Here is a 461,373-nt window from a genome sequence, read left to right on the forward strand (position 1 = left end):
GAGATCGTTGTCGTCGCTCCCACTCCCATGTTCTGCAAATATTCGATGTGCAGAGGAGATACGCTCCGCAGCACGGATAAGCTGAGATTGAGCGGTCTGCCTGTAGCGGGATGAAGCGTGGGAACAATTTCGACCGGCTTGTAATACACATCCACGATCATCCTCAACCAGTTTCTCAAATACAGCTCCCGGGCCTGCTTGGGGATGTCGGATGCGGGATAGTGATGGCCCAGAAACGGTTCCAGCCCCTCTTCTTTCGCTTCCGCGATCACCTTGCCGTTCCATTCCTCGTCGAATTCGTACACCATCACCCGGTCGTAACCCAGCATCTCCTTGATCTGTTCCGCCGCCATCTGGCTGGCTTCCATCCGGTTGCCCGCCCGCTTCATTTTGCAGAAGAACGTTTGGATCCATTCGTAATCCTGAGTGTTCGTCTCTTCCCGATCGGGCGCGGGTTCGAGTTCAAGAATAAGCAGATCTTCGCTTTCATGCATAATCCCGTAAAAGGAGACGGCTTCGCCCCCGACTTCAATGCTGATGTTCATATAATGAAGCTTGGAAGGATCGAACGTCCGGCTTCCGAGTTCTTCCCGCAAAGCGGCAAGCTGCGCCTTCCCCACAACCTCTTCGAGCGGCCGTCCCAGAAGCTCTTCCGTAGTGCGGCCCAACAAGAGATCGACATTCCGGCTGCATTGGACGATTAAAGGCTGCTCCGTCGTATGGGTAACGGCAAGAAGGACACCGTGCGGCTGAATAAGGCCGGGTATATGAATAGGCTCCTTGTCACAATTGGTCAGGTCGATCTCTTCATTCAAGGGAGCAAAATTGCCTTCCGTTAAAAGAGTCCGGTTCAGAACTTCCGGATCCTTCGATTTTCTTCTATCTGTCATACAGGCATCCGCCCCTTATTTATTAAATTACAGCCGCATGATTCCCGGGGGCTTCCTTCAGCCATTGATCCAGGAGGATAAAGGTTTCTTTGGCCGCGGCAAGGACGTGTTCCTGCTCTTCTTCCTTCACATTCTCCAAAAGAAATTCGCGGAATTCGGTCCACTTGGTCCGCAGCTCCGCTCCATAGCTGTTGAAATAACGTCCGTTCACTTCCGGATCTACCGATAGAATCGCCTTCAATTGCTTTGTAATCAATTGCCCGCCAAGCGTGGAGCCTTCCAGCACGTACAAATAGCCGAGGGCGCGGGGCAGGGTGGAAACGTCGGGAAGATTGCCGCACTGGGGCAGTTCTTCAATTTGCCGCTTCGTCAGGCCAAGCTGCTCCAAGTCGCTTTCGAGAAGGGGCGCTTTCCTGCGGGATTCGATATCGAAACCGCGCCCCTCCCATTCCGGCAGCGCACCGAGCGCTTTTTCGGAAGGCAGGATAAAGCCGTAAAATTTCTCCAGATAAGCTATATAGGTTTCGAGCGTCAAAGATTTATCCATAATCGCTTTCGCATACGCGTTCTGTTCGATCTGGTCGTGAAAGGACGCCGTTTCTTCCCTTAAGCGGCTGACGATAGTAGTTGTCATTACGATTTCCCCTTATCCTTTTTTTATAATGATAGCAAAAGCACGGGATAAAAGCATCCGCGGCAAGCCGCCGCGTAACGGAAATCACCGGAATCCGGCTTGCGCGCGGCTTACCTGACCTGTCCGGCCGGGAAAAGATATCTGCTACCGGATGACAAAGGGGTACCAATCCTTCCAGTCATGAAATACATAATATTTTTAGATACGTGGAAAAAGTTCATGCGTGGATTCGGAGTCCATATGGAACTAACAAAGAACTTTGGTAATAAATGGATTTTATGAATATAAACAGGGATATCTATAAAAAGTTATAGTCGATGGGAGAACGCCAAAATGCAGTATACCCGGCCATAATACATGCCGGGTATACTGCATTTAGTTTAAATGAACTAAATCCCGTTAGCTTAGCGAACCATCGCGCGGCAATTGTCCTTCGTGTACGACATTACAGGTGGCGAAGGAAATTCCCCTCTTGATCAAAAAATCCGCTTATCCCATTCATCATCTTCTCTCCGCGTGAACGCAAACCTGCTAGAAAGGGCTTAACGTTTATTTGCGCTTGCCCCGAATGCCCGCCTGTTTACGCGTCACAGTAACATCGTATCATAAAAGAAAATATTTGTTGTCACTCCGTAGTATGACGCTACTCAGGAAGATAGATATTGTTTTTTGAAAACAAGTTCAACGCATCGTTCCATGTCATCTTGATATCGTCGTTTTCGTATGGCAGTTCTATGTCTTGCAGCTGCTCGGGCTTTAGCTGCTCTAAGCGATCGGTTTCTTGATAATACGTAATATCGCCTTTAAAGCTTAGAGTTCCCTTAGCGACACCATCGACTACTTTCCCGGTAAACTTGATCTCTTTTGATTTATAATAAAGGCTGTCTTTGGAGTTCCATCTCCAGGTGGCGTACACGCTAGTTCCTAAGCTCGGCAACCCATATTCCTTCACCCATATCGATCTGTGTATTTTGCTAGGGTCGACGAACAGGGTACTATCCGGCTGCCTGTTTGTACCGTCCATGTTTTCCATATCTCTGAGCACAAACTGTTTATACGTATAAAACTTCAGTTCGCTCTTATCCTCTCGGCCGTTGGTCACCGTCAACATGTCGGCAAACTTTGTCGCTTCATTATTCACAGCAAACCAAATGTGGTCTAAAAATTCTGCAGGCATCATAAAGACACCGTTTATTTTCTTCATCGACTTTCCCCCGTCGAGGGGTATTTCTTCTTCTCCGAGAATCGGCCTCTCAGGATTATAATGAACGAAATGGTTGGTATTCCCGTCTCTAAATGTGTTCGTTTCTTCATAATTAGTCGTCGTTATGCTGCCGTCGCTATTTTCCTTGTAGCCGATCCCAAACGCGGCGCATACTTCCTGAATCGGAAAATATACGATCCCGTCTTGTATAACCGGCCTCGTTTTGAAAGCAACAGGCTTGTCATCAAGCTTTAAAACGGGCGTATTGTCGACGGCGGCATTATTTGAGTGTACGACGGAGCCGCTTTGAACTTGATCGGCTTCTGCTCCGGCATCCGCGTCCCCGCTAGATATAGCCGGCAACACACTGGTATCGGAACTTTGTTCCGGCCTTGCAAGAAGCTCCCCTAATCCGTGCTCGGACATGTTCTTAATGAACTGCACAGCCTCGGCACGCGTGAGCGTCTTAGAGCCGTTAAACCCCGCTATGGTCGGCTGGTCGGCCTCTCCTTCAGCAAGACCTTTGCCGTACATATACCGAATGGCATCACCGCCGTCATAATGCATGCCTTGTGTCGAGGCGATCAGCTCCGCCACGCGAATACGCGTGATCGGCTCATTATGTGCGTTGATATTTTGTGCGTCCACAGGATAATTCAGCGACGAGGACAGCTTATAATAAGGCTCCGCCCAGTTGGAAGAACCGCTTTTGATATCAGTTTTGTAGCCATGAATGAGCATGGACAAAAACTCGGCCTCCGTCACCGGTTTATCAGGCTTGAACATCCCATCCTCATAGCCGCTGACAATGTTTTTGCCTACCGCCCAAGCGACGCTGTCAACCGACCAGTGCGACTTCACGTCCGGGAACGGGACGCTTAGCCCTTGACTGTCTGCATACGCCTGTTGTACGGGCAGGCTTGCCACTCCGATGGTGATCGCTGCGTGCAGCGATAACAACAGCTTCATCGATTTCTGCATATGTTCATACCTCCGCTGTTTCTCAAGATGTTTGATCGGCAAAATAAAAACCACCCTTATACAAGGAGGTTTGATTGGGAACACACAAATAGAATGCAGACTGGCAATCGGTATTTCGCTGTGGAAACGATCCATGCCTTTGCGTCCTAGCATTTCAACCGGTTTGCCCCAAAGTCTAATCATGTATTATTTTGTAGATGTATGTAGTATACACATTGTAATCATGAAACGAAAGTAAAAATTCTCCAAGATCCCAACGCGGAGGAGGCCGTGTCCATCACCGACCGATTCCCGGACGGCAACCAGAGCGCCAGCGACCGATAATCAAACAGAGCCGAAGTTTCCCTCCGGCCAATTTTCAAATAAATCCCCCCTCCTTGTTACGCTATTCTGCCCGTTACTTCAACGATCAGCAACAGCAAGTCGCCGTCGCGGCACCTTACCCCTGACATACTCCTTTAACTATCGTACTCCGTTATCGTAGTAAACTGTGGCATCCAAAAACCTTCTCATCAACGACTAATTGCGCTAATAGGTTAATGACCTTTTATCAATTTGCCTTTTTAAAATGAGGTCTTGATACATAACGAAATCATCGTATACTTTCCCTGGAAATAAAAAAATCCGCGTGCTCCGCGGATTTTTCGAGTTATTTTTCACTTGTTCAAGTGATAAGGAACTGTCGCGATGACCACATCTTTGCGGTTAAACAGGTAGGCTCTAAGCAGCAGGCTGGTCTGATTGTGCAGGATATGCTGCCACCAGTGTTTGGTAATAAACTGCGGGATCAGCACCGTGATGTGGTCGGTTTCCGCCGTTTTCCACTCCACCGTATCGACAAACTTGATGAGCGGCCGGATAATGCTGCGGTAGCTCGAACGAAGGACGATCAGCCGCACGCCGGGGTCCCATTCCTCCCACTTCTTCTCCATGCGCTCGATATCCTCATCGTTAAAACCGACATAGACGGCCACCACATTGTCCGTAACGGATTTGGCGTAGCCGAGCGATTGTTTCACGACTTGAGTGATTCCGGCGATCGGGACGACAATCGTGTTTCCCTTGATCAGCGGTTTGTCGCGGGCAAGGTCGATGCGGAGCTGGTCGGCCGTATTTTCGTAATGCCGTTTGGTCTGGATAAAAATAAAGATGACAAGCCGCAGGAAGAAGAACACCATCCAGATCTGGCTGAACTTCGTAAAAACAAAGATCAGGGAGATCGTTAACGTCGTTAACATGCCGATCGTGTTGACGATAAAGCGCCCGAGCCAGCCGGACGGCTTCAGTTTGATCCAGCGGACCATCATCCCGAGCTGGGAAAGCGTAAAGGGGATGAACACCCCTAAGGCGTACAGAGGGATCAGGTTTTCGGTATCCCCGTTGAATACGATAACGAGCAGCGCGGACAAGACGCCCAGATTGATAATCCCGTTCGAAAAGCCGAGACGGTCGCCGCGGACCATAAACATCCGGGGCATGAATTTGTCCTTGGCCAGCATAAAGGCAAGCAGCGGAAAAGCCGAATACGCCGTATTGGCGGCCAAAAACAAGATCAGCGCCGTAACGCCCTGAATGAAGTAATAAATAAATCCGCGGCCGAAGGTGGCGTTCGCGATTTGCGAAACGACGGTTTCCTTCTCGCTCGGCGCGATGCCGTACCAGTACGCGAGAAGGCTGATCCCGATGAACATGGCACCGAGAATCGTGCCCATCATGACCAGTGTCGCCGCCGCATTGCGTTCGGCCGGCTTTTTGAAGTTCGGAATGGCGTTCGAGACCGCTTCGACTCCGGTCAGCGCCGAGCAGCCCGAACTGAATGCTTTCAAGATCAGGAACAGGCTGATATTCGATACGGCCGTACTCATCTCAGGTACGGCGGCATGAACGCCGCCGGTGAAATATTTGACCACGCCGGAAATAATCAGCACAAAGATCGAAACGACGAATAAATAAACCGGCAGAGCAAGCACCGATGCGGATTCCGTGATGCCTCTCAAGTTCATGATCGTCAGAAAGAGGATCATCGTCAGCGCGATCAGCACCCGGTGATCGTGCAGGGACGGAAACGCCGACGTAATGGCGTCCGTTCCCGCGGAAGAACTCACGGCTACCGTGAGGATGTAGTCCACGAGCAGCGAGCCGCCGGCCAGCAGGCCGGTATGAACGCCGAGATTATTTTTCGCGACGATATAGGCGCCGCCCCCGGTAGGATAGGCAAAAATGGTTTGCCGGTAGGACAAGATGAGAATAAGCAGCAGACCGAGTACGCCCAGTGAGATGGGAACCGAATACCAGAGTGCGGTAAAACCTGCGGCCATCAGGACGATGAGGATTTGCTCGGTCCCGTATGCGACGGAGGACAGCGCATCGGAAGAAAGGACGGCAAGCGCCTTGAGCTTGTTAAGTTTCTCTCCTTCGATTTCCGCGCTTTCATGGGGCGTCCGATTAGCAGTCTTTTAAATTTACCGACCATGGCGATACTTCCTCTCCATTTTCTTCTGCCCTGAACCCCTTGCTTTACAGCGTATGTCCCGCTTTTCAGGTTATTATTTTATTTTTAACGCCGGGATATCCAATTAAAAACAAAAAATTCGGAACCAAAAAACCGCGGGAACATGAGATTCCGGCGGTGTCGGGATACGAAGCTTATGAAGCGGTTGAGCAAAATTAAGCATAGCCACACCAAGGCGGCGACGGTGGAAGAAATAGGCGTAAAACCGGGCAAATCGGATCGTTTTGCAGCGGTATGACGGATCAGCCCTTTAAAACATGATCCAGCTGATGCTTCAATCTCTCCGACAAACCCGGCCGTAAAGCCAGAAAAGTGACATCGTCGGTAAGATGGACACTGACAAGCCCCGCCATTCGAAGGGTCATGAGATGGTGATGAACGTTGCCTTTTGCTCCGCCGATCTCTTTCGAGATGTCTGTGAACGATCTTCTTTGAATGGACAAAAGCTTCAGAATTTCCAGCCTTTTCTCGTCTGATAAAGCTTTGGCGGCAGCGGAAACGGTGAAGATATCGGGCTTCTCGATATCGTGCGGGTACAAAATATTGATTTTGTCTTTGAAGACGGCAAACGTATGCAGAGGCCGGAAATGATACGCCGGGATCAGGTGAACTTTCCGGATCGCGGTCAGTTCGATCCGCATTCCGGTCACGAAAGTATCCACGATATCCTCCGCCTTCTTGCCTGTGCGCACCGCCTCTTCTACCTCCCGCGCTCCTCCTCTTAGAGCGTCCATACCCGTCCACCGGTCCATATACTTCTCCTGCCAGACGGACAACAGCTCCGTGAACAAATCTCTTTGCTCTCCCAAATGAAGCCAGACGGGGTTCTTTCCGTCCGCCATATAGGAAGCAAGCCGCTCGTAGAGCTCTCCGGCCGAAAGCCTGCTTACCCATTCCAGGAAGAGCTCCATAGAAGTTGCGTCCGGGCACTGGTCTATCAGCACCGAGAGCAGATCGACGAACGTAAGATCGTCCAGCGCGTCCAGCTTATCCAGGTAAGCAGGCTCCATAATATCTTGAATCTGCTGGTGCCAGGACGGTCCGACGTACAAATATTTGATGTTCTGTCTTCGTTTATATAAAAGGAAACTGAGCAGACATTCGTGAACCGGTGAAAACCCGGTTTCGATCCGATAGGCCATTTCTTTTAAACCTCCTCTCGCAAACTTCGATACGATAAGATTACCACATCCGGCAGACTTATCCTAACGGTTTCGGCTTTCAGTATTTTGTAATTAGTTCTATATTTACAGACTTAAAAATTAGTTCTTGTTTCATTGAACTATATATGCTATTTTATAACCATCACTCACCCTGGAAAAAAGAGGAGCCCGAACGATGCAAACGGATACCCTGCTCGGCCTGTTCAAAAACCGTAATTATGCCTATCTTTTCGGGGCGCAGCTTCTGTCGCAAATCGGCTCGGTTACCGGGCTGACGGCATTTGCTTTTTACATGCTGGATAAATTCAGCACGCAGCCGGCCTACGCGACCTTGACGGAAATGATGTACTCCCTTCCCACCTTGTTTCTCTTCTTCTTAACCGGCGTTGCGGCGGACCGTTTCGACCGGCAAAAAATCGCGGTAAGCTGCGATGCCGTCAATGCCGGGCTGAGCCTGCTGCTGTTAGCCGCCGTAGCGTGGGGGTGGATGCCTCTCGTTTTCGCCGTTCTGTTCATCCGAAGCGCCGTCAGCAAAATGTTTCATCCGGCGAATGCGGCCTTGGTGCGGGGCGTCCTTGATCCGGCGCAAATGCCTGCGGCAATGGGGATGAATCAGATGCTGATGAGCGCCTTCGTTCTGCTTGGCACCAGCCTGGGGGCGGTAAGCTACTGGTACTCCGGAATTCTCGGATCGGTCGCGATCGACATGGTCAGCTTTGTGATATCCGCCCTGCTTATCATGCGCTGCAAGATTCCTCACGAAGTGCGGCAGCCTAACGGGCCCGCGTCATGGCGGACGCTGAAACTCAAACAAGTGGGCCAAGACTTCGCCAGCGGGCTTCTTTACGTCCGCCGCCACTCCATCGTGCTTTCGCTACTGGCCGGCATCCTTATTCTCGGACTGGCGAACGGAGGCGGCAGCGTCATGTACCTGTTCGGCCTCAAGTATAAGCTGGCCCCGGATACTTACGAATCCCTGCAGGTCGGAATGACCGCCGTGCTCGGGGCCGGCATGCTGCTGGGAAGTATCGTTTCCGTCCGGCTGGCCAAAAAAATCCCGCTGTACGGCATGATCATCGCCAGCTTCTTCCTGGGCGCCGTTACCCATCTCCTGCAGGCGCTGGCGGCGAATACAGCGACGTTCATGGCGCTGTATCTGCTGTACGCTTTGTCTATCCCGCTGTGCAACGTCGCGTTCTTCGGCTGGCTTGCCCAGGTGACCGAAGCCCGTATGATGGGCCGGGTTCAAGCGCTCATTCAGCCGATTATGATGCTTACATTCACGGCTATGCAGGCATGGATCGCCTACGCCTTTCCGGCGCATATGTCCGTCGAAACCATTTTCTATGTCGTGGGAGCAGCCGAACTCGCTCTAGGCTTGTATTACCTGCTCGTTCTTCCCCCTCTGGCGAGGAAAAGATCGGAGCAAGCGGCGGAGGGAACCGCCTGAACAACCAAAAAGACAGGAGCTTACTCGCTCCTGTCTTTTCCGATTGGCACCGTTATCCGTTCCGGATTACGTTCGTGCCGCTTCTTATGAACTTATCCGCATTTCGATTCCGAGCGCCTCCACACTGTCGATCCAGTCCCGCGGACACCCCGGATCCGTAATCACCATCGAAACTTCCTCCAGCTTGGACACACGGGCAAAGGTCGTCACGCCGAATTTGGTGTGGTCCGCCACAAGAATGGACTCCTCCGACCGCTGCATAATTTTCCGAGACAGAACGGCTTCGTCCAGATGATAATCGGTAATGCCGTCGACCAGCGATATCCCTCCGACCGAGATAAAAGCTTTATTCACCTTAAACTGATCGAGCAGCTGATCCGTCAAAGCGCCGGTTGCGGCCTGATAATGCCGATTGATTTCGCCTCCGGCAAAAATGATTTTGCCCGCAAACGTATCCATCGCAGCCGTTAATATCGGCACGGAATGCGTGATCAGCGTCACGTCGGGACGGTTCTGGAGATGACACAAAATTTCGATCGTCGTCGTCCCGTTATCCAGAATGACGGTCTCTCCTTCGCCGATCAGCGAAGCCGCGAGTTTGCCGATGGAAACCTTCTCCCGCCGCATCATCTGTGCGCGCTTAAGAAACGGCGGCTCGACCCGGTCGGACCTGACTTTTACGGCACCGCCGTATACTTTGCGCAGCTTGCCTTCTTTCTCCAGCCGATCCAAATCCCTGCGGACCGTTTCCGTCGAGACGTTAAATTCTGCGGAAAGCAGGTGAACCTGCACTTTTCCATCCATGTCCAACTGCTTTAAGATCGTACTCCTTCTGTCTTCATAAGTTAAGGACATAAACGGCCTCCGGCAACAACTATTTCCATTTCACATGTTGAATGTTGTTGTTTTCTACAGTGTAAAAGCAGCTTTCTCTTCTGTCAACTTTCCGAATCGCGCAGGAATAGAAGCGCTACTCCTCGTCTAAGCCATATAGGCCAAAGAATAACCCAGTCAATTAAAGCGTTTGTTTTACTCATTGACAGTCCGATGACACAAGTCTACAATTACAAGTAAAACCACATGAAACATCATATTACCACATCATATCACAAAATAACATCGTTCGGCGAAACGGAATGTACGATCAAATTTGCCGGACGGATGACAGCAGCGGAGATGATTCCATGATCCTTCTTGCCTTTTTACTCGTCGTGCTTTCGGGGCTCACTCATTCCATCTGGAGTCTGTTTGCCAAAAGCAGCCGCAATAAGAGTGTTTTTTTGTGGTCCATCTCCATGATCGCCGCCATTGTCCTTTTGCCCTCATTCATCCAGGAATTAAGGACTGCATCGCTTGATACCGGGGCATGGCTCCTGCTTCTGGCCTCTGCCGTGCTCCAGGCCGTCTACGGACTCCTGCTGTCGCGCACGTATCAGATGGGAGATTTGTCCCAAGTATACCCGATCATGAGGGGCACCAACACCTTGCTCATTCCGGCATTCGGCGTCGCTTTTCTGGGGGAATCCTTGTCCGTTCCCGGCTGGATCGGCCTTCTCTGCATGATACTCGGCTTCATAATGCTCAGCGGTCTTCTGACGCGCAAATCCGCCGCACACGGAGAAGGATTCTCGCCGGCTCCCGTGCTTATGGCCTTGGGCGTCGGCTTATGTACGACTTCCTACGTACTTGTAGATAAAATCAACCTGCAGCACGTTTCCGCGCTTGCTCTGCTCGAGGTAACCAATATCGGCTTCGCCGCCGGATTAACCCCGGCGGTCCTGTCTTCCCGGCAGCTCTCCTCCGAATGGAAGCTCAACGGGAAGCGGATTGTCCTCGGCGCCGTCTTAAATACCGGCTCCTACCTGCTCTTTTTGCTCGCGCTCGCCTATGCGCCGGTCGCCCATGTGTCGCCCGTCCGCGAAATCGGAACCGTGTTCGCCACCCTGCTCGGTATTTTTGTCCTGAAGGAAAAACAGGGCACGCTGCGGATCCTAAGCTCCCTGGTAATTACCGCCGGGATCATGCTGATCGGATTTTTCGGCTGAACGGAACCGACGTCTGCTGACGCTTCGGCGGCTGTTCGCCTGCCTCCGTAAGTACACGGCATACACATTCCCGACAACTCCTGCATGGCTTGTGAGAAGCCGACTTGCTTCGATTCAAGGCGCTTGGCCCGTAAAAAAAGCCCGGAGACCCGGTTCCGGAAGGGACCTGGTCTCCAGGCTCGGCTGCATGCGCCGCTTTTTTGCGTTTACTTCATGATCCAGCTCGTAACTTTCTTAACCGCCGCATCCGCATCTTTCAGATCCGTTTCTCCCGTGTTAAGAAGCGTACTCCACTGCTTCACCCGGTTTTTGCCGTTGGGAGGCTGGTTGTATTCGTTCGTGTCCACTACCAGCGTACGTTTGGCGTAGAAGTTCGTCATAAATGTTTTCTCGTTCGTGCTGCTGCCGGATTTGGCCAAAATGCCCGCCAGACTTCCCGAGTCGCCCTCGGCCCCTTGATTCAAAGCCGTGTCCACAAAAGATCCGATCGTCAGAGCCGAATTAAATCCGCGCTTGCGGGCCTGTTCGACGCTGTATTTGATATACACGTTATAGAACGTGTGCCACATGGCTTCCCTCCAGGCCGGATCGTCCTCCAGACCTTTGACTTTGCCGCAGAAAACCTTCTCGCTGTCGGTAATTTTCAGGATCGATCCCTTCATGGAGCCGTGAGCTCCGATCCGGGCAAGGCCGCCTTCCACGGATGGGTTTGAAGCTCCTTTTACGGCATCATATTCCTTGAACAGCGCCGGTCCGTCCGGACCCGTATCGTTGGGCCCCCCTGTCGTCGCCCCGAAAATACCGATCGTATAACCGCGGTCATCGCCGATGTCTTCGCAGTACCCGTAGTACTCGGTCCAGTTCAGCGAGTCTTGTTCGGCTTTGTTCACCAGTTTCATAATGTTGTCCCACTGCTCCCCGTCCAGACCGGTCTTCGATTTTAAAAATTGAAGGGTCGACGGAGAAAAGTTCGAGTCGTGGGAGTTCGCCGGCACTGCGTATGCTTCTCCTTGTGCCGGATTCGAGTTCGCAAGAGCGTTCCCGGGCAACAAGACGGACGTGAGCAGAAGTGTGCTCGCCAAACCGACACTTAAAGCAGCGTTCATACATGATTTCACCCGTTTACGTACGGATACCGATTGTTTCGTTTGCAAGTTAATTCCTCCTTGGAATTCTAATAAGTTAAAGCGCTTTAACTTTTGAAAAAGGAAGGCCTCCTTACTCTGAACATATTCGGCCGTCCGGCGCCCTATTCCTCTTTTGCCTGTTTGAATAATTTGTAAATTATTTCTTGACCGCTTCATCTTGAGCAGCCCGTTCCGTGTAAAAAGCTCCCGCCGGTTTCCCCGACGAGAGCCCTTTATAAAACGCGCCGCCTCCGGCGGTCAGCCGCAGCCTTAAGCGGCATTGCAAGAAATTCGCCGGGCTTGAACGGGGCAGCCGCGCCAGTGGCGCTTTTACCGCTTCGCTATCATCCTTAGCAGACGATCTACCGGAGGAACCCGGTAATCATCGTTCCCGTCGGCCGTCACCACCATAAGTCCCGACAAGACGGAAACGTAAGACGCGATCATTTCCTCTGTATCGCCGGCATCAAGCTCGCCCCGTTCCTGCCCTTCCCGGAACAGCGGCAGCAGCTGCTCTACGTACGTATCCAAGGTGTAATTCCGCATGAGCCGGTTTACCTTATCCGGCACTCCCTCCGAGGTCCGGGCCTGGTGGATGAGTAAATAATAAGGAGCACCGCTCTTATCGAGCATCTCTTCGGATAATCTCCTGATTTTATCAAGCGGCGTGCCCGGAAGCAGGTAAACTTCCTTCATGGCTTCTTGCGAAGCTTCCAATGCGCCTTGGACAAGCGTAGTAAACAACTCTTCTTTCGAAGTAAAGTAATGGTAGAGCAGACCGTGACTGATTCCGGCCTCCGCGGCGATCATGCTCATTTTCGTGCCGACGATTCCCCTTCTCGCAAAAACGCGAAGCGCGGCGCCCATAATTTGGACTCTGCGTTCATCCCGTATCTGATTTAACTGCTGATCGTTTAATGGTGCCACTGTAATCCTCCACTTCACGTGCTGATGCCCAAATTATATCATCCTTTCAGACCGTTTCGTAAGCCGTTTCGGAAAACGCCGGGACGATCTCCTCCAGTACGGCGGCCAGGGAACCGGAGCCCCCCGGAAGAAGCTCGTCAAGCAGCCTTCTGCCTTCCTCGGAGGAAGACAGCACCTCCCGCACCATATCCGGATGGAACAGCTGACCCGGCGGCAGGGTAAGCGTATTGACGGCCCAGTACAGCCCGAAAAATTTCATATTCTTTTCCCCGGTCGCGTATTTCAGCACCAGATTCATGTATCTCCGCCCGAACTCGATTCCTTTCAGGGGCGCGGCACCCGAATACGTCACGCCTTCCCAGCGGAGGTCGGCCACGCAGTTTAACCACCAGGCTGGCTCAATCACCTCCTGGAGACGGCGCAGCACGTTGCGTTCGAACGCGGGAGAAGGCTCCGGCGCCAGACTCTGCTTCCGCAGGCAGGCTTCGAGAGTCTCCGCTTCGATGGCCGCCACTGTCATTCCCTGCCCGAAGATCGGATCGTAGATGCAGTAGGCATCGCCGAGAACAAGCAGCCCCTCGGGCCAGTCCGTCATCTGCTCGAAATGCCGACGGTACAGCTGCGGCACGCGGAATCCTCTCGGAGACGCCGCCGGTTCCAGCTCTCCGAGAATTTCCGCGATGACCGAGTCGGGGAGGTCCGCGGCCGCCTTTTCGTATTCGTCTTCTTTCGTTGGCGGGTATTGTCCTCCCGGCCGGTACAGCAGCATTTCCGCCACGTTATTTTCGATGAAGGACAATACACCCGTACAAGATCCTTTAGCCGGCTGCCCGGCGATATTAATCACATCCCATTCCTTGACCAGATGTTCCTTAGCGGCCGGCACCCGGTACCTGCGGGTACTGTAACCGAGCTCTACGTTCAAATAATCGGAGGCGGGCACTTCCAGCCCCATAACTTCCAGCCACTTGGTCAGTTTGGACAGCCGTCCGCACGTATCGACAACCAGATCCGCCTCAAAAGGTTTCTCTTCTCCGCCGCCGCTCCTTCCCCGTATAACCGCGCCCGTCACTTTCTTCCGGTCCGGGGTGCTCATTAGCCGAACCGCCTCATGACCGGGCAGCAAAGACACTTGGGGAATGCGTTTCACCCGTTCGCGGATCACCCACTCCAGGAGAGCTCTGCTGAACTTGAGGTCATTGCGCTGGTAAGGGCCGCTGATCGTTCCGTACTCGTTCGTGTTCGTCACGGTTTTGTTCAGTGAAGACAGCGCGCCCAGTTGAAGCAAATCCTCCTCGTACCCGGGGAAAAAACGCTCGACAATCGTCTTGCCGCGCAGCGTAAAACGATGAGGATGGTAGCCTTGCGGCGTCCCGGAACGGTCGGCGGGTTCCCCGGGAAATTCGTCTTTGTCGATCACAATCACCTCTTCATAAAAATCAGCGAGCACTCTTCCGGTTAACAACCCCCCAATACTTCCGCCGATTACAAGCGCTTTTCTTTTCTCGCGATTCCCGTTGTCATTCGTGTTCATCATTTTCGCTCCTTTATTTTGATTGATTAATTCAGTCAATTTTCTTGTAAAAAAATAAATCGGCTGCATCGCCATGATTATGATTGACTAATACAGTCAACATCAGGTTAAGCAAGTTTTTTCCATTTGTCAATAGGCTTTCGCGGCAGGCCGGAACGTGAAATAAAAAAGCTCCCGCCCTCTTTGAGGGATGGGAGCGAAAGCGGGATATTCAGCGCACGGGCAGCATGTTTTCGTACAGGCTGAATCCGTCCGACTCGCCGATATACGTGTAGCCGCACGTTTTGTAAAAGGCGTTTAAGGTCTCGTTGCTGCCGATACAGTCCAGACGAATCCGGTCTTTGCCCGGAAACGACATTTCCTGCCGGATCCAGTCCATCACCGTTTTGCCCAGGCTTCTGCCCGCTTGCCCGCGGTTAACGGTCAACCGGTGAAGATAAATGGCCGTGCCGGTCTCCCCGGGGTCCAGCCGCCATAGTTTGCGGTCCCAGTCCTCCGCTTCCCGCTGGAGAATCGCGCACGCCAGAAGGGTGCCTTCCGCCGCTTTGAACACAACCACCTCTTCGCGTTCAAGGGCCCCCGCCATATCGTGATCGTCACTGACCGACAGCAGTCCCGACCACTGGGTCGATCCTTTGCTCCGCAGCCATTTCGCGGTCTCCACCATCAGCCGCTCAATTTCCGCATATTCTTCCGCCCCGGCTATACTCGCTTTGATTTCAGAACTTACCTGATCGTTTAGGAGAATCATATTCGGCATAAGGCACCTCTATTTCAGCTTGTATAATTTGCCGTCTCGTCCGGCTACGTGATTGTACCATAACCGGCGGCGGCATTTCTAACAGCCGGTGGCGGTAAGGACGGGAATAAAAGAACGGGCTGCCTAAGCGCGAACTTTTACGAGGTCCGGCCGGACGGAGCGGAAGCGGCTTGGCGGAAAGCGCCCGGGCGGGGCAGGCCCGCACGGTCAGGGCAAACACGGCTGTCAGCAGCGCACAGACGGCATAAGGCGCCGATGTGTGCAGGGAGTAGAGCAGCGTTCCCGTCAACGGTCCCGCAAACGAGCCGACGCCTTGTACCGCCGCCGTGCATGAAGCGACGGACGGCTGCTCCTCCTCTGTGACCGCGAGCGATGCCGCCGTAATGTAACCGGGAAGCGTAAACCCGATGCCGAGCAGGAGGAAAACAAGCAGGTACTTCGCGGGCCAGAGCAGGAACAGCAGGAAGGCTGCGCACAGGGACGACAGGCCGATCTTGAGGAGCCTGCCCGTCGGCCATTTCAGATAGCGGCCGATCAGCAGCTGCACGGCGACCACGAGTACCCCCGCCGACGAAAGCCCGAGACCGATGTACCGCGCGGCGTCTTCTGAAGTGACGGACATGCGGTCCTGGATAAAAATGCCGCAGGTTACCTGAAGAATAATCATGACGATGGACAAGGTCAGCCCGATTGCCAGGTACAGCGAAATTCTCGGGTCGGCGGCCGACAGCTTGCCGGCACGGGTACTTGCAACCGCCGGCCTGCCGCCGGGAATCATCAGCCAGAATGCGGCCGCCGTCAGTGCCAGCAGCACGGCGGAAGCGTACATCGGCGCCGTAAGACCGACAGGCGTCAGCAGGGCGCCGAGCGCGGGCCCGAGGACGAAGCCGAGCCCGTTCGCCCCTCCGAACAGTGCCATTCCGGAAGCGCGGTTTTCCGCCGTCGTCCACTCCATGAGATAGCTCTGCGCCATTGCGGGAATCGCTCCGAAGAAGAAACCTCCGGCCGCTCGCAGCAACAGCAGCTGAATGTAGAGCCAGGCGGGGTCAGGTTCCCCACTGCGGGCGAGGTCGGACAGAACGGCAAACGCCGCCAGTGTCACAATATAGCCGAGCAGGGCCGTAATCATCACCAGCTTCCGGCCCGTTCGCGCCCATTTTGCCCACAGGAACGTCCCCGTGATCCAGAACAAGCCCGTTACCGATACCAGACTGCCGGTCTGGATTTCACTCAACCCCATACTTCTGGCCAACAGCCCGAGGATCGGATTAAACGTCGCGATTGATGTCATAGCGGCCAGTACGGTCAAAAAAATAAGCAGAAACCGTTTTTTCATAGACTTTGTCTCCTTTCCCGGTCGAACGGCATTCGTACGTTTTTCATTATCGTTCAGATCCGGAAAAGCCCGCTACCTGCCGGCGAAGCAATTTTGCCTGCTGAAGGAGCGGGTACGGCAAAAATCCCTTTGCCGCAGGCGGCAAGGGGATCGTTTAAGCAGGGCACGACAAACTTTACTCGGGAAGTCTGTCAAGGACAATAACGGTCCAAACGCATTCCACCGCCAGCCTCACAGACGGACTCGTTGTTGATTGGCTTGTTTAAGATATTGCCCCGGATTCAAACCGAACTGTTTCCGGAACGCGGCCGTGAAATTGCTCATGTTCGCGTAACCGAGCCGAACGGCCGCTTCGCTCACATTCATTCCCCGGTCCATATACTCGGCCGCTCTCTTCATCCGTTCTCTGCGTACCAGTTCATAAACGGTCGTGCCGAACAACGAGCGGAAGCCTTTTTTCAGCTTGTATTCATTGACTCCGCACAGCCGCGCCAGCTCCGGGATAGACGGCGGATTATCCAGCCGGTCCAGCACGTGCCTTCTCGCCTCCGACAGGCGGTTCCGGTCGTCCGGTGTCAGGCTGATCCCCGCAGCTTCCCTAACGCCGTCTTCCGGCTGACTGATCAGCGCGATCAGCTCCATCGCTTTACTTTCCGCGTACCACCTGCGCATGCTTCCCAAACGCCCGGACTGCAAAAGATCCCTGACCCCCTGCCGGATAAGCGGGCTATCCGTAAACCTTCCGATCCTGCCCCGGCTTCGCGAGAGGAGATGACGGATTTGTTCCGTCTCTTCGGGCCCTCTCGCACAGCCGAGCAACAGCTCGGGATGCATCCGGATTTCCAGCGTCCGGTTGCGAACGCCGCCTTTTTTTTCCATATACACGTTCATATTCTACATAAAAAAGACATTGCCGCTGAGGCTGCCGGTCTGCAGCTCGTTTCCTTCCCAAGCGCAGTAAATGTCCCCTTCCAGGCAATAGTTCAGCTCGAACAGGCTGTAAGACCCGTGAACCTGCACTTTAAGATCACGGATTAACTCGAAATCCGAAATGACAATTTCCATGCCCGTTCTAACGGGAATCCGGGTCAGAGTCCCCTCTCCCAGCCTCGGAGAAAGCAGAAGCGTCCGCTCCCGCCGCTGCCTGAAATCTGCCCCTCCATATGCTCGGAAAAACGGTCGAAATAATCATGCATCCTATCGATTTGTATGGCCGATGGCATAGGCGCTTCCCCCTTTTCGCTCCTACAATTGAGAATCATTATCATTGTACTTTTGTTTATTGTAGGGAATTTCCGCTTCTTTTGCAACCCGGCAGCTGAACGGCTTCCGGCATTCAGGATAATCCTGTGGCGATTTAACATAACTAACGGACAAACGGTGCCGCATATGTATAGGCTTGATAAGCTTGGCGAGATACCTTCTCGTCTAAACGAAGGAGCGGATGTCATGAGCAAGCCGGTAAAAGAAGAGCTTCAAATCCCCCAGCCCATCCGGGCCGACGGCGCGGGAGCCACCGACCCAGGTCCGCGAGATATTTTGCGCGATCTGGAAAATCCGAACATGCTGGTCCCTCCCGCTACCGATGCCGGTCTGATCCCGAACATGAAATTCTCCTTCTCGGACGCTCATATGCAGCTGAACCACGGCGGCTGGTCCCGTGAAGTTACGGTCCGCGAGCTCCCCGTCGCCAAGACGCTTGCAGGCGTCAATATGCGTCTGACCCCCGGGGGCGTGCGCGAGCTGCACTGGCACCAGCAGGCCGAGTGGGCGTACATGCTGACGGGGAAAGCGAGAATTACGGCGGTGGACGAGAAAGGCCGCAATTTCATCGACGATGTGGAGGAAGGCGACCTGTGGTATTTCCCGCCGGGTATTCCCCATTCCATCCAAGGGCTGGCGGAAGGATGCGAATTTCTGCTCGTCTTCGACGAAGGGACCTTTTCCGATCTCAACACCTTGTCCATCTCGGACTGGTTCGCCCACACGCCTCCGGACGTTCTCGCGGCTAATTTCGAGGTGGACGAGAGTGCTTTCGAGAACGCACCGTCCGGGCAGGTCTATATTTTCCAGGACAAAGTTCCCGGCTCTCTTGCGTCCCAGGAAATCGAGTCGCCATACGGCTCCGTTCCCCAAAGCTTCAAGCACAGGCTTCTTGCGCAGACGCCGGAGGTCATGCCCGGGGGGAGCGTGCGGATCGTGGACTCCTCCAACTTCCCCGTTTCCGTAACGGTTGCCGCCGCCCTGGTCGAGCTGAAGCCCGGCGCCTTGCGCGAGCTGCACTGGCACCCCAACCAGGACGAATGGCAGTACTACCTGTCCGGCCAGGCGCGGATGACCGTCTTCGGCGGGAACGGCTCCGCCCGTACCTTCGATTACCGGGCGGGCGATGTCGGCTACGTGCCCTTCGCCTTCGGCCACTATATCCAGAACACGGGCGAAGAGACCGTCTGGTTTCTGGAAATGTTCAAAAGCGACCGCTTCGCGGATGTCTCGCTCAACCAGTGGATGGCACTGACTCCGCGGGACCTCGTCCGCGATAACCTGCACGCGGGACCGGAGCTGCTCGACTCGCTGCGCAAACAGAAGCGGCCCGTAGTCTGACCGTGATTCCGGCCGGTCCGCCGCGGGTAAATAACGCTCACCCCACACAACCCTCCCTGCCGGGAAAGGTAAGGTGAGACATGACCCGATCGCACTCCCCCTGGCCGGAAAAAATAATGGCGCGATTCGATTAACGTCATTAACCATTTTAATTAACGACATTAATCATATGACATCCCTTCCTGCATTACGCGAAAAAAAAGCCGCTGAAACTTCAGCGGCTTATCCCGTTTAGAGCACGGATTATCCGTCGATCCCGGCGGAAGCAGCTTCACTCAAGACGGGCATTCTTCCTTCCTCACGGATAGCGGGCACGACCGGAAGCCGGATCGTAAAACGGGTGCCTTCGTTCCGGCGGCTTCGGATCTCGACGGTACCGCGATGTTCCTCCAGGATCCATTTCGCGATCGACAAGCCGAGTCCGGTCCCCGGCGTTTCGCCTCTTGAAGGATCGGCCCGGTAAAACCGGTCGAAGATATGCGGAATATCCGCTTCGTCCATGCCGATTCCGGTGTCTTCGATAATAAGTTCCGCATTTTCTCCCGCCGCCCTTGCGAAGAACCTCACATAGCCGTTTTCGGTATACTTAAAAGCATTTTCCACGAAAATAAACAAAAGCTGCTGCAGGTAATCCCTGTCGCCTACAACGTGCAAAGATTCCAGACCCTCCAGCGGACCGGCTTGAAACTCGGCGGATTTCGCAAGCACCTGTGATTTGCGGATGACATCCTGGACGACGGAGCTTATGCTCAGCCTGTCTTTTCTCAGATGAAGCCCCGAATCGGCACGAGCCAAAGTCAGAAGATTATGCACCAGCCTCCCCATCCGGCCTGCCTCATCGGCAATATCGTGAATGGCTTCGATGGAAAGTTCCAATTGGTCCTTGTCTATTCTCTGCTCCGGAGCCTGCCGGAACGACTTCCAGGCCTTTTGTAAAAATTCCGCATTGCCGCTTATTGTCGTCAAAGGCGTTCTTAGTTCGTGGGAAGCGTCTGCCACAAACCTCCGCTGGGTCATGTAGGACTTGTCCAGTTCCCCGTACATGTGCTGGATGCGTTCCAGCATGCCGTTGATGGTCGTCCCCAGCAGGCTGACTTCGTCTCCCGTCGGTTTAACGGCGATCCGGTTGCCGAGATCGTCGCTTTTCTGAATTTGGCGGGTCGCCTCAATCAAGGCATATACGGGCTTCAGCGCACGCTTAGAGGAGAGCCAGCCCATGAACGAGGCCGTGCAGACGATCACCAGAGAGAGCAGAATCAGCACAAGCCGGAGTATCGACAGAAATTTATCGATCAAGCCGATATTATAGGCGGATTGCAGTACGCCTACGAGCTTCCCGTTCAGCAGCAGAGGCTGATTATAGATGAGAAACGGAGATTGCTGGACCTCTTCGGTCATGTAGTAGCCCTCCGTTTTTTTACCGGCGGCATCTTTGGAGAACGGCAGTTCCACTTGGCCCAAATTCCGCGTCCTCGCCTTATCGCCGTTGATCAAATTGACGAGCTGCAGGTACATGCCCGACTGGACGGTATCGACATGGTCGAGCTGAATGTCCAGATCAGAGCCCAGCGGATCAACCTTAAGCTTATAGGTGACACTCTCCTGCAGCACATCCGTCTGCTCTCTGAGCGAATCTTTAAGGTCATTAATAAAATATATCTGCAGAAAGCTGTAGAGGACAATGCCGAACAGCAGCAGTGTAGCGGAAAGAATACCCGAATATAACAAAGTAAGCCGCATGCGAATAGACATAGCTTCCTCCAGGGTTTTTCCTTGATTATCCTCTTCGAATCTTAAAAGCAACTTAATAGAACCTAAAAATTGCTCCCGGGAAGCCGAAACGGCAAAAAAGCCGTCCGAGGACGGCTTTTAGGAGCTGCACAGCGGCCGGCTCCCGGTGCATAAGCCGGACGGCAAAACATCGGGGCGGCACTGAACCGCTCGAATTTTCGAGCAAAATTCATGCTTAGAAATCAAAGTTGTCCGGGTCCGGACCGACTCTTTTATTTTCGTTCAAGCCGCTGATCCGGTTCATCTCATCCGCCGTCAGCTCGAAATCGAACACGCTTGCGTTTTCGATAATGCGGTGCTCTTTCGTCGATTTCGGGATTGTCACCACGCCGTTTTGCAGATCCCACCTCAGAATAACCTGCGCGACGGATTTGCCGTGACGGTCCGCAATCGACTTCAGAACCTCGTTATCCAACAGCTTGCCCTGCATAAGCGGAGACCACGCTTCAAACTGGATTCCCTGTTCGCGGCAATATGCCCGCAGCTCTTCCTGGGTCAAACACGGATGAAACTCGACCTGGTCGACCATCGGCTTGATCTTCGCATCCTGTAGAAGGTCCTGCAAATGATGGATATGGAAGTTGCTGACTCCTATAGACCGGGCTTTGCCCGACTCGTAAATGGCCTCAAGAGCGCGCCACGTGTCTTTGTATTTCCCTTGGACCGGCCAGTGAATCAGGTACAAATCGAGGTAGTCCAGGCCAAGCTTCCGCAGACTGACTTCGAACGCCCCGATAGCAGACTCGTAACCCTGATCCGCATTCCAGACTTTCGAAGTGACGAAAAGCTCTTCCCGGGAAAGACCCGTTTCGGCCAGACCCTCCCTGATTCCTTGGCCGACCCCTTCCTCGTTGCCGTATACGGCGGCCGTATCGATACTCCGGTATCCGTTTTTGATAGCCGTTTTAACCGCTTCTACCAATTCGGGGCCTTCCTCTACTTTAAAAACGCCGAGACCGAGCCAAGGCATTTTAACTCCGTTGTAAAGGGTGGTTGTATCTTGCAGATGTTTTGTCATTCTCGGATGTCCTCCTGTTGAGTAGGCTTAAAATGCAGCATGTCCTATTATGCGCCTTGCATACTCGTTTGTGAAGTAAGCACTTTAAAGTTCGGTCGGCACTTTTTCGCGCCTTAGGCACTCGGAAGTACCCTGGTCCGGGCTTGCAGCCATCTCTTCCTGCCAGCTTTCCGGCACAAAAAAGACAGGAGCCTCCTTTATCCAAAGGAAACTCCTGTCATTGCCCCTTGCCAGGCCAGAGAGCGGCCGCTTACGGATTCTGCTTCACCAATACGAAGCTCTCCCACTTGCTGGCCGTGGCGCGGTTCGCGATCAGCGGGCTCGCGCCTTCGTTGTCGGCGCACACATATTGGTTGTTCGCCAGCGCTTTTAACGTCTGCTTGCCGTCCGCCGTCTTACCGAGCTCGAAAGTCTCCCAGGCGCCGATCGTTTCCCGGTTCGCGATGAGCGGGCTTCCTCCCGAATTGTCGGCGGAAACGTACCGGTTGTTGATAAGCGCTCTCAGAGCGACCTTGCCGCCGCCGAGGTCGACCAGCTCGAACTTCTCCCAGCCGCTGACGGTCTGGGAACGGGCGATCAGCGGGCTGGCGCCTGCATGTTCGGCGGTCACGTATTTTCCGTTCGCTTCCGATTTCAGGGCGACGATGTTATAGCCTCCCGCGCGCTGCCATACACGGACATAGTCGATGTAATATTTTTGCGGAAAGATTGTCGTGCCGTCGGGGTAACCCGGCCAGTTGCCTCCCACGGCGAGGTTCAGCAGGAAGAAAAATTCCTTGTCGAACACCCAGGCATTCGTGCCTGCGTCCGCCAGCGTTCTCGTGTGAAACAGCTTGCCGTCCACGAACCACTTGAACACGCCCGGTTCCCACTCCAAAGCGAACGTGTGGTAGTCATTGCTCAAATTCTGCGGATGCAGATACGAACCGGAGAGGCCGCAGCAGCCGGAATAGCCCGGTCCGTGCAAAGTGCCGTACGCGCGGTTCGGTTCCAGAGCGCCGACATACTCCATAATGTCGATCTCGCCGCTGGCGGGCCAGCCTACAGTGCCGATGTCTTTGCCGAGCATCCAGAAAGCGGGCCAAATTCCTTTCCCGTAGGGCAGCTTGGCGCGCATTTCAACCCGCCCGTATTTCAGGTTGAATTTATTTTGCGTCGTGAGGCGTGCGGACGTATAGCCCGAGCCGTTGTAGTTTTCTTTTAAAGCCTGAATGACCAAATTTCCGTTTTCCTGATAAGCGTTGGACGTGCGGTTGGTATAGTGCTGCAGCTCGTTATTTCCCCAGCCGCCGGCTCCGGTTTCCAGATTCCATTTCGAAGAATCGGGTGCCGACCCGTTCGGGCCGTTGAATTCATCGCTCCAGACCGGCACCCAATCGCTGGCCGAAGAAGCTCCGGCGGTCCGGCTGAACACAAAGGACGAGAAAAGACTGAGAAGCAGAAATACGGATAAGAGCAAAGAAAGCCGCTTGCGGTACATCATCCATGATCCCCCTTTTCCTAATGGCAATCCCGTGTTCATCATACCGCCTTCCCGCCCTTAAAAACAGGTTCCGAATTACAGGTTTATTCTCCATATTTTGGTTTAGGTACCGGAAAATCCAACGATCAGGCGGAATGATCTTCTTCAAAACGGGGCGACCCGACACCGGTTCGGGCAGGCGCCCAGTTTACGAGGAAGATACCGGCCAGAATCAGCAGACCTCCTCCGTACACATACGAGCGGACGGTCTCACCCAACAGCAGCCAGCCCGAAAGCACGCCGAAGAACGGGGCCAGAAAAAGAAACGCGCTCGTCTTCCCGGGATCTCCCCTGCTCAGCAGATAATACCAGGCCGCAAACTGGACGATGGAGCCCAGTACCGCGAGATACAGAATGATCCATAGCGAATCCGCATTCAGCACAAAAAGCGGCTTTTCCACTAGCAGGCCGAGTATAAGCAGTGCCAGTCCGCCCGCCAGCATTTGAAAAGCGGTCATGACCCAAATGTCGAATGAAGCGCTCCAGCGTTTGACGAGCAGCGTTGCGGCCGCCCAGCATACTGCGGAACCCAGCCCGAACAAGGTCCCTGTTTTAAAATCCAGCTGGAACCCGAGCGTCACGGCGACTCCCAGAAATCCGACCCCTACGCCGGTCCACTGGGACCACCGGTACTTCATCCCGAGAAAAAGAGTGCCCAGCAGCACGACCAGCAGCGGATTCACAAAGGTTAGCAGCGACGACTCTCCGGCGGAAATGGTCCTCAGACTCAGAAAAATGCACGCCATCACTCCCGTTGTCTGAAAAAGGCCGATCAAGGCGATCCGTCCCCACCCGGCGGCCGTCTGCGGCATTCGCCTTCTCGTGCCCAAGACCCACAGGGCCATCAGGGCCCCGGCCAGCGTAAAACGGACTCCCACAAGCAGCAGCGGCGAAACGTAGGCGAGCCCCATTTTGCCGACCGCAAACGAAGACCCCATAAGCAGCGTGGCCGTAACGACAAGACTGCCGAATTTTATCGGGTTCATCCTGTTTTCCCCTCTCCCATTCGTTCATTGAGAAAATCTTAGCATATATCCATTTAGATGGGGACCGAAGAATGGATGTGAAGGATGGATGTGATTTTCGAGGGAAATCGCGAGACGCGTCGGCTTTACCGACGAATAGTACATCAACCGGCGCTTCCGGCAGCTCACCGGCATTACACCGCGACAATTCCCGATTAACTCTGCCGTTACCGGGGGCTGAAGCCGACCCGACCTTATCATCCTCTCTAGCGCAGACTATCGCAGTATAACACGCTTCGCTTGATCGCCCCCACGCTCACGTTTGACTCTTTCGCCCCGCCTGACGAGCGGATCGAGCTGCTGGGGACAATTCTCGGCAGGCGCCGGGAAGCGGATCATTCCCGCTCATGGCGGCGTTCGCCCCGGCCCCAAGCCGGAAGAAAGCTGAAAAACCTGGCGATCGCAATGGATCGGCAGGTTTTGTTTCGTACAGGGCCTTGTCACGCCTCCGGGGCCAGCTCATACGGCAGGCACAGCGGAACCCCCGTACGCGGGTCGGCAACGATGTCCGCATGAATCGCGAACACTTCCCGCAGCATGTCTTGGTTCATCACGTCAGCAGGGGAGCCTTCGCATATCACGCTGCCGGATTTGATGGCCACGATATGCTGTGCGTACCGGGAAGCATGATTCAGATCGTGAATCACCATGACAATCGTTCTCTTCTCCTCGCTGTTCAGCTTATGCAGCAGTTGAAGAACTTCAAGCTGGTGGGCCATATCCAGAAAAGTGGTCGGTTCGTCCAGGAAGAGAATATCGGTCTGCTGCGCGAGCGCCATGGCGATCCAGGCGCGCTGCCTCTGCCCGCCGGAGAGCTGATCCACGGGTCTTGCGTGGAACGGCATCATCCCCGTTACTTCCAAAGCCCAGCTGATCACGCGCTTATCCTCCGAACTAACCGTGCCGAAGCCGGTCTGGTGGGGATACCTGCCGTAAGCGACCAGCTCCGTAACCGTCAATCCGGCGGGCGCCGACGGATTCTGCGGCAGAATGGCCAGTTCTTTGGCTACTTCCCGCGTAGATTTGCTGTGGATCGACACCCCGTCGAGCAGCACGCCGCCCGAGGCCGGTTTCATGAGCCGTGCCATCGTTTTCAGGATGGTCGACTTCCCGGAACCGTTCGCGCCTACCAGCGCGGTTATTTTGCCCTGCGGGATGGAAATATTCAGATCGTTCACGATACTGAGATCCCCGTATCCGATATGCAGGCCGGAAGTATGAAGCCTTTCCTGTACTAATGTCATCCGATATTCCCTCCTTGGTTTGGCCTTTCCGTATAGGAGACGGCCAGCGTCCTTCCTGTAATCCTGTACGCTATCGCCTGATCTTTATGTAAAACTCCCCGCCTCCCGGATTTCTCCGTCGGAAGCCCCCAGCTTGCCGTAGGCGATATTCGGATGGTGCCGTCGAACAAGAACACTTCCTGCCGGACGATTCCGATAGGGGAACGCAGCGATTCCAGCTTCATCTCGCGGACATCTATACCGTCAATGGCGACGGCGTCGTCCGCCGCTTCGTAAAACCTCTGGAGGAGACTGCACAAGGCCGTTTTGCCCGCGCCCGAAGGGTCGACGAAAGCGACCGTTTCCCCGGGCCGGATGGAGAGGTTCAGTCCGTTCAGCACGTTCTCCTTGTTTTCGTAACCGAAGCTCACATTCCGATACCGGATATTTCCCGCAAGCCGGTCAACGGCCCGCGCATCCGGAGCATCGGCGACATCGGGATCAAGTTCCGAGATTTCGAGATATCGTTTGAAACCGGCGGAGCATAAAGCGCCTCTCTTTCTGTAAACCTTCCTCGGCGGCAGAAGCCCGCAGGCTCTTCTACTCCGTCTTGGACCGCGCAAGCAGATACAAGAAATAAGGAGCGCCGATGACCGCGACCACAATTCCCGCAGGCATTTCGGAAGGCTCCAGCACCCAGCGGCCGAGCGTGTCGGCTGCGCATACCAGCAGCGCCCCGGCAAGGGCAGCGGCCGGTAGAAGGACTTTGTGGCCCGGTCCCACCAATCTGCGGGCCAGATGCGGGGCGATAAGCCCGACGAAGCCGATTCCGCCGCTTACCGCAACGCAGGAGCCTGCGAGACCGACGGCGGAAGCGAGGAGCAGGAACCGCTCCCTCTCCACGGGAGCGCCAAGTCCCGAGGCCAGCTGATCGCCCAGGTTGAGCACATCGAGCACCCGCGCTCTGCAGAATACGTAGATCGACAGGATGACGATCCAGGGAAGGAGCGCGATCACAAATTTCCAGGTCGTCCCCCAAATGCTTCCCGCCATCCACGTGGCCACGAACTGGTATTTCTCCGGAGAGATCCGTAGTGTCAGGACGATGGTTGCGGCGCTGATTCCGGCCGCCACGGCGATACCCGACAACAGGAGCCGGGTGGGAGACAACCCTTCGTTACGCTTGAACGCAAGCGTATAAATCAGCATCGCCGTCGCACCGGCGCCCGCCAGAGCGAGTACGGGAAGCAGGAAGACCGGAGCGGCAGCGGCAGAGGGATAGAAGCAGATAAATAGCAGAACCGCAAGTCCAGCTCCGGCATTGATGCCCAAAATTCCGGGATCGGCCAGCGCATTGCGCGAGATGCCCTGCAAAATGGCTCCGGATATCGCCAGTCCCGCCCCCGCAAGCATCGAAAGGACGATGCGGGGCAGCCGGAAATCGAACAGGACCAGGGATTGCTTGCGTGTCCCTTCTCCGATAAGCGTTGTGAAAAGCTCCGTGGGAGAAAGGCGGATAAAGCCGATGTTCATACTGATGACAAACGTAAGGACAAGAAGCAGACCGAAAATAACGAGAATCGCGCTATTTCTTCTTTTCCGCTTTTTTTCATGTACCATAATGGGCGAGTAATCCAGATTAAGGTTCACGTTACAGCTCCCTCCTTTCTTTGCGCGTCAGGTAGAGGAAGAACGGAACCCCGATTAGTGCGATCAGCGCCCCGATGGGCGTTTCGTAAGGGGGGTGGATCATTCTGGCCGCCAGATCGGACACGACGACCAGCAGGCTGCCGAGCACCGCAGAGCACGGTATGATCCAGCGGTAATCCACGCCGACCAGATAGCGCGTCAGATGCGGAATGATCAGCCCGACGAAGCCCACCGCTCCGACGACGGAGACGGACGCACCCGCGAGGATGAGCACAACAATCGTGCCGCCCAGTTTAACGAGTCCGGTCCGCTGCCCCAATCCTTTGGCGATTTCGTCCCCCAGGCTGAGCATCGTAATCGAACGCGAAAGCGCGATGGCGCCCAGCAGAGCGGCCAAAAACCACGGCAGCATGACCTTGAGCTGGACCCAGGTGGTTCCGCTTACGCCTCCCGCATACCAGAAAGCGATGTCCTGGCCAATATGAAAATATAAGGCGATCCCTTCGCTCAGCGCGGAAAGAAGAGCGCTCAACGCCGCTCCCGCAAGAACCAGCCGCAGCGGCGTCAAGCCGCCTTTGGCCATGGAGCCGATCCCGTAGATCAGGACGGCCCCGCCAGCCGCACCGAGAAACGACATGAGAATAAGCTTGGAATAGGCCATGCCCGGGAAAAATGCGAAGCAGAGCGCCAGCATAAAGCCCGCGCCCGCGTTCAGGCCGAGAAGACCCGAATCCGCGAGGGGGTTCCTCGTCATGCCCTGCATGATCGCTCCGGCAACCGCGAAGCTCGCCCCTACCATGGCGCCGCCCAGCACGCGCGGCATCCTCAAATCGGCGATAATCTGATGCTGTGTAGACTCCGGATTGAAATGAAAGACAGCTTCCCAGACTGTCGAGAATAAAATGTCGGCTGCCCCGAATGAAACCGATACCCCTATTCCCAATACCAGTAGGAGAATCCCCGCTGTGAGAATGAGGGCTGCGGCCAGCGGACGGGTGCGAAGCGGAACGGATGAAACTGCTTGCGTTTCCCTTGCTGCATTTTGCTGAATCATACCTGCCACCCTGTACGTTAATATTTGGCGAGACATTTATAAGTGATATTGATTCTCATTATCACAAGATTCAGTTTAAGCGACATCTTTTTCCTGGGCAATGGACAAAAGCGAGAATTTTTTTGTACAAAAGAGAAAAGATTGCAGCGCGCGGCGGATCCCGTTATCAAAAACAAAACCGTTAAATAGCCGGACGGTTATCCTCCTTCCCAACGAAAATAAGCCGCCCCTCCGGACGGCTTTGACGCAATTGCTTCTATAATATAAACAGACACATGGTCGGAGGTACGTTCGATGCACAGGATTAGCGGCGGCTCAAGACTTTTCTTAAAGGGACACGATTTTATGCTTCGTCAAGTAAGCGCGCAGCAGCGCGATATTCTGTGCGGCGTTAACGAAGCCGATGTGGCCGTCCGGCCGGATCAGATACAGGGCATCTTCCGTGAGCCCGGCTTCCTCCGTCTCCCGGCTCCATGAGAATTCGTGCAGGGGCAGCCCCAGCTCTTCCCCAGCTTCCCGGAGCGGCCGTCCCGCTCTGCCGTACACGTGAAGCTGCCAGTCCATCGACCCCAGCGGAGCGAAATTCACTTCCGCATAAGGCAGACGGTCTCCTCCCTGCAGCGATCCCGCTTCGCCCGATGCAAGTGCGCTTCCCCGGTACGTGATCCTTATTTGCGAGATCAACCTGTACAGTCTTCTGCGGAACGCCGGGCGGCGGAACAAGAACGGGCCCGCATATGGAAAGAGATGCTTTTTGACCAGTCTGCTTACCCTGCCGGTAGAGATCACCGCTTTGAAAACTCTGTCCGTCGTATCCACGAGAAGCTTTGCGAACGGAAGACGTTCCGCCTCGTAGGTATCGAGAACGGACGGGGCAGCCCGGTGCTGAACGACGGCAGCCAGCTTCCAGCCCAAATTTACGGCATCGCCGATGCCCGTGTTCATTCCCTGACCGCCCGCGGGGCTGTGAATATGGCCGGCATCCCCGGCAATAAATACATTCCCTTCGCGGAAATGACGGGCAACGCGGTGATGGACATGATACTTGGAGAACCAGTTGACTTCAGCCGCATCGAGACCAAGATTCCGCCGCAAATAAGGGTACATATCCTCGAAGGATAGCGGCTCCCGATCCCGGAAAGCCGGAGGCACGACACCGATCAGCCGGTATGTCCCGCTGCTCCGCACCGGAAATACAAGAGCGAATTCTTCGTCCGCGAAGTGGATGCCCATGCTGCGCCCCGAAAACATTCCGCCCTCCCCGTGAAGGTCCGCCACATAAAAATCCTGTTCGTACTTCTCGCCTTCGAACGGGTTATCCATGCTTTTGCGCACCCGGCTGTGGGCGCCGTCACAACCGCACAAATAACGGAACGTGCGGCTCTCTTCACCCTCCGGCCGTTTTAAGACGGCCTCGACTTCTCCGTCCCTTTGCGCGAAAGAGACCAATTCCGTGTTCCACTCCACTTCGGCGGACCGGTCTTTTAAAGCCTCGATCAGCAGACGCTCGTGGTCGTCCTGGGGAAACGTGAAGACGAACGGAAACGGGCTCAGCCCCTCTCCCATCTTTTCGAATGGCAGGGTCCCTTTCTTTTGGTTTCCCGTCCAGATGTCCCCCCGGTCGACCTTGATGCCCCGGCTTACGACTTCCTCGGCCAGCCCCATCTGCTGGTAATACTCCAGCGTCCGCGAAGTAACCGCCATCGCCCTAGATGCCTCGCCGGGACCCGCATTTTTATCGATGATCCGAAACGGCACCCCGTAACGAGCCAGTTGAAGGGCAAGCACCAGACCGGTAGGACCGGCTCCCACAATCAGAACTTGTTCCATGGTTCATCAACTCCCGTCCCGACAAATTGGGGTCTGCTTCTTTATCCTGTTGTCCCAAATCATGAACATGACGACGTCGATTGACTTTCTCATGCTCATTATAATCAGGGAGCACGGCCGCTGCAATAAACACAATAGAAGGTTGTGGCGATTACCGAACACATCCGTGCCACCTGTACGGAAAGTGTGCGAAAAGAGGGAACGGATGCGGACGGCCAAAGACCGCCGGACGATACGGGCAAGAAGGGATCCGGAAAACCCTGCCGGGAATCGCCCGGAGCGACGGCGCTTATTCGCACCCGCCTGACTTTTAACGGAAGCGGTATTATAGCGCTCTGCAAAAAAGCGTATCCCGTCCGGGATACGCTTCATGTTTCCATTTGCTGTTAGGTCCGGCTTCATCCTTTAACCGGTCGCTTTGATTTGCTTGCTTCTTAACTGCCCGCAGGCGGCGTCAATATCCGCTCCATGCTCCAGCCGCACGCTGCAGCTTACATTCCGCTTCTTCAGAATATCGTAAAAAGCGCGCACGGATTCCTTCTCGCTCCGCTGATACTGACTGTGCTCATCGACCGGGTTGTACGGGATGAGATTGACGTTGACCAGCGGACGGCGGTCTCCGATCAATTCGGCCAGCTCTTCCGCATGCTCCCGGGCATCGTTCACGTCTTTAAGCAGAATATATTCCAGGGTGAGTCTGCGGTTGGTTTTGCCCAAATAATAATCGATCGCATCCATCAATTTCTCAATGGGAATCGCTTTGTTGATTTTCATGATTCGCGTACGAAGCTCGTTATTCGGCGCATGCAGCGAAACCGCCAGGTTCACATGGAGATCCGAATCGGCAAATTCGACGATTTTGTCGGCAAGTCCGCTTGTTGAGACCGTGATGTGTCTGGCGCCGATCGCCAGTCCTTTGTGGTCTTTGACGACGCGCAGGAAATCGGACAGATTCTCGAAATTATCAAACGGCTCCCCGATCCCCATCACGACGATATGGCTTACGCGCTCTTCCTTGCCCGCCTTGTCCAGATAGAACTGGACTTTCATGATTTGTTCCACGATTTCCCCGGCAGACAAATCCCGGCTCTTCTTGAGCAGGCCGCTCGCGCAGAAACTGCACCCGATATTGCAGCCGACCTGAGTCGTAACGCAGACGGATAATCCGAACTTGTGCTTCATCAGCACCGTTTCGATCAGGTTTCCGTCGGAAAGCCGGAACAGAAACTTGACGGTACCGTCGGAAGATTCCTGCTTCACGTGTTCTTCCAGCGTCTGGATGACAAAGTGTTCTTCCAGCAGCCCCAGGCAATCTTTATTCACGTCCGTCATATCGGCAAAACTCGCCACGCGCTTCCGGTACAGCCAGTCCCAAATCTGGGAGGCCCGGAATTTCTTATGCCCGTAGGGCTGCAGCCAGGCGGTCAACTGATCAAATGTTAATCCATAGATGGATGGTTTGTTCATTCGTACTCCTCTTTTCAGCAAAACATATCAGCCGGTCGCACCCTCGCCAAAGGGCGGATCACGGCATTACATTCTATCATTGTGCCAAAATTCCAAACGTAACACAAGGGCTTAAGAACAGCCGCTAATTTATAAGCTCCCGCTTCCACTCCGTCCGCCTCACTCTATTCACCGAACAATTCCCGCAGCATATTTTCTTTATTGTTGAGAAATTGCTTCATGATCACATAATGCTCCGTCTCTTCGAGCGTTGTTTCTTCAATCCCCTTCGCAGACAGGTGATACATAACAGCATCGGGATATGCCATAAGGATGGGAGAATGGGTCGAAACGATAAACTGGGAGTTTTGGCCCACCAGCTCATGCATGCGCGCAAGCATGGCCATCTGTCTCAGCGGAGACAGCGCGGCTTCAGGTTCATCCAGAATATAAAGGCCTTGCCCGCCAAAACGGTGAACAAAAGCGGCAAAAAACGATTCCCCGTGCGACTGTTCATGAAGTGAAACGCCCCCGTACGAGTCTTTGATGAGAGGCTGAGAGCATGGAGCCGCGTCAAGCTCATCAATATTTGTAGCCAGATTATAATAACTCTCCGCCCGGAAAAAGAAGCCGTCGCGCGCTTTCCTTACGCCCTTGGAGAGCCGGATGTACTCGTGGAGCTCGGAATGCGTGGGGTTTGTGGCAAAAGAAAAATTCAGCGTCCCGCCTTCCGGATTGAACCCCCATGCCGTGGCTATCGCTTCCATAAGCGTGGATTTGCCCGTGCCGTTCTCGCCGACGATATACGTTACTTTCGGGTGAAAAACAAGTCTGCCCAGGCTCCGGACCGCATCAAGATCGAAGGGATATCGCTTCCAGGAGGGGATATTTTCCCTCATCAGCTCGATGTGACGGAGAAACCGGTCATCGCTTCCGTTGTGCATGGGGCATCCTCCTCGCCTGCGCATTCTGGTATTCTGCGGATTCACAGGTTGATTGATCGGAATTTCGGCAGGTTAGCCGCCTTTTTCATTAAAAAAAGGACGCGTCAGACGCATCCTCATTCCGTACTATTCAGTATACCAGTATAACGCATATTCGGTCATAACGGAAGACTGGCCGATTTGGCGCAGCATAGCCGAGAGATTTCCCCTGTGGTAAGTTCCGTGATTGGCCACCTGTAAAAGAACTTCGGCGTAGCTCGTATCCCGCTTGCGTGTAAAAGGGTTGTCGAGAATAAATCGCTGATCGAGATCCTGTCCCAGAGCGATCCAATCCTGAAAGCGCCTGGACAATCTGTCACACACCCTTTTTTCGTATTGAATTCAGTATAAAAGAAAAAGGCTGACAACTGTGTCATACTTTTATGTAAAGATTCCGCATATTTCCGATCCGCTGCCGGATGTCCGTGATAAGCTCGCCGGGTTCCAGCACTTTCACGCCGTCTCCGAAGTTGAGTCAAGTGATACGCAATGTTTTCTCCTTCATACCGAAAAAATGCACCTCCGATTGTTAGAATGTGTCTAACAATCGAGGTGCACATCGGAAGTAGTTATCCCTTTACAGTCGTCTCGCTCATACCGGAGGAATGCCGGACGGACTTTGTCCCGTATGTCCCCAGCCGCCACAAGTACTCCGCGGGTCCCATCCGGTAATAGCGGAACCACCGCGTGCTCGCGGCCATCTGGATCAGGAGGATACCCGCTGCCGTCAAAGCCAGTTGACTGGAATGTATTCGCTCCGGCCAGTTAAAGAGCGCGCTCAGCGACAAGATCATCACGGTCTGCATGAGATAATTGGTCAGCGCCATCCTCCCCAGATACTTAAGGGGCTCCAGCAGCCGCTGAGCCAGACGGCTCCGAAGTATCAGTGTCAGAGCCGTGACGTAAAACACGCTGAACGAAAGACCGCCTGCGGCAAAAGCCACATCGACCATCCCCGTCCGCTCGAAAATTTGTTCCTGTACATAGTAAGACGGGACAAGAAACAGGAAGGCCACGGTCATTGTAAGGAGAAGACCGCGCCGGTAGCGGTCCGTTTGTCGGAAAAGTCCGATCTGCCCCGCCCATAATCCAAGCAGAAAAAGTCCCCAGATTTCCAGAAGAAATACCGTAAAACATCCGGCGATCGTCAATATAAAACCCGTCAAAAACACGACGGCCGGTTTTAGCTTAAAGAAAGGCATCAGCAGAAACCCGAGGATCGAATAGATCAAAAGCGCTTCTCCGGGCTGGAAGAAGTGATGCGCCAGACCGATCGCCAGCAGCAGCAGGAGCCTCCGCGTAAACAAAAGCATAGCGCGGTCTCCCCGTTCTTTCGCCCGGGATATGAAGAGATAAAAACCGACTCCGAAAAGAAAGGAAAAGATGACAAAAAAACGGTGACTGACAGCTATGTTCATAAACGTATTGACAGCCGTATCCGCGGCAGTTCTGTCCGTTGTCGCGAAGACCATCTGGCCGATATTGATGAAAATGATCCCGAGCAGCGCAAACCCTCTTAAATAATCCAGCGTTTCAATTCGGTTGTTGTTCTTCACGCATTCCTCTGTTTTCATAAAGCTAGACCATCCACTTGTTCAAGGTGCGTACGTAGCGAGAACGCACGATGACGAAGTAAACCGCCTGCGCGGCGAAGAAACCGGCCGATGCGATTAGGGTAGGGCCAAGCGAATTGGCAACCCCGAAGTGGTTCATGACGGGACCCAGAACGACGACGGTCTGAACGGTAGAAACGACGATGGGCGTAAAAAACAGCAGCGCGATCTGAACCGTCGCCGATTTTCTCATTTCGCCGGCACTTAAACCGATCTTGGAAAGCGCGCGGTACATTTGGCTGTCCGCAGCCAGCTCCGTATGAAGCTTGAAATAGAGAAAACTTGCGGTCGATATCGAGAAAATAAGCGCGATAAATACCCCGATAAACCGGAACAGCGATGTGGCCTGCTGCAGCTGCAGGAAGCTTTGGGCCCGGGTTGAAATGAAGCTGTCCGTTTGGCGCTTATTCTGAAGCTCGTCGTGCCATTCCAGCAATTTTTTGCCGGCAACCGATTCCGGGCTGTCTAATTCGGGCAGCTTGCCCGTGTTCCACTCGGGAACCACAAAGGCGAATCGCCGCGAGCTAATTCGGTTCTCTTTCTCGGACTCGGCTTTTAGCCGTTTAAACTCGTTATCTTCCAAGACAAGCAGCGTTCCGGAGCTGAACATGGAAACGAGCGATTCCGCGGTTCGTGTCTGGGTGACTTTCAAAGCACCCGGCAGATTCTCCAGCTCGATCGTGCCCGCCGGAATCTTCTTTTCTCCCGAATCTTTCGTATAAAATACCGCGGCTTCGCCTGCTTGAAGAGCTTCCATTCTAGTCAGCCCGCGATCGTAGGTATCCGCGACCTTATTAAACTGGCTGACCGAGATCAGTTCGACGTAATAGCGCGGCATTCCTTTAAGAGAAGTATAGAAAGTCTCCGTCTCCAACTGCTTATAAGAAACACCGGCCTCCTTAAGCATGCCGTCTATGGCCTTCAATTCTTTGTCCGTGTTCTCCAAGGAGTAGGAAGTGAACCGAATCGCCGATGGATCGTTTAAATAATACGCCCGGTTCTCCTGCTCGAAGGACAGGACGAAGCCCGCACTCATGCAGGAAACGGACGTCACGACCGTCACAAGAAACAACATCCTGGCGTTGTCTTTGAGCTTGTAGCTGAACTCGGACACCCACAACAGCCGCGTGCCCCGCCACACTCTCTTCCGGCTGCGCTTCACGATACGGATGACCAATACGGTAAGCTGCGAATAAAACAGGTACGTACCCGCAATCCCCGTTGCTGCCGCTATAAAGATATTGCCGGGTTCCAGTTTCCCGATCTTCAGCGCCATAAGTCCTGCCGTGAGCAGAACAATACCGAGCAGACAGAGCCATATCGACAGCTTCGGCTCTTTTTTCGGCTTTTTGCTGCCGTTCAGAAGCTCCAGAACGTTATTTTTACGGATAAAAAGCAGGGTCAGCAGGGAAATAACGAGAAACAGAAGCGCGAAGGAACCCGCGGTCAGAAGAACAGCCCGGACCGGCCAGTAAAACGTCAAATCTTCCATTCCCGTCATTTTCATACTGATAAGCAGGAACAGCTTGGACAGAAAAATCCCGCTGAAAATGCCCGTAACGATGGAAGCGGCTCCGACCAGTATGTTTTCCAGGAAAATCAACCGATTGATCTGGCCCGATTCCGCGCCGAGAATCGTTAAAATGCCGAATTCCTTGTTTCTCGATTTGAGAAACATGCTGATGGAATACAGAACGAAGAAAAACGAAAAAACGAACACGACATAAGCGGCGGCCTGCATCCCGGCTCGGGTCATCGGTCCCATCAGGGAACGGTCGAGCTGAGGATGATAAATGAATACGGCATACGTGAAAAAAATCATCACCGTAAAGGCGCTGCTCAGAAAATAGGCAAAGTAAGCCCGGCCGTTGCGCTTGACGTTGTTAAACGCGAATTGAGGAAAGTTCATTCGTATTCCCTCCCCAGAAAGACAGTGTGTCGATGATGTTCTGGAAAAACGTCTGCCTGCTGTCGCCGCGATGAATTTCGGCGGCCAGCTTCCCGTCCTTGATAAAAATAATGCGGTGACAATAGCTTGCCGCGAGAGGATCGTGCGTCACGAGCATAAGTGTCGTACCTTCGCGCTCGTTGATTTCCGCCAGAGACTCCATCACGACGCGGGATGCGTTGGAGTCCAGCGAGCCTGTCGGTTCGTCCGCAAGAAGCAGAACCGGCGAGGTAATGACAGCCCTCGCGATGGCCGTCCGCTGGCGCTGTCCGCCGGATATCTCGTACACGCGTTTGCCGAGAATATCCGTGATGCCAAGGCGCGCGGCAACTTCCTGCAGCTTGCGCTCCATTTCGCCGAGCTTGCGGTTGTCCAGCGTCAGCGGAAGCACGATGTTTTCCGCAACCGTCAACGTGTCCAGCAGGTTGAAATCCTGAAAGACGAAGCCGAGCTGCCTGCGGCGGAATACGGCGAGGTCTTTTTTCTTCATCCGGTACGGATTTTCCCCGTTGATGTTCACTTCACCCGAGCTCGGCCGGTCAATAGTCGACACCATGTTCAGCAGCGTTGTTTTCCCGCTTCCCGAAGGGCCCATGACTCCGACAAACTCGCCTTTCCCGATCGTTAAATGAATATCCGTCAGAGCATGGGTCACGACTTTACCCGGATACGTTTTATGCAGGGCCTTCACTTGTAAAATATCCATGTTTCTCACTCCTGTCCCGGAATACTCCGTCCGGTTTATGTTCCTGAATCAGCTAGCTTACCCCTACTGTACAAAAAAACCGGGCGAACCGGCTATGGATTTACCTTAACGTATCCTTACAATCGCTGTAAGACTATGTTCGCCTTCCGTTCGGAAGTATTCGCAGACCGCCCGCACGGCAAAAATAAGAGCGCTGCAGCCTGCAGCGCTCTTATTGTACGGGTTGCCGCCGGTCAGGCTTGTTGTCCCGGCCGGAAAAGAATCCGCACGGTCGTGCCGGCACCCGCCTCCGATTCCAGCTCGACGGCGTGTCCGAGTTTCCCGGCGATCTCCTTGACCAGGTACAGGCCCATTCCCGTCGACTCGTGGTACTGCCTGCCCCTCTGGCCCGTGTAATACGGGTTGAACACCCGTTTCAAGTCTTCGCGGGCAATCCCGATCCCCTGATCCGTAATTTCCAGCACGGTGGCGTTTCCCTGCCTGAAAGCGGTAATCGAGACGCTGTCCCCTTTTCCGGCGGAATAGTTAACCGCATTGGTCAAAATCTGACCGAGCATAAAACGCAGCCATTTCCGGTCGGTGTACACTTCCAGACTCTCGCCGATATGAAGCTTCGCGGCAATTCCTTTGCGGATGAAGAGCCGCCGGTTTTCCGCCACCGACTCGCCGACTACCCGCAGAAGGTTCGTCGTTTCCACGCGAAAATCTTCGCTGAACCGGTCCAGCCGCGAGGTGTAGAGCACCATCTCCAGCCCTTTCCGGATGCGGTCGAGTTCTTCCTGGAGGCTCCGCATATGCTCGTCTTCCAGCTCCCGGAGCGTAAGCTGCATAACGGACAGCGGGGTTTTCATCTGATGGACCCAGCGGTTCATAAACTCGATATGCCGGTCCATCTTGCTCTGATACGCATGAAGGTGCTGCTCATACGTCCGCTCCTTCGCGCGAAGCACTTCCCGGAACGCCTCCGCGAGCGCCGAGTCCCCCGGTATCTCAAAGCTGCCGTCCGCGGCGGATGAAGGATTGTCCAGGCTGTTGTAGAGCGCACTTTGCTGCCAGTACCGGAAAAGGAGATACAGCAGAAGCACGGCGAAGCTGATCGCCATCCCGTAAAGCACGATTCCGGGCGGGCGGCCTTCCCCGCTCAGCCAGTAGAGGGCGGGCACCAGCAGCATCTGGGCCAGATAAAACAGCAGCAGCGGCTTGTGGTCTTTCCAGAACAGGCTCATACTTGTCCGGGAGGCGCTGCGCCGAAGCGGTAACCGGCCCCTCTAACGGTTTCCACGGCATGCGGGCAGCCCAGTTCCTTGAGCTTTTTGCGGACCCGTGTAATATATACGTTCAGCGTGTTGTCGTCTATAAAATGCTGATCTTCCCACATCAGGTCCAGCAGCCGTTCCCGGCCGACGACGCGTCCCTGCTTCTCCATCAGCGCCTCCAGCAGCACCGATTCCTTCTGCGTCAGTTCGGCGGACCGGCCGTCCACGCTGACGACATACCGCTCCGGATACAGCACGAGCGAACCGCACTGCACGGTTCTCTCCTCCTGCGTCTGGGCGTACGAGCCGTAAGCTCTGCGCAGATGACTGCGGATTTTGGCCAGAACGATCTCCATATCGTAAGGTTTCGTTATATAATCATCCGCCCCGTTCTCCAGCGCCATCACCTGGTCCATCTGGCTGTCCCGGGCGGAAATAAACAGAATCGGACAAACGGAATGGGCGCGGATCTGGCGGCACCAGTAAAACCCGTCATAGCTCGGCAGATTGACGTCCAGCAGGATCAGATGAGCCCCGGACGCCAGAAACGCGTCCAGAACGAGGCCGAAATCTTCCGCTTCGTCCACCTCGTATCCGTACTTGACGAGATACGAACGCAGAAGGCCGGCAATTTTCGGGTCATCTTCCACGATGAAAATTTTATACATGACAGCCTCACAACCTCTTCAGCAGTTAAATAGTGGAACAGATTTACCTTACCATGCCGCTAAAATAGGTGCAAAGTGAGAAGACATCCATCGCGAATTATTCTGAGTCTCTTATCCTTCGGATATCCGATCCTTTGCAGAACAATATTAGCTCCGCCGACTAGAACGCAAAAAAACTGCCGATCCACGATGGTGATGGTATCAGCAGCCTTTGGGGCGCCTGAGCGTTAACTTCCCGTTCCCTGATAACGGTTCACGCCGACAAACCATAACTTAATCACGACTAAGAGAAAGACGGGTCCGAGCAGAGGGGGCAGGTAAACTAGAATCCCTTCCTGCTTCCCGAGCAAGAACAAGGAAGGGTAATAATTTATAAAAGCCAACGGAATGATCCAGGTCAAACAGATTTGAATAAACGGCGCATAGATCGACATAGGGTATGAGATGAATTCTTTCATTTTAAAATATAAGCTGAACAAATATTGTGACTTCGTGAACAAAAAGCCCCAGCAGCTGACTAATATCAGTGCTCCCGCCTGAATCATGGCCCCGCCGATTAAGACACAGATCAGGTACAAGATTTTAAGAAACGTCCATTGCACGGAAAGCGCGGTTACGGACCATAATAGAATGGACATCGAAATCGTAATATGCGCAATATATCCGAAATTGAACATGCTCGCTATCAAATACATCAATGTATTCAATGGTTTGGTCAAATATTTGTCAAAGTCCCCTGTTCGGATCAGTTCTTCCATATTAGCCGTCGGAGTGTAGGTGAACGATGCGCCGATCGCATAGCTCAATATGTTGAGGCTAACCAAAAACGCGAGTTCCGGCCAAGTCCACCCGTCTATCGTTGAGAAAGACTGTATTAACAGCCATAAAATCACGTAATCAGCGGCGTAGCCTACTATTTGGCCGAACACGCCGAGAAAGAAATCAGCCCGGTATTCCATGCGGCTTTTAAATATTATCCGAAGAAAGTGAAAAAACAAATGAACGGTCAACAGACTTCCCTCTCTTCTCTATCCACCTTGAACCTCAAGTCGGTTTATAGCCTTCTTCCATAAGAAGCTCACTGCCAGTAACAGAAGAAGCGCCCACAACGCACCTTTGCCCAGCGCCAAGTACGGTTCCGCTACTTTTCCCATATAGATGGCACTCGGTATAAAACCCAAATACTGAAACGGGAGTGCTTCCGCTATTTTGGACCAGGCCGGCGTAAAAAACCATATCGGTAAAAATGAGCCGGAGAATATGAGCATGAGGGCGCCAAATGTCCATTCCAGAGCAAATGTCGTCAGAAACCAAAATGAGATCAGCGCAATTAAATATCCGAACAGGAATGAAATCAAAAGCGCAAGGAGAACACTGAATAAGAAAGGAACAAGTTTGTCTAATTCCGGCGGCTGGAAACCAAAGACTAAAAAAGCTAAAGCGACGGACGGAATTGTCGTAAACAGCGTTTGAAATAAAGTGACACCTAGCTGATAAAAAAACAAGTAGAACGGAAAAACGACCGGCTTCTGCAAATCCATACAGATATCGCCTGATTTCAACTTACTGTCAACGGACCGGAATACATTGGTCATCAACAAGTTAGACACCGCCGTAGTTACGATCGAATATGCGATCATGTCCTCCAATGTGAATCCGTAGTGTGCGGCATGTCGAATAAGCGAAGACCATATGGATACCTGAATGTAGATGAGTACAACATTGCCTAAGATCCGCAGCCACACCTCTGAACGGTAGCTTAAGCAGAGAAAAAAAAGATTTCTGCATGTACGAAAAGTATTTTTTCATTGGCCATCTCACTTTTGATCTTTTTGACTGTAATTTACAAAAGCGGCGCGCATGACTTCATCAATGCCGACATCTTCGATAGAAATATCCTTAATGTCGTTCACACAGGAAAGATTGTTGAGCACGGTCGTGATAGAAACGGGTTCACCAGTATCGGAAGGAATCAACTCGAAATGCTTGCGAATCCCTTCATCCTTAAACAGGGCTGCATGAGGCAGAGTGATGATGCCGGGGTCGGCGTTGAATTCAAGAATGATTTTTTTGCTGCATTGTCCGAGGTGAAGCTTCTTAAGCTCTACGGCTGTGCCGTCAAAAACACAGCTTCCCTGATTGACGATCAGAATACGGTTGCAAATCTCCTCGATGTCTTTTAGATCGTGTGTCGTTAAAAGAATTGTCACGTTCATTTCCAGATTCACTTTGCGGAGAAACTGCCTGATGTTGTGCTTGGTCATCACATCCAGACCGATCGTCGGCTCGTCCAGAAACAAAATTTCAGGGGAATGCAGCAGCGCCAGGGCGATCTCCGCTTTCATACGTTGTCCGAGACTGAGCTGACGGACAGGTTTATGGAGAAATTCGGCCATATCAAACATGGAGGTGAATTGTTCAAGCCTATTTAAATAGTCCCTATCTGAAATTCCGTAAATATGTTTGTGGAGCTCAAAGGAGTCTACAACCGGAAGATCCCACCACAATTGGCTTCTTTGTCCGAATACGACTCCGATTTTTTTCGAAATCTCCCTGCGGTGCTTGTGCGGGTTCACACCAAAGACCAGCAGATTTCCCTCGGTAGGGACGAGAATACCGGTCATCATTTTGATCATCGTTGATTTACCGGCTCCGTTAGGTCCCAGATAACCGATTGACTCGCCCCTGTTGACTGTAAAGGAAATATCGTTTACGGCTTTTGTGCGTTCGTATTCTTTGGAGAACAGTGTCTTTATAGCTCCAAACCGGCCGTGATACCGTTTGTTCGTTTTGTATTCTTTTACAAGGCGATCAACCTGGATGATGTTCATAGTCATCTCCGTTTGTACAATCTATCGCTGTCCCTTTGATCAGTAAGCCATGAAAATTTTTCGATAGGATTTAAAGTATCCGCTTGTAATACGTCCATACATTCCCTCCCTAAATATTCAACCTATTAATTTCCGTAAGTGTTGTATATATTTACAAATTATTAACATAGTTTTACACAGATTATAAATTGTTATATATTTTTCTCATACATGATAAAACAACTATTTTTTGTAGAATTCAATGAATATTGAGTATCCCGCTGAGTTTTAACGCAAAAAAGCCGCCGGTTTCCCGGCGGCCTTCGCATTTCCACAACCTCTCGCTTCGTCAGAACGGCTTCATTCCCAGCGTATCCAGCTTCTCTCCGGAAATATCGACGCCCATCCGGCTCGTAATATCCCGGTAGTGGGCCGCACGGCGGGTTTCAGGCTGATTTGCTTCCAGCCCGTTAAGCACCATCGTCGTAATGCCGAAACCGGCGGGCTTCAGCCCTTTCTCGGCCAGCTCTTTCGACGGCTTCCACTTGCCGATCATTACATCGTGCGCGGACGGCTTCGGCGCCTGAGGCGTCATCCAGAACAGAATCGCCGTCATGAAACCGATTTTGCCTTCGGCCGCCACGATCTCCGGATTTTTAAGCAAAATGTTCTTGTCTCCGTAAATGATCGAGCTGAACAGGCCGTAGTTGAAGTTCCAGCTGAGCATGATCGGCCCGCGCCCGTAATATCGCTTATCCCCAAAGCCCGGGTACAGCTTGGAACTGTCGGGATCGACGAAATTGGACATATTCTGTCCCGTCCGGCCGGCGATATTTTCATTCCAGAACAAGCCCCAGCGCAGCGGTCCGCCCGGAGCGGCATCCCATCCGCCGCCCGTCTCGTGGGAGAGATGAGCCAGCAGTGCGGCAAGCTCCCGCTTGCGGTTTTTCTTCGTGCCTTCTTTCAGAAAGGTGCCGTAATCCACGATTTCGGTTTCGATGATTTTGCCCCGGTTGGCTTCCGAATTGAAATCGGCCGAACGGGAGACTAACGTTTCCGTCTTCCCTTCTTTGTCAAGCCGGAAAATCTCCTGCGAATTTTGGGCCCCCTTCCTAGTGCTGACCTTGTACTTGATGTTCGCCGCCTCGGTTACGGCCTGAATGAGGTTCTCGTAAGAGAAATAATCGGTCTGATTTTCCTTGTCGTACTCCTTCCCTTTGGCGGCTTCGTGCCACTGCGCCGATCCGAGCCGGTACGGGAACAGCTCCTCGTAATCCTTCTGCGGCAGTGCCGCTTTGACAGCCTCTACGGCCTTATCCGGGCTGTATTCCGGCTCGATGCCGTCCCATTCTTTGCGGATTTCCTTAGAGCTGAGCACACGGCTTTCGCCGACCTCCAGCTGGCTTCCCTGAGTCAGACGCTTATGCTTGCCGTCTTTTCTGTAAGCGTTATCATTTTCGTTTTTATGAGAGGAAAAAGAATTTCCCGCCTCAGCGGCATGCGGCGTTTCAGATGCTGCAAGCGCTTGCAACGGTGACAAGAGAATGGCACTCCCCAAAGCAAAACAGAGGGCACGATACATAAACCGGGTAGAGAGCGGATATTTCCAATGAGACATAATCATTCTCCTTTAACTATAAATATTTGTGTGCATTACTAATCTATAGGAAAATGGATATTTATGTATATAGTCTTATGATCCTATCGAAACCGGGACCTTTTAACTAAGTAACGCGTTACATAAGCGATTGTTTACCTTGTTAAAGGGAAAGGAATAGGTCGAAAAAAGGCTGCGCTTTTATAAAAGAAGACAACAGCCGGTGACCGACGCAAAAAAACGGCAGCGGGCGCGGCCGTTTTTCGTGTCGGTCTACAGTTACATGCGGCTGTCTCGGCGGTACTGTTCGGGCGTTTTACCCTCGGCCTTCAAAAACGACCGATAAAACTGGCTTGCGCTTGAGAAGCCGAGTTCCGCGCTGATCGCCGTGACGGTTTCGGATGTGCGGCTCAAAAGCCGCCGGGCCTCCTGCATTCTCAGTTTCAGAATGGTCTGGTGGGGAGTCAATCCCGTCGCCGCTTTAAAGGACCGGATAAAATGATACCGGCTTTGCAGGGCAATGGCCGACAGAGTATCCACGGGGATCGCGGATTTGTAATGCGCCCGCATGTAGTCCCAGGCGTCCCGCAAATGGGGGTCCGCTATGGATCGGACGATCTCCGTGTCCGCGGCATGTCCGGGCGCCGGAGGCATCCCCGCTTCGAGCATCCGGTTTACATCTTGCACGACACGGCTTTCGGCAGCCCGGAAGCTCTCGTCGTTACGGGAATTGATCAGCCCCGACGTCCAGACTCCGAACCTTTCGGCCGCTTCGGCCGGATTTACGTCGAACCGGTTCCCGCGGGCTTCCGGTACGGGCAAGAGACTCCCGTGCAGCTTGACAATCAGCACGCTCTCCCCCGGCCCCGTCCTGAAATGATGCTCCTCCGCGGGACGCTGGAGCAGCGCTTCCCCTTCCGCCAGGCGGTACGTCATGCCGGACTGCGTAAACTCGCAGGCTCCGCGGACGGGGATCGTCATCTGGAGCCAGTCAGGATGGCGGTGCGGTTCGTTCACGTACGCTTCCTCGTATTTGTACAATTCGAGACGGCCGGTGGTCATTTCCAGCTTCATGGGCCTGCACCTCCTCCGCAATAGCGAAAATTGCTTTTTTAGGACACGGATCCGGCACAATTGGTATCGACAGCGTCCGCATCTCTCTTTATGATTAATAAAAAGCTTACGGGGCAGCCCCCGAATTTTACGAAAATGGAGACGGATAGCCATGGATTCTGCAATCATCGAGCTTAAAGACGTTACCTGGAAAACAGGCGGCAAGGAACTGCTGAAGAGGGTCAGCTGGACGGTTCGGCCCCAAGAGCATTGGGCTCTTCTCGGACTGAACGGGTCCGGCAAAACGACGCTGCTCAATCTCATTAACGGCTATATCTGGCCGACCCGCGGCAGCGTTACCGTGCTCGGGCACCGGTTCGGCGAAATTGATCTGCGGGAGCTGCGGCAGTCGATCGGCTGGGTAAGCTCTTCCCTGCAGGACAAGCTGTACGGGACGGATCATGCCCAAAATGTCGTCATCAGCGGCAAGTACGCCACAATCGGGTTGTACGAACGACTTACGGACGACGATTTAAACAGAGCCGAAGCCCTTATGCGCACGATGGGCTGCCTGCATCTGTGGGACCGCGAGTTCCGGACCTGCTCTCAGGGAGAGAAGCAGAAAATTCTCATCGCCAGAGCGCTGATGGCCGATCCGAAGCTGCTGATTCTGGATGAGCCGTGCAACGGGCTCGATCTGTTTTCGCGCGAGAAGCTGCTAGAGAGCATCCGCGAACTGACGCGGCAGGAAGAGACGCCGACCCTGATCTACGTGACCCACCACACCGAAGAAATTCTTCCGGTGTTCGGACACACGCTGCTGCTCAGGAAAGGCGAAGCCGTACGCCAGGGCGCGACCGGCGAACTGATGAACACCGCGATATTGAGCGAGTTCTTCGAAGCGCCGGTCCGGGTGGACAATCACGACGAGCGTTTTTACGTACGCGTGCCGTGAACGGGTTCGCCGCCGGACCTGTAAAAGCAACCGGGCGCCGCGGGCGAACAGAACCGGATGCCGGTGAGCATCCGCCATAGTGCGGTGAAGGACGCGGGTTAACCGCGTCCTTCGTCCGTTCCGCGCCAGTACTGGCGCGTTCCCTCGTCCCGGACAACGACGCCGAGCCTCGCGATTTCGCGCCGCAGATCCGCCGCTTCTTCCTTCTCCTTCTTTTGCAGCGCCCGTTCGCGCGCTTTCAGGAGCGCATTGACGGGCAGGCTGACGCCGGGCATATCGGGCACCCATCTCGCGTACCGTTCTTTGTACGGGTCCCCTTCTCCCGACCAGCTGTAGCCGAAAGGCCGCAAAGCGGCGGGCAGGCTCTCAGCGGGAGCTTCGTACGTTTCCCTGGCCAATTCCCGGCCGCCGGCTCCCAGAACGACCATTTGTTTGCCGTCCATAAATACGGTCCGGACCGCCTCTTTGGGAATTGTCTGCACCCGGCCGTCCTTCTTCAGCTGAATTTCTTGCTCCGAGAGGGTCACGAAGACGATTTCCTTAAATGCCTGACCCGTAAACCACAAGCCCGCAGCCGCACCCAGCAAAGCTGTGACAAGACTGACCCAGGGCCCGTGAAAAGAAGTGAGAGCTTCAATGGGACCCTGATACGGGATCCAGGGTAGTTTAAGCGCCAGTCTGGCGAGGCTGGGGATAAAGCAGCCCAGAACACCTCCCAGAAGGGCCGGACCGGCAAGCAGAATAATCCGCGACGCGCTGTCGAGACCGACCGTTACCTGCTGCGGTTGTGTATGGAAGCTTGTCATAAGACACCACCTGCTTTGCTTAAAATAAACACGAACGGCGTAGCTGTTCTTACAGCCGCGAGTTTTCAGCCGCGGATCAAAACGCCCGCGACAGCTTCCGCCCAGACTTCTCTCACATCGGGCTTAAAGCCCATCAGCATGAAGTTGCTTAAATTGTCGATGACGAGCGCAAGCACGTAAGCCTTCGCCGAAATTTTCTCCGGAGCGACGACGCCGAGTTCCACGCCTTTTTCCATTAAGGCCGTGAACCCCAGCAGAAAGTCTTCCTCGATGTCGTACAGCCGCTGCCGATAGACGTCCTGACGGCTTACAGCCAGCAGGAATTCGTTCAAAACCCGCAGGACGCTGTATTCTTCTTCTTCCTGGGGAAGCATTTTCAACCCGTTCTCGATAAGCAGCGACTGAAAATTTTCTTTTGTAAATTCGTCGAGCTTGAAGTAATGGGAAAATGTATAGTCCCGGAACGTCTCCTCGAAAATAAACGCGATCAACGCCTCTTTCGAAGAAAAATGATAATAGATGGCGGGCTTGGTAATCCCGACTTCGGCCGCGATCATGGCGAGACTTGTTTTATCAATGCCGTGTTCCGCAAACAGTTTGAAGGCGGCTTCGAGAATCTGCTGGTGGGTCTGATTGTTGGACATGGATTTTTCTCCCTCATAGCAAACCTGGTCGCTTTATTTTACTTACCGATAGGTAAAATTATACCACAACTCTTTCCTCACTTAAACCCTCTTTTTGTCATCCGGCATGATAGACAAAAAACCGCCGGATGTCCGGCGGCCTTTCCTATTCTAAGCAAGGGAGCTTTCCGTTAGCGCAGCAGATCCGTCAGCTCGCGCAGATAACCGACTGCTGTCTGTTCGCGTTCTTTAATAAGTTCCAACAGGGAAACCGCTTTGGCGGAAGCATCCGATTCGTTAGGATCGCCGCCCTGCGGAAACGGAAACAGCTCTTTGAGAACGGAGAAATGCTCCAGCGCTTCCTTGTATTCCCGTGCCGCTTTTTGCGCGAGGACAGGAACATCCGCAGAACCCGCCGCAGTTTCTCCGGCTAGAGGCCACTGCTCTGCCGCTTCGTTCAGAAACCGTACGGCATGACTCCGCGCGTCTCTTACGACCGCGATGTTGTAGGCATTTCCATTGGGTTCGATTTCTCCTCCCCGGAAAGCCCCGATCCAGGCATCGTACGCCGCCAGCCCTTTTACCGAGCCGGTGCAGTCGTCAGGTTCTCTGCCGTCGTAATGGTCTACGATCATGTTCATCGCCCGGCCAAGCCGCTGCTTGAAAGTCGTCCCGGCGGAATCGGCGAGTGCCAGCACGAAAATTTCCTCTTTCACGCTGCGCCCCAAATTTTCGTAATCCAGCGTATCTTTCTTTCCGCATTCATACGCATGAAGCAAATGCCGCTCGTCGTCGTATCCGTAGATAAGCCCGAATTCGGGCAGGAACAAGTCCCAAGCCAGCACGGGTACGCCCCTGTCGAGGGAACGGTGGATCAAGTCGAGAGCTTCGGGCAGCGCCCGGTTGATGCCGCGCTTGCCCATCGCTTCTTTGCCCAAAAGCACCGGGTCAAGAAGATTCGCATTCGTTCCGAGCGTTCCGCTCATTCCGTCCACATAAGACGACCGATAGCCGATGTTCTCCAATCCCCTGGAGAGGACATCCGCAAAGCTGTAGGCGGTCGGGCCCGCAATATGAACGCTGGACGGCACGATGTTGAGCCGGAACGCATGCCCGGTAAGCCCCATAACCATCGGATGGGACAGCGTCTCGCCCGCGGCTTTCAGCATCGCATACAGGGCATCCGCCGCCGTGGTCCAGCTCTGAGCCTCCGTGAAACTTTCATGATCCGGTACCATAACCGTTTTCATATCTCCCATATCCTTTCTCGTTCTCATATAGGAGCCAACCGTTATGCGGATTCTTTCCTGCATCACTTTTTTCCGGGAACGGCTGATAATCTGGTACACATTCGCGGAGGAGAGCTCGAACAGCCCGGCGATTTCCTGCGGAGAGAGCTGGTCAAAGAAATGCGACTCGAAAATACGCCGTTCCCGCGGCTTTAAGCAGCCGATGATCCCGGTCAGTATTTCCAGCGTCTCCTTCTGCATATACGCCTCCTCCGGGGTGAGCTGCGCATCCGCTTTGCCGGCGGCCGTACGGCCGAGCCGGTCCAGAATGCGGTCCAGGTCGCCCCACCGCGATTCTTCGTCCGGACTCTGCAACGTAGGGGCAAGCTGCGAGAAAGCGCGTTCGCGGGCGGATGTGTTTTTCAGCCGGGTGAACGCCTGATTGCGAACAATCCGGTGTACCCAGGGCAGGAACTTATCGGCCTCGACCAGTTTGCCCAGGTGCAGAAAAGCTTTCACCAGCGCATCCTGGACAATGTCCTCCGCCAGAAAAGATTCCCGGGTAATCGTCCGCGCATACCCGTACATGCGGGACCGGTGCCGCCGGACCAGTTCTCCGAACGCCTCCCGCTCCCCTTCCTGCGCCCGCTGCACCAGATGGTTGTCATCCATCTGTTCCCAATTTTTTAAATTCGTTGTGGAGTGATTCAAGATAAGCACCTCGCAAAAAAGTTGACCTGTCATAGAGACTCGGGAAAGACGCTTTTTCTGACAAAAATGACGGAAGACCCAATTTTTTTATTCGGGCCGAACCTCATCGAACGATGGACAGGGCCGATCCGGCAAGGATAAACTAGTTCAAAGAACCGCAGCATTTACTCGTTTTGCGCTTACAGACATAAAAATCCGGGTTAAAAAGAAAGGAGAGCCTGCGCCGATACGTTTGAACGGTAATTTATTTAAAGGAGGGGTCTCGTGAAGAAGAAATCGGCTTTGCTACTAATGCTTCATCCTCTGCTGACCAGCCTCATTCTGTCTTTGCTGATGGCCGCCATCCCGTTCGCTCTGGACGGATTCGAGCCCCGCGGTTCATCCGCCACAATTTTCACGGCGGCGATTCTTTTTGTCACGCTTCTTTTCTTATTTCCGTTATTTCTTGCCGTTTTCGGTCTGCCTTCTGTCTTGTTTCACCTGTTTTCGGTCAAGCTCCCGATCCGGCTTCTCCTGTATCTGATCATCGGCGGTTTGTGTATGAGTACGATTCCTTATTCCGCCCGGTACAACAGTCTTTTTCTCGCGGCCGGATTCCTGTATGCCGTTCTCGATGCCGCCTTTTTCTTCCTTCAAAAAAAGCGGCACGGGACCTGAGTTCCCGGCTGCTTATCCGGTCAGCGCAGTTTAAAACTTCCGGTTCGTCAGACGGATAACCTCGGCAAGATCCGCAGGCTGCCCCGTCTGTTCCTGATAAAAACCGTTTCGGACAATACGGTCCACGAAAAGAATGCCGTTCAAGTGGTCCATCTCGTGCTGAATACAGCGCGCCAGGTAGCCTTCCCCTTCCAGCTCACTCGTGTTCCCGCTCCGGTCAAGCGTCGTAATTTTCACATATTCCGCTCTCTTCACGATTCCCGCGTAGCCTGGATAAGACAAACACGCCTCAGGGCCGGTCTGTTCTCCGCGCATGTCCACGATCTCGGGGTTAATCAGCTCAATAAGACCCTCTCCGCAGTCCATGACAATGACACGGCGCAGAATGCCCACTTGAGGAGCGGCCAAGCCCGCCCTTCCTTCCTCGGCGTACAGCGTATCCATCATATCATCCAGCAATTTGATCACTCTCGCGTTAACTTCCGAAACCGGCTTCGCTTCTTTCCTCAGCATAGGATCTCCGAAAGGAAGGATCGTTTTCACGGCCATGGGCTTCATCTCCTTCTGAATACTGCCTGCTTATGCGCCTTTTCTGCCGGACGGCTTGTGGACCCACAAATCTCCCGGCGTACAATCGAGCGCGGTGCACAAGGCGTCAAGCGTGTCCGCTTTCATCTGCTTAGGCGATTCATTCAAAAGGGCAGAGATTGACGGAGCCGACAAGTCGTAATCGGCCTTTTCTTTCAGAAGGCGCCCTAGCGCCGCGCCGGTCCAAAGCCCTCTTTCCGCCATGATTTTCCGTAACTTCCAGATCAGCACAACATTCACTCCCAGTATTGTTTTAGGCAACACCTTAATTATTTAGGTATCACCTAACATATCATATGCAGGTTTTCCTGAGAAGACGACGTTTTCCGTCCCTTTCTGGCTTTTCTCTTATGCCGTTCCAGGATCCGACTTCCGTACCAACCAGGCTGCGGAATCCTCTTGGCTTTCTTCTCTCTCGACTGTGTGTATAATGAAGTGCAAAAGGAGAAAACACGTGATGTGGTTCTATGACGTTTTTCATCTTTGTATAAAAGGAGTCCGACATGAACATAACCGAGCATTTTCTGCGCTTCTATCCACTCCTGGCCGGAGCGGAAATGTCCGAAGACGGGTCGTTTCCCGTTACCATCGAGCGGCTGGCAGACCTGCTATGCTGTTCTTCACGCAATGTGAAATTCATCCTCAGAAAGCTGGAGGACGAGCAGTACATACGCTGGCAGCCCGGGAGGGGACGCGGGAACTCTTCCCGCCTGACACTATTGAAAGAACCGGAAGACGCTGTCTTACCCCTGTTCCGAGAGCTTATGAACAAAGGCAAGCTGAAAGAAGCGATCGACCTTCTGTCGATGGAAGCGCTGCCTGTTGCTCTGAAACACCGGCTGAGAACGATGCTGGATTCGCACCTCGGCTTTCAGGTCGAGGAAAGCGGCGGAGTCCATCTCGATGTGCTCAGGGTTACGCATAACAAGCGGTTGGACACCCAAGATCCCGCTTATATTTTCACCACGTTCGAGTCCTATCTGATCAGTCAGGTATGCAGCCGACTGATCTCGTACGAACCCGACGAAGGCCGGTTCGTTCCCGGCCTGGCCCATGCTTGGCAGAGCAGCGACGACTGCACGCGCTGGACCTTTTTCCTGCGCAAGGGAGTCCGTTTTCATCACGGCCGCAGCCTGACGGTTCAGGACGTGCTGTTCACCGTGCGGAGGCTGAAGCGGCTGTCCCATTCGGCGTGGCTGTGCGAAGATATCGGCGAAGTCGAGACGGACGGCAGGTATACGCTGACCTTTAAGCTGCGCCGCAGCAGCCTTTTCTTCCCCCATATCCTGAGCTCCGTTCAATTTTCGATTTTGCCCGGCGATCTCGATCCCGCCTCTCATAGGCTGACGGGGACGGGACCGTTCCGGATTGCCGAACAAAACGAACGGCTGCTTGTGCTCGAAGCGTTCGACGCTTACTACGGACACCGTCCTTTTCTGGACCGTGTTGAGCTGCTGCTGCTGCCGGAAGATACGTCCAACGAGCGGCGCTATCAGATCAGCGGGAACGAGAACGATTCCGTCGCCGCCATCGGCACGGAATCCGGGCCGACCGATCTCAAAGTCAATTTAATCAATCCGGCAGCCGGTTCCCGCTACCTGCTGTTTAATTTCCGCAAACCCGGCATCCATCATAACGCCGATTTCCGCAAAGCGATGAGGATCATTTTCGACCGGGCCGCGATGGTGGCGGAACTGAAGGGCAACCGGATCGCTCCGGCGGACAGTTTCCTCCAAAGCGAGAGCGAGGCAGCCTCCTTCGAGGCTGCGCCACTCCATGAAGCCGTCCGGCTGCTTCGGAAGTCCGGCTACCGGGGCGAGGCGCTCCAGCTCTTTTTTATGAACAAAAAAGAGGAAGAGGAAGAAGCCCGTTGGCTCCAGGGCCGCTGCGCGCGGGCCGGACTCCCGCTCACCTTACAGCCGATGAAATATTTCGAGAGCAGCCGGGTAGCCGCCGAAGCGGACTTGCTTGCGGCGGAAGAAGTTCTGGAGGACGACCTGGAGTGGGGCTTGATCAGCTACTACAAGAACCGCTCCAACTACCTTCATCACCTGCTTACCGAAGAGCAGCTCGGTCTGCTGGACCGAATCCTGGACGGTTTCACCGGATTTCCCGAACCTTCCAGGATGAAGCTGCTCCGGGAAGCCGAGCGAACCTTGAAAGACAACGACTGGCTGCTCTTCGGCTGCCATGTGATCAAAAAAGTTCACCTGCACGACTCTTTGCAAGGCAGGCAGATGGATTCGTTCGGACTCATCGATATCGCGAAAGTGTGGATTCAACCATCACCCTCTCAAACCGGCGTCCCGTTCCCGTAAACCCCATTCATGCTATTGTCGGGCGCAATCTCGAATGAATCCGTCAAAAAAGAGCCTGAACCTCGATAAGGTCTCCGTGACCGGCGTCAGCAAAGGCATGCTTTATCAGATCGAACGGGGAGATTCCCAGCCGGCCATCGCATCGATACAAGAATCTCTCCGAACAGGAAACCGTCCTTCATGTTATGATGTACTATGAAGATCTGTAATCGGCTACACCGATAAGGAAAGGAAGAAAAAAGATGTCGTCTTTAAAGGAAAGTGCCCGGCGAATCCAGGACAAGCTGCTGGAGCTGGGTCATACCGGCAAAGTCATTGAACTTCCGGACAATGCCAGGACTGCGCAGGAAGCGGCCGATGCCATCGGGTGCGAAACCGCGCAAATCGCCAAATCCATTGTTTTTCGTCTGCAAGGCACCGGCAAGCCTGTTCTTGTCGTAGCAAGCGGAATCAACCGCATCAACGAGAAGGAAATCGGCGCAAAAGTCGGCGACAAGCTGTGCAAAGCCGATGCGGACTTTGTCCGCGAATCGACAGGGTATGTGATCGGGGGCATCCCTCCGCTCGGCCATAAGGAAGCCATCCTAACCTTGATCGACGAAGATCTATTCCGGTACGAGACGATTTGGGCCGCCGCCGGCCACCCCAAAGCTGTTTTTCAGCTAACGGCCGCTGACCTGGTTTCTTTTACCCAAGGTGAACTTGTTTCCGTAAAATAGCCGTTCACCCGTATAGATGAACCTCATAAACAAAAAAGAAACCCCCTGCATCGTGGTCAAGCCCCCAATTAGTGGACACTAAAGAAAAACCCTATCCAACAAGCTGTTTCCGGTACTCGACCGGTGACAGCTTGTTTAATTTTCGTTGCGGTCGACGGTTGTTGTAAAAGTGAATATAGTCTTCAATTCGTCTTTGTGCTTCTTCGACGGATCGAATATCATAGGGGTAGAGCCCTTCCGTTTTGAGATGCGAGAAGAAGCTCTCCATCGAGGCATTGTCATAACAATTGCCTCGGCGAGACATGCTGATTTGGGCGCCAACCTTCTGCAGCATGTCGTGGTATTTGTAGGACGTGTACTGGGTTCCCTGATCGCTGTGTACGATCATCCCGGTCACGTCCTTCTCCTTTTCAAATGCTTTCGAAAACGTCTGTAGGACAAGCTCCGTATCATTTCGAAGGCTCATATGGTAACTTACGACTTCGTTCTGACAGAGGTCTTTAATCGCGGAGAGATAGAGCCACACCTCCCCAATTCGATATTGGGTGATGTCCGTGACCCATTTTTGTTTGGGGCTATCCGCTCGAAATTGTCGATCCAAGCTGTTCTTAACGACCCGATCGCCTACGTTCCAGATCCGACCTTGAGTGCGGTATTTACGACGTATGGTGGAGCGTAGCCCCATCGCTTGCATGAATCGTTGAACTTTCTTGTGATTCATCCAGACCTTCTCATCTTGCCATAAGAACAACTGAACTTGTCGGTAGCCGTAGATTCCGTTGTAACGTTCGTATGTGGCACGGATGAGTTGCTTATCCGCTGCATTCTTATCTTCACCGATCCGCTTTAAGTAAGTGTAGTATCCACTTCGGGAGACGCCGACCTCTTTACAGAGCTCTGCAACGCTAAAGCTTTCACGGAGCTCATGGACGAGCCTATATTTCTCTGGTACACCTCCGCCTTCGTAATCGCCAACCACTTTTTTAGAACGGCATTCTCCATTTCTAATTGTTTAACATAGCGATTGGCATCAGAATATTCCTCTGGTTTCCCACGCCCATCCATAAGCCCAAAGTCACCCATCTGATTGTAACGCCGCATCCACACTTTTAACCTTCCGACGTCTGCAATCCCCAGCAATTCCGCTACTTTTTGCTTCGTCATCCCTTGCAATCGCATCTCGATTGCTTGCTTCTTCGTCTCGAAACTGTACGTTTGAAGCTTTTGCCCCTTTTTCAATGGCATAAAAATGCACCCCCTAAAATGTCATCGGATAAACCAGGGGTTTCATCCAATGTCCATTCTAAGGGGTGCACTTCACCGGACAGGGGGTTTCCGGCATTCGGATGAGCCCCTGCGGGCTCATCTTTTTTTACGGCTGCGTGCCGTTCTTGTCTTCTTTGCCGCGTCCCCGGTCGGCCCTGGCATCGATTTCTTTAATCAGCCGGCACAATTTGTTCAGCGAGCTGTCCAGCTTATCCAGCTTTTCGCCCATCGTCTGCAGCACGTAACGGAGCAGAACGAAGCAGAGCGTAACCGGAAAGCCGACATTGGTCACCAGAGATACCAGATTCTCGATATTCAGATCCATCCTTTTCTCCCTCCTTTCGGTCTCATTTTATAGGTAAAAACCGTGTCTTTTTTACAACAAATCAGGTATAATAAAGAGAGAAAACAAGAACATACGTTCTTAATCGGGTTGTAAAAAACCGCCTGGAATTACCCTATTAGATAAAGACGAAGGGGTGATTTTTTATGTCTCAGCAGTCTACTTTGGTGGAGAAATACAGAAAGGAAGTGTACCGGATCGGCTGGCGCATCCAGTATAAAGCCCGTGTCATCAGCAACCGCGAATACTCGGTTTCGGACAACGCCTACTCGTTTACGGCCGGGGGCTTTACCGAAAGCTCCGACAGCAGGCTGGACATGCTTGCCTTGATCCAATCCCTCCCTTCCCGGACGGGCCGAATCGTACTCCACGAGCTTTTCATTCAGGATAAGACGGAAGCGCAGGTCGCTAAGGATCTCAATATGACCCAACAGGCGGTGAACAAATGGAAAAGGAAAATGCTCCGCTTCCTATCTCAGACGAAGAATTCCTCCATCTCGTCCGGCTAAGCAAGGACGGAGATCCCGAAGCCATGCTCCGGCTGCTGCAAGTTTTCGAAGACGATATTCTCAAAATCAGCCGTTACATCCGGATGTCGCGCGAAGATGCCGTCCAAAGCATCGTGACGGACTTTATCGCGCTGGTCAAACAAAGCGATGACGTTCCTTCTTCTTCTGGCGAAAACACGGACAAGACCTGACGAAAGCGCCATCCCGGCGAGCGGCTAAATTTCAGAAAAATCTCCTTTCCGAAGGAGATTTTTTTAGTTCCGGTTGTTAAATCGGCTCCCCCTTTACCTACATAGATGAGAGGGAAAACGAGGCGGCGGAAAACGGAGGAGGAGTCCTTCCTTTCCGCTGCGACTCCATCGGGTTCTCGTCTACATTCTATTTGGAGGCTGATCGTATGAGTTACCATATTATTGCCAATTTCCCTGCCAATCGCGACAACAAAGGAACTTTGAAAATGTACGACGGAAGCGGAGCGCTTGTCTTCGGTCCGGTCGAAGCGCTGGGACGCGGATCGAACGATCCCGCCAACAACAATAATCACGCCAACTGGAAGATGACGAATGCCGATACGCCTACCGGCGAATATGCCGCTTCCGTTATCGGCGCCGGTACGCCGACGTCCTCGTACGGTCCGTACAGCCAGGTCAATCTCGATCCGACGAGCGGCAACGCGCTTATCGCCGAGAATAACGGCCGATCCGGGTTTATGATCCACGGCGGCGATGCTTCCACGGACTCTTCCGCTTCGTGGTACCCGCTCAGACCGACTTACGGCTGTATCCGTCTTTCCAACAGCAACCAGAATGCGCTGATCAACAAAATCAAATCCGTCGGCGGCAGCGGCAAGCTGACGGTCAACAACATCTGACGGCAAAAAAAGGCGGGGAGCATTCCCCGCCTTTTTGCCTTGTTTCCGGTCATGCGCCGCAGCCGGCCGCATGATCCGCCCCGACCGCTTCGGACTGGTTGGCAAACCCGTCCCGCTTCAGTCAACCGAGCAGCTCGCTGCTGCACGCCCGGTTGATCCCGGTTCCTTTATAAATAAAGGACGTGTAAATTTCAACAAGCGAGGCGCGACCGGGCTCTTCCTTGACCCGTACAGCTTCTCGTTCAGATACAGAAGCCCGTGCTGCCGCTGGATTCTCTGCATATTCCGCAGGACAAAACCGGGAAGCCGGACCGGGCCGTGCAAGCGGGCCTCCCTTATAACGTTCAGGCGGTGCCGTGCAGCTGCAGGTAAGTTCCAAAAAACGAAGATGACTTTTTCCGGCTTCAGGTTCGCATGATCGCTTCATATAGTGTACAATGCAAGAAACACCTGTTATCAAAAGTTTGGGTACCATTAGGAGATGTTTACATGGCAGAAGAACAAGTGATCTTGACCCCCGAGGGACTGGCTCAGCTGGAGCAGGAGCTGGAAGAGCTCAAAACCGTGAAGCGCAAAGAGCTGGCCGACCGCCTCAAAACCGCGATCAGCTACGGGGATCTAAAGGAAAACAGCGAATACCACTCCGCGAAAGACGATCAGGCCTTCATGGAAACCCGGATTATCACAATTGAGCGGATGCTGAAAAAAGCCCGTGTTTCCGACAATACCGATACGTCTACCGTTAAAGTAGGGTCTATTGTCGTGCTGAACGATATCGAATTTTCCGAAAAAGTGGAGTATCGGATCGTCGGCCCGGCCGAAGCGGATGTAGCCGACAACAAAATTTCTTACGAAAGCCCGCTGGGGGTTTCCCTGATGGGGAAATCGGTCGGCAGTATTATCAGCGTGGATGCTCCGGTCGGAGTCATCAAATACGAACTTCTCGAAATCAGAGCAAAATAATGGCCCTTTGCCGGTAAAAAGGGGGCAGCCCGCCGAGTCATCTCGAATGACTTGGCGGGCTGCCCCCTTTAACTATATTCCGGTCCGTCTCGGCCCGAATGCAGCCATTGCGGCTTCTCGGAACGCTGCCTGTATGAATCTTGCCGGATCTAGATGAACTGGACGGCGCCGGACCGCTGCGGCGGACGGTCGCGCAAAATCCGCTACACTTGCCGGTCAGCGGGTTCGGGACGAAGCGCGAACCGCACGGCGCGGCTGATTAACGGCGGCAGCACGGAAACGTGCCCCTCCCCTTCGAACTCTTTAAACTCGGTCGCTATGCCGTATTCGCTTAATGCCGAAAGCCGCTCGCAAAGCTCGGCCGCATTCTCTCCGCCGCCGGTATGATGCGACTTTTCCAGTTCCCCGATGGCAAGGAACAGCTTTATATGCGCAGCCCCTTCCATCGGCTTTCCGCCGGAGGTTGACAGCTTGGACGCGAAAGCCCGCTCCTCATCGAGCAGCACCCGCTTGTTCCAGTGGATGGAGGGGCTGCCGGCTACACAACATTGGAACGCTTCCGGCCTCGCGTACAGCATATGCAGCACAAAAAGTCCGCCCAGCGAATGGCCGAAGATCGTCTGCCTCCTGCGGTCGATAGGGTACGTCTCTTCGATCCGCGGCTTCAGCTCGTCTTCGATGAACGCCATGAAAGCTTCGGCTCCCCCATGCTCGGGCCGCTCCCCCTCCCGAAGCTTGAAGGGCAGATCCTCCAGACGGATTTCGCGCGTAAAATCGTAATGCCGCGCGGGATGAAACGGTCCGTCCGTCGGATAGCCGATACCGACCACGATAGCGGGAATAACGCCGGTTCTCTCCGGCGCCCGGGACTGGACACGGACCGCTTCCACCATCGTGCCGAAGACGGAGTTGGCGTCCAGCACGTACACCACGGGGAATCCGGATGGGGGCGCTTCCCCTTCGGGGACGGCGATGAAAATCCGGTATTCCCGGTTTTCCGCGCGCGACCGCATCGTGCGCTGCTCGGACCGCGGCATCGTCACACGCTCCAGGACTCCGGCGGCCGCTCCTCCGGTTTCCGCAAACTCTCGGTTGACTGTACTCATCTATCTCACTCCTTCGCCTACCGCTTCTTTTTGCGGTTCCGTGCTGCCTGCGGCCGAAGCCGCCTTATTGCGCAAATAGCTTTCATAACCGTAGCAGACGGGCGCCCCGTTCTCCGGGTCCAGCATAATCCGGGCATCGATATGGAACACCTGATTCAGCACTTCCCTGGTGATGATTTCATGAGGATGCCCGGCCGCGATAATTTGCCCGCTCTTCATAGCGACGATCCGGTGGGAAAACCGAGCCGCATGGTTGATGTCGTGAAGCACCATTACGATCGTCTGCTTCCGCTCCATATTCATTTTCTCTACGATCTGGAGAACTTCCAGCTGGTGGGCCATGTCCAGGAAGGTTGTCGGCTCGTCGAGCAGCAGCACTTCCGTATCCTGGGCGAAAGCCATCGCCAGCCATACCTTCTGCCGTTGTCCGCCCGACAGGCTTCCGATCTCCCGATCCCGGAAGGGCGCCACATTCGTGACTGCGAGCGCCCACTCGATCACTTCTTTATCCTGGGGAGACAGCCTGTTCAGGTTTTTGCGGTGCGGATAGCGTCCGTACGAAACGAGTTCCTCCACTTTAAGCTCCGGAGGGGCGACCGGATTCTGCGGAAGGAGCGCGATATGCTGCGCAATCTTCCGGGTCGGGATCGCATTCAAATTCTGTCCGCGGAAAAAAACGTTCCCGTTCTTCTGCTTCAGAATGCGTCCGATCGTTTTAAGCAGCGTCGATTTACCGCAGCCGTTTGGCCCAATGATGGTGGTGACCTCCCCTTCCTTCACCTCAAAATTGAGATCGCGGAATACGCTGTTCTTTTCATAACACGTTTCCAGATTCTCCACACGTATGATACTCAAGGACGACACTCCCTCTATGCTTTGGCCTTAAACAGCAGGTAAATAAAATACGGAACGCCTATGATCGAGATCATGACACCTACAGGCAGCTCGACCGGCATAAATACCGTTTTGGCGATAAAATCCGATCCGATCACGAGCAGCATTCCGATAACCGCACTGACCGGCAGAACACGGTTATGATGTACGCCGACCAGACGTTTGGCGATATGCGGCGACATCAGCCCGATAAATCCGATCCCCCCGGACACGGAAACGCACGCGCTGACAAGCCCGATGCTGCCCAGCAGAAGAATCCCTTTCTGCCTTTCCACATTTACCCCCAGACTTTTCACGCTGCTCTCTTCGAGCTGGAAAAGATCCAGGGTGTACGCGCTTCTGCGTATAAGCGGGATCAGGATAAGCAGCCACGGCAAAATGGAAACGACATATTTCCAGTTGGCATTATAAATGCTGCCCGATGTCCAGACGGCGGCCATTTCGAAATCCTTGGCATCCATTTTGAGCGTGAGGAACAAAGCCAGAGCGCTGAATCCGGCTCCGATTGCGATTCCCGTTAAAATCAGGCGCTGGGAATCGATCCGTCCGTTTTTCCAGGAAAACAGGTAGATGAGAACGGCGGACGCGAGCCCGCCGACCAGCCCGAACAGAGGCATCGTCATAATCCCCAACCAGCCCGTACCGTGCAGCTTGCCCTGGAAGAAAAACATGAAGATAACGATGGCCGCCCCGGCGCCGGCGTTGATGCCGAGAATGCCCGGGTCCGCCAGCCCGTTGCGGGTAATTCCCTGAATCACGGTTCCCGCAATGCCGAGTCCCATGCCGACCAGTCCCGCAATCACAATTCGCGGCAGCCGGAATTCGAGAATGACGAGATCGTTCTCGGGACTCGGATCGATCCGGAGGAGTGTATTCACCACGTCCCCGACCTTGATATCGAATGAGCCGTTGGTCAAGCTTGTGTAAGCGGCGATCGCGATAAGTCCTAGGAAGGTAAGAAGGACCAGCATATAGCGGCCGAACGATTGTTTAGGCATGCTTTTCCCCGCCTCTCGTCCTCGCCAGATACAGGAAAAACGGCACGCCGATAATAGCGGTCACGACACCGATCGGCATTTCGTACGGATAATTCAGGAAGCGGCTGAGAACGTCCGCCAAAGCCAGGAAAATACCGCCCAACACACCCGCGCACGGAATCACCCATTTGTAGTCGATTCCGATCAGGAAGCGGGTAATATGGGGAATAATCAGCCCCACAAATCCGATTTTGCCGGCCAGAGCTACCGAGATCCCCGTCAGAATAACGACCGCGCCCATCGCGACGATCTTGACCAGCAGCGTTCTCTGCCCCAGGTTAATTGCGACTTCTTCTCCCAGCGAGAGAATCGTGATCGATTTCGCGATCCGGAAGGCCGCGATAAGACCGATAACCGCAAAAGGAATGCAGAGCAGAATCAGCTTCGGCTCCAGTTGATGAAGTCGCGCGTTGTACCAGAAGCTTATGTTCTGCGATTTCTGAAAATACATGGAAAGAGCCGCCGAAACGCTGCTGAGAAACGTGCCGATAACTGTGCCGACGATGGCCATCCGCACAGGCGTCAGTCCGTTGGGGAGCAGCGAGGCGAGCCCGAATACAATGCCGACCCCGAGCGCGGAGCCGATCAAGGAATAGAAAATCATATCCAATGAAGACGAATTGGGCAGAAATATCATGCAAAGCGTAATGACAAACGCCGAGCCGTCGGTCACCCCCATGATGGAAGGGGATGCAAGGTAATTCCTTGTCATCCCCTGCATGAGCGCGCCCGATATGGCAAGGAACGCTCCGATTAGAAGCGCCCCCACTACTCTCGGCAAACGGGAGGTCCGGATGATCTGATGATCGACATTACCCGGATCGAAACGGAACAGGGCGTCCATGACCGTTTGCAGATGAATTTGTTTGGCCCCGTACAGAATGGACAGCACCATGATGAACACGATGATCACCGGCGAAGCCCATAAGATCCATTGAGGTTTTGCCAGACTTCTTTTCATATCGGATTACTCGTTTCGGTTTAAAATTTAGTTGGTCAGCTTCGGAAGAGCGGCCTCAAGGAACTTGAACTTGCTGTAGGAAGTTCCCCCCTGCGCCAGCGGATCTACGACGTTGATAAACACTTTTTGGTTTTTCACGGCCGTCATACTCTGCCAGATCGGATTCTTCTGAAGGTCTTCCATCACTTTCGGCTGCTCTTTGTTCTCGTCTTCGGAGAACTGGACGAAGATGTAGTCCGGGTTAATTTCGGACAGTTTCTCCATCGAAATCAGTTGCTGCGCCTTGGCCTGCTTCACTTCTTCGGGCGCGGTAAGACCCAGATCGCCGTACAGGGACGAATTGAAGAACACGCCTTCCGGATAAATGGCGATGCTGCCCGCGCGGAGACGTATCGCCAGCACTTTTTTGTCTTTCAGCGACGTGCCGAGTTTCTCTTTCGCGGCGGCGGCTTCTTTTTTATATTTCTCGATCACTTCTTTAGCCTTGTCCTGATGACCGGTCAGTTCTGCCAGCACGTTCAGATTGGCTTCCCAATCGGTCGAAACGTGGGAGATCGGAAGCGTGACTTTAACCTTGTTCATCTTTTCCATCATTTCCGGCGGGAATTTGGTGGAACCGAGAATGACATCCGGTTTCAGTTTCAGAATCGTTTCCAGATTCGGCTGCGTTTTCTCGCCCACGGATTCCGCCTTGTCCGTAATGCTTTTGAACAGCTCGGGAAACTTGCCGCCGACTGAATTTGCGCCTACCGGTTTCACGCCGAGCACGAGTGCGTCTTCCATCGATTCGAAGGAACCGGCCACTACAATGCGTTCCGCTTTGGACGGTACGGTATATTCCTTACCGAGGTAAGTGATTTTACGCGTTTCGTTCGTGCCCGCCGCCGTCGGGGCCGGGCTTGTCGCCGCATCGGCGCCGCCTGTCTTTGCCGCCTCTTTTTGCGCTCCGCATGCGGAAGATAATAGTGTTACGGCAACGAGACCGGCTGCCACCCATGTTTTTTTCATTTTTCTCTAACCCCTCTCCGTATCCGGAAAAAATGTGTTTGTATCCATACCGAAAATCCACTTCAATGCTTCGGGAAACTGTTCCACGAATACGGGAACTTGATGCTGCCCCCCTTCGCCGATAACGAGACGCAGCTTGGCGCCGTTAAAACCGGAGTCCGCAAGCAGCGTGTAAGCCTGCCGGGTTCTGGCCAACATGGCACTCTGAATCGTCTTCTTGCCGGCGCCTTCCTGATCTCCCACATACATGTAAAACCTCTGTCCCTCGTCGGCAAGCTTATGCCCCCGCATATACTCGATGATGCCTTCATACCAGAAGGACCCCGAGATGCTGCCGATTCTCCCGAAAACCGAAGGATGCTCGAACGCCGCAAACAACGAGATCAGACCGCCGAGCGAAGCGCCGATCATCCCCGTATCGGCAGGTCCCGCCAACGTCTCGTAGCGTCCGTCTATATAAGGCTTGAGCTCATGAACGACGAGATCCAGGTATTTTTTGCCGGAGCCGCCGAAATCTTGTACGGATTCCACCAGCGCCTTCGCCGGCCAAGGCGTATATTCATCCAGCCGATCATCCGGCTCCAGACCGACGAGAATCAGTTCCCGCAGCTTCTTCTCCCGGAAAAGCTCTTCCATGCGGGCAACCGCCTGGTTGGTGACCGTATCCATATAATCGGACGGATCGTTTACATAGACGACCGGGTAACGCTTGTCTGCCAAGCCGTAGGACGGCGGCGTATAAACGGTCAGCGTCCTGCCTTGAAAGACTTGCTGCTCCAGACTTCCTCTTTCTCTACTGCTTTCCATGCCATTCCCCCGACGCTCTCTTTGTAAAAACTGAGAATCATTATCACTTAATAACAAAAAAAAGAGGGAGGTTCTTTTTTGAATATTTGTATTGATAACAATTCTCAATTGAAATTATAACCCACGTTTCTTTACCGGGACATGGACAATACACGGAATTAAAACTGGACTATTTCCGCAAAAAGAGCTTTTCCACTTCACCCAGAATACGCTCGTGCCCGGAAGCCGAGTATTCCCGCCAAGGATCGGAGGGGATTTCGTAAACCCGGTTCTGCCTCACCGCGTGCAGATCCCGCCAAAGAGCCGTCGCCTGCAGATCTTGCCATCGCCGGAGCGTCTCCGTTTCCTGGCAGACGTTGACGAGGATATGGTCCGCGTCCAGCTCCGCCAGCTGCTCCGGGAGAATCGGCACATTGATTTGGTCCCGGGTATAGTTAAAGGCCGGCTTCATACCCAGCTCATGAAAAAACACGTCTCCCATGCTCCGGGTTCCGCATATCCGGATCTCCTGTTTATGTAAGCTGATCAGCAAAAATGTGTCTTCTCCCGTCCGTTTGCGCAGTCTGCCGCGGAGCGACTCCACGCGGCGGTCGTATTTACCGAGCCACGTTTCAGCTTCGGTCGTCCGGTCCAGATAAGCGGCGATAAGCAGCAGCTGCTCCCGCCAATCCGCCCGGCGATCGGGAATATACAGCACTTTTCCCGCCTGCTCGAGGCGCTCTTTTTCTCCCGGATTGAGGGTATCCATCGAAAGGATAAGGTCCGGCTTCGTTTCCCGAAGCTTCTCGATGTTGTACTCCCAGTCTTCGCTGTACCGGTAGGCGCTGAGATGAACGGGAATATCGGAACGGTAATTCTCGTAATAGTGGCCGGTCCATTTGGGATGAAGGGGCGCCGCATACGGGAGATGATGAATGGCCAACAATTGGCCGATCAGATGCGAATGATGGACCGCGATTTTTTTCCGCCGGTTCTTCATATAAACCGTGGGCGAGACGCCCACTTCCTGCTTGAACTTCCGGCTGAAGTAAAATTCATCCTGATAGCCCACTACGTGAGCGATGTCCTTGAGGCGGGATTGAGATAACGCCATCAACTGCTTGGCGCGGTTAACCCTCTGCTCGGTCAAGTAGTCGGTTACGCTGAGGCCGTACGTTTTTTTAAACAAATCCCCGTAGTATTTCGGAGATACTTCGGCCATTCGCGCGAGCTCGTCAATCGTGATATTGGTCTGGTAGTGATTTTCGATATAGTGCCGGGTGCGTTCCAAAGCGCTTCGGGCATCCAGGGGAGATTCGTCCCGCATATGGGCGGAAATCGAATGGATCAATTCAAGAAAAGCCGCCTGGGCTCTCAGCCGGTCGAAAGGATCGGCACTGTGCCAGTAGGTAGAAAGCGCCTCGCTCAGCACGGAAAAATGCGAATGAGAATGAACGGGCAGCACCTGCGGCTCGTTCCACGTTCCCTTCCGGCATCCTTCACCCGTCCCGTCCTCATAAAAAAGGTCGAATCCGACCCATGTCAGCTCCAGGCCGCCTGCCTCCGTCTTCATTCCGATTACTTCGCCGGGCAAGCAGACATGTATGTTCTCCGCTCCCAGGCGGCTAAAACTGCCCTCCCGCTTCAAAGCTCCTTCGCCGGCCGTAACGACGATCATTACATGCTGATCGATGAGCCGGTAATCCATTTCCCAGCCGTCCCCGGCCTTGATGGCTTCAACTTGACGTACTTTATAGGAAGCGTCCGTAATGGCTGCCGATAAACCCGGACGTATTTTTTCGTTGTCGGTTACAGAGTCACTCAACCGTTTTTCCTCCCATTCTGTTGGAATATCGTTCTGTTCCCGTGTCTGGCGGGTTTAATATACCGAGATGTATGTTTGTGATAATGATTCTCAATATCATTGAATTATAGCAGATGTTTCGTTCTTTGAGAACGGGGTTTCTTTGCGACAGAACATAACGATATCCCAATGAAAAAAGACCGCACATGGCTGTGCGGTCTTCCATTGTTCCGGCGGTAGCGACCGGTATGAGGCTTTAACAACCTTGCGAAGCTTCCCGTGTTCGGTCCCCTCGCAAGATGTTTTCCAAAGCGGAGGCATAGGCTAAGGCTGGCGATATTTCTTTCCATAAAGCCCGTAATATCAGGGAATCGAGTCTGGTACTTATTTTCCTAAAACAAGTAGTCCTGTTTACTTAGGTACTAGCCGCCCTAGATTGACCACTAACCCTTAACGTGGGCGGGCGGTAACCTATAGGACTGATTGACTGTTGTTCTAGTGGTACGTTGCACTTCTTTACAACCTTCCCACGGCATTAAAGTTCAATAATTTATAGACGATATAATTAATTTTTTTCTTTCGTATAATAAATCATCGCGATGATCGGAAAAGCTATTCCAATCCACAACGCTGCATTCCAGCCACCTAAGGCATATGCCCACCCACCTAAGGCTGACCCTATAGCACCGCCAAGAAAAAAAATGGCCATGTATAATCCATTTAATCGGCTGCGAAACTCTGCCCCTAATGAAAAGATGACACGCTGTCCAAGAACCAGATTAGCAGAAACCCCCATGTCTAAAAGGATCGCTGCAACGACTAGGGTTGCAACTGCAGCTGTCGAACCGCCTTGAATCATCAGGGGAAGCAATATAGAAATGATAACAATAGCTAGCGCTAATCCTGTGGCAGGTCGAATCCAACCTTTATCCGCAAGACGTCCTGCCACGGGTGCGGCAACCGCCCCAGATACCCCGACTAGAGCGAACAATGCAATCTCTTTTTGAGAAAAATGAAAAGTGGGGCTACTCAATAACAAAGGAACAGTTGTCCAGAACAAACTAAATGTCCCAAATATACAAGCGTGATAGATCGCTCGACGGCGCAGGATCGGAGTCGTTCGGAGTAAATGCCACATGGAGCTCATAAGGATCGGGTATTGTACATTTACCAACGGCTTCCTTGCAGGCAGCGCCTTTGCTAATAAGAGTGCCAGAACAAAGATCGTCGCGGCAGACAAGAAAAATACAGCGTGCCAGTTCAGGAGATCTGCCATAAAACTTGATACAGGCCGTGCAAGCATGATACCGAGTAACAGACCGCTCATGACATTACCAACTGCACGTCCGCGCAAGGCATCAGGCGATAGATGAGCTGCATAAGGTACCAACACTTGAGCTGCGACTGATCCTATCCCAATAAACAGTGAAGCTATGAGGAATAACGCTGCATTTTTCACTACTGCCGCAATCGTCAAAGCAACTGCCGTGAAGAGCAATGATGCTACTACTAGCCGTCGGTTTTCAAGAATGTCTCCCAATGGTACGATAAATAATAAGCCGATACAGTAACCAATCTGGGTAAGTGTGACGACAAGCCCTGCAGTCTCTGCAGATAACCCGATTGCTGAACTGATTGATCCCACCAAGGGCTGTGCATAATAGAGATTAGCGGCGATTACACCGCACGAAATTGCCAGAAGGAGGGTGATCCAAGACGAAACAGGTTTCTCAACTTTTTGGTCTGCGCTTAAACTCATAGCAAGCTCCTTTACAATAGTTATGGAAGATGTGTTTTTTGGAACAATCGTTCCGATAAGATCAAAAAAAATATGCTACAGCATCTCAATCACAGTATTAATCATGTCATGAACGACTTTCTTGTCACTTTTTACTTTGGAAATTAGATTTATACTATGATTGAGGTTAAGCAGTAAATGCGATAGCACTTTTATATCTTTTTTTGGGTCGATTTCTCCTGTCTGCTGTCCTTTACGTAAAAGTTCATAAAAAGACTGTTCCAATCCCTCAAATCGCTCACGTATCAATTTACGTAGTTCTTCATCTGGTGAATCCATATCAATGGTTGCATTTGTTATCAAGCATCCTTTTGGCAAATCCTCATTAAATGCGGAAGTAATGTGCTGATCAAAATACTGCCGGATTCCAACTTTCGCAGACGGCGCATTTACCAAGAGATTTCTTTTATTTTGACCTATTTTTTTGTAATGGTGTATTGCCTCAACATAAAGCGTCTGTTTGTCCACAAATGTTTCGTACAAGCTTGATCTGCTTAATCCCATTGCTTTTAATAAATCTGGTATGCTTGTCGCTTCGTAACCTTTTTCCCAAAAAACTAACATTGCCTCATGAAGTACGCGCTCCTTGTCAAACTCTTTTGTGCGTCCGATGGTTACTCCCTCCTCTCTGTAGGAAACAGTATAATATTTCGGGAACGAATAGTCCAGTATTTTCGTTATGATTCCAATCCAGTTCCATTTAACTGCTCGTTAGCGTAATGACCCTACGAGTCTAAATCTTTATGAAATGTCTAAACCATCCTTTTCTCGGAAAACTACTGTCATGCCTTAACTTCGGCTCAGAAGCAATTGCCTTTATGCTAGGCAATGGGTGGGGTACAACAAAGGACAGCTGTCAATAGCCGCCCCTAGCTGAACTTATGGTCATAAAAAGAAGCGGGACTTCTCCCGCTCCGTTGCTGAATACGCCAATACACCTCAACCATTAGTCTTTCCTGACCAACAGTGAGCAACACTCCACATGGGCGGGTTTCGTAATTTATTTATTTTGCCGTTTGATCGATAAAATCAACTTCATACTGCCGCTCACCGTTTTTTTTCACCAACTGGCGCCAAGTGCCAATCCGGACTCCATAACTGGATGCGATCTCCAGGTCTGCTGTTCTTAAATGCCTGGTTTTATGGGCCTTCGTAATTTAGGTTTAAAGTTGGATTAATGGGTATTGAGAATAATATAAATCAATGAATTCTGACACAAATATGATACAAGCTAACCGTTCTACCCGATCGACTGTGATTGGTCTTCATTATTCTTAATTCAGAATACCCATATTCATCATCAATACTTGTGTCTGATGAAAGCAAAGGTGAAGTATAGCTGTAATTCGCCGCATGCACAGAATATTTTTCCCAGAAAGAATTGAAGTCCGCAATTTTGACGTAAGTCTGATTAACCCTGTCTTTTGTTCCTTCAGCTTTTCAATACCTTTGTAAAGACTGTATTTGCTTCTCTGATTGCTTTCTTGCTTGTAAGGTCTTTACCTCTAGCCGCCCCATTATTTCTTTCTCATTGAGGGTATTAGCCATGTTACGAATATCATCAAGGATTACGCCTATGAGTACTTTTTCCTTACGCTGTTTTCGTAAATATTGTTGCTTTCAAACGTAAAGCTTGAGCATTCCTTGCCTTCTGGAAGAATATAGAATATAGTGGGAACATGAGTTCCTATTTAATCTTGAAAATCTGGAGGTTTCCGATATGGTTAGCTTAGGCAAAGAAACGATTCATCGGTATAAAGAATTTATAGAGTGGACGGATACATTACGGGATTTGGACGATAACATTTGGTTAACTCCAATCGCTGAAGGGAAAGCAACGGTCGCGGAAATCGTTTCGCATCTTCAAAATTGGGATAATTACCTCATCAATACGATTATCCCAGCAATTAAAAATGGCGAAGGAATGGTCTTTCCAGATTTCGATTCGTTCAACCAAAAAGCTTACGAATTTGCTCGTTCGGGCGTTTCTAAAAATAGTATGCTCGACGAATTTAAGCAAACCCGTCTTCAGTTGATTGAGATACTCCTAACTGATTCAAACGTTGCCGCTAAGCACGTGACTGCAAACGGCGTAGAGAATTGCCCGCATACAGGCACTCCTTACTCGCTGCTCTATATTATCCATGAATTTATTGAACATGACATTCATCATAAGAATCAAACTTTATCTGTAATCTGATTCTTTCGTGAAGAGCGAAATTAGCCGTCCCTTTATGGGGCGGTTTCTTCGTTTTAACATGCCTTAAATTTCTGAACGGTTGTAAAGTTCGCCCGCTTGCAGGTGTCCAACAGCAGTTTCTTTTGTTTGTCCGCGTCGCCGAGCTTTTTGTTCAATTCCAAGAAGCGGAACCAGAACATATAGTTGTCCATGTACTTGGTTGCTACGCCTTGGAATCTGTCCATCCAACGTTTTAAGCGGGAATGATACGCGTTTACGTGTTGGATGTGATAAATTTTCTTGGACACATGTGAGCCTCGCGGCAAAACTTCATGCGTGATGCCCTTCATTTGAGCAAACTTCTTGAAATTGGTCGCACTGTCGGTGCAGAGCAAAGAAGAGGCTGTAATGTGAATGCCGATCACGTTGTCAATCGCTTCGGCTTTGATGCGTCCTCGCCCGCCCACCTGGCAAATGATGTTGCCGTTACGGTCATAGGCAACAACGACGCTTACTTGTTCTTTCGAGATTCCGCGTTTGCGTTTCTCTTTACTTTCATTCTCGACTTTGCGACCCCGTTTTCGGGCGTTGCGATGCGGGATACCGCCTTTTCTCCCCTTCTCGGATTCCAAAAAGTGAGTCTCATCACTTTCAATGATACCGTTTAAAGCGTTGTTGCCAAGAGAACGCAAAGCATTGAGAATTTTGTGCCGCCAATAGAAAGCAGTTGAGACGTGCATATTGAGCCTTTCAGCAATTTTCGGAAGCGTGTAGCCTTAGACCATCAGTTCGAAATATTTAAGCCATTCGGTCGGTTTATGCGTACCAGCCATAGGTGTGCCTGTCATGTCGTTGAAAGATTTGCGGCAATCGGCACACAGGTAGCGTTGGCGACCACGATAAGTTCCGTTTCGCTTTACTTTTCGGCTGCTGCAATGAAGACACTTTAAACCTCCAGCGAATTTGACTTCGCGGATGTCATTTATGAGTCCGTGAATTTTGGGGGCGGGGAACAACGTCTCTTTCATTGCTTCGAAGAGCTGGTGTTGTTCAGGTATTGAAAGGTCGGAAATATCAGCATATAGGTCAAGCCAATTCATCTTTTGTTGCCTCCTGTGGGAATGTGTGTTCCTATTATACATTATCGCCATGAAAGCAACAATTTATGCGAAAACAGCGTTTCCTTAACGCTATGGTGACTGCACGCATCTCGTATCAAGCGTTGCAGGTTTTCCCTCTTACCAGTTGTCCCGCTTTCAACATCAACATAGAAGTCAAATACATCCCAACCCCTATCTTCTAGGTACTGGTAGAATAAACTTCTTTGATTCTCTAACGACGATTTTTGTTCCTCTTTATCTGTCGAAACACGGATATATACTGCACATCTCATAGTTACGCCACCTCTTCACTATGAGATGATTGGCGTTACCTTCATTATACTTGATGTCTTCTTGGCGTTCTATTGTTCTGTCAATCTCCGCTTCAATAAACGGCATAAAAAGTGTTAGGAATGAATCTTTACCGACAAAGGTTCTTTCAATTTTCATGTTGTTATCGCCCCCTACTCTCAGTGGTCACCCTATGTAGAGGAAAAGGTGCGAGGATAACACATGCAGAAACATACTCTTAAAGTATTTTTACTTCTTGATTGACAAACTCTCTTTGAACTATAATTGGATCAATCTTTCAAATGGGGTGAAATGGATGTCTTTCCGTATCGTTCGAGGTATTTAGTTTTCGGGCTGGAAAAAACGCGTGCCAGCCACCAAGGGGGTAGTCTGCCCTTTGGTCTCATGAAGCTAAAACATTGAATGATATCGGTCAACATTTATCCTCATTGGAAGGTGGAATAAAAATGAATCCATTGGAATACAAAGAGTTCTATGATAAAGTCGGCAAAATCAACGGTTGGGATTTCAGCAATGTGAAATCCGTTTCTGAAGGAACAAGATGGGATTTGTATCGTGAAGTAATGAAGGTCTGCAAGAAATCGGATATATTGCTTGACATTGGTACTGGTGGCGGAGAAGCTATCTTATCAATAGCTGAATTTGCACTACTTCTAGTTGGGATTGACCAATCCACTGGAATGATTGAAACCGCAACTAGGAATTCTGCTAAATCAGGAATACCTAATGTACGCTTTCTAATGATGGAAGCTGAAAACTTGGGTTTTCCTGACGACTTTTTTAATGTAGTCTCTTGTAGACATTCAGAATTCTTTGCTAAAGAAGTTGCAAAAGTTTTAATTAAGGGCGGAACGTTCCTCACTCAGCAAGTAAGCGAAAACGACAAATCAAATATTAAAGAAGCGTTTGGAAGAGGACAGGCATTTGGTACAAAGGCAGGTACATTAAAGCATCAATATATTACAAAATTAAGCGAAGCGGGCTTTAGCGACATTCAGGCATTTGAATTTAATGTTATTGAATATTACCAAACGGCTGAAGACCTGATTTTTTTACTAAAGCACACTCCAATTATTCCCGACTTTGGATGGAATGAGGTTGATTTCCAAATACTCCAACAGTTTATGAAGGAAAATCAAACTCAGAAGGGTATTAGGACAAATTCGGAACGCTTTATAATAGTTGCTAAGTTATAGAGATTGAATGCAAAAAGGATACTCGTTAATCGGGTATCCTTTTTACTTATAACGCTTTATAAAATATAGAATTTTGAAGTGCAGGAGCAAATATTTCGTGAATTTGCCTTTGCAAATCTTCTTTATAAAGTTCAAATACATCAGCCGGATGAGGGTCTAAACTTGTTGAAGCTTGTATTTGCAGGTCTCGCAACCGTTCTTTCACCTTCCGCCCCAACTCGCTCCATTGCCATTCTTAGGTTTGGATTGCTCCAAGTATCTATGTTGGCTAAGCTGTAGAACCTTCTGTTCGTTCATATTTAGCATTGTAGCGGCTTCAGCGAGCGTGACCGTTTTACTGTTGATAATCATTGCCCCTACCTCCTGACGTATCTATAAGAATGAACTTCTTTAACCCCGATTGTGGGATTCTGATGATCCGCCCAACCTTCACAGATGGAATAGTGTTGTTCGAGACGAGCCTATGAATCGTTCGATAGGAAACCCGTAGTAGGTCTTTAGCTTCCTGCATTGTCAACATTTGCTCCAATGCTTCCAACTCCTTTCAAATATTGTCACCTACAATATAGGTAATTGGGGCAGTTACGGAACACACAGAGCGTATAGAGTAATAGAGATGTGTAAACAGTCTTTAAGTAAGAAACGAAATATTCCGTTCTCATGAAGAAAAACGGGGCATAAGCAAGCTAAGAAGATTGAAGGCTATAATGATGGTATCTAGGGAACTAAATCATTGTGGCGGGTAGGATACTTGGAAGAATAGGGGTACTTTCTAAAGCATTTTTTGATAGGAAGATAGGTATAATAGCTTTCTACATGTTAATAATAGAACCATCACGCTCCTTGTTTTGCCCCGCCGTTACGGTTGGGGCTTTCTTTGTGCGTACAGACGATATTTGCAAAAATTTCAGGCGGGTATGATAAGCCTTAACATCGGCTCAGATGCAATGACTAATTCATCAGGCAATGGGTGGGGTACAACAAAGGACGGCTATCAATAGCCGCCCCTAGCTGAACTTATGATCAAAAAAAGAAGCGGGACTTCTCCCGCTCCGTTGCTGAATACGCCAATACACCTCAACTATTAGTCTTTCCTGAGCAACAGTGAGCAATCCCCAATATGTGTCATATGCGCGGGCATCTCGTCGCAAGTTAGAGAACCGCATGACGGACGGTCTCAAAACCTGCTTTACTTCATGCAGGTAATTTCCCACCCGGTGAGATCAGGCCGTTTTTCTGTCCAATGCGAACACCCAGAGCGCAAGCACCATACCGATCAGGGACAAAACTGCTCCGGCCCAAGGAAGCGTCGATATACCGGCTTGGTTAATGACCATGCCGCCGAGGAAAGCTCCTCCGGCATTACCGAGATTCAAGGCCGAATGATTGGACGTCGAAGCAAGGGCGGGAGCGTCTTTGGCCAGCGTCATAATCTTGACCTGAAGGCCGGGCAGCACTCCGAAAGCGGCGACGCCCCATATGAAAATCGTCGCTACAGCCGCAGCGGGCAGATAAACCGTGTAGGCAAAGACCGCCAAAATAAGCGCCAGTACGGCAAAACTGCCGATCATCACCGGCATCAGCTTCCAGTCCGCCAGCTTCCCGCCCAGTATATTGCCGAAGGTAACGCCGAAGCCGAACAAAACGAGAATCCACGTCACGCTGTGCTCCGCATAACCGGTCACCTGCTCCAGGAGCGGGGCGATATAAGTGAACACGGTGAACAGACTGCTGCAGCCGATAGCTCCCGTTAGAAGAACAAGCAGCAGTCTCGGCTGCGCCAGCGCCCGGATCTGCCGGACCAGGCTGGATGATTCCTCCCGGGGAATGACCGGAATCAGGGCCAGGATTCCGATGAGCGAAATAACGCCCATCACGGCCACTGCCCCGAACGACGCCCGCCAGCCCAGATTCTGGCCGATAAACGTGCCGAACGGAACGCCGATGATATTGGCGATTGTGAGTCCCGCCATCATAATGGAGACAGCCGCAGCCCTGCGGTGCGGCTTCACCAGATTGGCGGCGATAACCGAGCCGACGCCGAAGAAAGTGCCGTGCGCCAGCGCGGTCAACAGCCTCGCCCCCATCAGCAGGCCATAATTCGGAGCGATGGCAGCTACCGTGTTGCCGAGGATGAACAGCACCATCAGCAGGCAGAGCAGCATTTTCTGCGGCAGGCGGTGCGTAGCGACCGCCAGCAGCGGGGCCCCTACCGCCACTCCGAGCGCGTAGCCGGTAATCAGTTGACCCGCATGGGGGATGGAGACATGAAGATCCCCTGCCACATTGGGCAGCAGCCCCATAATGACAAATTCCGTCATTCCGATGGCAAAGGCGCCGCACGTTAAGGAAATGAGTGCGAGCGGGAACCGGTCCTTGGCCGTTTCCGTTTTACCCGCAAGTTGTGCATGATTCATGATGTCCGGTTGATCCCCTTTCCGCTATTCGATAAGACAATGATTTATGTTAGCACGCTTATTGAATAAACTCCACCCTGCAGGCCCGACTGATAACGATGATTGATCGGCAATCAGCCGGCAGCATGCCGCCGGAATCCGGTCCGCCAGCCACACTTCGTTCCCGGCGTAATAAAACCGGACACCTTTCTGTCCGGCCAGGGCCGTATCCACCTCGAGAATGACGAGTTCTCCTCTCCTCTTCCCCGCCAAAGAAGCGAAATGCAGCCCTTCGGACAGGTGCACGTATTGGCGGGACATGGGCAGGAGCCCCTCGGTCATAATCAGCGGAACGGCCTTCCGGTTCGTTCCGTGATAAAGGACGGAAGGCGGTTCGGCCGCCTCGTACGTAATTCGTTCGTGACTGTGCCCGTATCTGGCCCGGATAGAGTCCTCCACAATCTCGAAGCGCTGTTTTTCGCTTTCGCGGACTACTCGTTGAATGTCTTCGGGACGAACATCTTCGAAACCGGACACACGATTCAAAACGGCCAAAAAGTCTTCCAACCGGCAGAATCCTTCCCTATCGAGGATAAGCCCGAAATCTCCCGGCGTATGCCGCAGCATTTTGCTCATCAGCTTGCTTAAGCGCGTATCTTCTTTTGACGCCGGCATTGTAGTCAAACTCCTTTTATAACCGCCATCGGCTTGCACTTGGCAACGACGGACGCTAGGCCCGCGCCGACGACGCTTTCGATAATTTGGTCCACATCCTTATAGGCCTGCGGCGATTCGTCGAGAATCGTTTCGAGGGAACGCTGGTTCACGACGACCTCGTCCTCCATACCCACGCGCATACTGGCGGAAAATTCATCTACGGTTACGAGCCTTTTCGTAGCGCTTCGGGACCGGATGCGCCCCGCTCCGTGGCAGATGGAATGATAATTGGCTTTTCCTCCGTCCGCACCTACCATAATATAAGAAGAAGTTCCCATCGAGCCCGGAATTAACGCGGGGTGGCCCGTCGAAGCGTAAGGCTCGGGATTATCCGGATGATTGGCGGGAAGCGCACGCGTAGCGCCCTTGCGGTGGACGAATACCCGGCGGCCTTCATCTTCCCTATCTTCTTCCCAAGCGTAGTTATGCATCAGATCGTAGAGGGTGGCCAACTCGAATTTGGAACCGAACACGTCCTTGCCGGCTTCCCGGATGGCATACGCGATAAGATGACGATTTACGACCGCATAGTTCAGCGCCGAATACATCAGATCCGTGTACTGTACGGCCAGAGGGTGATCCAAGGAGGCGAACAGCAGATTAGGATCGGCTGTCCCCATACCTTCGGCCCGCATCATTCGTTTGATGTCGCTGCCGCACAACTGGCTGACCGATCCGCCCCACGCACGAGATCCGGAATGGATCATGACGATCACCTGACCGTCAAACAACCCCCATGCTTCCGCCGTCGCCCGGTTTTCTTCCGCGATTTCCACCGACTGGATTTCGGCGAAATGATTGCCTCCCCCCAGCGTTCCGAGCTGGCGGTGAGAACGGTGCCAGACGTTTTCCGGCAGCCGGTTCAGCGAATTCTCGTCAAAACCGAAGCGGCTCGATTCCACGTGAGTGAGCGATTTGGCTTTACGCGGCGTATAACCGTCGGGGATGTACTTTTTCGGAAGGCCGTGAAGCCCTTTTTTCACTACTGTCTCCAAACGAATATCGGAAAAATGTCCACGGGTATGGGAATCGACCGGCAAATACTTCTCAATCGTGCGCACCAGCTTCTTCCGCAGCTTCAAATCCTTCAGTTCGTCCTTGTGCAGATTGGTCAGATGAACCCTCATGCCGCAGCCGATATCGCTCCCCACGATGGAGGGGGATACATACCCGTCCTCACTGTTCCAGACGGCCGTAGTGCCGATGCAGGTACCGACTCCGACGTGAACGTCCGGTGTATAACTCATATAAACCCCGTTCGGAATTTGCAAATTGTTGTTAGCCATTTCGAATACTTTATAGTCCAGCGCCTCATACAAGGACGGTCCGGCGTACACGTGTACGGTCCCCGAGGGCAGTTTTACCTGGCGGTAGTAGTTTTCTTTCATAGATAGACTTCCTTTCTTGATTGAGAAACTTGATAAAAAATAAACGCAAAAAAAACCATGGACCTCGCGTCCACGGCTGTCTGCAGCACGGTTACTCAGGTTCGCAAGCGTTAAAGCACGCGCCTGACCAACTTTCACATGATCCCGTCGAGACCGGTGAAATGGACTTCTCTGTTCAATTGAGTGTGCGAGATGGTAAATGTCATTGTTTCCGGCCTCCTTTCGAATAATTGTACCCATCATACGGTCTTCTGCGGCAAATTGTCAATCCATACCACTGGTAAAAAATGATTATAATTGTTCCAGAGCGCACACAATCAAGCATCCCTTATTGTTTTGCTTAAAACGATCAAGAAATTTATAATGGCAGGAGGACACTAAGCTCATAAGAAGGAGAATGCACGATGAAGATTTATGCGGTTCTCTCGTTTAACGGAGAGAGTACGGAGAATGTATGCGTGACGCCGGACGAAGAGAAAGCAATGGCGTTTAAACCGGAAGATTTCGAAGATTGCGCTGCGCTGTTCCTGGAAATTTGGGAAGACGGCGAGAAAATAGACGATTACCGTCTCGTTTGAAAAAAAGAACCGGCCGGCCCTTCTTTCCGCAGAAAGAAAGTGCCCGGCCGGTTCTTTTTATAACTGCTCCGCTAGGCGGACTCGGGCTCGGGCTCCTTAAAACAGGCCGGACTCCGTTACCGTTTTGTAGAATTGCGCGAATTCCTCGAAGTTAAGCTGCTGCGCAGCGTCGGAAAGAGCGGTAGCCGGGTCCGGATGGACTTCGACCATTACGCCGTCCGCCCCTGCGGCAAGCGCCGCTTTCGCACAGGGCGCCAAAATATCTTTGCGTCCCGTGGAGTGGGTGACGTCGACAAGCACGGGCAGATGGCTCTCCTGCTTGAGGATGGGCACGGCCGAAATGTCGAGCGTGTTGCGCGTCGCCTTCTCGTAGGTGCGGATCCCTCTCTCGATCAGCATCACCTGCGTGTTGCCCCGGGACACGATGTACTCCGCCGCATTGAGGAACTCATCGAGCGTGGCCGCCAGACCGCGCTTCAGCAGGACAGGAACGCGCACGTCGCCGGCCGCTTTAAGCAGCTCGAAGTTCTGCATGTTGCGCGCGCCGATCTGGATCACATCGATGTAATCGCAGGCGATTTCGATATGCGCCGGGTCGACGATTTCGCTGATCGTTTTGAGACCGAATTCGGAGGCCACTTCTTTAAGGATTTTCAGCCCTTCGATGCCAAGCCCCTGGAAATCGTAAGGAGATGTGCGGGGTTTGAACGCCCCACCGCGCATGATCGTTACGCCGGCTTCTTTCAGAACGGCCGCGACTTGACGGACCTGTTCGTAGCTTTCGACGGAGCAAGGGCCCGCGATCATGACAGGCTTGCCGTTTCCGACCGAAATTCCGTCACCCAGCGTGACGATCGTGTCCTCTCTCTTGTTTTTGCGGCTTACGAGCAGATGTTTCTTCTGGCCTTCCTCCTGCAAGTTAAGCGATGCCTTGAAAATCTGCTTGAACAGATGCCGGACCGTCTCGTGGCTGAACGGGCCTTTATTGAGCGTCACCAGTTCATCGAGCATTTTCTTTTCGCGGACGGGATCGAATTTCGGGACTCCTTGGCGTTCTTTCTCCCGACCGATCTCCTGGACGATTTCAGCCCGCTCCGAAAGCAGCTCGAGCAGTTGACCGTTAATCGTATCCAGCCGTTCACGCAATGCGTCTAAATTTCCTTGTGCCATCGTAATCTCTCCTTTTTATGTCCAGAAAATAAAAAAAGACCTCTCCTCCGCAAGGGACGAGAAGTCGTGGTACCACCCTTATTCGAGAGAATGGGCTGCATAAAACAGCTCGGTCCTCTCACTTTCGGCCCTGTAACGAAGGGAATACGGGCAACCCTAGAGAAAGCCGCTTGCGGCTGTCCATCAGGCACCGGCTCCGGAGTGAACTTCGGCGGGGACATTTTCTCGGACGCTCTCAGTCGGTGGCGGTCCGTTCCTGTCATAAATGTCAATCCGCTTACTCTCTCCTTCTCAGCCTGTTCAACAAGTAATTTTACTCATTCTACTCCAATGGGAAAAATAAAAGCAAGCTGCCGGTTTAATGCGAAATTGCTTTACCGCATGAAAGCAATTTTGCAGCCCGGCAATCAGCCGTAGCGGACGAGCACGTGCCAAAGCTGCTTCAAATATTGAAGCACCTCGGCCGGGGCCCCGAAGTCCGCCCATGCTTCCGGCTGACGATGCAAGCTGGCCGCGGCTCTGCCGATCGCGGCCGCATCGAACACATCCGGGGATGCCGCCCCCGTCCCGAAGTCCGCAGCGACTCGCCGCGCAAGCGGAGGCATAAAGGGTCCGCGGAAATCTTCCGGCACCGACCCGGCGGCAAGCCGGAAGCCGGGATGCCAATAGAGCGGAATGGCGTAAGCCCCGCTCAGCGCGTCAAGCTGCGCGCCGGTGGCGGTCCCTTGAAAAGACGGGTCCGCGACGAGCGCGTCCACGTCGGACCCCAGGCGGATCGCCCCGTGTATCTGCGCTTCGACGTAGGCGTCTAGGGCGCGGCCTATTCCGCCGGAGGCACCCGGACCGGGCAGCCCGTCTTTGCCGGCAAGCTTCGCCGCGCTAAGACAGCGGGCTGCAAACGCCCCCGCACCTGGCACATCCGAAGCGAGCGCCGAGCCCGTGATCCGCACCTCGTCGAGCAGGGCCGCCAGCACCGGCATAAACACCTTGCGGGTGCCCGCATGTTCCGGCTGCGCATGGCTGTCCCCGCAGGTAAACGTGCAGCGGTCCAGGACGCCGGCTTTCAGCCGGAAATGGCAGGACCCGAAGCGCGGCGACGCCCCGTCCGCGTAGCGCATCACGTTCAGCGCGCCGTATTTCGGCCGGTCGCACGGCTGCACGCTCTCCGCCTGATACGCGCCCGCGAACAGGCTTCGCTCCCAGCGGTCGCGGTCCCCGCCCGGATAAGCGCTCAGGCCGCCGCTGGAGATGTGCGTCTCGAACTGGCTCCGGTATTCGCCGTCCCGCAGGAGCCCTTCCGCAACGGTAAGGCCGCCCGCGATGAGCCGGTCGGGGTGAAAATTCAGCGTGACGCGGGACCGGGATAAAACCGCTGCGCACAGCTCTTCCGCGGATAAAGCGTCGAAATCCGCCTCGCGCAAAATTTCCGCGGCCTTCTCCCTCGCATGCGGCTCCGCCGCCGCCGCTTTGGCCTCAATGGCCTCCAGTGCCCGCTCCTGGCAGCGTTTCAGCTCCGTCAACGCGAATCCCCCCTCCGCATTTTCCCGTAATGATACCCGACTTCCCGCAACATCCTCTGTATCCGCGATGAGGTCTGCCTTACAACAGATTATAGGCCGGAACACGACAAAGGCCAAGGGAAAAATCCCCCGGCCTTCGCGGTCATTTTATAGCTGCTGCAAAAACATGAATTGTTTATCGCCCATACCCGGAAGTCCCTCGTGAGCAAAATCGGGGTAGATCTCCAGTTGTACCGGCGCCTTCAATTTATTAAGCACCGCGTACTGCGTGGACGGCGGACATACGGTATCCATGAGGCCGATGCCGAACAAAATATCCGCCGTAATCCGGGAAGCCAGGTGCTGAATGTCGATATAGCCCAGCTTATAGAACACTTCGTCTTCCCGCTTGTGCTGGGGATCGAAGAAGCGGAAGTACGTACGCAGCTCCGCGTAAGCGTCCTTGGCCAGATCCATCTCCCAGACGCGTTTGTAGTCGCTCAGAAACGGAAAGTTAGCCGCGACCTTGCGGATACGCGGCTCCAGTGCCGCGCAAGCGAGCGCCAGAGCGCCGCCCTGCGATCCGCCCATCGTGGCGACGCGGCTGCCGTCCACTTCCTCGAAATCCATCACGATCCGCGCCAGACGGACCGTATCCAGGAAGACATGGCGGAACAGCAGCTCGTCAGGATGCTCATCCAGTCCGCGGATAATGTGACCGTGATGCGTATTGCCCGCAATCCCGCCGATATCCTGCGACTTCCCGCCCTGACCGCGTACGTCCAGCGCCGCTACCGAATAGCCGAGCGCGGCGTACGGAAGCCGCTCCAGCCAGTCTCCGGCATGGCCGGTATAGCCGTGAAACTGAAGGACCGCCGGATGCGGTTTGCCGTCCGATTTCGGTTTCACGTATTTGGCGTGAATCCGGGCCCCTTTTACACCGGTAAAATACAGGTCGAAGCACTCGGCGTAAGGGACTTTAAAGTCCGACGAAACCAGCTCCACCTCCGGGTCTACGGAATCCAGTTCGGCCAGCGCACGCTCCCAGTACTCGTCAAAGTCCGTCGGACGCGGATTTCTTCCCTGGTACTCTTGCAGCTTTTCCAATGGCAGGTCAATTAACGGCATTTCGGACTTCCCTTCCCTCTTGTATATGTATAATTGGAGGTTTGTTCCTAATCTACCTTGATCATATCACCCGGTTGAAACAAAAAACAACCACAATTTTAGCCGTCTAAAGCAGCACGATGTAAATGACTGCCGCCAGCACGAGCCGGTAAATCGCGAACGGAACGAGCTTGACCCGGTTGATCAGCTTTAGGAAGAAGCGGATGGAAATCAGGCCAAACAGAAAGGCGCTTACAAAGCCGACGGCGAAAAAAGGGATGGCCGCAGGCGGAATCGAGTCCCAGCTTTTGAGCAGCTTCAAAAAGCTTGCGCCCGCCATGATAGGAACGGCCATAATAAACGTAAAATCGGCCGCCGCCCTGTGGCTCAGCCCCAGAAGCACTCCCCCGGATATCGTGGAACCCGAACGGGAGAAGCCCGGCCACATGGCAAGGCACTGGAACAAGCCCATGCCCAGCGCTTGTGTATACGTCAGCCGGTCCACCGTATCGGTCTTGGGGACGACCGGCCGCCGCCATTCCGCAATCAGCATCAGAACAGCTCCAAGTACAAGCCCGATGACGACCGTACGTGTGGAAAACAGATACTCGTCGATATAATCTTCGAAGAGAAGGCCCAGAATGCCGAAAGGAATAAGTCCCACGATGACTTGAAGAAGATTGAGGCGCGGGCCTCCCTTGTCCTGGCCCGGCAGCTTTTTCAAACCGAACAGGTTCATAAAACGGTCCCGCATCAGAACGACTACGGCCAGGATGGAACCGAGCTGAATGACGACCTTGAAAGTATTGGCCGCCTGGGGAGTAAACAAATCCTTGGTCTGAAACCAGGCATCATCCACGATAATCATATGGCCGGTGGAAGAAACCGGAGCAAACTCCGTAAGCCCTTCGACCAGTCCGAGTATAAACGCCGCAAAAGTTTCCCATAGATTCATAGCCCCATGCTCCTTTTATTGAATATCCGATTTGTTAAAGTAAATAATCGTTGCCGCCAACCCCGCGATAGACGCAGTGAGAATGGCAAGGACAGAGTACAGAACCGGATATTCGGGCACATACGCTTTGTTGGCGACGACGTGAACCGCCGACCATGGAAACAGAGCGCTGTACTTCTTATCTACAAGAGCTACGTTTGCCATCGTGGCAATCGCCGTGAAAATAATGGTCGGCACATAGTTTTTGAACCAGAACGTAACGAAAATCGAAGGGGTCGACAGCAGAAAGAGCAGGACCGCTCCGATCAGATACCGGCCCAGCGAGTACAGAATGACGTGGATCGTGAGCCCGTCGAATCCGCCGATCAGCCCAAATACGAAAGTAAATCCCCAGGATATCAGCGTCAGCGTAACGATCCAGATAAGCAGCATAAGCAGTTTGCTGAAAAGCAGGCTCGTGCGCGATACGGGAATGGTCAGCAGATTTTTGAGCGTGTCCTCTACGTATTCCCGGTTGAACAGGTAAGCCGTTATAACGCCGTACAGCAGAGTCCCGCTGAGCAGCAGCACATACATATTCGTGTTGTAGAAGGAGATTTCGTACGTGACGGATGTTTCCGGTTTTTCGCTTTTCATGTTAAGGAATCCGATAAACATAAGGACGGGCGCGGCAGCGGCTCCAATGACGCTGACCAGGAACATTTTCGCGCGTTTTAATTTCAGCAGTTCGGTATACAGCAGGTTAACCAATCGTTCCGCCTCCTATCAGCTTGATGAAATAATCCTCAAGCCTGTCTTCGCTGATCGTAAGGCGGGAAACGTCGATGCCGTTCTCCACGAACAGCCGGTTCAGACCGGATTGGCGGCCGATATGGGAATAGACGCGGATTTTGCCCTCACCCCGGACTTCGTAATCGTGAATGTCCAGTTCTTTTTCCAGCAGCATGGCCGCCTTGTTATCGTCCGACACTTGAAACTCCAGATGCTTGCGGTTGCGTTTACGCAGTTCTTCGAAGGAAATTTCCTCCAGAAGTCGGCCCTGGTGTATGATCCCGATCTGATCGGCCAACTGTTCGATCTCGGGCAGTATGTGGCTGGAAATGAGGATCGTCATTTTCCTTTCCTCGGCGAGCGATTTGATCAATCTCCGGATTTCCTTGATCCCGATGGGATCGAGACCGTTCGTCGGTTCGTCCAGGATAAGAAGCTCGGGATGATGCAGGACGGCTCTCGCTATGCCGAGACGCTGCTTCATGCCCATCGAATACTGTCCGACGAGCTTTTTCGGCTCCCGGTGGAGGCTGACGATTTCAAGCGCGTCCTGGATCGCCGTCTTCTTGTGGACCCCCATCAGCCTCGCGTTGATCAGGAGATTTTCGGCTCCGGTCAAATTTTCGTAAAAGCCCGAATGTTCGACGATCGAACCGATTCTTCTTAAAAGATTTCGTTTGTGTTTGAACAAATTTTCACCGAATAGTTCGATCTGTCCTTCCGTGGGCTTAATCAGCCCCAGCAGCATCCGGATCGTGGTCGTTTTCCCCGCCCCGTTGCGTCCCAGGAAGCCGTAAATCTGCCCCTGCCCCACGGTCAGCTCCAAGCGGTCCACCGCTTTCTGGGCTCCGTAAGTTTTGGTCAAACCCGTTGTTCTGATGATGGCGCTCATGGTTCCCTCCTGCTCCGTATGGTTCTTTTCTCTGTCTCTATTCAGGATAAGCAGCCGATTTTAAATGCCTCTTAACAAGTTCTTAATTGTTTCTTAAAATGTATTCCGCGGGCTGAAGACCCTTGCCCGTTTCCGGCAGAATGAGGTAAAAAGCGGTCCGTACGCCCGGTTCGCTGTCCGCTCCCAGCGTTCCTCCATGCTTCTCGGCGAGGGCTTTCGCAATCGCCAGCCCCAGACCGCTCCCGCCGCCGGCCCGGCTTCTCGACGCGTCCGTCCTGTACATCCGTTCAAATACGAGGCCGAGTTCCTCTGCGGGAATACCCGCCCCGTTGTCCCAGACCGTCAGGCAGTGCTTCCCCTGCGCCGAGGACAGTTCCAGGCCGAGCTTATTCCCGTCCGCTCCGTGCTTGACGGCGTTCTGAATCAGATTATTCAGCATCCGCAGAAGACTGACCCGGTCCGCGACAACGGGACAAGCTTCCTCGGGGAGCCGCAGAACCAGCTCCAGCCCCGCTTTATGCAGGTCCGGCAGGAACTCGATGACGGCTTCGCGCACGGTTTCGGCAAGATCAAGCCTGACGGGTTGAAGCCGGAGCTCGTCCGCGTCCAGTTTGGCCAGCAGAAACACTTCGTCGATAAGCTTCTTCAAAGCCCCGGATTTACGGGCCAGCACATCCAGATACTGCCACTTCTGTTCCTCGTTTTCCGCCACGCCGTCTCTCAAAGCGTCGATGTAACCGATGATGGACGTCAACGGAGTGCGGATATCGTGCGATATATTCGAGAGGAACCTTTTGCGGCCCGTTTCGGTTTTTATCGTATAAACCTGGAGCTTGTCCAGTTGTCCGATCAATTCATTGACCGAGAAAATGACTTCGTTCAGAGCCGGATCGTCGTTCGCCAAAACCCGGGTGTTCACGTTGCCTTCAAGCGCCCTTGCCAGTTGGCGGTTGATATCCCGGAGTCTTGCGGTATATCGGAATCTGGACATGAGCAGTCCCGCTGCGGACGCAAAAAGCGCGGCAAACAGCACCCCGCTCGTCAAAGCGCTCGGGGTGCCGACTGCCGTAAGCCCGGCCAGGACCGCCAGTAAAATCAAATGGATCATGCCCAGCAGCTTAACGGGATCTCTTTTCATATTCTCTCACCCGCGAATTTGTAGCCGATCCCCCAGACCGTTACGATTCTTTTCGGACCGGACGGATCTTCCTCGATTTTTTTCCGCAGCTTGCGGATATGGACCATGACGGTATTATCGTCTTCCAGATAATCGCTGTTCCAGACTTGGCGGAAAATCTGGGTTTTGGTGAAAACTTGTTCGGGGTTCGTCATAAAAAATTTCAGCAGCTCAAATTCTTTAGCCGTTAACGCGATCTCTTCCCCGTCTTTGGACAGCGTGAATGTCTTCGGGTCCAGCTTCAAGTCCCCGGAAGTCAGAGTCGTTTCCGCTGCGGGATTATTTTCGCTGTTTTCGCTGCCCAGCACTTTGTATCTCCGCAAATGTGCCTTGATCCTCGCGATCACCTCGTGAATACTGAACGGCTTGGTGATGTAATCGTCGGCTCCGATGCCCAGTCCGACCAATTTATCCACTTCCCGGTCTTTAGCCGTCAGCATCAGGATCGGCACGTTCGACTTCTGGCGAAGTCTTCTGCATACCTCGATCCCGTCCACTTTAGGCATCATCAGATCCAGCACGATTAAACTGTAATCGCGTTCCTCCGCAAGCCGCAGCGCTTCTTCCCCGTTATGAGCCGTGTCCGCCATGTATGTTTCTCTTTCCAGATACGTCCTCAGCAGCTCCCTGATTTCTTTCTCGTCGTCTGCGATAAGAATGTGAATTCCCGTCATTCGTGCACCTGCTCCGCAACAATTTTGCTTCTTCTTGTACACTCAGTTTACCGAAATCTCCTTTAAAAGCCAATAAACCGGCAAATACGCATATCCGCACAAAAAGAAACGCAAAAAGCCCTTTTCTCCGAAACTCCGGGAAGCGGGAGGCGGCGCCACATCCTCAAAGAGCCTCTCGTCCCGCCGGTGGCGGGAAAAGAGGCTCGTGCGGATACACTTGATTACGGCTGGGAATCCAGGGCATCGCGCAGTCCGTCCCCGACAAAGTTTATGCTCAGAACGACGAGCAGAATCATCGCGCCCGGCGGAATCCAGAGCCAGGGCTGTTCCGTCAGCACGGTCAGGGACTGGGCGTCCGTGAGCATATTGCCCCAGCTGGCGGCCGGCGGCTGGACGCCCATGCCCAGGAAGCTGAGTCCCGCTTCGCTCATAATGGCGGAAGCAACGCCGAACGTAGCTTGGACGATAACGGGGCCGGCCGCGTTCGGAAGGACATGCTGCAGCAGGATACGGGGGGTTCCGTAGCCCAGCGCTATGCCTGCCCTGACATAATCGAGCTGTTTGATTGTCAGGACGCTGCCCCTGACCAGACGTGCGACGCCCGGCCACGAGAATAAAGCCAGAACCAGAATAATCGTGCGCATATCCGAGCCCAGTACGGCCACGACGACAAGGATGACCATAAGAAACGGAAATGCCATGAACATGTCCGTTATCCGCATGATCGCCATATCCAGCCAGCCTCCGAAGTAACCCGAAACCAGACCGACCAGCGTCCCGAAGGTCACATACAGAAATACCGAAGCGAAACCGACGATCAGTGAAACGCGGGTCGCATATACCAACCGGCTGAATACATCCCGGCCGACCTGGTCCGTACCCAGCCAATGCTCCGCGGAAGGAGCGGCCGAGAAAACGCCCGTCACTTCCTTCGGATCATACGGGACGATAACCGGAGCAAGCAGAGCCGCGGCAATCAGCAGCAGAGTCACGACAGAGCCGGCTGCGGCGAGCTTATGCCGTCTGAACTTCCTTAAAGCTTGCCGCCAAGGCCGCGGCGAATCGGGCTCGGCTTCCGTCTCCGCCGCGCCGCTGCGGAAATTCGTTTCGCCCAGTTTCCATTCGGTCAGCGCCACAGTTTCCACCTCCTATCCATTGTAACGAATGCGCGGATCCGCTGCGGAGTACAGAAGATCGGTCAACAAATTCGTTGCCAGAACGATACAAGCCGCCGCCAAATTCAGCCCCATGAGCGTGGGATAATCCCTGGAAAGTATCGATTGAATGGTCAACTGGCCGATCCCCGGCCACTGGAAAATTTGCTCGATCAGAATGCTTCCTCCGAGCAGAAGAGGAATTTCCATCGCGATGACGGTAATCATCGGGATCAGCGCGTTGCGGAGCGCATGCTTGTTCGTGACGATAAAAGGATGCAGCCCTTTGGCCCGGGCGGTCCGCAAATAATCCTGCTTCAGCACGTCAAGCATACTCGCCCTTACATACCGGACCTTCTTGCCGGCGATAAAAACGCCGAGCACAAAAACCGGAAGAATCATGTGACGGATCAGATCCCAGACGCCCCCGCCGGCTCCCAGCGTGTACATTCCGCCCGTCGGCAAAATTCTTAACTGGACGGCAAAAATATAAATCAGGCTGAGTCCGAAAAAAAATTGCGGGATCGAGGTCCCGATAAAGGACAGACCCGTCATGACATAATCAAACTTCGTATTTTGCCGGACCGCGCTAATAATTCCGACGGGAACGGCGATCAGCAGGCCGAGAGACAGCGATGCCGCCGCAAGCCCCAGCGTAGGCCCCAGTCTTTCGGCAATCAAAGTGCTTACGGGGGCGTAAGAGCTGAACGAATAGCCCAGTTCTCCGTGCAGCAGGCCGCCGAGCCACTTGGCATACTGCATCCACAGAGGATCGTTTAGGCCCAGCAGTTCTTTGCGCGCATCCAGCAGCTCCTTGGGCATCGTCGGATCGATTAACATGTCGACCGGGTTGCCCGGAGCCATGTTGATCAGGAAGAAATTAATGACCGTGATGCCGAATAAAACGGGAACCGCAATCAGAATCCGCCGGATCGTATACGGAAGCATAAGCGAGGCTCCTCCTTTCTCTTGCCGCCGGCTCGTTATCCTCTTCTTTCAAAACAGATGACCTGCCGGTTCATCCAACGGAAAATGACAGGCGGCGGCATGAGCTTCGGCGCCCAGCGGCGGCTCGGCCGTTCTGCACAAGTCCCGGACATACGGGCAGCGCGTATGAAACCGGCATCCGGGCGGCGGATGTTCCGGACTCGGCACATCGCCGCGGATCAAGATCCGGCCCGTCGAACGCGCTTCCGGGTCTGGCGGGGGATAAGCATTCAGCAAAATCCGGGTATACGGATGCTTCGGGTTCCGGAACAGCTCTTCCTTGCTTCCGATCTCGACGATTTTACCCAGATACATGACCGCGATCCGGGTGCTGATGTACTTGACCGCCCCTATCCCGTGAGCGATAAACAAATAGGTCAGCTTCAATTCCTTCTGCAGATCGCCGAGCAGGTTGAGAATCTGCGCCTGGATCGACACGTCGAGTGCGGAAACCGGCTCATCGCACACGATCAGCTCCGGTTCGAACGAGATCGCTCTGGCGATGCCGATTCTCTGCCGCTGCCCTCCCGAGAACTCATGCGGGAACCGGTTTCCCGAACCGCGGGGCAGCCCTACCAGTTCCAGGAGACGGCCGACGCGCGCGGGAATGTCTTTTTTGTCCGCAAGCTTGTGGGCGATAAACGGCTCGGACAGCAGCTCGCTTACTCTTTTGCGGGGATTCAGGGAGGAGTACGGATCTTGGAAAATAATTTGCAGCCGCGTCCTTACCGGCTTTAATTGCCTTCGGGTCTTGGTCGTAATATCCTCGTCCCGGAAAAGAATCCTCCCGGAAGTCGGATTTTCCAGCCGCACGATGGAACGGCCTATCGTCGATTTGCCGCAGCCGGATTCTCCCACAAGCCCCAGCGTCTCCCCTTTGCGGATAGTCAGGCTTACATCGTCCACCGCCCGGATGTAGCCTGTCGTGCGCGAGAAGACGCCGCTTTTGACGGGATAGTACGTTTTAAGATGCTCTACCTGAAGGAGAGGCACATCGTCCGCCGCGGTTACTTCAGGCCGACCGCTCATAAGGCAGCCTCCTTGCGGACCGGCTTTTCGGGCAGCATGCCCTCCACCTGGGAGACCCAGCACCGGACCCGGCGGCCTCCCTCCAGAGCGGTCAGTTCCGGCTGCTCTTGCGTGCAAACGGCGGAAGCCCACGCACACCGGGCATGAAACCGGCAGCCTTCCGGCATGCGGTTCGGGGAGGGCACCGTCCCCGGGATCGCCTCCAGTTGTCCGCCGTCTTCGCTAATTCTGGGCATGGAGCCAAGCAGCCCTCTTGTGTACGGATGCAGCGGCTCGCGGAACAGCGTAAAAACATCCGCCTCCTCCACAATTTGGCCCGCATACATCACCACCACCCGGTCCGCCATCTCGGCGACGACACCCAGATCGTGCGTGATCAGCAGGATGGCGGCCCCGCTCTCTTCGCGAAGTTGCTTCATCAGCTCCAGAATTTGAGCCTGGATGGTCACATCCAGAGCCGTAGTCGGCTCATCGGCAATTAGCAACTTCGGCTTGCAGGCGAGCGCCATCGCAATCATGACCCTCTGGCGCATGCCGCCGGACAACGCGTGAGGGTACGATTTCATCAGGACTTCGGCGCGGGGAAGTCCTACTTTTCCGAGCATTTCAATGGCATAGGCCCGCGCTTCTTTGCGGGAGAAATCCATATGCCGCCGGATAACCTCCAGAAGCTGTTCCCCGATCGTAAAAACCGGATTAAGCGAACTCATCGGCTCTTGGAAAATCATCGACATGTCCCGTCCCCGGAGCTGTCTCAGCTCCGGATCCGACGACAGCGCCAAGTTGCTTCCCTGGAAGAGGATATCCCCTTTCGCGATGCGGCCGCTTCTGCCCAGCAGTCTCATGACCGAAAGAGCCGTCACGCTTTTGCCGCTGCCGGACTCGCCGACAATCCCGACCGTTTCGCCGGGCAGAACCTGAAAACTGACTTCATCTACGGCTGTTACATCTTCTTGTCCCGTCTTGAAAACGGTCTGAAGACGGTGGATTTCCAGCACGGGCAGCATACATGCACCTCTTTTCTTTTCAATTTAGTCGTTCCGGGGGCAGCAACTTCCGGCGGAACCTGCTGCGACGCAAAACGGCGGTGATCTGTATCGGCGCAGCACACGCATCGCAAACGCTTAAGCACCGCCCTGCGGACGAAGGCTGCTCAGACTAGCACCGGCGCTTGAACGTCACCGGGTATGGCGGGCACATACCTGCGGCCGTTCGTGGCGCGCAGGAACTCCGCCCTGGCCTCGGCAAGCAGCACCCCGCCGTCCGTCAGAAGCTCGTACGCCGCAAGCGCCAGGAGCTTGGCCGCAAGGTGCATGCCTTTGAGGCCGATCGGCGAGCCGAAAGAGGCCGTCGCCTGCCACGTATGCACCTGCACGCCAAACGGCGCGCACGTGGTGATGATCTGCCCGACCGGCGTAATCCACGAGACGTCGCCGACGTCCGTCGAGCCTCCGCCGAAGGTTTTGGGCGCCGGCTTCACGTTCACGAACCCGGCCGGCAGCAGTTCCCCGGCGGGAAGCCCCAGCTCTTCCCGCCGCCTCAGTGCCGACTCCCGGAGGTCCGGAGGCAGCGTATCCGCAAGGGCGGAGGCCAGACGGATATCTTCGTCCGTGAACGATAGCGGGCCGGCCTCATCCTTCTGCCGGAAAAGCAGATCGTTCAGCGTATGGTTGACGTTCAGATCGTAGGCGCCCGCCTTGATCTCCCACGTCACCTCGGTTTCCGTCATCAGAGCGGCTCCGCGGGCGATGTTCTGCAAACGCCGGAGCAAGTCGTCGACGTGGTCCCGGCTGGAGCCCCGCAGGAAATACCAGACACTCGCGTCTTCCGGCACGATATTCGGAGCCTGTCCGCCGTTCGTGATCGTGTACTGAATCCGGGAGCCGTCCGCCACGTGCTCCCGCAAATAATTGGCGCCGACGTTCGTCAGCTCGACGGCATCAAGCGCGCTGCGTCCCAGATGCGGGAAGCTTCCCGCATGGGAGGCCCGCCCCTTGAAAGAAAACTCGACGGACGTAAGAGCCGACGTCGGTACGTTCCACGGCATGTTGGAGCTGCCGGGATGCCACGTGAGCGCCGTATCCAGGTCATCGAACACGCCTTCCCGGGCCATGAACGTTTTGCCCGAAATGACCTCTTCGGCCGGGCAGCCGTAATACCGGATCGTACCCGGGAGCTTCTCTTCGCGGATGCGGCGGCTCAAAGCAATGGCCGCGGCCACACCGGCCGTGCCGAGCAGGTTATGTCCGCATCCGTGCCCGGGCCCGCCGGGAACGAGGGCTTCCCGTTCGGCGCTCACCTTCTGCGACAAGCCGGGCAGCGCGTCGTATTCCCCGAGGATGCCGATGACGGGTTTGCCGCTGCCGAACTCGGCAACGAACGCCGTGGCGGCGCCCCCGATACCGGAGCGGAGCGAAAATCCGGCTTCCCGCAGCACGGTGGCTTGCAGCTTCGAGGCGTACGCCTCCGTGTAAGCGACTTCAGGCTGCTCCCAGATCCTCAGCGCAAGCTCTTCGAATTTTTCCGTATGGCCGTCCAGCCATTCCACCAAGTGCCGCTTTCCCATCGCCCTCACGCCCTTCTATTTTTTCAAATCCCACTCGTTCGTATTGTTGTACATCCCGATGTCGCGGGGCTTTCCGACCAGAACGTCTTTGGAGACGGCAAGCAGACGCTTCTCCGAGTAAACCGCCAGCGTAGGCACATCCTCGTGGATGACCGCCTGCAGCTCGTTGTAGATCTGCCGCCGCTTCGCCGGATCGGATTCCGTCTCCCCTTTTGTAATCAGCTCATCCACCTTCGGGTTTTTGTAGCTGTAGTAATTGCTCGGGCTGTCGCTTTTGTACAAAGTGAAATACGAGCTCGGTTCAATATAAAAGTCCCGGTTGAAAATAGTCAGATCAAACTCTTTTTTGCGTACCTTCTGGATAAGCGTGGCAAAGTCATACTTCTGAACCTGAACCTTCAAACCGACGGCCTGCAAATTTTGGACGAGAATATCCGCAGCCTGCTCGCGCACTTTATTGCCCACGGGGATCAGGAATTGGATGGGCTTGTTCGTGTCCCATTTCGCCTCCTGGAGCAACTTTTTCGCCTTTTCCGGATCGTAGGGGTATGTCTGGATGTCTTTATTGAAATTGGGGTGATAGCTCGGAATGCCGCCGTCAATCACTTCGCCCTGGCCTTTCAGAAGCTGATCGACAATAAGCTTGCGGTTGATCGCATAGGCGACGGCCTGGCGCACGCGGGAATCGCCGATATTGGCCGTGTTGAAGAAAAGTTCGGGCGGAATGGAAGGATTACTCGTCGTAAGTTCCACGTTCGGCAGCGTCTTTACTTTCTCGTATTCCGTGATCGGAATGAGACCGACGGGCAGCGAATTCATATGAATTTCGCCCGTTTGCAGCTGCGCGACCAGATTGGCGGCCGGAAGCACTTTAATAAAGATTTTGTCGAGCTTGGCCGGCGGCAAGTAATAATTCGGGTTTTTGACCACCTCGGCATACTGGCCTTTTACGAAGTTGGCGAATTTGAACGCCCCGATCGTTACTTCTGGTTTCTGGAAGTAGGGGTGGGTCGCGATCTGTTCGGGGGGAACGTCTTTCAGGATGTGCTTCGGCAGGAAAAACACTTTCGTTCCGAACCGTTCTTTAAAAAGAAGCGGATCGACCGGCGTCTTCGTCCGCACTTCGAATGTGCGGTCGTTCACGATTTTGAGGCCGCTGATTTCCGTTTTCCCTTCCTCCAGCTTACCCGCATTGTTCAGTCCTTCGATAAAATTCAGCTTGAAGTACGTCTCGACTTTCGGGTGCAAAGCGGTCTGGAGCGTAAAAGCGACATCGGCCGAAGTAAAAGGTTTACCGTCATTCCATTTCGCAGATGGATTCAACTTCACGATGAAGGTCTGATTGTCTTTCGTCTCGACGGACTCCGCCAACTTCGGAGTAAACTCAAATTTTTCGTTCAGATTCAGCAGCGAATCGTTGAGGAGCGCGATCACGTTGTCCGAGGCGGAGTCCCCCTGGTCGTTAATTTGGCTGAGCGTAATCGGTGCGTTCACAATGCCGATATACACGGTCTTTTCGCCGGAGTTCGCTCCTTTGCCGGGCTCTCCCCCCGGATTCGGCGACGCGGCAGGAGACGCGGGAGGCGCTCCGCAGGCCGATAAGCCGGTCATGAAAGCGGCCAGTACAAGCAGCCAAGTAGCCTGATGTCTTTTTTTCACCGTAACATTCCTCCACTTCAAATTTTCTTTAGATCCACGGGAAAAGAATACCGCTCTGCTCCCGTCTCGCCGGACGAATGAACGGGGTCTTCACGGTCCGTGCCGGACCCGCTCCGAAGGTTTTTGATCATGAAAACCAGCTTGTCTTCAGTCCCGAGATTCCTCTCGTAGAAGGGCTGGTAGCCTTTCCGCTCGTAAAAGGGAAGAAGCCACGGATGCTTCCGGGACGTTGCCAGCGTCGAAGCGGGCGACAGAAGCGTATCCCGCACGATTTCTTCCTCCACGTAACGGAGCAGTCGGCTGCCCACCCCTTGGGACTGTTCCGCCGGGTGAACGGCTAACATAAACAAGAACGGATACACGGACACTTCTTCCATGTATTTCAGCGAGAGGGTTGCGCTTATCCGTCCGTCGCGCTCCAGAACGTAGCACGCGTTTTCTTCGATATTTGTCCGAACGAACTCGTAATCCGCCCGTGTTGCCCTGAAGTCGATGTTCAGGTCCCGGATCGCTTGATAAGCCCCCTCGATAAGCGTTAGCAGCTGTCCGGTGTCGCTTTCCTCGGCCAGCCGGAAACTATCTCCCATTGTCGTCACCTCGCCTAAAAAAACCTATATAAGAAGACCGTTTTACAGCGGATAATGGCAGGCCGCCGAATGTCCCGGGCCTACCTCTATCCATTCGGGCTGAACCTCCCGGCACAGCGCCGTTGCCGCCGGACAGCGCGTGTGGAACCGGCAGCCGGATGGCGGGTTGGCCGGGGAGGGGATTTCGCCCGCAAGCCGGATCCTCTCCGGTGAGCCGCTGCGGTCTCGCCTGGGGACGGATGCCAGAAGAGCGGCTGTGTAAGGGTGAGCCGGATGGCGGAACAGCTCGTCGCTCGGGGCCGTTTCCACAAGCTTGCCGAGGTACATCACGCCGATGCGGTCGGACATATGCCGGACCGCATGAAGACCGTGCCCGATAAACAGATACGTGAGATTCTCCCTCTCCCGGAGTTCCTGAAGCAGATTCAGAATCTGTGCCTGTACCGACACGTCCAGCGCCGACACGGCCTCATCGGCCAGAATAAACCGTGGCTGCAGAGCCATCGCTCTGGCAATGCCGATCCTTTGACGCTGTCCCCCCGAAAATTCATGGGGATACCGTTCGCCTGCCGAAGGGGGCAGCCCGACCGAAGTCAACAGCTCGGAGACTTTATCCCTGCGCTCCTTCCCCCGGTGCGTCCCGTGAACGGCGAGCGGCTCGGCGATGCACTGCCCGACCGTCCAGCGCGGATTAAGCGAGCCGTAGGGGTCCTGGAAAATGACCTGCATCTGCTTTCTCGCCTTCCGCAGCTCCGAGGAAGACATGGCGGAAAGCTCCTTGCCGGCAAAAAGAACCTCGCCTTCCGTAGGCGGCTCCAGATGAAGCAGCGTCCGGCCGAGAGTCGACTTGCCGCTGCCGGATTCGCCGACCAAACCGAACGTCTCGCCTTCCCGGATCGTGAAGGTGACGTCGTCGACGGCATAGATCGACCCTTTGGGCCGGCGGAGAAACCCGCCTCCGAGCCGGTATGTTTTCCGCAGGCCGTGGACGGAAAACAGCGGCGGCGGGCTATCGGAGACTTCGCCTGCGGAGTTTTCCTCCGGCGGAGCGGAAACGGCGGCGGCAGGCAGGATCACGGCGGGCGTGTACTCCGCAAGCTCCCGGACGACGTCCGGCGAGGCTTCCGCCGCCTGCGCTTCCTCCTTCTGCCGGAGTTCCCCGGCAAGCCAGCACGCCGCCTCGCGTCCCGCGATCTCTTCCAGAGGCGGTGCGGACTGCGCGCACCTCTGGACGGCATGCGGGCAGCGGGGGTGAAAGCGGCAGCCGGACGGCGGCTCGGCCAGCGAGGGAATGCTTCCTTCAATGGAAGGAAGCCGGGAGCCCCGTGGCGTCTCCAAACCCGTGACGGAGCCGATGAGCCCCTTCGTGTATGGATGCAGCGGGGTGCGGAACAACGCGTCGGCCTCGCCGATCTCGACGATTCCGCCCGCATACAGAACGGCAACCCGGTCGGCGATCTCGGCCGCCACGCCCAGATCATGCGTGACGAACAAGATCGACATGCCGTATTCTTTCTGGACCTCCTTCAGAAGGTTCAGGATTTGCGACTGGATCGTTACGTCCAGCGCCGTTGTCGGCTCGTCGGCAATGAGCAGGTCGGGAGCGCAGGACAGCGCCATTGCGACCATCGCCCTTTGGAGCATTCCTCCGGACAGCTCGCCCGGGTACTGCTTCATCCGCAGGCCGGGCTCCGGGATGCCGACTTTGCCGAGCAGACGGGCCGCGTGCTCCCACGCCTCTTTATGGGAGCTGCGGTTATGCCGGAGATACGCCTCGGCGATTTGCTTCCCGACCGGAAAAAGCGGATCGAACGCCGCCATCGGCTCCTGGAAAACCATCGCGGCCTTCCTTCCTCGGATTTCGCCCATCTGCTTCTGCGGAAGCCGGGTCACGTCTTCCTTTCCCAGCCGGATGTTGCCGTGCGTAATGCGTCCTCCTTCAAACTCCACCAGACGGAGGATCGCCTTGGACAAAATTGTTTTGCCGCTGCCTGACTCCCCGACCAGACAGAGCGTCTCGCCGGGCCTGATGTGCAGGCTGACATCCGATAGTGCCGTCAGACTTTCGTTTTCCTTGGTAAATTCCACCCTCAACCGGTCAATTTCCAGAATCGGCTTGGCCATAATCGTTCCCCCTCCGGGTTTTTCTCCCGTTCATTTTGCATGCCGCTTAGGATCGAGGGCATCCCTCCAGCGGTCTCCCACCAGATTGACGGCCAGCACCAGGAGTGTAATCGCGAGTCCCGGAAAAGTCGCATTCCACCAGGCGACGGTCAAATAACCTCTGCCCTGCGAGAGAAGCGTTCCCCAGTCCGGAATTTCCTTAAGCACGCCCAACCCCAGGAAACTAAGCGCGGAGCCGACCAGGATGGACGATCCGATTCCTATCGTCGCCATGACGAGCAGCGGTGAAATGACGTGAGGAAGCACATGCTTCACGAAAATATGACCTCCGCCCGCGCCGGTCGACCGGGATGCAGCTATGTAGGGACGGCTTTTGATGCTGATCACCTGACTGCGGACAACCCGGGCAAATTTGGGCACCAGCGACACGCTGACGGCCAGCACAATATTGAGCAGACTCGGCCCCAAGGCGGCCGCAATGGCTAGTGACAGCAGCAAACCCGGGATGGCCATGAGCACGTCAATGATCCGCATGAACACTCCGTCCGCGAAGCCCCCGATGTAACCGGCCAGGCTGCCGATCAGCATGCCTGCGGCCCCTCCGATGAGAACGGAACCTGCGCCGATCAGAAGTGAATCTCTCGCCCCGTATATGAGAAGGCTGAGCATATCCCTTCCGTAGTAATCCGTCCCGAACCAGTGGACGGAGCCCGGCTTCTGGAGCAGGGCATCCGCGTTCATTTCCGTCGGTGGAAAAGGCGCCAGCCATTGCGGCACGACTGCACTGAGTGCAATCGCTGAAACGATTAAGAGCGCCGCATAGTACGGAAGATCCCCTTGGCGCAAAAAGCCCGGGATTCTCCGTCTTTGTTTCGGTTCCCGGCTCCGCTCCCGGGTGAGCTGTTCCGGCACGTAGTTTACTTCGGCTGCGGTTTTCATACCGCTCCCCCCTTTTCACGCGTCTCTTTAACGGCCGCCTGCATCAGGCTGCCCTTCTCACTCTGGGATCGATGAAAGCATAGGACAAGTCCACCAGCGCATTTACATGGACATACACGATTGCGGTAAAGAAAACGACGCCTTGTACGACCGGAAGATCCTTGGACAGGATGGCTCCCGCCAGCAGCCTGCCGATTCCCTGCCTGGAAAAGACCGTTTCGATCACGACCGCCCCGGCCATGAGTTCCCCGATCTGGATACCGATCATGGTAAGAGCCGGAATGAGGGCGCTGCGCAGCGCATGCCGGTACATGACGACTCTTTCGCTAAGCCCTTTGGAACGCAGAGTTGTAATAAACGGTTCGTTCATAACCTCAAGCATGGAACTCCGCACCATGCGCACGATAAAACCCGATCCCACAAGCCCAAGCGCAGCCGCCGGTAGAACGAGCGACTCCCACCCTTCCGAGCCTACGGCCGGAAACCAGTTCAGCCGGACGGAGAATACGAGGATCAGAAGGATGCCCGACCAGAAGGTCGGCATGGAAATTCCGAACAGCGACACGATGCGGGCCAGGAAATCAATGAAGCCGTTGCGGTGAACCGCCGAAAGCACGCCGAGCCAGATTCCCGTCACAACCGCCAGGAAAGTACCCGCTGCGGTAAGCAGCGCCGTTGCGGGAAACTGCTCCAAAATTTTGGGAAGCACCGGGTCGTCGTTAACGAGAGATTTCCCGAAATCCCCCCGCAGCAAATTTTCCGCATAGACGAGAAATTGCCGGATCACGGGCTGATCCAAGCCCAGCTGATGCCGCAGATTCGCTGCCGTCTCCGCAGAAGCGGACGTCCCGGCCAGCATCATCAGCACCGGGTCTCCCGGCAGCAGGTATAGAATAAAGAAGACGAGAACCGAAGCGCCTCCTATGACAAGCAGCGAAGAGAGCAGTCTTCTTACGATGGCATAAATCAATCCGGCTTCCCCCCCGTCACGATTTTTTCAGGCTTACATCGTAAAACAACGGATACCCCAGCGAATCGAATTTAAGTCCGCTCACGTTTTTCCCGGCTGCAACGGTGTACGAAAATACGTACACGGGGAATCCGTAAGCATTTTGGATGAGATACGATTGAACTTGCTTGTAAATCTCCGCCCGTTTCTTGGGGTCTTGCTCTCGAAGCCCCTCTTCCAGCCAGGCGTCCAGCTTGGGATCGGATTTGTGGGTGTGATTGTGCCCCCACTTTCCGTCTTTCGGAATGGCATTCGTGTGAAAGAAGCTCCGCAAAATGTCCGGGTCGCCCGAAACATTACTGACCCCAACCAGATCATTCGTCCCCTTGACCATAAGAGCTGTCGTCGTATCGGCCAAGATTTCCACTTCCACGGCGATTCCGGCTTTTTTCAGCTGCTGCTGGATCATCGCCGCAATGTCGTTGCGCTTCTCCCTGTTCGGCGACGCGTCGATGTAACGGATCGTCAGCTTCTTGCCGTTTTTCTCACGGATTCCGTCCGCCCCCTTGATCCAGCCCAGTCCGTCAAGCAGGCGGCCCGCTTCGTCCGGATCGGGTTTGAGCGCCCCTTCCAAGGAGGGATTGTAGCCAAGCACGGACGGAGTCAGCGGGGACCAGGCTCGCGTATACGTGCCCAGATACAGCGTTTTGACGATGGCATCGAAGTCGATCGACAGCTGGATGGCCTTGCGGGCCTCCAGCTCGTTCCAGGGCGCATGATCCTGATTGAGCATCAGCGTGTAGGGAATGCCCGAAGACTCCGCCTGGAAAAGCTGCACGTTCGGGTCTTTCTTCAAAGAGACGAAATTTTGGGGAGGCACCGTCTCTCCGGCCGAAACCTGCCCGCTTTGAACGCTGCCGATCCGGGTCGCCTCTTCGGGAATAATTTTGAATACCAGCTTGTCTATGTACGGTGCGCCTTTGTTGGCCGCCAGTTCCGGCGCCCATTTGTAGTCGGGATTGCGCTGCAGCGTGACGGCCGAATTCTCGGTCCAGCTCACGAATTTGAAAGGGCCGGTGCCTACCGGGTTTTTGGTAAGCTGGTCCTTGTATTTCTCGGCGGCCGCCGGTGAAACGATTCCGAGAAAAGCCTGGCTGAGCGAACTCAGAAACGCGCTGTAAGGCGATTTCAGCCGCACCTTTACGGTGTATTCGTCAACCGCTTCGGACGATTCATAAGGACCCAGCAGGGTAACGGCGAACCGGGATTTGGTAGCCGGATTCACGATCCGGTCGAAATTCGCTTTAACGGCAGCCGCATTAAAGGGCGTTCCGTCGTGGAACTTAACGTCCTTGCGCAGCTTGAACGTATATTCTTTGCCGTCGGGTGAAACCGTCCATTCTTCGGCGAGCCACGGTTTGATAGACTGATCCGGCAGCTGTACGACAAGGCTGTCGTAAATGGATCGCATAACCCGGTAATCGAGTGCGGCGGGCACGACATTCGGATCGAGTCCGGACGGCGATCCGGCGAGCGCGTACGTAAACGTGCCGCCTTGAACGGCGGACGGCTGCCCGGCTGCTCCGTTTTCAGAGGCCGGAGGGATTGCGCTGCCGGTATTCCCCGCGTTTCCCCCGCAGCCGGACACGAGCACGAGAATAAGTGCAGCCAAAACTGCCTTGGGAAAATTACGTCTGAATGAAATCATAAGTCCTCTCCATTTCATTAAGTTTAAGGCGCACTCGGCCGCCTCTCCCGGTGCCCGGCTTATTTTGCCCCACAAAAAAAGGAGACACAGCTTTCCTCCGGGAAAGGCCGTATCTCCAGTGACCTGGTCGATATCTGATTAAACCGATAATATTAGTATGTTATGATTATAGCCATCCCTCTTATTTCTGTCAATCCTTGGCAATCGGAACATGTAAATAAAGAAAGGACACTTCCTTTCGGAAGCATCCCGGTTAAATCGGCTGTTACCCGGCTGCCTGCTCGGCTTCCTCCACCGGCTTGAAGCGTTCTTTCCCGAAGAACACGTGAAACAGAATACAAATCACGGTATAAACGACGGCCGTAATGCTGAAAGCGTAGGCGTAGCCGTAGTAAGAACCGTACGTCGCCACAAGTCCCATGCTGACCGGAGAGGCCAGAAACCAGCCCAGATTGAACATCGCTTCCCCAGAGCTGGACGCGAGTCCCCGCATCGATCGGTCGACATACTTCATTTTGATCGTGCTGTAAAAAGGATTCGCCGCATTCATAAGCGCCTGTCTGAACAAGTATCCTACGCTGGCCAGTGTAAAATTAGACGAGTACGCCGTAATCAGCAGAAAAGGAATCGAGCTCAGCTGGAGCAGGACGACCGCTCTCGCTTCGCCGATTTTGCGCGCAATGGCGGGACCGAGCAGGAAAGCAAGCGCGGTCGCCCCTTGACCCAGCGACACGATGAAGCCGATCATCGTTTTGGAGGCATCGAACCTGTCCTCGAAATACACGTTCAAATAAGGCACGATCATCCCGCCCGCCGTCGAAGACAGCAGACTCAGAAACGCAAACAGCCCGATAATCTGCAGCGAAGACTTGTGCCTGGATGCCGTTTGCCGCCAGCCGGGTTTAAGACCGGCCCTTTTATCCTCCCTTTCGTCTTTTTCTCCGGAAGCTTCCGATGTATACAAGAGCACGGGAACGAGTCCGAGCGCCATCGTCCCGACCCCGATCAGCAAAGTCGTTCTCAAGCTGAGCACTTCCGAGATGCCGAAGGCAAACTGGAACATGTCCGTTAAAACGCCGCCCAGCATATTTCCCGCCACGCTTGCGAACATACTTAGCGCCATGTTGAAGCTGAACAAGTGAACCCGCTGCCGGGGCGTCGAATTGTTGGCCATAAAAGGAATAATCGTAGCCGATACGACCGCCTGCGACATTCCGCCGAGAAACGAGGTGACGAGCAGGGCGTTTTTGAATTCGAAAAGAGAGCGGGCCGTGAGTGCCAGCAGCACAAAAAAGAGACCGGCGGATACGATCCGCTTGGGCCCGAATCTGTCGTTCATTATTCCCGCCGGGATTAATATGATTGCGGATGCTATGGCCGTCATCCCTACCAACTGTCCAACCATCGTCTGATCGTAGCCAAGAGCGCGGACGTACAAATTGTACACGAGCCCGAACATGCCGAGACCCGTATTCCACACGAAAATAAACACGAAAAAAAGACGAATGTTCCGGCTGTATTCGAGCAGTTGGGTTTTCCATTCGTTGAGAAAGTTCGTCATGCTCCTAGCATAACTCATTTCTAAGGTAAGCGGTATCTTTTTTCATCCGGCGGTGAATAAAAGGTTTCTTGCAAAAGACAAGCCCATCCGGTTTCATTCTCCGCCTCTGGGTGCTACAATTTCTCTTAAATGCCGGGCACAAATCGCCCGTGGAGCAAGGAGATTGTGAAACGTATGATCCAATACCAGAGCGGACGTGTAACTGTCTTTCAAAGCGCGATATACAAAACAACCTCGACCGTAATCGTGACGGAGGATCTCGTCTTGATCGCCGATCCGAACTGGCTGCCCCGGGAGATCGAAGAAATCCGGCGGCATGTCGAAGCCGTGCGGGGCGACCGGCCGGTTTACGTGCTGTTTACCCACGGCGATTTCGACCATATCATCGGATACGGGGCGTTCCCGGGGGCTGTCACGATCGGAAGCGAAGGGCTGCTGAACCACGCGGATAAAGAAAAAAAGCTGGCTCTCATCACTTCGTTCGATGCCGGCCACTATATCGACCGGGGCTATCCCGTGGAGTTCCCGCATGTTGATATCGTTGCGGCCGGAAACGGGCAGGTGTTCCAGCTTGGAGAAACCCGCCTGACTTTCTATCTCGCACCCGGTCATACGGCTGACGGGCTGATGACCGTGATCGAGCCGTTAGGCATACTGATCGCCGGGGATTATTTGTCGGATTTCGAGCTACCCTTCATTTATGACAGCGCCAAAGCATATGAACGGACGTTGGACACTGTCCGGCACATTTACGGCGCCCATAACTTGGAGCTGCTTGTTCCCGGACACGGGCAGGCGACCGGAGACGTCAGCGAAATGGAGCGCCGGCTGGAGCTCGCGGACCGGTACCTCGCAAGCCTGATCGGGGCCGTTCGGGCTGACGACGGCGACGCTCTGCTGGCGCTCCGGGACGCGCACGCTTACCGGTCCGCCTTTACGGACGGCTGCCACGACGAGAACGTCCGGATCGTCCGGAGCGAGTACGCCGGCGGCTAGCGCGGACGGCTGGCCCGGACGGCTGGCCCGGACGGCTGGCTCGGACGACTGGCTCGGACGGCTGGCTCGGACGGCTGGCCCGGACGGCTGGCCCGGACGACTAGCGCGGACGACTAGCGCGGACGACTAGCGCGGACGACTAGCGCGGACGACTAGCGCGGACGACTAGCGCGGACGACTAGCGCGGACGACTAGCGCGGACGACTAGCGCGGACGACTAGCGCGGACGACAAAAAGACCTTTCATGCCACCGAGCGGCTGAAAGGTCTTTTTGCATTCGCGCTCACGCGATCCCGCTCACGACTGGATCTTCTCTTCCCGGCCGGCTTTGGCGAAGCCCCGGCTGCGCGAGACGATCCAGATCTGCCCGAGCAGCGCCGCCGCAATCAGCGCGCCCGCCGCTATCGGCAGCTGGCCGGGGGCCAGCCCCGCGAGCAGAACCGCGCCGCCAAGGGCGGAGCCTACCGCGCTGCCGAGATAATTCGCGGAGCTGTTCAGCGCCACGGCGGCCGGTCCGTGTTCAGGCTGAAGGACGAGGAGCACATGCTGCTGCGGAGCTTGAGAAGCCCAGCCTGTCGCTCCCCACACGACGAAGGCCACGAAAGCGGCAAGCGTGTAGTGAATCCCGGCCGGAAGGACGAAGACTGCCAGCGCCATCAAAGCCAGAATTACGGTCATCAACAGCCCTGGGCGTCCCGTACGGTCAATGAGCGTCCCGATGGAAAAGCTGCCGATGACTCCGCCGATTCCCCACGCCCACAAGTACGGCGTGATCGCCTGGATGTCAGCCAGATCCTGCAGAACGGACGCCACATACGTGTACAGCCCCAGACTGGCGACGCTCGTAATAAACGTAATGCCTACAGTTGCGGCAACGCGTCCGTTCGTCATCATGGCAAGACGCTGAGGCAGGGACGGCGGTGCCGCAGCCGGAAAGTTCGGAAACCAAGCGGTAATGCCGATAATCGCGACGACGCCGAGCGCCGATACGGCCCAGAGCGTTCCCCGCCAGCCGATCTGCTCGGCAATGAGCAGCCCTACGGGGACACCGATGACCGTCCCCATGCTCATTCCTCCCAGCGTCATGCCGAGCGCTCTCCCCCGTTTCTCGCTGGAAACAAGGGCCGCCGCAGCTGCCGCCGCCAGCGGCGAATACAGGCCCGCTCCGATCCCGGCAATCGCGCGGGAGAGAAGCAGAAGCGTATAGGTCGGCGCAAGTGCCGTGCCCGCGTTGGCCAGCGTGAACACGACGAGCGCCAGCAGGAGGATGCGCCTTACCGGCTTGCCGGCCAATATCGTGGCGAATACCGGCGCCGCCAGAGCGTAGCAGAGCGTAAATACGCTTACGGCCTGACCGGACTGCGATGCGCTGATGGCAAAGTCCGATCCGATTGCCGGAAGCAGACCCGCCACCACATAGGCGTCAAAGCCCAACGCGAACATGCCGATGGTAAGCAGTAAAACTTTTTGCATGGAAATCTCCCTCGCTTATCTTGTTCGATGGTAAACCCGGAAGCTCAGCCGAGGCGTTCCCAGTTCGTTTCATCATTGAAAAACTCCCGCTCGGAGCCGACGACATATTGCACAGGACCGATTGTCCTCGCGTCCGCGTCGATCGTATTGAGCAGCTTCTGGAGCTTCAGGGAACTTGGCAAATCCGCGAAAGGCTGGGAAGGCTCCGCCCCTGAAGCGGCAAACCCCGCAGCATCGCCGACGAGCCGGATTAACTTGCGGATCGTATTCAACTCCGGACGGCTTTCGTCGATTTCCGTCTTGAGATCCACGATAACGCGTTCTCCGGTATTCGTTTTTTCCCAAATCCGTAAATAATCGATATCCCAGACCGGCGTGTCAAAAATCATCGTCGCGAAAATCAGCTTATTCGCCGGCGAGGCGAAGACGAGATCAACCTCCCGCTTGCGGAGAATATTGACGAAGCTGCTGTAGCCCGTCACGACGGCTCCCGCCAGATTGGCGGTTATCGCCGCACTGTCCAGCACGGCCGTTCCGGAAATGGAGAAATCGGAGCGGATGCCCTGCAGATCCTTCAACTCCAGCTCCGCATCTCCGCCGCTCACCCACTGCACGAGATCGAGCGGATGAATAATTTCGCTGATCACCCCGCTTGTCGGCCTGTGGTCGTTAATCCGGTCCTTTCCCCAGTAAAAGTTGGCGCGTACGAGACGCAAATTATGATCCTTCACATACTGCTTCAACGTGATCGAGGCATCCGAATACCGCTCCACTAGGTCCAGAGCGAATCCCGAGGTGTGCTTCAAGGCGGCCTCCACCTCTTCGAGATCGTCCTGGGGATGCACCAGAGGTTTCTCGCAAATAACGAATCCCCGGTAGCCCCGGAGCTGTTTGATCACGTCGATATGATATTCGTCGTTTACGCTTACGACGACTACGGCAGGCTCGAATTCTTTCAGTGCCGTCTCTATGCCGGAAAAATACCGGTAGCCGTTCGATTTCGGGCTGCGGTTCACATAGGCGATCTCAACGGGTTCATTTCCCGTCACCGCCGGGTCCAGATTGGAGAAGGCTTGCGAAAAGCGGGTTCCCGCATAACCCAATCCGATAATTAGTACGTTCATGCGCTTCCTCCCGGAAATCATTAAAATTCTTTAATCAGAAGATCTTCCCCCGATTCCGAAAAGCCCAAATTCTCATACAGCCGCTTGGCAGAGGGGGTCGTCTGGAGCGTTACCTTTCCTACTTCGTTGGCACGGAACCAGGATAAAACATAATTCATAATCCCTGCGCCCAGTCCGTGGCGCCGATTGTCCGGATGAACGACCACAGTCTGAATCCAGCCGACTTTACCGTTCAGACAGCCTTTCATCGGCGCCCGGTCGTCGATAATGCCGATAGCGCAGGCGCAAATTCGTTCTTCGTCGTCCAGGCTCGCCGCCGCCACGAGTATGCGGTCGTTTCCCTTCAGATTGGCTCGGAGCCAATTCCGGTACTCCGACTGCCAGGCGAGATCTTCTTCCGCGGAGCGGGAGACATAATGCCCTTCGCCACGGCTGAGCAAAATTTTACGGAGCTCCACAAGCTCTCCTATATCTTCGAACGAAGCCCTTCTTATCCGCAGGGTAAGACTCGTATTCATGCCGATTCACTCCCGTTTCTTCTGTTGGCAGGCTGACGGAACCGACCTTTCAACCGGAAGATCGGGTCAGGCTTTCAAAGCCAGCGTTTTGATATCGAAATACTCGAACACTTCGGTTAAGGCGTTTACCAGTTCGTAGATGTGCTTTTCCGAATGATTCGGAGTCACATTCACCCGGAACCTTTCCGTACCGACCGGTACTGTCGGCGAGTTAATCGGCTGCAGGTAAACATGATGCTTCTCCAGCAGTCTGCGCGCAGCCAGCTTGCATTTCTTCGCCTCCCCGACCAGAACGGGAAGAATATGCGTCTCGCTGGATTCCATCACCGGAATGCCGGCCTCTGCCAGCGCATTGCGCAGCAGGGCTGTCTTGGCGTGAAGTGCGCCGCGCTCCGCATCCGAATGTTTCAAATGTTCCACACTGGCATAGCAGGCCGCTACTACGGCCGGAGGCAGAGACGTTGTGAAAATGAAGCCCGAAGCGAAGGAGCGCACACTGTCGATCAGCGGTGCCGAGCCCGTTATGTAGCCACCGATAATCCCGATGCCCTTGGCCATCGTTCCCTGGATAAAATCGATAGAGTCCGCTGCGCCGAGCTGGGCCGCGATTCCCGCCCCGCGCGGTCCGTACATCCCGATGGCATGTACCTCGTCGAGGAACGTGAGGGCTTTGTATTTTTTCGCTAGCCGCACGATTTCACGGATCGGCGCGATATCCCCGTCCATCGAGTACACCGATTCGAACACGATGATTTTGGCCCGGCCGCTCGGTTGGGCGGCCAGCAGTTCTTCCAGATGCTGCACGTCGTTGTGCCGGAAAACGGCTTTTTCCGTTTTGGAGCTGACAATTCCGTTAATGATGGAAGCATGATTCAAAGCGTCCGAGAAAATGATGCTGTCGGGAAAAATGCGCGCCAGGCATTGAAGCGTGGCGTCGTTGGAGCCATAGCCCGTCGGGAATACGAGAGCCGCTTCTTTGCCGTGCCATTCCGCCAGCGAAGCTTCCAGCTCCGCATAATAGTGGTGGGAACCTCCGATATTTCGGGAACCGCCGGAGCCGGCTCCGTACAATTCTATCGCCTTGTGCATCGCTTCGATAACAACTGGATGTTGAGACATACCGAGATAATCATTGCTGCACCATACGACCACCGGGTGATCTCCCTGGTTATCGACAAGAGCCATAGGGTATTTTGTCCGCAGCCGGTTAATGGTGACAAACTCGCGATATTGGCCGCTTTCCTTCAATTGGTTCAATTTGCTTTCAGCAATTTCCGTGTACATCTTTCATCCCTCCAGTTTCATGATTTGTATATTTTTATATCATGTGGAACTCCTATCCAATTAATAGTATAGGTTAACTCGGATATAACAATCAAGAGGTTTTTTGTAAATTTGTACAATTCTGTCAATTATATTTTCCATTCAAAATGCTTAGACTGGGAAAAAAACGAAAACAATAATTATACAAAGGTTAATACTCTGCTTCTTCAATCTTAACGTGACAAGATTACAAGAGCTTTTTCGGAGAATTAACTTTTCGTTAATTTCCAGGATAATGGTTAATTCAGGGCGATCCCGGCCCTCCTTCCGGTTCGGGGATCTTAACGAACGTCCGCTCTTCGGGCCCCGGTGACTTACACCCCCTCGTAAACCTCCCGGAGGAACAGGAAAAACAAAAAACACCGCCCGTCGGTGTTTTTTTGCTTTGACGAATTATTGAAGGCAAGCCGGAATGAAAAGGAGTGTCATCCCTTTTGGCGGGTAAACTCGTGCAGCAGAAAGTCGTACAAGTTCTTTCCCGCTCGCTTTAGCGGCAGATCAGCCGATCTGCAAATCAGGCCGCACGTCATGTTGATACCGCCGCCCTCCATGGGTAGCGCTAACGTGCCTTCCGGCAAGGGGTCGAGCACCATCCTCGGGACAAGGGCCGCACCGAGGCCTTCGGCGACATAATGTTTTAGCGCGGACATGCTGCCGATCTCCATCGTATCCGGCGGAAAGCTTCCCTCTTCCCGGAGCGCCGTCTCCAGCTTTCTGCGGTAAGGACACGACTGCGCCGTAATAAGCAGACGGATTTCGCGCAGCCGACCCAGCGTCACCGAGTCCGATCCCGCCCGGGCCAGCGCGTGATCTTTAGGGACGAGCAGGAGAAACTCTTCCGTAAACAGAGGCTCGAAATGGAGCTGAGCGGCCGAATCCGGGAACGAGCCTAAGCCGAAGTCCAGCTCGCCTTTAAGGATTTTATCCGTCAAAACAGGCGTTCCTGCTATCTCAACGGAGATTCGAATATGCGGGTACACCTCCGTAAAACGCCGGAGCAGTCCGGGAAACTGGTGACTGGCCGTCGGCTCCGTAACGCCCACCCTTACATGCCCCGCCTCGCCCGACGCAAGATCACCCAGCGTTTTTTGCAGCTGCTCCATGTTTTTCAGGATCGGAATGCTTTGTTCATAAAAGAGGCGGCCCGCTTCGGTTAACGCGATTTTTTTGCCGCGTTCGAACAAGAGCACGCCCAGATCGCTCTCCAGCTTCTGAATCTGGGTAGTGACGGTAGACGGCGAATAAGCCAATTCTTCGGCCGCGCGGGCAAAGTTTCCGTGTTCGACGATTTTTTCGAAGGATTTTAACGTTTTGAAATCCAACAGGCGTTCCTCCTCCCAATTCATTCAATTATTTTGAACGATTCCTTCAAAACATTCAAGTATATGAAATCGTTTGTTTCCTTTAAACTGGATACAGAGAGCCTGATTTGAATTCCTTGAAGGAGTGATCGTACATGAACATGCAAAATAAAGTCGCCTGGGTAACGGGCGGGGGTACCGGCATCGGCAGGGCGACCAGTCTTGAACTGGCCAGAAGGGGCGCCATCGTCGTCATCAGTTACTCGCAATCCAGAGAGGATGCGGAATCCTCCGTGCGGATGATTGCCGAAGAAGGCGGATGTGCCGCCGCATTTAAAGCGGATGTGACCCGCGAAAGCGAAGTCAGGGAGCTTGCGGAACGGATTGCCGCCCGGTTCGGGAGCATCGACCTGCTTGTCAACAATGCCAGCGTCACCCGGCATATCCCGATGAGCGATTTGGAAGCGGCCACGGAGGAAGTTTGGGATGAACTGTATGCGGTCAATGTCAAAGGCATGTTTACCTGCGCCAAAGCCGCCGCTTCCCTGATGAAAAAGAGCAAAAGCGGCGCCATCGTCAATGTCGGCAGCATAGCCGGACTAACGGGTCTCGGCTCCTCCATCCCTTACGCCGTGTCTAAGGCAGCCGTCCACGGGCTGACCAAATCCCTGGCCCAAGCGCTTGCGCCGGAGATCCGCGTGAACTGCGTCGCCCCGGGCGCGGTGGCGACACGCTGGTGGAAAGGCCGCGAAGAAACGATGAACGCTCTCATCGGCAAACTTCCGCTCCAGCGGATTGCGACCCCCGAAGACATCGCCCAAATCATCTGCTCCCTTCTGGAGCAGGAGGCGGTTACGGGGCAAATTTTGACGGCAGATGCCGGGCAGACCTTGTAGCTTTGGAGTTCCAGGCTTCTAAGGAATCATATTTAAAGGAAATGGATTGTATCGGTCCACTAAGCTGAACATAGTTTCAGTCCCGGACTATCCTTTAAGTTCATTAAATCAGGTCATTTACTGTGTGAGCGCTAGATAAAAAAAGATCATGGCACCTATGTCCATGATCTTTTTGGTTAGAAAAAAACCTTTGGATTTTATAAGAGACCCGGTATTTCCAATATTTTACCAGGAATAATTTTCCCAAGGTAATCATGTATAGACAAGAAGGTATCCATAAAAGTATCTGTACCTTCTCCGCGGTTATTGCTGATTGATACGTGTAAACATCGCATTGATAGCGCCGATTACCGCTTGCGGCTTATTCAATTGAATATAATGGCCGGAGTCAAGGGTGGTGTGAACAACGTCGTTGGATAAGGCTGCGATTTTGTTTTGCAAGGAAGCCCATTTGGTTTCGTCGAACAAGCTGCCCGGGTTTTGCTCATTGCACAAACCGTGGCAGTTAGCGGAAAGAACCGTGATCGGTATGTTACGAAGTGCATCTTGTGCATTCAGTTGACGAATTTGTTGATCAATTGTCAACCAGTCGGTCCATGTAAATTCGTCAGAGTTCTCAAGGTCACCGTGGATAAGATCTTCTCCGTATTCTTGAACTACATCTTCGTGAGTGGAATCAACAAAGATAATGCCAGCTACTTCACCAGGATATAGAGCAGCGAAAGTACGAGCAAACACGCCGGAAATGGAATGGCTAACAAGCAGGTACGGGCCAGGAATATTTGCGTTATGAAGTAAGGCGTGAAGCTGAGTGGCTTTTGTCACACCGTCCTTGGCAATGTTAGCGTCATCATCGGATTGACCACGACCGGCACGGTCATAGGAAACGGTCAATGTGCTTTGAGCGATTTGTTGTTGTACATAAGCTGTTTGCCATACCGTATGGTCATCACCGGCGCCGGAATCGAATACCACAGTCGGTTTACCAGGGACAGATGTTCCTTGGACGTCGATAAGAAGATCCAATCCGCTGCCAACATCAACTTTGGATGTTGAAGCGAACGCCGTTGATACGGACAATAAAAGACTGAACACCATGAATAGAGCCATTCTGGAAAAACGTTTCATGATTTCACATTCTCCCTTGTATTTGTTTTTTGGGTTGGGGTACTGCGGTGCATTTGCGCTTCGAACAATTGAATAACCATCTATTCATTTAATAAAAGGATCTGAAAATGAAGATTATGGAAGCAATAAACAATGGGTCCTATTCTACTGAATCAACAGACCCACTATCGTCTTCTTCCACACGGCAAGAGAAACACATTTCCCTCCGGGTCAGCGTCTTTCCTCATATATATCTGTAAATCTAAAACCTAAACACCGCCTCATGTCGACTCCCGTACCACCAAGGCTGTCGGGAACAGAGTGACTTCGCGCTTCAACGGGAGCTCCTCCGTCAAGCAGGCAAGAAGCCTCGTAACAGCTTCCCGTCCCAACTGCTCCACCGGAATGTCGATGCTCGTAATGGTCGGCGTCGTTACTCTGCAGATCGGCTGATTGTCGTATCCGATGACGGCCAAATCACCGGGCACGCTATATCCGAGATTCACAGCCTGTTTGATCAACCCTGCCGCAACCTGGTCGCTCCCCGAGAAAAGCGCGGTCGGTTTCTTCTCCGGCAGATGGTGAATCCGGTTCATAATACGTAGGCCGTCCAGGATCGAAAAGGCCCCGTCAAAGATCCACTCCTCACGATAAGGCAGGTTGTGGTCCGACAAGGCAGCCAAATACCCCTTCTTCCGCATGTTCTGCGCTTCGCTGTTGGCCGTGTCGAAGCAAAAGCCGATGTCCCGGTGCCCTCTTTCGATCAGGTGCCGCACTGCGGTATATCCGGATTCGAATTCGTTGTAGCACAGAATGGGGACCGGCGCGGTTTCATGAAACTCGTTGCACATGAGGATGGGGCCACGCTTCAGGTAAGGGGCGATATCGTCCCACATGTTCTCCAGTGCGCCAAGAATGATCCCGTCCACTTCCCTATTCTGGAGAAGCTTCATCAATTCAAGCTCGTTTTCTTTACAATAGAAGGTTTGAAATACGCACACCTTGTAATTGAATTCCAGCGCCTGCAGCGATATTCCCTTGATCAGGCCCGCAAAAAAAGGATGGTCCGCCTTGGGGACGGAGACGGCAAGTAATTTCGAGCTGTTGGTGCGCAGCCCTCTGGCCAAAAAATGCGGCGTGTAGTTCATTTCTTCAATAACCCGTAACACTTCCCTCCTTATCTTCTCCGAAACATACGGATGGTTGTTCAAAACCCTCGACACCGTGGATGTCGACACTTTGCAGAGCTTGGCGATCTCTTGTATCGTAGGCATGGATTTTCCTCCAAAAAATGTCTTGACCTGTCATCGATTTCATAATTTACGATAAAGGCGGGTAGGAAATTTCAAAAAATTCAGGAAACGGAGGAAAAACCGTGCTGACCACCAAAAACAAATATCGTGGAACAAGCAAGGACTATCTTCATCTGTTAGATCGCATCAAAACAGGTCGTGACGTAGAACCGGATTGCTTTGAAAACCATTTGGTGAACGATAAGTTAATAGAAAAATTATACATTTTAAGGAAAGAAAATACAATTAATACTTGGATTCGCTCTCTATTCCCCGCCCTCTCCGAATTCCCCGGCAAAGTCGACTTCCTGCCTCTGAACAGGCTGATCTCTGCAGAAGAGGTGGAAGCGATTCTGGCGGTAATGAGCGAGGTACTCCCGACAGGGCAATTCACCAGCGGCCCGTATGTGAACCGCTTTGAAGATATCTTGTCGGGCTACCTGCAAAAAAAATATGTCGTCGCCACCTCCAGCGGGACGGATGCAGCGATGGTGGCGCTTCTCGCATTAGGCCTTCGCCCCGGCGATGAAGTTATTATGCCGGCCAACAGCTTTGCCGCAACCGAAAATGCCGTGCTTGCCGTAGGCGGTATCCCCGTCTATGCGGATATTGATCCGCAAACTTATACGCTCGACCCCGCAAGCGCGGAAGCGGCCGTCACGCCCCGGACCCGGTTCATCCTCCCGGTGCATTTGTACGGGAAGAAAGCGGACATGGCAAGTCTCCGTGAGCTCGCGGACCGCTACCGCCTGAAGATTGTGGAAGACGCCTGCCAGGCCATTGGCGTAACGGAACTCGGTCGGGAGGGGGATGCCCTCATCCTGAGCTTCAATCCCTACAAGAATGTGGGGGTGTGCGGAAAAGGAGGCGCGATAGCGCTCGACGATGAAGAAGCGGCACGGCGGTGCCTACAGTACAGCTATCACGGATTCGAGGTTAACGTCAAGAACCGGAAAGTAAGAGACTTTGGATTCAACAGCCGTATGGATAACCTGCAGGCCGCCATCGGGATCGAGCGGATGAAGCATTTGTCCCTCAATAACTTCAAACGGCTGGTTTTGGCCGACCGGTACCGCGAAGGCTTGCAATCGCTGGCCGACAGCGAAAAAATCCGTCTACCCGGCTCGTCGGACGATCATGTCTGGCATCACTTCCCCATTCAAATCCTGAGCGCAGACCGGGATCAAGTGCGGCGGGAGCTGATGGACAAGTTTTCGGCCGAAACCGATATCTACTATCCCGTACTGTCCCATAAGCAGGACACTCCGTTCGTGAATGCCCGCTATGCGGATGCGAGGCTTCCGCAAACGGATCTGACGCACAGCCGGCTTTTGCATCTGCCCATGTATCCGCATTTGACTTGGGAAGAACAAGACCATCTGATGGAGGGACTGCGACGTGTTATCGGCGTATAAAGACAGCTTCATCCGGCTGGAACATCCTGTGAAGCCCAAGCACCTTGTGTTCTGCGACTTTGACGAAACTTATTTCCCGCATGTCCTGCTGGACGATCACCGCAGGGAGCTGGAAGAGCTTGAAGCGTTCATTGAACGGAAAAGCCGTGAGGGAGAAGTGATGATCGGCTGGGTCAGCGGCAGCAAACTCGAGGATATTTTGCGTAAAATGAGCGGAGGGAAATTCAGGATCTTCCCTCACTTTATTGCAAGCGACCTCGGGACGGAGCTGACCTATGTGACTCGGGAACGTTACGGCACGAGGGATGAGCAGTGGGACGAGCGGCTTGAAAACAGCGGTTTCTCCGAAGAAGCGGTCAAAACGCTGGTCCGGGAGTTGTCTCAAGAGTACGACGTGGACCTGACCCCTCAGACCCAGCTGGGCAGCTCCCGTTTCAAGTGGAATTTTTATTATAGGCAAAGGGAACCCTTCACGGATCTGCATGCGATAAAACACATCCGCGATTTGGCCGGCCGGTACCGGGTAGACGTCAATATCAACCGGTGCAATCCGTTGGCGGGCGATCCTGAGGACTGCTATGATGTGGACTTCATTCCGCTCGGGACCGGCAAGGCCGAGATCGTGCGCTTCATGTTGGAGCGGTACGGCGTTCGACCCGAGCATGCCTTTGCTTTCGGCGACAGCGGGAACGATCTGCTTATGCTCCAGGCCGTCCGGCACGGCTACCTGGTTCATAACGCGACGGAGGAAGCCAAAAGCCTGCATCCCCTGGTCTCCGAAGGGGCTTATGTGAAAGGCATTCTTCATGTATTAAAAGAACACCTGCAAGAGGGAGCGTGACGATTCGAAGACCTTGTATTTGATCAGAGAGATAATCCACGGATAAGGGAGAGAAAATCAAAATGATCAAGATTGGTATTATCGGAGCCGGGAATATTGCCATGACGCATGCCAAAGCACTGTCAACGATCAAAGAAGCCGTACTGACAGGCGTACATGATATCCATCAGCCCGCAGGCGAACGATTCACGTCCACCTTCGGGGGACAGGCCTTCGAAAGTTACGAGGATTTGCTGGATTCCTCGGACGGCATTATTGTCGCTTCCCCTAACTTCAAGCATAAGGAGCATGCGCTGCAGGCCTTGGCTGCCGGTAAGCATGTCCTGTGCGAGAAACCGATGGCCATCACTCTCGAGGAAGCCCAGGTGATGCGGGACTATACGGAGAAGGCCCATGCCATCGCCATGATGGGATTCAACTACCGGTATCTGTCATTCGTCCATATCCTGATGGATTTCATCCGCAACGGCGGACACGGCGGCATCATTTCGTTCAATATCTCCTTTAAGAAAGACAGCGCTCTGAGAAAAAAAACCTTCACTTGGAGAGACAGCGAAGCCAGCAAGCAGACTAGCGGCGCCCTGGGCGATCTCGGCATACACTTGATCGACATGATCTGGTATTTGTTCCGTTCGGATTTCCGTCCCGAATCGATCCGTGTCAAAATGGCCACCCATGTGAAGGAAAAAGAAAACAGGGAGGTCCAGGTCGACGACTATTCGGAGATTCTGGGACAGCTTCATAATCAGGTGTTCATTCATATGGTTACCTCTAAGAGCACGGTTCGCGAGGAATGCGGGTTTGGCATCGAGGTCATCGGACACCGCAAAAATTTCCATTATCACACCCGCAATCCACTGAGCTATACCATCACGGAAGGAATCTCGTCCGCAACCTTCGATCTCCCTCCCGCATTATTGACGGACCCGGCAGGCGAGTTTCACGGATGGGCGGATTCATTCCGGATCGAGCAGATGGCATGGGTGGATGCCATTCTCCGGAAAAGCCGAATGGGTCTGCCGAGCTTTGCGGACGGATACCGTTCTCAAGCTACGCTGAATCTGTTCTTCGAAACACATGCGAAGGATCTTTCAGGCACGCTTGTAATGCAGGCCTAATCCCCTGATTGCCTACCGCAGATTGGAGGCCGACGATGCGAATCGTCCTTTGGATGGGCTGCGCCTTTTATTTTCTGGTTGGCGTCGTTCATGTGTTCATCGGCAGTTTGTCACCTCATTTTTTTGCACGCTACGACATTGGGGCCCAGGAAATCTCAGTGATCCTGTCTGTGCAGTTTATCGGGTTTCTCATCGGTGTCCTCTTCTCTCCCGTTCTATCCAAGAAAATCGGCCCGTTCGTCGTCATTACGATCGGACTGAGTATGGTCGGGGCCGCCTTGGCGGGCTATCTGTGGATCGACAGATGGGAATTGCTCTCTCTGACAGGGTTCCTGATCGGATACGGGGCAGGCACGCTGGAGACGACCGTAGGGGCTTTGATCATAGCGCAGGGGGAAAACGGCAAGGCGGGGATGGCGAAGCTGGAGGTGTTTTTCGGCTTCGGAGCCCTGCTCTTCCCCATCCTGATCCATGTGCTGGCCGGCGAAGATGTGGTTCCCTTGGTTCTGTACTCCCTGCTCAGTACGATTGCCGTGCTGCTGGCGGCTTGGGTGTCCTTGATAGCAATCGTCCGGCCGAAGCAGCGGTTTCCGCAGCCCGAAGAAGCCGGAAGCGGGACGGAGGAGCTATTCCCGGAAAGCGGATTGATGGGGGGAGAAAAACGCAGCTTGGGCCTGCTCATTCTGTTTGCCTTCGTTTATGCCGGGATCGAGACCAGCTATGCGAACTTTTTGCCTTCACTGATGATTGTCGGCGGATTTGAGTCCTACAGCTTGATCGGAGTTTCCGTATTCTGGGCTTCGATGGTTATCGGACGAACCGTGCTCGCCGTTAAAGGGAAGAAGATTCCGCCTCTGCCGATGCTGCAAATTTCCGCTCTGTGTCTGATTTTACTTTTAGGCGTGTTCCCCTTTCTTCATGATGCAATTCTGGCGCTGGGGGTCATTTTTCTAACGGGCATTGCGGCATCTCCCCTGTTTCCGGTTGCGATTACATTTGCGGCTTCCGTGAAGCGGGGTTATGTAGATGAGGTGACAAGCTACTTTATCGCTGCCGCGAGCTTGGGAGGATCGCTCATTTCGCTTCTAATCGGCTGGAGCTTGGTTCTGGAGGAGCTTTCGGTTACGCTGTTTCTGTTTGCCGGACTGGCGCTGCTGCTATGGTTCATTTCTTTCCGGCTGAGAGTCACCGGGATCAGCTTCTATAAGCATGCAGGCAAGAGCATGGACCGCTAAGGTTCATGCTCTTACCCTTGTCGGAAAGCCGCTAGCCGATCCCGGCGATTCAAACGAGCCGATCCCATAAGAAAAAGCCGCTTAAAAAGCGGCTCATACTTGTTAGTGTGGCTGTGTTCCGTTCAAAACACTCTTGCCGGGCTTACTGTCCGGCTGCTTCATTTGTTGCCGCAAGGCTTCCCGCACTGACGGCGTCAAACGCCGAACTGCGCTTTGTGCAGGTCGCTGTAAATACCTCCGGCGGAGACAAGCTCCCTGTGGGAGCCTTCCTCGGCTACTCCCCGTTCGGTTACGACGATGATGCGGTCGGCGTTCTTGATCGTGGCGAGCCTGTGTGCGATAACAAGAGTCGTCCGCCCTTTCGACAGCTCGGTCAGCGATTGCTGAATCGCCAGCTCCGTAGCCGTATCCAGCGCCGAAGTCGCTTCGTCGAGAATGAGAATCGGCGGATTTTTCAGGAAGATTCTGGCGATCGCGAGACGCTGCTTCTGCCCTCCGGACAGCTTGACGCCTCTTTCGCCGATCACCGTCTCCATTCCGTCCGGCTGCTTCAGAATAAATTCTTCCAGCTGGGCCTGCCGTGCCGCTTCCCAAATTTCTTCCTCGCTCGCTCTCAGCTTGCCGTAGGCGATGTTTTGCCGGATAGTGCCTTCGAACAGGTACACATCCTGCTGCACAATCCCGATCTGGTTACGCAAAGATTCCAGTGTCATATCCCGGACATCCATGCCGTCGATGCGGATAGCGCCGCTTTTGCAGTCGTAGAACCGGGGAAGCAGACTGCTGATCGTCGTTTTCCCCGCACCGGACGGCCCTACAAAGGCGATGGTTTCCCCGGCCCGAATGTTCAGGTTCAGCTTGTCGAGAATGTTCTTCTGGTCGTCGTATCCGAATGTAACCGAATCGAAGACAATGTCGCCCTTAAGCTTATCCACGCTTACCGCGTCCTTGCCGTCCGCCACATCGGGTTCCGTGTCGATGATCGAGATATACCTTTTAAACCCGGCAATGCCTTTCGGATAGCTTTCCAGCACGGCGTTGATTTTCTCGATCGGACGGAAAAACACGTTGGACAGGAGAAGGAACGCGACAAACTGGCCGTACGACAATTCGCCCTGGATGACGAAATAAGTCCCGCACAGCATAACGAAAAGCGAAACGAAGCGCATCATCATGTAGCTGATCGACATGCTTTTCGCCATCAGCTTATAGGCAAGCAGTTTCGTCTGACGATACTGCTGGTTGGTTCCTTTGAACAAATTCTTTTCGTATTCTTCGTTCGCAAATGCCTGGACTACGCGGATTCCGCTGATATTGTTTTCGACCCGGCTGTTAAATTCGGCCACATTGCCGAACAGCCTTTCATACGTACGGGTCATTTTTTTGGTAAAATAGATGGCAAACCAGGCAAGCAGCGGAATGACAATAAACGTAAGCAGGGCCAGTTTCGTGTGGATCGAAAGCATGAGCAGGAAAGCTCCGATCAAGGTCATAATGGCAATGAAAACATCTTCCGGGCCATGGTGGGCAATCTCTCCGATTTCGTTTAAATCGTTAGTAATTCGGGTCATGAGGTGACCGGTCTTGTTATTGTCGAAGAACCGGAACGAGAGCTTCTGGATATGATCGAACAGTTTCTTCCTCATATCCGTTTCGATGTTCACCCCGAGCATGTGGCCCCAGTACGTGACGACGTAATTGAGGACCATGTTCAATAAGTAAATCGCCAGAAGAGCGATGCAGGCCCAAGTGATCAGGGACCAGTCCCCGCTTGGAAGAAGTTTGTCCAGAAACAAGTTCACCGCAAGCGGAAAGCCAAGCTCGAGCAGCCCCGCGATCACGGCACAGCCGAAATCCAGAATAAACAGTCCTCTGTAAGGACGGTAATAAGCAAAAAAACGTTTAAGCACTCCTATCCCTCTTTCTTTCTCTATCTTTTAAACCGCGATGCGCAGACCTGTCTAATATTGTAGTCCAAACCTGCCGAACAACAAAGATAAAATTCGCTTTTAATCGAACCTTCCTGCGTTCCGAGCCTTTATCTATGAATAAATTTACTAAATCTATGAAAATAAGGGTTGTCAAATTTTAGCATAGATTGTATGATACGGGTATGATCTTTCGAGATAACCGACTCTGTCTTCCCGGTCCCAGTTTTTTAACCTCAATCTTGTAAGCGCTTAAACCCGTTTGAGCCGCGCCTCGATAATTGCCTAGCCAACCTGCCATTGACCCCGGAATACCGGTCAACACTGCCTGCTCCACCTTCTGCATCTTGCACGCAAACTCTTCCAAGCACCCGGTTTCCGCCTATTCTCTATGTATATAAGCTCCCAGGAGTTTATATAAATCCACCTCTTTTAAGGAGGGATAGCCTAGCGTTGCCCCGCGAAATTTCCGTTCTGCACGTTGCGCAAGCACAGGAAGGAGATGGTCAGGACTGCCGCTGCCAGGATAATGACTTTTCAAGCCGTTCTCTTAGCATTCCCCATTAAAAGGAGGCCAATTATATGTCAACTGTTCGTATCTCCCGCTCTGTCACGACCCGGATTCTGTTTGCCGCCGGATTGTCCCTGATCCTTGCGTTCTGCATGCTTTTACTCGCTCAAAAAGCATCCGCCCACGGCTATGTCGAATCGCCGGGCAGCCGGGCTTATCTCTGTAAGCAGGGTACCAACAAAGACTGCGGAGCTGTCGTTTACGAGCCTCAAAGCCTTGAATATGCTAAAGGCTTCCCGGCTGCGGGCCCTGCCGACGGTAAAATCGGAAGCGGGGGCGGAACTTTCCCGAAATTGGACGAGCAGTCCGCAACCCGCTGGAGCAAAGTGAACATCTCCTCCGGTACAAACACGTTCACTTGGAAGCTGACGGCCGCCCATGCGACGACAAGCTGGAAATATTACATTACCAAAGCCAACTGGGATCCGAATTCCCCGCTGACCAGAAGCTCTTTCGATCTGACGCCGTTCTGCTCCGTGAACTATGGCGGCAAACAGCCGCCGTTCTCTTACTCCGATACTTGTAACGTTCCGGCCAGATCAGGCTACCAAGTCATCCTGGCTGTCTGGGAAATCGCCGATACGGCGAATGCTTTCTACAACGTGATCGACGTTAATTTCGGCGGCAGCAATCCTTCCGACACAGTCGCTCCGACAGCACCGTCCGGCGCAGCCGCGTCCAACGTGACGACAACGGGCGCTACTCTGACTTGGGGCGCTTCGACGGATAACGTCGGTGTAACCGGGTATCAGATTTATAACGGTTCCACGCTCGTTACGACAACAAGCGGATCCGCTACCTCTTACAATGTAACCGGCCTCACTCCGAATACGGCTTACACCTTTACGGTGAAAGCCGTCGATGCGGCCGGCAACACTTCTCCGGCCAGCAATTCGGTTACGTTCACGACGGGATCTGCTCCTGTCGATAACCAGGCGCCAACGGCACCTGCCGGTCTGACTGCAGGAACGGCTACATCCTCGTCGGTTGCCTTGAGCTGGAATGCCGCAACCGATAATGTAGGCGTGACGGGATACCGGATCTACAAGGGTACAACGCTTGCGGGCACGGTTTCGGGCTCGACGCTTACGTATACCGTGTCCGGCTTGACGCCGAGCACCGCTTATACGTTCACAGTGCGGGCGATTGACGCCGCCGGCAACGAATCCGCTAACAGCAACGCGGTGTCGGTAACGACAGCGTCCGGCCCGGCGGTTGCCGCTTGGGCGGTCAACACGGCTTACACAACAGGCAATCTCGTGACGTACAACGGCTCGACTTACGAGTGCCGTCAGCCGCACACCTCGATCGCAGGCTGGGAGCCTTCCAACGTTCCGGCGCTGTGGCAGCTGAAATAAGCGGCTCGACCTCAAAAACCGATTTCCGGATCTTTGCCGGAAATCGGTTTTTTTACTTGTCGATGCGCGCGATCCGGCACTGTCTGTCAGAGGAACGCCTCTTGCCGGAACAGCCCCGGCATGCCGGCCCTGACCGGACCGTAGGGGCGAATTCACGAACCCGCGGGCTGGTTGTCCCCTAGGTCTGAGCCCGAGACTGAGCTCGCTTCCGGCGCTGCCGCTGCAGGATTTTGCCCCATGCCTGTCCCCTCGCTCCGCAAAAAATCCAGAAACCGCTTGAATGCTTCCGTTTTAAACAAATCCTTCCGGTAAATAAACACGACGTTGATTTCCCGGAATTCCTCCGGAATGGGATGCAGGTAAACCTCCCTGGCTTGAACGATTCTGCTGATCGACGAACGGGGAAGCAGCGAGACGCCAAGCCCCGCCGAGACACCTCCGATGATGGCCTCCAGGGTACCGAACTCGATCATGTGACGGGCCTCGACGCCCTCCTTAACCAGCAGCCGCTCGACTCTGTCGCGGTGGGAGCAGCCCGAACCGAAAAACAGCAGAGGCTTCTTCAGCAGCTCGGCAAGATTCGTTTCTTTGGGCTCCGAAATCAACACCAGTTCTTCCTCGAACGCGGGTTGGCATTGAAGCTCTTCCTGTGAAACCGGTCCGTATACGAAGGCTCCGTCCAGCTCGTAATCTTTGATTTTGCGGATAAGCCGGTGCGAATCGGAGGTGATCAGCGAAAGCTCGACCTCCGGATACAGACCGTGATACCGGGTCAGCAGCTGCGGCAGGTGGATGGCGGCCGTCGTTTCGAGAGAGCCCAGCCGGAGCGGGCCTTTCGGAATATCCGTCGCTTGGGCGGATTTCACGGCTTCTTCCAGCAGAACCACAATCTTATCGGCGTACCCGAGCAAATTTTGACCGGCCGCCGTCAGCCTCATCCCTTTGCTGGACCGGTAGAACAGCTGCGTGCCCAGTTCCGTTTCGAGGAGCTGGATCCGGTTGGTCACATTGGACTGGACATAATTCAGCCTATGCGCCGCCTTGGTGATGCTTCCCTCCCGGGCCACCGTACGGAATATTTTCAAATCACCGCTCTCCATCCGGACCTCCCTGACTTTCCATTAGTGAAATCGATACCTTTGTTCATTTCTAATGATTTTACTTGATGACCGGCCCTGTGTAAAATTCAACGTGTCAGCACTCGTTGATTCAACAAGATTTTAAACCGGAGGGATTTGTTATGAAAGCTGTTCTGCATAGAGAAAAAAGCGGAGTAGACGGACTGGTCTATTCCACAGCGGAAGACAGGCATCCCGGATACGGGGAAGTTAAAGTCAAGCTGATCGCAGCGGGTCTCAATCACCGCGATCTGTTTGTTATAAATGACCGGAATGCCGGAAACAGGCCGCTAATACCCGGATCGGACGGAGCGGGAATTGTGACGGAAATCGGAGAAGGCGTTTCGCCCGGCCTTCTGAACCTGGAGGTTGCGCTGAATCCGACTTTAAACTGGAAAAAAGCGGATTCCCTGCCGGAAGATCTTCAAATCATCGGAAGTCCCTCCGACGGGACTTTTGCCGATTTTATCATCGTGCCCGCAGAAAATGCCGTCGCTAAACCTTCTCACCTCACCTGGGAGGAAGCCGCCGTTCTCGGTTTGTCCGCGTTGACCGCATACCGCGCATTATTTACCCGGGGCGGGCTTAAGGCAGGGCAGCACGTCGTCATCCCCGGTATCGGAGGAGGTGTCGCTACGATTGCGCTCCAGATGGCCAAGGCTGCCGGGGCCCGGGTCAGTGTCTCGTCCCGAAGCGAACACAAGCTGGAACTGGCCCGGCAGCTCGGTGCCGATTTCTGCTTTGAAAGCGGCGGAAGCTGGAAAGCCCGTTTCGAAGAAACGAAGGCGGATTTGGTGCTGGACAGCATAGGTCCCGCTACCTTCCCCAACTATTTCGACGTCCTTAAACCCGACGGGCGTATCGTCAGTTTCGGAGCCAGCTCGGGGGATACTATCGAGCTTCCGCTGCGCGCCCTCTTTTTTCCCCAACTGAGTGTGATCGGAACGTCCATGGGCAGCTCGGAAGAATTCCATGCGATGCTCGAATTTGTGGCGAAACACAATCTCAAACCTGTCGTGCATAAAGTGTTTCCGATGCGCGACGCGGTACAGGCTTTCGCCTGCATGAAGGAAGGCCGGCAGTTCGGCAATCTGGCCCTGATGAACGACGACGAAACGTGAGTTGAAACCGGATAAAGGAAGCCGCTGGACGAGCGGCTCTCTTTTTTTGCGTTCCTCCCCTCTATCATTCTATCCGCAAACTTGATATTTTCGAATGAACGTTATATTGTTAACCTGTGATTATCATATCAGGTTGACAATTAAAACGGAAGGAAGCGGTTTGCTTGCTTACAGACTACGAACAATTGGCTGAACTGAACAAAGCCCACCTCTGGCACCCCTTTACGCAGATGAAGGATTACAACGCTGCCGATCCCGTCATTATCGAACGCGGAGACGGCGTCCGGCTTTTTGACACAGAGGGAAAAGCTTATTACGACGGCTTTTCATCCGTCTGGCTCAACGTGCACGGCCACTGTGTTCCGGAACTGAACCAGGCGATTATCCGCCAGCTTGAACTCGTTGCACACTCCACCCTGCTCGGACTAAGCAATATTCCCGCCATCAAGCTGGCCGCTAAACTGTCGGAAATCGCACCTGACGGGCTCCGTAAAGTATTTTTCTCGGATTCTGGCGCAACCGGCGTGGAAATTGCCCTGAAAATGGCCTATCAATATGCGCGCAACAAAGGCATGGAAAGCAAACGAACGTTTATCACGATGAAAGAAGCTTATCACGGGGATACGATCGGCGCGGTTAGCGTAGGAGCGATTCCGCTGTATCATGAAGTTTTCCGTCCGCTGCTTTTTGAGGCTCATACGATCCCTTACCCGGATTCTTTCCGGCACCCGGGCGGCGCATCCGGCGCGATGTCCGAAACGCTGGAAACGCTGCGGAAGGTGCTCGAAGCGCGAGCCGATGAAATAGCCGGTCTCATCGTCGAGCCGGTTGTGCAAGGCGCCGGCGGCATCATCGTCATGCCTGAGGGCTGCCTTCGCGAAATCGCCCGGCTGTGCCGCAAGCACGGCGTTCTGCTGATCGCCGACGAGGTGGCGACCGGATTCGGACGCACGGGCGCTATGTTTGCCTGCGATCTCGAAGACGTGGCACCGGATCTCATGGTGGTGGGCAAAGGCTTGACGGGCGGCTATCTTCCGGTAGCGGCTACGCTTGCGACCGACGACGTGTATGACGCCTTCTATGCGGATTACGAGGAGCAGAAAACGTTTTTCCACGGTCACTCCTTTACGGGAAATCCGCTGGGTTGCGCGGTCGCCCTGGAAAATCTCCGGTTGATGGAAGAGCGCCGTGTCGTGGAAGGCGTTGCCGCCAAAGCCGAATTTGTAGCCGGCAAGCTCTCTCCCCTGAAAGCATGTCCACATGTGGGCGATATCCGGCAGCAAGGTCTTCTCGTCGGAATTGAACTGGTCCGCGACAGAAAGACCAAGGAGGCCTACGCCTGGGAGGAACGGATTGGCGTTCACGTATGTGCGCGGGCCCGGGAACTGGGGCTGTTGACGCGGCCGCTGGGCAATGTAGTTGTCCTCATCCCCCCGCTGGCAAGCACACGGGAAGAGCTGGGGGCCATGACGGACATCATCGCCGCTTCTATCCGTGACGTTACGGAACAGGGGTGGCGGCCATGAGCGGAATCCGGGGAATCTTCGTGACCGGAACGGATACCGGAATCGGCAAGACGGTCGTCACGGCCGCCTTGGCCGCCGCACTACGCTCGGAAGGCTGGAACGTGGGCGTCTGGAAGCCGGTGCAGTCCGGCGAACCCATCGGCAGCGGACTAAGCGACGCCGAAAAACTTGCGGCGGGAAGCGGCATTTCCGAGCCGCCGGAGGAGGTGGCGTCCTTTACGTTCCGCGCTCCGCTTGCTCCTTTGCTCGCCGCAAAGGCAGAAGGCGTTCGTCTGACGATGGACATGCTTTATAAAGCCGGGCAGCCCTTATGTTCACGCTACGATGCGATGCTCGTCGAAGGAGCGGGCGGCGCGGCAGTCCCCATGACGGAAGACGCCCTGCTTGCGGAATGGATCGCCTTCCTCCGCATGCCGGTGCTGATCGTAGCCCGCGCGGGACTCGGCACGGTCAACCACACCCTCCTGACGGTCTCATTCTTGAGGCAGCACGGGGTTGAGATCCTGGGTGTCGTGCTCAATGAGGGCGCCAGCGCTCCCGGGGTTCCGGGGGTTCTTGAAGCTGCGAACGCGCAAAACGCGCCAGACGGGCCGGACCCGAGCGTGGCCGGTAATGCCGCCTTAATCGAAACAATCGGCGGCATCAAGGTATTGGGCCATTTTCCGTCTGTAGGAAATGCGCCGGGGCCGCACCTGCTCGCGGAGACCGTACATACGGCACTGGATCTGGCTCCAGTCCGCTCCTTTTTGTCGAAATGCCCGGAGCCGTCACCGGAACACTCCGGAGAAGGTTCCGAGGCGCGGATATGAACCCAATGAACTGGCTCGATAATGAACTGCAGACGTTGGCGGACGAATCTCTGGAACGGAAGCTGACGGATACCGGAGTATCCCGCTCGCTTCCCGGCCATTTGATGCGCGGAGGGCAGATTCTTCTTGATCTGGCTTCGAATGATTATCTGGGCCTGAGCCGTCATCCGGACATCGCGGAAGCGATGCGCGGCGCGCTGGCTGAGGAATGCGGATCGGGAGCGGCGGCTTCCCGGCTTCTTACAGGCAACCGGCCGCCTTACAGCGAACTGGAGGCCGAGCTGGCGGTCTGGCAGAAGAAGGACGCTTCGCTCGTCTTCGCCAACGGCTATATGGCCAATCTCGGTACGATACGCGCCTTGGCCGGCCGGGGAGACACCGTTTTTTCCGACCGGCTCAATCACGCCAGCATAACGGACGGCATCATCCTGAGCCGGGCCGGGCATGTCCGCTACCGGCACAACGATATGGAGCATTTGGAACACCTGCTCAAAAAATCCGATAAAGCAAGGCGCAGGCTGATCGTAACGGATTCCATCTTCTCTATGGATGGAGACTCAGCCCCCCTGCACAAGCTGGTGGAGCTGAAGCACAATTACGACGCGATGCTCATGGTGGACGAGGCTCACGCGGAGGGAGTGTACGGACCGAACGGCGAAGGGCTTTGCCACGCCATGGATGTGCACCGGGAAGCGGACGTCATCATGGGAACGTTCAGCAAAGCCTTCGGCGTGTACGGAGCGCATATTTCCGGCAGCCGGACTCTGATCCGCTGGCTGGTCAACAAAGCTCGTCCCCTCGTTTATTCGACCGCTCTGCCGCCGTGCGTTGCCGCCGGGATATACCGGGCACTGGGGATTGTGCAGACCGCGCATGACCGGCGGAAACATCTCCGGGCAGTTTCCTGCCGGTTCCGCCAAAGGCTTGCGCAAGCCGGACTGAACGTGATGCCGGGAGACTCGCCCATCGTTCCCGTGATTGCCGGAAGCAGCCGCGATTCGCTTCGTTTGTGCGAAGCGCTCGAACGGCACGGTATCGCCGCCCCCGCCATACGCCCTCCGACTGTTCCGGCCGGCAGCGCCCGGGTCCGCTTCTCCCTTTCGGCGGCGCATAGCGATGCCGTATTGAGCAAGGCCGCCGAAAGTATCGTGAGCGCGGCGGCGGCAGCGGAGATTCTCGCATGAAGCGTGCCCCTTCTCAAACGCCCAGCCGGGGCATTCACCCGGTGAAGGAACACGGCGGCGCGGAGCCCGGCGAAAAGCTTATCGAGGAATGCCGCACAACTAGCGGAGATCGCGGTTCGATCCTGTGGCTCAGCGGCTGGAGCATGCCTGCTGCCGTCTTCCATAATGTCCGGCGGGAGCTTCCGGACTTCCTGCATATCTGTGCGGATTACGGCTCGGCGGAATCCCCTGGGGCTATCGCGGATTCGGTCCGCCGCCTCGCTCTGTCCCTCCGGGCCAGCGAGCCGCATGAGAGAGCGTTTCCGGCTCCCCTGCTGATCGCGGGATGGTCGCTCGGCGGGCTGCTCGCCCTGCGGCTCGCTTCCGAAGGATTGGCCGACGGGCTGGTGTTGTTCGGAGCCACCGCCTGTTTTGTACGCCGGCCCGACGAGCAGCAGTCAGGCTGGGCTCCCGCTTCCGTGCAGGCCATGATTCCGGCGCTCCGCCAAGACGCGGACCGGGTGCTACAGCAGTTCCGCAGGCTCATGTTCACGAAAGAGGAGCGGCGGTACGGACTTGACGCCAGTCTTCCCGAAGCGAACGGTTGGAGCGTGCCGGGGCTTATCGCCGGCCTTGAGCTGCTCGTCGCCGAGGATGTGCGGGACGTGCTCCCGGACATTCACTGCCCGGCCCTGTTGATTCACGGTACGCACGATAAGATATGCCCTTACGGTGCGGCACTGGAAATACAAGCGGGCGTTCCGCAGGCCGTACTCGTGGAAGCCGCCGGATGCGGCCATGTTCCCTTTCTGCAAAAAGAACGGCAAACCGCCGAAACGATAAGGAGCTGGTGGAATGACTCACCTGAGCAGCAGAATCCGGCGTCAGTTTGACCGGAGCGCAGCCGGGCTTTACGACCAAAATGCCGCGGTTCAGCGATTTATGACCGCGCAGCTTGCCCGGCTGATCCGGGACGAGCTGCAGCAGCAGCCGCTGAGCCGGCTTGCCCGTATTCCGGCAGACCATCTGCCGGTGCTGGAAATAGGCTGCGGCACAGGCCTGCTCACGGAGCGGCTGGCGGCCTTGCTGCCGCCCGGCGGCGAAATGACCGCGGCCGATCTCTCGCCCGCCATGCTGGATGCGGCGCGAAACCGGCTGGGCGCCCGCAGCGGGCGAAACGATCGCGGGTCCGGCGCTCCCCGGGAATCTTCGGCGCCGGCGCCTATTTCGCCCGGCTTCCCGGACAACCGGCCCGGCTCCGTCCGGTTCCTGCAGGCCGATATCGAAAAATGGGCCGCCGATGCCCCCTCTTCTTCTTACGGGCTGATCGCTTCCAGCGCCTGTTTCCAGTGGTTCACCCGCCCCGCGCAGACGCTGTTTCACCTGCGCAGGCTCCTGAAACCCGGCGGCAAGCTGATGTTTGCCACCTTCGGCCCGGCTACGTTTACCGAGCTGCACCGTTCTTTCGACAAAGCTTACCGGTCTTTTGGAGTCCCGCCGAAGCGGCACGGTTTGTCTTTTCACGGCGGGGACGAGTGGACGGATATGCTGCGACAAGCAGGCTTCGGCGAGATTGAGACGACGCGCCTCGTGCGGACCGAGTATTTTCTAAGCGTCGCCCTCTTCTTAAAAAGCGTGAAATCTCTCGGCGCAAGCACGACTAACGCCTCACAACTGCCGGGCCTGAGCCTCAGACGCCTTTTCAGCGGCATGTTTGAACATTACGAAAAAGATTACGGCACACAGGGACGTATCCCGGTTACTTACGAGCTGCTGTTGATCCGGGCGACTTGAACCGATTTAAGCCTTCTTTCGACCCTTTGCTTTTTCCCTTGATAGTTTAGAAATAAATGATTGAGTCATCATGGTAAATGATGTATATTTTAGTTATAAAAGGCTGTTTTATCCTCATGGAGCTTACTTTGTAAGTCTCCTCCTCCGTTTAATGTAAGCGTTTTATCGACCCGGCATTCGAATCCGGTATAAGCTCTCACGAGAGTTTATATAACACCACTTCCGAAAGGAGGCTGACCGGCAACCTTGCACCGCAATCGTCCGCAAACTCCCGTTTTAGCGAAAGGAGGTTATTGACGAATTTCTAAGTGATCGTGCGCAGCGCCCCTTCGTTCCGGTTCATCCTTTGTGATAACTCGATAAACATGAATCCCAACCCATTCAAGGAGGCTCTATTATGACCCCAATCTCGCTCCGCAATCCCGTACTGGCCAAGTGTCTGATCGCAAGCGGACTGGCACTGGCCTTGGCGTTCTGCCTGCTCCTTTTTACCGAAAAAGCGTCGGCACACGGATACATCGAATCGCCGGGAAGCCGCGGTTACCTGTGCGCTGCCGGCAAAAATAAAAACTGCGGTGCGATCATTTACGAGCCGCAAAGTCTCGAAGCCTACAAGGGATTCCCCGCAGCCGGACCGGCGGACGGCAAAATTGCCAGCGCGAGCGGCCTGTTTCCTGAACTGGATCAGCAATCGGCCACACGCTGGACCAAAGTGAACATGTCTTCGGGAACGAATACGTTCAAATGGACCATTGAAGCCAATCATGCGACTACCAGCTGGAAGTACTACATCACCAAGCAGAACTGGGATCCGAACGCGCCTTTGAGCCGCGCTTCCTTCGATCTGCAGCCTTTCTGCTCCGTCAACTTTAAAGGAAAACAACCGGGATTCACGTACACGGACACCTGTAATGTGCCAAGCAGAACGGGTTATCAGGTCATTCTGGCCGTTTGGGAAATCGCGGATACGGAGAATGCCTTCTACAACGTAATCGACGCGAATTTCGGCGGCAGCGGACCGGCCGATACAACGGCACCGACCGCACCGTCAAACGCGTCTGCCTCCAACATTACGGCGACCGGCGCGACGATCAGTTGGAGCGCGGCAACGGATAACGTCGGTGTGACGGCCTACAAGATTTATAACGGTTCCACTCTCGTCGGCACGACTGCGAACGGAACGACGCTGAGCTACAACGCGGCCGGATTGACGGCGAACACGTCCTATACGTTCACGGTCCGCGCCACGGACGCGGCCGGCAATGACTCGGCTGCCAGCAACGCCGTGACGTTCAAAACAACGGCTGCCGCAGCCGATACGACAGCGCCTTCCGCTCCGTCCGGGCTTCAAGTCGTCGGTTCGCCGACTTCTTCGTCCGTTTCGCTCAAATGGGGCGCTTCCACCGATAACGTCGGTGTAACCGGCTACCGTGTCTATCAAGGCTCGGCGCTCGCAAAATCCGTCTCCGGCACAACGCTGGATACCGTGGTGAGCGGATTGAGCGCCAGTACCGCTTACACGTACACGGTGCGCGCTTTCGATGCGGCCGGTAACGAATCGGCAGACAGCAATGCCGTCAGCGTTACGACCTCCGCTCCTTCGGCAGCCGCTCCGTGGGCTCCGAACACCGCTTATACGGCGGGCACGCTCGTAACGTATAACGGCAGCACATACGAGTGCCGGCAGTCGCATACTTCCCTGGTCGGCTGGGAGCCTGCCAACGTCCCGACCTTGTGGCTGAAAAAATAAACTCCGGTGCGAGCACTCCTGCTCGCCGCCCTATTGAACGTAAAAGAGCGGCCCTCCCGTTTTCCGACGGAAGGCGCCGCTTTTTTTCCTGTGACGTTAAACCGGTTCAGGCGCACGCACCCGCCGTACCGTACGCAGAGCCGTCCGGCGGCTCGTAAACGCACCTGGAATATGAAGGCGGAAGACCCGTCATTGTGCCGTTCGGCCCGTTCCGTCAGTCGCTTCAATCCCGTCGATCCGGTCAGGTGAAATTTTGCGTCAGTTTGTTCCAATACGTGGATGGATGCAGGGCAGGATATTTAAAAAAGGTTTCCGGCCCGGAGACTTTCTCCGATACGCTTAAATCATAGTCGATCATTTTTTTAACTTGATCCGCAAACGATCTGCCTTTGACCAGCACCCCCAGCTCGAAATCGTGGCAGGCGCTTCGTTCATTGATATTGTAGGAACCGTGAAACACGCAGCCGGACCGCTTGTCATAGGTGATTTTCCAATGAGAAAACCGTTCCGTATGACTGTAGTCATAGAACGCGACGCCTTTGAGAAAAGGCTCGTACATGTTGCTGCGCACCGCCGAGCCGTTGGTCGGATGGTCGTTTACACGCAGGGGATTGCATAACGCGATGCACCTTGCCCTCTGCTCATCCAGGCTTTTCAGCTCGTCCCAGAAGGCTTGGTCGATCAGGTACGGATTGACGATCACCGTTTCGTCACCGGCATACGTGAGCAGGGACAAATAATACTGCTGGATCACGTTTACCGGATTCCCGGGAAAGCTCGCGTACAGCGTGCATTCTTCGTCACCGAAGCGCATATCCGTTTCCGGCTTGTAGAATGTATCTTCCGGATCGAACACGTCGCCGCCCAGCACCGTCCATTGAAAGGAAAAGATCCGGTTCAGCGTTATCGCTGCGGCTCCCCGGATTCGAAAACATCCGTCGTGCCACTCTTCTTCCCGGGCCGGTACGCCAAGCCTCTGGCCTCTGTCCCCTTCCGCATATATTTGTTCGGGATCGCTCAAAACCGGCGTATCGAACAAATATTGATCCCCTACATTCACGGAGCCGACAATTGAGCTGATTCCGTCGACAATCATAAATTTCCGGTGATTTACCACGTTGACTCCCATCGTCATCTGCTTCTGGACGTAATCCTGGAGAAACAGGCTGCTTTCGGGCACTCCCCGGGAAGTCAGTTCCGCTCTCTTGGCGGGCCACTCTTCGTTGCCGTAGCACGTTTTGAACGTATTGATGACCCGTCCTCCGGCTTCTTTGAGCTCCTCGATCACTTCCTCCATATCCCCGACGTCGAGGCTCTTGTTGTAGCCCAAGGCGGTAATTCCGAAATCCGCCATCAGCCGGACTTGGACGCCCCGCTTCAGCGCCTCCAGCAGCGCTCCGGCGATTTTTTTCCCGGATTGGTCGTTAAAAAACAGCATCACGGAAAAATGGATATACCGTTCCGCTCTCCCGATTTCGTCCAGCAGGACGCGCAGGCAGTCCGGACCGTTCACGTAGGCGTCGACCCTGTTACCGGACGTCGTCTGCGGCAGCAGGGCGTTCAGCTTGGCCAGATCCAAACGCTTCACATATGAACCCAGTTCTTCGATTACCTCCTGCCCGACGCCGGGTATAGACAGAAGCTGCTCATAACTCGTAAAAATACCCCCGATTTCCTGCCGGTAACGGGCAGCCGCCTCGAACGGGATATTGGCGGAGGCGAAATCCACGGCCTGCCGAGCCCCGGCGATCACCTTATCCACCGGTCCCCGGGAAAGCCAATAATTAATAAAATTTTTAATTCCCTCCCGCACCGTTGTCGCGTCCTCACGGGAAGTTTGCTTCGTATCTTTGTTCGGCTTTTCCATCTTCAACCCTTCTCTCCCTTAGCTGCGGCCATTCTACTATACCTTTAAACAAAAAAAAGAGCGGTCACCCGCTCTTTTTCATCCAAAATCAGGAGATGCTCTCCCTCTATCGATTTGATGCCGCTTCTTCAGCGCGTTTCCCTGTGCAGCGTGTGGCGCTTAAGGCGCGGACAGTATTTGCGCAGTTCCAGCCGGTTCGGCTGAGTTTTCTTGTTTTTCGTCGTCGTATAGTTGCGGTCGCCCGTTTCCGTGCATGCCAGCGTAACCGTCACTCTCATGCCCATTCACCTCCTCCTTCCCATCTTCTTCTTGTTCCGTTTAAAAAGAGGCCTCGTTCAGCTCCCCGACCATATTAGGCAGTTCATCCGCAAACCGGCTCCAGTCGCCCCGCATTTCTTCTTCCGTCAGCAGACAGGCGTCCAGGGAACGGACAATTTCCCCTTGATCCAAATCAAGCCCGATAAACACCACTTTGTTGATGCGATCCCCGTAAACAGGGTCCCAGTGCGGGATGGAATCTCCTTCTTCGGCAAGAATCGCCTGCTTCTCCGTTTCGGGGAGCGCGGCCACCCAATAGCCCGCCGGTCCGAACCGGATCGAAGGCCCCGCCTGGCTGAGATTCTGGGCGAACTTGTTCCGGGTAGCGAGCCACATGATTCCTTTGGCCCTTACGATTTCCGCCGGCCAGTCCTCCATCCAGCTTTTCAGACGCCGGGGCTCGAAGGGCAGGGTGCGCTCGTACACAAAAGAAGAAATTCCGTACTCGTCGGTTTCCGGCGTATGTTCCTCTTTCTCCATTTCCCTTATCCAGCCTGCGGAAGTGCTGGCTTCTTCGAAATTGAACAGATTCGTGTTCAAAATCTCGGCCGGATCCACCTCGCCCATAACGGACCGGATGAATTTCGCTCTCGGTTGAAGGGAACGGAGTACGCGCTCCAGCTCCGGAAGCTCGTCCGGGTCGATCCTGTCGCATTTGTTAAGCACAAGCACATCGCAAAATTCGATCTGGTCGATCAGCAGATCGACCACGTCCCGATTGTCGTCTTCGCTGACGGCTTGATTGCGGTCCAGCAGCGTTTCTCCCGAAGCGTAGTCATGCCAGAACCGGAATGCGTCCACGACCGTAACCATCGTGTCCAGACGGCAGTACCGGGTCAGATCGATGTTCTGCTCCTCGTCGATATAAGTAAAAGTCTGAGCTACGGGCAGCGGTTCTCCCACCCCGGTCGATTCGATCAGAATGTAATCGAACCGGTTTTCTTTCGCCAGCCGCTCCACTTCTTTCAGCAGATCGTCGCGCAGGGTGCAGCAGATGCACCCGTTGGACATCTCGACCAGACTTTCATTCGTCCTGGATATCCCCCCGCCGTCGCGGATCAGGTCCGCATCAATGTTCACTTCGCTCAAATCATTGACGATAACGGCCACCTTTAAGCCGTCCCGGTTATTCAGCACATGATTCAGCAGCGTTGTTTTGCCGGCGCCCAAGTAGCCGCTTAATACCGTCACGGGTATTTTGTTATCCATTCTTCGCACTCCTTTATTCGGTATGATTAACGCGTCATGATAACCGAAACTCGCTTCGTTAAAGCGGCGATTAGCATGTCCGTCTTCTTTTCAGCCCCGCTATGTAAGGGCAAATGGCGTCTCAATTTATTTAATAGTAATCGTTACGATTACGTATAACGGAAAATATACCGTCTTTCGTTTCTCCTGTCAACATCAAATTTTGAGTTTCCCTGAAACATATGCTCCCGCTTCAACCGAAACTCGAACATGTCGGAACACGAGCTTTGGGGGTGGCATGGGTCGCATATCAGCCATTAAGCCTAAGTCCGGTTCCGCATAAAAAAAGCCAAACCTTTTCCAAGATTTGGCTTTTTGCTCAGTCTGCCGCTTATCTCCGACGGTCCGCTTTTTGGAACGATTGGGTTATGTAGGGTCCTGCAAATGCTTGTACGTCTCGGGCGAGCATACGACGAACAGCTTCGCGTCCGCCGGAATCGGGTCGTTCAACCGTGTATTGATGCTTAAATCCTGCCGGTCGGCGAGCAGCGTCGCTCCTTTTTTAAGAAGGTCCTGAAAGGCGTCGTAATAGTTCGCCCAAGCGGGATTGACCGGCACTTCGTAAATCTCTCCCCCGTACTGCCTGCTGATCAGCTGCATATACAGCTCAACGCTGCCTTCGTTCAGCGCCGATCGGACGGCCAGCATGGAAACCGCGTCGTGCGATAGAATGAAATCGTTTACTTTTACGTGCCGGAAATTCTGAATATGCTTCTCCGACATAATTTCCGCGGTCGTATAAACATCGGGAGCGAGTCTTTCGATGCTGGCCGCGATAAGCAGCGTTTTGCCGTCCACCAGTGACGAATCGCTGCTCGTTTCATCGGCGAATATAATGGCCGATCTGGCTTTATCCAGCCCGGCACGGGTTAACGTCTTGTCCAGAGTGGGATCTCCGCTTACGTAATGGACCTTTTTGTGGTCGTACGGAATTTTCTCGTTTTCATCGATAATGACGATTTCCAGCTCGGGGTCTGAAGCGATAAGTTCTTCTACGGCGGAATAAGCCTTCTTATTCCAGGTGATCACGACGATGTGACCGCGGCCATGATAGTTCACTTTTCCGGTTTCCCTCCTTATTTTCAAGGTCGCAAAGGCATCAATGATTTTTCCGATTACGAGACTGAGAAGCCCGATTCCGAACAGATACAGAAAGATCGTGAACAGCTTGCCCCCAGCCGTTTTCATAAAATAATCGCCGTACCCGACGGTCGCCATCGTCGTCATGACCCAGTACAGACTGTTGAACCAGGTCTCGAACGTGTCCGGCTCCAGCCAATAAGCCAGCACCGAGGCGAGCAGCACAAACAACAGGGCAAAAACAGCCAGCAGCCCGTTGCTCAAACGTAAAATCCGGTGGGCATAACGCAGAAAAAAATGCAAACCTCGACACCTCCCTGCGTTTATTTTACGGAAAATAACGGAAATTGTCTTCATTTGGCATGAAGAAAAAATCAAGCTGCCACAGGATGGAGATCCGCGCAACAGTGGAGCGGGCAAGCCGTGCTTTGCGTCCGATGGCGGCGGATGGGGGTTGAAACCGAAGCAAACCTGGTATATACTAAGCAAAATCATTATATCGGTATCACGCCCGTGATGAGACTCCAACTCGGAGGCGTTTTCGCCAAGGAGAAGCCAAGCGCTTCCCCTAAGTTAACCGGGTCCGCCCGTTACCGCGGAACTAAAGTGGATCGGACGCCGCAAACGTCCGGTCAATTTGGGTGGCACCGCGAGAACATAAAAGCGCTCCTCGTCCCATGAAGGCGACGGGCGCTTTTTGTATACCCAAATAAAGGAGTGCGGTGCCATGTTAGACGTAAAATGGATACGGGCCCATCAAGCGGAAGTCGAGTACGCTGCCCGGCACAAAGGAATCGAGGTTTCCATTCCGGAGCTTCTGGAACTGGACGAGGTGCGGCGGAGCCGGCTGGCCGAGATCGAGGCGTTGCGGCAGTCGCGCAATGCGCTTACCGAAGAAATCGGCATGCTTCTTAAGCGGGGCGATCAGCCCGAGGCTGCCCGCAGGAAACAGGCGGTGAAGGACATCCATCTGCGTCTGAACGATCTGGAGGCGGCATACCGGCTAACCGATCAGGCGTACACGGCGGCGATGCTGCGCGTGCCGAATCCCGTGTCGCCCGATACCCCGGCCGGACAATCCGACAAAGACAATGTCGAGCTGTACCGGGCAGGAACTCTCCCCGACTTCGCATTCGAGCCGAAGGATCACGTGGCGCTGGGGAACCTTCATCGCATGATCGACATCCCGCGCGGCGTGAAAACAGCCGGCCCCCGCCAGTATTATTTGACGGGCGCGGGAGTTCTGCTGCACCGGGCGGTTCAGCAGCTTGCTCTGGACCTGCTCCTGGACAAGGGCTTTACGCCGGTGGACGTGCCGCTGATGGCGCGCGGGGAAGCCCTTCTGAACACGGGCTACTTCCCCCTCGGGGAAGAACAGACTTTCAAGCTGGCCGAAGAAGACAAATGGCTGGTCGGCACCTCGGAGGTCCCTCTTGTCTCCTACTACAGCAATGAAATCGTGGATCTTGCCGAGCCCGTAAAGATGGCGGCCGTCTCCCTCTGCTTCCGGAGTGAAGTCGGATCGGCCGGAAGAGACGTCCACGGGCTGTACCGCGTCCATCAATTCGCCAAGGTGGAACAAGTCATTATTTGCGAAAATAGTCTCGAGAAATCGGATGAGCTTCTGCGGGAAATTACCGATAACGCGGAAGAATTGATGCGGCTGCTGGAGCTGCCGTACCGGGTCGTGGCGGTTTGCTGCGGGGATATGGGGCAGAAAACATATAAGCAGGTCGACATCGAAACCTGGATGCCGAGCCGGAATGCCTACGGCGAAACGCATTCGTCGTCCAACCTGCTTGACTTCCAGGCCCGCCGTTCGAACATCCGCTACCGCAATGCGGAAGGGCGGCTGACGTACGCCTACACGCTGAACAACACCGCGGTCGCTTCGCCGCGTATTCTGATTCCGCTGCTTGAGAATCATCAGCGGGAGGACGGTTCGATCCGTATTCCCGAGGCATTGAGAAAATACATGAACGGCATCGGGGAAATCCGGGCCGTACACGAATAAAAAAACTGCCGGACAATGTCCGGCAGCCAGAGTCCCTTCCGTCAGGAAGGGACTTTTTAACGATACACAAGGTTTACGGAGCCGGCGTAATGACGAAAGCTTCCCAGGCTCCGCCGACGGAGTCCCGGTTCGCGACCAGTACGGCTCCCTGATTCAGATCGGCGCTTACGACTTTGTTGTTCGCCAGCGCCTTCAAGCCTACGCTTCCGTCCGGCAGCGCGATTTGCCGGAACTTCTCCCACTGCTGGATGGAACCTGCGGACGCGATAAGCTTGCCGCCTTGGTTCAAATCCGCACTGACGTATTTGTTGTTAGCCTGCGAGAGCAGCGAAACGGTGCCGTCCGGATTCGGAACGATTTTGAATTTCTCCCATTCCGCGACACTCGTCCGGTTCGCCACGAGCGGGCTGTTTCCGTAATTGTCCGCGCTGACGTACGAATTATTCGCATTCGCCTTCAGACTCGACCACGTTCCTTGAACGGGAGGCGCACTCGTGTATTTTTTCACCAGATTTTGATACGCGGTGTTGGCGCTGAAATTGGCCGTTCCGAACTTGCTCCACTTCGCCGTAATGACCGCCGCGCTGTCAACGTTCAAGTCCGGAGAAGGATTGTTGTTCGTGTTGTAAAATCCCCAGTTGCCTCCGCCTTTGACTTTGTAGCTCCAGTTCGTCCAGGAAGCGTTGAGCGCGTTCAGTCCCGACAGCCATTTTTCCATCAGGTCGTTGAAATCCCACGAATATTCGCCCGCAAACACCGGAATGTTCCACTGCCGCTGATAATCGGCCATATCTTTCAGCCATCTGTCGATCTCCGAATTCGTCAAATTCCAGTCGTCGAACTTCGTAAAGTTGTAGTGATGCGTCTGGTACATCACATTGGTCCAGCCGTACGTGGAGGGCGGTGCGGCTGCAAACCAGTCAAAGAAAGCCGCGACGATGATGACGTGATTCGGATCTTTGGCCCGGACGGCTTTGTACATCCGGTTGTAGAAGTCCATTTTCTGCTTGATCTGGGCCGCATTCTCGCCTTCCCCCATCGTGACAAGCGGTTCGTTCAGGAGATCGTAAGCGGCGACCGTCGGATTGCCGTTATACCGCGCGGCCAGCCTCTCCCAAATCTGAACCGTCCAGTTCTGGTACGACGCGTTGCTCCACAACTGATTCGAGTTTTCCCGGCCGCACGAGTGCCACGGGCAAGCCGCTCCGGGCGCCCCGTGAAGATCGAGGATCACGTAAATGCCCCGCTTGGCGCTTTCATTAATCAGCCAGTCGATTTTCCGGAACGTAACGGTATCGGGCTTCATGACTCCGTCCGTTGTCATAAAATCTTCCCAATACAGGGGAACCCGGACCGTGTTCATGCCCATGTTCTTGATGTTGTCGAGATCCCCGGCCTGAATCCACGTGTCTTGGTAGCTGTTGATCAGCGTCTGGGCCCCCGGCTCCCCAAACCGTCCGGTCAGCGTACGGCGAAGCGTGTATTCATCCGTCGCCCCGGCCGGCGACATCCAGTTCTCCTGCAGCAGCCAGCCCCCGAGGTTCGTACCTCGCAAGCTGACGACAGCGCCCGTACCGGATTTGTTTTTGAGCACCGTACCGCTCGCCTTAAGAAAATCGTCCTGCGAAAACGCCGCTTTTACCGTCGCTCCCGGAACGGCAGCTACGATGCCGAAAGCCAGAACCAGGCATAAAGCCGCAAGCAACCCTGTTTTCATCATCATTCCCTCCCCGCTTCATGGATAAGTGAACGTTCTCACGCCCCCGTGTTCCTGCCTCTTTTTCCGCCCTCCTCTCCTCCGGAAGTCGCGCGAAGCCGACAGCCGGTGTATCTTTATCATACTTCCGACGATCCGGGCTTAAATAGGCCTCGTTTTACTGTTAGATGTCCGTTTTTTCGGGTTATCCTTCCATGTACCGTTTAGCGCGGTATTCCTGCGGCGTTATGCCTTCTTTTTCCTTAAAAACCCGGGTAAACAGCTTCGTATTCTCAAAGCCGACCTGTTCGGCGATTTCATACACTTTGGAATGACTGCTTTCCAGCAGCTCTTTGGCCCGGGAAATGCGGATTTTTTTAAGATAGCCGACGAAATTGTCCCCGGTATATTCCTTAAAAATTTTGCTGAAATACGTATAGTTCAGCGATACATAGTTGGATACCATCGCCATATTGAGATCCCGGGCATAATTTTCTTCCATGTATTTGACCGCCCGCTTGATTTCGATATGATCGACGTGAACTTGTTTCATCCGGCCGACGTATTCGTCCAGCAGCTCGACCAGACGTCCTGCGCAATCCGCGTATTCGTGGTAATGTTCGAAATTGTCGATCGTGCCGGCTTTTTTGTATATTCTCAAAATCTCCACGGATTGCTCCCCGTACGTATGAAAAACCTGATCGAACACATCCTTGTTCAGCAGGCTGGAGACCGCTTCTACGTAGGCAACGCCTTCTTCGCGCGCTGTACGCGCGTCCAGTACATGCGCAAGCAGCGCTTTGATTTCCCCGAGCCGTCCCGTACCGAGCTTGTTGGAAATTTGCCGGATGTGCTCGCGCGGGATTTCTCCGCGGCCCCGCTTCTCCTCCAGCTCCTCAACAAGCTGCAAGCGTCCGCAGGCCGAAGCAATAAAGGTGCTGCGGAGAGCGCTCAGCGCCTCGCGGTATGCTTCCTTGAACAGCGCCGTGTCGCACTTCTCCCGGCTGACGCCCGCGCGCAGCAGCGGGCTGCTCCCGTCCGGGACAGCGGCCCGGAGCAGGCGCAGCACGCCGTCGGCCGGCGCCAGCAGGACAAGGCAGCGGTCCTTGTCCATGAAGACGAACGTGCTCGGGCTGTTCAGAAGCGGCTGCAGGTCCCGCGGAACCAGCCGTTCCAGCCGGGCGAGCCCTTCGTCCAGCTCGCGGGGGCGCAGATCCGGCGGAAAGCGCAGCAGCCCGAGCCTCCAGCCGCTGCCGTTGTCCGTGAACCCAACGGTAGCCAGCCGCTGCCTGATCTCGGATGCATCCATCTCCGGATGCATCAGAATATAATTCAGCTGGCTCGAATGGAACGATTCAAGCTCGCCGGAGCCGGCGGTAAGCTTACCCCGATGCGCTATCTGCCGGGCTTCCTGTCGGTCCAGCTCCTTCTCGGCCTGCTGCAAGGCTTCGTAAAGCTCATCGCGCACAATCGGCTTCAGCAGGTAGCCCTTGACGCCGTTGCGGATCGCTTCCTTGGCGTAAGCGAAGTCGTCATGCCCGCTCAGAATAAATACGAGCGGCTTGACGGGGAATGTTTGCAGCTCCCGCAGGAGCGCTATTCCGTCCATTCCGGGCATGCGGATGTCCGTAATGACGATATGGGCGCCCGCATCGCGCACAATCCGCAGCGCTTCCTCTCCGTCCGAGGCGAGTTCAATCTCGTATGCCCCGGCAAATTCCCTCCGGATCATGGAGGAAACCCCGAGCCGGATGTTCTTTTCATCGTCTACAATCAACAATTTGCGCATAAACCGTTATCCCCCTCCGGTTAATGAAAGCAGCGGCAGGCTCAGGACGACCTCCGTCCAAGCCCCTTCCCTGCTGGTTATCTGCAGCCCGTACTCCCTGCCATAATAGAGCTGGACGCGCTGGTTCACATTTCTAAGGCCGATCCCGCTGCCCTCCCGCTCGCGAAATTCTCCGGCGGAATGCCGGTGCCGGAACGCTTCGTCCTCTATGCTCATCGTGAGCCTAAGCTCCTCAAGCTTACGCAGCGTCATCCCTCTGCCGTCATCGTGAACGCTGATGAACATGCGGCCGTCCAGCTCCCTCGCTTTCACGGTAATTATCAGCACATCATCGCCGCCCGCCGAACGGATTCCGTGCTTGACGGCATTTTCCACAATCGGCTGGAGAGACATCTTCGGCAGCTTCTGGTCCCAGAATCCAGGCGGAATCTCAAGCTGCAGGCGCAGCTTATCGTCATAGCGGATGTTCATAATAGCGATGTAATTGCCGATATGCTGAATCTCGTCTGCAAGCCGCACATAATCGCTGGTCCACTTCAGGTTGTACCGCATCATGCCCCCGAGCGAGGTCAGGGCGTCCGACAGCGCGTACTGCTCCCCGATTTCAGCCATCATTTTCAAATTTTCCAGCGTATTGTACATAAAATGGGAATCGATCTGGTTTTTCAGCGAGTTCAGCTCGGCTTCTTTCGTCGCCGCCTGCTTATTGACCGCCTCCACGATGAGCTCGTTGATTTTGCGCAGCATGAGCCGGAAGTGATGAGCCAGTTCCCCCACTTCGCCTCCCCCGTGAATGTCGATGTCGAAATGAAAATTGCCCTGGCGCACTCTTTTCATCGAATTTTGCAGCACGTGAAGCTTTTTCAGAATGAGCGACAGCAGAAAATACGTCGTCACCGCCAACAGCGCGATCAGGCCGATAACAGCCAGAATCAGGTTATTGCGCGTCTTCGCGATATCCGAAAACGGCTCCTCCAGGGAGACGATGTTCAGCATAAAGGCGCCGAGCCGGTCGAGCTTGGCGTATACGCACAAATACCGCGTTCCTTTGCTTGTAAACTCAAAGCTGCCGCCGAGAGAAGTGCCCCGGTTCAACCGGTCGAGAAATTCGGACGCCGCCAGTTTACGGAAGAAAGCGGTATCATAACGCGTGTGAACGGCCCCGCTTCCGTCGACGATCATCATCTGCGACTGTCCGTCCTGCACCCGGCTGAACGTTTTCGGGAAGAAAAGATCGAAGTACATATCGACCTGCACGATTGCCTCATGCTGGCCTTTAACGAAGCTGATTTCCCGCAGCAGCGATACTTTGCCCCGTTCATCCATCGAGGGGACAGACGTATCCCGGATGAGATCCGGGTCCGAATGCCCGAAGATCCACTGGACAGTGCCTGAGCTTTCTTTTACTTGTTTGTACCAGGGCTCGCCGGCAACCCGGGATTCGCTGAAAAAAACCGGCCATATTTCCTTTACGTTCGCATTGTTCGTGAACAATCGGATATGAGCGAGATTCGGATTGTTAAACTGAAGACGCAGCAGGTTGTCGTAAGCGTTCCGGCGGTATTCGAGCAGCTCGTTCACTTCGAGATTGCGGTTGCTCTGCAAATATTCCGAGACCGCCGTATCGGAAACGATCAGCTGGGCGGTTCTCTCCATCGTTTCCATATGATTGTAAATATTCGTTTTCTCCACTTCCAGCATCGACTCGTTCGATTTGACAATTTCCCGGATCGTGCTCTGGTAAAAGGAGTTAAACAAGTACATCGACAGCAGTACAACCGGAATCAGCATGATAAAAATATACGAGACGATCAAGCGGGTCTGCAGCGGAACGGCGCCTGCCGCCTGGATCGTCCGGGCTTTCCAGCCGGATAGCCGGCTCGTCATATCCACCGCATCACATCCTAGTCGAGTATCGGAAAAAAGAAAGCCCGATCGGGCAGCGAAAAAGCAAAATTATGGGAATCGGACTAATTCCAGTATAGCGCCAAAACTCCAAAAAACCCAGAAGTCTGGGTTCTTTGAAAAGCTTATTTCATAAACTGCTGAAGCTTCTTTAGATTATCCTCGTACACCTTCTGCCGGTACGCTTCCACCTTGGCGATGCCCGCGTTTTCGCGATCCTTCAGAAACTTGGCAAAAATCTGGTCGAATTCCCCGTCGCTCTTGGCTAGCAGCAGCTTCGGCAGCGCCTTGCCCCACAGCTGGGTTATTTTGCCCGCGATGATCCCTTCCTCGGAAGTACCCGTCGGATTCACCTGATCGAATTGAGAAAAGCTTTTCGTTTTCCCTTTCGTCCACTCTTCCAGCTGTTTGAACGGTTCCACGGCGGGCGGTGCCCATTTCAAGTTCATCGTCGTATCCATCAGCATCCAGAACGTATAGGAGGACCCGTACCGTTTGTCGAACGCCGTACGGTCTTTGTTGAGCAGAGCGAGCGCCTCCGGTTTGAACTGGTCTTTGCCGTCAATCGTATCGTAGGAAACGCCTTTCTCTCCGAGATAGAAATCCTTCTGCCCTTCTTCGCTAAGCATATACGTCAGAAAACGGATGGCCCTGGCTTTATCCTTCACGTCTTTGGAAATCAGCGTGACCGTCCAGCCCGAAATCGTGCCCCCGCTCAAGGTGGGCGGGTCCTGCTTCGCATTGCCGGGACCGTCCACGGCGATATACACGGAGTTCGGGTCCTTCGCATACAGCGCATTCTGCTGAGCGGCGAAGTCCGTGCGCTGATACATCATCGCGAAGTAGCGCCCCTGGGCGATTTTCTCTTCCATTTGGGGCCGCTTGTCGATAAAAATATCTTTGGCGAGCAGGCCCGTCTCGTTGGCCTTGCGGAACGTTTTCAGCCATTTGACGTACTCGGGGTCCGTGGTGCGGTCGTACAGCTTGCCGTCTTTTTCCATCGGAATGGCAAGGAAGTTCTGCAGAATGGAAGAACGCTGGTTATAATCTTCCAGCGAATAGTTGCCGGTGTCCCCGAATTCATGCAGCCCGAGCGGAATGAGCGGCTGCCCCCCCACTTCGGGAAACTTTTCCTTCGCGGCCTTCAATGCGCCGAGGAAGCCTTCCGGCGTTCGCATATCGGGTCTGCCGAGCGCCTCGTACATATCCTTGCGGACCAGGAAGGTCTGGTTCGACGTCTGTTTGTCCCCCGAAGTCTCGTAATCCTTAGGAGAGGCCGCGGCGTTCGGATAGCCGTATACGTTCCCGTCCGGCTGCGTATACCACGACACCTTGGCGGGGTCCGCCACCTTGACGAAATACGGATCGTACTGGTCGGCAAGCTTATTCAGAGGGAGCACCATTCCGCCCTCGATCATTTTCTTGACTCCGTCCTCATACCAGCCAAGCGTGATGAAATCCGGCAGCTTGCCCGACGCGATCATCGTATTCAGCTTCTCGTTCTCGTTGCCCGCGGGTACGATCAGGTTAAGATTCACGCCGGTTTTCTTGGTGATATACTGCGAGGTCGGATCGGCTCCCCACTTGCTCCCGAACCAGGAGAAATTCAAATACCAGTCGAACGTGATTGGCGACGTGTCGCTCTTCCACCCCGGCGCGTTCGGGTCGATCTTGATTTCGGCGGCTTTGGAATCCGGCTTGGCCGTTTCACCTCCCGCCCCTCCTTGCGTGCATGCCGCAGCCGTTAAGGCCAGGACGGCGCTGAGAACCAGTGGAACCAGCCTGCTCGTTTTGCGCATAAGATCGGTCTCCTTTTACACGAATCATGAGTGCTTCAATCTAGCCTTTCTAACCTTTGATGGAACCAATCATAAATCCTTTTACAAAATATTTTTGCAGAAACGGATACGCCAGAACAATTGGGAGCGTTGTGACCACCATCGTCGCCAGCTTGATCGATTGGGAGGTAACGTTCTTGGCCATTCCGCCCGGAGCCGCGGCCAGCATCTGGTTCGAGCTGGATTGGGCCACCACCCTGTAAAGGAAGGTCTGGATCGGCTGAAGATCGGGATTGTTGATGTAGATCATGCCCGTAAAATAATCGTTCCACTGATAGACCCCGTGAAACAAGGCGATCGTAGCCACTACCGGCATGGACACAGGGAACACGATCCTGCAAAAAATCGTAAAGTCGCCGGCTCCGTCGATTTTCGCCGCTTCCTCGAGCCCCGCCGGAATTTCCCGGAAAAAGGCGAGAAAAATAATCAGGTCGAAGAAGTTAAACATCGCCGGAAGGATGTACACCCAGAAGCTGTCCAGCAGTCCCAGGTCACGGATGAGCAAATAGGTCGGGATCAGCCCTCCGCTGAAAAAAAGCGTCACCGTGCCCAGCATCATGTATACCTGTCGTCCGACCAATTCCCTCCGGGAGAACGCGTACGCGACCATCGAGGTGAAAAACACGTGTGCCGCGGTGCCGATTACCGTTTTTGCCACCGTAATGCCCATGGCCTTCATAATCCCCGTATTTTCAAAAACGGCCCGGTAATTGTCCAGACTCGGCACCCTCGGCCACCAGTAAATCCCGCCCTGCATCGCATCGGTCCCGTTGTTGAACGAATGGACCAGCACATACCAGATCGGATAGAGCGTCACAAAACAGACAAGCAGCATCACGAGCCCGTTTAACGAATCAAAAATCGCTTCTCCCGCAGTTTTCCGTTTAAACAAAATCAAATCCAAGCCTCTTTTCTTCAGAAAAGTGATGTCTGATTAAATCTTTTGGTCACGTAATTGGCTCCCAGCAGAAGCCCCAGGGCAATGACGGATTTGATGAGTCCGACCGCGGTCGCGTAAGAAAACCGGCTGTTTGCGATACCCATGTGATACACATATACATCAATCACATTGCTAGCGCTTTCATTCAAGGAATTCCGAAGCACCAGAATCTGGTCGAAGTTGGAATTAAGCACCCCGCTGATGGCGAGAATAAACAGAATCGTGATCGTTCCCTTGATCGACGGGAGCGTGATGGCAAGCATTTTCTGAAAACGCCCCGCCCCATCCATCGTGGCCGCCTCGTAAAGCTCCGGGGAAACCCCGGCTATCGCCGCCAAGTAAATGATCGCGGACCAGCCCAGCTCCTTCCAGATGTCGGTCGAGACGACAATGCCCCAGAAGTAAGCCGGTTCGGCCAGAAATGCCACCGGTTCTCGAAGAAGACCGAGTCCTTCCAGAAGCTTGTTGATCAATCCCGTATCCGCCAGCCAGGTGGACAAGATTCCTCCTAGAATGACCCAGGACAAAAAGTGCGGCAAATACGAGATCGTCTGAACCGTTTTTTTGAACCGCACCGACCTCAGTTCATTCAAAAAAAGAGCGAACAGAATCGGAAGCGGGAATCCGATGACCAGCTTGAGCAGACTCATCCCGAGTGTATTCCGGATGACGGGGAGCAAGCTCTCGTCCTCCAGGAATGCCCGGAAGTGTTCAAATCCTGCCCAGGGAGCCTCGGAGACGGACTTAATGATGCTGAAATTTTTGAAGGCGATCAAAATGCCATACATGGGTATGTAGTTGAAAATAAGAATCCAGGCGACCCCGAGAAGGGCCATCGTCTGCAGCTGGCGCTGTTTGTAAAACAGGCGTATCCAACCCGCCGCTCCCCGATTGCTCTGAATTCCGGCCGCCGCCGTGCGGGAGCGATTGCTGCTTGGCAAGTATCCGCACCTCCTGTCGGTTAAAGTGGAAATCCCGGTTCCTTTATTGTACAGGGGGCGGCTAACGGTCATAAGGCCTCTTTTTTTTCATTGGGGATTAAAATTTCAGGTAGCCGCACCCGGCGGCCGTCAAAAAAAGACATAAAAAAAGCGCCCTCCGGCACCGGTTCGGATCAAACTCGGACAAACAGACACGTAAATAGGGACCCCGGTTATCCGTGATAATCGGCAGGCCCCTATGCTTGATTGAACGTATTCAATTGTCCGTTTACACTCCATTCTGCTTCATTCGTTTCCTGGGTTCCCGCATGCCTCCGCTTCGATTATTAAGGGCATGCTTCGCTAACTGGGTACAACGGATTCATCTCCCTTCCTGTAGTCTGGATTTCTGCTGGATTTCTGGTGGTTAGGGTCCTATAGGGATCACCCCTGGCTCTCAAGTTGAAGTGTTTATGTCCTTATACCCATTTAAAATTTGTGTTCCTCCTTGGCTTTATCTTATCTCAAATATTAAACTATTGTAAATATTCAGAAAATATCGAAAATAGGCGAAAGAACCGTTTTACCGGTTTCATTCACCCTTTTTCTCGCTTTTTCTAACATTTTCTAAAATTTTGTAAGCGTTTCAATGTTTCTTGCTTTTGCTTTGGCCGGAGTCAGACGCTCGAAAAACGAGTTACGCAAAGGATTGTGGGCGATTTGTATACCCAGCACATTCTCCAGATCCTTGAAATGAATATACGCTTTGCGCGATTTTAACAGAAGGGGATGTTTAAGCGGAATTTGTTTCCCTGCCGTTTCAATCGTTCCTGATTCCGGATCCAATTTATAAGATTTGCCATGAAGATAGAACGTAATCGTACGGTCCTTGTTCCTGGTCATCGTGCCGTCCAGATCTTTCAGCGTGTCCCGCAGGGGCACGTAATTATAATCCTGGCTGAAGTCCATCACATTGCGCTGGATAGTCCGGTTCAGGACCTGGGGCGTGATATCCGGGCTTCCGGCCGTGATGCGCGAAATCTGCATAGGATCGTCGGCTCTTGTCGTCATTTCGCTGAGAACCGTGAAGCCGTACTTATACCCGACGCTCTGAAGGAGCGAGGTCGCCCGGTCATCGTAATAGCCGTAGGGATACGCGTAGGAATCGACTTCCTCTTCCCCCGCTTTTTTCAGTTTCTTCTTGCAGTCGAGGGCGTCGTTCACCACCCGCTTCTTATACTGTTCCTCCGTCTCCTGCTTGCCGTCCACCATAATGTTCGTCGTCAGCAGAGGCTTGCCGTTCTGTTTGTCGTGCATGCTGTCGGAATGACACTGACAGGAAATATTGGCGTCGCGATCGGTTGCGATCGTTCTCAGCTGCCGCTCGTCGAGAAAATGGAGCTTGCGCGCACGAGGGTCCGCCAGCGTTCCCGTGATCTCGAAATTAACGGCCGGAACCTGAAGCTCCTTCAGCACCGGATAAGCCTGGTCGTATAAACTTTCGTACCCGTCGTCGAACGTAACCAGGACGGCATTCTCCGGCACATTCCCGCCCGCCATAAAGCTTTTGAACTGCTGGAGCGTAATAAAGTGATAATTTTCTTTCTTCAGAAAAGTGAGCTGGCTGCGGAACAACGCCGGTGTAATCGTGACGTTGCTCGTGTCCGTATCGCTGATGTGGTGATAAAGCAGGACGGCAACCTGATCTTTGTAGGTAAAACGCGGAGCGCTCTGGCGCACCAGGTAAATCGATCCCGCAACGAGGAGAAGAGAAAGAAAAATTTTGAGTGCTTTCTTCATACTGCCAATAACCCCTTTTTCAAAATAAAGAAGACTTTATAAGGTTCCATCTGTATCCGTCCGCTTCCTTCCGCATTCGGCTTCGTAAAACATTAATTTTTTGTAACTTTTTCATCCAATTTATTCCATTATAAAATTCCGCATCTTCCGTCGCCCTCTTCCGTTCTGGCGTTTCCCCTTTCGGGTCAAACGCACAATCGTCCTTCCTCCCTTCGTCATATGTTGTAGGGTAAGGTCAATCAAATTAAGAGGAGTTGGATCGGTATGGGATACGTTGGAGGAGTAGGAGCAGGAGTAGGATGCGGCGTTGGTTACGGTGGAGCTTTCACTAGCACGGGGGTAATTCTGGTTCTCTTCATTCTGCTGGTTATCATCAGCCGTACTTTCCTGTACTAAGTTGAAGAACGCACTTTAAACCGACCCGAATCAGCAGACGACCGTTCGAACAGGCGCCTTTAACAGGTGCCTGTTTGTTTTTTTCGCGCCTCCCCCGGCCGCACAACTATCCGGGATTTTTTTACATACACTGATAAGAACGATTAGAAATGAAAAAAGTTACCGCTATCCGCCGTTTATTCGCTGAATACAGACTTTGTAAAAAAGGGTGTGTAATCCGATGGGTATTATGCGGGATGTCGCTTATGCTATCGACAGCCTTTCCGAATGGCTGCTGGGAAAACAGGAAAAGGACGGAACGTGGAAATTTTGCTACGACAATGGAATTTCAACAAGCGCCTACCTGATTATTCTGCTCCGCACGCTGGAAACGGATAACGCGGACGATGAGGCGCTGATCCGACGGCTGCACGACAGCATCGTCCGCACCCAGCAGCCCGACGGCTCCTGGAAGCTGTATGTCGACGAGAAGAACGGCAATTTGGCCGCAAGCGTAGAAGCCTATTACGCCCTGCTCTTCTCCGGCTATTCGGACGACGGCAGTCCGTCCCTGGTGAACGCCCGGGCCTTTATCCGCTCCCGGGGAGGGATCGCCGGCGTTAAGAATGTCCTGACACGCGTCATTCTGGCCGCAACGGGGCAGATTCCGTGGCCGGCTGCGTACTCGGTCCCCCTTGAGTTCCTGCTCCTGCCGGCGTCGGCTCCCTTGAGCTTCTTCGATTTGTCCGCCTACGCGCGGGTTCATCTGGCACCCGTTCTGCTGATGGCGGACCGGAACTTCTCCGTCCGTACGAGCCGGACACCGGACTTGTCCGCGCTGGATGTGCGACGGGACGAGGACGGGAAGAGCGGCGCCTCTTCCGGGTCGGTTCCCGGCTCTTCCGCACAACCGGATCGCGGCCCGGGAGCACTGCTGGCGGCCATCCAGGCGGGGATCTCGCAGCTCGCCACGCTTCCCGGCCAGCTCCACGGGAGCGCGGTGAAGAAAGCCGAGCGGTTTATGCTCGAGCGGATCGAGCCCGACGGTACGCTGTACAGCTACGCCAGCAGCACGTGCCTGCTCGTCTTCGCGCTGCTCTCGCTCGGCTACGAGCGCCGCCATCCGACTATCGCGCAGGCGGTAAAGGGCCTGAAGGCCATGCTGTGCGTGTCCGAAGGCAGGCTGCTTATGCAGAACGCCCCGTCCACCGTATGGGATACGGCTCTGATCGCCTATGCGCTGCAGGAAGCGGGCGCCCGGCCGGAAACTCCCGGAATCCGGAAGGCCGCTTCCTACCTGCTCGCCAAACAGCAGCGGAAGATCGGCGACTGGAGCCGGAAAGTTTCCCATCCGGTACCCGGAGGCTGGGGGTTCTCCCCCTCCAATACGCGCAATCCGGATGTGGACGATACGACAGCCGCTCTCCGCGCGGTTAAATTTCTGCGCTCCGAAGGGACCGCCGGCCGGGAAGCATGGAACAGGGGCTTGTACTGGATCATGTCCATGCAGAACCATGACGGCGGCTGGGCCGCTTTCGAGAAGGACACGGACGAAAAGTTGCTCACGCTCCTTCCCATGGAAGGCGCTAAGCATGCGGCAATCGATCCTTCCACGGCAGACTTGACAGGCCGGACGCTGGAATTTCTAGGCAGCACAGCGGGTCTGGACGTTAGGCACGACTGGATTCGGCGAGGGGCGGACTGGCTGGCCGCCAACCAGGAAAAAGACGGCTCCTGGTACGGGCGCTGGGGGGTCTGCTACCTGTACGGAACGTGGGCGGCGCTGACGGGGCTGGCGGCGGTCGGCTTGAAACCGGATCATCCCGCGGTTGCCAAAGGGGTACGCTGGCTGCTCAGCGTTCAAAATCCGGACGGGGGCTGGGGAGAATCGTGCCGCAGCGACATTGCGGGCCGCTACGAAAGTCTCGGGGCCAGTACCCCGTCCCAAACCGCATGGGCCCTCGACGCGCTGATCGCGGTTCATCCCCGGCCTTCGGCGGCAATCGACCGGGGCATACAGCGCCTCGTCGCCGCTCTCGGCGAGCGGAATTGGACTTCCATATACCCGACAGGGGCGGGACTGCCGGGCAGCTTCTACAACACCTACGAAAGCTACCGCTACATCTGGCCGCTCCTTGCCCTCAGCCATTACCGCAATAAATACGGAGAGAAGTCCGTCAAACCCGAATAACCCGCCTGGTACAGCAGGCGGGTGCTTCTCTGTCCTTTAAGACTGATCTTTGGGGGAATCCGGTCCTTTTCCATCCAATAATTGCGTATACCGGTCGTACCGGCCGTCAATCTCTTCGGCCATTTCGCGGTACTTCCGGGTTTCCTCGACCACGGGATCAGTCGTGGCCTGTATGCGGATTTCCGTCTTAGTCGGCAGCCGCTTTCTCGCGGATTCCTCCCTGTCTTCTTCCTCCATCTCGCCTTCCGTCAGTTTGCGGACCAACTGTTCTTCCATTTCTTTGGCATCCATCCCGGTACACTCCTTTCATAATCGTTCCCGTTAGGGGAAGGGAACCTCTTCTTTTATATTACCCGGTTCAAAGAGACCCTACACCACGCCGTCCCGTTCCGCAGCAGGCGCAGGCGAAGACTCTCTTCTTACGCAAAGAGAACCTTATGCCTGCCGATAGTTAATTGATTCCGTTCGCATACTGCTGGAAGACGGCTTTAACCCTCGAAGTGATATAGCCGCTCCCTCCTCTTCCTTTTACATCCTCGATCATCATCGACACGAGAAGCTGCGGATCGGCCGCATCGAAACCGACAAACCAGCCGTTCTCCTGGCCTTCTTCCCCTTTGCTCTTTTTAAGCTCGGCCGTGCCGGTTTTACCTGCGATAAGCTTGCCCGGTACAGCCGCTCCATGTCCTACGCCCCGCGGGTCCTTGACCGCTTCGACAAGATCTTTTTTCAAAAGTTCAGCCGTTTCGGGCTTCATCGCCGATGGTTTCCAGTACTTCTCCTTGCCTTTGTCTTCCTTCAAAAGCGAAGGATAAATGATATTGCCCTGATTCACAAGCGCCGAGTAAGCCAGAGCGATGTTCAGGGAAGTCATGGTCACTTCGCCTTGTCCGTAACCGGAATCGGCCAGTTGAATATCGTTAGCGATCTGCTTGTTGTACAGCTGCGAGGTATCGAACGCATACGGCAGCGGAAGTTTCTCGTTAATGCCGAATTTGGCGGAAGCCTGGGTAAACTTGTCTTTCCCCAAATCCAGAGCGGCCTGGGCGAAATAAATGTTGTCGGAGTTCGTCAGCGCGCTCTGCAGATTGACCGGACTCGCCTCATGCACCCGGGTTACGTAGTAACTGCCCCAGGATGCGTCCTTCGTCCAGCGGAGCCCTTTGATCGGCTTCTGCTCGTCGGGATTCAGCACCCCTCCGTCGATCGACACTGCTGCCGTAAGCATTTTGAAAGCCGAACCCGGCGAGAAGGTTTTCGTGAAGCGGTTCAGGAACGGCTTTTTGGGGTCCTCGCTGAGCTGCTTATACTGCGTGCCGGATATGCCCTTCACAAAAACGTTCGGATTGTACGACGGACTGCTCACGAGAGCAAGTATTTCACCGGTCAGCGGCTGGATTGCGGCAGCCGATCCGGCATCTTTTTTCATCTGCTCGTAGACCAGCTTCTGGAGATTGGCGTCGATGCTCAGCGTTACGGTCTGACCCGGAACCATTGTTTTCGCGGCCAGTGTGTCTTTTTCGGTGCCGTCGGCCCCTGTAATGAAGATTTTGTAACCGGGCTGGCCCTTGAGCTGCTTCTCGTAGATCTGCTCCAGCCCCGCCTTGCCGATTACGTCGCCCGTACGGTAGCCTTCGCTCTGAAGCTTTTTCAGCTCCTCCGCGCTGATCTGTCCGATATATCCGGTCAAGTGAGCCGCCGCTTCGTCAAACGGATAGGTCCGGATTTCTTTGCTGCTGAACGTGACGCCGGGGAGCTTCGTGTAAGCTTCGGTTTCGCCGTCCTGAATGTACGCGAGCGGAACGAACGATTCCGGCTTCACCCAGGAAGCCGACAGCTTCTGGTTGATCTCCTCCACCTTCATTCCCAGCTTATCCGCGAGCTTCGCTTTGGTCTGCTCCGCCGCATCGCCCAGCTTGCCCGGCACGACCCCGATTTGCTTGGCCGGGCCGTTGTAGGCGAGCTTGTTGCCGCGCCTGTCCACGATTTCGCCCCGCACTGCTTCGCTGCTCTGGACTCTTACTTTATCCCCGTCTTTCAATTGGGGGAACAGGTAGGAAGGCGACCAATCGACCTGCCAGACGGTGTCTTTCTCTTTCGTGCCCTTCACCAGACGGGCGGTCTGGTCGAATTTTACCGGGCCGGCGATCGTGTTCAGCTCCACATGAAACGGGACGGAAACCTCATCCTTATTCTTGACCGGTTTTTGCAGTTCTTCCGGAAAAGCCGGTTTTACGGTCAAATCGGTCATTTCAATCCCTTTATAGACGCTTTCGTATTTTTTGACGAAATCGTCCTTGCTGATTTTAGTCTGCGACGCCGGTGACAGCTTGTCGTACATCGCTTCGTAATCGAGTGCTTTCCAGCCGTTCACATAGGCCTCGAAAGCGTGCTGCGGCGTTTCTTCCTGACTGCAGGCCGGCAAAAGCAGCAGAAGGAGAATACCTCCGATTCCCGCCAGCGTCTTTCCGTTTCTTATCATGAGATCGCCCCCCTGAATGTTCGAATTCTTCGGTTGCTCCGGTTGCTCCGGTTCGCTTCCCGTTTTTTCTTGATTCGCGTTTGCGTATTGGCGCCGGTCAGTTCCAGAGCTTCATGCTGCGAAGAACTTCTCCCGCGATTTTGCGGGCCGCGCTGCCGTTTGCCTTCATATCCGCCTCTATATTAAGGGCAAACACATACTCCTGCCCCTCCTTCTCAAGGTGTCCCACGAACCAGCCCAGCACATCGTTGCGGGGTTCCTCCGACAGGCAGGCTCCCGCGTTGCAGGTGCCCGTTTTGCCGGATAAGACGGCCTCCCCTTGCTTCTCCAGCACAAGCATCTGTTTGACGAGCCCGGTCGTTTTTATGGAGAAAGGCAGCTTATCCTCGTAGAGTTTCGCGAGAAAATCCACTTGCTCCACGGCCGATATGCGCAGCGAGGAACCGAGCCAAAAGGTGTCGATGCCTCCCTGTATATCCTCGTTCCCGTACCCGATCCGGTGCAGATAATCCTGCATACGCCCGCTTCCGATACGAACGGCCATTTTCTGGTAAAACCAGGTGACCGAGTTAGCCAGTGCCGAGGCAAGGGTGTGGTCCTTGTTCCACTCGGGGTATCGGTAAGGATGGCCGTCCCACGGAACGACCGTTTTCTCGTCGACGGTTCCCGTCTCCAGTCCGATTAGAGAACCGGCAATTTTAAACGTGGAAGCCGGAGAAAGTCTTCTTTCGCACTGCGTGGGATTATACACGTAATAGGTTTGGTCCTGCAACCCGTACAGCAGAAAGCAGCCTTCATACCCGGCGAACTTGCCGGCCAGATCCAGTATCTGCACGCGGCCATCGCGAAGAAGATCAACCGGCTTGTTCTCGGCAAAAGGAGCTGTTTTCGCGGGCGGGGCCGAATCCGCCTCATTCTTCCCCATCCCGTTCAGGACGGCGAATACCGTCAGGATAACGACGGCAAGTCCGGCTGTGACCCAGACAAATTTTCGCATATTGAATTCCTTTCCACCGGATGATGCGCGTTTTATTTCTTAAAGGTCATGCGGTAGGTTACGGTTTTGTTCCGGCTTCCTTCCGCAATGACTTTGGAGGCGAGAAGCTGCCGCCCCGAAGGACTGAACGAAATCGGATAGCCGGGAAATACGTCCGCCGACAGCTGCACCGTCTCCCCGCCGGGATCGGCCGATGTGATAAAAAGGCCGCTTTGCCCCGCCCGGTCCGAAGCCGCCGAGTAAGCGAGCCGGCTTCCGTCCCCCGACCAGCAGGGGCTGTGAAAGGCCGTCCCGTCAGCGATCGGGCGCTCTTTTCCCGTCTTCACGCCGTAAAAAGAAAGCGAAGCCTGCCTCGGACCGCCGGCTTTAACGAGGGCAATCCGGGTCCCGTCCGGCGAAGGAACCGCCGCCTGCACATGCTCGGCTACCGCAGATACGGCTCCGCCGTCCAGCCGTGCCTCGTACAGCCGGCCGTCCCCGCCGATGTAAAATACGGCGCTGTCCGTCCGCATCACGCTTCGCGCGCCCGTGGCGCCCGCAGCACCCGCAGCATCCGGCCCCGGCAGTTTTTGGGTGCGTCCGCCGGTGTCCCATACATACATGCTGCCGTCGAGGCCCGCGTACAGAATATGCCCGTTATCCATCCAGCGGCCTTCCTTGACGGGTATGGCGTTATCTTCGGTGATCCGCACGGGAATCCGGTCCGAAGTCCGGGCCACGTAGCCTGTCGCCGAAGCGTTGACCCCTTCCGATTCCTTATAAAAAACGGCAGAGCCGTCCGGCGAAAGCTCCGCTTCCACCTGGTTGTAGGCGGAGCCCGGGAAAAATTCCTCTTTCCCCGTACCCGGCCGGAACAGCAGCATTCTCTGCCGGATAAGCGCGTTAAGCGAGGACTCCTCGGTCTTGGCCATCAGGAGGGTATCTTCGTCCACCCAGCCGAGGCCGATCCGGTCCTCGTAGCGTTCCAGAGAAATCAGAGCCGCCTTGTTGACGACAAGCTCGTTCTGATTTTCGATGACGGTGATGCTTTTGCCGGCCAGCCGGATCACTTCACGCCCCTCCGTGCCGCCCGTTCCGCAGCCGGAAAGAAGTAAACAGCCGGCTGCGGCGGATAAAGCCGACTTTTTGCTGAAAATCTTGATCATCTTTACCCTCTCTCCTTGGCACAAGCATAACGGGTGATTGTAACGAAAGCGGCTGCCGGATGTTGCGGAATTGTAAACATTTACGCGCTGTCCGGTTCCTTACCTTGAACGGCGGCAGCTTCCGCTGAATCGGCCGCCTCCAGCGTCACCTCGAAAACGGCTCCGGGGCAGCCGGGGAGAAGCTCGATCGTTCCTCCCTGCTTGTCCAGCAGCTGTCTGACGAGCGCAAGACCTAGCCCCGTGCCTCCCAACTCGCGGTACAATGCCTTATGAGCGGTCGAAAACGGTTCGAAAATGGCCGCTCTCCGATCTTCGGGAATGCCGATTCCCGTATCGCTTACCCGGATCTTCACCTTCCCGTTGTCCCGGCAGCCGGTTAACCGGATTTCGCCTCCCGGATGATTGAATTTGATCGCATTGTCCAGCAGATTGACGAATATGATCGTCAAATGTTCCCGGTCCCCGCGAACACAGACGTCGGAAATTTCCGTGTGGATGTGCAGGCCGAATTTACGGGCTTTTCCGTGCATGCGGCTCGCCAGTTCCTTCAGAAACGACTGAAGGCCGATGATCTGCTCATGGTCCTGAAACTCGTACAAATCCAGGGCGGCAAGCCGGAGTATGGTATCCACCATCTCCTGAAGCCGGGCCGTCTCTTTTACGAGGCTCGTTTTGGCCTGACCGGCCAGCTCCGCATCGTCCTTGTACAAGTCGATCAGATCAAGGTAAGCCCGGATAACCGTGAGCGGGGTTTTGAATTCGTGTGAAATGGCCCCGATGAATTCTTTCTGCTGCTTTTCCAGCCGGGTCAGCCTTTGAACGGTTTTTTCCAGTTGAAGTTGTTTCGTTTCCAGCGCAGCGAAGTTCCTCCGCCGTCAGCATAATGATGCCGAGCGAATCTGGATTTCTGATTTTGCGGCACACCTCGAAGCCGTTCATATCCGGCAGCATCAAATCCAGAATGAGGATCTGCGGTCCCCATTCTTCTATTTTCCGCAGCGCCTCTAGGCCTGAGAACGCCGTCTCTACGGCAAATCCTTCCCTTTTGCACGCATAAGAGAGAATGTCGACGATTTGACTTTCGTCATCGACAATTAATAGTTTGTTCATGAAAAACTCCTTTGTACGGGCGCACCCGGCGCGAAAAATTCGCTTCATGTATCTTACGTATCCTTCATTATATTTTAAAACAGCGCACATTTTGTTTCAAAAATGTAAACATCGCGCCCCCTCCCGGCTAAAACCGGCTCAACGCAAAAAAAACCGGCGCATTCGGCGCCGGTTTTCGAACACGGAAATCGGGCGCCTATTTGCTGCCGGTACGCTGCCTTCGTTCATCTTCGGACTTCCTCAACCGGTCATCGCATCGTCCGCAGTTTCTCCGCTCTCGCGTTCCCGGTTAAAAGAAGCATGCAGGACATAGAGAATGACGGACACCGCCGATGCGGCAGACGCAATCATCAGCACTGTTCTCACACCGCTGCGGTCATACAGTGTTCCAAGCGCATAGGGTCCAAGCAGTCTTCCAAGCAAGCTTACGGCCTGGACCACACCCAAATAAAACGGGGAGCTGCGTCCTGTTTTTTCCGTAATAAACGCCGGCATGGCGGGTGCAATCAGCATTTCTCCAAAGGTCGTCACGATCATGCCCGCGATCATCATCCGGTAGCTCTGCGAAACGAGAAGCAGCGAAAAGCCAGCGGCGTAGAGCATGGCACTTGCGGTCATCTGGGCAGGGAGGCTTCGGACCGCATGTTTTTTCAGCCAGCCCAGAAGAGGCTGTCCCGCGAAGATCAGAATGCCGTTGACGGTCCACAGGAAGCTGTACGAAGCCATTCCCCAATTTTGAGCGTCTATATGCGGAGCGATCCCGGAATTCCAGACGGAAGTCGAAAACCAGATGAACATCGAGCCTCCCGCCATAAACAAGTACAGCTTTACGTTCGATAGAAGCTGCCACGCGCTGCGGATAGCCTCTGCTTTCTCCTCGGGTGCTTCCCCGCCGGAAACCGGACCGCTAGATTTCGTTGTCATAAAAACAGAAAAGAACAGAGCGAAGGCAAGCGTCGACAAGCCGTTTACCAGAAAATTGACCGAAAAGCTGAACCAACTCGCCAGCAGCCCCGCAATGGAGGTGCCGATTGCCATGCCGATGTTGTTTCCGACATAAATGAGGTTGAAAAGCTCTCTCCGCCGTTCTTTCCAGCGGAATCCGACATACCCCTGAACGGCCGGCATAGAGACCGCATTCAGGAAACCGATTGCAGCCATCAGGGCCATGTAGGCATACCACCCGGATACCGGAATGAGAGCAAGCTGAGCCGCGCTTCCCGCCATCAAGGAGCCGACGACCAGCCGTTTCACGCCTAACCGGTCATAAAGGATACCTCCCGCGATTTGCCCGGCGACCGAAGCGAGAGACTGGATAAGGAGCACCAGTCCCGCCTCGCCGAAGGAGCGTCCCAGTACGTTATGAACGTACAGGGTTGTGAGCGGCCACATAAAAGAGCTGCCCAGCGAATTGATAAAGCTTGCAAACAGAAAGAACCAGGACTCTTTCGGATACTGTCTGAGGGCCGCAAAATAGCTCATGGCCGCACCTTCTTTCCTTCGCTTGCCACTCTGATACCCTTGAGCGTTATTCCCCGTAAGGCCGGTGAATCAGTCCGGTAAGCTTGACGAACGATTCCAGCACGCGGGCAATGCGCTCCTCCAGGTCGTGAAACGAACCCGCTTCCGATTCGTCCAGATAATCCTCAAACCGGCGGCGCTGGGAACCTCCGATGGAGATCCATTCCGGCGAGTTGATTCCGTGGAGGTTTCGGACAATGGCCTGCATTTGCCCGAGCGAGCTCACGCCAACGGCTCCTCCCGCCGAGCTGATGCTGAGCACCGGCTTGCCGCTGAAATGCTCCTGGCTCAAATGATCCAGCGCGTTTTTCAGAACACCTGACATGCCGCCGTGATATTCCGGCGAAGCGAGGATAAGCCCTTCCGCTTCCTTCGCGGATGTGCCGAGTCTCGCAAGCCCTTCATGACCGGAATAACTTTCTCCGGGAGAATAAAACGGTACGGGGTGCTGATACAGATCGATCAAGTCGACGGAATGCCCTCTTTCCTCAAGCAGGTGCTGAAGATATTCGCACAACTTCGTGCTCGTCGCTCCTTGGCGGTTGCTTCCTGCGATAAACGTAAATTTCATTCGTCATCATCCTTCCGATTGAGTTGTTTGATCTGCTCTAATCGTACCGCAGCAGCCTTTGGGAGACGTCGGCGGCGAGAATGATTTTCAACGCAAAAAACGTCCAGCCAACGGCTGAACGCTCTTGTTTTTTTCTACGACTTAAGTCTGAGAAACCGCTTGGACGGTATTTCTTCTGCTGCATGCATTCCGATGCTGCCTTGCTTTTCAGCCCAGCCCGTGCTTAACGGCTAAAATGGCGGCTTGCGTGCGATCGGCAAGCCCTAGCTTGTCGAGCACGTGGCTGACGTGCGTCTTGACCGTTTTCTCCGAGATGAACAAAGCCTCCCCGATTTCTTTGTTGCTCATGCCGGAGGCGATCAGCTTCAGAACCTGGGCCTCCCGCTTCGTCAATTCCTCCAGAGGCGATGCCGCTCCGGCTGCCTGCACTTCCTCTGCGAACGCGATGGAGTTCATCAGCTTGCCGGCCGCTTCGGGATGAAGCTCCACCTGGCCCGCATGCACACGCCGGATGGCCCGCACAAGCTCATCCGGCTCGATGTCCTTGAGCAGGTAGCCTCTCGCCCCCGCCCGCACGGCGGGAAGTACGTGGTCCTGATCCGAAAAGGAGGTCAGAACGATCACTTTGACGCGAGGATGGTCACGCTTGATGATTTCCGCCGCCTCGATCCCGTTCAGTCCCGGCATGTTCAGATCCATCAGAACGACATCCGGCGACAACGAGGCAATCATCTCCAGCGCCTGCCTCCCGTCCGAAGCTTCTCCCGCCAGCTCCAGATCCGGCTGGGTGGCCAAGAACATCTGGAGCCCTTTACGCACGACGGCATGGTCATCCGCCAGCAGGATCCTGACTTTCATGAATTCTCACCTCTGTCCGCGTGTGTATAAAACAACGGAATCGCCGCAGCGATGCTCGTCCCTTTCTCCGGCTCTGTCGCGATGCTCAAACGGCCGCCCAGCGATTCCGCCCGTTCCTTCATCGTAATCAGCCCGAAGGAGGTTCCGGCAGCGGTTCCCGCTTCCTCGTCCGCTTGTTCTTCCGAAATAGCTGCCGTGCGCTTCATGCCGGACCCCCGGTCATGAATGCGGAGAACCGCTTCCGCATCTCCCTGTTCCAGAGAGATGACGGCTTCTTTCGTCCCCGCATGTTTAACGATATTATTCAACGCTTCCTGACCGATTCTCCAGAGCGCCTCCTCAACAGGACGCGGCAGCTCGCGGACTCCGCGCACGTCAGCCTGAACTTTCAGCCCCAGTTTTTCTCCGTAACGCTTCAGGGAAGAAACGAGCCCGTCCTCCAGCCCTGCGGGCCGAAGCTGCATGATGAGCGCCCTCATCTCTTTCAACGAGGACTGGGCGAGCTGCTGCATATCGCGCACGGCTGCGATAGCGGGTTCGCTTTGCCCGCCTCCGATCATCGATTCGGCGGCTCTGGCCGTCATCGACAGGGAAAACAGCATCTGGCACACGGAATCGTGAAGATCCCGCGCCAGCCGGTTGCGTTCTTCCAGCCGCGCCAGCTCGCGGTGATATTGTTCGAGCCGCATCCGTTCCACCGCGCTGCCGATCTGGAAAGCGACCGCCTGAAAAAGTGCCAGCTCCTCGTCGCCGAACCGCTCTTTACCAGGTGCCGCTACATTCAGCACGCCGAACCTGCGGCTGCCCGAGCGCAGCGGAACGGTCGCATGGTGCGTGATGCCGCGCGTATCGCCGGTTCCCTGCTTCCTCGCGGTTTCAAGCCGCTTGCAGCTGAGTATGTTGACGGCGTTCTTGAGCCGCCCGTCCCAATACCGCTCCAGGCACCAGCAGCCGCCGCATTTCATCGGCTCCTTGTCTGCCTGCTCAAGAGCGGGCGGAAGCTGCCGGTCCGCCGCAAAAACATACTCCGGCCCATCCCCGGAGAGGAAGATCCAAGCCGCTGAAAAACCCGTCAGCTCCAGCAGCTTTTCCAGCACCGTCCCCAGCATGGGAGCAAGCTCGTTGGACTGGTTCAGCGTTTCCGCAATCGTTTTCAAAATAACAAGCTCTTGCATCCGGGGTTCCGTCATCGCCTTAACTCCTTCACGTTCCGTATCCTTCTATCATACCGCACCCGTACAGAAAAATCAGGTCCCTCCGCTTCGCGGAAGAACCTGATTCCTGATCCTGCGAGCCCCTTCGGGCGCAGCCGGCTCGTTATCTTCGTTTATTCTACCCGCATCCGGAGGGTGAACTCACCGAGGGCGACTTCCTCCATACCTTCCGCGTTCTCGTAACGGATGGCGCTGACCAGCACGTTATCGCGAAGTACCTGTTCATACCGCAGCAGGGCCTCTTTAAGCTGCGGATCCGCATCCAACACAAGGGTGATGCGCCGGTCAATCGGCAGATCCAGCTTTTTACGGTAATCCTGAACGGCGCGGACGACCTCGCGGACAGCCCCTTCCTGCTTGAGCGCTTCGGTCACTTCCGTATTCAGGGCGACGGTAAGGCCGTAGCCGGATGCGGAAGCAAACCCCTGCTTCGCCGTTTTTTCGACGAGCAGCTCATCCAGCGTCAGGTGCACGCTTTCCCCCTGCACCTCCGTATCCAAAGCACCCCGGCCGACCGCTGCGGCAGCCGCTTCAGGAGAAAGATTTTTCAAATAACCTTGCAGGGGACCGACCAATTTGCCGTATTTTTTGCCGGCCGCTTTCAGGTTCAGCTTCAAAGCAAACTGGACGAAACCGGCATCGCTTTGCTCCAGACGAACTTGCTTCACATTGATTTCCTCTTGGATGATCGCTTCAAAACGGTCAAGCGCGAACTCGCGATCAAGCGAAATCAGTAGCTCCGACAACGGCTGGCGGGTCTTAATCGCCGTTTCGTTGCGGATGCTGCGGGCCAGCTCGACGATCTGCCGAGCCGTCTCCATCTCTTTTTCCAGAGCGGTATCGACGGCGGCTTCGTCCGCTTTAGGATAGTCGGCCAGATGCACGCTGCCTTTCCCTCCCAGATTGCCGTATACGTCTTCGGCGATCAGCGGAGCGTACGGCGCGATCATCCGCGCCAGTGTGAGCAGAACTTCGTGGAGCGTCTGATACGCCTCCACTTTGTCTTCCGGCATGCCGCTTCCCCAGAAACGGTCCCGCGAGCGCCGGATATACCAATTGCTCAGCTCATCCACGAACACCTCGATCTGCTTCGCCGGATTAAGGAAGTCGTTCGTGTCCAGTCCTTTGACGACACTTGCGAGCGTGCTGTTCAGCCGCGACAAAACCCAGCGGTCCAGCTCATTGCGCGGCGGTTTCCGCTCGAACGAGCCCGGATCAAAGCCGTCGATTTCGGCATACAAGGCAAAAAACGCATGCGTATTGTGAATCGTATCGACGATCTTCGATTTTGCTTCCGCGACGATCTGCTTGGAGAAACGTTTGCTGTTCCAGGGGGCACTGTCCGACAGAAGCGCCCAGCGGAACGCATCCGTCCCGAACTCTTCGATAATGTTCCACGGGTCGAGGACATTCCCCTTGCTCTTGGACATTTTCAGCCCGTTCTCATCCAGCACATGCCCCGTTGAAATGACTGCCTTGTACGGCGCCCGGCCGTTATACAGCGTCGAAACCGCCAGCAGGCTGAAAAACCATCCGCGCGTCTGGTCGATGCCTTCGCAGATCATATCGGCAGGATACTGCTCGTTGAACGTCTTCTCGTCTCCGAACGGATGGTGATACTGGGCGAACGGCATGGAGCCGCTGTCGAACCAGACGTCGATCACTTCCGGCGTTCTCTCCATCACCCCGCCGCACGAACAGCGAAGCTTGACGTCATCCACGTACGGCTTATGAAGCTCAAGACTCTCATCCACGGGATCGACGGCACGATCGCGCAGCTCCCGGTGGCTTCCCGGAGCAAATTCCTCTCCGCAATCCCCGCAGACCCATACGTTAAGGGGTGTGCCCCAGTACCGGTTGCGGCTGATGTTCCAGTCCACCAGCTCCTCCAGGAATTTTCCGAAACGGCCTTCCCGGAGATGGCCCGGATACCAGCTCACTTCGTTGTTGTTCGCGATAAGCTGCTCTTTGACTGCCGTCGTCCGGATAAACCAACTTTCCATCGCGTAATACAGCAGCGGCGACTTGCAGCGCCAGCAGAACGGATAGCTGTGCTCGTAGCGTTCTTTGGAGAAGAGCAGACCGCGTTCGGACAGCTTTTTCACGATATCCACGTCGCAATCTTTCACAAAACGGCCCGCGAAATCGGTAATTTCCGCAGCGTAGGTGCCATCCTGCTTCACGACATGGACGAAATCGATCCCATGCTCGCGTGTAGTGCGGTAATCGTCTTCCCCGTGCGCGGGCGCGATATGCACGATTCCCGTTCCGCTCGAGTCGCTGACATAATCGGCGTCTACGACCAGATGGCCTTTGTTCAGCTTCAAATAGCCGAAAGGCGGCTCATATGCGGTACCGACGAACTCGGCCCCTTTATGCACGGAGAGGACCTCCGCTTCGCCTCCGAACACCTTCTCGGCGAGATTCTGCGCCGTCACGTACACGTCTCCGTTATGCTTCACTTTGACATAATCGAGATCTTTGTTGACCGCCAGCGCCACGTTCGCCGGAAGCGTCCAGGGGGTCGTCGTCCATGCGAGAAAATATTCGTCAGCGGCCTTGCTCTTGAACTTGACCGTGGCACTCAGATCTTTGACGTCTTCGTAGCCCTGCGCCACTTCGTGCGAGCTTAGCGTCGTCTGACAGTCGGGGCAGTACGGGCTGACACGGTGGCCCTTGTACAGGAGCCCTTTCTTGTGGATGACCGACAGCACATGCCAGACGCTCTCGATGTAATCGTTCGTCAGCGTCACGTACGGATGCTCCATATCGGTCCAGTAAGCGATGGCCTCGGTCAGCTCGCGCCACTGCTTTTCATATTCGAACACGCTGTTCTTACACGTTTCCACAAACTTGGCGACGCCGTATTCCTCGATCTCCTGCTTGCCCGAAATGCCCAGCTGCTTCTCCACGCCCAGCTCGACCGGCAGTCCGTGCGTGTCCCAGCCGGCCTTGCGGACGACGCGGTAGCCCGACATCGTTTTGTAGCGGCCGATAAAATCTTTGATGACCCGGCCGAGCACATGCCCGATATGCGGCTTGCCGTTCGCCGTAGGCGGACCTTCATAGAAGACGAAGTTCGGCTTGCCTTCCCGGTTCTCGATCGACCGGCGGAACGTATCGTCCTCCCTCCACTGGTTCAGGACCCGCAGCTCCCGGGTTCTTGCTTTTTCTTTGACATCGACTTTGTTCATGTCCCGTCATCCCTTTCCGGCTTCGTTTCTTAAAACAACAAAAAAATCCCGCCCCGTAAGGGACGAGATTGTGTCTCGCGCTACCACCCTTGTTCCGCCAAAGCCTTGTGGATAAAAGCTATGCGGCACCTCATCTGCGTACGATCATACGCGTCCCTTGTAACGGCGGGATCCCGGGTCAGCTTACTAGCCTGCTTCAGCTTTCCTTCTCGGAGAGGATTTTCTGCTCATTCTTGTCCATTGGCTTTCAGCGCGGGGCCAACTCTCTGGGGAACAAGGGATCAGCGTACTCGTTCTCGTCAATGAATTTCTCGGGTTCATTTTCAGATATTCCATTTTTACAGCATTTTCGGTAAAATGTCAACCCGCGTTTGTCCTTCGGCGCTGCGGCGGTAATTTCGCTGCCCCGCTCTTTTTTTACCCGGCTTCCCTATCCGGCACTTGTATGACTTTCCGTAAGAAGGTAGTCTGGAATAGAAAAATGAATCGGACTTCTATATGGATGGGTTGGTGCTTGCATGAATGTCGAGGCTTATTTGAAAAGAATGGACACAAGCCGTCCCGTCAAGCCGGATCTGGCTGCCCTGAAGGAGCTTCAGCGTCAGCATTTGCTGCACGTGCCTTTTGAAAATCTGGACGTAATCCGTCAAGTACCGATCACGCTGGACATCGCTTCCTTTTATGAAAAGGTAATCGGGCGCCGCCGGGGCGGCTTCTGCTACGAACTCAACGGGCTTTTCAGCACCCTTCTCAAGGAGCTTGGTTTCACGGTGCGCCTGATTGCGGCTACAGTTGCCAAGCCGGACGGAACTTGGGGGATGAACGAAAGCCATGCGGCCATTCTGGCGGAACTGGACCGATCCTATCTGGTCGACGTCGGCTTCGGCGACTCCGCCCGCACCCCGGTTCCGCTGGACGGGACACCGGTGGAGGATGTAAGCGGCGTATACCGGGCCGCGAAAGTGCCGGAAGCGGACGGCCTGTACGATCTCCAGCGGGCCGGCGAGGATGAGGGCTGGAACGCGCTGTACCGCTTCTCGACAGCGCCCCGCTCCCTGGGGAGCTTTGCGGAAGCGTGCACGTTCAACCAGACGTCCCCCGAGTCCCATTTTACGCGGAAGCTGCTTGCGACTAAAGCGACTGCGACGGGACGGGTGACGATTTCGGGCGACCAGCTGATCGAGACGGACGGCGACGTCAAGAGCAGACAGCCGCTGGCCCCGGAGGAGCTGGAAAAGACGCTGATCAGCCGCCTGGACCTGTCCGTCCGATAGACGAAAAACAGGTCTGCGCGCATAGAACGGACCGGCTTTTGGCGCGGCTTACCGTAAGGGCGATAGTTCGGCGTCATGGTTGTGTGGCGCTTCAATACTGAAGATGCCGGGTGTCCGCATAAAACGGACACCGTTTTTCCGGCGTTTGCCGCAGCGGTGATTTCTTTCGATTTGCAGCAGCGCTTGGAACGCGAAAAACCGGTATGCTCGCAACAGAGCATACCGGTTCCGGCGCTCTTCCGGACCGGCTTCTTCCTGCCGGCGTTCCCCAGCTGCGCTTTGAAGGCGTGCCGCTTCTTTGTTAAAGCGCCGCAAGCTTGTTTCTCAGCCGCTCCGCCGCAAACATTCCTTCCGCGTCGTGCAGGACATCGCCCGGTTTATTCCCTTTGCCGAGGATATAGCCTTCGAAACGGATGCCCATAAAGTCGAAAATATACTGAAACTGCTGAATCATCGGCAGTCCCTTGATTTCCGGCAGATCGCCTCCGACGGCAATGACGTAAGCCTTTTTGGCGGCCATCGTTTTTTTGAAATCCGGGTAGTCCCCGTCCCTCATCATCTGCGACCAGCGGTCCACGAAGTTTTTCATGATTCCCGACATGCTGTACCAGTACACCGGTGTCGCAAAAATAAGAACGTCCGCGGAAAGTACCCGGTCGATCACTTCTTTATAATCGTCGTTCATCTCCGGAAACCCCTCTTCCGCATGACGCCCGTCGATAATCGCCCGGATTGTGTAGGTGTTAAGCTGAATCCGGTCGACTGTCAAACCTTTGACGGCTTCCTCCGTCAGCTGCTCCGTATTTCCATCGGGACGTGTTCCCCCGTAAATGACTGCGATTGACATGGCTGCGTTCACTCCTCGGTTCGATAAGTCGGCAGGCTCGTGCCCGTCCGCAGTGCGGGCGGGGGATGCCTCGTTCACTTCATTTCACGATTCGTTCTAGTGTTTCAAGTCTTGCCGGACACTACCCTCTCATTTTACAATAAAGAGAACGATCACCAAAGACGATTATTTCGATATTATCAATCAACTTTTTCGATGAAAGAGAGAAGCAGTAATGGAAACCAAACAACTTCTGACGTTTAAAACCGCAGCCGAAAACCTGAATTTTACCCAGACGGCCCGGATGCTAAATTTTGCCCAATCCAGTGTGACCGCGCAAATCAAAGCGCTGGAATCCGAGCTTGGAGCCCCCTTATTCGAACGGCTCGGCAAACGGCTCGTTTTAACGGAGGCTGGGCGCCAGTTTAAATTGTACGCCGACAAAATCATTACCCTGACGGAAGAAGCCAAACAGGCCGTCCGCGGGGACGAAGAACAGGCCGGAACGCTAGTGATAGGCGCCCAGGAAAGCCAGTGCACGTACCGTCTTCCCGCTTTGCTCAAAGAATTTAAAGCCCGCTTTCCGAACGTGAAGCTCGTGTTCCGGCCTTCGAATTCGGATGCTCATGCCAGGGAGCAGCTGCTGGAAGGCGTTCTGGACATCGCCTTTATCATGGACAGCTGCAAGCCGCGGGAAGCGCTGCATATCGAAACGCTGATCCGGGAGGAGCTCAAAATCGTCTCCTCGCCCGATCATCCGCTCGCGGACGCGGAGAACCTGACGCCGAAGGATCTGGTGCAAGAAACGTTCCTGCTGACGGAAGCCGGCTGTTCCTACCGGACCATCCTGGAGCGGTCCTTCGGCTCCGTATCCGTCTATCCGCTAAACAAATTCGAGTTTGCCAGCATCGAAGCTATCAAGCAGTGCGTCATGTCCGGCCTCGGAATCGCTTTTTTGCCCGGTATGGTTGTAGCGGCGGATCTGCGTGACGGCAAGCTCGCCGAGCTGGACTGGAAAGCGCCTGAGGAGGCGCTGTTTACCCAGATCGCCTGGCACAAGGACAAATGGATGACGCCGCCGCTGCTGGCCTTTATCGAGCTGACGCGGAAGGTTTTCCTTGCCGGTGAGATGGCTCCGGAGTACAAACCGGAAGCGAAGGCGGCGGAAGAAACGCTCACTTCCTGACGGCGAAAACGCGCATGACCTGCTCGGCCGTCTGTTCCAGCAGCTCCGGAGTGCGGCGCATCGCCTCATCGAGGGACATCGGCCCGCTTACGAGGCTGAACACGGCCGTGACTCCCTGCCCGTAAAGCTCCCCGATCCCTTCGCCCACAGAACCGGCCAGCACCACGGCAGGCACGCCGTGCTTCGCGGCCAGCCCGGCGACTCCGGCCGGCGTCTTGCCCCTTGCCGTCTGGGCATCTGTGCGGCCTTCTCCGGTGAGGACCAGATCGGCTTCCTTGACCGCCGCCTCCAGTCCCGTAACCGCGGAGACGACCGAGAAGCCCGATTCCAGCCTGGCATTCAAGAAAGCGAGAATGCCGCCGGCCAAACCGCCCGCCGCTCCCGTTCCGGGCAGCCCGTGCAGGGCTGTGCCGGTAGTCTCCCGGATCACATCCGCAAAGCGGGCAAGGTTGTTCTCCAGCCGGTCGACCATGTCCGGCGCCGCTCCCTTCTGGGGCCCGAAAACGGCGGATGCGCCGTGAGGGCCCGTGAAAGGGTTGGTCACGTCGCACGCCAGCGTAAAGGTGCAGCGGGCCAGCCGCGTGTCGAGGCCGTCCGCGGATATACCTGCGACCTCGCCCAGCGCCCCTCCGCCTGCTCCGTCCGCGAGAGGCCTGCCTCCGCTGTCGAGCAGCTGCGCGCCCAGGGCCTGGAGCATCCCCGCTCCCCCGTCGTTGGTGGCGCTTCCGCCCAGGCCGAGTACAAAGTGGCGGCATCCTTCATCCAGCGCGGCCGCAATCAGCTGCCCGAATCCGTACGTGGACGTCAGCAGCGGGTTCCGTTCGGATTCTTCCAGCAAATAGAGCCCCGACGACTTGGCCATCTCGATGATCCCGGTCGTGCCGTCACCGAGAATGCCGAAGACGGCGGATATGTCCCGGCCCAGCGGATCCTTCACGACCGTTTGAACGATCCGTCCGTTCGTGCCTTCGATCAGACATTCCAGGGTCCCTTCGCCGCCGTCCGCCATCGGAATAACGGAGGTCGCGAAGTTCCCGATGCCTGCCCGGCGGACGCCTCTTTCGATGGCAAGCCCCGCTTCCTTGGAGGACAGGCTGCCTTTATAGGAATCCGGCGCAATGACGATTTTCAAGGGAATTCGCTCCTTTTCCTTGTAGTGGCTGCCGCGCTCTCTTGCCTGTATCGGCCGCAGCGCAATCTCCTACCGAAAATTGTTGCATGTCCGGCCCGGCTTCGTCAATTACTCCAACCGCGTCGTACTCTGCGGCAAAAGGAGGTGTGCGCGAAGTCCGAACAGGTTATGAATGTAAGTGTACAGGTTAGAGTGAGCTCAAAGTCTAGCGCAGCATGCAAAGCAGGCCATAAAAAAACAGCCCGGCCTAGAGGCCGGACTGCTGTTTGCACCTGATTTTCGTTACGGAAGCATTTTCACATACTCGCCGTAAACGTAAGCGACGCTTCCTTTATAGGATACTTTCACCCAGCCGTAGCTGGTGCCGAGCACTTCCAGAATCGTCCCTTTCGGTACGGCGGTAATGATTTTCGCTGTCGCGGAAGCCTTGGTCCGCACATTCAGGAAGTAGGACGTTACTTGCGCCTGCTTTTTAACGGCCGGCTGCGGTTTTGGTTCCGGTTTTGGTTCCGGTTTCGGTTCCGGCTTCGGCTGAGGCACGGTCGGTTCTCCGCTGCCGTTTCCGGCCGCTTTAATCGCCGCGTTCAGCTTGCGGTAAAATTCGCCTTTGGTCTGAACGCCGTCGAACAAGCTTCCGTTCACCTTGGCTTTTCCGGCAAGAGCGGCGATTTCTTCTTTCGTGACGGCGTCCAGGATATTGATGGACTCCACGTTTGTGTACTTGCCGTCTTCCGTCTTCGGTACCGACAAGATACCCGAATTGATCAGCTCGACCACATCGGCCCGCTCGGGGGAAGTCGTGTCCACGCCGATAATTTTCCAGTTGTTCTGAACTTGCGGCTCATAGACGCCGTTCTTCACTTCTTTCAGATAAGCGATCGCGCGGCTGCGGATCGTTCCGCCCATCTCACCGAAGGCTGACGCGTCTTTCGACGACCAGAGCTGCTCGAACTTGCGGCCTTCCAGAGCGCCGCCTTTCGCTTTCAGCGCGTCCATCCGGTAAGCGTTCATACCCAGCTTCAAGCTGTCTTCCGGCCGGATGGCAGTGCCGTCCATTTTGCGCAAATTCGTAATGCGGCTGCCGTAAGGCTTCGTCAAATCAATGTCATACTTGACCCCGCCGAAGAAATCGTTCGTACTGTATTTGGACGCACGGCGTTTTTTGTCGAAGCTGACGGTCACGTCGCCCGGACGGGTGGAATTGAAATATCCTACCGCCCATTCCATGTAATCCTTCACGTCTTTGCCCGTTACTTTATAGACCGTAATTTCGCCGAGGGCGAACTGGTAGTTGTACGCGATATCCTTCTTCTTGATCGGCCCGATATCCAAACGCGCCTTGTCGTTGTCGATCTGGTGCGCGACTACGTCAGCCTTGCTGTAATGAAGCATCACTTCACTGAAAAAGTCCGATAAAGGTGTCTCCTGGATTTGTACGCTCGGAATGCCTTCAATCTCGTTCTTCGGAACTAGGTTCATGCCTTTCAACTGGGCCACTTCGATATTGGCGTCCGCCCGCGCAAAGTCGTGAAACGGCTTCAGCGTTTTTTCCAGCTCGGGATCGGAAACGGCTGCAACCCCGCTTGCGTCTTTGACAGGGAGAGCGGCCGCCTTCTTGTCCTTAAGGACCATTTTACCGTCCTTCTCCGTGAAGGTCAGGTCGATCCGGGAGATATGCGTGCCGTACTTGTCCGGTTCGGCGATTAGAACACCGTTGACCGTCTCCGATTTGACCAGCTTATGCATATGACCGGCGAAAATCGCGGCCAGCTCCGGATTCGCATTGGCGACGTCCGCGACACCGGTTCCCGGTACGCCGTTCTCGTTCTCGATCCCCATGTGCATGAGGCCGATCATCACGTCGACTTTGCCTTCCAGCTCTTTTACGGCTTTCTTCGTCTCTTCCACCGGGTTTTTGAACTGGATTCCGTCCAGATGGTCGGTTCCCTTCTCGAATTCGGCTGTCATAGGGGTGTCCATCCCGATAATGCCGATTTTCACGCCCGCTTTTTCGATAATGGTATACGCCGGGAGAAATCTGTCCCCGTTGTCTTTGTAAATATTGCCGCCGAGCATTTGACCTTTGTACTGCGAAGTAATTTTTTTGAATACGTCCAGCCCGAAATTGAATTCATGGTTGCCCATAACCCAGGCATCGTAATTCATTTCGTTCATCGCGACCATCATCGGCGACTTCGGCTGGTCGTTGAACAGCTCCGCGGAGTTATCCTGAATCATGTCTCCCGCATCCACGAGAACCGTGTTCGGATTCTCCTGCCGCACTTTTTTGATCATGGTGAAAATCTGGGTCAGACTTCCGTTCGTATTGGGTCCGTCCAGCGCATAATCCCACGGCATGAATCGCCCGTGAATGTCCGACGTTCCCAGAATGGAAATCTCCGTGTCGGCCTTAGCCGGTTCAGCCGATTCAGCCGTTTCCGCCGCAGCCCGGCCGCTTGTGAAAACGGTTCCGAATAACAGCATGGCGGATACAGTCAGACTCACTGCTTTCTTTGCCTTCATGATGACTCTCCCCTTCGGTGGTGGTAAAGTTGGCGGCCGCTTCCGGTTTAGAAACAGCCTCTGCTTCCCGTAAAAGGCTATGCCAAAATTTGCTGCCTTTTTGAAACATAATGTCGATTTTACAACAGAAGCGGCGATTTGAATATGATTTTATATACGAAATCTTTACATTTGTTTTTCATAGTGTTTCAGGAGTGCCGAATTAACGGCAAAAAACCACAGAGCCCGGCAGCCCTGCGGTTTTCGTTGTGTAAATCGGCCTTGCGAATCGCTGTGCATACTTAATGCACGCCAAAACCCGCCCGGTCTTAGACAGCAGCTCGCTTGACGCCCGAAAACGGTTCGAAATCCTGATTTTTCCGGCTTCCTCTTGCGCGTTTTCAGCCCGCCGATCCGTCCGATTCGGCAGCCTGCTGACAGCCCGTGCTTACAGCGCGTTCGCCTTCCCGCGGGAAAACACGTTTTCCAAAGCCAGGGATTGCTTGCCGGCAAAGAACAGACCCAGGGACATGCCGAGCAGCGCCAACTCCAGCTCATAGCCTCCGGCGAATCCTTTGCTCAGCTTCACCGTAAAGATCGCCACCAGCATAATAACGGCAAAGGCCGCCGCAATCCAGCGCGTTCCAAGCCCGATCAGCATAAGGATGCCGCCCGCGAGCTCGATAACCGCCACCACGTACGCCATAAACCCGGGAAGACCGAGACTGCCGAAAAATCCGGCGACACCGCTCAGTCCGCCTTCAAATTTCTGATAACCGTGAACCAGAAAAATCAATCCCAGAACAATCCGTAAAATAAACGCTCCATGCTGCCATTTGTTAATCAAGTTCATTATAAATTCCTCCCTGGTTTTACACTACATTGTGTAGTGTTTATAGTCGCAAGAACACTACGAATCGTAGTGTCTGTGCTTAAAAAATTTTCAGAACAAAATCTGAACGAAAAGCCACGTCAGTACGACCAGCACATAAACGGAAATCATCGTCGGTGTCAGCGGCGGCCGGAAAGAAATCGGGGATTCCGGATCGACGATTCTCCTGATTCTGTAATTGATCGAGGTATCCGCGAAGGATGCGTAAGCGAAAGGCATGGCAACCGTACCGCCTCTCCGAAGCAGTTTCAGCAGAGCGCCGCCGAGATCCCGGGCAGTGCCTTGACGCGAAATCGCGTAATTGTCCGCAAGTATCTCCCGCGCGATCTTGTACTGGTGATGGAACCATTTCAGTACGGGTAGATACCACAGCACCGAAGCCAGGAACGAGACGAGGAACATGCTGCGCGGATCTCCTGTCTGCTGATGATGCAGCTCATGGTGGATAACGGCTTCGGCCTCACCCGGCTCCAGCATGTTCAGAAGTCCGGTGGACAGGACGACCGCCGGTCTGCCGAATCCCATCGTCAGGGCGATCGGCTCGTCCGACACGACCACGACGATGTTCCCCCGCGCTTCGGGATACGTCCGGTTCAGCTCCGCAGACAGCTTCGCATGCCGGCAAGCGGCCAGCTTGGCGAAGATTCTTCGCGACAGGACGAACTGCCGGCAGATTTGCCACAAACTGTACGCGAACGTGCCGATCACGAAAGCGTCGAGCAGATGGGCGATGGAGAAAATACCTTTGGAACGCATCCATTCGGTGCAGACATCCAGCACGTTAAACCCGATTCTGAGGCCGAACAGGACATGGAGGGCATACATGGTCATCTGAAACAGGACAACGCCCGCAATCAGAACCGACGAACGGAAAATGAATCTCGACCGGGACTGCCACATGTTACTTGTCCTTTTGGAGATCCAGGATTTTCTGTTGCAGCTTCTCAATGAGCATGGGATCCACCTCTTCCAGGGCATCGAGCATATGGTTGACCACCAGAGACGATCCGAATTCCTCCATAAGCTCGTGGGTCAATTCTTTCGACTGGCATTCGAGAAACTCGTCTCTGGATTGGACCGGTCTGTAAAGCGACGTTCTTCCGTCCATTCTTTTCAACAAGATTCCTTTATCCAAAAGCCGGTTCATGACCGTCATAACGGTGTTGAAGTTCACAAGCTTCTCGCGTTCCAGCGCGTGCTGGACGTCCTTGATCGCCATCTCGGGCCCGTCCCACAAAATATTCATGATCTTGGCTTCCAGAGGTCCGAAAAACCGGTTAAGCCCGCTTTCGTTCGTTTTAAACGTATGTATTTTCACGAGGCAGCCCCCTTCCACTACCTATTGTAGTGTTGGCTGCGTCGCGGTGTCAAGTGCACATCCGTGGAGTCATATATACGGGGCCTGAGACAGTAGAAGCGAAGATATGCTATAGTAATAAAAAAGGTACCGTGAAAGGAGGCCGTCCCATGGAAATTATCCCCGAGCAGTGTAAGGTTGTCGTGGCTCTGGACATGATTGTCGGCAAATGGAAACCTCTGGTCATTCAGCATTTAATCAGTAAAGATACGCTGCGGTTTAACGAGCTCAGAAGATTGATGCCCGATATTACCCAGCGCATGCTGACCCTGCATCTCCGTGAGCTTGAAGAACAGGACATCGTCCGGCGGGTCGTTTATCCGCAAGTGCCCCCCAAAGTGGAATACTCCATCACGGAGTATGGACGGACCCTTGAGCCGATCCTCCACTCCATGCACGTCTGGGGCGCGGCCCATGTCGAGCATATGAAGCAGCGGAACGCGGAATCCGCCGCAGACCCGGAAAGCCGGGCGGCTTCTTCGGCCAGACCGTAACAATCGGCCGTCCGCCCGTGCCGGCGCCGCGGCCGGTTGACAGACCTGTGGCGGGCCGCAAACGCGACGAATCGCCCCGCGGCCTGTCCCTCAAACGCAAAAAACCTCCTTTCCCTACAGGGAAAGGAGGTTTTTTTTGCGCGCGCCGGGGTGTTCCCGGCCGGCAGCTCCGGCTCCAGGCCGGAGGGTAATTAGAAGCGTTTCGCCGCTTCTTTCGCTTTGGCGATAGCCGCTTCTTTGATCGCCGGAGCTTTATCCGGCATAGCCGCCATGCCTTCCACGAAGATGCCCTCAAAGGAAGGTACGCCGTGGAACTGCATGATTTTTTTCAGGAAGCTGTGTCCGCTCTCGAAGCTCGCGGAAGGACCTTCGGAGTAGACGCCGCCGCTCGCTTGGATATGAATGGCTTTCTTGTCGGTCAGCAGGCCGACCGGTCCATTTTCCGTGTACTTGAACGTTTTGCCGGCGATGCAGATGGCATCGATGTAGGCTTTCAGCACCGGAGGGAACGAGAAGTTCCACATCGGGGATACAAAAACATACTTGTCGGCGGCAATGTACTGCTCCACGATGTCGTTCAGACGCTGAACTTTCGCCTGCTCGGAAGCGGAAAGCTGGTCGAACGAAGAACCGGAGCGCAGCTTGCCCCAGCCGCTGAATACGTCCGCGTCGATTTGCGGAATATCCGAGTTGTAAAGATCAAGGGCGATAACTTCATCGGACGGATTCGCTTCGCGGTACGCCTCGATAAATTCTTTTCCTACCGCCATGCTGTAAGAAGTCTGGTGATCGTGCGGGTGAGCCGTAATGTATAGGACTGTTGCCATAATTGAATTCTTCCCTTCTTATCGGAAATAATCTTAACTTCAAACTAATTATGTCTCATATTTTCCGTTCTGGGAAGTAGGCACATCCATGTGGGTTAGGATAAAAAAAGGTACTGTAAACGTGCCGGTAACAGAATAAGCCCCATTTCTGCGGGAGAAATAGGGCTTCAGATCGGATTCGCCGGTATCATTTGGCTATTTGGACCCGTTCCTCAACCGGTTTATACTCTTTCTCGCCCGCAGGCGCCGTCGGCTTGCCGAATGGCATCTGGGCGATCAGTTTCCACGATTCCGGCAGGTTCCAGGTGCTTTTTACCTTCTCGTCGATCAAAGGATTGTAATGCTGAAGCGTCGCTCCAAGCCCTTCGCTCTCCAGCGCCGTCCAAATGACATATTGCAGCATGCCGCTCGACTGCTGGGACCAGTTCGGGAAATGGTCCTGATAGCTCGGGAACTGCCCCTGCAGACCCTCGATGACAGACATATCCTCGAAAAACACTATCGAGCCGTGTCCGCTGCGGAAACTGTTCACCTTCTGTTCCGTGGCGGCAAACTTATCTTCCTTGACGATCGTACGAAGAATATCTTTGACAATATCCCACAGCTTATGATGCTGCTCGCCGAGAAGCACGAGCACCCGGGCGCTTTGGGAGTTAAAGGCGGAAGGCGTGTGTTTGACCGCTTCCTTCACGATTTCCACAATCTTGTCGTCTGAAACCGGGGATTCTCCGCTGATTGAATAAATAGAGCGTCTTTCCCGGACCGCTTGCAAAAATGGTTCCGCTGACATACGTATCCCTCCGTTATTCGTAGAAGTGAAGTGATGGTAATTTGCCGCGTTGTACCCGTTTCTATGCAATGCCTATTATTCACGGCGGGTTAAAGGACAATCCTTCCTTATTACCCGCAGCGCCCCGTAAGGAATCTTCTTGGCCTGTAACGGAAAGGACGGTATCCAAAATCCAAGCCGTACGTTCCATCCCCCATAGAGAATAATGGCAATCCCGTTGGAACACATTACGAATATCGAATCCAAAGGGTGTGTATCGCATGAGTCTCTACCGCAAGCTTCTCCGAGCTGCCCGGAACTCAGGCCCGGGTGAAAATCCGCTAGAACCGGAAAAGCCCCCCCAGGCTTCCGATTCTATCGCCATCAATATCGGTTATCTTCAGCATAGTCTATGCTATACGGAAGATATGAAGCAGCAGCCTCTCCCCTTCGACGGAACGGACGGAATGCTGGTTTACCTCGAATCGCTCGTGGATCAGGACAAAATACAGCTTCATGTGGTTCAGCCTCTGCACGAAAACACCGGCCAAGAGCTGGATAGCTTGTTTAATATTCTCGAAACGTCCCGCGAAATTTTGCTGGAAAACGCCGTCAATGCGCTGATTCAGGGAAAATGCGTTTATTTTCTGGAAGGTCTTCAGGGGTTTTATATTTTGGCAACCGAAGCGGTTTATAAACGGAGCGTGGAAGAACCCGAGAACGAAGGCGTGATCCGGGGTCCGCATAACGGCTTCATTGAAGTTCTGAACGTAAACTTGTTTCTGATCCGCAAGCTGATCGCAAGCCCTTATTTGACGGTTCGCTACTATAAGGCCGGCACGCATACGCAAACCCGGATAGCTATTGTTTATATGAAAAATATCGCCAATGCCGAGCTCGTTCAGGAAGTCGAGGAACGGATCAGGGCCATTTCGACCGATACCGTACTGACAACGGGAATTATTCAGGAGATGACGGAGGATCACCCGTTCTCCCTGTTCCCGCAGCATTTGGCCACCGAGCGTCCGGACCGGACCGCTTCCAATTTAATGGAAGGACGCGTCGCGATTCTTACGGAAGGAAGTCCGACCGTTCTTATCGTTCCCGTCACCTTCTTCGCCTTCTACCAATCGCCGGACGATTATAACGGCCGCTGGATCGTCAGCTCATTTGTCCGGATGATCCGGATGGTCAGCTTTCTGCTGGCATTCACGCTTCCGGCTATTTACATCGGGACCGTTTCCTTTCACCCGGATATTTTGCCGCTGGAGCTTGTTCATACGATCAAAAGCTCGCTGGAACGCGTGCCGTTTCCCGCAATCGTCGAAGCCATGCTGCTCGAACTCATCTTCGAGCTGCTCCGCGAGGCGGGAATCCGGCTGCCCAGCCGGGTCGGACAGACGATCGGCATCGTCGGCGGTTTGGTCATTGGGGATGCCATCGTACGGGCCGGACTCGTGTCCTATACGATGATAATCGTCGTTTCGCTGACCGCGATCGCCTCTTTTCTCGTCCCGTCCCATGAAATGAGCTCGGCCGTGCGGATTTTGCGCTTTCCGCTGATGATTGCCGCTTCTATTTTCGGATATGTGGGAATCGCTTTCGGTCTCATGCTCCTGACCATCCATTTGTGCAAACTGGAGTCTTTCGGCACGCCCTACTTCTCTCCTTTCGCACCGCTGAGAATAAAAGATATGAAGGATGTGTTTGTCCGCTTTCCTTCTTGGCTGCTCAACGCGCGTCCCCATGACGCCAACCCTAAAATCATGAAGCAAGAAGAGGCGACCTCAAGGAGCTGGAAACGGGATGAAGATTGAACCCAAAGACACCATTACGCAAGGCCAGCTTTTTCTGCTCATGATCAAGCTCCAAATCGGTGTCGGAATCCTGTCGCTGCCGTACCGTCTGCATCAGCTCGCCAAAGGCGGAGGCTGGATTTCGGTCCTGATCGCCGGTGTCTTCCTGCAGCTGATCCTGGTTATGATGTGGATGCTGATGAAACGGTTCCCAACCTACAGCGTGTTCCGGATCGCATCCGCCGTAACGGGCCGATATGCGGGCGCTTTGATCGGAATTGCCTACGTCGCTTACTTTCTTCTGGTCGGCGGCGTCGTTATGATGGGCGCGTTCGATATCATCAACCGCTGGATTCTCCAGAACACCCCGCGCTGGGCGGTGTTGTTCCTGTTTATGCTGACGGGCGTATATTTGATCCGGGGTACGTTTCGCACCATTACGCGCATCTTTATCCTGTTCACGTTTCTCATCGGGCCTATGATGTTCCTTATCGGGTACGGTGTGCACCGCGCGAATTTCCTCTACCTGCTTCCGCTGGGCGAGGCCGGAATCTGGAATATCATTGCCAGCTCGAAAGAAACGATCACCGCCATGTACGGGTTCGAGATGATTCTGATCATTTATCCTTATGTAAAAGGAAACCATGCGGGCAAACTGAAAGCCGTGTCGGCCGGCACCTGGTTTGTCGTTTTGTTTTACGCCTTTACGGTGTTTACCTGCATGACCGTTTTCAGTCCTCAGCAGTTGAACATGATTCCGGAGCCCGTCATGTATCTGCTCCGTTCGCTGCCCTTCGGGGCGATGGACCGCGCGGATCTGCTGTTCCTCCCCATCTGGATGATTTCCATGGTCGCCTCCATGACCGGCTACTGCTATGCGGCCGCTTACGGCATCGGCCATCTGCTGAAGCATAAGAACCACAAAAAAGCCGCGCCCTTTGCGGTACTTATTTCCTGTGTCGTCGCCTATCTGCCGCAAACGAAGGAACAGTTCGAGCTTTTCTCGTATATTGCCGACGCGTCGGCTTATTTTTTCCTGATCGGTTTCCCGCTTCTGCTCCTGCTGCTATCTTACGCACTCAAGAAGAAAGAAGGTGATCCCGCATGAAACGGGCCGGACGTATCGGGACCGTGCTGCTCCTGCTCGCCGTGCTGCCGGGCTGCTGGGATGAGGACAGCTTAAGAAATGCCAGACTCGGATACGGAGCGGGGTATGATCTCACACCCGACGGCAGGCTGATGCAGACGATGGAAGTTGTGGATGAGTCCAAACAAACCGAGCAGCAGGGTTCGGCGAAGAACGAGGTCGAGTCCGGCGTCGGTTATTCCGTCAGGCAGACGAGCGACATCATCCGCACCAAGGTAACCGGAGATATCCGGTATTTCAAATACGGCTTTATGCTGCTCGGCAAAAGCGTGGCGGAAAAGGATCTTTATCCGTACCTGGATATTTTGTACCGCGATCCCCGCAATCCGACTTCCCGGGTTAAAATTGCCGTTGTAGACGGCACTACGAACGAGATGCTCCGGCTGAAGCATGTCGGGAGTATTCTCATCGGTGAATTTATTACCAGGAAAATCGAAAGCCTGGAAGAGATGAGCGTTTTTCCCGAATTATCGCTGGAAACGATGCTCACGCTGCTGCTGGATCCCGGTCAGGACTTTGTGCTCCCGTATCTGAAACAAGACGGCAAAAACGTCGATGCCATAGGGATCGCCCTGTTTAACGGTCAGCGGATGACAGGCAGCCTGAATGTGGAGGAAGCCATTCTGTATTCGATTCTCTCGGGGGCTCACAAAGATACGGCAAGACTTGTGCGGAAAATTAAAGAGGGAGACCGGAGCAACCTGGAGAATTACATCACATTCGATGCCGGGGGACAGAAAAGCAAGCGCAAATTGAAGGTCCAGGTCCAGGACCGCAAGGTCGATGTGTATCTGGACCTGAAGCTTCCCGTGAAAGTGACGGAATTTGCCGAAGATCATCTGCATAAAAAGGACAAGGTACACCGGCTGAACGAAGACTTGTCCGCTATCTTGACCCGGGACGCCGAAGCCGTGATCGAGAAGCTGCAGGAAAGCGGCTGCGATGCATTCGGGATCGGCAGACGGCTGATGGCCCGCCATCCGAAGTTATGGAAGTCCATGGATTGGCTGCAGGAGTATAAAAACGTCCGTTTCCATCCGAAAGTCAACGTGGAGATTGTGGGCTCGGGCGTCTTTAACTGACCCGCCAGCCTTGCGGGCCTCTGCCGTTATACGCCCGGATTCCAAGAGGCGCTGCCGTCTTCCGGCATCCCCGGCAGGATCAAGCCGCCGTCTATCCGCAGAGAAATGCCGGTCACGTATGACGCCTGACAGGATGCCAGCCATACCGCCGCTTGGCCGATATCGTCCGGAAGCCCTATCCGGCCCAGAGGGACCGTCTCGGCGAACTTGTCAAGCTGCGGCTCCGGTTCCCGCACAAGTACGGCGCCGGGAGCCAGGCAGTTGACGCGGATACCGTAAGGCGCCAGATCGAGCGCGGCAGCTTCGGAGGCCCGTTCCAAGCCGGCCTTGAGTCCGCCGTAGGCGGCATCCTTCGGATATGCCCGCTCGGCCCGCGAGGAGGTAATGTTCAGGATGCACCCGCGAATGCCGCTCTCAATCATATGGCGGGAAGCATCCCGCATCAGAAGCAGCGGAGCGCGGAAATTCAGCCCGTACAAGCTGTCCAGGTTTTCCGCGGGCAGCTCCTGTATGCGGCCGTACAGCCCGATGCCGGCATTGTTTACGAGAATGTCGAGGCGGCCGAGGATTCGCAGAGCATCCGGTATGGTCGCTTCGACGGTTTCAAGCTTTCTCAGGTCACCCTCGATAATGCCGCATGGGACTCCCGACAAGCTCGAAATCTCCCCGGCCGCTGCCGCAGCAGCATCCCCATCCTGATAATGGGTAATCGCGACCCGGTAGCCTGCCGCGGCAAATGCAAGGGCGATGCCCCGGCCTATACCGGTGCTTCCTCCCGTAACGAGCACGGCAGGGGTTTGTCCGTTCTGTTTCTCCGGCATGCTATTCTCCTCCTTCGTCTGTTCAATCGTCAAGCGGTGGGCTTACGGGTCCGGCGTCCAGCGCCGCTTCCACGGCGCAGAGGATGAGCTCGTGATCCTCGATCACATAGGGCAGCTCCCCGGGCTCGACCCAGATGCGGGCCGTACACTCGTGTTCCCGGGTGAAAGGGTGGCAGGCCGTTATATCCATCCGGTAAAAAAGCTGATAGCCGATGAGCGGATACTTGCCGCCCGGATCGAAATTCGGGTTATTCTCATGGCTCACCTCAATCATTCCGACCGGACGGATCACTCCTTCCGCGCAGCCTTCCTCCAGACATTCGCGATGCAGAGCCTCCCGGGGTGTCTCGCCCGCCTCCACGTGCCCGCCCGGCAAGTTAAAACCGCGGATTTTGACGCGGACGAGCAATATTTTTCCTTCGTAAAAGCAGACACCGTGCACACTCGTGACATCCTTTTCGGGAGGCGCCGCGTCAGCGATCCAGGTCAGTTTTACAAGATGGCCGCCCCAATCGGCCTCGATCGTCTTCGGTTTTAACATCGTTTGCCTCCGTTTATCTCCTGCCGGTAGTGATTTTTACCTTGCGGCTTTGTGCTGCGGTGCCGGCACCCGCACCGGTGCCGAGTTCTCAAACCGGCTGCTTGTGATTTTGCGGCGGCCTATAATCCAGCCATTTCTGCCAAGCCAGATCAAGCTGGCTCAGAACGATACCGATATCGACGGGTTTCTTCATTCCAGTTCCCTCCGCTTCAAGGCTTTTCCTTAAGGAAGCGCCTTCATTAAAGTCCTCTTTTAAATATAGCGGTTTTAACTGAAAAAAAGAATCTGCCCGGGGTTAAAAGAGGCTCAGTTTCTGCAAACCAGCCCTCATCCTGCTCCAACAGCCCCAGTCCCTAAAAGAGAGGACTGAGGCTGCTTTTGCTTTGAAAAACCGGGAAAACGGAAGATTGGATGAGTCTCCGTGCGTTAGCCGCTTCCTATTTGATTACGTGCCGCGTACCGCTTTTCTTCTCGTAAAACAGCTGCCGGTTGCGGTTGAACACACAGCGCAGGACGTGAATAGCGAACCAGGCATTGAACAGGAACATGCCGAACGTCGCGATAACCATCAGGATATCCGGAAGATTCTCGATCCCCGCCCGGATGTACAGCTGATTCAGTCCCCCGACGAAGAGGTACAGCAGCCCGTAGCGGACGAAGAGTTCATAGACCGTTATTTTATCGGATTTGCCTGTGAGACGGATGCGGACAATCCATTTGCCGAGCGTCTGGCCGTTCGTGAAATAAGGCAGTACGATAAAATACAGCACGACGCCCGCCACATAAGGGAGCGGTACGTTCAGTACAGCGAGAATGGCAAGTATCGGACTCATCACGAACCAATCGAACAGGAACGCCAGACCGCGCCGGGTGTAAGTGACGCGTTTGACCGCCAAGTCCACTTTGTCATCGAGCGATTCGATCTTCGGCAGCAGGGAAGAAAGCCATTCCGCCGCCACATATCCGATCATACCCCCCGCGGTATTCATCATAATGTCGTCAACATCCAAAAGTCGGTACGGATAATCGTAGATGCCGTACAGGCCGGTGACCTGCGTAATTTCGAAAAACAGAGACAGCCCCATGGAGAACAACAGGCACTTGACCCAGCTTGTACGGAAATAATACCGCAGAAAAATACCGAACGGCACCGTCAGCAGCACGTTAAAAAGCACTTGAAGAAACGCCCGTTCCTTCAGCAAATGCAGATAGGTGCGCGGCTGGTCCGCCACTACGGCCGTTTCCTTGAGAATATCCTCCAGGAAGTGGAACGGAATCCACTGGGCATACGACTCCACCGCCGGAGGCGCGTTGTGAATGCTCGGAGGAAGCGGCAGAATGATTAGATACAGGGCATTCATCATGTACAGAAGAAACAAGTAAAGCAGCAAAGCCCTGTAAAAGTGTACATACCCGTATTTGCGGTACTGGACGATCAGAAAAGGAAGCGTAAACAGGACCGCCGCAATCGGAAACGTCAGAAAGGCGTACGAAATCGGAAACAAATAGAAACTGAACATGGAAACACCTGCTGTAAGAGATTTGATAAAAGCTGATTTTAGCACAAGTCATGCCGCTATGCACATCATGCCATAAGTCGTGACTGCGTATGCACGTTAAAGTACTTCTTGAAAGCATGGCGAAAAAGCCGGACATCTTCCAAAGCCGGAATGAGGAAAATTTATCGAAATCTTTTATTGACCCCCGTTGAAATTGCTCATCGCGCGTAATACGAAATGTGTCGAATCAGGTCGAAATTATTCAGTAAGCCTTCGCCGGTCAGAACCGATATCCCTTTTGAAAACGTTCCAAAAACGCCAAAAAAGCTTGATTTTTCGCCGTTTTGTGTGATTTTTGTGACACTTGCGGGAACTTGAAAATAACTGTTAACTTTATGAGTACCATTGTCGATATAGGTCTTACAACCTACAACGAAGAGGTGCGCGAATTTTGGAGAAATCTTCTATCATTGGTATTATTCTGGCGATTATCGCCGTAGGCGTCGGCATGGTTTTGAAAGGGGCCAGCCTGACTGCTCTATTCAACCCTGCCGCTCTGCTCATTATTTTCGTCGGGACGGCGGCCACTCTATTTATCGGATTTTCGGGCGAAGAACTTAAAAATTTTCCTAAACTGCTGAAAATCGTTTTCACCGAGCAAAAGCTTATGCCCAAAAAAGACCTCATTAATATGGTGGCGGACTGGACAGCTCTTACCCGCCGCGAAGGTCTGCTTTCTCTCGAAGAAAAAGTGAACGAAATTGACGATCCCTTCCTTAAAAGCGGCATGCGGATGATTATCGACGCCAATGATCAGGACTTCGTACGCGAAGTATTGATGGAAGATATTGCGGCTATGGAAGAGCGGCACCGGAATGGCGCTCAAATCTTTACGCAGGCGGGAACGTACGCCCCTACTCTGGGGGTATTGGGAGCGGTTGTCGGCCTGATCGCGGCGCTTAGCAACCTGAACGAAATCGAGAAGCTCGGCCATCTGATCTCCGCGGCGTTCGTCGCGACTCTTCTCGGTATTTTTTCCGGTTACGTTCTCTGGCATCCCATCGCCAATAAATTGAAACAGAAATCCAAAAAAGAAGTCACGCTGAAGCTGATGATGGTGGAAGGACTCCTTTCCATTCAGGCCGGTATTTCTTCTTCCGCCGTCAAACAGAAGCTGCTCGTATTCGTTCCAAGCTCCCAGCGTGAAGACGAGGGCTCCTCGAAACAAGCGGGTACGGACAATGAATAAAAAGCACAGGAAAGAACATCATGAGGAGCATGTAGATGAGTCCTGGCTCATCCCTTATGCCGACCTTCTGACGCTTCTGCTGGCCCTGTTTATTATTTTGTTCGCTTCCAGCCAGGTGGACTCGAAAAAATACGACAGTATTATGCGGGCTTTGAACTCCGCTTTTACCGGGGGAACCGGGACGTTCGAAACTTCCGCCAAAATCCCGTTGAACCGGGACACCAGCACCGCACTCAAGCAGCATGACAACCCGAACCCGTCGGAAAGCGACGCGCTGCAAAAGCAGTACGAGGCCGAGCAGGCCGACCTGGAGCAGCTAAAGAGGAAGCTTGATCAATACATTACGGACAACAAGCTGGGCTCCGAGCTGACAACGACCCTGAACGACGATCAGTTAATAATCACTATCCAGGATAAGGCCCTGTTCGCCTCCGGGTCTGCCGTAATCAAACCGGAATCTCGCCTTCTGGCCCAGGCCATGACCGATATGCTGAGCCAATATCCGAAATACCGGATCGAAGTGGCCGGACATGCCGACAATGTGCCGATCAACAACAAGGAGTTTGATTCGAACTGGGATCTAAGCTCCAAGCGGGCCCTGAATTTCATGAAAATTTTGCTTGAAAATAACGCTATCGACCCGAGCCGATTCCGCTCGATCGGATACGGCGAGTACCGGCCGGTGGATTCAAACGACACGTCCGAAGGCCGTTCCAAAAACCGCCGCGTCGAGGTAAGCATTATGCGCGGCATCAAAGCGTCGGATGTGAAAAAAACCGCCGCGGGCGAGTAGCACGCTCAAAAAAGCAGGTTCCCGATTTATGAGGGAAACCTGCTTTTTTTGAGAGTGCCGGGGGCGTTGTGGGGGGGTGGCCGCCGGCGATGCATAGCCGGCTCAGCAAGCCCGGAATTTTAGCGTGCTAGTGCGCCTTTCGAACCGCGCGTGCTTTCCTTTTGCATACGGGGGCTTTTATCGGACAACTGCCGCGAACTTCTTTTTCTTCCTATCGGGATGATTCGGCCAGCGCCACTTTATACGACTGCATGGCAGCCGGCACACCTTTGAACCTCAGCCGTCCATCGCTAATCAACGTCCACAGCCGGTATTCGATGAACTCCATCATAACGGCGCCGCCCCAGCTCTCCAGCGCTTCCATAATCACCCGGCTGGCCGGGACGAATTCCTCCTCGTTATCGCTGCCGCCACGCTGCATTTGACCGACAAGAGCCGCGAGCGCCTCGTCGTAACTGTCTTCGGGAGCCGCTGTTATTTTGCCGTCCGACCAGATATGAAGCTTCGCATCGGATGCCGACAGCTCTTCCCATTCCCGGACGTACCCTTGCCTTGCTTGCTCCGATAAAGGCTGCTTTCGCTTTTCATGCAGCTGCACGATTTCTTCAATCGCTTCTATGGAAAGAAAGCCGAATGCGTAAGAATGCGGCACCGGGTCGAAACGAGCGGCTATCCCTTCATACAGCTGCGAAACATGGCCGATATAGACGTTATTCGGAGCATCGCGGAGGACAGACAGAGCAAGACGCATCCCGATCTGCTCGTGGGCGTGATTACCGGTCCAGATTGTAATGTCCTTATCGGCGGGTACGCCGCGCATAGTCTCCAGTATGGTGTCTGAACCGTGCCGGATCCCTGCTAACTGGGCGTGTCCATACCCATTGAAACGTTCGGACATCCATTCCAGCCGGAACTTCCGCCCTTCCTCCGTCTCCAGTTCCCGGATCGGCCCTTCGGAAAAGCAATCGTTGAACGCCAGGATTTCGCTTTCTTTCCTCCTGCCCAAGCTGCTGAGTGCATACTTCAAAGCTCCCGCATCGGACAGTCCCATCACAATGTGGACATGGCGTGCTTTTCCCTCATTCTCCGCCCGTTTTCGGGACAAGTGCCCATTCCATATTTCTAAAATTTGTTTTTGAAGGGCATGTTCTTTCTCCAACAGCCCGTCGTAACGCTGTGCTTGCTCCAGCATTTGCAGCAGCAGGCCCTTGGCTTCATTGGGATGAAGGGCATGAATCTCGTCAAGCATATCCGGGCGCTTCATTTCCGTACACCTCACTTAGCGGGATTATGTAAGATAATGGTATTTATTGGTTTTAGCATAGCATCCTTCCGGAAATCCGGCTATACTCTCCCGTTCACCTGCCTGAGTTAAAGCTAAATTCAAATTTTCGCTCCCTGCAAGAGGAGTTCCGCTTTCGGTGGATATAAAAAAAAGACCGCCGATTAGGCAGTCTTTTGGATGCGTTGCAATTAAACGGTCGAAGCGTCCAGCTTTTCGTTGGCGCCGGACGCGGCGGCTTTACTTTCCGGGGTTCGTCCCATAAACCACAGCGTGGACCAGATCAGCAGGAAGCCGGCCAATTGTCCGATTGTCAGCGCCTGACCGAATACGAACCAGTTGATCAGAACACCGACGGCCGGGAAGGACAGCTCCGCGATCGTCGCCAGAAACGCCTTGGTCGAGGACAACCCTTTATAGTAGAGCAGCATACTGATCAGTCCCGGGAAAAACGCCTGGAACAGCAAGTTCACAACAATGAGCGCCCACTCGCCCGTTCCTTTATGAAGCTGCCAGGCGTCCCCGCTCGCCATCAGCACGATAAACAGCAGCGGAATGGCCAGTAAAAACCGGAGTGAAGTTACGATCGGGAAATCGAGATTTTTTTGCAGCAAATATTTGCCCATAACCGTGGACCCGCCCCAAAGAATTGCGGCCAGAATCGACAGTAGGCAGCTCATAGTGCCCAGATCTTTGAGCCCCAGCGACGGGGATTGAAACCCGAACGTCAGCAAATACGTGCCCGCAAGCGCGAAAAAAATGTATTTAAAAAATCGGGCCGGCAGAGCTTCTTTCAGCAGCACGCGCGCCAAGGTAATCGCGAATAAGGGCTGAAGCTTTTGTAAAAGCAGCACGGCATTCGCGCTCCCATGAGCAAACGCCGACGTGAACAAAATCGTGGCGATTGCCGATCCGCCCCACGAAATGAACAGCAGCGCGCCGATGACAGCCAGCGTCAGCTTCCCGGTCAGTTGTTCGCGGTACCGAATCAGGACCGGAAGCGCATAGCAGGCGAGCAGCAGGTGTTCGATGAACACGATCTGCGCCGATGTCAAGCTTTTCAGCAGCAGGATGCGGAAAAGCGGATCGAGCCCCCACAAAGTGGCGCCCAACGCGACATACCAGATGCCGTTGATCCCTTTTCCTTTCGTTAATGCGGACTTTCCGTTAAGACCTAAAGCATTCTCCAATTCAAAAACCCCCTGTGGAATGTTTTGAATTGAACCTTCCGAAAAGAGACGATGCCCCCGCTGGAAGTTCAACGGGGGCATCGACAAACAGACTTCATTAAAATGAACATTTTAATGAAGCTGCTTTTCACCTTCTCCCATCCGGACTTTACCGTCGGCCTTGGAGTCGCACCAAGTCAGTCCCGGCCGTAACAGCCGGGAGTCGCGGGCTTAGGGTACTTGCGTACCCGTCACCGCCGGTTGGGACTTTCACCCTACCCCGAAGGTTCAATATTCAATTTCGTATGTTCTTCTGGTGACCTTTAGCAGTCGTTTCGGTGCTGAAACCCTTGGTAGTACTGGGTTTGTAGCAGATCTTCGTTTCCGTTGATGATCTGGCGTTACCTCTGATATCATCTGGTTTCCGAATAAAATCCTACCAAAAACCTACCGAAAGAACACTTAACTGTAATTGAAATATTAACACTCTAAAATAAAAAAAGCAAGGACTTAAGCCCTGCTTTCTTTGCGTTCTAACCAATTGAAGAGCGCGTCTTTTGATGCTTTAATTATCCCTCTCTTTCCTACTCGTCTTACTGGAAACGGAGGGTTTTTCAAAAATCCGTAACCGGCCCTTCTTCCAATGCCTAAGACCTGAATAATTTGTTCAGTCTTTAAAACTAAAGGCAATTTTTTTCATTTTAAACTCTCGATTCATATCTTCCATATGTATCTATGTTGCCCCTTCAGCTTTCATCATGATTTTTCTAGCTGTAGCGTGTTCTTCATTCAAAGAGTGAGTATCCGGAACTTCAATATACCAATTCTAATATTGATAATTTTCTGGACAGAAACTCATAGAGAACCTTTCTTGTAAGATTGAAATATTTGCATACGGTGATTCGGATAAGTGGCTAGGTGAGAACCTGAAACATTTACTGCAGTTAATTAATTATTTACATTTATACCTTTTTATAGTATATTAATACTTTCAATAATCGTCTCAAAAGCCCGGTGAAAACGTACTCACAAGGCTTTTCTTTTGTATTTTGTTTAGCTATGTTCTAAAAAATTTGTTGCCCAACAAATATAAAACTCCAACAAGGAGTAACACACCTGAAATAACTTCAAATCTATACCCCACCGCTTTGAGTAGTCCATCAAATGATATATCTGTCCATATTTTCATATTAGAACCAAATATTGCTGCTACCAAATATTTCGATATGTATGTAAAAATTCCTAAAGTAATGAAGCCAAAACCTAATCCTTGTCTATTCACAATACACCTCCTCAATATAAATAGACTACCACAGCACATTTTATTTTACAATTTACATTTATGGAATTTGATGGTATATCCATTTTGTTCTTAAATTACTTTGGGAGGGAAATAATATGTTTGGAAGAAAGTTGTTAAATGCGTCTGTATTGTTCTCGTTAGCTTTGGTTTCATTATTTAGTTTTACTGGAAGTGGCGCTTCTGCAAAGTCGGAAGAGGCTCAAGTTAAAAGTACAGGAGTTTATTACGATGAAGAAAGTGGACAAACTATAACTTCAATATATAGACTTACGGAGAATGGTGCTAAAGAAATTAGCTTTGATGAGTTCAAGAAAATTAGAAATGACGCAGAACTCAAAGAAAAACTTAACAAAGATATGAATTCAAATCATAAACAACAGTCTTTAGTATCTCCATCTTTTTCCCTCCAAACAATAAGTGAGTATGTTCAAACAAACTTTTCAGAATCTTGGTATGATACACCTAAAGTTGTAACAACTCCATTTGCGTGTCCATCTAATCATCCCAATCCTGGATGTCCAGAAAGTTTTTCTTATGCATTGACGGCAGGGGAATCGTACACATTTGGAATTGATTACACTATGATGAGTAAAATTAAAATAGCTGCAAACCGACAGTGGAATACATCGGCCACTGTGTCGGCTACATATGGCATGGTAATACCTCCCGGCAAAACAGGGTATTTGAAATTTATGTCGGAAAATGTGTATTCATCAGGAACAGGAAAAACGTTTGCGTTACAGCCAAGCGGATTATATAAGACAATTTTCGATGGATATGTTTACGGTTACGCTCCTAAAAAACTCTCTTCCGGTCAGTTGGCAGGTATTATATATGGAGTAATTAATCCATAAATTTAATAACTGTAATAAAAAAATAGAGGGGAATCTCCCTCTATTTTTTACACAATAAAACCATAGTTTTATCGTCTAAATATTAGTTCGACCAAACAGTCTGTATCTTCTCATTCGAACTTATATAGTGTGACATCGTAATCAATGAAAACTTCCTCAATAATTTGTTCTACAATATCCCAATCCCCACCGGCTAATCCACAACCAATATTAAACGGCAATGCAATCGACTGTCCCGACTTCATTGCCACAGACTTCAATTCATTTAATGCTTCACGCAATGCAATATAGTCTGTATGTCGTTTTTGTACCCCATAGCCATATTGCCCAAATAAATTAGCAATGTATTTTTCACTTTGCGTTGATACAATCTGACAACGGCCCAATAACTCTCCTTTGTTACTACATGATTGTTTATATTGCTTAAAAGCTTCTGGGTAGTCACGCTTAATTAATTTAGCTAATCCTGCTCCCATAACCCCCATACAATTTACCTGGTGACCGATAATATCCTCGGTGGCCTCCATTAAATTACCTTGAACAATTTTTACACCCACGTGAATTCTCCTCTCCTAAAATTGCTCTTACAGCCTCGGCAAAATCAACGAATTCCTTCAACTTTTCTAGCGTAGGAGAGGCTTATGTTCTCCATTGCAATCTGCAGCTCGTCTTCGTGTAGTTCTAGTCTTCGTTTTAACCCAGTCTCTTTTAATTGCCGGTTTATTACCTCTTTATGCTTTGGCAGCATCATACGGCTACTTTCCCAAAGCCATTGCGGCTTAGTTTTGCCCATCTGTAATGACCCCCGATTTAACCGCCCTGTTTTTAGCTTGAACGGCAAAAGTTAGAATCGGGCATTTTCATTTGTCTGTGAAAACCAGTTGGATGATCCCAGCCAGCACCCATGCAACCAACCAAAACAACAGCCCCCATTACTCTTATTCCTAGCTCATTCTTAGCAATCATGTCGCAGCATAGCTTTAATAATGTTTTGTTTTCTCCAATACCAACTCTCACATGTACACCGGTTTCGATTCTAATTTTCCGCTGTATTTCTTTGTCCATCTCTTCCGGTTTGTCAGCGAATAGATGCATGGTATTTTTAACACTTACTGTTTAGCTAATGGGCAAGCCGTAAATACAACCCCGGACCATCTAGAAGGCTCCGGCAACAACAATTGGCTTGTTTGCTAGCGTAGGATCTTTTACTTTCTCTACGCTGCGTAAAAGGATTGCATGAAAGAGCATAATTGTAGGTTACTTAGAAGACACCCTATTGCTCCTCTTTATAGGCAAACATGCGTTTCTTTCCCTATTATAAACCAAACATACGTTCTCTAATCAAGAGGTAATTTATAGCTACAAGAATTTTTCGAATCCTTGATTTACAATAAAATACATGTTTATACAGGAAGTCACATCTTCAATTGCCAGGAGGTAACATGTTTAAAAAGAGTTTTTTATCGTTTTTGATCACATTGTCTCTCTTATTTTCTTCGTTGGGTTTCTCGGTGCACGCTGCTCCCCAAGAAGATGCTACATATACCGAGCTTTTAACTACTCCACATAACTTGGCTTACCCAGGTATGTATCACGTCAGCATATCGAAGTATAATTATGTTGGTAGCTCATCGCCGGGATCCCTTGAGCCAGGAGATGTAATAAATCTACAATTTAATCTTGTGGGCTCATCAGGTGCTACAGGGATTGCATCTGTCTCATGTCGTTACTAAAATCATAATATCTGAATAGGAAAGCGGGAGGAAATAGTCCCCGTTTTCCTAAATTTAATAAATCATCTTATACGGAGGCAGTTTTAATATGGAAAATCCAGATAAAAACGATGGCAAAAACAGTTATTCAGAAATAATTAATACTGATAAAGTCGATGCTCCTAAGGCCGACATACATATAGCTGATTTAACTTGGTTTGAGGAAGAAATGACATTTGAAACAATACGTGAGGCAGAAGAATGGGTTTATAGTGATGCATATAATAAAATAGGTCATAAATATGACGGCTATAAAACAACAGACCCCAAACTCGCGTATGCATTACTATACCATTTAGTCCGCGCAAAAACTCTGAGAATAGATTCAAGAGAAGTGTTAGCAGACGAACAAATTGTCGATAATAAAACAGTGTTTATGGTTTGGGTTCCCAAATCATAGGCGCTTTTTTATTATAAAACATGAATTTAATGGTAGGAGATAAGGAGTATAGATCTGTAAAATCTGTAGATCTTAAAAAGGTTTATGACACCGTAATTTCTGAGCAAAATAAAGTGAAAGAGTGATTATAACATTTTAATTGAGAGGGTATTCCCCTCTTTTTTTGTTAGCTGCTTAGTATTATTAAAAGCTACTTCTTTACTATGTCGAACTCCTTACTATGAAAGATCCATTTTATTGAATTTGCTCCATATATACATGTTTGTTATTTGATCGCAATCCATTACTAATCGCCATTCCTGTTCTTCTGAAAATGCTGAATTTTTAATGAATAAAGACGATCTCAAAAACTCTCTTGATGAAATGTAGTGAAAAAATAATCTAATGCATTCTTGCTCATTTAATATAGAAGTTCTTTCATTGTTATGGCATCCCTAAGCTCATGGCGAATCCTTCACCCGTACCTTTACAGCATACTGAGCACTTCCATCCTTCCAACTTGCGCTTATGCTATAAACATAAATTCCAGCCGTTTCCGGAACAATTATTTCATAGGGCGATTTAGTTTCCAGGACCTTGTGCTCCTCGTTACTAATTACCTGACGAATTTGAGGAGCACCTTCGGGTTCTTTTTCAAAAGAAAAAGTAAGCACGGATTGTTTAGGCACAGGGACCGCTTCTTCATCTTTGACTACATCCCAAGGCGATCCGTCCCCTTCCTTTCCTAACCCCCAACTATAAGATGCTATTCGTACAGGTACTTCGATGAAGTTTTTTTCCACAAAGGCCTTAGGCGGCGCAGGCATGGGTTCTCTATCAAATAGTTTGTAAAAAGCTGCGACATAGATAGCTGCGGCAAGTAGGAGCACTGCGATAATTGACTTCCTCATTCTTCACCTCCATTACCTAAATACCAGTATATACCATAACAAAATTTAGAAAGAGAACCGGTTCGCTAATCGAAAGGCTGCTGTATTTCTGGGAGTCTTTATTATTTTGATAGCCGGATATTTTACAGTACTGAAACCTATGCTTTTAAAATGTCTGAAGGTGGATTCCCTCTGCCGGTAAAAGCCGTCTTTAAAGACAAAATAACCAAATCGCCTAGCACCTTTATATCTACACATGGCCGGGTCTCCAACAGACTGACGGCCTTCCGGCCAGCTACAGAAGACAACTTGAAAAGCAGGGTTGGATCTACTTAAGCGCTCAAAGTGAAGGGGCCTTTTTTTATATTCGTTAAACCGGACGGTACGGCCAGGCTGAACGGAGCAGGACGCGGGAGAGTGATTGAGGCCGGAGCGGGAATTTTTTTTATTTCAGAAACCGCTTACAAGCGGCTTTCGGATATGGAGAATTCATTTTCGTACACCGAAACGTTTAGAGCGGAATCGCATGGAAAAGGTCGGGACGAAGAATCTCTCATCTATCTGCTTCTCCAGGGACAAAAGGGAAAAACGGCGCGCCTAACCCTTCCCGTGAACATCGGGCAGGAGGAAGAGCACGAGGCAAAAGCGGACCGCTACATTACAGTCGATCTCCATAAGTACTCTCGGAAAATGAAAGTGGAGCTGACGGAGAGCGGCGGGGTCAGAGTCAAGATCCGGTTGAAAATCATTGCCACGGTTTTCGAGTACCCGCCGGACCGGCTTGACCAAAAAGAAACTTCAGAAGCTGGTTGAAGAACTTTCCAGCCTGTTGACTGCCCGGGCTAAAGCCATTACGCGCAAAATGCAGGAATCCAATCACGACGGACACGGTGTAGCGCTTAGGCTCATGGCTTTTCATCCGGCAGCCTGGAAGAAGATAAACTGGGAAGAAGACTATAAGGAAGTGCCGTTCGAGCCGGACATCCGGCTGAAAATCGAACGGAAGGGAATTACTTTCCAGCGAGAAAGAAGTTCAAGTGGAACACCCGTTTTAAAATAATTCATAAAAAAGAAGAAGAACGATCAGGGAGATCGTTCTTCTTCTTTTTTATTTTTAACTTCTTAACTTCTTACTTGGTCACATAAATGGAATAAAGAACACGGTCTCCGTTGGGAAGATCTGCTCCCACGTAAGCGAACCCTTCTTTAAGCCCAAGAACGTAGCCGCTTCTGTACAATTCAACGACCCCGTAACCGCTGTTTAAAATAAAACCGTCGCCGGCCAGTTGTCTGCCTTCTCCCACTTTTAAGTCCACCCTCACGGATACACTGTTTGCGGCAGGGCTTACAGCTTGAACTTGCACAGGACTTTGTTGAACGGGTTCCGCCGCGCTTGCGCCCAGGGCACCGAAAATCAGCGAAGACGCGACTACGGCCGGAACGGCCAAAAACTTCTTCTTCATACAGATAACACTCTCCTCTTAATCCTAATTTTGATGTAGATGAGTTATGTATATCTGCACTTAATATACCATATATTAGTATTTTTAACAATAGTTTTCTAGATTTTTCCAATAAAAAACCAGATAATGAGCATCCGGTTTTTTCAACTTTGCGCTTTGGGCAATTACCGCCGCTGCAGGCTCTACACGATTCCGGCCATGGAAGCCCGCTGAAAATCGGCCAGGCTCACGCTCTTGCCGCCGTTCAGCCGCGATTCTTCCGCGCCGAACGCCATCAGGTGGCTCTGCAGCGAAGCGGCGGCCGACGTCCGGCTTCCGGCAGGGACCCGGCCGTATTCCCGGACGTCCTTCAGGAAGGAGGCGACCATGCGCTCGTCTCCTCCTCCATGCCCGTCGCCGGCGATATTGCAGCGGACCTCGACCGCTTCTCCGGTAGCGAATCGGTGAAGGGTGTACGAGCCCGTGTCCATATCGCCCAGGATTTCGCCGCGGGTCCCCATGATCTGGACACGTCTTCCGCCTCCCTGGGTAAAGCCGGACATCGTGAAAGCCGCAGTCGCTCCACCGGCAAATTCCAGGTTCACGACCTGGTGATCCACGACGTCGTTGTCGCAGCGGTACACGCAGCGTCCGAACGGTCCTTCCTTCAACGCCTTCACGATGCCTTCCTGGGACAGGTCGTGTGTCATGTAACGCGCCCACGGATGATCCGGCGGCTGAATGTAGAGCTTAAGCGCGGAGAACGGGCATTCTTTTTCGACCTCGCAGCCTTCGATGCATCTCTCGGTCGATCCCGCGGGGGCGTTCTCCTTCTTGAAATGTAACAAGGAGCCGAATGAACTGACGCTCTTGCACTCTCCGCCCATGAGCCACGAAATAATGTCCAGATCGTGGCACGATTTGGCCAAAATCATGGGGCTGGTTTCTTCCGCACGGCGCCAGTTGCCCCGCACATAGCTGTGGGTCATATGGGCGTAGCCCACATTTTCGGTCAGCTGGACGGACGCGATATCACCGAGTTCTCCGGCATCCAGGTGCTGTTTGATCCCCGCCCAGAACAGGGAGTATCTCAGAACGTGGCTGACGACGAGAAGCCGGTCATGGGCTTCTGCCGCCTCTACCAGCTGCACGCACTCTTCCAGCTTAGGCGACATCGGCTTTTCCAGCAGTACGTGATAACCGAGCTCCAGCGCCTTCATAGCCGGCACGAAATGCATCCGGTCCAGCGTGCTGATAATCATGATGTCGGCGATTTTTCCCCGCTCGAATGCTTGCTCCCATGACGAATACACATAGTCGGGCTTGATTCCGTGTATCCGCGAGATGAGTTTCCGTCTGCCTTCATCGGGCTCCGCTACGGAAATAATGTTGAGCTCGTGGGGGTATTTCTCCGCGTACGGTCCGTAAATGTAACGTCCCCTGCTTCCTGCACCGAGCAGTACCGCTGTTAATGCTGCCACTTTTATTCCTCCTCTTGCTTCGGCTTATGTTCCGATTGTACAAGAGAGAGACTGCGGCCTAAAGAGATCGTTCGTTACTTTCGTATACATCTGTTGACGTGCGCTCCTTCGTCTTCGTAAGCCCGTAAAATTCATCCGGCGCAAGAAGCGTCAGCCGGAATTTATCCGTCTTTCATGCCCTCTATCCGCGGTTACCGCTTTGCTTTCTATCAGCCGCTGTCGCCGCTTGCCCGCCGGCTCCGGTATTCCTGCGGAGTCGATTCGTTCTGCTTTTTGAAAAAACGGATAAAAGCCAGAGCCGAATTGTAACCCAGCATAGAGGCGATTTCCCCTACCCTCATCGGACTGCCGAGCAGCAGCTCCTTGGCCATCAAATTCCGGTAATCGTTAATGTAATCGGATAATCCGATGCCTGTCATTTGTTTATAAAGACGGGACAGGTAAGAGGGATTAAGGCCGACGTGGTCGGCAATGGCATTCAGCGAGATATCTTTCGCGAGATTGGCTGCTATGTAAGTATGAACCCGCTGGACAAGCTCGTCCGGAAAATGAGCCGCCTGCTCGCCGTTCCAATCGAATATGAGCTCCGCCGTCTGCAAAAAATACGCTTTGAGCGCGGCCACGGTCGTATCCGTTTCACAGTGGAACAATGTCGACAAATCGTGGCTGCTGTTCAGGTACGCCCTCAGTTCGTCATTTTTGTTCACATACGCCAAAAAAACGGCGGAAAGCGAATGATACACTTCTCTTTTCCGTTCGAACGGCCATTCGTCGCTTTCCCATAGATCGCTGATCTCCTTGTATACGTTAAAAAATTCGCAGCGGTGGCCGTTCTCCAGGCACTTTCCGAGCAGCTGCACGCGGGCGGCCGTAAAAAACTCGCTCCGCTTCTGCGCTTGGCCGGTTTCCCCGTGATTGTCCGACGCGGGTTCCGTTAAAATGATTTCATTTCCGAGGCCCGCTCCGAACAAGAAGTTATATTTCAGCTCATGGAATTTGTCGGAAATATCGTCCCAGGGAGCCGGATTTTTGCCCAGCACAAAAGAAACCGGCAGCTTCAGCAGATTTTTGCAGGCCCGCTGGATCGTTTCAAGAGCATTTCCCACGAAACGCCGCGTCCTGTCCCAGCTGTCCCCGGAAACCTCCGTGTCGGGACACGAAGATTCCGCCGGCTGAATAAACCAGGCGACTTTCACCTGGTCGTACACATAGGTGTACACGCGTGCACCCGGCGACAAAATCTCTTCCGCGATATTTTGTACGGCGTACACGAAGAGCGCTTTATCCGGCGGCGTCAGCATTTCTCGCCACACGTCCACTCTTCCCAGAAGCAGCAAAACCGGCTCTTCCCCTTGAAGCGGAATGCCGATCTCCCGGAAATGCCGGTCAAGCTGCTCCCCGGCCGGCCTTTTTCCCTGAAGCAGACTGCTCACATATTCTTTTTGGAGAGAAGGGAGCGCCCTCTTCATGCTTTCCTCCGCGCGTTCAATCATCTCTTCACGCGCTTTTTCTTCATCGAGCTTGCCGATCGCCCGGGTTACGGCGGCAATGATTTTCTCGTCGCTTTCAATTTTCAGCAGATAATCGAAGCCTCCGTATTTAACCGCACTCTGCACATATTGAAAATCGTTATAGCCGGTCAGAAAGATCACTTTGCACGAAGGCCAATTCGTTTTAATTTCCCGGAGCAGACCGATGCCCTCCAGCCCGGGCATTTTAATATCCGAAATGACAAGGTCGATCCGCTTGTTCCGCAATACTTCCAGCGCCTCTTCTCCGGAATAAGCGGTATGTATTTCCAGGGTAAGCTGCGGAGTTTCTTCAAAAAGTTCCTTCAGACCCTCCACGATAATCGGGATATCGTCTACAATCAGCAATCGGTACATTCGGTCTCCTCCTCTAGCTGTTTCCGATGTGAATGCCTGCTTTCAGGCCGCCCAGCTCCGATCTGTCCACCGTGATCCCGTAGCCCTGCCCGTAGTGTAGCTGGATTCTCCGGTGAACGTTTACGAGACCGGTCGTCTCTTCAAGCTCGTGATTTCCGTCCGCAAGACGTCTGCGGAGTTTGCCGAGTTCTTCGTCCGTCAAGGTCGTACCGTTGTCTTCCACGTAGATGGTAATGCCTTTGGCGTCCCTTCTGCTCCAGATCCGGAGTAACCCCGCGCCGGGCGTGCTTCCGAGCGCGTGTTTGTAAGCGTTCTCTATAATCGGCTGCAGGATAAGCCGGGGGACGCGCGTGTCGAACTCCTCAACCTCGAACACCGCTTCAATGCGGTCTCCGTAGCACACTTTTTGCATATCCACGTAGGTGCGCGAATGGTTGATTTCAAGCGAAAGCGGAATTTCATCCTCGTCGTTGCGGGTAATAAAATGAAAATAATCCCCGATGTACAGGCAGAACTGGTACGCTTTCTCCTTATGCTCCGATTTAATCAGGCGGCACAGGACGAAGAAGCAGTTATACAAGAAGTGGGGATTAATCTGGGACTGCAGCCGTTTCAGCTCCGAACGCTGACTGCGGATTTGCTGCTCGTAATTTTGCTCGATCAGCTCCCGCAGCGAATGGATCGTCTGATTGAACGCATGGTACAAATACCCGAATTCGTCGTTGCCCCGGTCGACCGGAATGAGCTCCAGCCGGTTTTGCTGGACGCGTCTGAACGACTGCACCAGCTTTAACAGCGGCCGGTAAATCAGCCGGAACAGGAAGAACGAGAAGAACAGGACCACCGCAACCGCCAGAACGCACGCCCACCTGAACCATACGCGATAAGTCTGGATGGGGCCGAGCAGCGTTTTTTCGGGAATGCAGCTGACCGAATACGAGTTCCATAGGGCCGAGTAGTTGTAGACCGCCAAATACCGGTCGCTGCCTACGGTAATCGTCTCGTAGCCCTGCTTGTTCCCTTCCGCGCTCTTCTCCCCGATAAAAGCTTTCGCCGCCGTCAGCAGCTGCGGGTCATTCCCGCTCTGAAAATCCCACCCTCGATCCGTGTTGATCAGCAGGGTTTCTCCGCCGAAGGAGCCGCTGATCTGCGCCAGCGACTGCCTGATCTTTGCCGTCGACAGCTCGACACCGACGACGTACAACGGCTCCCGGGTCGAATTCGACGGCACCTGCATGCTTAGGAACAACCGGTCGTTCCAGAAAATAAACGGCTCGTCGGCCCGCTTATTCCGCAGCTGGAGTGCTTCATATTCCTCCCAATCCACGAAGGTATCGTACTTGACGCTGAGCAGCGTCCGCTTGATCAGCGGCACATAGGCTTTCACTTCCTGAATAAACGCGCTGGAATCCTTGGTCAGATTCAGGCGCTTCTGAATACCGAGTATTTTCACGGAACGGTCGTAATCCGACAGTTCATTGCCCATGGCGGCGATTTCCTGCAAATCGCTGTCCGTGACGTAATTCGGCAGAAATCGGTTGATCCGGTCCGCTTCCTTGTCCAGCGAATCCAGATAATACCGGGTCGTATTCAAGATGGACTGGGACCTTTCCTGGCGGATGCTCTCCGACCCCTTTTCGTTAATCAGCCAGGTAATGGCCATGATCGGAAGCAGGGCGGCCATAAATACCGCCATAATTTTTTTGAATATGGAGGAGTCCTGCAGGCTGAGATTGAGTTTCATGAATACCGCTCCCCTTACGCTTGGATGCCCGTCCCGTTATTCTTTGACACTCCCCATCACAATTCCTTTAATGAAAAAACGCTGAAGGAACGGATATACCAGAAGAACGGGGAAGGCGGCGACGAAAATCTGGGCGGCTTTGCTGGTGCGGTCCGACAGTTTAACCAGCAGTTCGGCGTCCTGCGCTTTGATAAACCGGAAATCCATGTTGATGATAATCGTTTGCAGGAAGGTCTGCAGCGGATATTTATCGGGATGGTTCATGAGAATCATACCGTCAAACCAGCTGTTCCAGTGACCGACCACCGTGAATAAGCCCGTCGTCGCCAGTGCGGGAAGAGAAAGCGGAGCATAAATCTTCCACAAGGTAGCAAAATGGCCGGCGCCGTCGATCCGGGCCGATTCCTCGAGTTCCTTCGGCAGACTCCGGTAAAAGTTCAGCAGGAGAATCACATTAAATACGGGCAGCGCACCCGGAAGAACCAGCGCCCAGACCGTATCGATCAGGCCGAGCGTTTTGATCGTCATGTACCACGGAATAAGCCCTCCGCTGAACAAGATCGTAAAAACGAAGACCCAGACGTAAAAGGTGCGCATGCGGAACACGCGGGGGTCCTTCGACAACGGATACGCCGTGAGGATCGTCAGAAACATGCTGATCGCCGTACCCAGCACGACCCGCTGAACCGATATCCAGAACGCCCGCAAGTATTCCGGCTTGCCGAACACGTTATCGTAGGCGGCCGTCGTAAAGTCGACGGGCCACAGCAGTACCTTCCCTGCGGATGCCGCCGCTCCCGAACTGAGCGAGATGGCCAGGATGTGAATAATGGGCATGAGGCACGCGAAAGAAATCAGGGCCAGGAACACGACGTTGCCGATCAGAAACAGTCTCCTGCCCATGGTCAAGTTGTGGCGCAAGGCAATCCCTCCTCAGAAGATCCGGTAATTGGCGAAACGGTAAGCAAGCAGGTACGATACCGAAATCAGAACGAAAGAAACGATCGACTTCAGAAGTCCGACCGCCGTAGCGAAACCGAACTGCGACTGCTGCACCCCCATGCGGAAGACGAACGTGTCGATAATGTCCGCGCTTTCATAAACTTGAGGGCTGTACAGATTGAAAATCTGGTCGAACCCGGCGTTTAGCACGTTGCCGATGTTCAGCGTAAGCATGAGCACGATAATCGGCATCATTCCCGGAAGCGTGATGTAGAGCGTCTGCTTCCACCGGCCCGCTCCATCCATCTCCGCAGCCTCATACAGCGACGGATTGATGCCGGTAAGGGCGGCCAGGTACACGATGGTGCCGAAACCGAACTCCTTCCATACGTCCGACACGACCATCACATAAGGAAACCAGGCATTATCCCCGAGAAAAAAAACGGGCTGCATCCCGAAGACGCCGAGTATCTGGTTGACGATCCCCGACGACGGCGACAGCACGTCGACCAGAATGCCGCTCAGCAGCACCCAGGACATAAAATGCGGCAGATAGACGAGCGTCTGAAACGTCCGTTTGATCCACTGCCTGCTCAGTTCATTGAGAAGAATCGCGATCGTGATGGGCACGATTAAACCCGCCGCTATTTTCATCGTCGCTATAAACAGGGTGTTGAAAAAAATTTGTCCGATATCCGGGTATTCCATCAGGAAACGGAAATTTTTCAATCCCACGAAAGGTGAACCGAACAGCCCTTTGGACGGGATAAATTTCTGAAAAGCCATCATAATCCCCGCCATCGGGATATAACTGAATATAATCACGATAATCAGACCCGGCACTACCATCAGATGAAGAGGCCACTCCCGCCTCCAAGTCCGAAACCTCGTATGCATACCCTCACCTGCCTTATCAGCTTCATGTAGATAGAAAAAGAGGGATCGCATCCTTTCCGATCCCCCTTGAAGGATTTTGACTGAACTCGCCCGTACGGGCGGCAGCCGCCCTATTTGTTCTTGTTGTACCAGTCGTTGACTTCTTTCGTGATCTCGTTGCCGCCCATGCTTTTCCAATCCGCAACGAATTTGTCGAATTCATCGACCGGCACCTGATTCATGATGATTTTGACGAACACTTCATCCCGTTTTTTGTTCAAAATCGCTCCTTTTTCCACCATGGTCGGTGTCGGCGCTCCGTAAAACTTGTTCTGTTCGAACTGGTTGTTCTTCTTCATTTCCGGATACAGCGAGACGGCTCCATGGGGTCCCGAAATCAAGTACTCCCACCAGAGGCTCGTATCTCCGTTGACGTATTTCATGGCGCGTCCGTAGCGGGTCTTCTGATCTTTCGTTTGGAGCTTGCTTTCGTCTTTGTTCGCGATCGCATCGGGAAGCACTTCCCCGTTATTGTTCGTCTGGTTATTGACGAAAATCGGGTTCAGCAGCCAGTAGTTGCTCGATTTTTCCACTTTGTCTTTGCCGAATTCGTACACCTTGCTCTCTTCGCTCTGGCTGTTGTTCACGACGATCCAGTGGTTCAGCAGCTTGATGACCGCCTCCGGATGTTTCGCTTTCTTGGACACGACGTAGTACTTATCCACGCCCAGCCCGATCTGGGACTTGGCGGGTTTGCCGTCCGAGGAAGGAAGCGGGAACACGCCCCACTCCTGCACGACTTTGCCGTCCTTGACCGCTCCGCTCGCCAGTTGGGCCGGCATCCATTCCGCCCCGTAGACCATGCCGATGCTGTCGTTATACAGCATTTCGGAAGCTTTAGTCGCATCCTTGACCGCAAACTCCGGATCGATCAGGCCTTTCTTGTACAGATCTTGAAGACCTCGCAGCGCGTCTTTCATCTGCGGCTGAACATCCCCGAACTGGAGCTTGCCGGTTCCGTCATCCAGCCACTGGTTCGTGTAGGCGTGATATCCGTTCAGGAAACCCGTGACACCCAGGGCGCCGTCAAACAGATTTTTGTTGAAGGCCAGGCCGTAAGCTTTACCGGTTCCTCCGGGGTCCTTCGTTTTAAAAGCCTCCGCGATTTTGGCAACGTCCTCCATCGTTTTCGGCTCGGGCAGGTTCAATTTCTTCAGCCAGTCCGTCCGTACCCACAAGAATTGGGCGTAATAAGGATTGGATGTCGAAGGAATGGCCATCAGCTTGCCGTCGAACGTGGCCGACTTCATCTGGAGGCCGCCGTCCATGGTCATCATTTTCTTCGTGTTTTCGGTGGCGACCTTGTCGTATACGGGTGTCAGATCCAGGATCATGTCCGCTTCGATAAGCTGCTGAAGCTGAGCGGCATCGACGGGAAAGAAATCGGGAATCTCGTTGGATGCGATGGACATTTTCAGCTTTTCCGCGAACTGGCTTCCGTCCGCCACCCATTTGTTGATGATTTTAACCCCGGTTTCTTTCTCGTACGCCGCGTAAACGGCATTGTTGTCAAAGGTTTCGCCCGGATCGAATTTCAGATACGGATCGCTTGCCCGGACTGTGGATACCTCCATAACTCCGCCCGTTTCCGGCGTTTTCGCCTCTTCGGGCGCCGTGCCGCTGCATGCTGTAACCGTTAACATCGCGGCGATGACGGCGGCCGGCAGCAGCCCTTTATGTCTGTTTTTTCTGCTCAATGCAATCCCTCCTGGGTATTGTTCCTGTACGGGCCGCTATGACCGGCCTCTCGTTCCTTGCGTAGCTTAAGTATAAGAAACGGGGTGCCGTGCTTCCATATACTCCTATTTACATTCGTATACACCTCTTGACTGACCTTTGTTCAATAAAGCGCCGGGTACGCCGGGCCATGCCGCATTAAGCCTCGGATCTCCGCTTCTTAACGGCTTTGCTCCCCGTTCCTATCTTGTGTGAACTCACCCAGTTTTTGATATTGTAGAACGGGGTCGAATAACTTAGAATGATGAAGGAACTATACGTTCGAAGGGAACTAGAAAATGTCTATAAAACGATTATCCGCCCTGTTTTTAGCTGTTATTCTGGCCATTTTGCTCATCAATGACAGCGTCTTTTATTATTCCACGAAGAAATCCCTAACGGCGAACATGGAAACGGAGCTGTTTTCTCTTTCCCAGCAAATCCAGTTAAGCATTGACCACGTGGAGTATTCGTCTCAAACCCGGGATAAACTCTTGTCCGATTCGTTAAGGCAAGTGGCCCTCGGCGTTAAAGCCTCTCTGCCTTCCCGTTACCGGGATATCGACAACGGCATGCTGGCGGAGCTCAGAGTCAAATATAACGTAAGCAATCTCACCTTGTTCGCCCAAGTCGGGGATGAGATCGTCAGCGTCCGTTCCTCGGACCCCAAGGAAATCAATCTGAATGCGAAGTATTGGGGCAATTACCGGATCGCGCTCGAACAGCTGTTCAGACTGGAAACGGTTACCGTATCCGAAGGCACCACGCTTCCGAGCTTCTGGGCGGGTAAAATATCGGGTTCCGCCTCCAATCCCGATTCAAAAAGAAACAAATTCGGCTTCTATTACGACGGAACGACCGACTATATCATTAATCCGACGATGAACAGCTCTCTCATCGAGCAGTTCGACCAGAACGACGGCTCGGAGTTTATCGTTGCGGAAACGTTAAAGAACAACAAAAGCCTGCTCGAAATTACCGGATTCAATCCGCGCACCTTCTCCAAGCCCGATGACGATCCCAGCTTTTATACCGTAACAAACGGGTCCAAAAACATCCGGTACTCCGAACGCAAAATTTTGTTCGGCCAGTACAACAACAGGTCGCCGGAGGACGTCTCCCTGATCGAGCAGGCCGTTAAACTCGATAAGCCGATTTTTTTCCCTACGAAAATCAACGGCAAAAACGTGCTGAAAATTTTTTATCCGGTTAAAAGCGAACGCGTTCAGTTCCCTTACGTAATCGGCCTGGTCAACGACATGGAGTATATTCACAACTCCTTGAACAAACAGCTGCTGAATTTCTTCCTCGTCATCGTTTCGGTTTCCATTGCCAGCCTGATTATGGTCTATTTCATTTACAAAGGGGTTAACCGGACGAAAGACGCCGTCGCCCAAACGATTCAAGAAAATTATACGGATGAAATGAACAGTCTGATGGTCGCCATTAAAGGTCAGAATCACGATTTCACCAACCATCTGACCACTATCAGTTGTATGGTCCAGTTGAAAAAGTTCGACGAGACCAAGAAATATATCCACGAGCTTGTGGAAGAAACCAGACTCGTCAACAGCATCGTTCATGTCGGGCATCCGGCCCTCGCTTCCCTGATCAGCTCCAAGATTACGCAGTCGCAATTAAGAAAAATCAACTTCACTTACGAGCTGGACTTGGCGGACGATCTCACGAGCATTTCCGGACTGAAATCCGTCGATCTCGTAAAAATTTTAGGTAATTTGATCGACAACGCTTTCGACGAAGTGAGCGGAATGGATGTGGAGCAAAGAAACGTGCATCTTCTCGGCTATACGGAAGAGAACCGGCTGATCTTCAAGCTGTCCAACCATATCAGCAAGAGCTTGTCCGAGAAGGATCTGCAGGCCATGTTCACAAGCGGATACTCCACGAAAAAAGACGGCGTCCACAAAGGCCTCGGTTTGGCCATCGTAAATCAGCTTGTTCAGCGGTACAAAGGAACGGTCTCCGCTGAAATTTCCGGATCGAACACGATCCAATTCACCGTGATTCTGCCGATTTATTCCTAATCCGGAAGAACGGAAAATATGGATGGGACGGTCGTGGCCCGTGTCGCAAGCTCCGCCGTTCCGCCCAAAAAAACTCGGCCTGCTTTCTGCAGGCCGAGTTTTTTCCCTTATCGGTTCAATTCGTGAAGGGCGGCTTCGTACTTGCGCATTCTTTCGCGGTCTTTGGAGGTCGGTTCCTTGATGCGGGTCATGTCCATGTTATCGTGAACATCGGCGAGTTTGACCTCCCGGGCAAGTGGATTTTTCTTCGCCCTCCGGACGAAGTCCAGGTAATCTTCGCCCGGCTCCCGGCTCAAAGCGGTCACCGCTTCAACGATGTCCGGCGAGAATCCTTCCCGCCGTAAATCTTCGGCGCTTATCTCCGAATCCTCCAGAACGTCATGGAGGACAGCCACGATGCGCGCATCCGGTGTCCGGACGCTCTGCATAACCCGGAGCGGGTGCAGAATGTACGGCTGACCGGCTTTGTCGGTTTGTCCGGAATGGGCCCGGGCGGCTACAATAATCGCTTTTTCCAAGGTGCTCATTTTTTCGCCTCCTCCCTGAACCTGTGCTGTAACCCAAATTATACCACGCTAGTCTCTTAATCACACGGCAACCGCACGGCTCTAAAAACGGATCCGGCCGATCCGCTCTAAAGTCGGCAAAAAATTAAAAACGGAGTGCGGAGCCTGAGCTCGAACACTCCGTTTCGTTTGTTTCAAGGCAGGGCTTGCCCCGCTCCTACGCTGGCTTTAATCATTTGAATAAACCGCTCCGCCGGAGGCGACAGAACCTCATCCGTACGCGTACATACCGCGATGATATTTTTTAGCCGGATGTCCTCCACATATACCCGGGCCAATTCCCCGCGCTGCACATGATCCCGGACGACCAGCGAGGAAATAAAGTTCGTCCCGTACCCGGCCATCACCGCGCTGATCGTCTCATTCAGGCCGTTAAACTGCAGGGCGATCTGGGGCGGACTCACGTTATGCACCCTGCATAAGGAAAAAAGCCACTCCCGCGTCGAGCTTCCCTCTTCCCTCATAATGAACGGCTCTTTCACCATCTCGGCCAGTGTGATGTGCTCATTGGCATATTTGTGACGGGCGGGCACTACGAACCACAGCTCGTCCTCGAAAAGCTCCTCCCAATGGATGCCGGGCCGCCTTTCGCCCGCTCCGCCGTAAACGGCAATTTCGGCTTCGTAATTGAGCAGGCTGTCGAAAGCGCCCCGGGAATTGGTCGTGGTGATGACGAAATCCACTTCTTCATGGTCCCGTTTGAACTTGGCGACCCAGGCCGGAAGCAGGAAATTCGCCGGCAGATAGGTGGATACGAGACGGATCGCACCGTTTCTTCCCGACGTATACCCGTCGATAAAAGCTTCCATTTCCTCTTCCAGGGCAAACAGCTTTCTTGCATAGTCCAGCAGCTTACGTCCGGCATCGGTTAAGGAAATTCCTCTTCCCCGGGCGGTGAAAAGCCGCATCCCGATTTCCTTTTCGAACCGTTTGATCTGGGAAGTGACAGCAGGCTGGGAAACCCGAAGCACCTCGGCCGCTCCCGTTATGCTCCCCGCTTTGGCCGTTTCGTAAAAAATCCGCAGAGCGTGAAGATTCATTTGCACGCACCTTTTCTTAACTAAAATTTATGAATTAATAATAATTATATATTTTATTTATGGATTGATCCAGCATACAGTAGAGGTAGATTCCCATACGAAAGGAGTTTACCCTTATGACGCTTTCAAATGAATCCCCCGAAGTCCGTAACGAACCCGCCCGGACGGACCTGTCCGGCAAATGGTCGCATGTGGATGCCTGCCTGAACGAATGGCTCGTCCCCGCCGATCCCGTTATGACGGCAGTTCTCGCAAACAACGCCAGCGCCGACCTTCCACCCATTGACGTGGCGCCCAACCAAGGGAAACTGCTCCATCTCCTCGCCAAAATCCAAGGAGCCCGCTCCATCCTGGAAATCGGCACGCTTGGCGGGTACAGCACGATCTGGCTCGCTCGCGCACTGCCCGAAGACGGCAAAATCGTCACGCTCGAGTACGATCCTCACCACGCGGAGACGGCCCGCCACAATTTGAGCCAGGCGGGCGTAAGCCATCTCGTGGAGCTGCGGGTCGGCGAAGCGCTCGGGTCGCTGGAGCAGCTTTACGCGGAAGGAGCCGGGCCGTTCGATCTTATCTTCATCGACGCGGATAAACCGAACAACCCCGATTACTTCAAATGGGCGCTGAAGCTGTCGCGCCCGGGCAGTCTCATCATCGGGGACAACGTCATCCGCGACGGGGAAGTCGCCAATCGGCACAGCACAGACCCGCGCGTTCAAGGGGTCCGCACCTTTCTCGAGCTGATCGCGGCCGAGCCGCGGGTCACCGCGACCGCTCTGCAAACCGTCGGCAGCAAAGGTTACGACGGGTTTGTCCTCGCGCTGGTGACGGAATAAAACGAGCCCCGGCAGCCGATCCTAAACAAAATCCCCTCTTTTTAAAGAGAGGGGATAAAAACTATCACTTCGGTTCCGGCATTTACTTCACTGGCAAGATCAATGGTTCCCCCGTGATGCCGGATCATATTTTTGGCGATCGCAAGACCGAGCCCGGTGCCTCCTGTTTTCCGATGTCGGGAGGAATCCACCCGGTAAAAACGTTCGAATACGCGGGATAGTTCCTCTTGCGGGATTCCGATTCCATAATCCTTCACCCTAATCTCGACCCCATGCTTACCGGAAACCGGATCCGTCTTCTCGGATACATGCAGCTCGATCTTGTCTTTGCTGTATTTTATAGCATTGTCCAGAAGAATAAGCAGCAATTGATTGACGGTAGACGCATCCACTTCTGCTGTAATTTCCTTGGAAGAGGAAATGACCTCTATTTCCCGCCTGTGAGTCTTGCTCAGCAAGCGGGCTGTCTGTTCACAAACAGTAACAAGCTCGACGTTCTCGACCTTTAAAATACGCTCCTGCTCGCTCGACGCCAAATCTAGAAGCTGTTGGGTCATTTGCTTCATTCTGACGGCCTCAGAATGGATAGACTCCACAGCTTCTTTCCCTTTCGCTTCATCTTTCAGACCCCATCTGCGAAGCATATTGGCATATCCCTCTATTATCGTTAAAGGAGTCTTTAATTCGTGGGAAGCATCGGACACGAACTGCTGCTGGCGCACGAAGTTTTCCTCGAGCCGGTCAATCATCCGGTTAAAAGTAGCCGCCAGCGCGCCGAGTTCATCTTTGGAGCCCTCACTCAGCGGTATTCGATGGAAGGCCAAGCTTTTCTCAATTTGTTCCATCGTGCGGACCATCCCGGAAATGGGCCGCAGAATCCAGCGGGACAAATACACGCCTCCGATGAGACTCAAGCCGATTGCCCCCAGACTCGACAGTGCAAGGATGGAAATCAAAATCCGGATGTTGTCTTCCAGCGGATCCAGCTTCTCCGCCATTTCGATTGAGCCGATCGTGTCACTTCCCGAATGAATAGGGACACGAACCAGCAGAACGGCACTTTCCCCTCTGTAATACACCTCGGTTTCAGAATGTTTAATCGTCTCTGTCTTCAGAGGCAGAAGATCCGAATCGTTCTGAACGGTTTGAACCACTTTTCCTTCCTTGTCGAGAAGACGAATCATCCCTTGATCCGGCAGGTAGCTTTGCAGAAGTTCGGTACTTTTTCCCGATATTAGGTCGGCCGGGTCCGCCTTTTCCAGAAGAGTATGGACTCGGTTCATAAACAAATCTTTTTCGTTCTGAGTCGTAATGCGCAGAAAAGCAAAGTAGACGGTCACGTTCACAGCCAGCAATATACCGATCAACCATAGGGTCGTTAGAAGAACGATTTTCTTCTGGATACTCATTTGCCGCTCTCCTTGATCGAATACCCTACTCCGCGATGTGTATGAATAAGCGCTCCTTCAAACGGATAATCGATTTTTTTGCGGAGATAACGGATATACACGTCAACCACGTTCGTATCTCCCATAAAATCATACCCCCATACATGGCTGATAATCTGATCCCGTGTGAGCACCTGATTCCGGTTTTCGAGTAAAAAAACGAGCAGCTCGAATTCTTTAGGGGTCAGCTCTACAATATTCTCGCCGCGTTTAACCGTCCGTGTCAGCGGACTGACGGTTAAATCTCCAATCGCCAGAACAGGGAAGGATTCTGCCGGTTTCATGTCAGTGGCAGGAATGCGGCTGCGGATGCAGGCTCTGATCCGGGCCAGCACTTCCTCAATCTCAAACGGCTTCGTAATATAATCATTGGCGCCTTGATCGAGCCCGCTCACTTTATCCGGTGTCGCGTCGCGGGCAGTCAACAGGATAACCGGAGTTGAGGTGTCCGTCATACGGAGCCGCCGCAGCACCTCTGTTCCGCTGAGCTCAGGCAGCATAATATCGAGCAGAATAACGCTCCAGGTTCCGGACATAGCCTTGACCAAACCTTCTCGTCCTGTCGAAGCCCGCTCGACCTCATATCCCTCATAACCCAGTTCCATTTCAAGAAGCCGGGCAATTTTATCTTCATCTTCCACGATTAGAATGTTCGCGTTCATGGCCGTCCCCTCCCCTCTGCTTTCTTGTCCGAATATAGATCACCTTCGACTATAGTTCGTTTGAATCCGAACCGTTTCCTGCTCAGCACAACATCCCCCTGCTATGCAGGGGGATGTTCCTAGCGGCAGCCAGGGATTCGTCTTGTTCCACAAACTCGTCGACTGCTTCTTCACCTGTTTACTTTTTCCGAGCGGAGACAGCCCGATTTTTTTGAAAATCACAAACGTTCCTCCCGGATTCATCCGTTACCTGATCATTATAGTTCACTAAAATGAAAATTTAATGAGAAGAACAAGGATCGCTTCATGAAAAAATGCTCTTAGTCGTATACTCGCGCAGCGCGGCTGCCATGCTGTCGAAAGACAAGAAAGGTTTAACCTTCGTATGAAGCTGAACCGTAAACGCGTTGTGCTTTTATTGTGTCCGGCTAATGCCGGTTCCGCCGCACCGCTGTTTGGTTTTATATATACCGTCTTATATTTATCGAGCAGTGTCTATATAGTGGGAGGTTGAGGCTGCGTCTTTTTCGGCCACACCCGTTCCTCCAGTTTTTCGTAGAGGCGAATTCTTGCTTCAAGCCACTTGTCCGCGAAAGCCCAATGCTTAACCGACAAATATACCGCGGTGGCCGAGACAGTTCCGAGAAGTGCTCCGGCAAGTACATCGCCGGGATAATGAACACCGGTCCAAACACGGGAGAAAGCCACGCCCAGGGCAAGCAGGAGCCACACGGTCCCTTCCTTTTTGCGGTACAGCCAGATTGACGCCGCAATGACGAAGGCTCCGGTCGCATGATCGCTCGGAAACGAAGCGTTGGCGGCATGGCCGATAAGCTGATAAACCTCATGAGTTACGAAAGGCCGGTCCCGATAAAACACCTGTCCAATGATTCCGCTTACGCCAAGCCCTACGCAGGCCGAAACTAACGCTAATATGGACATTTTACGATTGGACCGGCTTCGTGTGAACCAATAAAATAAAATACCCAGGTAGAATAAATATTCCGCGTCTTGAGCGAGAAAACGCATAACGGGATTCAGAAACGTTCCCGTCCCCGCTAATTGATTAATGTTTTGAAAAAGAGTGTAATCCCATGTAGATAAAGACATCTTATATTCCGCCTTTCTGATCCGGCAATTTTCCGTGCCGCCTTCTCCCTCCAATCTATCAACTGAAAATAATAAGCCCATGGGAGCAAGATTAAAATTAGCTGAGTAACGAGTGATGAAGAAGTGACTTGAAGAGCACCGAGCTTAAGGGATCTGAATCCAGAAGCAGGTTTATTGGGACACGTCCCTTTCGGAGTACCGTAAAAATGAGGTATACTGAACTGGCAATTCTTAGCCTGAGGAGACTGTTGGCATGAAACCCTTTGACGATAAATGGTTGTTTGAAATAGCCTACGAGAACGCGCCATTTGCCATGGGCGTTTATTCGCTGGCGGAAGACCGCTGGTTACGGGTCAACCCCTCTTTTTGCCGCATGCTCGGGTATACGGAAGACGAGCTGGCGAAACTCTCCGACAGGCGGATCACTTACCCGGAAGATATCGCGCTGCCCTGTGCTGATCCTTCCCTTTCCCGCTTCGAGAAAAGATATGTAAGCAAAAACGGCGGGATCGTCTGGGCTGCCGTCGGCCTCTCTCCGCTTCCTGCGGAATCCGCGAAATCTGCCGCTCTTCTCGTTCAGGCCGTTGATCTGACGGCCAATAAAGCGCGGGAAGAGCAGCTTCTCGACAGCGAACGCAAACACCGGCTCATAACGGAAGCTTCGCTGGACTGGATCTCCAGGCACAAGCCGGACGAGCTGGCGACCATGACTTATTCCTCTCCCATCTGCCGAACCATTTTCGGCTATGAACCTGAAGAAATGGTCGGGCAGGGGGCTCTTCCTTTGATTCATCCCGATGACCTGGACAGAGTCGTTTTATTTCTGGAACAGAACCGGAATACGGAGGGCGACAATGTAACGTTCCGGTTTCGCTGCAAAAACGGCGATTACGTCTGGCTTGAATCGACTACCCGCTACACATACGATAAAGACGGGAATTTGAATGAGATCATTTCCATATCCCGCGACATTACCGAGCGCAAAAAAGCGGACCAGCAGCTTCAAGAAAGCGAACAGCGCTATAAATCGTTATTCGATCACAACCCCGCCGCGGTATATTCCATGAACCTGGACGGCGATTACTTGACCGCGAACAAGAATCTGCAGAAAATTACCGGCTTTACGCTGGAAGAGTTGATCGGAATGTATTGGGGGCCGATCGTCGCTCCCAAAGACCTGCCCAAAACGCTTCACCACTTCGAACTGGCCAAACAGGGCTTTCCCCAAAGCTACGACTTGACCCTCATCCATAAAGACGGGCATCCCGTCGAAATCAACTCGACGAATATTCCGATCATCGTCGATAACGAAGTCGTCGGTGTCTACGGCATCACGATCGATATTACGGAACGTCAAAGATATCTCGCCCAGATCGAGAAGCTTAGCAGCGAATATACGCTCATTCTCAACTCGGTCACGGAAGGTATATTCGGCGTGGACTCCTCCGGCAATGCGATGTTTATTAATCCGGCCGGGGCGGAAATGCTCGGATTCGTCCCCGAGGAACTCATCGGCAAGCCGTATCTCGGGATGCTGCAAAATACGTTCGGCACCCCGGCTCAACAGTCCGCGGATGAACAGGTTATTTACCGTGCCATCCGGGAGGGCCGCCCCTACCGTAACAAGGAAGCCGTGTTCTGGCGCAAAGACGGCTCCAGTTTCCTCGCCGACTATCACGTGACGCCGCTCATCGATAACGGGGAGCTGCGGGGCGCCGTCGTCGTCTTCAAAGATATTACGGGCGAGAAAGAAATCATACGGGCCAAAGAATCCGCGGAAAAAGCCGATCAGGCCAAGTCCGAGTTTCTGGCCATCATGAGTCATGAAATCCGGACGCCGATGAATGGGATTATCGGGATGGCGGATCTCCTGGCGGAAACGGAGCTGTCCGAGGAACAGCAGAGCTACACCGACATTATTTTGCAGAGCAGCTACGCCCTGCTGCGGATTTTGAACGAGATCCTGGATTTCAGCAAAATCGAAGCCGGTAAAATGGTGGTTAATCACGAGCCTTTCGATGTCCGCTCCGTTTTGGACCAGGTCGTGGAGCTGTTTCATCCTAAAGCCGCGGAGCGCGGCATCCGTTTGACGTACGAATTGGACGGCGGCATTCCAGCGACACTTATCGGAGACGAGGGCATTTTGCGGCAGATTATCGTAAATCTTGTCGGGAATGCGATCAAGTTTACGGAGAAGGACGGCCATGTCTCCCTCTCGGCCAAGCTCGAAAAAATGCCCGGACGCAGCGATGCCGTGCTGCAATTTTTCGTCCGGGATACGGGCATTGGAATTCCTGCCGACAAGCAGAGCCAGCTGTTCCAGTCCTTCTCGCAGCTTCACCCGACCATTAACCGCAAATACGGCGGCACGGGGCTCGGGCTTGCCATCTGCAAGAAGCTGGTGGAGCTCCTGGGCGGAGCGATCGGCGTCGACAGTCAGGTTAACGTTGGCTCCACGTTCCATTTCGTGCTGCCCTTCGAGCTGCCCAGTGAATCGCCTGCCCCGTACTCCGCTCCGGAAAAAACGCAACGCAGCAAACCGGCGCCGGCGTCATCGCTTGTAAGCGGCAGAGACAGCGGCGCCCTTTCTCCGCCCAAGTTCGGTCCGATGAAACTGCTCGTTGCGGACGATAACCCCGTAAACCGCCTGCTGCTGATTACCCTGCTCAAAAAGCTCGGATACGAAGCGGACTATGCGGAGAACGGAGCGGAAGCGCTGCGAGCGGTCCGGTCCGACGACTACGATATGGTGTTTATGGACCTTCAGATGCCGGAACTGGACGGCTTCGAAACGACCGCGGCCATCCGCCGGTTGAAAGGAGGCGCCTCGCGCCCGGCCATCGTGGCGGTGACCGCTTTTGCTCAGAAAGAAGATATGCAGATGTGCCTCGCTTCCGGAATGAACGATTTTATAAGCAAGCCGGTGTTTGCGCCGGAAGTCGAACGCGTCCTGAAGATATGGTCGCCTCACCGCATGCAGGACCAAACCTGATCCTCCGAATCTTGAACATCTTCGCCTCGGCGGAGATGTTTTTTTGTGATTGCTTTTACACCTGGCATGAATACACATCTCGCACAAGGACCAAACGGTCTTGTTGACAAGGGAACGTGCAGCGCATATACTGAGAGTGCAAACAATTAAGTTAACTTAATAATTAAGGTGATGACATGGACGAACGCTTATACCAGACCGTAAAGGAGATTAACGAAGCCGAATATACGGCCAACATGCTCCTTTTACAAGAGTACAACGAGCTCCTGCAGGCAGATCTGACCTCCAAGCAAGCGGTCGTTCTTGAACACATTCACAAACACAAGCGTTTGACGGTCAAAGAACTGGCGGACCTGATGCTGATCACTTCCAGCGCGGTTAGTCAGCTCATCGGCAAGCTCGACAAGGAAGGCTATCTCAAGAGAGAAATTAACCCGAACAACCGCCGGGAAATTCTTGTCGAGCTCGATCAAGCCGGATGGGATTATTTCGAACGCCAGCAGAAGGTCGAGAAGAGTATCGCGGAACGCTTTTATTCCAAACTGGACCCCGAGGAATTAAGCGCGCTTCGCAAAATCACGTTCAAGCTTCAAAAAATTATCGAAGCTGAACTAAGGTGACGTCCTGCGTCCCTTTCTGTCCAATATGTAAGTAATCTTAATTATTACGTTAGCTTAATTATTTTTATAAAAATAGGATAATTGGAGGGATTACCATGCAAAACAAACAGAAACAGCTTCAAGAACTTTTTACCGCCATGTCGGCGAAAGGAATTTTCAACGGAGCGTTTTTGGCGGCGGATAAAGGAGAAATTGTCTTTGAAGGCGCGTATGGCCTCGCGGATAGAGAGACCGGGCGCTCTCTGACCGTTCATTCCGTCTTCGAACTCGCTTCCGTTTCCAAAACCTTTACGGCCATGGGCATTCTTATTCTCGCGGAACAGGGAAAACTTTCTTTGAGCGATTCCGTGGAACAATGGATACCGGACTTCTCCTACACGGGCATCACGGTGAAGCACCTTCTCCGGCATACTTCCGGCCTGCCCGACTATACGCCGCTTTTCATAAAAGACTGGGACCGCTCCAAAATCGCCACGAACTGGGACGTCCTGGAGTATTTTAATGTCCATCAGCCTCCGCTCCAGTTTCAGCCGGGGGAAAATTGGGAATACACCAATACAGGCTATGTTTTACTGGCCCTGCTGATCGAAAAGATTTCGGGTCTCTCCTTTGCCGACTATATGAGCGAAACGTTGTTCAAGCCTCTGGGCATGCATTCCACCCGCATTCATAACCGGCGTCTTTCCGGAAATGTGCCGCCGGATTTCGCTTTCGGATACGTATATTCGTTCGAAACGCACAGCTATCACCTCCCGGACGAACAGCCTGCGACCGATTTTGTCGTCTACCTGGACGGAATCCAGGGGGACGGGACCGTAAATTCCACGCTGCACGATCTATTGCTTTGGGATCAGGCCCTATATACGGAGAAATTGGTCAGCAAAAAGACACTCGACGAAGCTTTCACTTCCGGAAAACTGCCGGATAACAAACCTTATTCGTACGGGTACGGCTGGATCATCGAACAGAAAGAGCACCTGGGTAAAGTCGTTTCCCACAGCGGCGGCTGGCCCGGCTACAGTACGAATCTGGCCCGTTACACGGATCACGGAAAGACGACGATTTATCTTTCCAATACGGATCGTCAGCCGGACATACAGCAGCAAATTATCAACGAGGCGGAGAACATTCTGTTCGGGCTCCCCCACTCTGTTCCCGACGTTCCGGCGGAACTGAAGTCCGTTAAGATCGACAAAACCGTGTATACGCTGTACCGTGGAGTTTACAAGATGGATATGGGGCTCGACCTCAGCGTGACGACCGGTCCCGAGCAAGATCAGTTGTTCATCCAGTTAAGCGGGCAGCCCCAGTACGAGATTTTACCGCTGTCCGAAACGCGTTTCTTTGTCCGGGAGCTTCAAATCGAAATTGAGTTTGCGGCCAAAAAACCGGGCAAGCCCGCCGACGAGCTTACGCTGTATCAATACGGCGAGCATCGGGGCGTACGTGCCAAGTAACCGCTGTGCGCTGTCAAGCGGGTGCATTACCGCATGCCGAAGCTTTTGCGCGATGCGTCAAGTAAGCGCCGGACAAACGCCCAAAAGGATTCCCCTGCACGTTTAGCGTGCGGAGGAATCCTTTTTTTAACGAAACCGGTCGTTCGGTAGTGCCGTTTTATTACGGATATTCCGCTTCATACGGTTCCGTATGCATGCCTTCTATGAGAAATCTTTCAATAGTTAGCGGCTTTTTCAGCTGAAAAGTATGAACGTTCATTTGTTTATACTCCGACATAATAAGATTGAACAGGCACGCAATTAAATGACAATCGCCAACCGCGTCATGTCTTTTATAAGCCGAAGCGTCGATTCCGTAATAACCGATCAGCCTGTCCGTTGAAATAATCCCTCTGAAATCGGGGTGAATCGCCTTAAACATCACTTTAATATCCAGCACCTTATTTCCGGGAAAAGGCACTTTGTTTTCTTCGCATTGCCGTCGCAGTAAGGGCAAATCATATTCATAACCCGCCTGCGTAACCAGAATACGATTTTGAATAAAATCCAGAAAATGCGGATATACGGCGCCAAAAGCGGGCGCTTCGTAAAGATCTTCATTCCTTATTCCCGTAAGTTGTTCGACAAAGGCAGGAATAGGTTTGGGGGTGTATACCAGACTGTTGAATGAATCGCCCGCCGCTCCGTCTTGATTGACACGCACCGCCGCAAGTTGGGTCACATAATCATCCGCCGTATGAATGCCTGTCCCCTCTAAATCGAACATACAAAAGAGCTGGCTGCGCAGATCCGGAATACATATATCGCGAATCAGATAGTGGTCTTCCTTCATCTGTATGTTCATGATATCCCCCTCCCGTTCAACCGTCGAACCTTCAACAAAGATCTGTCCAGCCCATCATCGCATGAGCAGCCCCTTCTTGTGAACCTAGTCTGCCGCTGAACGCGTCATCTTCAGACCGACACTAACGTTCCGTGCAGCGGAATCACCTGCAGAACCGGTTTCAACGGAATGCTGATCTGCACCTTGAGGCCGCTTTTGTCCGACACGCACTGAATTTCTCCTTGAAGGCTCCGGACTCTCTGCTGCATCCCGTAAATCCCCATACTCCCGAACCCGTTGTCCTTCTGTTCCCTATCGGTTGTGCCTATTCCGTTATCCCGGTAAGACAGAAGCAGATTCTGTTTGCCGCCCGTCAGAGTCACATGAACCTCCTGGGCTTTGGAATGCTTCATCGCATTGGACATGAGCTCCTGCGTAATCCGGTACACCGCAATCCGCTGTTCATCGTTCAAATAATCCCTGAAATGCTCCGCTTCGAAATAGATCGTAAAATCCGCATGGAGCTGAATGTGTTCGAACAGAACCTCCAAAGCCTGGACAAGCCCCCACTCTTTAAGAAAAGGAGGCCTGAGTTCGTTGCAGGTCAGGCGGATTTGGTACATCACATCGAGAAGACCGTCTCCGATTTGAGCCAGGCCTTCTTTAAGCTCGTCCGGGCCAAGGCCCGAAGTCCGCAGCTGCTCCAGCTTCCGGTACCAGATAATTTGCTCCTGAAGGGCCGCATCGTGCAAATCCTGGGACAGCCGCTTCCGCTCGTGCTCGGACAAACTGAAGAACAGGCGCAGCAGCCAGGGAGGTGGCTCCTGCTCTTCCATCGTCCGCTTCAGCTCAGCCGATAAGTCTTCAATGACAGTGAGGTTTTCATACACGACGTTCACGAAACGAATCAGAGTTTTCAGCCATATTTTTTTGACGGGAAGACGCGTACTGTCCGTCAATTCTCCGAAAATGAGCCAGAGCATTCTGCCTTTGATTTCCCCTATTTTCAGAAAAGAGCCTTCATCATATTCGAAAACTTCACCGATCGAGAGCTGCTGGCTCTGATGCTGCCGGATTTTGTTCAAAACGGCCCGGGGTACTTCGCCCGTTCCCGCTTTTACCGAGCAGGACGGGCAACCCGTTCGGGTTTCGATCAGGGAAACGCATTCAATTTGAAAAATCAGCTTCACTTCAGCCAGCAGACGTGCTTCCAGCTCCGCGATTTTCATAATACCGAACAGATCGTGAGAAAAACTGTCGAGGCTCGCCTGAAGCGCGGAATATCTTTCATCGCTTCGGCGCAGCTGCTCCCTGCTGATATGGAGCTCCTCATTCATCCTATTCAATTCAGCCGCGTAATAGCGGGCTCTATCGTATAAACCGCCCAGGAAATAAGCGATGACGATGCTGAAAACCGCACCCGCCGCCTGCATCTCCCATGTATCCCCGATTACGAAATAGCAATAAAGAAAAAACGCAATGCCCACAACGGCAGTAAATCCGGCGCCCGCAAGACGCCCAGTCCTTTTCATCCGCAACGTTCAGCTCTCCTTCAACCTTCTTGATGCATGTCCATCTTCGTCAATATATCATCCCCGGAACGAACCGATCACGCAAATTTGTTGCGTGCGCACGCAAAAATTTCCGATCTTGTAGAATCCGAATTGCGTCCAGTGCTATGATTCTAGTTAACCCGAGACCCTGACACAGGAGAAACGATAAAAATGGAAATTCCAAGAGAAAAGGGTCAAGAAGAGCTTCCCTTTTATCGGACCCTAATTACAGCCCTGATCGAACATGCGCCAGTCGGCATCTATATGATGGAAAACGGCGCCTTAACATATGCGAACGATTCTTACGCCAAGCTTGTCGGCTATGCCGCGGAAGAAATCCGCCGGGAGAAGTTTGGTTTTCTCGAGCTTGTTCACCCGGATGACCGTCGCCTGACCGCACCTCTTTTTTCCGAATCGGACGACAGACGGAAGGGCGTACCCGTCCGTATCCGGACGCGTCATAAAGACGGACATTGGATTTATACGGAAATCCATCCGTCTACAGCTCTTGTAAACGAAAAGAAGGTCCAATACGGCACCGTGATAGACATCACGGAGCAAGTGCTGGCACAGCGGCAGCTTCTGGAATATCATGAAGAGATTAAAGCGTTATTTATCCATAGCCCGGACGCCATCTTCTCCTTGGACGAGCATGGGAGATTTACAAGCACGAATCCCCGGTGCGAATCCTTGACGGGATACACGAAAGAAGAGCTGCTCCATATGCCGTTCTTCACGCTCATTGATCCGGATGACCTGCAATCCGCCCTGGACCGTTTCGGCGACGCAAAACGTTTTATTGCCGGCAGCACGAATCTCCGCGTCATCCGTAAAGACGGAGAAAAAATTTCCGTGAGTGTGACTCACTTTCCGGTAAAGATGGACGGTTTCCCTCGCGGCACATGCGGAATCGCACGGAATACGACCGACCAAGCGGCGGCAGCCCGAAAGATGGAAGAATTCGCGTATGCCGATCCGGTTACCGGATTGCCTAACCGCAAGCTGTTCGAAGACCGGCTGGAGCAGACGATCCGTTTCTCCAGGGACGGACGTCTTCCTTTCGCCGTCCTTTCGATTAATTTGAACCGGTTCAAATTAATTAACGATTCCTACGGTCACCAGTTGGGAGACGACCTGTTGACTCTAGTCACCGCCCGTATCCAGGGGCATTTGCGGCTGACGGATACTTTGAGCCGGTTTGCGGGAGACCAATTCACCCTCATTCTGCCCGAAACGGTGCAGGAAGAGGCCATGCGTCTCATCCGCTCCATCCAGGGCGGAATGCGGGAGCCATTTGTACTGCACGGTCATTCCATAGCCTTGACGGTCAGTATAGGGATCGCATTCAACAGAGGAAACGGGGAAAGCGCTCAAGACATAATCCGGTACGCGAACATAGCCATGGATCACTCCAAGAAGCTTCGTACGGATGCTTACACCGTGTATACGGAAGAAATGGATCTTCAGACCTCCTACAAGCTGCAGATTCAGAGGGATCTGGAAACAGCTGCGGCCAAGAACGAGCTGGAGCTCTTTTACCAGCCTATCATGGCGTTAAAAACGGGCAAGCTGACCGCGATGGAAGCTCTGATCCGCTGGAATCATCCGAGGCTCGGGTACATTCCGCCCGCGGATTTTATTCCGGTGGCCGAGGAATGCAGCCTGATTTTGTCCGTCGGCAACTGGGTTCTGCAAACGGCCTGCAGGCAGGCCAAAAAGTGGCAGGCTTCGGGAGCCGCCCCGTTCAAAGTGGCGGTTAACGTTTCGACCAAACAACTGCAGCAGCCTTTTTTTGCCGAACATGTCCTGTCGATTATGAAAGAGGCGGAGCTTGAACCCACTTGGATCGAACTGGAAATTACGGAAAGCGTCCTGCTGGACGATGTCCATGCGATTAAGGAGTGTTTGTTGAAACTTAAAGAGGCGGGGATTTGCATTTCTATCGACGATTTCGGGACAGGCTACACCTCCCTGAACTATTTGCGTGAATATCCTTTCGATAAAGTAAAAATAGACCGGGCGTTCATCGAAGACATTAACCGGGACCTGAACGGGAAACGGATCGCGTCCGCCATCATCTCGCTCGCGCACAGTCTCCATATGGACGTGGTCGCCGAAGGCATCGAAAACGAGCTCCAGTACGAATACCTGCTCGGCGAAAATTGTAATGAAGGGCAGGGCTATTATTTCAGCCGCCCCCTTCCCGCAGATTCCCTGACCGGCCTGCTAAACCGCCCATGAAAACAAAACGCCTGCGCAAAGGGCTGACGCTGCGCCTGATTTTAAGCCTTCTCGTTCTTGCTACCGCTTTCCTGACGGCCGCCGTAAGCGGATATGCGGCCTATGAAGCCAATTTGAAATCCCTGTCCGCGAGCTACCTGGAAAACAATTCCCATTATGCCGAGAAGCTTTCCGCCAACACGGGCAACCTGCTCAATCTGATGCAGACAAGTATGAATTCGATCGCGCAGTTAGCGGGAAAGCAGTCGTTTACGGAAAAGGATCTCGAAATGTGGTTCACGTTTAACCGGCAGTACTTTAACTCGGTTTTTGTCGCGGATGACGAGCGGGATATAGAAGTGACTCTGCCTGCCGACGCCGGTGCCGTCGTAGGCACAAGGCTGATGTCCGAAGCGTCCAAACGTGCGGTTGAGTTTAAAAAAACATTTATTTCCGAACCTTATGTCAGCACAACCGGACGCCTGATCGTGCTGGTCTCCGCGCCAATTTTTAACGGGAACGGATCCTATGCAGGCTTTGTCGGCGGCACGATCTATCTGGAGGAAGAAAACGCCCTGAGCAAGCTGCTTAAAGAGCATTTTAACGGAAACGGATCCTACGTCTATGTCGTCGATAAAGAGTCCCGGCTTATTTTTCATCCCAACAAAGAACGGATTTATCAGATTATCTCCAGCAATGAAGTCATTCAAAAAGCGCTGGCAGGCAAAAAGGGCTCCCAAAAAATCGTGAATTCGGAAGGCAACGAATTTTTCGCGGGCTATGCGTTTGAGCCGATAAGCGGGTGGGGAATTGTTTCCCAGACGCCTACCCGTGTGCTCGAGGAACCGCTTGAACAAATGATCTCAAACTTGCTGATGCAAGCGCTCCCTCTGCTCGGCGTTGTGCTGACCGTCGCCTGGTGGCTGGCGAGCTGGATCACGAGACCTCTGTATACGCTTGCCCGGTATTCGGAAGAGTCGGCCGTCCATGCAAACCTGACGGTACCCGCTTCCCCCAGCATTCATTCCGGACTTTACGAGGTCAGGCAGTTGTACCAAAGCATCAATTCCAATCTCAACCGGCTGAAAGCGGAATCACTTACCGACGGATTGACGGGCCTAGCCAACCGTAAAGCTTTCGATCTGCTTATCGCCGAGTGGGCGGAGCTGAAAGTTCCTTTTACCCTTATTCTGATGGATGTCGATCATTTCAAAAAAATCAACGATCTTCACGGTCATCTGATCGGAGATGAAGTGCTGAAATATCTGGCTTCGACGCTTCACGCCTTTTCCAGAGAAGAAGATTTATGCTTCCGCTATGGCGGAGAGGAATTCGGGATTTTGCTGAAAGGCTGCGATCTCGGCCGAGCTACCCGTATTGCGGAGCGGCTGCGTGAAAAAGTGGAACGCTGCAAAAGTCCGATCCCTCAGCCCCTGACGGTTTCGATCGGGGTTTCCTTTTCTTACAGCCGGGATGTGGACGTAAAAACCATCATTGAAATGGCGGATAACGCGCTCTACCAATCCAAAACCGACGGAAGAAACCGGATAACGATTTATTCGTGACGGGACGCATAAGAAAAAACGGCGGAGAGCTCGGGCTGCAGCATGCAGCTCCTGTCTTTCCCGCCGTTTTTTGTTTGCCGAGCCCGCCTGCTGTATTCTTCCGCGGGGCGTCAGCCCAGCTCCAGCCAGGCCGTCATCTCCGCGTCGAGCCGCGTCTGCAGCTCTTCCCGCTCGCGCCACCGCGCTTCCAGCAGCGCGGTATCGCCGCAGCCGCCGAGCTTCTGGAGCTCCGCGTCCGATGCGGCCAGCCGTGCTTCCAGCGCAGCGATCTGCGCCTCCAGCTGCAGCCGCTTCCGCTCGGTTGCCCGCGCCTCGGCCGCCGCGGCTTTCGCTGCGGCGTTGGCCTCCGCCGGGAAGAGCGGCTGCTTGCCCGCGCGTATTGCGGTGGCAGAAGCGCCGGTCGAGCCCGACGGCGGACGTCCGTGCCCCCCGCCGGGGGGCGTCTGCTCCAGTTCGCGCTTTTTCGCCCGGTATTCGTCAAACTGTCCGATATAGCTCGTTATTTGTCCGTCTTGAAGCTCCCAGACCCGCTGCGCAAGACGGTTGATGAAATACCGGTCGTGGGAGATGGCAAGCACGGTTCCCGGATACTCCTCCAGCGCCTCTTCAAGAGCTTCGCGGGAAGCGATGTCCAAATGGTTGGTCGGCTCATCTAACAGCAGCAGATTCGGCTTCCGCCGGACAAGCAGCGCGAGCCGGAGACGGGACCGCTCTCCTCCCGACAGCATGCTCACCGGTTTAAACACATCCGTCCCATAAAAGAGATACTTCGCAAGAATGCCCCTTGCCTCTCCTTCTTCCACTCCGGCCTCCAAGCGGAAGTAGTCTAGGACTGTCTTTTGAGGGTCTCCCGCTTCCTCCTGCTGGGCCATATAGCCGATCTCCACTCGCGAGCCAAGCTCCAGCTCTCCGCAATCCGGCAATTCCTGCCCAAGCAGCAGCTTAAACAAGGTTGTTTTTCCCGTTCCGTTGTCTCCGACCACAACGATCTTCTCGCCGTAATGAAGGCTTCCTTCCGCACCTTTCAGAATCCGGCGCTCTCCGTACGATTTATGCACGCCGGAGAACTCCGCCACCCGTTTCGCGGAGCGGTCTTGAAGATTCAACGCGAAATCGGCGCTTTTCTGCTCCAGTACCGGACGCTTCATTACCTGCATCCTCTCCAATGCTTTACGCATGGAAGCCGCCCTTTTGAAAAACTTTTCGTTGTCCCCGATCCTCCCCCACTCTTCCAGCTTCCGGATCGTTTCTTTCATTTTTTTGATAACTTTCTGCTGTTCCTGATACTGCGCGAACTGCTGCAGCAGCCGTTCTTCCTTCTCTTTCATATATCCGCTGTAGTTCGTTTGGTACGTAAAAGCTTCCCCGTCTTCCAGCTCGATCATTTTGGAAGCGGTACGGTCAAGAAAATAACGGTCATGCGAAACGAGGACACAGGCCCCCGCGTAACCTTGCAAAAACTGCTCCAGCCATTCGATTCCCCCTAAATCCAGATGATTCGTCGGTTCGTCAAGCAGCAGCAGATCCGGCCGCATGATTAATTGGGAAGCGAGCGCGATCCGTGTTTTTTCTCCGCCGGAGAAGGTAGAGAACGGACGGGCATACGTCTCTTTCGAGATCTGAAGCCCGATTGCAACGGAGTCTATAGCGGCATCCATTTCATAGCCGCCTCCGCGCTCGAAGCGTTCCTGGACAGACGCGTACGCGTTCAGCAGCCCCTGCATGCGAACCGAATCCGCCGAAGCGCCCGCCTCTGCCATGTCGTGTTCCAGTGCCGTCATCTCCTGCTGACACGCCGTCAAATGCCGGCAGCCGTAAGCGAGCACTTCATATACCGTCAGCCCTTCGAACTCCACCGGTATTTGCGGCAAATAACCGATCGTGAGCTCTTTTTTGAGTGTCAGCATTCCCTCGTCTATGCTCTGATGGCGAGAGATGAGCTGGAGCAGCGTCGATTTGCCGCTGCCGTTTCGGCCGATCAGACCGATTTTTTCTCCGGCATGCACTTCGAATGTGACTCCATCCAGCACGAGGTTAGCTGCGTGATATTTCTTTATTTGTTGACCGTTAACAAGTATCATTATGGATCCTCCTAGGAATGAAGACCCTTTTCCATACGACAAAAAAGAGCCGCGGCAACAAGCCCGCGACCCTTCTTCGGATGTGAAACTATCCGTGTCGGTTAAGGTAGGCGTCTTCTCGCGATTGGGTGTACCGTATTCGTGAAAATGGACAGACTTCTCCCGTTAACCGGAAAAGCATGAACAATGCCAGCCATAGCAATCGGCAGCTGGCTAATACGGTCGTTAACCTTTTCGAGATTCACCTACCTCACCTCCTCATCGTTTCAAAGTTACTTTTACTTTAGCATGGAAATTGTAATTTTTGCAAGTTCCGCTCTCCAAAACAGTCTCGAGCGCTTTTTCAGGCTTAAATGTTATAGTCTTGGACGATGTCCTGTCCGGATATATCAATCCAGATAGCTTGCGATTCCTTTTTCCATAAAAAAGTCCATTTCGGCGTCCAGAATATTGTCCACTGTCAGCTCATCCAGCTTGATATCGGGCCTGCTCAACACATAGTCGGCAATATCATCACTATCGATGTCGACTTCGCCCTTAGCATTTTTATGAGCTTTGTTGATAAAATCCTGCTCGTATTTCAGCACCGATTTTATTTTTTGCGGGTCCGCTTTAGTTTTTCCCGCTATGTAAGCTATGAGCTCCTGCTCGTTGATCTGTTCTGCCATCAATCGCCATCTCCTCGTCCATTCGGTGTCCAACTGCCATTGTACCACATCCGAGGAGAAAAAATTAAACCAAAGAAGCTCCCGCCCGGAACGGGAGCGGCTGATAAAACGGCGGCGGTAAAACCTACGCGGACATCTGCAGACTGCTTGGCAAGTGAGGCACGGCGCCTGTACGGCGTCTGCCGCTGCGCAGAATATGATTCTGGGCGAGACCGAAGGCAACCGCCGGCTCCACTTCATCACGCTGAGCAAGCTCGACAAGGAGAGCGATATCACCCATTTCATAAGCGGCCGCCATCATACGCAGGTAAGCTTTCATTCCGTTCTCAGCCGGTTCGACCTGCGTGCCGGTCTCCATGTCTCTTCTAACGGCTTCCAAGGAGTGACGAGCGCGGTACAGAGCCGCTTTAACCGCTCCTTCCGTAGTTCCGAGCCTGACGGCTGTTTCAAGACTGGAAAACCCGAGCACATCCCGGAGCAGGAAAACCGTTCTTTGCAGCGGAGGCAAATGCTTAAACAAAGAGCGAAAAGCTTCTTCGATTATCAAAAGCCCCTCATCCCGCCGCGTTACTGCCTGCGCCTGATCGCTTTTCATAATACGCGCCAGGATCTGCTTTCGCCGCGATTGGTCGATCCACGTATTTTTAGCGATGCGAAGCAGCATAGCTTCTACGTTGGCGTGCTCCTTTCCTTGTGAAGACATCGCTCTCAACCAGGTCTCCTGGGCCAGATCCTCCGCATCCCAAGAAGATTTTGTCATGGACAGGCAGTAACGTTTTAACGTCTGCTGAAACTGGTTGATCCGGGTGCTGTCCTTTTCTTTTCCTTTTAATAGAAAATCGGCTGTCGACATCCGTATTCGCCCCTTTTTTTCCTGCAGCCGTTCAGATGCATCCGGCTCCCGGCCTGTAATGAACCTTTTTATATCCTGAGCGTCATTTTCCGGTTTTATTAATCCTTCTGCAAAACGGCTTCATTTTCTTCTTGTATTCGAATCTTAACGGCAAAGCCGTTGTAATCAGTAAACGAACGAACGTCCGAAAAAGATACGCCGTTTCACACGTTCTTAAAATATTTTCAAGATTTAAAATTCTGTGCCGCCCTTCGTATCTTTTGGAGGGCCGCATTCGTTTACAAGGAGAAATGCCATAACGAAACACATTGGAGGTTTTTGACGATGAGCAATTACGTCCCTTACGTCGTGGAGCAAACGAGCCGTGGTGAGAGATCCTATGATATTTATTCCCGGTTGCTGAAAGACCGGATCGTATTTCTGGGAGCCGCGATTGATGATCAGGTAGCCAACAGCATTATCGCCCAGCTTTTGTTTCTCGAAGCCGAAGATCCGCAAAAGGAGATCAGTTTATACATCAACAGTCCCGGCGGTTCAACGTCGGCCGGATTTGCCATTTACGATGCGATGCAGCTCGTGAAGCCGCCTGTGCATACGATTTGTACGGGTTTTGCCGCTTCGTTTGCCGCTATTCTACTGCTGGCCGGAGAAAAAGGCAAACGCTTCGCGCTGCCGAACAGCGAGATCATGATTCATCAGCCTCACGGAGGCGTTCAGGGCCAGGCAAGCGACATCGCCATCAGCGCCAAGCGGATACTCGGCATACGTGAAAGGCTGAACCGGATCACTTCGGAGCGCACCGGACAGCCCATCGATAAAGTCGATCGGGACATGGATCGCGACTATTTTATGTCGGCTGAAGAAGCTAGGGAATACGGGATTATCGATCAAGTTGTAACGACAATTTCCTGACGAGACAAATCTGTCTGTAAGACGTACGCTTGCCCTAACAACCGGCACAGGTTCTATCTTCCGTTGAGGGCCTGTGCTCTCTTTTCTCCGAATTTCGATTTAACGGAACGGCATTTCGGCGGATACGATTTTTACATAGATTCCCCTTTCAGACTTCCTGCGCGCTTCTTCCCCCCATTTTTTCACGTTTTCGGATAAATCGGATGCTTTCCATAACTTATTCCCCCTCATTACGTCAGGGTCGATCATCCTTATTTTATTCGTCCGGTGCAGATCATAATCGTTCACATCTTCTTTTACTCGTACGTTGCGGTGAAGGTGCTTTAGAAGCCGCTGAATATCCGGCTCATCCGTTGCATGTATTAAACTCAGAACCTCCTGATCTGTCAAAAGCAGGCTGCTGAGCGTAATCACCTTTTTTGCCAGAGCTGTTTTGAGAACTTCCGCCAAAAAGTGGCAGCTGTATGCATTCAAAGGGTGCATAAAGAAATCAATCACTTCACGATAATAGGTTTTAACGAACCATTCGGCGGACTCTATTCGGGTGAGCACCATTTTTCCGTCAGCTGCCGTTAAGTTTTCCAGGAAAAATACTATCTCTTCCGTGGTGATCTTTCCGTCATGAAACTGATCCCGCAGTGTATAGTCGACCCGGTCTGCGCATAACGCGGGGGCAGGCTGTTCAAGAAGCGTCCATTTGGCGTCTTCAAGCAGCAGATTCCGGTACGTATAACCGTATTTCTTCAGGAGTTGAGGAATTTCGGATTCTTCGATAAACTGCTCATAAATGTTCTCATGGTAGTTTTCTTCCCTATTGTCCAGCGCATAGTCGACCACATGTGAAAATGCCGTATGGGAGACATCGTGAAGCAGTCCGGCGATCTGCTCTTCAAGGGAACCTCCAAGCTGCCGGATTAAAAGCATGACCCCTACGGAATGCTCGTACCTCGTCACATCCCACTTATCGTTCACCAGATAGCTCGCTCCGCCTTGGTAGACGCCTTTTAACCGCTGCACGGGTTGGCTGAGAACAAGCTCTTCCAGTAGTCCATCCACTACAAATTCTCCGTAAATAGGATCCGATATACGCAACTCGCACCTCCGCTAAACTCACTAGTCATTAGATAAATTGAGCCTACCATAAGTCATGTGTTTAGTTAAAGAGGCGGGCTGAGGTTTTCTAAAGCCTTTTCAACGGCCAAAAAATAAAAAAACGACCTCCCGCTTCAAGCGCAAGAGATCGTTTTCCGACTCAAAACCGGCATAAGACGCCGCTTTGGTTTACAGAAATTCTTTAACAACCGCGCCTTTACCGGCAAGGTTATCTTCTGTTTTTTCTTTGTCGGCGGTTTCCGATGGAATCTGGAATGTCCTCACCGCTTTTAACGCCAGCAGCAAAACTCCGCATGCGACAATGACCAGAGCGCTGATGAACAAAACGCTGTCCAGTTCGAAACGCAAAGCGAGAATGCCTCCGATAAAAGCTCCCAGCGGTAAGGCTGCGTTGGACAGCGTATGCAGGAAGGCCATCACCCGGCCCATCAACTGAGAAGGAGTGATTATCTGGATCAGCGAAGTCTGCAGCACATTAATAATTCCAGTAAACACGCCCATCAAAAGGATTGCGGAAAGCTTCATCCACAGCGCGGGAACAATCGCGAACAGATACAGCGAAGCGCCCATAAGCAGCCAAGATATAGCGATCATAAGCCCGTTTTTTTTGAGAACGTTAATCAGCGCGGACCCTACGAATATGCCGACGAAAAAGGCGATGTACAGCAGGCTGTAATAAATCGGCGATCCGTAAGAGACCGACATGGACGGAACGGTGATGATGAGAATAGACATGGAGAAGTTGGTCAGTGCAAAGAAAGGCAGCATGATTCTAAGAAACGGGCTGCTCGCGACAAACCGGTAGCCTTCCACAAGCTCGCTTGTATACTCTCTGATCTTCAGCGGTCCTTTCGGCGCGCCTCCTGTGGTTTTCTCAGGCTCCATCTGTTTCTTAAGCTGCACATAGATGAGTCCCGACAGGAAAAGCATTCCGCTAGCCAGATAAAACGTGTTTTTCATCCCCAGCAGCAAAATAATTGAGGCCCCGACCAAGTATCCCGCCACATTAATTAGCTGGTCCGTGGAAGAGATCATGGCATTGGCTTTGACGATTCTGTCCGGTGACTGGATCAACTGCGGAAGCATTTTATTGTTCGCCGGATAGAACAGCATCGAAAAGCAGGATGCCACGAACACAAGGACAAGTATCGCTAGCAAATTGGCGCTTCCATCGGTGATCAGAAACGGTACCGCCAAAATCAGTACGGCCTGAACGAATAAGGAGATGCTGGCCAGCAGCGACGGAGAATACCGGTCAACCAGCGGCCCCAACAGAAAGCTGAAGATAGAAGCCGCCGAAATAGCGGTAAACGTAAAGCTCGTAAACGAAACGGAAGCCGTCGATTTCTGAACGAAATACAGCAGAACGATCGAATAAATGCTATCCGCGATGTTGGCGGAGGTTCTGGACAAATAAAAGCGCACAAACAAACTGTTTTTAAACAAAGACATCTCATTTCAACTCCTTACTGCTTGATGGTCTGGAAGGTTGGAATCACGGACTCGAACATGCGGCGGATCGTTTCTTCGTCTTCCTCATAAGGCAGCAGGAGAGAAATGTGCAGAAGGTTGCCCGTATGCTGTACGGTGAAATAAATGACAGGCCGGACTTCCGTCGAATTAATGTCCGGATCGTCCAGTCTTTGGAGAAGTCCTCCGTCTTGCTGGATTTCGCCGAGATAATTCACAACGATCGGAAGCTTATGAAGACTGTTCTGTAAATAATAGCCGGACAGCGGAAAATCTTCGGCCGTTTCCCGGTTATAGATCAGGTTGAAAAAGTTCAGATTATGCGTCGAAGCCGCATGAAGAAGATTTTGTATGGAGCGCATCTCTTCACCGGATATTCCGTCAAGCAGAATCGGAATCTGATCGATGCATTCGCCGATCGTATCGTAATAATGGCGCCCCGTATAATGCCTGCCGTAATTCGTAAGCCAGACCGGCACTTCTTCCAAGCCGAAATACCTTGAGAAAAACCGTTCCGCAAGATCCAGAGCTTTATGCAACATACGCTCGGCAAGATCCGTTCCGGCAGCCTGCCCCTCCATGTTAATCTCATGCAGATACTTTGTGGCTTTGGAGCGGTTTTTCCCGTGCAGGGCTTCTCCGATCACTAAGGTTTGCCGGTAAAAAGATTCCAAACTGAAGCGTTCGTTAATCTCGGCATCTCCGATTCCAACCGGGCCTTGACGGACTTGACCAACATAGCTGCGGTACGAGCGGTCAGGCCTGGTTATTTCGTGCCTTGAGGCATGCTCCTCGTCCGCATTGTAAAAAGCAAGCACGTCTGTTCTCAGAATTTCACTGCTCATGCCGTCAAAGATGATGTGCGAGCACGGAAGCAGCAGGTAATGCTCCCGCAAGTTGAACGAAACCAGAGCAAACCGGTATAGGGCGCCGCCTTCCAGCTCATAAGGGCGGAAATAAAGCTCCTTCAACAGCCCTGACATGATTCGATGCTGCACGGAAGGCAAGTATGCCGATAAATCAACAACTGGAAGAGCAAATTCCGGTGATTTTTCTTTCAGTTCCCAGCCCCAATGTTCCCCCGTCTGTACGAGTCGGCTTCTCAGCAGATCATGCTTTTCGATCACCCGCTGCATAGCGGTATTTAACCGCTGCACATCGATTATTTCGTCAAAAGATAGGAGCGTGCCCGATGCTTCGGGATAAGCCAAATGATACTCTTGAATCGGCGCGAGCGAGTACTGCTCGGCAGCCGGCATCTTCGCCAGGGCGGTTCCCCAAGCCTCATGGTAGGATGAAACTTCTCTCAGAACATGCATAAGAGTATCCTGCAGCGCCGATTCCGTTAAATTAAGCGCTTCTGCTGACAGCTCTTGCCCTGCCTGTCCATTCTCACCGGCTGCAACCCTTTCCCCGTTTCCATCTTCAGAAACGACCTGCGGTACGATGAAATGAGGATGAAGATCTTTATGCAAGTTGGAGCGGATAAGTTCAGTAATCTCCGGCAGCCGCTTCTCGTGATCAGGAATGAGCTGTAGAAGCACCACCTTTTTGTCATCACGCATGCCTGCCTTTAACCTGAATCCGGGACCGAACGTGACGCGCAATAGCTGCTCCGCTTCTTCGAACGTCTTAACCCCGGCATTGTCCTTAACATGGACGGAGTGCTTGTGGGGCGACTCTGAGCCGGATTCTTCAGCCTCCTTAAGGGCAGGAAGAAGTTCCGTCAATCCGCGAATCGTCTGCACCTGGAACAACTGGTGCATCCCTATTTCCAGACCCAGTTCCTGCGCCTTGGATATAAGCTGGATAGCTTTGAGGGAGTGGCCGCCGAGTTCGAAGAAATTATCGTCGAGACCGACTCTCTCCACACCGAGTACGCTTTCCCATAAACCTGTCAGAAGTTTTTCCTTGGTGCTTCTCGGCGGGGCATACGGGGATGAGGAGAGCCCTTCCTGTTCCGGTTCCGGAAGTGCGCGACGGTCGATTTTGCCGTTTTTCGTGAGCGGCAGAGTAGGCATGAACACGTAGCGGGCAGGGATCATGTAATCGGGAATGCGTCCGCTCAAGTATGCTTTCACCTCAGACTGTGTGAGGTATTCGCTTGTTCCGATATAAGCGCAAAGGAACTTTAAACCCTCGCCGGATTCTTTAACGGCGACAAATGCCTCTCGCACAGATTCATGCCCAAGCAGCCGGGTCTCGATTTCCCCCGGTTCTATCCGGTAGCCCCGGATCTTGACCTGCTGGTCCATCCGCCCCAAGTATTCGATGCTCCCGTCCGGCAGCCATCGTCCCAAATCGCCGGTCCGGTACATTCTTTCGCCGGGACGGAACGGATTCGGCACGAATTTTTCCCGGCTCAGATCTTCACGGTTCAAGTAGCCTCTGGCCAGCCCGTCACCGCCGACGCAGATTTCTCCTTGAAGACCGACAGGCAGCAGCCTGCCGGACAGGTCCACCACATAGGCAGTTGAATTCGCGATCGGTCGGCCGATCGGAATATTCCCATACTCCCGGTCGATAGGAAAGCAGCAGGAGAACGTCGTATTTTCCGTCGGGCCGTACCCGTTGATAACCGTGAGCTGTGGACAAGCGTTTCTTACGGAAGCGATCATGGTCGGTGACAACACATCTCCGCCAACGAGCAGATACCGAAGCGGCGCGAACAAGACCGGATTGGTTAACGCCAGTTGATTGAAAAGCGGCGATGTCAACCACATCGTGGTAATTCCGTACGCTTGCAAAGCTTCCTCCAGCTTGCCGGCGTGAAGGAAAACAGATTCCGGCACAATGCATAGCTGGAGTCCGTTAAGCAAAGCGCCCCAGATTTCAAACGTGCAAGCATCGAACACAAGCGCGCCGGTAAGCAAAATGCGGTCCGACGGTTCGAACGTAACAAAGTTGGTGTTTTTGACAAGACGGACAACGCTTCGGTGCTCGATCATCACCCCTTTGGGACGCCCTGTCGAACCTGATGTGTACATGACATAAGCGAGAGATTCCGCGTCCGCTGTGCGGGGTAAGTTGCTTTCGCTGCCGGTATACACAGAAGGGTCCGCCAAACCCAAAACAGTCCCTTTGAAGCCGCCAAGCAAACTTTGAGCCGAATTCGGGTCTCCCGCAAGCATTACACCTGCCACACTGTCATCCAGCATGTAGGCAATGCGGTCTTCGGGGTACGAAGGATCGATGGGAAGGAAAGCTCCTCCCGCTTTGAGAATGGCTAATATTGCAACGATCATTTCGGGCGACCGTTCAGCCATAATCCCCACCAGCGTATCCTTTCCGACACCAATTTCACGCAGCTTCCAGGCAAGCTGATTGGCTTTCCGGTTAAGCTCGGCGTAGGTGATCTCCTTGTCTCCAAAAAGAACAGCCGCTTCGTCCGGCTTCAGCGCAGCCTGTTCTTCAAACAATTCATGTACGGCTGCGTCCCTCGGATACTCTGTCTTTGTTGCATTGAATTGTTCCAGAATCAGGTCCCGTTCACTGACGGTTAATAAGTCGATATCCGACAGTAACATGTCGGGGTTTTGTGAAATTTGCTTCAATAGTTGCACATAATGACCGGCAAATTTTCGTACAGTATCTTCTTTGTACAGCTTTGTCGCATATTCAAAGCTCAAAGAAAGAAATGGGCCTTCCGAGCTTTCGGTTTCCTGGGCGGTGAGAGTCAGATCAAACTTCGAAATTCCATTGTGATGCTCAACCGCCGCAAACTCGACGCCATCCGCTCCCAGCTCGCGGGATTCCGTGTTTTGAAGCACAAATACAGTATCGAACAGCGGGTTACGGCTGACATCCCGGCGCAGTTGAAGTTTCAGAATCAGGTCCTCAAGCGGTACCAGCTGGTTTTCAAACGCCTGCAGGGCGTTCTGCTTCACCTCATCGAGGAAAGCCGCGAACGTCTTCGAACCTGACGGATAATTACGCAGAGGAAGGGTGTTTACGAACATGCCCAAAACGTCCTCCAAATCTGCATGAGGCCTTCCGGCTACAGGAGTCCCGATAACCAGATCATCCTGTCCGGAATACTGGGCAAGCAGCGTGTTATAAGCGGCAAGCAAAATCATATAAAGCGTTGCACCCTGACGGGAAGCAGCCTGCTGCAGCCGCCGTGTAAGCTCGTGATCCGCCTCGAAACCATAGACGGCCCCTTCAAAGCTCTGAAGTTGGGGACGCGCATAATCCAAGGGAAAGTTCAGGACGGGTATCTCGCCGCTGAACGTATCCAGCCAAAACTTTTCCTGACGTGCCACGGTACCGTCTGCCGATAACTGATTCTGCCACATCGTGTAATCTTTGTACTGGACAGAAAGCTCCTCTAGTTCTTCTCCCCGATAGAGCCGGGTAAACTCCTCGGTCATCCGTTCAAGTGAAGTGCCGTCGGTAATAAGATGGTGCATATCGATCAGCAGCAGGTGACGCTCGGCCCCCGTTTTTACGAGACCCGCACGCAGGAGAGGGGCTGTTCCCAAGTCGAACGGACGGATAAAGCCATCTGCAATTGTTTTTATATGCGCTTCACTTTGATCGTCCTTCCAATCAGTGGACAAATTAGCAAGCTCCGTAACCTCTACCTGAAAAGAGATCTGCGCCGGGTCATGAATGACCTGTACGTATTCTTCCTGTATTCGGGTGAATGAAGTCCGAAGCGCTTCGTGCCTTGCAATCAGCTTACGGAAGGTCTCTTTAACCTTCTCCGGATCGAGCGCCCCGTTTACCTCGAGAATCAAAGGAACGTTATAGGCCGTTGCGGTTCCCGATATTTCCTGTACGACCAGCAATCTGCGTTGAGCCGGAGATACCGGATACCAGGGTTTTTCCGGAGCCCTAGGGATCGGTGCATACGCTGCCTCCGTTATGCCCTTTGCGGTGATTGCGTTCGCCTGCGCTTGCAATGTCTGGGCCTCGAATATTTTTCGGAGAGGAAGCTCAACGCCGAATTCCTTCGAGATTTTGGCAAGAAGAAGCGCCGCTTTCAGAGAATGCCCGCCTCGTTCGAAAAAATTATCGTGGAGGCTCACACGCTCCGCGCCAAGCACTTCCTGCCACAGCGAAGCCAGACGAACTTCCGTCTCGGTTTCGGGTGCCGTATACTCATCGGAAGCTCCACTGGACGGATCGGGCGCTTGGAGCGCTTTTCTGTCGATCTTGCCGTTAGGCGTCAGCGGAAACTCCTTTAATGGGATAAAATGAGCCGGCACCATGTAAGACGGCAAACCCGAAGCCATATGTTCGCGAAGCTCGGAGGCAGCCGGAGATTCCCCTTCGGAGGTGTAATACGCGCACAGTGTTTTTTCCGATGAGATTTCGTGAACGAGAACAATCGTCTCCCGTACCCGGTCGTGCTGCAGCAGCCGCGTTTCGATTTCACCGAGCTCGATCCGGTAGCCCCGGATTTTGACCTGGTGATCGATACGGCCCAAATATTCCAGATTGCCGTCAGGCAGCCACCTGGCGAGATCTCCGGTACGGTACATTTTCCGCCCGGGATCAAAAGGATTCGGAACGAATTTTTCGCCGGTGAGAGCTTCGCGATGCAAGTAGCCGCGGGATAAAGCCTCTCCGCCGATGCAAAGCTCCCCGGCCGTTCCCCGAGGTACAAGCTGCAAATCGGCATTCACCAGATACACTTGCGTATTGTAAAGCGGCTTGCCGATCGGAATCATCCGGTGATTTTGCACGGCAGTACCCCGCTTCGCTTCCCATACGGTCGCGCAGATCGTCGCTTCCGTCGGACCATAAGCATTAAAATAATCCACATGCGGACTCCATCTGCGGACCAGTTCGGGTGAAGACTCGGAACCGCCCGTAATCAATATCCGCAGCGACGGCAAACGTCCGGGGTCCAGATAAACGGCGAAAGTGGGCGGAAGCATGGCAAGCGTTATTCCGTTATCCCGGACAAACGCTTCAAAGGAATCCAATTGAACCAGCTTTTCTTTCGGGGCCAGGTATAGTCCTCCGCCCATAAAGAGCGCCATATACATCTCCCAAACGGAAGCGTCAAATGAAAAACTGGCAAATTGCACGATACGGTCTTCTGGGCCCAAACCCAGCGTATTCTCGTAGAAAAGCTTCATGTTTGCCATACCCCGATGCTCGATCATAACGCCTTTTGGCTTGCCCGTAGTTCCGGATGTATAGATCACATAAGCGAGATGGTCAGAGGTGACAGGAACGTGCGGATTGGTTTCAATCCCCGTATACCACTGCTCGTCCTCCATAAAGACCGTATGCCCGGTAAATTCCGTATTGCCCGCAAGATGCCGGTGCGTCAGCAAAATCCGGGTTCCGCTGTCCTCGAGCATGTACGAAATTCTCTCCTGCGGATACTCGGGATCTACCGGGAGATAGGCGCCTCCGGCTTTTAAAATGGCGAGAATTCCGATCACCATTTCGGGAGAGCGTTCGGGCATAATAGCTACAATGGTATCCGGCCCGACACCCAAATCTTGCATCGCGGCCGCCAGCCGGTTAGAACGCGCATTCAGCTCGTTGTAGGTATACCGCCGATCCTCAAACGATACGGCGATACGGTCGGGGTGTTTTTCTACCTGCTCTTCGAATAAGCCATGTATCGTTGAGGTTCGGGCGTACGGTGCTGCCGTCTCGTTCAGTTCTTCCAGAAGCAGCCGCCTTTCGTCTGCGGACAGCATGCCGATTTGCGAGAGCGTTAAACTCCTGTTCTCCGCAATTTCCCGGAGAATCTGTATATAATGGCCGGCTAACCGCTCGACAGTCTGTTCTGCATATAGTTTGGTCGCGTACTCGAAAGTAAACGCCAGTTCTTCGTCCTCCTGCGCCAAAAGCGAAAGATCGAATTTAGAAACACCCGACTGCGCTTCATAAGGCTCCAGTAGCAATCCGTCCATTTCCATCGACTGGGAACCTTTAGTCTGCAAGGAAAAAACCGTATCGAAAAGCGGATTGCGGCTTACATCCCTACGAAGCCCCAGCTTTTCAAGCAGGCTTTCCAGCGGATACTCCTCGTGGTCAAAAGCTCCCAGGGTTCCTTCCTTGATTTCGTTCAAGAAGGAGAGGAATGTTTTGGAGCCGGCAGGTGCCTGACGGATGGCCAGCGTATTCACAAACATCCCGATTAGCGGCTGAAGCTGCGTATGAGTCCGGCCCCCGACCGGAGTTCCGATGACGATGTCTTCCTGATCGGTATATTTATGAAGCAAAACGTAATAGGCCGCAAGCAGCACCATGTACAGCGTAGAACCGGTCTCCGAGGCCAGACACCGGAGTTTATCCGCAAGCCCCCGGTCCGTCCCGAACTCGAAACGTCCGCCTTCGAAGCTTTGCAATTGAGGTCTCGGGTAATCGGCGGGCATGTTCAGTACGGGAATTTCGCCCTCGAACACGTCCAGCCAGTATTTTTCCTGCTTGAGGAATACCCCGTCGCGTATTCGCTCCTGCTGCCAATACGCGTATTCCTTGTAGTGAACCGGCAGTTTGGGAAGAATTTCACCACGGTAGATCCGGTTGAATTCTTCCGCCAGAATTTGCAGCGACAGGCCGTCCGAAACAACATGATGCATATCCGTCATCAAAAGATGCCGCTCCGGCGCCAACCTGATTAAGGCGGCTCTGAAAAGCGGTGCCCGGCGTACATCAAACGGACGAATAAAAGAGGAAACGCATCTTTCGATGACGCTTCTCTCTTCTTCCACGCTGGAAACCGTTTCTTCCGAATAATCCAGCTTAAACAAGATCTCGCCCGGTTCATGAATGATTTGTTCGTACCCCCCATCCCTCTTCCGGAATGAAGTACGCAGCGTTTCATGACGGGAAATCAAGGCCTCGAACGCTCCTTGAATCTTCCCGACATGTACCGGTCCTCTTGCTAGCAAGACGAAAGGCATATTGTAGGCGGCGGCCGTATCTCCGATTTCCTGAATCAGAAGCAACCTTTTCTGGCCGGCCGATACTGGATAAGCGTCCATTTTCTCTAGGGGACTCGGCCCTGCCGACGTGCCTGCCCCGCCTCCCGCCGGGCGGGACGAGGACAATCCTTCCTGAGCGAGCCTCGCTTCCAGAAGTTTACGTTTTTCCGGCGAGAGACTGGCTATTCGCTTCGATAAATCCACTTGGCGCACTCCCCTCTCCTGGTCTGTAACGTCTGCACCCTCTACACCTGTTCAAGCGCTTCGATTTCCCGTAAAATTTCCTCCAGCCTGCGAATCTCATCCAATTCCTTCCGGAGATGCTCTGCTATTTCCGCGATAGTCGGCTGCCGGAAAAGCTGGCGCAGCTCCAGCTCGATTCCCCATTGCTCACGGACCTGGGCAACGAACAAAGACGCTTTGAGCGAATGTCCGCCGAGCTCGAAGAAATTATCGTGAACTCCCACTCTGGCAGCACTTAGAATGCCGGCCCACATGGCGGCTAATTGTTCCTCGATCTCGTCTCCGGGAGCAACGTAAACGGCTGCGGAAGTTTGCACGGCATCCAGGCCGAGCAGCGCTTTGCGATCCGTTTTTCCGTTCGGCGTCAAAGGAAACTTCTCAATCTGGGCGAATGCGGCCGGGATCATGTAATCCGGCAGGCTTTGTCCAAGGAAGGTACGGATTTCCGATGCCGGAATCTCCGTTTTCACAACGAGGTATCCCGTTAACGTGTGTCCGCCGGAAGCATCCTCTCTGGCGAGGACGACCGCTTCTTCCACGGCTTCATGGCGGACCAGAGCGCTCTCGATCTCGCCCAGTTCGATACGATAGCCTCTGACCTTGACCTGGTGGTCCAAACGTCCGAGAAACTCGAGGCTGCCGTCCGGAAGCCACCGGGCAAGGTCGCCTGTCTTGTACATGCGCCCCCCGCCTTTGCCGAACGTGCAAGGAACGAATTTCTCCGCCGTCAGATCAGGCCTGTTCCAGTACCCGCGCGCCAATCCTTCGCCCGCAATACAGAGCTCGCCAGGCACTCCGGCAGGCTGCAGCTTCCCTCCGGGGTCGACAATATAAATCTGCGTATTGGCTATGGGCCTGCCGATATCGATGGAGGCGGCGTTCGTCAAGTTCTGCACGGCAGACCAAACCGTCGTTTCCGTCGGTCCGTACATGTTGAAAATGTTCAAACCCGGGAACTCCTGCAATGAACGCAAAAGCGAAATCGGCATAGCCTCGCCGCCTACGAGAATATTGCGGACGTTCTGCAGGCTTGAGGCCCCTTCAGGGCTCCCGAGAAGCATTTGAAGGCGCGAAGGCGTAATCTGCAGCGTATCCATTCCGTGAACGGAAATCAGGCCGCTGAGCGCCCCGGGTTCTGTCTGATGCAGGGTTTCCGCGAGGACGACAGTCATTCCGCAGGTAAGCGGAAGCAGTGTCTCCAGCACGAAGATATCGAAAGATACGGTCGTTAAAGCCAAAATTTTACGACCGGGGACAAATTCGATTTTTTCCCTCATCCCGGTAAAAAAGTTCGATACGGAACGGTGCTGGAGCATGACCCCTTTCGGATTCCCCGTCGAGCCCGACGTGTAGATGACGTAAGCGAGATGATGAGGTTCGCTGGCAGGCTCCAAATTGCCGGTCTCGCCGCTGTAAACACCCTCCTCATCAAGGGAGATGACGGCACCCACAGTCTGTAAACCTGCCGCAAGTGTTCCCTCGGTCAGAAGCACACGGGCTTCGCTGTCTTCCAGCATGTAGGCAACGCGTGCCGCCGGATAATCGGGGTCAATCGGCACATAGGCGCCGCCCGCTTTCAGAACAGCCAGGATGCCGATCATCATCCAAGGAGAACGTTCCGTCAGCAGCCCGACGAGCCGGTCCGGTCCGACTCCGTGACTTTGCAGCGTACGGGCCAGCGAATTTGCTTTTTCGTTCAGCTGCCGATAAGTGAAGACCTGATCCCCGAACAATAAAGCAGGGGCGTCCGGTGTCAAAGCTGCCTGTTCTTCAAACTGGCAATGAATCGTTTTGTCGTAGGCGAATGCAGCGGCCGTATCGTTAAATGACTCCACAAGCATGTGTCGTTCCCGTTCTTCCAGCATATCGATCGCCGACAGTTTAATGTCGGGATTGCGAACGGCCGCCTCCAATATGCGAAGATAATGACTCGCAAGCCGCTGAACCGTTTCTTTTCTGAACAAGCCGGTTGCATATTCAAAGTGGAAATCGATGCCGCCGGTTTCGTTTTCTTCCGCCTGGAGTGTCAGATCCAGCTTCGCTACCGCATGCCCGAACTCGTAAGACTGGAACAGCTCACCCGGCTGGCCGATCTCTTCGATACCGAGGTTTTGGAAAATAAACATCATATCGAACAAAGGATTACGGCTTAAATCGCGCTTGAGAGACAGCTTGTCCAGAATCGTCTCCAAGGGTATTTCCTGGTTCTGGAATCCTTGAAGCGCGGTTTGCTTGACCTCTTCAAGCAACTGACCGAACGTTTTATCCCCGGCGGGAAAGCTTCTCATCGGCAGCGTATTGACGAACATCCCGATCAGCGGCTGCAAATCCGCATGCGTCCTTCCGGCGACGGGCGAACCGACAATAATGTCTTCTTGTCCCGTATAGCGATGCAGCAGCGTGTTGAATGAAGCGAGCAGGACCATATATAGGGTCGCGCCGGCCCGGGCTGCCGTTTGCTTCAACGCCTCGGTTTCACTTGATTGGAGCGTGAAGACAAACTGGTCTCCCTCGAAGCTCTGGAGCGGTGGCCGCATATAATCGGTCGGGAAGTTCAGAACCGGCAGCTCGCCGCTCAGCTTATCCGTCCAGTAAGCTTCCTGAGCGTCCAAAACGCCACTGGAACTGCGTTTTTGCTGCCAGACGGCGTAATCCTTGTACTGGATTTTAAGAGGGGCCAGCTCTTCTCCGGCATAAAGCCGGTTAAATTCATTGGCAATAACGGCCATGGAGACACCGTCAGCTATAATATGGTGCAGATCGATTAGAAGCGCCGTTCCCCCGCAGGTCAGATCCGCCGCTCCAACTCGGATGAGCGGAGCCTCCGCAAGGTTAAAGGGACGGATGAACCCTTCGATAACCCGGTCAAGCGCCGCTTTTTCGGCAGGTGTGAGGATATCTTGCACCGCAGTCCGCTCTTCCGGATGTTCGCTCGCTCCGCTTCCGCCAAGTTCCGTTATGGAAGATGCCTCCGCTTCTGACAAAATGACTTCTTCTACTTCAAAAACCACCTCCGGGTGATTTCTCTGAACGATATCGGATTCAATCTGCTCAAAGGAAGTACGGAGCGGCTCATGACGGGCGATCAACTTCTCAAAAACGGTTTGGAGGCGTGTGCGATCCAAAGGAACCCGGCTGATCAGCACATGCGGAATATGATAAGCCGTGCTCTCTTGTTCGAGCTGATCCAGCACCATTAATCTTTTTTGCGCCGAAGTGACAGGATAAACGTCTCGCGGTTCGGCAGGCTCGATAGCTTGATGAGCCGAGTAGGCTTCCTTGCGGATCGCCTCGGCCATCGAACGGATCGTAGGCGACTCGAACACCTGACGCAGCGGTAGATCAACCTGCAGCCGCTGATGTATTTTGGAAACCAGCAGCGCCGCTTTCAGGGAGTGCCCGCCCCGGTCAAAAAACGAATCGCCGGCACCGAGATGTTCCACCCCCAGCACTTCCTTCCAGATGGCGGCAAGCGCTTCTTCCATTTCGCCCTCGGGAGGAATATACCCGCTTTCATCCCAGACCGTGTCCGGTGCAGGAAGCGCTCTGCGGTTCACCTTACCGTTGGATGTGAGCGGCATTTCCGGCAGGAATACGAAATAAGAAGGAATCATATACCCCGGAAGCTTTGCGGCAAGAGACTCCCTCAGAAGTACCGTTTCCGGAGCCGGGTCCGGACCGCAAACGAGATAGGCGCACAGCACCTTCTGGCCCTGCCCGTCGGTCCGGTCCATCACGAGCGCTTCCTTTACCATCGGATGCCGGAGCAAAGCCGCTTCGATTTCGCCCAGCTCGATCCGGTAGCCGCGGATTTTGACCTGGTGATCCAGCCGGCCGAGATACTCGATGTTGCCGTCCGGGAGCCATCGTGCCAGATCACCCGTTTTGTAAATGCGGCCGGAAGGATCGAAATCCGCTGCCGCGAACTTTTCCGCTGTCAGTTCGGGCCGGTTTAAATAGCCTCTGGCCAAACCCGTACCTGCAATACAGAGCTCGCCCGCAACTCCGACAGGCTGGAGGCGGCCCGCATTATCCGTAATGTAGAGTCGGATATTATCAATCGGTTTTCCGATCGGCACGCGATTCAGCGGATTTTTTCCAAAGGAGCAATCAAAATAGGAAACATCAATGGTCGCTTCCGTCGGTCCGTACAGGTTGATCAGCCGCGAGCCGTTGGTCCGGTAAAACAGCGAATTAAACCGGTTCGCCTGCTGAGGATTGAGTGCTTCTCCGCTGGCGAATACATAGCGCAAACTAGCCAGAGCACCCGGTTCCAGCCGGCTCTCCGCATGGTCGAGAAAAACGGACAGCATGGAAGGCACAAAATGCATCGTCGTCACATTGTACTTGTCGATAGCCCTTGCGATCTGCGCCGGATCTTTTTCCGCACCCGGTTCCAGAAAAACGACTTTAGCTCCGTACGCTCCCCACCAGAACAGCTCCCAGACGGATACGTCGAAGCTGTAAGGCGTTTTCTGCAAAATGACGTCTTTTTCGTCCAACGGATAGCGTTTCTGCATCCAGTGAAGGCGATTGATCAGGGAGCGATGCTCGATCATGACCCCTTTCGGATTTCCGGTCGTACCTGACGTATAAATGACATAAGCTAGATGCTCCGGTCCCGATCCGCGGGAAAGATTACTCCCGTCACCCGTCAAAAGGTTTTCAGCATCGAGCTCGACAGTTTCTGTACCGGCCGGAGCACGTTCCAACAGATCCTTCTGCCCGAGTACAAGAACAGCCTCGCTGTCGGCGAGCATATAATCGATTCTTTCCTGCGGATGCCCCGGATCAACCGGCAGATAGGCGCCGCCCGCCTTCAATATGGCCAGCAGTCCGACCATCAACTCAATGGACCGCTCGCAAAGAATACCGACCACTGAATCAGGCTCCACGCCCTTTAAGCGCAGCTGCCGGGCGAGACGGTTGGCGCGCACGTTCAGTTCACGGTACGTAAGACGCTTCTCGCCGAATATGACGGCGATTTTTTCCGGCGTCATGGCTGCCTGAAGCTCAAACCAGCCGTGCATGGTTTTTTCGGCAGGATAGGAGGCACCTGTGTCGTTAAACGCATGCAGTTGGCCGCGTTCTTCATCCGTGAGCAGACTTATGCTGTCCAACGGAATGTCAGGCGTTTCTGTAATTTGTTCCAGCACTTGATGCAGATGCCCGGCAATCGCGCGGATTCCCGCATGTTCGACAATCTCCGCATTAAAGCTGAATTTGATTTCAAGCTCTCGTCCCGGTATTACCGTCAGCGTAAGCTCATAGTTCGTCTGCTCGAAGCCGTCCACTTCCGTGATGCGCAGGCTGTTTTTGGCCGGTTCCCCATCTGTCCGCTCGACTCCTCCGGTTTCATCTCCGGTTCCGATCAGTTCTTCGGATATCGGATAATTTTCGAACACAACGAGATGACGGATCAGATTGTGCTTTAACTGGGACTGCGCCTGGATGTCGGCAAGCGAAAGATAAGAATACGCGTTGGATTCCATCCAGTCGCTCTGCACACGGCTTAATAAGGCGGCAAAACTCTCGCTCTTCTCCCCGCTGATGCGTAATGGAAGTGTATTGATGAACAGTCCCACCATGTTCTCGATACCTTTAATTTCTTCGGGCCGGCCCGAAACGACGGTTCCAAACACGACATCCGTGCTGTTGTTATACCCTTGGAGAAGCACGCCCCAGGCTGTCTGGAAGACCGTGCTTACCGTAACCTGCCGGAGCTTTGCGATCTGCTCCATCTTTTGAGTAAGTGCGGCATCCAGCCTCAAAGAATGATGTTCAAGCCGGAAAGGGGCGCTACCCTCCACCCGACTGAACCCGGGAACTGTCGTTTCGTTTTCCAGGCCATCCAGATACTTGCTCCAATAAGATGCGGCTTCTTCCCTGTTCTGATTTTCCAGCCACTGGATAAAACTACTGAACGGATACACCGGCTCCAGGTTGGCCCGAATTCCGTCCCGAAGCGAAGTATACAGGCTGAAAAAATCGTTGGCGACAATGCCGAGGCACCAGCCGTCCATAACGATATGAGGAAAACTCCATACGAGTTTGCAGGTGGTCTCGCTCCATTTAAACAAAGCCAGACGAAGGGGAACGTCCTTTTCCAAATCGAAACCGTTCGTCCTGTCGCTTCCGGTAAACTGTTCAAGCGCAGCCGTTTTGTGAGCCTCGCTCAAGCCGCTAACGTCTTCCGTATGGACGGAAGGCGCCTCCCTTTCCTGAAGCACCACCTGAAGGGGACGCTCCGTTTCTTTATATACAAACACCGTGCGGAAAATATCGTATCTTTCTATAAGCAGCTGAAGACTCTTCTGAACCAGCTCGCGGTCCAACACTTCACCGACGGTAATGATATTTTGCTGAAAATAAGCTTCGGAATCCCGGTCCAGCATGGAATGATACAACATGCCTTCCTGCATGGGGGACAGCGGATAGATGTCCTTAATCTTCACTTGAGACACAATTTCACTCTCCTTTAAACTTCCGGCCGTCCCGCAGGACAGCCCGGAAGCGTATGTCCGCCTTAAGCGGTGAAACGGGGAGGACCAAAGGTTTTTAAAGCTTTAGTTTGCCGGCCAGCTGGGCCGCCATATTCTCGAACTGTCCGATGGACAGGTTCTGGTAAGTAAAGTCGGTCGGGCTCTGCTCGGCGGTCTCTTTTTCGCAGCAGTGGCGGATCAGCTCCAGCAGGTATTTCTTGAATCCTCCTGCCAGCTTCTCGACCGTGTCGTCCCGGTACTGATGACGGTTGTAATTGAAGGTTAAGCGGAAAACTCCATCCGAGACCTGCCCGTTGATATCGAAAGCGAACGGTCTCTCGCTGCCGCCGCCGATTTCATCGCCTGTCCGGTGAGAGGAAGGCCCGAATCTTGCTCCGCCGTCGCCCTCTCCGTCGAATTGACCCAGGTAATTAAAACTGATCTGCGGTTCTTCGAAAGCGAAAGGGAGTTCCTCAAGATGGATACCTTCTGTTAAATAACGCAGGATGCCGTAGCCGATTCCTTTGTTGGGTACGCGTCGCAGCCCGTCCTTCACCAGTTTGATCTGATGCCCCAGGTCTCCCTGACCGCTCATATCAAGCACAAACGGATACATGACGGTAAACCAGCCGACGGTACGGGAGACATCCACATCTTTCATAATTTCTTCCCGGCCGTGCCCCTCGATGCTGACGGCAATCCGGGAAAGTCCGCTCCATTCTCGGAAGGACAGCCCTAACGCCGTAAGGAGCAGATCGTTAATTTCGGTGTTATATGCTTGCTGCGCGTGTTTAAGCAGTTTTTCCGTGCTGTCGCGGTCGAGCTCGATTTCAATGTCTCTGCCGTCTTCGACTTTATCCGAAGATGTCTTATTATCGTACGGCAGCGAATCCGGAATTTGCGATGAGACAGCGGACCAATAACTCAGTTCCGATTGAGCGCGGCTGCTGTTCGCATATTCCGCCAGCCGGGTAGCCCACTCGCGGTAGGAATCGGTTTTGGCAGGAAGTGAAACGGCATGGCCGTCCAGCGCTTGTCCGTAGGCCGTTTCCAGATCTTCCAGCAGAATTCTCCAGGAAACTCCATCGACAACCAGATGATGAATAACGATCAGAAGATGGTCGCTTTCGGCTGTGCGGAAAAGAGCGATTTTCACAAGCGGGCCGCGATTAAGCGCGAATCCGCTTTGCAGCTTATCCGCAAGCGTCCCGATTTCTGGACCGGGTTCTCGAGCAAGAGTAAGATCATAAGCTAGCAGCTCGTACGTCTCTCTCTCTTTCCAGTCCCGCGTTTCAGCCGTAACGCCGCCTTCTTCCGTAAGCCGGAATACGGTGCGGAGCGCATCGTGGTGCAGGGTCAGCTTGTCCCAGGCCTGGCGAAGCACATCTTCGTTCAGCCTGCCTTTGCTTTCCAGCATAATGGCCTGATTATAATGATGCCGGTCCGTATGGTGACGCTCGAAAAATCTCCGCTGAATAGGAGCAAGCTCCGTCTGCCCATGGACGATCCCTTGGGGAATTGTCCGCTGCACAACCTGGATATAAGGAACCACCAGCTCGATCTGAGGATGGCGGAACAAATCCCGCAGCTCCATTTTGAGCCCTCTGCCGTTCAAACGCGCGGCAATCTGCAAAGCTTTGATCGAATCGCCACCCAGTTCGAAGAAATTATCGCGCACTCCCACCTTCTTGATTCCCAACACGTCCTGCCAGATTTCGGCCAATGTGTGTTCCATCTCCGTTTCCGGCTGGACGTAATCGGCCGTCAGCCTAACCGAACCGTCCGGTTCCGGGAGGGCCCTGCGGTTGATTTTGCCGTTGCTTGTGAGTGGCATCGCATCCAGAAAAACGAACTGCGCGGGTATCATATAATCCGGCAGTCTTTCGGCGAGTCCGCCGCGGATTTCGGAAACCGTCAGCTCCGCATCTTCCGCGCAAACCAGATAGGCGCACAAATATTTCTGCCCGTTCGCGTCTGTCCGGTCCATTACAATCGTTTCTTTTACTTCGTCCCGGTTCAAAAGCCTCGCTTCGATCTCACCCAATTCAATCCGGTAGCCGCGGATTTTGACCTGATGGTCGATCCGCCCGATATATTCCACGCTGCCGTCCGGCAGCCAACGGGCCAGATCTCCCGTTTTGTACATCTTCGCCTCGGGGCGGTGCGGGATCGGAACGAACTTCTCCGCCGTCAGCTCGGAACGATTCAGATAACCTCTGGCCAATCCCGTTCCGGCGATGCAAAGTTCCCCCGGTACGCCTACCGGCTGGATTTGATGCTTGGCGTCCACGATGAACAGCTCCGTGTTGTCAATCGGTTTGCCGATCGGCACCTGCTCCAGCTGCTGACCTGACGGGCAGTCGAAATACGTCACATCGATGGTCGCTTCGGTAGGACCGTACAGATTGGCCAGTAAGGCACCGCCAGGAGTTCCGATCAGCCGGTCAAACCGGTTGGCATGCTGGGCCTGAAGCGCCTCCCCGCTGGCGAAAACATAACGGAGCGAGCCCAAATCTCCCCCCTGCCGGTTTTGCTCGATATGGTCAAGAAAGACCGACAGCATGGAAGGAACGAAATGCAGGGTGGTCACGCGGCTCCGCTTGATTTCATCCGCAATAAGCTGCGGCTCTTTCTCTCCGCCCGGAGCCAGGAATACGACCCGCGCGCCCTGTGTTCCCCACCAGAACAGCTCCCATACGGATACGTCGAAGCTGTAAGGCGTTTTTTGCAAAATGACATCGTCGCGGCCGATCGGGTATTTTTTCTGCATCCAGTGAATTCGGTTCACCAGCGCCCGGTGTTCGATCATAACGCCTTTCGGATTGCCGGTCGTGCCCGAGGTGTAAATGACATAAGCCAGATTTCCGGGCCCTGCCGCTCCTTCGGAAGACAGCGGGCTGAAATCTTCATGATAAGACTTCTCCTCATCCAGCAGGACACATTCGTACCCGGCAGGCAGCCGCTCGGCCCACTTCGATGCGGTAAGCACGATACGTGCTCCACTGTCATCCAGCATGAAGCCGACCCGGTCACGGGGATGAGCCGGATCGACCGGCAAATACGCGCTGCCCGCTTTAAGGATGGCAAGGAGACCGATCATCATTTCCGGCGATCTCTCGGTCAAAATGGCGACAACTCCGTCTGTCCGCGCCCCTTTGGCCCTCAGAGTACGGGCAAGGCGGTTCGCACGCTCGTCCAATTCCCCGTAGGTGAGCCGGTTCCCGCCGAAAACGACGGCAATCCGGTCCGGATCCTCCGCCGCCTGCTCCTCGATCCACCCGTGGATCGTTTTATCTTCCGGGAACTGGGCCTTCGTATCGTTAAATTCTACGATAATCCGGTGTTTTTCCGTTTCGGTCAGCAGCTCGATATCGGCGAGATTCACATGCGGATTGCGGACGACGGTTTCAAGAATATTAAGGAAATGGCGACTCAGCTTCTCGATCGTTTCCCGCTTAAACAGCTTGACCGCATATTCGAACGATAAGCCGAGCCTGTCGGGGAACTCTTCGACGCTCAGCGTCAGATCGAATTTCGCGATCCCCATTTCGAACTCAACCGGCCGGAACGTAATCCCGTCGAACTGGAACTGGTTCATGCCCGTGTTCTGAAGGACGAACATCACATCGAACAGCGGATTTCGGCTCACGTCACGGCGCAGCTGCAAACGCTCTACGACTTCCTCGAACGGAATATCCTGATTTTCGTAAGCATGCAGCGCTCTGTCTTTTACTTCCTTCAAAAATTGCTCAAACGGCTTATCGGCGGAAGGAAAGTTCCGCATCGGCAGCGTATTGACGAACATTCCCAGCATCGTCTCCAGATCAGGGTGCGGGCGGCCCGCCACCGGAGATCCCACGACAATATCTTCCTGCCCGGTGTATCTGTGAAGCAGGGTATTGAAAGCAGCGAGAAGGACCATGTACAAGGTCGTCCCCGTCTGGGCGCACAAGCGGTGCAAGTCGGCGGTCAGTCGGCTGTCGATTTCATAGGTCAGGCTGTCACCTTCAAAGCTTTTGATCGCCGGCCGGATATAATCCGCTGGCATGTCCAGAACAGGCACGTCTTCTCCGCCGCCGAAAAGCTCCTCCCAGTATGCGGCTTGTTTTTCGGCCGCCCCTTGGGCGATTTGCCCGTTCTGCCACGCGGCGAAATCTTTGTACTGGATGCGGAGCGGAGGAAGCGTCTCGCCGGCATAGAGACGGCTGAACTCCTCAACGAACACTTCGATCGAGATACCGTCGGTAATAATGTGGTGCATGTCGGCCAAAAGCAAATGCCGTCCTTCTTCCAGCTTGATCAGCTCCGCACGTATAAGAGGCGCCTGTTCCAGATTAAACGGGCGGATAAATGGCACGATAAGCGATTCCAGCACCGAATCCGGCTGCTTCGCTCCGACTTGCGCACCGCCTGAGACGGCTTCGGCTTCTGCTGTGAGCCCGCTTACCATTGCCGTGGCGGCTTCAGCACGGGCTTCGCGGTGCCCGTTCGAGTCCAGCTCGCGGTAGGAAACCCGGAAATCCAGCGCTTTGTGGATACGCTGCACGGGGGCTCCGTCGATTACGGCAAAAGATGTCCGCAGGGACTCGTGGCGGCCGATCATCGTCCGGAACGCCTCTTCCAGCCGCTCTCTGTCAAGCGGACCTGTCATTTCCAACGCGGCGCACATGTTATAGGCGCTCTCCGCGTCTCCCAGACGGTCGATAATGAGCAGCCTTTTCTGAGCCGGCGATACCGGATGGTATTCCTTCTCGCCCACCGGCTCTATGTCCGCAAAGGCGCTTTCCTCCGAGCCGGCGATTAGCGGGGCCAGTCCGCGCAGGGTCGGATGGGCGAAAACTTCCCGCAGCGGCACCTCGACGCTGAACTGCTTGGCGATGCGGCCGATGAGCAGAACCGCCTTGAGCGAGTGCCCGCCAAGCTCGAAGAACGAATCGTCGATGCCGACGGTTTTGACGCCGAGCACTTCCTGCCACAGCTCCGCGAGCTGCGCTTCCGTTAAAGTGCGCGGTGCGGCGTAAGCCGATACCGGAGCCGGATCCCCGGTGGGGGCCGGCAACGCTTTGCGGTCAATCTTGCCGTTAGGCGTAAGCGGCAGGCTTTCCAGCCGCACGATATGGGCCGGAACCATGTAGCCCGGCAGCTCGGCGGCGAGCCGCTTCCGCAGCCAGGCCTCGTCGGCATGGCCCGCCACATAAGCGCACAAATACTTGTGTCCGCTTGAATCCGTGCGGTCGGTGACAACGGCCTGCGCGACTCCTTCGAGCTTCAGCAGGGCCGATTCTATCTCGCCGGGCTCGATGCGGTATCCGCGGATCTTGACCTGGTAGTCAATCCGGCCGATAAAATCGACGCTTCCGTCCGGCATCCAGCGGGCCAAATCTCCCGTCCGGTATAAACGTCCGCCTCCCGTAAACGGGCTTGGGATAAACTTCTCCGCCGTCAGTTCCGGCCGGTTGAGATATCCGCGAGCCACGGAATCTCCGCCGATGCAGAGCTCGCCCGCCACCCCGGCGGGAACCGGCCGCAGCGCGGAATCCACGATGTAGAAGCGGTGATTTCCCAGCGGCCTGCCGATTGGAACGTTGCCGGATTCCGGCAGCTTGTCCGCTGCTTCCTCGTAAAAGCTGGAATCGATGGACGCTTCCGTCACACCGTAGCTGTTCATGATCCGCATGCTTCCCGCAAAACGCGACAGCAGCGTCCGGTAATCGTGCACGCTGCAGCTGTCGGAGCTCGTGATCAGCAGCTTCATCGCGCTGATGTCCGTCCCGTGATCGTACACGTGCTCCATAAGCGGCAAGATGAGAGCCGGCGTAGATTCGAATACCGTGATCCGGTGTTTTTCCAGATAGCTCGCCAGCGCTGAAGGATCGATCCGCACCTCCTGGGGACAAATAACCATCGTTCCCCCGTTCACAAACGTCCGTGCGAGATCGCCCGCAAATACGTCAAACGAAAAACTCGCGATCTGCAGGAGTTTTACATCAAATTCCCCCAAACGGTACCCGTACCGGTATCCGAAAGAAGTGTTCACATAATGCCGGTGTTCGATCATTACACCCTTGGCATTGCCCGTCGTTCCGGACGTGTAGATCACATAAGCAAGGTCATCGGGTTTATTGACCGGCTCAAGGTTGCTCACCGCTTCTTCCGGGTTCAAGCCGGAAAGCCAGGCCTTCTCCTCACTTGAATCGGGGGCCTCTTTCGGCTCCGCGTTCAAAGGCTTTACAAAGCCTTGATTTTCTGCGGCTTCCAGAAGGCCCTGCATATCGAGAATACTTCCCGGATAGTCGGCTCCTTGGAGCAGACCGGTTAGCTTTGCCTGGGTAAGCAATACCTGAGCACCGCTGTCGCGAAGCATGTATGCAATGCGCTCTGCCGGATAAGTCGGATCGATCGGTATATAGGCACCGCCCGCTTTCTGAATGGCGAGAACTGCCGTCACCATATCGGCCGAGCGCTCAAGCAGAACGGCGGCCGGACTGTCCGGCCTCACGCCCTGTTTTCTCAGAATACGCGCCAGCACATTCGCCCGCTCATTCAGCTCCCGGTAGGTGAGTGAGGTCTCTTCGTACACGACCGCCGTTTTGACCGGAGTCTGTACCGCCTGTGCCTCGAAAAGCTCATGAAACGTCCCTTCCGGATAAGAGGCCGAAGCACCGCTCCATACTTCCGTAAGTTCTTTTCGCTCCGGCTCGGACAAAAGAGTGAATTCGGAGACGATCTTTTCCGGCTGGCTGGAGGCCTGGCCCAGAACCGTCTCCAAGTGCCCCTGAATTCTCATGATTTCCGCTTCACCGTATGTGTGTCCGTTATAGGAAAGCGTGATGTTTAAAACATCCCCGTCTTCTACCTCGATATTGAAATCGTAAGGAGTGTGCTCGGCTAATCCCGCCTCCGTAATAGCGAATCCGAGCCGGTTTTCCAAATCCTCCTGACCGATCAGCTCCTGCAGCGGATAATTTTCAAATACGACGATATGCCCGATAAGATCCTGTCTCAAGGCCGATTGAGCCTGGATTTCCGCCAGTGAATAATAGTCGTACGCACGTGATTGAACCGTCTGCCGCTGAACTTCCTTCAACAAACCGGTAAACGTGTTGTCCGACTGCAGCGAGATCCGCACGGGAACCGTATTAATGAACAAGCCCACCATCCGCTCGATGCCTTCAATCTCCGGCGGTCTGCCTGACACGACAGTCCCGAAAACGACATCCTCGCTTCGGTTATAGCGCCCGAGAATGAGCGCCCACGCGGCCAGGAACAAGCTGCTGATCGTCGCACCGCTGCGTTCCGCAATGCCGCGGAGCTGGCGGGCCGTGTCCGCCCCGACCGTAAACTTCCGCTCTGACGGCAGGTAGCCTTTACCGCCGGATATTACGGTATTGCCAGGCAATCCCGACGGTTCTTCCACGCCTTCCAGCAGTGTCCGCCAGTAATCCGATGCAGCCGACTGATCCTGCTTTTGCAGCCACTGCACATAAAGGCTGTAGGGCCGGACCTCGGGAAGGGACCCTTGCCGTCCGTTTTTTTCGGCTTCGTAGTAACCGAGAAGCTCTTCCAGCACAATGCCGATGCACCAGCCGTCCATAATAATATGGTGAAACGTGAAGAGCAGCGTATATTCCTCCCGGCTTGTCCGAAGGACCGTTAACCGCACCAGCAGTTCCTTGCTTATGTCAAAAGGACGATTTTTATCGGCTTGGATCAACGTTTCAAGTTCGGCATTCCGTTCGCTGTCCGGTAACACGGTCAGATCCTCGAAAAAGACAGTAGCCTCCCGTTCTTTGAATACGATTTGCCGGGGCTTCGCGACATTTTTGTGATACATATTCGAACGGAGCGTTTCATGCCGCTTCACAAGAAGGCAAAAGCTCCTTTCCAGCGCCTGCATATCCAGAACTCCGCGTATGGACAGGCTCACCTGCTCCAGGTAGGCGTGCGAATCGGGATTCATCAGCGCATGAAACAGCATGCCTTCCTGTAAAGGCGTCAAATGGGACATTTTCTCAATTTCCAGCCCTTTACTCATCCGTAACTCCCCCTCTGCAACCCTTATACGCTCTCATAAAATTGTTTAATGTCCTCGAACTCATCGAGATCCAGATCGTTTGCCCCCACATCGGCAGGCGTTAACTCCCTCTCTGTTTTGGCCTCGCAATGACACAGCACCGCATCCAAATTCTTTTCCAGACGATGAAGCAAATCCGATGCTGTCTGTTCCGTGTACGCATGGCCGTCATAATCGAGCCGGAGGGTGAGGGCGCCCGATTCGAGCGTGCTCTTGAGATACCAGCCGTACTCCCGTGCCGCCCATAAATCGTCTGTTGTTCTTTCGCCCGCGTTAAACAAATCGAAATAAGGAGTTACGACACCCGAAGGCTCCAAGTGGACGAACCCGATCCGCGGCTTCTTCCGGACTGCGGTCTCTTCTAGCTGCCGGCGCGAAGACGCAAGATCGTACAAAGCCCCGTACCCGATGCCTCCATCCGGGACTTGACGTACCGTTTCTTTAACTTGTTTAAGATAGCCCGCCAAGTCACCGGAATTCGAGGTATCCAGCACAAGCGGATACTGCGTATCGAACCAGCCCACTGTCCGAGAGAAATCCAGCCTCTTGTCTGCGCACAGCTTTCTGCCGTCTGCCGTCAGTTCGACGCGGAACCGTTTGAGTCCTGACCAATCGCCGAATGTTTTGCCGAGCGCGGATAAAATCGCTTCGCTTGCCTCCATCGAATAAATATCGTTCACCCCTGTGAGCAATCGGCTCGTCTTTTCCGCCGGGATAACCGCCCAGACCGACTTTCGGAGCGGCGGAAGTCCCGCCTCGGTTTCTTTATCAAGCGGAACCGTCCATTCATCCGCATTGTCTGACAGAGTCCAGTACTCCCGTTGAGCCTGGACCTGGTTGCTCTCCGCGTATTTTTCCAAATGGGCTGCCCACGTCCGGAAAGCATCTGTTTTCAGAGGGAGCGACACGCTTTCCCCCGCCGTAAGCTGTCCGTAAACGGTCGTCAAGTCTTCCAAAATGACCGAAAAAGAAGTATCGTCGGCAATCAGACGGTGGATCGCGATCAGCAGATAGTCGCCTTGGCCTGTCTTGAACAGCACGCTTTTCGCCAGCGGTCCTTCTTTCAGGGAGAGACCCGATTCAATCCCTTTGCTTTGCAGCTCAACGGCCGCTCTAAGATCGGACTTGTCCCCTTCCAGACGGATGACGCCCAGTCCCGCAGCTTCTTCCTCCAGGGAACGGTGTTCCAGTTTCAAATCCCCTTCTTTCAAAACGGCACGCAGACGAAGGGCGTCATGCTGTTTCAGCACCTCGTCCCAAGCCGAACGGACATGGTTTTCTTCCAGACCGGCTTCCGAAAACAACAGCGCCGAAAGCGGTGAGGCGGATTCGTAACCGCCCTGTTCGAAATACCGGTTCTGCACAGGGGTCAGCGCCATTTCTCCTTCGACCGGCCCTTGCGCGATTTCACGGACGGACGACTTCACGTACGCGCCCAGATCTCCGATGGACGGATGCTCGAAGAGCTGCTTGATGTCAAGCGCATACCCTTCCGCTCTCATGCGGGCTACGACCTGGATACCTTTTATCGAATCCCCCCCTAGGAGGAAAAAGTTGTCATGAATGCCGATGCCGGCCCGGCCCAGCACATCCTGCCATACGCCGGCCAGCGCCTCTTCCACTTCATTGCGGGGAGGAGCGTACTCCGTATCCGGACGGAACAGATCATCCGGTTCGGGAAGCGACTTCCGATCGGTTTTACCGTTTGGCGTAAGCGGAAGCTTGTCTAGAAATACATAGTGCGACGGGACCGAATAGTAAGGCAGCTGTCTGGCCAGCTGCTCCCTGACCTCCGCCGCGCTTATCGCCGAATCCGACTTTGGCACGACAAACGCGCACAAAACGGCCTCGTGTCCGCCGCTTTGATTGACCGTAACAGCCGCCTCCTGAACGGATGGCAGCCTTATCAAAGCATTTTCTATCTCCCCGAGCTCGATGCGGAAGCCTCTTACTTTCACCTGGTGATCGATCCGGCCCAGGAATTCCAGGTTCCCGTCCGGCTTCCAGCGGGCAAGATCGCCCGTTTTGTACATTTTTGTTCCGGCGGCAAACGGATTGGATACGAATTTCTCCGCCGTGAGATCTTCACGCTTCCAATATCCCCGTGCCAGTCCTTCTCCGGCTATGCACAATTCGCCCGGCACTCCGACAGGCTGCAGATTGGAACGCGCATCGACGATATACACCTGCGTATTGGCAATCGGCCGGCCGATATCGATCCGGCTTGCCTCAGTCAGCTCCCTGACCGCGGACCATACCGTCGTTTCGGTCGGTCCGTACATGTTGTAGATCCTCAGTCCGTCAAGCGCCTGCAGCTGCTCCAACAGCGCATGCGGTAGGGCTTCGCCGCCGACCATAATTTCCTTCACTCCGCTCAGCGCCCGCTTGCCTTCTTCGTTGGCGAGCAGCATTTGCAGACGGGAAGGCGTCATTTGCAGCATATCAATCCCATGCGAACGGATGAGTTCACCGAGAGCTTCGGCTTCAAGCTGATGATGGCGGTCTCCGATGACGACTGTCATTCCGGTCAGAAGGGGTACCAGCGATTCCAGAACGAAGATGTCGAACGAGATGGTCGTTAACGACAAAATCGTTTTATCCGTGTGGAAAGCAATCAGTTTTTTCATCCCGGTTACGAAGTTCATGACGGAACGATGCGGCAGCATAACGCCCTTCGGATTCCCTGTCGATCCCGACGTATAGATAACATAAGCCAGGTGCTCAGGCTTTGTGCCCTCAGCGTCCGGATTGGAGCCGTCGTTCCTGTAAATTTCTTCCTCATCTAAAAACAGCACGCTTCCATCGTAGTCCAGGTTCTCGATCAAACTGCGGCTGGTCAGCAGCACCCCTGCTTCGCTGTCCTGAAGCATATAGAGAACACGTGCCGAAGGGTAATCCGGATCGATGGGCACGTACGCGCCTCCGGCTTTCAGCACGGCCAGCTGGCCGATGATCATTTCGGCCGAGCGCGGCATCAACAGCCCGACAAGCCGGTCGGGTCCCACGCCCAGCTCCCGCAGCGTCCGGGCAGCGGAATTGGCGCGTTCGTTCAATTCCCGGTACGTGAGGCTCCGGCCCCCGAAAACGAGCGCGGCAGCTTCCGGCGTTTTGGCAGCCTGTTCCTCAAACGCTTCGTGGATCGTTATGCCAGAAGGAAAATCCGCCGACGTGGCGTTAAACCCGCTAATCAGGTCCTCTTTCTCCGAAGCCGTGAGCATCCCGATATCCCCAAGCAGAATATCCGCCGATGCGGCTACCGTCTCCAGGATGGCCGAATAGTGCCGCGCCAGACGCTCCACTGTTTCACGTGCGAACAGATCTGTAGCATACTCCCAGGTAAACAGCAGCCCGTCTTTCTGCTCCGTAACATGCAAGGAGAAATCAACTTTGGAGATGCCTGTGTTAAACTCCCCGGGCTTGAAGGAAAGCTTGCCTGCCTTCACAACGTCCGTGCCTACATTCTGCAGGCTGAAAATCGTATCAAAGAGAGGGTTGCGGCTCAAATCCCGCACGAGCTGCAGCTTCTCGACAATTTCCTCGAACGGATATTCCTGATTTTCGAACGCTTCGAGAGACTGGCGTCTCACCTCTTGCAAAAATTGTCCGAAAGCCAGAGAGGATTCGGGCTTGCTGCGGATCGCCAGCGTGTTTACGAACATCCCCGCCATATTCTCGGTATCGGCGTGTCTTCTCCCTGCGGCGGGCGTACCCACAAGGATGTCCTCCTGACCGGAATATTTGGCCAGCAGCACATTATAGGCAGCCAGCAGCACCATGTATAGCGTCGTTTCATTGTCTTTCGCCAGGCTGTACAGCGCCTTTGTCAATTTCCCGTCCGGAAGCTGGACAAAGCTGTCCCCTTTAAAGCTTTGAGCGGCCGGGCGCGGATAATCCGTCGGCATCTGAAGAACGGGAAGCTCGCCTTCCAGCGTCTGGAGCCAATAAGCTTCCTGTCCGCTGAATTTACCTTCGGCCAGCTGCTCGTTCTGCCAGATCGCATAATCTTTGTAATGCACATTTCGCGGTGGCAGAAGCCGACCCTGATAAAGCTGGATAAAATCGTCCAGAATCACGGCCATGGAGTAACCGTCCGCAACAGCATGGTGAACATCGATCAGCAGAACGCTGCCGCCCGTTTCAAGCTCGAACAGACCGGCCCGGAATAAAGGCGCTTGCGCGAGATCGAACGGCCGGACGAACTGCATCTGCAGCGTCTCTATCTCTTCCGCCCGCACTTTCGAAACGGGAACATCGAAATCGGCCTCTTCCGCGATTTTTTGTACCACTTCCCCGTTTTCCAGCTCGAAATAGGTCCGAAACGATTCATGGCGCGCCACCGCCTGCCGAAGTGCCCCGATAAGGCGCTCCCGGTCGATTTCTCCTTCTATAAAAAGGCGTCCCGGCACGTTGTAAGCCGTCCCTCCGCCGCCCAACTGATCGAGGACGTACATTCTTTTTTGAGCCGACGAGACCGGATAAGACCGCTTCCGCTGAACCGGCTGAATAGGCTCGTACGTTTGTCCGGAACCGCCCGTGATGTACAGTTCCAGGTCCCCGACCGTCTGCAGGGCAAAAAGCTCGCTTAACGGAATATGAATGCCGAATTCTTTGTTTACCCGGGAAAGAATGACGGTCGCTTTTAACGAATCACCGCCCAGCTGGAAAAAATTATCCGTGGAATTTACGTGAGCGGCGCCAAGCACATCCTTCCAAATAGCGGTAAGCTTGTCCGTTACGGTTCCTTGCAAGTTTTGTTTGCCGGGAACCGGCAAATTGCCGCCGGTGGGAACAGGTAAAGCCGCAAAATCCGTTTCTCCATCAGGCAGCAGAGGGAGCTCCGCCATCGGTATCACATACCTGGGAACCGCATAATCCGGCAAGGTTTCATGAAGCAGAGAAAAACTTTCTATTTCTTTCCATATTTTTGAAGGGTTGGCAACGATGTAGGCCGTCATATAGTCAACTGCTTCATTTTCAGGGTGGAGATGAGCGGTCACGGCACATGCCTCAAGGTGAAGCGTGTGCAGCAAATGCTCTTCGATCTGATCCAAAAAAACGCGGTTTCCGCGTACTAGGACAGAGCGCGAAATTTTTCCGAGCCGTTTAATGGCCCCGCTGGGGTAGCTGTAGGCCCATTTCCCCGTACTCGTGAAACGGTTCGACGGAGATTCGACCTTTCCGCCCGAAACCGCGAAGACTTCGCCGATCGTTCCGGGCGGAGCCGGATACTTGTAGGTGTCCAAAATACATTCGTAGCTCCCGTTCTCATCCGCATGCAGGGCCCATCTCGCCCACACCCGCTCACTTTCCTCCGCACTGAGGAGAGACAGTTCGGGCAGGCGTTTATCGCCCCCTTCGGCGATAGATTCGAGCAAACGAATGAAATAACGGGACCAGGTTTCAACCGTTTCGGGCTGGAACAGGTCCGCATTATAATCGAAATCGAGCCTCAGCTCTTTCGAAATCTCCGTCACGTTCAGGAAAAGCTCGTACTTGCAATACGCCGGATCGTAAACAAGCAGTTCCGTGTCAAGCTCGTGAAAAGCGAGCTTCGGCAGCGGACGGTCCATGTTGAAAACAGCCGTAAGGACAGGCAGATTGCGCAGCCCGCGCTCCGCCAGCGCCGCAAAGCTGTATGCCTGATAAGCGTCCAGCTCGTTCATTCTTTGCTTGATAGAACCCGCATAAGCGGCAAAGCTCTGCTCGGAGGAAGCCCGGCTAAGAACGGGGAGCAGATTGACGCAGTTTCCCATCAGAAAAGGAGCTTCCATCTGCGCCTGACCGGCTGTGGGTACTCCGACCGTAATATCGCTCTGACCCGTTAACCGGTGCAGAAAAAGATGAAATCCCGAAAGCAGCGTCACAAAAAGACTGCTTCCGAGCTTTATGCTGGTTTTTTTCAGTTCTTGTACGAGAGAGGCCTGGAGTACAGTTGTATGCCTTCCGCCCCGGGAGGTCGGAAGAACCGTTCCCCGGACGGGAGAAGGCAGCTCGACTACGGGAATCTGCTTCTCGAAAAGTCCGTTCCAATAAGCGGCCGCTTGGGCGCTCTGCGGTTTCTTCAGCTGCTCGGACTGCCAGGCGGCATAGGTTCTGAAAGGTGCCGGTTCCGGCAGGCGATAAGCTTCCCGACGGACAAGAGCGGAATAAATCCGCTCCAGTTCCTGGACGAACAGAGCCATGGACCATCCGTCGGCAATCAGGTGATGAAAAGTGAACACGGCCGTATGCTCGTCAGCCGATGTACGGAGAAGATGAATTCGGAACAGCGGTGTCTCCTGCTCCAAATCGAACGGCGTTTGACTCTCGCGATGGAGCCAATTCCGCATTTGGCGTTCCTGTTCCGCAGGATTCAAACCCGTTAAATCCACAACCGGAACCGGCACATTCAAGACATCCGTTACGTTCTGGGTTTCACCGTCTTGGCTGATGACGAGACGGAGAGCTTCGTGTCTGGCGGTAACAGCCCGGACAGCCTGCTCGAACACCTCATTCCGCAGCGGTCCGCGAAACCGCAGAAGTGCGGTTTCGTGAAGCGACGGGGAATCCTTGCGGTTGGAAACGGAGGCGAACCAGAGCTGCTTCTGGTCCGGAGTCAGCGCAAACGCTTCTCCTTGGCCGCCTTCCGGCAGCTTGTCGGCGGGAAGCCGGCTACCGGAAGGATCGTCATCGTCCGGGGACGGGTCCCGGTCGGGAAGAAATCCGCCTTTCCGCAGTTCGCCGATGCTGTCTTTGACAGCTTGGACAATTCGCGAGATATCTTCTTCCGAGTGGGCGGTGGACAAGAAGCAGTTGCGCCCCTCCCAGATGTAAATGCCTTTATCGAGCATGTGATAGTAGAACAGCTCAAGGTCGCCTTTAAGTACAAAGCGGAAAAGCGAACCGAAGTGCACCACCTTGATCGGCACGCCTTCCAGGCCGAAGTACGTGTTCAGCTCATCGGCGAACCGCGCCGTGCGCGCATTCAGCTCCGCCTGGATTTGGCCTCCCGAGGCTTCCAGATGGTTCAGTACAGCAAGGGAAGCCGCCATGGCCAGCGGATGATGGCAGAACGTACCCGCTACGAACGTTCTCCGGTGTTCGTTCTGCGGGAAAGAATCGTCGCCGAATTTCCAGGTTCCGCCGTCAATGCCGTCCATATATGCCGGGGAACCGGCAACGATACCGATCGGCATGCCGCCCCCGATGACCTTGCCGTACGTGACCAGGTCCGCTTTAATGCCGAACCATGCCTGAGCGCCGCCCGGATGCAGGCGGAAACCGGTAATCACTTCATCGAAGATGAAGGCGGTGCGGGACTGAGCCGTGATACGGCGGATTTCTTCCAGGAATGCTTTCGGCTGGAAATCGGGCCGGCGGCTTTGCACGGGCTCGACCACCACGGCAGCCAGTTCATGGGCGTGCGTACGGATATATTCCAGGGAGTCTTCGCTTCCGTAATTGAGCACGACCACGTCGTCGACCATATTTTGCAGAATGCCCGGAGCCAGAGGGGTCGAATGCTCCTTGTTCGTTCCCGCGCTTCCCAATGCGAGCACGCCGTCGAACGTACCGTGATAAGAGCCGGCGAAAATAACGACCTTGGCACGTCCGGTTGCCGCACGGGCAAGCCTCAGGGCAACCATAACGGCTTCCGTTCCGGAATTGTACAGCGCGATGCGCTCCACTCCGGTCATCTTACAAATGGATTCGGCGACCTGACCCGCAAGATTGGACATAGGGCCCACGCACATGCCGTTCGCCAGCTCCCGCTCAATCTTTTCGCGCACGAACGCAGGGTTGTGTCCGAACAGATTCACACCGAATCCCATCGTCAAATCGACATACTCGTTGCCGTCGAGATCCCACAGCTTGGAGCCCTCGGCACGCTCCGAAATGATCTGGTAAACCATTTCTTTCAAAAGAGGCCGGAAACCGGCGACATTGCGGTTGTTCGCATACACATCGCGGTACTGCTGGGTGTACGCTTTCGTACGACCCGTCCGTGCCGTGTACCGATCTATCAGCTCGCGCACATGCTTTTCCTGTCTCTGCGACAGCGATTCGCGGGCTTTCAGGTCCAGCGCTTTATAAGGAACGTAAGGCTTCGGCTCCTCGCCGTTTACCTGCTGCGGGGCCGGTTTCGTTTCGACGGCTGCGGCGACTTCTCTCGTCGTTCCCGCATGCAGACGGGCGTCAGGCTGCGCCGGAGACGCCGCAATGACTCTCACCGCAGGTGCCGGTACGGGCATGGCGGCCGGTTGCACGGACAGCGGCGCTTGCGCTGCCGGACGGTTTCCGAGCACTTGCAGCTGCTGTGACATCAACTGGAGCTGCTGCTCCACGATGCGCTCGACTGCGGAAGAAGCCGAGCTTCCGCCGACGCCTGCGACCGGAACGTACGCGGCCTCTGCCTGCCCTTGTCCGCCTGCCCCTCCGGCAGGCTCGCTGTAGCTGTACGGCTCCGCAGGAACAGTCCGCTCATAAACGGCAGACACCGTCTCGGCGGGAGGCGCTTGCAGCACCGCTTCCGAACGGATAACGGACTCGGTTTCGGCCTGCGGCACCCGTTCGACGATATAGGCCGTCAGCAGGTCCAGATTCGTGAGCGATTCGAAGAAATCGCTCATGGGAACATCCAGTCCGAACGCGTCTTTAATGCTGTGGCGGACCTGGGATAAATTGATGGAGTCCAGTCCCAGCTCCAGGAAATGTGTCTGAGGCTGAAGCTCTTCCGTACTGAGCTGCGATACGTTGCCGATCATCGTAATCAGCGTCTGACGGACGGAATCGGCGTGACGGGCGGAGGCTGTTTCCGCCTGTAGCTGTTCGTTCACCACACTCACCTGCTCCTTTGCGGATATATATTGTTCCCGTTCCGGTTGACCCGTTGGCGCCGAATACCGCGACTGCTCCGCAGATGCTGCCTGTCCGGCCTTAACGGGAACGTCGATCCAGCATCTTTTCCGCTGGAACGGATACGTCGGAAGGGATACTTTTCTGAATGAGCCTTTCGCATACAGGGCCTTCCAATCTACCGATGCTCCTTGTACATACTGGCGGGCCAGTTCTTGCACAGCTTCCGCGCCAAGATCGGCGAGAATTCCCGGATGCGTGTATTCTTGCGCTTGAGCGCTGTCTATTTTGCCGATATAAACGCCGTCCGAACCCTTGCCTTCCCTGTGAAGACGCTGCAGTTTCCGTTTCAATTCGGCTTCGCCGGCTGCCGTAACCGCCAACCGGTAAGTCAGATGGCTGCGGCCGGTGCCGGCCGTATAACATACATCCTGCATATCGAGTTCATCCGTATGGGCGAACAGCTTGTCGTAATCCCGGATAAGCTCTTGCAACCCTTCCTCGGTTTTAGCCGATAGGGCGAGCAGCAGCGGGACGCTGCCTTCGGAGCCGCCATTTGCCGCGGATGCTGCGGGCAGAGCTTCGCGGGCTCCGGTGTACTCTTCCAGTACGACGTGGCAATTCGTTCCGCTGAATCCGAACGAGCTGATCCCGCATCTTCTTGGAGTGCCCTCCGTTTGCCACTCCTTTAACAGGGTGTTCACATAAACCGGCGATTCCTCGAAACTGATTTTCCGGTTTGGAACCCGGTAATGAACGGAAGGGGCGATCTGCTTGTGCTGCAGGGAAAGCACCGTCTTGATCAAGCCTGCGATGCCGGCCGCTTCATACAAGTGTCCGATATTGGATTTAACCGTGCTGATGGCACAGAACTGCTTGCGTTTCGTCCTTCTGCGGAAAGCCTTCCCGATTCCGTCGATTTCGACCGGATCGCCGAGTTTGGTTCCGGTTCCGTGAGCTTCGATATAAGTTACCGTCTCCGGATCGATCCGTGCATTGCGCCAGGCTTGGGAAATAACATCCGCCTGGGAGGATGCGTTCGGGGCCGATATGCCCACGGTGCTTCCGTCCTGGTTAATCGCGCTCCCCTTGATCACCGCAAGAATGTTGTCCTTGTCTTTGATCGCTTTGCCGAGAGGTTTCAGGAAAACGGCGCCCACGCCCTCGCCCCAGCCCGTGCCGTCCGAACTGTCGTCGAAAGCCCGGGCACGGTCGTCGGAGGACTCCATGCCGATGCCCGCCTTAAGCGGCAGCAGGATCGTTTTCACGCCGCCCGCAAGCGCCATATCGCAGTCTCCGCTCAGAATCGCTTTGCAGGCCAGATGAACGGCCACCAGCGAGGAAGAACAAGCGGTATCAACGGTGACGGCTGGCCCCTTAAGATCAAGCAGGTATGATATCCGGCTGGAGATGATCGAGGACAAATTTCCGATCGCGAAATTCGGCAGAGAAGCCGGGGAAACCTCGGACAGAAGCCGCTCGTATTCAAAGCTGGTTTTGGAAAATCCGACGTAAACGCCTACACGTTTGCCGGAAAGATTGGAACCGCCGTAACCCGCATCTTCGATCGCGCTCCATACGGTTTGCAGAAAAAGCCGCTGGTTCGGATCCATCAGCGAAGCTTCGCGCGGCGTCAGCTTGAAGAACGAATAGTCGAACGTATCGATTTCGTCCAAATAACCGCCTTCCGCCAGCAGCAAATTCCGGCCCTCCGTATTCAAATGAGAAATGAACGCCTCGGCGTCCTTTCTCCTCTTTTCGCCATACGGGGCGATACAGTCACGGCCCTCGGAGATGTTCGTCCAAAACTGCTTAAGGTTGTCCGCCTGCGGGAATTTTCCGGACATTCCGATAATCGCGATATCGCCGTCGGTTTCCTGACCGGAATCCGCCAGTCTATCGCTCCGCTCGAAATGTTCGGCCTCATCCCCCTGGGAAATAAAGGCGGCCAGCTTCGAAATCGTCGGATAGGAGAAAAAGTCCGTCACGGACACTTGAACGCCCAGCTGGCTTTCGAGCTCCTCGACGATTTGCACGAGCTGGAGGGAGCTGGCTCCGATATCGAAATAGCTCTCGTCCGTATCAATCTCGTCAACCTGCAAAATTTGCTTCACGATGGCAAGCAGCTTCTGCTCCGCTACGCTGCGCGGAATGACGGCCTCACGCGCACGCTGCTTTTCCTGCTCCCAAATTTTGTGGAGTCCCGCAAGCGTTTCTTCAAACTTCCCGTCCGTGTAGTCCTGGGCAAGCTTGTAGCGTTGCACTTTGCCGCTGGTCGTTTTGGGAATCCGCCGGATGGGGAGAACCGCTTGAATGTCCCATCCCCCACGGTAATTCAAGTGACCCTTGAGACGTTTGGCCAGCGGGGCGAAATCTTCGATTTTTTTCGTGTGCATGACAAAAACGATAATCCGGTCCTGGCGGGTCCCCGGATCGTAAGCGCCGCAGACCGCCACTTTCCCGAGCTCCACGCCTTCCACTTCTTCCGCAACACGCTCGATGTCGTGAGGATACACATTTTGCCCGTTCGCAAAAATGATATCTTTCGCCCGGCCCGTAATAATGAGCCGGCCCTCTCGCATAAAGCCCAGGTCGCCCGTGATGAGCCATCCGTCCGGAGTGATGACCTTGGCGGTCGCTTCGGGATTGTTGTAATAGCCGGACGTTACGTTCATACCGCGGATTTGAATATTCCCGATCACGTAATCGTCCAGAGGCAGGTTCGCGTCGTCACAGATACGGATATAGCTGCTTCGCAGCGGATGACCGACATCCACAAACGTCAGGCAGCGGTTATCCGAAGCGTCTACCTGAACCACCTTTTCGCCGATATTCAAATGCTCACGATCCAGGTGAAGACGCCGGAAATTTTCTTCCAAAGGCGGCAGAGACATGCCCACACTTGCCTCGGCCATGCCGTACACCGTAAACATGGCGGAACTTCTCAGGCCGTGTTTGCTCATGGACTCCATAAATACGTCGCAAAGCTCGCTGGAAATCGGTTCCGCCCCGTTATAAATCAGGCGCAGCCGGGACAAGTCCCAATCCGCCGCATTTTCCGGTTTGTATTGGGCCAGAAAAAATTTGTAACCGAAATTGGGCGAGCAGGTCTGGGTAGCCTTATGCTCCGACGCTTTCTTCATCCACAATGACGGGCGCCGGATAAACAGCGCGGTCGGCATAATAAGCTGCCTGGTGTTCGACATGACGCAGGTCAGGTGAAACGCGATCAATCCCATGTCATGCGTGAGCGGCATCCAGCCGAGATAGGCATCCGTTTCGTCCATCTCCGTTTGGACGGCCATGTCCCTCGTGTTATAAATCAGATTTTCATGGGTCAGCATGACCCCTTTCGGATCCCCCGTCGAACCTGACGAAAACTGGATAAACGCCAGATCGGACGCCTTAGCCTCATGAATAACCCCCTTATCCCCAGTGGAATAATGAACTTTATCCGTAAAAAGAGACACTTCCCTGACTTTTTCGAACAGCTCCTCTTTCCCGTTTTGGAGAGCATATTTTTCCAGGTTGTCCAATGCTTTTCCTTCGGTGATCAAGTAAGGATTGTTCAGGGTATCCCATATTTTAAACAGTTTCATCTTGTGCTCGTCATTATTGCCGACCGTTACCGGTACCGGGATAATTCCCCCCAGCAGGCAGCCCCAGAACACATTCAGAAAAGACCTGTTATCGTCGATTTGCATAAGAAGCTCGTCGCCCGCTTTCATGCCCGAGCTTTGGAGATGGTGAAGGACGCCAAGCGCGTCTTCAAGCAGCTCTCCGTAAGTAATACTCTCTTCGTTCTGGTCGCCGTTAATAAAGGTTATTCCGCTGGACTTCTTGTCTCCCCTGTCCCGGATAACGTCAATCAGTGTTTGAAATTGTTCCACCTTCATCCCTCCGCAGTTATCCCCTTGTCACATGTTTTTTGTAAAAGAGCCCGTAAACAACCGGCGAATCGTCTCGTCTTGTTCCTTCTCGGATACTTTCTTCGTCCGAAGCACTTGCCGGACGCATTCCTCTACGTCCCGCCTCAGAACGGAGGCATCCCGGACGGAACCGTTCGTTTCCGTGTAAGAATTCAGCATTTCACGCACACGTCTGACCGGCTCCAGCACTCCCTGCGCATACTCTTCCTCGTCCCAATTCGCATTGGGCGCCGAAACCGCGGCAGAGAATCCTTCCTCGATAAACTGCCGGACCGGAAACAGGTCCGCCAGACTCCCCGCATCCGCTTCCCGGTCATAAGCGTAAGGCCGGATCTGTTCCGAGCTGTCCCGGGTCAAGTTTTTCAGGACCGTTCTCGGACCCAGTTCAACGGCCAGTTCAACGCCTTCTTCCGCTAAAAACCGAACCGTTTGCAGCCACTTCACCGGTTTGGTCATCTGATCGACAAGACCCCGGCGGATAGCCGCCGCATCCGGGTAAGGAAGCGCCGTGGCATTGGAAATGACCGACCAGCGGCCCTCCTTGAATGTGACTTTGTTCAGCGCTTCTTCCAGGCTTTCCGCCGCAGGCTGCATAAGCACGCTGTGGAACGGTCCGCTGACCGCGAGCCGGGTCACTTCGATGCCGAGCCGCTCCAGTTCCTCCGCGGCGCTTGCCACTGCGCTCCTGTGGCCGGAGACGACTAGCTGGCTGCCGGAATTGTATCCGGCAATGGCCGCCGGCTGCCCGTCGGAAGAATGCCTGCGGCACAGCTCCTCCAGCATAGGCTGATCGGACGTGCGGACAGCGATCATGGAGCCGAGGCCGGCTTCCGCCGCCTCCTCCATGAACTTGCCCCGCTGGATGACCAGTCCCAGCGCCTCCGCGAAGGTGAGGACGCCGCTGCTTACCAGCGCGGAGTATTCACCGAGGCTGTGCCCGGCCGAGTATCGGGGTTCGATCCCGATCTCGTGCAGGAATACCCGGCTTGCCAGAACGCTTACCGTCAGCAGCGCCGGCTGTGTAAAAGACGTTCTGGAGAGCCGGGCGGCGCTTCCTTCGAAACACAAAGATTTCATATCGTAGCCGGCCAGATCGCTTGCTTCTTCGAACAATGCTTTCGCCCCGTCGTAACGGGCATACCAGGCGGCCCCCATGCCGACATACTGGGAACCCTGCCCGGGAAATAACCAGGCGGTAGTAACCATGCCCCGCTCCTTTCTTACGCGTACAAAGATGAGTAACGGATTCCCAGGGAAGCATGCAGGATATCCACGATTTCTTTCTGGAAGTCATTGATGAAAAAATGCCCGCCGTCGAACGAATGAGCCGTAAAAGCGCCCCTCGTATGGCGCCTCCAGTCGAGCACGTCCGTTTCCCGCATCGCATCCCGCTTCCCTGCCAATACCGTCATGGCGCAGTCCAGTTTCTCCGCTTTCTCGGTGTAAGCGTATGTTTCCACAAGCCGGAAATCCGCCCGGAGAAGAGGTAAAAACAAATTCATCAGTTCTGAATTTTCAAATAATTGAGGAGGGGTTCCCCCCAAATCCGCAATTTTCGTTTTGAACAATTCCGGCTCCAGCCCGTGCAGAGGAGGTTCTGTCCGCTGTATGTGCGGAGCCATCCTGGCCGCCGCGAAAAAATGCAGCGGGTTTTGTCCGTACTTCTCCCTAATGCGGTGGATGAGTTCAAAGGCAATCAGGCTGCCCATGCTGTAACCGAAAAAAGCAGCCTGACCTTTGTCGAGATAAGGTTCCACTACGGGCAGAAGATCATTTACGGCCTCGTCCACATTTTCGTAGAAAGACTCGTTAATGCGCCTTCCCCGGCCCGCCAGTTCCAGCGGTACCAGCTCGATGCCGGAGTCCAGCATGGGCTTCCACCTTGTGTAAATCACCGACGACCCGCCCGCATAGGGCAGACAAAACAAGAAAATCTTTTTCATCCTGTCACCTGCCCCATTCGTATCCATTTTCTAAAATCTTGCGGAAGGCGGTTAAAAATTAAACCGGCTCAAGCGTCGCTTCCTTGCTGGCGGATAGCCCCGACTGCTCGAAATAAGCGGCAAGCGCTTCTTTGACGATTGTGCAGCCCTGCTCCAGCAGTTCGGAATCAATCGTTAAGGCAGGCATCAGTTTTACGACGGTGTCATTTCTTCCGGACCGTTCGATAATGAGACCCTGGTCGTAGCAGCGGGACGCCACGAATTTGGCTGCCTGCTCGCCGCCTTCCAGTCCGCCCAGATCGATCCCCCAGATCAGGCCGAGTCCACGAACCGTGATGGCCGGGTGAAGGGGAACGATCTCTTTTTGCAGATAGTCGCTGACCCATGCTTCCTTCTCTTTCACCGCTTCCTCCAGGTTCGAAGAAACTCTGAACTCCAGCGCCGCCGTCGCGCCGACGAAAGCAAGCTGATTTCCGCGGAACGTTCCGTTATGCTCGCCCGGCTGCCACACATCCAGCTCCGGCTTCATGAGAAGAAGCGACATCGGGAGCCCGTAACCGCTGATCGATTTCGACAGCACGACAAGATCCGGCTGAATTCCCGCCCGTTCGAACGAGAAGAACGATCCCGTACGTCCGCAGCCGACCTGTATATCGTCGACGATAAGCAGAATGTCATGCTCTTTGCACAGAGCGCTCAGCCGCTGCAGCCACTCCACCGGAGCCACGATTACGCCGCCTTCGGCCTGAACTGTTTCAAGAATCACGGCAGCGGGTTTCTCGATGCCGCTGTTCGCGTCCGTAAGTACATTCTCCATATAGCCGATCGTGTCGAAAGATTCATTGAATCCGTAAGGATACGGCATGAACGTCACGTTGTGCAGCGGAGCGCCTGCTCCCCCGCGGTTGTACAAATTACCCGTTGCGGCCAGGGCGCCGTAAGACATACCGTGAAAACCGCCGCTGAACGAAAAGATACCGGTCCGTTTCTTCGCCTTTCTCGCCAGCTTCAGCGCCGCTTCGACCGCATTTGTGCCTGTAGGCCCGCAGAACATCAGTTTGTAGTCCAGGCCTTTCGGCGCCAAGATCAATTCGTTGAACGTTTCAATAAAAGTCCGCTTGGCCGTCGTGTACATATCCAGACCATGAACTACCGCATCGGACCCGATATATTCCAGCAATTTCCCTTTGATAAAATCGGGATTATGCCCGTAATTCAAAGCCCCCGCTCCAGCGAAAAAGTCGAGAAAGCATTTGCCTTCTTCCGTAAACATCATGGAATTTTTAGCCGTGCGGAACACATCCCCAAATACCCTGCTGTAAGATCTTACATTTGACTCCAAAAGTTCGAACGAGTTCATCATTTCATCCTCCATCTGTATTTTTTTTGCAGGACAAATAACCGCTGATAAGGCAGCATTTTAAAAAATGCTCGAGGTCAGCTTCAATCCGAAAAGCTATTCAGGCAGTTCATGATGAGGGCAGAGCTTGTTCCAGTAATGTGGGTTGGGTTCTTGAGGTGTCCTTAGTCCAAACGCCCGACTACACGTAAGACTAACGAATCATGTGAGGAAATCTTGGAGGTCTAAAGTAGCAAAAGAAAGTCGAATTTACCAATTCTTTCATAAATTATGATAGAGTAGGTTTACAAATGTTGTCAATGCATTTTCAAATAATAAAAAAATGAAATTATTGTTATTTATTTTATCTTTTAATTATTTAATTTTAAATTATTATGTTTAGGTAAATAAGGCATTTTAATATAGACATTTCCATTTTTAATGTGTATACTCTTTCTTGATATCTGGTTATTTTGTTAATATTTGTTAAATGTGAGGTGGCTGACATCCTACTTTCAATGAGCAATATCGGTAAGCAGTATCAGGAAAATGTATGGGGGCTCCGCCATGTCGATTTGCAGGTACAGCCCGGTATTTTAGGACTACTTGGTCCTAACGGAGCCGGGAAATCTACATTGATGCGGCTATTGGCCACCATTTCGGATCCTTCCGAAGGCACCATTACGTGGAACGGAGTCGGCATTCGTGATAATCCCGAAGAGATTCGCCGTATTCTCGGCTATCTTCCGCAAGATTTCGGTGTCTATCCGCATCTCAGCGCCCATGAATTTTTGAACTATATGGCGGCGGTAAAAGGGATAAGCGGCAAAGCCGCGGAGAAGCGCATCGACGAGCTTCTCGGACTGCTGCATCTGTATGACGTGCGCAAAAGAAGAATCGGCAGCTTCTCGGGCGGCATGAAACAGCGAATCGGCATCGCCCAGGCCCTGCTCAACGATCCCAAGCTGCTTATTATCGACGAACCCACAATCGGGCTGGATCCCGCCGAGCGCTTGTCGTTCCGCAATTTGCTGACCGACCTGTCAGGTGAACGTCTTATTATTTTCTCCACTCACATCGTATCGGACATTGAAGCGACGGCGGATAGAATCGCCATCCTCTCCAAAGGCCGGCTGATCAGCGATTCCAACCCCGGCGAGCTTCTGCGGCATGTACAAGGAAAAGTATGGAACGTTGTCATACCCGAAAGCCAGCTCCAGGAAGCCCGCGCCAAATGGCTCATCAGCGCAACGGTCCGGCGTGAAGACGGGCTGCTGCTCCGCGTGGTGTCGGAGACTCCGCCAAACGAGCAGGCGACAGCGGTTCATGCGGGAATTGAAGACGCCTACCTCTATTTGAGCGCAGGATAAGGAGGCGTGACGCGTGATGAACGCATGGAAGATTACATACCAGGTAGCCCTGGCGGATTTTCTGGAAAGAACCCGGCGGTTCAGCTTTCTCGTTACGCTCGGTTTGACGATTCTTGCGGCTTATCTGTTCGTGCCTCCCTCGGATGCCGGATATGTGACGCTGTATTTCGAAGAATTCCGGGGGATCTATAACTCGGCCTGGGTGGGCGGAACAACAGCGGTCTCCACCTCCTTGTTTTTATCCTTTTTCGGCTTCTTTCTGGTCCGTAACGGCATCGAGCGCGACAAAAGGACCCGTGTGGGCCAGATCATCGAAGGCTCCTCGCTGAAAAAATCCCATTATCTGCTCGGAAAAGCTCTCAGCAATTTTCTGGTTTTGGCGGTGATTGCCGCCGTTGTCATTCCCGTCGCGATCTGTATGCAGTGGGTCCGGGGCGAGGACTATACGCTTCACGTAGGTGATTATCTGGCCCCGTATCTGTTTGTTGTGATTCCTGCCCTGGCGGTTGTTTCGGCAATGGCCGTCCTGTTCGAAACCCGTCCGGTGCTCAGAAGTCCGTTCGGCATCGTGCTTTATCTGCTTTTGTTTACCGGCGTTACGATGTCCACGCTGTATTCGGGCATGGGGAACGACGTTATCACCAAGGCAATGCGTGAAAAGCTGATGCTCACTCATGCCGATTATGAAGGTACCTACGGGCAAGGAATTCTGTTCCTGGAAAGCCCGCTTAAACTATTCGTCTGGGACGGCATAAGCTGGACCTGGGACGTAGTGATCAAACAAGCGGCTCTGCTGCTTGTCGCGGTCCTGGTTTGCCTGCTGGCCTCCCGCCTATTTCGCGGATTCAAGGAGAGCCCGGTCGTCGTCCAAGGGCCCGGTGCCGGAACCGCCGCCGGTCAGGCCGTACCGGCCCGTTCCCGCAGCGGCAGAGCGCCGGAACCGGAGCAGGCGAAAGAAGCGCCGGCGGAACCCGCTGCGACAAGTCCCGCCCTTGCATCGGCAGCCGGGCTGACGCCTGTGCGGGTAAACAACCGGTTTCTGCCTCTCGTCGGAGCGGAGTTCCGGCTTCAGTTCGCCAGTTTTCCGCCAGGCTGGTACGTTGTGGCGGTGATTCTCGCTCTTCTGTGCCTGTTCCTTCCTTTTACGACGGCACTGAGATGGATTTGGCCGCTTGCCTGGATTTGGCCGATTTCACTCTGGTCTTCGATGGGCAATCGCGAATACCAGTACGGCACACTGTCCGTACTCGCTTCGTCACCCGGTTATGTCAGAAGACAGATCCCTGCCGTGTGGCTGTCCGGTTTCCTGGCCGTGCTTCTTACAGGGAGCGGGATGCTCATCCGTTTTATCGTAACGGGCGATGTGGTCCATCTGATTTACGCTGTCGCGGCCGCATTTTTCGTACCGAGCTTTGCTCTCGCTTTGGGCATATGGACGGAATCCAAACGTCCCTTTGAGCTTATTTACATGCTCCTGTGGTTCCTCGGCCCTTTCAACCAGCTGTTTTATGCGGATTTTATGGGCACCGCAGTCCCCGCCGGCTCCGCCAGCCATCTCACTTCCGCTTCTCTGCTTATTATTGCCGTTCTTTTGGCGGCATCGGTTCTGCTTGTTGTGGCGGCGTATTCAAAACGGAAATTAAAGGTTAAATAAAATTGTTAACCTCACCCATATTTTGAAGGGGTATCCTTTTGGAGGCCGTCTAAGGGGTTAAGAAAGTAAAAAGAGGCAAGTGAAGGAGGCGTTTGACAATGGCTGCATATATTTTCCGGTTTTTAAAGCCGTTTGTTCTGCTGGGAGTCATTCTTGGGGTCATCGTGTTTATTCTAAACGTGTTGGGGCTGGAAATTCCAATGGTCGTCGGAAATACGACATACCGCGGTACAGAGGCTGCCATCATGGAACTGATCGGCATTCCGGTCGCCCTCGTACTGTTGGGCACCATCATCGGGTCAATCGCTTATATGTCTAATAACAGTCAGAAATACTAAACATCCGCCGCTCAAAAATTACGGCAAACAAAAAAGCCTGATCACCAGGCTTTTTTTGTTTGTTTTATTTTAGAACCGACGCGCTGCCGTTGATCCAAGCCGCGATATCCGAGACAACCATATCCGGTACGTTCGCGGGAATCTTGTAATTCCCGATGCCGTTTTCCAATTTGCCTTCCGTAAACAAATGCGTCAGCTTCGGGTACGTTTTATAGGTAACGGCCGCGTTCCCCGCGTATACTTCCTTCCAGCCATTCAGGCTCGCCAGCGGCACCTGGAAATCTTCTTCTCCCTGCAGCACCAGCATGGCTGCGCTGCGGAGTTTGGCTTCTTCGGCTGGTGAATAACTGCGGATATCATGCCACCAGTATGGATTCGGCGGCAGCTCGAAAGCGGCCGGAGGCGACTTGGGATCGAAAGAATCGGCCTTCACCAGCTTTAGCTGCTCGCGGTAATAGGCCAGCTGTTCTTTCGGAATCATCCAGCCGAGTTCTTCGTGCTCGTAAGAGTCGATCTCCGTGTAGCGGGGATCGGCTCCCGCCAGCACTATGGCTCCTTGGATGAGCGAATCCGTGTCCCTTGCCAGCAGCCGCGGTATCATCCAGCCGCCGCGGCTGTGGCCTGCCGCATAGATCCGGCCTGGATCGATGTCCGGATCTAAACGGACCGCCTTGACCGCCGCAAGTACCGGTTCCACAAACTCGTCCCCGATCGTGTAATGACCGTTAAGCTGCGCGAAATGCTCCCGGGTCGTCTTGTCCATCCGGAGCGTCGCTACCTGGTGATTCGCCAGTCCGACGGCGAGATCCCGGAACGGTTTGTGGGCAAAAACCGTGCTGTCCCGGTCCAGTTCCCCGTCGCCCTGCAAGAGAATCACCAGCGGAAACGGGCCCGTTCCGGCCGGAACGGTCAAGGTGCCTTCTACGGCATGGCCGCCGGTTCCGATAACCATCCTGCGCTCACTATAAGCGCCGGGCTTATCGTACGAAGGCGCCTTATACCCTGCGAAAGACATCCCCGCATAAAAATCGTCCACATAACCGTCCTTGTCGAACCGGATCTCCAGATCGAAATTCATCTGCGGGCTTTCTGAGGTGAGGATGACAGTCCGGTGGACTGCATTGTTTTCGATCCGCTCTTGGGTGATCGGAAGCTGTGCAAGCTGTTTAACCAGCTGGACCGTTCCTTCCGGAAGTCCGGCTTCCTGGAATGCACCGTTCGTTAGGGCGTCTGTGCCCGCACGGTTGTTTTTTTGAAGCTGCGTTACAAAGGCTCGGGCTCTTGCAGCGAGATCGCGGGTCGCGATCTCCAGCTTTCCGCCGCTCCAAGCCGCTTCAATGCCGAAGGCTTTAACGGCTGTTTCCCGCTTAATATAAGCGGTGCTGTCAAACAGAACCACTTCATCCGGCGCTAAAGGTATGCCTTCCAGGTCGGCCGCAGGCATACCGGGCTTGGCAAGAACGAAGCTAAGAACATGCTTGTCTTTGGCTGCCGTTACGGTCCGTTTGGCTTCGTTCCATTCAACGGGAATGCCTACCCATTCGCAAAGTGCGCGAAGCGGCAAGTAGTCTTCTCCGGCAGCCGAAACCTGCGAAGCGAGTGTCTGCGTGATTTTCCCGTCCTGGGATGCCACGGCGGCTGCAGGTATGCAGCTGCCGATAATGGCCGCTGACAAGAAGACAGTAAGCATACGCGGTGGTTGTGTTTTCATCGGTGGCTGTACCCCTTTACTGGTATCGTGTTGCTTTCAGCGTAACGGATTCCAGAGGTAGGTCCCATCGATTTCCATGACAAAATACAGGGAAACAGCTTACAAAATTGTAAGCTGCCCTTGTTGGTCTTCAAACAGGCTCCGAGACGTTTTAATCGAAAATTTTAAACATGCGGTAATACCCCGGGACAGGCACATAACCGAGCTTCCGGTTAATGGCCAGCATCGGCGCATTCTGAGAGTCGTTGTTCGTCCGGATATAGCCGTAGTCCCGCTCTTTTGCCAAAGAAATAGACGCGCGTTTGAGTGCGAGAGCGATGCCTTTTCCTCTGTAGTCCCCGTCCACACACGTATAGAGATTATAAACGCTGTTGGTTTCCTTCATTTCATACAACTCGGCGGCCCCGACAGGTTTGTCCCCGTCCAAAGCGAGCAGAAACAGCGACGGATCAAAGCTTTCCCGTTCCAGGGTTTCTTTGCGCCACTGGCTGTACCACTTAAATTCCCCCTCGGAGCCGGGAATGTCGGGGTAGGTTTTCCGGTAAAGCTCATAGACCCGCTTCTCCATCTCCTCCCCCTGTACTTGTGCCAGCGTGGTCAGCCTGATCCCTTCCGGCGCGTCTGCCGGTCCGCCATCTGCCTCAGGCGCCAGCCCGTTCAACTCGATGAGGGATTCAAACTGGTGACGGTCCCTCTCAAAACCGCGTCCGGACGCGAAAGCTTGAGAATCCGAATCGTCGTCGCGGACTTCGCCTACGATTTTATCGGCGCCGTTTTCGTCCGCATAGGCTGCAAGCTTCGCGTAAATTTCGCGTCCTATGCCGTTTTTCCGTTCCCGGGGATCGACGAGGACCTTTTGGTACAACGTACCCGGAGCCGTCCAGGGAGCCCGCCAGGAGCAGCCGTAGCCGATAATTTTGCCCGACTCGTCTACGGCCACAAGACGCTGGCGGTCATGGCCGGTCAGCCTGCCGTTCTCATCGCGTGTCAAAGCGCCCTTCTGTGGAATCGCGGCATCCTCTTCTCGCATGCGCTCTACCGTAATCGGCTCCGAATAGAAGGTACTAAGTAAAACGGCCGTCCCTTCGTAGTCTTCGGGTATACGCATGTTTCGGATCGTAATAACCATTCCATTTCTCCTTAATGACTGTTTTCCCAAATCATACCACGAGGCCGCCCAAAAAACGGGTGAAATTGATTTTACATAAAGTTTACTTGGATGGAGGATTTCATAAAAAAAGCCTCTCTTCCGGATGAAGAGAGACTTTTGCCTGATGGTAGGGAAGATAAATTTTTTTTATTTAAACGATGCGTACCCTTGGTCGACCATGACTACGCTGCCGTTAATGGCATCCGCTTCTTCCAGCGAAAGCAGATAGACGGAGTTTGCCACCGTTTCCGGCTTCGTCAGCTCGCCGCCCATCACTTTGGCTTTCATGCTTTCGAGCATGCCGTTATCTTTGAAGCCTTGGATGATCGGTGTATCCACCGCGCCCGGTGCTATCGCAATGACACGGATGCCGTGAGGAGCAAGCTCCAATGCCGCCGATTTCGACATCATGATAACGGCGCCTTTGGTCGCATGGTAGGCGAAAGTTCCGGGAGAAGCAAGGAAGCCGAAGACCGATGCGGTATTGATGATCACACCTTTAATGCCAAGTTCTCTCATTTTGTTGCCTGCCGCCATAATACCGTATGCGACCCCGTGCTGATTGACCGCGATCGTTTTGTGATACAGATCCATATTTTGAGTCAAAACAGGTCCGGCACCGCCGATTCCCGCATTGTTGAACATCACGTCGATACGGCCGTACTTGGCAACCGCTTCGTCTACGAGAGCTTGCACGCTTTCTTGACTGGAAACGTCGACTTTGACGAAGACCGCCTCTCCGCCTTCTTTTTTTATGTGCTCGACGGTTTCCATACCGCCCGCTTCATTGAAGTCCGCCACGACGACACGGTCGCCTTTGCGGGCGAATTTTAAACAAGCTTGACGGCCGATACCGCTTGCGCCGCCTGTAATTACTGCTACACGTTGAGTGGTTGTCATAAAAGTTTCCGCCTCCAAAAAAATCTCGACTGGTATATCTGTCGGTGGTGTGCGCTTTGTCACACGTTGACCTTGATTAGATCGTATCATATACTCAAGATTAATTATATTTCACATTAGTTAACTAACCTTAACTTAAAGTTAATATCAAGGAGACGTCGGAATGAATCTGGAACAGCTGGAATTCATCGTAGAGGTAGCCCGGGCGGGAACGTTGACTCAGGCCGCGCACAATAAACATATGACGGTAGCGGGAATCAGCCGCTCGATATCTTTCTTGGAGAAAGAACTCGGCGTACGCATCTTCAACCGGTCCCGTACGGGAGCCGTTCCGACGCCGGAAGGGCAAATGATTCTCGGCAAAGCGGCGGTAATTCTAAGCGGGGTCCATCAGCTGCAAGCGGAGGCGACCAGCTACGGAAAGCTGCAAAACGCGAGGCTCCGGGTGGCTACGATTCCTGGCCCCGTCTCTCTGCTCGTCGACACGCTGACGGAACTCAAAAAAGATTTTCCCGGCATCCGGCTGGAAATGATCGAGAAGGGCACCAAAGAAATTATCGAGGATGTGCGCCATAACCGGGTCGATATCGGGTTTATTTTGTTCCCGGATACGATTCTGGAAAAAAACGCATGTTTACATGCCGAACCGCTTGTCGAAGGGCGCATGGTCGTCGGCGTGAGCCGGCATTCCGCCTTGGCGTCGGCAAAATCGCTCTCGCTGAACCAGTTGGCCGATCATCAGCTTGTCCTTTACCATGACGAGTATATTGCCCGGTTTATCGCCACGCTCGGCGATTCCGTGAATGTGCTGTTCACGAGCAACAATATCGACGCGATCATGAAAGCGGTCCGGGAAGGAATCGCCGTCACTCTCGGAACGGATTACACGTTTTACGGGAACCCGGATTACGAAAACGGCGATATTGTGATGGTGAACGCGGAGCTTCCGGGCGAGCGGCCCTCGTACCTTTGGTGCGTCCATCCCAAAGAACAGCCCTACTCCCAAGCCGCCCATCTGTTCGTCAACCGGCTCAAAATGCAGCTTAAAAGGCGGCGGTAGTATTTCGTATGTTAAGAGACTTCCTGTTTCAGTATGACCATTCGCAACGAGAATCTTTCTCGAGGGAGCACCGACTATTCCGAGCAAAAAAGACCTATGTCCTTGGACATAGGTCTTTCGGTTTACTACGGGTTGCTATCGTCTGCGAAGAACGCGTCCGAACACGAACAGGATGGGCAGCAGCAAGACCGCGGCGGTCGTAAGCGACGCCCGGACGGACAGCCGGTTGCCGATCCAGCCTACGAACGGACCGCCCGCGGTCTGGCCGAGCGCATCGGATTGGCTCATCATGGAGAGCACCGTCGCCCTCGCCCGGCTCTCGATGTTGAGATTGAGCCAAGTCTCGAAAAGCGGAGCGCTCACCGTTCCGATAACCCCTACGGCGAGCAGAGACACCAGTGCCCAGCCGAAATTCGGCGAGAAGGCGAAAGATAAAACGGCTGCGATCCGCAGTGCCGTCAGCACGAACATGCTTTTGAATACGACACGCTCATCCGTCGTATTCAGCCGCTTCTCGGCGATCCACATCGCGAGCATGCTCAGCAGGATCGTCAGGACGGAGATGAGACCGAACCAGAGGGCAGCGGATAAGGGCAGGTTGGCCGGGAACGTAATCTCTTTCAAGAGATGCGCTTCCCACAGCCGGTCGTAGCCTTCGGATGCCGCGCCGCTGAATACGGTCACCGCCAGCATCATCAGCAGGACGGGCCGGGAGGAAATCTCTCTGGCCCCTGCGAGCCAGGTAGACTTAAGTTCCGTCCACGGCCCGCTTCCCGGCGGCCGCTCCTGGCGGACGAACGTGGTCTCCTTCATGTGAAGGAGGAGGTATACACCCAGTGCCGCATATAAGACGCCGCCTGCCAGAAACGGCAAGTTCGTAGCCAGCGTAGAAAGTCCCACGCTGATTCCGATTCCGAACAAAGCCGCGGTCAGCGTCCACCTTTTCGCACGCATAAAGACCGGGCCCGCATGTTCTTCACCGACTTCGTCTACGAACCAGGCGGTATCCGCGCCGCTGAGGAACGTTTCTCCGAATCCGCGGATAGCCTCGGATATAAGCACCCAGACGAACAACGAGATAACGGGTACGGCAGCACCCGCCGCTATTACGCTGCCTTCGAGCAAAAAACTGCCGCTCATCACGAACATTCCGAGAATGACCGATTTTCTGCGGCCGTACGTATCGGCCACGACACCGGTAATTCCTTCGAACAGGAGCACGGTCAGTTCCAATACGGTTCCGACAAGCAGAAGCTGCAGCGGTGTCAGCCCCAGCGTCTGGATAAAATACACCGCATACGTCGTAAACATGACACTGTTGGCCAGCGCAAGGCCGAATTTTAATCTTAAATAAACTTGTGACGCGTGAACATTCATGAATCGGTCCGCCTTTCAGGCAGACGGCACGCCACGTTTTTGTGTATGGACTTATCCGCTCATAGTCAAGCTTACCGTACGTGCCGTCTTCCCCACATTTGGTTTGTACTTTTCTGCGCGAGCTTTTCATTTGAGCTTTGCTGCATGAACGACACCTCCTGAATAGATTGCTTTCCATTATAAACGGCCACTGCCAAAAAGTAAGGTTAAAGTTTGACTATAATTGAAAAAGCCCGCCGGGATTTCGGCGGACTTTTTCCAAAGGTTATATGATAGGGAACTTTACATGTCCGGTGATCTAACTTATGATTACTCGCGGTCGCGTTGGCGGGCTCTTGCTTCGCCGCCTTTGCGTCCGGCTTCTTCACGGCTCATTTTACCGTCGCCGCTGTTGCCGCCGCTGCCGTTGTTTCCGCTGTTGCCGCGTGCTTCGCCGCCTTTTTGACCGATTTCCTGGTAGAAATCTTTGTCATGGTTGCGGGAAGTAGCTTCGCCGCCCTTTTCACCAATTTCCTGATAAAAATCTTTATCATGGTTTTTAGAGGTCGCTTCTCCACCCATACGTCCTGCTTCTTCACGGCTCATTTTGTTGTCGTCATTACGTGCCATTTTGAATCACTCCTTATAGGTATTGAATATTTTTTGGCGTTGTGGCGTTGCCTATGTCTTATTTACCCTTGGTCATTTTTTTGAAACAAGGTTTCTGTTTTCGATTCACGGCGGTATTTCGGCACACTCGCGTAACAGACCTCCCGAAGCATGAACATGAGAGGATCAGGAATTTAAACGCCATGCTTAAAATAGAAGCCGGCAATAAGGCGGAGCTTTCCCCGGTCTGGATTCCGAAAAAGCAAAAAAGCAGACCCGCAACCGGCTTCTGCTCCAATTTGCTCCGATATTCTATATGCGGAAGCGATAGCCCGCTCCCCATACGGTTTCGATATACTCGGAATTCGAAGAGTCCAGTTCGATTTTCTCCCGCAGCTTTCGGATATGGACGGTAACCGTCTGAGAATCGCCGAGTGAATTCATGCCCCACAACTTCTCGAAAAGATGATCCTTGCTGAACACCCGGTTGGGGTTGCGCGCGAGAAACCAGAGCAGATCGAACTCTTTCGTCGTCAGCGTAATTTCACTGCCGCGCAGAAAAACCCGGCGGGAATCGGAATGGATCACAAGCTCCCGTATGGACACTACCTCCTTGCTTTTCGGGGGTCCGATCAGCCGCTCGTAACGGGACAAATGCGCCTTCACACGGGCGACGAGTTCGGCGGGTTTGAACGGCTTGGTGATGTAATCGTCGGCCCCGAGGCCCAGACCCCGGATAATGTCGATGTCTTCTTTTTTGGCCGTGACCATCAGGATCGGAATGTCCCTTTCTTCCCGGATTTTCCTGCACACCTCAAAGCCGCCGATGCGGGGAATCATGAGATCCAGAAGGATCAGATCGTAGTTTCCGCTCAAGCCGAGACGCAGTCCGTTCTCCCCGTCCTCCGCGATTTCGACTTGAAACCCGTGAACCTCCAAGTAATCTCTTTGCAGCTCGGCTATCAGCCGCTCGTCTTCCACGATCAATATGGATTTCATACGGAATCACTCTCTTTATTCGTTCGGATCGGAAGTATGATCGTAATACAGCTGCCCTCGTCGGAAAGGCTGCTTGCCCGGATCGTGCCCCCGTGGCCGTCGATAATCTGCTTGGAAATGGCGAGACCGAGGCCGCTGCCTCCCGTATCACTGTTGCGCGACGGGTCGGCCCGGTAAAACCGCTCGAAGATATGCGGAAGAGATTCGGCGTCGATGCCCCGGCCGTTATCGGACAGTTCGATACGGACTTCCTTCCCGGTTCCCAGAACCTTCAGGCCGATCTGTTTATCGGGTTTATTCATATATTTGACGCTGTTATCGACGATATTCACGAAAACGCGCTTGATTTTGTCCCGGTCTATCGCCAGTTCCGTATTCGGTTTCAGCCTGATATCGGCCGAATAACGGATGCCTTGTTTACCGAGCTCGAATTCCAGCTCCGAGGATAAATCTTCGATAAACGCGTGCAGATCGACCGCCTCGAAATTGAACGGCAGCCGCTTTAAATCCAGCTTGGAGTATAAAAACAGCTCGTCGATCAGGTGATCCATCTCCTCCGCTTTGGAGGTAATAATGCCGATATATTTCTCCCGTTTCTCGTCGGTATCCGCAATTCCGTCCCCGAGCCCTTCAACGTACCCCCGTATGGCCGTCAGCGGAGTACGGATATCGTGGGAAATATTCGAGATAAGCTCTTTGCGGTTTTCTTCATATTGAAGCTGCGTCTGGATGGATGCTTTAAGCTTCATCCTCATCTGCTCGAAGGCCGCGCTGAGTTCCCCGATTTCATCCCTGCCCGAAGGCACGACCCGCGAATCCAGATCGCCGGCCTCTATCCGCTTCATGGCGGCTTTCAGAGTATTCAGCGGTTTAATGATGCTTCTGGAAACGAAATAAGTCAGCAGCGTATGCGTAAGAATGAGAATGACGATTAAAGCGATAAACAGGATCGGGAAAAACTTCCGGGCGAAAGTAACGAACGGGCTTACGGCCGTCACGACAAACAGGCTGCCTTTCTGACCGTCTTCAAACTTAAAGTCCGCATGAACGACTTCGACAAGCTGCTTGCCGATCCGCTCGGGCTTGGACATGACCACGTTCCCCGGCCGCTCATATGCCGGCAGCTTCTTAAGAAGCTCCGGATAAGGAAAGGCGGCGGCCGCGTAGACGATCTCATCGCCTTTGCGCAGGATTAGATTGGACTGGTTCCGCTGCAGCTCCTCGTCGATTTCCGCCAGGTAAGACGCATCTGTCCATGCCTCGGGGTCAATTTCCGTCGTGCGTTTGATTTCTTTGAGCAGCCGCTCGATGCTGCGGTTCTCGAAGCGGCCTTCGCCTTCGCCGTAGTGGTCTTTGATCGACTGCAAATCCCCGCGGAACACCACGACGAGAAGCATTGCCGTTATGAGCATCATAACGAGCGGGATAACAAGCATCGCGGCATACGAAAGCAGCAGCTTGAAACGGATAGACATAGGCTTTTCCCCGTTCACACATCTTTTCGATCAAATTTATAATAACCGAGGGCAAAAAACAAGAGGCTGCTGGAAAGCAGAAACAGAGCAGCCGTGATCCGTCTTCCCGCCGGTACCCCGTCGTTCAGCCAAAGCAAATGCCAATCCGTGTACGACACGGGCGAGAACGCCGGAAAAGATTGGAAAAGGAAAGGAGCCAGCTTGGCGGCCGCATACAAAACGATGCCGAAGACGACGAATCCGCTGGCGCTTTTGAAAAACTGCGCGGCAAAAACAAATACAGCCGACAGGGCAAGCATGGCGCCAAACGCGGCCGCATACGCTTTGGCGGATGACAGTCCTTCGGCTAAGCCCAAAGGCGTTCCCGTGAACATCGCGCACAGCAGCGTAGCCGCAAAAAGCAGCACCAGCAGGATAGCGACGGCAGTTCCCTGGGCGGCCACTTTCGCGGTGAATACGTGAAAGCGTGTATTGGGACGCAGAAAAGCGAGTTTAAGCGTCCTTGAGGCGACTTCGTGAGGAAACTGGTCGCCCGTAAGCGTCAATATAAAGAGGGGAACCCATAGCGCCGTGTAGAAACCGAGCGTTTGAACCGGAAAAGACCCGCTAACGACCATCAATCCAAGCACGGGCTCAAGCGCTTTTAACGAGACGGCAAACAAAATAGGAAGCAGGACGGAGACCGCCCCGAAGATGCCGATCTTTTTCCGGTACAGCAGCAAATAAAGCTCGTTCACGTAACCCGCTTTCCATCTATGCACCTTGAAGCTCCCCCATTTCCCGGATTTCTTTCATATAAAAATCTTCGAGCGTCCCGCCTTCCAGCACCAAACCGGAGACATCCGCTTCTGTCCTCAAGCTGCCGCCGGCCAGAATTCCCGCCCGGCTGCAAAGCTGCTCCAGCTCGTGGATCATATGGCTGGAAATAAGGAACGAGGTCCCTTCTTCCGCCGACATCTTGCGGATCAGACTTCGGAACACCACCGTTCCCTCGATATCCAAGCCATTCGTGGGCTCATCCAGCAGCACAAGCTTCGGCCTCGGCAAAACGGCGGCCGCCAACGCCAGCTTTTGTTTCATGCCCGTCGAGAAGCCTTTGATTTTCTCCTGCCGAACCCGAAGCAGTCCGACGGTATCCAGCACCTCCTCTATCCGCTGTCCCGTCACCTGCGGATAAAAGCGTGCGGACTGCCGGAGATACTGCCAGGCCGTCAGAAAATCGGGAAAGTCGGCCGATTCGATCATGCAGCCGACATTCGCCATCGCCTGCTCGTGATGGAGGTTCCTGTCGGCGCCGAACAGGGTAACCGTGCCGCCGTCGGCCCGGACCAGACCCGTGATCAGCTTCAGGAGCGTGGTCTTGCCCGCTCCGTTCGGGCCGAGCAGACCATAGACGTCGCCGGCCTCCAGCCGCAGGCTGACCTCTCTTATTCCGCGTCCGCTACCGCGGTACAGCTTCGTTAAGCCGCTGACCTCCAAAATAGGTTGCATTCGTATAACCTCTTCCTTTCTCGCCCGGCAGCCGGCAGACGTCAGGTCCATCGGCTGCGGACGAAACAATATGGGACCGGTTCAGCCGTTTTTGCCCTGCCACTTGTTCCGGTGCTCGGACTTGACCGGCTGTACGTTTTTGCCGTTCAGATCCACCGTATCCGGCGTGGTGCTATCGTATCCGGACAGATCCGCCTGAAGATGTACGACGACTTGATGAGCTTTGCCGCCGGCATCCTTGCCGGATACGGTCAGTTCCGCCTCCTGGTGCTGAATATAGTTCGAAGAACTGATCGTCGCGTTAACGGCTACCTTCTCCAGACGAATATCATCGGTCAGCTCGGGAGCGGCACCCTTCAGAAAATCGTTGCCGAACGGATTGGCCGCCGTGTCAGCTTTCTTCTCCGACTCTCCGTGCTCCTTAGACGCCTGCTTGATGACGATCGGCGCAATCGCCTGAACAACAGCGGGCAGCTGAGCGCCGTCCAGCTCCGCCGATACGCGCTTGCTTCCGTCCTCTTTCACATCAACGGCGACATAATCTTTCAGATTGCCGACCAGCGCGTCGATCACGGTTTCCACCTGCTGCGGCATTTCTTTCTCCGCGGAGTCTTTAAAGCGCTTATGCGTTTCAGCCGCCGCATCTTTTACATAATACACATCGCTGCTTCCCGGTTTGAAAATGGCTTGATCACCCTGCTTGTAAAATTGAAGCGCTTGTTTTGCGCCTCCGGCGGAAACTTCACCCGCACCGCTTGCCGAGCCGCCTTCACGGCTCATTTTAAACGTCCCGTTTGCACTCAAGGCCACATTCCCGTTGTCCCGCATAGAACCTGCCGCCTGAACAGTCACACTATGGACAGTCTTGGTGTTCTTCAACGCGGACTTGTAGGCGTCGTACCCTGAAGTTCCGGCCATGGCGCTTATTCCCGTCGTGACCATCATAAGACTGCTGATTCCGATTACGCTTCCCAGCACAAGCCATTTCTTGTTCATCTTCATCCTCCTGAATCAATCGTATTTAACTTCCACTGTCATCATAGGCAAAAAAAATAAACCCCTTATGAAGCATCTATTAAAACTTTCTTAAATCACTTTCCCGGGATCATTTTTCAGATTAATCGCATAAAAAAAGCCCCTTTCGCAGGGGCTCATTTCATTTCATTCCGTTCCATCCGGCCAAACGGCTTTTAACGGCGCCACACAAAATCGGATAGGAAAAGAAGGCTTATTTTTTATGTACTTTATCCGGATACAACCCTTCCGCCAGCGTCTGCAGAGCGATCGGGGCGCGGATTCCTTCGGAAGCGGCCGACAGAGGGAGAACGAGCAGGCGCTTGTTCTTAATCGCCGGAATATCGGCCAGCTCCCTTTTGCCCAGGAGAAGCTCTTTCTTCTTCTCTACCGGCGTATCGCCGTAATCCATAATGACAATCACATCCGGGCCGCGGCTGACTACCTCTTCCCAACTGACTTCGACCCAACTTTTCTGAATATCGTCGAAAATATTTTTGCCGCCGATCATGTTGATCAGGCTCGTAATGTAGGTGTTGGCCGCCGTAAAAGCTTTGTCTTCGCCGTTGTCGTAAATGAACACCTTCTGAGGAGTCCCGACCGTGCCGATTTGCTCCTGAATGTCTTTCAAACGCTGCTTTATGCCGTCCACAAGCTCATTCGCTTTGGCCTCCACCCTGAAAATGCGGCCGATGTTCAAAATATCCCGGTATACATCTTCCAAGGTTGGAGCGGCTTTATTGGAAGATTCCTGCACATAAGTCTGAATCCCCTGTTTGGCGAGTTCTTCCCGGGTGCCCAGACTTTTCTCCGTAAACGCGCTTTTCCAGCCCGCATAGGCAAAATCCGGAGCGGCCTCCGCGAAAACTTCCTTGGACGGATATGTTTTGGCGAGAACGGGAACCCGGTTGTAAGCTTCCCGCAGCTCCGGAAGGATCTGATCGTCCAGGTATGCGGTGCCGGCCATATTTTTCTCCAAGCCAAGCGCAAGCATCACTTCCGTAGCATGCTGATTTAAAGTCACGGCCCGTTTGGGCGCTTCCGAAAAATGAAGCTTCTGCCCCATATTGTCAAGTTCTACGGCTGCCGCCGGTGTGCCCGCTGACTCCGCAGCTCCTCTCGGTACAAGTTCTTTGGTTGAATCGGAAGCGGAACAGGCGCTTATAGCGGCCATGCAGACAAGAGCCAGGCATAAGAATAAAGTATGTTTAAGAGATCTCATAGAATTCAAAAGGATTCCTCCGTCTGTTTTAGTCCGGCGTTATAAAAAGATTCCGGCAAGTACGTAATGACCGGCTTGCCTGTCAGGGCGTGCCGGTTCACCTCGGCGTGAACGCCGAATATGTCCCGGAGAACAGCAGGGACGAGAAGCTCCGCGGGCGTTCCTTCCGCCGCAATCCTTCCCTCGCTGATGATGTAAAGACGGTCGCAATAGTAAGCCGCCATATTCAGATCGTGAAGGGCGGCAAGCGTCGTGATCCCCAGCGAGCGGACAAGCTCCATGATCTGCAGCTGGTAACGGATGTCCAGGTGGTTCGTCGGCTCGTCCAGAATCAGAAACTTCGCCTGCTGGGCCAGCACCCGGGCGATAAGCACCCGCTGCTTCTCTCCGCCGGACAAGGTCGCGAAGCTGCGTTCTCCGAAAGGCCCGAGCCCGACCGTTTCCAAGGCCCGGAAGCATATTTCCCGGTCCGCTTCCGTATCGCTTTCGTACCATTTCTTGTGGGGATATCTTCCCATCAGAACCATGTCCGCCACGCTGAAATCGAACTCGACGGAAGATTCCTGGCTGACGACGGCCATCAGTTCGGCCGCTTTTTTGTAAGGCAGATTCAGCAATTCCCGCTCATCCAGAAACACTTGTCCCGCGTCCGGCTTAAGCTCGCGGTAGACCGTTTTAAGCAGGGTCGATTTCCCGCTCCCGTTCGGACCGATCAGGCCGATAAACTCGCCTTCGCGGACGGCCAGGTTTACGGAGTCGAGAATTTTTCTGGCTCCTATGCTCAAGGAGAGATGCTTCGCTTCCATGTTCATTTAGAAGCACCTCCGAACGCGTACGAACTTCTGCGGAGCAGCCAGATGAAGAACGGGCCTCCGCAAATCGCCGTAACGATGCCGATCGGCAGTTCTTCCGGCGCAAGCGCGAGCCTGGCCAGAACGTCGGCCCATATGACGTAGACCGCCCCGAAAAGGACGCTGACCGGAAGCACCTTGCGGTGGTCGGAGCCGAGCACCAGCCGGACGATATGGGGAATCATCAGGCCGACAAAACCGATCGAGCCGCTGACGGACACGATCGTTCCCGTGATCAGCGCGGTTACGATCACCAGACAGGTCCGGAACGCCGGCACATTGACCCCCATCGTTCCCGCTGCGCCTTCTCCCACGAGAAGAGCGTTCAACGACCGGTGCTGAAAGAGCAGGAAAAGGATACCGGACACCACGATCAGAGCCGGTGCGGTGAGGTATTCCCACTTCGCGCCGGCCAGGCTGCCCATCAGCCAGTAAACGACGGAGCGGATGCCTTGGGCGTTCGGCGCCATCGTGACGATGAAGCTCGTAAACGCCGACATCATGCTCGCAACGGCTGTGCCCGCAAGCAGCAGCCGGGTGGTCGAAATGCGGCCTCCCACCTTGGCGAAGGTAAAGACAAGCGCCATCGCGACGAGGGAGCCGATAAAGGCCGAAACCGGCAACGCGTAAGCGCCGAGAAACGAGAAGCCGCCGAACAGCAGAACAAGGGTAGCCGCAACCGACGAGCCGGACGATACTCCGAGTATGTAAGGATCGCCTAGCGAATTTCGGATTAACGCCTGGATCGTTACTCCGACAGCGGACAGGCCCGCTCCTACGACAAGACCGAGCAGAACGCGGGGAAAGCGGATGTTCCAGATAATATGCTCCTGCGCTTTCGTCCAATCCCGCTCGATCAGACTGCCGATTCCCGGCATGTGAGACAGAGCGATCTTCCAGACCGTGACGGGCTCGATCCGAACGGAACCGAGCATGACGGCTGCCGTCACGGAGATCACAAGAAGAAGAGACAAGCCGCCCAGCAGGAGCGGAAAAGCGGTTAGAGCGCGCGCCGTCCCGTATTTTTTTGCGGATGCGGGGCGGGCGCCCCTGGCCTCCCCGGTCTCCCGTACCGTTTCTTTATTGCAAACCGATTGCAAGTCCTCACCTCGACCGTTGATATTTTTAGGGCTGTCCATGCAAAAAAGCGCCTCCCCCTTCGTTTGCAGACAAAGGGAAAGACGCTCGTAATTTCAGTACAGAACGCATCTAACACCTCCCTATCTCCCGTAGGTTGCTCGTGTTACGGATACAGGCAGGTCTCCTGGCTATCAGCGTCATCATCGGCAGCAGTCTTCCCGGTACGGATACCAGTGACTGTGGTTGCTGCGACTCTTCTGTTACAGTGGCGGGACCGCGCCGGTATTGCACCGGACTTCCCTATTAAGCTGTACCGCGTTAAGATTTCAGCGGCAAGCACCTGTACCGAGTTTATTCAATTCATCGTCCGACCTGTATTTTACTCAAAATACGAAATACGGACCGGAAGCATCTTGTCTATCATAGCGGATACGTCAGGAATCGGCAACATTTGCCATCCCGCTCAATCCGGCAGCAGGCCCTGGATCTGCTCTCTGACCGTAGGATTATCCAGATCATGACCGAGAACGGACACCATGCCCCGGTCATCGCGCGACCGGATTAACCGCCCGATGCCCTGCCGCAGGCGGAGCAGCATGTAGGGCATGTCCACGTCTTCGTAAGGCTGAGCCGAATCTTTCCGCTTGGCCGCAAAGACGGGATCGTCCGAAGGAAACGGAAGCTCCCAGACGATCACATGGGACAAGGACGGTCCCGGAATATCCAGTCCTTCCCACAGCGTCACCGCACAGAGGACACTTTCCTCGTCGTTTTGAAACGATGAGATGAGGTGACTGATTTCCGCCGAGCCTTCAAACAAAAACCGGTAATCGGCCGACTCGGGATACCGTGTCATGTTCCGTTTGAAAACGCCCAGCGCCTCGCGGGACGGGAACAGGATAAGCGCCCGACCGTCAGATTCCTTGAGCAGTTCCAGAACCCGTCCGGTCTTGTCCTCTTCCGGCTTGTCGGGATACAGGTTCGCCTTCATTTGGGCGCTGTAATCGTAAGGCGAAGGAACGGAGAACGAAAGGAAGCTTTCGATGCCCAGGCTGCCCGCCATATAGTCGAAAGAGCCGTTGACGGACAAGGTTGCGGAAGAAAACACGACCGGCATTTTTTTCGAAAAGACGCGGTCTCTTAAAATCTCCTTGACCATTTTCGGCATGATGACCAGGGTGATTCCGTCGGAATCCTCCGTAACCCATGAAATGAGCTGATCCGGCTTATCGAACAAGCTTAAAGCAAGCTGAATCATTTCCAGGTGCTCCTCGACGATTTTGAGCTGGTAATCGTCCAGCGTGGACAGCCCGCTTTCGAACACGAGCTCTTCCTCGATCACGTCGATCAGCTGCCGGAACCGGCTTACTTCCCGCTTCAATTCTTCGCTCCAGGCGAATTCCTTGCGGTCCGAGGCCGGGACGGAATAACTGCTCTCGTCCAGCACGCGGAACAGCGTTTCACTCTGGAGGATGGCCTCCTCGATGGCCAGGGCCAGCGTTTCTCTGACCTCGCCTTCCAGAAGCCGGATGACGATGCTTTCGAATACCGAATGCTTCAATTTGTAGGTGAGCGCGTTTTGCGCGGCCGTTTCAAGCAGATGCCCTTCGTCGAATACGACGGAGCTGTGATCCGGCAGAAGAGGAAGCTGGCCTTCCCGTTTGCGGGCCTCGTAGGTCCAGACATGTTCCATGTAGAAATCATGAGAACAAATAATCAGGTCGGCGGACTTGCGGTAATGCTCGCGCGACAATGTCTGGCCGCAGCGGTGCCGCTGGCTGCAAACGAGGCAGTCCTGGAACACGTCCCAGCCGATACGTCCCCACTGCTCGTCCGTCAGCTCAGGGTACTCCTTACGGTTGCCGTACGGATAGAAGGACTGGAGCGTGTCCGGGTAGTGGACGAACGAAGGAAGACCGTGATAAATCTCGCTAAAGACTTCCTCGTCGTCAGAACCGCCGCCCCGCGTGTCGTCCAGCTTATTCAGGCAAATGTACTGATGCTGCGACTTGCCCATCCGGGCGTCAATCGTCAGATCCAGATGCCGGGCGAGCTTGGCGATGTCCCCTTCGGGCTTGACCAGCTGCTCGATCAGCGACTCGTCCGCACATGCGATAATCGCGGGTTTTCTCGTATAACGCGCATACGTAAGAGCGTAAAGCAGATACACCAGCGTTTTCCCGGTTCCCACTCCCGCTTCCGCAAAGATGGTCTGTTTCTCCTGGTAAGCTCTCTCCAGCTGAAACGCCATGTAAATTTGTTCGTCTCTCACTTCAAAACCGGCTTCCGGCAGAAGCTCGTAAAACACGTCGGCAATCCAGTCGCTTGCCTGCTGAATAAATGGTTTCGTCGGATCAAATGCAAATGGATAATTTCTCAATCTGGCCGTGCCTCCACATCATCGTTACGTACATCTGTCCATTATACCGCAAAAGATCCCCCTGCGAATCCTCCTTTTCTTAGAAGCGCAAAATAAAAATCCGCCCGTAGGCGGATTCTAACGTTCAGTCTTTATCGTTCCGTCATTGAAGTTTCTGGTAGACAAGCCCGGAATCGATCACATATTCTTCACCGGCCGCTTGCAGGTCCCCGCCCGACAGATCTTTCGTTTCGGTTGTCCGGGCCTTTTTCGACGCGATGTCATACGCGGTTATCGTCACGCTGCCTTTGGCGGAATCCGTTTCCGCCCAGAGAAGCCGCTGCGGTTCAGAGGCGGAAAGCAGCTTCACCGTCCGCTCGGAATTCGTCTCGTCGCCGACAAGCGTATACAGGGCGTTCCCTGCATCCACCAGCATCAGCGCACCGGAGCCGTCGGTGACGGCCTGCGGGTGATGCAAATCGGCAAGCCCCGCCGCGCTTAACTTCGTAAGCTTTCCCGTAGCGGGCTGCACGAGGTGATAGACCGAGTCCGTTTTCCTAGGCTCGCGGTCTACGGCGCGTTCCAGGGTATAGCTGCGAAGGACGGCCGCGCCGAGGCTTTCGCCGCTGCCGCCGATCCAACCGCGAAGCTCCAGCCGGTCTCCGTTATTCAGCTCACGCGCGTCGGCGCTCCATACGGCTTTTCCGTCCCGCCCGAAAATCTTGATACCCTGCGGAGCAATCACTTTGTAATCTTCTCCGCCTATCACGTTCTCTTCGCTGTTGCTGAACGTATACTCGTAAGCGGCGTAGCGGCTGTCCGGACTCCATTTCAACGCAGGGTTCGAATGCAGACCGGTATCCGCCGGTAAGTCGGACAACTGCACGCCTTTGCCGTCATACAGCCGGTAACCGTCCTTCTCGTACCAGAAACGCTCCCCGTCCGGCGACCTGAACAAGCGGAACAGCGGCCACGTGTGGCTGAAGGTTCCGTCAAGCGCTTTGACGCCGCCGCCCGCAAGATCCGCGATCCACAGCTTGCCCCCGCGGTAGCTGTTCAAGTACAGCTTGCTTCCGTCCGCGTTTAACCAGCCGGATGCCAGAAAATCGGGGGACAGATCGGGCGGGACGTTAGCGGCCAGCTCGCGAATCTGTCCGTTCTGAACGTCCAGTGAAACGATCCGGTAGCCGATTCCTGCGCCGTCCGCCTTCCCGACAGGCTGGATCATAACGACATGTGAATCGTCCCGGAATCCGTACCCCATGGCCAGCGTATCCGCCGAATAGGTGTCGCTCATCCGCAGATCGGCAAACAGAAACACCTTAAACGTCTTCTTCGCAGGCTGCACGGCTACGAGATCCAGCCGGTACCGGGTTCCTCCTTCGGCCGGTGATGTCCTCCGGACAAGGTGCAGGACGGTTTTACCGTTACCGGGGGAAACGAGAGACTGCATCACAGTTGCCGTCGTATTCTCCTCTTCGGCCAGTTTTAGCCGAAATCCTCCCTTTTTCTCTTTCAGGCTCACGTTCAGAGAGCCCGAAACTCCAGTGGCTCCCGAAGCTGACACGCCGGATTCCTGAGAAGACGGCTGAGCGAGCAGCCTCGCTTCCAGCGCAGCGGGAAGTAAGCGCAGGCCGCTTGCAGGAGCCTCAATCTCGGACAAGCTCAGCAGCTTGCCGCTGGACGCATCGATGTAATAGACTTCCTTGTTTCCGGACTCGAATTTCGCTTCCGCCTGCCAAATCTTCCGTTCCTCCGCGTGTCCGTTAGACACCCCTCCTTGCCCGGCTTCCTCTCCGGACAGCTCGGGAACATGCCGCGTCAAGCCGACTTTCCATTCCGCCTTCCGGTCCGGAACATGGCTCTGGGCGATAGATAAAGCCTGCTTAGAGCTTATTCCCGAAGCCGATTCCGGAACGGAAGTGGAGATCGTGCTAGCCGCAAGAAGGAAGACCAGCAGAAATGCCGTTTTCATGGTAACTTTTCCACCTTTCCGACGTTCTACTTTTCAGACTCCATAATTTGGAAAAAGTTGCGTGACAGAAAGCGGATACAATGTCTTTATCACGACCATAAAAGAGCGTCAGGACGAACGACGTCCATCGCTTGCAAAAAAACCTCCCGTCGCCGGGAGGCTTTTCCTTCTACACTTGCATGATTTTAATCAGATTCGTCGTTCCCGTCTTGCCGATCGGCACCCCTGCCGTGATCACGGTGTAATCGCCAGGTTGCAGCAGCCCCTGTGCGGTGCCGCTGGATACCGCGGCCTGAAACATGTCGTCGGTCGTCTGTACAAACTCGCCTTTCACGGGCAGCACGCCCCACAGAAGGCAGAGCTTATTCAAAACCTCGTCGTTAGGCGCAATGGCGATGATCGGCGCTTTCGGTCTATGCTTGGACACCATCCGCGGGGTATACCCGCTCATCGTCGGCGTCAGAATCGCTTTCGCTCCGATCGCCTCGGATGCGCGGACAGCCGCCTGGCTGATGATCTCCGTCACATTGACCTGTGCGGGAACGTCCGCCTGCTGACGGCCGGTTTCCTCCATGTAAAGTCCCTCGGCTTTCTTGGCGATCGTGGCCATCGTGCGCACCGATTCGACCGGATACTTGCCGGCGGCCGTCTCGCCCGACAGCATGATCGCGTCGGAGCCCTGTAGAACGGCGTTCGCGACGTCGCTCACCTCGGCCCGGGTCGGCCGCGGGTTGACCTGCATCGAATCCAGCATTTGAGTGGCGACAATAACCGGTTTGCCCGCGTGGTTGCAGGATTCGATCATCACTTTCTGGAGGACCGGAACATCTTCGACCGGAATTTCAACCCCCAGGTCGCCCCGTGCCACCATAATTCCGTCCGAAGCCTCGACGATGGCTTCCAGCTCGTCTACGCCTTCCTGGTTTTCGATCTTGGAAATGATCTGGATATGACCGCAGCCTTGATCCTCCAGCAGCTGCCGGACCGTAAGCACGTCCTCCGCTTTGCGCACGAAGGACATGGCGATGATTTCAATCTTTTCGCGGATGCCGAATTCGATATGGCGGATGTCCCGCTCCGTGACTCCGGGGAGCGTCGTATGCACGCCCGGCAGGTTCACCCCTTTGCGCGGCTTGATGACGCCGCCGTTGATCACTTCGCACGACACTTCCGTTCCCGCCGCCGAAACGACTCTCAGCTCGATCAGCCCGTCGTCGATCAAAATTTTGTCCCCGGCCTTCACGACTTGCGGCAGCTCGGCATAATTGACCGAGATGCGCGTGCCGTCTCCCGCGATTTCTTCGCTTGTCAGCGTGAGGAAGTCCCCCGCTTTTACTTCGCACGACGCTTCCTTGAGCAGGCCGATCCGTACTTCCGGTCCTTTGATGTCCATCAGCACCGGGATGATAGCGCCCGTTTCTTTCGCCGCCTGACGGATCCGGCTGATCTGCAGGCTGTGATCCTCCAGCTCACCGTGAGCCATGTTAATTCTCGCCACGTTCATTCCGGCTGCGATCAATTCCTTCAATACCTCGACGGAGCGGCATGAGGGCCCCATGGTGCAAACAATTTTTGTCTTCCGCATATGATCGGTCCTTCCTCTTCTTTGATTGTCCCTATTGTAATTCGTTTCCGTTCGAGAGAAAATGAACTATAGTATTGCAATTGTACTATAGTACGTTCTATGAAGAGGGAACCATGATCAAATTAACAAACATCCGGCACGACCGGCTGGCGGAATGGTACGAGGAAAGCGGGCCCGGCGGCAGTGCGGCCGCTTCGTTCATCATGCTGAGCTACGGCCGCTGCCTGTACTGGATCGGAAACGACAAAATTATGCTGGAGCAAGGCGACCTTCTCCTGATCGGAGAGGGCGTATCTTACTACGGCAAAAGCATTCCGACCTTCCTGCACAACAAATATGTCGCAAGCTTCCATATTACGGATTCCGATCACGAGCTTCCGCTGCTTAGCAAACCGTGGATAAAAATCCGCTCCGGCATGGCCGAATTTTTGCTTGAGCAGACCCGCAAATGCTATTCCGATTGGAAGGAGAACGAACCGTACGCGGCAATTCGCGGACAAGCCATTCTCCTGGAAATGCTCGCTCTGCTTAGCCGTGAAGCGGATCAAGCGGCGGTTTCGTCCGAAACGGGAAAACATGCGGAACGGATGAAGCAGTATATCCGCGACCATTACCGCAAGAAAGTGACGAAAGACGAGCTGGGCGAATTTATTTCGAAAAGCCCCAACTATGCCGCCGCTCTTTTCAAAAAAGTCACGGGGCAAACCATCAGCGAATATGTCCATGCCGTGCGCGTGAAAAAAGCCGTTTATATGCTAATGGATTCGCTGCTGACGATCGCCGAGATCGCCGAATTTGTCGGCTATGAGGACGTTTCGTATTTTCAGCGGATTTTCAAAAAAACGACCGGCCGCACCCCTTCCTCTTATATGAAGGAAAGGCCGCCGAGGAATTGACCCGCGGGTGCGGATGATTCGAAAGATCACGGCGGGCGGGCGACCGGCAAATGTGCCGCGCCTAACAAAAAAAGCCCTCAAGGGGCTTGGATATGTATGGGTTCCGGCCTTTTTTTCGCAGATAGAGGGCGGAGATTAACTTATTTTTACTGACCCAAGTTCTGGATCTTCTCGGTAAGCTGCTTCATTTCGTTCACCTGCTGAATCACCGGGGACTGGAGAAGCGATTTATAATCGAGCACCTGGCTGTTAAGCTGCTCCAGATGTCCGTTAATCGTGCCCAGCATCGTTTCGTTGTACCCGACGATCTGCTTATGCAGGTCTTCGGCGAAGCCCGGAGCGTCCAGTCCGTTAAAACTGGAAATATTCTCTCTCATCGTTTCCAGTTCTTTTTTCACTTTCTCCCCCGCCTGGGGATCGGTTACGGCTTCCTGGGCGGCGGCGGGCAGGTTTTCGGCGAAAGCGGCCGCTTCCTGAAGATACGTTTTCGCTTCATCCCCGTAGTTCAAGGTGCTGCTCACGCCGTCCAGAAGCGAACAACCCGGTAGCATCAAAACGGCCAAAACCGCAAGGACGAGTCTGATTTTCATGAATCGAAGGCCTCCTTTTGTTTCGGTTTATAACGTATATCGGGATGCATCAGGCATACATGTAAAATACGTCACATCCTGAACTTCGTTTCAAAATTTGGTGAGGAAATATATTTAATGTAGGAATTTTGCCGTAGATTGAATATGCGATTTGTTTAAGGGGAAGGAGATTGTTATGAAAATTAGACTATTGATAATTTTGGCTATGGTGCTAATTGTTATCTTCATGCTATTTGCTTTATATGGTCAGAGCTATGTGCAATATGCTCCAACTATCGGATGGTTAGGTGCTTTTGTTACATCACTTGTCATTATCATTTCATATCTCGTACAAAAAAAGAATCGCATGCCATAAAGTTTTTAAACACAAAAAGAGCCGCTCAACGCAGCTCTTTGGCAAATAAACGGCTTATTGCAGCCCGATGTTTTTTAAATCTCCTTGACCACAATCCTGCCAGCCGCAGCGCACCACGGGAAATGCCTTTCGGTAAATCCCGGACTGCGCTCTTCGTCGGGACGACGCGGTTATTTCCTTATTTTCCAAGCACAATGCCAATCCGGCCGTCCTTAATTTCCAGTTCGTATTTCTTGACCCGGGTCCGGTCGCTGAACAAGGACTTTCCGGTTTTGATATCGAATTCCCAGCCGTGCCACGGGCAGCGCACAATTTCGCCCTGGCGGCTGTAATCGTACTCGTAGACGTCCGACGGAAGATTCGTCCCGGAGACAAGCCCCGCGCACATCGGCGCCCCCTGGTGCGGGCAGTAATTGTGGAGCGCGTAGAATTCCCCGCCGATCCGATAGATACAGATTTCCCGCCCTTCCACCTTGACCCCGACATGCCCGCCTTCGGGAACGTCTTTCACATTCAGCACCTCGTATACCGCCATGTTCGAATGGCCTCCGTTTACGATAAGTTGTAGAGCTTTTTCGCGTTCTCGTAAAAAATTTTGCGCCGGGCTTCCGGCTTCAGCTTGCGAAGGATCATATCCGGCGCATCGAAGTCCCAGTGCGGATAGTCGCTGGAATAGAGAATCATGTTCTCCGCGTCGAACATGTTAAATAAGTCGGCCAGATGCTGCGGATTGTCCGGCTCCTCGATCGGCTGCGTCGTCAGGAAGCAGTGCTCCGCGATATACCGGCTCGGCATCTTCGTCAGCCAGGGAACGGTGGAGCGGAGCGCCTTGTAGTTCTTGTCGAGCCGCCACATCAGCGGCGGCAGCCAGGCGATGCCGCCCTCGACGAGCACGACCTTCAGGCCGGGGAACTTGGCGAATACCCCCTCGCATACGAGGCTGACCAAATGGGCCATGAACATTTGGGACAGGCACGTATGCCACTCGATGTACCTCGCCGGATACCCGGCCGCCGTAGGCGCGGTCGAGCTGCCCCCTCCTTCGGCGCCCGGATGGATGGCGACGGGCAGGCCGTGCCGCTCCGCCGCTTCGTAGATCGGGTGGTAGAAGCGGTGCCCCAGCGGCCAGCGTGCGGCGCTGGAGATGATCACTTCGACGATGTCGGGATGATCCCCGACCCGGTCGATCTCTCTGGCGGCGAGCTGCGGGTCGAGCGTCGATACCGCCATGGCGCCCTTGAACGCCTTATGCTTGCCGAGCCATTCGGCGATAAGGAAGTCGTTGTATGCGGAGCAGACGGCCGCCGCGTAATCCGGGTCGTGCGTCGTCGAGATGTTGTAGACGACGCCCGTCAGGACGGCGTACTCGACGTTGTAGCCTTCGATGAGCTGCTTGATCATGAAGTCGGGGTCGGAGCCCGCTTTACCTCCTCCCGGCGGAATCGAGTCCTTCTTCATGACGCCTATCGGCGAGTAATAACCGGAGCCCGAGTAACCGATGCCCGTTGTCGCGACCCTGGATTTCCAGGGCTCCGGCAAATACGGGATCAAGGCCGAGTCGTTCTGTTCGTTGTGAACGTCGGTATCGATGACTTTCAGCTTTTCCGCTGCTGCCACAGCTTTCCCTCCTTCGTACTGATGCTTGCCATGTACCCGGGCTCGAGATCTACTTCTTGCCGTACGTCCGGGTATAGGCCGTATTGTACATGTTCAGCAAATCGTCCGCTCCCATCTTCTTAACTTGATCCAGGAACTGCTGGTAAGTCGTATCGTTGATCGGCGTTTTTCCGGTGACGAACTCCGTTAATTTCTGTTCCAGGAATTTGTTCAAGTTGTTCAGCTTCGATTTTTCCAGCTCCAGCTCTTCCTGCGTTTTTACGATCTGTTTCGGGGACGGCACGATAAACGGCTCATACCGCTTGTTGATATCCTTGCTCTTGTCGCTAAGCCCGCGCTCCCAAACCTCCCGGGATTTCGCATTGTCCAGAGTGATCAGGTCATACCAGACGCCCCAGTCCTTGCGCAGCGTGTTGAACGGGGAAGCTCCGAATTCTTTCATATAAACGGGCTTGCCGTTTTCCATCGTGTACGTTTTGCCTTCGATGCCCAGGGACAGATAGTTCGAGCCTTCCTCGCTGACGAGGTAGTCCAGGAACTGGACCGCCCTTTCCTTATCTTTGACCTTGGCGGAAATCGCGCGCCCCACAGCTCCGATTACGGGACGGGAGAACTGGTAATTTTTAATGCCGTCCGCGGCAAACTGCGGAATCGCGTCGAGCTCGAAAGCGGGGGTGCCCGCTTTGCGGCCTTTATCCGTTAGCGACTCCAAATCCGCTTTCCAGAAGTAGGTCACGAGCGACTTGCCTTTCAGTATGCGTTCCTCCCACTGGGCCTGGGTGAGCAGGGAATACTCGGGATCGAGTAGCTTTTCGGTGTACAGCTTATTCAAAAAGACAAGCGAGTCTTTGTAGCCTTTGTGATACGGGGCGAACGCATATTTATCGGTCGTCGGGTCGATGTTGAAGAAGCCTTGGATGCCCGTAAACGCCCGGCCGAATACCGTATACAGCCCCGTATCGCCCACGATCGCATTGGGAATGAGCGGATACGAGTTCGGTTCTTTTTCCTTGTACGCCTTCAGGAACCGGTAAAATTCATCCAAGGTAGCCGGCGGCTTCAGACCGTACTTATCCATAAGATCTTTGCGGGTATACCAGATGAAGTTAAAGCCTTTGCCCTCGGCATCCCCTTCGATCACGGGCACCGTGTAAATGCCGCCGTCCGCTCCGCTGGCGACCGCTTTGGCTTCCGGGTATTTGTCGTAGAACGCTTTCAGGTTCGGCGCTTTGTCCAGGTAGTCCTTCAAGTTCAGGAATACTTTATCGGGACCGTGTTCTCTGCCCTCCTGGGTGCTCACCTGGATAAAATCCGTGACGGAGTTCGTGGCGATCATGATCTGTCTTTTCTCGGTGAGTCCTTCCTGGCTGACAATCTGGAAATCGACGCTGACGCCGGTCTTTTTCTCAATCTCTTTGAAAATCTCCCAGTCCTGCCGCACTTTTCCCTCTACCCGGTCATAAGCCAGCCATGAAAATTTGACGGGTTTCTTGGCGTCCGATCCCCCGCCCTCCCCCGGTGAAGCTCCCTGATCCTTGCTGGAACATCCCACCGCTACGGCACCGGCAAGCAGAGCGACTGTCAAAATCACGGCAAACGGTCTTTTTTTCATTTCCGAACCTCCCCATAATGGTAGCTTCTGGTCTACTGGCCAGCTTTGCTGGTCACGCTAGTCTTGCTGATCTTGCTGATCTTGCTGATCTTGCTTATCTTGCTGATCACGCTGGTCTTACTGGTCACGCTTGTCTTTCTGGTCACGCTTGTCATGATAGTTACGCTGCCCGTACCGGAAGCACGAGAGCTGCCGCAGTTGCCAGGGAGAACTGTACTCACGTTCTTTGCTGCTGCCCCGCGTATCGCGGACTTTGCTCTATAGCCATGAATTCCACCGGGAATTCAGAACTATCTCCATATCCGCCTAGCCTTTGATGCCGCCGATCATGCTTCCCTGTACGAAATACTTCTGGATAAACGGATAGACGCACAGGATCGGAAGCGTAGCGATCATGATCATCGCGTATTTGAGCGTCTCCAGATGATTCAGATCCCCCTCGCCCTGAACGCTGGTTCCGGCGATGAGAATGTTGCGCAGCATAATCTGCAGCGGATACATGCTTCTGTCATTGAGATAGATCAGCGCGTCGAAGAAAGCATTCCACTGGTTAACCGCCGTGAACAGGCCGATGGTCGCCATGACAGGCATAGAAAGCGGCAGGACGATCCGCAGCAGCACCTGCAGGGAACTGCAGCCGTCGATTGTGGCGGCGTCCTCCAGCTCCTCGGGCAGCGCTTCGAAGAACGTCCGCATGATAAACAGGTACCACGTCGAAACCAGGGACGGCAGGACGATGGCCCAGATCGTATCGAGCATGCCGAGCTTTTGAACGACCAGAAAGGTCGGAATCATGCCACCGCTGAACAGCAGGGTAAACGCGGCCAGGAGCAGAATGGTTCTTCGGCCCGGAAGCCATTTTTTCGATAAAGGATAAGCCATCGCCGCCGTCACGATCAGGGTAAGCGCCACATGAAGAACGGTGTAGCGGATCGTATTCCAGTAGCTGATCCACAGATCGGGATTGGTGATAAGCCGCTCGTAGGCGACCAGCGTGATCTGTTTCGGCAGAAGCAGCACCTCACCGCTCGCCACCAGGGCGTTATTCGAAATCGAAGCCGAAAACACGTACACCATCGGATAAATCATGACAATGACGAGCAGCAGCATCAGAACGATGTTGAGCGTGTCAAACACTCGGGATGCCAGGCTGGTTTTGATTTTCATCTCGGTCCTCCTCCTACCACAGACTCGTCTCGGAATATTTGCGGACGATCCGGTTGGCCGTTACGACCAGGATAAGCCCGATGATCGACTGGAACAGGCCGACGGCCGTCGCGAAGCTGAAATCGGAATCGAGAATGCCCCGCCGGTACACGAACGTGTTGATGACATCCGACGTTTCGTAGTTCATGGAATTGTAGAGAAGCAAAATTTTCTGGAAGCCCGTTTCCATAAAATGACCGAGCGTCAGCACGAACAGGACGATCATGACCGGCAGCATACCGACAAGCGTAATATGGCGGATCTGCTGAAACCGGTTCGCTCCGTCCATTTTGGCCGCTTCGTACAGCGTGGGGTCGATACCGGCGATAGCCGCCAGGTAAAGGATCGTTCCCCAGCCGATCTTCTGCCAGATTTCGGAGCTTACGTAAATCGTCCGGAACCACTCGGGAATGCCCAGGAACATAACAGGTTCCATTCCGAATACCTTCACGAGAAAATGGTTGACGACCCCGGTCGTCGGAGACAGAAACGTCACGAGAATGCCCGCGATCACAACCGTGGAGAGAAAGTGAGGCATATAGCTGACGCTCTGGACAAACCCTTTGAACCATTTGTTTCGCAGCTCGTGGAACAAAATGGCGAGAACGATCGGAGCCGGGAAATGGAACAGCAGGTCGTACACGTTGAGCATGACCGTGTTGCGGATCAGCTTCCAAGAATCCGGCGTAACGTAGAAGAATTCGATAAAATGCTTCAGCCCTACGAATTTGCTTTCGAGGATGCCCCGGCCGATGGAAAAATCCTGGAAAGCGATGATGATGCCGTACATGGGCACGTACTTGAAAATGATATAGTACAAGATCCCCGGAAGCATCAGCAGGTAGAGCGCTTTGTGTTTTCTGACGAGATACCAGAAGCGGGCACTCTTCGTCATGGCCTCTTCCTCCTTTCAAGTAAGCGCTTGCAAGTGGTGATGGCCTAACTATAAAGAACCCTGCCGCTACCGGTAAAGCGTGCATATTTGTGCCCGGGTGCCATTTCCTCTATGCCTTGCGGGCCGGGGCTTTCCGGGTATATTCAGGAAAAAAAAGAGACTCCGGAAAATTAGGAGTCCTGCCGCATTTACTGATGAATCGTCCGGTATTTCGCGGGGGTAATGCCTTCGTATTTCCGGAACATCCGGATAAACGAATTTCTTCCCCAGTAACCGACTTTTTCGGCGATATCGTCCATTTTCAAATCCGTTTGAAGAAGCAGTTCTTTCGCTTTGACCAGCCGGTATTTGGCGATGTACTCCACGTATTTCTCCCCGACTTCCTCCTTGAAGGTCCGGCTGAAATGGCCTACGGACATATTCATGGAATTCGCAAACTGTTCGATCGACAACTCTTCATCGTAATGCTCATGAATATACGCCAGGATGTCGGTAAATTTGCAGGCCCGCTCATCCGGCTTGGCAGGTTGGAAAAGCAGCTCATGAAACTCCAGGAAGCAGCGCTTCACTTCTTCCAGCGTCATGCAAGCGTTGACTTTCTCGAACAGCCCCGCATAAAAAGGCACGTTGAAGTCTTTGCGGTCGGTTTCCGCCGCCCGTACCCACGTATTTAAAATGTCCGTGCACAAATATTTGATCTGAACGGCCGTGGCGTTTTTGCGTACGGCTTCCTCCACCGTTTCGTAGGCCGACTGCAGAAGCTTGTCGTAGTCGCGCGTTTTGCAGATGTTCAGAATGCGGCCCACCTCCTGCACGCTCAGGAATGTATCGCACTGGGTCGAATCCGGCGCGCTCTGCCCGCTGCAAATCTCGACGCCCGCGCTCAGTCCGCGGCGCTGCAAAACCGATACGGCCTGCTCATATGACAAGTGAAGCTCTTCAATGCCGTATACGGTCCTGCCGATGCCGATCGTCGCTTTGAAATAGCTGCCGTACAGCTGCAGAACCGCGCGGATCAGGTTCGCTTCCTCTTCCGGGCTCCGGCTGAGGAAAGGGTCCTTTTGAATAACGCAGACGAGCAAGTCGGACTTGATTCCGCACAGCCAGATGGTCGAGGGCACGAGCTGGAGAATGCGTTCTTTCAGCTCCGCCGTCAGGAACGATTTGGACGTCTCCGAAAGCCGGCCGTACACGTCCGGATCATAGTGCAGCGCTATGCCGAGCACGGTCCGCGCCGCTTTTTTCGTATAGGTAAAACCGATTTCTCCGGCGTACGTCTCGATAGAGAGGGCGTCCCTGTATTCGCCCAGCAAAATTTTGGTCACAAAATGCTCCTGCACGATCGGAAACATGCCCGTCACCCGCTGGTTAAGCTGTTTGTTTTCCGAAATGATCAACTGCGAAAACCGTTTGATCACATCGTAATCGTTCCCGTCGCTTCGCATCTGCAGCGCCTGGGCAGAGCCGTGCGATTTGAGGCCCTCTTTGATCTCCAGGATAGGCCGGTACATGCGGCGGCTCAAATAATACGAGACGAAACTTCCCACCACAATGAAAAAGGCAAGAAAAATCCAACTGATAAGCCGCGTAAGATGGGCAGGCTTCATGAGCGTAGGCAAATCGACAAGGCTCAAATAATAGGACGTGTCATCAAAACCCGATTTGACCAGCGAGATCGCTTTGTCCTCCGTCATCAGAAATTTGGAGTCGCCCGAGGCCGCCAGGGGCGACGGAATCCGGCTGATACCGTCCGACACAACCCCGTTCGAGCCGATAATTTCTCCCCGGCTTCCTAGAATCGCGGTACCGGCCACCCAGTTTTCCCGGATGTCGATCAACCGCTGCAATTTCTCCCTGCTCACATCCACCACCAGATACACTTCGGGAGTATTCGTATTGAACGGATAGCTCATCAAGGCCGACAAGGCGGAGCCGTCCGGCTTCGGTTCCGTAAACTCCATCATTTTCTTATTTGTAAACTTGGCCAGGTATGCCGCCTTCTCCTCCGCCCCCATCGGATAACGGAAATCGAAATAGTACGACTTATCGGTATACGTATCCACATCAATGACAAGGTCGTGATGAACGAATACCAGGTATGCCTTGGTCACCAGATCATCCGCTTGCAGCTTAATCAGCTGCTCCCGCAGAGCGTGGATCAGCTCCATACGCTGGGGGTTCTCGCCGGACAGATCTCCGGTTTCTTTAAGCAGGCTGCGTATATTGGAGGTGCTGAGCATGTTAATCATATTCGTTTTCAGGGAATTGAAAGCGGTGTCCGTCTGTTCGGAGAAACGGCTCATAATGACACGGTTTAATTTCTCCGCATCCTTCTCGATCAGGGAGACGACGAGGAAATGAGCCAGTGTGCAGGCGACAATTACGGGAATCAGAATGACGACGAAATAGTTGGCGAAATGACGCCAGAACAAGGCGATACGGAAAGAACGCGGTCTCGGAATCGGAATCATGGTCGGCCTACCACCTTTTCACGGAAGGTTGAAAGAAAGGAATACAGGAGAAAAATCGGGGACCGGAACGAATGGGGGACGAAGAACCGGCAGCACCGGAAACGATCGGATAAAGGCACGGCATCCCGGCAGGACGTAATGAGAGCGCTCTCACGCCACCCTTTAGTTGTATTATAGTGGTGGTGAAATAATAATTCTACAATTTTGTGAATTTTGAAATAATATTTTTTGAACAACGTGAAAAAACCCTATTTCCTCCGGGGGGGAAATAGGGTTTCATGCGGACCGTCAGGTCCGTTCGTATTGCTGCTGCGACAGACAGGTTATAAAGGAAGGGTCATCGTAATCGTTCTCGGAGCGAAGCCCAGCGACTCATACAGATGAAGCGCATGATTTCCGGCGTACACGCTGAGGCGTACTTCGGGGTATCCCAGGCTTTTGAGCTGTTCGACCGCTTCCTGCATGAGTTTTCTGGAGATTCCGCGTCCTCTGAAATGTTCAAGCACATAGAGCTCGTATACAAACCCGATAATCCGGTCGGTAAACGAATCTTTGCTCTCCCCGATCAGCACCCATCCGGCCAGCCGCTTCTCTTCCGCTGCGATCAGATAGTAGCAGCCTTTTTTCAGAAGGGGATCTACGAGCTGCCTCACTTTGTCCCGGTTCGGTTCGGCATTTCCGAGCGTTCCCTCCGCTAAAGCCTGCGGCGAAAGCCTCCGGATCTGCTGAATTTCCTCCGGAATCGGTTTGCGGATTTCCATCTCGTTCGCTGCCCCCTTTGCGTTCCCTTTTGCCCGGTTTCTTCTCTTCCGTAAGGTATAAACATACGACCCCGCACGGCGGGTTCCTTCTTTTAAGCGTAAAAATCGAGCAGCTTCCGCACGTTGTACTCCAGCGTGTCTCCATCCGTGCGGATAACCAGCTCCGGGTTTTCCGGAGCTTCGTACGGGTCGCTGATGCCGGTAAAAGCCGGAATTTCGCCATATCGCGCCTTCGCGTACAGTCCTTTCACATCCCTGCGCTCGCACTCTTCAAGAGGACAATCCACGAACACTTCGATAAATCGCGGCAGGTTCTCCCTGGCGTACGCCCGCATTTCGCGGTACGGGCTGATCAGGCTGACCACGGTCGTGACGCCGTTGCGGTTAAGCAGACCGCTTATGTAGACGGCCCGCCGGACATTCTCCATCCGGTCCTCCCTGCTGAAGCCGAGGCCCGTTCCGACCTGCCGCCGGAGCTCGTCCCCGTCCAAACATTCGACGGCGTGCCCACGGGCCGCAAGCTCCGCTGCGAGAGCCTTGGCCGTCGTGGTCTTGCCCGAACCGGAAAGTCCCGTCAGCCAGTAAGCGAGGCCGGCCGGTAACGTTTTGTTAAGCGTGTGCGTCACAACTCTCCACTCCTTCTTCGTAAACGCGCGGCATCTGCCTCTGCGAACCGGCATCTGCGATGCGTTCGAGCAGCCCGTCGCCGTACCGCCTGCGAAGCTGCAGGTCCGGCATATGAATGTAGCCGATGTAGCAGTCGCAGAAGTCCATCCCGCACGGGCGCGGCTGCGAAAGCGCGTCCAGGCCGTCCCGGTACAGATGACCGATGACCCGGCGGTCTTTGTAGCAGCGCTTCACTATGCCGGGTCCCTGCACGTAGAAAACGTCGAGGCCCGTGCCGCACGCCCGTCCCCGGCTCTCGTAATCCTCGGCGTTCAGGTCGAAAAGCGGATCGAGGCCCCGTAGGAAAGCCCGATCTTCATCCGTGTAATAATCCCGCTTGTCTTTGAACCCATTGACCCACATATACACGTCGGAAGGGAGCGAACGGCGGAGCGACTCCAGCCGGCTGAAGGCGCTTTTGACTCCCACCGATCCGACGCTGAACGGAATTCCCCGATTGTAGAGCTGCAGAACCTGCCCCAGAAATTTCTCTTCCGTCGTCTGTCCGGGATGATACGTGACCCAGAAAGCCGCTTTACGCGGATTCAGTTCATCGGTCCACGCGAGACCGGCGGATAAATTCGTCTGGATCGCGACTTTATCCACGTGTTCCATGTGCGAGAGCCGGACCATGGCCTCCTTGTACCAGCGGTGAGTCAGCCCTTCCCCGTAAGGATTGAAGAAAACCGACAGGCGGTGGCCTTCGGCTCCCTGGCTCTCCGCCCATTCCGTAAAGGCTTCGACCTGCCGCCGGTCCTTCGCCAGCGTGGCGGCGCTGTCCTTGTTCTTGCTGAACGGGCAGTACGGGCAGTCGTAATTGCACGACGACAGGCTCCCCCGGTAATACAGCGCCGCCTTCATGCGAAGGTGTAACCTTCCATCAGGGTGCGGGTCTCCGGGGAGATAAACCAGTCCCCGATGGAATCGGAAAGGGCGATCCCGTCGTCCGTCAGCCGGAAACATCCGCCGCCTGTTCCCGTTTGCCGAACCCGCTCGGCGAGCCCCGTCTCCGTCAGCCGGTTCAGCTCCGAATGATCCTCCAGCGCCTCCGTTCCGAACCGGCGGGCGTAGGATGCGAGCTCCAGCCCCTCGCGGTGAAGGAGAGCCTTTAGAATAAAGCGCCGCTTCCGTTCCGCCTCGTTCAGGATGAAGCCGTAATCGACGAGGTCATGACGCTCCGCAGCGACATAATCGGCGATAATGCCGGCCGTCGCGCTGCGGCTTACCGCATAGCGGGTCGCGTAGTGCACGCTGTTTGTGTACGAGCGGGCACCGCAGCCGAGACCGACCATGCCCTCCTCCTGGCAGCCGTACGGCAGGAGCGTTTTGGGCGACGAGGCGTTCGCGCGCGCGAACCTCCTCATCGAATACTGCGTATACCCTGCGGCGAGGAGACGGTCGCGCGCCGCCGTGTAGCAGGCCATGCGGATATCCGCGCCCCGCTGCCGGATCTCTTCGGGCTTGACAATCGTATGCTCCCGCGTATACAGCGGGTATATAAAGATTTCCTCCGGCTCGTAGGCAAGCGCCCGCTCCAGGGAGTAAAGCCAAGTGTCCACGGTCTGGCCCGGCAGACCGTAAATAAGATCGAGATTGAGGATCGGGAACTTGTACCGCTTCAGCTGTTCCAGCGCCTTCTCGACCACCAGCGGCATTTGCGGGCGGTAAATGGCCGCCGCCTCCGCTTCCACAAAGCTTTGGATGCCCATGCTCACCCGGTCCACTCTGTGTGCCTGCAAAATATCCAGGCGCTCTGCGGTGACCGTCTCGGGCGAAGTTTCGACCGAGATGGATGCTTCTCCGCTGTCGAGTCCCATGACGTCCTCCGCTATCCGGAAAACTCGGTCGAGCAGCCCCGGTTCCAGCAGCGTAGGAGTTCCTCCTCCGACGGCAAAACGCGCGAATTTCTTATGCGCGACATGGGGAGCCCACTGACGGGCCTGCCGCTCCAGCGCATCGACATACTGCTCGTGGGCGCCGGTCCGCTTGTCCGGCAGGGTGAACAAATTGCAGAAGCCGCAGCGCGCCCCGCAGAACGGGATATGCATATATAAGAAGAAAGTTTCCGCCGGCTCGTCCGCCCACAGCTCCTGCAGCGGGATTTTTCTCTCCAGCTCCCGGTAAGCCGTCTTGTGCGGATACGAATACAAATACGAACGGTATGGCGCCAAGCGAAAATTTTCTTCCCAAGCGGAAACGGACATTTCTTCTGCTGCCGGCACCGGTTGGTTCCCCAATTGAGAAGAGGACATCGGCCTTTCACTTCCTTTTCGTCAATTTACAAAATAAACTCGCGGTAAGGCACATTCCAGACCGCTTCGTGTGCGAGCCGGTGGCCTTCGTAGCCGTCTTCGCCGTAGCACGTTCCGTGGTCGGAGAAGGCCAGGCAGAACACGGGCCGCTCCCGCTCTCTCATCGCTTCGAACAAACGGCCCAACTGGCCGTCCACGTAGCGAAGCGCGGCCCTCTGACTCTCGACCGAATCTTTTTTCGCGCCGGGAAGGAAATAATGATTGGGCCCGTGAATCGCTGAAACGTTCAGGAACATAAACAGCTTCTCGCTTTGTTCCGTCCGATCGAGTAGTTTGAGGGCGTGATTGACCTGATGCTCGGTGGAGCGCGGGTTCGTCACCCCGAAAGTCATCCGCCAGTAACTTTCCCGGAAATAGCCGGGGAGCACCCGGGCAAGCGGAACTTTTTTCGTAAAAAAAATTACACCCCCGATACAGATCGTCCGGTAGCCTTCTTCCTGAAGACCGGACACCAGATCGGGTGTGTCGAAGAGCCATGTATGGGGATGGGTTTTAAGTCCCGTGTTCTTGGAGTGGAAAAGCCGGATATGCTGCGATTTGTCCGTCGTCGCCGGAGTCGGCAGAAAGCCCCCGAAAAAAGCGTGATGGGCCGCATACGTAAAGCTGCCGGGGGTGTGCCGCTTCTCCCAGGAACCGCCGCCGCACAGATTCGGGCAGTTGGCTTCCTCCAGCACGGCGGCGTCGTAACGCAGCGTGTCCAGCGTAATCATCAAAATATCGTGGGTGCCCACGATTTCGTTCATATTCATCATAACGTGCCTCCCTCGCCCGGAGATCCCGCTGCGGCTTTGGGCTGCCCGGAAGCTCCGGTTCCGGCGGGCCAGGTCAAACCGGCAGACCCGTAAGCCTTGGGGGCCCAGGAAGCTGCGGCAATTTCCGCGGAACCGCTTGCGATCCGGCTCATCTGCCATTCGTACGGGTCCATTCCCTTGTGAACGACCCGGTACAGCAGATCTCCGAACGGATTCATGTCAAGTATGTAAGGCGCATGTGACGCGCCGTCGAGCAAAACATCGACTCCCGCTGAGAAGGAGCGCGGAAAAGCGGCCAGCGCTTTTGCGGCGCAGGCCGCAGCTTCCGCCCGGATGCCCGGCGCCAGGCCGAGGTCATCCACGCTCACCCTTTCGCTGCGCAGGTGCAGGTTCGTGATCGGCGTCCGGCTTACCCGGGCGATGCTGTGGCAGGCTTCTCCCGCCACGACAAGCTGACGGATATCGAACGTCCGGTCGCCGTAAGAAGCTTTGGCGATCCACTGCTCGACGTGGGCGCCGTGCCTCAAGAGCCAGTTCAGCACCTGGCGGATCGCGGTCGGGTCCGTGTAACGCCGGAGCTTCATCGCGTTATAGAATACCGGAGCGCGGGCGCCGTAGTTCTCGACGCCGACGGTCGTGACCGCCTGCTCCGCGCCCGTACGCGGGTTGATGCGGTAAGCGACCACGCCGCAGGCGCCGGAGCCGGAAGCGAGCTTCACAAAGACCCGGTGAACCCGCCGGGAGAGCATCAGCCCGCGAAGCGCCTCGCAGTCCGCGATCTCCTCCGGCGGAGCCAGAAGGCGGGGCACCGGCACGCCGGCAGCGGACAGGACGCGGTGCGTCTGCCGCTTGTCGAACATACCGGCGATGTCCTCCGGCGCGTTCGTCCACTGCGGCTGCGGCCACAGCTCCTCCGCTTCTCGCCGCAGGCGGGCGAGCAGCCTCGCGAAGCCGCGGAACCATTGGGACGGGTGGTACTGCCGTCCCTCCTGCTCCGCGAGCGCGAGCGCGGACCGCACGGAGAGCGGCTGCGGATCGCTGCGGCGCCCGAACGGAAGCAGGCGGTCGCCGTGCGCCGCCTCTTCGTGGTCGGGAGCGCCCAGGGCGATCAGCCCGCGCTCCACCGCGAAGAGCTCGCCGGGCGCGTCCAGCCGCAGCAGCGGAGCCGGTCCGCCCGCCCGCTGTGACGACGCCCCGGCGAGGCTTGCCGCCTGCGCGAGCGATGCGCTGCCGTCCAGCAGCCCGGCGTACGGCAGCACGACGGCCGGAGGCAGCCCCAGCTTCGCCCGGGCGTTCTGCAGCCCCGCCGTGCGGCGGTTGTCCGGGTTGCCGATCAGGATCATCCTCTGCGGCACGGCCGTTATTCCGTGAGCGACGGATACCGGTAATCGTCGTCTTCGTCCATATCCTGCTGATCTTCCGTGTTCACGTTAAGGCCGGACGATTTCCAGCGGTTTACCATTTCATCGGACATATAGTGATGGCTTAAGTCCAGGTACTTCAGCTTTTTTACTCTCTCGCTGTTCAGCAGCGCTTCCGCCCCCGTATCGGACAGCGTTCCGTCCGACATGTCGAGGGTATGCAGCCCGTCCAGAATCGGGGCATCCGCCAGTGCGATTGCCAGCTCGTCCTGAATTTCGCTGTTTTTCAGACCGAGATAAGTCAGTTCGGGGAATTTGCCGGGCTCCGTGAGCTTGAGTACATCTTCCAGGCTGCCGTCAAATCCGTATTCGTCCACGCCGAGATAAAGCTCCAGCTTTTTGAGACGCGGAAAAGAACCGTCGTAAATTTGACGGATCACGTCCTTGCCCAGGCCGCCGCAAATAATGGTCAGCTCCTCCAGGTTTTCGTGACGAGCCGGGTTCAGATCCAGTCCCGTGCTTCCTTTGATCGTAAACGACCGGAGAGCGGGATAAGCCTCCAGCAGCGGGGCCAGGTTGGACTGCATAATCCAGGACACTTCGCATTCCTCGAAGCTCATGTCTCCGATAAACAGACTCGTCAGTTTCGGAAACCGGTCCTTCAGAGCGACAAGCGTCTCGACGGTTTCTTCGGAATCGTTCTCGTAAGCACCGCCCCAATCCCCGATAATGAGGCTTGTCAGCTCCCCGCTTTGCGGGCTGTCCGCTAGCTCCTCGAGCAAATCTTTCATTTTCTTGCCGGCTTCGTACTGGTCGTAATCGATCGTTAGTTTAACCTCGGACATAACGGTCCCTCCCATGTAAACTTTTTCCTTCTATGTACGATATAATCCTAACTATAAACGATTCTAAAAAAGACTTGCAAACATTTCCGGACAACCGGACCCGCTGCCCGCCTTCTTTCGGCTTCCGTACGGGAGGGTCTGTTTCGTATGGAAAGTGCGCCGGATGGCGGGTTTAAGAGGATGGAATCCGCCTTTTTTTGCGGATAATATTCGTAAAAAAACGCCGTGCGAAGTGCACGGCGCTCGAATGAACTGCCAGGTTCACAGACGGAAATCAATCCGCCAGGCAGAGGCTTTCCGGAGAACCGGGAAGATTACGGTTTGCTTTTTTTTGGCGTCAGCCCGTCTTTTTCCGTCAGAACCTCGATGCCGGTACCGTCGGGTATAAGCGGAATATTCCCGTTAACCCCGGCGGAATACACGTTTGCGTTTTTCTTCCGGCCGCTCCTTCAAGTCCGGACTCTGAAAATAGGTCTGGCTCATGACCACGATTTGCGGCGAAACGGTATTCAAAAAAGCTTGGGACCACGAGGCCGATCCGCTTCCGTGAGAAAGACGCCATGTCCTTCTCCCGCATGCCGTAAGCTCTTACTTGCTGTTTTTATACCGCTCGTAAGACTGCTTGTAAATCTTCATATATTCGTCCACGCCCATCTTTTGCACGGTCGCCACGTATTTTTCCCACTCGGACATCGGCTGGGAGCCGGTGATGAATTTCGCTTCCATTTCGCCGATATACGTTTCCATGTCCTTGCCCACCGTGGAGCGGAATTCGGTCTCTTCTTCGGTGAAGTTGAAGCTGTTCCACAGCTCCTTCACGGCGTGAGGCTCCGCTTTCTTGCCCGTTTCCACGGATTCCGGCAGCGTCTCCGACCCTTTGAAATATTTCTGCTGCACGTATCCCGGGTAGCTGCCTCCGAGCCACGTGATGTATTTGGCCAAAGCCTGGTCCATCGTCAGGCCGTTCGGATTTTTCGTGATTTCCTCGACGAATTCGAGCTTGCCGTCCGCCGTTTTCTTATAAGTCTGGCCTTCGATTCCCATGAAATAGAACGTCGCGCCTTCATCGCCGTAAAAATGGTCGATCCACCGCACGGTCGCCTCGGGATTCTTGTTCTTGTCCGTAATGACGAACGCGCCGGGCCAGACGGCCGGCACCTTGACGTGCGAGTAGAGCTGGTCGCCGTGAGGGCCTTTCAAAGCGCCGAGTCCGAAGTAGCCGGTCTGGTTCATCTGGGTTTTCGGATTCGGATTGATGGTGGCGCCGAACACGCCCTTCTGCCCTTTGGCGAACAGCGCCGCCGTCTTGATCGTAAAGATTTCTTTATCGATCAAGCCTTCGGTGTACAGCTTGCGCATGTACTCGATCACTTCTTTGTAGCCCGGGTCCGTCCGGAAAAACCGCAGGTCCTTCGTTTTCGGGTCCACATCGACGAATTTGTGGCCGAGACCGCGGTTTCCGAAGCCCCACGCCCCGCGCAGCTGCTCAATCAGCGGGTTGATTCCCTCTCCCGCATATGGAATTTCATCCGCCTGTCCGTTTTCGTTCAGGTCGGTTTCTTTGATCTTTTTCAAATACTGGTAGAATTCCTCCGTGGTGGCCGGCTCTTTCATGCCCAGCTTATCCAGCCAATCCTGCTTGACCCAGAGCGGGGTCCCGATCAGCATCGGAAGAAAATCCGGGCTGTAGAAAGAAGGGAACGAATAAATGTTGCCGTCCGGCATGGTCAGGCCCTTCTTCAAATCCGGGTACTTCTCCATCAGTTTCTTAAAGTTCGGAGCGTACTGGTCGATGAGGTCGTTCAGCTTGACGAACGTTCCCTGCGCCCCGTATTTCATCAGGTCGGAGGAAGGAACGCGGGCCGAATAGAAGGCGTCGGGATAATCCCCGCCGGCCAGCGCGAGATTGCGTTTTTCCGTCAAATTTTCAAACGGTACGAGTTGGAACTTGATATTCATGTTCGTCATTTTGGCGTATTCTTTCCAAACGAGCGTTTCTTCGAAGTTATTGCCGTTCGTCGCCGCCTTCCCCGTGAAGAAGGTGAGCGATACCGGCTCCTTGGCGATGGGCATTCCCGTCGGATTCAAATTCGCCACTTCTTTCTTGCTGCCTTTGCCGTCCGCGCTTCCCGCGCTTTCGTTTCCTCCGCTGCATGCCGACAGTACGCTTACGGCCATGGCAACGGTTAACGTCACGGCAGTCCATCTCATTTTTCTCATCAGCAATTCTTCCTCCCTTAGTCCATTGTATCTATCGGCAGCCGGGGTGTCAGCCCCGGCGGACCCGAAAAACTTTTCGTCCCGCGAATCAGCCTTTGACGGAACCGATCATGACGCCTTTGACAAAATACCGCTGCAAAAACGGGTACAGCATCAGCACCGGCAGATTGGCCACGATGACGACGGCGTATTTGATCGCTTCGCCCTCCATCACATTCCGGGCATGTGAATCGTCTCCGACCCCGAGCATTTCCTGCATCTGCCCCTGGATGAGAATTTCGCGCAGGAAGAGCTGGAGCGGATACTTGTCGCGGTCGGTCAAATACATCAGTCCGCTGAAATACGAATTCCAGTGGCCCACGCTGTAAAACAAGATCATAACGGCGATGATCGGCATCGAAAGCGGCAGTACGATTTTCCACAGAATGCCGAGATTTGAACAGCCGTCTATCGAAGCCGCTTCCTGCATTTCGCCGGGGATCGAGCTCTGGAAGAAGGTGCGCATGATAATGATGTTATACACGGACACGGCCCCCGGAATAATGAGCGCCCACATCGTGTTGAGCATGCCCAGGTTTTTGACGAGCAGATAGGTCGGAACCATCCCCCCGCTGAAAAACATCGTAAACACCATGAGGGCGGAAATCGCGTTCCTTCCGGCAAAATCTTTGCGCGAGAGCGGGTAAGCGGCCGCTACGGACAGAATCAGATTGATCGCCGTACCGACGACCGTATATACGATCGTGTTCAGGTACCCCGTCAGAATTTCGTTATTCTGAAAAATCTTCGTATAGCCCATCCACGTAATGTCTTTGGGCCACAGCCACACTTCTCCCCGCATGACGGCTTCCGGGCTGCTGAAAGAGGCAACCAGAACGAAGACAAGGGGATACAGCACAATCAGGGAAACGAGAGACAACAGCAGGTACACGACCCAGTCGAACGCTTTTTCCCGGGTGCTTTGAATGGTATTCATCGGGCAGCCCTCCTTTCTACCACAAGCTGGTGCTGCTGACTTTGCGGGCGATCCGGTTCACCGTTAGCAGCAGAATAAAATTGATGACGGAATTAAACAGGCCGACCGCTGCCGAATAGCTGTATTGACCGTCGATAATCCCTTTCTGGTACACATGCGTGGAAATGACGTCGGACGCCTGCATGTTCAGCGAGTTCTGCATCAGATAAACTTTCTCGAACCCGACGCCGAGCAGCGATCCCATATTCAGAATGAGCAAAATGGTGACCGTCGGCATGATGCCCGGCAGATTGATATGCAGGATGCGCTGCCAGCGGCTTGCCCCGTCGACCCTTGCCGCCTCGTGAAGCTGAGGATCGATCCCCGTGAGGGCCGCCAAGTAAATGATGGAACTCCAGCCCATCTGCTGCCAGACGCCGGACAAGACGTAGACGCTTTTGAACCAGGCGGGATCGGTCAGAAAGTTAACCGGTTCCCCCCGGAACCACGTCACGACCATATTCAGCAGCCCGGTCTGCGGCGAGAGGAATATAAACACCATGCCCACCAGAACGACCGTCGACAGAAAATGCGGCGCATACGTGACCGTCTGGACGAACTTGCTGAACTTTTTGGAGCGGACTTCATTGATCATCAGGGCCAGAATAATCGGAACCGGAAACCCGACGACGAGCTGATAGAGTCCGATGCCCAGCGTATTGGTCAGCAGGCGCCAGAAATAATAGCTTTCGAAGAACCGCTCGAAATGTTTGAAGCCCACCCACGGACTGCCCCAGATACCTTTGGTCGCGATAAAATTTTTAAAGGCAATTTGTACGCCGTACATGGGAACATACTCGAAGACCAGGAAAAAGACGAGAACCGGTAAGATGAGAAGATACAGATCCCAATTTCTCCGGACCCGTTTAAAGACCGCGAATCGTTTCGGTTTACGGACGGCCGAAGCGGCCGGGGCTGATGACGGAGCCGCCGTTTGTGACGATGACGCTTCTTGTGACAAATGCCCACCCCACTTTTCATGTATTCTTTCCGGAGCATAGCAAACGGGTCCGCCGCCGGGTATATACACTTCTTTGTCTCCTTGGCCCCGGATTCGCCGGATAAAAAAAAGATAAGAATCTAAAAAAAGGCTTATTTGTCCCCCGGCGTTCTTTGGATAAAATAAGAAGACAACACGGAAAGGGAGCTTGATGCGTTTGAAACGGGTCCTGCTTAACCGGCATTCGCTGGTCTACATCCTATTTTTCAGCTTTCTCGGCATTCTGCTGCTGTTTTCCGTTTTTAACGGAGTGTCCGTCTATTTCTTTAACAAAAGCATGCAAAACGAAATTATCCAGTACAACCGGCTGATGCTTAAAAATACCGCCGAACGGTACGAGACCCATCTCGAACGGATCAAAACGATGCTGTTCGATCTCTATTCGAACGAAGCGGTCGTGGCGTTCAACCGCCAGCTGCTGACGAAAGCGGAGCCGGACATCGAATATTGGAAGGCGTCGGAGGTTCTGAAAGCGGTCCGCGCCCAGGCTTACAATCCGATGTTTTATCTGAATAACCTGCTGGTGTATTACGATTCGCATTCGCTGATCGTGGAGAAAGAAGGCAGTGTGAACGCGCCGATGCTGTTCGAATCCTTTTACCGGAGCGCGGACTATCCGCTTGCTTATTGGAAGGAACAGTTTGCGCGAAGCGGCAACTACGCGCTGCATCCGCAGTCGTCCTTCAACGTGACGACCTTAAACTCGTCGGTGGACGTCGAGCTGATCCCGTTCTCCTTCCGCATGCCCGGCTCCAATTATCAGATCGTAGCCCTACTGGACGCCCGCGCTCTGCAGGAAGCGTTCTACGGACCCGGAGACAGCCGGGAGTTTATGATCCTGCGGGAAGACGGCTCCCTGCTGTACCGGTCTTCATCCGCCTTCGGCGCCGGGGATATCCCCTCCTTCGGGCCGGAAGGAGCCGGGTATATGAAAGCGGGCGACACGTATTTTTTTGCCGAAAAAGACCCGCTGACCCGGCTTACGTATGTCACGGCGCTGCCGTACGCGAATATTACGGCCAAAGTGCGCAACGCGAGCCTGACGCTGTTGCTTATTTTTGCCGCCGCCCTTCTGCTCGGCATTGCGGCCTCGCTGTTCTTCAGCCGCAGAATTCACCGGCCCGTCGAGCAGATGCTCAGCTCCATTGCGAGCAGGGACCTTGTCCGGCCGAAGAGCGCGATCCGCGAATTCGACCTGATCCATCAGAACCTCCACGAGCTGATGCAGGAAAAAGAAGCCGTCCAGAAGGAGCTTCTCGGAAAAAAGTCGCTTCTGACCAGCTTCGGGTATATCAATAAATTGAAAGCGATTACATCTGATATTAACGACTGGCAGGACATCGCGGAAATGGACGACCCGTTCTGTCTCGTGCTGGCCCAGCTTCATTTCAAAGAGGGGACCGTTCCCGAAAGCCACTCTCGGCCGGACCGGATCGCCTACTATATCCGGGAGTATATCAACGTCGTCATGACCGAGCATCTTCCCCATTCGCACACGTTCCAGATCGACACGAATCAGATTTTGACACTCGTAAAAGGCGGAGACGAGCCGGAAAAACTCAGGGAAGCGCTGGAGAAGCTGACACCTATCCTGGACCGGGACAAAGCTTATTTTCTCGTCACGCTCGCCGTCGGCCCGGTTCACAGAGGCTCGGGCCAGTTCAACGCCGCCTACAGGCAGGCGCAGGAAATGGCGCTGCAGGCCCGGCCTCTGGACGAGTGCCAGATTATCCGCAGCCACCGCGTTTCGCCTCCCTACGCGCTGAACACTGCCCAGGAGCAGGAGCTGTTCCGGCACATCCAGGCGGGAAATCTCGCCCACTGCGTGTCGCTGACCGAACGCATCCTGGAGCAGATGCAGAAGAAAGACGCGGGGCTCGCCCAGTACCGGCAAATCGCCGAGAGCATCCTGCTCCGCGCCGCGAGAGCCGTCGAGCCGTACGGCCGCGCCGCCGCAGCCGCAGACGCTGCGGCAGAGCCGGATTCGGGCGCCGGTCCCGGCCCCGAATCCCCGGCAGCGGGTGCGAACGCGCATCGTTCGGCGGAGACGCCGCCGGGCGCAAGCGCGGCAGCAGGCAGTATTCCCCGGTGTTTGCCGGGGAATATGCTGCAGAGCGGCGGCAGCAGCGACGGAGCCGGACCCGCGGCTGCCGGCGCCTGCGGCGGAGCTTGCGGCCCGGAGGGAGGCCTCTCCTTCCAGGAGCGCTACCTGCGCCTGCTGAGAAGCTGCTGCACGCCCGACCAGTTCAGGCGGTTCTACGCGCAGCTTTTCAAGGAGGCGGCCGGGATTATCGCGGCGGGCATGGAAGAGCGGGATTCCGTCATCGAATTCGTGATGAACGAGCTGGAAAACAAGTTCGCCGACGATATTTCGCTCGATCTGCTGGCGGATAAGCTGAACTTGTCGGCCGCCTACTTGTCCGTCTATATCAAGGAGAAAACGGGCGTAAACTTCAGCGAACAGCTCAACGCTATCCGCATCCGCAGGGCGAAGGAACTGCTCGGCGGCACCGGTTTGAGCGTGCAGGAGATCAGCGTGAGAATCGGCTACCGCAACGTCACATCCTTCAACCGCATGTTCAAGAAGATAACGGGGCTTCCGCCCGGCGAATACAGGAAGAGATATGTTATCGGCGGGGAGTTTAGGGATCTGTAACCGGAGACAACCTGTAAAGAAAGATGACCAAGGAATCTCTGGGACAAGTCTCTAACAAAGAAATCGACACTATTCCCGAAAAGAGCAAAAAAAGCCGCATGGGCTGCGGCTTTCCCGATCTCGTTTATAAACCTACGGATTGTTTTGGATGGTCAAATGACTGCTTACGGTAGCCCCTTCGGGACTATACTTGTAGTATTCCGCGTAATAGGAACATGCGGCGCTCATCCAAAAGTTGTTCGTTCCGACTCGGTTATACGCTTCGGCCTTCACGGAGCCCAAATTGTTTAGAGATTTGCCCGGACAAGCCTCGTACACGTACGCATACACATAGTTATCGTACCAAACGATCGTATCGATGGTCAGTGTGACCCGGCCGTATTGGTTCGCTCCGGGGATGGAGCCTGTCCTGTCCCCTGTCTTATCCGCAACGATTGTGCTGCTGGAAGAAGCGAAGGAAGAAGACACCAACGTAAGAGACAAAAGACCCGTTAGTACGACAGAAACCAATTTCTTGTTCATAGCAACTTCCTATTAATTGGAATATATGTATACATCTAATACTTTAAATAATTATTAACTAAATGTAAACGCTTTATATATAAAATTAAATAAATATTTGCTAAATTATAAGCGGCAAGGAACGTCTATACGCGGATTTGATGATCAATAACTATGTGCCGCATCCGTTTCCTCCTCACTTTACCCTAGTCCATGCTATACTGGAGCAAAAAAAGAATCGGGGCTGAATCATGCAGACGTACCTCTCCTTATTAAGGGGAATCAACGTTAGCGGCCAGAAGCTGATCAAAATGGCCGAACTCAAGAACATGTTCGAAGCGATGGGGTTTCTTTCGGTCAAAACGTACATTCAGAGCGGCAATGTTCTGTTCCGTTCAGACCTCGCAAATTCAGAAGAGGCGCTCCGAGAGCGGATTGAAGATGAAATCACCGCCGTCTTCGGCTTCCAGGTATCCGTTATTTTACGAACGGCGGAGGAATGGGAGCAGATTATACGGGACTGTCCCTATGACGCGGCAAATTTGAAAGAGGGCGAGAGCATCTACGTGACGCTTCTGAGAGACCGGCCGGAGCCGGAAGATTTGGGGCGTATCCCCGCGGCGGACCCTTCGCTGGAGGAATACCGGGTGAACGGACGCGAGGTGTACTTCCTGTTTCATCAGAGCATCCGCGATTCCAAGGTGGCCGCCGGCCTGCACAAGCTGAAAACTCCCGCTACGACGCGCAACTGGAATACGATGAACAAGCTGCTTGCGTTAGCCCGTACCCTCTAGCCCGTCACTTATCCGAAGGCAGCCTTATCTCCTCCTGCCCCGCTTCCCGGTGGGACGGGTCGTGACGGCTGACTATCGTCAAAGTGACGCCGGGCACCGCGCGCTTAGCTCATAGGCCATCACCACGTCTTGCGCCGAACCTCTTAGCTTGATCCGGCCTTCCTTGAGCCGGATCGCCGGATCGCCGGATCGTAAACGGGCGCTTCGGGCGGTGCGGAAATCTGGTCCGCGATAACGAAAAAAAGCCGCCAATCGGCGGCTTTCTTTGTTCCGTCCCGCGGCGCGGCGTTAACGGCAGCTCCCTGCGCTCGGCAGAATCCGGGTTGCCGCGGCACTGCTCTCGTCCGGCACAGATATGTACCGGGGTGCATTTTGGTGCATTTATTGGCCTGCTTTGCCGATCTTTCTCTTTTTCAGCTCATAGGAATTTACGCTCGTAGAGATGATATACTCAGGCTTCGGCTGTCCTCTGTTCTGGCGGTGACCTTGGATATGCTCTTCGCTCTTCTCCCAATTCTTCCAGGCTTCTTCCGATTCCCAGCGGATCAGAATCAGCACTTCCTCGTTCTCTTTCTTCGAACGGTTAACCATCACACTGACGTCGATAAGACCTTCGCGGCTGTCAATGGCGCCTTCTTTGCTGAAACGCTCGACAACCTGCTCGGCATTTCCTTTTTCCACTACGACGGATCTCGTTTGAATGAACATGAAGATACACTTCCTTATTTGTGAAATATACGTTCATTTTAATTGATAAAGATTATCATTGTCAATTCGATCCTCTTCTCCACAGACCCCCCGGACACGGCTTAAACCCGCTTTTTTCGTAAAAAGAGGTGTGCGCTTCGGCAAATGTGACGGTGACGATCTCAAGTCCCCGCCGGGCCGCTTCTTCCAGCAAGCGCGACACCAGAGCCTTCCCGATTCCCTGGCCATGATAGCCGGGATGCACAATGATGTCTTCCATATAACCGTGCTGAAGTCCCGTGCCCGCCACATAGCCGAAGGCGATCAGCCCGTCCGCTTCGCTTCGCACACCCGCCCAGAAATTGCAGCGATCGAAAAGAGCCGGGTAATCGCTGCTCCGCCTGTCCCAGCCCACACTCTCCCGCAGATCGGGAACTTCAAAATCCTGTATCTGCAAATTGATCTTTACTTCGCGAATCATTTTAACAGCTCCTTTGCCCGATAAATTAGGCCAATCATGAATTTAGGAGAACTATAACAAGGAGACAAACGAGAATTTTCAAGAATGAAAAGTTAAATTCGATTTATTGAATTGAAAAGAAAAAAACATCCCGCAACTTTAAGCCCCCGTCCTGTAAATTGCATGAACTTTTTAAAACGGTCTTTCCCAAATAGAGGAAGAGGTCGTTTAATTTTGTCGGCGATTGCCGCTCAGCTCCTCATTTTCCGTTCTTTTGATAAAACATATCCAGAGAAGACATAGATTTCCGGCTTTCGACAAACTATATGGAAGGGGTTGTAAAATCACCCGCTACTTATACGGGAAAGAAGGTGGTCCTATGGCACAATCAGGGGGCAAAATATCGTTCTTGCAGTTCGCTATGATGTTTCTTCTCGTTAACGGCCTCTTGAATCACGTCATTCTCAATCCCATCATTTTGGATGCTTCCGGCAGGGATGCGTGGCTCGTTCCCTTGTTTGCCGCCTTTTTACTTCTCCCATGGTGCCTTCTTCTTGTTTTTTTCATGAGAAGGTCGGGGCAGCAGAAGCTCCAGCCTTGGCTGGCCGCGCGGACGCATCCGGCCGTCTCTTGGATACTGATTTTCCCGCTTTACGCGGTCATCTACCTGATCGGAATGACGACGCTGCTGCATACGAGCATATGGACGGTCACGAATTACCTGCCGGGCACTCCGCCCTTTGCGTTGAACCTCACTCTGGCCGCGGTATGCACGTATTGTGCTGTATCGGGCCTACGGACCATTGCGATCAGCGCGGGTGTTCTCCTGCCGTTCGTCATCGTGCTGGGTTACTTTGTTATGTCAGCCAACATGCCCAACAAAGAATTCGACCGGCTCTTTCCTTTAATGGAGTACGGGATGAAACCGGTTATGGACGGGCTGGTCTATGCGGGCAGCGGTGTTATTGAATTCGTTCTCGTCCTGGCCCTGCAGCAGCATTTGAAAGCGAAAATCAAAAGCTGGCAGCTTCTCATCCTGGCTTTGATGTTCATTCACATGATGCTGGGCCCTATCGTCGGCGCCATCACCGAATTCGGGCCCGAGGAGGCCGCAAAGCAGGCGGAATCGCCCTATGAGCAGTGGCGCCTCGTCAAAGTGGGCGATACGATCGAGCATGTCGATTTCTTCTCCGTTTTTCAATGGCTGGCGGGGACGACGGTCAGAATCAGCTTATCTTTGTTTCTGCTGGGGGATCTGCTTCCCTTTACCCGGGTGAAATACCGGAACCGGTTTATCGTCTGCATGGGCCTAAGTTACCTGATTGTGACTCTGATGCCGATTACTCAGCAAAATCTGTATGAGTTTATGCAGCGTTACTACTTTCCGCTGTCGCTTATCGCGATACTGGGCTCGACAATCGTATGGACGATCGTATCCGTAGCGGCTAAACCGGGCAAGGAGGGGGCTTCCTAATGGCGCAAAACAACGGCAATGCCGAAATATGGACAGCCGGACAGCTCAAGCAATTGTTCAATCTGAGTGAAGATGTCGTTCTGCTCACCCACAATTTCGGGCAAGAAGGCCCGGGCGCAGCGGAAGTCCTTCTGCTGTATAGCGAGGGAACCAGCAACAGCCAGCTGATCGGAGAGATGGTCTTGCCCGGGCTTGAGATGGCCTTTGACAAAGATCAGGGCTTCCGTACGGTCGGGACCGTCCTCGGCTCTTGTCTGCCGCTTATTCCCTTTAGCGGCCCCATTACGGCCGAGACGATCTCGGAAGGCTTGTTTGAAGGGAAGCTGCTGCTTGTTTTTCCCGGCCTTCGCTCGGCGTTCTTTATGAATATCAGCAGTTTGCCGGAGCGGAAGCCGGAGGAATCCAATACGGAGCTATCCATCAAAGGGCCGAGGGACGGATTCGTGGAGAACCTGTCGGTTAACACCGCTTTAATCCGCAAAAGAATCCGCAGCCACACGCTCTGCTGCGAGCGATTCGTGATCGGGAGAAGGACGAGGACCAAAGTGGCCCTGATGTACATCTCGGACATCCTTTCGCCCGAACTGCTGATGGAAGCGCGCAGCCGGCTCAAATCCATAGACGTGGACGGCATCTTCAGCATTTCTCAGATCGAGGAGCTGATCACGGATCAGAAATACTCCCTGATGCCCCTGATGGATTATACGGGAAGATCGGATTTCGCCGTCAGCGCCCTTCTTAACGGCCGCTTCGTCATTATAGTCGACGGCAACCCGATGGTACTGATTGCGCCTTCCACCATGGCTATGCAGCTTAAATCGCCGGAAGATCTGCATACGAATTTCTTCTACACGTCGTTTTCGCGCCTGGTCCGGATTCTCAGTATTTTCCTGTGCGTACTGCTGCCGGGCTTCTGGGTTTCGCTGGCCGCCTTTCATCAGGACCAGATTCCTTTCAGGCTGCTCGCCACCATCACGATCGCCCGTCTGGGCCTGCCGTTCTCCGGGCAGTTCGAGCTTCTCATCCTGCTTATCCTGCTGGAAGTGTTCCGCGAAGCGGGGATTCGTCTGCCCAGCGCCATCGGTCAGGTTCTGACCGTAGTGGGCGGCCTCATTATCGGCGACGCCGCCATCCGGGCAGGGCTCGTCTCGCCCTCCGTTGTCGTGGTCGGCGCCATTACGGCCGTAAGCAACGCCACCCTGGTCAACCAGAACTTAAGCTCGGCCGTCAGTCTGCTGAGGTTTTTCCTGTTCTTCCTCTCCTGTATCCTCGGCATGTTCGGGCTCATTATGGGAATCATCCTGGTGACGGTTTATTTGTCCAGGCTGAGATCGTTCGGGGTGCCCTACCTGGCCCCGTTCTCGCCGCCGGACTACAGCGAATGGGTCCCGGCTTTTATGCGCCTTCCCTGGTCCAAGATGACGCGCAGACCCGATATTCTGCATACGCAGGACAAGAACCACCAGAAGGAGGATAACCCGTGAATTTCGTCAAAAACGGCGCCTGGTTGGGCATCCTTCTGCTGCTGACCGGCTGCTGGAACTCCAAAGATATCCAGACGATGGCTTATGCGGCGGCCTTGGGCATCGATTACGCGAACGGAAAATATATCACGTATGTCCAGGTCCTGAACTTCTCCAATATTGCCAAAAGCGAAAACAACCAGATCGGCACGCGTATTCCGATCTGGGTCGGCCGCGGGGAGGGGAAAACCCTCTCCGAATCGCTTACGTCCATTTACTCCACTTCGCAGCTGCGTCTGTTCTGGGGGCATGTCAAAGCCGTCGTCGTAAGCGAAGCTTTGATGAGAAAGGGGCTTCCGGACGTCTACGACATGCTTAACCGGTACCGCGAGATCCGCTACAACATTTTGTTCTACGGCACAAACAAGCCCTTGGATAAACTCCTGTCCCAAACGTCTCTACTCAATTTTTCGCCGGTAGAGTCCTTATTGACCCGGCCCGAGCAGTACTATTCGCAAAAATCGCTGATCCTGCCCGTATACGGGTATAAATTCATAGCCGATTTGAACGAGTCCGGCAATTCGACCATGCTTCCGTCTCTCACGGCCAATTCCGTCGTTTGGGAAGAGGACCAGTCGAAGGTTTCGTTATACGAAATAAACGGCGCTTATTTTTTCAACGACTATAAATATGCGGCCTGGCTGTCCCAGGAAGACCTGAAAGGAGCCCGCTGGCTCCAAACGAAGCTGGAGCGGACCCCTTTGGACGCTCCGAAAGATCATCCTATGGCCGCTCTGATTTTGGAAAATCCCAAATATACGGTTCGAGCCCGTCTCGTAAACGATCAAGTCCGATTTTCCATTCTATTGGAAATCGATGCGTTCATCGATGAACTCCGGGAACAGGTGACGGAACCGGAAATCGAAGCCGCGGCTCAAAAGGAAATCAAAAAAGAAATTCTCGCCTCTTTCCATAAAGGGGTCGACAAGCGGGTCGATGTCCTGAAGCTGAGCGAAACGCTGTACCGCAAGTACCCCGACGTATGGAAAACGCATTTTAAAGGAAAAGAATTTCCGTTGGACCCGGATTCCATCGAGAAGGTCGACGTGAAGGTGGACATCACTCATGCAGGCAAATACAAAGAAAAAAAATAGCCTGCTGCCGGGTTCTACCGAAGAGGCTGTGCATTGCGGAAACGAATGACGGAAAAAAGCGAAACGGACGAAGCCAGAAGCGCCTCACGCAAAGGGTGAAGGTTCGGCACGATCCGAAGTTCGGCTCCCGTGGCCGCCAGCTTGGCGAGCAGATCCCCCTCCCGTTCGACCGATAAGGGCGTTACCTGCCGCTCGGCCGTATAGTAGCCCGCTGTCGCATCGAGCAGCCGGAAGTCCCGTTCATCGAAGGTATACCGGTACAGAGCCGTTTCTCTCAGCCGCTCCAGCCAGGCGCTCTCTATCGCGATCACGGTACCCGAGTCGCCAGGTCCGAACAGCAGCCGCTTATCCGCGTCGGAGACTCCGTCCGAAACAGCGTAGACGATGCGCGGGCAATCCCGCGGGAAATAATACAGATGCGCATGCGCTTTATCGACCGCCCAGACGACAGGGGGCAAGCCGCCGCGTCCGGGCGGTTTCCGGGGGACGAACGTCTTGATGCCGGGTTCTTCGCTGAAATGATAGAGCACGGTTTGTCCCCCTTTCTTAACGGAATCCGATTCGATCCGCTGCGGTTTTATTCCCATGGTTTGCAGCTCTTTAAACATCCGGCTGTCTCCTTCCGTTTCGTCAAAAAAATTCATCCAGCCGGATGTAATACCGGACCTTGTCCTCGTCAAGCCCGTCCAGCCCGTAAAGTTCCAGGAAGAGCGCTTTGTAACGGTCGTCGCCGTAGTCGTGCCGGAGGCTGCGGATCGCCAGGCCGATGTCCTGATAACGGTCCGCCACGCCCGCACGTCCGAGATCGATAAATCCCGACAGCTTCTCACCGTCGATAATCAGATTCGGAGCACAGTAATCTCCGTGCGCAAAAACCAGATCTTCGGTTACCGGCTTACTCTCAAGCAGCAGCCCGTACAATTCCTCCGGCGTGCAATCGTACTCCTCTTTTATATCGGCCGGGTCCACCAGGCTCTCATCGACTATTCTTTTCGCATCCCGGAGCTTCTTCTCCAGCCCGTTCGACAGCGGACATTCGCGGATATCGAGGCCATGCACGCTTCGGAGCCCTTCCGCGTACAGCTTCACAAACAGCTCCGGCTTCGCCTGGATGGTTTCGTGGGAGCCGTCTTTTCCGCCTAGCGCCTCCATCAGCAAGTAGTCCATCCCGCCGTGTTCGGCCGTGTACAAAATTTTGGGGACCGGGAGCTTCCCGTCCAGCCAAGCGAGCGCTTCAATTTCGGGCCGGAGCGTTCTCCACCAGACACTGGGGGCGATTTTCAGAAATGCGGGGGTGCCCCTGTACTCTTTCACGTGATAGACGTGATCTCCGGAATATCCGATTTTGTTCACGGTTAGTTCCGTCTGCCCGAGAAGCTCAAGAAGTTCCTCCGGCCAATTACGCGTACTTTCGTTCATTTGTCAGTTCCTCCTTAAAATTCGGCTTAGTACGGATCTTGATCCTCCTGCAAGGCCCGATTCGTCCTCCGGCCCTAATTTCCTCAGTAACGTTCATTCCGTGTAAAGCTCCGGCAGATTTGCAAAAAAATCTTGTACATTCATAGCCGACCCACCGAACATTACCAAGTAAAGAACCATACAGTAGAATCCTCTCCGCTTTTAAAAAGGCCCGCCTTTAAACGGAAATTACTGTTATTCGCCGTTAGGAACAAAATTCCTTTTTAAGGCCGATCTTCCAGAGCACAGATTTAGAAATCTTTATATTAGGACGGCTGCTCCTGTCTCTATACTAAGAAATCCATCCTTTCGAAAGTAGTCTCCCTGCTGCTGTACTCCGCAGTCTGCCTCATCGTTGCCACGTTCCGGACAGTTGTCATGAAGAAAGCGAAAGAGGATGCCGTTACCCGAATACGGTAGTCATTCTGCTTCTTGTGCACTGCTCACCGCCATCGGCCTATCGCAAAGTTATAATCAAATTCTAATTCCGGAAGCAAATGATGGAACCCGAATAGCCGCCGAGACGGCCTTTTGGATCATTGGAGAAGGAAATCGGGTCTCCGGCGCGTTCTAAGCAAATCTTCGTAAAAAAGCGGCGCAAACCGGACGAAATTCGCGACCGGCTGAATATCGAAAAGGCGCATACCTGAGTGGTATGCGCCTTTCCGGGTTTAAACCGGCGCGCGTGCCGCGGAGCCGTGAATGCGCAGATGCGCCTAGTTCACGAAACCGGCTGTCTGCAGCAGCCGTTTCAGCACGGCCGCGCCTTCCGCACGGGTAGCCGTGCCGCCGGGCGCGAAGCGTCCGTCCCCGCGTCCGTCCAGCAGGCCGGCTTCCACCGCCTGCGAGACGGCGGCGGCCGCCCAGCCGGAGATTTCGCCCCTGTCCGCGAAGAGCGCCAGCGCACCGGCAGCGGAGTTCTCCTCCGTCCGGATACCGGCCAGCTTCACGGCGCGCATGAGCATCACGCTCATCTGTTCGCGTGTCAGCGCCTCTCCGGGTCGGAACTCCCCGGTTTCGAAACCGTCCGCGAGCCGGGCCTGAACGGCCGCGCCGACGGCGCCGGCATACCACGCGTCACCGGGGATGTCGGTGAAGTCCGCCGCGGCCGGCGCCGGATCGAGCGCGAGGGCCCGCGTCAGCAGAGCCGCGAACTGCGCCCGCGTCAGCGCTTCGTCCGGCGAGAAGCCGCCGGCGCCCATGCCGTCGACGATGCGCTTCGCGGCCAGCAGCTCGACATCCTTGCGCGACCAATGGGACGCAAGGTCGGGGAAGCTGACCTCGGAGGCGACCACCGCGTAGGTCCCCCCGCTTCTGTCACGGATAACGGCCCGCTGCGCGCCCCCGGACGATTCGAAGCGGGACGGCACGAAGCGGAACACTCCGGCGGCCGGGTCCAGCTCCACCGCCGTGGCGCGGTCAGGGTCGACCGCTCCCGGCAAGTTTACGGTTCTTCGGACGTAGCTTCCGAAGCCGCCGATGTCCTTTGTTTCGCCTCCGGTTTTCAGCGAAACACGGAAAGCAACCGGCATGCCGTGTACCTGCATGCCTTCTTTCGCCGCCCGGGCGGCAAGGTCCGCGGTCTCGTCCGCTGCCGTCCGCCCGATCTGCACAAGCAGATCGAAGCTGCCGTCCGCGGGAAGATCCGCTTCCAGAAGGCCGGCCGGAAGCTCGATTGCGCCGAGGTGCGAGGTTACGCTAAGAATCGCGCCCGGCGAACCGGCAACCGCTTTGCGGAGCGCCGTTCCCGGCAGCGATACGATTCCCGCCGGCTCTTCGCCGGGGATCTCGTAGGAAAGGACGGGGGCCGCCTTTCCTTGCAGCGCCGCGATTTCCGCCTCCATTACACCGGCATCCGCCGAAACGAGCGTCAAGTTCCGCCCGTCGGAACCTGTCGTCTCCGTCACCGACGTGCGCTCCGGTCCGGACGGGGCGGTTCCGCCTCCTCCGGCAGAGCCGCCCCCGGAACCGGAGCCTGTGCCGGAGCCCGTGTCCGATCCGCCTCCGGTGCTCCCGGAGGTAACGCTCACCCGGGCCGTAACGGTATGGCCCTCATAGGTCGCCTGAACGGTGCCGCTCCCTTCCCGCAAAGCGGTGATCCGCCCGGTAGCATCCACGGAGACAACGGCCGGGTCGAGGGAAGCATAAGCCGCCTGTCCCGTCACGTCCGTGCTGGAACTGCTGTATTCCGCGGTGACAGCCAGCCGGAGACTCTCGCCCTTGTTCATGCTGTAGGTGCCGCGGTCCAGTTTCAATGCTTTTACCGCTGCTTCGTCCCCGATGATCGTGACGGTCTTCTCGTTCGTCTTGAAGCCGTCCACCCGGACGATGATGACGACCGGATTCGCCCCCGAACGGATGACGGTATCCGCTTGGAACGTGCCGTCTTCCCGAAGCGCCGCTTCCTGCCCGTTTACGGTAACGGAGGCCTTACCCGGCCCCAGTACGTCCACCTTCCCCCGGAAGGTCACACTGTCGGCGGAGGTTCTGAGTCCTTCGTACGCAAGGAAGCCGCTGAGAGCCGCCGCTCTTACGGAGTCACCGGTCTCGTAAGCATTCGCGACGAGCTGCCGCTTGGTGCGGATCCCGGAAGCGTCAAGCGTCGAGACGACGAAGCCGCCTTTCGGGATGACGCTGTTGGTTTCGTCCGGCTTGCCCCAGTTCCACGTCATGGCCTGGGTTTTGTTCGGCACGGACGTCACCTTTCCGGAGCCGTCCACGACCGCCTCCACGCCGAAACGGCTGTTGCCGGTCGAATAGCCGAAGGTATCCGTGAGCACGCCGATATTATTTTCGATCAGATTGGTGTTGTAGTAGCTTCCCTCTAGGAACGAATCGGGCGAGTCCGGAAGGGAAATGCCGAGCTGATAGTCTCTCACGTAAACGAGGTTGCGCAGGGCCGCGCCGGCTACCGGCCAGTTCACCTGAGACGCGTCGAAAAGCATAAGCCCGTGCGTATTTACCAGACCCGCCTGGAAAACGTCCCGCTGCAGAGCCGGTTCCTGCACATTCGTGAGGGCGATGCCGGCATAGAGCGGCACTTCCCCGTTCGTTACGATATTGCCGAGTGTAATGTAATGCTCGATTTCGGGAGCGGTCGTCTGATAGGCGCCGATCATAATGAAATCGAGATTTTTGACGTAACCGCTTTCATAGTAACCCGGCGTGTATATGGACTCGTCTTTCATCCGCAGGCGCTCGTCGTAGCGGAATTCCGTGCTGCCCCAGTGTACCCCGTTCAGGTAATACGATTCGAACCAGGAGCCCACATAGGCGGATACTTCGATTTTTTTGCCTTTTTGCGCTTTAACCCGGTCGGTCAGCTGTCTTACTTCGGAAGTAAAGCTTTTGATCGTTTTCGACCGGAATTCCCACCAGTCCCGGATAAGCGGACCGTCTTTGCGCACGTTACCCGCGTACGTGAATACGTCGTCCGGCCAGTTTTGAAGCTGTTTGCCGCGCGCGCCGAGGAACGATTCGAACTTGGCTTTCGTCAAATCGCTGAAATCCGCGCTTTCGTTGTCATACCGGGCACGGTCCAGTACAACGCCGTCCACGTCGTAATTTTGCAGCACTTCCTCGATCGTTTTCAGCTGGAAGTCGCGCACTTCGTCGTTGGACGGGTTCACGAAAGCGACGGCGCCCTGCTTGGCCGACTCGCGGAGGCGTTTGATCTGCCCGTTGTCCGCCGCGTTGTACACACGCTCTTCCCAGTCGAGATGGCTGTCCAGCAGAGCGAATTCGTTGCTGGCTATGGACCCTTCCGCGAAAATATTGAATGAGACGTGGATGTCAAGCCCAAGCTCCCGGCTGTAACGGATAAATTCCTGGAGCAGATCGAGGTCCGGATTGGAGCCCGCTTTTTCAGGCGCTTTAATGGCGCTTACGTACGGACGGCCGGTCAGCGTGCTTTTCTTGTACGAAACGTACCCCTCCACTCCTTTTACGTCAAAAACAACGGAAGTCACGCCGTTCTCTTTCGCAGTCCGCAAAAAATTCGCCACATTGTCGCCGGTTTGGAACTTCCTTGCGTTCGCGGCCTGATCGACCCACAGGATCACCTTCTTCCCGGTCGAAAAGCCCGGACGGCTGTATACCACGAGATCTTTGGAGTCCTGCTCCTTGCCTTCTTTCGTAACGACAAGATCGAGGTAATTGATGCCTTCGGCAAGCGTGTACGAAGTCTTGAACTTTCCGTCCGGACCGAACGGAAGCGGGGTTCCGTTCACCGTTAACGCGATTTTGGAAGGATCGTCCATATTCGTAATCGTTCCGGAAAGCTCGGTGGACGGCTTCGTCTCCGTATACATCGCGTAATTGTCGAGCGTCAGCCGGGCAATCGGCCCTCCCGTTCCCATCAGATCCTTGACCGGGACCGCGAAGCCGTTCTTCCGGAGTTTGATCGCATCTCCGACTTTGAAATACGTCGCCAAATATTTCTTGATGTTTTTGCCGGCGTAGCTCGTATCCTGCGCGACCAGCACATAGCCTCCGGGCGGTATTTCCAGGTCCGTGGGACCGGTCCAGGCCGGCGTTTTGCCGTCTATGGATGGGTTGACGACCTTCGTCACTTTGCTCCCCGCATCCACCTGCACCGCAACGTTAAACTGGGGAACGGTAATCTGCGGTCCCCAATCGTTCGTGAAGAGCGCCACGGTGTCGTCGATTCCGGCGATATCCTGGTCCACGTAGCCGATCGCGTGGCGCGGTCCTTCGATGCTGATCGTAATGTCGATCGGCGCCGCCTCGACTTCAATCAGGTCAGCCGGCTGCTGTGCGTCGTTATACGTAACCGTTACTGTGGACGAAACGATCTCCCGGCCGTCTTTCAGCAGCTTGACGGATATGGCGTTCGTCCCCGCAGTCAGCCCGACCGCACTCTGGAAAGCTCCGTCCGCCTTTAGCGCGGCTTCCGTCCCGTTCACGGTCAAGGAGATTCCCTGTCCGCTGCCGTAACGGACCACCTGTCCCGATACCGTAAAATCAGGCGATGTAACCGTTGTGCCGGATGCCGTCACGAGATTCAGGCCCGGGTCCGGGTTCAGAAAATCACCTGCGTGCACAACTTGTCCTCCTTTATGTAAAGACACGGTGTCTCCGGTTTTGTAATGCTCGAAAAGCGGTTTCCGGGTTACGGACGTACCCCAGGAGGAATCGTTGGCGAGAAGTACGTATCCGCCCTCCGGTATGGGCAGGTTCTGGTTCTCCTCCCACGTGGAGCCCGTAGGCGGTACAGCCGTCGGCCCGATGACGCGGATCACCTGATCGTGCTTATCCACGGCAATTGCCGTGTTCGTCTTCTTGACGAATACTTTATCGGTCTCCTGCGAATTCGTCACCTGGGCTCCGCTCGTAAACAAGGCCACATAGTTCGTCTTCTGGGGCGGGGCATCGACATTGACGTTGATGTGCCCGACCGGAAGCCGGAACGTACCGTCCCGCGACAGGACGTACACGTCGTCCGTCACACCGGCGGCTTGGGGCTGAACTCCCCCGCTCTCTTGCCCCAGGCTTTGAGCCGAGGCTTTTCCCCATGCGGGAGTAAGCAAAGAAATCACCAAAGCGATAATCATCATCCCATTCCACTTGCGCAGCAAGCTTTTCATGGCGGCTCCCTTCTTTCTGTCAAAGTGTAGAGTCGATCCCGGCCGGAGCCGGTGAAAAAAACGGCAGCCGCTCGTAAGCCGCTGCCGGATGTGAATGATTCTGGATGTGTGTTATTTTTTGGCGTTTTTAAACCACTCGTTGGCCGCTTTGGTCATCGCCTCGCCGCCGTCGGCCTTCCACTTGGTCAGGAACTGGTCGTAATTGGCCAGCGGGTCAGAGCCGCTGATGAATTTCAGCATGCTGTCGGTCTGGAACTTGTCGAGCTTCTGCTTGTTCTTGGAAATGTCCGCAATCGGCGGCGCTTTCGCAAGCGGGTCGGTAACTATGATGCCCTGGGCGTTTTTGTTGATCTCCTCGAAGAACGCCTGCAGAACGGGATCTTTACGTACACGGGCCTGCCAGTAGTCCGGATATTTCTTGTAATCCACACCTGTCAAGAAACCGCTTCCGTTATTAAGCTCGTCATTGAACTTCGGCAGGATCGGGTAGTATTTGCCGTCTTTGATCTCATGGTGTTCGCCCTGCTTGCCGATGGCGATCTCGATGAAATTATCCGGTTTCAGCTTCAGATCCAGGAATTTCACGGCATCTTCTTTATGCTTGGATACTTTCGGAATGGTGACAAACCAGGTCGTATTCGCTTTGACGAACGTGGACGCTTTGCCGGATTTGTCTTTCAGGTAAGGAATAATGGCCGTTTTTGCGTTAGGATCGTTCTTCTTAAGCGCTTTCTCCGTCGTTCCCGCGTTCCAGTAAGCCTGTTTGAAAATGGCCGCTTTGCCGCTGGAAAATTTCTCGATCGCTTTGGCGCTCGTATTGATCGGCATTTCCTGATCGATCAGGCCTTCTTTGTACAGCTTGTTCATGTAAGTCAGGAATTCTTTCATCGCCGGTGTCTCCACCTGATGGACGAGCGCTCCGTTCTGGTTCACCCAGTCCGCGGTAACGCCGAAGGCGGCGCCGATATCGCCGATAATGGATTCCTTCGCGTCTTTGGAACCGGTAAGCGGTGCGATGTTTTTCTTTTCCTTGATCGTTTTCAGCACCGTATACAGCTCGTCCGTGTTCGTAGGCGTTTTCAGACCAAGCTCATCCATCCAATCCTGGCGGACAACCAGTTCTTCCCCGACCGCAAGACCGGAGCCGGTTTCCGGAATGGCGTAGATTTTGCCGTTTACTTTGGCACTTTCCCACGCAGCCGGGTCGATGGCCGCTTTAATGTTCGGGCCGTATTTTTCCAGCAGGTCGTCGAGCGGCTCCAGGGCACCCGATGTAGCCAGCTTCTCGAATTGAGGCGCGCTCAGCTTCATCACGTCGTATTCTTCTTTGTTCGCCATCAGCAGGTTCAGCTTCTCATCCGGATTTTCCGCCGGAAGCATCTCGTAATTGACCGTATAGCCCGTTTTCTCCGAAATCGTTTTGGCAGTGAATTCTTTGTTCGGATCGAAATTTCCATACTGCATAAGCTGGCGCAGGGCCGGCTTGGCTCCTCCTGCCGGTGCCGGCGAAGTACCGCCGGTCTGGGTCTCTTTTCCTCCGCCGCATGCCGCCGTCGTGACGCCGAGCGCCGCGACCGTGAGCAGAAGCGCTGCTTTTTTTAACATAGATGTAAACCTCCCTTTTAGTTGAACAACAAGACCGAGCCGAGTTTCGCAAGCCTCAAAAGAAGGGCCTCACCGCCTTTCAGGATGAAGGTGCCTGTCAGCCTTTGACGGAGCCGACCAGAACCCCTTTTACGAAATATTTCTGCAAAAACGGATAAACGAGCAGGATCGGTAGCGTCGCCAGCAGGATCGAAGCGGCCTGGATCGACTGGGGCGTTGTATTCATCGAAGAATCCAAATTGTTGTTCCGGAGGAAATCCCCGGTGGACGAAATGAGCAGTTCCTTCAGAAACAGCTGCATCGGCTTCAGACTCGGATTCGTAATGTAAATCATGGCGGCAAAATAATCGTTCCAGAAATAAACCGCGAAGAAGAGCGCAATCGTAGCCAGAACCGGCAGAGAAAGCGGAAGCATGATGCTGAACAAAATGCGCAGGTTGCTGGCCCCGTCCATTTTCGCCGATTCCTCGAGGCTTTCGGGCAGCCCTTCGAAATAGTTTTTGATGATGAGCATGTTATACACGTTCACCATGGCCGGCAGGAAAAGAGCGGGCAGCGTGTTGACCAGATTCAGGTTCTGCATGAGCAGGTACATCGGAATGAGCCCGCCGCTGAACAGCATCGTGAAGATGAACACCAGCAGCAGCCATTTCCGGCCCCGCAGCCTCGGTTTCGAAAGCGGATACGCCGTAATCGTGGTCAGAAAAAGACTGAGCAGGGTGCCCACGACCGTAATCAGGATGGATATTTTAAACGAATTCAGGAACATCTGATCCTGCAGCACATAGGCATAGGTGCTTAGCTGAAAGCCGACCGGAAACAGACTGACCTGGCCGGATATGACTGCGGATTCATCGCTCAGCGATTTGGAGATCAGGTTCAGGAACGGCAGCAGCGTCGCCAGTCCGAACAGGATAAATAAGGTGTAATTGATTAGATGGAACAGCTTCTCGGACCAGGTAGTCCGGGGTCTTCTGCGTTTGTGCGGCTTTACGGCAGGCAGGGCTGCGTCTGTATTCATATGCGTCTCTTCCTCTCTACCAAATTCCGCGCTGCAAATATCTGCGGCTCAAATAATTGCCGGTGATGACAAGCGAGAAGGCGATAACCGATTCGAAAAGTCCGACAGCGGTCGTAAAGCTGTAATCCTGGTTGCCCAGACCCATCCGGTACACGAACGTGCCGATCACGTCGGAGACGTTGTAAACGGTAGGGTTGTACATGACGAGAATTTGTTCCGTGCCCGCTTCGAGAACGGAGCCCAGACGGAGGATGAACATCAGGAGGATGGTCGGCAAAATTCCGGGCAGCGTGATGTGCCAGATCTGCTTGAGTCGTCCGGCGCCGTCCATTTTGGCGGCTTCGTACAGCTGAGGGTCGATCGTCGAAAAAGCGGCGAGGTAAACGATGATGCCCCATCCGGTTTCCTTCCAGCCGGCCGATGTGACAAGGACGCTGCGGAATACGCTGCTGTCCATGAAGAAAGCAATCTGCTCCAGCCCCAGGCTGATCAGCACTTTGTTGACGAGTCCTCCGTTCGTGGACAACAGGTCGATGAAAATTCCGCTGACGATGACCCAGGACAGAAAGTGCGGCAGGTAAATGACCGTTTGGATGGTGCGCTTGAACAGCATGTTTTTCATTTCGTTCATCAGAATGGCGACGACAATGGGAAGCGGAAACAAGATGACGATTTTCAGCAGAGAGATAATAAGCGTGTTGACGAAAACACCGCCGAACTCCTGCGAGGTAAACAGTTTTTTGAAATGCTCGAGTCCTACCCACGGGCTTGCCGCCATTCCGTCGAAAATATTGAAATCCTTGAACGCGATGACGAGGCCGTACATCGGCGTGTATTTAAAAAGTAAAACAAACAGGATACCCGGCACGAGCAGCAGATATAAATCCCAATCTTTGCGGATATCCGACCCCAATTGTCTGGAATAGCTTTGTTTCGACCGGGAGACGTTTACTTCAGAAGCAGGCTGTCTCATCGAATCCCCCCTTATGCGCTTTCGCTTTTGTATAGTACTAAGTGTAGAACCTGCGCGAAATCCGTAGTAGAGGACACTCATTACTATTTGTGGTACTTTCATGGCGGGCTGATGCTTCCCAAGCCGTTAGAGGCCGGCAAAACAGGCAAACAAAAAAAAAGGCCGTCCGGGCGAAACCCGGCAACCTTTTTCAATTTAAATGCTTATATAAAAGCGTGAATCAGAAACAATACGGCAAACGCCAGTCCCGAACCCAGATGCCAGGAACGGTCCAGCTTCTTATAGCGGAACAACCCGGAAACCGGGACAGGCAGCAGAGCGGCAAGCGCCAAAAGTCCGCTGACGTTGTGAAAATCCCATACGAAACCGTACATGAAAACGGCAGCGATATGAAGAACGATCAGTCCGATCGCGATCAGAGCGGCCGGCGTATGCCATTTCCGGACAAAGCGGGATAAAGCGACTACGGCTTTTTTCAACGGGCTCAAGCGATCCGCGAGTTTTTTCCTCAGTATAAGAAGCAGAATATAGTTCGCCAGAACGAAGAAAAGAACAAGTCTCGCCAGCGAGCCGTAATTTTTAAAGATTTCTTTAAACCCGCGTGTATGGTAGCCGGACTGTTGGAGCAAGTACAGCATACCCGCCAGCACGAGAACAGCGGTGAGCAGCGCAGCGGCGTAGACCCGCTTTCGTTCCTTTGCGGGAATCAGCTCCTTCCGCGCCCGTTTTTTTCTATCCGTATGAAGGATTGTATTCATCTTCGGCAGCTCCCTATAGTACAACGTTTTCATCAAGATAACAGGGCCGGCTTAAACGAAGCTGAGCACAAGATTAAAGTTTGCTGAGAGTGCGAGTAAACAAGCGTCACCGAGGTTCCGCCTGCGCAGTTCCGACCGCTCCCCTGCGTGTTACGACTTCATTTCGCCCGGAGTGACCCCCCAGTATTTACGGAACACTTTCGTAAAATAGCTGACGTCCCGGTAGCCGACCAGCCTGGCCGCATCGTACACCTTGGCGCCTTCCAGCAGCGCCGCCTTGGCGCGGTCCATCTTCCGTTCCAGCACGTACGTAGAAAATGCGACACCCGTTTCCTGCTTAAACAAACGGCTCAAGTAGGAGGAATTGACATAGAGCCGGTCCGCCACGCTGTGGAGGGTGATGTCGCTGTCGATCTCCTTCTCGACTATGGACAGGATCGTTTTCACGACCCCGTGGCTCGTCGTTTTGCGCTGTTCCTGCAGATAGGCCGAGTAATGGAGCACCGAACGCTCCAGCCAGGCCCGGATCTGCTGTTTCGTGCTCAGCATCGTGACGTCCCGGTAGTACGGGTAATCGTCCTTCACGACTTCCTGCACGCTCCAGCCCTGCTTATGAATGAGCCGGATCATAAGGCTCGTCCAGTACATCAGCGCCTCGTGCATGCCCGCAGCGGTCTCCGTTCCTTCCATCGCCTGATCCCACAGCTCCGAGAGCGTATCCATGGCCTTGTCCTCGTCGCCGGTTTCGAGCGCGATCTCCAGCGTCTTCTCCAAGCCCGGAGAAAGCGGCACCGATGTGCCGGCCGCCGGCTTGTCCCGGTACGGAACCGCGATGTCGGCCCCGTACACGATGCGGTCCTGCAGCGCCTGGTACGCCTGCGCGTACAGCTTGCTGATCTCCGTGAGGCCGCCGGTCCCTCCGCTGATTCCCGCGCTGCAGGTGACCTTCAGGCATTCCTTGGCCTGGGAGAGCAGCTTCACGACCGCGGCATGCACGCGGAGCATCACGTCGTTGGGCGAATCGTCCGCCGGCATGGCGAAGAGCACCAGCGTGTACCCGCTTGCGTCCGTATTCACCCAGCACGAATGCGGCTGGAGAAATTCGCGGGCGACACACTGCAGCGAGAAGCGCAGCAGCGGCATATCCCCGCTCTTGTAGCGGGACTCGCCGGGGCCGAGCGGATCGACGTCGGCTACGGCTACGGCGTACTGCATGCTTTCGTCCAGATCAAGCAGATAGTCCCTGCTGATTTTGCGGATTTCCCAGAGGGCGTATTTGCCGCCGATCAGGTTTTGGAAAAACGCGCTCTGCAGCTGGGGCAGATGCTCCGACCACTTCTCCTGGAGCTCCGACTGGCTGTGCCAGCGCTCCAGCTCCTGCCGGAGCTGTTCGGCTGCGTTCAGAACCGCTTCCAGAATTTCGCCGTCTCCTGCGGGCTTAAGCAGGTACTGGGAAACGCCGGCTTCGATCGCTTTCTGGGCGAAGCCGAAATTATCGTGCCCGCTGAGAACTATCATCTTGACGAAGGCATCCTTCTCGCGGAGCTTGCGGGCCAGCGTAAGCCCGTCCATCTCCGGCATCTGGACATCGAGCAGCACGATGTCCGGCTTTTTCCGCTCGAACAGAAACAGCGCCTCCGTCCCGCTCGCCGCCTGGGCAATCACTTCGATCCCGTGGTCTTCCCACGGAATATTGTTTACGAGCGAAGTGCGCAAACGCACTTCATCTTCGACGATCATTACATTCATGTTCCCGTCTCCTCCTTGTAGTCGATCATGCTGTCCGCACCGGGACTGAAATCTTCTCTGCAGCGGACCAGCGGAAGCTTGAGCGCCGTGCAGGTGCCTCCGCCTTCTGCGCTGTCGATGCTCAGCTCCGCGCTTCCGCCGTAATACAGCTTGATCCGGGACACGACGTTCCTGAGTCCGAACAGGTCGTCCACGCCTTCCTCATCCAGCGAGTACAGCTTGCCCTTGCGCCTGTGGAGCCTGCCCAGCTCCTCCTGGATATAAGCCAGCCGCTCCCGGGGGATGCCGCTTCCGTTGTCCCTCACTTCCAGCACGAGAAACCCTTCCTCCAGCCGGGAGGAAACAACGAGGCGGCCGCCGTCTTCTTTTCCGTCCATACCGTGGAGGATAGCGTTCTCCACCAGCGGCTGGAGCAGCAGCTTGAGAAGCGGGACCGCTTTCGTCGCGTCTTCCATCCGGTACTGCACCTCGAAGTTTTCGAGAAACCGGATTTGCTGAATCCGAATATAGTAATGCAGGTGCGAGAAGCTTTCTTCCACCGAAAAAACTTCGCGCCCTTTATTCAGGCTGAGCCGGAAAAACCGCGACAAATTCAGAACCATTTCACTGATTTCGTCCGCCTCGTAGTTTTTGGCCGTCCAGTAGATGGAATCGAGCGTATTGTACAGAAAGTGGGGATTGATCTGGGACTGCAAAAATTTCAGCTCCGTCTTGGCCAGCCTCAGCTCCTGCTCGTAATGATCCTCGATCAGATGCTTCTGCTGCTGGGCCATCTGGTTGAACGCCTCCGTCAAATAACCGAATTCGTCCCTGCGCCTGTTTTCCAGCTGGATGCTCAGCTTGCCGCTGCCGAGCCGCTTGATTCCGTGCGACAGCTTTTGAAGCGGCGACGCGATGCCCGTGTACACGATCCATGAGATCCACAACGCCAGCAAAATACTGATCGTAATAATGCCGTACATATACAGCGTGACCTGCTCCGTTTTGCTGTACAGCTCGCTCTTCGGCTGAATCATCGTCAGCTTCCATTTGGACGTGTCGGATGAAATCGTGACCGACAGCATGTCCGGTTCGGAGGGCAGGTATTTGTCCCGGGTCTCCCCTTCCTGGCTGATCCCCGCGATCAGGTTGTTGTCCGCATTGGTCAAATAGATTTTAGTCTGCGGAGAAGGCAGCAGCGGCTTGATCAGGTTAAGCAGCCGCGTTTTGTTCAGCGTAATAAGCAGCAAATTCTGCTCCCGCTGAGGGTTGTACAAGTCCATGGAGCGGACCAGGGTCACGCTGTCCGACTGCATCAGGTCCCCGAAGGTCGTGCTTTCGTAAATGTTCTGGCCGGGCAGCATGTATAAAATGCCCGTGCCGATTTGGAGCGACATGCTGTGCATGAACGCCTGCCGGTTCTTATCCAGAAAGCGCGGGCCGTAATTCGTGGAAATCATCATGGTGGACGGGTAATGGTACACCGATATTTGGGCGGCAATGTGATTGATGGAGTTCATGTTGGACAACTGCTTCATCATTTGCGAAAAATCCACGACGGAACGCGGCGTCAGCGACGCGCCGTTGCGCGACAACGTGCCGATCAGCTCGGAGTCCGTCGAGATCAGCGTCGAGAGCTCCTCCACACTCTGGAGCGTCAGATCGATGTAGTCCATCGCCGAGTTCAGGGCCAGCCGCGACCTTTCCGCCGCCTGCTCGACGAGAATCTGCTTGGAACGCTCGTTGGCAAAGAGGCTCACGAGCACAAGGGGCAGCAGAATAAGCAGAAAGTAGCACGTCAGCCTGACCTGGATATTCCGCTGAAATTTGTTCAGCAGCCAGTGAAATGTTTTTCTCATCGCTCACCCTGCGGAATACCCTGCATTTTGTACCATTCGTTCACTTCCCGGGTCATGTCGTCCCCGCCTTCTTTCCTCCACCGGTCCACGGACGTTTCGAACGAGTCCAGAGGCTCGACACCCACAACGATACGGATGAAATGCTCCATGAGTTCTTTCCCCTTGGTGTTGTAATATTTGCTCATCGACGGAGTCGGCGAGCCGTAGAAGGCGTTCGGGATGAGGTGGCCTTCGATTCGTTTCAAATTGTCGTACAAATGAAAATCGCCCAGGGAATCGAGCCGCATTTTCGATATTTCCTTGTCTTGGATATCCGCCATCGCTTGGTAGATGCCCCGGTACAAATGCTTGTCGTGCTCTTCGAAGTTAGTGACCATCTTGCCGTTCTGCATCGACCAGATTTCGTTTTCGAAGCCCAGCTTGAGCGTCTTGTAGCCGTCGCCCGCGATGAAATTCAAATATCGGATAACTCCTTCCGGATTGGCGCTGCCCACCGGAATGACGTTGTACGAACGGATCAAGTTGGTCGCATAAACTCCGCTGTGCCCCTCCGGTCCCACCGGATACTCCAAGGGAATCCAGACCGCACGCGGATCTTTCTGCATATTGGCCGCTATCGGCCCCCGCGTATCGTACCAGGCGGCGGAGAACAAGCCGACCTTGCCGTTCTTGATTTTGTCCATCATGCTGGCGTTGCGGTTCAGGGGAAATTCCGGGTCGAGCAGGTTCTCCCGGTACAGTCTGTTCAGAAAAGCGAGTGCCTCTTTCGTCTCCGGCAGTGTACTGGTGTAAGCAAGCTCGCCGTAACGGTCCGCCCACTGATCGAGCTGTACGCCGAACGCGCCGAAGAAGGGTGCCGAACGGGCAAGAGACTCGCCGAATGTCAGCCCGATCGTATCGTTGAGCCCGTTGCCGTCCGGGTCGTCCAGCGTGAAGGCGCGGATGACCTTGTAGTAATCGTCCAGTGTGACGGGCGGAGCGAGACCGAGGCGGTCCAGCCAGTCTTTGCGCACATACATCAGTTCGAGCCCTTTCACTTCGTTCAAGCTCGGTATCGCGTAAATTTTGCCGTCAATGGTTACCTGGTCCCACGCTTCCTTCGGGATTTTCTCCTTCAGGTCTTTGCCGTAGCGGTCGATCAGCTCGTCCAGCGGCATCAGTTTGTTCTGTTTCGCGTTATCGTTCATCCATACCTTATCGGAATAATTAATAAGATCCGGCGTGTTGCCCGAGGCCATGATGACATTTAGCTTTTCGGGATACACATCCGACGGCGGCAGGGTCACCTTAATGTTCAGTCCGGTATTTGCTTCAATATAACGCAGATAAGGATTGTTATTCTCGTCCAGCCCCTGCGGAAAGCTCAGCCCGATCGTGTTCGTCACAATCGAGATGGAATCGGCGGGAGATGCGGAACCGGGCGGAATAAACCCGCCACCGGCCGCCTCCGGCGAACGTTCACAACCAGTGGAAGCGGCGGCCAGCGCCCCCAGGAGGAGCGAACTTCTCAGCAAAGCAAGCGGACGTAGCGGACGGAAGCCTAGGCGGCTCAATGTGCGCATACGCTGGCTCACTCGGCCCGTAAGCATCGGTTGAATACCCGGAGAAGTCCGTCCGCCATCCGTTTAAAGCCGAGATCGGTCGGGTGAATCCCGTCCACCGTACACTCGTCCCCGTCTTCGCCGAGCAGAGCCGATCCGTCAAAGAACGTGATGAACGAGTCGCCCTTCGCGATCCGGTCCTCTACGGTCTGCCGCTGTATGGCCCGCCGTTCGTCCAGTTTCTTGCGGACAGCCGGGTCGAACCTGGCGGCGGCGAACTCGATGCAGGAGAGAACGAGGATCGGAACTTCGGGGTGCTTTTCCCGGTACAAGTCGATAAAAACCGGCAGTGTGGCCCGGATGTTCTCCGGCTCGCCCGTGTTGGCCTCATAATCGAGGACCAGCAGAGCGGGATTCCCGATCTCGCGGATTGCCTCCGCTACTTCCGGCTCGCCTTTGCCGCTGCCCGAAAAACCGAGATTGATGAACTCCCGGTTTATTTGCCGGCTCAAAATGCCCGGATAGCTCATGCCCGGCCGGTTCGCGCACCCGCCCTGGGTGATCGAGGTACCGTAGATGATTATCCTGCCCGGACTTTCATAGGGGAGCGGTTCCTCTACAAGGGCATCCTCGTCCGTTCCGATCCAGACCTCCTCCACCCCTTGGTAGAGAGGGAAATTCAGCGTGATGTGCCGCATCCGCTTCTCCCCGAACTGGTAGAGCCGGGACGTGTACTCGCAGTCTCCCGGCTTAAAGGAAGCGGTTGCAACATAGCGCTGATTGCCCGGTTCCCCGATGTAGCAGTCGAACCCGCACTGACCCAGTGCCGTCATATGAGGCATGGCGGCATTGCCGCCGAGCCGGACGCGGACGGACAGCTGCGCCGTATCGGTAATAAAGCGGATCTGCCCGCCTGCCGTGCAATCCGCTAGCCGGTCGACCGCCTCCGGGAGCTTGCGGTCCGGGCGTACGGGCAGTCTCCGGTACCGGCCTTCCGTCTCCAGCCACGGAAACCCCGAAACCGTAAACGGAGCCCGGCGGGGATCATGCCACACGGCTGCCTCTTCGGCCATCGTGTCTGTTTGTAAGTTCCGGTCGTACCGGGCGATATCTATTTTTCCCGCTTGCTTCACTTCCACTTCCATCACTCCCCGTTTGGTTGAAAGGTCTTTCTTTAAACTTACCTTTGACTTTCCCAACGTGTAAAGAAGTTTTTGTAAATACCGTTCCGTCAAAGTTCCATTAAAAAATCCTTTCTCCGATTTCGGAAAAAGGATTGAATGATTTTTTGTTTCCGTGGAATCCGCTTTAAGCAATCAGCCTTTCGGCGGAAACGGATCGTTCCCGTAGCTGTTGGATTCCGAAATCTTGCCGTCCCGGTTGTGAATTTTGTGCTCCGTTTCTCTCTTCTTGGCTTCTTCACGGCCCCTTGCCTGCGCTTCTTCTTTGGTGTCGTGATGGCTGAATTTCTCTCCGTCCCGCTGATTGTCCCAGCCGCCTTCGGGACTCGGCGTCGTATGTACGGAAGCCGGTTCATGTTTGGACATCGGAATCCCCTCCTGTTTTTTATGATTTTACTTACCCTAACTTCCGGGTTGTTACTCACCGGGCCGCCCAAACAAACGAAACCCGGACAACCAAGCCCGGAAAACAAGTAGGCCGAAATTGCGGAAGCTTTTCCGTATCGGCACAAATCCGGACCAAGCAAGTTTTCCGCCGGGCGGGTCAGCGGATAAAGTCAAGCACCGGGTCCAGCGACTGTTTTTCTTCCGCTGCGATAAGATCCCCCGTCTTGTCCAGCCGTTCCTCGATCGTGTGCAGGGTAAAAAGCTTCGGGCTTACGCCGTGGCGGACTTCGTCCCAGGTCAAAGGCGTCGAAACGGTCGCTTCCACCCTGCCGCGGGGCGTGTAGGGAGCCGACAAGCTTTTGCCGGGAGCATGCTGGACGTAATCGATGTAGATCTTCTTCCCCCGCTCTTTGATCAGCCTTTCGACCGTGAACAGCCTGGGGTGCTTCTCGGCCAGATAGTTCCCCAGAAATTCTCCGACGGACCGGAGCTGATCGAACGTATACCCTTCGCGGATCGGAACGAAAATCTGAACCCCCGTCGCACCCGACGTTTTCGGAACCGAGCGTACGCCCATCCCTTGGAGCGTTTCACCGATGATCGCGACGGCTTCCATGAGCCTGGGCTCGTCTTCGAAACTCGGATCGATATCCAGCACCCATTCCGCGGGGTCTTCTCCCCCGATGTATTCGAACGAAGGATGAAATTCCAGCGCGGCCAGATTACCGAGCCAAAGCAGGGTGGACAAGGAATCCAGGTGGATATAATTAACGCCTCCGCGGGCAGCGGTTTTCACGAATTCAGGCAGCTTGGAGGGCGCGTTTTTCTGATAAAAAAACTTCCCCCCGACCCCGTCCGGATAACGGATCGTGGTCAGGTACCGGTCCCGGCAATAAGGAAGCAGGTACGGAGAAAGCGCGATCAGCTTCTGCAGGTAGATCACCTTCGTAATACCCGCTTCGGGCCAGAGGAGCTTCTCCGGGTTCGATACCGTAATTTCGTTTCCGTCGACCATAACGACTCCGGATTCGCTTGAACTTGGACTCATAACGTCATCCCTTCCAGCGCCAGCAGTTTGGGATGCCGCAGCAGGCCGCTTTCCGTCACCTCGCGTCCCGTAACAAGGATCGTCAGCGGCTGTTCCAGCCACAGCACTTCGGCGCTTCGCAATCCTTCGGGCGTCCCCATGAAATAATCTTCGATGATCCGCCCGGTCTTGAGGCCGCGGAGCTCGCGCTTTACCCGCTCGTTCAACCCGGACGAGACGCGGCCGAAATAACGGCCGTCGCGGCTCATCACGAGACTGGCCACCCGGCCTTCCTTGAGCAGAATGCCGACGGCCTGCACCTCGTGCCGGACGGCCCTTTTGCGCTTGAACCAGTCTCTGTGCTCTTTGCCCTCGCGGTAGGGACTCCCGGCACGTTTGGCAATGACGCCTTCCCATGCGTTAGCGGCGACCCACTCCCACAGCGTCCCGGCGTCGCCGTACAGATCGGTCCGGTAAAGAGGCGGCTTCCAGCCGGCCGCAAGCTCCTCCAGCCGCCTGAATCGTTCCTTGAAAGGAATGCCGCGAAGATCTTCCTCCCCGATCTGCAGCACATCGAAAAGCATGTAATGAACGGGTTCGCGGGCGACCGCACGCCGGATTAAAGCCGGATCGGTCAGTTTGTCCCGCTGCTGCATTTTCTGGAAGCTGGGCCGTCCGGTTGCGGGGTCCAAAATAACGGCCTCTCCGTCAAGGACGAAGGTCCCCGTCAACTTCTCCAGGGCTTCGATCAAGTCGGGATAGTTCCGGTTCTTTGATAACATTTTTTTGGAGAAAAGTTCCACTTTTCCGTTATCGACAAAAGCAAGAATCCGGAATCCGTCCCATTTGAGCTGGTACACCCATTCATCGCCTTCGGGAAGCGTATTCGTGAGGATCGGCGACATCGGCAGAAACGGCTGCATAAATCAGCTCCCCGTCTTTTTCGCCGCCGACTTGGAGCGGCTTTTCGGCTTGCCTTTGGCGGACGGTTTCGGTGATGCCTCCGTCTTTTTCCGTCCTCCCGAGCCCGTGCGTCCCGCTGACCCGGAAGTCTTTTTCTTCTCGCTTTCGGCCGCTCCCTGCTTGTCTTTCATCTGCTTGAGGCTCGCTTGAAGGGCGTCCATCAGATCGATGACGTTCGACTTTTTCTCCTCCGGAGCCAGCTTCACTTCCTTGCCCTCTACTTTATCTTCGATCGCGTCCAGCAGACGTTCGCGGTAATCGTCTTCATATTTATCGGGATTGAACTCTCCGGTGAGCTGCTCGATCAGCATTTTGGCCATCTCCAGCTCACGCTCATCGGCTTCCGTCTCTTCCGGCAAATTCGGGATCTGCTCCTTGGGCCGGATTTCCTCCGCGTACCACATCGTCACCATGGAAAGTACCCCGTCGATGACCCGGATTGCGGCCAGACTGCTTTTGGAACGGATCGTCACGTTCGCGATTCCGATTTTCTCCGTTTCTTCCAGTGCCGCCACTAGCAGATTGTAAGCGTGGGTTCCCGCTTCGTCGGGCGCCAAATAGTACGTTTTCTGAAAATAAATCGGGTCGATTTCTTCCAGATGAACAAAATCGAGAATCCGGATTTCCCGGGATTTCTCCGATGCGAGCCCTTCAAGCTCCTTCTTATCGAACGTGACGAAATGGCCCGGTTCATATTCGTAGCCTTTGACGATCTCGCTCCAATTCACCTCGCTCTCGCATTTCGGACAGGTGCGGGTGTAATGGATAGGCACATTATATTCTTTGTGCAGCATTTTCATAGGAATGTCGTTGTCCTGTGTAGCCGTGTACATTTTAACCGGTACGTTGACAAGACCGAAGCTGATGGCGCCCTTCCAGATCGTTTGCATGTGTCAATCCCCTCCGTTTCGCTTAAAGAAGCGTATGTGTTGTATTTAACCGCGGACCCGGGGGATCAATCAAAGAGCCGGACGGAAAAAACAGGATGAGGTCATTGACCCCATCCTGCGCCGCATAAGGAATTATTCGTTCAATCTGCCCATCACGAGCGTGCTGTAATAGGTTCCGTCGGAAAGTAGTTTATCCTTTCTCAAAACCCCTTCGACTTCAAAACCGAGCTTCTCATACAGCCTAACGGCTTTTTCGTTCGTTTCCAGAACCGTCAGCGTCATTTTCGCCATTCCGATGGAATCCGCCCAGTCGATCGACGTTTGTAAAAGATGCTTTCCGATGCCGTATCCCCAAAATTCCTTAAGCACCCCGACACCGAATTCGACTTTGTGGGAAAACCGGATCAGTTCATTGCCTTGGCATCTGGAATACCCGACGATCCGGTCCTCTACGGCCGCGACCAGAAACAAGTTTCCCGCGCTGTCCGAGTCCGCCTGAATCAGCTTGACGAAGCCCGGCGCGTCGATGAACGCTTCACCCGGTTCCCGGTCCAGATTTTCGGTTTCCCCGTCGATTTGCACTCTTAAACCAGACAACTGCTCCGCATCTTGTGCAGCTGCCGACCGGATCGTATACGACAATCCGTTCACGTTAAATGGCCGTTCGGCGATAATCATGCTCGTCTCCAATCATCCTGTTTTTCGCAAAAAAATTTGCGGTTAAAACAGTTTATCACAGGTCTTAGACGTAAGGCGACGGGTCGGCATGATGTTTTTTGGGGTGAGCGGCCGGTAAAATTCCTGTACAATTCTAATTAAGAGAGTCTGCCGGGAAAAATAACTCATGCACCCGGTTACTGCTTCAGGAGGGATTCACGATGAAAAAAGCCGTATTCCTGGATCGCGACGGGGTTCTGAACGAGGTGATGTCCGGCAGGGTGCGCCACGTCAACAAACCGTCCGATCTGCATCTTCTGCCCGGCGTGCCGGAAGCCGTCAAAGGCTTGAAGGAGGCCGGGTTTCTCCTATGCATCGTCACGAACCAAGGCGGCATCGGACTCGGATTTATGACGGAGAAGACGCTTGCGGCCATTCACCGGCGTCTGAAAAAGCTGCTGGCCGCAGAGGACGCGGTCATCGACGATATCGCTTACTGCCCGCACCGTCCGGCCGCAGGCTGCCGCTGCCGCAAGCCGAAGCCCGGCATGCTCCTCGACCTGGCCCGCAAGCACGGCATCGATCTCGCGCGGAGCTACACGATCGGGGACAGCGAGAGCGACATCGGGGCGGGCCGGGCCGCCGGAACCCGCACGATCCGGATCGGCGCGGAATCTGCCGGAGCGCCCGCCTCCTCGCCGGACGGGGCGGATTTTGCGGCTTCTTCCCTGCTGGAAGCCGCGGTGATCATTGTGCGGCAGGAAGTGGAGACGGCCGGCGGCAAGACCGGCGCAGCGGCTAGGCGAGCATAATCCGGCCGCGCTTGGGCTCGCGCATCAGCGTATCCGTCAGCCGCAGAAAATCCATCGAAGCCTGCAGATCGTCCGATTTGGGCCGGATCCGGTAAGCTTCGCCGGTGAGCAGGTTGTAGGCTTCGATCTGGCCCGGCAGCCTGCCGAACGCCTTGTAGGCGAAAACCAGCGACAGCTGAAGGTACGCCTTCACGACGCACCAGTCCTCGTCCAGATAGTACCGCTTCAGCGTATAGGACCCGTTCGCCCATTCGCCTACATGCAGGTGCATGACGATCTCCAGGTCCAGTTCTTCGACCTGTACCGACAGCGTCTCGAAGAGGAACAATGGTGGGTCGGTCTTCTCTTCCTGGAACAGGGCGAGAATCAAATATTTCGCCAGATTCTTCTTCATGCGCAAATAATCTTCCATGACAAGCCCCGACTCCTCCGGGCCGATCAGGTACACTTCCAGCCGCTCCAGGATAATGTCCGCCGTCCGCCGGGAAGCGTCGATGCCGTAAAACTCGCGGATGATCCGGTCGGCCGCCGTTCTCGCGCTCTCGCGCCACGGCTCGCTCTCCTGACAGTTTCCGCCGGAATAGAAGCAGCCGGGGCAGCGGATAAACTGCTCCAGCCGACCGTCCTCCATCCGGCCTGCCGCTGCCGCGCCGCTCACAAGGCCCCCTGGAAGCGGAGTACCGCCTGCCGTCCGAATTCTCTGCACGCTTCGCGTTCGGGTGCCGACGGGCAGAGCTCGATTTTCAGCCCTTCCTGCATCGCGCAGCCGAGGGATTGAAGCTTGTCCGTCAATAGATCGACGGCCGCTCCGTACTGGGCGTAACTGGAATCGCAGGAGCCGAATACCGCCCCGATTTTGCCGTTCAGCCTCAACTCATCCATCTCTTCGTAAAAATCCAGAAACTCGTCGGGCAGCTCTCCGTCTCCCCATGTGTAAGCTCCGAGCACGATGCCGTCGTAGGCTCCCAGTTCAGACGCGCGGGCATCCAGAATATCCTTGACCGTCACCGTTCCGCCGGCCTGTTTGATCCCTTCCACCACAGCGTCCGCCATTTCCTCCGTATTGCCCGTTAAACTCGCGTACACGACTATAAATGCGCTCATCCGTCACACGTCCCTCCATCTATGTAAAATGATTATGACTGGCCTCATTTAATTGATAATGATTATCATTTTCATAATTAGTATAGAGGGTCTCCGCTTCGTTTTCAATCCCTAATTGAAAATTATTCTCAACAAAAAAACAAAAAGAACCGCAGTTTTCTCTGCGGCTCTTCGCTTATCCACCTATCCATCCACCTATCCGGCGGCTGGCGGCTCTAGGGTGCTTTATATTGCCGAAAATGTTTAACGGCCCGCTCACCGCTTCCGCTTCCGGACCGCATAGCTTAAACAGTCCGTTTTCATAATGACGGGCGTTTCGCCCCGGTTGATTTCGATATCCAGCGGCTTATGGGACACATCAAGCTCCTCCCATCCGGAATAGGCCTGCCGGAGTTTTTCGAGCGCCTGCTCTTTCGTCAAAATCAGCTCGATCAGTGTTTCGCGCCCTTCGCCGGTTTCCGCATCCACTTCTCTTATGTTCGTATTCATGAGGATGAAGTTGATGCCTCCGTCCTTGGTCCCCGCCGCAAGGCCTGCCAGGACCTTATCCAGGGCGGATTCGGAACGGACATGCTCAAGACTGGATGCCGCGAGGATATAATCGAACGTGTTCTCCGGCACTTCGTATTCGCTGATGTCCGCCCGCCCGGTTTCGATGACCTCTTTCACGCCGTACTTGCCGCTGTTTGCTTCAAGCTGCTCCAGCGCTTTGTCCAGCAGATCCACGCAAACGACTTTTCCGCCTGTCGGCTGGAGCTTCCGGGCCAGCGGAATGGAATTTCGTCCGACCCCACACCCCAGATCAAGAACCTGCAGCGGTTTTCCGTCCCGGAGCGTCTCTACATATTCCAGAACCCGCTCATCCGGCTCTTCCAGCCAGCTGTCTTTCTCGTACAAATCGTGCTCTTCAAAATACTGCTCGTGATACGCCTTCTCTTCGCGCCGGATACGCTGTAAGCGTGCCGAATTCATGCTCATCATCCTTCCGCTTTTTCGCTACCCATGCTTACCCCAAAAAATGCCGGGTTGAAGCGTCTAAACGGCGGAACGGAAGGAGAGCGGCTTCGTCCGGGAAGTCAATCCGGGGCCGGTGTCCGTTATTGCGCCATTTTCCTCGCCCGAAGCGCCCGGACAACAGCGGCGGTCTTAAGCAAACCGGTACAAACCAGCAAGATCGCCATAAAATACAGTCCGTGGGACAGCCCCGGCAGGAAAACCATCAAAACCGGCCAAGGCGCTTGAAGCAGCTTGGGCAGCATCAGGATGCAAGCCGGGAGCAGCAGGTGAACCCCCGCAATCCCCGCTGCGCTGAGCGCTATGCGGCCGGCCGTCGCCTTTACGCGTTTTTTCCTGTGGAACAGGGTGTAAAAACTGCGGACGGCAAGCGCAAGCACGACAGCCATCGCCATATCGGCAAGCGCATACGTCCGGATATAGTTCGGCAGCGACTCGACGGGAGCGTCTTCTTCCTTCAGAATCCCGTATATCCCCATCACGATCTGATCGTACGGCACGAGATAATCCATCGTGTTGAGAAGCAGAATAATGCCCGTGTCCCCATGAATAACCATAAACGAATACATGTTTTCGGTCGCCCCGTCATGAAAGAGAACCCCGTTTTTGACTGTCCATCCCATCGCATAGGAAGCGCCGCCTCCCATGGAAGCTTCCGGTTTGTGAAGCGCCGCGTTGCTCTTTTCGCTCCAGACCGGTTTCTCCTTGTAACGGCCCCCGTTCATCTGCGCGTTGAGATAATGGGTCATATCTTCCGCCGTGGAAATCAGATAGCCTGAAGGCACCGTGCCGGTATGCGCAAGCTGCCGGGTCGGAACTTTGAAGCCGAAAACCGACTGATACCCCGCCGCCATGTCCGCCCCGCCCGCCTCTTGCGGCGAACCGAGGCTGTTCTTCATTTCGAGCGGTTCGAATAGATAGTCTTTTACATAAGCTGTGTAGGACGTTCCCGATACTTTCTCCACCAGGCCGCCCAGCACGTTATAGTTCAAGTTCGAATATTCGAAACCGGTTCCGGGTTCCCGGACCAGCGAAATGTTGCTTAAAGCGCCGATATGGGCTCCGATTGTCGAATCCCCCTGCGTCAGAGCGGCCACACCGTCGTATTTCGAAAACCCGCTCGTCTGGTAAAGCAGATCCTTGACCCGTATCCGTTCGGACCGCTCCGGGTCCGCCGTCTTGAAGTCCGGCAAATAGCGGCGTACCGGCGCTTCCAGATCGATCTTTCCTTGCTCCGCAAGCTGCATCACGGCCGCAGCCGTTATCGATTTGCTTGTCGATCCCAGCACAAAAGCGGTCCGCGGGGTCGTTTTTTCGCCGTCCGGTCCGCTCGTGCCGTAGCCCTGAAGATAGACGGTATCGTCCTTCTTAACGATTCCGAGCGCCGCTCCGGGGATATGCAGCCTGTTCATAGCTGCTTCCATGTAAGCGTCGATCCGCGCCGCGGTCTCCGGCTTACCGGCAACGCTCCCCGCCGCTTCGGCGGGTTCCGGCAGCGCAATAAGAAGTGCTGCGGCCGCCGCAAGCAGGGCTCGCGCCCCTATTCTCGTTCGTTCTTTCCGGCTCTTTGCAAGTTTGGTTGTAGCTCCTAGGTTCATTCTCATCCAGTCTCCTCCGGGATACTCATTTCCGCTGACAGAACCAGTTTAGGACAAGAAGGAGAAGCGACCCATCGATTTCCCTTGCAAAACGCGCGTTTCCGGCTTACAAAATCGTCACCTGAGCGGCTTCCGTCTTCCATCGGAACTTTCTGAAAAACCAAAAAAGCCGCCAGATATCCTGACGGCTTAAAATAAGTTTGATTTTGTTAAATAGAAATGGTAAAATAAAAAACCGCTGTCAATACTAGTAATTAAAAGTATTGAGCGCTTTTATCTGATATTATCGTATCATCTCAGCGCAGCTTTGTCAACCTTTTTTGTACTGCCGCTTATGCGGATTGTTTTTTCACGTTTAAGGAGGGGTTTTCGTGTCGGTTTCCAAAGAAGAATGGCAGCATGAACAGCAAAGGGTCGATCTTGTCAGAACCAAACTTCGGCAGCAGCTGGATAAAATCGAACCCGATGTCGGGCAGCTCAAGTCTCAAGTTGTCGATATCCGCAAACATTTTTGGGATGAAGTGACCGTCAATCTGGCTCATGACGACGATGTCCTGGATACGTACCTTAGCCTGAGGCAGCAGGCCGAAGTTTTATCCGAGAGAGAGAGAACCCACCGTCAGCTCAAGAAGCTGGCCGACCGGATGAACCGTCTTCTCCCCTCCCCTTATTTCGGGCGGATTGATTTTAAGGAAGACGGCGCGGACCGGACCGAGCGCGTATACGTCGGCGTGTCTTCTTTTCTCGATGAGGACGGCGAAACCTTCCTCGTCTACGATTGGCGGACGCCCATCGCCAGTCTTTATTACGACTACGCGCCCGGTCCGGGCGAATACGATACGCCCGGAGGCCTTGTGGAGGGCGAAATCGAACTCAAGCGCCAGTTTATCATCCGTGACGGCCGTATCCACTTTCTGTTCGACACGGGGATGATGATCGGCGACGAGCTGCTCCAGCAGGTGCTGAGCAAGGGAGCGGGCTCCCAGATGAAGACGATTGTCGCCACCATCCAGAAGGAGCAGAACCGCATTATCCGCAACGACAGCTCACGGATGCTTATCGTACAAGGCGCGGCCGGCAGCGGCAAAACGTCCGCGGCTCTCCAGCGTGTCGCCTATCTGCTGTACAAACACCGGAAAACCTTGACCGCCGACCAGATGGTGCTGTTTTCGCCCAACCCGCTTTTCAACAGCTACGTGTCCACCGTTCTGCCCGAGCTTGGCGAGGAAAATATGCAGCAGACGACGTTTCAGGATTATCTACATCACCGCCTCGGCAGACGGTTCGACATCGAAGATCCGTTCGATCAGATCGAATATGTGCTGGCGGACGAAGAGACGCCCGGGTATGCCGCAAGAGTGAGCGGAATCCGCTACAAGGCTTCCTCCCGCTTCCTGCACGTCATTCAAGCGTATAAAGACCGGCTTCTGAAAGAGCATATGCTGTTCAAAGACATCGTTTTCCGGGATCGGGTGATCCTGTCCAGGCAAGCCTTATCGGACCGCTTCTACGCCTACGATGCTTCGATCCGTCTGGCCAACCGCATCGAGCTTATGAAGGAATGGCTGCTGGAAGAGCTTGCGGCATATCAGGAGCGGGAGATGCAGGAAGACTGGGTCCGCGGCGAACTCGATTTCCTCGACAAAGAGCAGTATCAGCTCGCCTACAACCAGCTGCGCAAACGCCGGGGACGCTCCGAAAGCTTCGACGATGCGGACGTGGAAGAGCAGCTTCTGCGGAAAATGATCGTCCGGGAGCATTTCAAGCCCCTGCGGACGCGGGTAAAGCGGCTCCGCTTCGTCGATGTTCCCGGCCTGTACCGGCAGCTGTACGAGAACAAACCGCTGTTTCAGTCCCTGCACCGGGCGGTTGCGGCGGCGGATACCTTCGTTCCCGGGGAGAACGCCGATGACCGTGACGGACTTCCTGCCCGGTGGGATGAAATCTGCGCGTACACGCTGGACCGGATGAACCGGGGCGATCTGCCGTACGAAGACGCGACTCCGTTCCTGTACCTGCAGGAACTGACCGAAGGCTTCCGGACCAACACGGTCGTCCGGCACGTCCTGATCGACGAAGCCCAGGACTATTCCCCTTTTCAGTTCGAATTTCTGAAAAGGCTTTTCCCGCGCTGCCGCATGACCGTGCTCGGAGATTTCAACCAGGCCGTGTTCGCCCAGGCGACGACGCTGGAAGGAAGCAGCACGCCGGTTGCCGGCCTGTACGGTCCCGGTGAGACCGAGCAGATCGTGCTGCACCGCAGCTACCGGTCGACGAGGGAGATCGTCGAGTTCACGCGCGGCATGCTGAAGGACGGCGCCCTGATCGAGCCGTTCGACCGGGAAGGCGGCAAGCCCGTTGTTTTCACGAGCGCGGGCAAGGGCACAGGCACGCGCGCGAACGCGGATGCTCTCGTTCGCCGGATGACGGCGGAAATCAAGGCGCTGCAGGCGGAAGGCAGCGCGTCCATCGGCGTCATCTGCAAAACCGCCGCCGAAAGCGAGCGCGCGTTCGAAGCGCTGAACGGCGTGGATGAGCTCCGCCTCATCCGCAAGGATACGCCATCGTTCGAGAAAGGCGTCATGGTCATCCCGGCTTATCTCGCCAAGGGGGTCGAATTCGACTCCGTTCTCATTTACGATGCCTCCGCCGGCGCCTACAGCCGCGAAAGCGAGCGGAAGCTGTTTTACACGGCTTGTACGCGGGCCATGCACAAGCTCCAGCTCTATTCCGCGGGAACGCTGACCCCGTTCGTCGCGGAGCTGGATCCGGCCGTATATACAGTGGAGACTGTGGAATAACCCCCGCATTTGGGCCAACGGACAGGTCGGAGAAGCCGGCTCGGAAGGCTTGTTTGAGAGTAGGATTCGCACTGTGATAAAATAAGGAAGGGAGACCTCTCCCCTTCCTTATTTTTCTTACACAGGCGGTGTATGTTAACCATGCTCAGCACTCCCATCGGGCGCTTGCGCGTGATCGGCTTTCTCGAAGGAATTTCATTCCTTCTGCTGCTGTTCATCGCCATGCCGCTCAAGCATTTCGCGGATGTCCCTCAGCCCGTCACGGTCGTAGGAGGCTTGCACGGACTGCTGTTCGTCCTCTTCCTGCTCGCCGTCGCACACGTCACATTCGTCCACCGCTGGTCGATTATCAAGGTGTTGACCGCCATCCTGGCCTCCTTCCTGCCGTTCGGCACTTTCGTGCTGGACGCCCGTTTAAAGAAGGACGGCTGGTCCTGACTCGTAAAAAAGAGAATGACAAAAAACCTGCCGGGCTTCATGCCTTGGCAGGTTTTTTTATGGAGCGGAGTTTCCGGCAGGCGGATTTCTGCGGAAGTTGCCCGCAAGCAGGAGCAGAAAAGAAAAGGAAACAATCGCCCCCGTCCAGCACCAGGCGAGCGTATAGTCCCCCGAATCGACTGCTGTGTAAATGGCCGTCGGCACCGTCTGGGTCCTTCCCGGGATATTTCCCGCGATCATGATCGTGGCCCCGAATTCCCCCAGCGCCCGGGCAAATCCGAGCACAAAAGCGGTCGCGAGCGCCGGACCGGCAAGCGGCAGCGTAACGTGGAACAGAACCTGCCGCTCGCCGGCTCCCATAGACCGGGCGGCTCCTTCCAGATCCCGGTCGATCGTCTGGAAGCCCGTTTTGGCCGATTGGTAGACAAGCGGAAAAGCGACGACCGTCGCCGCGATGACCCCCGCTCCCCAAGAGAAGACGACCGGCTGGTCCCAGAGCCATTCCGCCAGACGGCCGATCCAGCTTCTCCGGCCGAAAGCGAGCAGAAGCAGAAAGCCGATAACGGTAGGCGGCAGGACAAGCGGCAGCATAAAGACCGTTTCCAGCAAAGTTCTCCCCCTGAACGGGCGTTTATGTACGAGCCGGGCTGCCGACACACCCAATACGAAGGCGAGCACCCCCGACAGAAGTGCGATTTTCAGCGACAGCCATACCGGAGAGAGGAACATTTCCATATTCACCGGCATGTTCAGGGACTTTTTAAGCCGAAGCCGTATTTCGTAAAAATATCCCGCGCTTCCGGTCCGGACAAATACTCATAAAATTTCCGGGCTTCCTCTGCCTGCTTCGTGCCCGAAACGATTCCCGCCGGATATTCGATCGGCGCACTTCCCGCCGCTTCTTTTGCCGTATACACCGTTTTCACCTTGCCCGAAGTCAGGGCATCCGTTTTGTAAACGAAACCCGCGTCCGCATTTCCCGATTCCACATAGGCCAGAACTTGGCGGACATCCTTGGTCCACACGATTTTGGGCTGCAGCTTATCCCAGACGCCGGCTCCGTTCAAGACTTCTTGCGTGTAACTGCCCGCCGGTACCGTTTTGGGTTCCCCGACCGCGATCTTCTTCACCGGCTCTTTCAAAAGGTCTTCCGGACCGGCGATGCTTGCTCGCGAATCCCCCGGCACGATCAAAACCAGCTCATTGGTCAGCAGAACGCCCGAATGTTCCTTGTCGATAAGCTGCTTATCCAGCAGAGCCTTCATCTGCGGCACCCCCGCCGAAATGAAGAGATCGGCGGGAGCTCCCTGCTCGATCTGTTTTTGCAGAGTGCCTGAAGAACCGAAATTATAGAGCAGCTTCACGCCGCTGTCGGCGCTTTCGTAACGCCGGCCGATCTCCTCCAGCGCATCTTTGAGACTGGCGGCTGCGGATACTGTCAGTTCCGCCGCCTTCCCGTTCGCTTCCCGGCTTGAGTCCGGTTTGCGGTCCAGGCTGCCGGTTTGTCCGGCCGAGCATGCGGCGAGTCCCAGGAGCAGGACTCCTGCCGCAATCGCTTGCCCTACCCGCTTCATACGCACAGCGACACCCCCCATTCTTTTCAATACGTAAAATGTATACGGTTCGATGTCGAGACTTCCGGTCAGCCGGCGCCCCGAGTCATCGGCAAATCCAGGTCCTCGCTCGGAGGAATGACGAGTCCTCCGTATTCGGCTGCCGGTCCGGCTCCAGAAGCCGGTGCAGCTCGTGGTGCCGGATTAGCCGGATGGTCGCCGATCCGTTCATATACGCACCTCTTTTACGCCTATTTGTCCGTCTTCGGACTATTACGCGGCTTCGCCCGGCTGGTCGGAACCGCTTCAAGCGGATCGTCCGGCCAGTAATGCTTCGGGTAGCGGCCTTTGAGATCTTTTTTCACTTCAAAATAAGCCTCTTTCCAAAAGCTCTCCAGATCGCGCGTAACCTGCACCGGCCGCTGTGCCGGAGACAGCAGGTGAAGGGTCAAGGGCGCACGTCCGCCGCCGATGGCCGGCGTAGCTTGGAGCCCGAACATTTCCTGAAGCCGAACATGCAGAGCCGGCGCCTCCGGCATACTGTAATCGACCGGGATGCGGGAGCCGCTCGGCACAGTCAGATGGGTCGGCGCCTGCTCATCCAGCAGCCTCCGCTGCTCCCAAGTGAGCATCGCTTCCAGCACAGCCGCCAGATTCAGACGCTGGAGGTCTCCCCGGCTTTTCATCCCGTACACGTGCGGACCCAGCCACTCCTCCAGAGCGGCAAGCAAAGCTTCGTCCGAGACATCCGGCCACCGGTCATCATAATGCGCCATAAAACTCAACCGCTCGCGCAGCTGCCTCGCCGGTTTGCTCCAGCCCAGCACTTCCAGCCCTTGGCTTCTGATCCCCTGAAGCAGGGCATCCCGCATAAGTTCGGGGTCCGGAGCGGCAACAGTAATCTCCCGTAGGACGAGCATGCCGAGCGTCGTTCTTTTCCGGGCCCTTACAGCCTGAGCCTGCCGGTCCCAGCTCACCTCTATTTCCTCGACGATTTCATGGGCAAAATGCTCTTCAAGCTCGTCCCGCCGCACGGGAGCTCCCAAATAAATGGTGCTTTCCGCGCCCTGATCGTCCAGATCGGCACAAACGAGCCAAGGCTCAGTCGAGAGGCGCTGCATATCGGGCAGCACGGCCCCTCTGCCGCTGCTGAGCGTAAACCGTCCGGGCGACCGCTGTCCCGCAATGCGGTCGGGGAAGGCGAACGCGAGCAGCAGACCCGTCCGTTCCGTGCCGCCCGATTCGCCCTCCGGGACGCCCAGCTCGCGCTTCCAGCGGGCCGCTTCGCTCACGAGACGGCGCAGCACGGAGACATCCGCGCTCCCCGGCGCAGACACGTCCGCGAAGCCTTCCGGCTCCGCAGCGGCAGTACCGGCGGAGGCGCTGTCGTGCGGCGTCCGCCTCGTCCCGCGACCCGGGCCGGTGTAGGCCCGCAGCGCCTCGGCACGCAGCCGCAGGTCCGCATCCCGGGCCGACGGCGTGCCGCGGAGAATGTCGCGCTCGCCGAGCAGCGCCGCCAGCTCGCAGGCAAGCCCTCCCGCGCCCAGCGGAAGCGCCCGCAGCGCCATGTGCGCCAGGCGCGGGTGCAGGCCCAGCGCGGCGATCCTGCGGCCGTAAGCCGTGACGGCGCCCGATTCGCTCAGCGCCCCGAGCCTGCGGAGCAGGCTGCACGCCTGCGCGTAAGCGGCCGCCGGCGGCGCGTCGAGCCAGGCCAGCTCGTCCGGCCGGGCACCCCACACGGCGAGGTCGAGCGCCAGCGGGGCCAGATCCGCCTCCGCGATTTCGGGCCGTCCGGCAGGGGCCAGGCGCCTCTCTTCCTGCTCCGTCCACAGCCGGTAGCAGACACCCGGCGCAAGGCGGCCGGCGCGGCCGCGCCGCTGATCCGCGGAGGCGCGGGAGACCGCCGTCGTCTCCAGGCGGCTCATGCCCGTGCGCGGCGAGAAGCGCGGAACGCGCACGAGGCCGCTGTCAACGACGATGCGCACGCCTTCGACGGTCAGGCTTGTCTCTGCGATCGTCGTCGCCAGCACGATTTTGCGCCTTCCCTGCGGGTCCGGCATAATCGCGCGATCCTGCTGCTCCTGCGTCAGACTGCCGTACAGCGGCGCAACAAGAGCCTGCCCGGCCGGCAGCCGGGCGGCGAGTTCTTTTTCCAACCGCCGTATTTCGGGAGCTCCCGGCAAGAACACGAGCAGATCCCCTTCCTCCTCGCGCCAGGCTTGCAGAACGGTATCCAGGACGGCCGCCGCCGCGGGCCCTTTTACGGGTTCCCGTCTGTAACGGGTTTCGACCGGGTACATTCTGCCCTCGCTCGTTACGACCGAAGCGCCGTTCATGAGCGACGCCACAGCGTCTCCTTCCAAAGTTGCGGACATAACGAGAAGCTTCAGGTCTTCCCGCAGCAGGGACTGGGATTGCAGGCAAAGGGCCAGGCCCAGATCCGCCGCCAGATTCCGCTCGTGAAACTCGTCGAACAGCACGATTCCCGCTCCTTCAAGAGAGGGATCGCGCTGAAGCATGCGGGTAAGGACTCCTTCCGTAATGACCTCGATGCGTGTCTTCGGCCCGACCTTCGTATCCGCGCGCATCCGGTATCCGACGGTCTCGCCCGTCTTTTCCCCCAGCAGGGACGCCATATAAGCTGCGGCAGCCCTTGCCGCAATTCGCCGCGGCTCCAGCATCAAGATGCGTTTACCGTCCAGCCAGGGCTCCTTGAGGAGAGCAAGCGGCACACGTGTCGTTTTACCCGCTCCTGGCGGGGCGATAAGGACGGCGTTCTGCTCCCGCCTCAGCACATCCAGCAGTTCCGGGAGCACTGCCTCCACCGGTACGTTCATATCTGTAACCCCCGTTTAATTCATCAAAAGTCAACGTTTGCTTTTTTTATCATGCCTTGCTCTATCCCATAGAAGAATTCTAAAACTGCTCTTCGCGTACCCTTGCAGCCCGCCAAACGTTACGGCTTCATCCGACCCAGGACATGTCTTCATGACAGCATCAGCGAATGGCTGCGCCGTTTATCCCGCAGGCAAAACCTTTGTACGCCAGAATCGGTCATTCGCGGCCAAGCCCCCGGCCGGCCCCGTACTGCCGGGCTTGCAGGTTTACGCCGGATCGCTTTTTCAAAAACACGAAAGAACCGCTCCGTTGGCGGCCGGCCCTTGTACCCGGTTCACTCCGGCAAAGCAAATGACCGGAAGTTCTTTTCACAGCATAAACCAAATGACCGCTTCCCGTCCATTCACCCGATTACACACAAAAAAAGAGGACGATCCCATCGTCCCCTTGGAGTAAACGCCTTGTACGCGGCCCGCCTCCTCCTCTATTCCTCGATCAGCGGTTCCACAATAATAGTAATAACGGCTTCGATACGGTCCCCTCGGAAGTTGGCGGCCTCAATCGTGAAGGAATCCATTCCCGTAAAGTGCCAGGCAGGAGCGTAGGTCCATATTCCGTCCGCGCTTAACGTGGATATCCCGTATCGGGCGGATTGTTTCAACGAATAGGTCAGCGGCAGCCCCAGCCTGCTCAACGCCCGCACTCTGCCCCGAATCGGCGTATTCACCGGAGTCATAAGGGTCTCGCTCCGCGCCGTCAGTGTATCGGGTACGGGTTCTCCGTCACCGACTCCGTCCTCCTTCCTTTCGACCGTTATAACAATCAGCGCCACAGAAACGCCGCCTCTGCCGTCACGAATAAGGACCGTAAACCGGTCGCTTCCCGTGAAGCCCGGATCCGGCAAGTAAATAAATCTGCCTTCCGCCCCGACGCTGACTTTTCCCGACTCCGGCGGCAGCAGAAGCTCGAACCGCAGCGGATCGTTATCGGGATCGGCCGCCTGTATTTGCCCGTCAAGCGGAGTGTCCTCATACGTGGCGAACGCCTGATCCGATACCGCGGGAGGGCGGTTGGACGGCGGCAAACCTTTCGACGGATTGACGGTAATCCTGACCGCCGCCAGCGTTTTTTCACCGGTACGCAGGCTCGTGACCGCCACCGTAAACACATCCGTTCCCGTGAATCCCGCAAACGGCGTATACGTGAACGCACCGTCCGGATAGATCACGACCGTTCCGTAAGAAGGTAAACCCTCCAGTTCAAAGAAAAGCTGCCCTCCTTCCGGATCCGCGGCTGGAATCCGCCCGGTTACCGGCTCCCCTTCGCGGGTAGCGAGTTCGATATTGCCGGCTACCGGCTGCTCGGTGACGGGCAGTATCGTTACGTTCACTTCCAGAACGCTGAATGCCCCGTAAGAATCCGTCACTTCCACTTCAAAAACATCGTTCCCCGCGAACCCCGAATAAGGCGTATACCGGAAGCTTCCGTCCAGCTCAAGCTCGGCAGTGCCGTGCGCAGGCGGCCTTTTGACCGTAAAAACGATAAGGTCCAAATCCGGATCGGCAGCGGACAGCTTCCCGTGAACCGCTGTATCCTCCGGTGTCGAATAAGAAGCATTCTCGGCTACGGGCGGCAAATTTGTGAATACGGTATTCACGGTAATCAGCGCTATGCTGACAGCTCCACCCGCGTCCGTTACGCTGACCGTAAAGGAATCCGTCCCTATGAAGTTGCGGCTGGGCGTATAGGTGAACGTCCCGTCCGTACGGACCGATGCCGTCCCGTTAAGCGGCAGGGTATTCAGATTATAAAAGAGCGGTTGCCCTTCCGGATCGGTCGCCGTAATCGTTCCTGAAACCGGCGCATTCCTTGTCGTTGAGCTTCGGACATTCCCGACGAGCGGAGCTTGGTTCACCGGCAGGACGGCAACTTTAACCAGAACCGTCTGCAAGGTCCCTGACTCCGTGAGGACAAACGAATCGCCGCCCGTGAAGTTTTGATTAGGGACATACGTAAAGCTTCCATCGGCATTTACCGTTACCGCACCGTTTGAAGGCGGTGTACTCAACTGATAGACCGCTGAAACTTCCGGCACGAGCGGAACCATGCCGGTAAGAGGTGTATTTTGCAGCGTCATTAAAGTGGTTTCGATGGATGAACCCGTGAAAACCGGCGACACTTCGACGGTAATTGCTACCGTCGCTGAAGCGCCCGACTCGTCGGTGACTCTGACTTGGAAAAAATCGGTTCCCGTAAAGGTTGGATTCGGCACATACGTGTACGTATTTCCGGGTCCTGCCGTCGCCGTACCGTTTGCGGGAGGAGTGTCCAGGGAGTAGGTCAGGACATCACTGTCGATATCGGCCGCATCGATCGTACCGCTAACGCTCTGATTCACGAACGTGGATTGGGACACATGGCGGACCCGAGGCGGATCGTTGACAGGCAGCACCGTAACCGTCACGTCCGAGACGAAGCCGGCTCCACGGTTATCGCTCGCTCGGATTGTAAAACCGTCCGTCCCGTTAAAATCCTGAGCGGGAGTATAAACAAAACTCCCGTCCGCATTTAAAATCAACGTACCGTTGCCGGGCTCCGTATTGACCGTGTACACGATCGGATCGCCTTCCGGATCATATGCCGATATCCGGCCGGATACAGGCTTATCTTCCGGCGTCGAAAGGGCCAGCGGAGCTGCAAAAGGCGGATCGTTGACAGGCGTGACCGTTATGTTGACGACAGCCGATGCGACTGCGCCCTGACCGTCCGATGCGGTGACCACGAAAAAGTCCAGGCCGTTAAAATTGAGATTCGGCGTATACGTGTACGATCCGTCGGCATTGACGGCGGCAATCCCGTTGGCCGCCTGCGCGGCAAGGGCATAAGTGACGGGGTCGCCTTCCGGATCGGCTGCCGTAATTTGGCCGTTCAGAACGGTATCTTCGGCGGTCGCCTCGTTCACCGTACTTAGAATAGGGGCATCGTTAACCGGTACGACCGCTACGGTCACGACTGCGCTGTCCGTTCCTCCCGCTCCGTCACTTACGGTTACGGTAAAACCGTCGAGCCCGTGGAAATCCGCATTCGGCGTATAGCTAAATGCGCCATCCGCCGTCACCGAAGCGAAGCCGTTCGAGGCTTGAAGCGCCAGCGCGAAGGTCAGGAGGTCTCCGTCTGCATCCGACGCGGCAACTGTTCCGTTCAATGGCGTATCCTCGTACGTGGCCGCAAAGAGATCTTCCGCGACAGGGGGATCGTTTTGCGGAGTAACGACAATAAATATCCGCGCTTCGGCCGCCCCGCCCTGCCCGTCGGCGATGACGGCCGTGAAGCTGTCCGTCCCGTTGTAATCGGGATGCGGGGTATAGATATAGGTTCCATCCGTACCGATCACGACCGATCCGTTTACCGGCGGCGTGCCGAGTGCGAAACTCAGCGCGCCGCCGTCCGCATCGGAAGCCGCAATCCGACCGGAGACCGGGGTATCCTCGGCGGTATAATCCGTCTGATCGGCTGCAACCGGCGCATCGTTGACAGGCGTCACCGTTACCGTCACGTTCGAAATCGCCGAGCCGCCCCGGCCGTCGTCAACTACTACTGCAAAAGAGTCGGTCCCGTTGAAGTCCTTCCCCGGCGTATACGTGAACGTCCCGTCGGCCTCCACCGCCGCCGTACCGTGGGTCGGAAATGTGCCGAGCAGAAACGTGAGCGCATCGCCGTCCGCGTCCGTGGCGGTTACCGCACCGGCAAGGGGCGTATCCTCCGGCGTCGTCAGCGACAGATCCGCCGTCACCGGCGCGTCGTTGACCGGCGTCACCGTTACCGTCACGGTTGACGTCTCCGTCCCGCCGTTTCCGTCGTTCACCGTTACCGTAAAGCGGTCGGTGCCGGTAAAATCCGGGTTCGGCGTGTACGTGTACGTCCCGCCTGCCGACACCACGGCCGTTCCGTTCACCGGCGGAGTTCCCAGCGCGTACGTCAGCGCATCGCTGTCGCCGTCCACGTCCGTGGCCGTCACAGTGCCCGTCACCGGGGTGTCTTCCGGCGTCACGACGGCCACATCGGCGGCTGCCGGCGCATCGTTGACCGGCGTCACCGTCACCGTGACGTGAGCCACCGCCGTTCCGCCGCTGCCGTCGCTCACCGTCACGCTGAAGCTGTCCGTCCCCGTGAAATCGGCCGCCGGCGTATACGTGAACGTCCCGTCCGCATTCAGCAGAACGCTGCCGTGTCCGGCCCCCGCCGCCAGCGCGTACGTCAGCGTGTCGCCGTCCACGTCACTGGCTGTGACCCGCCCCGTCACCGGCGTGTCTTCCGCCGTCGTCAGCGCCACGTCGGCCGTTACCGACGGATCGTTCACCGGCGCCACATTCACCGTGACCGTCGCGGTCGCCGTCCCGCCGCTGCCGTCGCTGACCGTCACGGTGAAGCTGTCGGTGCCGGTAAAGTCCGGCAACGGGGTGTACGTGTACGTGCCGTCCGCCGCCACCACCGCCGTTCCGCTCACCGGAGGCGTGCCCAGCTCGAACGTCAGCGTGTCGCCGTCCACGTCCGTGGCCGTGACCCGCCCCGTCACCGGCGTATCCTCCGCCGTGTAATCGACTTGCTCGGCCGCAGCCGGCGCATCGTTGACCGGCGTGACCGTCACGGTGACGTGCGAGATGGCGAAGCCTCCGGCGCCGTCGCTCACGATAACCGTGAAGCTGTCAAGCCCGTTAAAATCCGGCGCCGGCGTATACGTGAACGTCCCGTCTGCCGCAACCGCCGCCGTCCCGTGGGACGGCAGTGTGCCCAGCGCGTACGTCAGCGCATCGCCGTCCGCGTCCGTGGCGGTAACCGCGCCGGCAAGCGACGTATCCTCCGGCGTCGTCAGCGCTAGGTCCGCCGTCACCGGCGCATCGTTGACCGGCGTCACCGTTACCGTCACGATTGACGCCGCCGTTCCGCCGTTTCCGTCGCTCACCGTCACCGTAAAGCTGTCGGTGCCGGTAAAGTCCGGATTCGGCGTGTACGTGTACGCCCCTGCCGCCGTCACGACCGCCGTGCCGCTCACCGGCGGCGTTCCCAGCGCAAACGTCAGCGCGTCCCCGTCCGCATCGGTCGCCGGAACCTGGCCGCTCACCGGGGTGTCTTCCGGCGTCACATCGGCCACATCGGACGCTGCCGGCGGATCGTTGACCGGCGTCACCGTCACCGTTACATTCGCGGCCGCCGTCCCCCCGTTTCCGTCGTCGACCTGGACCGTGAACGAATCCATCCCGTTGAAATCCGGATTTGGCGTATACGTGAACGTTCCGTCCGGATTCAGGATCACGCTGCCGTGCGTCGGCTGTGTTCGGAGCGCAAACGTCAGCGCGTCGCCATCCGCATCCGCCGCCGCAATTTGCCCGGTCGCCGCCGTATCCTCCGGCGTCGTCAACGTCAGGTCCGCCGTCATCGGCGCGTCGTTGACCGGCGCCACGTTCACTGTAACCGTTGCGGTATCCGTGCCTCCGTTGCCGTCGCTGACGATGACGGTAAAGCTGTCGGTGCCGGTAAAGTCCGGATTCGGCGTGTACGTGTACGCGCCTGCCGCCGTCACGACCGCCGTGCCGCTCACCGGCGGCGTTCCCAGCGTGAATGTCAGCGCGTCGCCGTCCACATCCGACGCTATGAGCTGGCACGTTACCGGTGTGTCCTCCGTCGTGAAGCATTGTTCGTCGAGCGCGACCGGCGGATCGTTGACCGGCGTAACGACGACATTCACGTTCGAAATGGCAAATCCGCCGTTTCCGTCGCTCACGACAACCGTGAAGCTGTCCGTCCCCGTGAAATCGGGTGCAGGTACGTACGTAAACGTCCCGTCCGGCGCAACCGCCGCCGCTCCTCTTCCCGGACCTGTGCCGAGCAGATACGTCAGTGCATCGCCGTCCGCGTCCGTGGCGGTTACCGCACCGGCAAGGGGCGTATCCTCCGGCGTCGTCAGCGACAGATCCGCCGTCACCGGCGCGTCGTTGACCGGCTTCACCGTTACCGTCACGATTGACGTTGCCGTTCCGCCGTTTCCGTCGCTCACCGTCACCGTAAAGCAGTCGGTGCCGGTAAAATCCGGGTTCGGCGTGTACGTGTACGTCCCGTCTGCCGACACCACGGCCGTTCCGTTCACCGGCGGAGTTCCCAGCGCGTACGTCAGCGCGTCGCCGTCCACGTCCGTGGCCGTCACAGTACCCGTCAGCGGGGTGTCTTCCGGCGTCACGACGGCCACATCGGCGGCTGCCGGCGCATCGTTGACCGGCGTCACCGTCACCGTGACGTGAGCCACCGCCGTCCCGCCGCTGCCGTCGCTCACCGTCACGCTGAAGCTGTCGGTGCCGTTGAAATCGGCCGCCGGCGTATACGTGAACGTCCCGTCCGCGTTCAGCAGAACGCTGCCGTGTCCGGCCCCCACCGCCAGCGCGTACGTCAGCGCGTCGCCGTCCGCGTCCGTGGCCGTGATCCGCCCCGCCGCCGGCGTGTCTTCCGCCGTCGTCAGCGCCACGTCGGCCGTTACCGGCGGATCGTTCACCGGCGCCACATTCACTGTGACCGTCGCGGTCGCCGTTCCACCGCTGCCGTCGCTGACCGTCACGGTGAAGCTGTCGGTGCCGGTAAAGTCCGGCGCCGGGGTGTACGTGTACGTGCCGTCCGCCGCCACCACCGCCGTTCCGCTCACCGGAGGCGTACCCAGCTCGAACGTCAGCGTGTCGCCGTCCACGTCCGTGGCCGTGACCTGCCCCGTCACCGGCGTATCCTCCGCCGTGTAATCGACTTGCCCGGCCGCAGCCGGCGCATTGTTGACCGGCGTGACCGTCACGGTGACGTGCGAGATGGCGAAGCCTCCGGCGCCGGCGCTCACGACGACCGTGAAGCTGTCGAGCCCGTTAAAATCCGGCGCCGGCGTATACGTGAACGTCCCGTCTGCCACAACCGCCGCCGTCCCGTGGGACGGCAGCGTGCCCAGCGCATACGTCAGCGCATCGCCGTCCGCGTCCGTGGCGGTTACCGCGCCGGCAAGCGGCGTATCCTCCGGCGTCGTCAGCGTCAGGTCCGCCGTCACCGGCGCGTCGTTGACCGGCGCCACGTTCACTGTAACCGTTGCGGTATCCGTGCCTCCGTTGCCGTCGCTGACCGCCACTGTAAAGCTGTCGGTGCCGGTAAAGTCCGGATTCGGCGTGTACGTGTACGCGCCTGCCGCCGTCACGACCGCCGTGCCGCTCACCGGCGGCGTTTCCAGCACAAACGTCAGCGCGTCACCGTCCGCATCGGTCGCCGGAACCTGACCGCTCACCGGGGTATCTTCCGGCGTCACATCGGCCACATCGGACGCTACCGGCGGATCGTTGACCGGCGTCACCGTCACCGTTACATTCGCGGCCGCCGTCCCCCCGTTTCCGTCGTCGACCTGGACCGTGAACGAATCCGTTCCGTTGAAATCCGGATTCGGCGTATACGTGAACGTTCCGTCCGGATTCACTACAGCGGTTCCGTATACGGGAGACGTGAGCAGCGCAAACGTCAGGATGTCGTTGTCGCCGTCGACCGCCGTTAAGGTTCCGGTCACGGATGTGTCTTCCGGAGTCGTAACGGACGCGTCGGACAGAACCGGCACATCGTTGACCGGCGCAACGGTCACCGTTACCACGGACGTATCCGTTCCCCCGTTTCCGTCATCGACAAGAATCGTAAAGCTGTCGGTGCCGTTAAAATCGGCATTCGGCGTATAAACAAACGTTCCGTCGGCCGCCACTATTGCCGTCCCGTTCAAGGGAGCCGCACTTAACGAATAGGCCAGCGTGTCGCCGTCCGCGTCCTGCGCGGTTATTTTACCGCTAAATGCAATGTCTTCGGGTGTAGTCACCTGCAGATCCGATGCGACGGGAGCGTCATTAACCGGTGTTACCGTCACCGTGACGAGCGAATAATCGATCTGGCCTCCCGGACTCGAAGTCACCTGGACCGTGAAGGAATCCGTCCCGTTAAAATTCGGATTCGGCGTATACGTGAACGTCCCGTCGGTGTTAACTGCCGCGCTGCCGTTGGCCGGAGCTCCTTCCAGGGCGAAAGTCAGCGAGTTGCCCGGGGGCGGATTTCCCGTGACCGAACCGGTGAGCGGCGTATCCTCGGGCGTTGTAACGGCAGTGTCATTGCCTAAATCGGGATTGAGCGTAGGGATAACCGTTACGGTAACCTGCGCTGTATCCGTGCCGCCGTTCCCGTCACTCACTTGGATGACGAACACGTCCGTGCCGCTGAATGCGGGATTCGGCGTATAAGTGAAGGCACCGTCCGCTCCTATGACGACCGAACCGTTTGCCGGAGGTGTTGATGTGGTGAACGAAAGTGTATCCCCATCCACATCGGCCGCTACGATCTGACCGGTAACGGCGGAATCTTGAGGAACCGAAACAGACCTGTCCTCGGCAGCCGGCGGATCGTTGACAGGAAGAACCGTCAGGTTCAAGACCGATATCCCGGAACCTCCGTGGCCGTCGTCAATCCGTACGGCAACCGTATCGGTCCCGTTGAAATTCAAACCCGGCTCATAAGAGAACGTTCCGTCCGGGTTTAACGCGAACACGCCGTTTTCCGGTGAAACGACCACGGTATACGTAAGCGGGTCGCCATCCGGGTCGACCGCGCCGATGTTCCCGAAAAGCACCGTGTCCTCGGGAGTGCTCAAATTCTGAGGCGGAGCAAAAGGGAGATCGTTCACCGGAGTCACCTCTATCGTCACCAAGGCGGTATCCGTTTCTCCGTTGCCGTCACTGACGAGGACCGTAAAACTGTCCGTTCCATTGAAATCGGCATCGGGTGTATACGTATAGGAACCGTCCGGATTAACGACGGCCGTGCCGCTGACCGGAGGAGCCGCAAGACTGTATGTCAACGGGTCTCCGTCCGGATCGACGGCGATAATCTGGCCGCTGGTCGGCGTATCCTCCGCCGTGCGGTCCGATACATCATTCGCTACGGGCGGATCGTTCACCGGAGTCACCGTTACGGTCACATTGGAAATTGCCGACCCTCCGCTGCCGTCGTTGACTACAATCGCGAAACTGTCCAATCCGTTGAAATCGGGTGCGGGCGTGTACGTAAACGTGCCGTCTTGCAAAACGGCTGCGGTTCCATTGGTCGGAAGGGTCCCGAGCAGAAAAGTAAGGACATCCCCGTCCGCGTCCGTTGCGGTCACCGCGCCGGTAAGCGGTGTATCCTCCGGCGTCGTCAGCGCCAAATCCGCCGTAACCGGGGCATCGTTCACGGGCGTAACCGTAACGGTAACAGAGGCTTCCGCCGTTCCTCCGCTGCCGTCGCCGACGATGACCGTAAACGTATCCGTTCCGTTAAAATCCGCTGCGGGGGTATACGTGAAGGCTCCGTCCGCAGTAACCGATGCCGTCCCGTTGGCAGGCGACGTACCCAGCGCGAACGTCAACGTGTCCCCGTCCGCATCGGTGGCCGACACCTGCCCGTTCACGGGTATATCTTCCGGAGTCGCCAGCACGATGTTCGCCGCAACGGGCGGATCATTCACCGGGGTGACCGTCACGGTCACCCCGGAGATGGCGGTCCCTCCGTTCCCGTCGCTCACCTGTACGGCAAACGTATCGGTCCCGTTAAAATCGGGGAACGGCGTATATAAGAATGTGCCGTCCGCATCCACAATCGCGGTTCCGTTCGACGGTGGAGCCGCCAGTGTATACGTCAGGGTGTCTCCGTCCACGTCCGTTGCCGTCACGGTTCCGCCGGCAGGGGTATCCTCCGGTGTCGTCAGACTCACGTCCGTCGTAACAGGCGCGTCATTCACGGGAGCAACCTGCACCGTTACCTGCGCTTCGGCGGTTCCTCCGCTGCCGTCGCTGACGGTAACCGTAAAGCTGTCCGTGCCGTTAAAGTTAAGCGCCGGCGTGTAGGTATAGGCTCCATCCGCTTCCACTATCGCCGTCCCGTGTAAAGGAGGCGTCCCCAAAGCGAACGTAAGCGCGTCACCGTCCGCATCGGTCGCCTCGACGCGCCCTTGGACAGAGATGTCCTCCAGTGTGAAAACAGCTTTATTTGGCGCCGCCGGAGGATCGTTAACCGGGGTGACCGTAACCGTCACATTCGAAATGGCCGAGCCCCCGTGCCCGTCATTCACGACGACGGCGAAGCTGTCCGTACCGTTAAAATCCGGAGCGGGAATATACGTGAACGTTCCGTCGGCCGCAACCGTCACGCTGCCGTTTACCGGACTCGTGCCCAGTACAAATTGGAGCGCATCCCCGTCCGGATCCGCAGCCGTCACCGCTCCCGCAAGCGGGGTGTCTTCCGGGGTCGTCAGATTCAGATCCGCCGTCACGGGCGCGTCGTTCACAGGCGTGACGGTAATCGTCACGGTAGCGGTATCCGTTCCGCCGTTCCCGTCGTCAACAATGACGGTAAAGCTGTCGGTGCCGGTAAAATTCGGATTCGGCGTATACGTAAACGTGCCGGCTGCGGTAATGACCGCCGTTCCGTTTGCGGGCTGGGTGCCGACGGCAAATGTCAGCGGATCGCCGTCCGGGTCTGTCGCCGTAACCTGCCCCGTTACAGGTATATCTTCCGGCGTCACATCCGCAAAGTCTGCGGCAGCGGGCGGGTCGTTTACAGGCGTAACCGTTACGGTTACGCTCGATAAAGCATGCCCGCCGTTTCCGTCGCTCACGCCGATTACAAACGAATCGGTCCCGTTAAAGTCCGGTCCGGGGGCATATACAAACGTCCCGTCCGGATTCAGCGTAACGGTGCCGTGTCCCGCGGCGGCTTCGACGGTGAAAGCAAGGACATCGCCGTCGGGATCCGTCGCGACAACCGCTCCGCTGACCGGCGTATCTTCCGGCGTCGTCAGCGTCACATCGGAGGCGGCGGGCGGATCGTTCACCGGTTCCACCACGACGGTTACCGTCGCCGTCGCCGTACCGCCGCGGCCGTCGCTCACGGTAACCGTGAAGCTGTCCGTTCCGTTAAAATCCGGTGCGGGTGTATACGTGTAAGTGCCGTCGGCCGATACGGCCGCAGTTCCATTGGCCGGCGGCGTGCCAAGCGTGAAGGACAGCGCGTCGCCGTCCGCGTCGGACGCGGTTACCAGCCCGGTTACCGGTGTATCCTCCAAGGTGACGTCCGCCGTGTCCGAGACAGTCGGCGGATCGTTCACGGGCGTGACCGTAACCGTCACGTTAGAAATGGCCGAGCCCCCGCGGCCGTCGCTTACGACAACCGTGAAACTGTCCGTCCCGTTGAAATCGGGGTTCGGCGTGTACGTATAGCTCCCGTCGGAGGCAAGGGAAACCGTTCCGTGCGTAGGTAACGTTCCGAGCGAGTAGCTCAGGGTATCCCCGTCCGAATCCGTTCCCGTAACGGCGCCGGTCAGCGGCGTGTCTTCCGGCGTCGTTACCGCCGCGTCTCTCGTTACCGGAGCATCGTTGACCGGGGACACGATAATCGTGACAACGGCCTCCGCGATCCCTCCTTTGCCATCGCTTACGGTCACCGTAAAGCTGTCCGTCCCGTTATAGTTAAGCGCCGGCGTGTAAGTGTAAGATCCGTCTGCCGCTACGGTCACTGTCCCGTTGACCGGGGGCGTTCCCAGAACATAAGTCAGCATATCTCCATCGGCATCCGAAGCCGTGATCTGGCCGCTTACCGCCGTATCTTCAAGCGTAGTCAGCGTCAGCGATTCCGGCACGGGCGGATCGTTGACCGGAGTCACCGTCAAGTTCACATTCGAAACGGCCGTCCCTCCTCGGCCGTCGCTTACCTCGACGGCGAACGAGTCGTTTCCGTTGAAATTGAGCGCCGGAACATAAGTAAACGTTCCGTCCGGATTCAAGGAAACGGTGCCGTTCGATGCCGGGGCCCTCAACGCGTAAGTCAATGAATCTCCGTCCGCATCCGTTGCGGCCACCAGACCGCTTACCGGCATATCCTCCGCGGTAGTCAGCGCGACATCCGAAGTGACGGGCGAGTCGTTGACCGGAGTGACCGTAACCGTCACCGCCGCGGAATCGGTTCCGCCTTTTCCGTCGCTGACGGTAACAGTGAAAGAATCGGTCCCGTTATAATCGGGCGCAGGCGTGTACGTATAGCTCCTGTCGGGCGCTACGACCGCCGTGCCGTTGGCGGGCGGGGCGCCCAGGGCGAAGGTGAGCGCGTCCCCGTCCACATCCGACGCGAGAACCCGACCCGATACCGGCGTATCCTCCGGAGTAACGACGTTCTTGTCCTGCGCCACGGGCAGATCGTTGACCGGTGTTACCGTGACGACAATATGAGAAATGGCCGTACCGCCTTTGCCGTCGTTGACGACCACATTGAAGCTGTCCGTCCCGTTAAAATTAAGGTTCGGCGTATAGGTCAGACTTCCGCCTGCGCCCAGCACGGCCGTGCCGTGAGTCGGCAGCGTTCCCAGCGCATACGTCAGCGCGTCCTCGTCCACATCCGCTGCCGTCACAGTGCCCGTAACCGGCGTATCCTCCGCCGTCGTCAAAGCGAGATCCGATGTAACGGGCGGATCGTTTACGGGCGTAACGGTAACCGTCACGGCAGCGCTCGCCGTGCCGCCGCTGCCGTCGCTGACGGTCACCGTGAAGCTGTCGGTGCCGTTAAAGTTCGCAAGCGGCGTGTACGTATAGCTCCCGTCCGCCGCCAGCACGACCGTACCGTTGAGCGGTGCGGTGCCCAGTGCGTAAGTGAGCGCGTCGCCGTCCACATCGCTTGCGTTAATTTTTCCGCTGACCGGAGTGTCTTCCGGCGTGACGACACTTCCTCCCGAGGCGACCGGCGGGTCGTTAACGGGCGTCACCCTAATCGTGACGTTGGAAACGGCCGTACCGCCTTTCCCGTCGCTTACTCGGACGGCAAAAGAGTCCGTCCCGTTAAAATGAAGACCGGGCGCATACACGAACGTTCCGTCCGCGTTCAGCGTGACGCTTCCGTTCGTAACGGGAGCCGCCAGCGTATACGTCAGACTGTCTCCGTCCACGTCCGTCGCTGGAACGGCACCGGTGACAGGCGTATCCTCCGCCGTCGTCAAATTTACATTGGTGGTGACCGGAGGATCATTCACCGGCGTAACCGTAATGGTTACGGAAGCCGTGGCCGTGCCTCCGTTTCCGTCGCTGACCGAATAGGTGAAACCGTCGGTCCCGTTGTAATTCGGGCTGGGCGTATACGTGAACACCCCCGTCGGACCGAATACAACCGTCCCGTGCTCGGGGGGAACGGCCAGACTGAACGTCAGCGTATCGCCGTCCACATCGGTCGCCGTTACTTTTCCGCTCAACGACGTATCCTCCAGCGTAGTAAACGATAGATTCTCGGCAGCCGGCGGGTCGTTTACCGGTGTTACCCGGATGGTGACTAGCGAGTTTGCCGTCCCTCCGCTGCCGTCGCTGACCGTAACGGAGAAAGAATCCGTCCCGTTGAAATTCAGATTCGGCACGTACGTAAACGAACCGTTGGCGTTAAGCGTAACCGTTCCGTGTGCGGGCGGGCTTGCGACTGTATAAGACAGAACCGCTGATTCGGGATCCGAGGCCGGAATTTGTCCCGCAAAGGACGTATCCTCGGCGATTGTGCCCGTTACGTTGGAAGCGGCCGGCGGGTAATTCCCGGCCGCTACGGTCACAACGGAAGAGGCGGCCGTACCGTTGAAAACCGTCCCTCCCGCTACACTCTGGAACTGGTAAGTGACCGTCGCCTGATCGGCGAACTGCGCCGGGGAGGTAGGACGAGACGTGACCCGGCTTTGAAATTGGACAACGATCGACTGGCTGTTCGCCAAATTTCCCAGGGGAATTCCCGTGTAGGGATTTGCCGAGGTTTGGGCCGTGCCGTTGACAGTCACGCTTCCCGCAATAAAAGTCGTGCCCGCCGGCTGCTGGTCCGTGAGCGTAAGCGTATTGGCCGTGGCGTTGCCGGAGTTCGTGATCGTAACTTTGTACGTGATTACATCATTAATGTAAGCGGTCGTCTTGCTGGATTCCTTCGTTACGCTAATGACCGGAGCATTGATGTTCACCTGAAGGGCAAGCGCATTGATCAGATACACGTCGCCGGACGTCGTTCCCCGGATGTTGGCGGACGTCTGCGAATTAATCAGTTTGGACGATACGTCCACATTCGTGATATCCCATCCCTGACGGCCGCCGGATATGACGGAACCCGTAGGATGATTCCGGTCCCCGAACGTCCCGGTCGTGTCTAGCAGGCCGCTGTCGTTATTGATCTGCGAGCAAAAAAAGTTGCTCACGGGATTGTTCGGCCCGTAGACCGGCGCCAGATCGGCGGCCGTCGGGCCGAACTGCATCTGGTCGCCCGTAAGCGGAGAATCCCCTTCCTGGGCGCTGACGAGCAGCCTCCCGCTGAGCGGACCGCTTGTCGGGGTGGAAAATCCGCTTACGACGGCCGAGTTCGTGCTTGAAGGGGTGTCCACCATTTCATTGCCGACGAAAATGGTCATGTTCCGCGAGGGAAGCGTCGCGTTCTGATAAATGACGGCAAGCGTCCAGCCCGCATGATTGGTGCTGTTCTCACTGTCTCCCTGCGTACCCGGAACTTTACCGACCGTATAGGTCCCGCCTCCGCCCGCCTGGACAAGACTCGTTACGTTGGCGGATCTTACATAAAAGAAGCGAGATGTATTCACGCTCGCCGTAGCCGTATCGGGCGTAACCGTAAAAACACCGGCGCCGTTCGTGAGCGATACCGTATTATTGAGCGCGCTGCTCACGTTCTCCCCGCCCAGGTTGTAACTCCCTCCCCAAATCAGCTCCGCATACAATATGGTGCTCTGGGAAGGCAGGACGAGGATGGCCGAAGAAGAATTCAGCCGGTAATCGGACGTGGTCCCGAGCGGGTAGGTTCCGTCCTGCAGACTTGTATTGACCGTAGTGAACGTGCCGATGGAGTGGGCCGTTCCCGGCGCGTTCGCGTTATTCTGTTTGCTGAGGCCGAGCGTATTGCCCGTAAACGTGATGGCTCCGTTGGTCGTAATCGAGTATCTGTTTATAAAAGGCATCCCGTATCCCTCCTTTCCGCTATAGGTAACTTATGCTGCGCTCTCCGCCGATTTGCTTCGACAAAGCTCGACCACTGGAAAAAAATTAAAAAAGCGCCGTGCGGAACACTCCGCACGGCGCTTTTTGCAGCTTTACATGTAGCCGATCTGTTTCAGGATTTTATTCGTCTTCCTGTTATTATTCCTTCTAAATCCAGCCGCTCTCTTTCATCTTCTCCTTCTCAAAGTGAGGAGGCGACTTTGCTTTTGGCGGCCGTATTGGGAACTGGCGCAAGCTTCGGAAGGATGGAGCCCAGAAGCAGCATGCCCGTCAGGCCTGTCGCGAAGAGCACCAGGGCCATTCCCCACGCGGGCAGGAACCCGCCGATCACGACATTGATGGCGCAGATGAAATGGGCGCCGCTGTACAGCATTCCGTTGACCGCCATATACGAACTGCGCGCATGGTCCGGAACGATGTTCACGAGGAACGCCTGCTTAATCGGAACATAGATCAGTTCGCCGATGGTGGCGATCAGCATCAGGACAAGGAGAGCCCAAGGATGATTGCCCATGGCCAGGTAGCTGTAGCCCGCAATGTTCAGGAAGAGGCCGACGAACATCGTGCGGGTGCCTCCGTATTTTTTGAGCAGATAACCGGTAAAAAGCGATAGGACAACGATGGCGAACGTATTCTCGGTCCTCAGAATGCCCAGAAGCTCCAGACCGCTCAGGTCCCCCATACCCGGCAGCAGAACGGCTCCGTGAATGTCTCTCTCCAGGCGGATTCCGATGTATTCCGTCAAATTAAATTCCACCGAAACCATGAGGAGGCTGGCCAGAACGTAAACCATAAAGGTCCGGTCCCGGAATACCTCTCCATAGCTTTTCAGAATATGAAAAGGTCCGCCGGTTTTCGGGACGCCTTGCTGCTCTACGGGCCGAACCGCCGGCTGGAGCGTTTCAGACAACCAGATCAGGGTAACGAGGTAGGAGATAAACGTAACCGCCGATACCCCGAGCAGCAGTTCGAACAAGTACGAGCTGAACAGAAACGCCCCGATAATGCCCGCTATCGAGATCGACAAGTTATTTAGCCAGTAGGTAATGCGGTACATAAATTTACGGGCCGCGGGCTCGGTCACGTCGATCAGCATAGCATCCGCGGCGGGCTTGCTCAGTCCCCAGGCGGCTCCGATGACCAGGCTCATCGCCAGGGTCAGGTACGGCGACTGGTACCAGGGCGAATTCGCGGCCGCCATCACCGCATAAGCCGCGGTACACACAAGCTCGCTGATCAGCATCAGCTTCTTGCGTCCGATGCGGTCCGCGTAATATCCGCCGATAAACGTCGCGGCGACACCCGCGATAATGTTGCCCATGACCGCTAATCCGGCTGTCGTCGTTCCGAGCGTTTTGGCGAAGTAAACCGCCATGAACGGCAGAACCATACCGCTTAGGATGCCCGTCACAAAGTGCATCGTTATCCGGATTTTTACATTGGGGTGAAAATCTCTGAATCTCATGTCCGTTTCCTCATCTTCCGTCGGTACTGGGTGCTTGTTTTCGTTCCCCCAGTTTACCAAATCGTTCCGGACTAAAAAAGGTAAATGAACGGAAACGGATTTCCCCTTTTATGAACCGGTTTTCTTCTTCTCCTCGTATTACTAAAAAAACACGAAATTTCACTTGGAGGTCTGGCCATGCACCCGACGGAAACAAAGGACGAACTTCTCCTAAAGCTCAAAGAAATCGACAAATGGGAACAAGAGCAGAAAGATATTTTTTTCTGGGAAAAGCTCGGCCGTCTCCCCTTCGCCCTGTTGGACAAGGTTACCCCGCGCTTTCTGCAGGACCGCATCGGACAGCTTATCGACGAAATGGGGAGCTACATTCAAACCGGCGGAAAATATCTCGTTTCGGAGAAAGGTATGCTCGAACATCTTTCCAAACATACGGCGGAGGAAAAAGAGGCCCGGCAAGACGTCCCGTCCATCCGGGAAGCCGCGCTTCTTCCGCTGACTGTCATGGATCGGGCCGCGGATTCCCTGGCCGAATCCAGATCCGCGCTCGCGACGGTGCAGGGAGCAACCACGGGCTTCGGCGGCATTTTTACGCTGGCGATCGATATCCCGGCCCTGCTGGGCCTTTCCCTGAAAGTGCTCCAGGAAATCGCCGTCTGCTACGGTTATGATCCCAATGACAAGAAGGAACGGATCTTTATTATCAACTGTCTGCAGTTTTCGTCCTCCGACATCGTGGGAAAGAAAGCCATCCTTGAAAAATTGTCCGTTTACGATGCGGAAGGCCGGCAGTCCGTCTCCCAGCTTCAAGGCTGGCGGGAAGTCGTCACCACCTACCGGGATAATTTCGGCTGGAAGAAGTTGTTTCAGATGATTCCCATCGCCGGAATGCTGTTCGGAGCGTATTTTAACCGGGGTACGATACGGGACGTTGCCGAAGCCGGCAAAATGCTGTACCGGAAACGCCGCATTCTCGAAAGGTTGAACGGAACCTCTTAAAGGAGTATCTTCATAGATATCTCGTATGAAAGGGGCGTAACCACATGAGCTCAACCACAGTACGGGGGCGCTTCGCCCCTACTCCGTCCGGCGAACTGCATATCGGCAACGCCCGTACCGCCCTGCTCGCCTGGCTGCAAACCCGGGCGGCGGGCGGTACGTTCGTCCTGCGGATGGAGGACATCGACAAGCCCCGCTGCCGGCCCGGGCTGGCCGAGCAAATCACCGAAGACCTGCGGTGGCTCGGCCTCCACTGGGACGAGGGCCCGGGCGCGGGCGGTCCCTTCGGGCCTTACGAGCAGAGCGTCAGAGGGCCCTTCTACGAGGAGGCGCTCCGGACGCTGCGGGAGCACGGGCATCTGTATTCCTGCTACTGCAGCAGGGCCGAGCTTCACGCCATCTCCAGCGCTCCTCACGGCCTCTCCTCCGAAGGACCGTCCTATCCCGGCACGTGCCGCTTCCTGACGGAGGCCGAGCGTGAAGCCCGCGCGGCGGACAAAGCGCCCGCGCTCCGCTTCGCGATGCCTGCGGAAGACATCGCTTTCCGCGATTTGGCCGCGGGAGCGCAGGTTTTCCCCGGCGGGGCCGGAGGGGACTTCGTCGTGCAGCGGGCGGACGGCATCGTCGCCTACCAGCTTGCCGCCGCCGTCGATGATGCCGCCATGGGCATCACCGACGTCCTGCGCGGCTGGGATCTGCTCGACTCCACACCGCGCCAGCTGATGCTGCTGCGCGCCCTGGGGTACGAGCCGCCGCGCTACACGCACGTCCCGCTGCTCTACGGGCCCGACGGCCAGCGCTTGTCCAAGCGGCACGGCTCCTTGTCCGTGGCCGCCATCCGCCGAGCGGGAGTCCCCTCCCAGACACTGCTCGGTGTCCTCGCCTACCTGTCGGGCCTGATCGACCGGCCGGAGCCGGTGCAGGCTGCCGAACTGACGAGAGATTTCCGGCTCGCGGCATTTCCACGGCATCCCGTGCAGCTGAACCGTCAGCTCCTACGGCTGCTTTCCGCGGGATAGGGCGCTGTTTGACCCGGACGACACTAAAGAAGCCGCGAGCGACGCCTGAGGCCGGCAGGATAAAATTCCTCTCGTCTGCACAAAGTATTCCTAGCTTTTGGCGACCGGATCACCGGAGATCCTGAGGAATTCTGAACGAGGAGAGTGAATCCCCCTTATGGAGGCAAAAAAAAAATGGGATCTCATTTCTGTGGCATCCATCCCGCTGATTATGACTCTTGGAAACTCCATGCTTATACCGATTCTGCCTTTGATCCGTGAAAAGCTCCATGTGACCTCGTTTCAGGTCAGCCTGCTGATTACGGTCTATTCGATTGCGGCGATCATCCTTATTCCGGTCGCCGGGTTCCTGTCGGACCGGTACGGCCGTAAAATCGTTATCATTCCCAGTCTGATTATCGCCGGAATCGGCGGAGCCGTCTGCGGATTTGCAGCGTGGTTTATGCCTAATCCTTATACGATCATCCTGCTCGGCCGTCTGCTGCAGGGTATCGGAGCCGCCGGCGCGGCTCCTGTCGCCATGCCTCTCGTCGGAGACATGTTTACGGAGGAAAGCGACGTCAGCAGCGGCCTGGGCGTTATAGAAACGGCCAACACGGGAGGCAAAGTGCTGAGTCCCATTCTCGGATCCGCGCTTGCCGCCCTGGTCTGGTTCCTGCCTTTTATGGCCATACCCGTTTTCTGTCTGATTTCCGTCCTAATGGTCCTCTTTCTCGTCAAAAAACCGGAGAAGAGCGGCGGCAGGGAAGCCGGCTCGGACCAGAAGCCCGCGAAGGCGGAAAGCAAAGCGGCAGACAAAAACAGAAAGCCGCAAACGGATTCCGCTAAAGAATCCGGTAACACCGACAGTGCGCCGATCTCGCTCCCGGTTTTTCTGAAAGATCTGAAATGGATCTTTTCCAGGAAAGGAAGGTGGCTGTACGCGATTTTCGCCATCGGCTGCATCTGCATGTTTTTGCTTTTCGGGGCTCTTTTTTATTTGTCGGAGCTGCTCGAAGAGAAATACAATCTGCACGGCATTCTGAAAGGCTGCGTTCTGGCGATCCCGCTGACCCTGCTCTGCCTGACGTCTTTTATTACAGGCAAGATCATCGGTCAGCATAAGAAGCGGATGAAATGGCTGACCTTTGCCGGCAGCCTGCTTGCTTTGGGCGCGACTCTGGGCTGCCTTTTCTTCAGCTCGCTGTACGGCCTCCTAACGATGCTTTCCCTGCTCGGAATCGGAATCGGGCTCGCTCTTCCCTGTCTGGACGCCTTCATTACCGCGGGAATCGACAAAGCCCAGAGGGGCACGATCTCTTCTTTCTACAGTTCCATGCGGTTCATCGGCGTTGCGGTCGGTCCTCCCGTCGTGTCCGTTCTGCTGTCCAGATATCCGACTATTCTGTTCTATGTACTCGGTGCGGCCTGCCTTCTGGCAACTATTCTCGCTTTATTCGCCATCCATCCGTCCACGGATGAAGAGCCCCGGTCCAAACCGGAGCCTTCCCCCGCCTAGACTGAGGAGGCTTGTCCTCAAGGACAAGCCTCCTCTTTTTTACGGAACCTTCATTCATTCTCAGAACGATCCTTCCTTGAGCTTTGCCGCTTACTGTCACTCTTTGATCCAGGCGACTTTTAAATTCATCTCTTCTATACAATGCGATTCGTCCAGCTCCAGGTTGGAAATGGCGGGCGTGACGGGATAGGCTTCCATCGCTTCGGCCGGAAAAGGCTTGAGCAGCGGGATCAGCCGGTCGGTATCCATCGCCCCCTGCGACATCCACTCTCCGATCGAATGCTGATTCAAAATAACCGGCATCTGGTTATGGAAAGAAGTGATCAGCGAGTTCGATTCGGTCATCAGCAGCGTACAGGTCCGAAGCTCTTTCCCTCTCGGGTCGCTCCATACATCGTACAAACCGGCGATGCCGAAAACTTCACGACTCCGCGGCACCACGCGAACGGGAAAGCTTTTCTTCCCTTCCGTCTTCCAGTAATAAAAACCCGAGCACGGAACGATACAGCGCTGGCGCATAAAAATTTTACGGTAAGCGGGGTCCTGGTGAACCGACATCCCGTCCGCATTAACCGCATCTCTCGCCCAAAATGGTACGAACCCCCACCGGTATTCATCCAACACAAACTCCCCGTTTACAGAAACGATTACAGGCACATGCTGTCTAGGCGAGATGTTATACCGGGCTTTGTACGGAACCGCTATCTTGTCCACTTGGAACCGGTTCTGAATCTCGGCTAACTCGGCCGTCAGCGAATATTGTTTGCACATAGAACTCACCATCCTTATGTGCATTATTGTGCCGCGTCTCAGGAAATATATTCTAATTAAACTTCCTTTTTTAGACATTTACCGACATTTTCAGACAAAAAAATTGGTCAATCCTCATTTTTGGGGTACAATAGTCCAGAAGAATATAGGGTATGTCGTTCCCTTGTTAATAAATAGTCTTTTTAGATATCAATGGGTATTGTATCAATTAATGTCTTATATCCACGATTTGGATTTACATGAAAAGGGTCTCGTTCATAATTCCTTAATATTTTTCTTGTATAAAAGTATAGATCGAAAGGAAAGGAGCCTATTGCATGAGCATTCGATGGAAAGAATGGTATAAAAGCATGTTTGTTTGGACGATCGTGCTGCTGCTTGCCAAGATGGCACTGTTCCGGATCTTGGTCTATGACAAACTGACTCTGGACAAAATTTTGATAGACGCCTTCGATGTGATGGTAGCAGCCTGTCTAATCGAGCTTTTCCGGCCCGGGCGTGTTAAAACAGCACTTTTTTGGATTTTCAACATCTTGGTCAGTTTGGCATTGCTCGGATCCGCTATTTACTTTCAAAACTTTGGAACAGTCCCCATCTACACAACGTTGAAGCAGCTTAATCAAGTGGGACAAGTTTCTTCATCCGTACGTTCGATTATGAGACCGGAGGACCTCTTGTTCTTCGCGGATATTCTTGTTGTTCTGGTGTTCAAACTCGTCGTGCGTAAAAAAACGAAAAGAACCCACGTGCCTTTCCGGCTTCCGACGCCGGTTACTTATGCTCTCATGATCGTCAGCGTGCTGCTGGCCTCGAGTTCCATAGCCGCCGCTTCCGGCACGAAAAACGAACTGAAAAAAGGAGAACAACTCGGCTTCTTCGCTTATCAGGCCGTTTCTTTGTTTGACGGGCTCCGCGCCAACAGAACCAATTACGCGGACATTTCCGAGGTGAAACAAAATCTGACGGAGCTGGAAGCCTCCTTCCCTCGCAGCGCCCCATTGGCGCAAGGTGCGGCGCCTAATTATTTCGGCACCGAAAAAGGGAAAAACGTGATCGTGGTCCAGCTGGAAGCGTTCCAGAACTTCCCGATCAATCTGGAAGTGAACGGCCAGACCCTCACGCCGAATATGAATGAGCTGCTCAAGTCCAGCTTCTATTTCAACAACTTCTTCCAGCAGGTCGGGCAGGGCAACACCTCGGACGCCGAGTTTATTTCCAATACGTCCATATACCCGACCGCAACCGTGGCCATGTCCAGCGGCTTCAACAACCGCGAACTGCCCGGTCTGCCGAGAGCGCTTAACGCCCTCCAATACGAAACGAATACGTTTCACGTGAATGACGTTAAATTTTGGGACCGGGACAAAATGTATCCCGCACTCGGATTTAAACAGTATTTCGACAAGCCGTCCTTCACGAACGATAATTTCAATGCCTTCGGCGCATCGGACGAAGAGCTGTACCGGACCGGCATGAAACGGCTCGTCGAGCTGAAGAATGAAAATCAGCCGTTCTACGCCCAGTTTATTTCGGCCTCCAGCCACCATCCGTTCAAAATACCCGCGGATAAACAGAAGCTGGATCTGCCGGAGAACATAAAGGGAAAACAGCTCGGTGACTATCTGGAAGCCGTCCATTATACGGACTATGCCCTCGGAACCCTGATCGATCAGCTCAAAGAGAACGGCATGTGGGACAACACGATTCTTGTCCTGTACGGGGACCATTTCGGTCTGCAGCCGCAGGACAACGATCCGAAGATGGTCAGCGAAGCGCTCGGAATCGACTACCATGAGCAAATTTCCCGCTACAATATCCCGCTCATTATCCACGCCCCTTCCCAGCAGGAAGGCAAGCAGATCGAGACCGCCGGCGGCCAGCTGGATATTATGCCGACCGTAGCCAATCTGCTCGGCATCCGTCTGGAGGAAGCAGGCATTGTTCCGTTCGGGCACGATTTGCTCAACGTGACGAAGAACGTTTCCGGAATCCGGTACTACCTGCCGACCGGCTCCTTCGTCAACAACGATGTTTTATTCGTACCGGGCGAAGGCTTCGACGACGGGACCGCGGTCTCGCTCAAAACGCACAAGCCCGTGGCTGATATCAGCCAGTACCGCAAAGATTACGACTACATCATGGACCTGATGCAGCTATCCGATGAATATGTGAAGCTGCTTCCCGTCCGCAAATAAAGGTTCGTTATGGTAACAGGAGCCGGGACATCCCGTAAAGCACCTGTACAAGAAGGCGGCGCCCTCCAAGGGCGTCGGCCTTCTTTCTTTTTGGGCCCGGAAGACGGTCTCGGCGCGATTGGATAGATGTGGAGAATCTTCCGGTTTCATTTGTTTGACATGTTATTTATTCCGTAGCATAATATTTACTATCAAATGTTTCACTTGTGAATCATTAAACAGTGCAATGATAGGAGGCGAGAGCATGGAGAGCCCGCTTTACCCCATCTATACTTCTTTTCGTGAAGTTAATCAGACGATCAAGCGTATCCTTCGCACGAATGCGGAAGCGATGGGGTTATCCCATGTGCAGTTCACGATTCTCCGGCTCCTGAAAAATTGTCCCGGCACCAATATGACGGAGTTGGCCGAGCGTATGCAGCAGACGAACAGCTCGGTCAGTGTCGCTATCGAACAATTGGTCGGGATGGGACTTGTGAATCGGATCCGCAGCGACGAAGACCGCCGGAACGTCAAATTAAACTTGACCGATAGAGGTACGGAGAAGGTAAGGCTGTCAATGAATGAAGATTCGCATCTTTATAAACAGCTTGTGCGAATCTTGGAAGTCCCGCCTCAGGAGCTTCAAAGCATGCTGGACACGCACCAAAAAATTTTAGATCGGCTAAACGCCAAGGAGGAATAAAGTAAGATGGGTTACACCAGAATCGTTATCACGAACGTAGTTGTCATTATTGTTTTAATTGTCGCCGCTGTTACCGGCTATTATTTCTATAATCAGTCGACCACTTATATCAAAACCGAAAATGCGCAAATCGCCGGGCAGCAGATGCTGATTACAGCTCCCGCCACAGGCAAACTTGAGGATTGGAAGGGAAAAGTCGGCCAAGTGTTTAAAGCCGGCGACGTGATCGGTACCGTTCAAACGGCCGGAGCTCAAGGAACTACCGCCGTGAACGTGTCTATGCCTGCCGACGGCACTGTCGTACAGACAAGCGCTTATGACAACGAAACCGTTGCTCCCGGCACGCCGCTCGGTTATGCCTACAACATGGGCAGCCTTTTCGTAAATGCCAACATTGAAGAAACGCAGCTCAAAAACGTGAAAGTCGGCCAGACCGTCGATATCTATGTCGATGCTTTCCCGAACAATACGCTGACCGGAACGGTGAATCAGATCGGCCAGGCTACTGCCGGTACCTTCTCCATGCTTCCGCAAAGCAACAGCAACGCGAACTATACGAAAGTCACTCAAGTTGTCCCGGTTAAAATCATGCTGACCGATAATCAAGGGGTTGCACTCGTACCCGGTATGAGCGCCGAGGTCCGCATCCACAAGTAAGGAGCGATTAAGGAATGTCTGAAACAAAAGCATTAGTTGTCTACAAGGAGAAAGAACCCGAAGAGGACATGACGAAGCATCGTGGTACGGTGCTTCTCGTTTTAATTCTGGGTGCCTTCGTTACCATTCTTAATCAGACGCTTCTCAATGTGGCCCTGCCCCATTTGATGAATGATTTCAACGCGTCTGCGGACACCATTCAATGGCTGTCCACCGGTTACATGCTGATTAACGGGATTATTATTCCGATTTCCGCATTCCTGATCGGTACGTTTACGACCCGGCAGCTGTTCATCTCCGCGATGATTTCTTTCACCGTCGGCAGTTTGATATGCGGCATGGCGCCGAACTTCACCATTATGATGGTCGGCCGTATCGTACAGGGCGCGGGCGCCGGTATTATTATGCCGCTCATGATGACCGTTATTCTGAACATCTATCCCCCGCAGGTAAGGGGACGCGCCATGGGGATGATCGGGATCGCCATGTTCTTCGCTCCGGCTGTCGGCCCCACTCTGTCGGGCTGGATTATCCAGCACTGGACGTGGAGAATCCTGTTCTATGTCGCCATGCCGATTGCCATCGTCGATATTATTTTTGCTTTCCTTGTGCTGAAAAACGTCACGAAAGTAACGAAGCCCGTATTCGACTTCCTCGGATTCGTTACGTCGACGATCGGCTTCGGCTCGCTCCTGTACGGCATCAGTGAAGCCGGCAGCAAGGGCTGGGATTCCGTACCGGTCGTCTCGACCATCATTATCGGCGTCGTCTTTATCGCCCTGTTCATCGTGCGCGAGCTGACCGCCAAAAACCCGCTTCTGAATCTGCGGGTTTTCAAGTACAACATGTTTTCCCTTAGTACCGTGGTCAGCTGTATCGTGAACATGGCCATGTTCGGGGCGTCTATCCTCGTTCCGATCTATGTCCAGAACATCCGCGGGTACAGCCCGATGGAAGCGGGTCTGCTTATGCTGCCCGGCGCGCTCCTGATGGGGATCATGTCGCCGATTTCCGGCGCCTTGTTCGACCGGTTCGGCATTAAGCCGCTCGCCTTCATCGGTCTTACCATCACGGCCGTCACAACCTGGCAGTTCGCTCATCTTACGGCGGATACGACCTATTCGACCCTGATGTGGCTGTACACCATCCGTATGTTCGGCATGTCGTTCATTGCGATGACGATCATGACGACCGGGCTCAACCAACTGCCCAGAGAGCTGGCCAGCCACGGCACGGCGGCTTCCAACACGGCGCGCCAGATTGCTTCTTCCATCGGTACGGCGATTCTGGTTACCATCATGACAAATCGCACAACCTATCATGTCGGGCAATATGCCAACGACCTGTCTTTATCCAACCCGAATTACAATCCGTCCGGGCTGGAAAGCATGGGCGCGGCATTCGCCCAGCAGATGGGCCAGTCCCTTGCGGCAGGCAAAGCGTATGCCAGCCAGATGCTGTACGGGATCGTGACGAAGCAATCGACGATTCAAGGTATCAATGACGCCTTCGTCGTCGCAACCGGACTAACGATTGTCGCATTGGTTGTCTCCTTCTTCTTCCGCCGCGTCGCTCACGGCAAATCCGCCAAGAAAAAATTGGCCGAAAAGCCGGCAGAACCGATTGAATTGACGGATTCGAGAGGACAAACAGCGCGGGTATAACATCCGCGCTTTCTCATTTGACCCCTGTCAGGAAAGGAAGTCTATTATGAAAATTTACGTAGTTTACGACAGCGAAAGCGGCCATACGGAAGCTCTCGCCCGCTCCATCGCGGAAGGCGCCGCAGCCCATCCCGAGGCCGAGGTTCTGCTCCGCCACGTCAACGAAGCGCAAATCAGCGAGCTGGAAGATGTGGATGCGATCATCTGGGGCTGTCCGGGCCATTTCGGCACGATCAGCTCCGGGCTCAAGAGCTGGATCGACAAGCTCGGCTACATGTGGGCCAAAGGCGAGCTCATCGGAAAAGTCGGCGCGGCGTTCTGTACGACGGCTACCGTTCACGGCGGCATTGAAATGACGCTGTGGAATTTGATCACTCCGATGCTCCACAACGGCATGATCATCGTCGGCCTGCCGAGCAACGTACCGGAAAATGTGCTTTACGGCTCCTATTACGGCGTCGGTATCACTTGTCCGGTCGAGGCGTCCAAGGATGCTCCCCCCAACCTGCCGACCGAATCGGATCTGGCTCTGGGACGCGCCCTGGGCAAACGGGTTGCCGATATCGCCCGAAAGCTAGCCTAAAGCGTTAAGGAAAGGATGATACCCGTTGGACTTATTTTATTTTCTGGCCATTGTGGTCATCGGCCTTCTGGTGCTCATCCCGGTTAACCTGAAATTGTTCCGCAAGTCGGCACAAAGCCAGAAGCCGGAGAAACCGGCCGAAGAGCCCGTTTCCGGCAGCCGGGTCAACAACTTAACGGACGGACACGCTCCCGAAACCGCCGAGCCGCATGGAGAAGTTCCTTCCGCAAATGTCGGAACAAGAGCCGCCGCACCTGCAGCCGCTCCCGCTCTGGACCTTACGGACACGGCCCTTGCAGGCACGAATCCCGGTAGCCTGGAAGAACAGCGCGCACCGGAACCGACCGTTCCGAGCGCTTCTTCCGGGGAGCCGGATGCCGCCCCTGCACGTCCGGGCACGGCTGCCGCTTCCGCTTCTGCTCCTGTAGAGCAGGAGGAAGCACGCTTCGCCCCTGCGGCCGAGGAGGCCGTCCCGCCGCTCGCGCAGCCGGATGCCGAGCCGGAGCTGCCTCCGCGCAGCCAGCGGCACGCGGGCCACACGCACGGCCGCAAAGCTTCGCTGCGCGGCAGCAGCATCAGTCCGGCGGCGCAGACTCGCCGTGCCGAGGCCCCGCTGCCGGCGGAGCCGCCGCATGAAGCGGCCGAGCCGTCCGCAGCCGGAGCGCTTGCCCCGGCGGACGCCGCGGGAAGCAGCGCCGCGGAAAGCGCAGCTTCCGCCGAGCCGCGGCTGCAGCTGCACCCATTCGCGGACCGGAAGCGCAGCTCCGAACCGCTGCACGCGGACGGCGCAGCCAGCCCTCGGGCGGACGAAACGCCTGCGGAACGCCCGGCGCCGTCCGTCCCTGCGGCCGCAGCCGGCAGCGCCCCGGCAGCGGATCGAGCGCCGTCGGGCGTTCCCGCTCCGCATGCCGCCGAAACGCCGGCGGCGGCTCCCGCTGCCTCGGCCGCAAGGTCCGGAGCAGCCGGTGAAGACGTCGGCGTCCATTCGGACATGGACTACCGCGACGCGCTTCGCCGCGGACTCCGTCCCGAACCGGAGCCGGAAACCGTGCCGGAACCGCCGAAAGACGAGAAGTACGACGACCGGAAATACCGGGACACGCTCCGGGATATGTTCCGTGAAGCGGCAAACAACGCCGGAAACGGCGGCACGGATAACCGCAAGTAAGGCCTTGACCCAGTAAACGAACAAAAACCCGCATACGGAGATTTTCTCCGCATGCGGGTTTTTGTTCGTTGCAAGTGAGTCCTTAACGAGGAAAAACTCCTCAGTTTCCGCCGCCGTACACACGGTACGCCGAATGAAGCGTCGGGCCTACGTACTGGTTCAGCGGGAACGAATGACGGATCGCTTCGGTGATGAAAGCTTTCGCCGTGCGAACCGCTTCTCTCACGGATTTGCCTTTGGCCAGCTCCGCCGTAATCGCCGCCGAATACGTGCAGCCTGCGCCGTGCGTATTCGTCGTTTCGATGCGGTCGGACTCCAGCAGCTCGAACGTTTCGCCGTCGAACAGAACGTCGACCGCTTTGTCGTGCTGCAGCTTGCCGCCCCCTTTAACGAGCACATATTTGGCGCCGAGCTTCTTGATCGCCGCAGCCGCTTCCTTCATATCTTCTACGGTGCGCAGAGGAGCGTGTCCGCTAAGCTGAGCCGCTTCGAACAAGTTCGGCGTCACGATTGTGGAACGCGGCACCAGAACGTCGCGCAGGCTGACGGTCGTCTCGGGATGAAGCGCCTCGTCATTGCCTTTGCAGACCATAACCGGGTCAATCACAACGTTTCCGACGTTCTCCCGGTCAATAGTATGGCCTACGAGCTCGATGATCTCAACCGAGCCGAGCATGCCTGTTTTCATGGCATCCACGCCGACTCCGTGAAGAACCGTCTCCAGCTGCGGCGCAAGCACCTCGGTGGAAATCGGGAAAACCTGATGGGCCCAGCCGTTGTGCGGCTCCATCGTGACAATCGTGGTCAGGGCGGTCATTCCGTATACGCCGCGCTCCTGGAATGTTTTCAGGTCGGCTTGAATGCCGGCTCCTCCGCTGGTATCGGAACCCGCAATCGTTAATGCTTTGTACATAGTCTTGTCCTCCTTGCGATAAGGTCTTCGTTGTCGAATCCGGGTGAGGTTTTGTAACGATCCAACTCGAAAATCGTCTACTCTCTATCCTACGGCACGGTGTGAAAATGTGCAATATGCCCGTGAAACTGCGGGAATCGCCAGTTGCTGCCGTCCTAACCGAAACGAAAAAACCGCCTTTCGGCGGTCTTTCGCGTAACAGCGTACCTTGAACGGGACACCTTACAGCAAATTTTTGAAATCGTCCGTGGATATGCCCTCTTCCACCGCAAACTCGAAATCGTCCACATCGTAAATCTGCACCGGAATTTCGGCCTGAATGATTTTTTCCACCAGCTCGACCTGATCGGTCAGCATAGGCACCTTTTCGTGCAAGGCGGTCAAAATCAGTTCGGTTTCCACCGGATCGAACGATTCCCCGTAATGAGCGTTGTCCACGGAATTAATAACCGTGAAGGATACCATATCGTTCACGAGGATCGGCGGGCTTTTACGCCACGGAACGGTCAAGGCCCGTTCGATTTTTTTCTTGTTCAGCGGATCCTCGAAGAAAGTGATCAGCTCTCCGATCATCTCTTTTACATGCGCGTCCTCCTGCGGATCGGGCATAACCGGCTCCGGGCTGTCCTTCAACTCGTACAACTCGGCAACGGTGGAGTAAGGCAGAATATACTCTACCGGACGCCCGGGCACCAGCAGTTGTCCATATATGGCAACCAGGACGGACTCGATAATAAAGCGTCGGCCCATCGTTTCTTCCCCCTTTGTAAATCGGCACAGCCAAAATAGTCAACTACCATCATAACACTTCCTGTAGGGTCCTTCCAGCGTTATGGGAATATTTTGTCCCGCCGGGGATACGGTAAGGAGAAGTTCTCTTTTCAGGCCAGCACGGATTCGATCAAGTCCAGCTCGTCTCCGGAAAAGCCGAGATTGGAGATAACGGCCGCATTCTCTTCGATCTGGCCCGGCCGGCTTGCGCCGATCAGCGCCGAGGTCAGACGTCCCTCTCTCAGCACCCAGGCAAGCGCCATCTGCGCCAGGGTCTGTTTGCGGTCGCCGGCCAGCTCGTTCAGCCTCCGGATTTGCTTCAGCTTCTCGTCTGTCACGTCTTCCTCCTGCAGGAAGACCGACGGTTTGGCCGCACGGGAATCCGCCGGGATTCCGCCCAGATATTTGGCCGTGAGCAGCCCTTGCGCCAGAGGACAGTACGCGATGCTTCCGACGCCGTTCTCCCGCAGCACATCCTGCAGGCCGTTTTCGATCCACCGGTTGAACATCGAATACGACGGCTGATGAATGAGCAGCGGCGTGCCGAGCTCCTTCAGAATACGGACCGCATCGGCCGTCTGGTCCGCCGTATAATTGGACACGCCGACATAGAGCGCTTTGCCTTGTCTGACTATCGAATCCAGCGCCATCATCGTTTCTTCGAGCGGCGTTTCGGGATCGAACCGGTGGGAATAAAAAATATCCACATAATCGAGCCCCATCCGTTTCAGACTCTGATCCAGACTTGCCGTCAGATTTTTGCGCGATCCCCACTCCCCGTAGGGACCTTCCCACATATGATATCCGGCCTTCGAAGAAATAATAAGTTCGTCCCGGTAAAGCGCAAGGTCCGTTTTCAGAATGCGGCCGAAATTCTCTTCCGCCGAACCCGGCGGGGGCCCGTAGTTGTTCGCGAGATCGAAATGAGTAATTCCCAGATCAAACGCTTTTCTGATCATCGCGCGGCCGTTCTCGTATGAATCCGCCCCGCCGAAATTGTGCCAAAGGCCCAGTGAAATGACCGGCAGCTTCAAGCCGGAGCGGCCTACCCGATTGTAAATCATAGAACCGTAGCGATCCTTATCCGCCAAATAATGCATGAATAACAGCACCTCCGAAGATTAGTAATAAAAATGACTCAGCTACGGCGGAACTTTTGCGGAGCTCCGCAGAAAAGCCTTTACATCCAAGCCTACGCACGGACATTTACGTTAATGGTATTCCCTGCGTTTTTGCGTTTCTGTGTTCCTCTGTTCCTCTGTTCCTTTGTTCCCAATTGAAACCGATTGCATGAAGAAAGGCGCAAGCGATAGCCATCTGACCCGGCAGATTTGGGTGTACCCGGTCCCAGGCCGGCGATGCCGGATCCGGATCATAACGGACACCCTCGGTACAGGCTCTGTACAATGAAATTCGCCCGCAAACTTCATTTACCTGCCGAAGCGCTTTATATAAATCAGGTAAGAAAATAAAAAAGCAGTTCCCTTACGGAAACTGCCTAACTTTTATCCGGCCATCAGATTTTTGGTATCCTCGGGACTGTATACCGAGATGTGATCCACCTTGCCGGTCGATTTCGGGATAACGAATTTCAGCTGATACTGGCTTCCGGCTCCGTACGTATAAATCGTGTCGCCGCCGTTGACCGTTACTTCCGCAGGCTCGCCGAGCGTCTGTTTGATATCCGCTAGAGCAAGCTGCTGCAGAGCTTTGTCATAGGAGCGGACATCGAAGATCAGCATCCCTTTGTTAAAGCCGAAGGCCACCCCACGCTTCGAATAGGTCGCATACTGGCCTTTTCCCGCGGATTCCTGCTTGTCGGGCTTGCCCCATTTCTTCTCCACGTCGTCAATAAGTCCCGTGTGAGCGGCATATTCCACTCCCGCAATCCGACCTTTGCGCGCCAGCTCCATTATCCCTTTAACTTGGGCCGCTTTATCGGAACCGGTCGAACCCGCTTCACCCGGCTTGGCAGACGGAGCCGGCGTTGCGCTCGGTTCCGGGCTCCCGCTCGGACTTGCGGACGGAGTCGGTGCGGCGGATACGGTTGGCGCGGCCGTAGGACTGGGCACGGCTTTCGAGTCCGAACCGCATGCCGCCAGGGCAAGCGGCAGGGACACGACGACTGCCATCATCAGCATGCGGCTTTTGTGCGATAAGCTTGAGTTCATGGCTTCAATCACTCCTCGGATCGGTTTCAGGGAGTCTGCGCTCCCCTTTCTTTTCTGGGCTGCGAACGGCGGATCTGACGATGTCCGGGTTCGCGTTACGGTTAGCCGAATCGGTTTAAGGCTGGCCAAACGATTTGCCGTTCGCCGGGTCCGGGTCAGGTTCAGTTCGGGGTCCGTTTCGGCCGGTTTCGCAGGCTTTCGTTGTCCCTGCCGATTTGATCTCGGACGGGAGCTTGACTATACTAAAGGCTGGATACACCATCCAGATCCTATGTCGATTATACTCCAGGAGGACAACCATGATCAAACAAGCGGGCACGATTGCGGTTTATGTGGATGACCAGCAGGCATCCCTCAAATTTTGGACGGAGCGGGCCGGGTTCGCCGAAGTGGCCAACCATCCGATGGGGCCTGATGCGTCCTGGATAGAAGTAGCGCCTCCCGGCGCCCAGACACGACTCGTGCTTTATCCCAAGGCCATCATGCCGGGGTGGGAAGAGCAGAAAGCCGCCGTCGTTTTCGAGTGCGACGATATTCAGGAAACCTACAAGACGTTGTCCGCCAACGGTGTCCGTTTTCTCGAAGCGCCCAATCAGATGCCTTGGGGTACCTATGCGCGTTTCGAGGATATCGACGGAAACGAATTTTTGCTGAAACAATAGGATTTCAGCAAAATCCGATTGAACCAGTCAACAGCACAAAAAAACACCCGCCTTTACGGACGGGTGTTTTTGTACCTTTTTTTATAAAACGGACCATGATTTACCGCCGTCTTTGGTCTGTACGAGAACAGACCTCTTCTGATCCTTCGTTTCGAGAAGAATCCAGCCCACATTTTCCGAAATAAATTGGAGCTGCGTCAATTGCGGGTATTTGCTCCACGTTCTAGACAAAATTTTATCCTCGTTCAGCGGCGCCCACGTTTTACCTTTGTCGGCCGAATGGTAGACGATATTCTTATCCAGGTACCACCCGTCGGTCTCGCTCAGGAAAAAAGGCAGGGTGAACGCGTTGGACTCTTTGTCGGTACCGACTTTGAAAGGCGCGTAATTCCAGTTGACGCCCCCGTCCTCCGTGAACAAGCCGTGGAACTGATCCGCCTCGCTGCTCGGGCAGCTGAACGGAATCCAGCCTTTGCTGCGGTCCGATCCGAAGAATACCGGCTGCAGCACGTCCACAACCTCGCAAGCTTCGCTGCTCCGGGCTGCGGCGATCACCTTGCTCTCCTTCCAGGTCCGCCCGCCGTCCTCGCTCCGGTACATTTTCGGCTGTCCTTTCACTTCCATGGAGAGCCAGCCTGTCCGCAGATTCTGAAAAGTCAGCCCGGTAATGGTTCCTTCCTGGGGAAGCTGGGCATCGGCGGTCCGCTGCCAGGTCGATCCTCCGTTGGAGGTGGAGTAAAGGATGTGGCCGGAGGCCGCCTTGGACGGGTCCGTGATGCTGAGCATCCAGCCGTTCTGCGGCGTCTGAAAATCCAGCACGACGGGATTCATCTGTTCGGGCAGATCCACGGCCTTCCAGCTTCCTCCCCCGTTCTCCGTCTGCCAGATTGTCGTCTGTTTGCCCTCCAGATCGCTGCGGACGATCCATCCTCTCTGCTTGTCGAGGAAAGATATCGCTTGTCCGTAGCCCGGTGAAAATTTAAAATTACCGGCTGACGGCGGAGATACGTTCTGCCAGGTCTGCCCGCCGTCCAGCGTCCGGTACATACGCAAAGACTGATTCGTCACGCCCCAGGCGTAGCCCGTCTTTTCATCGATCAGATGAAAATCGAGCAGCCTCGTCTGGATCTGAAACTCGGAAGGCGTATCTTTCTTGGTGTCCGCTCCCGGTTTTACCGTCGGCTGCGGTTCGGGAGTCACCGTAGGTTCCGGCGCCTGAGGCGCCCCGGCCTCGTTGGAGCCAGTACTCAGGCAGCCGCTTAACATTCCTGCAAGCAGCAGGCCTATCAGGAGCAGGGTGCTTCTGCGAATCATGCTGATACCTCCTAACCGGTCAAATATAACCCTTGTATAATCTTGTCGGTGTGCCTGTTTGTATGCCGTTTTGCCGGCAAACGGCGCTCTTTCTATGGATAACATCCCTACCTAAAATTTCGCGGGGTTAAATACCTCACTCTATTGTAAAGAATTTTTCGCTTTCATTCCACCCCCCGGCGGATCAGCGCCTGAACAGGGCTCCTTTTTTCTCTCTCCGAAAGTTGTCCGGCGCCAACATAGTGGACCCGGCCCATGTTTTCAGCCGGGGGTCAACACTGTTTCTCTAGACCCACAAGGGTATCGTCCGGTACGATAGAAGTCCAGAACAAAAGCAGGGCAATGGAGGCAGCGCAAGTGGAAGCATACAACGACTTAAAACAAGGCGAACGGGGTGCCTGGACATCCATTGTCGCCTATATCGCACTGACTGTGCTTAAGCTCGGCATCGGATATAAGGCCGGCTCGGAAGCGCTCACGGCCGACGGTCTCAACAATGCCACGGATCTGATCGCTTCCGTAGCGGTCCTCATCGGGCTGCGGATCTCCCGCAAACCGCCTGACAGCGATCACCCTTACGGCCACTTCCGGGCCGAAACCATCGCGGCGCTCATCGCTTCCTTCATCATGTTTGCCGTCGGCATTCAGGTATTTATCCAGGCGCTAAGCTCTTTCACGGGACCGAAGCTGGAAGCCCCCGGCTTGCTTGCCGCTTGGGTCGCTTTGCTGTGCGCGGCGGTTATGTACGGGGTGTACGCCTACAATATCCGGCTTGCCCGCAGGATCGACAACAAGGCGCTGCTGGCCGCCGCTTACGACAACCGTTCCGACGCTTTCGTCAGCCTGGCCGCATTTGCGGGCATTGTCGGTGCGAGGCTCGGGCTTCCCTGGCTCGATCCCGTTGCCGCCGTTCTCGTCTCGTTGCTGATCTGCAAAACGGCCTGGGGCATATTCATCGACGCCGCTCATGCCTTAACGGACGGCTTCGACGACAAGAAGCTGGCGCTCTATGAACAGACGATTGCCGGAACACCCGGTGTAGAAGCCATCGAAGACGTCAGAGCCCGCGTTCACGGCAATCAGGTGCTTCTCGACGTCGTGATCGTCGTGGATCACCGGCTGACCGTCGCCCAAAGCCACGATATCGCGGAGGACGTGGAACAGCGAATGCTCCGCAAGCATAAAGTCGGTCATGTGCACGTGCACGTCGAGCCGACCCGGATGTAAAACGTAGACGATTTTCCCTTGAACCTGACGCTGCGTCATATGTTATTCTCCAAGCATAAACATGAAGCAGAGGTGATCGTCGGGTGTTGGATTTTATTTTACAGTACAAGTGGGCGTTCTTTATCGGAGGAGAAGTGATTTTCTGGGGCAGCATCGCGTGCTTTCTCCTTCTTCGCTACGTCTGGAACTACCGGAAGCTGAGCAAGCTGTTTATCCTGCTTTTCCTGTTGAGCGATTTGTGGATGGCGGCCATCGGTTACTTGGATTACAGACGGACCGGACAATTCGAGACCTTTCAGCTGGTGATCCTGATCTTTCTCGCTTACGCGCTGTTCTTCGGACGGAACGATCTGCGCAAGTTGGATGCCTTTATCGCCAGAAAGACGGCCAAATGGCGGGGCATACCGGAAAACGAACTTCCTCCCGCGGAGCTTAAATTAACGGGTGCCGCACATACACGCCGCGAGCTGAAAAACTTCTCCGTTCATTTCGCTCTCTACGCCGCCGTTACGGCCGTCCTGGTCGTAATGTACGGAATTATCCCTGCGGAATCGCTCCCTCCCGAACCTTCGGGTCCGCTGGCGCTCCGCCTGGCCCTGGCCGGCATCGTGAAGCATGAGACAGCGGCATCCGTATTGAAAGTATGGAGTCTCGTCCTGACCGTTGACGCCGCCATTACGTTGTCGTATGTGATTTTTCCCAAAAAGCCGAAAAAGACCGCATCTTCGGGGTAGCGTTTTTGGCCGCGGCGTGGTCGTTATAAAGGCCCGGCGTATGCCCGGCCGCTTGAAAGCAGCTCAAAAAGCCCTGGATGAAACAGGGCTTTTATCTTTTTTTCAGAACCGCTGCCGCAGGAGCCGCACCTGTCCTCGGATTCAGCCGGGCCGGCAGGTGAGCAGATTAACGCGTGAACATCAGATACATCAGATCACGAAATCGAGCACCTCGCGGTAGGGCAAGTATGCTTTCGTCCCCGTTAAAGGAGGCGAATACACGTGAAGGCTTACAATCCGCTGCTCATGTTCGTTGCGCATTTCGTGAATTTGCCCGCGCGGAGCATACATACACTCCCCGCTGGCGACGGGGGCCGCCATGAAAGGCTCGGGATATCCGCTCCGGTCCAGTTCGTACCATACATTGAGCATCTCGCCTTCAATAATGCGGGCACAGCCGATCGAAGACCCGTGATCGTGAATAGCCGTTTTGCTGTGCCCCGGCAGATGGATCACGACGACCTCCACATCGGCAGTCCGCAGCAGCACATGCCGGCCGTAGGCCAGCCGCTCCGGCTCGGTAACGTGCGGGGCGATTTTGTCCTTCGTCAGAGACAAGGCTTCCAGCCCGGCCCTCAGCTCGTTCATCGTCGGTTTTTTTAAGCCGCCGAACGATTGTTCAATCGATTGAAGCAAATTCATGCCGCATCCTCCTGTATATCAGGTATTCTTATGGAATGAATAACGGGATTTGATATCAGGATATGGGCTGAACAGCGGGTTGGTGCCTGATTGCGGCAGCCGAATATTCAGAAGGAGTCCGGCGTGCGGGGACTCCCCCTCGTTAAAAGGCCCGTCCGGATATCCCGGACGGGCCTTTTTCGCGTTGTGGTCGTTGGCCGTCAACGTGCCGCACCGGGCACAGGGTACTGCGCGCCGGGTAAGCCCGCATGGGCGGGCACTCCCGCAAAACGCCTGCGGACCCGGCAGGATCACGCTCCCGCTCCGGAAAGCTTCCTTTCCGCGGGTGGGATTACGCTCCTGCCGGGTCCGCTCCGGCTGACGAACACCGCCGGCTGTCCCTGCCGCTGCAGGAACGGACGGGGCTGGCTTCGAAAGCCGGGATCTTCGGCCGACCGGCCGTCAGACCTGCGTTTCCGCCGCCTCATTGCCGCGGCGGCTGCGGTTGCGCTCCAGAACGGCCGTCACCGCTTCCGCCACCGACGAAGTCGTATGACCCGCTCCGGCCTTTACCTCGTCCCGGCTTTTCATCATCGCAAAGCTGTGAGGCGTCAGGGCGAACATCGGCAGATCGTTATAGGAATCGCCGACGCAGGCGGCCTCTTCATGCTTCAACCCCAGCTCTTTAAGCAGCCGGGCCAGGCCCGTTCCTTTGGAAATCCCCGCCGGCATCAGGTCCATACAGTCATGATCGGAAATGACGGCTTCCACGCTTCCCGCGTATTTTTCCATCAGCTCCTCGCGAAAAGACAGAAGCTTCTCCATATCGCCGAACAGGGAAAATTTGCAGGGCTTCACCTGCCCCGAGCGGATCTCCCGGCCGATACCGGCCTGATGATGAACGGGGCTGAGCTGGCGCTCTTCATAAGGCCGGGAAGCGTCCGTACTTCTATGAAGGCGGATCGTTTCGTCCGAGCAGCAAACGAAGAATACGATTTCCCGCTTCGAGACAATCTCGAACAAGTCGGACGCGCGGTCCGCCGGGAAATGCGAGGCATCCAGCTGCTCGCCTTCCCGGGTGTAAACCGCGGAGCCGTTCTGGCTGATGCCGTATGCCTCGACCCCTACACGGTCCATAATCTTCCGGATATCGGGATACAGCCGGCCCGATGCGATGCAGATCTGCACGCCCTGTCCGGCCGCTTCCCGCAGCATACGGGCATCCGTGTCCGCAACTTCCAGATCGGCATTCATGAGTGTACCGTCCAAATCCGTTACGATCAATTTAATCATGCTGATTGTCCCCCTCTACGATGAGCAGCTCCACATCATGCCTTTCCAGCAGGCGGAGCATACTTTCTTCCGGTTCCCGGTCCGTCACGATCACATCCAGATCGTCCAAACCCGCAACTTTATAAAACAACTGCTTGCCGAATTTCGTATGGTCCGCCAAAACGACGACACGCTCGGCTCTGCGGATCATTTCACGTTTGATGGAGCCGTCCTCTTCATGCGGATAGGACAACCCGTCCGGACTGATTCCGCAGGCACCGAGAAAGAGGGTATCGACGTAGTAATCCGCCAGCTGCGCCAGAGCGGTCGCTCCGAACAGATACCGGTGCTCCAGTTCCAGCTGCCCGCCGAGCATATGCACCTTCAAGCTTTTATTGTCCGCCAGTTTCGCCGCAATATCGATGGAATTCGTCACGATCACGTTGCCCGTCGTCCGAATGTGCTCGGCGACCGTCGCAACTGTTGTGGACGTGTCGAGAAACAGGTAATGCCCGTCGCGGATCAGCTTGGCGGCTTCCCGGCCGATCTGCCTCTTCTCGTCCGGAGCCCTTTGCATCCGGTCCTTATAAGCGGTCACCGCACGGTTAAGGGTCGGGAGCATAGCGCCTCCGCGGGTTCGTACAATTAGCCCGATCTCATCCATCCGAACGAGATCTCTGCGGGCGGTGTCCCGCGACACGTCAAATCTGTCGCAGATTTCCTTGACGTCCATCCGCTGATGTTCCCTTAAGTATTCCATAATCGCTTCGATTCGTTCTTCCTGAAACATATCGGCACACCCTTAAGTGAATTCATGCAAAACGATAATTGTTTATAAGTAATTATAAGTTTTGTTAAGTAAATTTGTCAATTAAATCGTACGTCCCCTTAAAAAACGCTTACAGCATACAAAAAAGCGGCTGATTTCCAGCCGCTTTTTCAACGTTTTATTCACATGCGCTCTATACTTGTTCTACTCTCTCCGCCTACAAGCGTTCCGAAATCGAATCGATCATTTCCCGGATTTTGGCTCCCGATTTGCGGAGCTTCTCTTCTTCCTCATCGCTCAGAGGCAGCGTAATGACCTCCCGCACGCCCGTACGGTCCACAATACACGGAACCCCGAGATACACGTCGGACATTCCGTGATAGTTGGAGACGAACGTCGATACGTTCAGCACCGCGCCTTCATCGCGCAGAATCGCCGTACAGATCCGGTCAAGCGCCAAAGCGATCGCGTAATACGTCGATCCCTTCGCTTCAATAATCTGGTAAGCCGCGTCCCGCGTATTCTGGAAAATTTCGTCCTTGTCCTCTTGATTCAGCTCGAGAGGCAGTCCCGCAAAATTAGCCAAGCTCCACAAAGGCACTTCCGAGTCTCCGTGCTCCCCGATAATCGCCGCGTGAATACTGCGCGGGTCCACTTGAAGCTTCTCGCCGATCAAATAGCGGAAACGCGCGCTGTCCAGCAAAGTCCCCGAGCCGATGACACGGTTAACGGGCCATTCGGACTTTTTCCATGTAAAATAAGACATGATATCAACCGGATTGGTCGCCACCAGAATAATGCCGGTCTGGTTGTACTTCGTCACATTCTCGACGATGCCGTTAAAAATGTCGACGTTGCGCTTGAGCAGATCGAGACGGGTCTCCCCTTGCTTTTGCGCGACGCCCGCACAAATAATGATAATATCGGCGCCTTCACAGTCGGAATAGTCCCCTGCCCATACTTTTACCCTGCCCGTAAACGGCAGGCCGTGGTTCATATCCAGTGCGTCCCCGTTCGCTTTCGCGTGATTATAATCGATGAGGACAAGCTCGGACATCCGCTCTCTGAGCAGCAGGGTGTACGCCGTTGTGGAACCTACGGCACCCGTTCCGATGACAACGATACGTGATTTTTTAGATGTTTCCCGGTTGTTCGATTCGTTAGTAGACACGAGAACCACTCCTTTCAGGGGAATTCTGGTATTATTGTAGGCGAACTCCCCCCCAAAAGCAAACGTTCCGTCCTATAAAACGACAAAATAAGCCCGGGATTCTTCAAAAAGCACCTGCTGATCCAGCTGAAATCCGGTGCCGGCTATCCGCTCGCAAGCCTGCAGCGGGGCAAGGCGCGCCGGTTCGGGGTCGCTGCCCTCTTCCAGCCAGTTCGCTCCCAACACTTCAGCGGTATGCTCCCATAAGCAGCAGGCCGGACCGATCAAATAATCTTTATGCATCGCCAGCGCCATTCCTTCCTGCCGGAGCATGCACGCGTTGCGCAAATCATCCAGCAGAGAGCCGCAGCAGCCGGGGTGCAGTTCCCGCTCGGCGTGGAAGCGCCCGCTTACCGGAAACTCGCGGTCCGCCACAGCGTGGCCGAAGCCCGCAGTCTGCCTGACGCGAGAAGAACCGCGCGCTCCCGTGTCCGGCCACGAGCCGCCGTCACTCCGGGCAGCAGCCGTTTCCAGGCGGAAGGAGCCGTTTCCGGAACGTCCGGCGCTTCCGAAAAAGCTGCTGAAGCCGCTGAAGCTTCCGAGAACGTCCACGAACGGTTTGCGCTGCGAGCGGGCTTTCAGATCGTACAAGGCCATTTCCACCAGATCCGCTCTCACATTCCCCCAGAGAACGCGGTACAAACGGACAGTGTCGAGCGCTTGCGCCAACGTGCTTTTTTGAAGGCGGTACAGAAACCGGGCCCAATTTACAAGATCGAAATACTTCTCGCTCACAGACATCAAACATTCTCCCCAGCCTGTCTCTCCGCCCTCGTCCGTAAGTTTGAGCACCCCGTACCTGCAGTTCTCGAGCTTTCCTTTGGCGTGATGGTAACAGCAGGGCACATCGAATTCAAACAATTCAATCCGGATAATTCGTCGGTCCATTTCTTCCTTTTCCACTCCTTTTCTCCCAATGACGCTTGCGAGGTTAGCTGCCGGGTTCGGATTTGAGAGGCCCCTACGGAATAAACATTCCGATTCACCCCAGTTCGTTGGGTCCCCCGCTTCTCTTGCGAGAATTAAGCGCGCAGATGAAGATGATGGTATGGCCGCCGGCGGCGTCCGGACAAGGTGGCCGAAGCCTGATCTGACGGACCATGAGAGTATGTTACCCCCGCGAATCGGGCCTGTAAACAATCCGGGAGGACAGCTCGCTGCCATTCTATGCCATGTAACCCTATTCATTTGAGTGTTGCTTCTTCAAACTGATCCAAGCTCATTCTTTCTCCGTTTAACAAAAAAAGCCCCGGATACCCGGGGCTTTTTTGAAGAACGTTTTATAGTCCGATCAGATATGGGCGCGTGTCTTGCCTCCTCCGAGGGTAGGATTTGCGCCGTGATCCCCGCGATGGCGAAGGAGCTTGCGGAGGTAAGGAAGGATGTAATAGTCGGCTCCGAACTTGCCGGCGTTGGCTCCGGCGGCGATGACGATGACACCGAGCAGAATCATCCAAGGGTTAGTGCTTACGGTGCCTGCGAAAAGGAACATGAAGTTCATCAGAACCCCGAAGAATGCTGCCGCCGTTGTCAGTGCCCCGAGGACAAGGCCCAGTCCTACCAGAAACTCTCCGAGCGGAATCAGTACGTTAAACAGTTTGGCGTTCGGCAGTGCGAAGTTTTCCAGGAATGCGGTGAAGGTCGGATAGACCAGCTCATTGGTCGCTTTATCGACAACCGGCTTTGCTACCGCGCCTTTCAGGAAGCCCGTGGCGTCAAATCCGCCTGTGAGCTTGTGCCATCCTCCCGTAATCCATGCGTATCCGAGATAGAAGCGGAGGATCAGCATCAGACCTGCCGCATAAACGTTCGTTCTTAACCAGTTAAACATATGAATTTCCCCTTTCAAGCTGCGTATTCTGTATTAGATGTTGAGTGTGTTTCCTGTATTTAGAGCCAGTACTGCTCGATCAGGCCGCATTCCGCTTCCAGAGGAAGAGGCAGTCCGGCTTCGCCTGCTTTTTGCGCCTTGGCGGTTTGCCAGGTCTGCACACAGTCGAAGCACAAATCCTTATAACCCTCGGGGTGTGTCTGAAGCCGGGCGCCGCATGCCTGACAGTGTGCGGGTGCTGCGTTTACAAGATGAAGGGCGGTCATGATACTCGCATCCTTTCGTTTATCCCGTTTTATATTGTGAATATTTTCACATTGTTAGCCGTAAAAAGCTTTCTTTTCTTCCCGAATCATTCAGGAAGATCGGATGAGCCGGCGGAGCCTTTAGCTCTGGATACCAGTGGCTTTAACCGGCAGTCTTCGCAAACCCAGGGAGACTCTGTTTCTTTGGCAGCGAGGATACCGGAACCGCACTGCGGGCATCTTCCTTGGTGAACTTGCGGGTCAGCTGTCTCTTTCATGGCTCCTTCACCTTCTTTCGTGTGTTGTTCTCTCTTTCTGACTTTAGTATAGTCCTCCCCAAGGGGGATGTATGTGATATTTATCACACTTAGCCCAAAATAAGTGATTATAATCATGTTCAAGCATTCTTCATAATGAAAGCCGTTACTTAATAAGGTCATGTGAATAATATCACAATCCCTTAAAACGAGAAGTTCTATACTTCCTTTAGAAAGCCAAATTTCCGTAACAGCCGTATCCAGGCAGGTTTGGCTGCTTGCGTTTCTTCTATAGGAATAAAACCAAATTTGCACAAAGCGAGATGACTCCTATGCGAAACCCGACTGCCGTGTTTTTTACCAATGTCCGTTTTTTCCTGATTCTGCTGGTTGTTCTGGTCAACCTGCTGCTTACCCTTCCCCCTCTGCCGGAGGCGGCGCAAGCTGTCGTGACCGCCATCTTCACTTTTCATCTGCCGGTGTTTGTGCTGGTAACCGGTTATTTCGCCAAAAAGTACTGGCAGACACCCGAGGCGGCAGCCGGGATGCTGCGGATCGCCCTGCAATATCTCTTCTTTCAGACCCTGTACTCGGTCCTGGATCTGTTCTGGCTCCACAGCCCCGGCATCCGGTATTCGTTCTGGCTTCCGTATTGGATGCTCTGGTTTCTGACCGCGCATTTCGGCTGGAAGCTTCTGCTCATCCCGTTCGCCCGGCTCAAGCATCCGGTGGCCGCCGCCGTCCTGCTCGGCGCGGCAGCCGGCTTCCTGCCGGCGGAAGCGGGCGCGTGGCTCGGCTTGACGCGCACGCTCGTGTTCTTCCCGTTCTTCCTCGCCGGATACTACTGGCGGGAAGAACGGGAGCCCTGCCGGCGCACGGCCCCGCAGCGCCGCGCGATCCGGGCCGCCGCGGCGCTGCTGCTGCTGTCGCTCCCCGCGTTCTGGCACGCGGCGGGCGCAGACACCGCCGCGCAGTGGCTCGCCGGCGGCGGCAGCTACGCGCAGCTCGGCGTCCCCGCCGCGGCGGGCACGATGCTGCGCCTCGGCTGCTATGCGGCGCAGGCCGCCGCATCGGCCGCGTTCCTGCTGCTGCTCCCGCGCGCGGAAAGCCGCTTGACCGTCCTCGGAGGACGGACGGTCTATGTCTTCCTGCTGCATGGCGCCGCCATCAAGCTGCTGGGCGCAGCCGGGCTCCTGCAGCTGCTCGCCCGGCTGATGGACGCGGGAGCGGCGGGGGCTGCCGCGGCTCTTGCGGCGGGATGCGGGGCCGCAGCCGCGATCGTGGCCGCGCTGTCGAGCCGCCGGTTCGCCGCGGTCATGCGGCCCTGCATCGAGCCGGACGCGGCCCGGGCCCTGCGCTGGCTGCAGCGGAGGCGGCCCGGCCGGGCGCGCAGCACGTACTAGCCGCCGCGCGGGTCCGCCGACGGCTTGGAGTCTCCGCGGCGCAGCAGCTTGCAGCGCGCGATGCGGCGCCAAGCGGCGGCAGGTCCGCCGTGCGTCTGGCGTGTCAAGGTGCCATCGCTTACCGAAGCCGTGCTTTGAACGCCAGCCGCGGAGTCAGGCTGTGAGCCGACTCCTTTCCAGCCGGTCATGGACTATACCGGCGCGACTCATCTGCGAGGCATCAACATCCGCATCCCAATAAGCCCGGCCTGAATGATTCAGGCCGGGCTTATTCAATGCCGTTATGTTAACCTCGTTTCCGGACTGTACGGGCCCCGCTTACACCGCATTGTTCGCGCAGCGTACAACGTTTTTTCCAATACTTTTCAGGACTTCGTTAACTATCACGACTGAGCCGCACTCTTACTCTCTGCGCCAGGTTACGCCCTTACCGCTCATTTTGAAGCCATTCATCTCGCCAAAGTGGATCAGCTTCGTGTGGGCCCCAGGCTCTTCCGCCGCTTAATAAGATATCGCCTGATCCGTTTTGCCCTGAAGCTCCGCCATCCTCATCAGAACGATGGCCGCCTGCGCCCTCGTCACTGCGTCCTTGGGACGGAATTCACCCCCGATATCCTGCAGCAGGCCCAGCTTCATGACGAGAAAAACGTCGGCTTTGTTTGTGACGCTGCCTTCATCTGTGACGGCAAGCTTGCCCAGCGGCTTATCCAGCAAGGACGACAGCTTCTCGTACCTCAGCTCGTTCACAAGCGCCGATGCCAGCTTCTCCCGTGTCAAAGGCTCATCCACGCCGAGTTTTCGGTCCGGGTCCGGCTGCAACCGGTTGATATCCGTCAACAAACTGACGGCCCTGTAGTGCGGGCTCCCCGGCTGGACATCCGCATAAAGCGCCTCACCCTTCCGGTAGCTCTCACCGTAATACGGATCCGGTCTGATTCCGCGGGTGAACATCGTCAGCCAGTCCCCGTAAGTAAGAACGGCATCCGGGTTCAGATTACCGTCCGCATCGGGAACGAGAACTTGGAGACGAACGAGCTCCGCCAACTCTTTCTGCGCCCAGTGCCCCGAAATATCCTTCCCCTCGGCCGGCTTGGCGGCAGCCGGGATCGGCCTCAAATCACGCAGCTTGCCGGACGCGGCATCGAGCACCTGCCAGGCCGACTCTACCTCAGAACCTTGCCGGTAGACAAGCAGCAGTTTTCTTTCCTTATCGCCGCCGCCCGTATAAAACGCTCCGTTCATCGTATAGGACAAGCTCACCCGGCCGTCAGGCTGGAGCCCCTTCACCGCCTCTTCCTTCGTTACGGCAGCAGGCTTTACCGCTTTCAAAGCCTCCTCAATCGCTTCCTGCTCATATGGAAGCTGGAGGGTATAGAGACTTCCGTCTCCGTTCAAATTAACGATAATCTGCTGATCCTGGACGGGAATCCCCTTATAGACCCGGTGAAACTGGTACGTAAACGGTTCGTTTTTCTTAGAGGAGACGTTGTCCTTTACCGCACTGTTCTTCTTCACCAATTTCCAATTTTCAGAAGCCTGGGGAACGAGTTCGTCGAACAATTGGAGTGCTCTCGCATCCGCGGCTTCTGTCGTAATGCTTCGCGGCTTCACTTGGGGATTTTGGCTCCAGGGCGGATAAATCCCGTTCTCGCTCAGTTCCAGGATTTGACCCGTCCGGGTGTCGACAATCGCATGGTAATCGTGTCCGTTCTCGTCTTTCCAGTTCAGACTCCAGACGAGCTGCCCCGGCGTACGCCAGCCTTCCTGCTCGGACTTCTGGACAAGGCTGCTTCCTTCCGGAACGTAACCCGTCGCTTTTACGAGCTCCACGGCTTGCTCCGCACTTAACGGTTCTCCCGTATGCGCTTTGAAAGAAGTTCCTGTTCTCGGGACATCCGCATAGGCCGAAGTAGCATACGCGGCATACAGCCCTTCAAAGACATATTCTCCGGTTTGAGCGTCGACAGGGGTATAAAATAACGGGTTCCGCACATAACCGAGTATCCATTCTGCTGGGCCCGATCCGTTCTGAAGCTTCACATATTGCAAGTCGACCGCAAAATCTTTCTTATATTTGGCGGCGGCTTCCCGCTCGCTTATTTTGGGAGTCGGGGAAGGATACGAGCTTTTGTGGAAACTGGCGTGCAGCCCCGTAACCCGGCCGTCCCCCCTCACTTGAACGTTGATGCCTTCGAAATCGACAAACAGCCCGTTCACTTTACGTCTGAATGAAAAATCGTACAGAACCGGACCGAAAAGCGCGCTTTGCGAACCGTAGGAAAGAAAGGGCTCCAGCGTATCGTTTTGCAAGGAGGGAATCGCTTTTTTCACGAGCTCCAGCGCAATTTGAGCAGCTTTCTCCTGATTAACTGCCGGCGGATAAAAGCTTTCTTCCTCTTTAAGCCAGACGCCGGGAAATGAAGTCGACCAAACATCTCCTGTCCGGGCATCCACCACACTGTTAAAGGAAGAAGTGGAATTCCCCTTCGTCACGGCCCAGGATATGGTCCATACAAGCCTCGGAACAGGGGGATAGCGATCCGTCGACTCACCCAGACTCGCCGACGATACTTCCGCTTTTGTCAGGTCGGGAAATAATTCCCTCAGCCTGCCGATCGCCTGTTCCTTTGTAATCTTTGCCTCTTTCTCCGGCATGACGCTATCCGAGGATTCGGCCGGCTGGACCGGACCGCTTCCGGACACGATTTTCGCGTTCTCCTGAAACCTATGCACTGGAGCGGATTCACTCGCCGCATATGTATTTCCGGGCAGCAGAAGACCGGCTCCAAGAGAGCCGGCCACCGTAAGCATCCCCGCTTTGCGCAAGCGGGACCCGCGTTTGTTCTTCATCAAACATCCCTCTTCCCGTCTGTTAGAGTTTTCCATATTATTTAACGCTTGGGAGAAGGAATAGTTTCGTTATAAGAGAGAAACCGCCTTATTTTCGTCTACCAGGTTTTCGTGCCGATGCTCCAATTCTTTGCTGAATTTTTCGGAGATCTGCTTTTTGTTCCCGTATACGTACAGAACATCGCCCGCTTCAATACGGGTATCGGAGTTCTCGCTTCGTCTCCGGATTCTTAACTGTCCGCGTTGGACAAAGAGCAGGTTAATGTCTTCATCGGCCGTACACAGTTCGTCGATATAACAATGCCTGAACTCGGAATTTTCGATAACGGGGATATCAATGATCCAGTCTTCTTCGTCATTATACAGCAGTTCGCTTACCGGCAGTTCCTCCACGCCGTCGTTTTCCTCCAGAGGCGCATGAAGTTTTTGGCTCAGCCGTTTTTGCATCGGTTTTAATTTTAAGACAACCAGCAGAAAAGCCAGAATGCCCGTTATAGCCAGCAGCTCCGGTAGTCTGAACCGCTTCTCGAGCAGGTTGGACACCAGCGTAATGATGACGGCAAGAGAAAACACGCCGAATAAAATCAAAAAAATACCGATTCGCCTGCGAACCGGATGCCGGATAATAAGCTCGGATTCCTGTGTGGTGAAGCCCGTGCCTGTCAACAGGGAAGTGACTTGAAAACGGGCAATTTCGTTGTCAAGCCCGGTGAGCATCATCAATACCGCCGAAATTTCGATAACGAGCAGGACGATCCCCAAATAGATGACGATTAACAGTAGCTCCATGATACGCCTCCCAGCCTCTACACCTTTTCAATAACCGTTCCTGCGGGTATGTGAAACTAACAGCATTTACCTTTCATCGGGCATTTTTTACAATTTCCAAGGCACTTACATAGCCCGTCCCGCCGGGAATTTCCCGGCCGATTGACTCGGCCGCACCTGCAATGCGATAATGAGTTCGTCATCTCGAACCATCTGAAGGGAGTTACTGCATGTGACGTTCGGAGCCAGAATGTTAAAGACGGGCATGGCCGTCACTCTAGCTTTGTACTTAAGTATGCTTTTGCATACGACCGCCCCGGTAATTGCCGCGGTTGCCGCGATTTTCGCCCTGCAGCCGTCCATTTACCGCTCCTGGCGTTATTTTCTCGATCAGCTGCAAACCAACACGCTGGGAGCCGCGCTCGCCCTCGTGGCCGGTACGTTTTTTCCCAAGCACCCGATCGCGATCGGAATCGTTTGTATTCTGGCCATCATGATCTGTCTTAAAATGAAAATGGAAGCGAACATCGGCCTCACCCTCGTAACGGTTATCGCCGTGATGGATGCTTCCGGCGGCCACTGGTGGTTCGCCGTTAACCGGTTCCTGCTCACCTCGCTCGGAGTCGGGTCCGCCTTCGTCATTAACGTGCTTTTTTTTCCGCCTAATTGGCAGAAACGGTTTATGGAAGAAGTTCACGGGGTCTTCAGTCAGATATCGCCTCTTCAGAGGACGGTCATCTCCAATGAAATGAAGGAATCCGTTTTTCAGGAAACGAAAGACGGTGTCGTGGGCGCGCTGTTCCGCCTGGAGGAGAAATACAAGCTCTTCGAAGAAGAGCAGAAAAAACTCAAACGGCTGAAATACAGCCAGTCCAAGCGCCTTGTCGTCTACAAGCAGATGCTTCACACCCTGCGCAAGGGCGTGGATATTTTACAGCTGGTCGAAGAGCATTATTTCCAAGCTTCGCGCACTCCAAACATGAACGCGTTCGTCGACGAGCATTTGGAAGCCCTTACTCAATACCACGAGTATGTCCTTATGAAATTCGAGAAGAAATACAAGAACGAGTCCTACGAGAAGCTCGAAGCGATGGATCTCAAAAACGACGCTTTCCTGAGACTCATTACGGACGCCTCCAGCAGTACCGGGGACCTGCACCGGCTCGTTGTGGTCGCCTCGGGAATCTATGACTACGGTCATCAGATCGTGCGGCTGGACAAATTGGTCGAGCAATTTTTCAAAGGCGCGGAAGAAAACGAAAAACAGACGGGACTTAAGTTTTTTTAATGTCCCGCCTGTTTTTTCTTTTTTTATAATCCGGTCGGACCCGGAACATACTAAATCCCATCACGGCCTCTCTGCGGAGGTCTTTTTAAAGGAGATGGTCCCAATGACCGACAATCACGATCCCAATTTCGCAGTGGGTGCCCCGAGTTCCTCCCTTGATTCCGAGGAAGCTTCTTCCGCGCAAGGAACGGAATTGACCAGAGAGCAGTTCCTCCAGTCTTACGAAGCCGGAACCATCGATGACGACCATGGCTTGGGCGAGGAAGCGGAACCCGGCTACCGGCCCGAATCCGCGCCGGACAGAGCCTGAACCTTCCGCTTAAGACGAGCGTACGGCGGCTTAGCCCGGCAAGGCACGGACGCTCCGAACGCCGGGACCGGCTATGCAAAAACCCCCGCAGTTTCAAGGCCGTAAGGCTTTCCTGCGGGGGTTTTGTATGTGCTTTTCCCGGTGCTCCGGCTCGTACGCGCTTGCGCTTGAAGCGATTACTCGACGGCGTGAAGACCGCTCAAACGCGAGACGGTGAGCAGCAGTTCGTCGCGCAGCGGAACGATGAATTCCACCGCGCCCATCGTAAAGATGCCGCTTCGGTTATGAAGCCTTACGCCGCTGACGCTGAGCTTGTAATGCGGAAGACCGGCTGACATCGAAGTCAGCTCGCTCCCGCCCCCGCTTCGGGAAGACAGCGTCAGCGTGCGTCCTTTGGCCTCGAACGGCACGATGCTGAGAATCGCCTGCAAAGGGATATAGTAATTGACGTGGGGTTTCTGGACGATGAGTTCTTTCGTCGTGACCGTAAGTCCCAGGCCACTTTTTTTATGGGAATATTTCAATTCGCCGTCTGTCATCTGGATGGAAATAAAATCGGGATTCATTCCGTCTGGCGCCCCCTTCAAAAAGGATGTACGTCCACCTTAGCATACCGGTTATGGACTGACAACCTTAGGGACTGTTATTCCGGAAGGGAGTAGCTCGGAAAATACGCTACGATGCGAGCATCAGCACCTGAAAATCCATCTCGATGCTTTGAGCCGACATCAGCCCGCCCAGCAATAATTTGGCCTCCGTCAAGCGGGCGAGATCGCCGCGCAGAATCAGATGAGACCGGTGTCTCTTCCCGGGCGTTTTCCAGGCCAGCAGAGGAGCCAGCATATGTTGTTTCAAGGTTCGGATCACCGTATGTAATTGTTCCTGTTCCGCCACTTTGACGATCAGAAATGTATGGTCCATCACGATCTCCTCCGGTCGTTAAAAAGAATGTGCGTTTCCGGCGAAACATGGGCGCATTTGCGCCGGGAGCCGGGGGTTGAAGTCCACAGCATAAAGCCATCCGCGAGCAGCAGCGGACGGCAGCCTTTCCATCATAGGGTGTTTGGTTCAAGGAGTCAAGTCGGATGGCTTACTTCCCTGCTCTTCCGCCGGACGGCCCTGGAGGCATCCCGGCTTAACGACTGTTATCGTACCCGTGTAATCCCGATTGAAACAGTTTCTATGTATTTTTTTATTCTACCACATCAATTGGAGTTTTTCTTCATTATTCTTCAAGGAGTTCCAGTTTCGTTTACCCGTCTCTATCCGATATGAATCTTTACTCCCCCACATAACGGAACAGCTTCCAGAAGACGATCACATTGACGACCAGCAGAAGCGGAATTCCGTATTTAAACGTGAAATGTCTGGTTTTGTGCTTGTAAGCGTACATACCTGCCCATATACCGGGGGCCCCTCCGATAAGAGCCGTCAGGAACAGCCGCTTCTCCGGTACGCGCCACTCCCCGCTGCGCGCTTTGCGTTTGTCTGACCCCATCCAGACGTATGCGACAAGATTAACGACAAGAAGATAAAGGACAAGAATCTTGATGAAAAACACCTCTTCTTTTAGTATAAAGTCTTCTTCTCTATTAGTTTACAATTATTTGGGTAAAAAGCGAAGACCGGAGCGAGAAGCTCCGGTCTTTCTATTCTTCATACATCATTTTGCGGGTCATGCCTCCGTCAATGACAAGATTCTCTCCGGTAACGAAGTCGTTCGCGGGATCCGTCAAATAAAAGCAAGCCCTGACGACATCGTCGGGTGTGCCGACGCGGCCCGAAGGGTGCTGCTTATGATCGGACGGCTTCAGCGCGCCGTAGTCCCCGGTCTCGATCCAGCCGGGGCTGATGCAGTTCACGCGGATGCCGTCCGGTCCCAGCGATATCGCGAGCGCATGCGTCAGCGCCGCGATCCCTCCCTTCGAAGCGGCGTACGCTTCCGAGGACGGCTCCGACATCAGCGCCCGCGTGGATGCGATGTTCACGATGCTGCCGCCTCCGGTTTCACGCATCCGCTTCGCCGCTTCCCGCGCACATAGGAACGTGCCGCGCAGATTCGTGTGGAGGACGCGGTCCCACTCCTCCACCGTCAAATCGTACGGCGACTTCCATTCGGAGACGCCGGCGTTGTTGATCAGGCAGCCGAGCGGGCCGTACGTCCCGGCTGCCTGTTCGATGAGGCGAACGATGTCGCCGGGCCGGCTCATATCCGCCGGAACGAACAGCGCTTCCCCGCCTCCTTCGCGGATCGTTCGCGCATTGTCTTCTCCGCGGGCCTCGTCCGTATCCGCCAGGACGACGGCCGCTCCTCGCTCGGCATAGCGGCGCGCGATTACGCGGCCGATGCCGGAGGCCGCTCCCGTCACAATAACGGCTTTGCCAGCAGGCTCTATTTTCATAAAGGAACCCCTCCCGGAATCGATTTATTTTTGAGACTGTTCGCTTTCGCTCCTTACCCGCTTCTTGTATAATCAGGAGAAAATTCTCATGTAAAGGGGGGATCGGGATGCAGATTACCCATCATTATCTCGAATTGTGCCGAGCGTACGACGCGGTGCCGCAAGGGCTTCCCGTCTCCCTCACCCTGGAGGAGCTGGCCGAACGGCTCCACTGCACGGTGCGCAACGTCAAACTCGTGATCCGCAAAATGTCCGAAGCCGGCTGGATCACCTGGGTGCCCGGCCGCGGCCGTGGGAACAAATCCGAGCTCCACTTCCATTATACCCTGGAAGAAATGCTGATGAAGCAAACGGCCGAATTTGCCGAGAAAGAACAGTATCAGCACGCTTTCGAATGGATACACCAGTATGCGGATACGCCTTTAATGAAAGAACAGCTTCTCCAGCATGTCTCCCGCTATTTCGGATACAAGGCGAAAGACACGGAACAGGACGCCGACGTGCTGAGACTGCCCATTAACAAAACTTACCGGACGTTCGACCCGGCCGCCCTGCTCTTTGCCAATGATGTCCATTTAAGCCGGCAGTTATTCGATACCATCGTCCGGTACGACAGAGCCGCAGGCGACTTCGTGCCGAGTCTCGCCCATCACTGGGAATCCGATGAAACGTGCACGATCTGGACGTTCTACCTGCGCAAAGGCGTGCTCTTTCACCACGGCCGGGAACTGGAAGCGGCCGATGCCGCATACTCCATCCGCAGGCTGCTGAGTCCCGAGGTGTTCTCGCCCCAGCGCTGGATGCTTGAAGACGTCCGGCATATCCGCGTTCTGAGCCGGATGGCCATCCAGTTCGTGCTGGACAAACCGCACGTGCTATTCCCGCACTGTCTGACCTCGCCGGCTGCGGCGGTTCTGCCCCGGGAACTTTGCGAAGCGGACCCCGCGGTCTACTTCGCCTGCCCCGTCGGTACCGGTCCTTTCCGGCTGGAGATCCGGCCCGGCTACGGGTATCTGCTGCACGCCAACGAACGCTACTACCTGGGACGCCCGTTCCTGGATGTCGTCGAGCACATTCTGCTCCGCGATTCACCGGAACTGGTTGTGATGACGGACGCCTGCAATATGGTTCAGCGCGCCCCTTATACGCCCGGCTCCAAGCCCCAGCACGACTGGCAGGCGGTAGAATGCATTTCCTCGGGATGTGCGCTTCTTTCGTTCAACCGCCGCAAGGAAGGCCCCTTGCAGGACGCCGGTCTCCGCCGGTACGTGCGTTCCGTGATTCAAGCTTGCGCGATGGTCGAAGAATTGGGAGAGAGCCGCGCCATTGCGGCCGCGAGCTTTTTGCCCGATAAAAGCCTGCAGTTAGGCTCTAACCCATACCTGGAGGAGAAGGAGAAAGAAACCGCCGCCGGTGTTCCGTACGCCTCCGCCTACGCCGGAACCGAACTGACCCTCCACTGCAAAGATTCATACAAAACGTACGAAGACATCGACTGGATCGTAAACCGCTGCCTCAAAGCCGGACTCCGCATCAAGGTGATGCTCCATGAGCGGGATGAATTCCTCACCCCCGATGTCATGGATGAGGCCGATCTCGTTCTGTATGAAGTCGTATTGGACGAAAGCGAGACGCTCTCTTTGCTGGAGTTGTTCATGCAGGAGGAAGGATCGATCCGGCGCATGTTCGACGACCCGCTGCGCGCGGAGCTGAGCCGGCGAGTGGCCGAACTGCTGGCCGAGCCCGATCCCCGCAAGCGGCTGGACCTTTTCGATAAGCTGGAATCCCTTCTCACGGAAGACAGCGCGATCCATTTTCTCTATCACCGGAGAATGCAGACCACTTACCACAAAAGCGTACGCGGGCTAAGACTGAACGCCTTCGGCCATATCGATTACCGTCACATCTGGTTCGAGCCTCAAGATCCGCTTGCCGGACATACAGCTTCGGCGGACACAAGCCCCATGTTCAGGACGATTCACTAAAAAAAGCGCCCCCAAGAGGCGCTTTTTCTATAGGTGCCGATATCTGTGCCTGGTCGTATTCTCAGGCATTGGGCCGCCACACCGGCTCTTCGATCAGCCAGGAATCTTCGGTCGCCCGTCCGTCGCCGGTAATGGGAATCACTTCCCCCAAGTAAGTCGGCTGCGGTTTGAAGAACCGGATCAAAGCGCAATCTTTGCTTCTCGCCGCCATTTCCCGGGCCTTGAATTTCGCCATATTAATCTTTTTCCATTTAATACATCGTCATTATAACCTTCAATTTATCGATATAAATAGAAACAAAGTATCCTGTCACACGATTACTAAAAAAGTTTTAATTTGATATTTTTAGTTTTTTTATAATACAATGTAATCATTTCTTTTCAAAGAATAAACCTCTAGATATCGAGGGTTTTTGTTATTTATCGTAAATACATTAGGTTGCCGATTTCCTTTTTCCCTTCACCACTAAAGTCACGGTCAACTAGTGAAATATGCTCACTACTCTGTTGAAATGACAAACTGGAAGTAAGCAATAACTCATCTATACGATCTCTGAATTCGACTTCCTTGTTGTAACCTCGATTCAAGATGATTTGAAATGTAGGTACTATTGCTGTGACAACAAACAAAAGCAATAAAACAAAAAGTGCAATTAATTCAGCTTTAAGGTAAGGGGAAATTAATTTACTATGCGATGCTAGGTATCTCAGCACAATGGCAGAGACAAATAGGATTGGGCTAAAGATACGAACACTGAGCTTTTTCTTTGGCAATTCTCTATTCATCATTGTTGTAAGTTGCGTAAGACGATGGCGACTAAGTTGGGGATCATTTTGAAGTAACAGTTGATATTTGAATAACAGCCTTTCAAGCTTTGATTTATTTATTAGTTGTATTACTGATCCATCAACTTTTCTTAATTTTCGTAGAAATAGCCACAATATCATAGCAATCAGTAAAACGTAACCAATAAATACAGGAATGCTATCACTCATATATGCCCATGCTGCGCATATGATCGCTAAAACAGCTAAAATAGACAAATTGAAGAGAAACATAAATGAAAAATACTTCTTGGCATACTTTTTAGTGGAAAACCCTCTTTTGTATTCCTTAACGATTTCGTAGTAAGTGTTCATGTACTCCTCCCTAATGAGGTATTATAATTATTTTACGATGTTTTACGTTAAAGGTTTCATTATTTACCAATTAAGTGCGGCGAAGCACTACAACAAATAGTTGTGTGTGATCAAGCCCAGTTTTTCAACCGAAATAATAAGACACGCTAAACTACAATTAAAGAAAATTATGTATAGAGGCGAATAAAGAAGAATAAGGAAGAAAACAGAATTATGATATAGACTAAACCACGTATATTGCAAATTAAGTTTCATTAAAAATTGTTCATTTACAGAGTATGGTTCTGTTAATAGATGTATATTTCCCCACCTGTATACGGTACATGGACTCATACGTATTAAAACCGGCATGATCCATAAAAATGCACTCTTCCGCAATCCCCCGCTCGAGCAGGAAATTTTTCATCGCCCCAACTTCGTTATAGCCGAGTGTTCCATGATCGCCGGACACGAGGATTTTGTCCGCCTTTCCGCTCTCATACAGCTCCGCGGCCGTGATCATCCGGTCCTTTAACATATCCGAAAGCCGCCCGTCCGGGTGGACTTTTGCTCCAAGCACGATAATCGCTTCGGCAGAAGGCGCCTGTTCCGCGCTTATTTTACGGGCCGCCCCTTCTTTTCTCACTTCGTAATCCGAGGCAAACAACCAAATCCCGCCTGCAATCGCAGCAGCTCCAAGACCGTATGCCAGCCCCCTCCAGCGCAGTTTCATCCCCAGCTCTCCCCGTACCATAATCCTGCCTAAATTCCGATCCGACTCTATAGAAATGAAGAGGATACCGAGGGTATCAACCCTTATTTTTCCTTTTTTCGCTATACAATAAAAAGAGGAGGAACACAAACGATTTCCCAAGCCTTATTTCATAGAAAAAGTCCCGGCTCGTGCAGTATCTTGCCTGCAGGAGCCTGGACTTTTTCTTCGGCCAGCCTGCCTGAATTCCCAAGCGGGCGGCTTCCGTTTTAATCGGAAAGACTGTTCTGGACAATCCGCTCCCACTCGTCTTCGGTTAGAATCCCCTTCTCGACGACAAGCTGACGAAGCGGCTTCCGCGTTTTCAGCGACTCCTTCGCAATCTCGGCCGCTTTGTCGTAGCCGATAACCGGATTCAGCATCGTTACCAGGGACAAGCTGCGGTCCATCCAATAGCGGCACTGCTCCTCATCGGCTTCGATTCCTTTCACACAGCGTTCGCAGAACGCTTCCGCCGCGGTGCTCAAAATGTGCGCCGATTGCAAAACATTGTGGGCGATGACCGGCATCATTACGTTGATTTCAAGCTGGCTGCCTATCATCGCCGTCTGGACGGCCGTGTCGTTGCCGATCACCTGGCAGCAGACCATATACAGCATCTCCGGCAGGACCGGGTTAACCTTGCCCGGCATAATGGAAGAGCCGGGCTGCACGGCAGGCAGCCGGATTTCGGCAAGGCCCGTCTGCGGACCGGAATTAAGCAGGCGGATATCGCTGGACAGCTTGATCAGATGCACAGCCAAATCCCGGAGAAGCCCGCTTACGCGCAGAGCCGCAGACGGATTCTGCATAAAGGAGAACCGGCTCGGAGCCTGCCGGTAAGGCGTGCCCGTACGGCGGCCGATCTCCGCCACCATTCTGGCGGCATACTCGGGATGGGTGTTCACTCCCGTGCCTACGGCATTGCCGCCGATGCCCAGCTCCAGGAGGCCGTCCGCGGCCTGCTCCAGCTGTTTTCGCATCCCGCCGATCGTGGCCGCGTAGCCTTCGAACTCCTGCCCCAGGCGGAGCGGAACCGCGTCCTGCAAATGGGTGCGGCCCGATTTTACGACCGAATGGAACTCCTTCGACTTGTTTACAAGCTCGCCGATCAGCTTATCCAGCGCGGGCAGGAGCTTCCGCTCCACGGATTCGTGCACGGAAATGCAAATGGCCGTCGGAATCGTATCGTTGGTCGACTGGCTTTTGTTCACATGATCGTTCGGATGGATCGTGTCCTTGCGGTCGCGTTCCAGTCCCAGTTTCTCAAGCGCAACATTGGCGATCACCTCGTTGGCGTTCATGTTCTGCGACGTTCCCGCCCCGGCTTGAAAAGCGTCGACGACAAACTGGCTGTCCCAGCGCCCTTCGATCACTTCGTCCGCCGCCGCCAGGATGGCATCCGCGATATCGCCGTCCAGTTCGCCCAGTTCTTTATGTACGGCAGCGGCCGACGCTTTAATGATGCCCTGGGCTTTGATAAACTCCCTCGGCAGCCGGTATCCGCTGATCGGGAAATTTATCACCGCGCGCTGAGTCTGGGCTCCGTAATAGACATCGGCCGGGAGCTGAACCTGACCCAGAGAATCGCCGGCGGTGCGCCGCTTCGTATTTTTCTCCATAGATGGTTGTTGTTCTGTCATGATCTCACCCTTCCTTCCGTTCAATCTTGTTCGGTCTCTCGTGACAAGAGCGTGTGGACAGTTCCGGTAAATCACGCGCTTATTTACTCTTAGTTCTGCCGGGTGCCTTACCTATTTGCGGTAACAGCCTCCTTTCATAGATACCCGTTTTAGCTGACGCTGATACCCGCAATATGGAAAGGATCGGCCGCTGTCGATAAACTTCCCTAATCACTCTCGGGATGAAAAGGCGTTTTCCACGGGCTGTCTCCCTGCCGCAAACCCGCCAAAACACTGAAAGAGAAGCCGCAGGAGGCCCGGTGTGCGATCGGCTTTGGGAAGGAGTATAATAAATGAAGGATACCGGTTAGCGAAAAGCTTTAGAGGCTCGGCCTGCTTTCATTTGCCCGGCAATCACTCCATGCGCCGTTTTTCAGAAAGGGCGATTTTGCGCCGTTTTTAATGGCAAGCTTTTTTCGTAACAAAAAGGAGGAGATCTTCATGACTACGACAACTTCCGGCAGCGTTTCCGAACGCTGGCTGAATTACGTGAACGGCCAATGGATCGAAGCGGACAGCGGTAAGACGATTTCGGTCGTTAACCCTTCCACTCTGAAGGAGATCGCGACCGTACCGGATTCGGGAGAAGCCGAAACGAAGGCCGCTATCGAAGCGGCCCATGCCGCTTTTCAATCCTGGAGCACTTTATCCGCTTACGAGCGTTCCGATATGCTGATGCGCTGGTATCACCTGCTGATGCGGCATCAAGAAGACCTGGCCAGAACGATGACAGCAGAGCAAGGCAAGCCGCTGTCCGAAGCCAAAGGCGAGATCGCGTATGCGGCCAGCTTCATCTCCTGGTATGCCGAGGAAGCCAAGCGGCTTTACGGAGACATCATTCCGGCGACCAGCTCGGGCAAGCGGATGTTTGTCCTGCGTCAGCCCGTCGGTGTCGTGGCCGCGATCACGCCTTGGAATTTCCCCGCCGCCATGATTACGCGCAAGGTAGGCCCTGCTCTCGCGGCAGGCTGCACCTGCATCGTCAAGCCCGCGGAGCAGACGCCGTTAACGGCGCTGTACATGGCCAAGCTGGCCGAAGAAGCCGGCATACCCGCCGGGGTACTCAACATCGTGACCGGAGAAGCCTCCGTGATCGGCGATACGCTGTTTGCGGACTCCCGGGTAGCGAAAGTGACCTTCACCGGATCGACCGAGGTCGGCAAGCACATCATGCGCGCTTCCGCCGATACGATGAAGAAAATATCGCTGGAGCTGGGCGGACACGCCCCGGTGATCGTGCTGGACGATGCCGACGTGGAATTGGCCGCCGAGCAGACCTTGCTGTCGAAGTTTCGCAATGCCGGACAAACCTGCGTATGCGCCAACCGGATTTACGTCCAGAAGGGCATCCGCGCGGCGTTCGAGAACCTGCTGGCGGACAAAATCCGGGCCCTGAAGGTCGGCGACGGTATGGACCCGGACTCCGCAATCGGGCCCGTCATTGACCAAGACGGCCTGAACAAGATTCAGAAGCACGTATCGGACGCCGTGGAACGCGGGGCAACCGTCATTACGGGCGGCAGCCGGAAGGAAGTGCCTGAGCATGCCGGCCACTTTTTCGAGCCGACTCTGCTTACGGGTGTGGACAGCTCCATGCTGATCATGAAGGAAGAAACGTTTGGCCCCGTCGCGCCGATCGTCGAATTTACCGATTCGGACGATGCCGTCCGGCAGGCGAACGATTCTCCTTACGGGCTCGCATCCTACGTGTTCACTTCCAACATCAATCACGCCATCCGCCTCGCCGAACGGCTCCAGTACGGCATCGTCGGCGTAAACGACGGCCTGCCTTCTTCCGCCCAAGCCCCGTTCGGAGGCATGAAAGAAAGCGGCCTCGGCCGGGAGGGCGGCAAGTACGGGATCGAGGAGTACGTGGAGATCAAGTACATCTCGCTAGGCTTGTATTGAGCCAAAGACGGCCGGAAGTCATCCGGATAACGAAAAACGGCACCTGCGAAGAAATTTCTCCGCAGGTGCCGTTTTTTTGGAATCCGCTTATAGTTCGTAACAATCGAGAAAAAAGCTGCCTGTTTTGAAACGGTTAAATGAGCGGCCGTATAAAGCCAAAGCTTTTTCGGTACGGATCAACCGTAAAATATGGCACCTCCGGTTCCTTTCTGCCCATCGGACCGGAAGGAGGTATGGCCTGCGGCTGCGGACCGAGAACAACTCGCAAGATATCGCTCGCTTCAGACAAATTTCCCGCGGCATCTCTCGCTTTTACGCTCAGCTCAATCGGTTTCCCGTAAGTGGCGCCTGTAACCGTATAAGCATTTGTAACGCTGGTACCGATAAGGCGGGCATCCTCATATATTTCGTACCCGGCGACGCCGACATTATCGGCGGAAGCGGTCCAGGTGATACGAAATGCCGAATCGGCCGTGACTGACCCCGCAACCTCCGCAGGTTTGGACGGCGGTGTCATATCAGGCAGAGTCACGATCTGCAAGGGAGCGCTTATTCCCGACACATTTCCGGAGTGATCCTTGGCTTGTATGGTAAAGCTGTGACTGCTTCCCGGTACAAGACCTTCAATAAAATAGGAACCGGGTGTATCAAACGAAGATGCCGGCATAGCCAGGTAACTGATCATTTTTCCGTCATCGTAGATGTAATATCCCGCAACTCCATAATTGTCCGGTGCGGGCGGCCAGAATAAATGAACCGTGGTCTCTGTCGTTTCCTGAATCGTCATTAACCCTGTAGGGGTTGAAGGCGCTATAGTATCCAGAGGAATCGTCACGGTCAAAGGAGTCGGTTCGGACATAGCCCCGCCAAAGTAATGCGCCGCCACACGGATGGTATAGCTGCTGCCGGGGAGCATGTATTCCTCTAGATATACCGTGGTCCGTGTGAGTGTAGTCGTCTGGAGCAGCTTTTGTCCGTAGAAGATTGAATATACGGGATTTCCCCCGCTGTCCGTAGAAGCGTCCCAACGCAGACTAATTCTCGTAGGTGTCAATCCGGTCTTTACAACGTTTTTCGGCGCGGCCGGAGGTTCCCTATCATCCAGTGTTTTAACGACTATGCTCGGGCTCGGCAAGGAAACATTTCCCGCGGCGTCCCTTGCTCTTACCGTAACGGTGTAAGTTAGACCGTATGCCAAAGGCCCGATTGTAAACTTGTTGGTCGTACTCACACCGAGCAAAACACTGCCCGAATAAATCTCATAAGCCGTAACACCTGCATTGTCCTCTGCTTCCGTCCAGGTAATCCCGATCGTCGTCCCTGTTTTGTCCGTTTCGGCAAGCTGGCCGGGAGGGCTGGGAGGCTCTGTGTCCGGAAGCGTGGCAGCCGTCAATGACTCACTCGGCACAGAGACGTTGCCGGCAAGGTCTTTCGCTATGACGGTAAACGTATACGTTTCCCCGTAGGTTAAGCCGGTAACGGTATAATTCGGACTGACCGACGAACCTACGCGCACGGATGACCGGAACACGTCATATCCCGCAATACCCGTGTTGTCGTTTGACGATTTCCATGCAAGGCCGATTGAGGTGCCGGAACGATCCGTCATTCTTAATTCGGCAGGCGCAGACGGAGGTTCTATATCCCGCTCTGCGGTACGGAAAGAAATCGAAAGCTCCTCATTCCCGATTCCGGAACTGCTTTTGACTGCCTTGGCGGGAACGTGAACGGTATAGCTTTTTCCGGGCTCCCACTCTGTTTTGGGCGTTAAAAGAAGCTGGTTGTTCTGAATGGCCGGGTTAATCTCAACGTTTTCATTCTCACTCGTTGTAATGGCGATAGTCCCGAAGGCATCCCCAGGCTGAATATCTTCATTCCAGTTGAGCTGCACCGTTTCATTCGGTTTGACTCCGGCCGCCTGATCTGCCGGTGACGAGCTGACAAGGATTAGACTCGTTTTATCCCCGTACGCCACGGGTATGTTTTGCAGCGCTATCTTATCTCCATTGCCATCATAAAGAGCTCCGTCAGGGATAATAAGAGAGTGGCTTAAGTTTGCATCCAATTGAATTTCGGGCACGACGTACAATTGATGTCCGTATACGGTGTACGTAACCGGAACGAGACTCGATCCGTTAGAGAGGACGATTTCATCAAACGCTTCGCCGGGATCGAGCGGAGCATCGAAATTCACCATAATACCCTTTCTGGTATCGTCCAAACCTTCGAAAAGACCGGATACAACTTCCGTTACGGCCGCAGACGATACCTCCCGCACCGGGCTCTCGGAATCCTCGGTAAGCGCAAGCAAGGAGTTTGCCGTCATCCTGGATTTTCCGGCGGAGCTCTCAAATACCGGGATGTTAAAGACCAGCTTCTCTTTATCCAGCAAGTAGTTCGGTTTTTTATTGAGCTGGCTGCCTTTTACAAACGCGTCCGCAATGTTGGAAGCATACTGTTTGCCCACATTACCCGTTTTGTTCAGCACATCGAGATTGTATCTCGTTTTATACAGCGTATCCTGCCCGTCCTTCGTATATTTTTTCAACAATTTGGCTCCGCCTTCAATGGCGTCTTTCTCGGTAAACCATCCTTCGTCGTAGGCGCGCTGGGCTCCTTTGGACAACGCGTTTCCGTCATAAGCTCCTATGCCGAAGAAGTTATACACCGTCTTTCCTTTAAAAGCGTAGCCGGACACCAGGGAAGAAGGCGGATTGGAGTAAGCTTTACCTTCCACGAACGCTTTCGAAAGCAGAATGTACGCGTTGACGTCACTGGCTTTAGCCGCATTGTAGAACAAAGAAGCATATCTGTCCGTGTCTTTTGCAAAATAGGTCCCTTTCATCATGCTCTTGAGAGAATCCAATTTCTGCGAGCTCTCGTCGAATGTGGCGTCCAGGAACATGTACAGGCCGTTATCATCGTAGAAGAGTCCGTCCGAAGTCCCGTATCCGACTCGATTATCATTCAGAAAGTGAAGCGGGTTCGCAAAAAAATCAACCCCTGATCTTTTGGACAAGAAAAAGTTCCCGTCTCTCAGCTCATATTGGTCCCGATCCGCGATAATGCTTTGATTCGTTTCCTTGAACTCCGGCAAGTCTGTTTTCGGGGTCGGATTATTGTGGTTGTATTCCTTGCTTACCAGATAATCAAGCGACATGCCGGCCGGGTAAAAATTAAAGGACCAGTTCGGATGCGCTTTTTTCAGTTGATCGATATACGGTTGGTAGTTCGCCGGCATCGAACCCGATATTTCGCCCGCAGCAGGTCCGCTCGTGTCTTCGTTCCAGCTGGGTACGCCTCCCCAACTCGGGTCCTCACTCCGGTCAATGACCGCATATCCTTGTACGTTTACAAATTGTTTGACTCCCTTCTCGATCGTAACTCCCGGTTTACGGAAGCCTACAGCGTCCGCGAAGCGGTTAAAGGAGCTTTTATGAATGATGAGACATCCTTCTGAAATCGGATGCGTATCGAAGCCCATGTGGATGTTGATTCCTCCCCCATCATTGGACTCCTTTCGGGAAGCTCCCCTAAAAACAGGGAAATTGCTCCGCTCATCCATTAACAAAGCCGCATAGCCTTTATCTTTGTCCGGATGGTGGATGCCGCTGTGAAACGGATATACACCGGGTTGCGTAGTCGCCATCGCCTGACCGGAGCTATTCCTTCCATCGGGATCATCGCTAAGCGTACTGGCATCGGTAAACACATCCACGATCTTTTTCTTTTTGATCACGACAGCCATGGCCCGATAGCGGCCATTCTGATGATATCCTTTAATTTTGTGGTCTTCCACATCGTCGGTGGCCCCCTCGAAGAAGAACACCAACGGATTGCCGGTAAGCTTTTCCACATAAGTACTGCGGATTTTAGGGTTGCTTGCGTACAGGTTAATTTTCGTTCTTAATACCTGTTTTTGTTTGGATGAAAGTTTCGACGAATTCGCCGATATAAAGGCTTCGATATCATCGGGATCGACAACGAATCCCGCTTCCGGATCAAGGGTCCCGGCTTCCCCTGTCTCGGCATCTTTGGAAGACGCGGTAACTGAATTGCTGGAAGGAGAACGGTTGCCGGCCTCGTCTACCGCCTGAACCTGATACATATACTCCAAACCCGTTTGCGGAAGGGAAATGACCGCTTCCGTTTTAGGGGCCTCCACTTTCATTACCGACACGTCGTCGGCGCCGTTCCCAGATTTCAAAATCAAGTAGTATTCCACTCCGACGTTGTCCGTGGAAGGACTCCATTTTAAACCGATCCGATCACCGGTATTGGAGGTAAGGACCAGATTTTTCGGTGCCGTGGGCGGAGAAGCTTCTCTTACGATTACCTCGTTGCTCGAATCGGACAAGCTTCCATCCCCCTCGACTGCGCGCAAGTAAAACGAATACGTTTTATCCGTTTGACTCAACGTGTAATCGAAGGAAGACTGGGCAGCGGGAATGTTGGCCGTTACGTACTCCTCCCCATCCACCGTACGGTAAAGCTTGTAGGACGCGACCGGTGAATCGGGGGCGTAAGACCAGCTTAATTTGATCTGCTGGCCGTTTCGCGATTTAAGCGTGAGCAGCGGCGATTCGGTAAACGTTTTACGCGTAGTGACTTTAACGGTCGGATTGCTTGGAACGGAGTAGTTCCCCTTCGTATCTTTCGCTTTTACGAAAAATTCGTAAGAGGTTCCCCTCGCAAGACCGGTTAAGGTAATCGCGGTATCCACGGTAGTTCCGGCCAACACGCCGGAAGTTCCTTCTCCCGTGCGGTAAACTTCGTACTGCGCGATGCCTTCCTTAGCCTTCGAGCCGGTCCATTTCAACTGGACGGTCGTTTCTTTAACCGATACTGCCACGACATTCGCCGGAGTGCCCACTCCGACCAGGACACTCACTTCGTTACTGTCTTTGGAATAAGTCCCGTCCTTGTAAAGAGCCTTGACCTTAAACTTGTACGCGCGTCCCTGCACAAGCTCGATCGTCGTTTTTGCTTCCTCCTCCAGCCCGTTTACTAGGAAGTCTCCGTCGTCATACGATTTATAGATGACATATTTGCTTACTTTTGGAGCTAAAGCCGGCGGCATCGTCCACGAAAGGGTTACCAGGGACCCGTTGGCGGAAGCTTGCAAGGCGGGACCGTCGACCACCGTTTTACCCTGCATATTAACAGTAACGAGCTCGCTGGGAGCAGATACGTTTCCTTTGCTGTCGCGGGCTTGAATATAAAACGTATACGTTGCCGTACGATTCAATCCCGTGATTTTCACCGTGTTGCCGGATGTCGTGCCGCTAAGGACCTGATTGGCTCCGTTCCCGGTCCGGTAAATTTCATACGCCGCTATTCCGCTTTGCGCTCTGGAGGACGTCCACTCAAGATCGACCGTCGTTTCGGTTACTCCGGTCACTTTCAACCCGCTCGGAGGCGAAACGCCCTTCCATACGGCAACCGTATTGCTGCCGGGAGACGCATTTCCCGCCGCATCGACCGCTTTTACCATAAATTGATAGGAGCGTCCTTCGACGATCGGAAAAGATGCGCTTGTTCCCGTATAAGTACCGTCAGGAGTAAAAGCTCCGTTATCATACGCTTTGTACAAAACATACCCGGTGACTCCCACATTGTCCGCCGACGCCGTCCATGTCAGCGTAAGCTGGTTCCCGCTGGTCGAAGCGGCTAATCCGGAAGGAGCGCTGGGCGCTTTCAAATCCTTCATCGTCACGGATACGGGTACGCTTGCTGCGGAAAACACTCCCGAAGCATCCTTGGCCTTCACATAAAAGCTGTAGGCAGCCCCGCTGTTCAAACTATCGATCGCGACGCTCGTCCCGCTTGTCGAAGCCGTTAACTGATTCGTCGCACCGTTGCCCGTGCGGTAAACGGCATAGGAACTGACTCTCGAACCGCTTGGAGAAGCTGTCCAGGATAAGGTTAAACCCGATTCTCCGAGATTGCTGACAACAAGCCCGGTCGGAGGAGCCAACGGCTCCGCGAAAGCCTCCACCGTCACTTCATTGCTCGGCGGTGATTCGTTGCCTGCCTTATCTACGGCCGTCACCTTAAATTTATACATTCTTCCTTCCACCAGCGCAAAAGAGCCCGTGCCGGTCGTTTCGTAATTCCCGTTAACGCCGTAGTCTACCGAGTCGTACGCCTTATAAACTCTGTAGTAGTCTACCGCCGTATTATCCGTGGATGCCATCCACGTTAACGTTACGTTTAATCCGTTCAATACGGCTTTGAGATTGCCGGGGGCCGTAGGAGGCTGCATGTCGGTCGAAACCTTCACGGAGCCGCTCGCCGGCGACTTGTTGCCTTTGGCGTCCTTGGCGACGACGTAGAAGCTGTAGCTCGCCCCGTTGTTCAGGCCCGTCACGGTGACCGAGGTACCCGTCGCCGTCGCGCTCAGCTCGTTCACCGCTCCGTTGCCGGTCCGGTACACTTCGTAGCCGGTGACGCCCACATTGTCCGTCGATGCCGACCAGGCCAGACTGACCGTCGTTTCGGTCGTTCCGGTAATCCGCACGTTCGTCGGAGCGCTCGGCGCTGTCGTATCCACAAGCACGGAGACTTCACCGCTTGCCGGCGATTCGTTGCCGGCGGCGTCCAGCGCCGTCACTTTGAATTTGTACGAACGGCCTTCCACGATCCCGAAGGCAGCGGATGTCGTTTCGTACTGATTGTGTACCTCATACCCGCCGCCGTCGTACGCTTTGTACAACCGATACCGCGCCACGCCCACATTATCCGTCGACGCCGTCCAGGTCAGCGTAAGATTCAAGCCGCTGAGCGAAGCTTTCAAATTGCCCGGAGCGCTCGGCGCCTGCGTATCCAGCGATACGTTCACGGAGCCGCTCGCCGGCGACTTGTTGCCTTTGGCGTCCTTGGCGACGACGTAAAAGCTGTAGCTCGCCCCGTTGTTCAGGCCCGTCACGGTGACCGAGGTACCCGTCGCCGTCGCGCTCAGCTCGTTCACCGCTCCGTTGCCGGTCCGGTACACTTCGTAGCCGGTGACGCTCACATTGTCCGTCGATGCCGACCAGGCCAGACTGACCGTCGTTTCGGTCGTGCCGGTAATCCGCACGTTCGTCGGAGCGCTCGGGGCTGTCGTATCCACAAGCACGGAGACTTCGCCGCTTGCCGGCGATTCGTTGCCGGCGGCGTCCAGCGCCGTCACTTTGAATTTGTACGAACGGCCTTCCACAATCCCGAAGGCAGCGGATGTCGTTTCGTACTGATTGTGAACCTCATACCCGCCGCCGTCGTACGCTTTGTACAACCGATACCGCGCCACGCCCACATTGTCCGTCGACGCCGTCCAGGTCAGCGTCAGATTCAAGCCGCTGAGCGAAGCTTTCAAATTGCCCGGAGCGCTCGGCGCCTGCGTATCCAGCGATACGTTCACGGAGCCGCTCGCCGGCGACTTGTTGCCTTTGGCGTCCTTGGCGACGACGTAGAAGCTGTAGCTCGCCCCGTTGTTCAGGCCCGTCACGGTGACCGAGGTACCCGTCGCCGTCGCGCTCAGCTCGTTCACCGCTCCGTTGCCGGTCCGGTACACCTCGTAGCCGGTGACGCCCACATTGTCCGTCGATGCCGACCAGGCCAGACTGACCGTCGTTTCGGTCGTGCCGGTAATCCGCACGTTCGTCGGAGCGCTCGGGGCTGTCGTATCCACAAGCACGGAGACTTCGCCGCTTGCCGGCGATTCGTTACCGGCGGCGTCCAGCGCCGTCACTTTGAATTTGTACGAACGGCCTTCCACGATCCCGAAGGCAGCGGATGTCGTTTCGTACTGATTGTGTACCTCGTACCCGCCGCCGTCGTACGCTTTGTACAACCGATAACGCACTACGCCCACATTGTCCGTCGACGCCGTCCAAGTCAGCGTCAGATTCAAGCCGCTGAGCGAAGCTTTCAGATTGCCCGGAGCGGTAGGACCGCTTAAATCCTGCATAGTCACTTTAACCGCCGGGCTTGCGGCGGATACAAGGCCCTTTGCATCTCTAGCTTTTACATAAAAGCTGTAAGTTGCTCCCGAATTCAAACTGTCGACAGTCGCGCTCGTTGACGACACGGTTGCGCTTAACTGATCGACGGCACCGTTGCCGGTACGATAAATGTCATAGGCGACAACTCCTACATTATCTGTCGAAGCCGACCACGACAAACTGACCTTAGTGTCCGTAAAACTGACGACCTTAAGATTGGCCGGAATCGAAGGAGGCGTCACATCCGCCTGTACGGCTATCTCGTTGCTGGCAGACGATTCGTTGCCCGCCGCATCCACAGCTGTTACCTTAAATTTGTAAGAGCGGCCTTCCACGATAACAAAGGAGCCCGTTCCTGTGGACGTATACGTGTTATGAATGCCATAGCCGCCGCCGTCATACGCCTTATACAGATTGTATTTCTGGACACCGACATTATCCGTCGAGCCTGTCCAGGTTAACGACAAATCCGTGCCGGATAAGCTTGCTCTTAAGTTGGCCGGCGCGGTGGGAGCCTGGGTATCCGGGACCGTTAAGGTCACCGATAAACTGCTGCTCGCACCGGAAACGTTTCCTTTGGAATCTTTGGCTTTTACATAAAAAGTATACGCAGCGCCGCTGTTCAGTCCGCTTACCGTCATAGAAGTTCCCGAGGTCGTGCCGCTTGAAGCGTTTGTCGCGCCGTTTCCGGTTCGGAAAACTTCATAGGAACTGACGCCCACATTATCGCTGGAAGCGTTCCACGATAAGCTGACGGAAGTCGCCGTCTTACTCGATAAAGTCAAACCCGAAGGAGCCGTAGGAGGTGTGTAATCGACAAAAACGTTTACCTCGTTACTGTAAGCGGATACATTTCCCGCCGCATCGCTGGCTGCGACTTTGAATTTGTAGGTCCGGCCTTCCACGATTGAGAAAGAGCCCGTCGTTGTAGAGGTATACGTTCCGCTGGCCGAGTATGACCCGCCATCGTATGCCTTATACAAGGTATAGCTGGTAACGCCCACATTATCTGAAGAAGGCGACCAAGATAATGTTAAGTTCGTGCCTGATATGGAAGAGGTGAGTCCGGAAGGAGCGGATGGAGGAGAAACGTCCGCTGTTTTTACGGAAACGGAATTGCTTGCCCCTGAAAGTACGCCTTTGCTGTCTTTCGCTTTCACGTAAAACGAATAACTCGCGCCGGAATTCAGGCCGGTTACCGTGTAGCTGGTCGAGGTTGTGCTTCCGCTTAACGCATCGACGGCACCGTTGCCGTTGCGGTAAATGTTATACCCGCCGGTAGCTCCGGTAGCTGCCGTCCAAGACAACGACACGCTTGTTGAACCCGGGCTCCCGACGACTTTCAGACCCGTCGGAGCCGAAGGCGCAGCCAGCGCCTGCAGGGGAACAAAAATAAAAATTCCCGCCAATAGGCTGCACAGCATCATTAAATGTTTTAAAAAATACTTCATAAAGCCACCCGCCTAAGCATGAGTTCATTTGAGGTCCGTTTCCGGTTCTTCTTTTACTTACCTAGAATTTTTTCCGAGACAACAGGCTAATTGTAACGAGAGCCTATCCTCCTCCTTTTCCACCTTTTGAACTCTTAAATTGTTACTATAGACCCATATCTTAGTAAAGTAACCTCCTTAATTCAGATCTTACACCGAAAATAATGAATATCAATAATAAAAAACATTCAAACTATCATATTAAGAAAATTTAATTTATATGTCATATTTTGTCGAAAAAAACCGTGCTAGTTAGAGTCCTCTCCTTTCAATCTTTAAACAAACGGCAAATAACCTTAGCACGGTCTCAGACCAAACTAAGGCTGGCTCGCATACCTCCCGCGGGATCGTAACTGCTGCAGCTTTCTTAACAGAACAACTATGAATTCTGGAAAGGCGCCCGGCGCCTTTAAAATCATTGCCGATCAGAGCATGTTGTCCGGCGCCCCTAAAGCCAACCGCCTAAACGGCGGATCTTCCCTCTTCCCGTGTCCGCCGACTGAGAGCCTTCCGGCCTTTCCTCGAAATAACGGATCACCTGATCCTTCAGGATAGCAAAATCTTTCTCCTTGCAGGAAAGCCGCACAGGGTCTATCTCGCCAGCAACGATAATATGGATTACAGGACCGTTTCCTTCCGTAATTTCGTAAGTGATCAGCCTGCTACGCTCGTAAAATTTCGTCCCGGTTTTAAGCCCTTCCGTACCCAAATAAAACATTTTGACCCATTCCAGATAGAAGATGAATCCGCATAAGGCGGCGAACCACAAGCCATCTTGCCCCATCAAAAGAGCAAGGATAAACATGCTGGCAGCAAAAACCCAAAAATCGAGGGGATACATGTGCCCCTTCGCCACCAAAACGCCTACCTTCCTAAAAGCCTGCCGGGCTTGATAAGTCTTCCACGCCACGAAGCCCAACAAAAGCAGACCAGCCACCGTGCCGGTAACCATTATGATGATCACATCCCTGATTAGATGATTCCATAATACCTTTATTTGGTATATTTGTTAAGCCCTAATTATACGGCCGGCAACTAAAAAAAAGACCGCTTTCGCGGTCCGGTCTGCTCCTCAGGATGTAGCGGGTTCTTTAATCAGGCCCCGGGAAGAATCGAGCCAGCTTATCAGGTCTTCCATCACTTCTTCGCGGTTCGCTTCGTTCAAAATCTCGTGACGTTTGTTCTCATACAGCTTGCAGTCCACCTGCTCCAGCCCCAGTTTACGATACAAGGCAGCAAGACGTCTCACGCCCTTGCCCTGCCCGCCGACGGGATCTTTATCACCGGCCAGAAGCAGGACCGGTAGGTGCTTCGGAATGCTCCGCATATGACGTTTCAGATGAATATCGGACAGATGGATAAAAAAGTCTTTAAAAAATCCCGTTGTGCAGATGTACCCGCAAAGCGGATCTTTCACGAATTTATCGACCTCCGCCTCGTCCGTGCTGAGCCAGTCGAATTCCGTCCGGTTCGGACGGAAAGGCCGGTTAAAGCTGCCGAGCGCCGTGTGGCTCAGGAACCTGCTGCGCGCGCGGTCACCGCTGTGGGACACGAGCATTTTCGCCAGCAAAATGCCCGCTTTCAAAATCGCGCCCTTCGGTCCGTTCGTCCCGAGAAGAGCCACGCCTTCATAAAGCTGCGGAGCCCGGTACATGACTTTCTGGGAAAGGAACGATCCCATGCTGTGCCCGATAAGATACAGAGGCAGCCCGTCCTGTTCCTCGAGTATCCGTCTGCCCAGATCGATCATATCGTCCGTCATCCCCGCGAACCCGTCCGGCCCCGGGTATCCCAAGTCGTTCTTGTGGGCGGCCGTTCTTCCGTGCCCCCTATGGTCGTTGGCGTAGACGATATAACCGCGGGCCGTAAGCTTTTCCGCAAACCGCTTGTAGCGCAGCGCGTGCTCCGCCATGCCGTGCGCGATCTGTACGACGCCTCGAAGGGGAGTGCCCCGTTCCGGCTCCCATCGGTAAACAAAGACAGGCATCTCCGTCTCTTCGTTTAAATGAAAATGTGTTTCCTTCATCCGATCACCCTTGTTTTTCGGTTTGAGCGGGACGGGATCAGCCGTGGAAAAATCCGATCTGCACGATAAACAGCGCAGCGAACACGTAAAGCACAGGATGGATTTCCTTGAACCGTCCCCGGGCCGCCTTTAGCACAATGTAAAAAATAAACCCGATTCCGATGCTCGTCGATACACTGTACGTCAGCGGCATCGTAACAAGAACGAGAAAAGCCGGGAAAGATTCTTCGAAATCTTTCCAGTCGATATGCAGCAGATCGGTAATCATATAATACCCGACCACGATCAGCGCTGGCGCCGTGACCGACGGCAGGTTAGCCAGCGTTTCCGCCACGGGGGCCAAAAACGACGTGGCGGCCAGCAGCGCGCAGGTGACGACCGCCGTTAAGCCCGTCCGGCCCCCTGCCGCAATCCCCGAGCCCGACTCGATCAGCGTCGTAACCGGGCTTGTCCCCATTACGGCACCGGCCGTAACGCCGGCAGCGTTCGCCATAAGCGCGCTTCGGGAACGGGGAAAAACGCCGTTTTTCATGAGTCCCGCCTGCTCCGCCAGACTGACCAATGTGCCGGTCGTATCGAACACCGAGATCAGCAGAAACGTAAACGTGACGGCAAACAGTCCCTGCTCGAATACGCCTTTCACGTCCATCTGCATAAACGTTCCCGTCATCGTTCCCGGCCAGGCGAACCAGTGATCCGGCAAAATCAGCAGCCCCATCAGCCAGCCGATCGCGGCCGTCAGCAGCATTCCGATAAAAAGCGCCGCACGGACGCGGTACGACATCAAGACCAGTGTGAGCACAAGTCCGATAACGGACAGCAGAGCCGCCGGCTCGTGCAGACTTCCGATTGTGACGAGCGTATCCGGCGAAGCGACGATCAGCTTGGCGTTTTGCAGCCCTACAAAACAAATAAACAAACCCGTGCCCGCTGTAATCGCATATTTTAACGAGGCCGGAATGGATTCGATCAACAACCGGCCGTGCCGGCTGAGTGAAATCAGCATAAATAGAAGTCCGGCCAAAAATACGGAACCCAGCGCTACCTGCCAGGATACCCCCGCTCCCTGAACGACGCCGAAGGCAAAGAAAGCATTGATGCCCATGCCTGGAGCTATGACGATCGGGTAGTTGCCCGCCAGTGCGATAATGAGCGTCGAAAATATAGTCGTCAAGATCGTTGCGATGAAAACCGCATGAAAATCCATGCCGGATGCGCTTAAAATGCCGGGATTCACGATCACTACGAACGCCATCGTCATAAAGGTCGTACATCCCGCCAGCACTTCCGTCCCGATCGTCGTTTGGCGTTCTTTTAATTTAAACCATGCTTCTGTCTTGTCCAATCAATTCCAGTCCTTTCCTTGCCGCTAATCAAGAATTGTATCATGGATTGAGATGAACTTCACGCTGAATTTATTCCGCGCTTGAATGGCCGCAACTTTTCCGATCCCTATATTTAACATTATTTCCCATGTAGGTTCGTTTCAAGCCCTTTCGACGAAAAAGACCCGCTATCCCCATGGATAACAGGTCTTCATTAAGTACAGGATTCAGGAAAAAGGAGGCTATCCCCGGCCTTCGCTCGCTTTGCGCTCAATGTGCAGCTTGGCTTCTGCGCCGGCCGCGCTCCGCTTCGTTTCATTGTCGAAACGTTTCCGTTCCGTCCGCTCGATTTGAGCGACCCGGCCGTCATGAATAATGATTTGAACGGTTCCGTACTCCAATCCGTTAATGCTTTGAATGATCCGGTCAATCCAGACTTCATTCAGTTCAACAGGTTTGGCCATATTTCTCATCCTCTCTACCCTCGATTCAAATCATCCAATCGTACCATTCTTTTTTACGCTTCTGCAGGTCTACCAGCCAAGCGGACGTTTTGCCTATTAAAGTAAAGGTGGCGTCCCGGTTCGAGAACGTATGGTCGGCCTGGAAGATGAGTTCCAGATCGCAGCGTCCGTCCGCCCGGAGCCAAAACATTTTTTGATAAAGCGGGGCGTAATCTACCGGTATGTCTTCGTCCGCCGTGCCGTGTGCGATGAGAACATCTCCCCCGAATTTGCGCAGCTGCTCGAACGGTTGATGCTTGGAGAGAGAGTCGAAAAAAGCCGGGGTAAGCAGATACCCCTGATAGTCGATGCCTTTGTCCGGCTCCAGCCGGCGATAAGCTTCCTTGCCTACGATTCGCACAATGTCATTGTGCGGGTGGGCTACGGCCGACCACATCACCAGGGTCCGCACGCGGTGGTCGGATGCGGCGGTAAGCAGGGCGACCGCGCCGCCCAGGCTGTGGCCCAGCAGCGTCACGCTGCCGGGGTCCACGCAGTCCAGGCTGAGCGCGTAATCCAGCACCCGGCGGGTCTGGGCGATCATCGGATCGAGTCCTCCCGCTCCGTAATCGCCGGTGCTTTCGCCGCAGCCGCCGTAATCGAAGCGGAGCACCATGTAGCCCTGGCTGCTCAAAGCCCGCGCCGTCTTGACGAACAGCCGGTCGACGCCGATCCGGTTGCCGATAAAGCCGTGGCAGATAATGACAACCGGCCACTTGCCCGCGCCTCCTCGGCAGTCGGCGCCCTCCCCGTCCGTCGGATAGTGCAGCGTAGCCGCCAGTTCCAAATCCCCGCTCGGGATTGTGATGTGATGTTCCATAGCCCTAGTCCTTTCTGCAAGTGCGCTTCTGTGAGGTCCGGATCAGATATGAACCGGCATGGGATCGTTTTTTAAGGCATTTTCAATGGTTCTTGTCTCATTGCCGTCGAAGATGTATAGTCGGTGGACCAGAACATGGACACGGTCCCCCGCTTCCAGCTGGGGCAGTTCCAGCGAACGGTACCCAACCAGCCGGTAAGGCCCGCTCTCCACTTCGACCTGCCAGTTTGATCCGCGGAAGTATGTGCTTCTGACAACGGCTTCCGCCGATGCCGTCTGGCGGCTGATTTCGCCGGGCAGCCCGATCTCCACGAACTCCGGCCGGACGATAGCGGACGCGTCGCCCGCGTCGGCGAACCCGATCAGGGAGCCGGCTTCCTCCAACGGCGAAGACTCGCCGATAAAGGATGCGACGAACGGAGTCAGCGGTTCGCGGTAGATGTCGATCGGCGAGCCTTTCTGCTCGATCCGGCCTTTGTTGACGATCATGATTTCGTCGGCCACCTCGACCGCTTCTTCCTGGTCGTGAGTGACGAAGATCGTCGTGATGCCGACCCGGGAAATCATTTCCCGCAGCCAGCTGCGCAGCTCCTTGCGGACTTTCGCGTCAATCGCCGCGAACGGTTCATCCAGCAGGAGAAGCTGCGGCTCGGGAGCGAGCGCCCGGGCGAAGGCCACCCGCTGGCGCTGTCCGCCGGAAAGCTGATGCGGCAGCCGCTTCTCAAGCCCCGCCAGGCCGGTCAGCTGCAGCAGCTCATGGACGCGGGTGCGGATCTCCGCTTTGCCTCGCTTCTGCACCTGGAGGCCGAAAGCGATGTTGTCGTACACGGACATGTGCTTGAACAGCGCATAGTTCTGAAAAACAAACCCGATATGGCGTTCCTGCGGCATAAGGGCATTCACCTTTGCGCCGTGGAACAGGATCTCTCCCGAATCGGGCGATTCCAGTCCGGCAAGCATCCGGAGTATCGTCGTTTTGCCTCCTCCGCTCGGGCCCAGAAGGCCGATCAGCTTGCCCTGCTCAATGTCGAACGAAATATTTTTGGCGGCTTCGTAGGAGCCGAATGACTTGTTAATTCCTCTTACACTGATATGCATGGGTTAACTCCCCTCCGTTACGTGATTTGAGCCGGAATCGGTTTGCTGCCGGTTGGACTGGTGGAACTTCCATTCGGCCAGACTTTTCACGATCAGCGTCAGCACGGCCAGCATGACGAGCAGGGAAGCAACCGCAAATGCAGCCGAAAATTGATACTCGTTGTATAAAATTTCGATATGGAGCGGAACGGTATTCGTCTTGCCCCGGATATGGCCCGAAACGACCGAGACGGCCCCGAACTCCCCCATCGCTCTCGCGTTACATAAAATGATTCCGTACAGGAGTCCCCATTTGATGTTGGGGAGGGTCACTTTCCAGAAAATGCGCCAGCCTTTGGCGCCGAGTGTGGCCGCCGCTTCTTCCTCCTGCGTGCCCTGAGCCTGCATAAGCGGGATCAGTTCCCTCGCAACGAACGGGAAGGTGATGAAGACGGTCGCGAGCACGATGCCCGGCAAGGCAAACACGATCTTGAGATCGTGCTCGGCCAGCCACGGACCGAACCAGCCTTTCGTCCCGAACAGCAGGATAAACATGAGACCGGCAATAACGGGCGAAATGGCGAACGGAAGGTCGATCAGAGTGACCAGAACGTTTTTGCCGCGGAATTTAAACTTCGTGATTGCCCAGGCGGCCGCCACGCCGAACACCACGTTCAGCGGAACGGCAATCGCCGCTGTCGTCAGCGTCAGCCGGATGGCCGCCCATGCCTCCTTCTGGGTCAGAGCCGCCAGATAAACTTCGGTGCCTTTTTTGAACGCCTGGATAAAGATCGTCACAAGCGGCAGCACCAGAAGCAGGGCGAGAAACAGCAGAGCTCCCCCGATGAGAAGCCACTGGACGGCCCTGGGCTCGGTGATATGCTTCGCCGGTTCCGAGGAAGGCCCGCTCAAATTTGCAGCTACATTGCCTGCCATGTCGCTTCAGCTCCTTTCGCGGTCATCCGCTCACCCGCCGGTTGGATTTCATCTGCAGCGCGTTGGTGGCGAGCAGCAGCACGAACGAGATGATCAGCATGACCAGAGCAATGGCCGTCGCCCCGGCATAGTCGTACTGCTCGAGCTTCGTCATGATGAGCAGCGGCGTAATCTCCGTCTTCATCGGCATGTTGCCGGAAATGAAGACGACGGAGCCGTACTCGCCGATCGCCCGGGCGAAGGCGAGGGTGAACCCCGCCAGCAGCGCGGGCACCAGCTGCGGGAAAATGACGCGGCGGAACGTACGCCAGCGTGAAGCGCCGAGGCTCACGGCGGCCTCTTCCGTTTCGTGCTCCAGCTCCTGCAGCACAGGCTGCACGGTGCGGACCACGAACGGAAGCCCGATAAACGTGAGCGCGATGATGATGCCAAGCGGCGAATACGCCGCCTTGATGCCGAGCGGAGCGAGCAGGCTGCCGATCCAGCCGTTGTCGGCGTACAGGCTTGTCAGCGCGATGCCGGCCACGGCCGTCGGAAGCGCGAAGGGCATGTCGACCAGCGCGTCGACGAATCGTTTGCCCGGAAAGCGGTAGCGCACAAGCACCCAGGCCACAAGGAGGCCGAATACGGTGTTGACCAGCGCTGCCGCTAAGGAAGCTCCGAAGCTGAGCTTGTAGGAAGCGACCACCCGTTCATCGGTGACTGCCTGCCAGAACTGGTCGAAGGTCAGCCCCGTCGTTTTCCACACGACCGCGGAAAGCGGGAAAAGCACGAGCAGGCTCAAGTAAAGCACCGTAAAGCCCATCGACAAGCCGAACCCGGGTAAAATACGTTTCGTTCTGTTTCTTCTTCCCATTGCGAACACGTCCCCTTGATCGCAGACCGAGTGGTGCCGGTTTGTACCGTCGCACCCGGGCACGCAGTTTTATTTCGGTTTGTAAATCTGGTCGAATACGCCGCCGTCGGCGAAGTGTGTTTTCTGGACTTTGGCCCAGCCGCCGAATTCCGGATCGTCTATTTTAAACAGGTTCACTTGCTTGAATTGATTTTCGTACTGCTTCGCAACGGATTCCAGACGCGGCCGGTAATAATTTTTTGCGGCGATTTTCTGCCCTTCCTCCGTATACAGGTAGTCCAGATAAGCCTGAGCCACTTCTTTCGTGCCTTTCTTGTCGGCGTTCTTGTCGACTACCGCTACCGGAGGCTCCGCCAGCACGCTGATCGAAGGCGTCACGATCTCGAACTTATCCTTGCCCAGCTCGTTGAGCGACAGGTAGGCTTCGTTCTCCCACGCGATCAGGACGTCGCCGAGTCCTCTTTCCACGAAGGTAGTCGTTGAATCGCGCGCTCCCGTTCCGAGCACCGGCGCATTTTTGAACAATTGGGTTACGAATTCCTTGGCTTTGGCCTCGTCGTTGTTGTTTTTCTTAAGCGCGTAGCCCCAGGCCGCCACGTAGTTCCAGCGCGCTCCGCCGGAAGTTTTGGGATTGGGAGTGATGACGGAAACGCCGGGCTTGATGAGATCGTCCCAGTCCTTGATCCCTTTCGGATTGCCTTTGCGTACGAGAAATACGATCGTGGATGTGTATGGAGTGCTGTTATCTTTTAATTCCGTTTCCCAGCCTTTATCAATAAGACCCGCCGCTTGAACCTGATCGATATCGTAAGCCAGCGCAAGCGTAACCACGTCCGCTTCCAGTCCGTCGATGACCGAGCGGGCTTGTTTGCCCGAACCGCCGTGAGACTGGCTGACCGTTACGGTCTGGCCTTTCTTTTCTTTCCAGTACTTGATGAATGCTTCGTTGTATTCCTGGTACAGTTCTCTCGTCGGGTCATAAGATACATTAAGCAGTTCGACCGATTTTGGTGCGGAGCCGCCGTTTTCGGTTCCCGTTTTCGTAGATGTCGTTTCGTTTCCTCCGCCGCATGCGGTCAAACCGGTGAGCAGCGAAGTCAGGGCAAGGACGGAAACGGTGCGTCCGAGAACCCTTTTGAAAGAATGCGATTTTAAAGCAGCCATGTAAATATACCCCTTTCGAATTTGGCACCTCGTTGTCTAACTTCTCACATTCCCTACTGAACTTTTTTTTCGCGTCTCCGGTGATCCGGTGGACAAAATAAACAAATCCTATAAGTTTAGTAAGAATTATTTATACATCAATATAGCATCGCCTATAAATCGTGTCAATACGTTTTTTTGCAAAAATTGTAAGTGCTCGTCCGCCCGGCTCCGAGGAAAAAAATCCCCGTTTCAAACGCTCTCGCAGCGTGTAAGAAAGGCGTGGGAGTTATCTTGGAAACAAAGCGCAAGCTTTTGAAATCACTTGCTTCATTGGAGGTCAAAGAAAGATGAACAACAACTTAACCGCTGACGCCGAACGCGTTTTAATCGTTTATTTAAATAATGATATCGTGGTGGAAAATGTACCGGGAGAAGTCGATGTGGACTCTTATCTCGACGAACAGGATTACGACGCGCGTCAAGTCGAGCTGATTTCGATGGGCGAATTTAACGAACGCCTGGATCAGATGCTGCTGCAATACTAATTCGCCCGTTCCGACAATACATGGTAGTGAAAAAACAGAAGCCCCCGGGCTTTTCACATAAAAAGGCAGTTCCTTTCATCAGAAAGGAACTGCCTTTTTCAATGTGTATGCGCAGGCTCGCTTGGCTGTGGAGAAAGCGGAGCGATTAGACCAACAGGCGCCCCGCGCGGAAACGCTTGAATCGCCGGCCGTTCTCTGAAAGCGGGAACGCCGGCTGCTTGGAGCTTTGGAAGCCCTAGCGGCCTTGGAACAGATTGCCGAGGCCCCCGAGCACGCTGCCTTCTTCCTTGCCCCGGATAGCTCCGCCCATCACTCTCTCGGCCAGGCGGCTGAACGGCAAGGATTGCAGCCACACTTTGCCGGGGCCTCTCAAAGTGACGAAGAACAGCCCCTCGCCGCCGAAAACGGCCGTTTTGATGCCTTTTACGAACTCGATGTCATATTGGACCTCCGGCGTCATCGCAACGAAGCAGCCCGTATCGACACGAAGCACCTCGCCCGGCCGAAGCTCGCGCTCCAGAATAGAACCGCAGGCGTGCACGAAGCCCAGTCCGTCGCCTTCCAGCTTCTGCATGATGAAGCCTTCGCCCCCGAAGAATCCCGCTCCCAGCTTGCGCTGCAGCTCGATACCGATGGATACGCCTTTGGCCGCGCACAGGAACGAGTCCTTCTGGCAGATGAGCTTGCCGCCCAGCGCCTGCAGATCCATCGGAATGATTTTGCCCGGATACGGGGCCGCGAACGTGACGTGCTCTTTGCCCCGCCCGTTGTTGGTGTAGACGGTCATAAACAAGCTCTCGCCGGTAAGCAGCCGCTTGCCCGCTCCCATCAGCTTGCCCATCAGACCCCCGCCGCTCCCGCTCGATCCGTCGCCGAAAATCGTTTCCATGCCGATATTGCCTTCCATCATCATCATGCTGCCGGCTTCGGCAATGACGCTTTCCTGCGGGTCGAGCTCAATCTCTACGTACTGCATTTCATTGCCGTGGATCTTGTAATCAATTTCATGAGCGTTCAAGCGCAAGCACTCCTCTGTTCGTTGGGATAAGAACCGAAATCGTTAACGCGTATCTTTTACCCATTGGTACGGCCGTGAAAGGCGCCGGTTCCGTTTCCGGCCAAAAAATCCAAACACGCGCCGATTCTTCAATCGGCTTCCCGTTCCGCTTTGCGTTTCCTGCGCGCCTCGTAGCGTGCCGGGGCGGATTCGTACAGGCGCATTTCCCGTTCTGTCTCGGGTATAACCGCAGGAACGGGAGTCGGCCGGCCTTCGTCGTCCAAGGCAACGAACGTAATAAACGAGGTGGCGGTAGTCCGTCTTTCGCCGGTAAACATGTTTTCGGCCACCACACGCACGTAAACTTCCATGGAACTCCGGTGCGTCCAGGAAACGAATGCTTCCAGCTCGATGGCTTCCCCCAGATGCACGGGTGACAGGAAGTCAAGGCTGTCGCTTGAAGCCGTTACGACTCCGCGCCGGCAGTGGCGCATACTTGCGATGGTTGCGATCTTGTCGATATATTCCATAATTTTGCCGCCGAAAACCGTTCCGTGGTAGTTCGTATCCAGCGGAAAAATAACTTCAGTCATAATGGAGCGGGAGATACTCGTCGGTTTCGCTTCCATATGGTCAAAGCCTCCTTCTCTCGTCGGCCGGAGCGAAAGCCTGTAAACTTCAACTTCCGTCCCGGCTGTACGAAACGCTAACGTGCAGATCTGCGGGTACGGGCTTTATTCCCCGTACCGGATAAAAAGCTTGCCCGCCGCTTCGGCAGCCATGGCTCTTGCCGTTTCCGTGTCCCGCGCGGCGGCAAGGGCAACGGCCATCCGGCGGCCCGGCTTCGTTTCCGGCTTGCCGAAAATCCGCACCTGGACATCCGGCACCGCCAGCGCCTCTTCCAACCCGCCGATTTCGAAATCGGCGCTGCCGCGGTCCGCCTTCAGCGTATGGGAAGCGCCTGGCGTAAGCAGGCGGATTTGTGGAATCGGCAGCCCCAGTATCGCTCTGGCGTGAAGCGCAAATTCGGACAGATCCTGAGTCGCCATGGTAACCATGCCCGTATCGTGCGGACGCGGCGAAACCTCGCTGAAGTATACGCCTTCGCGCGTGAGGAACAGCTCGACGCCGAAAATTCCGTAACCGCCGAGCGCATCGGTGATCGTCCGCGCCATCTGCTCGGCTTCCGCGATTTGGGACTCGCTCATCGCGTGCGGCTGCCACGATTCGATATAGTCGCCTTCCTTCTGCACATGACCGATCGGAGCGCAGAAGGAGGTGCCGCTTACGGAGCGGACGGTGAGCAGCGTAATTTCGGACTCGAACGTGACGAACGCCTCGACGATGACGCGGGCTTTTTTCGCCCGTCCGCCTTCCAGTGCCGTATTCCAGCAGGCTTCGATGTCCGCTTCGGACCGGCATACGCTCTGGCCCTTGCCCGAAGAGCTCATGATCGGTTTGATGACGCAGGGCGTGCCGATTTCCGCGACCGCGGCATGAAGTTCCTCCAGCGTATCCGCGAAAGCGTATTTCGCCGTGCGCAAACCTAGCTCCTCGGCAGCCAGCCTGCGGATGCCTTCCCGGTCCATCGTCAGGCGCGACGCGTTGGCGGTCGGAATGACACGGTAGCCTTCTTTCTCCAGCTCGACAAGCTCCTGAGTGGCGATCGCTTCGATCTCGGGCACAATCAGATGGGGCCGCTCCCGCTCGATGAGTTCGCGGAGCGCCTGTCTGTCCAGCATGTCGATGACATAGCTGCGGTGCGCCACCTGCATGGCAGGCGCGTGATCGTAACGGTCGACCGCGATCGTTTCGATTCCGAGCCGCTGTGCCTCCAGAATGACTTCTTTGCCAAGCTCCCCGGAACCGAGCAGCATGATTTTCTTCGATTTCCCTGATAGCGGTGCTCCAAACATACGGTGTCCTCTCCCCTGAGTGCAGCAATGTGCATGTATATTTTGTCGGCTTGCGGTTAGGCAAGTATTCCTATGTGCATAACGTTCTTGACGGCGGGCGCCTAAAAGTGCCTGCCGATTATTCGGGAAGACGCCCTACGCCCTACCCGCCGCTGCGCAGAAGCAGCTTGCGCAGCAGCGGAGCGAGATGCTCCGGCAGCTCGGCGGCGTGCGGGACCACGATCCCGTGCCTGCCGTAGATGTTGCGCATCGTGGTCCGCTGCGTTTCATGCACCTCGCCGCTGGCAAGGAAGACGCTGATAACGTCGATCCCGAGCCTGCGGCATTCCAGGACGGCCTCGTACGTGTCGAGGATGCCGTCCTCCTGGTATTCGGCGGCGGAAGGCTCGCCGTCGGAGAAGACAAGCAGCACGCGCTGCTTCTCCGGGCGCCGCAGCAGCCGCCGGGCGGCGTGACGGATCGCGAACCCGTCACGGTTGTCCTGCTGCGGCTCCAGCTGCAGCAGAGCGGCGCCGCTCCGCGGAGCCGAGGACGAGCCGAAGTCGATGACCGTGTGAAATACGTTCGGCGCTTCTTCGGCCGTGACCCGCTCCGCGTCTTCCCAGAAGCCCGTCACCTCGTGCGGGATGCGCAGAGTCCGGAGCGTCTCGTGAACGAGCGAGATGCCCAGTTTCGTCTCTTCCATCTTATCGTACATGGAAGCGGAGCAATCGACAAGAAGCGAGAAGGCCGCATCGAGCTCGGGCGCGGGGTTCTGCTTCTTGGCGAAGAGCCGCGGCGCTTCGTCCGTCACGTAGCGCAGCAACTGCCTTCGGCCGAGCCGCCCGTAGAGCAGATCGCTCCGCGGGGCGACCCGCTTGCGCTCCAGCGCCAGCCTCACCGTGCGGGTCAACTGCCTCGTCAGCGGCTCCACCGCACGGATCGCTTCGCGGTAAGCGTCTTCTTCCGCCGGGGTAGGCCTGCGCGGTGCTTGAAACTCGGCGGTGGCGCGCAGGCCGGAAGGGCCGTCCCCGGTTCCGGCGGAAGCGCCGGACGGCAGGAACGGCGCGCTGCTGTCCGGCGGTGGCTCGGACTTCCGCTCGGAGGCGGCGGAACGTCCGCGTGCGGCGGCCATAGCCTCTTCGGACGCGTCATCCCCGGGCCTCGCCGCCGTCCCGCTGAACCGCGCGGTCCGCGTGCCCCGCTCGACCGACTGCTTCAGCGCTTCCCCGGCGGTGCTCCGCGTCTCCCGGTGCCACATCGACTGGCGCTCGCTTCTGCGGTCTTTGTCCTGCCGGGGGCTAAGCCGCTCCGCATCGTCATTCGCGAGGCGTTTCGCCTTCTTGCCGGCAGGACGTTCGCCGCGCCTCAAGGGTGCGTCCGTACCGCTTCCGGGCCGGACCGAGAAATACGCGTCCGCCGCATCGCGCTCCAGCCGGTATTCCAGCAGCTCCAGCATATGCAGGCACAGCCGGGCGTTTTCTGCCGTCGTCTCCGCCGTTTCGGCCTCTTCCAACAGCGGCTGAACGAGCCGGAGCAGCTCCTCTATATGCTTCGCCGGCACAGCGGATTCCGCGGAGGCTCCGCCCGGTCTGTCACCCGCTTCGGTATAAAACGCATTCATGTCCGCCCCTTTAAACCAGAGATAAACGGAAACGAACAGCGCGTCCGCAAACTCGTGACGGGCGAGGTGCGTTTTGAATTTATGCGTGAAATACCCCTTATACACGTCCGCTCTCTCCTCAAACACAGCCGAGGTACCGGGACGGATGCGCCGGCAGATCTGTTCCAGCCGCAAGTCCTCGCAGAGGGCAAACAGCTCTATGCCCAGCCTGGAGAGCCGCGACTCCGTAACGGACTCCAGAAACGCTTCGGTTTCCCGCTTTCCCGAATACCACGCACTGCCGAGCGCGCGGAGATAGACGTCGCTTTTCATTCCGGCTTCCCGCTGCGCCGGTTTCCAGTCCCTCCAGAACTGGCTGACCGTCAGCAGCGCCTTACTTTCCTCATAATGGGAATGAAAAGCGAGCTGAAGCTCCAGATCCCCGTTCCGGGTGAAGGTCCGGGCCAGATCCACAAGCTGCATGAGCATAAAGGCTTCCAGCCGGTTATCAAGCAGATTCAGCTTCCCGACGAACATCGCTAAAAGAGCGTCTCCGCCACGTTGCGTACGGCGGCCCTTTCGCGTTCGTCTTCCAGCTTGGCGGCAATGGCCCGTTCCACGGCCCTCCGGGGCGGCATGAACGCGGCGAGATCACACGCGTCCAGCAGGGCGCGGATGGACGCCGCTTCGTCGGACAGCTGACCCATCTGCACGAGAGCGAGCAAATCGGCGGACAGGGCCGCAAACGCTTCGAGAAGCCGGGTGTCCCGCAGTTCCGTACGCTCCTTCAGCAGGCCGAGGAGCGCTTCTCCTTGAAGGTAAGGAACGTCGACGGCCACGAAACGATTTTTCAGCGCTTCGTTAAGCGGAACGGTCCCGATGTATCCTTCGTTAATCGCCGCAATGACGCGGAAATCTTCGTGAGCCGTGACCGTCTCGCCCGTAAACGGATTGGTCAGCGTTCTCCGGTGGTCGAGAACTCCGTTAATAAGCGGCAGTGTCTCTGGCTTCGCCATATTCACTTCATCTATGTAAAGAATATGCCCGGCTTTCATGGCGGTAATGACCGGCCCCGGCACAAATTCAATCGTCGTGCCTTCCCCGGATCGGCTCAGGGTCTTGAACCCGAGTAAAGCTTCCGCGTCGAGATCCGTGGAACAATTGACGCTGTGCATCGGCTGACCCGTCAGAAAAGACAAGTGCTCGGCCAGCCTCGTTTTGCCGGAACCCGTCGGTCCTTTCAGCAAAACGGGCTTGCCGAGCGCCAAAGCGATGATCGCGTCTGTGAGCACTTCGGGCTGTGCGGGGACGAACCCCGGTTTTCCGATCAAATGGAGCTGTTCCTCAGTCAACCGGCCCGATTCCATTCGGCTGCGCAGTGTAAGGAGTCGGTTTGAAATCTTATCTGGCAATTCCCATTGCCGCATCATAGCGGCAGGTGTCAAATTCATCCGGCGTTCTTCCTCCCCGTGTTGCGTTCTCTCTTTTTAACTATCTGTCAAAAGAGCAAGTGGTGTCAAGTTCCCGGCTCCTCGATAAGCGCAAACGGATAAAAATGCAACTCATTTCCGCAGGAAGGACAGCTCATATAGGAAGGAATGTCATTGAGCATCAGCGCCATCGCGTAAGAAGACTCATAATTGACCGCCCGGATAATATCTTGGGGATGCACATACGCGCAGGAAGAAGATCCGCAAGTCGCGCGGACTTTATATGCGTTTGCCACTGCAGGCCTCTTTTCCGGAGGACGCAGGCGTTAAGCCTTGTCCTCCCCTTTTTTGCGGTTGAAATCCAGATTCAAAATGACCGTAAACCGGTCCGGCTTCGTCGGCACGATCGAGGCGATCTCGATATAAGAGGTGCCGAATTCATTCTCCGCCCGGTCCACGAGACTGTTTAGACTATCGCTCAGCGTTGCGCTCTCATCCAGTACGACTTCGGCGAAGTATTGTTTAATCATGCCCGTTCTCCGTTCCCGGCCCGTTCTTTTTCGTAAGCGATCAAGGTGATCGGTTCCCCGGTCTGTTCTTGCAATTTGCTTTCCAGGCTGCGGATCTCTTCTATCAGTTCTTTTTTTTCGTTCAATTCGGCAAACGTGTATCCGTTCATTTTCATGTGTTAAGCCTCCTGTCGGATGTCTTCCCGTTGAATGTTTTCCGGCTTGAGCCGTACCGCTTCTTATTCTTCCCATGCCTGTTCTTTTTTAAAAGTTCCCCCCTTCCCCGTTACCGGGCTCCCATAAAAAAACATCCTCGTAAGGATGTTCCGCATAATTTGGGTACTTCGACCCTTATTGGGATTATAAATCCTATTTATAATGTTAATTATGTGCAACTAATGTAAAAACTTAACGTAAATATAGTGATCCACCGCTGAGCGGGAACCTCCCGTTTTCAGGTGACCTAATCCCGAAGAGGAGTGAGAATGATTTGAAAAAGAAACTAGCAGCAACCGCAATCGGTGCCGCCATGGTACTGAGTATGGGAACAGGAGTATTAGCCGGAGCCAATCTGCAGGAAATTAAAGCCTATCTGAACGGCTCCATTACGGTCAAATATAACGGTTCCCCTGTCCAACTGCAGGATGAGCAGGGAGCTGTCGTGCTTCCGATCACGTATGACGGCAACACCTATCTGCCTGTCCGGAGTATCGCCAAAACCTTGAACGTAGCCGTCAATTACGATGGAGCAACCAACACGGTCCTGCTAGGCGAACAAGCGGAAGGGGTCGCACTGGCCAAGGACTACAGAGAATCTCTCTACCATACCAAAGATCCCAATCTGACTACATACGCCGGCAAAGATTACAAAGACGTCTACTTCGATAATGCAAAGGGAGGCCGTTCCAGCAGCTTCATGCTGTATCCCGCAGGCAAATACCAGAAGCTTGTGCTTCAGGTGGCGGCTACCGGAAACGATATCGAAAGATTCTTCGTGGAAGACAGCAAAAAAGACATCAAACTGAAAGAGTCGACGATTGCCGTTAAAGACGGTTTGAAAACGATCGAGGTCGATATTGCCGGCGCGGAAGAGTTGTTCATCTACGCGGATATCAAGGGAGACGGCGGCATGTTCGTACCTCTCACCACTTCGTACTTTAAATAAATACCTTCATAGTATATCTTCATCTCCTTGCGCATGGCGTAAGGAGATTTTTTACTTTCTGCGGAGGGATCGGATTCTTTGGCGGTTCACCTTTCTCCGGCCAGAGGAGTACAAAAAAAAGCGCCCTCGCAAGGACGCTTTCCGTAACGCTTATTTCAAGTCATCGAGCTCTCGAAAGAGCTTTCTTACCGCCTCTTCGTCCACTTCGCCCGCCTGCTTCATTTTGAGCAGCCGTTCCCGGACTTCCCGGGCGAAATGTTCATCCGCATCGGTATCCTCGGCGTAAGCGGGATCAAACCAGATGTAGAACCCTTCGGGACCGTTGCGCAGGAACGGCCGGTTCCAGGCGTCCGGATATTCGTACGGCTGATCCGAGAACAGGATTCCGAGCACATCGTCGCTCTCCACGGGGAGCAGCTGATGATACTGCTCTTCTTCGCCCGAACCCGAAATCTGTCGGTGTTTGTACGCGTAATGCACGTAGTGTTCCCCGGTTTCCTTATCTTTGGACAAGGCGTACATGTCCAGCTCGTTCTGCTTCAAATCTTTGACCGTTTCTAGTCTTTCCTGCAGAAGTTCCCCTGAAATTTTGCCGTGGGCCGAGAAAGATTCAGCTGACATCGAACTCTCTCCTTTCTTCCTGCAGCGCGGGAGGCCGCTGTTTGTTCGGCACGTCATTTTGCTGCAGCAGCGTCCGGAGAGAACGGCGCGGAAGCTTCCATTTGAAGATCACGGAGAACATCCGGGACACGACTACGATCATGAACAAAACAATCAGACCGAGCGGATTCTGGGGCCAGCCGATGCCGATAAGAAAGCCGGCCAGCATGGCCCAGACCGCGTAGATTTCATCTCTTAAAACGAGAGGCTTGCGCCCGGCCAGGAGATCGCGGATAATCCCGCCGCCGATTCCCGTGAGTACGGCCGCAACGATAGAGGCGCTCACAGGAAGCCCCTGATTGGACGCGTAGAGCGCCCCCTGAATCGAGAAGGCCGCCAGACCGATGGCGTCGAAGAACGATTCCCAGGATTTCCACCGCTTGATCCAGGCCAGCGGAAATATAAAGACCAGCGTCATTGCGGCCAGCGCAATCGTGAACTGGAACCCCTGCTGCCAGAGCATCGTCACTTTCTCTCCGATCAGCAGGTTGCGGACCACCCCTCCGCCAAATGCGGTTACAAAGCCCAGGACATAAACGCCCAGGATATCATAATCTTCTTCCATTGCGACAATCGCGCCGCTGACGGCAAACGCGATCGTTCCGATTAAGCTTAACGCCATCCAATCCACTTTTCTGCAGCTCCCCCGGGTTAGTTAGATAAATCCCAGTCCAGTTCAACCTCTTTGCCGGTACGGGACGATTCGTAGATTGCATTGAGAATCAAGTTGTTCGTATAGCCCGACATGACGGAAGTCATCGGTTCGCTTCCGGTCCGGATGCATTCCAGAAAATGCATGTTCATCAGGAGGCGCGGATCGGTCTGCTGCTCGGGCAGCTCAAGCTCCACGTCGATTTCTTTATCGAACATTTCCGCAAACAGCTTACCGTACGAGCTTCCTCTCAAAGTGGCCCCGCCTTCCGTGCCGAGAAGATGAATATACGGCTGATTGTCGGTTTCGGTCAGTGCCGCCCAGCTCACGTCGAGCGTCAGCGTGCTCCCGTTGTCCATCTTGATCAGGGCTGTCGCCAAGTCTTCCACGTCATAGCTGCCGCTCCAGTTCGGTTTGCCCCAACTGCCGATTCCGCGGCGTTTGGGACCGAATTCCGAATAGGTAGCGCCGAAGACGGAAACCGGACGGGGATTTCCCATCAACGAGAGAGACAAATCCAGCATATGGACGCCGATATCGATCAGCGGTCCGCCGCCCGATTTGGACATCTGGGTGAACCAGGTGCCCCAGCCCGGAATTCCTTTGCGGCGCAGCCAGCCGGTTTTGGCATGGTAGATGCTGCCCAGCTTGCCGCGCTGTACGAGCTCCTTCACCTGCATATTGAGCGGTTCCCAGCGGCGCTGGTGCGAAATCATCAGTACCTTGCCGCTTTCGCGTTCGGCCAGGACGATTTCCTTCGCGGCCTTAACATCGATGGCCATCGGCTTCTCCAGCAGGACGTGCTTGCCGGCCTGAAGCGCTTTTACCGCAAGGGGGGCGTGCCATTCGTTCGATACGGCGATAACCACTGCATCTATGTCGGGATCATGGATCAAATCTTCACCATTTCCGTAAACTTTAGAGATCTGATGTTCTTTGGCCCGCGCTTCGGCAAGCGGAAGAAACACGTCGGCAACCGCAGCAACCGTAACGCCCGGGGTTTCAAGCAGCCCTAGTATGTGCACGTTACCGATATTGCCCGCGCCGATGACGCCGATTCTGATCTCATCATTGAGTGCCATTGTGCAAAACCCTCCGATATCACGATAAAGTAAGTTCGGGTTTATTTTAACACAAATGGAGGACAGCATCAGCCTTCCGGCCATATTTTCAAAAGGATTTCTTCAAGCGGTTTTCGAAAAAATAAAACGCTGTCTTTTTTATGCGCGGAGATATAAAGAACATTTTTACCGTGATATACTAAAAAAGCGAAATATTTTAACTTTCATACGACTCATAAGCCCGTCCCCGAAATGCCCATCCTAACGGAAAGCAAGGAGGAATGACGACATGAACAATTGGAAAAAGCGCGGCCCAGGTCCTCGGCGGAGCAAGAGAAGGTTAGTTCGAACACTTACGCTGATGATCCTGATGACACTCCTCACTCACCTTTTGTCCGCCGTGCCCGCACTCGCGCAGGAAGATTTGACAGCCCCGTCCCCCCACTCCAAGGCAGCGGAGAAAAAACGCAAAGAAGCCGCCCTGAAAGGTCCTTCCATCCAGGTTGATCCCTCTTTTCCCTATTATCAGAACCGGACACCCGAAAGCATAGCCGACGAGCTTCTTCAGCACGGGTACAAAACGGTACATTATTTTGTCGTCAACGAAAATGATGTGAATCGCGCCTTTATCGAAGCCCTTCAGGCAAAAGGCATCGGGGTATGGGCGCTTGTCCTCGGTAACGGAAGCTATTCTACGGCACGTTTTCCGGAGGATTGGCCTTCGTGGCAGATGGAGCTGCTTAAGCCTCTGAACGACGGGTATTACCGGTTCTCTCCCCACAGCCCGGCCTACGTCCAGTGGAAAAAGCAGGCGCTGGCTAAGCTTGTTCGCGATTATTCTTTCGACGGGATCGAGGTCGCCGAACCCTACTTTCCCGAATGGGACGGAATCAGCCGGGGCGTGTACGGGGACGTCGGTCCGCTCGCGCAGAAAGCGTTCCGTGACAAAACGGGTCTGGAGATGCCCGATTTTACCAACGCCTCCTCGCCCCGCTATTATTTAACCGACACGGGAACCTACCTGAAGTGGGTCGATTTCCGGGTCGAAGCCGTGAACGATTTTCTAAGCGAGCTAATGAACGGGAAAGGCGGAGTACGGGAAGCTCGGCCGGGCATTCTGGTGGCAACCTGGTCTTTGGCCATAGACGCGGGTCCAGGTTCCTTCGACAAGCTGAGGGAATTGCAGGGCCTCGATGCCGCGGCCATGGTCGGCCGGGTTAAACCGGACATCCATTTCCTTCAAACCCACTGGCCCGACTGGCTCAAACCGCAGGAGAGTCTTCCTCCCGATTACGCGAAGCATTACAAGGTTTTTGCGGATAAAATCAAAGCGGGACACCAGGATCTTCCGCTCGGGGTTCAGGCGGATATCGGCTCGGCCCTGTCGATGGTTAAGGACGGCGGGTGGGTGAGCGCTTTTTCCGAATCCGTCCGCGCACTCGGCTATTCCACCTGGACCGCATACGAATACCATCTGGGCGGTTATATGTACAAGGAAGCCCCCGTCCCAGGCAAAGCGCAGCGGCTTTCACGCACGGAAGTAAAGATCCCTTTTCAGAAAAGAATCGACGAAGGCTCGGCGAAAGCCGAAGGAAACGTGACGGTTTCGGCAGGCGCGGAAAGCTTTACCCTTAATCCCGGGGAAATCTCGGTTGACGGCAGCAATCTGCTGATCCGGTCGGACCGCCTGCCCAAAAAAGAATTCCGGCTGACTTTGCGCGGTATTAAAGACACGCCTGGCTTCTGGTTCTATAACAAGACGCAAACGCCCAACGTAATCGGAGGGGAGGTTGTCGTGGAAGTGCCCAAGCATTAGTCCTCTCGTGAATACCCGCTCCAGCAAATGATGCGAATAGCCTGTTACGGGCTTCTTCCTGAATACGAAATATACAGAAGACGTAAGAAGCAGAAAAAATCCTGTTCACGATTCGTGAATGCAGGATTTTTTTCTTTTTAACGGATTTATTTACGCATGTTATCTGCTTATCATGGCTTTAAAATTTGTACGGCCGCCCGAATTACTGCGGAAAATATTCGCGATGCAGCTCTTCCAGCTCCGCAATGGAACGCCTTGCCCACTCCTCCGTCTGATGCAGCATGTTCAGCTCGCGTTCGAGGGCCTGCTGGAGCGAAAGGGTGTAATCCGGAACATTCCCGTGGTAGGCATGAATGCTCGACAGCGGCATCAGCTCGATTTCCTGATAGGCCAGCGCGCGGCGCTGGTGAAAGAACGGGACATCCCCCTGCTGCGGATTATGAAGATCCCCTTGCGAAGGATGCTTAACGACCGCCAGAACCTGAACGGCTGCTTTTATATTGGACGGCGGTTCCACGATGCGGCCTATATACTCCCCTGTTTTGTAAGATGCTATGACCAGATCACCGACGGAAGCAGTGCTTTCGTTTCTATAGTTCATAAGTGGATGCTCCTCTCTGTTACGGAGTATTTTCCGGAAAATCCGACGATGCGACGATCCTCAAATGCTGCATCCCCGTCAAATGACGAAGTTCGGCCAGCAAATAGTCGACCGATTTCACGGCGTAAATGAATCGTGCGGCAATTCCCTTCTCTACCACCACTATACAGGGGATGGACGAGATTTTCCACTTTTGCACGGACGCCCCCGCGTAATTCGCGTTGCAGGCTTTAAGGGGCAGTTCCGGCTCGATCGTCAGAGCCACGTCCAACATTCGTCGGGCGACTTTACAAGTTCCGCAAAAAGGGGTATGAAAAAATACGGCGAACGACTGTTTTTCTATGAGAGCCTGCTTGATTTGGTCATCGTTCCATTCCTGCATACCGATCTCCTTTCCATAAAAAAGCCGGGTTCCGGCTGAAATTCCGGGAGTATCCAAGACTAAGAAGGTCCCTTAACGGGCAGAAGCCGGGCGCAGAAAATTGGGGCCCGACCCGTTTCAGGAAGCATGTTTGTCTCTGAGCACAGACAGCGACAGTAACGTATGTTCCAGCAGCCCTTCGAAATCGTCGAGATGGCTTTCGTTGACCTTACGGCCGAACTCAAGCAAAACTTCATTGTGCCAGCCTTCGTTTTCGGAGCCGAACACATAAGAAAGCGTCTGGGTGATAAGCGGCCTTCCGCTCCAGATGGATTCCAGGGACGATCCGACCGCGGGACAGTCCCGCGAGGGATCGCCGACAAGGAATCCGAATCTCACCGTAAGCGCGCAACCCGGCTCGGCTCCTTTGCGGCTCAGCAGCTCCGCAGCCAAATCTTCCAGCTCAGCCGCCAGATGAAGCTCCGCCCACGGAGAAGCCGTATTCTCTTCGCCGCCGCGGAGGACAAAACGGATCCGGTAATGGCGGCCCAAGCTGGATAGATCCATAACGTCCGACCGGTTCGTAACCAGAATTTCCCCGGACAGATCCAAATCGTAGACAGCGCCTTCCAAAACGACTTTTAAATTCTCGTAAACCGTCGGATCAAACATACCGGGCAACTCCTTTGCGATCAGTGTTCATTTCGTTACGATAGTGAGGCAGCGGCTAGCGGAATATCCGTCTACCGCACTCCGGAGCGCAGCAAAGGCGCCCGGATGATGAACATCCAAGCGCCTCTTCTGTGTATCCTGTTCCCGTTTGCAAGCCTCTGTGTTTAAGCGTAATACTCTTCACGCAGACGGCGCACATCTTCGTTCTCCAGATATTCATCGTAAGGCATCATCCGGTCAATCACGCCTTTAGGCGTAATTTCGATAATGCGGTTGGCAATCGTCTGAATGAACTGATGGTCATGGGACACGAACAGCATCGTGCCGTCAAAGTCGATCAGCCCGTTATTGAGAGCCGTAATGGATTCGAGATCCAAGTGGTTCGTCGGCTCGTCGAGAATAAGAACGTTGGCGCTTGCGAGCATCATTTTGGACAGCATGCAGCGCACTTTCTCGCCCCCGGACAGAACGCTTGCTTTCTTAAGCGCTTCTTCACCGGAGAAAAGCATCCGGCCCAGGAAGCCGCGGATAAACGATTCGTCCTGGTCTTTGGAATATTGACGCAGCCAGTCGACGAGGTTCATATCCACACCGTCGAAGTACTGCGAGTTGTCTTTCGGGAAATAAGCCTGGGTTGTGGTGACGCCCCATGTGTAGGTGCCTTCATCCGCTTCCGTTTCGCCCATTAAAATCTGGAACAGCGTCGTTTTCGCATGTCCGTCGGGACCTACGAAAGCGATTTTGTCGCCTTTGTTCACGGTGATGGAAATATTGTCAAGAATTTTCTGGCCCTCAACGGACTTGCTGATACTGTCAATCGCCAGAAGCTGCTTGCCCGCTTCCCGCTCCGGTTTGAAATTGATGAACGGATATTTGCGGTTGGACGGTTTGATGTCGTCCAGAGTAAGCTTCTCGAGCTGTTTCTTACGGGATGTCGCCTGCTTCGACTTGGACGCGTTGGCGCTGAATCTCGCGATAAACGTTTCGAGTTCTTTACGCTTCTCTTCGGTTTTCTTGTTCTGCTCTCTGGCAAGCTTCAAAGCCAGCTGGCTGGATTCGTACCAGAAGTCGTAGTTGCCGACGTACATCTGAATTTTGCTGAAGTCGATGTCGGCGATATGCGTACAAACCTGGTTCAGGAAGTGACGGTCATGGGATACCACGATGACGGTGCCTTCGAATCTGGCCAGGAAGTTCTCCAGCCATTGGATCGATTCGAGATTCAAATGGTTGGTAGGCTCATCGAGCAGCAGAATATTCGGGCTGCCGAACAAGGCCTGCGCAAGCAGGACCCGGACTTTCTCGTTGCCGTCCAGATCTTTCATCTTCTGGTCGTGAAGCTCTTTCGGAATGCCGAGGCCGATCAGAAGCTCGGCCGCGTCGGACTCCGCCTGCCAGCCGTCAAGTTCGGCGAATTCGCCTTCAAGCTCGCCCGCACGGATACCGTCTTCTTCGGAGAAGTCCGATTTCGCGTAGAGAGCGTCTTTCTCTTCCATAATCTGAAAGAGGCGCGCATGGCCCATCATGACCGTTTTCAGAACATCGGTTTCATCGAATTCGTAGTGGTTCTGCTTCAGAACCGCCATACGTTCGCCCGGAGCGATATGAACGTCCCCTTTGTTGGGTTCGATTTCGCCGGACAAAATTTTAAGAAACGTGGATTTTCCCGCCCCGTTAGCGCCAATCAGGCCATAGCAGTTGCCGGGAGTAAATTTAATATTAACGTCTTCGAAAAGAGCGCGTTTGCCGTATCGAAGCGTTACATCCGTTACAGTGATCATAAGTGCGGTTAACCTGCCTTTTTGTAGAATCACGGCTTCTTCCAAGCCAATTCCTATTAGTATAGCATAAAAAAGGGCTCCCCGCTCGTAATTGCGGGAATGAGCTTACTTGCCGCGCTCGATTTCCTCCACGAGCTCCGAGAGAACGGTCCAGCGTTCCATCGCCTGCTCCAGCTCTTCGCCGGCGGCAATCTCCTCGGCGTACAGCTCCTGTACGCGGCCGTAGTCGCTTCCGGCCTTCGCGATATCGCTCTTGATCCGCTCCAGCTTCTCTTCCAGCGCCGCGATGCGGTCTTCGATCGTATCCCATTCCTTCTGCTCGTTGAAGGAAAGTTTTTTCTTCTTGGCGCGTTCCCCGCCGGGGACCGCTGCGGTTGCGCCCGTGGATGATGCAGACGATGCGGAGGCCTGAGTCCGGGCTTTTTCTTTGGCGTCGGGCTTAAGCTCGGAAGCTTCACGCTGCTGTTTGAGCTCCAGGTATTCGGAGTACGTTCCGATATACTGTTCGATTTCACCCTCGCCCGTAAACGAGAACAGATGGTCGGCGGTCCGGTCCAGGAAATAACGGTCATGGGATACCGTGATGACGGCCCCCGGAAACTGCTCCAGATAATCTTCCAGGATGGACAAGGTCTGAATATCCAGATCGTTCGTCGGCTCGTCGAGCAGCAGGACATTCGGCTCTCCCATCAGTGTACGCAGCAGATAGAGCCGGCGCTTCTCGCCCCCGGAAAGTTTCCCGATCGGCGTCCACTGGAGATTCGGCGGGAACAGGAATCTTTCCAGCATCTGCGCCGCCGTGATGCTCTCTCCGTCCTTCGTTCGGATGACCTCGGCGGCCTCCCGGACATACTCGATGACACGCTGCTTGTCATCCATCTCCACACTTTCTTGTGTGTAGTAGGCAAGCTTGACGGTGCTCCCCCGCTCGATTTCGCCGCTGTCCGGGCTGAGGCGTCCGGCCAGCATATTCAGCAGCGTCGATTTGCCGCTTCCGTTGCGGCCGATAATGCCGATCCGGTCGTCCGGCAGCACGATGTAGCTGAAATCATGGATAAGTTCCCGGCCTTCGTAGCCTTTGCTCACCTGCTTGAGCTCGATGACTTTGCGGCCGAGGCGGCTGCCTGCCAAAGCCATATCGAGCTTTGCCGCAGGCCCGTCGACCTTGCGGTCGCGCAGCTCCTCTGCCCGTTCGACGCGGGCTTTCTGCTTCGTCGTGCGGGCTTTCGCGCCGCGGTGCAGCCACGCAAGCTCTCTGCGGAGCAGGTTGCGCCGCTTGTCTTCGCTGGAGGCTTCACGCTCCATGCGCTCGGCCTTTTTCTCCAGAAACGTCGTGTAATTGCCTACATAGCTGTATATGCTGCCCCGGTCGAGCTCCAAAATGCGGCTGGTCACGCGCTCAAGGAAATAGCGGTCGTGCGTGACGAGCAGCAGAGCGCCTTTCCATTTGCTTAAAAACTGTTCCAGCCAATCCACCGTCTCGTTGTCGATGTGGTTGGTAGGCTCGTCGAGAATAAGCAGGTCGGCGGGCTGGATCAATACTCGGGCCATCGCGACGCGCTTCCGCTGGCCGCCGGACAACTCCCCGACGGGCTTGCCGAATTCCGTGATGCCCAGCTTCGTCAGGACTGTCTTGGCCGTTGTGCCGGCCTCCCAGGCGTCCAGCTCGTCCATTCTCGCCTGCACCCGCATCAGCTTCTGCTGGGCAGCCTCGTCCTCGGGGCTGCTTTCAAGCGAAGCGAGCGCCTGCTCGTAGTCGCGGAGCACTTTCATAAGCGGCGTTTCTCCGTAGAAAACCTGCTCCAGAACCGTCGAACGCTCATCGAACTCCGGCTGTTGAGGCAAGTATTCCACTCTGAAATGATTGGAATGAACGATCGATCCGGAGTCCGGCGTTTCCAGACCGGCCAAGATTCTCAGCAGAGAAGACTTGCCGGTTCCGTTGACACCGATGAGACCGATCCGCTGTTTTTCCGAGATCGTAAACGAAATATCGTCGAAGAGGACTTTCTCTCCGTAAGTTTTTACTAGATGTTCGGCATGAATAATACTCATGAGTTCCTCCGTCCTTAAGCGCCGCGCCAAATGAATCCGGCTGCCCTCATGCCCGCCGTCGGGCGTATGGATGAGACCAGCCGGATGTAGAATTCGATTTCTTCGGATTTAAACCGGGCTGACCGGATTTTCCGGCTGTTCGGGGTCGCTCGCCGCCGCGGCCGGGTGCAGAATATATTGCAGCAGCAGAGAGGCCGTTCCCGCGATGGCGTCCACATGTGTGCGTTCCATGCCGTGAGAGGCATGAACACCGGGGCCGATTAGCGCGGCACGGATGTTGCTGCCTCCGCGGAGCGCCGCCGAAGCGTCCGAACCATACTGCGGGTACACATCCACCGCGTGGCGAATCCCGGAATGTTCCGCGAGGCGGATAAGCTGAGAGGTCATCGCGTAGTCGTAAGGACCGCTGGAATCTTTTGCGCAGATGGAGACGTCCTGCTCGGTACAGGTCAGATCGTCCCCCATGGCTCCCATGTCGACGGCGAGAAGCTCGTCAATGTCGGCCGGGATGTAGGAAGCCCCGTGGCCGACTTCCTCGTAAGTGGTCAAAATGATTTTAACGGTGCAGGCCGGTTCGATCAGCTCGTTCTTCAGAAGATCCATAAGAGCGAACAGCGCGGCCACGCTCGCTTTATCGTCGAGATGACGGGACTTGACATACCCGTTCTCCAGCATGCGGACCCGCGGCTCGAATGACACGAAATCCCCGACACGAATTCCCAGCTTCTGTACCTCTTCCTTATTGAAAGCCAGTTCGTCCAAGCGAACTTCCATGTTCTCCTCGACGCGTTTATGGTCTCTGGCATCCGGAAAAACGTGAACCGAAGGCTTCGTCGTTAAAATAGTCCCTTCATAGCTGAGTCCCTGACGCGTATGAACGCGGCAGTACTCGTTTTCGATGGCAGCCATCATAAAACCGCCCACCGACGTGAGGCGCAGACGCCCGTTGTCCTTGACGGACCGCACCATCGCCCCGAGCGTATCCACATGAGCCGAGAGCCCGATCGTGTAATCGCTCCGTTTGCCCGGAATCGTAATGATGCCGCAGCCTTTATTCGTCAGTTCCAGCTTGTAGCCCAGCTTCTCGGCCTCCGCCTTCACTTTATCCATAATGTGGTGGGTGTATCCGCTCGGGCTCGGTGTCTTCAAAAGCATGTCCAGCACCTCTAGCAGATACGTTCTGTTCACTTGCTCCATAAATTCAACCTCTCCTTTTCTAACCCGGTACGAGTAGTGTCGCTCTGCAAACGAAACCGTTCAAAGGTAAAGCTCTCCGCCTGACCGGCGGCCGGTTTCGTTTCTGAGCGCTATGTAAAGACTTGCTTCTACTTAATACCCCGAATATTCCTCTATCATCAACCCTAATTGTCGCACATCCGCCGGATTCTACCTATCCGGACGGTTTTTGCCGAAAAAATTAACCGGTGAAATTCCTTTTAATGCTCTCGCTTATTACAATCTTGCAAATTCCCATAAAAAAGACTGTAAATTCCGGAATTTCACGCCAATTGGCATGCCTTCAAAAGCGTTCTCTTACTGGTGATACTACACTGTTTCCCCGTTGTTTTCAAACGATAAACCCGTTTCCGGAAAACAATCCGGCCGCTGCTGGAAAACTTTGTCCCGTGAAATCTAGCAAATCGCATGCTAGGATTAAAAGGCTTCTTGCGGAAGAGAGTGCAAAGCAGCACGTCATGCAAGCTCCTCTTCTCAGACAGAAAGCAAAAAAAACAAGGCCGAAGCTTCTCCGGAAGCACGGGGGAACCCAATATTGGGGTGAAGCCATGATGTTCATGGCCGGGTGATTGCTCTTTGACCCGAATCCGTCAGCTAACCTCGCAGGCCGAAAAAAGGAGAGATTTTACCTTGAAATCTATCAAAAAAGCAACTCTCGTTGGTGTTTTTGCCCTTACGTCCGTTTTCGGAGCAGGCGCCGCATCCGCATCCGCCGAGCCGTGCAACGTTTCCGGCGGGGACACGCTCGCGACCCTTTCGAACAAATACGGCATTGATCTCGCCTCTCTTCTTACATCGAATCCGGAGTTGAAAAATCCGAATTTCATTTGGAAAGGCATGCAGATCGTCGTACCGGCAGCGCCTCCCGCTGCGGATAAACCGTCTGCCGAGGCACCGGCCGCGCCAACCGCGCCCGAAAAGAAACCGGAAGCCCAGAAACCTTCCGCACCGCCGGCAAAACCGAGCAAGCCCGCTCCGGAAACCCAGGCACCCGTAAGCACGCCTAAACCGACAACCAAACCGTCGGCACCTGTCGCGACTCCGGCACCGAAACCGGCTGAAAAACCGGCCGCTTCCCAATCGGAATACGCGGATCAGGTCGTAACGCTGGTGAACCAAGAACGTGCCAAAGCCGGATTAAAACCGCTCGCATCCGACAGCGCGCTTGCCGCGATGGCATTGGACAAAGCGAAGGATATGTATACAAACAACTATTTCGACCACAACTCTCCGACGTACGGATCTCCATTTGATATGATGAAATCTTATGGCATCTCCTATACGTATGCAGGCGAAAACATCGCCAAAGGACAGCGCACTCCTCAGGATGTGATGAACTCGTGGATGAACAGCCAGGGTCACCGTGAGAACATTTTGAGCCCAAACTTTACGAAAATCGGAGTCGCTTACTATAACGGCGAATGGGTTCAAGAGTTTATCGCGAACTAATTCGATTTTGCAAATTTTGTAAGTGTACGAATGCGAATATACAATTTAAGGCTATAATTTGATCCTACAATCCAATTTAGTGCAGCTTTTAAAAGCGGCCCGTTCCTGACCCGGAACCGGCCGCTTTTTTTTACCGAAAAAACAGGCGGCCGGGAGCCTGATGCCTCGGGCAGAAGTAAGGAGTCATAATACAGAAAGCCTGGGGGAAACTAAGCGGGATGATTTCTGGACGATTTATTGAAGTAAGGCATTTGTTACTCCTTCGGCAGCTTTAGGATAAGAGAATTCTACAGGCCGAGCTTTACGCTGCTGTGTTATTTCAGATGGCGTTGCGTTGGCATTGCGCTATTCGGAAGAGGCTTCCGGCGTTGAATGTCATCGGTACATATGAATTCGCTCACCTAGAGATGATGGCAGCCTTGACTTTCAAATCGAGTGTTTTACCGGCGGCTGCACCATAAAAAAAAACCTGCCGCGAAAAACGGCAGGTTCTTACGGTTGTTACCTGATTTTTTCGAATAAATTAGCTTTCAAAGTCTACGCAGGGAGCGACGCCGTCTTTGGCTTCGCCCATATAGGCGAGCACATCCTGATGGACGGGGTGCACATTATAAGCTTTGAGATCTTCAAGCGAGTTAAATTTGGTGATTAAAGCCAGGTCATAAGAACGTTCGGAATGGATCACATCCGCGCCTACTTCGATATGCAGCAGTTCGGAAATTTTGCCTTCCATGTTCTGCAGCTTGGCTCTTGCTTGTTCGACGGACTCCGGGCTGCGGTCTTTAAGCTTAAAAAACACGACATGTGTAATCATTGGACATTCTCCTCTTTCCCGTTTCTTCAGCAACCCGTCCATTATACCATTATCGTTCCACGACAGGAACCGGTCAGCCGAATCGGAAGGCAAATTCGGTATGAATGATCCGCACCACATCCCCGTCTTTTAAAGCGACCATTTGATAAGGAACGAGCATCCCGCCGTTTAGAAACGTACCGTTTCGCGAACCGAGGTCTTTGACCGCATAACCTTCCGGCGTACGCACAAATTGCGCGTGAATCCGCGAGATTCCGAGTACATCTTCGATATAGTCGGCATCTCCTTCCCCTCGCCCGATAATAAAAGAATCCGCGTCGAGCAGAATCGTTTCCTTCCGGCCTTCCCGCATCACTTCGAGCACGGGATGGCGGAACTTCGCATGAGGCGGGGCTGACTCGGCGCCGAGATAAACGGTTTCATCCGCGTCGTTCACCGCGGATAGCGGCGGAGCCAGGAGCGTCGTACGTTCGCCCAGTCCGGCGTAGTACTGTTCGAGCGACACCGGCTCCTGTTCCGTCGCAGGCGGATACGGGCTGCTGCCGGAGGGTGCCGCTTCTTTCAACTGGCTGCCGCGTCGGCCCGGAAGGCCGATTGCCAGCAGTACGTAAGCGGCATCCAGCACCAGCAGCGTCGCTCCGCTGCTGATATACAGCAGCGGGTACCCGGGCGCGCTGAGATAAGCGTTCCAGATCATCCCGATGATCAGGAATGCGCCTCCCAGCGCGAGGATTTTGCCGCGGGACCCGGGAAGCGGTCCCGCGGAGGCAGCCGCTCCGGCGAGCGCGGCTTGCGGCTGCGGCGCGCTCGCCGGAGCGGCGCGAAGCTGCGGCGGGGGCTCGGCCGCCTGCACGCCGGAGTCGGTCTGCCGCCGGCTGAGCGGCACAGCCGCAGCAGGCTGAGGCGCGGTTTGCGCAGCGGCCGCGATAGCTGCCGCAGTTGGCGGCGAGGCGGTATGCGGAGCTGCCGTACGGAAAACAGGCGCTCCGGTGCCGGCGGGAGTTATCGAAGTGCTTGCGGAAAAGCGGGCTACGCCTGCGGAAGAAGCTGCGTATGAACCTATCGCAAAGGTTGCCGGAGTCAAATCCGGACCCGGGGCTGAAGCGGCAATGTCCGGCGAGACCGGATGCGCACAGCTTAGAACGGCAGAAGCAGAAGCTGTATAGTTCCCTTCCACTAACACAGGATAATCGGAGCCGTCCGCAGCGATTTGCTGACGTCTTCGGATAAACTTCTCTGCAGCCCCGCGCGGCTTGGGATCTGTAATGCTTTCACCCAAAAGCTTATGAGGCGACCCAATCCCGTCTTGGGGCATATGCGTGCTCTCTTTTCGCAAAAGCCCCTCATCAACATCGTTACTTTCTCTGTGAAGCTGCAGCGGTGCCGTTACAGGACTGTCTTGCCCCGGCTCCCGCAAAACAGAAAACGCATAAACGCTCTGCTCACCGAACTGTGCAGGGTCCTGCATTTCTGAGTCCGTAACGGTTGAAGTTTGAACAATCGAGTCCGACTCCACACCTCCTTTCCCGCTGTTTTCCTCCATTCTCAGCCTGTGCCCACTTATTTCCAGATAGATTTGCCTCTTAAATGCTCGAACGGAGAAGTTTTCACGCTCGCAATACGCGGCAAGTCTCTCGAGACTTCCACGATCTTTCGCTATGAGACTGCTGCCCAAGTCTCGAACAAGCGCACTCCACATGACGGAGGCAGACGCAGCCGGAATTTCCTTTATAGGGAGGCACAGCATCGAGACGTCTGCCCAGCCCCTTTCGATATATATGTAATTTTTGTCCACCACAAACTGGGCCTCATTTAGCATAAAATTGCCGCTATCGCTTACACAAGCCGCCGCTTCGTGCAGCAGTTGAAGACATCCGGCGGGATCTGGACTGCGCTCTTTAAGGATAGCTGCCAAAGACCGTCTTGAAGCCAGGTTATAGAGCAGCCTGACATGACTATCGCTCTCTTCCACTTTCAAAGGCAGTACCCGCGGAATAGGGTTTTCTGCAAGCATCTTTAGCTGCACGGGCGCTAGGCGTTCAATATTCAGCTCTTGTTGCAACCCCACTTCCAGCCATCTGCCTTGCGACAACCGTATGCTTGCCTGCAATCCGAATATTTCCATAGCTTCATCCTTTCGCGTCTCTGACGGGCTTCTGTTAAAAAGCAAGGCTTCCGTACCAGTAAGCTGCCAGAACCCCCGGCAGTACCGCATACATAAAAGGAAACCGCAGTTGATCACTTTGTTTCAAGCTTTTCCAGAATGACCAATCTTTAAGAAACAAACACAAGGCCAATCCGCCGAATAAGCGCCCGAGCCGTTTTACTCCTTCTTTTCTCGCAAGGAGCAAGCACAAACCGATCGCTCCCGCGAATAATAAAGAATAAAGCGCGCACGTAAAAACATAGACCCCGCCCGTTAAAGCTCCAATCGCCCCGAACAGCTTAACGTCCCCCGCACCGAGTGCCCCTGCCGCATACAAAATAAAAAGCGCGATAAAACCGGTCGTGCAGCCCGCCAAAGAAAAAACAAGTCCGCTCCAGCCATTTGTAAGAAGATGGTACATCATTCCGGTACCTGCACCTGCGGCAGTCAAGACGTTCGGAATAATCGATTTTCGTACATCGGTTACAAACGCGGCCAGAATAAGAAGAGAAAGCAGCAGCTCCTCCATAGTGATGTCTCCTTTTACGCGCCCAGCCAGACCCGCTCCAGCGCTTTCTTTTTCAAAACAAGCGTGCAGTTGAAGAAAGGAACGGCAAGGGGGAAATCATAGGTAACTTCGAATCCGAGATAAGCCCGTTCCCGGTTCGTTAAACTGGGTAGTGTCACCCCACCGATGCGGAACCGGTCCTTCTTCAAAATACGTTTGTCCGCAAAACTGTAAACAACCGGCCTCATGGCATCACGCAGTGCCGAACTTGCCGCTTCCTTTGCTCCATCTACACCGCTTTCACCCGCTTGGCGAACCCATTCCAAAAGTCCGACTACCGGGTCCGGGATATAGGCTTCAACCGAGTCGATAAATTCTCCCGCTTGCGCGGCTTGTTCTCTTAAGTTTTGAAGAGTATCGACTACATCCCGAACCCCTGATGCGAGAGCCGTCTGGTCGAATGATTGTTCACCCTGTCTGTAAAGTACCTCCGCCGGATAAAGCCCCGCGGCCAAAACCTTCGTAGATTCACTTACCGCAGACCGCAGCGCCATATCCGCTACAGCTATCTGGATGCATACGATAAGGGCGACGATAAAACCCACGAACATCGGCAGAATAAGCGCCGCTTCCAGCACCATTCCCCCTTGCTCGCTTTTTCTAAACATGCGCATACGCATCGCTCCCGTCCTGTTCGGTTCGCGTGTTATCTAATACGCCAAATCCGCACGACTGATAAAACGGCACCGGTTTTCTCTTACTTCGCAGGAAGAAATGCCCGTCCCGTTCATCAGTTTCATTACCCCCGGCAAAAACCATAAGGATACGGAGGATTCAGCGGACCCCTGTATGTAAGTTACAGCGTGATCCAACGTCCGCTCTGTGTTCAGTTCGATCAAGGATTGCAGGCGCGCCAACAGGTTCGTGTCAGAGCTGTGCAGGAGAAGAAATATCCGCAAATAGTCTTTATAAATGAAAGTAAACAACGGGTTCGTCAGTTTACTTGATATCGGTACTGCTTTTCCTTCGGTTAAGTTGTCCATATCCGCCAGAGCCTTGACGGCTGCCTCGGCAGCACTGGCCAGCAGCACCAGCAGCGGAGAACCTGCCTGAAGCAGTTCGTTTTTCGGATCCATCAATTCTTCCACCGTCCGGACTGCAAAACGGAAAGCGAACATTTCACCATACGCCGATGACATATTTTTGGCGCAAGAATTGAAGCCGTACAACAAATATTCGACTTCTTGGCTTGGAAGCTTATGGCCTGACGGCTCGGACAGCGCGTGAAGCGGCTTTGGCTGCCCCGATCCGTCCAATTCCCGCCCGTATGTTCTATAGTTAAACTGAGACAAGGCATACTCGTTTACGAACAGCTCATTGCGGATACTTTCCCCCGTTTGGCCAAGCCGCTCCAGCAAACTCATGGCATGCTGAACTTCCGTGTCGGGTTTGCCCTCCAGATCGTACACCGGGCTTCCGCCGGCATTCGAAGGACTCTCGTTTAGAGTCATGTATTTTCGGTATAATCCGTCTTCCCCCTTCCCCTCCAAAATCTCATAGAAAGTCGAAACCGAACCATCCGTCTGATCCGTCCCGCAGTCTCCCATCGCCTGCTTGGCCCGATCCAACGCCCCTTGTATTTTCGAACGCTGCTTTTCTTTTTCTTTGCGAATCGTTTCGTTCCGCCTATTTCGCTCCGTTTCAATGACAAGCTGTTTTTGGAAGGTATCGTCCATTCGAGCCTGGTAGGCGTCGTTTGCGGCGTGTATCTTTTGAGCGTTGGCATTCGTGAATAGATTAGTGCTTTCGATGCCGCTGCGAAAACCGCTGAACAATGCCGCGCTTGAGGCGATTCCCGTCTGGTAGGTACGGAAATCGTCTTCACTAAGAAGTTTCAGGCCTTTAAACGCTTCGAAGGCTTTGAGTTCATTGCCCGTAGCGGATGATACGCGTTTTAGCTCCGTGTTTAACTCATCGTTTGCTTTCTTCGCTTCACCGAGCAGTTCTTGAACGGATTTTTGCAGATTTTGCACTTTCTCGTCGTCACTTACGATTTCAAGCTTGGTTGCCGCCAGAAGCGCGGTGTACTTCACAATATTTTCAAGCAGCGTCTTCAGGTCGGAAAGCCTGCTTTGCAGTTCGGTCAGCTGGTCTTGAAGCGAACGAATGCGATCCATCATCCCTTGAAGGGCGGCGGCCGCTTCCGGTCCTGCTGCGGCTACAGCCGCAAGGGAGCCGTTCAAACTTGAAATGGAGTCCGAGAGCGAGCGGATTTGTTCTTCCAAGGTTTTGATTTGCGACCTTACCCCGTCCACGGTGTTTAAACCGATCAGCTCCGAAAGGCGGTTCAGCTCGGTTATTCGTGCCCGGTAGGTATGGTGCCGGCCATTCAGATCTTCCTTCAGCTTGACCGTTTCCGCCCATGCCCGGTCGAGCGCTTCTTCCCGCTTGGCAAGAAGTTTTTCGATTTTCTCCGCTTCTTTGGCGTATACCGAGCCGTTTGCCAGCGTTTTGACCGCACCGGTTTTTTGAAGTTTATCCGTTATCTCCAGCACGAATTCGATCGGCGCGGTGTATTTCATATGTTCAAGGATTTGTTCTTTAAATACCGTATGATTGGCAAGCGTGTATAGTGAGGTCAGTGACGTGTGCCCCTCTTCCGGCCTTGTATCCAACATTTTATAAAAACCACCGCTTGAAGTACCGGAAAGATTTTCTTTGTATATCGTGCTGAAAAGAGATTCCGAACTTTCCGGCTCTCCGGTAAGTCCGAACAGTCCGTATTTTTGAAGCTCCGTATCAAATGCGGAAAGAACGGAACGGACCCCGGCCCTTGCGGCCGTATCCGCTTCTCTTTCAGCGGCTTTTACTCGTGCGAAATCGATCAGAACCGCTTGCAGAAAAAAGATAGGGACGAGAATAATGATCAAATAAATAGAAACGGCACCCGTCTCGGAGTTATAAAACCTTCTCAAAGCACGCTCCTTTCCGGGCAGCCGAAGCCGCCCTTGATTTATTCATGCAAAATAACGGAGATGCCGTTTTGAGCCAGCTCCCGCTGGATAGCTTGTGAAGGCGCCTTTCCCGACTTGGTTTTGAAAAAGTGCCACACGATCCCTTTAACCTGTATCCCCTCCTTTTTCAGAAGAATGTCTTTACGCATTTGTTCCTTAAGGTTTTTCTCATTGAACGTGTAGAAAGCAAGATGTGCCGTACCGCCGGCATCTAAAGCGTCAATCGTTCTTTTATCTCCCTCCGGGGTAATCACCTCCGTTTTCCGTCCGCTGACCAGTTTCCGGATATAAGCGCTTGCCTGCGCTTCGCTCGAGATGACGCTTGCCGGAGGGATAGCCTCGGGTGCGGGCTCGGTCAGCACTTCCCTGGCCTTCGAAGCGGTAATGCGGTTCTTTATCGCCGGGATGTAACTGCGTGTCAGATCAACGGTCCTGATCAATTCAACGGGGTCGACTACGTGCGAAACGCCCTGCCCCGTCACATGGTCGCTTATGACATTCCCCGGCATAAAGGAACGCGTGCGGAAAGTCTCTTCCAGCTCGGCCGAAACTTTCCGTTCCCATATGTGATTCACGTAAGACATCGAGCCATGAACCCCCGCCGGAAGGAGAGCGGCCGCACGCGACAGTTTACCCGCAGGACCGCTTCCATCAGATGTGCCCGGAACTTGGACAACCGAAGATTTTCCGCTGTAGCCGAAAATGCCTAGGATGCCGTCCCGCGTCAAACGCCAGTACAGCCCGTCACCGGCTCCCGGTGTAAAAGCTCCTGTCACAGGATCTTTGCGGCTGTTGTTCCACGAAAACGCGGCTCGTTCGGATGCGACGCCGGCTTGCTGCTGCAGGGCGACCCGATTGTACACAAACATGCCGAAAATGATAAGGGTTAAAGTAATTAAGATTACTACCGGAAACAGCAAAGTCCCTTCCAGGGTAAAATTACCGGATTGGGAACGGAACAAGCGAATCCGGACCCCGTATTTCCATATTTCCGTGAGCATCCGGCTACGGCGTTTTAATGGCATCATCGCTTTTGGAATTGTTAAATTCCGTGTCCGCTTTACCAATCAGCTCGTTGAACCATTTAATAATCCACTTCCGGAATATAACGGCTACGGCTATAAGTACGGCGACGATGAGCAAAATTTCAAGCGTTCCCAGCCCCTCTTCGTCGTTCCAGAAACGAATCATGGACATATGTAATCGGCTTTTCATTGTTTATGACCTCCCAAAAAGTGTGGATAGGTTTATCCGTCAGCCGTTTATGGACAGGACGGCCGGCGAAGCTACGATAATCATGACAACCAGAAAAATAGCAACCATCGGGAACACCAGCTTCGAGGAAGCTTCCTCGCCCAGCTTGCGGGACTCCGCCTTGCGGCGGTCCCATAATTCCTTCGCGAGCGAACGCAGAGCGACCAGAAAATCTTCTCCTCCCCTCCGGTAATTCAGCAAAATCGTCGTTGTGAACAGTGCCATTTCCTGCATCGCGCACCGTTTGCTCAAATCTTCGAGTACTTTGGGAAGCGAAACATTCATTTCCAGCTCACGCACCGCTTGCCCAAACTCGGCATGCAGCGGGGATGCCGCCCCCCTCGATATATCCACACTGCGGATAAGCGCCTTCTGGACGGTTTCACCGGCATTAATGAGCAGAATCATCTTGCTCAGCACTTCCGGAAGCTCCAGAACAATCCGACGTTTTCGCAGCCTGATTTGCTGATCAAGGTGTCTCAGCATGAGCAAAGGAGTCAAACCGGCGCCCAGCAGACCCAGGAGCGAAACAGCTGGGTCTCCGCCTCCCGCAATTCCCAGCAGGCCGCTCAGCAGCAGAACGAACAGTGCGGTCAGAAGCATGTCCCCCATGACAAGCTTGGTCATGACCAGCGTATCCTTATGACCGTATAGCGAACGGATTCGCTGCATAATCCGGACGCCCGCATCCGGGAAACGCTCCATGGTTTTGAACCGTTCTACCACATATAGACCTGCGGGAGCCATTTTTTTCATATGCAGCGTACAGGGATAGTCCGTCCTCACATCTTTAAAACGCCTGGAGCCCAAGACGAACAAAAACAGCAGCATCAAAATCGAACCCATACTTAAACACAGCAGTACAAACATGTCGTCACACCTTTATGTCCATAATCTTGCCGGTCAGCCACAAGCAGCCTCCCAGAGCAAGCAGCCCTCCCGTCATAATGAGCGGTCCCGCCCCGCTGTACAGCGGGGCCATATAGTCGGGGGAGCTGAAACTGAGTACAGCGACCATACAAACGGGAGCGGCAAGGAGGACGCGCGATTCCAGTTTTTTCTGGGCCACCATAACCGAGATGTCCTGCTCAATGTCCAGCTTATCTCCGATAATGCCGGCAGTTCGACGGATGACCTCCACCAGGTTGCCGCCCGTTCTCTTGCAGATCGTGAATACATCAGAAAAATTCGTAATATCGTCGCACTGTGCCCGTACCGCAAAATCCGTAACGGCCTGTTCAATCGGCTCCCCGTTGTCTAGCCGCCTTACGATGATTTCGAATTCCCGGACAATCAGGCAGTTCGGATCGGGATAGAGCAGCTGAAGATCTTTCCACGCTTCCCGGAATGAATTTTCTACGGATCTTCCCGCTGTAAGAGACGTGGACATGCAGTAAAGGGCCTGCTTGAACTGAAGGATCAATTTCGCCTTACGCCCGGTAATCAGCCGTACTTTGCGGAAACGGGGAACCAGCAAGCCGAGCAGCGCACAAAGCAAAGCAAGCAGAGGCTCCTTGTAAAAAATGTACGCGATCCCCGCAAAAACCATCCCGGATATGCCGGACGTCAGCAGCATTTCGCGGCCCGTCATCCGGTAGATTCCGTAATCCGTAAGGCCAGCGGGAGCAGCGCGTGCCGCCGTTTTCTTTTCATGTGGGTGATCTTCTTTCCGCGACTGCTGCCCACTCCCTTCAAACCCGCCACTATCACCTCCCTTCGCCGATTTCCGCCGCTTTCTTCTATCCTGCGTCAATAAAACAACCCAAAGAACCAACCCGGCCAGACAGGCCGCAACCGGAAGCATCACGACGACGCCTCCTTCTCACGGGCGATCCAGTCTGGAAGTTCCACTCCAGCCATGCGGCATTTCCAGCCGTGAACGAGCGGATTACCCGTATAGATCAGCTTCCCTTTCACCCTGCCGTTCTCATCCTCCCCTTGGTCTTCAAACCGGAATAACGGGCTCAACACGATTTCGCCATTGGTTAGTCCAGCCACCTCGCTGATCTCAACGACCTTCCGGGAACCGTCCCGCATCCGGGACAAATGAATCATGAGATCTATGGCCGACGAGATTTGCTTCCGGATTACCTCCACCGGAAGGTCAGCCGCGCTGAGCACCATCATTTCCAGACGACTCAGCATGTCGGCGGTTGAGTTACTATGCCCCGTAGAAAAGCTTCCGTCATGTCCGGTGTTCATAGCCGCCAGCATATCGAGCGCCTCAGACCCGCGGACTTCCCCGACGATAATCCGGTTCGGGCGCATCCTCAGAGAGGAGCGGATCAGGTCCCGGATACCGATCCCTCCCTTGCCTTCGGTATTCGCGTTACGCGTTTCCAGGCTCACCAGATTAGGAACCGTGCGGATTTGCAGTTCCGCCGAATCCTCAATCGTGATGATCCGCTCGTCCGCCGGTATTCCCTGGGACAGAGCGTTAAGAAAAGTCGTCTTGCCGGAACCGGTGCCGCCTCCGATAAAAATATTGTATTTCGCCTTCACAAAAACGCCGAGCAGCTCCGCTGCCTCCTGCGTCAACGCACCTACGGCAATCAGATCGCCCATGGTCAGCGGCTGTGCCGGAAACTTACGGATCGTCATCGTCGGGCCTTGAAGCGCCACAGGGGGGAGCACCACATTGACACGGGAACCGTCCTGCAGTCTGGCGTCTACGATCGGCGACATTTCATTCACGGTCCGGTTCACTTTGGCGACGATGGCCTGGATGATGTCCTCCAGTTTCTCCCTACTCTCGAAGCGGGCTTCGTTCCGGCTGACCCGCCCGTCACGTTCGATAAAAATATCCCGGTGGCTGTTGATCATAATTTCCGTTACGGACGCATCGTCGATTAAGGGCTGTAAAATATCAAGACCGCGGTAGGAGTGGAAAATCCGCTGCACCATCTCCCACTTTTCTCCTGCCGTCAGCCGTCCGTCCCCTGTTTCCCGAAGCACCACCTCCTCGATCAATTCCATCAATTCTTCGTCCGAAGTGGACTGGGTCGGATCCAGACGGGCGTTGACGGCTTCCTTGAACGTACGCACCCATTCTTCAATCACAACGCCTCAGCCCCCTCAGAAAACCTGCTCAGCATATGACCGACCTGCGCGGCAAAAACAGGCTCGCCGAGCCAGTCTGCGGGGTCCGAAACGCTCTTCCAGGCAGGAATATAAGGAAGCGTTTCGAATATCGCAACGTCATATTCCTTCGCCAAGCCAAAATCCCCTCCCGTATACTTGTTCAAAACAAACAAGCTTTTGCTTGCGCAGGACTTCATGGACTCGCTGTTTCTCAGGGCCTCCCGGACTTTCCGGGTTTTGTACAAAGCGTGCGCGTCTTGCGTAACCAGCCACACAACGATATCGCCGGCCTGCAGGGCGCCTAAGGTCCTCGGCTGGACGGCACTGTCCAGATCGAGCAGCAGGACGTCACATATCCCGCTGTCGGCTATGCGCCGTACCAACCCGCTCACGTCCTCCGCCTGCAATTCGTCCGCTTCCCGGATGTTCGGCAGAGGAGCCAAATAATCGAAGCCGTAAGCGGGATGACGGCATTGAAGCAGATCCGCGTAGTCCGCAGTCCGGTCCGGGGACTTTCTCCACGCATAAAGAAGCCGCGAAAAGGAATCCGGCGGGCCGTCCTTCAACAGCAATGCGGAAGAACTCACCGCTTCAAGAGACATATACAGAACCTTCTTTCCCTGTGCGGCAAGCTGCGCCGCCATATTCAGCGCAAGAACGCTTTTGCCGCTTCCCCCGAAAGCCGAATACACGGCGAGAACACTCGTACGGCCGCTTCGGAACCCCGTCCTCCCGAGTCCGGGACCGCCGGTTTGTTCGGCCGCGCGCAGCAGCAAATCTCGGAGCATCGTTCGAAACGGCTGATACCGGTATATCCGGTTCCCGGCCGGCAAATCCGCACGTTCCGGGGTTTCCGACAAACGGTAAACAAGGCCGTTATGTCCCTCGCCGAGCCAACGGATGACCTCTTCATCCGTAATGGTTTCCGCATAAAGGATCAGCAGGGGCTCTCCCCTGCTTTGCTCCAAAAACGTCCCGGCTTGCTCGCAACGGGTAACCGACCGGATATCCAGCCGGTCACGATACTCCCCTTCCCGGATAAACCGTTCCATTGCGGACGCGAATTCCTTGTCGGGCCCGATCAAGATCAGCAGCCTTTTCATCTTTCAGCCTCCTTACCAGCCAGTCCATTGTACGATCCCGCCAAGTATGAGCACCGCGCCGGACACGCCTGCGGCAAGCGCGATACGCCATTTGGTTTGCCTTGTCATCGTTCACCTCGCTTAGTACCGGAAATGAACACAAAAAAGCACCACTGACAGGAAGAAACGTGTTCTTCCACATCAGCGGTGCTTCCGCTTTTGTGCATCCGGTTGTTTAATTACCGCTAATTATACCATAATTACCCATATGGTCAACGATTATTTTTCATTTTTTACAGGCATACCTGTCCCGCATTCCCATATACCTATACTAATGGACAAACAATCCGGGAGGGGGTGCCTTTTTGTTCTACCCATTTATGCTGGCCGCCGTTGTCACGTACGGACTCTTTCTCTTGTCCGCCGCTCTTTTTCCTGCCGATATTCGGTGGTATTCTTCCGTCAAAAAACCGGCATGGGCTCCTTACGGACAGCTGATCGTCAGCGCAAGAGGATTTATGCACGCGTGTATGGCCGCATCCGTCGCACTCGTCTACGTAAAAACGGACGGTTTTCAAAATGTGGGGATCGCTTGGATTTTCGTTGTGATCCTCCATTATTTAGCCGGCCAGGCCTATGGCTTTTTTCTTTTCAAAGCGAAAAGCTACGGGCTGGCTTTGGCAGACAGCATGATCGCCGCCCTTACGGGCTGGTGGATGCTAATTCTGACCGCGCCGCTATCGAAAGAAGCCGCCTGGCTGCTCCTGCCTTATCTGGTCTGGAGCTGCCTGACGACTCTATTTACGTGGATTATACGAATGTTGAACACCGGATGACTCCGGCACGTTTATTTTTTGACAAAATAAAGTGTAAGCTCTTCGCGGTTATGAAACAATTGTTTCGCCTGCCGCAATTCCAACTGCCCTTCAAAATCTTGTTTCAGCTCTTTCACCGTCTGAAAGGGTTTTTTGTGCATCAGTTTCGCCGTGATGATCGCCGTCCCCCCGCTTCGCAGCGCAGGTAGGAGATCGAGGATTAGCCGGCTCATCTGCCGCGGGCTCCAGCTCATATCGCAGACGAGCAGATCGAACTCGTCCTGGCGCAGCTTCACGTCCGCGGCATTTTTGCCGTGATACGTAAGCCGCGGGTGCTTGATGAGGCTCGGATGCATTTTGGCCGGGTCGATCGCGGTCACGTGAAGCCCACGCTCCAGCAGCAGCGAAGTCCAGCCGCCGGGAGCCGCGCCTACATCGACTGCTTTGCGGAAATCCGCAAAATGCAGATGAAACTTGCGCTCCGCCTCGAGCAGCTTGAATTTCGCGCGGGAGACCTGGTTCTCTTCGCGCTGAAAGCGGATGGCGCCGCCGCTCCAGTCGGACAAATTCTCTTCCGGCGCGGAAACTCCGGCATAAATCGCCTGATGCCCGACATAGACCGAAAGGATCTTGTCCGCATGACGC

364 protein-coding genes, 5 pseudogenes, 5 riboswitches and 1 other annotated feature (2 of these 375 only partly in view) are annotated in these 461,373 nt (G+C 54.6%); of the genes and pseudogenes, 86 read left to right on the forward strand and 283 right to left on the reverse strand.

Annotation, left to right across the window (positions count from 1 at the left end):
- From ACI48J_RS14245 to ACI48J_RS14265, 5 genes and pseudogenes are all read right to left on the reverse strand, one after another.
- Positions 1 to 890 carry the 5' portion of a diguanylate cyclase domain-containing protein gene (locus ACI48J_RS14245; RefSeq protein ID WP_405078822.1) on the reverse strand. 1,666 nt of this gene lie to the left of the window's left edge, so the window shows 890 of its 2,556 coding nt (coding positions 1-890); its start codon is at positions 888 to 890; the stop codon falls past the left edge of the window.
- Positions 891 to 912: 22 nt separating this feature from the next.
- Positions 913 to 1,524: a biliverdin-producing heme oxygenase gene (locus tag ACI48J_RS14250; RefSeq protein ID WP_405078824.1), complete on the reverse strand. Its 612-nt coding sequence runs from the start codon at positions 1,522 to 1,524 to the stop codon at positions 913 to 915.
- A gap of 643 nt (positions 1,525 to 2,167) precedes the next feature.
- On the reverse strand, positions 2,168 to 3,709 hold the full coding sequence (locus ACI48J_RS14255; RefSeq protein WP_405078825.1) for an S-layer homology domain-containing protein: 1,542 nt from the start codon (positions 3,707 to 3,709) through the stop codon (positions 2,168 to 2,170).
- Positions 3,710 to 3,800: 91 nt separating this feature from the next.
- Positions 3,801 to 3,887: riboswitch (cyclic di-GMP riboswitch) on the reverse strand.
- Between the two features lie 478 nt (positions 3,888 to 4,365).
- Positions 4,366 to 6,182 (reverse strand): annotated as a pseudogene (locus ACI48J_RS14260) (APC family permease).
- Positions 6,183 to 6,463: 281 nt separating this feature from the next.
- Positions 6,464 to 7,363 carry a winged helix-turn-helix domain-containing protein gene (locus ACI48J_RS14265; protein WP_405078826.1) on the reverse strand — a complete coding sequence of 300 codons (900 nt, stop codon included), beginning with the start codon at positions 7,361 to 7,363 and terminating at the stop codon, positions 6,464 to 6,466.
- Positions 7,364 to 7,559: 196 nt separating this feature from the next.
- On the opposite strand from ACI48J_RS14265, the gene ACI48J_RS14270 reads away from it, so the two are divergent.
- Positions 7,560 to 8,834: an MFS transporter gene (locus tag ACI48J_RS14270; protein ID WP_405078828.1), complete on the forward strand. Its 1,275-nt coding sequence runs from the start codon at positions 7,560 to 7,562 to the stop codon at positions 8,832 to 8,834.
- Positions 8,835 to 8,918: 84 nt separating this feature from the next.
- On the opposite strand, the gene ACI48J_RS14275 is transcribed toward ACI48J_RS14270, so the two are convergent.
- Positions 8,919 to 9,689, reverse strand: coding sequence for a DeoR/GlpR family DNA-binding transcription regulator (locus tag ACI48J_RS14275; protein WP_405078829.1), 771 nt, complete (start codon positions 9,687 to 9,689; stop codon positions 8,919 to 8,921).
- 281 nt (positions 9,690 to 9,970) lie between these two features.
- Between ACI48J_RS14275 and ACI48J_RS14280 the strand changes: the two genes are divergently transcribed.
- Entirely contained in the window at positions 9,971 to 10,879 is a 909-nt protein-coding gene (locus tag ACI48J_RS14280; protein ID WP_405078831.1) for an EamA family transporter, read from the forward strand.
- A gap of 206 nt (positions 10,880 to 11,085) precedes the next feature.
- On the opposite strand, the gene ACI48J_RS14285 is transcribed toward ACI48J_RS14280, so the two are convergent.
- The 8 genes from ACI48J_RS14285 to ACI48J_RS14320 all read right to left on the reverse strand — a co-directional run bounded on the left by ACI48J_RS14285 (position 11,086) and on the right by ACI48J_RS14320 (position 17,786).
- Complete coding sequence (locus ACI48J_RS14285) at positions 11,086 to 12,033, reverse strand: chitosanase (RefSeq protein WP_405078832.1); 948 nt, start codon at positions 12,031 to 12,033, stop codon at positions 11,086 to 11,088.
- A 303-nt stretch (positions 12,034 to 12,336) separates the two neighbouring features.
- Positions 12,337 to 12,933 (reverse strand): TetR/AcrR family transcriptional regulator, encoded by a 597-nt coding sequence (locus ACI48J_RS14290; RefSeq protein WP_405078834.1) that lies wholly within the window; start codon positions 12,931 to 12,933, stop codon positions 12,337 to 12,339.
- A 46-nt stretch (positions 12,934 to 12,979) separates the two neighbouring features.
- A complete protein-coding gene (locus ACI48J_RS14295) occupies positions 12,980 to 14,470 on the reverse strand; it encodes an NAD(P)/FAD-dependent oxidoreductase (RefSeq protein ID WP_405078835.1) in 1,491 nt (496 codons plus the stop codon).
- A 208-nt stretch (positions 14,471 to 14,678) separates the two neighbouring features.
- Positions 14,679 to 15,227: a GNAT family N-acetyltransferase gene (locus ACI48J_RS14300; protein ID WP_405078837.1), complete on the reverse strand. Its 549-nt coding sequence runs from the start codon at positions 15,225 to 15,227 to the stop codon at positions 14,679 to 14,681.
- Positions 15,187 to 16,563, reverse strand: a complete 1,377-nt coding sequence (locus tag ACI48J_RS14305) for an MFS transporter (RefSeq protein WP_405078839.1) — start codon at positions 16,561 to 16,563, stop codon at positions 15,187 to 15,189. The genes ACI48J_RS14300 and ACI48J_RS14305 overlap by 41 nt, the downstream gene beginning before the upstream one ends.
- A 231-nt stretch (positions 16,564 to 16,794) precedes the next feature.
- Positions 16,795 to 17,442 (reverse strand): helix-turn-helix transcriptional regulator, encoded by a 648-nt coding sequence (locus ACI48J_RS14310; protein ID WP_405078841.1) that lies wholly within the window; start codon positions 17,440 to 17,442, stop codon positions 16,795 to 16,797.
- A 15-nt stretch (positions 17,443 to 17,457) separates the two neighbouring features.
- The gene (locus ACI48J_RS14315) at positions 17,458 to 17,628 is read right to left on the reverse strand and encodes a hypothetical protein (protein ID WP_405078842.1); all 171 of its coding nucleotides are present in this window, start codon (positions 17,626 to 17,628) and stop codon (positions 17,458 to 17,460) included.
- Positions 17,629 to 17,651: 23 nt separating this feature from the next.
- Positions 17,652 to 17,786: a hypothetical protein gene (locus ACI48J_RS14320; protein WP_405078844.1), complete on the reverse strand. Its 135-nt coding sequence runs from the start codon at positions 17,784 to 17,786 to the stop codon at positions 17,652 to 17,654.
- 226 nt (positions 17,787 to 18,012) lie between these two features.
- Here ACI48J_RS14320 and ACI48J_RS14325 point away from each other — a divergent pair, with 226 nt between their 5' ends.
- Positions 18,013 to 19,167, forward strand: a complete 1,155-nt coding sequence (locus ACI48J_RS14325) for an oxalate decarboxylase family bicupin (protein ID WP_405078846.1) — start codon at positions 18,013 to 18,015, stop codon at positions 19,165 to 19,167.
- Positions 19,168 to 19,410: 243 nt separating this feature from the next.
- Here the strand turns inward: ACI48J_RS14325 and ACI48J_RS14330 are convergent, their stop codons facing one another.
- The 22 genes and pseudogenes from ACI48J_RS14330 to ACI48J_RS14435 all read right to left on the reverse strand — a co-directional run bounded on the left by ACI48J_RS14330 (position 19,411) and on the right by ACI48J_RS14435 (position 44,381).
- Positions 19,411 to 20,919: a sensor histidine kinase gene (locus tag ACI48J_RS14330; protein WP_405078847.1), complete on the reverse strand. Its 1,509-nt coding sequence runs from the start codon at positions 20,917 to 20,919 to the stop codon at positions 19,411 to 19,413.
- A 214-nt stretch (positions 20,920 to 21,133) separates the two neighbouring features.
- A complete protein-coding gene (locus ACI48J_RS14335; RefSeq protein ID WP_405078848.1) occupies positions 21,134 to 21,976 on the reverse strand; it encodes an aldo/keto reductase in 843 nt (280 codons plus the stop codon).
- A 250-nt stretch (positions 21,977 to 22,226) separates the two neighbouring features.
- Positions 22,227 to 23,459, reverse strand: a complete 1,233-nt coding sequence (locus tag ACI48J_RS14340) for a family 16 glycosylhydrolase (protein WP_405078850.1) — start codon at positions 23,457 to 23,459, stop codon at positions 22,227 to 22,229.
- A 125-nt stretch (positions 23,460 to 23,584) separates the two neighbouring features.
- The gene (locus ACI48J_RS14345) at positions 23,585 to 24,484 is read right to left on the reverse strand and encodes a DMT family transporter (protein ID WP_326051802.1); all 900 of its coding nucleotides are present in this window, start codon (positions 24,482 to 24,484) and stop codon (positions 23,585 to 23,587) included.
- Between the two features lie 479 nt (positions 24,485 to 24,963).
- Positions 24,964 to 25,767, reverse strand: coding sequence for an ABC transporter ATP-binding protein (locus ACI48J_RS14350; RefSeq protein ID WP_326051803.1), 804 nt, complete (start codon positions 25,765 to 25,767; stop codon positions 24,964 to 24,966).
- A 99-nt stretch (positions 25,768 to 25,866) separates the two neighbouring features.
- A pseudogene (locus ACI48J_RS14355) lies at positions 25,867 to 26,285 on the reverse strand (ATP-binding cassette domain-containing protein); the annotation flags it as partial.
- A gap of 61 nt (positions 26,286 to 26,346) precedes the next feature.
- Positions 26,347 to 27,366, reverse strand: coding sequence for a FecCD family ABC transporter permease (locus ACI48J_RS14360; protein WP_405083229.1), 1,020 nt, complete (start codon positions 27,364 to 27,366; stop codon positions 26,347 to 26,349).
- 31 nt (positions 27,367 to 27,397) lie between these two features.
- Positions 27,398 to 28,450 carry a FecCD family ABC transporter permease gene (locus ACI48J_RS14365; protein ID WP_405078851.1) on the reverse strand — a complete coding sequence of 351 codons (1,053 nt, stop codon included), beginning with the start codon at positions 28,448 to 28,450 and terminating at the stop codon, positions 27,398 to 27,400.
- A gap of 327 nt (positions 28,451 to 28,777) precedes the next feature.
- Positions 28,778 to 30,280, reverse strand: a complete 1,503-nt coding sequence (locus ACI48J_RS14370) for an FAD-dependent monooxygenase (protein WP_405078852.1) — start codon at positions 30,278 to 30,280, stop codon at positions 28,778 to 28,780.
- Positions 30,281 to 30,685: 405 nt separating this feature from the next.
- Positions 30,686 to 31,747 (reverse strand): 23S rRNA (adenine(2503)-C(2))-methyltransferase RlmN, encoded by a 1,062-nt coding sequence (gene rlmN, locus ACI48J_RS14375; protein WP_405078853.1) that lies wholly within the window; start codon positions 31,745 to 31,747, stop codon positions 30,686 to 30,688.
- 164 nt (positions 31,748 to 31,911) lie between these two features.
- Entirely contained in the window at positions 31,912 to 32,670 is a 759-nt protein-coding gene (locus ACI48J_RS14380) for an AAA family ATPase (RefSeq protein WP_405078855.1), read from the reverse strand.
- A gap of 126 nt (positions 32,671 to 32,796) precedes the next feature.
- The gene (locus ACI48J_RS14385; protein WP_405078856.1) at positions 32,797 to 33,021 is read right to left on the reverse strand and encodes a DinB family protein; all 225 of its coding nucleotides are present in this window, start codon (positions 33,019 to 33,021) and stop codon (positions 32,797 to 32,799) included.
- A 257-nt stretch (positions 33,022 to 33,278) separates the two neighbouring features.
- A complete protein-coding gene (locus ACI48J_RS14390) occupies positions 33,279 to 34,283 on the reverse strand; it encodes a DUF418 domain-containing protein (RefSeq protein ID WP_405078857.1) in 1,005 nt (334 codons plus the stop codon).
- 4 nt (positions 34,284 to 34,287) lie between these two features.
- Positions 34,288 to 36,231 (reverse strand): FtsX-like permease family protein, encoded by a 1,944-nt coding sequence (locus ACI48J_RS14395; RefSeq protein WP_405078858.1) that lies wholly within the window; start codon positions 36,229 to 36,231, stop codon positions 34,288 to 34,290.
- Positions 36,206 to 36,976 carry an ABC transporter ATP-binding protein gene (locus tag ACI48J_RS14400; RefSeq protein ID WP_326051812.1) on the reverse strand — a complete coding sequence of 257 codons (771 nt, stop codon included), beginning with the start codon at positions 36,974 to 36,976 and terminating at the stop codon, positions 36,206 to 36,208. Before ACI48J_RS14400 ends, ACI48J_RS14395 begins: the two co-directional genes overlap by 26 nt.
- A gap of 233 nt (positions 36,977 to 37,209) precedes the next feature.
- On the reverse strand, positions 37,210 to 38,202 hold the full coding sequence (locus ACI48J_RS14405; RefSeq protein ID WP_405078859.1) for a sensor histidine kinase: 993 nt from the start codon (positions 38,200 to 38,202) through the stop codon (positions 37,210 to 37,212).
- The gene (locus ACI48J_RS14410; protein WP_405078860.1) at positions 38,199 to 38,900 is read right to left on the reverse strand and encodes a response regulator transcription factor; all 702 of its coding nucleotides are present in this window, start codon (positions 38,898 to 38,900) and stop codon (positions 38,199 to 38,201) included. The genes ACI48J_RS14405 and ACI48J_RS14410 overlap by 4 nt, the downstream gene beginning before the upstream one ends.
- Before the next feature lie 227 nt (positions 38,901 to 39,127).
- A complete protein-coding gene (locus ACI48J_RS14415) occupies positions 39,128 to 39,859 on the reverse strand; it encodes an ABC transporter permease (RefSeq protein ID WP_405083230.1) in 732 nt (243 codons plus the stop codon).
- 69 nt (positions 39,860 to 39,928) lie between these two features.
- Positions 39,929 to 40,540, reverse strand: a complete 612-nt coding sequence (locus tag ACI48J_RS14420; protein WP_405078862.1) for an ABC transporter permease — start codon at positions 40,538 to 40,540, stop codon at positions 39,929 to 39,931.
- A 177-nt stretch (positions 40,541 to 40,717) separates the two neighbouring features.
- Positions 40,718 to 41,731: an ATP-binding cassette domain-containing protein gene (locus ACI48J_RS14425; RefSeq protein WP_405078864.1), complete on the reverse strand. Its 1,014-nt coding sequence runs from the start codon at positions 41,729 to 41,731 to the stop codon at positions 40,718 to 40,720.
- A 328-nt stretch (positions 41,732 to 42,059) separates the two neighbouring features.
- The gene (locus ACI48J_RS14430) at positions 42,060 to 43,328 is read right to left on the reverse strand and encodes a chitinase (protein ID WP_405078866.1); all 1,269 of its coding nucleotides are present in this window, start codon (positions 43,326 to 43,328) and stop codon (positions 42,060 to 42,062) included.
- Positions 43,329 to 43,586: 258 nt separating this feature from the next.
- Positions 43,587 to 44,381 carry a helix-turn-helix domain-containing protein gene (locus tag ACI48J_RS14435; RefSeq protein WP_405078868.1) on the reverse strand — a complete coding sequence of 265 codons (795 nt, stop codon included), beginning with the start codon at positions 44,379 to 44,381 and terminating at the stop codon, positions 43,587 to 43,589.
- Positions 44,382 to 44,532: 151 nt separating this feature from the next.
- Here ACI48J_RS14435 and ACI48J_RS14440 point away from each other — a divergent pair, with 151 nt between their 5' ends.
- Positions 44,533 to 45,315, forward strand: coding sequence for an ABC transporter ATP-binding protein (locus ACI48J_RS14440; RefSeq protein ID WP_405078870.1), 783 nt, complete (start codon positions 44,533 to 44,535; stop codon positions 45,313 to 45,315).
- Between the two features lie 98 nt (positions 45,316 to 45,413).
- Here ACI48J_RS14440 and ACI48J_RS14445 read toward each other — a convergent pair whose 3' ends face one another.
- The 3 genes from ACI48J_RS14445 to ACI48J_RS14455 form a co-directional block, all read right to left on the reverse strand.
- Positions 45,414 to 46,121 carry a DUF308 domain-containing protein gene (locus ACI48J_RS14445; RefSeq protein ID WP_405078872.1) on the reverse strand — a complete coding sequence of 236 codons (708 nt, stop codon included), beginning with the start codon at positions 46,119 to 46,121 and terminating at the stop codon, positions 45,414 to 45,416.
- A gap of 65 nt (positions 46,122 to 46,186) precedes the next feature.
- Positions 46,187 to 46,765, reverse strand: coding sequence for a TetR/AcrR family transcriptional regulator (locus tag ACI48J_RS14450; RefSeq protein ID WP_405078874.1), 579 nt, complete (start codon positions 46,763 to 46,765; stop codon positions 46,187 to 46,189).
- 170 nt (positions 46,766 to 46,935) lie between these two features.
- Positions 46,936 to 48,717, reverse strand: a complete 1,782-nt coding sequence (locus ACI48J_RS14455; protein ID WP_405078875.1) for an RNA polymerase sigma factor — start codon at positions 48,715 to 48,717, stop codon at positions 46,936 to 46,938.
- A 231-nt stretch (positions 48,718 to 48,948) separates the two neighbouring features.
- Between ACI48J_RS14455 and ACI48J_RS14460 the strand changes: the two genes are divergently transcribed.
- A complete protein-coding gene (locus ACI48J_RS14460; RefSeq protein ID WP_405078877.1) occupies positions 48,949 to 49,341 on the forward strand; it encodes a hypothetical protein in 393 nt (130 codons plus the stop codon).
- 30 nt (positions 49,342 to 49,371) lie between these two features.
- On the opposite strand, the gene def is transcribed toward ACI48J_RS14460, so the two are convergent.
- Positions 49,372 to 49,890 carry a peptide deformylase gene (def, locus tag ACI48J_RS14465; RefSeq protein WP_405078879.1) on the reverse strand — a complete coding sequence of 173 codons (519 nt, stop codon included), beginning with the start codon at positions 49,888 to 49,890 and terminating at the stop codon, positions 49,372 to 49,374.
- Positions 49,891 to 49,920: 30 nt separating this feature from the next.
- A complete protein-coding gene (locus ACI48J_RS14470; RefSeq protein ID WP_405078880.1) occupies positions 49,921 to 50,160 on the reverse strand; it encodes a helix-turn-helix domain-containing protein in 240 nt (79 codons plus the stop codon).
- A gap of 272 nt (positions 50,161 to 50,432) precedes the next feature.
- Between ACI48J_RS14470 and ACI48J_RS14475 the strand changes: the two genes are divergently transcribed.
- Complete coding sequence (locus tag ACI48J_RS14475) at positions 50,433 to 52,247, forward strand: ABC transporter substrate-binding protein (protein WP_405078881.1); 1,815 nt, start codon at positions 50,433 to 50,435, stop codon at positions 52,245 to 52,247.
- Positions 52,248 to 52,489: 242 nt separating this feature from the next.
- Positions 52,490 to 52,966: a YbaK/EbsC family protein gene (locus ACI48J_RS14480; protein WP_326051828.1), complete on the forward strand. Its 477-nt coding sequence runs from the start codon at positions 52,490 to 52,492 to the stop codon at positions 52,964 to 52,966.
- 91 nt (positions 52,967 to 53,057) lie between these two features.
- Here the strand turns inward: ACI48J_RS14480 and ACI48J_RS14485 are convergent.
- The 3 genes and pseudogenes from ACI48J_RS14485 to ACI48J_RS14495 all read right to left on the reverse strand — a co-directional run.
- A pseudogene (locus ACI48J_RS14485) lies at positions 53,058 to 53,858 on the reverse strand (IS3 family transposase); the annotation flags it as partial.
- Entirely contained in the window at positions 53,813 to 54,211 is a 399-nt protein-coding gene (locus ACI48J_RS14490; protein WP_405078883.1) for a helix-turn-helix domain-containing protein, read from the reverse strand. The gene ACI48J_RS14490 and the pseudogene ACI48J_RS14485, both read right to left, overlap by 46 nt.
- A 127-nt stretch (positions 54,212 to 54,338) precedes the next feature.
- Positions 54,339 to 54,557 (reverse strand): hypothetical protein, encoded by a 219-nt coding sequence (locus ACI48J_RS14495; RefSeq protein WP_009673644.1) that lies wholly within the window; start codon positions 54,555 to 54,557, stop codon positions 54,339 to 54,341.
- Positions 54,558 to 54,721: 164 nt separating this feature from the next.
- On the opposite strand from ACI48J_RS14495, the gene ACI48J_RS14500 reads away from it, so the two are divergent.
- From ACI48J_RS14500 to greA, 4 genes are all read left to right on the forward strand, one after another.
- Positions 54,722 to 55,084: a sigma-70 family RNA polymerase sigma factor gene (locus ACI48J_RS14500; protein WP_326051829.1), complete on the forward strand. Its 363-nt coding sequence runs from the start codon at positions 54,722 to 54,724 to the stop codon at positions 55,082 to 55,084.
- A 23-nt stretch (positions 55,085 to 55,107) separates the two neighbouring features.
- Positions 55,108 to 55,275, forward strand: a complete 168-nt coding sequence (locus tag ACI48J_RS14505; RefSeq protein ID WP_405078884.1) for a hypothetical protein — start codon at positions 55,108 to 55,110, stop codon at positions 55,273 to 55,275.
- 206 nt (positions 55,276 to 55,481) lie between these two features.
- Positions 55,482 to 55,955 carry a L,D-transpeptidase family protein gene (locus ACI48J_RS14510; protein ID WP_405078886.1) on the forward strand — a complete coding sequence of 158 codons (474 nt, stop codon included), beginning with the start codon at positions 55,482 to 55,484 and terminating at the stop codon, positions 55,953 to 55,955.
- A gap of 489 nt (positions 55,956 to 56,444) precedes the next feature.
- A complete protein-coding gene (greA, locus tag ACI48J_RS14515) occupies positions 56,445 to 56,918 on the forward strand; it encodes a transcription elongation factor GreA (RefSeq protein ID WP_009673590.1) in 474 nt (157 codons plus the stop codon).
- 203 nt (positions 56,919 to 57,121) lie between these two features.
- Here greA and ACI48J_RS14520 read toward each other — a convergent pair whose 3' ends face one another.
- The 9 genes from ACI48J_RS14520 to ACI48J_RS14560 all read right to left on the reverse strand — a co-directional run bounded on the left by ACI48J_RS14520 (position 57,122) and on the right by ACI48J_RS14560 (position 66,876).
- On the reverse strand, positions 57,122 to 58,024 hold the full coding sequence (locus tag ACI48J_RS14520; protein ID WP_405078887.1) for an alpha/beta hydrolase: 903 nt from the start codon (positions 58,022 to 58,024) through the stop codon (positions 57,122 to 57,124).
- Positions 58,025 to 58,879, reverse strand: coding sequence for an ABC transporter ATP-binding protein (locus tag ACI48J_RS14525; RefSeq protein ID WP_405078888.1), 855 nt, complete (start codon positions 58,877 to 58,879; stop codon positions 58,025 to 58,027).
- A gap of 14 nt (positions 58,880 to 58,893) precedes the next feature.
- A complete protein-coding gene (locus tag ACI48J_RS14530; RefSeq protein ID WP_405078889.1) occupies positions 58,894 to 59,916 on the reverse strand; it encodes a FecCD family ABC transporter permease in 1,023 nt (340 codons plus the stop codon).
- Positions 59,909 to 60,916: a FecCD family ABC transporter permease gene (locus ACI48J_RS14535; RefSeq protein ID WP_405078890.1), complete on the reverse strand. Its 1,008-nt coding sequence runs from the start codon at positions 60,914 to 60,916 to the stop codon at positions 59,909 to 59,911. The genes ACI48J_RS14530 and ACI48J_RS14535 overlap by 8 nt, the downstream gene beginning before the upstream one ends.
- Before the next feature lie 27 nt (positions 60,917 to 60,943).
- Entirely contained in the window at positions 60,944 to 61,924 is a 981-nt protein-coding gene (locus ACI48J_RS14540) for an ABC transporter substrate-binding protein (RefSeq protein ID WP_326051837.1), read from the reverse strand.
- Positions 61,925 to 61,930: 6 nt separating this feature from the next.
- Positions 61,931 to 62,731, reverse strand: coding sequence for an alpha/beta hydrolase (locus ACI48J_RS14545; RefSeq protein WP_405078891.1), 801 nt, complete (start codon positions 62,729 to 62,731; stop codon positions 61,931 to 61,933).
- Between the two features lie 169 nt (positions 62,732 to 62,900).
- A complete protein-coding gene (locus ACI48J_RS14550; protein WP_405078892.1) occupies positions 62,901 to 64,535 on the reverse strand; it encodes an AraC family transcriptional regulator in 1,635 nt (544 codons plus the stop codon).
- A 544-nt stretch (positions 64,536 to 65,079) separates the two neighbouring features.
- On the reverse strand, positions 65,080 to 66,273 hold the full coding sequence (locus ACI48J_RS14555) for an MFS transporter (protein WP_405078893.1): 1,194 nt from the start codon (positions 66,271 to 66,273) through the stop codon (positions 65,080 to 65,082).
- Positions 66,274 to 66,348: 75 nt separating this feature from the next.
- Positions 66,349 to 66,876 carry a TetR/AcrR family transcriptional regulator gene (locus tag ACI48J_RS14560; protein ID WP_405078894.1) on the reverse strand — a complete coding sequence of 176 codons (528 nt, stop codon included), beginning with the start codon at positions 66,874 to 66,876 and terminating at the stop codon, positions 66,349 to 66,351.
- Between the two features lie 1,156 nt (positions 66,877 to 68,032).
- Between ACI48J_RS14560 and ACI48J_RS14565 the strand changes: the two genes are divergently transcribed.
- The gene (locus ACI48J_RS14565) at positions 68,033 to 68,512 is read left to right on the forward strand and encodes a DinB family protein (protein WP_405078895.1); all 480 of its coding nucleotides are present in this window, start codon (positions 68,033 to 68,035) and stop codon (positions 68,510 to 68,512) included.
- A 53-nt stretch (positions 68,513 to 68,565) separates the two neighbouring features.
- On the opposite strand, the pseudogene ACI48J_RS14570 reads toward ACI48J_RS14565, so the two are convergent.
- The 3 genes and pseudogenes from ACI48J_RS14570 to ACI48J_RS14580 form a co-directional block, all read right to left on the reverse strand.
- A pseudogene (locus ACI48J_RS14570) lies at positions 68,566 to 69,591 on the reverse strand (IS1595 family transposase).
- Positions 69,592 to 69,632: 41 nt separating this feature from the next.
- Entirely contained in the window at positions 69,633 to 69,884 is a 252-nt protein-coding gene (locus ACI48J_RS14575; RefSeq protein WP_405078896.1) for a recombinase family protein, read from the reverse strand.
- Positions 69,847 to 70,041, reverse strand: coding sequence for a hypothetical protein (locus tag ACI48J_RS14580; protein ID WP_405083292.1), 195 nt, complete (start codon positions 70,039 to 70,041; stop codon positions 69,847 to 69,849). The genes ACI48J_RS14575 and ACI48J_RS14580 overlap by 38 nt, the downstream gene beginning before the upstream one ends.
- Positions 70,042 to 70,349: 308 nt before the next feature.
- Here ACI48J_RS14580 and ACI48J_RS14585 point away from each other — a divergent pair, with 308 nt between their 5' ends.
- Positions 70,350 to 71,099 (forward strand): class I SAM-dependent methyltransferase, encoded by a 750-nt coding sequence (locus ACI48J_RS14585; RefSeq protein WP_405078898.1) that lies wholly within the window; start codon positions 70,350 to 70,352, stop codon positions 71,097 to 71,099.
- Between the two features lie 46 nt (positions 71,100 to 71,145).
- On the opposite strand, the gene ACI48J_RS14590 is transcribed toward ACI48J_RS14585, so the two are convergent.
- From ACI48J_RS14590 to ACI48J_RS14615, 6 genes are all read right to left on the reverse strand, one after another.
- The gene (locus ACI48J_RS14590; RefSeq protein WP_405078899.1) at positions 71,146 to 71,304 is read right to left on the reverse strand and encodes a hypothetical protein; all 159 of its coding nucleotides are present in this window, start codon (positions 71,302 to 71,304) and stop codon (positions 71,146 to 71,148) included.
- On the reverse strand, positions 71,301 to 71,450 hold the full coding sequence (locus ACI48J_RS14595) for a hypothetical protein (protein ID WP_326051846.1): 150 nt from the start codon (positions 71,448 to 71,450) through the stop codon (positions 71,301 to 71,303). Before ACI48J_RS14595 ends, ACI48J_RS14590 begins: the two co-directional genes overlap by 4 nt.
- Positions 71,434 to 71,619: a helix-turn-helix domain-containing protein gene (locus ACI48J_RS14600; RefSeq protein WP_405083232.1), complete on the reverse strand. Its 186-nt coding sequence runs from the start codon at positions 71,617 to 71,619 to the stop codon at positions 71,434 to 71,436. Before ACI48J_RS14600 ends, ACI48J_RS14595 begins: the two co-directional genes overlap by 17 nt.
- 703 nt (positions 71,620 to 72,322) lie before the next feature.
- The gene (locus tag ACI48J_RS14605; RefSeq protein WP_405078900.1) at positions 72,323 to 73,516 is read right to left on the reverse strand and encodes an MFS transporter; all 1,194 of its coding nucleotides are present in this window, start codon (positions 73,514 to 73,516) and stop codon (positions 72,323 to 72,325) included.
- Positions 73,517 to 73,540: 24 nt separating this feature from the next.
- Positions 73,541 to 74,170, reverse strand: coding sequence for an RNA 2'-phosphotransferase (locus tag ACI48J_RS14610; protein ID WP_405078901.1), 630 nt, complete (start codon positions 74,168 to 74,170; stop codon positions 73,541 to 73,543).
- 5 nt (positions 74,171 to 74,175) lie between these two features.
- Positions 74,176 to 75,600 carry an RtcB family protein gene (locus ACI48J_RS14615; RefSeq protein ID WP_405078902.1) on the reverse strand — a complete coding sequence of 475 codons (1,425 nt, stop codon included), beginning with the start codon at positions 75,598 to 75,600 and terminating at the stop codon, positions 74,176 to 74,178.
- 404 nt (positions 75,601 to 76,004) lie between these two features.
- On the opposite strand from ACI48J_RS14615, the gene ACI48J_RS14620 reads away from it, so the two are divergent.
- The gene (locus ACI48J_RS14620) at positions 76,005 to 76,178 is read left to right on the forward strand and encodes a hypothetical protein (RefSeq protein WP_405078904.1); all 174 of its coding nucleotides are present in this window, start codon (positions 76,005 to 76,007) and stop codon (positions 76,176 to 76,178) included.
- A gap of 96 nt (positions 76,179 to 76,274) precedes the next feature.
- On the opposite strand, the gene ACI48J_RS14625 is transcribed toward ACI48J_RS14620, so the two are convergent.
- From ACI48J_RS14625 to ACI48J_RS14720, 20 genes are all read right to left on the reverse strand, one after another.
- The gene (locus ACI48J_RS14625) at positions 76,275 to 77,348 is read right to left on the reverse strand and encodes a bifunctional 3-deoxy-7-phosphoheptulonate synthase/chorismate mutase (protein ID WP_326052186.1); all 1,074 of its coding nucleotides are present in this window, start codon (positions 77,346 to 77,348) and stop codon (positions 76,275 to 76,277) included.
- 407 nt (positions 77,349 to 77,755) lie between these two features.
- A complete protein-coding gene (locus tag ACI48J_RS14630) occupies positions 77,756 to 78,868 on the reverse strand; it encodes a DUF3626 domain-containing protein (protein ID WP_405078906.1) in 1,113 nt (370 codons plus the stop codon).
- Positions 78,869 to 79,015: 147 nt separating this feature from the next.
- Positions 79,016 to 79,975, reverse strand: a complete 960-nt coding sequence (locus ACI48J_RS14635) for an alpha/beta fold hydrolase (protein WP_405078908.1) — start codon at positions 79,973 to 79,975, stop codon at positions 79,016 to 79,018.
- Between the two features lie 106 nt (positions 79,976 to 80,081).
- A complete protein-coding gene (locus ACI48J_RS14640; protein WP_405078910.1) occupies positions 80,082 to 80,909 on the reverse strand; it encodes an undecaprenyl-diphosphate phosphatase in 828 nt (275 codons plus the stop codon).
- A 15-nt stretch (positions 80,910 to 80,924) separates the two neighbouring features.
- Complete coding sequence (locus ACI48J_RS14645) at positions 80,925 to 81,659, reverse strand: ABC transporter permease (protein ID WP_326052182.1); 735 nt, start codon at positions 81,657 to 81,659, stop codon at positions 80,925 to 80,927.
- The gene (locus ACI48J_RS14650; RefSeq protein WP_405078911.1) at positions 81,652 to 82,572 is read right to left on the reverse strand and encodes an ABC transporter ATP-binding protein; all 921 of its coding nucleotides are present in this window, start codon (positions 82,570 to 82,572) and stop codon (positions 81,652 to 81,654) included. Before ACI48J_RS14650 ends, ACI48J_RS14645 begins: the two co-directional genes overlap by 8 nt.
- Positions 82,573 to 82,654: 82 nt before the next feature.
- Positions 82,655 to 83,710: a sensor histidine kinase gene (locus tag ACI48J_RS14655; RefSeq protein WP_405078913.1), complete on the reverse strand. Its 1,056-nt coding sequence runs from the start codon at positions 83,708 to 83,710 to the stop codon at positions 82,655 to 82,657.
- Positions 83,707 to 84,423, reverse strand: a complete 717-nt coding sequence (locus tag ACI48J_RS14660; RefSeq protein WP_405078915.1) for a response regulator transcription factor — start codon at positions 84,421 to 84,423, stop codon at positions 83,707 to 83,709. Before ACI48J_RS14660 ends, ACI48J_RS14655 begins: the two co-directional genes overlap by 4 nt.
- A gap of 221 nt (positions 84,424 to 84,644) precedes the next feature.
- Positions 84,645 to 85,559 (reverse strand): oligopeptide ABC transporter permease, encoded by a 915-nt coding sequence (gene opp4C, locus ACI48J_RS14665; protein WP_326052178.1) that lies wholly within the window; start codon positions 85,557 to 85,559, stop codon positions 84,645 to 84,647.
- A gap of 12 nt (positions 85,560 to 85,571) precedes the next feature.
- On the reverse strand, positions 85,572 to 86,525 hold the full coding sequence (locus tag ACI48J_RS14670; protein ID WP_405078917.1) for an ABC transporter permease: 954 nt from the start codon (positions 86,523 to 86,525) through the stop codon (positions 85,572 to 85,574).
- Between the two features lie 48 nt (positions 86,526 to 86,573).
- A complete protein-coding gene (locus tag ACI48J_RS14675; RefSeq protein WP_405078919.1) occupies positions 86,574 to 87,593 on the reverse strand; it encodes an ABC transporter ATP-binding protein in 1,020 nt (339 codons plus the stop codon).
- Positions 87,590 to 88,600: an ABC transporter ATP-binding protein gene (locus ACI48J_RS14680; protein WP_405078921.1), complete on the reverse strand. Its 1,011-nt coding sequence runs from the start codon at positions 88,598 to 88,600 to the stop codon at positions 87,590 to 87,592. Before ACI48J_RS14680 ends, ACI48J_RS14675 begins: the two co-directional genes overlap by 4 nt.
- Positions 88,601 to 88,746: 146 nt before the next feature.
- Positions 88,747 to 90,159, reverse strand: a complete 1,413-nt coding sequence (locus ACI48J_RS14685; protein WP_405078922.1) for an amidohydrolase — start codon at positions 90,157 to 90,159, stop codon at positions 88,747 to 88,749.
- A 15-nt stretch (positions 90,160 to 90,174) separates the two neighbouring features.
- A complete protein-coding gene (locus ACI48J_RS14690) occupies positions 90,175 to 91,818 on the reverse strand; it encodes an ABC transporter substrate-binding protein (protein ID WP_405078924.1) in 1,644 nt (547 codons plus the stop codon).
- A 17-nt stretch (positions 91,819 to 91,835) separates the two neighbouring features.
- The gene (locus ACI48J_RS14695; protein WP_405078925.1) at positions 91,836 to 92,405 is read right to left on the reverse strand and encodes a GNAT family N-acetyltransferase; all 570 of its coding nucleotides are present in this window, start codon (positions 92,403 to 92,405) and stop codon (positions 91,836 to 91,838) included.
- Positions 92,406 to 92,447: 42 nt separating this feature from the next.
- Positions 92,448 to 94,529 carry a dipeptide ABC transporter ATP-binding protein gene (locus tag ACI48J_RS14700; RefSeq protein ID WP_405078926.1) on the reverse strand — a complete coding sequence of 694 codons (2,082 nt, stop codon included), beginning with the start codon at positions 94,527 to 94,529 and terminating at the stop codon, positions 92,448 to 92,450.
- A 30-nt stretch (positions 94,530 to 94,559) separates the two neighbouring features.
- The gene (locus ACI48J_RS14705) at positions 94,560 to 95,468 is read right to left on the reverse strand and encodes an ABC transporter permease (RefSeq protein ID WP_405078927.1); all 909 of its coding nucleotides are present in this window, start codon (positions 95,466 to 95,468) and stop codon (positions 94,560 to 94,562) included.
- A gap of 43 nt (positions 95,469 to 95,511) precedes the next feature.
- Entirely contained in the window at positions 95,512 to 96,438 is a 927-nt protein-coding gene (locus ACI48J_RS14710) for an ABC transporter permease (RefSeq protein ID WP_405078928.1), read from the reverse strand.
- Positions 96,439 to 96,454: 16 nt separating this feature from the next.
- A complete protein-coding gene (locus ACI48J_RS14715; RefSeq protein ID WP_405078929.1) occupies positions 96,455 to 98,125 on the reverse strand; it encodes an ABC transporter substrate-binding protein in 1,671 nt (556 codons plus the stop codon).
- A 265-nt stretch (positions 98,126 to 98,390) separates the two neighbouring features.
- A complete protein-coding gene (locus ACI48J_RS14720; protein WP_405078930.1) occupies positions 98,391 to 99,686 on the reverse strand; it encodes an MFS transporter in 1,296 nt (431 codons plus the stop codon).
- Positions 99,687 to 99,860: 174 nt separating this feature from the next.
- Between ACI48J_RS14720 and ACI48J_RS14725 the strand changes: the two genes are divergently transcribed.
- Positions 99,861 to 100,682 (forward strand): MBL fold metallo-hydrolase, encoded by an 822-nt coding sequence (locus tag ACI48J_RS14725; RefSeq protein WP_405078932.1) that lies wholly within the window; start codon positions 99,861 to 99,863, stop codon positions 100,680 to 100,682.
- Positions 100,683 to 100,979: 297 nt separating this feature from the next.
- On the opposite strand, the gene ACI48J_RS14730 is transcribed toward ACI48J_RS14725, so the two are convergent.
- From ACI48J_RS14730 to ACI48J_RS14750, 5 genes and pseudogenes are all read right to left on the reverse strand, one after another.
- Complete coding sequence (locus tag ACI48J_RS14730) at positions 100,980 to 102,155, reverse strand: MFS transporter (protein ID WP_405078933.1); 1,176 nt, start codon at positions 102,153 to 102,155, stop codon at positions 100,980 to 100,982.
- Between the two features lie 854 nt (positions 102,156 to 103,009).
- Positions 103,010 to 103,300, reverse strand: a pseudogene (locus ACI48J_RS14735) (Gfo/Idh/MocA family oxidoreductase); the annotation flags it as partial.
- Complete coding sequence (locus tag ACI48J_RS14740; protein WP_405078934.1) at positions 103,300 to 103,797, reverse strand: GNAT family N-acetyltransferase; 498 nt, start codon at positions 103,795 to 103,797, stop codon at positions 103,300 to 103,302. The pseudogene ACI48J_RS14735 and the gene ACI48J_RS14740, both read right to left, overlap by 1 nt.
- A gap of 66 nt (positions 103,798 to 103,863) precedes the next feature.
- Complete coding sequence (gene hemA, locus ACI48J_RS14745) at positions 103,864 to 105,081, reverse strand: 5-aminolevulinate synthase (protein WP_405078936.1); 1,218 nt, start codon at positions 105,079 to 105,081, stop codon at positions 103,864 to 103,866.
- 464 nt (positions 105,082 to 105,545) lie between these two features.
- Complete coding sequence (locus ACI48J_RS14750; RefSeq protein ID WP_405078938.1) at positions 105,546 to 106,442, reverse strand: LysR family transcriptional regulator; 897 nt, start codon at positions 106,440 to 106,442, stop codon at positions 105,546 to 105,548.
- A 134-nt stretch (positions 106,443 to 106,576) separates the two neighbouring features.
- Here ACI48J_RS14750 and ACI48J_RS14755 point away from each other — a divergent pair, with 134 nt between their 5' ends.
- A complete protein-coding gene (locus ACI48J_RS14755; RefSeq protein WP_405078939.1) occupies positions 106,577 to 107,317 on the forward strand; it encodes an SDR family NAD(P)-dependent oxidoreductase in 741 nt (246 codons plus the stop codon).
- Positions 107,318 to 107,620: 303 nt separating this feature from the next.
- Here ACI48J_RS14755 and ACI48J_RS14760 read toward each other — a convergent pair whose 3' ends face one another.
- Positions 107,621 to 108,445, reverse strand: coding sequence for an alpha/beta fold hydrolase (locus ACI48J_RS14760; protein ID WP_405078941.1), 825 nt, complete (start codon positions 108,443 to 108,445; stop codon positions 107,621 to 107,623).
- A 260-nt stretch (positions 108,446 to 108,705) separates the two neighbouring features.
- Complete coding sequence (locus ACI48J_RS14765; protein WP_405078943.1) at positions 108,706 to 109,698, reverse strand: LacI family DNA-binding transcriptional regulator; 993 nt, start codon at positions 109,696 to 109,698, stop codon at positions 108,706 to 108,708.
- Between the two features lie 104 nt (positions 109,699 to 109,802).
- Here ACI48J_RS14765 and ACI48J_RS14770 point away from each other — a divergent pair, with 104 nt between their 5' ends.
- The 4 genes from ACI48J_RS14770 to ACI48J_RS14785 all read left to right on the forward strand — a co-directional run bounded on the left by ACI48J_RS14770 (position 109,803) and on the right by ACI48J_RS14785 (position 114,325).
- Positions 109,803 to 111,131, forward strand: coding sequence for a DegT/DnrJ/EryC1/StrS family aminotransferase (locus tag ACI48J_RS14770; RefSeq protein ID WP_405083233.1), 1,329 nt, complete (start codon positions 109,803 to 109,805; stop codon positions 111,129 to 111,131).
- Positions 111,115 to 111,972 (forward strand): HAD-IIB family hydrolase, encoded by an 858-nt coding sequence (locus ACI48J_RS14775; protein WP_405078945.1) that lies wholly within the window; start codon positions 111,115 to 111,117, stop codon positions 111,970 to 111,972. Before ACI48J_RS14770 ends, ACI48J_RS14775 begins: the two co-directional genes overlap by 17 nt.
- A gap of 62 nt (positions 111,973 to 112,034) precedes the next feature.
- Positions 112,035 to 113,090 carry a Gfo/Idh/MocA family protein gene (locus tag ACI48J_RS14780; protein WP_405078947.1) on the forward strand — a complete coding sequence of 352 codons (1,056 nt, stop codon included), beginning with the start codon at positions 112,035 to 112,037 and terminating at the stop codon, positions 113,088 to 113,090.
- Positions 113,091 to 113,125: 35 nt separating this feature from the next.
- On the forward strand, positions 113,126 to 114,325 hold the full coding sequence (locus tag ACI48J_RS14785) for an MFS transporter (RefSeq protein ID WP_405078948.1): 1,200 nt from the start codon (positions 113,126 to 113,128) through the stop codon (positions 114,323 to 114,325).
- A 194-nt stretch (positions 114,326 to 114,519) separates the two neighbouring features.
- Here ACI48J_RS14785 and ACI48J_RS14790 read toward each other — a convergent pair whose 3' ends face one another.
- On the reverse strand, positions 114,520 to 116,235 hold the full coding sequence (locus ACI48J_RS14790) for an ABC transporter ATP-binding protein (RefSeq protein WP_405078949.1): 1,716 nt from the start codon (positions 116,233 to 116,235) through the stop codon (positions 114,520 to 114,522).
- A 600-nt stretch (positions 116,236 to 116,835) separates the two neighbouring features.
- Between ACI48J_RS14790 and ACI48J_RS14795 the strand changes: the two genes are divergently transcribed.
- A complete protein-coding gene (locus tag ACI48J_RS14795) occupies positions 116,836 to 118,182 on the forward strand; it encodes a lytic polysaccharide monooxygenase (protein WP_405078950.1) in 1,347 nt (448 codons plus the stop codon).
- Between the two features lie 152 nt (positions 118,183 to 118,334).
- Here ACI48J_RS14795 and ACI48J_RS14800 read toward each other — a convergent pair whose 3' ends face one another.
- Positions 118,335 to 119,282: a LysR family transcriptional regulator gene (locus ACI48J_RS14800; RefSeq protein ID WP_405078952.1), complete on the reverse strand. Its 948-nt coding sequence runs from the start codon at positions 119,280 to 119,282 to the stop codon at positions 118,335 to 118,337.
- Between the two features lie 140 nt (positions 119,283 to 119,422).
- Between ACI48J_RS14800 and ACI48J_RS14805 the strand changes: the two genes are divergently transcribed.
- The 7 genes from ACI48J_RS14805 (at position 119,423) to ACI48J_RS14835 (ending at position 127,463) form a co-directional block, all read left to right on the forward strand.
- Positions 119,423 to 120,421, forward strand: coding sequence for a zinc-binding alcohol dehydrogenase family protein (locus ACI48J_RS14805; RefSeq protein WP_405078954.1), 999 nt, complete (start codon positions 119,423 to 119,425; stop codon positions 120,419 to 120,421).
- Between the two features lie 164 nt (positions 120,422 to 120,585).
- Positions 120,586 to 121,947, forward strand: a complete 1,362-nt coding sequence (gene bioA, locus ACI48J_RS14810) for an adenosylmethionine--8-amino-7-oxononanoate transaminase (RefSeq protein ID WP_405078955.1) — start codon at positions 120,586 to 120,588, stop codon at positions 121,945 to 121,947.
- Positions 121,944 to 122,756: a dethiobiotin synthase gene (bioD, locus tag ACI48J_RS14815; RefSeq protein ID WP_405078956.1), complete on the forward strand. Its 813-nt coding sequence runs from the start codon at positions 121,944 to 121,946 to the stop codon at positions 122,754 to 122,756. Before bioA ends, bioD begins: the two co-directional genes overlap by 4 nt.
- A complete protein-coding gene (gene bioF, locus ACI48J_RS14820) occupies positions 122,753 to 123,940 on the forward strand; it encodes an 8-amino-7-oxononanoate synthase (RefSeq protein WP_405078958.1) in 1,188 nt (395 codons plus the stop codon). Before bioD ends, bioF begins: the two co-directional genes overlap by 4 nt.
- Entirely contained in the window at positions 123,937 to 124,812 is an 876-nt protein-coding gene (locus tag ACI48J_RS14825; RefSeq protein ID WP_405078960.1) for an alpha/beta hydrolase, read from the forward strand. Before bioF ends, ACI48J_RS14825 begins: the two co-directional genes overlap by 4 nt.
- Positions 124,775 to 125,713 carry a methyltransferase domain-containing protein gene (locus ACI48J_RS14830; RefSeq protein WP_405078962.1) on the forward strand — a complete coding sequence of 313 codons (939 nt, stop codon included), beginning with the start codon at positions 124,775 to 124,777 and terminating at the stop codon, positions 125,711 to 125,713. Before ACI48J_RS14825 ends, ACI48J_RS14830 begins: the two co-directional genes overlap by 38 nt.
- A gap of 397 nt (positions 125,714 to 126,110) precedes the next feature.
- On the forward strand, positions 126,111 to 127,463 hold the full coding sequence (locus tag ACI48J_RS14835) for a lytic polysaccharide monooxygenase (protein ID WP_405078963.1): 1,353 nt from the start codon (positions 126,111 to 126,113) through the stop codon (positions 127,461 to 127,463).
- Between the two features lie 241 nt (positions 127,464 to 127,704).
- Here the strand turns inward: ACI48J_RS14835 and ACI48J_RS14840 are convergent, their stop codons facing one another.
- The 4 genes from ACI48J_RS14840 to ACI48J_RS14855 form a co-directional block, all read right to left on the reverse strand.
- The gene (locus ACI48J_RS14840; protein ID WP_405078965.1) at positions 127,705 to 129,330 is read right to left on the reverse strand and encodes a phospholipase D-like domain-containing protein; all 1,626 of its coding nucleotides are present in this window, start codon (positions 129,328 to 129,330) and stop codon (positions 127,705 to 127,707) included.
- Positions 129,331 to 129,458: 128 nt separating this feature from the next.
- Positions 129,459 to 129,608: a 50S ribosomal protein L33 gene (gene rpmG, locus ACI48J_RS14845; protein ID WP_009673609.1), complete on the reverse strand. Its 150-nt coding sequence runs from the start codon at positions 129,606 to 129,608 to the stop codon at positions 129,459 to 129,461.
- A gap of 40 nt (positions 129,609 to 129,648) precedes the next feature.
- Entirely contained in the window at positions 129,649 to 130,857 is a 1,209-nt protein-coding gene (locus ACI48J_RS14850; RefSeq protein WP_405078966.1) for a GTP-binding protein, read from the reverse strand.
- A gap of 405 nt (positions 130,858 to 131,262) precedes the next feature.
- Positions 131,263 to 132,279 carry a potassium channel family protein gene (locus ACI48J_RS14855; RefSeq protein WP_405078968.1) on the reverse strand — a complete coding sequence of 339 codons (1,017 nt, stop codon included), beginning with the start codon at positions 132,277 to 132,279 and terminating at the stop codon, positions 131,263 to 131,265.
- 424 nt (positions 132,280 to 132,703) lie between these two features.
- On the opposite strand from ACI48J_RS14855, the gene serS reads away from it, so the two are divergent.
- Positions 132,704 to 133,990, forward strand: a complete 1,287-nt coding sequence (gene serS / locus ACI48J_RS14860) for a serine--tRNA ligase (protein ID WP_405078969.1) — start codon at positions 132,704 to 132,706, stop codon at positions 133,988 to 133,990.
- A 73-nt stretch (positions 133,991 to 134,063) separates the two neighbouring features.
- On the opposite strand, the gene ACI48J_RS14865 is transcribed toward serS, so the two are convergent.
- The 7 genes from ACI48J_RS14865 to ACI48J_RS14895 form a co-directional block, all read right to left on the reverse strand.
- Positions 134,064 to 135,707: a cellulase family glycosylhydrolase gene (locus ACI48J_RS14865; RefSeq protein ID WP_405078971.1), complete on the reverse strand. Its 1,644-nt coding sequence runs from the start codon at positions 135,705 to 135,707 to the stop codon at positions 134,064 to 134,066.
- Between the two features lie 184 nt (positions 135,708 to 135,891).
- The gene (locus tag ACI48J_RS14870; RefSeq protein WP_405078973.1) at positions 135,892 to 137,475 is read right to left on the reverse strand and encodes a response regulator; all 1,584 of its coding nucleotides are present in this window, start codon (positions 137,473 to 137,475) and stop codon (positions 135,892 to 135,894) included.
- 6 nt (positions 137,476 to 137,481) lie between these two features.
- Positions 137,482 to 139,362: a sensor histidine kinase gene (locus ACI48J_RS14875; RefSeq protein WP_405083234.1), complete on the reverse strand. Its 1,881-nt coding sequence runs from the start codon at positions 139,360 to 139,362 to the stop codon at positions 137,482 to 137,484.
- Between the two features lie 143 nt (positions 139,363 to 139,505).
- Positions 139,506 to 141,179 (reverse strand): extracellular solute-binding protein, encoded by a 1,674-nt coding sequence (locus ACI48J_RS14880; protein ID WP_326055534.1) that lies wholly within the window; start codon positions 141,177 to 141,179, stop codon positions 139,506 to 139,508.
- A 49-nt stretch (positions 141,180 to 141,228) separates the two neighbouring features.
- Positions 141,229 to 142,053 (reverse strand): carbohydrate ABC transporter permease, encoded by an 825-nt coding sequence (locus ACI48J_RS14885; protein WP_405083235.1) that lies wholly within the window; start codon positions 142,051 to 142,053, stop codon positions 141,229 to 141,231.
- A gap of 80 nt (positions 142,054 to 142,133) precedes the next feature.
- On the reverse strand, positions 142,134 to 143,060 hold the full coding sequence (locus ACI48J_RS14890) for an ABC transporter permease (protein WP_405083236.1): 927 nt from the start codon (positions 143,058 to 143,060) through the stop codon (positions 142,134 to 142,136).
- A 645-nt stretch (positions 143,061 to 143,705) separates the two neighbouring features.
- On the reverse strand, positions 143,706 to 144,878 hold the full coding sequence (locus ACI48J_RS14895) for a polysaccharide deacetylase family protein (protein WP_405078974.1): 1,173 nt from the start codon (positions 144,876 to 144,878) through the stop codon (positions 143,706 to 143,708).
- A 264-nt stretch (positions 144,879 to 145,142) separates the two neighbouring features.
- Between ACI48J_RS14895 and ACI48J_RS14900 the strand changes: the two genes are divergently transcribed.
- Positions 145,143 to 145,274 carry a YjcZ family sporulation protein gene (locus ACI48J_RS14900; protein WP_326055540.1) on the forward strand — a complete coding sequence of 44 codons (132 nt, stop codon included), beginning with the start codon at positions 145,143 to 145,145 and terminating at the stop codon, positions 145,272 to 145,274.
- A 220-nt stretch (positions 145,275 to 145,494) separates the two neighbouring features.
- The gene (locus ACI48J_RS14905; RefSeq protein WP_405078976.1) at positions 145,495 to 147,444 is read left to right on the forward strand and encodes a prenyltransferase/squalene oxidase repeat-containing protein; all 1,950 of its coding nucleotides are present in this window, start codon (positions 145,495 to 145,497) and stop codon (positions 147,442 to 147,444) included.
- 36 nt (positions 147,445 to 147,480) lie between these two features.
- Here the strand turns inward: ACI48J_RS14905 and ACI48J_RS14910 are convergent, their stop codons facing one another.
- From ACI48J_RS14910 to ileS, 11 genes are all read right to left on the reverse strand, one after another.
- Entirely contained in the window at positions 147,481 to 147,735 is a 255-nt protein-coding gene (locus ACI48J_RS14910) for a hypothetical protein (RefSeq protein WP_326055543.1), read from the reverse strand.
- A 160-nt stretch (positions 147,736 to 147,895) separates the two neighbouring features.
- Positions 147,896 to 149,926: a penicillin-binding transpeptidase domain-containing protein gene (locus ACI48J_RS14915; protein WP_405078978.1), complete on the reverse strand. Its 2,031-nt coding sequence runs from the start codon at positions 149,924 to 149,926 to the stop codon at positions 147,896 to 147,898.
- A 97-nt stretch (positions 149,927 to 150,023) separates the two neighbouring features.
- A complete protein-coding gene (locus ACI48J_RS14920; RefSeq protein WP_405078980.1) occupies positions 150,024 to 150,923 on the reverse strand; it encodes a penicillin-binding transpeptidase domain-containing protein in 900 nt (299 codons plus the stop codon).
- A gap of 32 nt (positions 150,924 to 150,955) precedes the next feature.
- Positions 150,956 to 152,068 carry a TolB family protein gene (locus ACI48J_RS14925; RefSeq protein WP_405078981.1) on the reverse strand — a complete coding sequence of 371 codons (1,113 nt, stop codon included), beginning with the start codon at positions 152,066 to 152,068 and terminating at the stop codon, positions 150,956 to 150,958.
- Positions 152,069 to 152,148: 80 nt separating this feature from the next.
- Complete coding sequence (locus tag ACI48J_RS14930; protein WP_405083237.1) at positions 152,149 to 152,901, reverse strand: sensor histidine kinase; 753 nt, start codon at positions 152,899 to 152,901, stop codon at positions 152,149 to 152,151.
- Entirely contained in the window at positions 152,789 to 153,178 is a 390-nt protein-coding gene (locus tag ACI48J_RS14935) for a response regulator (protein ID WP_405078984.1), read from the reverse strand. Before ACI48J_RS14935 ends, ACI48J_RS14930 begins: the two co-directional genes overlap by 113 nt.
- 240 nt (positions 153,179 to 153,418) lie before the next feature.
- Entirely contained in the window at positions 153,419 to 154,660 is a 1,242-nt protein-coding gene (locus tag ACI48J_RS14940; protein ID WP_405078985.1) for an MFS transporter, read from the reverse strand.
- Positions 154,661 to 154,706: 46 nt separating this feature from the next.
- Entirely contained in the window at positions 154,707 to 155,270 is a 564-nt protein-coding gene (locus ACI48J_RS14945; protein WP_405078986.1) for an NADPH-dependent FMN reductase, read from the reverse strand.
- 207 nt (positions 155,271 to 155,477) lie between these two features.
- Entirely contained in the window at positions 155,478 to 156,128 is a 651-nt protein-coding gene (locus ACI48J_RS14950) for a response regulator (RefSeq protein ID WP_405078987.1), read from the reverse strand.
- On the reverse strand, positions 156,125 to 157,318 hold the full coding sequence (locus tag ACI48J_RS14955) for a GAF domain-containing sensor histidine kinase (protein WP_405078988.1): 1,194 nt from the start codon (positions 157,316 to 157,318) through the stop codon (positions 156,125 to 156,127). Before ACI48J_RS14955 ends, ACI48J_RS14950 begins: the two co-directional genes overlap by 4 nt.
- A gap of 137 nt (positions 157,319 to 157,455) precedes the next feature.
- Complete coding sequence (gene ileS, locus ACI48J_RS14960; RefSeq protein WP_405078989.1) at positions 157,456 to 160,536, reverse strand: isoleucine--tRNA ligase; 3,081 nt, start codon at positions 160,534 to 160,536, stop codon at positions 157,456 to 157,458.
- Positions 160,537 to 160,591: 55 nt separating this feature from the next.
- Positions 160,592 to 160,848, reverse strand: a binding site (T-box leader).
- 206 nt (positions 160,849 to 161,054) lie between these two features.
- On the opposite strand from ileS, the gene ACI48J_RS14965 reads away from it, so the two are divergent.
- Entirely contained in the window at positions 161,055 to 161,810 is a 756-nt protein-coding gene (locus tag ACI48J_RS14965) for an arylamine N-acetyltransferase (protein ID WP_405078991.1), read from the forward strand.
- Positions 161,811 to 162,111: 301 nt separating this feature from the next.
- Here ACI48J_RS14965 and ACI48J_RS14970 read toward each other — a convergent pair whose 3' ends face one another.
- Complete coding sequence (locus ACI48J_RS14970) at positions 162,112 to 162,657, reverse strand: flavodoxin family protein (RefSeq protein ID WP_405078993.1); 546 nt, start codon at positions 162,655 to 162,657, stop codon at positions 162,112 to 162,114.
- Between the two features lie 214 nt (positions 162,658 to 162,871).
- Here ACI48J_RS14970 and ACI48J_RS14975 point away from each other — a divergent pair, with 214 nt between their 5' ends.
- Positions 162,872 to 163,822, forward strand: coding sequence for a LysR family transcriptional regulator (locus ACI48J_RS14975; protein ID WP_405078994.1), 951 nt, complete (start codon positions 162,872 to 162,874; stop codon positions 163,820 to 163,822).
- Here the strand turns inward: ACI48J_RS14975 and ACI48J_RS14980 are convergent.
- From ACI48J_RS14980 to ACI48J_RS15000, 5 genes are all read right to left on the reverse strand, one after another.
- Complete coding sequence (locus ACI48J_RS14980; protein ID WP_405078996.1) at positions 163,812 to 164,954, reverse strand: glycerate kinase; 1,143 nt, start codon at positions 164,952 to 164,954, stop codon at positions 163,812 to 163,814. The genes ACI48J_RS14975 and ACI48J_RS14980 overlap by 11 nt on opposite strands.
- Positions 164,955 to 165,236: 282 nt before the next feature.
- Entirely contained in the window at positions 165,237 to 167,477 is a 2,241-nt protein-coding gene (locus tag ACI48J_RS14985) for a 5'-nucleotidase C-terminal domain-containing protein (protein ID WP_405078997.1), read from the reverse strand.
- Positions 167,478 to 167,904: 427 nt separating this feature from the next.
- Positions 167,905 to 168,309 carry a DoxX family protein gene (locus ACI48J_RS14990; protein WP_405078999.1) on the reverse strand — a complete coding sequence of 135 codons (405 nt, stop codon included), beginning with the start codon at positions 168,307 to 168,309 and terminating at the stop codon, positions 167,905 to 167,907.
- A 90-nt stretch (positions 168,310 to 168,399) separates the two neighbouring features.
- Positions 168,400 to 169,248 carry a M56 family metallopeptidase gene (locus tag ACI48J_RS14995; RefSeq protein WP_405079001.1) on the reverse strand — a complete coding sequence of 283 codons (849 nt, stop codon included), beginning with the start codon at positions 169,246 to 169,248 and terminating at the stop codon, positions 168,400 to 168,402.
- 1 nt (position 169,249) lies between these two features.
- A complete protein-coding gene (locus ACI48J_RS15000) occupies positions 169,250 to 169,666 on the reverse strand; it encodes a BlaI/MecI/CopY family transcriptional regulator (protein WP_326055571.1) in 417 nt (138 codons plus the stop codon).
- A gap of 149 nt (positions 169,667 to 169,815) precedes the next feature.
- Between ACI48J_RS15000 and ACI48J_RS15005 the strand changes: the two genes are divergently transcribed.
- Positions 169,816 to 170,199 carry a helix-turn-helix domain-containing protein gene (locus ACI48J_RS15005; RefSeq protein ID WP_326055573.1) on the forward strand — a complete coding sequence of 128 codons (384 nt, stop codon included), beginning with the start codon at positions 169,816 to 169,818 and terminating at the stop codon, positions 170,197 to 170,199.
- Positions 170,200 to 170,390: 191 nt separating this feature from the next.
- Here ACI48J_RS15005 and ACI48J_RS15010 read toward each other — a convergent pair whose 3' ends face one another.
- Both ACI48J_RS15010 and ACI48J_RS15015 read right to left on the reverse strand, forming a co-directional pair.
- Entirely contained in the window at positions 170,391 to 171,026 is a 636-nt protein-coding gene (locus tag ACI48J_RS15010) for an FMN-dependent NADH-azoreductase (protein WP_405079002.1), read from the reverse strand.
- 187 nt (positions 171,027 to 171,213) lie between these two features.
- Complete coding sequence (locus ACI48J_RS15015) at positions 171,214 to 171,816, reverse strand: nitroreductase family protein (RefSeq protein WP_405079004.1); 603 nt, start codon at positions 171,814 to 171,816, stop codon at positions 171,214 to 171,216.
- A 260-nt stretch (positions 171,817 to 172,076) separates the two neighbouring features.
- Between ACI48J_RS15015 and ACI48J_RS15020 the strand changes: the two genes are divergently transcribed.
- Genes ACI48J_RS15020 through ACI48J_RS15030 form a run of 3 tightly spaced genes read left to right on the forward strand, consistent with a single transcriptional unit; the run spans position 172,077 to position 175,820 of the window.
- A complete protein-coding gene (locus ACI48J_RS15020; protein WP_326055911.1) occupies positions 172,077 to 173,612 on the forward strand; it encodes a spore germination protein in 1,536 nt (511 codons plus the stop codon).
- Entirely contained in the window at positions 173,602 to 174,699 is a 1,098-nt protein-coding gene (locus tag ACI48J_RS15025) for a GerAB/ArcD/ProY family transporter (RefSeq protein WP_405079005.1), read from the forward strand. The genes ACI48J_RS15020 and ACI48J_RS15025 overlap by 11 nt, the downstream gene beginning before the upstream one ends.
- Positions 174,696 to 175,820: a Ger(x)C family spore germination protein gene (locus ACI48J_RS15030; RefSeq protein WP_326055916.1), complete on the forward strand. Its 1,125-nt coding sequence runs from the start codon at positions 174,696 to 174,698 to the stop codon at positions 175,818 to 175,820. Before ACI48J_RS15025 ends, ACI48J_RS15030 begins: the two co-directional genes overlap by 4 nt.
- Positions 175,821 to 175,846: 26 nt before the next feature.
- Here ACI48J_RS15030 and ACI48J_RS15035 read toward each other — a convergent pair whose 3' ends face one another.
- From ACI48J_RS15035 to ACI48J_RS15045, 3 genes are all read right to left on the reverse strand, one after another.
- On the reverse strand, positions 175,847 to 176,641 hold the full coding sequence (locus ACI48J_RS15035; RefSeq protein ID WP_405079006.1) for an SDR family NAD(P)-dependent oxidoreductase: 795 nt from the start codon (positions 176,639 to 176,641) through the stop codon (positions 175,847 to 175,849).
- A gap of 22 nt (positions 176,642 to 176,663) precedes the next feature.
- Positions 176,664 to 177,182, reverse strand: coding sequence for an NUDIX domain-containing protein (locus tag ACI48J_RS15040; protein WP_405079007.1), 519 nt, complete (start codon positions 177,180 to 177,182; stop codon positions 176,664 to 176,666).
- A gap of 437 nt (positions 177,183 to 177,619) precedes the next feature.
- Complete coding sequence (locus ACI48J_RS15045) at positions 177,620 to 178,702, reverse strand: VanZ family protein (protein ID WP_405079008.1); 1,083 nt, start codon at positions 178,700 to 178,702, stop codon at positions 177,620 to 177,622.
- A 430-nt stretch (positions 178,703 to 179,132) separates the two neighbouring features.
- Here ACI48J_RS15045 and motA point away from each other — a divergent pair, with 430 nt between their 5' ends.
- Positions 179,133 to 179,930 (forward strand): flagellar motor stator protein MotA, encoded by a 798-nt coding sequence (gene motA, locus ACI48J_RS15050; protein WP_405079010.1) that lies wholly within the window; start codon positions 179,133 to 179,135, stop codon positions 179,928 to 179,930.
- On the forward strand, positions 179,923 to 180,723 hold the full coding sequence (gene motB / locus ACI48J_RS15055) for a flagellar motor protein MotB (protein WP_405079012.1): 801 nt from the start codon (positions 179,923 to 179,925) through the stop codon (positions 180,721 to 180,723). The genes motA and motB overlap by 8 nt, the downstream gene beginning before the upstream one ends.
- Before the next feature lie 211 nt (positions 180,724 to 180,934).
- On the opposite strand, the gene ACI48J_RS15060 is transcribed toward motB, so the two are convergent.
- From ACI48J_RS15060 to ACI48J_RS15070, 3 genes are all read right to left on the reverse strand, one after another.
- Positions 180,935 to 181,987: a DUF1835 domain-containing protein gene (locus tag ACI48J_RS15060; RefSeq protein ID WP_405079013.1), complete on the reverse strand. Its 1,053-nt coding sequence runs from the start codon at positions 181,985 to 181,987 to the stop codon at positions 180,935 to 180,937.
- A 209-nt stretch (positions 181,988 to 182,196) separates the two neighbouring features.
- A complete protein-coding gene (locus ACI48J_RS15065) occupies positions 182,197 to 183,195 on the reverse strand; it encodes a DMT family transporter (protein ID WP_326055927.1) in 999 nt (332 codons plus the stop codon).
- Between the two features lie 125 nt (positions 183,196 to 183,320).
- Positions 183,321 to 183,466: riboswitch (FMN riboswitch) on the reverse strand.
- A gap of 765 nt (positions 183,467 to 184,231) precedes the next feature.
- Positions 184,232 to 184,456 (reverse strand): hypothetical protein, encoded by a 225-nt coding sequence (locus tag ACI48J_RS15070; protein ID WP_405079015.1) that lies wholly within the window; start codon positions 184,454 to 184,456, stop codon positions 184,232 to 184,234.
- Positions 184,457 to 184,572: 116 nt separating this feature from the next.
- On the opposite strand from ACI48J_RS15070, the gene ACI48J_RS15075 reads away from it, so the two are divergent.
- A complete protein-coding gene (locus ACI48J_RS15075) occupies positions 184,573 to 185,331 on the forward strand; it encodes a hypothetical protein (RefSeq protein ID WP_405079017.1) in 759 nt (252 codons plus the stop codon).
- A 110-nt stretch (positions 185,332 to 185,441) separates the two neighbouring features.
- Here the strand turns inward: ACI48J_RS15075 and ACI48J_RS15080 are convergent, their stop codons facing one another.
- Genes ACI48J_RS15080 through ACI48J_RS15090 form a run of 3 tightly spaced genes read right to left on the reverse strand, consistent with a single transcriptional unit; the run spans position 185,442 to position 186,426 of the window.
- Complete coding sequence (locus ACI48J_RS15080) at positions 185,442 to 185,888, reverse strand: macro domain-containing protein (RefSeq protein WP_405079018.1); 447 nt, start codon at positions 185,886 to 185,888, stop codon at positions 185,442 to 185,444.
- A gap of 44 nt (positions 185,889 to 185,932) precedes the next feature.
- Complete coding sequence (locus ACI48J_RS15085) at positions 185,933 to 186,124, reverse strand: hypothetical protein (protein WP_405079019.1); 192 nt, start codon at positions 186,122 to 186,124, stop codon at positions 185,933 to 185,935.
- 32 nt (positions 186,125 to 186,156) lie between these two features.
- Entirely contained in the window at positions 186,157 to 186,426 is a 270-nt protein-coding gene (locus tag ACI48J_RS15090; protein ID WP_405079021.1) for a hypothetical protein, read from the reverse strand.
- Positions 186,427 to 187,152: 726 nt separating this feature from the next.
- On the opposite strand from ACI48J_RS15090, the gene ACI48J_RS15095 reads away from it, so the two are divergent.
- A complete protein-coding gene (locus tag ACI48J_RS15095) occupies positions 187,153 to 187,503 on the forward strand; it encodes a hypothetical protein (RefSeq protein WP_405079023.1) in 351 nt (116 codons plus the stop codon).
- 440 nt (positions 187,504 to 187,943) lie between these two features.
- On the opposite strand, the gene ACI48J_RS15100 is transcribed toward ACI48J_RS15095, so the two are convergent.
- Positions 187,944 to 188,393: a hypothetical protein gene (locus tag ACI48J_RS15100; protein WP_405079024.1), complete on the reverse strand. Its 450-nt coding sequence runs from the start codon at positions 188,391 to 188,393 to the stop codon at positions 187,944 to 187,946.
- 459 nt (positions 188,394 to 188,852) lie between these two features.
- Here ACI48J_RS15100 and ACI48J_RS15105 point away from each other — a divergent pair, with 459 nt between their 5' ends.
- On the forward strand, positions 188,853 to 189,185 hold the full coding sequence (locus ACI48J_RS15105) for a hypothetical protein (RefSeq protein WP_405079025.1): 333 nt from the start codon (positions 188,853 to 188,855) through the stop codon (positions 189,183 to 189,185).
- Positions 189,154 to 189,432: a Ger(x)C family spore germination C-terminal domain-containing protein gene (locus tag ACI48J_RS15110; RefSeq protein WP_405079026.1), complete on the forward strand. Its 279-nt coding sequence runs from the start codon at positions 189,154 to 189,156 to the stop codon at positions 189,430 to 189,432. The genes ACI48J_RS15105 and ACI48J_RS15110 overlap by 32 nt, the downstream gene beginning before the upstream one ends.
- Before the next feature lie 70 nt (positions 189,433 to 189,502).
- Here the strand turns inward: ACI48J_RS15110 and ACI48J_RS15115 are convergent, their stop codons facing one another.
- From ACI48J_RS15115 to ACI48J_RS15145, 7 genes are all read right to left on the reverse strand, one after another.
- A complete protein-coding gene (locus ACI48J_RS15115; RefSeq protein ID WP_405079027.1) occupies positions 189,503 to 189,835 on the reverse strand; it encodes a hypothetical protein in 333 nt (110 codons plus the stop codon).
- A gap of 182 nt (positions 189,836 to 190,017) precedes the next feature.
- Positions 190,018 to 191,295, reverse strand: coding sequence for a Gfo/Idh/MocA family protein (locus ACI48J_RS15120; RefSeq protein WP_405079029.1), 1,278 nt, complete (start codon positions 191,293 to 191,295; stop codon positions 190,018 to 190,020).
- A gap of 209 nt (positions 191,296 to 191,504) precedes the next feature.
- Positions 191,505 to 193,181 (reverse strand): response regulator, encoded by a 1,677-nt coding sequence (locus tag ACI48J_RS15125; protein ID WP_405079030.1) that lies wholly within the window; start codon positions 193,179 to 193,181, stop codon positions 191,505 to 191,507.
- A 13-nt stretch (positions 193,182 to 193,194) separates the two neighbouring features.
- Positions 193,195 to 194,925: a histidine kinase gene (locus tag ACI48J_RS15130; protein ID WP_405079032.1), complete on the reverse strand. Its 1,731-nt coding sequence runs from the start codon at positions 194,923 to 194,925 to the stop codon at positions 193,195 to 193,197.
- A 36-nt stretch (positions 194,926 to 194,961) separates the two neighbouring features.
- Positions 194,962 to 195,828 carry a carbohydrate ABC transporter permease gene (locus tag ACI48J_RS15135; RefSeq protein ID WP_317953929.1) on the reverse strand — a complete coding sequence of 289 codons (867 nt, stop codon included), beginning with the start codon at positions 195,826 to 195,828 and terminating at the stop codon, positions 194,962 to 194,964.
- Between the two features lie 30 nt (positions 195,829 to 195,858).
- Positions 195,859 to 196,764: an ABC transporter permease subunit gene (locus ACI48J_RS15140; protein ID WP_326056032.1), complete on the reverse strand. Its 906-nt coding sequence runs from the start codon at positions 196,762 to 196,764 to the stop codon at positions 195,859 to 195,861.
- Between the two features lie 110 nt (positions 196,765 to 196,874).
- Positions 196,875 to 198,500 (reverse strand): extracellular solute-binding protein, encoded by a 1,626-nt coding sequence (locus tag ACI48J_RS15145; protein ID WP_326056035.1) that lies wholly within the window; start codon positions 198,498 to 198,500, stop codon positions 196,875 to 196,877.
- 318 nt (positions 198,501 to 198,818) lie between these two features.
- On the opposite strand from ACI48J_RS15145, the gene ACI48J_RS15150 reads away from it, so the two are divergent.
- A complete protein-coding gene (locus tag ACI48J_RS15150; protein ID WP_326056037.1) occupies positions 198,819 to 200,564 on the forward strand; it encodes a GHKL domain-containing protein in 1,746 nt (581 codons plus the stop codon).
- Between the two features lie 107 nt (positions 200,565 to 200,671).
- Here the strand turns inward: ACI48J_RS15150 and ACI48J_RS15155 are convergent, their stop codons facing one another.
- Together ACI48J_RS15155 and ACI48J_RS15160 are read right to left on the reverse strand one after the other, a co-directional pair.
- The gene (locus tag ACI48J_RS15155; protein WP_405079033.1) at positions 200,672 to 201,091 is read right to left on the reverse strand and encodes an HD domain-containing protein; all 420 of its coding nucleotides are present in this window, start codon (positions 201,089 to 201,091) and stop codon (positions 200,672 to 200,674) included.
- Between the two features lie 173 nt (positions 201,092 to 201,264).
- Positions 201,265 to 202,170 (reverse strand): LysR substrate-binding domain-containing protein, encoded by a 906-nt coding sequence (locus ACI48J_RS15160; protein ID WP_405079035.1) that lies wholly within the window; start codon positions 202,168 to 202,170, stop codon positions 201,265 to 201,267.
- A gap of 116 nt (positions 202,171 to 202,286) precedes the next feature.
- Between ACI48J_RS15160 and ACI48J_RS15165 the strand changes: the two genes are divergently transcribed.
- Positions 202,287 to 203,006, forward strand: coding sequence for an O-methyltransferase (locus tag ACI48J_RS15165; protein WP_405079036.1), 720 nt, complete (start codon positions 202,287 to 202,289; stop codon positions 203,004 to 203,006).
- A 41-nt stretch (positions 203,007 to 203,047) separates the two neighbouring features.
- Here the strand turns inward: ACI48J_RS15165 and ACI48J_RS15170 are convergent, their stop codons facing one another.
- From ACI48J_RS15170 to ACI48J_RS15180, 3 genes are all read right to left on the reverse strand, one after another.
- Positions 203,048 to 204,415, reverse strand: a complete 1,368-nt coding sequence (locus ACI48J_RS15170) for an ATP-binding protein (protein ID WP_405079037.1) — start codon at positions 204,413 to 204,415, stop codon at positions 203,048 to 203,050.
- Positions 204,412 to 205,116 carry a response regulator transcription factor gene (locus ACI48J_RS15175; protein WP_405079038.1) on the reverse strand — a complete coding sequence of 235 codons (705 nt, stop codon included), beginning with the start codon at positions 205,114 to 205,116 and terminating at the stop codon, positions 204,412 to 204,414. The genes ACI48J_RS15170 and ACI48J_RS15175 overlap by 4 nt, the downstream gene beginning before the upstream one ends.
- A 495-nt stretch (positions 205,117 to 205,611) precedes the next feature.
- Positions 205,612 to 206,226 (reverse strand): undecaprenyl-diphosphatase, encoded by a 615-nt coding sequence (locus ACI48J_RS15180; protein WP_405079040.1) that lies wholly within the window; start codon positions 206,224 to 206,226, stop codon positions 205,612 to 205,614.
- A gap of 253 nt (positions 206,227 to 206,479) precedes the next feature.
- Here ACI48J_RS15180 and ACI48J_RS15185 point away from each other — a divergent pair, with 253 nt between their 5' ends.
- The 3 genes from ACI48J_RS15185 (at position 206,480) to ACI48J_RS15195 (ending at position 211,295) form a co-directional block, all read left to right on the forward strand.
- Complete coding sequence (locus tag ACI48J_RS15185) at positions 206,480 to 209,218, forward strand: PAS domain S-box protein (protein WP_405079042.1); 2,739 nt, start codon at positions 206,480 to 206,482, stop codon at positions 209,216 to 209,218.
- Positions 209,219 to 209,394: 176 nt separating this feature from the next.
- Positions 209,395 to 209,838, forward strand: a complete 444-nt coding sequence (locus ACI48J_RS15190; protein ID WP_326056059.1) for a MarR family transcriptional regulator — start codon at positions 209,395 to 209,397, stop codon at positions 209,836 to 209,838.
- Positions 209,839 to 209,933: 95 nt separating this feature from the next.
- Entirely contained in the window at positions 209,934 to 211,295 is a 1,362-nt protein-coding gene (locus tag ACI48J_RS15195; protein WP_405079044.1) for a serine hydrolase domain-containing protein, read from the forward strand.
- 160 nt (positions 211,296 to 211,455) lie between these two features.
- Here ACI48J_RS15195 and ACI48J_RS15200 read toward each other — a convergent pair whose 3' ends face one another.
- Both ACI48J_RS15200 and ACI48J_RS15205 read right to left on the reverse strand, forming a co-directional pair.
- Entirely contained in the window at positions 211,456 to 212,139 is a 684-nt protein-coding gene (locus ACI48J_RS15200) for a PolC-type DNA polymerase III (RefSeq protein ID WP_405079045.1), read from the reverse strand.
- 110 nt (positions 212,140 to 212,249) lie between these two features.
- Positions 212,250 to 213,650: a sensor histidine kinase gene (locus tag ACI48J_RS15205; protein WP_405079046.1), complete on the reverse strand. Its 1,401-nt coding sequence runs from the start codon at positions 213,648 to 213,650 to the stop codon at positions 212,250 to 212,252.
- Between the two features lie 192 nt (positions 213,651 to 213,842).
- Between ACI48J_RS15205 and ACI48J_RS15210 the strand changes: the two genes are divergently transcribed.
- Together ACI48J_RS15210 and ACI48J_RS15215 are read left to right on the forward strand one after the other, a co-directional pair.
- Positions 213,843 to 215,912 carry a putative bifunctional diguanylate cyclase/phosphodiesterase gene (locus ACI48J_RS15210; RefSeq protein ID WP_405079047.1) on the forward strand — a complete coding sequence of 690 codons (2,070 nt, stop codon included), beginning with the start codon at positions 213,843 to 213,845 and terminating at the stop codon, positions 215,910 to 215,912.
- Positions 215,909 to 217,456, forward strand: a complete 1,548-nt coding sequence (locus tag ACI48J_RS15215) for a diguanylate cyclase (protein ID WP_405079049.1) — start codon at positions 215,909 to 215,911, stop codon at positions 217,454 to 217,456. The genes ACI48J_RS15210 and ACI48J_RS15215 overlap by 4 nt, the downstream gene beginning before the upstream one ends.
- A gap of 110 nt (positions 217,457 to 217,566) precedes the next feature.
- Here the strand turns inward: ACI48J_RS15215 and abc-f are convergent, their stop codons facing one another.
- The 4 genes from abc-f to ACI48J_RS15235 all read right to left on the reverse strand — a co-directional run bounded on the left by abc-f (position 217,567) and on the right by ACI48J_RS15235 (position 221,058).
- Positions 217,567 to 219,537 carry a ribosomal protection-like ABC-F family protein gene (gene abc-f / locus ACI48J_RS15220; RefSeq protein WP_405079051.1) on the reverse strand — a complete coding sequence of 657 codons (1,971 nt, stop codon included), beginning with the start codon at positions 219,535 to 219,537 and terminating at the stop codon, positions 217,567 to 217,569.
- Positions 219,538 to 219,638: 101 nt separating this feature from the next.
- The gene (locus ACI48J_RS15225) at positions 219,639 to 219,782 is read right to left on the reverse strand and encodes an RAxF-45 family protein (protein ID WP_170318615.1); all 144 of its coding nucleotides are present in this window, start codon (positions 219,780 to 219,782) and stop codon (positions 219,639 to 219,641) included.
- Positions 219,783 to 219,926: 144 nt separating this feature from the next.
- The gene (locus ACI48J_RS15230) at positions 219,927 to 220,205 is read right to left on the reverse strand and encodes a hypothetical protein (protein WP_405079052.1); all 279 of its coding nucleotides are present in this window, start codon (positions 220,203 to 220,205) and stop codon (positions 219,927 to 219,929) included.
- A gap of 124 nt (positions 220,206 to 220,329) precedes the next feature.
- Positions 220,330 to 221,058 (reverse strand): RNA polymerase sigma factor, encoded by a 729-nt coding sequence (locus ACI48J_RS15235; protein ID WP_405079053.1) that lies wholly within the window; start codon positions 221,056 to 221,058, stop codon positions 220,330 to 220,332.
- A gap of 324 nt (positions 221,059 to 221,382) precedes the next feature.
- Here ACI48J_RS15235 and clpP point away from each other — a divergent pair, with 324 nt between their 5' ends.
- A complete protein-coding gene (gene clpP, locus ACI48J_RS15240; protein WP_405079055.1) occupies positions 221,383 to 221,970 on the forward strand; it encodes an ATP-dependent Clp endopeptidase proteolytic subunit ClpP in 588 nt (195 codons plus the stop codon).
- Positions 221,971 to 222,069: 99 nt separating this feature from the next.
- Here the strand turns inward: clpP and ACI48J_RS15245 are convergent, their stop codons facing one another.
- The 9 genes from ACI48J_RS15245 to ectB form a co-directional block, all read right to left on the reverse strand.
- Entirely contained in the window at positions 222,070 to 223,062 is a 993-nt protein-coding gene (locus tag ACI48J_RS15245; RefSeq protein ID WP_405079057.1) for an HD domain-containing protein, read from the reverse strand.
- Positions 223,063 to 223,251: 189 nt separating this feature from the next.
- The gene (locus ACI48J_RS15250; protein WP_405079059.1) at positions 223,252 to 224,535 is read right to left on the reverse strand and encodes an MFS transporter; all 1,284 of its coding nucleotides are present in this window, start codon (positions 224,533 to 224,535) and stop codon (positions 223,252 to 223,254) included.
- A 14-nt stretch (positions 224,536 to 224,549) separates the two neighbouring features.
- Positions 224,550 to 232,655, reverse strand: coding sequence for an amino acid adenylation domain-containing protein (locus ACI48J_RS15255; RefSeq protein WP_405079060.1), 8,106 nt, complete (start codon positions 232,653 to 232,655; stop codon positions 224,550 to 224,552).
- 41 nt (positions 232,656 to 232,696) lie between these two features.
- Positions 232,697 to 239,158 (reverse strand): amino acid adenylation domain-containing protein, encoded by a 6,462-nt coding sequence (locus ACI48J_RS15260; RefSeq protein ID WP_405079061.1) that lies wholly within the window; start codon positions 239,156 to 239,158, stop codon positions 232,697 to 232,699.
- A 94-nt stretch (positions 239,159 to 239,252) separates the two neighbouring features.
- Entirely contained in the window at positions 239,253 to 247,211 is a 7,959-nt protein-coding gene (locus tag ACI48J_RS15265; protein ID WP_405079063.1) for an amino acid adenylation domain-containing protein, read from the reverse strand.
- Positions 247,212 to 247,234: 23 nt separating this feature from the next.
- On the reverse strand, positions 247,235 to 259,975 hold the full coding sequence (locus ACI48J_RS15270; RefSeq protein WP_405079064.1) for an amino acid adenylation domain-containing protein: 12,741 nt from the start codon (positions 259,973 to 259,975) through the stop codon (positions 247,235 to 247,237).
- A 27-nt stretch (positions 259,976 to 260,002) separates the two neighbouring features.
- Entirely contained in the window at positions 260,003 to 261,220 is a 1,218-nt protein-coding gene (fabD, locus tag ACI48J_RS15275; protein ID WP_405079065.1) for an ACP S-malonyltransferase, read from the reverse strand.
- 14 nt (positions 261,221 to 261,234) lie between these two features.
- Positions 261,235 to 261,957: a thioesterase domain-containing protein gene (locus tag ACI48J_RS15280; RefSeq protein WP_326054667.1), complete on the reverse strand. Its 723-nt coding sequence runs from the start codon at positions 261,955 to 261,957 to the stop codon at positions 261,235 to 261,237.
- A 58-nt stretch (positions 261,958 to 262,015) separates the two neighbouring features.
- Positions 262,016 to 263,317 carry a diaminobutyrate--2-oxoglutarate transaminase gene (gene ectB / locus ACI48J_RS15285; protein WP_405083238.1) on the reverse strand — a complete coding sequence of 434 codons (1,302 nt, stop codon included), beginning with the start codon at positions 263,315 to 263,317 and terminating at the stop codon, positions 262,016 to 262,018.
- Between the two features lie 497 nt (positions 263,318 to 263,814).
- On the opposite strand from ectB, the gene ACI48J_RS15290 reads away from it, so the two are divergent.
- The 3 genes from ACI48J_RS15290 (at position 263,815) to ACI48J_RS15300 (ending at position 266,658) form a co-directional block, all read left to right on the forward strand.
- The gene (locus ACI48J_RS15290) at positions 263,815 to 264,666 is read left to right on the forward strand and encodes an ABC transporter ATP-binding protein (RefSeq protein WP_326054669.1); all 852 of its coding nucleotides are present in this window, start codon (positions 263,815 to 263,817) and stop codon (positions 264,664 to 264,666) included.
- A 16-nt stretch (positions 264,667 to 264,682) separates the two neighbouring features.
- Entirely contained in the window at positions 264,683 to 266,320 is a 1,638-nt protein-coding gene (locus tag ACI48J_RS15295) for a Tat pathway signal protein (RefSeq protein WP_405079066.1), read from the forward strand.
- A gap of 98 nt (positions 266,321 to 266,418) precedes the next feature.
- The gene (locus ACI48J_RS15300; RefSeq protein ID WP_009672440.1) at positions 266,419 to 266,658 is read left to right on the forward strand and encodes a hypothetical protein; all 240 of its coding nucleotides are present in this window, start codon (positions 266,419 to 266,421) and stop codon (positions 266,656 to 266,658) included.
- 64 nt (positions 266,659 to 266,722) lie between these two features.
- Here the strand turns inward: ACI48J_RS15300 and ACI48J_RS15305 are convergent, their stop codons facing one another.
- From ACI48J_RS15305 to ACI48J_RS15315, 3 genes are all read right to left on the reverse strand, one after another.
- The gene (locus tag ACI48J_RS15305) at positions 266,723 to 268,369 is read right to left on the reverse strand and encodes a prolyl oligopeptidase family serine peptidase (protein WP_405079068.1); all 1,647 of its coding nucleotides are present in this window, start codon (positions 268,367 to 268,369) and stop codon (positions 266,723 to 266,725) included.
- A 151-nt stretch (positions 268,370 to 268,520) separates the two neighbouring features.
- Entirely contained in the window at positions 268,521 to 269,498 is a 978-nt protein-coding gene (locus tag ACI48J_RS15310) for a GNAT family N-acetyltransferase (RefSeq protein ID WP_405079069.1), read from the reverse strand.
- 168 nt (positions 269,499 to 269,666) lie between these two features.
- The gene (locus tag ACI48J_RS15315) at positions 269,667 to 270,419 is read right to left on the reverse strand and encodes an SDR family NAD(P)-dependent oxidoreductase (RefSeq protein ID WP_405079070.1); all 753 of its coding nucleotides are present in this window, start codon (positions 270,417 to 270,419) and stop codon (positions 269,667 to 269,669) included.
- A gap of 163 nt (positions 270,420 to 270,582) precedes the next feature.
- Here ACI48J_RS15315 and ACI48J_RS15320 point away from each other — a divergent pair, with 163 nt between their 5' ends.
- Positions 270,583 to 271,479: a LysR family transcriptional regulator gene (locus ACI48J_RS15320; RefSeq protein ID WP_326054679.1), complete on the forward strand. Its 897-nt coding sequence runs from the start codon at positions 270,583 to 270,585 to the stop codon at positions 271,477 to 271,479.
- Positions 271,480 to 271,614: 135 nt separating this feature from the next.
- Here the strand turns inward: ACI48J_RS15320 and ACI48J_RS15325 are convergent, their stop codons facing one another.
- The 13 genes from ACI48J_RS15325 to pyk all read right to left on the reverse strand — a co-directional run bounded on the left by ACI48J_RS15325 (position 271,615) and on the right by pyk (position 287,495).
- A complete protein-coding gene (locus ACI48J_RS15325; RefSeq protein WP_405079071.1) occupies positions 271,615 to 272,856 on the reverse strand; it encodes an MFS transporter in 1,242 nt (413 codons plus the stop codon).
- Between the two features lie 309 nt (positions 272,857 to 273,165).
- On the reverse strand, positions 273,166 to 273,465 hold the full coding sequence (locus ACI48J_RS15330; RefSeq protein WP_405079072.1) for a KGG domain-containing protein: 300 nt from the start codon (positions 273,463 to 273,465) through the stop codon (positions 273,166 to 273,168).
- Positions 273,466 to 273,756: 291 nt separating this feature from the next.
- Positions 273,757 to 274,443, reverse strand: a complete 687-nt coding sequence (locus tag ACI48J_RS15335; protein ID WP_405079073.1) for a response regulator transcription factor — start codon at positions 274,441 to 274,443, stop codon at positions 273,757 to 273,759.
- Positions 274,440 to 275,918: an ATP-binding protein gene (locus ACI48J_RS15340; RefSeq protein ID WP_405079075.1), complete on the reverse strand. Its 1,479-nt coding sequence runs from the start codon at positions 275,916 to 275,918 to the stop codon at positions 274,440 to 274,442. The genes ACI48J_RS15335 and ACI48J_RS15340 overlap by 4 nt, the downstream gene beginning before the upstream one ends.
- A gap of 14 nt (positions 275,919 to 275,932) precedes the next feature.
- Positions 275,933 to 276,679 (reverse strand): ABC transporter permease subunit, encoded by a 747-nt coding sequence (locus ACI48J_RS15345; protein ID WP_405079077.1) that lies wholly within the window; start codon positions 276,677 to 276,679, stop codon positions 275,933 to 275,935.
- Positions 276,672 to 277,409, reverse strand: coding sequence for an ABC transporter ATP-binding protein (locus ACI48J_RS15350; protein WP_405079078.1), 738 nt, complete (start codon positions 277,407 to 277,409; stop codon positions 276,672 to 276,674). The genes ACI48J_RS15345 and ACI48J_RS15350 overlap by 8 nt, the downstream gene beginning before the upstream one ends.
- Positions 277,410 to 277,490: 81 nt before the next feature.
- Complete coding sequence (locus tag ACI48J_RS15355; protein ID WP_405079080.1) at positions 277,491 to 278,405, reverse strand: hypothetical protein; 915 nt, start codon at positions 278,403 to 278,405, stop codon at positions 277,491 to 277,493.
- A gap of 232 nt (positions 278,406 to 278,637) precedes the next feature.
- Positions 278,638 to 279,645 (reverse strand): ABC transporter substrate-binding protein, encoded by a 1,008-nt coding sequence (locus tag ACI48J_RS15360; protein ID WP_405083239.1) that lies wholly within the window; start codon positions 279,643 to 279,645, stop codon positions 278,638 to 278,640.
- A gap of 5 nt (positions 279,646 to 279,650) precedes the next feature.
- Positions 279,651 to 280,457, reverse strand: a complete 807-nt coding sequence (locus ACI48J_RS15365) for an ABC transporter ATP-binding protein (protein ID WP_405079082.1) — start codon at positions 280,455 to 280,457, stop codon at positions 279,651 to 279,653.
- Positions 280,454 to 281,635, reverse strand: coding sequence for a FecCD family ABC transporter permease (locus ACI48J_RS15370; RefSeq protein ID WP_405079083.1), 1,182 nt, complete (start codon positions 281,633 to 281,635; stop codon positions 280,454 to 280,456). Before ACI48J_RS15370 ends, ACI48J_RS15365 begins: the two co-directional genes overlap by 4 nt.
- Before the next feature lie 97 nt (positions 281,636 to 281,732).
- Positions 281,733 to 281,935, reverse strand: a riboswitch (cobalamin riboswitch).
- A 104-nt stretch (positions 281,936 to 282,039) separates the two neighbouring features.
- On the reverse strand, positions 282,040 to 283,956 hold the full coding sequence (locus ACI48J_RS15375; RefSeq protein WP_405079085.1) for an ATP-dependent DNA helicase: 1,917 nt from the start codon (positions 283,954 to 283,956) through the stop codon (positions 282,040 to 282,042).
- 142 nt (positions 283,957 to 284,098) lie between these two features.
- Complete coding sequence (locus tag ACI48J_RS15380) at positions 284,099 to 285,910, reverse strand: hypothetical protein (RefSeq protein WP_405079087.1); 1,812 nt, start codon at positions 285,908 to 285,910, stop codon at positions 284,099 to 284,101.
- Between the two features lie 169 nt (positions 285,911 to 286,079).
- The gene (gene pyk, locus ACI48J_RS15385) at positions 286,080 to 287,495 is read right to left on the reverse strand and encodes a pyruvate kinase (RefSeq protein ID WP_405079089.1); all 1,416 of its coding nucleotides are present in this window, start codon (positions 287,493 to 287,495) and stop codon (positions 286,080 to 286,082) included.
- A gap of 113 nt (positions 287,496 to 287,608) precedes the next feature.
- On the opposite strand from pyk, the gene ACI48J_RS15390 reads away from it, so the two are divergent.
- Complete coding sequence (locus tag ACI48J_RS15390; RefSeq protein WP_405079090.1) at positions 287,609 to 288,391, forward strand: helix-turn-helix domain-containing protein; 783 nt, start codon at positions 287,609 to 287,611, stop codon at positions 288,389 to 288,391.
- Positions 288,392 to 288,537: 146 nt separating this feature from the next.
- On the opposite strand, the gene ACI48J_RS15395 is transcribed toward ACI48J_RS15390, so the two are convergent.
- The 17 genes from ACI48J_RS15395 to ACI48J_RS15475 form a co-directional block, all read right to left on the reverse strand.
- Complete coding sequence (locus tag ACI48J_RS15395) at positions 288,538 to 288,981, reverse strand: DUF6376 family protein (RefSeq protein WP_405079092.1); 444 nt, start codon at positions 288,979 to 288,981, stop codon at positions 288,538 to 288,540.
- A gap of 533 nt (positions 288,982 to 289,514) precedes the next feature.
- The gene (locus ACI48J_RS15400) at positions 289,515 to 289,871 is read right to left on the reverse strand and encodes a Rieske (2Fe-2S) protein (protein WP_326054701.1); all 357 of its coding nucleotides are present in this window, start codon (positions 289,869 to 289,871) and stop codon (positions 289,515 to 289,517) included.
- Between the two features lie 17 nt (positions 289,872 to 289,888).
- Positions 289,889 to 290,953: an amidohydrolase family protein gene (locus tag ACI48J_RS15405; protein ID WP_405079094.1), complete on the reverse strand. Its 1,065-nt coding sequence runs from the start codon at positions 290,951 to 290,953 to the stop codon at positions 289,889 to 289,891.
- A gap of 49 nt (positions 290,954 to 291,002) precedes the next feature.
- Complete coding sequence (locus tag ACI48J_RS15410; RefSeq protein ID WP_405079096.1) at positions 291,003 to 292,565, reverse strand: extracellular solute-binding protein; 1,563 nt, start codon at positions 292,563 to 292,565, stop codon at positions 291,003 to 291,005.
- A 306-nt stretch (positions 292,566 to 292,871) separates the two neighbouring features.
- A complete protein-coding gene (locus tag ACI48J_RS15415; protein ID WP_405079098.1) occupies positions 292,872 to 293,732 on the reverse strand; it encodes a carbohydrate ABC transporter permease in 861 nt (286 codons plus the stop codon).
- Between the two features lie 13 nt (positions 293,733 to 293,745).
- Positions 293,746 to 294,666 carry a sugar ABC transporter permease gene (locus ACI48J_RS15420; protein WP_218230083.1) on the reverse strand — a complete coding sequence of 307 codons (921 nt, stop codon included), beginning with the start codon at positions 294,664 to 294,666 and terminating at the stop codon, positions 293,746 to 293,748.
- A 188-nt stretch (positions 294,667 to 294,854) separates the two neighbouring features.
- On the reverse strand, positions 294,855 to 297,137 hold the full coding sequence (locus tag ACI48J_RS15425) for a helix-turn-helix domain-containing protein (protein ID WP_405079100.1): 2,283 nt from the start codon (positions 297,135 to 297,137) through the stop codon (positions 294,855 to 294,857).
- Positions 297,138 to 297,460: 323 nt separating this feature from the next.
- Positions 297,461 to 297,898, reverse strand: a complete 438-nt coding sequence (locus ACI48J_RS15430; RefSeq protein WP_405079102.1) for a GNAT family N-acetyltransferase — start codon at positions 297,896 to 297,898, stop codon at positions 297,461 to 297,463.
- 92 nt (positions 297,899 to 297,990) lie between these two features.
- Positions 297,991 to 298,524: an adenylyl-sulfate kinase gene (gene cysC / locus ACI48J_RS15435; RefSeq protein ID WP_405079103.1), complete on the reverse strand. Its 534-nt coding sequence runs from the start codon at positions 298,522 to 298,524 to the stop codon at positions 297,991 to 297,993.
- Positions 298,508 to 299,425, reverse strand: coding sequence for an STM4011 family radical SAM protein (locus ACI48J_RS15440; RefSeq protein WP_405079105.1), 918 nt, complete (start codon positions 299,423 to 299,425; stop codon positions 298,508 to 298,510). The genes cysC and ACI48J_RS15440 overlap by 17 nt, the downstream gene beginning before the upstream one ends.
- Positions 299,422 to 300,768: an STM4012 family radical SAM protein gene (locus tag ACI48J_RS15445; protein ID WP_405083240.1), complete on the reverse strand. Its 1,347-nt coding sequence runs from the start codon at positions 300,766 to 300,768 to the stop codon at positions 299,422 to 299,424. The genes ACI48J_RS15440 and ACI48J_RS15445 overlap by 4 nt, the downstream gene beginning before the upstream one ends.
- 74 nt (positions 300,769 to 300,842) lie before the next feature.
- Complete coding sequence (locus ACI48J_RS15450; RefSeq protein WP_326054717.1) at positions 300,843 to 301,628, reverse strand: STM4013/SEN3800 family hydrolase; 786 nt, start codon at positions 301,626 to 301,628, stop codon at positions 300,843 to 300,845.
- Entirely contained in the window at positions 301,625 to 302,971 is a 1,347-nt protein-coding gene (locus tag ACI48J_RS15455) for an STM4014 family protein (protein WP_405083241.1), read from the reverse strand. Before ACI48J_RS15455 ends, ACI48J_RS15450 begins: the two co-directional genes overlap by 4 nt.
- Positions 302,972 to 302,988: 17 nt before the next feature.
- Positions 302,989 to 303,834: an STM4015 family protein gene (locus ACI48J_RS15460; protein ID WP_326055669.1), complete on the reverse strand. Its 846-nt coding sequence runs from the start codon at positions 303,832 to 303,834 to the stop codon at positions 302,989 to 302,991.
- Positions 303,835 to 304,422: 588 nt separating this feature from the next.
- Positions 304,423 to 306,054, reverse strand: coding sequence for an ABC transporter substrate-binding protein (locus ACI48J_RS15465; RefSeq protein ID WP_405079107.1), 1,632 nt, complete (start codon positions 306,052 to 306,054; stop codon positions 304,423 to 304,425).
- Between the two features lie 88 nt (positions 306,055 to 306,142).
- Positions 306,143 to 307,030 (reverse strand): carbohydrate ABC transporter permease, encoded by an 888-nt coding sequence (locus ACI48J_RS15470; protein ID WP_405079109.1) that lies wholly within the window; start codon positions 307,028 to 307,030, stop codon positions 306,143 to 306,145.
- Between the two features lie 16 nt (positions 307,031 to 307,046).
- Entirely contained in the window at positions 307,047 to 308,030 is a 984-nt protein-coding gene (locus ACI48J_RS15475; protein ID WP_405079110.1) for an ABC transporter permease, read from the reverse strand.
- Between the two features lie 190 nt (positions 308,031 to 308,220).
- Between ACI48J_RS15475 and ACI48J_RS15480 the strand changes: the two genes are divergently transcribed.
- Positions 308,221 to 310,725, forward strand: a complete 2,505-nt coding sequence (locus ACI48J_RS15480) for a helix-turn-helix domain-containing protein (RefSeq protein ID WP_405079111.1) — start codon at positions 308,221 to 308,223, stop codon at positions 310,723 to 310,725.
- Between the two features lie 132 nt (positions 310,726 to 310,857).
- On the opposite strand, the gene ACI48J_RS15485 is transcribed toward ACI48J_RS15480, so the two are convergent.
- The gene (locus ACI48J_RS15485; protein ID WP_405079112.1) at positions 310,858 to 311,247 is read right to left on the reverse strand and encodes a hypothetical protein; all 390 of its coding nucleotides are present in this window, start codon (positions 311,245 to 311,247) and stop codon (positions 310,858 to 310,860) included.
- 230 nt (positions 311,248 to 311,477) lie between these two features.
- On the opposite strand from ACI48J_RS15485, the gene ACI48J_RS15490 reads away from it, so the two are divergent.
- Positions 311,478 to 312,020 (forward strand): DUF1697 domain-containing protein, encoded by a 543-nt coding sequence (locus ACI48J_RS15490; RefSeq protein WP_405079113.1) that lies wholly within the window; start codon positions 311,478 to 311,480, stop codon positions 312,018 to 312,020.
- Between the two features lie 381 nt (positions 312,021 to 312,401).
- Here the strand turns inward: ACI48J_RS15490 and ACI48J_RS15495 are convergent, their stop codons facing one another.
- Complete coding sequence (locus ACI48J_RS15495) at positions 312,402 to 312,728, reverse strand: antibiotic biosynthesis monooxygenase (protein ID WP_042227914.1); 327 nt, start codon at positions 312,726 to 312,728, stop codon at positions 312,402 to 312,404.
- A 61-nt stretch (positions 312,729 to 312,789) separates the two neighbouring features.
- Positions 312,790 to 313,188, reverse strand: coding sequence for a GNAT family N-acetyltransferase (locus ACI48J_RS15500; protein WP_326055381.1), 399 nt, complete (start codon positions 313,186 to 313,188; stop codon positions 312,790 to 312,792).
- Between the two features lie 358 nt (positions 313,189 to 313,546).
- Here ACI48J_RS15500 and ACI48J_RS15505 point away from each other — a divergent pair, with 358 nt between their 5' ends.
- From ACI48J_RS15505 to ACI48J_RS15515, 3 genes are read left to right on the forward strand one after another with little or no spacing between them, the layout of a single operon-like run.
- Positions 313,547 to 314,641: an endospore germination permease gene (locus tag ACI48J_RS15505; RefSeq protein WP_405079115.1), complete on the forward strand. Its 1,095-nt coding sequence runs from the start codon at positions 313,547 to 313,549 to the stop codon at positions 314,639 to 314,641.
- Positions 314,641 to 316,125, forward strand: a complete 1,485-nt coding sequence (locus ACI48J_RS15510) for a spore germination protein (protein ID WP_405079116.1) — start codon at positions 314,641 to 314,643, stop codon at positions 316,123 to 316,125. The genes ACI48J_RS15505 and ACI48J_RS15510 overlap by 1 nt, the downstream gene beginning before the upstream one ends.
- Positions 316,122 to 317,258, forward strand: a complete 1,137-nt coding sequence (locus tag ACI48J_RS15515; RefSeq protein ID WP_405079117.1) for a Ger(x)C family spore germination protein — start codon at positions 316,122 to 316,124, stop codon at positions 317,256 to 317,258. Before ACI48J_RS15510 ends, ACI48J_RS15515 begins: the two co-directional genes overlap by 4 nt.
- Positions 317,259 to 317,272: 14 nt before the next feature.
- Here the strand turns inward: ACI48J_RS15515 and ACI48J_RS15520 are convergent, their stop codons facing one another.
- The 16 genes from ACI48J_RS15520 to ACI48J_RS15595 all read right to left on the reverse strand — a co-directional run bounded on the left by ACI48J_RS15520 (position 317,273) and on the right by ACI48J_RS15595 (position 338,933).
- Entirely contained in the window at positions 317,273 to 317,866 is a 594-nt protein-coding gene (locus ACI48J_RS15520; protein WP_405079119.1) for a DUF6886 family protein, read from the reverse strand.
- Between the two features lie 22 nt (positions 317,867 to 317,888).
- Positions 317,889 to 318,677, reverse strand: a complete 789-nt coding sequence (gene aph(3')-IVa, locus ACI48J_RS15525; protein ID WP_405079121.1) for an aminoglycoside O-phosphotransferase APH(3')-IVa — start codon at positions 318,675 to 318,677, stop codon at positions 317,889 to 317,891.
- Between the two features lie 755 nt (positions 318,678 to 319,432).
- Positions 319,433 to 324,322 carry an S-layer homology domain-containing protein gene (locus tag ACI48J_RS15530; protein ID WP_405079122.1) on the reverse strand — a complete coding sequence of 1,630 codons (4,890 nt, stop codon included), beginning with the start codon at positions 324,320 to 324,322 and terminating at the stop codon, positions 319,433 to 319,435.
- 111 nt (positions 324,323 to 324,433) lie between these two features.
- Positions 324,434 to 325,927 carry an extracellular solute-binding protein gene (locus ACI48J_RS15535; RefSeq protein WP_405079123.1) on the reverse strand — a complete coding sequence of 498 codons (1,494 nt, stop codon included), beginning with the start codon at positions 325,925 to 325,927 and terminating at the stop codon, positions 324,434 to 324,436.
- Between the two features lie 97 nt (positions 325,928 to 326,024).
- Positions 326,025 to 326,948, reverse strand: a complete 924-nt coding sequence (locus ACI48J_RS15540; RefSeq protein WP_326052640.1) for a carbohydrate ABC transporter permease — start codon at positions 326,946 to 326,948, stop codon at positions 326,025 to 326,027.
- Positions 326,949 to 326,964: 16 nt separating this feature from the next.
- Entirely contained in the window at positions 326,965 to 327,921 is a 957-nt protein-coding gene (locus ACI48J_RS15545) for an ABC transporter permease (protein ID WP_369995931.1), read from the reverse strand.
- A gap of 203 nt (positions 327,922 to 328,124) precedes the next feature.
- Complete coding sequence (locus tag ACI48J_RS15550; protein WP_405079124.1) at positions 328,125 to 328,679, reverse strand: hypothetical protein; 555 nt, start codon at positions 328,677 to 328,679, stop codon at positions 328,125 to 328,127.
- Between the two features lie 150 nt (positions 328,680 to 328,829).
- A complete protein-coding gene (locus tag ACI48J_RS15555; RefSeq protein ID WP_405079126.1) occupies positions 328,830 to 330,428 on the reverse strand; it encodes a response regulator in 1,599 nt (532 codons plus the stop codon).
- Positions 330,425 to 332,266, reverse strand: a complete 1,842-nt coding sequence (locus ACI48J_RS15560; protein WP_326052647.1) for a histidine kinase — start codon at positions 332,264 to 332,266, stop codon at positions 330,425 to 330,427. Before ACI48J_RS15560 ends, ACI48J_RS15555 begins: the two co-directional genes overlap by 4 nt.
- Positions 332,263 to 333,828, reverse strand: a complete 1,566-nt coding sequence (locus ACI48J_RS15565) for an extracellular solute-binding protein (RefSeq protein ID WP_405079128.1) — start codon at positions 333,826 to 333,828, stop codon at positions 332,263 to 332,265. The genes ACI48J_RS15560 and ACI48J_RS15565 overlap by 4 nt, the downstream gene beginning before the upstream one ends.
- 8 nt (positions 333,829 to 333,836) lie before the next feature.
- Positions 333,837 to 334,952 (reverse strand): SGNH/GDSL hydrolase family protein, encoded by a 1,116-nt coding sequence (locus tag ACI48J_RS15570; protein WP_405079130.1) that lies wholly within the window; start codon positions 334,950 to 334,952, stop codon positions 333,837 to 333,839.
- A gap of 171 nt (positions 334,953 to 335,123) precedes the next feature.
- Positions 335,124 to 335,354 carry a DUF2188 domain-containing protein gene (locus tag ACI48J_RS15575; RefSeq protein ID WP_103996032.1) on the reverse strand — a complete coding sequence of 77 codons (231 nt, stop codon included), beginning with the start codon at positions 335,352 to 335,354 and terminating at the stop codon, positions 335,124 to 335,126.
- A gap of 178 nt (positions 335,355 to 335,532) precedes the next feature.
- Entirely contained in the window at positions 335,533 to 336,423 is an 891-nt protein-coding gene (ligD, locus tag ACI48J_RS15580; RefSeq protein WP_405079132.1) for a non-homologous end-joining DNA ligase, read from the reverse strand.
- On the reverse strand, positions 336,420 to 337,325 hold the full coding sequence (locus ACI48J_RS15585; protein ID WP_405079133.1) for a DNA ligase: 906 nt from the start codon (positions 337,323 to 337,325) through the stop codon (positions 336,420 to 336,422). Before ACI48J_RS15585 ends, ligD begins: the two co-directional genes overlap by 4 nt.
- A 3-nt stretch (positions 337,326 to 337,328) precedes the next feature.
- Positions 337,329 to 338,255 (reverse strand): Ku protein, encoded by a 927-nt coding sequence (locus ACI48J_RS15590; RefSeq protein ID WP_405079134.1) that lies wholly within the window; start codon positions 338,253 to 338,255, stop codon positions 337,329 to 337,331.
- Positions 338,256 to 338,387: 132 nt separating this feature from the next.
- On the reverse strand, positions 338,388 to 338,933 hold the full coding sequence (locus ACI48J_RS15595) for a GNAT family N-acetyltransferase (protein ID WP_405079135.1): 546 nt from the start codon (positions 338,931 to 338,933) through the stop codon (positions 338,388 to 338,390).
- A 200-nt stretch (positions 338,934 to 339,133) separates the two neighbouring features.
- On the opposite strand from ACI48J_RS15595, the gene ACI48J_RS15600 reads away from it, so the two are divergent.
- Positions 339,134 to 339,724: a D-glycero-alpha-D-manno-heptose-1,7-bisphosphate 7-phosphatase gene (locus ACI48J_RS15600; protein ID WP_405079137.1), complete on the forward strand. Its 591-nt coding sequence runs from the start codon at positions 339,134 to 339,136 to the stop codon at positions 339,722 to 339,724.
- On the opposite strand, the gene ACI48J_RS15605 is transcribed toward ACI48J_RS15600, so the two are convergent.
- The 4 genes from ACI48J_RS15605 to ACI48J_RS15620 form a co-directional block, all read right to left on the reverse strand.
- Complete coding sequence (locus ACI48J_RS15605; protein WP_405079138.1) at positions 339,711 to 340,382, reverse strand: hypothetical protein; 672 nt, start codon at positions 340,380 to 340,382, stop codon at positions 339,711 to 339,713. The two genes, ACI48J_RS15600 and ACI48J_RS15605, sit on opposite strands and share 14 nt — an antisense overlap.
- On the reverse strand, positions 340,379 to 340,828 hold the full coding sequence (locus ACI48J_RS15610) for a flavodoxin (RefSeq protein ID WP_405079139.1): 450 nt from the start codon (positions 340,826 to 340,828) through the stop codon (positions 340,379 to 340,381). Before ACI48J_RS15610 ends, ACI48J_RS15605 begins: the two co-directional genes overlap by 4 nt.
- A gap of 255 nt (positions 340,829 to 341,083) precedes the next feature.
- Positions 341,084 to 341,800, reverse strand: coding sequence for a class I SAM-dependent methyltransferase (locus ACI48J_RS15615; protein ID WP_405079140.1), 717 nt, complete (start codon positions 341,798 to 341,800; stop codon positions 341,084 to 341,086).
- Between the two features lie 125 nt (positions 341,801 to 341,925).
- Positions 341,926 to 343,446, reverse strand: coding sequence for a serine hydrolase domain-containing protein (locus ACI48J_RS15620; protein ID WP_405079142.1), 1,521 nt, complete (start codon positions 343,444 to 343,446; stop codon positions 341,926 to 341,928).
- Positions 343,447 to 343,811: 365 nt separating this feature from the next.
- Here ACI48J_RS15620 and helD point away from each other — a divergent pair, with 365 nt between their 5' ends.
- The gene (gene helD / locus ACI48J_RS15625) at positions 343,812 to 346,241 is read left to right on the forward strand and encodes an RNA polymerase recycling motor HelD (RefSeq protein ID WP_405079144.1); all 2,430 of its coding nucleotides are present in this window, start codon (positions 343,812 to 343,814) and stop codon (positions 346,239 to 346,241) included.
- A gap of 141 nt (positions 346,242 to 346,382) precedes the next feature.
- A complete protein-coding gene (locus ACI48J_RS15630) occupies positions 346,383 to 346,679 on the forward strand; it encodes a DUF3817 domain-containing protein (RefSeq protein WP_016424041.1) in 297 nt (98 codons plus the stop codon).
- Positions 346,680 to 346,736: 57 nt separating this feature from the next.
- On the opposite strand, the gene modB is transcribed toward ACI48J_RS15630, so the two are convergent.
- From modB to ACI48J_RS15655, 5 genes are all read right to left on the reverse strand, one after another.
- Positions 346,737 to 347,426, reverse strand: a complete 690-nt coding sequence (gene modB / locus ACI48J_RS15635) for a molybdate ABC transporter permease subunit (protein WP_326052664.1) — start codon at positions 347,424 to 347,426, stop codon at positions 346,737 to 346,739.
- Positions 347,427 to 347,428: 2 nt separating this feature from the next.
- Positions 347,429 to 348,253, reverse strand: coding sequence for a molybdate ABC transporter substrate-binding protein (gene modA, locus ACI48J_RS15640; RefSeq protein ID WP_405083242.1), 825 nt, complete (start codon positions 348,251 to 348,253; stop codon positions 347,429 to 347,431).
- Between the two features lie 230 nt (positions 348,254 to 348,483).
- Positions 348,484 to 351,069, reverse strand: coding sequence for an ATP-dependent helicase HrpB (gene hrpB, locus ACI48J_RS15645; protein ID WP_405079145.1), 2,586 nt, complete (start codon positions 351,067 to 351,069; stop codon positions 348,484 to 348,486).
- Positions 351,070 to 351,554: 485 nt separating this feature from the next.
- Positions 351,555 to 366,122 (reverse strand): Ig-like domain-containing protein, encoded by a 14,568-nt coding sequence (locus tag ACI48J_RS15650; RefSeq protein WP_405079147.1) that lies wholly within the window; start codon positions 366,120 to 366,122, stop codon positions 351,555 to 351,557.
- A gap of 221 nt (positions 366,123 to 366,343) precedes the next feature.
- Positions 366,344 to 367,627, reverse strand: coding sequence for an MFS transporter (locus ACI48J_RS15655; RefSeq protein ID WP_405079149.1), 1,284 nt, complete (start codon positions 367,625 to 367,627; stop codon positions 366,344 to 366,346).
- Between the two features lie 177 nt (positions 367,628 to 367,804).
- Here ACI48J_RS15655 and ACI48J_RS15660 point away from each other — a divergent pair, with 177 nt between their 5' ends.
- The 3 genes from ACI48J_RS15660 (at position 367,805) to ACI48J_RS15670 (ending at position 371,140) form a co-directional block, all read left to right on the forward strand.
- Positions 367,805 to 368,623 (forward strand): EcsC family protein, encoded by an 819-nt coding sequence (locus ACI48J_RS15660; RefSeq protein WP_405079150.1) that lies wholly within the window; start codon positions 367,805 to 367,807, stop codon positions 368,621 to 368,623.
- 44 nt (positions 368,624 to 368,667) lie between these two features.
- Positions 368,668 to 369,642, forward strand: coding sequence for a tRNA glutamyl-Q(34) synthetase GluQRS (gene gluQRS / locus ACI48J_RS15665; protein WP_405079151.1), 975 nt, complete (start codon positions 368,668 to 368,670; stop codon positions 369,640 to 369,642).
- A 157-nt stretch (positions 369,643 to 369,799) separates the two neighbouring features.
- Positions 369,800 to 371,140, forward strand: coding sequence for an MFS transporter (locus ACI48J_RS15670; protein ID WP_405079152.1), 1,341 nt, complete (start codon positions 369,800 to 369,802; stop codon positions 371,138 to 371,140).
- A 96-nt stretch (positions 371,141 to 371,236) separates the two neighbouring features.
- Here the strand turns inward: ACI48J_RS15670 and ACI48J_RS15675 are convergent, their stop codons facing one another.
- The gene (locus tag ACI48J_RS15675; protein ID WP_405079153.1) at positions 371,237 to 371,911 is read right to left on the reverse strand and encodes an SOS response-associated peptidase; all 675 of its coding nucleotides are present in this window, start codon (positions 371,909 to 371,911) and stop codon (positions 371,237 to 371,239) included.
- A 317-nt stretch (positions 371,912 to 372,228) separates the two neighbouring features.
- Here ACI48J_RS15675 and ACI48J_RS15680 point away from each other — a divergent pair, with 317 nt between their 5' ends.
- From ACI48J_RS15680 to ACI48J_RS15705, 6 genes are all read left to right on the forward strand, one after another.
- Positions 372,229 to 374,106 (forward strand): LTA synthase family protein, encoded by a 1,878-nt coding sequence (locus ACI48J_RS15680; RefSeq protein ID WP_405079155.1) that lies wholly within the window; start codon positions 372,229 to 372,231, stop codon positions 374,104 to 374,106.
- A 244-nt stretch (positions 374,107 to 374,350) separates the two neighbouring features.
- Complete coding sequence (locus ACI48J_RS15685; protein ID WP_405079156.1) at positions 374,351 to 374,791, forward strand: MarR family winged helix-turn-helix transcriptional regulator; 441 nt, start codon at positions 374,351 to 374,353, stop codon at positions 374,789 to 374,791.
- A gap of 6 nt (positions 374,792 to 374,797) precedes the next feature.
- Positions 374,798 to 375,448, forward strand: a complete 651-nt coding sequence (locus tag ACI48J_RS15690; RefSeq protein WP_009672433.1) for an efflux RND transporter periplasmic adaptor subunit — start codon at positions 374,798 to 374,800, stop codon at positions 375,446 to 375,448.
- Between the two features lie 14 nt (positions 375,449 to 375,462).
- Positions 375,463 to 377,112, forward strand: coding sequence for a DHA2 family efflux MFS transporter permease subunit (locus ACI48J_RS15695; protein WP_405079158.1), 1,650 nt, complete (start codon positions 375,463 to 375,465; stop codon positions 377,110 to 377,112).
- Between the two features lie 46 nt (positions 377,113 to 377,158).
- On the forward strand, positions 377,159 to 377,695 hold the full coding sequence (locus tag ACI48J_RS15700; RefSeq protein WP_326057241.1) for an NAD(P)H-dependent oxidoreductase: 537 nt from the start codon (positions 377,159 to 377,161) through the stop codon (positions 377,693 to 377,695).
- Positions 377,696 to 377,720: 25 nt separating this feature from the next.
- Positions 377,721 to 378,863 carry a hypothetical protein gene (locus ACI48J_RS15705; protein WP_405079159.1) on the forward strand — a complete coding sequence of 381 codons (1,143 nt, stop codon included), beginning with the start codon at positions 377,721 to 377,723 and terminating at the stop codon, positions 378,861 to 378,863.
- 100 nt (positions 378,864 to 378,963) lie between these two features.
- Here ACI48J_RS15705 and pdxK read toward each other — a convergent pair whose 3' ends face one another.
- The 4 genes from pdxK to ACI48J_RS15725 all read right to left on the reverse strand — a co-directional run bounded on the left by pdxK (position 378,964) and on the right by ACI48J_RS15725 (position 382,718).
- Positions 378,964 to 379,776, reverse strand: a complete 813-nt coding sequence (pdxK, locus tag ACI48J_RS15710) for a pyridoxine/pyridoxal/pyridoxamine kinase (protein ID WP_405079160.1) — start codon at positions 379,774 to 379,776, stop codon at positions 378,964 to 378,966.
- 222 nt (positions 379,777 to 379,998) lie between these two features.
- On the reverse strand, positions 379,999 to 380,526 hold the full coding sequence (locus tag ACI48J_RS15715) for an ADP-heptose synthase (protein ID WP_405079161.1): 528 nt from the start codon (positions 380,524 to 380,526) through the stop codon (positions 379,999 to 380,001).
- 131 nt (positions 380,527 to 380,657) lie between these two features.
- Positions 380,658 to 381,647, reverse strand: a complete 990-nt coding sequence (gene mgrA / locus ACI48J_RS15720) for an L-glyceraldehyde 3-phosphate reductase (RefSeq protein WP_405079162.1) — start codon at positions 381,645 to 381,647, stop codon at positions 380,658 to 380,660.
- A gap of 405 nt (positions 381,648 to 382,052) precedes the next feature.
- Positions 382,053 to 382,718, reverse strand: coding sequence for a DUF4309 domain-containing protein (locus tag ACI48J_RS15725; protein ID WP_405079163.1), 666 nt, complete (start codon positions 382,716 to 382,718; stop codon positions 382,053 to 382,055).
- A 299-nt stretch (positions 382,719 to 383,017) separates the two neighbouring features.
- On the opposite strand from ACI48J_RS15725, the gene ACI48J_RS15730 reads away from it, so the two are divergent.
- Complete coding sequence (locus ACI48J_RS15730; RefSeq protein ID WP_405079164.1) at positions 383,018 to 383,380, forward strand: VOC family protein; 363 nt, start codon at positions 383,018 to 383,020, stop codon at positions 383,378 to 383,380.
- Positions 383,381 to 383,461: 81 nt separating this feature from the next.
- On the opposite strand, the gene ACI48J_RS15735 is transcribed toward ACI48J_RS15730, so the two are convergent.
- Positions 383,462 to 384,694, reverse strand: a complete 1,233-nt coding sequence (locus tag ACI48J_RS15735; RefSeq protein WP_405079166.1) for a WD40/YVTN/BNR-like repeat-containing protein — start codon at positions 384,692 to 384,694, stop codon at positions 383,462 to 383,464.
- A 357-nt stretch (positions 384,695 to 385,051) separates the two neighbouring features.
- Between ACI48J_RS15735 and ACI48J_RS15740 the strand changes: the two genes are divergently transcribed.
- Complete coding sequence (locus tag ACI48J_RS15740; RefSeq protein ID WP_405079167.1) at positions 385,052 to 385,921, forward strand: cation diffusion facilitator family transporter; 870 nt, start codon at positions 385,052 to 385,054, stop codon at positions 385,919 to 385,921.
- An 83-nt stretch (positions 385,922 to 386,004) separates the two neighbouring features.
- Positions 386,005 to 386,655 carry a hypothetical protein gene (locus ACI48J_RS15745; protein ID WP_405079168.1) on the forward strand — a complete coding sequence of 217 codons (651 nt, stop codon included), beginning with the start codon at positions 386,005 to 386,007 and terminating at the stop codon, positions 386,653 to 386,655.
- 189 nt (positions 386,656 to 386,844) lie between these two features.
- Here the strand turns inward: ACI48J_RS15745 and ACI48J_RS15750 are convergent, their stop codons facing one another.
- The 8 genes from ACI48J_RS15750 to ACI48J_RS15785 all read right to left on the reverse strand — a co-directional run bounded on the left by ACI48J_RS15750 (position 386,845) and on the right by ACI48J_RS15785 (position 393,214).
- Positions 386,845 to 387,336, reverse strand: a complete 492-nt coding sequence (locus tag ACI48J_RS15750) for a cysteine dioxygenase family protein (RefSeq protein ID WP_326054428.1) — start codon at positions 387,334 to 387,336, stop codon at positions 386,845 to 386,847.
- A gap of 441 nt (positions 387,337 to 387,777) precedes the next feature.
- Positions 387,778 to 388,608 (reverse strand): HAD family hydrolase, encoded by an 831-nt coding sequence (locus ACI48J_RS15755; protein ID WP_405079169.1) that lies wholly within the window; start codon positions 388,606 to 388,608, stop codon positions 387,778 to 387,780.
- A complete protein-coding gene (locus ACI48J_RS15760) occupies positions 388,601 to 389,377 on the reverse strand; it encodes a DeoR/GlpR family DNA-binding transcription regulator (RefSeq protein WP_405079171.1) in 777 nt (258 codons plus the stop codon). The genes ACI48J_RS15755 and ACI48J_RS15760 overlap by 8 nt, the downstream gene beginning before the upstream one ends.
- Positions 389,378 to 389,573: 196 nt before the next feature.
- Positions 389,574 to 390,527 (reverse strand): L-lactate dehydrogenase, encoded by a 954-nt coding sequence (locus tag ACI48J_RS15765; protein WP_405079172.1) that lies wholly within the window; start codon positions 390,525 to 390,527, stop codon positions 389,574 to 389,576.
- Between the two features lie 72 nt (positions 390,528 to 390,599).
- Positions 390,600 to 391,469, reverse strand: a complete 870-nt coding sequence (locus tag ACI48J_RS15770) for a hypothetical protein (protein ID WP_405079173.1) — start codon at positions 391,467 to 391,469, stop codon at positions 390,600 to 390,602.
- 2 nt (positions 391,470 to 391,471) lie between these two features.
- Positions 391,472 to 391,605: riboswitch (cyclic di-AMP (ydaO/yuaA leader) on the reverse strand.
- Positions 391,606 to 391,857: 252 nt separating this feature from the next.
- Entirely contained in the window at positions 391,858 to 392,397 is a 540-nt protein-coding gene (locus ACI48J_RS15775) for a DoxX family protein (protein WP_405079174.1), read from the reverse strand.
- A gap of 59 nt (positions 392,398 to 392,456) precedes the next feature.
- Positions 392,457 to 392,663 carry a hypothetical protein gene (locus ACI48J_RS15780; protein ID WP_405079175.1) on the reverse strand — a complete coding sequence of 69 codons (207 nt, stop codon included), beginning with the start codon at positions 392,661 to 392,663 and terminating at the stop codon, positions 392,457 to 392,459.
- A gap of 86 nt (positions 392,664 to 392,749) precedes the next feature.
- Positions 392,750 to 393,214, reverse strand: a complete 465-nt coding sequence (locus tag ACI48J_RS15785) for a hypothetical protein (RefSeq protein ID WP_405079176.1) — start codon at positions 393,212 to 393,214, stop codon at positions 392,750 to 392,752.
- Between the two features lie 17 nt (positions 393,215 to 393,231).
- Between ACI48J_RS15785 and ACI48J_RS15790 the strand changes: the two genes are divergently transcribed.
- The gene (locus ACI48J_RS15790) at positions 393,232 to 394,302 is read left to right on the forward strand and encodes an acyltransferase family protein (RefSeq protein WP_405079177.1); all 1,071 of its coding nucleotides are present in this window, start codon (positions 393,232 to 393,234) and stop codon (positions 394,300 to 394,302) included.
- Here ACI48J_RS15790 and ACI48J_RS15795 read toward each other — a convergent pair.
- The 3 genes from ACI48J_RS15795 to ACI48J_RS15805 form a co-directional block, all read right to left on the reverse strand.
- The gene (locus ACI48J_RS15795; protein ID WP_405079179.1) at positions 394,299 to 394,490 is read right to left on the reverse strand and encodes a hypothetical protein; all 192 of its coding nucleotides are present in this window, start codon (positions 394,488 to 394,490) and stop codon (positions 394,299 to 394,301) included. The two genes, ACI48J_RS15790 and ACI48J_RS15795, sit on opposite strands and share 4 nt — an antisense overlap.
- A 313-nt stretch (positions 394,491 to 394,803) precedes the next feature.
- A complete protein-coding gene (locus tag ACI48J_RS15800; protein WP_405079181.1) occupies positions 394,804 to 397,152 on the reverse strand; it encodes a YcdB/YcdC domain-containing protein in 2,349 nt (782 codons plus the stop codon).
- A 69-nt stretch (positions 397,153 to 397,221) separates the two neighbouring features.
- Positions 397,222 to 397,941, reverse strand: a complete 720-nt coding sequence (locus ACI48J_RS15805; protein ID WP_405079183.1) for a potassium transporter TrkA — start codon at positions 397,939 to 397,941, stop codon at positions 397,222 to 397,224.
- Positions 397,942 to 398,152: 211 nt separating this feature from the next.
- Between ACI48J_RS15805 and ACI48J_RS15810 the strand changes: the two genes are divergently transcribed.
- Positions 398,153 to 399,208 (forward strand): aromatic acid exporter family protein, encoded by a 1,056-nt coding sequence (locus tag ACI48J_RS15810; protein WP_326052908.1) that lies wholly within the window; start codon positions 398,153 to 398,155, stop codon positions 399,206 to 399,208.
- A 103-nt stretch (positions 399,209 to 399,311) separates the two neighbouring features.
- The gene (locus ACI48J_RS15815) at positions 399,312 to 399,518 is read left to right on the forward strand and encodes a hypothetical protein (protein ID WP_405079185.1); all 207 of its coding nucleotides are present in this window, start codon (positions 399,312 to 399,314) and stop codon (positions 399,516 to 399,518) included.
- 176 nt (positions 399,519 to 399,694) lie between these two features.
- Here ACI48J_RS15815 and ACI48J_RS15820 read toward each other — a convergent pair whose 3' ends face one another.
- The 4 genes from ACI48J_RS15820 to ACI48J_RS15835 all read right to left on the reverse strand — a co-directional run bounded on the left by ACI48J_RS15820 (position 399,695) and on the right by ACI48J_RS15835 (position 401,920).
- Entirely contained in the window at positions 399,695 to 400,084 is a 390-nt protein-coding gene (locus ACI48J_RS15820) for a hypothetical protein (protein WP_405079186.1), read from the reverse strand.
- Positions 400,085 to 400,193: 109 nt separating this feature from the next.
- Positions 400,194 to 400,439 (reverse strand): hypothetical protein, encoded by a 246-nt coding sequence (locus tag ACI48J_RS15825; RefSeq protein ID WP_009672463.1) that lies wholly within the window; start codon positions 400,437 to 400,439, stop codon positions 400,194 to 400,196.
- Positions 400,440 to 400,797: 358 nt separating this feature from the next.
- Positions 400,798 to 401,079, reverse strand: coding sequence for a DUF1294 domain-containing protein (locus tag ACI48J_RS15830; protein WP_326052905.1), 282 nt, complete (start codon positions 401,077 to 401,079; stop codon positions 400,798 to 400,800).
- An 88-nt stretch (positions 401,080 to 401,167) separates the two neighbouring features.
- A complete protein-coding gene (locus ACI48J_RS15835; protein WP_326052904.1) occupies positions 401,168 to 401,920 on the reverse strand; it encodes a glucose 1-dehydrogenase in 753 nt (250 codons plus the stop codon).
- 107 nt (positions 401,921 to 402,027) lie between these two features.
- Between ACI48J_RS15835 and ACI48J_RS15840 the strand changes: the two genes are divergently transcribed.
- Positions 402,028 to 403,905, forward strand: coding sequence for an ABC transporter substrate-binding protein (locus tag ACI48J_RS15840; protein ID WP_405079187.1), 1,878 nt, complete (start codon positions 402,028 to 402,030; stop codon positions 403,903 to 403,905).
- Between the two features lie 61 nt (positions 403,906 to 403,966).
- Here the strand turns inward: ACI48J_RS15840 and ACI48J_RS15845 are convergent, their stop codons facing one another.
- The 4 genes from ACI48J_RS15845 to ACI48J_RS15860 all read right to left on the reverse strand — a co-directional run bounded on the left by ACI48J_RS15845 (position 403,967) and on the right by ACI48J_RS15860 (position 407,418).
- Positions 403,967 to 404,140 (reverse strand): hypothetical protein, encoded by a 174-nt coding sequence (locus tag ACI48J_RS15845; RefSeq protein WP_405079188.1) that lies wholly within the window; start codon positions 404,138 to 404,140, stop codon positions 403,967 to 403,969.
- Between the two features lie 185 nt (positions 404,141 to 404,325).
- Positions 404,326 to 405,045: a hypothetical protein gene (locus tag ACI48J_RS15850; protein ID WP_405079189.1), complete on the reverse strand. Its 720-nt coding sequence runs from the start codon at positions 405,043 to 405,045 to the stop codon at positions 404,326 to 404,328.
- A gap of 265 nt (positions 405,046 to 405,310) precedes the next feature.
- On the reverse strand, positions 405,311 to 405,757 hold the full coding sequence (locus ACI48J_RS15855) for a vancomycin high temperature exclusion protein (RefSeq protein WP_405079190.1): 447 nt from the start codon (positions 405,755 to 405,757) through the stop codon (positions 405,311 to 405,313).
- 248 nt (positions 405,758 to 406,005) lie between these two features.
- Positions 406,006 to 407,418, reverse strand: coding sequence for a class II fumarate hydratase (locus ACI48J_RS15860; RefSeq protein ID WP_405079192.1), 1,413 nt, complete (start codon positions 407,416 to 407,418; stop codon positions 406,006 to 406,008).
- Positions 407,419 to 407,898: 480 nt separating this feature from the next.
- Between ACI48J_RS15860 and ACI48J_RS15865 the strand changes: the two genes are divergently transcribed.
- Positions 407,899 to 409,365, forward strand: a complete 1,467-nt coding sequence (locus ACI48J_RS15865; protein WP_405079194.1) for an NAD-dependent succinate-semialdehyde dehydrogenase — start codon at positions 407,899 to 407,901, stop codon at positions 409,363 to 409,365.
- Between the two features lie 133 nt (positions 409,366 to 409,498).
- Here the strand turns inward: ACI48J_RS15865 and ACI48J_RS15870 are convergent, their stop codons facing one another.
- From ACI48J_RS15870 to ACI48J_RS15915, 10 genes are all read right to left on the reverse strand, one after another.
- Positions 409,499 to 418,798: a fibronectin type III domain-containing protein gene (locus ACI48J_RS15870; protein ID WP_405079196.1), complete on the reverse strand. Its 9,300-nt coding sequence runs from the start codon at positions 418,796 to 418,798 to the stop codon at positions 409,499 to 409,501.
- Positions 418,799 to 419,285: 487 nt separating this feature from the next.
- Positions 419,286 to 419,789: a hypothetical protein gene (locus tag ACI48J_RS15875; RefSeq protein ID WP_405079197.1), complete on the reverse strand. Its 504-nt coding sequence runs from the start codon at positions 419,787 to 419,789 to the stop codon at positions 419,286 to 419,288.
- 120 nt (positions 419,790 to 419,909) lie between these two features.
- Complete coding sequence (locus tag ACI48J_RS15880; protein ID WP_405079198.1) at positions 419,910 to 420,863, reverse strand: alpha/beta fold hydrolase; 954 nt, start codon at positions 420,861 to 420,863, stop codon at positions 419,910 to 419,912.
- A gap of 37 nt (positions 420,864 to 420,900) precedes the next feature.
- Positions 420,901 to 422,208, reverse strand: a complete 1,308-nt coding sequence (locus tag ACI48J_RS15885; protein ID WP_405079199.1) for an NCS2 family permease — start codon at positions 422,206 to 422,208, stop codon at positions 420,901 to 420,903.
- A gap of 222 nt (positions 422,209 to 422,430) precedes the next feature.
- Positions 422,431 to 422,652 (reverse strand): YezD family protein, encoded by a 222-nt coding sequence (locus ACI48J_RS15890; protein ID WP_326052896.1) that lies wholly within the window; start codon positions 422,650 to 422,652, stop codon positions 422,431 to 422,433.
- A 25-nt stretch (positions 422,653 to 422,677) separates the two neighbouring features.
- Positions 422,678 to 423,511 (reverse strand): alpha/beta fold hydrolase, encoded by an 834-nt coding sequence (locus ACI48J_RS15895; protein WP_326052895.1) that lies wholly within the window; start codon positions 423,509 to 423,511, stop codon positions 422,678 to 422,680.
- A 42-nt stretch (positions 423,512 to 423,553) separates the two neighbouring features.
- Positions 423,554 to 424,609, reverse strand: coding sequence for a sulfate/molybdate ABC transporter ATP-binding protein (locus ACI48J_RS15900; protein WP_405079200.1), 1,056 nt, complete (start codon positions 424,607 to 424,609; stop codon positions 423,554 to 423,556).
- Positions 424,610 to 424,612: 3 nt separating this feature from the next.
- Complete coding sequence (gene cysW / locus ACI48J_RS15905; RefSeq protein ID WP_326052893.1) at positions 424,613 to 425,524, reverse strand: sulfate ABC transporter permease subunit CysW; 912 nt, start codon at positions 425,522 to 425,524, stop codon at positions 424,613 to 424,615.
- Between the two features lie 22 nt (positions 425,525 to 425,546).
- Positions 425,547 to 426,380 carry a sulfate ABC transporter permease subunit CysT gene (cysT, locus tag ACI48J_RS15910; protein WP_326052892.1) on the reverse strand — a complete coding sequence of 278 codons (834 nt, stop codon included), beginning with the start codon at positions 426,378 to 426,380 and terminating at the stop codon, positions 425,547 to 425,549.
- 69 nt (positions 426,381 to 426,449) lie between these two features.
- The gene (locus ACI48J_RS15915; RefSeq protein ID WP_326052891.1) at positions 426,450 to 427,544 is read right to left on the reverse strand and encodes a sulfate ABC transporter substrate-binding protein; all 1,095 of its coding nucleotides are present in this window, start codon (positions 427,542 to 427,544) and stop codon (positions 426,450 to 426,452) included.
- 329 nt (positions 427,545 to 427,873) lie between these two features.
- Between ACI48J_RS15915 and ACI48J_RS15920 the strand changes: the two genes are divergently transcribed.
- A complete protein-coding gene (locus tag ACI48J_RS15920; RefSeq protein ID WP_317953844.1) occupies positions 427,874 to 428,071 on the forward strand; it encodes a hypothetical protein in 198 nt (65 codons plus the stop codon).
- Positions 428,072 to 428,306: 235 nt separating this feature from the next.
- Here the strand turns inward: ACI48J_RS15920 and ACI48J_RS15925 are convergent, their stop codons facing one another.
- From ACI48J_RS15925 to ACI48J_RS15960, 8 genes are all read right to left on the reverse strand, one after another.
- Entirely contained in the window at positions 428,307 to 429,089 is a 783-nt protein-coding gene (locus ACI48J_RS15925) for a TIGR00266 family protein (protein WP_405079201.1), read from the reverse strand.
- A gap of 128 nt (positions 429,090 to 429,217) precedes the next feature.
- On the reverse strand, positions 429,218 to 429,697 hold the full coding sequence (locus ACI48J_RS15930) for an acyl-CoA thioesterase (RefSeq protein WP_326052889.1): 480 nt from the start codon (positions 429,695 to 429,697) through the stop codon (positions 429,218 to 429,220).
- Positions 429,698 to 429,802: 105 nt separating this feature from the next.
- On the reverse strand, positions 429,803 to 430,984 hold the full coding sequence (gene purT / locus ACI48J_RS15935) for a formate-dependent phosphoribosylglycinamide formyltransferase (RefSeq protein WP_405079202.1): 1,182 nt from the start codon (positions 430,982 to 430,984) through the stop codon (positions 429,803 to 429,805).
- Between the two features lie 142 nt (positions 430,985 to 431,126).
- The gene (locus ACI48J_RS15940; RefSeq protein ID WP_405079204.1) at positions 431,127 to 433,103 is read right to left on the reverse strand and encodes a vWA domain-containing protein; all 1,977 of its coding nucleotides are present in this window, start codon (positions 433,101 to 433,103) and stop codon (positions 431,127 to 431,129) included.
- A gap of 2 nt (positions 433,104 to 433,105) precedes the next feature.
- On the reverse strand, positions 433,106 to 434,017 hold the full coding sequence (locus ACI48J_RS15945) for an AAA family ATPase (RefSeq protein WP_405079205.1): 912 nt from the start codon (positions 434,015 to 434,017) through the stop codon (positions 433,106 to 433,108).
- A 65-nt stretch (positions 434,018 to 434,082) separates the two neighbouring features.
- Positions 434,083 to 434,292 carry a hypothetical protein gene (locus ACI48J_RS15950; protein ID WP_405079207.1) on the reverse strand — a complete coding sequence of 70 codons (210 nt, stop codon included), beginning with the start codon at positions 434,290 to 434,292 and terminating at the stop codon, positions 434,083 to 434,085.
- Positions 434,293 to 434,322: 30 nt separating this feature from the next.
- Positions 434,323 to 434,526: a hypothetical protein gene (locus ACI48J_RS15955; protein ID WP_326056529.1), complete on the reverse strand. Its 204-nt coding sequence runs from the start codon at positions 434,524 to 434,526 to the stop codon at positions 434,323 to 434,325.
- Entirely contained in the window at positions 434,523 to 434,681 is a 159-nt protein-coding gene (locus ACI48J_RS15960; RefSeq protein ID WP_326056528.1) for a hypothetical protein, read from the reverse strand. The genes ACI48J_RS15955 and ACI48J_RS15960 overlap by 4 nt, the downstream gene beginning before the upstream one ends.
- 314 nt (positions 434,682 to 434,995) lie before the next feature.
- Here ACI48J_RS15960 and ACI48J_RS15965 point away from each other — a divergent pair, with 314 nt between their 5' ends.
- Positions 434,996 to 435,670, forward strand: coding sequence for a stalk domain-containing protein (locus ACI48J_RS15965; protein ID WP_405079208.1), 675 nt, complete (start codon positions 434,996 to 434,998; stop codon positions 435,668 to 435,670).
- A 150-nt stretch (positions 435,671 to 435,820) separates the two neighbouring features.
- Here ACI48J_RS15965 and ACI48J_RS15970 read toward each other — a convergent pair whose 3' ends face one another.
- Genes ACI48J_RS15970 through ACI48J_RS15980 form a run of 3 tightly spaced genes read right to left on the reverse strand, consistent with a single transcriptional unit; the run spans position 435,821 to position 438,064 of the window.
- Positions 435,821 to 436,291, reverse strand: coding sequence for a hypothetical protein (locus ACI48J_RS15970; protein ID WP_405079209.1), 471 nt, complete (start codon positions 436,289 to 436,291; stop codon positions 435,821 to 435,823).
- Positions 436,281 to 436,961 carry a trimeric intracellular cation channel family protein gene (locus ACI48J_RS15975; RefSeq protein WP_326056521.1) on the reverse strand — a complete coding sequence of 227 codons (681 nt, stop codon included), beginning with the start codon at positions 436,959 to 436,961 and terminating at the stop codon, positions 436,281 to 436,283. Before ACI48J_RS15975 ends, ACI48J_RS15970 begins: the two co-directional genes overlap by 11 nt.
- 20 nt (positions 436,962 to 436,981) lie before the next feature.
- Positions 436,982 to 438,064: a Gfo/Idh/MocA family oxidoreductase gene (locus ACI48J_RS15980; RefSeq protein WP_326056518.1), complete on the reverse strand. Its 1,083-nt coding sequence runs from the start codon at positions 438,062 to 438,064 to the stop codon at positions 436,982 to 436,984.
- A 268-nt stretch (positions 438,065 to 438,332) separates the two neighbouring features.
- On the opposite strand from ACI48J_RS15980, the gene ACI48J_RS15985 reads away from it, so the two are divergent.
- Complete coding sequence (locus tag ACI48J_RS15985; RefSeq protein WP_405079210.1) at positions 438,333 to 439,859, forward strand: N-acyl-D-glucosamine 2-epimerase; 1,527 nt, start codon at positions 438,333 to 438,335, stop codon at positions 439,857 to 439,859.
- Between the two features lie 202 nt (positions 439,860 to 440,061).
- Here the strand turns inward: ACI48J_RS15985 and kapB are convergent, their stop codons facing one another.
- The 6 genes from kapB to ACI48J_RS16015 form a co-directional block, all read right to left on the reverse strand.
- On the reverse strand, positions 440,062 to 440,460 hold the full coding sequence (kapB, locus tag ACI48J_RS15990) for a sporulation phosphorelay system protein KapB (protein WP_405079211.1): 399 nt from the start codon (positions 440,458 to 440,460) through the stop codon (positions 440,062 to 440,064).
- A gap of 19 nt (positions 440,461 to 440,479) precedes the next feature.
- The gene (locus tag ACI48J_RS15995; protein WP_405079212.1) at positions 440,480 to 440,842 is read right to left on the reverse strand and encodes a thioredoxin family protein; all 363 of its coding nucleotides are present in this window, start codon (positions 440,840 to 440,842) and stop codon (positions 440,480 to 440,482) included.
- Positions 440,843 to 440,959: 117 nt separating this feature from the next.
- Positions 440,960 to 441,493: a hypothetical protein gene (locus ACI48J_RS16000; RefSeq protein ID WP_326056510.1), complete on the reverse strand. Its 534-nt coding sequence runs from the start codon at positions 441,491 to 441,493 to the stop codon at positions 440,960 to 440,962.
- Between the two features lie 164 nt (positions 441,494 to 441,657).
- Positions 441,658 to 443,274: an ABC-F family ATP-binding cassette domain-containing protein gene (locus tag ACI48J_RS16005; RefSeq protein ID WP_405079214.1), complete on the reverse strand. Its 1,617-nt coding sequence runs from the start codon at positions 443,272 to 443,274 to the stop codon at positions 441,658 to 441,660.
- Positions 443,275 to 443,379: 105 nt separating this feature from the next.
- Positions 443,380 to 445,329 (reverse strand): ABC-F family ATP-binding cassette domain-containing protein, encoded by a 1,950-nt coding sequence (locus ACI48J_RS16010; protein ID WP_405079215.1) that lies wholly within the window; start codon positions 445,327 to 445,329, stop codon positions 443,380 to 443,382.
- A gap of 108 nt (positions 445,330 to 445,437) precedes the next feature.
- Complete coding sequence (locus ACI48J_RS16015; protein ID WP_326056504.1) at positions 445,438 to 446,526, reverse strand: M42 family metallopeptidase; 1,089 nt, start codon at positions 446,524 to 446,526, stop codon at positions 445,438 to 445,440.
- Positions 446,527 to 447,053: 527 nt separating this feature from the next.
- Positions 447,054 to 447,189: riboswitch (cyclic di-AMP (ydaO/yuaA leader) on the forward strand.
- A gap of 6 nt (positions 447,190 to 447,195) precedes the next feature.
- Here ACI48J_RS16015 and ACI48J_RS16020 point away from each other — a divergent pair.
- Entirely contained in the window at positions 447,196 to 448,014 is an 819-nt protein-coding gene (locus ACI48J_RS16020; RefSeq protein ID WP_405079216.1) for a CAP domain-containing protein, read from the forward strand.
- A gap of 523 nt (positions 448,015 to 448,537) precedes the next feature.
- On the opposite strand, the gene ACI48J_RS16025 is transcribed toward ACI48J_RS16020, so the two are convergent.
- The 11 genes from ACI48J_RS16025 to ACI48J_RS16075 form a co-directional block, all read right to left on the reverse strand.
- Complete coding sequence (locus tag ACI48J_RS16025) at positions 448,538 to 448,828, reverse strand: Dabb family protein (RefSeq protein WP_009672411.1); 291 nt, start codon at positions 448,826 to 448,828, stop codon at positions 448,538 to 448,540.
- A gap of 73 nt (positions 448,829 to 448,901) precedes the next feature.
- Positions 448,902 to 450,953 (reverse strand): DUF6382 domain-containing protein, encoded by a 2,052-nt coding sequence (locus tag ACI48J_RS16030; protein ID WP_405079218.1) that lies wholly within the window; start codon positions 450,951 to 450,953, stop codon positions 448,902 to 448,904.
- Positions 450,954 to 450,987: 34 nt separating this feature from the next.
- Positions 450,988 to 451,503, reverse strand: coding sequence for a prepilin peptidase (locus ACI48J_RS16035; protein ID WP_405079219.1), 516 nt, complete (start codon positions 451,501 to 451,503; stop codon positions 450,988 to 450,990).
- A 14-nt stretch (positions 451,504 to 451,517) separates the two neighbouring features.
- Positions 451,518 to 452,156 (reverse strand): hypothetical protein, encoded by a 639-nt coding sequence (locus ACI48J_RS16040; protein WP_405079220.1) that lies wholly within the window; start codon positions 452,154 to 452,156, stop codon positions 451,518 to 451,520.
- 36 nt (positions 452,157 to 452,192) lie between these two features.
- A complete protein-coding gene (locus ACI48J_RS16045; RefSeq protein ID WP_405079221.1) occupies positions 452,193 to 454,457 on the reverse strand; it encodes a hypothetical protein in 2,265 nt (754 codons plus the stop codon).
- Between the two features lie 38 nt (positions 454,458 to 454,495).
- Entirely contained in the window at positions 454,496 to 455,458 is a 963-nt protein-coding gene (locus ACI48J_RS16050; RefSeq protein ID WP_405079222.1) for a TadE/TadG family type IV pilus assembly protein, read from the reverse strand.
- Between the two features lie 43 nt (positions 455,459 to 455,501).
- Positions 455,502 to 455,711 (reverse strand): Flp1 family type IVb pilin, encoded by a 210-nt coding sequence (locus ACI48J_RS16055; RefSeq protein ID WP_326057086.1) that lies wholly within the window; start codon positions 455,709 to 455,711, stop codon positions 455,502 to 455,504.
- 39 nt (positions 455,712 to 455,750) lie between these two features.
- A complete protein-coding gene (locus ACI48J_RS16060; protein ID WP_405079223.1) occupies positions 455,751 to 456,620 on the reverse strand; it encodes a type II secretion system F family protein in 870 nt (289 codons plus the stop codon).
- 4 nt (positions 456,621 to 456,624) lie between these two features.
- Complete coding sequence (locus tag ACI48J_RS16065) at positions 456,625 to 457,554, reverse strand: type II secretion system F family protein (protein ID WP_405083243.1); 930 nt, start codon at positions 457,552 to 457,554, stop codon at positions 456,625 to 456,627.
- Positions 457,554 to 458,810: a CpaF family protein gene (locus ACI48J_RS16070; protein ID WP_405079224.1), complete on the reverse strand. Its 1,257-nt coding sequence runs from the start codon at positions 458,808 to 458,810 to the stop codon at positions 457,554 to 457,556. Before ACI48J_RS16070 ends, ACI48J_RS16065 begins: the two co-directional genes overlap by 1 nt.
- Positions 458,807 to 459,934 carry a hypothetical protein gene (locus tag ACI48J_RS16075; RefSeq protein WP_405079225.1) on the reverse strand — a complete coding sequence of 376 codons (1,128 nt, stop codon included), beginning with the start codon at positions 459,932 to 459,934 and terminating at the stop codon, positions 458,807 to 458,809. The genes ACI48J_RS16070 and ACI48J_RS16075 overlap by 4 nt, the downstream gene beginning before the upstream one ends.
- A gap of 344 nt (positions 459,935 to 460,278) precedes the next feature.
- On the opposite strand from ACI48J_RS16075, the gene ACI48J_RS16080 reads away from it, so the two are divergent.
- Positions 460,279 to 460,749 (forward strand): TspO/MBR family protein, encoded by a 471-nt coding sequence (locus ACI48J_RS16080; protein WP_405079227.1) that lies wholly within the window; start codon positions 460,279 to 460,281, stop codon positions 460,747 to 460,749.
- Positions 460,750 to 460,760: 11 nt separating this feature from the next.
- Here the strand turns inward: ACI48J_RS16080 and ACI48J_RS16085 are convergent, their stop codons facing one another.
- A protein-coding gene (locus ACI48J_RS16085) for an SAM-dependent methyltransferase (RefSeq protein WP_405079229.1) crosses the window boundary here: on the reverse strand, positions 460,761 to 461,373 show its 3' portion. The gene runs 434 nt beyond the window's last position; 613 of the gene's 1,047 nt are visible here — the last part of the coding sequence; its start codon lies off the right edge, out of view; it ends in the stop codon at positions 460,761 to 460,763.

It is taken from the genome of Paenibacillus chitinolyticus, assembly GCF_045038035.1.
Lineage (GTDB): Bacteria > Bacillota > Bacilli > Paenibacillales > NBRC-103111 > Paenibacillus_F > Paenibacillus_F chitinolyticus_A.

What these genes read in the sequence shown, in the direction of transcription:
- ACI48J_RS16005 (WP_405079214.1), bottom strand. Translation starts at nt 443,274, where the DNA reads ATGATCACTGTAACGGATGTAACGCTTCGATACGGCAAACGCGCTCTT.
- ACI48J_RS15195 (WP_405079044.1), top strand. Translation starts at nt 209,934, where the DNA reads ATGCAAAACAAACAGAAACAGCTTCAAGAACTTTTTACCGCCATGTCG.
- ACI48J_RS15945 (WP_405079205.1), bottom strand. Translation starts at nt 434,017, where the DNA reads ATGAATTTGACACCTGCCGCTATGATGCGGCAATGGGAATTGCCAGAT.
- ACI48J_RS15015 (WP_405079004.1), bottom strand. Translation starts at nt 171,816, where the DNA reads ATGTCAGCGGAACCATTTTTGCAAGCGGTCCGGGAAAGACGCTCTATT.
- ACI48J_RS15495 (WP_042227914.1), bottom strand. Translation starts at nt 312,728, where the DNA reads ATGTTCATTCAAACGAGATCCGTCGTAGTGGAAAAAGGAAATGCCGAG.
- ACI48J_RS14535 (WP_405078890.1), bottom strand. Translation starts at nt 60,916, where the DNA reads ATGAAAAGAAGTCTGGCAAAACCTCAATGGATCTTATGGGCTTCGCCG.
- ACI48J_RS15175 (WP_405079038.1), bottom strand. Translation starts at nt 205,116, where the DNA reads ATGAACGCGAACATTCTAATCGTGGAAGATGAAGATAAAATTGCCCGG.
- ACI48J_RS16055 (WP_326057086.1), bottom strand. Translation starts at nt 455,711, where the DNA reads ATGAAAAGCCGATTACATATGTCCATGATTCGTTTCTGGAACGACGAA.
- ACI48J_RS16000 (WP_326056510.1), bottom strand. Translation starts at nt 441,493, where the DNA reads ATGTTTGATCCGACGGTTTACGAGAATTTAAAAGTCGTTTTGGAAGGC.
- ACI48J_RS14650 (WP_405078911.1), bottom strand. Translation starts at nt 82,572, where the DNA reads ATGAGCGCCATCATCAGAACAACGGGTTTGACCAAAACTTACGGAGCC.
- ACI48J_RS15480 (WP_405079111.1), top strand. Translation starts at nt 308,221, where the DNA reads ATGCGTTTGAAACGGGTCCTGCTTAACCGGCATTCGCTGGTCTACATC.
- ACI48J_RS15615 (WP_405079140.1), bottom strand. Translation starts at nt 341,800, where the DNA reads ATGAATTCGGCACGCTTACAGCGTATCCGGCGCGAAGAGAAGGCGTAT.
- ACI48J_RS15840 (WP_405079187.1), top strand. Translation starts at nt 402,028, where the DNA reads ATGCAGATTACCCATCATTATCTCGAATTGTGCCGAGCGTACGACGCG.
- ACI48J_RS14305 (WP_405078839.1), bottom strand. Translation starts at nt 16,563, where the DNA reads ATGAAAAAACGGTTTCTGCTTATTTTTTTGACCGTACTGGCCGCTATG.
- ACI48J_RS15855 (WP_405079190.1), bottom strand. Translation starts at nt 405,757, where the DNA reads ATGAAACTGCGCTGGAGGGGGCTGGCATACGGTCTTGGAGCTGCTGCG.
- ACI48J_RS15930 (WP_326052889.1), bottom strand. Translation starts at nt 429,697, where the DNA reads ATGGAAGCGAAACCGACGAGTATCTCCCGCTCCATTATGACTGAAGTT.
- ACI48J_RS14945 (WP_405078986.1), bottom strand. Translation starts at nt 155,270, where the DNA reads ATGAAATTTACGTTTATCGCAGGAAGCAACCGCCAAGGAGCGACGAGC.
- ACI48J_RS15360 (WP_405083239.1), bottom strand. Translation starts at nt 279,645, where the DNA reads ATGAGATCTCTTAAACATACTTTATTCTTATGCCTGGCTCTTGTCTGC.
- ACI48J_RS15820 (WP_405079186.1), bottom strand. Translation starts at nt 400,084, where the DNA reads ATGAATCCCGATTTTATTTCCATCCAGATGACAGACGGCGAATTGAAA.
- ACI48J_RS16030 (WP_405079218.1), bottom strand. Translation starts at nt 450,953, where the DNA reads ATGGAAATATTCGGATTGCAGGCAAGCATACGGTTGTCGCAAGGCAGA.
- rlmN (WP_405078853.1), bottom strand. Translation starts at nt 31,747, where the DNA reads ATGAACAAACCATCCATCTATGGATTAACATTTGATCAGTTGACCGCC.
- ACI48J_RS14585 (WP_405078898.1), top strand. Translation starts at nt 70,350, where the DNA reads ATGAATCCATTGGAATACAAAGAGTTCTATGATAAAGTCGGCAAAATC.
- ACI48J_RS15155 (WP_405079033.1), bottom strand. Translation starts at nt 201,091, where the DNA reads ATGAGCACCTTGGAAAAAGCGATTATTGTAGCCGCCCGGGCCCATTCC.
- ACI48J_RS14685 (WP_405078922.1), bottom strand. Translation starts at nt 90,159, where the DNA reads ATGGGAAAGCGGCACTTGGTGGAATGGCTGGACGGCCATACGGAAAAA.
- modA (WP_405083242.1), bottom strand. Translation starts at nt 348,253, where the DNA reads ATGAAGCGGGTAGGGCAAGCGATTGCGGCAGGAGTCCTGCTCCTGGGA.
- ACI48J_RS14700 (WP_405078926.1), bottom strand. Translation starts at nt 94,529, where the DNA reads ATGGCCAAGCCGATTCTGGAAATTGACCGGTTGAGGGTGGAATTTACC.
- ACI48J_RS15860 (WP_405079192.1), bottom strand. Translation starts at nt 407,418, where the DNA reads ATGACAGAACAACAACCATCTATGGAGAAAAATACGAAGCGGCGCACC.
- ACI48J_RS15210 (WP_405079047.1), top strand. Translation starts at nt 213,843, where the DNA reads ATGGAAATTCCAAGAGAAAAGGGTCAAGAAGAGCTTCCCTTTTATCGG.
- ACI48J_RS15575 (WP_103996032.1), bottom strand. Translation starts at nt 335,354, where the DNA reads ATGTCCAAACATGAACCGGCTTCCGTACATACGACGCCGAGTCCCGAA.
- ACI48J_RS15400 (WP_326054701.1), bottom strand. Translation starts at nt 289,871, where the DNA reads ATGGCGGTATACGAGGTGCTGAATGTGAAAGACGTTCCCGAAGGCGGG.
- ACI48J_RS15465 (WP_405079107.1), bottom strand. Translation starts at nt 306,054, where the DNA reads ATGAGAAAAATGAGATGGACTGCCGTGACGTTAACCGTTGCCATGGCC.
- ACI48J_RS15315 (WP_405079070.1), bottom strand. Translation starts at nt 270,419, where the DNA reads ATGACAACCACTCAACGTGTAGCAGTAATTACAGGCGGCGCAAGCGGT.
- ACI48J_RS15350 (WP_405079078.1), bottom strand. Translation starts at nt 277,409, where the DNA reads ATGCAACCTATTTTGGAGGTCAGCGGCTTAACGAAGCTGTACCGCGGT.
- ACI48J_RS14275 (WP_405078829.1), bottom strand. Translation starts at nt 9,689, where the DNA reads ATGTCCTTAACTTATGAAGACAGAAGGAGTACGATCTTAAAGCAGTTG.
- ACI48J_RS15205 (WP_405079046.1), bottom strand. Translation starts at nt 213,650, where the DNA reads ATGAAAAGGACTGGGCGTCTTGCGGGCGCCGGATTTACTGCCGTTGTG.
- ACI48J_RS15165 (WP_405079036.1), top strand. Translation starts at nt 202,287, where the DNA reads ATGACGCTTTCAAATGAATCCCCCGAAGTCCGTAACGAACCCGCCCGG.
- ACI48J_RS15650 (WP_405079147.1), bottom strand. Translation starts at nt 366,122, where the DNA reads ATGCCTTTTATAAACAGATACTCGATTACGACCAACGGAGCCATCACG.
- ACI48J_RS14540 (WP_326051837.1), bottom strand. Translation starts at nt 61,924, where the DNA reads ATGAAAAAAACATGGGTGGCAGCCGGTCTCGTTGCCGTAACACTATTA.
- ACI48J_RS15310 (WP_405079069.1), bottom strand. Translation starts at nt 269,498, where the DNA reads ATGGTTATTACGATCCGAAACATGCGTATACCCGAAGACTACGAAGGG.
- ACI48J_RS14565 (WP_405078895.1), top strand. Translation starts at nt 68,033, where the DNA reads ATGGTTAGCTTAGGCAAAGAAACGATTCATCGGTATAAAGAATTTATA.
- ACI48J_RS15655 (WP_405079149.1), bottom strand. Translation starts at nt 367,627, where the DNA reads ATGAGATTCAGAGATTTTCACCCCAATGTAAAAATCCGGATAACGATG.
- ACI48J_RS14865 (WP_405078971.1), bottom strand. Translation starts at nt 135,707, where the DNA reads ATGAAAACAGGGTTGCTTGCGGCTTTATGCCTGGTTCTGGCTTTCGGC.
- ACI48J_RS14310 (WP_405078841.1), bottom strand. Translation starts at nt 17,442, where the DNA reads ATGGAAAAAAAAGGCGGCGTTCGCAACCGGACGCTGGAAATCCGGATG.
- ACI48J_RS14695 (WP_405078925.1), bottom strand. Translation starts at nt 92,405, where the DNA reads ATGGGAGATAGTTTCCGGCTGGCCGAGGAAAGCGACACCGGACAGCTG.
- ACI48J_RS14760 (WP_405078941.1), bottom strand. Translation starts at nt 108,445, where the DNA reads ATGAAACGTTTTTCCAGAATGGCTCTATTCATGGTGTTCAGTCTTTTA.
- ACI48J_RS15775 (WP_405079174.1), bottom strand. Translation starts at nt 392,397, where the DNA reads ATGTTTAACTGGTTAAGAACGAACGTTTATGCGGCAGGTCTGATGCTG.
- ACI48J_RS15390 (WP_405079090.1), top strand. Translation starts at nt 287,609, where the DNA reads ATGATCAAATTAACAAACATCCGGCACGACCGGCTGGCGGAATGGTAC.
- ACI48J_RS14970 (WP_405078993.1), bottom strand. Translation starts at nt 162,657, where the DNA reads ATGTCAATCGCAGTCATTTACGGGGGAACACGTCCCGATGGAAATACG.
- ACI48J_RS15185 (WP_405079042.1), top strand. Translation starts at nt 206,480, where the DNA reads ATGAAACCCTTTGACGATAAATGGTTGTTTGAAATAGCCTACGAGAAC.
- bioD (WP_405078956.1), top strand. Translation starts at nt 121,944, where the DNA reads ATGAGCGGAATCCGGGGAATCTTCGTGACCGGAACGGATACCGGAATC.
- ACI48J_RS15140 (WP_326056032.1), bottom strand. Translation starts at nt 196,764, where the DNA reads ATGCATACGAGGTTTCGGACTTGGAGGCGGGAGTGGCCTCTTCATCTG.
- ACI48J_RS14900 (WP_326055540.1), top strand. Translation starts at nt 145,143, where the DNA reads ATGGGATACGTTGGAGGAGTAGGAGCAGGAGTAGGATGCGGCGTTGGT.
- ACI48J_RS15590 (WP_405079134.1), bottom strand. Translation starts at nt 338,255, where the DNA reads ATGCAAACGATCTGGAAGGGCGCCATCAGCTTCGGTCTTGTCAACGTA.
- ACI48J_RS15520 (WP_405079119.1), bottom strand. Translation starts at nt 317,866, where the DNA reads ATGTTTAAAGAGCTGCAAACCATGGGAATAAAACCGCAGCGGATCGAA.
- ACI48J_RS14325 (WP_405078846.1), top strand. Translation starts at nt 18,013, where the DNA reads ATGAGCAAGCCGGTAAAAGAAGAGCTTCAAATCCCCCAGCCCATCCGG.
- ACI48J_RS15790 (WP_405079177.1), top strand. Translation starts at nt 393,232, where the DNA reads ATGCGAAACCCGACTGCCGTGTTTTTTACCAATGTCCGTTTTTTCCTG.
- ACI48J_RS15160 (WP_405079035.1), bottom strand. Translation starts at nt 202,170, where the DNA reads ATGAATCTTCACGCTCTGCGGATTTTTTACGAAACGGCCAAAGCGGGG.
- ACI48J_RS14885 (WP_405083235.1), bottom strand. Translation starts at nt 142,053, where the DNA reads ATGCTGCTTGTCTGTTTTGTGACGCTCTATCCGATCTGGTATGTGCTG.
- ACI48J_RS15300 (WP_009672440.1), top strand. Translation starts at nt 266,419, where the DNA reads ATGGCTGCATATATTTTCCGGTTTTTAAAGCCGTTTGTTCTGCTGGGA.
- ACI48J_RS14405 (WP_405078859.1), bottom strand. Translation starts at nt 38,202, where the DNA reads ATGAGCCTGTTCTGGAAAGACCACAAGCCGCTGCTGCTGTTTTATCTG.
- motB (WP_405079012.1), top strand. Translation starts at nt 179,923, where the DNA reads ATGAATAAAAAGCACAGGAAAGAACATCATGAGGAGCATGTAGATGAG.
- ACI48J_RS14780 (WP_405078947.1), top strand. Translation starts at nt 112,035, where the DNA reads ATGATCAAGATTGGTATTATCGGAGCCGGGAATATTGCCATGACGCAT.
- ACI48J_RS14895 (WP_405078974.1), bottom strand. Translation starts at nt 144,878, where the DNA reads ATGAAGAAAGCACTCAAAATTTTTCTTTCTCTTCTCCTCGTTGCGGGA.
- ACI48J_RS15570 (WP_405079130.1), bottom strand. Translation starts at nt 334,952, where the DNA reads ATGGAAGTGGAAGTGAAGCAAGCGGGAAAAATAGATATCGCCCGGTAC.
- ACI48J_RS14370 (WP_405078852.1), bottom strand. Translation starts at nt 30,280, where the DNA reads ATGGAACAAGTTCTGATTGTGGGAGCCGGTCCTACCGGTCTGGTGCTT.
- ACI48J_RS14965 (WP_405078991.1), top strand. Translation starts at nt 161,055, where the DNA reads ATGAATGTCGAGGCTTATTTGAAAAGAATGGACACAAGCCGTCCCGTC.
- ACI48J_RS15170 (WP_405079037.1), bottom strand. Translation starts at nt 204,415, where the DNA reads ATGAGTATCCAGAAGAAAATCGTTCTTCTAACGACCCTATGGTTGATC.
- ACI48J_RS15805 (WP_405079183.1), bottom strand. Translation starts at nt 397,941, where the DNA reads ATGGAGCTACTGTTAATCGTCATCTATTTGGGGATCGTCCTGCTCGTT.
- ACI48J_RS14740 (WP_405078934.1), bottom strand. Translation starts at nt 103,797, where the DNA reads ATGAATACGAGTCTTACCCTGCGGATAAGAAGGGCTTCGTTCGAAGAT.
- ACI48J_RS14475 (WP_405078881.1), top strand. Translation starts at nt 50,433, where the DNA reads ATGAACATAACCGAGCATTTTCTGCGCTTCTATCCACTCCTGGCCGGA.
- ACI48J_RS14975 (WP_405078994.1), top strand. Translation starts at nt 162,872, where the DNA reads ATGGAAACCAAACAACTTCTGACGTTTAAAACCGCAGCCGAAAACCTG.
- ACI48J_RS15560 (WP_326052647.1), bottom strand. Translation starts at nt 332,266, where the DNA reads ATGAGAAAAACATTTCACTGGCTGCTGAACAAATTTCAGCGGAATATC.
- ACI48J_RS15735 (WP_405079166.1), bottom strand. Translation starts at nt 384,694, where the DNA reads ATGATTCGCAGAAGCACCCTGCTCCTGATAGGCCTGCTGCTTGCAGGA.
- ACI48J_RS14300 (WP_405078837.1), bottom strand. Translation starts at nt 15,227, where the DNA reads ATGCCGAATATGATTCTCCTAAACGATCAGGTAAGTTCTGAAATCAAA.
- ACI48J_RS15365 (WP_405079082.1), bottom strand. Translation starts at nt 280,457, where the DNA reads ATGAACATGGAAGCGAAGCATCTCTCCTTGAGCATAGGAGCCAGAAAA.
- ACI48J_RS14505 (WP_405078884.1), top strand. Translation starts at nt 55,108, where the DNA reads ATGCTCCGGCTGCTGCAAGTTTTCGAAGACGATATTCTCAAAATCAGC.
- ACI48J_RS15030 (WP_326055916.1), top strand. Translation starts at nt 174,696, where the DNA reads ATGAAACGGGCCGGACGTATCGGGACCGTGCTGCTCCTGCTCGCCGTG.
- ACI48J_RS14420 (WP_405078862.1), bottom strand. Translation starts at nt 40,540, where the DNA reads ATGATCGCATATTCGATCGTAACTACGGCGGTGTCTAACTTGTTGATG.
- ACI48J_RS15370 (WP_405079083.1), bottom strand. Translation starts at nt 281,635, where the DNA reads ATGGACAGCCCTAAAAATATCAACGGTCGAGGTGAGGACTTGCAATCG.
- ACI48J_RS15095 (WP_405079023.1), top strand. Translation starts at nt 187,153, where the DNA reads ATGGAAAATCCAGATAAAAACGATGGCAAAAACAGTTATTCAGAAATA.
- ACI48J_RS15430 (WP_405079102.1), bottom strand. Translation starts at nt 297,898, where the DNA reads ATGGAAATCCGCAAACCGATTCCGGAGGAAATTCAGCAGATCCGGAGG.
- ACI48J_RS14360 (WP_405083229.1), bottom strand. Translation starts at nt 27,366, where the DNA reads ATGGTACATGAAAAAAAGCGGAAAAGAAGAAATAGCGCGATTCTCGTT.
- ACI48J_RS15540 (WP_326052640.1), bottom strand. Translation starts at nt 326,948, where the DNA reads ATGAATACAGACGCAGCCCTGCCTGCCGTAAAGCCGCACAAACGCAGA.
- greA (WP_009673590.1), top strand. Translation starts at nt 56,445, where the DNA reads ATGGCAGAAGAACAAGTGATCTTGACCCCCGAGGGACTGGCTCAGCTG.
- ligD (WP_405079132.1), bottom strand. Translation starts at nt 336,423, where the DNA reads ATGAGTCCAAGTTCAAGCGAATCCGGAGTCGTTATGGTCGACGGAAAC.
- ACI48J_RS15215 (WP_405079049.1), top strand. Translation starts at nt 215,909, where the DNA reads ATGAAAACAAAACGCCTGCGCAAAGGGCTGACGCTGCGCCTGATTTTA.
- cysW (WP_326052893.1), bottom strand. Translation starts at nt 425,524, where the DNA reads ATGGCAGGCAATGTAGCTGCAAATTTGAGCGGGCCTTCCTCGGAACCG.
- ACI48J_RS15280 (WP_326054667.1), bottom strand. Translation starts at nt 261,957, where the DNA reads ATGAAAAAGATTTTCTTGTTTTGTCTGCCCTATGCGGGCGGGTCGTCG.
- ACI48J_RS14680 (WP_405078921.1), bottom strand. Translation starts at nt 88,600, where the DNA reads ATGCTGCCCGTGCTGGAAATCCACCGTCTTCAGACCGTTTTCAAGACG.
- ACI48J_RS14805 (WP_405078954.1), top strand. Translation starts at nt 119,423, where the DNA reads ATGAAAGCTGTTCTGCATAGAGAAAAAAGCGGAGTAGACGGACTGGTC.
- ACI48J_RS15550 (WP_405079124.1), bottom strand. Translation starts at nt 328,679, where the DNA reads ATGAATACAATCCTTCATACGGATAGAAAAAAACGGGCGCGGAAGGAG.
- ACI48J_RS14785 (WP_405078948.1), top strand. Translation starts at nt 113,126, where the DNA reads ATGCGAATCGTCCTTTGGATGGGCTGCGCCTTTTATTTTCTGGTTGGC.
- ACI48J_RS15135 (WP_317953929.1), bottom strand. Translation starts at nt 195,828, where the DNA reads ATGGGCAGGAGACTGTTTCTGATCGGCAACGTCGTGTTCCTGGCCCTG.
- modB (WP_326052664.1), bottom strand. Translation starts at nt 347,426, where the DNA reads ATGCCGGTGAATATGGAAATGTTCCTCTCTCCGGTATGGCTGTCGCTG.
- ACI48J_RS14880 (WP_326055534.1), bottom strand. Translation starts at nt 141,179, where the DNA reads ATGCGCAAAACGAGCAGGCTGGTTCCACTGGTTCTCAGCGCCGTCCTG.
- abc-f (WP_405079051.1), bottom strand. Translation starts at nt 219,537, where the DNA reads ATGATACTTGTTAACGGTCAACAAATAAAGAAATATCACGCAGCTAAC.
- ACI48J_RS14435 (WP_405078868.1), bottom strand. Translation starts at nt 44,381, where the DNA reads ATGAAGCTGGAAATGACCACCGGCCGTCTCGAATTGTACAAATACGAG.
- ACI48J_RS14555 (WP_405078893.1), bottom strand. Translation starts at nt 66,273, where the DNA reads ATGAGTTTAAGCGCAGACCAAAAAGTTGAGAAACCTGTTTCGTCTTGG.
- ACI48J_RS15075 (WP_405079017.1), top strand. Translation starts at nt 184,573, where the DNA reads ATGTTTGGAAGAAAGTTGTTAAATGCGTCTGTATTGTTCTCGTTAGCT.
- ACI48J_RS16035 (WP_405079219.1), bottom strand. Translation starts at nt 451,503, where the DNA reads ATGGAGGAGCTGCTGCTTTCTCTTCTTATTCTGGCCGCGTTTGTAACC.
- ACI48J_RS14560 (WP_405078894.1), bottom strand. Translation starts at nt 66,876, where the DNA reads ATGTTAGTTTTTTGGGAAAAAGGTTACGAAGCGACAAGCATACCAGAT.
- ACI48J_RS15940 (WP_405079204.1), bottom strand. Translation starts at nt 433,103, where the DNA reads ATGTTCGTCGGGAAGCTGAATCTGCTTGATAACCGGCTGGAAGCCTTT.
- ACI48J_RS15555 (WP_405079126.1), bottom strand. Translation starts at nt 330,428, where the DNA reads ATGAATGTAATGATCGTCGAAGATGAAGTGCGTTTGCGCACTTCGCTC.
- bioF (WP_405078958.1), top strand. Translation starts at nt 122,753, where the DNA reads ATGAACCCAATGAACTGGCTCGATAATGAACTGCAGACGTTGGCGGAC.
- ACI48J_RS15585 (WP_405079133.1), bottom strand. Translation starts at nt 337,325, where the DNA reads ATGCAGCCGTTTCTGCCGATGTCGCCGATCCTCACGAATACGCTTCCC.
- ACI48J_RS15825 (WP_009672463.1), bottom strand. Translation starts at nt 400,439, where the DNA reads ATGGACCATACATTTCTGATCGTCAAAGTGGCGGAACAGGAACAATTA.
- ACI48J_RS14410 (WP_405078860.1), bottom strand. Translation starts at nt 38,900, where the DNA reads ATGTATAAAATTTTCATCGTGGAAGATGACCCGAAAATTGCCGGCCTT.
- ACI48J_RS16010 (WP_405079215.1), bottom strand. Translation starts at nt 445,329, where the DNA reads ATGAGTATTATTCATGCCGAACATCTAGTAAAAACTTACGGAGAGAAA.
- ACI48J_RS15060 (WP_405079013.1), bottom strand. Translation starts at nt 181,987, where the DNA reads ATGAAGCGCCCGGATATGCTTGACGAGATTCATGCCCTTCATCCCAAT.
- ACI48J_RS15980 (WP_326056518.1), bottom strand. Translation starts at nt 438,064, where the DNA reads ATGGCACTCAATGATGAGATCAGAATCGGCGTCATCGGCGCGGGCAAT.
- ACI48J_RS14490 (WP_405078883.1), bottom strand. Translation starts at nt 54,211, where the DNA reads ATGCCATTGAAAAAGGGGCAAAAGCTTCAAACGTACAGTTTCGAGACG.
- ACI48J_RS14400 (WP_326051812.1), bottom strand. Translation starts at nt 36,976, where the DNA reads ATGGATATTTTACAAGTGAAGGCCCTGCATAAAACGTATCCGGGTAAA.
- ACI48J_RS15410 (WP_405079096.1), bottom strand. Translation starts at nt 292,565, where the DNA reads ATGAAAAAAAGACCGTTTGCCGTGATTTTGACAGTCGCTCTGCTTGCC.
- ACI48J_RS15180 (WP_405079040.1), bottom strand. Translation starts at nt 206,226, where the DNA reads ATGTCTTTATCTACATGGGATTACACTCTTTTTCAAAACATTAATCAA.
- ACI48J_RS14850 (WP_405078966.1), bottom strand. Translation starts at nt 130,857, where the DNA reads ATGGATAACAAAATACCCGTGACGGTATTAAGCGGCTACTTGGGCGCC.
- ACI48J_RS14655 (WP_405078913.1), bottom strand. Translation starts at nt 83,710, where the DNA reads ATGAAAAGAGATCCCGTTAAGCTGCTGGGCATGATCCATTTGATTTTA.
- ACI48J_RS14380 (WP_405078855.1), bottom strand. Translation starts at nt 32,670, where the DNA reads ATGCACAACGGAAGCGATGACCGGTTTCTCCGTCACATCGAGCTGATG.
- ACI48J_RS14765 (WP_405078943.1), bottom strand. Translation starts at nt 109,698, where the DNA reads ATGCCTACGATACAAGAGATCGCCAAGCTCTGCAAAGTGTCGACATCC.
- kapB (WP_405079211.1), bottom strand. Translation starts at nt 440,460, where the DNA reads ATGAACTATAGAAACGAAAGCACTGCTTCCGTCGGTGATCTGGTCATA.
- ACI48J_RS15920 (WP_317953844.1), top strand. Translation starts at nt 427,874, where the DNA reads ATGAACAACAACTTAACCGCTGACGCCGAACGCGTTTTAATCGTTTAT.
- hrpB (WP_405079145.1), bottom strand. Translation starts at nt 351,069, where the DNA reads ATGAACGTACCGGTGGAGGCAGTGCTCCCGGAACTGCTGGATGTGCTG.
- pyk (WP_405079089.1), bottom strand. Translation starts at nt 287,495, where the DNA reads ATGCGGAAGACAAAAATTGTTTGCACCATGGGGCCCTCATGCCGCTCC.
- ACI48J_RS14430 (WP_405078866.1), bottom strand. Translation starts at nt 43,328, where the DNA reads ATGTCTCATTGGAAATATCCGCTCTCTACCCGGTTTATGTATCGTGCC.
- ACI48J_RS16015 (WP_326056504.1), bottom strand. Translation starts at nt 446,526, where the DNA reads ATGGAGCAAGTGAACAGAACGTATCTGCTAGAGGTGCTGGACATGCTT.
- ACI48J_RS15085 (WP_405079019.1), bottom strand. Translation starts at nt 186,124, where the DNA reads ATGGGCAAAACTAAGCCGCAATGGCTTTGGGAAAGTAGCCGTATGATG.
- ACI48J_RS15470 (WP_405079109.1), bottom strand. Translation starts at nt 307,030, where the DNA reads ATGAATACCATTCAAAGCACCCGGGAAAAAGCGTTCGACTGGGTCGTG.
- ACI48J_RS14995 (WP_405079001.1), bottom strand. Translation starts at nt 169,248, where the DNA reads ATGTGGCAGTCCCGGTCGAGATTCATTTTCCGTTCGTCGGTTCTGATT.
- ACI48J_RS14595 (WP_326051846.1), bottom strand. Translation starts at nt 71,450, where the DNA reads ATGATTATCAACAGTAAAACGGTCACGCTCGCTGAAGCCGCTACAATG.
- ACI48J_RS15250 (WP_405079059.1), bottom strand. Translation starts at nt 224,535, where the DNA reads ATGTCTTTGTTTAAAAACAGTTTGTTTGTGCGCTTTTATTTGTCCAGA.
- ACI48J_RS15595 (WP_405079135.1), bottom strand. Translation starts at nt 338,933, where the DNA reads ATGATTATCGCCGAACGGCCATTTAACGTGAACGGATTGTCGTATACG.
- ACI48J_RS15795 (WP_405079179.1), bottom strand. Translation starts at nt 394,490, where the DNA reads ATGACCGGCTGGAAAGGAGTCGGCTCACAGCCTGACTCCGCGGCTGGC.
- ACI48J_RS15900 (WP_405079200.1), bottom strand. Translation starts at nt 424,609, where the DNA reads ATGCATATCAGTGTAAGAGGAATTAACAAGTCATTCGGCTCCTACGAA.
- ACI48J_RS15870 (WP_405079196.1), bottom strand. Translation starts at nt 418,798, where the DNA reads ATGAAGTATTTTTTAAAACATTTAATGATGCTGTGCAGCCTATTGGCG.
- ACI48J_RS15230 (WP_405079052.1), bottom strand. Translation starts at nt 220,205, where the DNA reads ATGGCAGAACAGATCAACGAGCAGGAGCTCATAGCTTACATAGCGGGA.
- ACI48J_RS16060 (WP_405079223.1), bottom strand. Translation starts at nt 456,620, where the DNA reads ATGTTTGTACTGCTGTGTTTAAGTATGGGTTCGATTTTGATGCTGCTG.
- mgrA (WP_405079162.1), bottom strand. Translation starts at nt 381,647, where the DNA reads ATGCATTATTTGGCGGATAAGGATCGCTACGGTTCTATGATTTACAAT.
- ACI48J_RS15115 (WP_405079027.1), bottom strand. Translation starts at nt 189,835, where the DNA reads ATGAAGAAGAAGTTTTTGGCCGTTCCGGCCGTAGTCGCGTCTTCGCTG.
- ACI48J_RS14825 (WP_405078960.1), top strand. Translation starts at nt 123,937, where the DNA reads ATGAAGCGTGCCCCTTCTCAAACGCCCAGCCGGGGCATTCACCCGGTG.
- ACI48J_RS15290 (WP_326054669.1), top strand. Translation starts at nt 263,815, where the DNA reads ATGAGCAATATCGGTAAGCAGTATCAGGAAAATGTATGGGGGCTCCGC.
- ACI48J_RS14415 (WP_405083230.1), bottom strand. Translation starts at nt 39,859, where the DNA reads ATGGAATACCGGGCTGATTTCTTTCTCGGCGTGTTCGGCCAAATAGTA.
- ACI48J_RS15415 (WP_405079098.1), bottom strand. Translation starts at nt 293,732, where the DNA reads ATGAAAATCAAAACCAGCCTGGCATCCCGAGTGTTTGACACGCTCAAC.
- ACI48J_RS15150 (WP_326056037.1), top strand. Translation starts at nt 198,819, where the DNA reads ATGTCTATAAAACGATTATCCGCCCTGTTTTTAGCTGTTATTCTGGCC.
- ACI48J_RS15545 (WP_369995931.1), bottom strand. Translation starts at nt 327,921, where the DNA reads ATGAGACAGCCTGCTTCTGAAGTAAACGTCTCCCGGTCGAAACAAAGC.
- pdxK (WP_405079160.1), bottom strand. Translation starts at nt 379,776, where the DNA reads ATGTACAAAGCATTAACGATTGCGGGTTCCGATACCAGCGGAGGAGCC.
- fabD (WP_405079065.1), bottom strand. Translation starts at nt 261,220, where the DNA reads ATGGTTACTACCGCCTGGTTATTTCCCGGGCAGGGTTCCCAGTATGTC.
- ACI48J_RS16065 (WP_405083243.1), bottom strand. Translation starts at nt 457,554, where the DNA reads ATGCTTCCGGTTGCGGCCTGTCTGGCCGGGTTGGTTCTTTGGGTTGTT.
- ACI48J_RS14320 (WP_405078844.1), bottom strand. Translation starts at nt 17,786, where the DNA reads ATGCCATCGGCCATACAAATCGATAGGATGCATGATTATTTCGACCGT.
- rpmG (WP_009673609.1), bottom strand. Translation starts at nt 129,608, where the DNA reads ATGAGAGTGACGGTTACGCTGGCATGCACGGAAACGGGCGACCGCAAC.
- ACI48J_RS14940 (WP_405078985.1), bottom strand. Translation starts at nt 154,660, where the DNA reads ATGAGCTATTTTGCGGCCCTCAGACAGTATCCGAAAGAGTCCTGGTTC.
- ACI48J_RS14625 (WP_326052186.1), bottom strand. Translation starts at nt 77,348, where the DNA reads ATGGCACAAGGAAATTTAGACGCATTGCGTGAACGGCTGGATACGATT.
- ACI48J_RS15130 (WP_405079032.1), bottom strand. Translation starts at nt 194,925, where the DNA reads ATGAAACTCAATCTCAGCCTGCAGGACTCCTCCATATTCAAAAAAATT.
- ACI48J_RS15960 (WP_326056528.1), bottom strand. Translation starts at nt 434,681, where the DNA reads ATGAAAATGAACGGATACACGTTTGCCGAATTGAACGAAAAAAAAGAA.
- ACI48J_RS14580 (WP_405083292.1), bottom strand. Translation starts at nt 70,041, where the DNA reads ATGAAAATTGAAAGAACCTTTGTCGGTAAAGATTCATTCCTAACACTT.
- ACI48J_RS15440 (WP_405079105.1), bottom strand. Translation starts at nt 299,425, where the DNA reads ATGAAGGCGGCGCTGTATTACCGGGGGAGCCTGTCGTCGTGCAATTAC.
- ACI48J_RS16075 (WP_405079225.1), bottom strand. Translation starts at nt 459,934, where the DNA reads ATGAAAAGGCTGCTGATCTTGATCGGGCCCGACAAGGAATTCGCGTCC.
- ACI48J_RS14870 (WP_405078973.1), bottom strand. Translation starts at nt 137,475, where the DNA reads ATGCGCAAATTGTTGATTGTAGACGATGAAAAGAACATCCGGCTCGGG.
- ACI48J_RS15630 (WP_016424041.1), top strand. Translation starts at nt 346,383, where the DNA reads ATGCTCAGCACTCCCATCGGGCGCTTGCGCGTGATCGGCTTTCTCGAA.
- ACI48J_RS14705 (WP_405078927.1), bottom strand. Translation starts at nt 95,468, where the DNA reads ATGAAAACCGCAGCCGAAGTAAACTACGTGCCGGAACAGCTCACCCGG.
- ACI48J_RS14495 (WP_009673644.1), bottom strand. Translation starts at nt 54,557, where the DNA reads ATGGATCTGAATATCGAGAATCTGGTATCTCTGGTGACCAATGTCGGC.
- ACI48J_RS15915 (WP_326052891.1), bottom strand. Translation starts at nt 427,544, where the DNA reads ATGGCTGCTTTAAAATCGCATTCTTTCAAAAGGGTTCTCGGACGCACC.
- ACI48J_RS15780 (WP_405079175.1), bottom strand. Translation starts at nt 392,663, where the DNA reads ATGACCGCCCTTCATCTTGTAAACGCAGCACCCGCACACTGTCAGGCA.
- ACI48J_RS15340 (WP_405079075.1), bottom strand. Translation starts at nt 275,918, where the DNA reads ATGTCTATCCGTTTCAAGCTGCTGCTTTCGTATGCCGCGATGCTTGTT.
- ACI48J_RS16040 (WP_405079220.1), bottom strand. Translation starts at nt 452,156, where the DNA reads ATGCGCATGTTTAGAAAAAGCGAGCAAGGGGGAATGGTGCTGGAAGCG.
- ACI48J_RS15535 (WP_405079123.1), bottom strand. Translation starts at nt 325,927, where the DNA reads ATGTTAAAAAAAGCAGCGCTTCTGCTCACGGTCGCGGCGCTCGGCGTC.
- ACI48J_RS14925 (WP_405078981.1), bottom strand. Translation starts at nt 152,068, where the DNA reads ATGATCAAGATTTTCAGCAAAAAGTCGGCTTTATCCGCCGCAGCCGGC.
- ACI48J_RS14480 (WP_326051828.1), top strand. Translation starts at nt 52,490, where the DNA reads ATGTCGTCTTTAAAGGAAAGTGCCCGGCGAATCCAGGACAAGCTGCTG.
- ACI48J_RS15450 (WP_326054717.1), bottom strand. Translation starts at nt 301,628, where the DNA reads ATGATGAATATGAACGAAATCGTGGGCACCCACGATATTTTGATGATT.
- ACI48J_RS15455 (WP_405083241.1), bottom strand. Translation starts at nt 302,971, where the DNA reads ATGATCCTGATCGGCAACCCGGACAACCGCCGCACGGCGGGGCTGCAG.
- ACI48J_RS15005 (WP_326055573.1), top strand. Translation starts at nt 169,816, where the DNA reads ATGGAAATTATCCCCGAGCAGTGTAAGGTTGTCGTGGCTCTGGACATG.
- ACI48J_RS15670 (WP_405079152.1), top strand. Translation starts at nt 369,800, where the DNA reads ATGGAGGCAAAAAAAAAATGGGATCTCATTTCTGTGGCATCCATCCCG.
- ectB (WP_405083238.1), bottom strand. Translation starts at nt 263,317, where the DNA reads ATGAACTCGTTCGAACTTTTGGAGTCAAATGTAAGATCTTACAGCAGG.
- ACI48J_RS15100 (WP_405079024.1), bottom strand. Translation starts at nt 188,393, where the DNA reads ATGAGGAAGTCAATTATCGCAGTGCTCCTACTTGCCGCAGCTATCTAT.
- ACI48J_RS14875 (WP_405083234.1), bottom strand. Translation starts at nt 139,362, where the DNA reads ATGACGAGCCGGCTATCCGGCTGGAAAGCCCGGACGATCCAGGCGGCA.
- ACI48J_RS14830 (WP_405078962.1), top strand. Translation starts at nt 124,775, where the DNA reads ATGACTCACCTGAGCAGCAGAATCCGGCGTCAGTTTGACCGGAGCGCA.
- ACI48J_RS15995 (WP_405079212.1), bottom strand. Translation starts at nt 440,842, where the DNA reads ATGCAGGAATGGAACGATGACCAAATCAAGCAGGCTCTCATAGAAAAA.
- ACI48J_RS14955 (WP_405078988.1), bottom strand. Translation starts at nt 157,318, where the DNA reads ATGACGGAACCCCGGATGCAAGAGCTTGTTATTTTGAAAACGATTGCG.
- ACI48J_RS15690 (WP_009672433.1), top strand. Translation starts at nt 374,798, where the DNA reads ATGGGTTACACCAGAATCGTTATCACGAACGTAGTTGTCATTATTGTT.
- ACI48J_RS15325 (WP_405079071.1), bottom strand. Translation starts at nt 272,856, where the DNA reads ATGAATGTTCACGCGTCACAAGTTTATTTAAGATTAAAATTCGGCCTT.
- cysT (WP_326052892.1), bottom strand. Translation starts at nt 426,380, where the DNA reads ATGGGAAGAAGAAACAGAACGAAACGTATTTTACCCGGGTTCGGCTTG.
- ACI48J_RS15320 (WP_326054679.1), top strand. Translation starts at nt 270,583, where the DNA reads ATGAATCTGGAACAGCTGGAATTCATCGTAGAGGTAGCCCGGGCGGGA.
- ACI48J_RS14755 (WP_405078939.1), top strand. Translation starts at nt 106,577, where the DNA reads ATGAACATGCAAAATAAAGTCGCCTGGGTAACGGGCGGGGGTACCGGC.
- ACI48J_RS14905 (WP_405078976.1), top strand. Translation starts at nt 145,495, where the DNA reads ATGGGTATTATGCGGGATGTCGCTTATGCTATCGACAGCCTTTCCGAA.
- ACI48J_RS15760 (WP_405079171.1), bottom strand. Translation starts at nt 389,377, where the DNA reads ATGTTTCAGGAAGAACGAATCGAAGCGATTATGGAATACTTAAGGGAA.
- ACI48J_RS15200 (WP_405079045.1), bottom strand. Translation starts at nt 212,139, where the DNA reads ATGAACATACAGATGAAGGAAGACCACTATCTGATTCGCGATATATGT.
- ACI48J_RS15510 (WP_405079116.1), top strand. Translation starts at nt 314,641, where the DNA reads ATGGCGCAAAACAACGGCAATGCCGAAATATGGACAGCCGGACAGCTC.
- ACI48J_RS14720 (WP_405078930.1), bottom strand. Translation starts at nt 99,686, where the DNA reads ATGACGAACTTTCTCAACGAATGGAAAACCCAACTGCTCGAATACAGC.
- ACI48J_RS14935 (WP_405078984.1), bottom strand. Translation starts at nt 153,178, where the DNA reads ATGAACAAACTATTAATTGTCGATGACGAAAGTCAAATCGTCGACATT.
- ACI48J_RS15565 (WP_405079128.1), bottom strand. Translation starts at nt 333,828, where the DNA reads ATGCGCACATTGAGCCGCCTAGGCTTCCGTCCGCTACGTCCGCTTGCT.
- ACI48J_RS15620 (WP_405079142.1), bottom strand. Translation starts at nt 343,446, where the DNA reads ATGAGAATGAACCTAGGAGCTACAACCAAACTTGCAAAGAGCCGGAAA.
- ACI48J_RS14660 (WP_405078915.1), bottom strand. Translation starts at nt 84,423, where the DNA reads ATGACGGGAATTCACATTCTTATCGCAGACGACGAGAAAGAAATCAGG.
- ACI48J_RS14635 (WP_405078908.1), bottom strand. Translation starts at nt 79,975, where the DNA reads ATGCCGTTAATTGACCTGCCATTGGAAAAGCTGCAAGAGTACCAGGGA.
- ACI48J_RS15420 (WP_218230083.1), bottom strand. Translation starts at nt 294,666, where the DNA reads ATGACGAAGAGTGCCCGCTTCTGGTATCTCGTCAGAAAACACAAAGCG.
- ACI48J_RS15010 (WP_405079002.1), bottom strand. Translation starts at nt 171,026, where the DNA reads ATGGCAACAGTCCTATACATTACGGCTCACCCGCACGATCACCAGACT.
- ACI48J_RS15530 (WP_405079122.1), bottom strand. Translation starts at nt 324,322, where the DNA reads ATGAAAAGCTTGCTGCGCAAGTGGAATGGGATGATGATTATCGCTTTG.
- ACI48J_RS15660 (WP_405079150.1), top strand. Translation starts at nt 367,805, where the DNA reads ATGCACCCGACGGAAACAAAGGACGAACTTCTCCTAAAGCTCAAAGAA.
- ACI48J_RS15800 (WP_405079181.1), bottom strand. Translation starts at nt 397,152, where the DNA reads ATGAAGAACAAACGCGGGTCCCGCTTGCGCAAAGCGGGGATGCTTACG.
- ACI48J_RS15445 (WP_405083240.1), bottom strand. Translation starts at nt 300,768, where the DNA reads ATGTCCGTTTCCGCTTGGGAAGAAAATTTTCGCTTGGCGCCATACCGT.
- ACI48J_RS14640 (WP_405078910.1), bottom strand. Translation starts at nt 80,909, where the DNA reads ATGAATCTATGGGAAACTTTTGCGGCGTTTATACTCGGACTGGTCGAA.
- ACI48J_RS15880 (WP_405079198.1), bottom strand. Translation starts at nt 420,863, where the DNA reads ATGAAGGAAACACATTTTCATTTAAACGAAGAGACGGAGATGCCTGTC.
- ACI48J_RS14365 (WP_405078851.1), bottom strand. Translation starts at nt 28,450, where the DNA reads ATGATTCAGCAAAATGCAGCAAGGGAAACGCAAGCAGTTTCATCCGTT.
- ACI48J_RS14250 (WP_405078824.1), bottom strand. Translation starts at nt 1,524, where the DNA reads ATGACAACTACTATCGTCAGCCGCTTAAGGGAAGAAACGGCGTCCTTT.
- ACI48J_RS14545 (WP_405078891.1), bottom strand. Translation starts at nt 62,731, where the DNA reads ATGGAAAGCAGTAGAGAAAGAGGAAGTCTGGAGCAGCAAGTCTTTCAA.
- ACI48J_RS14440 (WP_405078870.1), top strand. Translation starts at nt 44,533, where the DNA reads ATGGATTCTGCAATCATCGAGCTTAAAGACGTTACCTGGAAAACAGGC.
- ACI48J_RS14340 (WP_405078850.1), bottom strand. Translation starts at nt 23,459, where the DNA reads ATGATGTACCGCAAGCGGCTTTCTTTGCTCTTATCCGTATTTCTGCTT.
- ACI48J_RS14675 (WP_405078919.1), bottom strand. Translation starts at nt 87,593, where the DNA reads ATGAGCGGTCGGCCTGAAGTAACCGCGGCGGACGATGTGCCTCTCCTT.
- ACI48J_RS14835 (WP_405078963.1), top strand. Translation starts at nt 126,111, where the DNA reads ATGACCCCAATCTCGCTCCGCAATCCCGTACTGGCCAAGTGTCTGATC.
- ACI48J_RS15845 (WP_405079188.1), bottom strand. Translation starts at nt 404,140, where the DNA reads ATGGCGAAATTCAAGGCCCGGGAAATGGCGGCGAGAAGCAAAGATTGC.
- ACI48J_RS15235 (WP_405079053.1), bottom strand. Translation starts at nt 221,058, where the DNA reads ATGTCGACAGCCGATTTTCTATTAAAAGGAAAAGAAAAGGACAGCACC.
- ACI48J_RS14575 (WP_405078896.1), bottom strand. Translation starts at nt 69,884, where the DNA reads ATGAGATGTGCAGTATATATCCGTGTTTCGACAGATAAAGAGGAACAA.
- ACI48J_RS15675 (WP_405079153.1), bottom strand. Translation starts at nt 371,911, where the DNA reads ATGTGCAAACAATATTCGCTGACGGCCGAGTTAGCCGAGATTCAGAAC.
- ACI48J_RS14950 (WP_405078987.1), bottom strand. Translation starts at nt 156,128, where the DNA reads ATGAAAGTCAGGATCCTGCTGGCGGATGACCATGCCGTCGTGCGTAAA.
- ACI48J_RS15395 (WP_405079092.1), bottom strand. Translation starts at nt 288,981, where the DNA reads ATGAAAATCAGACTCGTCCTTGCGGTTTTGGCCGTTTTGATGCTACCG.
- ACI48J_RS15425 (WP_405079100.1), bottom strand. Translation starts at nt 297,137, where the DNA reads ATGATTCCGATTCCGAGACCGCGTTCTTTCCGTATCGCCTTGTTCTGG.
- serS (WP_405078969.1), top strand. Translation starts at nt 132,704, where the DNA reads ATGTTAGACGTAAAATGGATACGGGCCCATCAAGCGGAAGTCGAGTAC.
- ACI48J_RS14600 (WP_405083232.1), bottom strand. Translation starts at nt 71,619, where the DNA reads ATGTTGACAATGCAGGAAGCTAAAGACCTACTACGGGTTTCCTATCGA.
- ACI48J_RS15505 (WP_405079115.1), top strand. Translation starts at nt 313,547, where the DNA reads ATGGCACAATCAGGGGGCAAAATATCGTTCTTGCAGTTCGCTATGATG.
- ACI48J_RS14915 (WP_405078978.1), bottom strand. Translation starts at nt 149,926, where the DNA reads ATGATAAGAAACGGAAAGACGCTGGCGGGAATCGGAGGTATTCTCCTT.
- ACI48J_RS14730 (WP_405078933.1), bottom strand. Translation starts at nt 102,155, where the DNA reads ATGCAAAAAGTTTTACTGCTTACCATCGGCATGTTCGCGTTGGGCTTT.
- ACI48J_RS14920 (WP_405078980.1), bottom strand. Translation starts at nt 150,923, where the DNA reads ATGCGAAAATTTGTCTGGGTCACAGCCGGACTTGCCGTCGTTATCCTG.
- ACI48J_RS15685 (WP_405079156.1), top strand. Translation starts at nt 374,351, where the DNA reads ATGGAGAGCCCGCTTTACCCCATCTATACTTCTTTTCGTGAAGTTAAT.
- ACI48J_RS15125 (WP_405079030.1), bottom strand. Translation starts at nt 193,181, where the DNA reads ATGTACCGATTGCTGATTGTAGACGATATCCCGATTATCGTGGAGGGT.
- ACI48J_RS14345 (WP_326051802.1), bottom strand. Translation starts at nt 24,484, where the DNA reads ATGAACCCGATAAAATTCGGCAGTCTTGTCGTTACGGCCACGCTGCTT.
- ACI48J_RS15355 (WP_405079080.1), bottom strand. Translation starts at nt 278,405, where the DNA reads ATGAACAAGAAATGGCTTGTGCTGGGAAGCGTAATCGGAATCAGCAGT.
- ACI48J_RS15875 (WP_405079197.1), bottom strand. Translation starts at nt 419,789, where the DNA reads ATGGTTACCGGCACGGTGGCTGGTCTGCTTTTGTTGGGCTTCGTGGCG.
- ACI48J_RS15680 (WP_405079155.1), top strand. Translation starts at nt 372,229, where the DNA reads ATGAGCATTCGATGGAAAGAATGGTATAAAAGCATGTTTGTTTGGACG.
- ACI48J_RS14255 (WP_405078825.1), bottom strand. Translation starts at nt 3,709, where the DNA reads ATGCAGAAATCGATGAAGCTGTTGTTATCGCTGCACGCAGCGATCACC.
- ACI48J_RS14445 (WP_405078872.1), bottom strand. Translation starts at nt 46,121, where the DNA reads ATGACAAGCTTCCATACACAACCGCAGCAGGTAACGGTCGGTCTCGAC.
- ACI48J_RS15725 (WP_405079163.1), bottom strand. Translation starts at nt 382,718, where the DNA reads ATGAACTCAAGCTTATCGCACAAAAGCCGCATGCTGATGATGGCAGTC.
- hemA (WP_405078936.1), bottom strand. Translation starts at nt 105,081, where the DNA reads ATGTACACGGAAATTGCTGAAAGCAAATTGAACCAATTGAAGGAAAGC.
- ACI48J_RS15850 (WP_405079189.1), bottom strand. Translation starts at nt 405,045, where the DNA reads ATGAACACTTACTACGAAATCGTTAAGGAATACAAAAGAGGGTTTTCC.
- ACI48J_RS15330 (WP_405079072.1), bottom strand. Translation starts at nt 273,465, where the DNA reads ATGGCACGTAATGACGACAACAAAATGAGCCGTGAAGAAGCAGGACGT.
- ACI48J_RS15815 (WP_405079185.1), top strand. Translation starts at nt 399,312, where the DNA reads ATGACCGACAATCACGATCCCAATTTCGCAGTGGGTGCCCCGAGTTCC.
- ACI48J_RS14390 (WP_405078857.1), bottom strand. Translation starts at nt 34,283, where the DNA reads ATGAAAACAGAGGAATGCGTGAAGAACAACAACCGAATTGAAACGCTG.
- ACI48J_RS15500 (WP_326055381.1), bottom strand. Translation starts at nt 313,188, where the DNA reads ATGATTCGCGAAGTAAAGATCAATTTGCAGATACAGGATTTTGAAGTT.
- ACI48J_RS15890 (WP_326052896.1), bottom strand. Translation starts at nt 422,652, where the DNA reads ATGGCCAAACCTGTTGAACTGAATGAAGTCTGGATTGACCGGATCATT.
- ACI48J_RS14520 (WP_405078887.1), bottom strand. Translation starts at nt 58,024, where the DNA reads ATGAGTACAGTCAACCGAGAGTTTGCGGAAACCGGAGGAGCGGCCGCC.
- ACI48J_RS15295 (WP_405079066.1), top strand. Translation starts at nt 264,683, where the DNA reads ATGAACGCATGGAAGATTACATACCAGGTAGCCCTGGCGGATTTTCTG.
- ACI48J_RS14330 (WP_405078847.1), bottom strand. Translation starts at nt 20,919, where the DNA reads ATGTCTATTCGCATGCGGCTTACTTTGTTATATTCGGGTATTCTTTCC.
- ACI48J_RS14795 (WP_405078950.1), top strand. Translation starts at nt 116,836, where the DNA reads ATGTCAACTGTTCGTATCTCCCGCTCTGTCACGACCCGGATTCTGTTT.
- ACI48J_RS15955 (WP_326056529.1), bottom strand. Translation starts at nt 434,526, where the DNA reads ATGATTAAACAATACTTCGCCGAAGTCGTACTGGATGAGAGCGCAACG.
- ACI48J_RS14335 (WP_405078848.1), bottom strand. Translation starts at nt 21,976, where the DNA reads ATGACAAAACATCTGCAAGATACAACCACCCTTTACAACGGAGTTAAA.
- ACI48J_RS15105 (WP_405079025.1), top strand. Translation starts at nt 188,853, where the DNA reads ATGGAGAATTCATTTTCGTACACCGAAACGTTTAGAGCGGAATCGCAT.
- ACI48J_RS14840 (WP_405078965.1), bottom strand. Translation starts at nt 129,330, where the DNA reads ATGGAAAAGCCGAACAAAGATACGAAGCAAACTTCCCGTGAGGACGCG.
- ACI48J_RS14295 (WP_405078835.1), bottom strand. Translation starts at nt 14,470, where the DNA reads ATGATGAACACGAATGACAACGGGAATCGCGAGAAAAGAAAAGCGCTT.
- clpP (WP_405079055.1), top strand. Translation starts at nt 221,383, where the DNA reads ATGAGCAATTACGTCCCTTACGTCGTGGAGCAAACGAGCCGTGGTGAG.
- ACI48J_RS15865 (WP_405079194.1), top strand. Translation starts at nt 407,899, where the DNA reads ATGACTACGACAACTTCCGGCAGCGTTTCCGAACGCTGGCTGAATTAC.
- ACI48J_RS15895 (WP_326052895.1), bottom strand. Translation starts at nt 423,511, where the DNA reads ATGGAACATCACATCACAATCCCGAGCGGGGATTTGGAACTGGCGGCT.
- ACI48J_RS15700 (WP_326057241.1), top strand. Translation starts at nt 377,159, where the DNA reads ATGAAAATTTACGTAGTTTACGACAGCGAAAGCGGCCATACGGAAGCT.
- ACI48J_RS15265 (WP_405079063.1), bottom strand. Translation starts at nt 247,211, where the DNA reads ATGAGTAAAGGGCTGGAAATTGAGAAAATGTCCCATTTGACGCCTTTA.
- ACI48J_RS16025 (WP_009672411.1), bottom strand. Translation starts at nt 448,828, where the DNA reads ATGATTACACATGTCGTGTTTTTTAAGCTTAAAGACCGCAGCCCGGAG.
- ACI48J_RS15035 (WP_405079006.1), bottom strand. Translation starts at nt 176,641, where the DNA reads ATGCCGGAGAAACAGAACGGACAAACCCCTGCCGTGCTCGTTACGGGA.
- ACI48J_RS14425 (WP_405078864.1), bottom strand. Translation starts at nt 41,731, where the DNA reads ATGAACATCATCCAGGTTGATCGCCTTGTAAAAGAATACAAAACGAAC.
- ACI48J_RS15045 (WP_405079008.1), bottom strand. Translation starts at nt 178,702, where the DNA reads ATGTTCAGTTTCTATTTGTTTCCGATTTCGTACGCCTTTCTGACGTTT.
- ACI48J_RS15600 (WP_405079137.1), top strand. Translation starts at nt 339,134, where the DNA reads ATGAAAAAAGCCGTATTCCTGGATCGCGACGGGGTTCTGAACGAGGTG.
- ACI48J_RS15755 (WP_405079169.1), bottom strand. Translation starts at nt 388,608, where the DNA reads ATGATTAAATTGATCGTAACGGATTTGGACGGTACACTCATGAATGCC.
- ACI48J_RS14395 (WP_405078858.1), bottom strand. Translation starts at nt 36,231, where the DNA reads ATGAACTTTCCTCAATTCGCGTTTAACAACGTCAAGCGCAACGGCCGG.
- ACI48J_RS15715 (WP_405079161.1), bottom strand. Translation starts at nt 380,526, where the DNA reads ATGGGCCGACGCTTTATTATCGAGTCCGTCCTGGTTGCCATATATGGA.
- ACI48J_RS15750 (WP_326054428.1), bottom strand. Translation starts at nt 387,336, where the DNA reads ATGAATTTGCTTCAATCGATTGAACAATCGTTCGGCGGCTTAAAAAAA.
- ACI48J_RS14800 (WP_405078952.1), bottom strand. Translation starts at nt 119,282, where the DNA reads ATGGAGAGCGGTGATTTGAAAATATTCCGTACGGTGGCCCGGGAGGGA.
- ACI48J_RS14455 (WP_405078875.1), bottom strand. Translation starts at nt 48,717, where the DNA reads ATGACAGGTCAACTTTTTTGCGAGGTGCTTATCTTGAATCACTCCACA.
- ACI48J_RS14510 (WP_405078886.1), top strand. Translation starts at nt 55,482, where the DNA reads ATGAGTTACCATATTATTGCCAATTTCCCTGCCAATCGCGACAACAAA.
- ACI48J_RS15835 (WP_326052904.1), bottom strand. Translation starts at nt 401,920, where the DNA reads ATGAAAATAGAGCCTGCTGGCAAAGCCGTTATTGTGACGGGAGCGGCC.
- ACI48J_RS14910 (WP_326055543.1), bottom strand. Translation starts at nt 147,735, where the DNA reads ATGGATGCCAAAGAAATGGAAGAACAGTTGGTCCGCAAACTGACGGAA.
- ACI48J_RS15485 (WP_405079112.1), bottom strand. Translation starts at nt 311,247, where the DNA reads ATGAACAAGAAATTGGTTTCTGTCGTACTAACGGGTCTTTTGTCTCTT.
- ileS (WP_405078989.1), bottom strand. Translation starts at nt 160,536, where the DNA reads ATGAACAAAGTCGATGTCAAAGAAAAAGCAAGAACCCGGGAGCTGCGG.
- ACI48J_RS14265 (WP_405078826.1), bottom strand. Translation starts at nt 7,363, where the DNA reads ATGGCCTATCGGATCGAAACCGGGTTTTCACCGGTTCACGAATGTCTG.
- ACI48J_RS14615 (WP_405078902.1), bottom strand. Translation starts at nt 75,600, where the DNA reads ATGAAAGAAAACTACTACCGCCAGGTAAAACTGCCCTCGGGGACCGTA.
- ACI48J_RS14500 (WP_326051829.1), top strand. Translation starts at nt 54,722, where the DNA reads ATGTCTCAGCAGTCTACTTTGGTGGAGAAATACAGAAAGGAAGTGTAC.
- ACI48J_RS15380 (WP_405079087.1), bottom strand. Translation starts at nt 285,910, where the DNA reads ATGAAAACGGCATTTCTGCTGGTCTTCCTTCTTGCGGCTAGCACGATC.
- ACI48J_RS14610 (WP_405078901.1), bottom strand. Translation starts at nt 74,170, where the DNA reads ATGCCGGCGTCAAAAGAAGATACGCGCTTAAGCAAGCTGATGAGCAAA.
- ACI48J_RS15610 (WP_405079139.1), bottom strand. Translation starts at nt 340,828, where the DNA reads ATGAGCGCATTTATAGTCGTGTACGCGAGTTTAACGGGCAATACGGAG.
- ACI48J_RS15335 (WP_405079073.1), bottom strand. Translation starts at nt 274,443, where the DNA reads ATGAAATCCATATTGATCGTGGAAGACGAGCGGCTGATAGCCGAGCTG.
- ACI48J_RS15190 (WP_326056059.1), top strand. Translation starts at nt 209,395, where the DNA reads ATGGACGAACGCTTATACCAGACCGTAAAGGAGATTAACGAAGCCGAA.
- ACI48J_RS14350 (WP_326051803.1), bottom strand. Translation starts at nt 25,767, where the DNA reads ATGACATTAGTACAGGAAAGGCTTCATACTTCCGGCCTGCATATCGGA.
- ACI48J_RS14620 (WP_405078904.1), top strand. Translation starts at nt 76,005, where the DNA reads ATGAAGATTTATGCGGTTCTCTCGTTTAACGGAGAGAGTACGGAGAAT.
- ACI48J_RS14315 (WP_405078842.1), bottom strand. Translation starts at nt 17,628, where the DNA reads ATGGAAATTGTCATTTCGGATTTCGAGTTAATCCGTGATCTTAAAGTG.
- purT (WP_405079202.1), bottom strand. Translation starts at nt 430,984, where the DNA reads ATGTTTGGAGCACCGCTATCAGGGAAATCGAAGAAAATCATGCTGCTC.
- ACI48J_RS15025 (WP_405079005.1), top strand. Translation starts at nt 173,602, where the DNA reads ATGAAGATTGAACCCAAAGACACCATTACGCAAGGCCAGCTTTTTCTG.
- ACI48J_RS15040 (WP_405079007.1), bottom strand. Translation starts at nt 177,182, where the DNA reads ATGTTAAAACCGAAGACGATCGAGGCCGATTGGGGCGGCCATCTTGTA.
- ACI48J_RS15730 (WP_405079164.1), top strand. Translation starts at nt 383,018, where the DNA reads ATGATCAAACAAGCGGGCACGATTGCGGTTTATGTGGATGACCAGCAG.
- ACI48J_RS14605 (WP_405078900.1), bottom strand. Translation starts at nt 73,516, where the DNA reads ATGAATCATGCACAACTTGCGGGTAAAACGGAAACGGCCAAGGACCGG.
- ACI48J_RS14450 (WP_405078874.1), bottom strand. Translation starts at nt 46,765, where the DNA reads ATGTCCAACAATCAGACCCACCAGCAGATTCTCGAAGCCGCCTTCAAA.
- ACI48J_RS14725 (WP_405078932.1), top strand. Translation starts at nt 99,861, where the DNA reads ATGATCCAATACCAGAGCGGACGTGTAACTGTCTTTCAAAGCGCGATA.
- ACI48J_RS14985 (WP_405078997.1), bottom strand. Translation starts at nt 167,477, where the DNA reads ATGAAGGCAAAGAAAGCAGTGAGTCTGACTGTATCCGCCATGCTGTTA.
- ACI48J_RS15970 (WP_405079209.1), bottom strand. Translation starts at nt 436,291, where the DNA reads ATGTCAGCTGAATCTTTCTCGGCCCACGGCAAAATTTCAGGGGAACTT.
- ACI48J_RS15985 (WP_405079210.1), top strand. Translation starts at nt 438,333, where the DNA reads ATGAACAATTGGAAAAAGCGCGGCCCAGGTCCTCGGCGGAGCAAGAGA.
- ACI48J_RS15090 (WP_405079021.1), bottom strand. Translation starts at nt 186,426, where the DNA reads ATGCATCTATTCGCTGACAAACCGGAAGAGATGGACAAAGAAATACAG.
- ACI48J_RS15460 (WP_326055669.1), bottom strand. Translation starts at nt 303,834, where the DNA reads ATGTCCGAGGTTAAACTAACGATCGATTACGACCAGTACGAAGCCGGC.
- ACI48J_RS14990 (WP_405078999.1), bottom strand. Translation starts at nt 168,309, where the DNA reads ATGAACTTGATTAACAAATGGCAGCATGGAGCGTTTATTTTACGGATT.
- ACI48J_RS15490 (WP_405079113.1), top strand. Translation starts at nt 311,478, where the DNA reads ATGCAGACGTACCTCTCCTTATTAAGGGGAATCAACGTTAGCGGCCAG.
- ACI48J_RS15305 (WP_405079068.1), bottom strand. Translation starts at nt 268,369, where the DNA reads ATGAAAACACAACCACCGCGTATGCTTACTGTCTTCTTGTCAGCGGCC.
- ACI48J_RS15020 (WP_326055911.1), top strand. Translation starts at nt 172,077, where the DNA reads ATGAGTCTCTACCGCAAGCTTCTCCGAGCTGCCCGGAACTCAGGCCCG.
- ACI48J_RS15695 (WP_405079158.1), top strand. Translation starts at nt 375,463, where the DNA reads ATGTCTGAAACAAAAGCATTAGTTGTCTACAAGGAGAAAGAACCCGAA.
- ACI48J_RS14670 (WP_405078917.1), bottom strand. Translation starts at nt 86,525, where the DNA reads ATGCTTCCGTATACGATCCGGCGGATTCTGATTGCGGTTCCCGTTTTA.
- gluQRS (WP_405079151.1), top strand. Translation starts at nt 368,668, where the DNA reads ATGAGCTCAACCACAGTACGGGGGCGCTTCGCCCCTACTCCGTCCGGC.
- def (WP_405078879.1), bottom strand. Translation starts at nt 49,890, where the DNA reads ATGGCCGTGAAAACGATCCTTCCTTTCGGAGATCCTATGCTGAGGAAA.
- ACI48J_RS14280 (WP_405078831.1), top strand. Translation starts at nt 9,971, where the DNA reads ATGTACGATCAAATTTGCCGGACGGATGACAGCAGCGGAGATGATTCC.
- ACI48J_RS14270 (WP_405078828.1), top strand. Translation starts at nt 7,560, where the DNA reads ATGCAAACGGATACCCTGCTCGGCCTGTTCAAAAACCGTAATTATGCC.
- ACI48J_RS14530 (WP_405078889.1), bottom strand. Translation starts at nt 59,916, where the DNA reads ATGCCTAAACAATCGTTCGGCCGCTATATGCTGGTCCTTCTTACCTTC.
- ACI48J_RS14715 (WP_405078929.1), bottom strand. Translation starts at nt 98,125, where the DNA reads ATGATTTCATTCAGACGTAATTTTCCCAAGGCAGTTTTGGCTGCACTT.